The sequence below is a fragment of the Sorangium sp. So ce128 genome, assembly GCF_051525245.1.
Classification (GTDB): domain Bacteria; phylum Myxococcota_A; class Polyangia; order Polyangiales; family Polyangiaceae; genus Sorangium; species Sorangium cellulosum_B.
In genome coordinates, this window is the sequence record NZ_CP150313.1 from 9,249,254 (window position 1) to 9,710,626 (window position 461,373).

Annotated in this window: 337 protein-coding genes and 6 pseudogenes (1 of these 343 running past the window's edge); 163 read left to right on the forward strand and 180 right to left on the reverse strand. The window is 69.8% G+C overall.

Translation table 11 applies throughout. From position 1 onward, the window contains the following. The first annotated feature begins 344 nt into the window (after positions 1-344). The 3 genes from WME82_RS35150 to WME82_RS35160 all read left to right on the forward strand — a co-directional run bounded on the left by WME82_RS35150 (position 345) and on the right by WME82_RS35160 (position 2,902). Entirely contained in the window at positions 345-941 is a 597-nt protein-coding gene (locus tag WME82_RS35150) for a hypothetical protein (RefSeq protein ID WP_438038868.1), read from the forward strand. Between the two features lie 107 nt (positions 942-1,048). Next, positions 1,049-1,732: a hypothetical protein gene (locus WME82_RS35155; RefSeq protein ID WP_438038869.1), complete on the forward strand. Its 684-nt coding sequence runs from the start codon at positions 1,049-1,051 to the stop codon at positions 1,730-1,732. A 639-nt stretch (positions 1,733-2,371) separates the two neighbouring features. Continuing rightward, positions 2,372-2,902, forward strand: coding sequence for a hypothetical protein (locus WME82_RS35160; RefSeq protein WP_438038870.1), 531 nt, complete (start codon positions 2,372-2,374; stop codon positions 2,900-2,902). Between the two features lie 65 nt (positions 2,903-2,967). Here the strand turns inward: WME82_RS35160 and WME82_RS35165 are convergent, their stop codons facing one another. The 5 genes from WME82_RS35165 to WME82_RS35185 form a co-directional block, all read right to left on the reverse strand. After that, entirely contained in the window at positions 2,968-4,035 is a 1,068-nt protein-coding gene (locus WME82_RS35165; RefSeq protein WP_437912472.1) for a hypothetical protein, read from the reverse strand. Positions 4,036-4,079: 44 nt separating this feature from the next. Further along, entirely contained in the window at positions 4,080-5,510 is a 1,431-nt protein-coding gene (locus tag WME82_RS35170) for a M56 family metallopeptidase (protein ID WP_438038871.1), read from the reverse strand. Continuing rightward, positions 5,507-5,881 carry a BlaI/MecI/CopY family transcriptional regulator gene (locus WME82_RS35175; RefSeq protein WP_437524485.1) on the reverse strand — a complete coding sequence of 125 codons (375 nt, stop codon included), beginning with the start codon at positions 5,879-5,881 and terminating at the stop codon, positions 5,507-5,509. Before WME82_RS35175 ends, WME82_RS35170 begins: the two co-directional genes overlap by 4 nt. Positions 5,882-5,986: 105 nt before the next feature. Further along, entirely contained in the window at positions 5,987-6,382 is a 396-nt protein-coding gene (locus WME82_RS35180; protein ID WP_437740869.1) for a GFA family protein, read from the reverse strand. Positions 6,383-6,549: 167 nt separating this feature from the next. After that, positions 6,550-7,458: a pirin family protein gene (locus WME82_RS35185; RefSeq protein WP_438038872.1), complete on the reverse strand. Its 909-nt coding sequence runs from the start codon at positions 7,456-7,458 to the stop codon at positions 6,550-6,552. Positions 7,459-8,019: 561 nt separating this feature from the next. Here WME82_RS35185 and WME82_RS35190 point away from each other — a divergent pair. From WME82_RS35190 to WME82_RS35200, 3 genes are all read left to right on the forward strand, one after another. After that, positions 8,020-9,432: a spondin domain-containing protein gene (locus WME82_RS35190; protein WP_438038873.1), complete on the forward strand. Its 1,413-nt coding sequence runs from the start codon at positions 8,020-8,022 to the stop codon at positions 9,430-9,432. A 143-nt stretch (positions 9,433-9,575) separates the two neighbouring features. After that, positions 9,576-10,484, forward strand: coding sequence for an alpha/beta fold hydrolase (locus WME82_RS35195; RefSeq protein ID WP_438038874.1), 909 nt, complete (start codon positions 9,576-9,578; stop codon positions 10,482-10,484). A 253-nt stretch (positions 10,485-10,737) separates the two neighbouring features. Continuing rightward, the gene (locus WME82_RS35200) at positions 10,738-10,902 is read left to right on the forward strand and encodes a hypothetical protein (RefSeq protein WP_438038875.1); all 165 of its coding nucleotides are present in this window, start codon (positions 10,738-10,740) and stop codon (positions 10,900-10,902) included. Positions 10,903-11,071: 169 nt separating this feature from the next. Here the strand turns inward: WME82_RS35200 and WME82_RS35205 are convergent, their stop codons facing one another. After that, a complete protein-coding gene (locus tag WME82_RS35205) occupies positions 11,072-12,997 on the reverse strand; it encodes a hypothetical protein (RefSeq protein ID WP_438038876.1) in 1,926 nt (641 codons plus the stop codon). 7 nt (positions 12,998-13,004) lie between these two features. Next, positions 13,005-13,469, reverse strand: coding sequence for a TerB family tellurite resistance protein (locus WME82_RS35210; RefSeq protein WP_437740893.1), 465 nt, complete (start codon positions 13,467-13,469; stop codon positions 13,005-13,007). A gap of 427 nt (positions 13,470-13,896) precedes the next feature. Here WME82_RS35210 and WME82_RS35215 point away from each other — a divergent pair, with 427 nt between their 5' ends. Next, positions 13,897-15,117 (forward strand): cytochrome P450, encoded by a 1,221-nt coding sequence (locus tag WME82_RS35215; protein WP_438038877.1) that lies wholly within the window; start codon positions 13,897-13,899, stop codon positions 15,115-15,117. A 185-nt stretch (positions 15,118-15,302) separates the two neighbouring features. Here WME82_RS35215 and WME82_RS35220 read toward each other — a convergent pair whose 3' ends face one another. The 9 genes from WME82_RS35220 to WME82_RS35260 form a co-directional block, all read right to left on the reverse strand. Beyond that, the gene (locus WME82_RS35220) at positions 15,303-17,402 is read right to left on the reverse strand and encodes an ATP-binding protein (RefSeq protein ID WP_438038878.1); all 2,100 of its coding nucleotides are present in this window, start codon (positions 17,400-17,402) and stop codon (positions 15,303-15,305) included. A gap of 256 nt (positions 17,403-17,658) precedes the next feature. Continuing rightward, a complete protein-coding gene (locus tag WME82_RS35225) occupies positions 17,659-18,669 on the reverse strand; it encodes a cupin-like domain-containing protein (protein WP_438038879.1) in 1,011 nt (336 codons plus the stop codon). Positions 18,670-18,718: 49 nt separating this feature from the next. Further along, positions 18,719-19,246 carry a hypothetical protein gene (locus WME82_RS35230; RefSeq protein ID WP_438038880.1) on the reverse strand — a complete coding sequence of 176 codons (528 nt, stop codon included), beginning with the start codon at positions 19,244-19,246 and terminating at the stop codon, positions 18,719-18,721. Positions 19,247-19,373: 127 nt separating this feature from the next. Next, positions 19,374-20,624, reverse strand: coding sequence for a hypothetical protein (locus WME82_RS35235; RefSeq protein ID WP_438038881.1), 1,251 nt, complete (start codon positions 20,622-20,624; stop codon positions 19,374-19,376). Positions 20,625-20,868: 244 nt separating this feature from the next. After that, complete coding sequence (locus WME82_RS35240; RefSeq protein ID WP_437852169.1) at positions 20,869-21,675, reverse strand: STAS domain-containing protein; 807 nt, start codon at positions 21,673-21,675, stop codon at positions 20,869-20,871. Positions 21,676-21,793: 118 nt separating this feature from the next. Further along, entirely contained in the window at positions 21,794-22,279 is a 486-nt protein-coding gene (locus WME82_RS35245; protein WP_438038882.1) for a hypothetical protein, read from the reverse strand. 325 nt (positions 22,280-22,604) lie between these two features. Further along, positions 22,605-23,612: an RNA polymerase sigma factor gene (locus tag WME82_RS35250; protein ID WP_438038883.1), complete on the reverse strand. Its 1,008-nt coding sequence runs from the start codon at positions 23,610-23,612 to the stop codon at positions 22,605-22,607. Then, positions 23,609-24,196 (reverse strand): dihydrofolate reductase family protein, encoded by a 588-nt coding sequence (locus WME82_RS35255; RefSeq protein ID WP_438038884.1) that lies wholly within the window; start codon positions 24,194-24,196, stop codon positions 23,609-23,611. Before WME82_RS35255 ends, WME82_RS35250 begins: the two co-directional genes overlap by 4 nt. A gap of 205 nt (positions 24,197-24,401) precedes the next feature. Further along, entirely contained in the window at positions 24,402-25,160 is a 759-nt protein-coding gene (locus WME82_RS35260) for a DUF1287 domain-containing protein (RefSeq protein WP_438038885.1), read from the reverse strand. Positions 25,161-25,345: 185 nt separating this feature from the next. On the opposite strand from WME82_RS35260, the gene WME82_RS35265 reads away from it, so the two are divergent. From WME82_RS35265 to WME82_RS35275, 3 genes are all read left to right on the forward strand, one after another. Next, positions 25,346-26,080 carry an iron-containing redox enzyme family protein gene (locus tag WME82_RS35265; RefSeq protein WP_438038886.1) on the forward strand — a complete coding sequence of 245 codons (735 nt, stop codon included), beginning with the start codon at positions 25,346-25,348 and terminating at the stop codon, positions 26,078-26,080. 111 nt (positions 26,081-26,191) lie between these two features. After that, entirely contained in the window at positions 26,192-27,178 is a 987-nt protein-coding gene (locus tag WME82_RS35270) for a hypothetical protein (RefSeq protein WP_438038887.1), read from the forward strand. Between the two features lie 60 nt (positions 27,179-27,238). After that, positions 27,239-28,201, forward strand: coding sequence for an NAD(P)-dependent alcohol dehydrogenase (locus tag WME82_RS35275; protein WP_438038888.1), 963 nt, complete (start codon positions 27,239-27,241; stop codon positions 28,199-28,201). A gap of 30 nt (positions 28,202-28,231) precedes the next feature. Here the strand turns inward: WME82_RS35275 and WME82_RS35280 are convergent, their stop codons facing one another. Further along, positions 28,232-29,506, reverse strand: coding sequence for a serine hydrolase domain-containing protein (locus tag WME82_RS35280; RefSeq protein WP_438038889.1), 1,275 nt, complete (start codon positions 29,504-29,506; stop codon positions 28,232-28,234). Between the two features lie 356 nt (positions 29,507-29,862). On the opposite strand from WME82_RS35280, the gene WME82_RS35285 reads away from it, so the two are divergent. Next, positions 29,863-31,443: a sigma 54-interacting transcriptional regulator gene (locus WME82_RS35285; RefSeq protein ID WP_438038890.1), complete on the forward strand. Its 1,581-nt coding sequence runs from the start codon at positions 29,863-29,865 to the stop codon at positions 31,441-31,443. Between the two features lie 208 nt (positions 31,444-31,651). On the opposite strand, the gene WME82_RS35290 is transcribed toward WME82_RS35285, so the two are convergent. The 6 genes from WME82_RS35290 to WME82_RS35315 all read right to left on the reverse strand — a co-directional run bounded on the left by WME82_RS35290 (position 31,652) and on the right by WME82_RS35315 (position 39,659). Continuing rightward, positions 31,652-31,852 (reverse strand): hypothetical protein, encoded by a 201-nt coding sequence (locus WME82_RS35290; RefSeq protein ID WP_438038891.1) that lies wholly within the window; start codon positions 31,850-31,852, stop codon positions 31,652-31,654. 45 nt (positions 31,853-31,897) lie between these two features. Then, positions 31,898-33,487, reverse strand: a complete 1,590-nt coding sequence (locus tag WME82_RS35295) for a hypothetical protein (RefSeq protein WP_438038892.1) — start codon at positions 33,485-33,487, stop codon at positions 31,898-31,900. Positions 33,488-34,065: 578 nt separating this feature from the next. Then, positions 34,066-36,696: a transglutaminase-like domain-containing protein gene (locus WME82_RS35300; protein WP_438038893.1), complete on the reverse strand. Its 2,631-nt coding sequence runs from the start codon at positions 36,694-36,696 to the stop codon at positions 34,066-34,068. Between the two features lie 948 nt (positions 36,697-37,644). Continuing rightward, positions 37,645-38,301, reverse strand: coding sequence for a superoxide dismutase family protein (locus WME82_RS35305; protein ID WP_438038894.1), 657 nt, complete (start codon positions 38,299-38,301; stop codon positions 37,645-37,647). Positions 38,302-38,530: 229 nt separating this feature from the next. Then, positions 38,531-39,070, reverse strand: coding sequence for a hypothetical protein (locus tag WME82_RS35310; RefSeq protein ID WP_438038895.1), 540 nt, complete (start codon positions 39,068-39,070; stop codon positions 38,531-38,533). A gap of 112 nt (positions 39,071-39,182) precedes the next feature. Further along, complete coding sequence (locus tag WME82_RS35315; protein ID WP_438038896.1) at positions 39,183-39,659, reverse strand: hypothetical protein; 477 nt, start codon at positions 39,657-39,659, stop codon at positions 39,183-39,185. A gap of 105 nt (positions 39,660-39,764) precedes the next feature. Here WME82_RS35315 and WME82_RS35320 point away from each other — a divergent pair, with 105 nt between their 5' ends. Beyond that, positions 39,765-40,172: a hypothetical protein gene (locus WME82_RS35320; protein ID WP_438038897.1), complete on the forward strand. Its 408-nt coding sequence runs from the start codon at positions 39,765-39,767 to the stop codon at positions 40,170-40,172. Positions 40,173-40,473: 301 nt separating this feature from the next. Here WME82_RS35320 and WME82_RS35325 read toward each other — a convergent pair whose 3' ends face one another. Both WME82_RS35325 and WME82_RS35330 read right to left on the reverse strand, forming a co-directional pair. Then, on the reverse strand, positions 40,474-40,635 hold the full coding sequence (locus tag WME82_RS35325) for a DUF2871 family protein (RefSeq protein ID WP_438038898.1): 162 nt from the start codon (positions 40,633-40,635) through the stop codon (positions 40,474-40,476). Between the two features lie 52 nt (positions 40,636-40,687). After that, positions 40,688-41,197 carry a DUF4267 domain-containing protein gene (locus WME82_RS35330; protein ID WP_438038899.1) on the reverse strand — a complete coding sequence of 170 codons (510 nt, stop codon included), beginning with the start codon at positions 41,195-41,197 and terminating at the stop codon, positions 40,688-40,690. Positions 41,198-41,212: 15 nt separating this feature from the next. Here WME82_RS35330 and WME82_RS35335 point away from each other — a divergent pair, with 15 nt between their 5' ends. After that, complete coding sequence (locus tag WME82_RS35335; RefSeq protein ID WP_438038900.1) at positions 41,213-42,148, forward strand: cupin domain-containing protein; 936 nt, start codon at positions 41,213-41,215, stop codon at positions 42,146-42,148. Positions 42,149-42,268: 120 nt separating this feature from the next. Here WME82_RS35335 and WME82_RS35340 read toward each other — a convergent pair whose 3' ends face one another. From WME82_RS35340 to WME82_RS35365, 6 genes are all read right to left on the reverse strand, one after another. Beyond that, the gene (locus WME82_RS35340) at positions 42,269-43,018 is read right to left on the reverse strand and encodes a hypothetical protein (protein ID WP_438038901.1); all 750 of its coding nucleotides are present in this window, start codon (positions 43,016-43,018) and stop codon (positions 42,269-42,271) included. Between the two features lie 204 nt (positions 43,019-43,222). Continuing rightward, on the reverse strand, positions 43,223-43,429 hold the full coding sequence (locus WME82_RS35345; RefSeq protein ID WP_438038902.1) for a hypothetical protein: 207 nt from the start codon (positions 43,427-43,429) through the stop codon (positions 43,223-43,225). A 49-nt stretch (positions 43,430-43,478) separates the two neighbouring features. Then, positions 43,479-44,387 carry a hypothetical protein gene (locus WME82_RS35350; protein WP_438038903.1) on the reverse strand — a complete coding sequence of 303 codons (909 nt, stop codon included), beginning with the start codon at positions 44,385-44,387 and terminating at the stop codon, positions 43,479-43,481. Next, positions 44,384-44,923: an RNA polymerase sigma factor gene (locus WME82_RS35355; RefSeq protein ID WP_438038904.1), complete on the reverse strand. Its 540-nt coding sequence runs from the start codon at positions 44,921-44,923 to the stop codon at positions 44,384-44,386. The genes WME82_RS35350 and WME82_RS35355 overlap by 4 nt, the downstream gene beginning before the upstream one ends. A gap of 122 nt (positions 44,924-45,045) precedes the next feature. Beyond that, entirely contained in the window at positions 45,046-46,146 is a 1,101-nt protein-coding gene (locus WME82_RS35360; protein WP_438038905.1) for a hypothetical protein, read from the reverse strand. Beyond that, positions 46,143-46,283 carry a beta-propeller fold lactonase family protein gene (locus WME82_RS35365; protein WP_438038906.1) on the reverse strand — a complete coding sequence of 47 codons (141 nt, stop codon included), beginning with the start codon at positions 46,281-46,283 and terminating at the stop codon, positions 46,143-46,145. The genes WME82_RS35360 and WME82_RS35365 overlap by 4 nt, the downstream gene beginning before the upstream one ends. A gap of 447 nt (positions 46,284-46,730) precedes the next feature. Between WME82_RS35365 and WME82_RS35370 the strand changes: the two genes are divergently transcribed. The 3 genes from WME82_RS35370 (at position 46,731) to WME82_RS35380 (ending at position 50,091) form a co-directional block, all read left to right on the forward strand. Next, positions 46,731-48,692: a thrombospondin type 3 repeat-containing protein gene (locus WME82_RS35370; RefSeq protein WP_438038907.1), complete on the forward strand. Its 1,962-nt coding sequence runs from the start codon at positions 46,731-46,733 to the stop codon at positions 48,690-48,692. 525 nt (positions 48,693-49,217) lie between these two features. Next, positions 49,218-49,637: a peptidase inhibitor family I36 protein gene (locus WME82_RS35375; RefSeq protein WP_438038908.1), complete on the forward strand. Its 420-nt coding sequence runs from the start codon at positions 49,218-49,220 to the stop codon at positions 49,635-49,637. A 196-nt stretch (positions 49,638-49,833) separates the two neighbouring features. Further along, positions 49,834-50,091 carry a hypothetical protein gene (locus WME82_RS35380; protein WP_438038909.1) on the forward strand — a complete coding sequence of 86 codons (258 nt, stop codon included), beginning with the start codon at positions 49,834-49,836 and terminating at the stop codon, positions 50,089-50,091. A 202-nt stretch (positions 50,092-50,293) separates the two neighbouring features. On the opposite strand, the gene WME82_RS35385 is transcribed toward WME82_RS35380, so the two are convergent. From WME82_RS35385 to WME82_RS35395, 3 genes are all read right to left on the reverse strand, one after another. Further along, positions 50,294-51,646, reverse strand: a complete 1,353-nt coding sequence (locus WME82_RS35385) for an ISNCY family transposase (protein ID WP_438038910.1) — start codon at positions 51,644-51,646, stop codon at positions 50,294-50,296. A gap of 476 nt (positions 51,647-52,122) precedes the next feature. Beyond that, positions 52,123-53,475, reverse strand: coding sequence for an ISNCY family transposase (locus WME82_RS35390; RefSeq protein ID WP_437851805.1), 1,353 nt, complete (start codon positions 53,473-53,475; stop codon positions 52,123-52,125). A 478-nt stretch (positions 53,476-53,953) separates the two neighbouring features. Beyond that, on the reverse strand, positions 53,954-54,463 hold the full coding sequence (locus tag WME82_RS35395) for a DUF3291 domain-containing protein (protein ID WP_437740925.1): 510 nt from the start codon (positions 54,461-54,463) through the stop codon (positions 53,954-53,956). 70 nt (positions 54,464-54,533) lie between these two features. Here WME82_RS35395 and WME82_RS35400 point away from each other — a divergent pair, with 70 nt between their 5' ends. Next, the gene (locus tag WME82_RS35400) at positions 54,534-55,040 is read left to right on the forward strand and encodes a hypothetical protein (protein WP_438038911.1); all 507 of its coding nucleotides are present in this window, start codon (positions 54,534-54,536) and stop codon (positions 55,038-55,040) included. A gap of 6 nt (positions 55,041-55,046) precedes the next feature. Here the strand turns inward: WME82_RS35400 and WME82_RS35405 are convergent, their stop codons facing one another. Both WME82_RS35405 and WME82_RS35410 read right to left on the reverse strand, forming a co-directional pair. Beyond that, positions 55,047-55,850, reverse strand: coding sequence for a class I SAM-dependent methyltransferase (locus WME82_RS35405; RefSeq protein WP_438038912.1), 804 nt, complete (start codon positions 55,848-55,850; stop codon positions 55,047-55,049). A 127-nt stretch (positions 55,851-55,977) separates the two neighbouring features. After that, positions 55,978-56,352 carry a transposase gene (locus tag WME82_RS35410; RefSeq protein ID WP_438038913.1) on the reverse strand — a complete coding sequence of 125 codons (375 nt, stop codon included), beginning with the start codon at positions 56,350-56,352 and terminating at the stop codon, positions 55,978-55,980. A 120-nt stretch (positions 56,353-56,472) separates the two neighbouring features. Here WME82_RS35410 and WME82_RS35415 point away from each other — a divergent pair, with 120 nt between their 5' ends. Beyond that, on the forward strand, positions 56,473-56,658 hold the full coding sequence (locus WME82_RS35415) for a hypothetical protein (protein WP_438038914.1): 186 nt from the start codon (positions 56,473-56,475) through the stop codon (positions 56,656-56,658). Positions 56,659-56,961: 303 nt separating this feature from the next. Next, positions 56,962-57,726 (forward strand): DUF899 domain-containing protein, encoded by a 765-nt coding sequence (locus tag WME82_RS35420; RefSeq protein ID WP_438038915.1) that lies wholly within the window; start codon positions 56,962-56,964, stop codon positions 57,724-57,726. A gap of 354 nt (positions 57,727-58,080) precedes the next feature. Here the strand turns inward: WME82_RS35420 and WME82_RS35425 are convergent, their stop codons facing one another. The 4 genes from WME82_RS35425 to WME82_RS35440 form a co-directional block, all read right to left on the reverse strand. Next, positions 58,081-59,583: a hypothetical protein gene (locus tag WME82_RS35425; protein WP_438038916.1), complete on the reverse strand. Its 1,503-nt coding sequence runs from the start codon at positions 59,581-59,583 to the stop codon at positions 58,081-58,083. A gap of 364 nt (positions 59,584-59,947) precedes the next feature. Then, the gene (locus WME82_RS35430) at positions 59,948-61,078 is read right to left on the reverse strand and encodes a substrate-binding domain-containing protein (RefSeq protein WP_437740934.1); all 1,131 of its coding nucleotides are present in this window, start codon (positions 61,076-61,078) and stop codon (positions 59,948-59,950) included. Positions 61,079-61,152: 74 nt separating this feature from the next. Then, positions 61,153-62,460: an ABC transporter substrate-binding protein gene (locus WME82_RS35435; RefSeq protein WP_438038917.1), complete on the reverse strand. Its 1,308-nt coding sequence runs from the start codon at positions 62,458-62,460 to the stop codon at positions 61,153-61,155. Between the two features lie 491 nt (positions 62,461-62,951). Continuing rightward, positions 62,952-65,393: a family 43 glycosylhydrolase gene (locus tag WME82_RS35440; protein WP_438038918.1), complete on the reverse strand. Its 2,442-nt coding sequence runs from the start codon at positions 65,391-65,393 to the stop codon at positions 62,952-62,954. Positions 65,394-65,783: 390 nt separating this feature from the next. Here WME82_RS35440 and WME82_RS35445 point away from each other — a divergent pair, with 390 nt between their 5' ends. After that, positions 65,784-67,577 (forward strand): hypothetical protein, encoded by a 1,794-nt coding sequence (locus tag WME82_RS35445; RefSeq protein WP_438038919.1) that lies wholly within the window; start codon positions 65,784-65,786, stop codon positions 67,575-67,577. A 160-nt stretch (positions 67,578-67,737) separates the two neighbouring features. Here the strand turns inward: WME82_RS35445 and WME82_RS35450 are convergent, their stop codons facing one another. The 5 genes from WME82_RS35450 to WME82_RS35470 form a co-directional block, all read right to left on the reverse strand. Continuing rightward, positions 67,738-68,580, reverse strand: a complete 843-nt coding sequence (locus WME82_RS35450; protein WP_438038920.1) for an alpha/beta fold hydrolase — start codon at positions 68,578-68,580, stop codon at positions 67,738-67,740. A gap of 88 nt (positions 68,581-68,668) precedes the next feature. Continuing rightward, positions 68,669-71,503, reverse strand: coding sequence for a serine/threonine-protein kinase (locus WME82_RS35455; RefSeq protein ID WP_438038921.1), 2,835 nt, complete (start codon positions 71,501-71,503; stop codon positions 68,669-68,671). A 115-nt stretch (positions 71,504-71,618) separates the two neighbouring features. Beyond that, positions 71,619-73,601 (reverse strand): galactose oxidase-like domain-containing protein, encoded by a 1,983-nt coding sequence (locus tag WME82_RS35460; RefSeq protein ID WP_438038922.1) that lies wholly within the window; start codon positions 73,599-73,601, stop codon positions 71,619-71,621. A 148-nt stretch (positions 73,602-73,749) separates the two neighbouring features. Continuing rightward, a complete protein-coding gene (locus WME82_RS35465) occupies positions 73,750-74,787 on the reverse strand; it encodes a DUF6268 family outer membrane beta-barrel protein (RefSeq protein ID WP_438038923.1) in 1,038 nt (345 codons plus the stop codon). Next, entirely contained in the window at positions 74,784-76,136 is a 1,353-nt protein-coding gene (locus WME82_RS35470) for an alpha/beta hydrolase family protein (RefSeq protein WP_438038924.1), read from the reverse strand. Before WME82_RS35470 ends, WME82_RS35465 begins: the two co-directional genes overlap by 4 nt. A gap of 100 nt (positions 76,137-76,236) precedes the next feature. On the opposite strand from WME82_RS35470, the gene WME82_RS35475 reads away from it, so the two are divergent. After that, positions 76,237-76,899, forward strand: coding sequence for a TetR/AcrR family transcriptional regulator (locus tag WME82_RS35475; RefSeq protein WP_437912550.1), 663 nt, complete (start codon positions 76,237-76,239; stop codon positions 76,897-76,899). A gap of 62 nt (positions 76,900-76,961) precedes the next feature. Here the strand turns inward: WME82_RS35475 and WME82_RS35480 are convergent, their stop codons facing one another. From WME82_RS35480 to WME82_RS35510, 7 genes are all read right to left on the reverse strand, one after another. Further along, positions 76,962-77,357 carry a hypothetical protein gene (locus WME82_RS35480; protein WP_438038925.1) on the reverse strand — a complete coding sequence of 132 codons (396 nt, stop codon included), beginning with the start codon at positions 77,355-77,357 and terminating at the stop codon, positions 76,962-76,964. A gap of 5 nt (positions 77,358-77,362) precedes the next feature. Continuing rightward, a complete protein-coding gene (locus tag WME82_RS35485) occupies positions 77,363-78,187 on the reverse strand; it encodes a hypothetical protein (protein WP_438038926.1) in 825 nt (274 codons plus the stop codon). Then, positions 78,178-78,684, reverse strand: coding sequence for a hypothetical protein (locus WME82_RS35490; protein WP_438038927.1), 507 nt, complete (start codon positions 78,682-78,684; stop codon positions 78,178-78,180). Before WME82_RS35490 ends, WME82_RS35485 begins: the two co-directional genes overlap by 10 nt. A 48-nt stretch (positions 78,685-78,732) precedes the next feature. After that, the gene (locus WME82_RS35495; protein ID WP_438038928.1) at positions 78,733-79,467 is read right to left on the reverse strand and encodes a ferritin-like domain-containing protein; all 735 of its coding nucleotides are present in this window, start codon (positions 79,465-79,467) and stop codon (positions 78,733-78,735) included. Next, entirely contained in the window at positions 79,464-80,159 is a 696-nt protein-coding gene (locus WME82_RS35500) for a hypothetical protein (protein WP_438038929.1), read from the reverse strand. The genes WME82_RS35495 and WME82_RS35500 overlap by 4 nt, the downstream gene beginning before the upstream one ends. A gap of 153 nt (positions 80,160-80,312) precedes the next feature. Further along, entirely contained in the window at positions 80,313-83,072 is a 2,760-nt protein-coding gene (locus WME82_RS35505; protein WP_438038930.1) for a protein kinase domain-containing protein, read from the reverse strand. Between the two features lie 375 nt (positions 83,073-83,447). After that, positions 83,448-84,383, reverse strand: coding sequence for an AraC family transcriptional regulator (locus WME82_RS35510; RefSeq protein WP_438038931.1), 936 nt, complete (start codon positions 84,381-84,383; stop codon positions 83,448-83,450). A 92-nt stretch (positions 84,384-84,475) separates the two neighbouring features. Here WME82_RS35510 and WME82_RS35515 point away from each other — a divergent pair, with 92 nt between their 5' ends. Further along, complete coding sequence (locus WME82_RS35515; RefSeq protein ID WP_438038932.1) at positions 84,476-85,357, forward strand: NAD-dependent epimerase/dehydratase family protein; 882 nt, start codon at positions 84,476-84,478, stop codon at positions 85,355-85,357. A 15-nt stretch (positions 85,358-85,372) separates the two neighbouring features. Here WME82_RS35515 and WME82_RS35520 read toward each other — a convergent pair whose 3' ends face one another. From WME82_RS35520 to WME82_RS35545, 6 genes are read right to left on the reverse strand one after another with little or no spacing between them, the layout of a single operon-like run. Beyond that, complete coding sequence (locus WME82_RS35520; protein WP_438038933.1) at positions 85,373-86,635, reverse strand: MFS transporter; 1,263 nt, start codon at positions 86,633-86,635, stop codon at positions 85,373-85,375. Beyond that, positions 86,632-87,042: a hypothetical protein gene (locus WME82_RS35525; protein WP_438038934.1), complete on the reverse strand. Its 411-nt coding sequence runs from the start codon at positions 87,040-87,042 to the stop codon at positions 86,632-86,634. The genes WME82_RS35520 and WME82_RS35525 overlap by 4 nt, the downstream gene beginning before the upstream one ends. A gap of 2 nt (positions 87,043-87,044) precedes the next feature. After that, on the reverse strand, positions 87,045-87,671 hold the full coding sequence (locus WME82_RS35530; protein WP_438038935.1) for a YdcF family protein: 627 nt from the start codon (positions 87,669-87,671) through the stop codon (positions 87,045-87,047). Positions 87,672-87,695: 24 nt separating this feature from the next. Further along, positions 87,696-88,862, reverse strand: a complete 1,167-nt coding sequence (locus tag WME82_RS35535) for a DegT/DnrJ/EryC1/StrS family aminotransferase (protein WP_438038936.1) — start codon at positions 88,860-88,862, stop codon at positions 87,696-87,698. Beyond that, a complete protein-coding gene (locus WME82_RS35540; RefSeq protein WP_437912561.1) occupies positions 88,859-89,638 on the reverse strand; it encodes a WecB/TagA/CpsF family glycosyltransferase in 780 nt (259 codons plus the stop codon). Before WME82_RS35540 ends, WME82_RS35535 begins: the two co-directional genes overlap by 4 nt. Next, complete coding sequence (locus WME82_RS35545; protein WP_438038937.1) at positions 89,635-91,050, reverse strand: radical SAM protein; 1,416 nt, start codon at positions 91,048-91,050, stop codon at positions 89,635-89,637. The genes WME82_RS35540 and WME82_RS35545 overlap by 4 nt, the downstream gene beginning before the upstream one ends. A 152-nt stretch (positions 91,051-91,202) precedes the next feature. Here WME82_RS35545 and WME82_RS35550 point away from each other — a divergent pair, with 152 nt between their 5' ends. Then, positions 91,203-92,468 carry an oligosaccharide flippase family protein gene (locus WME82_RS35550; protein ID WP_437740959.1) on the forward strand — a complete coding sequence of 422 codons (1,266 nt, stop codon included), beginning with the start codon at positions 91,203-91,205 and terminating at the stop codon, positions 92,466-92,468. A 52-nt stretch (positions 92,469-92,520) separates the two neighbouring features. Here WME82_RS35550 and WME82_RS35555 read toward each other — a convergent pair whose 3' ends face one another. From WME82_RS35555 to WME82_RS35565, 3 genes are all read right to left on the reverse strand, one after another. Continuing rightward, entirely contained in the window at positions 92,521-93,408 is an 888-nt protein-coding gene (locus WME82_RS35555; protein WP_438038938.1) for a sugar transferase, read from the reverse strand. Positions 93,409-93,470: 62 nt separating this feature from the next. After that, on the reverse strand, positions 93,471-94,271 hold the full coding sequence (locus WME82_RS35560; protein WP_438038939.1) for an SDR family NAD(P)-dependent oxidoreductase: 801 nt from the start codon (positions 94,269-94,271) through the stop codon (positions 93,471-93,473). After that, positions 94,264-95,352 carry a radical SAM protein gene (locus WME82_RS35565; RefSeq protein WP_438038940.1) on the reverse strand — a complete coding sequence of 363 codons (1,089 nt, stop codon included), beginning with the start codon at positions 95,350-95,352 and terminating at the stop codon, positions 94,264-94,266. Before WME82_RS35565 ends, WME82_RS35560 begins: the two co-directional genes overlap by 8 nt. Before the next feature lie 104 nt (positions 95,353-95,456). On the opposite strand from WME82_RS35565, the gene WME82_RS35570 reads away from it, so the two are divergent. After that, positions 95,457-96,395, forward strand: coding sequence for a UDP-glucuronic acid decarboxylase family protein (locus WME82_RS35570; protein ID WP_012239298.1), 939 nt, complete (start codon positions 95,457-95,459; stop codon positions 96,393-96,395). Positions 96,396-96,587: 192 nt separating this feature from the next. On the opposite strand, the gene WME82_RS35575 is transcribed toward WME82_RS35570, so the two are convergent. Then, on the reverse strand, positions 96,588-97,535 hold the full coding sequence (locus tag WME82_RS35575) for a glycosyltransferase family 2 protein (protein ID WP_438038941.1): 948 nt from the start codon (positions 97,533-97,535) through the stop codon (positions 96,588-96,590). A 406-nt stretch (positions 97,536-97,941) separates the two neighbouring features. On the opposite strand from WME82_RS35575, the gene WME82_RS35580 reads away from it, so the two are divergent. Further along, a complete protein-coding gene (locus tag WME82_RS35580; protein WP_438038942.1) occupies positions 97,942-99,480 on the forward strand; it encodes a hypothetical protein in 1,539 nt (512 codons plus the stop codon). Here WME82_RS35580 and WME82_RS35585 read toward each other — a convergent pair. Then, positions 99,427-99,714, reverse strand: a complete 288-nt coding sequence (locus WME82_RS35585; RefSeq protein WP_438038943.1) for a DUF1993 family protein — start codon at positions 99,712-99,714, stop codon at positions 99,427-99,429. The genes WME82_RS35580 and WME82_RS35585 overlap by 54 nt on opposite strands. A gap of 183 nt (positions 99,715-99,897) precedes the next feature. Between WME82_RS35585 and WME82_RS35590 the strand changes: the two genes are divergently transcribed. The 3 genes from WME82_RS35590 (at position 99,898) to WME82_RS35600 (ending at position 105,400) form a co-directional block, all read left to right on the forward strand. Further along, complete coding sequence (locus tag WME82_RS35590) at positions 99,898-103,218, forward strand: hypothetical protein (RefSeq protein ID WP_438038944.1); 3,321 nt, start codon at positions 99,898-99,900, stop codon at positions 103,216-103,218. Between the two features lie 288 nt (positions 103,219-103,506). After that, positions 103,507-103,785, forward strand: a complete 279-nt coding sequence (locus WME82_RS35595; RefSeq protein WP_438038945.1) for a hypothetical protein — start codon at positions 103,507-103,509, stop codon at positions 103,783-103,785. A gap of 376 nt (positions 103,786-104,161) precedes the next feature. After that, positions 104,162-105,400 (forward strand): winged helix DNA-binding domain-containing protein, encoded by a 1,239-nt coding sequence (locus tag WME82_RS35600; protein WP_438038946.1) that lies wholly within the window; start codon positions 104,162-104,164, stop codon positions 105,398-105,400. Positions 105,401-105,485: 85 nt separating this feature from the next. On the opposite strand, the gene WME82_RS35605 is transcribed toward WME82_RS35600, so the two are convergent. Further along, a complete protein-coding gene (locus WME82_RS35605) occupies positions 105,486-108,629 on the reverse strand; it encodes a hypothetical protein (protein WP_438038947.1) in 3,144 nt (1,047 codons plus the stop codon). Positions 108,630-108,843: 214 nt separating this feature from the next. Between WME82_RS35605 and WME82_RS35610 the strand changes: the two genes are divergently transcribed. The 3 genes from WME82_RS35610 (at position 108,844) to WME82_RS35620 (ending at position 112,642) form a co-directional block, all read left to right on the forward strand. After that, on the forward strand, positions 108,844-110,211 hold the full coding sequence (locus WME82_RS35610) for an endo-1,4-beta-xylanase (RefSeq protein WP_438038948.1): 1,368 nt from the start codon (positions 108,844-108,846) through the stop codon (positions 110,209-110,211). A gap of 173 nt (positions 110,212-110,384) precedes the next feature. After that, positions 110,385-110,837: a hypothetical protein gene (locus tag WME82_RS35615; RefSeq protein ID WP_438038949.1), complete on the forward strand. Its 453-nt coding sequence runs from the start codon at positions 110,385-110,387 to the stop codon at positions 110,835-110,837. Next, on the forward strand, positions 110,834-112,642 hold the full coding sequence (locus WME82_RS35620; protein WP_438038950.1) for an FAD-dependent monooxygenase: 1,809 nt from the start codon (positions 110,834-110,836) through the stop codon (positions 112,640-112,642). Before WME82_RS35615 ends, WME82_RS35620 begins: the two co-directional genes overlap by 4 nt. A 104-nt stretch (positions 112,643-112,746) precedes the next feature. On the opposite strand, the gene WME82_RS35625 is transcribed toward WME82_RS35620, so the two are convergent. Next, on the reverse strand, positions 112,747-114,147 hold the full coding sequence (locus tag WME82_RS35625; protein WP_438038951.1) for a hypothetical protein: 1,401 nt from the start codon (positions 114,145-114,147) through the stop codon (positions 112,747-112,749). Between the two features lie 62 nt (positions 114,148-114,209). On the opposite strand from WME82_RS35625, the gene WME82_RS35630 reads away from it, so the two are divergent. Continuing rightward, complete coding sequence (locus WME82_RS35630) at positions 114,210-115,205, forward strand: TetR/AcrR family transcriptional regulator (RefSeq protein ID WP_437740974.1); 996 nt, start codon at positions 114,210-114,212, stop codon at positions 115,203-115,205. Between the two features lie 520 nt (positions 115,206-115,725). Then, positions 115,726-116,490, forward strand: coding sequence for a hypothetical protein (locus WME82_RS35635; protein ID WP_438038952.1), 765 nt, complete (start codon positions 115,726-115,728; stop codon positions 116,488-116,490). A gap of 142 nt (positions 116,491-116,632) precedes the next feature. On the opposite strand, the gene WME82_RS35640 is transcribed toward WME82_RS35635, so the two are convergent. The 3 genes from WME82_RS35640 to WME82_RS35650 are packed head-to-tail and all read right to left on the reverse strand — an operon-like array spanning position 116,633 to position 118,188. Next, positions 116,633-117,265 carry a HupE/UreJ family protein gene (locus tag WME82_RS35640; RefSeq protein ID WP_438038953.1) on the reverse strand — a complete coding sequence of 211 codons (633 nt, stop codon included), beginning with the start codon at positions 117,263-117,265 and terminating at the stop codon, positions 116,633-116,635. Between the two features lie 16 nt (positions 117,266-117,281). After that, entirely contained in the window at positions 117,282-117,737 is a 456-nt protein-coding gene (locus tag WME82_RS35645) for a DUF6640 family protein (protein WP_438038954.1), read from the reverse strand. Between the two features lie 49 nt (positions 117,738-117,786). After that, complete coding sequence (locus tag WME82_RS35650) at positions 117,787-118,188, reverse strand: hypothetical protein (protein ID WP_438038955.1); 402 nt, start codon at positions 118,186-118,188, stop codon at positions 117,787-117,789. Between the two features lie 84 nt (positions 118,189-118,272). Between WME82_RS35650 and WME82_RS35655 the strand changes: the two genes are divergently transcribed. From WME82_RS35655 to WME82_RS35665, 3 genes are all read left to right on the forward strand, one after another. Beyond that, positions 118,273-119,178: a LysR substrate-binding domain-containing protein gene (locus WME82_RS35655; RefSeq protein ID WP_438044958.1), complete on the forward strand. Its 906-nt coding sequence runs from the start codon at positions 118,273-118,275 to the stop codon at positions 119,176-119,178. Positions 119,179-119,213: 35 nt separating this feature from the next. Further along, on the forward strand, positions 119,214-119,573 hold the full coding sequence (locus WME82_RS35660) for a hypothetical protein (protein ID WP_438038956.1): 360 nt from the start codon (positions 119,214-119,216) through the stop codon (positions 119,571-119,573). A 176-nt stretch (positions 119,574-119,749) separates the two neighbouring features. Beyond that, positions 119,750-120,388 (forward strand): YdeI/OmpD-associated family protein, encoded by a 639-nt coding sequence (locus WME82_RS35665; protein ID WP_438038957.1) that lies wholly within the window; start codon positions 119,750-119,752, stop codon positions 120,386-120,388. A gap of 80 nt (positions 120,389-120,468) precedes the next feature. On the opposite strand, the gene WME82_RS35670 is transcribed toward WME82_RS35665, so the two are convergent. Next, the gene (locus tag WME82_RS35670) at positions 120,469-121,386 is read right to left on the reverse strand and encodes a LysR family transcriptional regulator (RefSeq protein ID WP_437912576.1); all 918 of its coding nucleotides are present in this window, start codon (positions 121,384-121,386) and stop codon (positions 120,469-120,471) included. Positions 121,387-121,501: 115 nt separating this feature from the next. Here WME82_RS35670 and WME82_RS35675 point away from each other — a divergent pair. From WME82_RS35675 to WME82_RS35700, 6 genes and pseudogenes are all read left to right on the forward strand, one after another. Continuing rightward, positions 121,502-121,663: pseudogene (locus WME82_RS35675) on the forward strand (3-beta hydroxysteroid dehydrogenase); the annotation flags it as partial. Positions 121,664-121,679: 16 nt separating this feature from the next. Next, positions 121,680-122,741 (forward strand): aldo/keto reductase, encoded by a 1,062-nt coding sequence (locus WME82_RS35680; protein WP_438038958.1) that lies wholly within the window; start codon positions 121,680-121,682, stop codon positions 122,739-122,741. 521 nt (positions 122,742-123,262) lie between these two features. Continuing rightward, entirely contained in the window at positions 123,263-123,682 is a 420-nt protein-coding gene (locus tag WME82_RS35685) for an outer membrane protein assembly factor BamB family protein (RefSeq protein WP_437306528.1), read from the forward strand. Between the two features lie 341 nt (positions 123,683-124,023). Then, positions 124,024-124,527: pseudogene (locus tag WME82_RS35690) on the forward strand (efflux RND transporter permease subunit); the annotation flags it as partial. A gap of 137 nt (positions 124,528-124,664) precedes the next feature. Continuing rightward, complete coding sequence (locus WME82_RS35695) at positions 124,665-124,880, forward strand: IS66 family transposase (protein ID WP_438038959.1); 216 nt, start codon at positions 124,665-124,667, stop codon at positions 124,878-124,880. Positions 124,881-125,565: 685 nt separating this feature from the next. Then, entirely contained in the window at positions 125,566-126,666 is a 1,101-nt protein-coding gene (locus WME82_RS35700; protein ID WP_438038960.1) for an alpha/beta hydrolase family esterase, read from the forward strand. 157 nt (positions 126,667-126,823) lie between these two features. Here the strand turns inward: WME82_RS35700 and WME82_RS35705 are convergent, their stop codons facing one another. The 6 genes from WME82_RS35705 to WME82_RS35730 form a co-directional block, all read right to left on the reverse strand. Beyond that, the gene (locus WME82_RS35705) at positions 126,824-127,456 is read right to left on the reverse strand and encodes a glutathione S-transferase family protein (protein ID WP_438038961.1); all 633 of its coding nucleotides are present in this window, start codon (positions 127,454-127,456) and stop codon (positions 126,824-126,826) included. A gap of 464 nt (positions 127,457-127,920) precedes the next feature. Next, positions 127,921-128,808, reverse strand: coding sequence for a putative glycoside hydrolase (locus tag WME82_RS35710; RefSeq protein ID WP_438038962.1), 888 nt, complete (start codon positions 128,806-128,808; stop codon positions 127,921-127,923). A gap of 120 nt (positions 128,809-128,928) precedes the next feature. Continuing rightward, entirely contained in the window at positions 128,929-130,095 is a 1,167-nt protein-coding gene (locus WME82_RS35715; protein WP_437852299.1) for an ABC transporter permease, read from the reverse strand. Positions 130,096-130,144: 49 nt separating this feature from the next. Then, positions 130,145-131,311, reverse strand: a complete 1,167-nt coding sequence (locus WME82_RS35720) for an ABC transporter permease (RefSeq protein WP_437740989.1) — start codon at positions 131,309-131,311, stop codon at positions 130,145-130,147. Continuing rightward, positions 131,308-132,006 (reverse strand): ABC transporter ATP-binding protein, encoded by a 699-nt coding sequence (locus WME82_RS35725; RefSeq protein ID WP_437740990.1) that lies wholly within the window; start codon positions 132,004-132,006, stop codon positions 131,308-131,310. The genes WME82_RS35720 and WME82_RS35725 overlap by 4 nt, the downstream gene beginning before the upstream one ends. Next, on the reverse strand, positions 132,003-133,232 hold the full coding sequence (locus tag WME82_RS35730) for an efflux RND transporter periplasmic adaptor subunit (protein WP_438038963.1): 1,230 nt from the start codon (positions 133,230-133,232) through the stop codon (positions 132,003-132,005). Before WME82_RS35730 ends, WME82_RS35725 begins: the two co-directional genes overlap by 4 nt. A gap of 640 nt (positions 133,233-133,872) precedes the next feature. On the opposite strand from WME82_RS35730, the gene WME82_RS35735 reads away from it, so the two are divergent. The 9 genes from WME82_RS35735 (at position 133,873) to WME82_RS35775 (ending at position 162,177) form a co-directional block, all read left to right on the forward strand. Continuing rightward, entirely contained in the window at positions 133,873-134,700 is an 828-nt protein-coding gene (locus tag WME82_RS35735; RefSeq protein ID WP_438038964.1) for a hypothetical protein, read from the forward strand. 942 nt (positions 134,701-135,642) lie between these two features. Then, positions 135,643-146,340 (forward strand): neuraminidase-like domain-containing protein, encoded by a 10,698-nt coding sequence (locus tag WME82_RS35740; protein WP_438038965.1) that lies wholly within the window; start codon positions 135,643-135,645, stop codon positions 146,338-146,340. Positions 146,341-146,385: 45 nt separating this feature from the next. Continuing rightward, positions 146,386-147,657, forward strand: a complete 1,272-nt coding sequence (locus WME82_RS35745) for a glycosyltransferase (protein WP_438038966.1) — start codon at positions 146,386-146,388, stop codon at positions 147,655-147,657. A 17-nt stretch (positions 147,658-147,674) separates the two neighbouring features. Then, positions 147,675-155,039 carry a SpvB/TcaC N-terminal domain-containing protein gene (locus WME82_RS35750; RefSeq protein ID WP_438038967.1) on the forward strand — a complete coding sequence of 2,455 codons (7,365 nt, stop codon included), beginning with the start codon at positions 147,675-147,677 and terminating at the stop codon, positions 155,037-155,039. A gap of 28 nt (positions 155,040-155,067) precedes the next feature. Next, the gene (locus WME82_RS35755; protein ID WP_438038968.1) at positions 155,068-155,694 is read left to right on the forward strand and encodes a hypothetical protein; all 627 of its coding nucleotides are present in this window, start codon (positions 155,068-155,070) and stop codon (positions 155,692-155,694) included. Positions 155,695-156,091: 397 nt separating this feature from the next. Beyond that, positions 156,092-157,237, forward strand: coding sequence for a metallophosphoesterase (locus tag WME82_RS35760; RefSeq protein ID WP_438038969.1), 1,146 nt, complete (start codon positions 156,092-156,094; stop codon positions 157,235-157,237). Between the two features lie 186 nt (positions 157,238-157,423). Further along, positions 157,424-158,323 (forward strand): MOSC domain-containing protein, encoded by a 900-nt coding sequence (locus tag WME82_RS35765; protein ID WP_438038970.1) that lies wholly within the window; start codon positions 157,424-157,426, stop codon positions 158,321-158,323. 678 nt (positions 158,324-159,001) lie between these two features. Next, a complete protein-coding gene (locus WME82_RS35770) occupies positions 159,002-160,777 on the forward strand; it encodes an RICIN domain-containing protein (protein WP_438038971.1) in 1,776 nt (591 codons plus the stop codon). A 14-nt stretch (positions 160,778-160,791) separates the two neighbouring features. Continuing rightward, entirely contained in the window at positions 160,792-162,177 is a 1,386-nt protein-coding gene (locus WME82_RS35775) for a WD40/YVTN/BNR-like repeat-containing protein (RefSeq protein ID WP_438038972.1), read from the forward strand. Positions 162,178-162,220: 43 nt separating this feature from the next. Here WME82_RS35775 and WME82_RS35780 read toward each other — a convergent pair whose 3' ends face one another. After that, positions 162,221-163,330: a peptide-N-glycosidase F-related protein gene (locus tag WME82_RS35780; protein ID WP_438038973.1), complete on the reverse strand. Its 1,110-nt coding sequence runs from the start codon at positions 163,328-163,330 to the stop codon at positions 162,221-162,223. A 354-nt stretch (positions 163,331-163,684) separates the two neighbouring features. Between WME82_RS35780 and WME82_RS35785 the strand changes: the two genes are divergently transcribed. Beyond that, entirely contained in the window at positions 163,685-164,377 is a 693-nt protein-coding gene (locus WME82_RS35785; protein WP_438038974.1) for a hypothetical protein, read from the forward strand. 25 nt (positions 164,378-164,402) lie between these two features. Here WME82_RS35785 and WME82_RS35790 read toward each other — a convergent pair whose 3' ends face one another. Continuing rightward, a complete protein-coding gene (locus WME82_RS35790; RefSeq protein WP_438038975.1) occupies positions 164,403-165,395 on the reverse strand; it encodes a matrixin family metalloprotease in 993 nt (330 codons plus the stop codon). A 122-nt stretch (positions 165,396-165,517) separates the two neighbouring features. Here WME82_RS35790 and WME82_RS35795 point away from each other — a divergent pair, with 122 nt between their 5' ends. From WME82_RS35795 to WME82_RS35805, 3 genes are all read left to right on the forward strand, one after another. Beyond that, positions 165,518-166,186: a Mut7-C RNAse domain-containing protein gene (locus WME82_RS35795; protein ID WP_438038976.1), complete on the forward strand. Its 669-nt coding sequence runs from the start codon at positions 165,518-165,520 to the stop codon at positions 166,184-166,186. 64 nt (positions 166,187-166,250) lie between these two features. Next, the gene (locus WME82_RS35800; protein WP_438038977.1) at positions 166,251-166,547 is read left to right on the forward strand and encodes a hypothetical protein; all 297 of its coding nucleotides are present in this window, start codon (positions 166,251-166,253) and stop codon (positions 166,545-166,547) included. Continuing rightward, entirely contained in the window at positions 166,544-166,810 is a 267-nt protein-coding gene (locus WME82_RS35805; RefSeq protein ID WP_438038978.1) for a hypothetical protein, read from the forward strand. The genes WME82_RS35800 and WME82_RS35805 overlap by 4 nt, the downstream gene beginning before the upstream one ends. Positions 166,811-166,908: 98 nt before the next feature. On the opposite strand, the gene WME82_RS35810 is transcribed toward WME82_RS35805, so the two are convergent. From WME82_RS35810 to WME82_RS35820, 3 genes are read right to left on the reverse strand one after another with little or no spacing between them, the layout of a single operon-like run. Continuing rightward, positions 166,909-168,480: a hypothetical protein gene (locus WME82_RS35810; protein ID WP_438038979.1), complete on the reverse strand. Its 1,572-nt coding sequence runs from the start codon at positions 168,478-168,480 to the stop codon at positions 166,909-166,911. Positions 168,481-168,516: 36 nt separating this feature from the next. Next, positions 168,517-170,127, reverse strand: a complete 1,611-nt coding sequence (locus WME82_RS35815; RefSeq protein ID WP_438038980.1) for a hypothetical protein — start codon at positions 170,125-170,127, stop codon at positions 168,517-168,519. Positions 170,128-170,147: 20 nt separating this feature from the next. Beyond that, complete coding sequence (locus WME82_RS35820; RefSeq protein ID WP_438038981.1) at positions 170,148-171,239, reverse strand: PEGA domain-containing protein; 1,092 nt, start codon at positions 171,237-171,239, stop codon at positions 170,148-170,150. A 446-nt stretch (positions 171,240-171,685) separates the two neighbouring features. Here WME82_RS35820 and WME82_RS35825 point away from each other — a divergent pair, with 446 nt between their 5' ends. Both WME82_RS35825 and WME82_RS35830 read left to right on the forward strand, forming a co-directional pair. Continuing rightward, positions 171,686-172,693, forward strand: a complete 1,008-nt coding sequence (locus WME82_RS35825) for an RNA polymerase sigma factor (RefSeq protein WP_438038982.1) — start codon at positions 171,686-171,688, stop codon at positions 172,691-172,693. A 246-nt stretch (positions 172,694-172,939) separates the two neighbouring features. Then, a complete protein-coding gene (locus tag WME82_RS35830) occupies positions 172,940-173,668 on the forward strand; it encodes an RNA polymerase sigma factor (RefSeq protein WP_438044959.1) in 729 nt (242 codons plus the stop codon). A 98-nt stretch (positions 173,669-173,766) separates the two neighbouring features. Here WME82_RS35830 and WME82_RS35835 read toward each other — a convergent pair whose 3' ends face one another. The 9 genes and pseudogenes from WME82_RS35835 to WME82_RS35875 form a co-directional block, all read right to left on the reverse strand. Beyond that, positions 173,767-174,474 (reverse strand): hypothetical protein, encoded by a 708-nt coding sequence (locus WME82_RS35835; RefSeq protein ID WP_438038983.1) that lies wholly within the window; start codon positions 174,472-174,474, stop codon positions 173,767-173,769. Between the two features lie 119 nt (positions 174,475-174,593). Then, on the reverse strand, positions 174,594-176,204 hold the full coding sequence (locus WME82_RS35840) for a MopE-related protein (RefSeq protein ID WP_438038984.1): 1,611 nt from the start codon (positions 176,202-176,204) through the stop codon (positions 174,594-174,596). Between the two features lie 164 nt (positions 176,205-176,368). Next, positions 176,369-177,304 (reverse strand): hypothetical protein, encoded by a 936-nt coding sequence (locus WME82_RS35845; protein WP_438038985.1) that lies wholly within the window; start codon positions 177,302-177,304, stop codon positions 176,369-176,371. A gap of 342 nt (positions 177,305-177,646) precedes the next feature. Continuing rightward, positions 177,647-178,141, reverse strand: coding sequence for a hypothetical protein (locus tag WME82_RS35850; protein WP_438038986.1), 495 nt, complete (start codon positions 178,139-178,141; stop codon positions 177,647-177,649). Between the two features lie 234 nt (positions 178,142-178,375). Beyond that, complete coding sequence (locus WME82_RS35855; RefSeq protein ID WP_438038987.1) at positions 178,376-179,191, reverse strand: formylglycine-generating enzyme family protein; 816 nt, start codon at positions 179,189-179,191, stop codon at positions 178,376-178,378. Positions 179,192-180,529: 1,338 nt separating this feature from the next. Continuing rightward, positions 180,530-180,787 (reverse strand): alpha/beta fold hydrolase, encoded by a 258-nt coding sequence (locus WME82_RS35860; protein WP_438044960.1) that lies wholly within the window; start codon positions 180,785-180,787, stop codon positions 180,530-180,532. 12 nt (positions 180,788-180,799) lie between these two features. Then, positions 180,800-181,061 (reverse strand): annotated as a pseudogene (locus WME82_RS35865) (epoxide hydrolase N-terminal domain-containing protein); the annotation flags it as partial. A 14-nt stretch (positions 181,062-181,075) separates the two neighbouring features. Further along, positions 181,076-181,423, reverse strand: a complete 348-nt coding sequence (locus WME82_RS35870; RefSeq protein ID WP_438038988.1) for a hypothetical protein — start codon at positions 181,421-181,423, stop codon at positions 181,076-181,078. Further along, positions 181,372-182,052 carry a hypothetical protein gene (locus WME82_RS35875; RefSeq protein WP_438038989.1) on the reverse strand — a complete coding sequence of 227 codons (681 nt, stop codon included), beginning with the start codon at positions 182,050-182,052 and terminating at the stop codon, positions 181,372-181,374. The genes WME82_RS35870 and WME82_RS35875 overlap by 52 nt, the downstream gene beginning before the upstream one ends. 333 nt (positions 182,053-182,385) lie before the next feature. Between WME82_RS35875 and WME82_RS35880 the strand changes: the two genes are divergently transcribed. Then, positions 182,386-183,858: a protein kinase domain-containing protein gene (locus tag WME82_RS35880; protein ID WP_438038990.1), complete on the forward strand. Its 1,473-nt coding sequence runs from the start codon at positions 182,386-182,388 to the stop codon at positions 183,856-183,858. A 141-nt stretch (positions 183,859-183,999) separates the two neighbouring features. Here the strand turns inward: WME82_RS35880 and WME82_RS35885 are convergent, their stop codons facing one another. Then, a complete protein-coding gene (locus WME82_RS35885) occupies positions 184,000-185,370 on the reverse strand; it encodes an extracellular catalytic domain type 1 short-chain-length polyhydroxyalkanoate depolymerase (protein WP_438038991.1) in 1,371 nt (456 codons plus the stop codon). 177 nt (positions 185,371-185,547) lie between these two features. Further along, complete coding sequence (locus WME82_RS35890; protein WP_438038992.1) at positions 185,548-186,393, reverse strand: DUF6597 domain-containing transcriptional factor; 846 nt, start codon at positions 186,391-186,393, stop codon at positions 185,548-185,550. Positions 186,394-186,464: 71 nt separating this feature from the next. Here WME82_RS35890 and WME82_RS35895 point away from each other — a divergent pair, with 71 nt between their 5' ends. Continuing rightward, positions 186,465-187,139, forward strand: coding sequence for a glutathione S-transferase family protein (locus WME82_RS35895; RefSeq protein WP_438038993.1), 675 nt, complete (start codon positions 186,465-186,467; stop codon positions 187,137-187,139). Positions 187,140-187,158: 19 nt separating this feature from the next. On the opposite strand, the gene WME82_RS35900 is transcribed toward WME82_RS35895, so the two are convergent. Together WME82_RS35900 and WME82_RS35905 are read right to left on the reverse strand one after the other, a co-directional pair. Then, a complete protein-coding gene (locus WME82_RS35900; protein WP_438038994.1) occupies positions 187,159-188,049 on the reverse strand; it encodes a carbohydrate kinase family protein in 891 nt (296 codons plus the stop codon). Next, on the reverse strand, positions 188,046-188,999 hold the full coding sequence (locus WME82_RS35905) for a pseudouridine-5'-phosphate glycosidase (protein WP_438044961.1): 954 nt from the start codon (positions 188,997-188,999) through the stop codon (positions 188,046-188,048). The genes WME82_RS35900 and WME82_RS35905 overlap by 4 nt, the downstream gene beginning before the upstream one ends. Positions 189,000-189,263: 264 nt before the next feature. Here WME82_RS35905 and WME82_RS35910 point away from each other — a divergent pair, with 264 nt between their 5' ends. Further along, positions 189,264-189,770, forward strand: a complete 507-nt coding sequence (locus WME82_RS35910) for a hypothetical protein (RefSeq protein ID WP_438038995.1) — start codon at positions 189,264-189,266, stop codon at positions 189,768-189,770. Continuing rightward, positions 189,653-190,396, forward strand: a complete 744-nt coding sequence (locus WME82_RS35915) for a transposase (RefSeq protein ID WP_438038996.1) — start codon at positions 189,653-189,655, stop codon at positions 190,394-190,396. Before WME82_RS35910 ends, WME82_RS35915 begins: the two co-directional genes overlap by 118 nt. A gap of 140 nt (positions 190,397-190,536) precedes the next feature. Here the strand turns inward: WME82_RS35915 and WME82_RS35920 are convergent, their stop codons facing one another. From WME82_RS35920 to WME82_RS35930, 3 genes are read right to left on the reverse strand one after another with little or no spacing between them, the layout of a single operon-like run. Next, a complete protein-coding gene (locus tag WME82_RS35920) occupies positions 190,537-191,421 on the reverse strand; it encodes an SDR family NAD(P)-dependent oxidoreductase (RefSeq protein ID WP_438038997.1) in 885 nt (294 codons plus the stop codon). A gap of 21 nt (positions 191,422-191,442) precedes the next feature. Next, positions 191,443-191,625 carry a hypothetical protein gene (locus tag WME82_RS35925; RefSeq protein WP_438038998.1) on the reverse strand — a complete coding sequence of 61 codons (183 nt, stop codon included), beginning with the start codon at positions 191,623-191,625 and terminating at the stop codon, positions 191,443-191,445. 36 nt (positions 191,626-191,661) lie between these two features. Then, the gene (locus tag WME82_RS35930) at positions 191,662-191,931 is read right to left on the reverse strand and encodes a hypothetical protein (RefSeq protein WP_438038999.1); all 270 of its coding nucleotides are present in this window, start codon (positions 191,929-191,931) and stop codon (positions 191,662-191,664) included. A gap of 731 nt (positions 191,932-192,662) precedes the next feature. Here WME82_RS35930 and WME82_RS35935 point away from each other — a divergent pair. Further along, positions 192,663-193,136 (forward strand): hypothetical protein, encoded by a 474-nt coding sequence (locus WME82_RS35935; protein WP_437912610.1) that lies wholly within the window; start codon positions 192,663-192,665, stop codon positions 193,134-193,136. A 215-nt stretch (positions 193,137-193,351) separates the two neighbouring features. Continuing rightward, entirely contained in the window at positions 193,352-193,894 is a 543-nt protein-coding gene (locus WME82_RS35940; protein ID WP_438039000.1) for a hypothetical protein, read from the forward strand. A 230-nt stretch (positions 193,895-194,124) separates the two neighbouring features. On the opposite strand, the gene WME82_RS35945 is transcribed toward WME82_RS35940, so the two are convergent. The 6 genes from WME82_RS35945 to WME82_RS35970 form a co-directional block, all read right to left on the reverse strand. Next, positions 194,125-194,931 carry an ABC transporter permease gene (locus tag WME82_RS35945; protein ID WP_437852336.1) on the reverse strand — a complete coding sequence of 269 codons (807 nt, stop codon included), beginning with the start codon at positions 194,929-194,931 and terminating at the stop codon, positions 194,125-194,127. 38 nt (positions 194,932-194,969) lie between these two features. Next, positions 194,970-195,806: an ABC transporter permease gene (locus tag WME82_RS35950; RefSeq protein ID WP_438039001.1), complete on the reverse strand. Its 837-nt coding sequence runs from the start codon at positions 195,804-195,806 to the stop codon at positions 194,970-194,972. Beyond that, entirely contained in the window at positions 195,803-196,801 is a 999-nt protein-coding gene (locus WME82_RS35955; RefSeq protein ID WP_438039002.1) for an ABC transporter ATP-binding protein, read from the reverse strand. The genes WME82_RS35950 and WME82_RS35955 overlap by 4 nt, the downstream gene beginning before the upstream one ends. 150 nt (positions 196,802-196,951) lie before the next feature. After that, the gene (locus WME82_RS35960) at positions 196,952-197,374 is read right to left on the reverse strand and encodes a hypothetical protein (RefSeq protein WP_438039003.1); all 423 of its coding nucleotides are present in this window, start codon (positions 197,372-197,374) and stop codon (positions 196,952-196,954) included. A 239-nt stretch (positions 197,375-197,613) separates the two neighbouring features. Next, positions 197,614-198,072, reverse strand: coding sequence for a hypothetical protein (locus WME82_RS35965; RefSeq protein ID WP_438039004.1), 459 nt, complete (start codon positions 198,070-198,072; stop codon positions 197,614-197,616). Further along, positions 198,069-198,200: a hypothetical protein gene (locus WME82_RS35970; protein ID WP_438039005.1), complete on the reverse strand. Its 132-nt coding sequence runs from the start codon at positions 198,198-198,200 to the stop codon at positions 198,069-198,071. The genes WME82_RS35965 and WME82_RS35970 overlap by 4 nt, the downstream gene beginning before the upstream one ends. A 197-nt stretch (positions 198,201-198,397) precedes the next feature. Here WME82_RS35970 and WME82_RS35975 point away from each other — a divergent pair, with 197 nt between their 5' ends. Continuing rightward, positions 198,398-199,381, forward strand: coding sequence for a phosphotransferase family protein (locus WME82_RS35975; RefSeq protein WP_438039006.1), 984 nt, complete (start codon positions 198,398-198,400; stop codon positions 199,379-199,381). 41 nt (positions 199,382-199,422) lie between these two features. Here the strand turns inward: WME82_RS35975 and WME82_RS35980 are convergent, their stop codons facing one another. Next, on the reverse strand, positions 199,423-200,067 hold the full coding sequence (locus WME82_RS35980; RefSeq protein ID WP_438039007.1) for a hypothetical protein: 645 nt from the start codon (positions 200,065-200,067) through the stop codon (positions 199,423-199,425). 1,263 nt (positions 200,068-201,330) lie between these two features. On the opposite strand from WME82_RS35980, the gene WME82_RS35985 reads away from it, so the two are divergent. After that, positions 201,331-204,606 (forward strand): glycosyl hydrolase 115 family protein, encoded by a 3,276-nt coding sequence (locus WME82_RS35985; protein ID WP_438039008.1) that lies wholly within the window; start codon positions 201,331-201,333, stop codon positions 204,604-204,606. A gap of 233 nt (positions 204,607-204,839) precedes the next feature. After that, on the forward strand, positions 204,840-206,078 hold the full coding sequence (locus WME82_RS35990) for a glycosyl hydrolase 53 family protein (RefSeq protein ID WP_438039009.1): 1,239 nt from the start codon (positions 204,840-204,842) through the stop codon (positions 206,076-206,078). Between the two features lie 578 nt (positions 206,079-206,656). Here WME82_RS35990 and WME82_RS35995 read toward each other — a convergent pair. Then, complete coding sequence (locus WME82_RS35995) at positions 206,657-207,040, reverse strand: hypothetical protein (protein ID WP_438045026.1); 384 nt, start codon at positions 207,038-207,040, stop codon at positions 206,657-206,659. 6 nt (positions 207,041-207,046) lie between these two features. On the opposite strand from WME82_RS35995, the pseudogene WME82_RS36000 reads away from it, so the two are divergent. The 6 genes and pseudogenes from WME82_RS36000 to WME82_RS36025 all read left to right on the forward strand — a co-directional run. Next, positions 207,047-208,045 (forward strand): annotated as a pseudogene (locus WME82_RS36000) (serine/threonine protein kinase); the annotation flags it as partial. Positions 208,046-208,705: 660 nt separating this feature from the next. Beyond that, positions 208,706-212,656: a GAF domain-containing protein gene (locus WME82_RS36005; RefSeq protein WP_438044962.1), complete on the forward strand. Its 3,951-nt coding sequence runs from the start codon at positions 208,706-208,708 to the stop codon at positions 212,654-212,656. A gap of 109 nt (positions 212,657-212,765) precedes the next feature. Next, entirely contained in the window at positions 212,766-213,719 is a 954-nt protein-coding gene (locus WME82_RS36010) for a LysR family transcriptional regulator (protein WP_437852346.1), read from the forward strand. A gap of 11 nt (positions 213,720-213,730) precedes the next feature. Next, entirely contained in the window at positions 213,731-214,363 is a 633-nt protein-coding gene (locus WME82_RS36015; protein ID WP_438039010.1) for a class I SAM-dependent methyltransferase, read from the forward strand. Positions 214,364-214,871: 508 nt separating this feature from the next. Beyond that, the gene (locus WME82_RS36020; RefSeq protein WP_438039011.1) at positions 214,872-215,645 is read left to right on the forward strand and encodes a DUF6748 domain-containing protein; all 774 of its coding nucleotides are present in this window, start codon (positions 214,872-214,874) and stop codon (positions 215,643-215,645) included. A 663-nt stretch (positions 215,646-216,308) separates the two neighbouring features. Beyond that, positions 216,309-219,047, forward strand: coding sequence for a kelch repeat-containing protein (locus WME82_RS36025; protein WP_438039012.1), 2,739 nt, complete (start codon positions 216,309-216,311; stop codon positions 219,045-219,047). Positions 219,048-219,130: 83 nt separating this feature from the next. Here WME82_RS36025 and WME82_RS36030 read toward each other — a convergent pair whose 3' ends face one another. Together WME82_RS36030 and WME82_RS36035 are read right to left on the reverse strand one after the other, a co-directional pair. After that, complete coding sequence (locus tag WME82_RS36030) at positions 219,131-222,106, reverse strand: glycosyltransferase (RefSeq protein ID WP_438039013.1); 2,976 nt, start codon at positions 222,104-222,106, stop codon at positions 219,131-219,133. A gap of 29 nt (positions 222,107-222,135) precedes the next feature. Next, positions 222,136-223,593: a formylglycine-generating enzyme family protein gene (locus WME82_RS36035; protein WP_438039014.1), complete on the reverse strand. Its 1,458-nt coding sequence runs from the start codon at positions 223,591-223,593 to the stop codon at positions 222,136-222,138. Between the two features lie 751 nt (positions 223,594-224,344). On the opposite strand from WME82_RS36035, the gene WME82_RS36040 reads away from it, so the two are divergent. Together WME82_RS36040 and WME82_RS36045 are read left to right on the forward strand one after the other, a co-directional pair. Next, positions 224,345-224,566 carry a hypothetical protein gene (locus WME82_RS36040; RefSeq protein WP_438039015.1) on the forward strand — a complete coding sequence of 74 codons (222 nt, stop codon included), beginning with the start codon at positions 224,345-224,347 and terminating at the stop codon, positions 224,564-224,566. Positions 224,567-224,751: 185 nt separating this feature from the next. Beyond that, positions 224,752-226,002 (forward strand): hypothetical protein, encoded by a 1,251-nt coding sequence (locus tag WME82_RS36045; protein WP_438039016.1) that lies wholly within the window; start codon positions 224,752-224,754, stop codon positions 226,000-226,002. Positions 226,003-226,075: 73 nt separating this feature from the next. Here the strand turns inward: WME82_RS36045 and WME82_RS36050 are convergent, their stop codons facing one another. Further along, entirely contained in the window at positions 226,076-227,032 is a 957-nt protein-coding gene (locus WME82_RS36050) for a glycoside hydrolase family 75 protein (RefSeq protein WP_438039017.1), read from the reverse strand. Further along, positions 227,032-227,868, reverse strand: a complete 837-nt coding sequence (locus WME82_RS36055) for a tetratricopeptide repeat protein (RefSeq protein ID WP_438039018.1) — start codon at positions 227,866-227,868, stop codon at positions 227,032-227,034. Before WME82_RS36055 ends, WME82_RS36050 begins: the two co-directional genes overlap by 1 nt. 443 nt (positions 227,869-228,311) lie before the next feature. On the opposite strand from WME82_RS36055, the gene WME82_RS36060 reads away from it, so the two are divergent. The 3 genes from WME82_RS36060 to WME82_RS36070 all read left to right on the forward strand — a co-directional run bounded on the left by WME82_RS36060 (position 228,312) and on the right by WME82_RS36070 (position 232,216). Next, positions 228,312-229,649 carry an STAS domain-containing protein gene (locus WME82_RS36060; protein WP_438039019.1) on the forward strand — a complete coding sequence of 446 codons (1,338 nt, stop codon included), beginning with the start codon at positions 228,312-228,314 and terminating at the stop codon, positions 229,647-229,649. 304 nt (positions 229,650-229,953) lie between these two features. Further along, a complete protein-coding gene (locus WME82_RS36065) occupies positions 229,954-231,450 on the forward strand; it encodes a lamin tail domain-containing protein (protein WP_438039020.1) in 1,497 nt (498 codons plus the stop codon). A gap of 361 nt (positions 231,451-231,811) precedes the next feature. Then, the gene (locus tag WME82_RS36070; RefSeq protein ID WP_438039021.1) at positions 231,812-232,216 is read left to right on the forward strand and encodes a hypothetical protein; all 405 of its coding nucleotides are present in this window, start codon (positions 231,812-231,814) and stop codon (positions 232,214-232,216) included. A gap of 13 nt (positions 232,217-232,229) precedes the next feature. Here WME82_RS36070 and pssA read toward each other — a convergent pair whose 3' ends face one another. The 5 genes from pssA to WME82_RS36095 form a co-directional block, all read right to left on the reverse strand. Continuing rightward, positions 232,230-233,165 (reverse strand): CDP-diacylglycerol--serine O-phosphatidyltransferase, encoded by a 936-nt coding sequence (gene pssA, locus WME82_RS36075; protein WP_438039022.1) that lies wholly within the window; start codon positions 233,163-233,165, stop codon positions 232,230-232,232. 94 nt (positions 233,166-233,259) lie between these two features. Continuing rightward, positions 233,260-239,280, reverse strand: a complete 6,021-nt coding sequence (locus tag WME82_RS36080) for an AAA family ATPase (protein WP_438039023.1) — start codon at positions 239,278-239,280, stop codon at positions 233,260-233,262. Positions 239,281-239,454: 174 nt separating this feature from the next. Further along, positions 239,455-240,093, reverse strand: a complete 639-nt coding sequence (locus WME82_RS36085; protein ID WP_438039024.1) for a hypothetical protein — start codon at positions 240,091-240,093, stop codon at positions 239,455-239,457. Between the two features lie 6 nt (positions 240,094-240,099). Next, positions 240,100-241,503: a selenium-binding protein SBP56-related protein gene (locus WME82_RS36090; protein WP_438039025.1), complete on the reverse strand. Its 1,404-nt coding sequence runs from the start codon at positions 241,501-241,503 to the stop codon at positions 240,100-240,102. 75 nt (positions 241,504-241,578) lie between these two features. Next, positions 241,579-241,935, reverse strand: a complete 357-nt coding sequence (locus WME82_RS36095) for an antibiotic biosynthesis monooxygenase family protein (protein ID WP_438039026.1) — start codon at positions 241,933-241,935, stop codon at positions 241,579-241,581. Positions 241,936-242,547: 612 nt separating this feature from the next. Here WME82_RS36095 and WME82_RS36100 point away from each other — a divergent pair. The 9 genes from WME82_RS36100 (at position 242,548) to WME82_RS36140 (ending at position 252,868) form a co-directional block, all read left to right on the forward strand. Next, on the forward strand, positions 242,548-243,666 hold the full coding sequence (locus WME82_RS36100) for an NAD-dependent epimerase/dehydratase family protein (RefSeq protein ID WP_437741047.1): 1,119 nt from the start codon (positions 242,548-242,550) through the stop codon (positions 243,664-243,666). Next, a complete protein-coding gene (locus WME82_RS36105; protein ID WP_438039027.1) occupies positions 243,663-244,796 on the forward strand; it encodes an SDR family NAD(P)-dependent oxidoreductase in 1,134 nt (377 codons plus the stop codon). Before WME82_RS36100 ends, WME82_RS36105 begins: the two co-directional genes overlap by 4 nt. Next, positions 244,793-246,094: a TIGR04295 family B12-binding domain-containing radical SAM protein gene (locus WME82_RS36110; protein ID WP_438044963.1), complete on the forward strand. Its 1,302-nt coding sequence runs from the start codon at positions 244,793-244,795 to the stop codon at positions 246,092-246,094. Before WME82_RS36105 ends, WME82_RS36110 begins: the two co-directional genes overlap by 4 nt. Further along, entirely contained in the window at positions 246,087-247,340 is a 1,254-nt protein-coding gene (locus WME82_RS36115; RefSeq protein ID WP_438039028.1) for a glycosyltransferase family 4 protein, read from the forward strand. The genes WME82_RS36110 and WME82_RS36115 overlap by 8 nt, the downstream gene beginning before the upstream one ends. After that, the gene (locus WME82_RS36120; RefSeq protein ID WP_438039029.1) at positions 247,331-248,476 is read left to right on the forward strand and encodes a CgeB family protein; all 1,146 of its coding nucleotides are present in this window, start codon (positions 247,331-247,333) and stop codon (positions 248,474-248,476) included. Before WME82_RS36115 ends, WME82_RS36120 begins: the two co-directional genes overlap by 10 nt. Continuing rightward, a complete protein-coding gene (locus WME82_RS36125) occupies positions 248,473-249,606 on the forward strand; it encodes a CgeB family protein (protein ID WP_438039030.1) in 1,134 nt (377 codons plus the stop codon). The genes WME82_RS36120 and WME82_RS36125 overlap by 4 nt, the downstream gene beginning before the upstream one ends. Then, positions 249,603-250,766, forward strand: coding sequence for a CgeB family protein (locus WME82_RS36130; protein WP_438039031.1), 1,164 nt, complete (start codon positions 249,603-249,605; stop codon positions 250,764-250,766). The genes WME82_RS36125 and WME82_RS36130 overlap by 4 nt, the downstream gene beginning before the upstream one ends. After that, the gene (locus WME82_RS36135) at positions 250,763-251,773 is read left to right on the forward strand and encodes a UDP-glucuronic acid decarboxylase family protein (RefSeq protein WP_437741054.1); all 1,011 of its coding nucleotides are present in this window, start codon (positions 250,763-250,765) and stop codon (positions 251,771-251,773) included. Before WME82_RS36130 ends, WME82_RS36135 begins: the two co-directional genes overlap by 4 nt. A 129-nt stretch (positions 251,774-251,902) precedes the next feature. Beyond that, the gene (locus WME82_RS36140) at positions 251,903-252,868 is read left to right on the forward strand and encodes a hypothetical protein (protein WP_438039032.1); all 966 of its coding nucleotides are present in this window, start codon (positions 251,903-251,905) and stop codon (positions 252,866-252,868) included. A gap of 55 nt (positions 252,869-252,923) precedes the next feature. Here WME82_RS36140 and WME82_RS36145 read toward each other — a convergent pair whose 3' ends face one another. Continuing rightward, positions 252,924-253,517 carry a Uma2 family endonuclease gene (locus WME82_RS36145; protein WP_438039033.1) on the reverse strand — a complete coding sequence of 198 codons (594 nt, stop codon included), beginning with the start codon at positions 253,515-253,517 and terminating at the stop codon, positions 252,924-252,926. A 231-nt stretch (positions 253,518-253,748) separates the two neighbouring features. On the opposite strand from WME82_RS36145, the gene WME82_RS36150 reads away from it, so the two are divergent. The 9 genes from WME82_RS36150 to WME82_RS36190 all read left to right on the forward strand — a co-directional run bounded on the left by WME82_RS36150 (position 253,749) and on the right by WME82_RS36190 (position 264,412). Continuing rightward, positions 253,749-254,513: a TetR/AcrR family transcriptional regulator gene (locus tag WME82_RS36150; protein WP_438039034.1), complete on the forward strand. Its 765-nt coding sequence runs from the start codon at positions 253,749-253,751 to the stop codon at positions 254,511-254,513. A 79-nt stretch (positions 254,514-254,592) separates the two neighbouring features. Then, positions 254,593-255,057 (forward strand): ABA4-like family protein, encoded by a 465-nt coding sequence (locus tag WME82_RS36155; RefSeq protein WP_438039035.1) that lies wholly within the window; start codon positions 254,593-254,595, stop codon positions 255,055-255,057. A gap of 1 nt (position 255,058) precedes the next feature. Beyond that, entirely contained in the window at positions 255,059-255,892 is an 834-nt protein-coding gene (locus tag WME82_RS36160; protein WP_438039036.1) for a hypothetical protein, read from the forward strand. Positions 255,893-256,141: 249 nt separating this feature from the next. Next, positions 256,142-258,556 (forward strand): type VI secretion system Vgr family protein, encoded by a 2,415-nt coding sequence (locus WME82_RS36165; protein WP_438039037.1) that lies wholly within the window; start codon positions 256,142-256,144, stop codon positions 258,554-258,556. Positions 258,557-258,638: 82 nt separating this feature from the next. Then, positions 258,639-261,713, forward strand: coding sequence for a DUF2169 family type VI secretion system accessory protein (locus WME82_RS36170; RefSeq protein ID WP_438039038.1), 3,075 nt, complete (start codon positions 258,639-258,641; stop codon positions 261,711-261,713). Between the two features lie 7 nt (positions 261,714-261,720). Then, the gene (locus WME82_RS36175) at positions 261,721-262,812 is read left to right on the forward strand and encodes a pentapeptide repeat-containing protein (RefSeq protein WP_438039039.1); all 1,092 of its coding nucleotides are present in this window, start codon (positions 261,721-261,723) and stop codon (positions 262,810-262,812) included. 67 nt (positions 262,813-262,879) lie between these two features. After that, a complete protein-coding gene (locus WME82_RS36180) occupies positions 262,880-263,470 on the forward strand; it encodes a DUF3540 domain-containing protein (RefSeq protein ID WP_438039040.1) in 591 nt (196 codons plus the stop codon). Positions 263,471-263,476: 6 nt separating this feature from the next. Continuing rightward, positions 263,477-263,860 (forward strand): DUF4150 domain-containing protein, encoded by a 384-nt coding sequence (locus WME82_RS36185; protein ID WP_437741064.1) that lies wholly within the window; start codon positions 263,477-263,479, stop codon positions 263,858-263,860. Between the two features lie 81 nt (positions 263,861-263,941). Further along, positions 263,942-264,412: a hypothetical protein gene (locus WME82_RS36190; RefSeq protein WP_438039041.1), complete on the forward strand. Its 471-nt coding sequence runs from the start codon at positions 263,942-263,944 to the stop codon at positions 264,410-264,412. 78 nt (positions 264,413-264,490) lie between these two features. Here WME82_RS36190 and WME82_RS36195 read toward each other — a convergent pair whose 3' ends face one another. The 7 genes from WME82_RS36195 to WME82_RS36225 form a co-directional block, all read right to left on the reverse strand. Beyond that, positions 264,491-265,546 carry a glycosyltransferase family 4 protein gene (locus tag WME82_RS36195; RefSeq protein ID WP_438039042.1) on the reverse strand — a complete coding sequence of 352 codons (1,056 nt, stop codon included), beginning with the start codon at positions 265,544-265,546 and terminating at the stop codon, positions 264,491-264,493. Then, entirely contained in the window at positions 265,537-266,403 is an 867-nt protein-coding gene (locus WME82_RS36200; RefSeq protein WP_437764790.1) for a PIG-L deacetylase family protein, read from the reverse strand. The genes WME82_RS36195 and WME82_RS36200 overlap by 10 nt, the downstream gene beginning before the upstream one ends. Before the next feature lie 284 nt (positions 266,404-266,687). After that, positions 266,688-267,572, reverse strand: coding sequence for a beta-xylosidase (locus WME82_RS36205; RefSeq protein ID WP_438039043.1), 885 nt, complete (start codon positions 267,570-267,572; stop codon positions 266,688-266,690). Then, on the reverse strand, positions 267,569-268,372 hold the full coding sequence (locus tag WME82_RS36210; RefSeq protein ID WP_044966491.1) for a TIGR04290 family methyltransferase: 804 nt from the start codon (positions 268,370-268,372) through the stop codon (positions 267,569-267,571). The genes WME82_RS36205 and WME82_RS36210 overlap by 4 nt, the downstream gene beginning before the upstream one ends. An 11-nt stretch (positions 268,373-268,383) precedes the next feature. Next, entirely contained in the window at positions 268,384-269,112 is a 729-nt protein-coding gene (locus WME82_RS36215; protein WP_437741069.1) for a sugar phosphate nucleotidyltransferase, read from the reverse strand. A gap of 40 nt (positions 269,113-269,152) precedes the next feature. Further along, a complete protein-coding gene (locus WME82_RS36220) occupies positions 269,153-270,223 on the reverse strand; it encodes a CgeB family protein (RefSeq protein WP_438039044.1) in 1,071 nt (356 codons plus the stop codon). Then, positions 270,220-271,197, reverse strand: a complete 978-nt coding sequence (locus WME82_RS36225) for a DUF4202 family protein (protein ID WP_438039045.1) — start codon at positions 271,195-271,197, stop codon at positions 270,220-270,222. The genes WME82_RS36220 and WME82_RS36225 overlap by 4 nt, the downstream gene beginning before the upstream one ends. A gap of 462 nt (positions 271,198-271,659) precedes the next feature. Between WME82_RS36225 and WME82_RS36230 the strand changes: the two genes are divergently transcribed. The 4 genes from WME82_RS36230 (at position 271,660) to WME82_RS36245 (ending at position 276,428) form a co-directional block, all read left to right on the forward strand. Then, positions 271,660-272,790: an STAS domain-containing protein gene (locus WME82_RS36230; protein WP_438039046.1), complete on the forward strand. Its 1,131-nt coding sequence runs from the start codon at positions 271,660-271,662 to the stop codon at positions 272,788-272,790. Between the two features lie 153 nt (positions 272,791-272,943). After that, the gene (locus tag WME82_RS36235; RefSeq protein WP_438039047.1) at positions 272,944-273,840 is read left to right on the forward strand and encodes a calcium-binding protein; all 897 of its coding nucleotides are present in this window, start codon (positions 272,944-272,946) and stop codon (positions 273,838-273,840) included. 174 nt (positions 273,841-274,014) lie between these two features. Then, the gene (locus WME82_RS36240) at positions 274,015-275,721 is read left to right on the forward strand and encodes a pentapeptide repeat-containing protein (RefSeq protein WP_438039048.1); all 1,707 of its coding nucleotides are present in this window, start codon (positions 274,015-274,017) and stop codon (positions 275,719-275,721) included. Positions 275,722-276,137: 416 nt separating this feature from the next. Beyond that, on the forward strand, positions 276,138-276,428 hold the full coding sequence (locus WME82_RS36245) for a calcium-binding EGF-like domain-containing protein (protein WP_438039049.1): 291 nt from the start codon (positions 276,138-276,140) through the stop codon (positions 276,426-276,428). Positions 276,429-276,760: 332 nt separating this feature from the next. On the opposite strand, the gene WME82_RS36250 is transcribed toward WME82_RS36245, so the two are convergent. After that, positions 276,761-278,005 (reverse strand): LuxR C-terminal-related transcriptional regulator, encoded by a 1,245-nt coding sequence (locus WME82_RS36250; protein WP_438039050.1) that lies wholly within the window; start codon positions 278,003-278,005, stop codon positions 276,761-276,763. A gap of 825 nt (positions 278,006-278,830) precedes the next feature. Between WME82_RS36250 and WME82_RS36255 the strand changes: the two genes are divergently transcribed. From WME82_RS36255 to WME82_RS36285, 7 genes are all read left to right on the forward strand, one after another. Then, positions 278,831-280,405, forward strand: a complete 1,575-nt coding sequence (locus WME82_RS36255) for a pentapeptide repeat-containing protein (protein ID WP_438039051.1) — start codon at positions 278,831-278,833, stop codon at positions 280,403-280,405. A 580-nt stretch (positions 280,406-280,985) separates the two neighbouring features. After that, the gene (locus WME82_RS36260; protein ID WP_438044964.1) at positions 280,986-281,213 is read left to right on the forward strand and encodes a lipase family protein; all 228 of its coding nucleotides are present in this window, start codon (positions 280,986-280,988) and stop codon (positions 281,211-281,213) included. A gap of 262 nt (positions 281,214-281,475) precedes the next feature. Continuing rightward, positions 281,476-282,672: a S1 family peptidase gene (locus WME82_RS36265; protein ID WP_438039052.1), complete on the forward strand. Its 1,197-nt coding sequence runs from the start codon at positions 281,476-281,478 to the stop codon at positions 282,670-282,672. A 170-nt stretch (positions 282,673-282,842) separates the two neighbouring features. Continuing rightward, positions 282,843-284,579, forward strand: a complete 1,737-nt coding sequence (locus WME82_RS36270; RefSeq protein WP_438039053.1) for a M14 family metallopeptidase — start codon at positions 282,843-282,845, stop codon at positions 284,577-284,579. 138 nt (positions 284,580-284,717) lie between these two features. Beyond that, entirely contained in the window at positions 284,718-286,052 is a 1,335-nt protein-coding gene (locus WME82_RS36275; RefSeq protein ID WP_438039054.1) for a calcium-binding protein, read from the forward strand. 102 nt (positions 286,053-286,154) lie between these two features. Beyond that, positions 286,155-286,436 (forward strand): hypothetical protein, encoded by a 282-nt coding sequence (locus WME82_RS36280; protein WP_438039055.1) that lies wholly within the window; start codon positions 286,155-286,157, stop codon positions 286,434-286,436. 142 nt (positions 286,437-286,578) lie between these two features. Then, entirely contained in the window at positions 286,579-287,610 is a 1,032-nt protein-coding gene (locus WME82_RS36285; RefSeq protein ID WP_438039056.1) for a thrombospondin type 3 repeat-containing protein, read from the forward strand. Between the two features lie 191 nt (positions 287,611-287,801). On the opposite strand, the gene WME82_RS36290 is transcribed toward WME82_RS36285, so the two are convergent. Next, entirely contained in the window at positions 287,802-287,948 is a 147-nt protein-coding gene (locus WME82_RS36290; protein WP_438039057.1) for a hypothetical protein, read from the reverse strand. 312 nt (positions 287,949-288,260) lie between these two features. On the opposite strand from WME82_RS36290, the gene WME82_RS36295 reads away from it, so the two are divergent. Then, positions 288,261-288,722, forward strand: coding sequence for a macro domain-containing protein (locus tag WME82_RS36295; protein WP_438039058.1), 462 nt, complete (start codon positions 288,261-288,263; stop codon positions 288,720-288,722). Positions 288,723-288,879: 157 nt separating this feature from the next. Here the strand turns inward: WME82_RS36295 and WME82_RS36300 are convergent, their stop codons facing one another. Next, positions 288,880-289,110: a VF530 family DNA-binding protein gene (locus tag WME82_RS36300; protein ID WP_044966495.1), complete on the reverse strand. Its 231-nt coding sequence runs from the start codon at positions 289,108-289,110 to the stop codon at positions 288,880-288,882. A gap of 110 nt (positions 289,111-289,220) precedes the next feature. Further along, on the reverse strand, positions 289,221-289,667 hold the full coding sequence (locus WME82_RS36305) for a DUF2147 domain-containing protein (RefSeq protein ID WP_437741073.1): 447 nt from the start codon (positions 289,665-289,667) through the stop codon (positions 289,221-289,223). 710 nt (positions 289,668-290,377) lie between these two features. On the opposite strand from WME82_RS36305, the gene WME82_RS36310 reads away from it, so the two are divergent. Then, positions 290,378-291,418, forward strand: coding sequence for a MerR family transcriptional regulator (locus tag WME82_RS36310; protein WP_438039059.1), 1,041 nt, complete (start codon positions 290,378-290,380; stop codon positions 291,416-291,418). A 25-nt stretch (positions 291,419-291,443) separates the two neighbouring features. Continuing rightward, on the forward strand, positions 291,444-292,871 hold the full coding sequence (locus WME82_RS36315; protein ID WP_438039060.1) for a carotenoid oxygenase family protein: 1,428 nt from the start codon (positions 291,444-291,446) through the stop codon (positions 292,869-292,871). A gap of 125 nt (positions 292,872-292,996) precedes the next feature. Here the strand turns inward: WME82_RS36315 and WME82_RS36320 are convergent, their stop codons facing one another. Further along, positions 292,997-294,292, reverse strand: a complete 1,296-nt coding sequence (locus tag WME82_RS36320) for a S1 family peptidase (protein ID WP_438039061.1) — start codon at positions 294,290-294,292, stop codon at positions 292,997-292,999. A 558-nt stretch (positions 294,293-294,850) separates the two neighbouring features. After that, complete coding sequence (locus WME82_RS36325) at positions 294,851-295,639, reverse strand: formylglycine-generating enzyme family protein (protein WP_438044965.1); 789 nt, start codon at positions 295,637-295,639, stop codon at positions 294,851-294,853. Between the two features lie 1,513 nt (positions 295,640-297,152). Between WME82_RS36325 and WME82_RS36330 the strand changes: the two genes are divergently transcribed. Together WME82_RS36330 and WME82_RS36335 are read left to right on the forward strand one after the other, a co-directional pair. Beyond that, on the forward strand, positions 297,153-298,238 hold the full coding sequence (locus WME82_RS36330; protein ID WP_437741077.1) for a hypothetical protein: 1,086 nt from the start codon (positions 297,153-297,155) through the stop codon (positions 298,236-298,238). Further along, the gene (locus tag WME82_RS36335; protein WP_438039062.1) at positions 298,235-298,426 is read left to right on the forward strand and encodes a hypothetical protein; all 192 of its coding nucleotides are present in this window, start codon (positions 298,235-298,237) and stop codon (positions 298,424-298,426) included. Before WME82_RS36330 ends, WME82_RS36335 begins: the two co-directional genes overlap by 4 nt. A 523-nt stretch (positions 298,427-298,949) precedes the next feature. Here the strand turns inward: WME82_RS36335 and WME82_RS36340 are convergent. Next, positions 298,950-299,933, reverse strand: a complete 984-nt coding sequence (locus WME82_RS36340; protein ID WP_438039063.1) for a hypothetical protein — start codon at positions 299,931-299,933, stop codon at positions 298,950-298,952. Positions 299,934-301,123: 1,190 nt separating this feature from the next. Here WME82_RS36340 and WME82_RS36345 point away from each other — a divergent pair. The 6 genes and pseudogenes from WME82_RS36345 to WME82_RS36370 all read left to right on the forward strand — a co-directional run. Further along, on the forward strand, positions 301,124-302,677 hold the full coding sequence (locus WME82_RS36345) for an RICIN domain-containing protein (protein ID WP_438039064.1): 1,554 nt from the start codon (positions 301,124-301,126) through the stop codon (positions 302,675-302,677). A gap of 387 nt (positions 302,678-303,064) precedes the next feature. After that, positions 303,065-303,301 carry a hypothetical protein gene (locus WME82_RS36350; RefSeq protein WP_438039065.1) on the forward strand — a complete coding sequence of 79 codons (237 nt, stop codon included), beginning with the start codon at positions 303,065-303,067 and terminating at the stop codon, positions 303,299-303,301. Between the two features lie 145 nt (positions 303,302-303,446). Further along, on the forward strand, positions 303,447-304,973 hold the full coding sequence (locus tag WME82_RS36355; RefSeq protein ID WP_438039066.1) for a M1 family metallopeptidase: 1,527 nt from the start codon (positions 303,447-303,449) through the stop codon (positions 304,971-304,973). A gap of 60 nt (positions 304,974-305,033) precedes the next feature. Beyond that, the gene (locus WME82_RS36360) at positions 305,034-305,243 is read left to right on the forward strand and encodes a GNAT family N-acetyltransferase (RefSeq protein ID WP_438039067.1); all 210 of its coding nucleotides are present in this window, start codon (positions 305,034-305,036) and stop codon (positions 305,241-305,243) included. A gap of 46 nt (positions 305,244-305,289) precedes the next feature. Further along, positions 305,290-305,724 (forward strand): VOC family protein, encoded by a 435-nt coding sequence (locus WME82_RS36365; protein ID WP_437741084.1) that lies wholly within the window; start codon positions 305,290-305,292, stop codon positions 305,722-305,724. A gap of 61 nt (positions 305,725-305,785) precedes the next feature. Then, positions 305,786-306,016, forward strand: a pseudogene (locus WME82_RS36370) (AAA family ATPase); the annotation flags it as partial. On the opposite strand, the gene WME82_RS36375 reads toward WME82_RS36370, so the two are convergent. Then, on the reverse strand, positions 305,988-306,299 hold the full coding sequence (locus WME82_RS36375) for a hypothetical protein (RefSeq protein ID WP_438039068.1): 312 nt from the start codon (positions 306,297-306,299) through the stop codon (positions 305,988-305,990). The pseudogene WME82_RS36370 and the gene WME82_RS36375 overlap by 29 nt on opposite strands. A gap of 1,013 nt (positions 306,300-307,312) precedes the next feature. On the opposite strand from WME82_RS36375, the pseudogene WME82_RS36380 reads away from it, so the two are divergent. Beyond that, a pseudogene (locus WME82_RS36380) lies at positions 307,313-307,828 on the forward strand (hypothetical protein); the annotation flags it as partial. A 27-nt stretch (positions 307,829-307,855) separates the two neighbouring features. Here the strand turns inward: WME82_RS36380 and WME82_RS36385 are convergent. Next, positions 307,856-310,933, reverse strand: a complete 3,078-nt coding sequence (locus tag WME82_RS36385) for a DEAD/DEAH box helicase (protein WP_438039069.1) — start codon at positions 310,931-310,933, stop codon at positions 307,856-307,858. Positions 310,934-311,221: 288 nt separating this feature from the next. Here WME82_RS36385 and tnpA point away from each other — a divergent pair, with 288 nt between their 5' ends. Together tnpA and WME82_RS36395 are read left to right on the forward strand one after the other, a co-directional pair. Beyond that, on the forward strand, positions 311,222-311,464 hold the full coding sequence (gene tnpA / locus WME82_RS36390) for an IS66 family insertion sequence element accessory protein TnpA (protein WP_438039070.1): 243 nt from the start codon (positions 311,222-311,224) through the stop codon (positions 311,462-311,464). A gap of 1,453 nt (positions 311,465-312,917) precedes the next feature. After that, positions 312,918-314,507, forward strand: coding sequence for an IS1182 family transposase (locus WME82_RS36395; protein WP_438039071.1), 1,590 nt, complete (start codon positions 312,918-312,920; stop codon positions 314,505-314,507). A 325-nt stretch (positions 314,508-314,832) separates the two neighbouring features. Here WME82_RS36395 and WME82_RS36400 read toward each other — a convergent pair whose 3' ends face one another. Next, positions 314,833-315,729, reverse strand: a complete 897-nt coding sequence (locus WME82_RS36400) for a helix-turn-helix transcriptional regulator (protein ID WP_438039072.1) — start codon at positions 315,727-315,729, stop codon at positions 314,833-314,835. A gap of 120 nt (positions 315,730-315,849) precedes the next feature. Continuing rightward, complete coding sequence (locus WME82_RS36405) at positions 315,850-316,980, reverse strand: RNA polymerase sigma factor (protein WP_438039073.1); 1,131 nt, start codon at positions 316,978-316,980, stop codon at positions 315,850-315,852. Positions 316,981-317,098: 118 nt separating this feature from the next. Between WME82_RS36405 and WME82_RS36410 the strand changes: the two genes are divergently transcribed. The 11 genes from WME82_RS36410 (at position 317,099) to WME82_RS36460 (ending at position 333,510) form a co-directional block, all read left to right on the forward strand. After that, the gene (locus WME82_RS36410) at positions 317,099-318,328 is read left to right on the forward strand and encodes a hypothetical protein (protein ID WP_438039074.1); all 1,230 of its coding nucleotides are present in this window, start codon (positions 317,099-317,101) and stop codon (positions 318,326-318,328) included. Positions 318,329-318,348: 20 nt separating this feature from the next. Further along, positions 318,349-319,977 (forward strand): hypothetical protein, encoded by a 1,629-nt coding sequence (locus WME82_RS36415; protein WP_438044966.1) that lies wholly within the window; start codon positions 318,349-318,351, stop codon positions 319,975-319,977. Positions 319,978-320,015: 38 nt separating this feature from the next. Further along, entirely contained in the window at positions 320,016-321,560 is a 1,545-nt protein-coding gene (locus WME82_RS36420; RefSeq protein WP_438039075.1) for a hypothetical protein, read from the forward strand. Positions 321,561-322,017: 457 nt separating this feature from the next. After that, complete coding sequence (locus WME82_RS36425) at positions 322,018-323,427, forward strand: hypothetical protein (RefSeq protein ID WP_438039076.1); 1,410 nt, start codon at positions 322,018-322,020, stop codon at positions 323,425-323,427. Next, entirely contained in the window at positions 323,424-325,625 is a 2,202-nt protein-coding gene (locus tag WME82_RS36430; protein WP_438039077.1) for a hypothetical protein, read from the forward strand. The genes WME82_RS36425 and WME82_RS36430 overlap by 4 nt, the downstream gene beginning before the upstream one ends. Further along, positions 325,622-326,680, forward strand: coding sequence for a hypothetical protein (locus WME82_RS36435; protein WP_438039078.1), 1,059 nt, complete (start codon positions 325,622-325,624; stop codon positions 326,678-326,680). Before WME82_RS36430 ends, WME82_RS36435 begins: the two co-directional genes overlap by 4 nt. Before the next feature lie 394 nt (positions 326,681-327,074). Then, positions 327,075-328,112: a hypothetical protein gene (locus WME82_RS36440; protein ID WP_438039079.1), complete on the forward strand. Its 1,038-nt coding sequence runs from the start codon at positions 327,075-327,077 to the stop codon at positions 328,110-328,112. Positions 328,113-328,142: 30 nt separating this feature from the next. Continuing rightward, positions 328,143-329,213 (forward strand): hypothetical protein, encoded by a 1,071-nt coding sequence (locus tag WME82_RS36445; protein WP_438039080.1) that lies wholly within the window; start codon positions 328,143-328,145, stop codon positions 329,211-329,213. 621 nt (positions 329,214-329,834) lie between these two features. Then, complete coding sequence (locus WME82_RS36450; RefSeq protein ID WP_438039081.1) at positions 329,835-330,314, forward strand: hypothetical protein; 480 nt, start codon at positions 329,835-329,837, stop codon at positions 330,312-330,314. A gap of 844 nt (positions 330,315-331,158) precedes the next feature. Then, on the forward strand, positions 331,159-331,686 hold the full coding sequence (locus WME82_RS36455; RefSeq protein WP_438039082.1) for a hypothetical protein: 528 nt from the start codon (positions 331,159-331,161) through the stop codon (positions 331,684-331,686). Between the two features lie 201 nt (positions 331,687-331,887). Continuing rightward, positions 331,888-333,510: a tyrosine-type recombinase/integrase gene (locus WME82_RS36460; RefSeq protein ID WP_438039083.1), complete on the forward strand. Its 1,623-nt coding sequence runs from the start codon at positions 331,888-331,890 to the stop codon at positions 333,508-333,510. Between the two features lie 9 nt (positions 333,511-333,519). Here the strand turns inward: WME82_RS36460 and WME82_RS36465 are convergent, their stop codons facing one another. Together WME82_RS36465 and WME82_RS36470 are read right to left on the reverse strand one after the other, a co-directional pair. Then, entirely contained in the window at positions 333,520-335,250 is a 1,731-nt protein-coding gene (locus WME82_RS36465) for a hypothetical protein (protein ID WP_438039084.1), read from the reverse strand. A gap of 203 nt (positions 335,251-335,453) precedes the next feature. Continuing rightward, complete coding sequence (locus WME82_RS36470) at positions 335,454-336,242, reverse strand: penicillin-insensitive murein endopeptidase (protein ID WP_438039085.1); 789 nt, start codon at positions 336,240-336,242, stop codon at positions 335,454-335,456. A 224-nt stretch (positions 336,243-336,466) separates the two neighbouring features. Here WME82_RS36470 and WME82_RS36475 point away from each other — a divergent pair, with 224 nt between their 5' ends. After that, positions 336,467-337,324 (forward strand): CvfB family protein, encoded by an 858-nt coding sequence (locus tag WME82_RS36475; RefSeq protein WP_438039086.1) that lies wholly within the window; start codon positions 336,467-336,469, stop codon positions 337,322-337,324. Positions 337,325-337,408: 84 nt separating this feature from the next. Here WME82_RS36475 and WME82_RS36480 read toward each other — a convergent pair whose 3' ends face one another. The 3 genes from WME82_RS36480 to WME82_RS36490 all read right to left on the reverse strand — a co-directional run bounded on the left by WME82_RS36480 (position 337,409) and on the right by WME82_RS36490 (position 340,146). Next, on the reverse strand, positions 337,409-338,641 hold the full coding sequence (locus tag WME82_RS36480) for a formylglycine-generating enzyme family protein (protein ID WP_438039087.1): 1,233 nt from the start codon (positions 338,639-338,641) through the stop codon (positions 337,409-337,411). Positions 338,642-338,786: 145 nt separating this feature from the next. Beyond that, complete coding sequence (locus tag WME82_RS36485) at positions 338,787-339,254, reverse strand: Dps family protein (protein WP_157907930.1); 468 nt, start codon at positions 339,252-339,254, stop codon at positions 338,787-338,789. 295 nt (positions 339,255-339,549) lie between these two features. After that, entirely contained in the window at positions 339,550-340,146 is a 597-nt protein-coding gene (locus tag WME82_RS36490; RefSeq protein WP_437852396.1) for a YqgE/AlgH family protein, read from the reverse strand. Between the two features lie 162 nt (positions 340,147-340,308). Between WME82_RS36490 and WME82_RS36495 the strand changes: the two genes are divergently transcribed. The 4 genes from WME82_RS36495 (at position 340,309) to WME82_RS36510 (ending at position 346,373) form a co-directional block, all read left to right on the forward strand. After that, entirely contained in the window at positions 340,309-340,719 is a 411-nt protein-coding gene (locus tag WME82_RS36495; RefSeq protein ID WP_012239418.1) for a 6-pyruvoyl trahydropterin synthase family protein, read from the forward strand. Positions 340,720-340,774: 55 nt separating this feature from the next. After that, complete coding sequence (locus WME82_RS36500; protein ID WP_437912657.1) at positions 340,775-342,271, forward strand: DEAD/DEAH box helicase; 1,497 nt, start codon at positions 340,775-340,777, stop codon at positions 342,269-342,271. Next, entirely contained in the window at positions 342,258-343,478 is a 1,221-nt protein-coding gene (locus WME82_RS36505) for a DUF790 family protein (RefSeq protein WP_438039088.1), read from the forward strand. Before WME82_RS36500 ends, WME82_RS36505 begins: the two co-directional genes overlap by 14 nt. 1,005 nt (positions 343,479-344,483) lie before the next feature. After that, positions 344,484-346,373, forward strand: a complete 1,890-nt coding sequence (locus tag WME82_RS36510) for a hypothetical protein (RefSeq protein ID WP_438039089.1) — start codon at positions 344,484-344,486, stop codon at positions 346,371-346,373. Positions 346,374-346,599: 226 nt separating this feature from the next. Here the strand turns inward: WME82_RS36510 and WME82_RS36515 are convergent, their stop codons facing one another. Continuing rightward, positions 346,600-347,676, reverse strand: coding sequence for a PHP domain-containing protein (locus WME82_RS36515; protein WP_438039090.1), 1,077 nt, complete (start codon positions 347,674-347,676; stop codon positions 346,600-346,602). A gap of 186 nt (positions 347,677-347,862) precedes the next feature. On the opposite strand from WME82_RS36515, the gene WME82_RS36520 reads away from it, so the two are divergent. Further along, on the forward strand, positions 347,863-348,972 hold the full coding sequence (locus WME82_RS36520) for a hypothetical protein (protein ID WP_438039091.1): 1,110 nt from the start codon (positions 347,863-347,865) through the stop codon (positions 348,970-348,972). Positions 348,973-348,992: 20 nt separating this feature from the next. Here WME82_RS36520 and corA read toward each other — a convergent pair whose 3' ends face one another. Further along, entirely contained in the window at positions 348,993-350,198 is a 1,206-nt protein-coding gene (corA, locus tag WME82_RS36525; RefSeq protein WP_438039092.1) for a magnesium/cobalt transporter CorA, read from the reverse strand. 270 nt (positions 350,199-350,468) lie between these two features. On the opposite strand from corA, the gene WME82_RS36530 reads away from it, so the two are divergent. Then, complete coding sequence (locus WME82_RS36530) at positions 350,469-351,791, forward strand: hypothetical protein (RefSeq protein ID WP_438039093.1); 1,323 nt, start codon at positions 350,469-350,471, stop codon at positions 351,789-351,791. A gap of 39 nt (positions 351,792-351,830) precedes the next feature. Here WME82_RS36530 and WME82_RS36535 read toward each other — a convergent pair whose 3' ends face one another. After that, entirely contained in the window at positions 351,831-352,250 is a 420-nt protein-coding gene (locus WME82_RS36535) for a GFA family protein (protein WP_438039094.1), read from the reverse strand. Between the two features lie 302 nt (positions 352,251-352,552). Between WME82_RS36535 and WME82_RS36540 the strand changes: the two genes are divergently transcribed. Continuing rightward, positions 352,553-354,097: a hypothetical protein gene (locus WME82_RS36540; protein WP_438039095.1), complete on the forward strand. Its 1,545-nt coding sequence runs from the start codon at positions 352,553-352,555 to the stop codon at positions 354,095-354,097. Between the two features lie 43 nt (positions 354,098-354,140). On the opposite strand, the gene WME82_RS36545 is transcribed toward WME82_RS36540, so the two are convergent. The 6 genes from WME82_RS36545 to WME82_RS36570 form a co-directional block, all read right to left on the reverse strand. Further along, positions 354,141-354,827, reverse strand: coding sequence for a pentapeptide repeat-containing protein (locus WME82_RS36545; protein ID WP_438039096.1), 687 nt, complete (start codon positions 354,825-354,827; stop codon positions 354,141-354,143). A gap of 167 nt (positions 354,828-354,994) precedes the next feature. Next, positions 354,995-357,223, reverse strand: a complete 2,229-nt coding sequence (locus tag WME82_RS36550) for an NADP-dependent isocitrate dehydrogenase (RefSeq protein ID WP_438044967.1) — start codon at positions 357,221-357,223, stop codon at positions 354,995-354,997. A 647-nt stretch (positions 357,224-357,870) separates the two neighbouring features. Then, positions 357,871-359,112 carry an ATP-binding protein gene (locus tag WME82_RS36555; RefSeq protein WP_438039097.1) on the reverse strand — a complete coding sequence of 414 codons (1,242 nt, stop codon included), beginning with the start codon at positions 359,110-359,112 and terminating at the stop codon, positions 357,871-357,873. Between the two features lie 21 nt (positions 359,113-359,133). Next, positions 359,134-360,831, reverse strand: coding sequence for an RAD55 family ATPase (locus tag WME82_RS36560; RefSeq protein WP_438039098.1), 1,698 nt, complete (start codon positions 360,829-360,831; stop codon positions 359,134-359,136). Further along, positions 360,832-361,278 carry a hypothetical protein gene (locus WME82_RS36565; protein ID WP_438039099.1) on the reverse strand — a complete coding sequence of 149 codons (447 nt, stop codon included), beginning with the start codon at positions 361,276-361,278 and terminating at the stop codon, positions 360,832-360,834. After that, positions 361,278-362,756 (reverse strand): ATPase domain-containing protein, encoded by a 1,479-nt coding sequence (locus WME82_RS36570; protein WP_438039100.1) that lies wholly within the window; start codon positions 362,754-362,756, stop codon positions 361,278-361,280. The genes WME82_RS36565 and WME82_RS36570 overlap by 1 nt, the downstream gene beginning before the upstream one ends. Before the next feature lie 960 nt (positions 362,757-363,716). Between WME82_RS36570 and WME82_RS36575 the strand changes: the two genes are divergently transcribed. After that, a complete protein-coding gene (locus WME82_RS36575) occupies positions 363,717-374,747 on the forward strand; it encodes an amino acid adenylation domain-containing protein (protein WP_438039101.1) in 11,031 nt (3,676 codons plus the stop codon). A 21-nt stretch (positions 374,748-374,768) separates the two neighbouring features. Here the strand turns inward: WME82_RS36575 and WME82_RS36580 are convergent, their stop codons facing one another. From WME82_RS36580 to WME82_RS36595, 4 genes are all read right to left on the reverse strand, one after another. After that, a complete protein-coding gene (locus WME82_RS36580; RefSeq protein WP_438039102.1) occupies positions 374,769-379,832 on the reverse strand; it encodes a protein kinase domain-containing protein in 5,064 nt (1,687 codons plus the stop codon). Positions 379,833-380,025: 193 nt separating this feature from the next. Next, a complete protein-coding gene (locus WME82_RS36585; RefSeq protein ID WP_438039103.1) occupies positions 380,026-382,170 on the reverse strand; it encodes a response regulator in 2,145 nt (714 codons plus the stop codon). Beyond that, positions 382,167-388,136: an AAA family ATPase gene (locus WME82_RS36590; protein WP_438039104.1), complete on the reverse strand. Its 5,970-nt coding sequence runs from the start codon at positions 388,134-388,136 to the stop codon at positions 382,167-382,169. The genes WME82_RS36585 and WME82_RS36590 overlap by 4 nt, the downstream gene beginning before the upstream one ends. A 436-nt stretch (positions 388,137-388,572) precedes the next feature. Next, positions 388,573-388,680: a helix-turn-helix domain-containing protein gene (locus WME82_RS36595; RefSeq protein ID WP_438039105.1), complete on the reverse strand. Its 108-nt coding sequence runs from the start codon at positions 388,678-388,680 to the stop codon at positions 388,573-388,575. A gap of 167 nt (positions 388,681-388,847) precedes the next feature. Between WME82_RS36595 and WME82_RS36600 the strand changes: the two genes are divergently transcribed. After that, positions 388,848-390,158: an MBL fold metallo-hydrolase gene (locus tag WME82_RS36600; protein ID WP_438039106.1), complete on the forward strand. Its 1,311-nt coding sequence runs from the start codon at positions 388,848-388,850 to the stop codon at positions 390,156-390,158. Between the two features lie 45 nt (positions 390,159-390,203). Here WME82_RS36600 and WME82_RS36605 read toward each other — a convergent pair whose 3' ends face one another. Then, a complete protein-coding gene (locus WME82_RS36605; protein WP_437741122.1) occupies positions 390,204-390,437 on the reverse strand; it encodes a hypothetical protein in 234 nt (77 codons plus the stop codon). Positions 390,438-390,826: 389 nt separating this feature from the next. Here WME82_RS36605 and WME82_RS36610 point away from each other — a divergent pair, with 389 nt between their 5' ends. From WME82_RS36610 to WME82_RS36620, 3 genes are read left to right on the forward strand one after another with little or no spacing between them, the layout of a single operon-like run. Beyond that, complete coding sequence (locus tag WME82_RS36610; protein WP_438039107.1) at positions 390,827-391,189, forward strand: hypothetical protein; 363 nt, start codon at positions 390,827-390,829, stop codon at positions 391,187-391,189. Continuing rightward, positions 391,186-392,976, forward strand: a complete 1,791-nt coding sequence (locus tag WME82_RS36615; RefSeq protein WP_438039108.1) for a hypothetical protein — start codon at positions 391,186-391,188, stop codon at positions 392,974-392,976. Before WME82_RS36610 ends, WME82_RS36615 begins: the two co-directional genes overlap by 4 nt. A gap of 9 nt (positions 392,977-392,985) precedes the next feature. Then, positions 392,986-393,708 carry a hypothetical protein gene (locus tag WME82_RS36620; protein ID WP_438039109.1) on the forward strand — a complete coding sequence of 241 codons (723 nt, stop codon included), beginning with the start codon at positions 392,986-392,988 and terminating at the stop codon, positions 393,706-393,708. A gap of 80 nt (positions 393,709-393,788) precedes the next feature. On the opposite strand, the gene WME82_RS36625 is transcribed toward WME82_RS36620, so the two are convergent. After that, positions 393,789-394,268, reverse strand: a complete 480-nt coding sequence (locus WME82_RS36625; RefSeq protein ID WP_438044968.1) for a carboxymuconolactone decarboxylase family protein — start codon at positions 394,266-394,268, stop codon at positions 393,789-393,791. A gap of 136 nt (positions 394,269-394,404) precedes the next feature. Here WME82_RS36625 and WME82_RS36630 point away from each other — a divergent pair, with 136 nt between their 5' ends. Both WME82_RS36630 and WME82_RS36635 read left to right on the forward strand, forming a co-directional pair. Continuing rightward, the gene (locus tag WME82_RS36630; RefSeq protein WP_438039110.1) at positions 394,405-395,298 is read left to right on the forward strand and encodes a sigma-70 family RNA polymerase sigma factor; all 894 of its coding nucleotides are present in this window, start codon (positions 394,405-394,407) and stop codon (positions 395,296-395,298) included. Positions 395,299-395,571: 273 nt separating this feature from the next. Continuing rightward, a complete protein-coding gene (locus tag WME82_RS36635) occupies positions 395,572-398,643 on the forward strand; it encodes an MYXO-CTERM sorting domain-containing protein (RefSeq protein WP_438039111.1) in 3,072 nt (1,023 codons plus the stop codon). Between the two features lie 76 nt (positions 398,644-398,719). Here WME82_RS36635 and WME82_RS36640 read toward each other — a convergent pair whose 3' ends face one another. The 6 genes from WME82_RS36640 to WME82_RS36665 all read right to left on the reverse strand — a co-directional run bounded on the left by WME82_RS36640 (position 398,720) and on the right by WME82_RS36665 (position 404,717). Continuing rightward, complete coding sequence (locus WME82_RS36640) at positions 398,720-399,190, reverse strand: cupin domain-containing protein (protein ID WP_438039112.1); 471 nt, start codon at positions 399,188-399,190, stop codon at positions 398,720-398,722. Between the two features lie 161 nt (positions 399,191-399,351). Continuing rightward, positions 399,352-400,038: a DJ-1/PfpI family protein gene (locus WME82_RS36645; protein WP_438039113.1), complete on the reverse strand. Its 687-nt coding sequence runs from the start codon at positions 400,036-400,038 to the stop codon at positions 399,352-399,354. Between the two features lie 110 nt (positions 400,039-400,148). Beyond that, positions 400,149-401,621 (reverse strand): hypothetical protein, encoded by a 1,473-nt coding sequence (locus tag WME82_RS36650; protein ID WP_438039114.1) that lies wholly within the window; start codon positions 401,619-401,621, stop codon positions 400,149-400,151. A gap of 86 nt (positions 401,622-401,707) precedes the next feature. Further along, positions 401,708-402,643, reverse strand: a complete 936-nt coding sequence (locus WME82_RS36655; protein ID WP_438039115.1) for a hypothetical protein — start codon at positions 402,641-402,643, stop codon at positions 401,708-401,710. A gap of 90 nt (positions 402,644-402,733) precedes the next feature. Beyond that, the gene (locus WME82_RS36660; protein ID WP_437741136.1) at positions 402,734-403,171 is read right to left on the reverse strand and encodes a CBS domain-containing protein; all 438 of its coding nucleotides are present in this window, start codon (positions 403,169-403,171) and stop codon (positions 402,734-402,736) included. Between the two features lie 250 nt (positions 403,172-403,421). Continuing rightward, positions 403,422-404,717 (reverse strand): pectate lyase family protein, encoded by a 1,296-nt coding sequence (locus WME82_RS36665; RefSeq protein ID WP_438039116.1) that lies wholly within the window; start codon positions 404,715-404,717, stop codon positions 403,422-403,424. A gap of 383 nt (positions 404,718-405,100) precedes the next feature. Here WME82_RS36665 and WME82_RS36670 point away from each other — a divergent pair, with 383 nt between their 5' ends. The 3 genes from WME82_RS36670 to WME82_RS36680 all read left to right on the forward strand — a co-directional run bounded on the left by WME82_RS36670 (position 405,101) and on the right by WME82_RS36680 (position 408,558). Beyond that, positions 405,101-406,039 carry a hypothetical protein gene (locus WME82_RS36670; RefSeq protein WP_438039117.1) on the forward strand — a complete coding sequence of 313 codons (939 nt, stop codon included), beginning with the start codon at positions 405,101-405,103 and terminating at the stop codon, positions 406,037-406,039. Positions 406,040-406,247: 208 nt separating this feature from the next. Continuing rightward, the gene (locus tag WME82_RS36675; protein WP_438039118.1) at positions 406,248-406,448 is read left to right on the forward strand and encodes a hypothetical protein; all 201 of its coding nucleotides are present in this window, start codon (positions 406,248-406,250) and stop codon (positions 406,446-406,448) included. A gap of 355 nt (positions 406,449-406,803) precedes the next feature. Then, complete coding sequence (locus WME82_RS36680; protein WP_438039119.1) at positions 406,804-408,558, forward strand: hypothetical protein; 1,755 nt, start codon at positions 406,804-406,806, stop codon at positions 408,556-408,558. 380 nt (positions 408,559-408,938) lie between these two features. Here WME82_RS36680 and WME82_RS36685 read toward each other — a convergent pair whose 3' ends face one another. Further along, on the reverse strand, positions 408,939-412,814 hold the full coding sequence (locus WME82_RS36685) for a protein kinase domain-containing protein (protein WP_438039120.1): 3,876 nt from the start codon (positions 412,812-412,814) through the stop codon (positions 408,939-408,941). A 291-nt stretch (positions 412,815-413,105) separates the two neighbouring features. Next, on the reverse strand, positions 413,106-413,435 hold the full coding sequence (locus WME82_RS36690) for a DUF2934 domain-containing protein (RefSeq protein ID WP_437912705.1): 330 nt from the start codon (positions 413,433-413,435) through the stop codon (positions 413,106-413,108). 389 nt (positions 413,436-413,824) lie between these two features. On the opposite strand from WME82_RS36690, the gene WME82_RS36695 reads away from it, so the two are divergent. Next, positions 413,825-414,919 (forward strand): sigma 54-interacting transcriptional regulator, encoded by a 1,095-nt coding sequence (locus WME82_RS36695; RefSeq protein ID WP_438039121.1) that lies wholly within the window; start codon positions 413,825-413,827, stop codon positions 414,917-414,919. A gap of 119 nt (positions 414,920-415,038) precedes the next feature. On the opposite strand, the gene WME82_RS36700 is transcribed toward WME82_RS36695, so the two are convergent. Continuing rightward, entirely contained in the window at positions 415,039-420,189 is a 5,151-nt protein-coding gene (locus tag WME82_RS36700) for an AAA family ATPase (protein ID WP_438039122.1), read from the reverse strand. Between the two features lie 335 nt (positions 420,190-420,524). After that, the gene (locus tag WME82_RS36705; protein ID WP_438039123.1) at positions 420,525-421,313 is read right to left on the reverse strand and encodes a helix-turn-helix domain-containing protein; all 789 of its coding nucleotides are present in this window, start codon (positions 421,311-421,313) and stop codon (positions 420,525-420,527) included. A gap of 104 nt (positions 421,314-421,417) precedes the next feature. Here WME82_RS36705 and WME82_RS36710 point away from each other — a divergent pair, with 104 nt between their 5' ends. The 4 genes from WME82_RS36710 to WME82_RS36725 all read left to right on the forward strand — a co-directional run bounded on the left by WME82_RS36710 (position 421,418) and on the right by WME82_RS36725 (position 429,818). Further along, positions 421,418-422,455 carry a glycoside hydrolase family 16 protein gene (locus WME82_RS36710; RefSeq protein WP_438039124.1) on the forward strand — a complete coding sequence of 346 codons (1,038 nt, stop codon included), beginning with the start codon at positions 421,418-421,420 and terminating at the stop codon, positions 422,453-422,455. Positions 422,456-422,682: 227 nt separating this feature from the next. After that, positions 422,683-425,061 carry an alpha-amylase family glycosyl hydrolase gene (locus WME82_RS36715; RefSeq protein WP_438039125.1) on the forward strand — a complete coding sequence of 793 codons (2,379 nt, stop codon included), beginning with the start codon at positions 422,683-422,685 and terminating at the stop codon, positions 425,059-425,061. A gap of 152 nt (positions 425,062-425,213) precedes the next feature. Further along, positions 425,214-425,699 (forward strand): hypothetical protein, encoded by a 486-nt coding sequence (locus WME82_RS36720; protein ID WP_438039126.1) that lies wholly within the window; start codon positions 425,214-425,216, stop codon positions 425,697-425,699. A 78-nt stretch (positions 425,700-425,777) separates the two neighbouring features. Next, positions 425,778-429,818, forward strand: a complete 4,041-nt coding sequence (locus WME82_RS36725) for a kelch repeat-containing protein (protein ID WP_438044969.1) — start codon at positions 425,778-425,780, stop codon at positions 429,816-429,818. A gap of 421 nt (positions 429,819-430,239) precedes the next feature. Here the strand turns inward: WME82_RS36725 and WME82_RS36730 are convergent, their stop codons facing one another. After that, entirely contained in the window at positions 430,240-430,458 is a 219-nt protein-coding gene (locus tag WME82_RS36730) for a hypothetical protein (protein ID WP_438039127.1), read from the reverse strand. Between the two features lie 230 nt (positions 430,459-430,688). On the opposite strand from WME82_RS36730, the gene WME82_RS36735 reads away from it, so the two are divergent. Continuing rightward, entirely contained in the window at positions 430,689-431,339 is a 651-nt protein-coding gene (locus tag WME82_RS36735) for a hypothetical protein (protein WP_437741152.1), read from the forward strand. Positions 431,340-431,523: 184 nt separating this feature from the next. Here WME82_RS36735 and WME82_RS36740 read toward each other — a convergent pair whose 3' ends face one another. Together WME82_RS36740 and WME82_RS36745 are read right to left on the reverse strand one after the other, a co-directional pair. Continuing rightward, positions 431,524-433,056, reverse strand: a complete 1,533-nt coding sequence (locus tag WME82_RS36740) for a hypothetical protein (RefSeq protein WP_438039128.1) — start codon at positions 433,054-433,056, stop codon at positions 431,524-431,526. A 114-nt stretch (positions 433,057-433,170) separates the two neighbouring features. After that, positions 433,171-434,643: a PLP-dependent aminotransferase family protein gene (locus WME82_RS36745; protein ID WP_438039129.1), complete on the reverse strand. Its 1,473-nt coding sequence runs from the start codon at positions 434,641-434,643 to the stop codon at positions 433,171-433,173. Positions 434,644-434,923: 280 nt separating this feature from the next. Between WME82_RS36745 and WME82_RS36750 the strand changes: the two genes are divergently transcribed. Together WME82_RS36750 and WME82_RS36755 are read left to right on the forward strand one after the other, a co-directional pair. Beyond that, on the forward strand, positions 434,924-435,550 hold the full coding sequence (locus WME82_RS36750) for an NAD(P)-dependent oxidoreductase (protein ID WP_437873927.1): 627 nt from the start codon (positions 434,924-434,926) through the stop codon (positions 435,548-435,550). Positions 435,551-435,626: 76 nt separating this feature from the next. Further along, positions 435,627-436,550, forward strand: coding sequence for a sigma-70 family RNA polymerase sigma factor (locus WME82_RS36755; protein WP_437912730.1), 924 nt, complete (start codon positions 435,627-435,629; stop codon positions 436,548-436,550). A 361-nt stretch (positions 436,551-436,911) separates the two neighbouring features. Here the strand turns inward: WME82_RS36755 and WME82_RS36760 are convergent, their stop codons facing one another. Next, positions 436,912-437,535, reverse strand: coding sequence for a hypothetical protein (locus WME82_RS36760; protein WP_438039130.1), 624 nt, complete (start codon positions 437,533-437,535; stop codon positions 436,912-436,914). 279 nt (positions 437,536-437,814) lie between these two features. On the opposite strand from WME82_RS36760, the gene WME82_RS36765 reads away from it, so the two are divergent. Further along, positions 437,815-438,465: a hypothetical protein gene (locus WME82_RS36765; protein WP_438039131.1), complete on the forward strand. Its 651-nt coding sequence runs from the start codon at positions 437,815-437,817 to the stop codon at positions 438,463-438,465. A gap of 84 nt (positions 438,466-438,549) precedes the next feature. On the opposite strand, the gene WME82_RS36770 is transcribed toward WME82_RS36765, so the two are convergent. Then, on the reverse strand, positions 438,550-439,587 hold the full coding sequence (locus WME82_RS36770) for a D-alanine--D-alanine ligase (RefSeq protein WP_437852439.1): 1,038 nt from the start codon (positions 439,585-439,587) through the stop codon (positions 438,550-438,552). Positions 439,588-440,359: 772 nt separating this feature from the next. Here WME82_RS36770 and WME82_RS36775 point away from each other — a divergent pair. Then, positions 440,360-441,955: an ATP-dependent DNA ligase gene (locus tag WME82_RS36775; RefSeq protein WP_438039132.1), complete on the forward strand. Its 1,596-nt coding sequence runs from the start codon at positions 440,360-440,362 to the stop codon at positions 441,953-441,955. Positions 441,956-441,977: 22 nt separating this feature from the next. Here the strand turns inward: WME82_RS36775 and WME82_RS36780 are convergent, their stop codons facing one another. The 6 genes from WME82_RS36780 to WME82_RS36805 form a co-directional block, all read right to left on the reverse strand. Next, positions 441,978-443,684, reverse strand: a complete 1,707-nt coding sequence (locus tag WME82_RS36780) for a hypothetical protein (RefSeq protein WP_438039133.1) — start codon at positions 443,682-443,684, stop codon at positions 441,978-441,980. Positions 443,685-443,826: 142 nt separating this feature from the next. Then, positions 443,827-445,482, reverse strand: coding sequence for a hypothetical protein (locus tag WME82_RS36785; RefSeq protein ID WP_438039134.1), 1,656 nt, complete (start codon positions 445,480-445,482; stop codon positions 443,827-443,829). A 140-nt stretch (positions 445,483-445,622) separates the two neighbouring features. Further along, entirely contained in the window at positions 445,623-448,370 is a 2,748-nt protein-coding gene (locus WME82_RS36790; RefSeq protein ID WP_438039135.1) for an ATP-binding protein, read from the reverse strand. Positions 448,371-448,532: 162 nt separating this feature from the next. After that, complete coding sequence (locus WME82_RS36795) at positions 448,533-449,132, reverse strand: hypothetical protein (RefSeq protein WP_438039136.1); 600 nt, start codon at positions 449,130-449,132, stop codon at positions 448,533-448,535. Positions 449,133-449,248: 116 nt separating this feature from the next. After that, complete coding sequence (locus WME82_RS36800; RefSeq protein ID WP_438039137.1) at positions 449,249-450,385, reverse strand: hypothetical protein; 1,137 nt, start codon at positions 450,383-450,385, stop codon at positions 449,249-449,251. Then, positions 450,382-451,074, reverse strand: a complete 693-nt coding sequence (locus WME82_RS36805) for a hypothetical protein (RefSeq protein ID WP_438039138.1) — start codon at positions 451,072-451,074, stop codon at positions 450,382-450,384. Before WME82_RS36805 ends, WME82_RS36800 begins: the two co-directional genes overlap by 4 nt. Positions 451,075-452,122: 1,048 nt before the next feature. Between WME82_RS36805 and WME82_RS36810 the strand changes: the two genes are divergently transcribed. From WME82_RS36810 to WME82_RS36820, 3 genes are all read left to right on the forward strand, one after another. After that, positions 452,123-452,941 carry a hypothetical protein gene (locus tag WME82_RS36810; RefSeq protein ID WP_438039139.1) on the forward strand — a complete coding sequence of 273 codons (819 nt, stop codon included), beginning with the start codon at positions 452,123-452,125 and terminating at the stop codon, positions 452,939-452,941. A 363-nt stretch (positions 452,942-453,304) separates the two neighbouring features. Further along, positions 453,305-453,487 carry a hypothetical protein gene (locus WME82_RS36815; RefSeq protein ID WP_438039140.1) on the forward strand — a complete coding sequence of 61 codons (183 nt, stop codon included), beginning with the start codon at positions 453,305-453,307 and terminating at the stop codon, positions 453,485-453,487. A 61-nt stretch (positions 453,488-453,548) separates the two neighbouring features. Then, positions 453,549-454,703, forward strand: coding sequence for a hypothetical protein (locus WME82_RS36820; RefSeq protein ID WP_437912748.1), 1,155 nt, complete (start codon positions 453,549-453,551; stop codon positions 454,701-454,703). A gap of 20 nt (positions 454,704-454,723) precedes the next feature. On the opposite strand, the gene WME82_RS36825 is transcribed toward WME82_RS36820, so the two are convergent. From WME82_RS36825 to WME82_RS36840, 4 genes are read right to left on the reverse strand one after another with little or no spacing between them, the layout of a single operon-like run. Beyond that, positions 454,724-455,233, reverse strand: coding sequence for a hypothetical protein (locus tag WME82_RS36825; protein WP_437912749.1), 510 nt, complete (start codon positions 455,231-455,233; stop codon positions 454,724-454,726). Further along, on the reverse strand, positions 455,221-455,646 hold the full coding sequence (locus WME82_RS36830; RefSeq protein ID WP_438039141.1) for a hypothetical protein: 426 nt from the start codon (positions 455,644-455,646) through the stop codon (positions 455,221-455,223). Before WME82_RS36830 ends, WME82_RS36825 begins: the two co-directional genes overlap by 13 nt. 14 nt (positions 455,647-455,660) lie before the next feature. Beyond that, the gene (locus WME82_RS36835; protein ID WP_438039142.1) at positions 455,661-457,040 is read right to left on the reverse strand and encodes a serine/threonine protein kinase; all 1,380 of its coding nucleotides are present in this window, start codon (positions 457,038-457,040) and stop codon (positions 455,661-455,663) included. Positions 457,041-457,093: 53 nt separating this feature from the next. Further along, on the reverse strand, positions 457,094-458,005 hold the full coding sequence (locus tag WME82_RS36840; protein ID WP_438039143.1) for a hypothetical protein: 912 nt from the start codon (positions 458,003-458,005) through the stop codon (positions 457,094-457,096). Positions 458,006-458,525: 520 nt separating this feature from the next. On the opposite strand from WME82_RS36840, the gene WME82_RS36845 reads away from it, so the two are divergent. Beyond that, positions 458,526-459,344, forward strand: coding sequence for a hypothetical protein (locus WME82_RS36845; RefSeq protein ID WP_438039144.1), 819 nt, complete (start codon positions 458,526-458,528; stop codon positions 459,342-459,344). A gap of 467 nt (positions 459,345-459,811) precedes the next feature. Here the strand turns inward: WME82_RS36845 and WME82_RS36850 are convergent, their stop codons facing one another. The 3 genes in view from WME82_RS36850 to WME82_RS36860 are tightly spaced (each overlapping or abutting the next) and all read right to left on the reverse strand, a layout consistent with a single transcriptional unit that may run on beyond the window. Beyond that, positions 459,812-460,240 carry an arsenate reductase ArsC gene (locus tag WME82_RS36850; protein ID WP_438039145.1) on the reverse strand — a complete coding sequence of 143 codons (429 nt, stop codon included), beginning with the start codon at positions 460,238-460,240 and terminating at the stop codon, positions 459,812-459,814. Then, complete coding sequence (locus tag WME82_RS36855; protein ID WP_438039146.1) at positions 460,237-460,956, reverse strand: aquaporin; 720 nt, start codon at positions 460,954-460,956, stop codon at positions 460,237-460,239. Before WME82_RS36855 ends, WME82_RS36850 begins: the two co-directional genes overlap by 4 nt. Then, positions 460,940-461,373: the 3' portion of an ArsI/CadI family heavy metal resistance metalloenzyme gene (locus WME82_RS36860; RefSeq protein ID WP_438039147.1), read on the reverse strand. 40 nt of this gene lie beyond the right edge of the window; the window shows 434 of its 474 coding nt (coding positions 41-474); its start codon lies off the right edge, out of view; it ends in the stop codon at positions 460,940-460,942. Before WME82_RS36860 ends, WME82_RS36855 begins: the two co-directional genes overlap by 17 nt.

Here is a 461,373-nt window from a genome sequence, read left to right on the forward strand (position 1 = left end):
ACGGGTCGATGTCGATTGTTGGTCATGCAGCTTTACCGGAAAATTACCGCACCACCATCCGATCGAACCAGCTCGGGCCGATGACGCTCGAGTCGCGCAACGATGGCTCAAGCTGCTGGCCGCGCGCCGCGCGCATCTCCTCCTCCACCCCGTGAACGCCGGCGCCCGGCGCGCCCGAGGCGCGTGGCGCATCGGTTGCTATTCGACGTCGCCAGCAGGCGCTCGAACGCAGACGGCGAGGCCGCGTGGAGGTTCCCGACCCACGCACGTCTGGCCGGAATCCTCCGGCCCATGCCCGCCCGACGACGCCCTGCCGACACCACAGACAAAGGAGCCTTGCTGTCATGAACAAGATCGCCGTGCTGTTCGGAGGCTGTGTTGCGCTCGCGTCGATCGCGGCGGCCTCTCCCGCCCAGGCTGGCTGGACCGGCTACGTTTCGGAAGAAGACGCCCCCGCCTACTGTCCCGGCCCCGAGGCCGCCACCGGCTTCGCGTGCTGGGGGGATTACTGCGACGAGGTCGCGCTGCACTGCAATGGATTGCCCTCCTGGAGCTCTCTGGACATCTCCACCAGGTACTGGACGAGCTACTTCTCCGAGGAGGGGGACAGCGATCTCGGCGAGATCGTGTGTTCGGACGGCCCGAGCGGCGGCAGCTGCGAAGCGTTCGAGCTCGGCGACAACGTGCGCTACTGCTTCGGTGGCCGCGGGAGCAAGGGCATCGTGACGGGCATCGATTGCGCGGACAGCAACTGCGACGAGATCTCGCTGGAGTGCACCAAACCTGCGGTTGGGCGCCTCACGAGCTGCTCCTGGTCGGACTGGCTGTCGGAGGAGGAGTGGTACGTACACTTCGGCACGAACCGGTTCATCACGGCGGTGGAGTGCAGCGGCGACTACTGCGACAACAAGCGGTTCTACGTCTGCTCGCTCGTCCAGTAGCGGCCCGGGCGCCGCGGCGCTCGCCGCGGGGTCGGCCCGGCGCCTCGTGCGTCGCGGGGCGCCGAGTTGTGATACTGCTCGTCTCCCGGGGGGAGAAGGAAAGCACCATGTCGGAGTCGAAGCTCGCCGCGCCGCAGATGGTCATCGACAGCCGTATGCTCTATTCGAGCTGGGTCCCAGCGGATCCGACCGCCGCCGCGGCGCTCCTGCCGGACGGGATCAGGCCGGCGGAGAACAAGGCCATCTACATGAACCAGTACGTGGTCGACAAACCGGAGCAGACCTCCGGCTTCGGCGCCTATTCGCTCACCTACCTGGGGCTGGATCTCGCGGATCACACGACGCCCGACGGCGCGAGCCCGGCCCGGTTCTTCACGCACTACGTCAACTCCTCCGAGACGGTGCGCCGGTATGTGCGCGAGCGCGGCGTGCCGGCGTCGCCCGGGGCGACGACGCTCGAGCTGCACGGCAGAGAGCTCGTGGCGACCACCTCGGTCGACGGCGTGCCCATCATCCGGACCACGGCGCTCGTCGGCAACAAGATCGGCGTGGTCGCGCGCGGCCACCTCGCCTACGTGACGAAGGTCGACGGACGGCTCGTCGCCGGCAACTACCCCTATATCGCGGACATGGCCGACCCGTACGAGCTCCTCGCCGTCGAGTTCCTCGCGAAGGATCACCCGGTGTACGCGCTGCGGCCCGGGAGCCCGATCCAGGTGGTGAAGAGCGCCTCGTGGTACTCGCCCCGCAGCTCCTTCGTGTATCCGGGCGGAGAGCGGGACCTCTTCTGAAGGCCCCTCCCCCGGCCGCCCTTCGCTCCGGCGCGGCGCTCGCCGCGGCCGGCGCGGCAGCGCGTGCCGGGAGCTGAAGCATCCCCCTCGAATCTTCCGGGAATATTCACGGGGAGACGGGGAGACGGGGAGTATTTTTTTAAACTCCCTGTCTCTCCGCTTCCCTGTTCCATATTCCGCTACAATGCCGACCCAATGAGATGATTCGTCAGTACCAGGAGTTCACCGGGACGCCAGGAGAGCCAGGATTTTCTCTCGCTGGTGTCCTTGCGCCGGATGGCTCGACTTCACGTCGTCCGACCCGCTTCGTCCGAGCGCCAGAGCGCCGTCCCCTGTAAGCCCGCCGCCGCCATGGCAGGGCGAGCTGCCCTGTACCCATCCTGCCCGCGCCGGCGAGCGCGCGCGCACCCACACCGAAGGACAGGCGGCCAGGGTGGATTGGATGGGATCTCGCCAGAGCGCGCGGTCGCGAAGGAGGGAAGGCTGGAAGACCCACGAGCGCTTGGTCCTCGTTCGTCGCGCCGCGGGCGGCGACGGAGACACGCGCGGCCCCGTCGTGCACAACGCGGGTGCGGGTACGTCGGTTGCTCCGAGCCCGTCCGCGGCCGGAGCCGGCCGCTCGTACAAGGGAGAGAACGAATGAATCGACTGATTCGACTCGGAGCACTCTCGGCCTTCCTGTCGCTCGTCCTCTGGGGCGGCAAGGACGTGGCGGCCGCTCCGATCCCTGCCGCGCTGAGCAGCAAGCAACTCAAGGACCTGACGACCGCGGACGAAGGCACCACGTGCCAGTCGCTCACGCCGAACCTCGTGCTCACCAGGCAGGATACCTGCGAGTTCGTCGGGCTCCTGTGGTCCACGGTCGGGCAGGCGTGCACCGTCGTGAGGGACAAGTGCCTGGCCGAGGGCCAGCAGCCGCCGGCGCGAGCGGACGAGGCGGCCACGGCGAGCTGTCTGCCGCCGGCCGAGGCGCGCGTCGGCTGCACCGCGACGGTGGCCGAGTACGAGGCGTGCATGCTGGCGAACGCCGAGAAGGTCCGAGCGCTCAGCTGCGATTCCACGACGAGCGCGCTCGAGGCCCCCGTCGCGGCGTGTGACCTCATCGCGCAGAAATGCCCCGATCTCGGCAACACCGGCGAAGGCCAGGGCCAGGGCGAAGACCAGCCCTGACGCCGCCGCAAGGCGCGCCCCGCAGGACCCTGCCCGCCTCGATCCGGCCGCGAGGCGCGCCGCGGCTACAGCGCTGCGCTGCCGATCTGCTGGATCGTCGCCTCCACCCGCAGCCGCTCTCGCTGCTCCGGTGACGACTGGATGAGCTCGTTCAGCTTGCTGTAGATGACATAGAGCTTTCCGTCCCGGAGCACGCCGGTGGTCGGATAGACGTCGCCGAGCCGCTGGACCGCGCGCAACCTCGCGGTGCTCCAGCCGTCCTCGCTCGACAGCGAGAACGCGGCGTTCGACGCGACGCCAGCGGCCTGGTTCGCGACGACCACGAGATCTTTTTTCCCCACCAGGGTCAGCCCGTCGCCGCCCACGAACCGCTCGGCGACATCGACCCTGGCGAACCGCGAGGGGTTCGCGAGGGGCACCTTGAACAAGCTGCCATCGCTCTTCTTGACGACCAGCAAATAGCCATCGGGGTGGACGACCACCCCGTTGAGGTTGATCCCATCGCCGGCGAATTGCTCGTCCCGCAGGAAGACGGCCGCGTTTCCCTGCGGATCGACCTTGTAGATGGTCGGCGAGAAGCTGTCGGTGACGTAGGCGTTGCCGGCCGAGTCCAGGGCGATGCCGTTCACGAGGTGAGCGCCGGGGGACAGCGGCGCGAGATCCACGTAGTGGATGGCCTTGCCCGTGGAGAGATCGTAGACGCCCACGGCGGCCAGGTTCTTCGGCCCCGCGGCAGATGGCTTGATGCTCGCGCCGAGATCGGAGCTCACCGCCCAGAGCCGCCCCCGCTCGACGTCCACGGCGATGCCGAGCACCGAGCAGAGGCGTGGGTCGTCGACGACACGGGAGACGCCGCCATCGCCGTCCACCGCGTAGATCGCGCCCTCCCTGAACGAGCTCACGAGGAATTTGCCTCGGCTGCCGTCGAATTCGATCGTCTCCGGATACAGCGCCGGCCTGTGGACGGTGATGGGCTGTCCCGTGCGCTCCAGGGTGACGACCTCCGCGCGCGCGCAGCCGGCGGCCGTCAGCCCCATCGTCGCGACCGCGCACAGAGCCCGGGCGGTCAACCCCGCACGCGCCGAGCGCGCAGCCGTGCGCCACGCGCTCGGCGTCCTCTTCATGATCGACATGTCAGCTCCTGTTCTGGACAGGCCCGTGCGGTGTGCGGAGCGCGCTACCGAGGCGCGCTGCCGGACGCCCGCGGGCGCCTCTCCCACGTCGTCCATTCGTCGACGAATCGCTCTTCGATCCAGGCCTTCGCGGCGCGCGCGTGCCTCAGCTCCTGGCGCAGCTCGAGCACGAGCACGGCAGCCTGGGTGTCCTCGCGCTGCGCCTCGGGGAGGAGCAGCGCTTCCTCGAGCCGCGCCTCGATCTCCTGCTCACGGCGCGCGAGCTCGACCATCTGCTCGCTCGCCGCGGCCGCGTCGGGCGGCGATGCCGTCGCGTCGAGGGCAGCGCCACGATCCCGCGCGAGCGCGCCGCCCGCGCCTGACGCGAGCAGCGGCGGCCGCGCGCGCGCCACCTGGACGCTCAGGCCCGCAGCCGCCACGCCGGCCGCGGCGAGGCTGGCGATGGCCCGCCGCCGGCCCCGAGGGCGCGGCGTGGATCGCGCCCGGCTCCCCGCATCCAGCAGGCGCCTGACGCGCGGAAGGAGCGCGCCCGCCGAGCGCGCCATGGCCGGGACCAGCGCGCGCCGCGGGGCGAGCGACGCGCCCGACGCGACCTGGACCAGCGCGCGCGCCAGACCGAGGGGATCCCCCGTGAGCTCGACGGCGCGATCGTCGCAGGCGAGCTCCGCTGTCTGGCGGAAGCGGGACGACGCCCAGTGGACGAGAGGATGCGCCCACAGGACCGACTGCACGAGGCCAGCGGCCGGAAACCACAGCCCGTCGCGGCGCTCGATGTGCGCCAGCTCGTGCGCGAACACGGCGTCGACCTCGGCGTCGGTGAGGGCGGCGAGCCTCGCCAGCGGGACGCAGATCTCGGAGGCTCCGATGACGAGCGGGCTGCCGACACCGGCGCTCTCCGTCAGCGCGACCCGGCGCAGCCCGATCCGGGCGCGCAGCCGATCGAGCCGCTGGAGCAGCCGCGCGTCCTGCACCTCCCTGCGCCCGCGGAGCCCACGCCACAGCAGCAGCGCCGACGAGGCGAACCGCAGCAGCCCCAGCGCGGCCGCTCCGGCCGTGCACGCGGCGAGCAGGTTCCACCCCTGGCTTCCCCCGGCGCGCCACGCCGGTGATCCGGCGCTGGCGCTCTCCCTGGTCGAGCCGCCGGCGTCCGGCGCGGCATCGAGGACCGCCGGCGCGGGGGCGTCCTCGAGCGACAGGACGGCGATCTCTCCAGGAGACGCCGTGTCCCCGGGCGCGCGCTCGAAGCCCCATGACATCGCCGCCGCGAGCAGCAGTGTCGCGAGCGGACCGAACAGCGCCATCTTCCAGAGCAGGTGCCGCGTGGAGGACGAGAGGGATCTCCGTCGAGCCAGGAGCGCCGCCGCCCCGGTCCACACCGCGGCGTGGGCCGAACAGGTGAGCAGCAGCGCCAGCCAGAGGGCGGCCACGCCGGGCCAGGCGCCCGGCCCCGCGAGCAGGTGGAGCGCCAGGATCACGCGCCTTTCTCCTTGATCAGCCGCTGCATCTCCTCGAGCTCTTCAGGGCTGAGCTGCTCCGACTCGAGGAGCTGCGCGGTGAGGGCCGAGGCCCTGCCGCCGAAGAACGAGCGCAGCACGCGGTGGAGCACGCCCCTGGCCGCCTCCTTCTGGTCGACCGACGCGCGGTACACGAACTGCCTGCCAGACCTCTTGCGCTCCACCCACCCCTGCTGGCTGAGCCGCTGCAGCAAGGTCGCCACCGTCGTGGGAGCGAGCTCCCGCCCGTCCTCCGCCATCGCCGAGACGACGTCCCCGACGGTGCCTTCCCCGACGGCCCAGAGGGCCTTCATCACCGCGAGCTGCAGATCGGTCAGCGCTTCGGTTCCCACGACGACAAGTGTCGTTCATGGGCGGCCGCCCGTCAACTACAAATGTAGTCGCGCGAGCTCCGGGGCGGCGGCCGGCGGGATCCCGGGCCCGGGTCGGGCCGCGAGCTACGTCGGCAGCTCCTCGAACTGGGGGAAGGCGTCCGTGATCTGATGCCAGGGCGCCTTCGAGCCGACGTGGATGTGGTGATCGGGCCCCTTCGCCGGCGCGCCGTCGAGCGTGCCGAGCTGCACGTGCGCGAACCGCTGCTCGCGGACGACGTCGTACACGGGCGAGAAGCATTGCTGGCAGACGCAGCGGTACCCGTCCTCGGACTCGCCGACCCGGAGCAGGTGCTCCCGCCCCGCGGTGACGCGGAGCCTGTCGATCTCGATCCCGCCGATGGCGGCGCAGGCGGCGCCGGTGCGCCTCCGGCACCTCGAGCAATGGCAGTAGAAGGCGTAGCCGAACGCGTCGTCGACCTCGAAGCGCACGGCACCGCAATAACAAGCTCCGTTCAACATGGCCCGTTTATCTCCCTCGAACGCGGCGCCTGAGCGCGCCGCTCCGGCTCCCTCGAACGCGGCGCCTGAGCGCGCCGCTCCGGCTCCCTCGAACGCGGCGCCTGAGCGCGCCGCTCCGGCTCCTCGAACGCGGCGCCTGAGCGCGCCGCTCCGGCGCTCGCGCCCCCTCACCCGTCGGGGAACGGGATGAACTCGATGTCGTCCCCCGGCACCTTGGGAAAGAGCCCTGCCTTCCAGTCCTGCTTCGCGCGCTCGATGCGCTCCGGCGAGCTCGAGACGAAGTTCCACAGGATGTGGCGGTCGCCGTCGAGCGCGGCGCCGCCGAGGAGCATCACGCGGCTCTGCGAGAGCGCGCGGAGCTCCGGCTGCGCTCCCGCGCGGAACACGAGCATCGTCCCCTCGCCGAAGCGCTGGCCCTCGCAGCCGACCAACCCGTCGATCACATAGGCCGCGCGCGCCGCGTGCTCCTCGGGCAGCGGGAGCGTCGCGCCCGGGTCGAGCTCCGCGTGGACGTAGAGCGTCGGCGACAGGACGCCGACCGGCGAGCGCGCGCCGTAGGCCTCCCCCGCGATCACGCGCAGCGTGGCGCCGTCCCGGGTGACGACGGGGATCGTCGCCGCCGGGTGGTGCTCGAAGCGGGGCGCGTCCTCCTCGTGCTCCATCGGCAGCGCGAGCCAGCACTGGACGCCGTGGAGGTGCGCCTCGTGCGTCAGGTCACCGCGCTCGGAGTGGACGATGCCGCGCCCGGCGACCATCCAGTTGACGTCGCCCGGCCGGATCGGCTGCGCCGTGCCGAGGCTGTCGCGGTGGAGGATCTCCCCCTCGAACAGGTACGTCAGCGTCGCGAGCCCGATGTGCGGGTGCGGGCGCACCGAGATGCCCTGTCCCACGGCGAAGCGCGCAGGGCCCATGTGGTCGAAGAAGACGAACGGACCGACGAGCCGGCGGCGGGCCGACGGCAGCACGCGCCGCACGGAGAAGCCGCCCAGATCGCGGGCGCGCGCGTCGATGACGAGCTCGATCGCGTTCGCGGACGAGTCCACGCAGGCGGGTTCATGGTCGGCGTAACGGCTCATCGGGGGCTCCTTCGCAGCGCTGGGCGGGGGTGCGCGGGGCGTCGCCTCGGTCCAGGGATCGCTACCCTAGCCCAGGAGGCGCTCCGGATGTGTAGCGGCGCGTCGCCCAGGTTCTTGCGTGGCTGCGTGTGAGGCGGTGCCAAGCCGCCGGGGGCCTGCCGTGAGCGCGGAACCGGGGAAGTCCTTGGGCGACGGCGCTGGCGCGGAGGAACGAACGGCGGAGACTTCCACGATTCTCAAGAGCGTGCCGAGCGGGGCGCCGCCGGACCGATCACAGAGGAGTCCGAAGTGAGGCGCCCACGCGCTCGAGGCGACCGACGGCCGCGCTGAACAATTCTTCCCGAGCGCGATCGTGCAGGCGCGTGCGAAAGTCGCGAAACCGATCTGCACCCGCCGCGTAGCCCCCTCGAACCACGCGCCACTGGCCATCGCGGGCCGACGCGGGCGCCCGCGGCCGCTCCGGTCTCCAGCGCGTTGGAGGAACGATCGCTGCACGCCGCTCGCCGCGGCGGGGGGCGATCCAGTTCGCGTCATCTCATTCACTGCTTCTGGAGGATCGTCATGAAGATTCGGCGTCGCACGCTGTCGGCCATGTCCCTTGTCCTCACCCTCGCCGCTGCTTGCAGCGATGGCGGAGGCGGCGATACCACAGGCGCCGGCGGCATGGGCGGGGGAGGCGCCGGCGGATCTGCTGGCGGGGATGCGGCCACGAGCTTCGAGGTGACCATCGAGAACGTGACGCCCGCGCGGGATTACCGGGTGGCCGGCGTGTTCAACACGCCCGTGGGCGAGAGCATGCCCGGACCGCTCTTCCCAGAGAAGAGCTTCGAGTTCCGCGTCGGCGCCCTGCCAGGCGACAGGCTGTCGTTCACGACGATGTTCGGGCAGTCGAATGATCTGTTCTATGCGCCCGATGGCGCCGGGATCGCGCTCCACGACGAGGCGGGCAGCCCGGTGAGCGGGGACGTGACCGACCAGGTCCTGCTGTGGGACGCAGGCAGCGAGGCCAACGAGGAGCCGGGCGCGGGGCCGAACCAGGCGCCCCGGCAGAGCGGCCCGAACACGGGCGCCAAGGACCCGGACAACACGGTGCGGCTGGTCCAGGATGGTTATACCTACCCGGCGGTCGAGGAGGTCATCCAGGTGATCGTGACGCCGGAGCCGGGCAATGAGTTCACGATCCGGATCACCAACATGTCGGAGGTGGGGACGCTGATGCCCGAGGGCGGGGAGCCGGCCGCCGTGCCGCTGTCGCCGGGGCTCTTCGTGGTGCACACGATGGAAAACCCGCTGTTCACGGTCGGGAAGGCGTACCCCGGTAACGGGCTGGAGGCGCAAGCCGAGGACGGGAACCCGATGATGCTGCACGAGGGGGTCATGCCCCGCGCGGGGCTGACCTCGCCGGCGGCGCCGGGCGTCGCGGTGGTGCACGGGGCCGCAGCGCCGCTGTTCAGGTCGGGCGAGGCGGACCGGAGCAAGGGACTCGAGATGCTGGCCGAGGACGGGAACCCGACCATGCTCGCGGAGTCGCTGGAGGCCGAGGTCGGGGGCGAGAGCGGGCTCTCGTCGGTGCTGGTCTACGACACGCCCGTGGGCGCCTCGATGCCGGGGCCGCTGCTGCCCGGCGCGAAGTTCAGCTTCACGGTGACCGCGCGGCCCGGCGAGCGGCTGAGCTTCGCGTCGATGCTGGGGCAATCGAACGATCTGTTCTTCGCCCCGAGCGAGGAGGGGATCGCGCTGTTCGACGCGAGCGGCGAGCCGGTGAGCGGCGATGTCTCCGACCAGGTCTCGATCTGGGACGCGGGCACCGAGGCCAACCAGTGGCCCGGCGTGGGCCCCGACCAGGCGCCGCGCCAGGCCGGGCCGCAGATGGGCGCCGACGATCCCACGGGCCGGGTGCGCTCCGTCGATGACGGTTATCTGTATCCTGCGGCCAACCAGATGCTGAAGGTGACCATCAGCCCGGCGCGGTAGCGGGGACCACGAGCGGCAGCGCTGGCTGCTGAATCACGGCCCCGGGGACGCCCGGGCCGTTCACGCGTGACCTCCGAGCAGGTGGAACGCTGACCTGTCGCGCGCTGGTCGCGAGGTCGTGCATGCTAGCGTCCATTCCGATCATGGAAGGCTCGATCCTCCGGCACATCGTTGCAAGCGATGGGACGCGCATCGCGTGGCACACGCACCAGCGCCCAGGCGACGAGGTGCAGCTGCGGGATCGAGCGCCCGTCGTCCTCACGAACGGCCTCAGCACGACGGAGAACTTCTGGAAGCACCTCGTCAGCGCGCTCGCAACGACGACCCACCTGGTCCACTGGAGCTACCGGGGCCACGGGCAGAGCGAGACGGCGCGCTCGGGCGACTACGCCATTCCGACCCACGCAGACGACCTCCTCCGGGTGACGGAGGCGGTCCGTGCTCGTAGTACGTTCGCCGGCGCGCCGGTGCACATCGCCTTTTCCATGGGCGTCACGGTGCTGCTCGAGCTCTACCGCCGCCGCCCTGATCTCGTGCGCGCGATGGTGCTCATCGCCGGCGGCGCCGATCACCCCTACGCGTCGAACGCCGCCTTCCGGATCCCCGGCGCGCGCGCGGCCCTCCGTGTGGCGCTACGGACGGCGGCCCCCATCGTCCCTCGTATTGCGCCGGTCGTGCGCCGCGTCACGGCGTCCAAGGCCCTCTTCCCCCTGGGCCAGGCCGCGGGCGTCTTCGGGCCCGAGGCGCCTCGCGAGGAGCTGGAGCATTTCCTCCGCGCCGTCGGGACCATGGACCTTCGCGCTTACTGGGAGTCTCTGCGGTCGTTGATGGAGGCACGTGCGTCGGACGTCCTCCCCCAGGTGCGGGTGCCGGTCCTGGTCATCGCGCCCGAGCGCGACGTGATGGCCCTGCGGGCCGATCTCGACGCGTTGCGCCGCCTCATTCCGGGTGCCGAGTGGATGATCGTGCTCCGCACAGGCCACGCGATGCTCCTCGAGGCAGGGGGCGTGGTATCGGCCCGCATACAGGAGTTCTTGCTCGGCCTACAGTAGCCAAGAGCCCATGGGCCAAGCTCCCGCCACCTGCACAGCCGCCTCGCCTGTAGCCGCTCCCTCCTCGCGCGGTGTCGCAGCTGAGCTCGAGCATCGTCCTGCCACGTCGGCGCGCGTGGCAGCGGCAAGAATCGCCGCGCGGTCTATTCCAGGGCCGGTGTCGCTCACCGACAGCCGTATCTTCATCTTTCGCGCATGCGGCCCCAGATTCAGCTCCAGCTCGATTCTCGTCGTCCTCCCCCAAGAAGCAGCCATGTTCCTCGTCGAGCAGCCACCTGCCAAGACCGCGCTGCCGTGGGCGATGACATCGAATGACCAGTTCCCGGTCGATCCGCCGCCCAGCTTCGACGACCCGGCGCACATCGCCTCACGGCGATCGAACACCATGATCCGGGGGGCGACTGGGATCCTTTCTTGAACACCCCGTCGAACCAGGAGCACCCGGCCGGCCACCCCTGGTGAGCGGCTCGGGCCTGTACGCGCTGGCGCACTTCTTCGGCCTGGGGGAGCTGTCTACGCCCCTCGTGGGGACCCTGGCGGGTGCGGCACCATCGAACCGCCCAGGGCCGACCCCTGCCAACGCGCAGTCATCCTGGCCCGAGCAGCCCCGCGATCCGCTCCACGCACACCGCCGGAACCCCGCGCTCCGCGCTGTCGTGGCGCATCGTCGCCGCGTGCCCCCCGTCGTAGACGACCACCTCCCCGCCCTCCAGCCCCCCGCAGATGCGCGCGAACGCGTCCTCGCGCGGCCGCAGCGTCAGCACGCGCAGCCCGGGCCGGTCGGGGATCCGGAAGGAGACCGGCTCGCTCGGGAGGTGGTGCGCGGCGAGCTCTTCGTGGATCGCGGACGCCGGCACGCCCCGCAGCGCGCCGAAGCTCGCCGGCAGATCGAGCGGGCGCTCGATCGGCGAGTCGAGCGCTAGGCAGTCGACCGCGGGGTGCAGCCCGGCGACGATCATCGCGCCGAAGTTGCCGTGGGACGCCGCGAGCAGCGCGGCGCTGCCGGCGCCCAGCCGCGCGCACAGGTGGTCGATCGCGCTCCAGAGCAAGATCGCCTCCCAGCGGCCGCTCGTCACGAGCGGCTGGCCGCGCGGGTTGCGCACGCCCACGTACGCGATCGCATAGAGGCCCGCGACGCCGCGCTCGGCCAGCGCCGAGACCAGCGCCGCCGCGGCGTCCGGGCCGGCGCGGAAGCCGGGCACGAGCACGATGGCCCGCCGGGCCTCGCCCACCTGCATGCAGGTGAGCTCCGCGAACGGCCCATCCGAGCGCGGCAGCGGGACGTCGACGCGCCGGGCGCCGCGCGCCCGGAACACGCGCTCGGCGAGGGTGCGCGAGCCCTCGAGCACCTCGTGCGTGAAGATGTCCGTGGGCCGCAGCGCGCTGTCCGCGGCGGCGAGATCGCGCCAGTGCGCGTAGCGCCCGACCGGCAGCGTCGGCGCGGCGAGCGGCGCGCCCGGCGCGACCGCGATCTTCAGCGCGCGCCCGGCGAAGGCCGGCGCCACCTCGCGCGAGAGCGACGGGAGATCCACGACCGGCGCCGCCAGCGGGAGCGGAAGCGGCGCCTCCCCGCGCGGCCGGAAGGGCCGGTCCGGCGCCTCCTCGGCGCACCGGCGGACGAGCGCGCTCCCGGCGAGGCGCGCGTCCGCGCCCGGCGCCGGCACCACCCGGCCGTCCGCCTCGTCGGTCAGGAACACCGCCTCGTCGTCCGCGTGATCGTCGTCGACGATCACCAGGAACGACGCCACGTCCGGCGCCGGATCGACGGGGAACCACCGCCACAGATCCCGCACGAACGCCCAGCGCCGCGCCACGAGCGGCGGCTCGGGCCCCCCGGGCAGCGCGACCGCCGACGGGGCCGATGGGCCGGCGGCGAGCTTCCGGCGCGCGTGCGCGACGTAGGTCGACCACGCGGGCCGCTCCAGCACGCCCACGAGGTCCGAGCGCTGCAGCTTGGGGCCCGTGTCGAGCAGCACCCACCCGTCGTCCCAGCAGAGGTTCTTCGGGGAGAGATCGAGGAGGATCCCCTCGCGGCGGAAGAGATCCCCCGCCTCCCCGAGCGCCTCGACCAGCGCGGCGCGCCGCGCCGGATCCAGCTCGCCCGCGAGCAGCTCCGCCTGCAGGGTGGGCCGGGCGCAGAGCTCCTTGGCGATGCCGCGCGCGTCGGTCTCCACGATGGCCGCGGGCCGGAGCGCGCGGAGCGCCGCCGCACGGCGCGCCGAGAGCGCCTCCACCCGGAGCGCCTCCCGGAAGAAGGCGACGCCCGCCCGCGACCGCTTGTACGCGAGCCGGGCGCCCGTCTCCAGGCAGCGCGCCTCGTAGACCACGCCCACGAGGCCGCTGCCCAGCGCGCCGCCGACCCGCAGGAACCGCCCGCCGACGCGCACCACCGCGCCCTCGGGCAGCGCCTCCGTGGCCTCGACCAGCGCCCGCTTCAGGCGCGGGCTCCGGGTGATGGCGCTGACCAGCCCGAGCTGGCGCGAGGTCAGCCGGGGTCGCGCCGGGGCATCCATCCGCGGCTTACTTCTCTTTCTTCGGGAAGAGCGCCTTGCGCAGGTGCTTGGCCGCGTGCTCCAGCTCGACCAGCGCCTCGATGGATTTCACCGTCGCCTGCTCCACGCCGAGCAGCGCGGCCGCCCTGGCCACCGCGGCCTTCTCCGCCTCCGCGTAGGTGCCGTCGGCGCGCGCCACCTCGATGGCGTCGCGCAGCAGCATGCGCGCGCGGAGCCCGCCCTTCTTGAAGCCGGGCAGGAGCACCTCGAGCTTCCCGCTGCGGAAGTCGAAGCCCTCGACCTCGCGGGTCAACGACTCCGGGAGCCCGAGGCGCTGCATGCCCTTGCGCAGCGCCTTGAGCTCGGCCTCGGGGATCTCCCCGTCGGCGCCGACGATGACCTTGAGCGCCTTGAGGTACGAGAGCGCCTGCTCGTCCGAGCTCGGCAGCCGGCCGTACCTCTCCTTCACGCGTGCTTCGTTGATGGCGACCATCAGGCTAGCTCCTCCTTGAGGGGCCCCACCGTATCAGGGCGGCCCGATCACGGGAAGCGCCCCGCTCAGGCCGAGCCGCCGACATCGTCGTGCTCCCGGCGACGGCGTGAAGCGGCGCCTCTCCGGGAACAACGCTTCTCCTCGACGAGGCAACGGCTCCTCACCTCATGCGACGGCGCTCCCCTCGTCGACCCACGCCCGCGCGAGCTCGAGCGTGCGGGCGTTCTCCTCGACGCGCTCGAGGGACCGCGCGCGCCGCGCGGGGTCGTCGAGCTGCGCCGCGGCGTCGAGGAGCCTCGCGCGCCCATCTCGGCCGCCGTCGCGCGGCGATCGACGCGCGGGCGGGGCGCTTCACGGCGGCGTGGCGATACCCTAGCCTGGCCGTGGATCTCCGCCGCGCCGCGAGCGCCACAAGGAAAGAAGGACCATGGCCGTCACCTCTGGCTTCGACCTCACGAGCGAACGCTTCTTCGCCGATCCATTCCCGACGCTCGATCGGCTCCGCACCGAGGCGCCGGTCTACTTCTTCGAGCCGCTGCAGTGCTTCTTCATCACCGCTCCTGCCGATATCGAGGGGCTCGTGAAGGACCCGAGCTTCACCGCGCGGCGGGCGACGGCGATCCTCGGCAGCCTCGGCATGCTCGGCGAGGACGAGCTCTCGAGAAAAACGTTCGACTCCTTGTCGCGGCTCGCCTTCTTCCAGGACCCGCCGCGCCACACGAAGCTTCGACAGCTCATCATGAAAGGGTTCTCTCCGTCGGCCGTCGAGTGGATGCGCCCGCGGGTCGTGGGGCTCGTGCAGCGCGCCGCCGAGAAGGCGCGGCGCGACGGCGAGATGGATGTCGTCTCGGCGTTCTCCGAGGCGGTCGCGCTCAACACGCTCGCCGAGATGTTCGTGATACCTGAGGCCGATCGGCCGCAGTTCATGAGATGGTCGACGGACCTCCTGAAGCTCGCCGGCGGCGGGGTCACCTCGGAGGAGCAGAAGCGGGCGGTGAAGCAGAGCTGCTGCGACATGGTCGACTACATGATGCGGCTCGTCGAGGAGCGCCGGAAGGCGCCGGGCGAAGACGTCGCGAGCAGGTTCATCGAGGCAGAAGGCGGAGACACCGAGCTTGCGGGCGAGGCGGCCATGCAATGCTTCCAGATGGTCGCCGCGGGATTCGTCACCTCCGTGAACCAGATCGCGAACACCGTGCTCGCGCTCCTCAACCACCCCGCCGAGCTCGCGAAGCTCCGGGAGGCGCCGGGCCTCGTCCGCGGCGCGGTCGAGGAGAGCCTGCGCTTCGAGCCGTCCGTGCTCTCCCTCAGCCGCATGTGCGCGAGGGACACGGAGATCCGGGGCACCAGGGTCTCCGAGGGGCAGTTCGTCTTCGCGATGATCGCCGCGGCGAACCGCGATCCCGGGCTGTTCTCCGAGCCGGACCGCTTCGATATCACCCGGCAGCAGAGCCGGCACCTGACCTTCGGGAGCGGCGCTCATTACTGCCCCGGGGCCCCGCTCATCCGGATGGAGGTGGAGGAGTCGGTGCGCGCCCTGCTCTCGCTGCCGCGCTGGGAGCTCGCCGAACCGACGTTGAGCTACGCCGGCTCGAACCTGCAGGACCGCGGGCCGAGCTCGCTGCGCGTTCGCTTCCCCGCAGCCTGAAGCGGGCGGGCTAGCACTACCGCGGGAAGTCGGACGGCGAAGCGAACCGCCATGTCGCCAAGGGCGCCGAGAAACCAGGGGAATGGTAGAAATAATGCCGAGACGGCGCGTCCTCTCTCTCCCCTTGGCGACCCTGGCGCCATGGCGGTTTTTCTGCCGATCCGGGGCAACTTCCCGCAGTGGTGCTAGGCGCGGGTGCCGACGGAGGACAGGACCCGCTCGAGCTCCGTGGGATCGATCGGCTTCGTCATGTGCAGATCGAACCCCGCCTCCTGGGCGCGGCGGCGATCTTCCGCGTGGCCGTACCCGGTCTGAGCGATGAGGTAGGCCCCCGCCGTGGCGGGATCGGCGCGCAGCGCCCGCGCGAGGGCATACCCGTCCATCCCCGGCAATCCGAGGTCGCAGAGCACCACGTCGGGCGCGAGCGTGCGCCCCATGGCGAGCCCCGCGGGGCCCGTGTACGCGACCTCGGCCTGATACCCGAGGAGGGCGAGGAATTGCTTGAGGATGTCCGCCGTGTCGAGGTTGTCCTCGACCACGAGCACCCGGAGCGACTCCTCCCGCGACGCTGTCGCAGGCCGGACGGGCTCCGGCCGTCGGATGGAAGGAACTGGCGTGGAGGAGAGCGGCAATCGGACGCGGAAGGTCGATCCGAGCCCGGGGCCCTCGCTGTGGGCCTCGACGGATCCGCCGTGCATCGCGATCAGGCTGTGCACGAGCGAGAGCCCGAGGCCGAGGCCGCCGCGCCGTCGATCGAGGCTGCTGTCGGCCTGGCTGAAGGTCTCGAAGACGCGCGGGATCATCGATGGATCCATGCCGATCCCCGAATCCTCCACCACGATCACCGCGGTGTTCGTCGCCGGATCCGCCTCCAGGCAGGCGACCACCCGGCCCCCCGCGTCCGTGAACTTGAGCGCGTTGTGCAGGAGGTTGCCGATGACCTGCGCGAGGCGCGTGTGATCCCCGGCGGCCCAGACCGGCTCGTCCGGGAGGGTGACCAGAAGCTCGATCCCATTGTCCTGGAAGCTCGGCGCATAATCGTCCGTGACCTGACGGACGATCCGCGCGAGATCACAGGGCTCTTTTCGCAGCTCGATCTTGCCCCGGGCGACACGCGACACGTCGAGCAGGTCGTCGATCATCCGGGCCATGTGCGCCACCTGGCGCGCGATCATGTCGCGCGTCCGGACGGCCTCGGGCGCGTCGCCGCCGGTGATGTCGAGGACCTGGATGGCCGTCCGGATGGGCGCGAGCGGATTGCGCAATTCGTGGGCGAGCATCACCAGGAACTCGTCCTTGCGGCGATCGGCCTCCCGGAGCGCCTGCTCGCTCGCGAGCAGCGCCTGCTCGGCCCGCTTTCGTTCGGTCACCTCCTGCACCACGACGTTGATGCCGAGCATCGTGCCCGCCTCGTCGCGCACGGGGTGGACGCTGACCAGCCAATGGTGGTCCCCCTCGGGCCGCGCAACCCGGAGCTCGCAATTCGTCACCTCCTGCTCCGTCTCGAGGACACGCTTGCAGAGGTCCTTGAAAGGCGTGGCCTCGGGGATGAACTCGCCGAGCGTGCGGCCGAGGTGCTCGGAGATGGGCCGACCGGTGATGCGCGCGAGCGTCTCGTTGACGCTCACGTACCGGAGATCCCGGTCGAGGAAGCAGAGGCCGACGGGGGCCGTCGAATACACGTTCTGCAGGAGCGCGAGGTGGCGCTGCGCGGCCTGCTCGCTCGCGCGCAAGCTCCGGCAGAGGCGATTGCGTTCGAGGACGGCCGCCACCTGCACGCTCAGCGTCTGCATGAGCGAGAGCTCGTCGGCGTTCATGTGCGAGCGTTTGCTGGTGGCGAAGGCCAGGGTCCCGAGCAGTCGGTCGTGCGAGATGAGCGGATATCCCGCATAGGCCTGCACGCCCGCCTTTTTCAGCTCCGACCCGCATTCCAGGGTCGAGCGCTGGAGATCGAAGGCGATGAGGGGCATCCGGGTCGCCGCGACGGTCCCGCACATGAACTGGCCGAACTTGATCGTCCGATATCGCCGCTCGTCCTCGGGCGAGATGCCCGCGGCCGACTCGAGGACGAGGGTATTCGGCTCTTCGCCGATCATGTAATTGAAGTAGAGCTCGACGCCGAGGTCGTTTGCCAGCTCCTCGAAGAGGGATCCGAGGAGAGCCGAAGGCTCGTCGCAGAGGACGAGCCGACTCGCGGCTTTTGCCAGGATCCGCAGGTGCGCGTGTCCGGCTCGCGCTTGCCCGGGTGTCTCGGCCGCAAGAGCACATTTCGCGTTGGGCGGCACGTGTACCCATCGGGCGGCGCCGAGGGCTTCCTCGAGCCAACCCCCTTTGCCTTCACCGTGCAGTCTACTGCGCGGCAGGCACGGCGCCACGGCAACGCTCGCCGAGTCCGAGCGTCCGCATTTCGCAGAATTTCCAGCGCCGGGGCGCCGCACCGCGTCCCGCGCGCGGGGTCTCAGCGGCTGGCCGCCGCCCAGCTGGCCAGCGGGTGCGCCTCGAACCAGGGCCGGGTGGCCTCGGCGATGGTCGAGCGTCTCGCTAACCGATGTTGCTCGGCCGGTACCAGTCGAAGTTGTTGTGGAACGGAAAGCTGTTGATCCCCAGGCTGATGCTGGCGTCGAGCGCGCGGACGTGGTGCCACCAGCCCACCGGGATGAAGAGCGCCTCGCCCGGCTCGAGCACGACGTCCTTCACGAGCACCGGGGCCATCGGGTCCTTCTCCGGGTCCCGATCGGCGTACATCGCGCGTGCGCCGTCGAACAGCGACGTCTCGAACGGCGCGATCATGCGGTAACGCTTCCTGCCGTACACCTGCCCGAACAGGATGTTGGACGTGTCGTAGTGCAGCGGCGTGACGGTCCCCGCAGGGCCGAGCCAGAGCGCCGAGGCGCCCAGCAGCCGCTGCGCGGCGCAGTACCCGTCCGGGAGCACCACGTCGTCCAGCAGCGCGCCGAGCCTCGTCCGCTCGAGGACGCGGTTGTTGGCGACCATGTAAAAGTCGTTCGTCTCCTCGCTCGCGGCGCCGGCGATGCGCGCGACGAAGTCGCGCAGCGGGGTGCTCTCCGTGTGCCGCGCCGCGTGCATGTCGTAGTCGGGATCGCTCTGGCGTCCTGTCGTGACGTCGACCACGACATCGCCGAAGCGCTCGGAGAGGTACGCCGGGGTCCACCGGCCGAAGGCGGGCCAGCGGGTCACGACGTCGGTCAGGACGACCGGGATGTTGCCGGCGACATAGACGTCGCGGAGCTCCTCGCCAGACACGCCGGAGCGCCGCGGGATCCCCGTCGGGTCGCAGGCGGTCGACGCCATTCGCTGCTGGAGCCGCGCCAGCATCTCGTGCCGCCGCGCCGACCTGGCGAAGGGCCGAGCGGCGACGAAGATGGGCGAACGGACGATGGCCGAGAGCAGCTCTCCAGCCTGCGCGCTGCTGACGCCGGCCGCCTGGAGTTGCTCCGAGATCACGCCCTCGGGCACGCCGCGCAGCAGGTTCTCCGTGGCCCAGCGCCACCACTCGGGCGCAACTTCCAGCTCGCGTTCCTGTTCGCCCATCTTCGACCTCACGATGTTGGGGAGCGCAACGGTGCGACGATCGAACGCCTCACTTGCACGGGGGAGGAGGCGGCGGCATCGGCGGGATGATCTCCCCCTCTTCCCCGTCCGGCGGCGGCGGCGGCATCGGCGGGATGATCTCCCCCTCTTCCCCGTCCGGCGGCGGCGGCGGCATCGGCGGGATGATCTCCCCCTCTTCCCCGTCCGGCGGCGGCATCGGCGGGATGATCTCCCCCTCTTCCCCGTCCGGCGGCGGCATCGGCGGGACGATCTCGCCGCCCTCGCAGTCCGGAGGAGGCGGCATCGGCGGGATGACCTCCTCGTCCGGAGGCGGCGGCGGCATCGGCGGGATGATCTCCTCGTCCGGAGGAGGCGGCGGCATCGGCGGGATGATCTCGCCTTGATCGACCGGATCCTCTCCCTCGTCCACGCCCGGAGGACCACAGGCGACCACGAAGACGGCAGCCGCCGCTACAGCCGCTCGAGACACCCGCTGCACAAGGGCCGCCGTCCGAGGCGGCGGCGTGGGCAGCGGCGATAACAAGGCTGCATCGTCCGAAAGAAAGTTACGTGACATGAACACCTCCGCTGACGGCAGCGTGCAGGACATGTGCCATCTCGCTACCGCCGGATATCCCTGGAAATCTCGCCTTCTACAGCGCCGCCCGCCGCGCATGGCCCAGAGTGGCTCACCGCAGCGCCGCTCACCGCAGGGCCCGCGCGAGCGCCGCGTCGTCGACCTCCTCCTCGGCGGCGTGCTCGAGCGCAGCGCGCAACGCATCGTCGGCCGTGCCCTCGGCGGCGACGCGGATGTGCTCCTGCGCGTCGGGGTAGCCGGCGACGCGCAGAAGCAGGGCGGCGCCCACCCGGCGATCCCGCGGCGCGCTGGCGTCGTCGAGGGCGTGGAGCGCGTCCTCGGGGGTCAGGCCGGCGGCGCGGTAGTCGCCGCCGGCGAGCAGCTTGCGGAGGTCCTCGCGCCAGACCGCGGGCTCGCGGCCGCGCCGCTCCAGCGCCTCGGCGCCGCGCGGCGCAGCGCCGCCGACGGCGCCCTCGTGCGCATCGCGGATGCGCTGCGCGAGCGCTTCGGTCAGGGTGTCCCTTGTCCTGAGCACGACCGAGGTGCCACGGCGGGAGAGGAGGAGGAGCCGATCACCGAGCGTCCGGACCGCGGCGAGCTCGGCGTAGGGCATCCAGACGGTCGAGAAAGGCCGCTCGACGCGCACGCCGTCGGTGCCCACCACGACCTGGGTGCTGCGCGCAGCGCGGCGAAGGAGCCACGTCGACAGCAGGGCGAGGGCGGCCCACGCGACGACCGGCCAGAAGCTGCCGGGGTTCGACAGCGGCCTGGTGAGCGCCGAGATCACGATGAGCCAGAGGATCGTGAAGACCGGCACACCGACGCAGCCGGCCGCGAGCTCCCGGTGGACGCCGCCGAGCGAGACAGCGACGCGCCGCTCCGTGGGGCCGATCCCGAGGGCGGCGAGCAGGCGCGCGCCCTCCTCCTCGCGCGCGACGTGCACCTCGAGCACCTGCCCGCGGCGCAGGCGTAGCTCCACGCGGACGTGCGGATCCGACAGGACCAGGCCAGAGCGGATCTCGGTGCGCGGGATCGATCGCTTCACGGCGCCGTAGGTGAAGCGCAGCCCGGCCGCGTCGGCGGACACATGCGCCGGCCCCTTCCAGCCGACGGCGGTGGTGGCGAACAGGGCGCTCAAGAAGGAGAGGCCCAAGGCGACGAGCACGCCGGGCAGGGTCAGGAAGAGAGCGCTGACCGCGAACCTGCCGAGGCTCGGATCGTGGAGCACGCCTGCGAGGACCGAGGCGATCACGCTGACGAGGAAGGGCCCCGCGATCGCGAGCAGCGCGAGGCCTCCGAAGATGCGGCCGAGGGCCTCGTGGCGCCTCGCGACGCGGCGGCTGGTGAGCCTGAAGCCAGATCGGGAGGTCGCCCTCATCGCCCGGGCCATTCTGCGCTCTTTGTCGGGGAGATCTCCAGCGCGTACTTCTCGGCTCGTCCGTTGGCCTCATGGGCCGTGCTCCCCTTGCGTCCGGGGCCCGCTCCCAGCACCGAGATTCCGCTGTTCATGAGCGACGCGAACTGGCCGCTCGGTAGAGGCGGATCCCCAGCGCCGGCGCTCTCAGGCATGAGGGCGGGGCAGCCCGATCCGACGCGGGCGAGGGGGCCTCACAGCACCCCGCTCAGACCCGCGCGATCGCGGCCTGCAAACCCGATTGGAGGGTCCCGCTGATCCGCAGGGACGACCAGTCGACGTCGAGAGCGACAAGCGATCGCGCGACCTCCGCCGATATCCCGGTGAGCGAGCAGGTCGCGCCGAGGAGCCTCGCTGCCCCGATGGTCTGGAGCAGGTAACGGGAGACCTCGTCGCTCACCGAGGGCACGCCGGTGATATCGATGATCAACTCCCGCGCCGCGGTCCTGACGATGCTCGACAGCACGCTCTCCATGATCTGCTGCGAGCGCCTGCAGTCGACCGTGCCGACGAGCGGCAGGACGAGGATGCCCCGCCAGACCTGGATCACCGGGGTAGACAGCGCGAACAGCGCCTCCTGCTGCTCCTCGATCAGCCGGATCTTCTCCTGCAGCGCCGCCGTGCGGCTCAGGACCAGCTGCTCGAGCTGTCGCTTGCTCTCCCGCAAAGCCTCCTCGGCTCGCCGCCTCCGCGCCGCGTCGTGGATATCGACGAGGATCGCCTGGTCCGACGCGAGATCCACCTTGCGAGCGTAGCACTCCACGTGGAGCAGGCTGCCATCCTGGAGCGTACGGGGACGGCACTCGAAGCTCTTGTGGACGTCGCTCAGCAGCTCGGGCCAGAGCTTGCGCAGCGGATCGAGCGGATGAGCGACGCCGGCGCTGCCCTCGACGACCTCGAAGAGGCGCACGCCCTCGTGCCCGACCTCGAACATCTCCAGCAGGCGGGCGTTGTAATCAGCGACGGAGCCGTCGAGTCGATAGACAATGACGGCGTCGCGAAGCTGATCGAACATCTCGCCCAGCCTCGCCGGTGAGCGGTCCGGCTGCCTGTGCCCAGGAGCGGCCTCGCTGCGAGCTATATCGTTGTTCTCCTGCATCCCGGCGCCCCTCGCTCAGCGTTCATCGCGCTGCTCAACCGCGCGTCCTCAGCCATTCCATGGCGTCCTGCTCGGAGGAGAACGAGGCGTTCACGTTGTCGATCTCGTTCGCGAATCGCTCCAGCGCGAATCGATTGGCGTCGTCCTCCACGCTCTCGTCTCGCTTGACGAACACGGCCAGGTGCCGCAGGCCGGCTGCGAAGAGCCGCGGCATCACGTCGTCGCGCAGGTAATCGTTGACGCCGTCCCAGCTCGCGGCCCACTGGCTCAGGTCAGCGAGGAGCTTTGTGCACTTGCTCTCGACGAAGGCCTCCACGAAGTGCCCTCCGAGGATCTCCTTGATCTCCTCATCGAAGACCTCACCGAACCACCGGTGGATGAGGATGCGCTGATCGCGATAGGCGCTCTCGATCGTATGGATGCGGCGGCCGAGGATGTTGAACGTATCGATGGCCCCCGCGGTCTTCACGACGGAGATGCCGGTTCGTGTCTCGGTCGATTGCTTGATAACGACCCTCATGGATCCCCCCTGATACCGCCCGGTCAGACCGGCGGCCCTCGACGACGCCTGCCCCTGGGACAGGACACCTCATTCCACCTGACCTGTCAAGATCAGCCCGGACTGACATCTCGGCGGACGTGAACCACGTCACAGGTGAGCCCCTCCAGGCGACATGTCGTGACTCGGCTCCTAGGGCGACGCCCGGCGGCACCGGCGACCCGACCTTCACCCGCCTATGGGAGGACGCCGCCGCGGCGAAATCGCCGTTCCCGGGTATCCCCACGTGCTCTCGGTGGACAGCCGCTCACCCCGCCGTGGTCCTTCGTCCTTGAGCGACCGGGCGCTACCGGTGGATCCAGTACCGGTAGCCGTTGGTGCGGAAGGGCACGTCGAGCTCGCGGCAGATCTCGGCGATCACATCGGGGGTGAAGAAGTAGTTGCGGATGCGGGCGATGTGCCCGCCGTCGGTCTCGACGGTCCAGACGGTGCGCACCGCGGGTCCTGTGTCGTGATCGAACCAGAAGAGCAGCAAGAGCTCGCCGCGGTGCTCGCGCACCTCGCAGCGCGGCGGGCCGCCGAGGTAGCCGACCAGGTGATGGGCGTCGACCCCGCCGGCCTCGGTGGTCGTGATCGGCGAGAGGCTGCCGACGAACGACCCGGTGCGCGGATCGGCCGGGGGCTCGCGCCCGTACTCGGTCACCACACCGACGATCTCGGTGATCGAGCTGTCGAGGAGCAGCGAGGTCAGGGCTGGCAGGTCGCGGGCGTTGAAGGCGGCGCAGAAGGCGTCGAGCACGCCCGGCGCGGGCGCCCGGGGCTCGTCGGCCTCGGGCGCGACGAGCTTGCCGCGGCCGCGGTGCAGCGCCGCCTTGACCGCGCCGACCGAGGTCGAGAGCGACGCGGCGACCTCTTCGAGCGAGAAATCGAACACGTCCTTGAGCACGACCGCCGCGCGCTCCTGGGGCGACAGGTGCGCGACCAGGGTGCCGGCGGCCTCGCGCGACGCCCGCTCGTCGGGCGCGTGCCCTGGCGCCGGGTGTGCTGCCGAGGGCTCGCCGACCGCGTCGCGCTCGAGCCGCTGCCGCCGGGCGCGGTCGATCCAGAGGTTCGACGCCACCCGGAACAGCCAGGCGCGCGGGTTGGGCAGCTCGTGGAACAGGGTGCCGAGCGTGACGAAGCCGCGGGCCATCGTGTCCTGCACCAGGTCCTCGGCGTCCCACGGGCTCCGGGTCAGGTAGCGGCAGTAACGGTACAGCTCGGGCCGGAGCGGCTCGAACACGTCGAGGAACCGCTGCCATGACGCCTTCACGTCATTGCTCAGCTCGCCGAGGTCGCGCGGCTCGTCGCTCATGACCAGACCGGCTCGTAGCACAGGACCGACAGCCCGCCGCCCAGGTTCTGCGTCCGGATCTGCCGCAGCGAGAGGCGATGGTCGCGGCGCGCGAACAGCGGCGTGCCGCCGCCGAGCACCACCGGGTGCACGATCAGGCGGAATTCGTCGATAAGGCGGTGCTCGATCAGCGTCGAGACCAGGGCGGCGCCGGCCCAGGCGACGATCGGCTTGCCGGGCTGCCGCTTGAGCGCGGCGATCTCCTCGGGGTCACGGGCCACGCGGGTGTTGGCCCACGCGGCGTCCGTCAGGGTCCGGGACAGCACGACCTTGGGCAGGGCGTTCATCTTGCGCGCGAACGCGAGGTCCTGGGGCGAGCGCGGGCGCGCCTCGGCGTCGGGCCAGTACTGGAGCATGAGCTCGTAGGAGGTGCGCCCGTAGACCGCGAGGCCGACGGAGTCGACCATCTCGTCGCAGTACCGCTCGAACTGCGGGTTGCCGTCCTGGAACCAGTCGAGCTCGCGGCCCGGGCCCTCGATGTAGCCGTCGAGGGACGTGATCATGGAGACGTAGAGGCGTCGTTCGGTCGGGGTCGTCGTCGTCATGGCCCACCGACGAACGGCGCGGCCGGAAGGATACGGGGGGCGAGGGAATTATTTGCGGCGACCCGACTCAGGTTGGACCGGAGTCAGCTCCGTAGATAGCGACGCAAGCTCCGTACATAGCGCCACCAGCTCCGTACGTAGCGATGCCGACTCAAGGAGCTCCAGAATATAGCTACCCGGCCCAGGTTCGGTCGCCCCGCACCGCTCACGGGCCGGAGCCGCCACGCGCTTCCTCGACCCCCTCCCCCGTCGCCCCGCGGAGCCTGAAGTGGCCCAGCACGGTCCAGGCGTCGAGTACATCCTCCTCGCTCGGCGTCGGCCCGATGTTGTGGAGGACGAGCGGGATGCCGCGCGGCCCCTTGCGATCGCTGACGATGCCCACGTGGTCCGGCGTGCAGGAGGGGCACGGCCTGAGCGCCCAGACCACGATATCGCCAGGCTCCCAGGTGCTCACTGCGGCCTTGTCGAACGTCCTGGGGAGCGACGTGGCGTGAGCGCGCAGGTAGGTAAGCATCGGCCCGACACGGCGATGATCGATGTTGCGATCGGGACGCTCGACCGTCGTGTAGACCGCCCGGCGCGCGAGGATGTCTTCGTGGATCTTCTCCTGGAGATCGACGCCCGCGGCGCGGACGGCGCGGACGACGACATCGGTGCAAACCCCACGATCGGGGGCCGGATCGCCGTTGGGGTAGCCGATCGCGACCCACGCAGGATCGTAGGTGACGCCGCGGGCGACCTCGAGGCGTGCGCGGGCGACGATCGGATCGGCGGACGCGAGCGCGATGGCGGGCTCGGCAGGAGGCGCCGGAGCAGCAGGCGCGGGCGCGGGGAGCGGCGCGGGCGCCTCTGCGCGTCCAGGCCCAGCGGCCGACGCGTGGCGGCTCTCGCGCGGAGCAGGCCCTTGCGAGCCACAGGCCACGAGGGTGACCGCGGCGACGAATCCCCAGGAACGTGAGCTCATGGCGCGTCATCGGCCGGAGCGGGCGATCTGTGACAAGGACGGCGCACGAGCGCCCCAGGCTCTCGAGCTCCTCCCCGCCCTGCCCTGGCGGCGCGCCGCCCTCCGCGCGACCTGCGACGACGGCGCTGGGCAGACGCCGTCGGTGCTGTACAACCAAGGCTCACCCCTTGCCGAGGAGCTGCCGCATGACGCGTCGTCTTCAGGAACGCCTGCTCGCGATCATGGACCGCAAGAACCACTGGGCCTGGGCGCACCTCACCGGCCCCGGCCTCACGCGAGACCAGCTCGCGGTTCACTTCAGGCACGAATACCGGGTCTACGTGCGCGACTTCCCGGTGCTGCTCGCGCGCGTGCTCGGCCAGTCGCCGCCGGCCGCGGTGCGCAGCGCCCTCGCCGAGAACCTCTTCGAAGAGCAGACGGGCAAGCTCTCGCTGGGCGTGTCGCACCCGGAGCTCTTCCTGGAGATGATCGACGGCCTGGGCATCCCGCGCGCGGCCATCGAGGACGAGTCGATCCCGCTCGAGCCCGAGGCCCACGCCTACCGGGCGCTGCTCGACCATGTGAGCGCGGCGCCGCCGTGGGTCGTGGGCGCGGCGGTGCTGACCATCTTCGTGGAGGGCAGCGTGCACGAGCGCGCGGAGCTCCTCGGGCAGCGCGAGGCGCCGCCGATCGAGGAGGCGCTGCGCGCGCACCCGATGGTGCGGCACTACGGGTGTCCGCCCGAGCGCATGCGCCTCGCGAGAGCGCACCGGGCGGTCGAAGGAGGGCACCGGCGGGACGCGTGGGAGATGGTGCTGGGGCACGTGCCGGACGAGGGCCCGACGGCGGACGCGGTCACGTCGGCGGTGGCCGCAGCGCACGCGGCCTGGCTGGCGTACCGGGATGGAGTCGCGCGCGCCATGGGGCTCCGGCAGGCCTGAGCTGGCCTCGGCGCACTCCTCCGGTTCTGCCTGACACGCGCAGGGTTCACTGATAGAATCGCGCGCATCGCTTGGGCCGTTCTGCGCCCGTTCTTGAGGAGATCTTCCAGTATGTCCTTCTCGGCTCGTTCCTTTGCCTTCTTTGCCATGTACACGCTCGCGTCCGTGGCCGCGTGCGGCGGCGAATCCAGCTCCGGGGCCGGCGGCGCCGGCGGTTCGGGCGACGACGCCGCGGGCCCGGGCCCCGGGAGCACCTCCTCCGGCCCCGGCGCGACCAGCGGCGGCGCCGCGAGCGGCGGCGGCGCCGCGAGCGGCAGCGGCAGCGCCACGACGAGCAGCGGCTCGGGCGGCGCCACCAGCAGCAGCGCCACGAGCAGCGGCTCAGGCGACGTCACCGCGAGCGCCACGAGCACCGGAGCCGGCGACACGACGACCAGCACGGCGGCGACCGGCGGCACGGATCCCGGCGGGTGCAGCATCTTCTGCTCCGACTTCGAGGGCGGCTCGCTGCCTTCCGAGATCCAGTTCTTCCCCGAGTACCTGCGGCCGAGGATGAGCGAGTTCGTGACGCTGGACAGCACCGGTCACAGCGGCACGCGCTCCGTCAAGGTCTCTGGCACGGACTTCAGCCAGATGCTCGGCGTGGCCGTGCCGAGCAATTTCTGGGGCAGGGTCTACCTCAAGAGCGCCACCGACATCCAGATGGGCCACAACACGTATGTCGCGGCCGCGGAAGGCAACGGGGATCCCAACAACGGCGAGCAGATCCGCATCGGCGAGCACCAGTGTCAGCTCGAGCTGAACCGCAGGAGCGACGACAAAGAGATGCTCTCGAACGGCGGAATGTACATGTGCAGCGGCGGCGTGAAGCTCGTCGCGAACACCTGGTACTGCCTCGAGTTCCACTACGACGGGCCGGGCCGCTCGGTGAGCGTGTTCGTGGACGGCACCGAGGTCAACGCGATGCACGTCACGGACTGGGGCCCGTACGACTACAAGCTCTTCAAGTTCGGGTTCGAGAAGTATCACGGCGGGGCCAAGACCATGTGGTACGACGACCTCGCGCTCCACTCCGAGCGCGTCGGCTGCGGCAAGTGAGGCCGCGCCGCGCGGCGCTCGGGTGAGCCCGAGGGGCCGCGGGAACGCCGCGGAGACGAGATGAAGGCGATTGTCTACGACCGATACGGCTCACCCGACGTCCTGCGGATCGAGGAGATCCCGAGGCCCGAGATCGGCGACGACGACGTCCTGGTGAGGGTCCACGCGGCCTCCGTGAACTCGTGGGACTGGGATCTCGTGACAGGGACGCCTGTGCTGTTTCGCTTCTGGGGGCTGCTCAGGCCCAAGCACAAGGTCCCGGGCGCGGACATCGCGGGTCGGGTGGAGGCGGTCGGCAAGAACGTGACCCGGTTCCGGCCCGGTGACGAGGTGTTCGGGGATCTCTGCCAGGGTGGCTGGGGCGGCTTCGCCGAGTACGCGCGCGCCCGCGAGAGCGCGCTGACGCCCAAGCCGGCCGGGATGACGTTCGAGCAAGCCGCGGCCCTCCCTCAGGCAGGCGCGATGGCCCTTCAGGGGCTCCGCGACGAGGGAGGGCTCCGGCCCGCGCAGAAGGTCTTGATCAACGGCGCAGGCGGCGGCGTCGGCACCCTCGCCATCCAGATCGCCACGTCGCTCGGAGCCGAGGTCACCGGCGTGGACCGGACGGAGAAGCTGGAGACGATGCGCTCGGCCGGCGCAGCCGAGGTCATCGACTACACGAAAGAGGACTTCACGGCCGGCGGGAAGACCTACGATCTGATCCTCGACGCCGCGGCGCACCGCTCGATGTTCGACTACGCGCGCGCGCTGAACCGAGGGGGGACCTACGTGATGCTCGGGGGCTCCATCGGTCGAATCTTTCAGCTCTTGCTCGTCGGGCCGTGGATATCGAGGAGCGAGCAAAAGAAGATGCGCCTCCTGGCAGCGAAGGCGAACCACGACCTCGCTGCCCTGGGGGAGCTGTTCCAGGCGGGCAAGCTGAGCCCCGTCATCGATCGCTGTTTTCCGCTCGACGAGGTCCCCGACGCGTTCCGCTACTTCGGCGAGGGGAGAGCGCGCGGGAAGATCGTCATCACCGTGTGACGGCGCCCCCCGTACCGACCGACGCCGGGCTCAGTCGTCAATGACGGCGTTGACGATCCCGTCGAAGAACTCCCCGTTCCCGACCGCGTCGAGCATCCGGTTCCAGCCGATCTCATCGAACGGCGTCGGCAAGCCGTGGTTCGTCAAGATGACCCCGATCAGCTCGCGGCGGCGATCGATCCACAGGAAGCACCCGGTGCCGCCCGCCTTGCCGTAAGAGCCGCTCGAGAGGCGCGACCCGCCGTTGGAGAAGCGGTGGGTCGCGAGCTCCCAGCCATAGCCCTTGGGCGTCATCAGGAGGTTCGTTATCGGCGATACGTCGGTCTCCGACGCCTTCACCTGGGGCGTCTGGTTGCTCACCATCGCGGCGGCGGCCTGGCGGCTCAGGACGCGGGCGCCGCCGTACCTGCCGCCGTTCAGGATCATCTGGCAGAACACCGCGATGTCCCGCGCCGTCGAGAAGACGCCGTCACAGCCGGCGATCCCGCCGAGCGCGTGATCCTGCTCGTCCTGCACCTCGCCGCGCAGCACCCTCCCCCGGAGCTCGGAGTAGCCCGTGGCCGCGGTCCGCGAGATGAGCGCCGCCGACGGGTTGAAGGTCGTGTCGCTCATGCCGAGCGGGCCCCAGATGCGCGCCTTCGCGAAGGCGTCGAGATCCATGCCCGAGGCGACCTCGATCACCCGCCCGAGGAGGCGGTAGGTGAGATCGCTGTAGAGCACCTGCGTGCCAGGGACGTACTCGAGCGGCGCCTCCGCCATGCGCTGCCAGACGCGCTCGGCGTCCGGGTCGTCCAGGAACTGGCTGTCCAGCGGCAAGCCGGCCGTGTACCGGAGCATGTCGCGCACCGTGATGGCCTCCTTGCCGTTGGCCGCGAATTCCGGGATGAAATCGGCCACCCGATCGTTCAGCCGAAGCACGCCGTCCTCCACGAGGATCACCGCCGACGTCGACGTCGCGAGGACCTTGGTGATGGAGAGCAGGTCGAACAGCGTGTCGAGCGTCATCGGCTCGTCCGCGCCGCGGACCCGGGAGCCGAAAGCCCGGTGCCCGACGATCCTCCCCCGCCGCGCTACCAGGGCGACCGCGCCCGGGAACAGGCCGTCGGTCACCCGTCGCTGGATGCGCGCAAAGACGTCCTCGATGCGCTCCGAGCACAGGCCGACGCGCTCGGGCAGCCCAGGGACGAGCTGCTCGTACGTCGTCTGGATATGCGCCTCAGCCACCTTGGCCGACAGGACCGCCGGCGCGAACGCGGCCACCGCCGCCGTACGGCCCAGCCCCTGGAGAAGGCGTCTGCGATTCAAAAATCCATGCTCGGTGCACATGCTCACTCCTGATCCGTGATCCGTAGGGGGGCGGGTCGTGCCGCTGCAGAGCCCGCTCGGGCGCGCCTTCGCGCGCCGTCGCTGAGGTCGCCATCGACGCTCGCGAGCGCCCGAATTCCTGGACAGCAGGAGGCGTGCCGGGCAGCGGACCCAGCGATTCGCGGCGCCGCCGCGCGAGAGCGCCGGCGGACAGGTGCGCCGATCGTGCACCCGCCTGCACGATCGGCCGCGCGATCGCCCGCGCGGTCCCTGCGCTCTGCACGGTTTTGCATGATTCGTGCAAATCAACGCCAAACCAGCGCACGGCGGCGCGCGGCGCCGCGTAGGATGTGCTCGTGGACGAAGGCTTTCCCGGCAGCGATGTGCGGGGTTCCTGCGCGACGACGCTCCGGCTCGCGATCGTGGCCGGCAACACGATCACCTTCGCCCCGCTGCCGGCCCACGGCCGCGTCGTCCTCGGGCGCGACGAGGGGTGCGACGTGCGGATCGACGATCGCTCGGTGTCGCGCCGGCACGCGGCCCTCCACGTCGGCCCGCCGCTCCGGATCGAGGACCTCGGGAGCGCCAACGGCACCTTCGTCGGCGAGCCGCAGGCCCGCGCGCTGACGGCGCGCACGCACCGCCTGCGGCGCCTCTCTCGGGAGAGCGCCGAGGTCGGCGTCGGCGAGCGCTTCAACCTCGGCGCGACCACCGTCGTCGTCGGCCGCGCGCCCGGCGGGGCGGCCGAGGAGCCCGACCGCGGAAAGCCGCCCGCGGACATCGTGCTGCTGGCCCCGTCGATGCTGGCGCTCTACGAGCAGGCCGCCCGCGCCGCGCGGAGCCCCATCAGCGTGCTCATCCTGGGCGAGACGGGGGTGGGCAAGGAGGTGCTCGCCCGGACCCTCCACGCGCGCTCGCCGCGGTCGAGCGGGCCTTACGTCGAGCTGAACTGCGCCGCGCTGCCGCCGTCGCTCCTCGAGGGCGAGCTCTTCGGCCACGAAAAGAGCGCCTTCACGGGCGCCAGCCACGCGCGCCCCGGCCTGCTCGAGGCGGCCCACGGCGGCACGCTGTTCCTCGACGAGATCGGCGAGCTGCCCCTGGCCTTCCAGGCGAAGCTGCTCCGCGTCCTCGAGGACCGGAAGGTGCTCCGCATCGGGGGCCGCACCCCCCGCCGGCTCGACCTCCGCTTCGTGGCGGCGACCAACCGCGATCTCGAGGCGGAGATCGCGCGCGGCGCGTTCCGCCAGGACCTCTACTTCCGGCTGAACGGCATCTCCCTCGTCGTCCCGCCGCTCCGCGAGCGGATCGCCGAGATCGGCCCGCTCGCCGGCAGGTTCCTCGAGGAGGCGTGCCGGCAGCTCGACCAGCGCGGCGCGCCGCGCATCTCGCCGGAGGCGCTCGCCGCCCTCGAGGCGTACGCCTGGCCGGGGAACGTGCGCGAGCTGCGCAACGTGATCGAGCGCGCGGCGGTCCTGTGCGCGGGGGAGTCGGTCCTGCCCGCCGATCTGCCGCCGCACCTGATGAACGGCGCCACGCCCCCGCCGAGCGGCGCCGCGTCGCGGCCCAGCGGCACCATCCCCCCGCCGCCGCCCAGCGGGGCGATTCTCCCGCCGCCTCCCAGCGGCGCCATCCCCCCGCCGCCGCCCAGCGGCGCCGCGCTCCCTCCCAGCGGCGCCGCGCCGCCGCCGAGCGGCGCCGCACCCCCTCCCAGCGGCGCCGGGCTGCCGCCAGCCGACGCCGCGCCGCCGAGCGGCGACGCCCTCACGAGGCTCCGGCTCGAGATGAAGGCCGCCGACCGGCAGCGCGTCATCGAGGCCCTCGAGCGGTCCGCGGGCAACCAGACGCGCGCCGCGAAGCTCCTCGGCGTCTCGCTGCGCACGCTGATCAACCGCATCGACGAGTACGGCATCCCGCGGCCGCGGAAGCGGCCGCCCTGAGCGCTCACGAGCGCGACGAGCGCGCGGCGCCCCCGGCGCCCAGGGCGCGGGACGCCCCCACCTGGATCCCGCGGAGCACCGCCTCGACGTCCCTCTCCGCGCCCAGGGCGAGCCCCCGGTCCGCGAGCGCGCGCGCGGCGGCCGGGTCGCTCCCGGCGAGCGCCTGCTCCGCCTCTGCTCGCGGAGGCTAGGAGAGGGGCCGAGAGGCTCACGCCGCGTCGAACGACGGGTCTGTGGCCCTGGCGATGGGCGGCGGCTCGGTGGGGATGCCGAGATGGGTCACGATCGCCACGATGGCTTCGCGCTGCGCACGTTGACCGATGTCGGCGACGAGCCGCCGGCGCCCAACGCACGGACACGCGAGCACATCCTCCAGATAGACCCGGCGGATGAGGGAAGCCCAGTCCATGCGGGAGGGGCGTGGCGGCGCGGGGGCGCGGCGCCACGGCCGCGCTCAGTACATCAGGTTGCCCTGGCCGAGCACGAAGGTGATGTTCTGACCGAACTGGGCCCGGGCGGTCGTCACGCGCGCGGTGGCGTTCACGATGCGGTTGCGGCGCTCGGCCGCCGAGCTCGCCGCGAGGCCCTGGGCGATCTCGGCGCGCGCGAGGTCGAGCTGCTGCGCCGCGGCGGGATACAGCGTCATCGGGGCCATCACCTCGATGGCGTCGTCGATCTCGACGCGGGCGAGCTCCATCAGCTTCTGCTGCACGTCGGCGCGCGTGTTCGCGAACTGGTCGACGAGCACCCGCGCGGCGTCCAGCCGTTGCTTCGCGATGTCGGCGTTGAAGGCGGCGTTCAGCGCGCGCAGGAAGCGAGCGATGGCGATCGCGTCGAGCGGCACGAGGTTGAGCGGCGTCCCGAAGCGCTGCTCGAGCTCCTGGGCGGCGGGAGAGAAGAGGAAGGGCGTCGAGGCGTAGAACGTGACGGCGTCGGTGAGGCCCGGATCCGCCTTGTCGTTGATCTGCAGGTTGTTGTGGAAGAAGGGCGGCGTGTCCGCGGCCTCGATGAGGGGCGGCGGGTTGAAGGTGCCGTTGCCGAACGAGTTGGGGAAGCCGATGCCCGTGGCGTCGAAGTTGGGCGCCGGCAGGTCTCGCCCGCCGAAGCCGCCGTCCGCGAGGAACTCGCCCCCGAAGCTGCCCCCGTTGAGCGGCGACCCCTTGGTGCGCGTGCCGGTGTCGAAGTTGCGGTTGTTGCCGGTGTCCTGGAAGTTCGCGCCGGCGTTGTGGTGGCACAAGTCGCAGCGGCCGCGGTTCGGGTCCATGAACGCTTGCCGGCCGTCCTCCGCCTCCGCGTCGAACAGGCGAACGCTCGCCAGATCGAGCTCGTTCAGCCGGCCCAGGCTGAGCTGGAAGGCCAGGGTCACGTCCTCTTCTTCCGGTGTCGGCAACCGGAAATCGACGCCCGGCTCGCGGGCGAGGCGCCTGGGAAAGTGCTGGGTGATCGCGTCCTTGAGGAAGCCGCGCAGCGTGCCGTCGCTCGAGCCGTCCCCGCCCCAGCCGGTCCGCTCCGTGGGGGGATTGGTGGTGCCGTCCCCCGAATCCGCCCGGATGCTGGTGCTGAGCGAGAGGACGTGGTTCACCCCGCGCGAGACGAACCGGTGCGTCGGATCGGCGAAGCCGTCCACGTTCTCGAGGATGGCCGCGTCGTCCAGCAGATCCGAGGTCTCGAGCTCGGCGAGCTCCGGCACCTGCCGGAACACGAAGAGCGGGTCATTGGGGTTGGTTTGGTCGAGGGCCTGGATGAACGGCACGTCGAGCGTCGTGTTGTTGGCCACGGGGTGGCAGGTGCCGCAGGTGCGGCCGTTGCCCTCGAACGTCTCGTGGAAGAAGACACCCGCGCCCGCGCAGATGTCCTGCGAGACGAGCCCGGCGACCACGCGCGGATCCTGCGCGCATTCAGCGAGCCGATCCGCCAGGGCGAGCGATTGCGAAGCTTCGTCGAGGGGCTCCGGAATCTCGTCCTCTGCCTCCGAGCACCCCCCGGCGAACAGCGCCATTCCGACCCCGCACGCGAGCAGCAGCCCCATCTTCGAGCGTCCCATCAAGCTTTCTCCGTTACAAGCGCAGCGCCCGGCCGTGGCGAGCGGCCACGAGCAGGAAAGCGGCGCGTTTCATCCACTCTTCAGCTGTGGTCGCGGAGCCATCCGAGCCGCCCGGCGGTGCGGCGTGGACCTCGTGAGCCACGCCCCGGCGGGGAAACCGCCGGGGAGACAGCCCTCGCCGCCCGGCGCGCGAGGCCGCGCGCTGGGGGCGTCAGGCGGTGCCAGGAGCGACCTCAGGCGACCGATGATGTAGCTGAACAAAAACGATGTTCAACGTTCGGCGCGGCCCGGAGCTCCATTTTTAAAGATTCTTTACAAACAGGCCCGGGAGGAGGCGCGCGGGGGCGCGAGCCCGTGCGGTTCCCGCTGCGTGACGCCGGCGGAGTCGCGCTTCAATCCCGTCCCCCGCCCGTAGATCATCGGTGGGCAGATGACGGAGGCCAGGACGAGCCGGCCGGATCACGAAAAGCAAAACCGCGCGGGCCACCAACGCGGGCTGGCGCTCGGGGATGCGCGGGGCACGAAAAGGCCCAAGAACGAGGGCGGCGCTCCGCCACGACGGGAGGGCCTCGGCAGGTTCAGTACTGAAGATCCAGGACGTATTGGACAGAGTCTCCCAGCTTGAGCCTGTCGTTCTGGTCGGGGTAGGCGTCATCCGGCTGACCATGGTCGTGGAAGACGACCACGTACGACTCCCCCTCGGGAAGGGAATAGGTCGTCGCCCGATCCGCGCAACGCACCGGCACGGAGGCGGCCCACCTGGGCGCCACGCCGGGCTCGCTCTCGACGGGAGGGCCGTTGGGATCGACGTAGGGCCCCACGCAGAGCACGGGCTGCAGGGTGTTCCCGCCGCCCGGCGCCGTCCTGACGGAGACCGCCCTTGCCCCGGTGGTCGCCTTGCTGATGCGATAGACGTCCTTCTCGCCGCGCCCGAGGAAGCCCGTGACGCCGCTCTGCGTCAGCCAGAAGTCCGGTCCGGATTCGTACTGGGCCTGCAGGGACAGGACGTCGTCCGCGCCTATATCGTCCGTGGGGCCCAGCGGATCCCAGGTGACGGTGTTGGTCGTCGTGCCGAGAGGCTTGTATCCCGAGAGCATGAACGTCGCCTTGCCGTACTGCGCCTGCGGCGCGATCCCCTCCGAGTAGCGCTCCCAGAGATACTGATACGGGGTGTTGCCGGACGCATCCGGATTGGTCGCATCGAACACGTACCAGGGACTCGTGTCGCTGTTCGGGCTCGAGCTGCTGTTCTGCTGCTTGCCGCCGTGATGGGGCACGCCCGGGGTGTACGCCTCCGTGAAGAAATGGTTCCCCCAGCCGCCGAGGGAGCCCTGGCTGGACACGACCCGGGAAAGGACACCGGCGCTGCGGGCGATGGCCGCCAGGACCGGAGCGTAGTCGTAGCACTGGGCGCCCATCACCCCGTCGTCCCAGCTGAGCTGCGAGCCCGGCTTCCCGTACTGGAGCGATTCAGCGGGATCCAGGCCATCGCTCAGGAAGATGGACGATACATCGCCCTGGTTGGTCGCCTGACTGTACCGGTATCGCTGCGTGACGAGGCGATACAGCCGGCGCATCGTCTCGAACTCGCTCGTGGTCCCCTGCGCTGCCGCCACGGCGTGATCCAGGAACGAGAACTTCGACTCGTCTGTCGTCCGGCGGAACGCCGCGGTGAGCTTCGGGTACACGGCGTACGGCGGCGACCACTCGTAGAGCACCGTGAAGTGATCGCGGATGTTGTCCTGATCGGTGCCGTACCCGCCGTTCAGATTGACGCCGTCCTCGTCCTCGTCGTAGCCATACGTCTCGAGCTCTGCCTTGGAGATGGCCCCGCTGGCGACGAGCGGATAGGGGTTGTGGATCACGTAGAACACGACGTCCTGACCGATCCGGGTGCCCGATGGGGCGAAGGCGCGCACAAGGTAGCGTCCGATGGGCGCGTCGCTCGGCACGGTGATCCGCCAGTGCTCGCGGCTCCGCCTGGAGAACGCGCCGCTCGTGAAGATGCCTCCCGTGTAGTCGCCCTCGGCGGGCAGAGACTTCGCCCAGGACACCTCGGCGCCCGTGGCGTTCGAGATGACCCGCAGCGTCGCGTTCTGCGTGGCGCCGTTCAGGCTCGAGTCCTCGACGGCGACCGCGAACGTCGTGCCGCGGCGGACGGGCGGAGGACGGACGCCGTTCACGACGGTGGCGCCCTGCGCGAAGGCCACGCCCTCGCTCCAGGCGTCATAGTCGCCCGTGCGCATCGCGCCGTGGTAGAGGAACTGGACCCGGTCCCAGCTCGTCTTGGTGCCCGCCGGCGCGAAGCTCTTCTCGCTGACGCCGAACCAGAACTTGGCAGGATTGTAGCCGCTCGCGGCCAGCGAGAACTCGAGCGTGTGCTCCGCTGCGTTCAGCTGCCCCAGCGGGAAGTTGTAGCGGCCCTGATCGAACCCGCGGCGATAGAGCAGGTTGCCGTTCAGCTTGACGTTGTCGGCATAGGTGGACTGGCTGGGATCGGTGTTCCGGTAAGCGCCTCCCTTGAGGAACACCTGGGACGCCGAGCTGTCCACGGCGACCTTGGCGCGGACCTGCACGGCGGCGCTCGGGGGGTCGACCCAGACGATCTTCAGGGAGTTCCCGGAGACGTCCGTGGCCTTGAAGCTCTGGGTGCGGCCCGCGTTCGGGGCGACGTACGTGAATTCGAAGCGATACCAGCCCTGGCGTGAGCTGGAGAGCTCGTACACTTGCTGGCCGCTGCTGTTCGACAGCGTTTGCTGGGTCTGGTCCGGCTCTCCCGGGCGCGAGGTGACCTTGGCGGACTCGAACCTGTGGCTCGTGTCCACCTGTCCCCCCGCTGTCTTCGCGGCGAGCTCGAACCGGATCCTCTCTCCGTTCGCGTCTGGTTGATAGACGTGAACGACCTGCGAGAAGGTCCCCGAGCCGGAGAACGTCTCCTCGACGGATTTCATGTAGACCCTGCCAGGGATCTCGAGCGCTCGGAGGGGCGCCAGGGTCTTCTGGAGAGCTTCGTCCGGGATAGTGGGGATGCTTGTGAGCTCCTGAGCGGAGGTCTCGACCGGGGCCTCGAGCGCGAGCTCGTCGTCGGAGCACCCGACGATCAGGCCGATAGCCCCGAGGAGCAAGAGGGCCAGCGCGTCGCCGTGGCGGGCGGCGCGCCGGGCGCGACGAGACGTGACGTGCGTCGACGAGATGCTGTTGTCCAACATACTGCCTTTCTCGGAGATGCTGGGCCCAGCGCGCGCGGAGGGCGGGCGTACGGATTGAAATGCCCATCGCGGCGAGCCAGCTCGCCCGCGGGCACGCGGCGCCCAGCGTAGATTCGACGGACATGTGGATCATTGTAAATACATTTTCCAAATCGAATACTGCATGTCCGTCATGCATCCTGTGCATCTCGTCACCGTGCCGTCGCGAGGGCGTGAGCGCCGCGGCGCTGGCGTGCGGTCCGCCGCGCTCTCGCGCGCTCGGAGGCGTGGAGACCCGCCCGCGCGGTCCTCCGGTGTGGAGCCTTCACGCTCCTGCCTCGGTCTCCTCGACGCGGCGGGGTAGGCGTCGGATACGCCACTCATCACGATTCGCGGGGGCGGCACGACGGGGGCGCGCAGCGCACCCACCCGCCGCAGAAGCCCAGGTCGTCATGCCTGTGAGTACGTGGAGCTCGGCCACCGCTTCCTCGAGCGACTCGTCGTCGAGCTCGTCGACGAGCGCCTCCGCCTCGTCGGGTCTCTGGCCCTGGCGATGGGCGGCCGCTCGGTGGGGATGCCGAGATGGGTCACGATCGCCACGATGGCTTCGCGCTGCGCACGTTGACCGATGTCGGCGACGACCCGCCGGCGCCCACCGCACGGACACGCGAGCACATCCTCCAAATAGACAGCCCCGGGAAGCCCGCGCTGCGCTCTGGTTCGCGGTGCTCCTGCGAGGAGAAATTGAACCGCCATGGCGCCATGGACGCCAAGAAGAGGATCATCTCGGTTCTCTTGGCGCGCGTGGCGCCATGGCGGTTTTCGTGTCTGGAGCGCCCTATCCGGCGCGGCCGAGTCCCACGCTGAGTGTGTACGGACGGCGCGAGCGGCCCCGAGCCCAGGGAGAGCGCGCCGGCCGGGGGCCGATGCGCCCCCCGGCGGGTCCGGATAGACGAGCTCCGCGGAGGGTTACTCCAGCTCGATGAGGCCGCAGCCGATGCGGCCGCCCGCGGCCGGGTCTGCCGCGGCGTGCACGACGATCGCGTACTTCGTCACGTCGGTGTCCGCGCCGTCGCCGACGGTCCAGACGTCGGTCCCGCGCTTGACCGTCTGCGTGCCCTGGCCCCTCGCATCGCACGCGAAGCTGCCGAGTCCTTCGCCGTTGGGCACCCAGTGGGCGCCCGCATCATTACCGTTGCTGCCACAGCTCTTGTTCTCGTGGATGTGAGCAGAGTGCTCGCCGGCAGGGCAGCCTGACAGCGTGATGGTGAGCGTCACCTCCTCTCCGACCTGCGTGAAGGCCGCGGCCCCGGTCAGGCCGCTCGAGTTCAACCCCTGGATCTCCGCCTCGGCCCGCAGGGACGCGCCGCCGCCGTTCCCGCCCTCGCCGCCGCCGTTCCCGCCCTCGCCGCCGCCGTTCCCGCCGTCGCCGTTCCCGCCCTCGCCGTTCCCGCCGTCGCCGCCGCCGCCGTCGCCGCCGTTCCCGCCATCACCGCCGCCCGAGCCGGTCGTGGACGACGTGCTCGCGCCGCTCGACGTGCTGGTGGAACCAGCGGGCGAGTCGCCGTCATCCCCGCACGCGGCCAAGAGAGCGCTGGCGCCAAGGGCGACCAATGAGAGCTTCAACCACCGTGACATAAGTCTCCTTTTCTCGGCGCGACCCGAGCGGGCAGGCAGTTGCCCCCCGGACGCCACCAAGCCATCGAGGGCACGAGGATGTCCTAACACGGCGAGCGTCCAAGCAGCTACGTCAAAAAATTTCGCATCGAGCACCTATTCGGCAACGGAATTGCGCCGATTATCGAAAAATGTGATCCTGCTGCTCCGTCTCAGCGTTCCGGCGCGCGCGGCGGGGCTATCCAGCCCTCAGCGCCGGCGTGGAGGAGGCTGCCCTGGCAGCGAGACGATTGTATTCTCGACCGAGCCAGGCGAGAAAATCCCGGGTCCAGGGAGGGCCGTCTGGCCAGCCTGCACGGATGCGATCGGCGAGCTCGAGATCCCAGCCCCCATAGAGGTCCACGAGCGCGTCATGGGCCCTGCGGCCGGCCAGCGCTTCAGGGGCGCCGCGAGGCTCGCCCCCGTGCGCGAAGGCGTCGTCGCAGACATAGTAATTGCACGTCGCCGCGCGCCGCTGCGGCGGGATGGTGCAGCCCTCGGGACCGTGGAAAGCACACCTCTTCGGCAGCGCGTGGCCGTCGCTGCCCTGGGGCTCGACGCGCAGGATGAGCAGGCCGCGCCGACCGGGGCGCAGGTTGCCTGCCGTCATCTGAGCGAGGAGCCAGCCTGCGCCGCCGAGCGACACGATCCTCCCGATGTCCGACCACTCGACCCCCGGCGGGCTGGCGCAACAGCCGGTCGCCCCCTGCGGGCATGCGCCGCACAAGGTCGAGTGCAATCGCGTATGCGCGCCTGCGAGCTCCAGCCGGATCATCGCCCCACCAGCCCTCGAGGATAACGGCGCATCCCGCTTCGTCCAGCGCGCCGGCGCGCTCAGCGGGGGACCAGGATCACCACACCCCGCGGAGCGTCATGCCGGTGGTGGACGCGGTGATCTCGGCGCGCGGGTGTGTGAAGAGCGCAAACCCGAGCGTGCCGGCGGCCTCGACCCGGACGGCGGCGCCGTTCAGCGTCGCCACCACGGCGTGGCGCCCCGCGTCGACGGGAATGGGCTTGTCGCGCTCGACCGCGACCTGCTCGCCGTCGATGGCGCAGGTAGCCCCGGCAGGGATGACGATGCGGAGCTCGCCGACGAGCTGGCGCGCGCGCGCCAGGTCGAAGATCCGCGACTCGTACAGGTCGCGCTCCTCCGGCGTGCTCGGCGGCCGCATGATCTCTTTGCAGAGCGACAACCAGCGCACGGCAGCAGGCGCGTCGCCGATCCGATAGGCGAGCGCCCCGATATTGCAGGCGGCGACCGCAGCGGGATGTCCAGCCAGTCGAGCCGGTTGTTGAGCTCGTAGCTGGCGCAGCACACTCTGCGACATGCCCCACTGGGAACTCCACTCATCTACCCGGACGCTGGCGTGCGTCCGGGCGCACCGCGAGAAATTGCCAGTTGAATTCATGTCAACTGCGGTAGGCTCGTGGCCATGGAGTGGGAGATTTTGGACGGGCAAACGGTGCTGGGCCCGTTTACCGAAGGGGCCGTCATTGAAGAGATCCGCAAAGGATTATTGCCGACGACGAGAGCGCGACCGGTTGGCAAAGAGAATTGGAGGCCCATCGGCGCACACGAGCCTTTCGCACAGGCGCTGTCGGAACTCATCAAGCGCCCGACGGCCCCCGTGGTTGCGCGTTCGCAGATGTATGACGGCATCACGTTCGTGATCTGGGCAGCAGTTCTCGCGTGGTCTGGATACGTGATCTCAGACTCGCTAGGGGCATCGAGCAAGAGCGGTCCTTTCGATGCGGGCTGGGTCGCCGTCGCCGCGAAGTGCACGTTCGGCTACGTCGTCGGCAGATCGCTTCATTTCATCGTGCGCGCTGCGAAGGGATAGCTTCGCTGCTGCCTGCGCTCCTCGCATGCGATAGATGAAGGCCATCCTCCGCCGGATGGCCGGCTCGATCGTTGCTTCGAGCTCTGGACATCGCCGCAAGGGCCATTCAGTAGATCCGGGTGTCCGGGATGCGCCGCGCGAGTGTCCGGAATGCGGATGGCGCCGATGTGGTTCCGGACATCACCCTGCGCCGCGCGGGGCCGCTCTTTCGACCCATGAACGAGGTGTCGCGACGCGCGCGGTCCCGCCACATCGGTTCGCCGCGCCACACTTCCTCGCGCAGCGATCCGGCTTCTTTCACCTACGCGCCGCGACGGTTCAGGCCGAGGTTTTCGCGGGCCAATTGGGTCTCGCCGGTGAAGTGATTGACCTTGGTGAACTCCCGGTAGAACAGCCCGGAGACCACTCCGACGATCATGTAGACGTGTGCTGCGTTGTACGACTTCCGCATTTCGGTGCTCACTCCCTGTGATCAACCATCGCCCCGATGGGACTCCTTCAAGCACTCGCTAGGGTCACGCACGGCGGCGGAGCTGCAGCACGCCGAGCGCGATGCAGAACACGGCGGTGCCCCAGTGGATCGCGAGGTAGCCCGGGTGAGCGCCGCGCCACGCGAGCACGATGGCTCCGTCGACGACGGGGATCACGGATCCGAGGAGCAGCGTGAGCGCCGCGGCGCGCCGCTCGCCAAGGAGCGTGAAGGCGATGAGCAAGGCGCCGACGGAGAGGTCGCGCGCTCCCTTGGCGACAGCGTACGCGGCGAGGCCAGCGAGCAGCACGCCGAAGGCCGCAGCCGCGGCGCCGGGGACAACCAGGAAACGCGCGCCGATGAAGCACAGCGTGAGGCCGGTGAGCAGCGTGGCGATGCCCGCGCCGCCGAGGCGGCGCGACGGGAGGGACGAGGCGGAGGAAGCGATAGCGGCGTCGTTCATGGGCTGGATGTAGCCCTCGGCGGACGCGCCCGCTGTGGCCGGCGCGCGCAACGAATGTCCCCAGACGCTCACGTTGCGCGCGTTGTGGATCATCGTTAGGCTCGCACCATGTACCAGGATGACCCGCTATCGAGCCGATTTTTCCTGGCAAAACTCTCGTCCGAGCTCGTCTGCCGGACCGCTGCGCGAGGGGCCTGGGCGCTCGAGCTTCCGGCGCGTCCGATCCTGGTGCTCCACCACGTGACCGAGGGGAGCTGCGTGCTGCGCGCCGGGCGAGAGGCTGTCTCGCTCTACCAGGGCGACGTGGCGCTGGTGCGACCGAACGTGGGGCACCGCGTCGACCACGGCGACGCGAGGGCGAAGCCCGTGCTCCTCGACCGGTGGCTCGAGGTCTCGCGAGAGGAGGACGGCGAGCGCGTGCTCGGCCGCGGCGCCACCACGGCGCACGCGCTGTGCGGCGTGTTCCGGTTCGAGCACGACGCGCTTGCCCCCTTGCTGCAGGTCCTGCCGACGGTGATCCACGCCGGCGCGCGGGCCGTCGAGGCGCGGCCCTCGTTTGCCGACGCGCTGGCGCGCCTGCGGAGCGAGCTGCACGAGACGCGCCCGGGGGCGGGGCTGGCTCGCCGTCGCTGGCTCGAGCTCATCCTCATCGAGCTCGTGCGGCTGCTCGCCGACCGTGAGCCCGCGAAGCTCGCCGCGCTCGGCGCCACGCAGGACGTCGTCGTCGCCCGCGCGATCGCCGAGCTCGTGCACGACCCGGCGCGCGCGTGGGGCGTCGACACCCTGGCGCGAACGGTGGGCGTCTCGCGCGCCACGCTCGCCCGGCGGTTCCTCGAGGCCACGGGCGCGCCGCCCATGGCGTACCGGGCGACGCTGCGCACCGAGCACGCGCGCCGCCTGCTCCGCGAGACGACGCTGTCGAACCAGCAGATCGCCCACGCGGTCGGGTTCGCCACGGTGCAGGCGTTTCAGCGCGCGTTTCGGCGCGAGACCGGGGCGACGCCGTCGGCTGTCCGCGCGCAGCTGCGCGCCGCGCACGGCTGAATCACCGCGCAGGAGCGTCGATCAGCTCGTGACGTAGATCGAAAAAGCGGACGTCTCGTTCGCTTGGGAATCGCCAGACCCTCGACGAGAGGATTCTTCTCCGTCACGGAGCCAGCGACGTCAGGGGCATCGAGCAGCGGTGTATTCGCCGTTGGCGTCGATGTCGTGGGTATCGGTGCCGCTCAGCCGGACCACGATCTCCGCGGCGTCGATGCTCACGATCTCCATCGTGCCGGACCTGAAGGAGCCGTCGCCCGACCAGCAGCCGTCGCCCCTGTCAGAGCGGGTCACCGTGTAGGTCGAGAACAACACCTCCGGCGCGCTCAGATCGATGATGCCGGGCACCTGCAGCGCAGGGGGAATGCTGATGCCCAGCTGCCAGTTGTCGCAGCCGGTGGTCCCGGATGGATCCGAGCAGAGGCTCACCGGGGAGCCGAAGATGATGAAGAGATCGTCCGGAGAAGTGCCCGGCCCGGCAGATGAACTGCTCCCGGGCTCTCCGGGGAACTCATTCCTGAAGAGCGCGATCGCGCCGGCCGTCGCCGGCCCGGAGCCGCTCCCGGTCGAGGCGGAACCGCCGGCGCCTACCGACGAGCCGCCCCCGGTGCTGGAGTCGCCGCCACTCCCGACCGACGAGCCGCCCCCGGTGCTGGAGTTGCCGCCACTCCCGACCGACGAGCCGCCCCCGGTGCTGGAGTTGCCGCCACTCCCGACCGACGAGCCGCTGCCGGTCCCATTGGCGTCATCCTCGGGCCCGGCCTCTTGACCGCCGTCGTCGCTGTCATCGCCGACCTCCACCAGGGCGGTGCATCCGGCGCCGAAGGTCTGGAGCATCATCAGCCCAAAGAACAATGAAATGGATGTGTTCACGAGGCGTCGCATTCGTATCTCCCCGGGCCTGTCAGCGCAGCCCGTTGTCACTCCATGAATGGCGTCGTTCGTCTGTTTTTATGATCTCCTGATCGATCTTCGTTCGGGTACGACGGTGGGCCTGAACAAGGCGGCGGCGCTGGATCCCCTCGCGTCCGCGCCGGCGGGAACGGTGAGCCGCGGCGCAGGAGCGGCGAGCGGCGCTCAGGGGCAGCGGAGCGCGTCGTGGACGCCGCTGACGTCGATGTCGAAGGTGGCTGTCCCCTCGAGCTTCACCACGAGCTCCGCGGCATCGATGCCCACGAGCTCGACCGTGCCGTGGAGGAAGCCGCCTTTGCCGCGAGCAGAGCAGCCGTTACGACCGGCGTCCGGTGTGGCAACGCCGCGAGCCGGGGACCTCGAGAGATCCACCGATCAGCGCCCTGGCCTCGCCGGGGCGACGGCAGCCCGCGGCCTGCTGTCACCGCTGCGCGCCTCTCAGCTCCGGAACGAGGATCTCGAGCCTGCGGCGGTAGGCGGAGCTCGGGTGCGCCGCGACGAAGCGGTTCGCGCGCGCGAGCGCCTCGCCGCCGCGGCCGAGCGCCTTCAGTGCGCCCACCGCGATCACCTCGCGCTCCTGGGCGAGCGCGCCGCCCGGGAAGCGCGCGAGGTGGGCGTCGGCGAGCGCGAGCGCCTCCGCAGGGCGCGCCGCGAGCGCGTCCTGCGCGCGCTGCAGCAGGCCGAGCTCCGTCTCCGCGTCGGGCAGCGCCGCCTGCGCCGAGCCGCCCGCCGCCGGCGCGCCGCTCGTCGCGGCGGACGCGCGCGCGGGCAGCGGCGCGCCGGTCGTCACGGCGGACGCGCGCGCGCGCGGCGGCTCCGGAGCACGCGCGCGCGGCGGTTGCGCAGCGGGGGGCGCCTCCGCGGGCACCTCCGGCGCCCCCGCGGCGGACGCCGCCGCGGCCCCCGCCGTGCCTGCTGCCGCGACCACCGCCGCGGCGGGCGGCGGCTGCGAGCGCGACGGCATGAGCCACACCGCCCCGACGAGGACGGCGCCGAGCGCCGCGCCGACCGCCAGGCCGGAGAGCACCGACGGCGGTGCGATAGCCCCGGTCGCGGCGATCCCCGCCGGAGCGTGCGTTGCCGGGGCGCTCACGCCGGCGCCGGTCGCCGGGGCGCCCGCGCCGCCGCCGGTCGCCGGTCCACCGCCGTCCGCGGGGCCGCCGGGGTCCTTGCCGCCGCCCGGTCCGCCCGGAGGGTGGAGCGGCAGCCGCGCCGCGAGACGCGCGAGCTGCGCCTTGTCCGGCGCGTCGCGCCGGGCCGCTTCGAGGGCCAGGCGGAGCACGTCCGAGCCGCCCTCCGAGCCGATCTGCTTGCGAGGATCGCCGCTCATACGTTGCTCCCCTCGGTGACCCGCGCGGCCCCGACCCGCGACGCGCCGAGCTCGTACCGGCGCATCGCCGCCTCGATCTGCGCCCGCGCCGCGCGCAGCCGCGAGTACGCCGTCTGCAGCGGGCACCCCACCGCCCTCGCTATCTCCGCCATCGGCACCTGCTCGATCTCGTACAGGACGAACACCGCGCGCTTGTCGTCGTCGAGCCGATCGAGCGCCGCGTCGAGCCGGTCGAGCGCGCGGCGGCGATCGAGCGCCTCGTCCTGCGGCGCCGCCATGACCGGCTCGGGAACGGCCTCGGCCACCTCCTCGCGCCGCCGGTGCGGCCGCCGCCGGTACTCCGACGCGAGCCGCAGGCAGATGCTGTAGAGCCACGTGCGCAGCGCCGAGCTGCCGTCGAAGGTGTCGAGCTTCCGATGCACCGTGAGGAAGACTTCCTGACAGACGTCCTCGACGTCGGCCTCGCCGACGCCGAGCCTCCGCAGCACGCGCCACACGTACGCCGCGTTCTCTTCGAAAATCTCCTCGAGGGTCATCGCGAGAGGCCGGGGCGCAAGGAAGCCGGGCCCTGACCTTGATGGTCGCGAGCGCGCGGTTTTATGGAAGAAAAGCGACGCCGGGCTCCGGATCGGGCAAATCAGCGGAAGTCACGGAAACATCACGGGAAATTGACACCGAGAAGGACGTCCGCCGCCCCGGCGAGCGGCGCCATCCGGAAGACCTCGCGGTCCCGGCCCTGCGCGTCGATGTAGTAGAAGGTGTCGCGCACGATCGGAACGATCAGCCCGAGCCCGCCCCCCACGGTAAGCGGGCCGGCGAGCTGCCGGGTGAGGCGGACGTCGAGCGCGCCGCCCGCGGTCAGGCGCTCGTCGGCGCGGTCGACGCCGAACCCGAGGCCGCCGACCTGGAGCGCGCCGAGGCGGACGCCCGCGCACGCGGAGAGCCGCGTCTCGCCCCCGAGCGAGACGGGGCACGCGGACACGAACCCCTCGCCCCAGGAGAAGCGCGTCGAGGAGGCGCCGGTGGTCGCCTCGCTCGGGAGCCAGATCGCCCCCCCGACCTCGAACGACCAGGACCGCGGGGGCGTGAGGCGCGCGCGGAGCGCGGCGGCGATGCCGGGCGAGGGCAGGAGGCCGAGCCCGAAGAGCGGGCCAGCGCCGACCTCGACGCGCCACGGCGCCGGCGGCGGAGATGCCGGCGGCGGAGGTGCCGGCGGCGGGACGGGGACCAGGACGCGCTGCACGATGACCTGCGGCGCCGGCGGCGAGGGCGCGGGCGACGGCGCCGGAGGCGGCGCTGGAGGCGGCGCCGGCGCGGCCAGCGGAGGCGGCGCGCCGGGGGACAGCTTCGCGCTGGGGTCGATCATGAGCGCGATGGCCAGGGCGAGCTCGTCGTCGATGGCGCTGCAGCGGGGCGACGCCGTCGCGATCTCGCGCGTCCCGAGCACCGCGCCGCCCGCGTCGGCGACCGCGATCACCGCGCGCCACCCGCCCGTGCCCTCCGGCTCGATGCGCCCTTCGATGGTGAGCTCGGCGCGGGCGGCCGAGACGAGCGCCGCGCGCCCGAGGCGCGCCTCCACCGCCTGCGCGAGCGCGCGCGCCCCGACGCACGCCTCGGCGCCGGCGAGCCGCACCCAGCTCAGCGACGCTGTCTGCTCGCCGGACGACGCGCGCGCGGGGCGCGCCGCAGCGACGAGCGCCGACGCGGCGAGCGCCGCAGCGACGACGAGCCCGAGGCGCGCTGCGCGGGGCGCGGTCACGGGCCCGGCGAGGCCGCGATCCCGATGCAGGTGGGCCCGGGGACCTCGGTGACGCGGCCGGTGGGCCGGAGGGCGCCGGTCGCCTCGTCCACGCGGAACGCGATGAGGTTGCTCGAGCCCTGGTTCGCGACGAGCATCAAGAATTTCCCGCCAACGACCGGCAGTCGACATAACGTCCAAACGTACGATCCACTGATCCGCCTGCGAAAATCAACAGTTCCAACGAATTCACTCGGCTGTGGTGCAGTGTCTACACCACGCTGGAGCCGAGGCTGCGCACGGGAAGGAGTCGAGGCCGCCATCGTCATGATGGTGGCGTTCGAGCCTCCAGCGACCCCGCCGTGGCGATCCTCACCGGACGGTGAATTTTGGCAAGCGCTGTCGCATCTAGGGCGGGAAGCGACGAGCTCTGGACCGTGCAGCTCGACGGGCGCAGCGCGGCCCGGCGGGTCTCCGGGCAGATCCGATGTGCTCCCTGCCCCGTGCGCTCCGGTGCGAGCGCCCCGAACCGAGGAGGAACGATGCGCCTTCCAGGCAAAATTGGCTTTTTGCTATTCCGTACGCTTGGCTTGTTGTTCGGCTTCGTGCTGCTGCCCGATGCGGCGCACGCGGCCACCACCGCGATCACGTACACCATCGGCCACGCCGATTGCGGCGCGGACAACAGCTTCTCGTTGTACATGAACGGCACGCTGCTCGACACCGTGCCAAGCTCGAACGGCTGCGAGTGCAACGCCTCGCCGCTCCGGGTGAGCATCACCGATCCGGCGTTGCTCGCGCTCTACAACCCCGCGGGCTGTAACGACTTCCAGGTCGCAACGGTCGGTGATGAGTACGTTTCGTGGGGCTACGTGCGCGTCGACGTCGCGTCGGACGAGGGGGCGGCGTCGGCGTGTCTGTTCGACGCCAACCCGACCCGCACCGGCGTGAGCTGCGCCAACCGGAATATTTGCGACGGCTACGTGTCCACCGCCCAGTTCATGGGGAGCGGGGACAGAGATGGCGACGGCGTCGCGGCGGGTGCGGGCTCGGGGTGCGACAACTGCTTTGACGCGTACAACCCGGACCAGAGCGACGCCGACGGCGACGGGATTGGTGATGCCTGCGATCGCTGCGCGGGTCCGGGGTCGGACGACCGCGACAGTGATGGCCTCTGCGATGGGGCGGACAACTGCGTCGCGACCGTCAACCCGGACCAAAGCGACGCCGACAGCGACGGGGATGGCCTCTGCGATGGGGCGGACAATTGCATCGCGACCGCCAACCCGGACCAAAGCGACGTCGACGGCGACGGGTTCGGCAACGCCTGCGACAACTGCGCGGCCATGCCGAACCCTGGCCAGGAAGACAGCGACGGTGACGGGCTCGGCGACGCCTGCGAGCCCTGCTCAGGATGGGACGACTACGACTATGATGGGCTCTGCGGAGGTGCGGACAACTGCGACTACTACTACAACCCGGACCAGCGCGACGCCGACGGCGATGGCCTGGGCGACCCCTGCGACAACTGCGCGGACACGCCGAACCCCGGCCAGGAAGACAGCGACTTCAACGGCCACGGCGACGCGTGCGACCCTTGCCACGCGTCCGGGGACACCGACTTCGACGCCGACTGGGCCTGCGACTCGGTGGACAACTGCGCGTCCCTCCCCAACCCCGGCCAGGACGACAACGACGGCGACGGGTACGGAGACAGCTGCGACGAATGCAGAGGCCCAGGGTGGCACGACTACGACTATGATGGGGCCTGCGACGGGGAGGACAACTGCGTGGCCACGCGGAACTACGACCAGGCCGACGCCGATGGCGACGGCCGGGGCGACGCCTGCGACAACTGCGCGACCACGCCGAACCTCAGCCAGGCCGACAGCGACAGTGACCGTGCGGGCGACGCCTGCGACAACTGCGCGGCCACGCCGAACCCCAGCCAGGCCGACAGCGACGGTGACGGCGTCGGAGACGCCTGCGACAGCTGCGCGGCCGCGCCGAACCCCGGCCAGGCCGACAGCGACGGTGACGGCGTCGGCGACGCGTGCGACCCCTGCGTGACGATCCAGCGGGGCACCTTCGGCCAGGTGGCGGACACGGCGATCTGGGCGCTGTACCCGAGCTACAACGAGGGCAGCTCTTCCTATGTCCACACGGGCCTGAGCAGCGGCGCGGAGAAGAACGCGCTGTACCGCTTCGAGCTCGACTCCATCCCGTACGGCGCCACCATCGAGTCGGCCACGTTCAGCACCGCGCTCTACAGCTCCGGCACGGGCGAGATCCGGGTGCACCGCATCAACGCCTCCTGGGCGGAGTCCACGGTGACCTGGAGCAGCTTCGCCGACAGCTTCGAGCCGGCCGTCGAGGCGACGTTCCTCGGGGCGTCGTCCGGCGTCGCGACCGTCGACCTGACCGCGCTCGTCCAGGCGTGGGTCGACGGCGTGCACCCGAACCACGGTTTCCTCCTGGAGGAGGACCTGACGGCGCGCACCAGCTACCGTTCGAGCGAGCACGACATCCTCGGCGGCCGCCCCTCGCTCGAGGTGTGCTTCCACTGACCGCCTCCTGACCCCGGCCGCTTCTGGTCCTGCCCCGCTTACGTGGACAGCGTCGGCACCCCGATCGATGTGATTTCGCGGCTCAATGTCCCTGTCTGCGCGTACCCCTGTCAACGCTTCGCCGACCTCTCGCGGAGGCCTGCGCGTGACTCGGGGCCGTCGTGGCTCGCCAGGCCTTCGATGTAGGTCTTTTGCATACCCGTCTCCGTACCGGTTTATCCCGGCGCACCCACGTTCCCATGATGCCTTCCCCCTGCGGGGCTTCGTGCGGCCGGTGAAGCGGATGAACCTGTAGAATTTCACGCGCCGCCCCTTCTGGCCTACATGGTGAATCTTTGCCGAGGGCTTCCATGTCGATGAAGCCGCCATCCGGCAGGATGAGATATTTCCAGGAACATGCGAGCCCGCATGCTTTTCATGTCACATCCTGTCAACAACAGCCGAAGGTCGGGAATGCGTGAATGGCCTCGGGCGCTTGGTGGCTCCGCAGTACCTGCCCATGGGTGGGCAGGAGGAGGAGTACACATGCACTGGCTCGAGTTCGTTCAGAACCTCCGTCGTTTCACTCCGTCCCGCTCCCTGGGATTGCGTGCCCTGGTGGGCGCCGGCCTCCTCGCGGGGGCAGGCCTGCTGCTTCCCGAGGTAGCCTCGGCGCAGGAGGAGGACCCCGTTCCCTGCCCGTTCGACAGCGTCCTCTGCCTCTTCGAGGAGGAGGACTACGGCGGGGAAATCTTCAACGTCCGGGCGCTGGACCCGCAGGTGGGCACGTGCGTCAACCTTCCGGAGCACGGCTGGGAGGGAAGGGCACACTCTGCCTACAACACCAACGGCGTCGGCGCCGCGATGTTCCAGAATGAGGATTGCATCGGCTACCCGTACCCCATCTACGCGGAGAGCGGCCTGAGCCCGCTGCCGTTCATCCCCAAGAGCGTCTACGTCTTCTGACGCCATGATCGGGCGAAAGGCGATGGGCATCGCGGCCATCGCCTGACGCGCCCGGGGGGGCGGAGGATAGCCCGCGCAAAGCCATTCCGACCTGTCAAGAATTTCCCGCCAACGACCGGCAGTCGACATAACGTACAAAAGTACGATCCGCTGATCCGCCTATAAAAACCAACAGATCCAACGAGTTCACTCGGCTGTGGTATATTGTCTACACCACGCTGAGCGCAACAGGCGGCTCATCCCCCTCTTCTTCCTGGCCGCCGGCCTCAGCGGCGTCACGGCGGCGTCGCTCTTCGGCCTCGCCATGCACCGCGCGATCGCGCCGCGCATCCGCCGGATGGTGACCGCCGTCCAACGCTTTCTCCAGGGGATCGCCCGGCTCCACGGCGCGAGATTCTGGATCGAGCGGAGCCCCGATGACCTCATGGTCTTCTCGCTGGAACTCCGACGCTAGCTAGTTCCCGTCCCGAAAGTCGCATCTCCGCGTGGCCTCGGCGTGGGGGAGACGAGCATCCGTACAGTAGGAACGGCAGGGCGGAACGTCTCCCGGCGCCGGAGCGCGCCGCAGACGCACCACGGCCGGGGAGCAGGCGCACGAGTCCTGACGGCCCGCGCTCGCGGGGCCCAAGATCGGCCAGCGATCGTGAACGCGCGCGCTACCCGGCGGAGGCGCGTGCGACGATCAGCAGGTTGGCAGCGAGAACCGAGCCCAACACATACGCTTTGAAGGATGTGAACGTGCGCCAGTCGCAGCGGTCGAGACCGAACGATCTCTTAAGGAATGAGATGGTGGCCTCGACCCCAGCTCTAAAATTGCGCAGTGCTCGGTAGAGCCGCGGGCTCTTGGTCATCTCGTCGACGGCTATTCCTTTGCCCTTGCTGAACGCGACGTCGCGGACGCCGAGACCCTTGACCTGTTCAAGATTTGCTCTCGAGGTGAAGCCGCCATCGAACGCCGCCTGGTGCGGAGGCTTGCCACAGATCTCGATGTGCCGCTCAACCATCCCCACCGCCATCGAGGAGTCCGTGGGGTTGCCCAGCGGCACAACGACGTCGAACACGACGCCTGATTTGCCGGCGGAAAAGAACACTTTGTGACCGTACATGGTCTCGCGGTTGTCCTTGACAATCACGTCGACATGCGGCTCGAAGATCGACACGATCTTCTGCTGCGCTGGAACGACCTCGCCCTCCAGCACACGACGGCGGGTCTGCTCGATCACGTGACGGGCGGCCGCGAGATGGTACTGCATCTGCCTGTTCAGACGGTCAATCTCGTCGCGTTGCGGTGTCTGTACGCGTACCTGCCGCAACGCCTCCACTGCGCGGAGCGCCGCCCTAGTTACTTTCTCTGTGAGCCTGATCAGGTCTCGATACAGCGGCTGACGTTCTTCGGCAGACCTTGCGCGCTTGGTCTCCAGAGAGCGCCGCTTGGCTGCTCGGCGGTGGTCCTTCGACTCGACCTTCACCCATCGTCGAGCGCGGCGCAGCAGCCGTGTGAGGACACGAACGCTGTCCTTCAGGAGCGAGGAATCGCTCGGCTCGTGGATCGCGGCACGCACTACCGTGGAGTCGATGCGCGTGCGCTTACCATCATCAACTCCCTCACGAATCGCATACGCCACGATCATCCGATGAATCGCCTCGAGCGTCTGCTCCGAGACCGCCTTGATGTTCCGCTGTAGCGTCGATTTGCTCGGAGCTCGATCGGCCATCCCGAAGCCGCAAAAGGCTCGGTACGTAACCGAATCAGCGAGGTGGAACTCCAGCTCCTCGTAGCTGAGGTCATGCATCTGCTTGAGGAGCAGCACCCGCAGTACCTGCTCGGCGCTCAACCCCTGCCGTCCCCTGTCGCCGTCGATCCCTGCCCCGGTCAAATCCTTGAGCACGACGTCTGCTGCGGCAGGCACTTGCTCCAGGACTGCCGAGATTGTCTGGAGCTCCCTGGCGTGAGGATGCTCGATCGAAGGCGGAACAAGCGGTCGCTGCTGAAAAAAGGCTTTGCGCATCGGAGTGCCGTCCTCCCTGACGGTGCTGGGGGACCACACGGCGGACAGGATCCCTCCGATGGACAAATTCCGCTTGGGGCGCGAGTTTTCTCACCAAATCGATGCGACCTGGACCCGGCCGGCGATGCTGGCGCCTTCAGCGGCCGAGCGCGTCGGCATCCCGCGGTCAGTGAGGGCAGCGGTCCGCTCGCCGCCAATCGAGCTGCGGGTGCGCCCCCAGCGCCACGTGGACCCTACAAAGCAAGCTGTTTTCGACTTTCGGGACGGGAACTAGCTAGTTCCCGTCCCGAAAGTCGCATCTCCGCGTGGCCTCGGCGTGGGGGAGACGAGCATCCGTACAGTAGGAACGGCAGGGCGGAACGTCTCCCGGCGCCGGAGCGCGCCGCAGACGCACCACGGCCGGGGAGCAGGCGCACGAGTCCTGACGGCCCGCGCTCGCGGGGCCCAAGATCGGCCAGCGATCGTGAACGCGCGCGCTACCCGGCGGAGGCGCGTGCGACGATCAGCAGGTTGGCAGCGAGAACCGAGCCCAACACATACGCTTTGAAGGATGTGAACGTGCGCCAGTCGCAGCGGTCGAGACCGAACGATCTCTTAAGGAATGAGATGGTGGCCTCGACCCCAGCTCTAAAATTGCGCAGTGCTCGGTAGAGCCGCGGGCTCTTGGTCATCTCGTCGACGGCTATTCCTTTGCCCTTGCTGAACGCGACGTCGCGGACGCCGAGACCCTTGACCTGTTCAAGATTTGCTCTCGAGGTGAAGCCGCCATCGAACGCCGCCTGGTGCGGAGGCTTGCCACAGATCTCGATGTGCCGCTCAACCATCCCCACCGCCATCGAGGAGTCCGTGGGGTTGCCCAGCGGCACAACGACGTCGAACACGACGCCTGATTTGCCGGCGGAAAAGAACACTTTGTGACCGTACATGGTCTCGCGGTTGTCCTTGACAATCACGTCGACATGCGGCTCGAAGATCGACACGATCTTCTGCTGCGCTGGAACGACCTCGCCCTCCAGCACACGACGGCGGGTCTGCTCGATCACGTGACGGGCGGCCGCGAGATGGTACTGCATCTGCCTGTTCAGACGGTCAATCTCGTCGCGTTGCGGTGTCTGTACGCGTACCTGCCGCAACGCCTCCACTGCGCGGAGCGCCGCCCTAGTTACTTTCTCTGTGAGCCTGATCAGGTCTCGATACAGCGGCTGACGTTCTTCGGCAGACCTTGCGCGCTTGATCTCCAGAGAGCGCCGCTTGGCTGCTCGGCGGTGGTCCTTCGACTCGACCTTCACCCATCGTCGAGCGCGGCGCAGCAGCCGTGTGAGGACACGAACGCTGTCCTTCAGGAGCGAGGAATCGCTCGGCTCGTGGATCGCGGCACGCACTACCGTGGAGTCGATGCGCGTGCGCTTACCATCATCAACTCCCTCACGAATCGCATACGCCACGATCATCCGATGAATCGCCTCGAGCGTCTGCTCCGAGACCGCCTTGATGTTCCGCTGTAGCGTCGATTTGCTCGGAGCTCGATCGGCCATCCCGAAGCCGCAAAAGGCTCGGTACGTCACCGAATCAGCGAGGTGGAACTCCAGCTCCTCGTAGCTGAGGTCATGCATCTGCTTGAGGAGCAGCACCCGCAGTACCTGCTCGGCGCTCAACCCCTGCCGTCCCCTGTCGCCGTCGATCCCTGCCCCGGTCAAATCCTTGAGCACGACGTCTGCTGCGGCAGGCACTTGCTCCAGGACTGCCGAGATTGTCTGGAGCTCCCTGGCGTGAGGATGCTCGATCGAAGGCGGAACAAGCGGTCGCTGCTGAAAAAAGGCTTTGCGCATCGGAGTGCCGTCCTCCCTGACGGTGCTGGGGGACCACACGGCGGACAGGATCCCTCCGATGGACAAATTCCGCTTGGGGCGCGAGTTTTCTCACCAAATCGATGCGACCTGGACCCGGCCGGCGATGCTGGCGCCTTCAGCGGCCGAGCGCGTCGGCATCCCGCGGTCAGTGAGGGCAGCGGTCCGCTCGCCGCCAATCGAGCTGCGGGTGCGCCCCCAGCGCCACGTGGACCCTACAAAGCAAGCTGTTTTCGCTTTTCGGGACGGGAACTAGCTAGCGGAGGGAACATGCTGCGAAACCGCGTGCTGATCATCGACGATGACCCCGATTTCCGGGAGCTCGTCGCCCTCAGCCTGACCGACTGGGGCTCCATTGCCTCCAGGTCGCCATCGCACGAGGCGCGGCTCGCGGAGGTCAGCGTCATGATAGGACAGCTTCTGGAAGAGGGGTTTACGAGGATCGGAATCGACCCGCGGCTCAGCCGGCAGGGCAGCGCGGCGAATCGTCCACGGGAGCGGGAACGGCGGCGACCGGCGCGTCGGGCGCGGGGAATAGGTGGCGGAAGGTGAACGCGCGGGGCGTCGGGCCGTGCCGGCGCAGGTGCTCGAGCCGCTCCTCGGCCTCGGCGACGGTCGGGATGTGCCCGGCCGGGACCCACCACAGCGCCGTGATCGCCTCCTTCATCGGGACGAACCATTCCCGGCGGCGGCGCATCACGGCGGCGTGCTCCGGATTGCGGAAGACGAAGTCGGACAGGGCCTCTGCCGATTCCCACACCGACATGTTCACGAGGATCTGGTCGTCGCCGAACGCCCGCACCCCGGTGGCGTCGCCGCCGTAGCCCTGCAGCCGCCACACGAACCCTGGCGCGGCGTCGGCCAGCGCGTTGACCGGGGCGAGCGCCGACACGAAATCGGCCAGCCGCGCCGAGTCGAGCGGCTCCAGCGGCAAGGCGATGTTGACCTGAGCGAGGTGGTGGGACGGCATCCGGGGACTATACCATCGCGGAGCCTACGGCTGGCGGAGTCGCCGTGAGGACACGAGCTCGAGCCCTCCCGTGCGCTCCGCGATGCGCTGGAGCGACGCGAGCAGCGCGCCAACCTGCTCCTCGCCGAGCAGCGCGCGGAGCCGCCTGTTCACCGCGGCGCGCCCCGCCTCGACCGCCGCCCACCCGCGGTCGGCCAGTGGGCGAGGCTGGCCGTCCCTCGGCCTTCCCGTCCGCGGCAACCACCTTCGGCGCGCGCTCCGCGAGTCGAGCGCCGGAGAGGCGGAGACCGACTGCAAGACCCCGTTCGTGTACTTCTACGACGTGGCCCTGCAAAACGACGCGAAATTCACGTTCCCCACGACGCGGAAGGCGCTCTCCACGTTCCCCGCCGTCGCCGAGATCGGCCTCGTGGAGTATTACGAGGGCGGGCGGCGCCTCGGGGTCACGGTGAAGAGCAAGGAGCAGGGCGAGGCCGTGATTGCGCACGTGAAGGCGAACATGAAGGACGAGCACCCGGAGCTGATTTGTTATGCTCCGAAAAACCCGAGGGTCATCGAGATGAAGGCGGGAAAATGAGCCCCGTCACGCCCCCCGCCGGCATCCCGTGAAGTAGAGCGCCGATCCGGAGACCCCCGCGTCCCACGCGTACCCGTCGCTCCCGGGCACCGAGCGCGCGATCGAGAGGAGCTCGTCGGGCGTGTAGGCGCGCAGCGCGGAGACCGTGCCGTCCCACGCGAAGAGCGCCGGGATCAGCGGGGCGACGTACGTGAGCGCGAAGCGCGACGCCCGCCGCGGGCGCACGAAGGGCATCGCGGCGAGCGAGCCCGTGAAGAGCACTGCCATGTTGAACCCCATCGCGAGCGGCGCGAACACGACCGGCATCCGCCGCAACATCGGCGACGCCGCAAGGTCGAAGAAGCCGAAGGGCTTGCCGTCGCGGACGATCGAGGCGACGAGCGCCGTCACGGCCTCGGGCGGGAAGTGGTGCAGCGCGCCCCACATCGTGCGAAGGCCGTCGAGCTCGGGCGGGACCGCGAGAGCGTCGACCGGCTCCGCGCGGTAGACGACCTTCGGGTCGGCGAGCGCGGCCACGCGCGCGCGGCCCGCCTCGTTCGGGTACCGATCGGTCAGGGTGAACCGGACGTCCACGCGCCGCTCGCTGCGGAGGGCGCGGATCGCCTGGAGCGCGCCGCCGCCGCCGCCCGAGCACACGTCGACGACCTCGGCGCGGGACGTCCGGTCGAGGAGCGCGGCGAGCTTCGGCACGACGCCACGGTAGAAGCCCATGCGGTCGACGCCGAAGTCGAGCAGGTCGGTGCCGCCGTCGCGGATCGCGGCCGGCATCCAGGGGAGATCCTCGAGCTCCACGAGCTGTACACGTCGCACGGCCGCGATGATGGGGGCGCCGCCGCGGCGCTTCAAGGACCGCGCTCGGCCGCCCGCCCGAGGGGCGCGAAGAAAAATTTAGCTCCCGCCGATGCGTCGAGGCCCCCTGAGAAGGCGCGTAGCTCGATCACCGGTGGAGGAACGTCGGCGATCTGGCGTATGCGCTCGTCGCGTTCGGTCCGCCCGGAGGCCACGTGTACGTCGAGCGGGCGCGCCGCGTGCTCGGCCTCCCGGGCGCCGGGCTGCCGTCGTACAGCCAGTACGATCCGCTGATCCGCCTACAAAAATCGACAGATCCAACGAGTTCACTCGGCTGTGGTGTATTGTCTACACCACGCTGGCGCACGGTCTCCCGGAACTCATGGGCGTTGCCGTAGAAGGCGTCGGCGAGCACGATGTCGCCGGGGATCCCGTCGCGCACGGCGCGCTCGATCATACCGAGCGCCAAGTCTCTGCTCGGGGCCCTCTCGAGGGCCGAAGAGGAGGCGAGCGCGATGGTCATCGCCGGCCGGCCGGATCGGTTCTGCGCCGGCTTCGATCTGCGCGTGATCGCCTCGCGCGCACGGAGCTCGCGCGAGCGACGCTGATGGCGCAGATCTACGCTCCAGACGAGGCCGTACGCGTGGGGTATCTCGATGCGTTGGTGCCCCCCGAGGCGGTGCTCGCGCGGGCCAAGGAGGAAGCGGCGAAGCTCTCGAGCCTCGCGCGTCCGGCGTTCGAGGCGACGAAGGCGCGCCTCCGCGGCAAGACGATCGCGCACGTCCACGCGACGCTCCAGGACGATTTGAAACACCTCATTCAAAGGTGAGATGCCCTGCCTGGCGACGCCGACGGTCCATCACGTCAGGCGATCAGGCCCGCCGCCGCCTGACGGTGCCCGTGGAGAAAGTGCGTCGCGCCCTTGAGCTCCACGTAGCCCCTGCCCTCTGCCGCGCTCGCCTCGAAGCTCTCCCGCGCCTGCCGCAGCCCGTGTCCGCCGTCGCGTGCAATCCCGACACACTTGTTACTCCCGCGGCTCGATGCCCGGTCCTACATCTCTCACGACCAAAAACCAGCACGTCGTATCGAGAACGGTACGAGCGACGATGGACACCCAAGGGAGAGAAGAGCGATGACGACGCACATCACCGGGACACGTGAAGAGTGGCTGGCCGCGCGGCTCGAGCTGCTCGAGGCGGAGAAGGAGCTCACGCGGCGCAGCGACGAGCTTTCGCGGCGGCGTCAGGAGCTGCCGTGGGTCCGGGTCGACAAGGAGTACCGATTCGAGACCGAGGAAGGCAGCGCCTCGCTGGCAGAGCTCTTCCGAGGGCGCTCGCAGCTCATCGTCTACCATTTCATGTTCGGGCCCGACTACAAGGCGGGTTGTGTGTCCTGCTCGGCGATCGCGGACGGGTTCAACGGCATCGCCGTCCACCTGGCGAACCACGACGTCACGCTTTCGGCGGTGTCGCGGGCGCCGCTCGCGAAGCTCCTGGCGTACAAGCGGCGGATGGGGTGGACGTTCCCCTGGGCGTCATCGGGCGACGGCCGCTTCAACTTCGACTTCAACGTCGCGTTCACCGAGGAGCAACAGCGCGAGGGGACCGTCGAATACAACTTCGAGCGCGCCGGCCACGCGATGGACGCGACACCGGTCCCGCTGCCCGTCGCCCAGTCCGCGGCCATGACCGGGACCGACGCGCCCACCTACTCGCTCGACAGGCCGGGCCTGAGCGCGTTCGTGCTCGAGGATGGCGCCCTCTACCACACCTATTCCGCCTATGCGCGCGGATTGGACGGTCTCTGGGGCATGTACCAGTGGCTCGACCGCGCACCCAAAGGGCGCAACGAGACGGGCATCTGGTTCCGCCGCCACGACGAGTACGACCAGCGTTGAGCCAAGGCGCGGGTGAAGGTTTATCCCCGGACAGCCGCGATGGTCTTGATGCCGTAGACGATGTGGGGCCCGAGGTACCCCGTACAGTACCGCCGCTGGACATGTGAACACGCCCTCGGCAGCCTGAGTTCGAGCAATGCCATCGGCCCAGGTCGGATCGGTGGTGCCGTGGATCACCACCGTACCCGGCGCCGGAGGCAGCATCGCGAGCAGGGTCTCCCCTGCCGTGGATGGGGCCCCCGCTGCGTCGCGCGTCAGCACGGGATTTCGCGGTCCCCGGGGTCGACCACCGCTCCCCCGACGCCCTCGACGATGCCGGCCCGCAGGGCGCCGCGCGGGCGCCCTACCGGCGCTTCAGGGGCAAGGGCCTTCGTACGGGTAGCCATGCGCCCACCCGCACCAGTCCGCCTTCGACGACGACGTCGCATAAGGATAGTAGGCGGTGCAGTAGGTCGGGTCGCTGTGGTAGACGTACTGCGCGGGCGTGCCGCTCGTGGTGATGTTGTAGCCGGGGTAGGCGTTATGCCCGCACAGCTCGGCCTCGCCCAGCGAGTTGGCGAGGTACACCGGGGTCGCGACCAGGCAGCCGACGACTTGTGCGCCGCCCACCGCGTAGACTTCTTCGACGTTCACAGCAAAGTGCTGCGCCCCCGACCCGGCCGTCTGCCCCGAGCACGTCTTCGGAGCGCACGCGCCGCAGTCTTTCGAGCAGCTGTCGCACGTCTCGTTGTTGTCACAGACGCCGTTGCCGCAGCACGAGCCGCAGTCGGTCGAGCACGTGCTGCAACTCTCGCCGAGGCTAGGCTCGCAGGCGTGGTTGCCGCAGCACGAGCCGCAGTCGGTCGCGCAGTTGCCACACCACTCGTTGCCGTTGCAGATCCCGTCGCCGCACTTGCAGTCGGACGGACAGCTCGACGGCGTCTCGCCGTTGTTGCACGCGCCGTCGCCGCAGCCGGCCACCATGCACTCGCCGAACCACTTGCGGCACTTGCCGTACGTGTACCCGGTGCCGTTGTCGAAGCAGACCTTCGGGATGCCGCTCATGAACATGTCGTCGTCCGTGACCTTGGTCTTCTGCGCGCCGCCGTCCTCGAACAGACGGCACTCGATCGGGCGCCCGTCGGGCAGCGTTGCGGCGCCGAACCACTCGCGGCAGGTGCCGGTCGGGGTGCCGTCGGGTATGCACGCCTCGAGGCTCGACGTCAGGTACACCGCACCCGACGGGCTCGTCATGTCGGCCCTGCCGTCGTTGAAGACCGAGAAGAGCACCGGCGTGTGGCTCGGGTCGGTGGTGCGGCAGTTGCCGAACCACTTGCGGCAGGTGCCGCCCGGGGTGCCGTCGGGCATGCACACCTTGCCGTCACGCTGGAAGTAGAGCGCCTGCGTCGGCCCGGCCAACTCGGTGGCGCCGTCGTTGAACACGAAGCACTCGACCCCCTGCCCAACCGGCAGCGTCGCGCACTGGCCCGGCACGCCCGACGCGCCGCACGCCTGGCCCGCCGGGCACGAGCCGCCGGTGCAGATGCCGCCGCAGCCGTCGGGCGCCCCGCACGTCTTGCCCGAGCACTGGGGCGTGCACCCACACTGGTAGGCCACGCCGCCGCCGCCGCAGGTCGTGCCCGCCGGGCAGGAGCCGGTGCTGCACTTCCAGCCGCAGCCGTCGGACGCCCCGCACACCTTGCCCGCACAGCTGGGCGTGCACTCGGGGGGGGGCGGCGGTTCGCAATCCTCGCATTTGGCTGCAGCGCTATACGGGTCGATGAATTCGAGCGGATCGGAGTCGGGCGAAGCGCTGCACGCGACGACGATCGCGGCGCCGCCGATGGAGAGGGCGAGATATTTGCCGAAGGTCTGCATAGGCAAACGCGTCCTTTCGTGCCGGCCCGGTCGGTGCCGGCGAGGCGGCTGCGCGCGCATCCCCAAGGGCCCGCCGCGCGGCCGCGCGCTGGCCGCATATCAAGCGGCGTGCCAGCGGGATGAGCCAGGCTTTTCCGCCAAACGCGGGATCAGGTTGAGGTGGTCTTGCGCAAGTTGCGCCGGGTTTGCTCGAACCGGACCCGTCGTGCGCACGACGGCAGCGGGCGGCGAGCCATCGCAGCCTGACCGCAGCGAGGACAGATGGACAGGTCGATCCCCGTGAGCGCGGCGAGCAGCGTGCGCCAGTCGACCTTGACGACGTGGCGCGCAGAGGGCTCGTGGTCTTCCTCGTGCTACGGCACCGCTACTGAGTCACGCCGATCGAATCGAGGAAGGCGTTGTACTCGTCGATCTTGTCCCACGGAACCACGTCGAGGCCGACGTTGAGCCGGCTCTCGTCGACCATCCGAGGGGCGAGCATCGCCTTGGTCGCGTCGAGACCGACGATCTTGATGCCGTAGAGGATGTAGGGCACGAGGTACCCCGCATAATACTGCCGCTGGGCGTGAGTCGCCTTGATGAGCCCCTGGCGCATGTACTCGACGGTCTTCGGCTCGAAGTCGAAGGCGACGACGGGGAGCTCCGTCGCGCCCGCGGCCTCCGTGGCCATCGCGCACCGGTACGAGACGTTGTGCAGGCCGAGCAACCCCACGACGGGCGGGTCCGCGGTCTCGATCTGGGCTTTCATCGCCTCGACGTCAGCGACCTCCCCCGGCGGGGACCAGGTGATCGGACGCACCACGACCGTGTAATCGGCGGCCTCGAGGACGCGCCGAGCCCCCAGCATTCGATTCATCCCGTCGACCCAGGACGGGTCGTCGGCGCCGTGGATCACCACCGTGCCCGGCGCCGGGGGCAGCAACGCGAGCAGGGTCTCTCCTGCCGTGACGCCGGCCGACTCGCTGATGGTTCCGACATAGATGGAACGCTTCGAGTCCTTGGCGTCGGTGTCGAGCGTCACCACAGGAACCCCGCCGGCGACGGCCTCATCGATGCCGGCCGCGATGGCGTCGCCGAAGGGCGAGACACCGATCCCTTCGGCGCCGTCCACCACCGCCTGTCCAATCTGCTCCCCCTGGGCTTCCGCCCTCTGCTGCTGATCGCTCCCCGGTCCACTGGGCCCGACCACGTTCCCCGTGGCCCCGAGCTCGCCCATGGCTCGGTTCGCCCCCGTGGTGATCGGCGTGAAGAACCCGCCGAGCTCCTTCAGCAGGATCGCCATCTGCATGGGCTCGATGGCGCCCTCGTTGATCTCGGCGACGAGCGCGTCGAGCGTCGCCTCGATCTCCTTCGCCGTGAACTCGCTGTTGGGCGTCGGCGCGCGCTTGATGGGCGAGGCGTGCTCGCCCTCGCCGGTGGTGTCGCCCGATCCGCATGCCGCCGTCATCAGCGCGAGCCCGAAGGCCGCCACCCAGCGTCGTCCAATCCTGTTCATGATACCCCCTTATGCTCCGTGGTCCGTCCTATCGTATGCAGCAACCTCGCGTGAAGCTCTATCGCGCGGCGGCCTCATCGCCCGCCGAAGCAGCTGACGGCGACCGGGGCGAGATCGACAAATTCGTCGCCGTCGACGGTCCACGGCTGCATGAAGTAATGCCTGTTCGCCCCGTACTCATCGAATTCGTACTCGGCGGCCGCGCCGACGTAGCGGAGCGGGATACCCGCGCGAAGCTTGGTCATCGCCGCCGGGAGGTCGCGCCACGAGGCCGCCTCGTGGGCCGGGTCGTTGAGCTCGCGGATGATCTCGTGCAGATCGTGTCCGGAGGTCGGGATCGCCCCGCTCTTCGCCTGGGCGTACGCGAGGCCCATCGCGATGAGGACGACCCCGTCGTAATAGAAGTGCGCCGCGGGCAGCGGCGCCTCGCCGTCCCAGACGCTGGAGAAGTGCCCGATGAAGGCGGCTGCGTTCCCGGTCGTGCAGCCGACCACCTGCTGGCCCTCGCCCATCGTGCGGCACTCGCTCCGCACGCTGAGCGACGGCGAGACCCCGACGTATCCGTCGAGTGAGCCTGTCGGGATGTTGGCGAGGAGCACCTCGGTGCGCAGCGCAGGGCCGAGGAACCAGGTGCCCGGCCGCCCGGAGACGGCCCATTCGGTCACGATGATCGAGCCGGCGGCGGGATACGAGGCCAGGAGCGTCCGGCCGGCGTTCGCGCCGAAGGCGGACTCGATCTTGCTCGCATACGTTTGCTGGCCTGACGTGAACGTCACCGAGGGGAGGATCCTCCCCCCGAGCGCCGCGAAGTGGGTCGTGAACTCGCTGCTGACGGTGGTGTTGTAGTCGTCCCCCGCGGCCAGGCTGTTCACGGTCTCGATGCCCTCGTCGAAGGCGATGCGCGCCAGCGTGCAACCGACGTCGAACGAGGAGGGGGCGAGCCGCATCCAGCCTCCCATCGCGTCGCTGCGCGCGACGGTGGGCGCGGCATAGCCCGGCAGCATGTGGAACACGTCGAGCGCCTTCACCTCCCGCGCGATCTCGCGGGCGAGCCCGTTCTCTTCCGGCCCGATCAGGTAGCGGACCTGATCCGTGTAGAGCAGCTGGAGCAGCTCCTCGAGCCCGCGCTCCGAGCTGGAGTGGCTGTCTCGGCTCCGGAGGTGGAACGGTCTCCCGTCGAGCCCCCCCGCGGCGTTCAGATCCTGGACCGCGAGCAACATCGCTTGCTCGAGGTTGCGGCCGATGGCCGACTCGCTGCCGGAGAAGGGCAGGAGCGCCCCGAGGACGATCGCATTCTCGGGGTGATAGGGTTCTTCCGGCGCGCATGAGGCGGAGAAGAGGGACGCGAGCCCCAGGACCAGCCCGGTCTCCAGCCAGCGCATGCGCCGCCGGCGAGGCGCGGAGCACACACCCGCTCGACGGCGGCGATGCGGCGCGGCAAGCATCCGAAAGTACATTCTTCCCCCGCGGGATACGCCATCATATCGAGCTTCGTTCTGTCAAGGGCACATGAGCGCAAGCGACGAGTCTTGGAGCGGAGACTCACACGTCGACGCAATACAGAACACACCGGCCAATGCCGGTTCTCATGCATCGCGATGTTTGTCCGTGGATCGCGGCTGTCAGGCCGAGAGGTGAGCGCATGCGCGAGGACGGAGGGCCCCTGAGCGCGGCGAGGGAAAGGAGCGCTGTATCGGGCAGGCGAGGTGAGCACCAAAACCGGATGCGATCCGCCGGACGGCCCTGCCCGCCCGGCTCACCGACCCGGCGCGCCGCAGATGCGGTGGACCAGCCACGGAGCTAGATCCACACCTCGCCCAGCAGATCCAACGAGTTCACTCGGCTGTGGTATGTTGTCTACATCACGCTGAGCTCATCCGTTCTTCCCAGGCACGAAGCGGAGCGACGCGAGGCGCAGCAGCTCACCAGAGCCGCCCTTTGCCCTCAGGTAGACCTCGTGGGAGCCGGCGGCGCTCACCTTGCATGTCACGGTCGTCCAGGTCTCCCAGCCGCCGGTGGCGGGGACATCGCAGGTCGCGACGCGGCGGCCGCCCGCCAGCGGGTCGAGCCATACCTCGACGGCGCCGCCCTCCGCGCTGGAGGCCTGCAGCTCGATCTCGACCGACGCCACGCCGCCGCTGCCCAGATCGACGCTGCCGTACATGGCCCAGTCGCCGTCCTCCAGGCCGCCCAGCACCGGCCCTGCCGACTGGCTCGACACAACCTCGGTGCCGGACTCCTGGTCCGGCTCCGCGGCCGCGATCGCGGTGAAGCCGTCGCGGTACGTGAACAGGTCGAAGTCAGCGCTCGCGTTGCTGGCAAAGACGCCGGCCTGGCTGCCGACCCAGCCCATGTTGACAGTATCGTAGTCCTCGAGCGCGCTGATTTCGATCGGCTCGCCCACCTGGGTCCAGGTCAGGCGGTCCGTGCTGAACCAGCCGGTGGCCTCGTGGTCCTTGCCGTGCACCAGCTTCAGCCAGAGGGTGCGCTCGGCCGGCGCCGGGGCATCGAAGCTGATCTCGGTCGCGTCCACCGCTTCATAGGCGCTCTCGTCGGCGTTGAGGACGGGGACGACCGACCGGAACGAGAAGCGGATCCGGTCTTCTGCGTCCGCCCGGACGCGCGCCACCGACACCTCCTGGCTGATGGGGTGCACCCACGTCGGGAACGCCGTGAGATCCTGCTCCGGGACGGCGTTGCCCAGGCGAACGCCAGCCGCGTCGCCCTCCGCCTCGGGGGCGAAGTCCATCCTCACGATCATCGCTTTGGCGTGCAGCGCGTCCTTCTGGATCACCCACCGCGTCTCGTCCTCCGCCGGCTTGAGCCGGAGCCACCCGGCGCGGTCGGTGACCGAGGTGCGATCGGACGGCATGTTGCCGTAGAAAGTCCAGGCCGGTGCGAGCTTGTCCCCGGTGAACTCGTCGTTGACGGGCAGCAGGAACGGGATGTCGCTGGGCGGCAGCGCCGGCGCCGGCGCCGGCTCGCCCAGGCGAGCGTCCACGACCGGGACCCCGGCGCCGCTCTCGTCGTCGATCCAGGTCACCTGGCTGAGCAACCCCTGCCGACCCAGGCCACGCCAGTTGCTGTCGCACTCGTACGAGTGGGAGAAGACCCACCACGTGCCGTCGCCGATCTGGAACGGCGCTGTGCTGTGCTGCGCGCCGCTGAACGGGGCCTCTCCCTTGAGGACGCTGCCCAGCGGCGTCCAGTCCTCGGGGTTGCTGCTCAGCGTGGCCGAGCGCCACCCGTACTGCTCGCCGCCGCACCCCGTGTGGGTCGAGTCGAAGTAATAGTAGAAGCCGTTTCGCTTCGTCATGGTGGGCCCCTCGGCCCAATTGGCCTCGACCGCGCTGTCGGGGTTGGCCGCGGGATCACCGCACCCCCCGTTCTCCACGTCCCAGTTGACGAAGCTGAGATCGATCGACTCGCCGCTGAGCTGCCCGGTTTCGGGATCGATCTTCTGGAGCAGGTTGACGCCGAAGTTGTTCTCCTCGCCGCCCGTCCCTCCATTCCATTTGCACTGCCCCGCCTTCACGACGAGGTACGTGGTCCCGTCGTCGTCGACGAACACCGAGTCGTCATAGCCGGTCCCGCGGTCGAACGATACGAGCTCCGGGTCCTCTCCGGGCGGCGTGTAGGGGCCCACAGGCTCCACGTGGACGGGCTCTCCCCAGGGCCCTGCCAGGCTCTCGGCCTCCGCGAAGTACTGGTTGAAGTTGACGGCGAAGTAGACCCTGTAGCCCGCGGCGACCTTGACGATGAAGCCGCCCCACGTCCCGCCCCCCGCCGAGGTCGAGGCCTCCAGGCCGGACCATGCCGGATCGACGACGCGCGACACGCGCTCCCAGCGGATGAGGTCCCGCGAGTGCAGGATCTCGACGTTGGGTGAGATGTTGAAGCTGGAGCCGGTGATGTAGAAATCGTCCCCCTCGATGTAGATGTTCATGTCCGGGTGATCGCCGGGCAGGATCGGGTTGAGGTAGGTGGAATGGGGCTCGCCCGGCCAGCTCGCTGTCTCGAAGGCGGCGGTCAGCGTCTTGTTCCCGTCCACCGTGACCTCCACGACGTCGTCCGCCTCGCTCGCGGCCCCGCTCCATCCCGTGAAGTCGGCGCTCGGCGCGGGTCTGGCGGTCACGGTCACGACTGTGCCGGCCCTGCGCAGGTAGGTTCCAGGCGGAGGATCAGTCGTCCCGTCCCCCTTCGCCTCGATGGTCAGGGGATATTCCACGGGCGCTATCTGCTCGTCCCCTCCGCAGGACATGGGCAGGGACCCGATCAGGATCATCGTCGTGATGCAAGCACTGTGGTTTCTCATGGTCATGTCCTGAGTCGTTCTGGCCGCCAATCCCGGCTACAAGGATCTCTGGCGGGTGCGCATGACGACCCGTGCAGTCTTCCGATCGAAAGGACGAGCGCGGGCCCACTGTGAACGCTCACACGACGGGTGTCAATTTCCCTCGCGACGGGCGCGAGGTCGTCCGGCTGGCCGGTGCGGCGGAGGGGCCTCTGCTCGATAAGCGGTTATCGAAGCCGCTGCCACCTGGCCAGTGCTCCACCCCCTCCACGCCCGACGGTCTCCACGAGCCGGATGGGCCCCGACCGCCGGTTGAATGGGGCGAGCCGCGGCGGCATCAGAGCCGCGTACTAGCCCGGAGGCCCCATGCGTTTCCCTCGGACGGTCGTCGGTTGTGCGGTCGCATCGTGGATGTCCCTCTCGACCACCTCCGCGCTGGCGGAGGTGGCCCTGGACCAGATTCAGTTCTTCGGGCGAACCACCTGGAGAAAAGATCACAAGAGCGCGATATCCGATTTCAACAACATCCAGGTCAGCATCGCCGCAATACCCTACGAAGACGTCTACTCCGTCGAAGCCGAATATGCAGGGGTGACGACCCCGCTCACCTTCAACGACTACAACAATCGCTACTACGCGACGATCGACACGAGCACGGTGCCCTACGGCCCTCACACCTTGACGTTCACCGCGTACGACAAGCTCGGAAGAGCGTCGACGAGGCAGTATACCGTGCACAAGTACGCGCCGCCCAGCGTCTGGGTGGCGAGCCCGCGGCCAAACCGCACGCTCACCGGGGACACCCGCATCGCTGCGACGTGCGTGGGGACGCCTCCCTATTCCTGCACGCAGTTCAAGGCCCGCGTCCGGAGCCAGGTGCGCGATGAGGTGCTGGTGGGCGTCCCGTCGTCGGTGCCAGGGAGGATGGACGTGCTGCACACCCTGTCATCGCCGCTTCGGTCGGGCGAGGTGCTCACGATCAGGCTCGAGGCGATGGACGACGTGGGCCCCGTCTGGTACGGGCCGACCCTCGGCGGGGGACTCGGCTTCTACGACTGGGCGCTCCCGCGCGTCTACGTCGAGCGGAGCCCGAAGCTCACCGCCGTCCAGCGCGCCCCCGGCGCCATCCTCGATTTCGACGCGGCGCGCGTCCTGTTCATCGATCACGCGCTCCAGATCGGCGTCGTCGATCGCATGACGCAGCAGGTGACGTGGCTCGGGGAGCTCCGGATGCACCATGATTGGATGCACAAACCTGGTTACGGGGCGCTCACGCCGTCCGGCGTCGCCATGCAAGCGTGGTACGGATACGTCTTCCTGTGGAAGGACGGCGCCCTGGACCGGACGCCCAGGCAGGGCCGCCTCGACGCGGTGAACGGCGATACGCTCCTGTGGACGAGGGCCGACGACGACGAGGCCATCGTGCACACGTTCTCGACAGGCGTCGAGACGAGCTTGTGGCTCGACCCTGGCAGCGCGTCGCCGTTCCAGGCCGACATCACGGCGTCAGGCGACACTTACTACAGCACGCACGAAGAGCCGTGGATCCGCGGGCCGGGCGAGATCCGCCTCGGGGACCACCCCGGCTACTTGCAACGGCCGATCACCGACGGGACGAACGTCGCCGGCCGGTGGTGGAACGGATCGGTGAGCTCGAGCTACCTCTACACGGCCGACGGCGCGGAGGTGTTCCTCGGCGACTCCAGGACCGGCGATGCGGCAGGGCTGCTGCTGCACGCAGGATATGCGGCCTACCTGAAGAGCGACGGGGCCGTCAACCAGGTATGGCTGCGGACCCCCTCGGGCGACGAGCACCAGCTGAGCAGCTTCGCGACGCCGAGCCAGTTCGATCAGCAGGAGCTGCGCATCGGGCACGACGGCATCAGCGACACCGGCGAGGTCATGTTCCTCAACAACAAGAAGCGTTACATCGGGCGGCCTGGCGCCGCCCCGGAGGAGATCAGCAGCGACCTCGGACACGGGCGCTGGTTCGACGGGGACTGGTACGTCACCCTCGGTGACACCTTGTTCAAGGTGGCGAGCGCAGAGGCGCCGGCCTTCCTCGTCGCGTCGCCAGGCGAGGCGGCGCCCGTCAACGCCTGCCTTCAGGGCGACCGAGCTGCCATATCTGCAAGCCCGGATCTCACGAATGAAAGGCATCGAACGTTTGCCTCAGGGGAAACCCAGGGAAAGCCTGAAGGATGACCCTGGCCCGCATCCTGCTAAGTACGTAGACCAGAGCGCCCGTGACGGCTTCCCCCCCCGCCGTCGAATGGGCGCTCTTTTTTTGTGCCTTGCAGGGGGCGCAGGCGGCTCCGCCCCATGCGGGTCGGACCCGCGCGCTCGGCTCCCGGGCGTCCGTCGCTCAGGGCGCGCCGAGGAACTCCCGGATCGTTGCGAGCGCCTCGTCGCGCGCGTCGTCGAGCACCGCGTGCCCGGCGCGGGGGAAGCTCCGCGCCTGGACGAGCTCCCGGGGCAAGGCGGCGACGAGATCGCGCGCATCCGCGGTCGTCGCGAACGGGTCGAGATCGCCGGACAGCACGAGGGTGGGGCACCGGACGCGCGCGATGTCCGCGCGCAGGTCGTAGGTCTGCATCTCACCCGCCACGAAATAGCCGCCCACGTCGAGGTGGAGGACCGCGCGGCGGAGCGCGTCTTCCTCCGGCGGCGACTGGCGGTAGAGCGGGAGGCAGACACGGATGTAGTCGTGGAAATTGGGCATCGGATCCGCGAAGAACCGGCGCGCGATGTCGGCCGCCTGCGCGCCCCCGAGCCGCTCGAAGACGGGCAGCATGCGATCGAGGCGGAGCTTCGCGGTCGTGCTCGTCAGGATCAGCTTCCCGGGGTGATCGGGGTATCGCGCCGCGTACGCCTGCGCCACCATGCCTCCGAACGAGTTTCCGAGCACGACGGGCCGCTCGATCTCCAGCGCGTCGCAGAACGCCCGCACGTCGTCCGCCCACGTCTCGAGGTTCCACCGCTCGGGCCCGCTGCGATCGCTGCGCCCGCAGCCGCGGTGATCCAGATAGACGACCTGCGCCACCTCGGCGAGCGCCGAGCCGAACGGCACGAACTCGGTATGATCGCCTCCCGGCCCGCCGTGCAGCAGGATCACGGTAGGTCGCTCCCGCATCGCGGGCCCCTCGGGGACGAGCTTCGCCCCTTCCACATCGAAGAACAGCCGGACATCGCCTGTCTGCACTCTCATCGTGATCGAGTGAAATCACAGACCGTGGCGCGGCGCCAGACCTCGCGCCGTCGGCGCCCGCGGCCTCGGAAGCGGCCTCCCTGAGCGCTCACGAGCGCGACGAGGGCGCGGCGCGCTCGTCCGCCACGCCCAGCGCGCGGGACGCCCCTTCCCGGATCCCGCGGAGCACCGCCTCGACGTCCCGCTCCGCGCCGAGGGCGAGCCCCCGGTCCGCGAGCGCGCGCGCGGCGGCCGGGTCGCTCCCGGCGAGCGCCTGCTCCGCCGCGTGCAGGTAGAACTCCACCGCGAGCCGCGGCTCGCCGCCCCGCTCGAAGTGCTCTGCCAGCACCTTGGCGTCGTGCTCTCCCGCCTGCAGCAGCCACTCGGCGGCGAGCCGGTGCCCGAGCGCGCGATCGTGGTCCGGCAGCATCGCGTAGCAGCCGTCGCGGATGAGCGCGTGCCGGAACGCGTACTCCTCCTCGTCCGAGAAGCGGCTCTGCTCGCGGCGCTCGAGCAGCTCGCGCTGGAGCATCCAGGGCAGCCAGTCCACCGCGAGCGTCGACCCGCCGGCGTCGCCGAGCAGGGCGAGCGCCCCGGTCTTCCAGAACGCCTCGCCGAAGATGCTCGCCGCCCGGAGCAGCCGCCGCGCCTCCGCGGGGATGGCCTCGAGCCGCGCCTCGACCATGCCCAGGATCGTCTCCGGCAGCCTGTCCGCGCGCCCCTCCGCGACCGCCCGGATGAGCTCCTCCAGGTAGAACGCGTTGCCGCTCGCGCGCTCGACGAGGCGCGCGACCTCGGAGGGCGGAAACCCGTCGCCGAGCATCTGCCGCACGAGCTCCTCCGCCGCGCGGCGCGGCAGCGCGCCGAGCGTGATCTCGTGCACCTCGCTGCCCTCCCAGAGGACGGGGAAGACCTTCCGCACCTCGACCCGCGCCAGGTAGAGCACCGCGAAGGGCCGGTCGCGGAGCTCCCGGAGGACCCGCGCGATCAGCTTGAGCGACGCCGCGTCGCCCCACTGGATGTCCTCGAGCACGAGCAGGTAGGGCCCCGCCGCGCACGCCGCCTCCATGAAGTCGAGGTAGGCGAGCGGGATCTGGTCGGCCATCAGGGCCGGGCTCTGCCGCGCCTCGAGGAACCTCGGATCGGCCTCGCCCGGGAACGGCGTGCCGACGATCTCGCCGAGGAACGCGGCGATCCTCGTCCTCTCGCCCGGCGTCAGCGCGTGGGCGCGGGCGACCAGCGAGAGGAGCCGCTCCCGCTGCGCCGAGGCGGGCTCGCCGCCGGTGATGCCGGCCGCGCCCCGGAGCGCGGAGCCGAGGAGCGAGAACGGCGATCCCGCGCTCAGCGAGTCGCCGCGGCCTACCGCGACGGTGAGCTCGGGGTGCCGCTCCCGAAGGATCTCGATGAGCTCGTACCGCAGGCGGGATTTGCCGATCCCGGGCGGCCCGGTGATCAGGATGGCGCGGGGCTCGGGCCCGCCGAAGCTGTCTTCGAGGAGCTCGCGCAGGTTCCGGAGCTCCCTGTCGCGGCCGACGTAGGGGCTCGGCTTGCCGAGGAGCGTCCGCGCCGACCGCCCGACCTCGCGCTCATGCAGCAGGAAGAACGTGCCGGGCCGCGCCGGCTCGATCTCGAACCGCGCGTCGAGCAGCGCCCTCGTCACGTCGTCGATCCACACGGGCGCGGGCCTCCGCTCCGGGCGCGCGTCGCGCTCCGCGAGGGCGAGGAGCGCGGCCGCGCGGTCCATGACCGGGCCGACCGGGAGGCTGCCGGTGTGCTCGGCGCGGCCGGTCGTGAGCACGACGGAGGCCTCCGGCACGAGCTCGACGAGCGTGAGGGCGCACCGCGCCGCGCGCGCGGCCTGCAGGGCGGCGTCGCCAACGCCGGCGATCGAGAGCACGATCGTCCCGTCGGCGAGCGCGTCCACGCGCGCCCCGAACGGCTGCGCGCTCGTGTAGAGCTTCCTCGTGAGGTCGCTCGGCGCCGCGGCGACGAGCGTGCTGGCCGCGCTGTCGCAGGGCGAGAAGCGCGGCTCCCGCGCGGCCACCAGCGAGAGCAGCCGGAGCTCGCACGCCGTGATCGCCTCGTACAGGACGGGGGGCGCGGCCAGGCCGCTCGTCGGATCGCGCTCGAGGGCGTCGAGCGCCTCGACGACGGCCGAGCCGTCGCGCGGCCGCTGCTCCGGGTCCTTCGCGAGCATGCGGGCGACGAACTCGTCGAGCTCCTGCGGCACCTCGGGCCGGAGGTTCCGCACGCGCGGCGGGTCTTCCATGAGGAGCTTCGCGAGCAGGGCCATCACGTGCTGGCCCTGGAACGCGGGCCTGCCCGTGAGGCACTCGAAGAGCACGGCGCCGAGCGAGAAGATGTCGGCCCGCGCGTCGAGGCGGTCGCGCTCGCCGGTGGCCTGCTCCGGGGCCATGTAGCCGGGGGTCCCCATCACCGAGCCGGTCTGCGTGAGCGCGCCGATGGTGCGCTTCATCCGGGCGATGCCGAAGTCGAGCACCTTCAGGCCGGCGGCCTCGCCGCCGACGAGCAGCAGGTTGCTCGGCTTGACGTCGCGGTGGACGATGCCCCGCGCGTGCGCGGCCCCGAGCGCCTCGGCGGCCGCGCGGAGCAGGGCGAGGCTCTCCTCGAGATCGAGCTTCTGCCGGGCGAGGCGCTGCGCGAGGCTCTCCCCTTCGAGCCATTCCATGGCGAGGTAGGGCACCCCGTCGGGGGTGATGCCGTGGGCCACGTGCCGGACGATCCGCGGGTGATCGAGCTCGGCGAGGATCCGCGCCTCGTGCTCGAAGCGGTGCGCGGCGCTCCGGTCGGGCTGGCCGAGGAGCTTGAGCGCGACCTGCGCCCCCGTGGCCCGGTCGACGGCGCGGTAGACCGTCCCCATCCCACCGGAGGCCGCGACGCGCTCGAGCTGGAAGCGGCTGTCGATGACCTCTCCCGGGCGCATAAGGCGGAGGATGCACCGGCGTCGAGCCGTCTTCAACGGTCCGGCGGGCACCCGTCGGTCGGTGGGCGGCTATACGCTCGCCGCTTCCATCACGGAGCCCGCGGTGGCGGTGGGCTCACTTTCCGACGCGGACGCGCTTCGCCTCGCTGGGCACGCCGCGATCGTCGAGCGCGAACAGGAGGTAGTTGCCTCCCGGCGCCGAGGCGCCCGTGGCCGGGGCGTAGACCTTGAGCTTGCACCTGCTGTTCTTGTCGAACGACAGCTTCACGTACCGGTTCCCCCACGACCAGTTGTGCGTCACCGGATCCGTGCGAAGGGCCACCACGGAGCTCGTGTTCCTGCACGGCGAGTCGAGCTCGACCTCGAAGGTGCTCCCGTAGCTGATCTCCTCGGGGGCCCGCTCGATGACCGGCCTCGATCCCTGGAACAGGTAGTCCGGCTTGTAGACCTGCAGGACGGGGACTCCGAGCGTGTCGTCCTCCGGCGCCAGATCCACCCGATTTCCGCCCGCGGAGTAGACGCTTCCGTCCGGCGCGACGAGCAAGGTCGAGTGATCGTGCCTGGGGACCTTGGTCTCCGCGACCGTCTCGATCTTGCCCGAGTCGGGGTGGAAGAGCTGGTATTCGAGCGTATTGACCCGCGGCCCGCCCTCTGGGCCGCCGCGGCCGCCGACGATGAGCACCTTGCCGTTCGGCAGGGCGACAGCGTTGTTCTGCGTGGCCGGGCGGATCAGGTTTTCCTGCCGCCGCCACTGGGGGTGCCGTTCGGCGAAGTCGATCATCTCCACGGCATCGGAGTCCTCGCCCTCCCCGGCGTCGCCGCCGAAGAGCGCGATGCGCTGCGCGACCGGCTGTCCTCGCTTGTCGAGCTCGAACATCGCCACGCTGGCGCCGCTGTCGTGCGCGGCGTCGGCGGTGTCGACGAGCCGCCAGTGCCGCTCGCCCGGCTGGTCGCGGAGCCGATCGGCGAGCGCCGCGCGCACATCCAAGAGGTGGGTCTTGCCGCTGTACAGGTACGGGTCGTAGGGCCGGAGATCCGTCGGAAGCGGCGGCTTGACCTCGGCGACGACCGCCACCTTCCAGTCGTCCTTGCCCCGGCCCGTCTGCACGACGAACGAGCGCGGGTACATCGGCAGGAGCTTCCTCGCGTTCTCGAGCGCGATGGTGGTGTCCGTCGCAGGATCGTAGATCTCCGGGACGACCTTCCGCTCCTTGGTCGCGGGCGCCAGGTCGGGCCCGACGCTGCTATCCTGGTCAGAGCCGGACAGGATGAGCACCTTGCCGTCCGGGAGCGTCACGGCGGTCGGATACCAGCGCTGGTACCGCATGTCCGACGCCGCGGGCGGGTCCGTGTTCCGCTCGTCGAGCGCCGACGGGTGGAGAGCCGGAAACTCGATGTCCGGGTCGGCCGCGTAGGCCGCCTTCACCGGCGGCATCGTCCTGTAGACCCATGTCGCCGTGAGTGGATCGAAGATATTGAGCTTCCGGATCCCCTGATTGCCCGACTTATCGTGGCCTCCCACGATGAGCCATCGCCCGTCCGGCAAGGTGGTGTTCCCCGCGCAGAAGAGGTTGTAGTTGAGGCCCGCCGAGGATCCGCGATCGGAGAACGCGGCCGCGTTCAGGTCAAAATCAGCCTCGTTGAGCTGCCGGACATCGTACTTGCCGTTGTTCTTGAACGCGTCCGGGTGAGAGATATCGAAGACCTGGGTGTTCTCGCGCGCGATGTCGTCCTTGATGCGGCTCAAGACGCTGCGCTCCAGCGTGGCGCTGAAGCGGAACCCGCCGTAAACCACCTGCGAGAACTCGGCCCTGAGCTCCCCGATGGGGTCTGGCTCCGGGTCCGCCAGATCGGTCCCCCTGTACTCGGACGGGCGCATCCAGAACAGGATCTTGGGTTTGCCCAGCGGGTCCCAGAAGAAGCCGGCGTGAACCGCGTCCTTGTGCATCGGGATGAGCGGGCCGAGCTCGCCGCTTGACGCCGCCGTGACGGCCTCGGTCGACGCCTCCTCGACATCGTCGAACCCGTCCGCGCTGGCGCAGCCGCTCCCGACGCATAGCAGGACATAGAGCAACGGACTTTGTTTCGTTGAGGTCATCGGTTCCCCCCATGGATCGCGCGATGGACAGCCGCGCGTCGCTACACAGCGCGGAATCGTGATGTGAAGAACCGGAGTTGCAACACAAATGTAGCGTGCCTGGAGAGCCCCCCCGGGACAGAGCCAATCGTCGATGACGTGTCGCGCTTCAGCTCTTCGGGATGCGCCACGTCACGCCGGCGCGGAAGAAGAGCACGTTCGGGATGCTCTGCCCGCCTCCGGGGATAGCATCGTCCTCGTCGTTCATCGGCTCGTAGCGACGGAACAGGCTGTGTCCCGCCTGGGCGGTCACCCACACCGACGAGAAGGCGCGCACGCCGAGGGTCACGCCCGCGGTCACGACCGAGTAGGCGACGTGATCGAGGCACTCCTCGGGCCGCGCCGCCCGCTCGTCCTGCTCGGTCGCCGGGTCGTCGGCCGGCTGGGCCGCGCACGGCCACGCCCCGGTGACGCGCGGGTCGCGCACGGCGTAGGCGTTCCCCGCCACGTCCGCGCGCAGGCCGACCTCGACGCGATCCGAGAACAGGAGCTTCGCCGACGCGAAGCCCGGCAGGAAGGCCTCGAGGCGGAACTGGGGGCTCGGCGTCCACTCGACGTACGCGGCGGGCAGCGGGAGGAACGAGCCGAAGCTGTACGACGCGAGCGCGCCGCCGCCGAGGACGAGCTTCTCCGAGAGCGTGTGGGTCACGAGCCCGAGCGCGCTGACGCGGACGAGCCCGCCGTCGAAGGCCTCGAAGTCGCCCGCGAGCCCCGGCGCGACGCGCAGCGAGAGCGACCAGTCGTGGGGAAGCAGCTGGACGAACAGCACCGGGACGTCGACGGCGTGGAAGGCCCGGAGCTCGTCGAAGCCGGGCGGGGCGCCGGCGTACGAGATCGCCTCGACGTGGTACGTCGCCCCCGGGATCAGGAACGTCCTCTCCCCGAGGGGGATCGGCACGTTGGCGTTGACCTCGTACGACGAGATCTGCGCCCGCACGGGGCGCGGGTCCTCGATCGCCGCGCCCGGCATGTACTGCGCGCTCAGGTCCACGAGATCGGGGAACTGTGCCCACGCCGCGCCCGGCGCGAGGAGCCCGAGGAGCGGCGCCAGGGCGAGGAGCCGCGGGGGGCGCACGCCCCGGCGGGAGGGGCCCCCGCCGGGGCGCTCGTCCGTCGCGCGCGCGGCGGCGCGATCGGCGGGCCTCATCGCGCCACCCGCTCGTCGAGCCAGTCGAACAGCCGCGCCTGGGCGAGGAGCTGGTTGCCGCCCTGGCAGTGGACCTGCGACGCCGTGCCCGCGTCGAACACCATCATGTGCTTCGGGCACGTGAGCGCGCCGTAGAGGCGCTCCGACTCGCCTGGAGACGCGTCCTCGGCGCTGCCCTCCATGATCAGCGTCTCGCAGCGGATGCTCGCGACGCCGTCAGCGTTGTCGTACTTGCGGAGCTCGTCGATCACCTCGTGGGGCGTCGAGACGCCGTGCTTCCATGTCACGTCGTCGAAGTACCAGCGCGCGTCGGGCATCACAACCGCGGCGGCGTCGATGGCGCGGTCGAACACCGCGGGGCCGCGCTCGTGCAGCTCGAGCAGGCCGGGGATCGACGCGAAGTGGCGCAGCATCGCGTCCCGCCAGCTGACGACGCCCGGGTTGGCGACGAGGGCGCGCAGGCGGCGCTCGCGCGAGGCCGCCCGCGGCGCGAGGTAGCCGCCGAACGAGAGGCCCATCAGGACGAACTTGCCGGCGTCGAGCCGCTCGTCGCGCTCGGCGAAGTCGAGCACGCGCCCCACGGGGACCTCCCAGTCGGGCCGGAAGGGGTGCCCGTGGAGGCGCAGCGAGGCGCCCTGCCCCGGGCCGTGGAACGAGAGGACGTGGTAGCCCCGCTCGAGCGCGCCGTCGATGATCCACATGGTGTCCTCGGGCCACGCGTGGAGGCCCTGCTGCAGCACGATCGCGGGCGCGCGCGCCACCCCGGGCGCGTAGTGGACGCGGCCGTGGAGCACGCCGTTCTCGTAGGGGATATCGACCTGCCGGGAGTCGTAGCCCCGCAGGCGGAGCGCCCGGTCATGCAGGTCGAGCCCCGCGATCGTCGCCTCGACAAGGCGCGGGTCGGAGCGATCCGCGTAGCGCATCAGCCCGGCCCGGTGGTACGCGCCCGCGCGCAGGAAGTGCGACGCGGCGCTGCGCGCGTGGCCGCGGGCCTCCGCCTCCTCGCCGTAGCCCTGCACCCGCTTCGCGGTGGCCAGCCACTGGTCGAACCACGAGCGCTCGTCGCCCGGGCGGATGCGGGTCGCGGTGTCGAGCACCTCGCCGACGTCGGTCAGCCCCATCGACGCGAGGCCGAGCCAGAACACGATCTGCGCGTCCATCACCGGCTGGCCGATGAACTTGAACCGGTGCCAGACGGGCGCCGCCTGGCCCTGCCCGAGCGTGTCGTCGCCGTGGAACCGCGCGGACGCGACCTCCTGATCGACCCCGCGGCGGCCCGACGCGAACCCGAGCGCCGCCGCGCCCCCCGCGACCGCCGTGTGGGTGAGAAACCTCCGCCGATCGAGCATCGGTGCACCTCCAGCGCCTGACGAAACAAGTGATTGAAACATGCGTTTCAAGCATTGACGCCCGCCAGGCGCATCGTCAAGGTGTGTTTCAAACAATCGTATGAACGACCGTGACCCCCTCGCCCCTGCGGACGATCTCGATCCACGGCAGCGGCTCGTGGTCGCGGCGATCGATCAGATCGAGAAGCACGGCATCGGGCAGCTGACGGTGCGGAAGCTCGCGGCGGCGGCCGGCGTCAACATCGCCGCGGTGAACTACTATTTCCGGTCGAAGGAGGCGCTCGTCGCGGCGGCGCTCGAGGGGTCGATCGGGAACATGCTGTCGGACAGCGAGGATTTCCTCGCCCGGATGCCGGGCGATCCCCTGGAGGCGCTGAGCGGGCTGCTCGGCTACTACCTCGAGGGCGGGATGCGGTACCCGAACGTGGGCAGGGCGCTCCTGCACGACGCGTTTCACGCGGACGACTACAGCGGTCCTTTCCCGAAGCTCTTCGCGCCGGTGATGGAGCGCCTGCGCGATCTCGTCCGGGCGGCGGTGCCCGGGCTCGAGGAGCGGGCGGCGGCGCGCCGGGTGGTGGCGGCGCTCTCGGCGGTCTTCTTCCCGACGTTCTTCGCGGGGCTTTACGAGGGGCTGAACGCGCTCGGCTCGCCGGCCGACCGCCTCGCCTACGCGCGAGAGCTGGCGCGGCAGACGCTGACGCCCGTCGCGGTCCCGGAGCCGGCTCCGCCCGCGCCCCAGGGCAAGCGGTCGAAGCGCGGGTGATCCGCGGGGGATCGCGCGCTCCCGCCGGAGCGGCGGCTAGTCTCTCCCGCGCCCGTGCGCCTTCACTCGCACTGGGGCGGCGACGGCGCAAAGCACTCCCCCGCCGCGTTGCAGTACGTCCTGCCACACTTGAGCTTCGGCTTCGCATCGGGCAGCGGGCCGCGCGCGCCCGGCGAGGGCTTCCTGATCCCCGCGGCGCTCATGGACGGCGCAGCGCTCACGGGCTGCGCGGGAGCGGGCGCAGTGCCCGGCGGCGCGGCGGTCCCGGGCGCGGTCGCCACCTCGGGCGCCTCCGTGACGGCCCCGGGCGCCGTCGCCGCGACCCCGGGCGCCGCCGCGGCGCTGGACGCATCCGGCGCCGCGCGGTCGGGCGACGGCGCCTGAGAGCGACCGCAACCGGAGCTCGAGAACGCCGCGAGCCCCAGGGCCACGGCAACGACGCACGCTCGTGGGCTCATCCTGTTCATCGATGGCTCCGTGCCCACGCGATCTCGCTCTGCCCGGCCGCGATCGCGTCCATCCACGCCGCGAGCCCCGGATACGCCGCCTTCACCTGCTGCGCGTACCCGGCAAACGCCCCGGGATCTCGCGCGGCCTGAAGCTCCGCGGCGAGCCCGCACGCCTCGGGCGCGAACACGCCGCCGAGCACGCGGAGCCGCGCCGGGTCGACGGCGTCGAGCTCCTCCGGGCCGTGGATCAGGTACTTCATGAGCCTCGGATACCGCAGCGGATCGCCCGGATCGGCGGGCGGCGCGAGCCGGGTCGGGTCGGACGGCGGCCGGCGGAGCCACCGCCCGAACGAGCCGGCCGCCTCGACCTCGGGCCGGAGCTCGTCGAGCGACGCGCGCTCCGCGGCCGTGGGCTCCCGGAAGCGCAGCCGTCCGCGGCCGCTCGCGGCGACGTGCGGCGGGGCTCCGTAGAGCAGCACGCCGTCGACCTCCCCCGCCGCCAGATCGTCCGGCAGGAGCTCGGCGATCTCCACGAGGAGCCGGCGGACCTCGCCGGCCCGCAGGCGGAAGCTCGGCGCCGAGAGATCGGCGTCCACCACGGCCGTGGGCGCCTCCTCGAAGAACGGCTCCGCCTCGCCCGGCCGCCACAGCCTGATGCCTGTCGCGCCCCGCAGCGCCGCGGGCGACGGCAGCGGCAGCCGCATGAGCGACGCGCCCGGGGGCACGCTGCCGATCGTGATGCCCACGAACATCGGAAAGCCGAGCACATACTGCGGCTCGACATCGATGCCCACGAGGGCCGGGCCAGGAGGTGTGATGTCCGGAGCGCTCACTTCCACGCGAGCCCCTTGTTGTCCTCGAGGTGGACCCGCCTCACCTCCTTGAGGTGCCTGCCGCAGACGTCGCCACCGGTCTTCGCCGACGTCCCCCGGATGAGGTTGCGCTTGTCGTCCAGCATCCAGTTGGGCCTGTAGTTCATGCAGCACGTCTTGTCCCGCGGCGCGCGGAAGTCGAAGTACCCGCACTTGTGCGGCATACCGAACGCGTGGACGAGCTCATGAACGATGGTCCCGACGATGCGGCCGCGGGACGTCGGCTTTGGCAGGCCGGTGCCCGCGTCGCGGTAGGCGCTGTGGTGCGTGAACATGATGGTCCGGCCGGCGAAGTACTCCTTGCCCTTGGCCGTCACGGTGGGGCTGATGCCGGCGGTGTAGAAGGCGCCCGGGTTGAACAGCTTGGCCTTCACGTTTGCGGCCGTCCCGTAGCCGCCGGGGGTCACGGCGCCGCCCTTCTTCCGGAACCTGGGCGAGTAGCAGCACGGCCCGCCTAGGCGCACGTCGCCCTCCGGGCATGGATCTGGCCCCGGATGCTCTTGCGGCCGCGCTCAGCAATCGAAGAAGCGGCGAAGCCCGGGGCGGATGACCTCCTCGATGGTCTCATCGAGCAACACGCGGGCTTTCAGGCCGCTGCACAGCCCGAGCTGCTCCCCGTCCGGCGGAGCGTCGTGGGCCGGCAAGTGCGCGTGCTCGTGCTCCACGAGGTGCCGGAACGCCACGGGCAGGTAGCGCTCGACCGCTCGCCGCTCCGCCGAGGAGAGCTCCGGCGCGATCTGCTCGAGGAGGCGCCAGCCGAAGCGGGCGTGTCCGACCTCGTCGGCGTAGATGCGCGTCAGCAGATCGAGCAGCGGCCCGGGCGGCATCTCCAGCCGCTCCGCGCCGATGAGGGCCACGGCCACCGTCTCGCTCATGCAGCAGATGTGGATCACGTTGCGGAGCGCGGCGGCGCGGGGAGGCGCGTCGCGGTGCAGGGGGAACTCCGGGCGTTCCGGGACGCTCGCGGTCGCCGTCCCGCCGAGGGCCTCCACCACGGCGCCGCAGAGGATCCCGTGGCGGCGCTCCTCGTCGGCGAAGCCCCGGCACGCCTCGGCGAGCTCCGGCTGGAAGCCCGCCTCGGCGAGCTGGCTTGCGAGCGCCTCGAACACGGCCGACGACCCGTGTTCGTTCACCATCCGCGCGTACCAGGTGCCGATCGCCGACGGGAACAGCGCCGCGGGATACCCGCTCACGTCGAAGGCACGCGCGCGCGCCTCGCCGCGGAGATCGAGCGTCGCGGCGTTCATGCGACCTCCGACGGGGCATAGGCGTCGAGCGCCGGCGGGACCGGGGGGCCCCAGGGCGTGCAGAACGTCCGCGTATAGAGCTCCGCCTCGGGAGCGACGACGTCGCCGAAACAGCAGGCGTGCCGGGCGGGTTCGGCCTCTCTGTAGGAGATCGCGTCGGCGTCCACGCCCACGATCAGCGCCGTGCAGCAGTTCACGAAGGAGGCGTCTCCAGCGAGGGCCGCCCACTGCTCCTCGGAGATCCCCGTCCCGGGGGCGGGCAGGCGCTGCGCGCCATAGTCGACGCAGCACTCGAGCTCCGCGCGAGGGCGAGCCTCCGTGTCGTCGAGGCTCACCTGCTCGGCGCACGCGAGCCCGGTCGGCATGGGCGGCGCGCCGCCCGCGCCGCCCGCGCCGCCCGCGCCGCCCTCATCGGGCGTCGGAATGACCCCACTCCCCGTCGAAGGTTCCCCACCGCCGCCGGTCGTCGCGCCGACTCCGGTCGTCGCCCCGACTCCGGCCGTCGCCCCGCCGCCGGCCGGAGCCGGGGCGTCCGGCTCCTCCGCCGGGATCTCCTCATCGGGATCCAGCGGTGACGACTGCCCGCCAGAGACGTAACGTCCGCTGCAGCCCGCCAGGGCGCCACAGGCCAGCGCCCCCAGCGCGACCCTCGCGGCTGCACGCAATGCTGCCCGTCTCGTCTCCTCACGCATAAGTTCTCCTCCAGTAAAATAGGCTGTTTGCCGCAGGGCGCGGCGCGGGCCGAGCACTCGGCCCATGTGCACCAGCGTAGGCGCGCAGCACAGCGAAGAGAATCTGCATTTTCCGCACACCATTGAACCGAAATTCAGAACAATGGCGCCCGGTCACTCGACCGGTCCGCAGGAGATCGCCTTCATCCTCGCCCGCGTCTGCTCGGCGGTCATCGAGCGCGGGCTGGCGTTCCCCCAGCGCTCGATCACGCTCGCGTAGGCCTCGCAAGCGCCGGAGATCTCGCCCATCTGCTCGAGTGCCTGACCGAGAAACCAGAACGAGCGGACGTACCTTACCGGCCAGCCCAGCATATCGCACGTCGTGACCGCCTTGCGAAGCGTGGGGATCGCATGGAGAGGCATGCCCGCGAGGTAAAAGACCGCGCCGACATCCGCCTGGACCTCTTGCCCGACTTGATTGCTCATCAGCGCGGTCAGCGGCAGCACGGGGACGGCCTCCGCCGCCTCCTCGGGGTGCTCGATCCACCGCGCGTAGGCCTGCACCACGGCGGAGCGCGCAGGGTCGGCCGCACCCTGCACGCGGGGCCGCGACAGGAGCTCGGCCACCTTCTCCTGGAACTCGGCCCTGGCGATGAGGCCGGCATGCAGCATGACCCGCAAGAGGTCCGGCGAGCCGCCTGCGCAGGCGCTATAATTGTCAAGACACGTCTTGGCGATGTCCGCTGCCTCGCGCCTGCGATCGGTCTCGAGGCAGACATCGATGAGCGCGCGGACGACATCGGCGTGCCCCCTGGACTCCGCGCTGATGTACATGCGCGCCTGCCGTAGCTGTTCCTCGGCCTGCGAGAAATTGCCCAGGATCGCGTTCAGGTTCGACTCGTCGAGCAGCGCGGTAAAGCGCTGCTCCTTGTGCGGCAGCGAGACCCGGCTCTGCCGCATCGCCTCGCGGACCGCGTCGAGAGAGCGCCCTTGCGCATAGCTCGACCACGCAAGCCTGCGAAAGATCAGCCGGCCCCTTCCGCTCGTCGTGGGCCGCGTGAGCCACAGGTCCTGCTCGACGTCCGCGCAGCGTCCGAGCGCGCTGTGCTGCTCGCTCCGGATCTCGTAACAGCTGGCCGCCGTGGGCGAGATCGCGAGGCACCGGTCGAGGGCGGCAGCGGAGTCGTTGAAGCTCCCGAGCTGCCACAACGACTGCGCCAGCGTGGCCCATCCCTGCGCGTACTCGGGGTCGATCCCGATGACCCGCCTCGCCGCAGCGACGCTGGTATGGACGTCCGATCGCAGCGCGCAGCGCGCGAGGAGGGCCAACAGCTCCGCGTCGCGATCATACGGGTGCCGCGCCGTGAGCGCGGTCAGCCGCTCCGCGCAGCGCGCCGTATCCGCGGGGTCGCGGCCGAGCGCGGGCTCCATGGCCGCAAGGAGCGCTCGATCGCGGGGGTCGAGCACGGCGCTCAGCTCCTCTGCGCGCCGATAGTGATCCCGAGCTTCGGCGGGCTCCGGCGCGTAGATCGCGAGGCGAAGGTGCGCCTCGGCCAAGGAGTTATCGACGGAGATCGCCTGCCGCAGGCCGTCCACCGCCTTGCCCTCGTTGGCATCGCGAGCGGCCTTCAGCGCGGCGCTGTACAGGGCGAGCGCCGTAGAGATGGAGCGCGGCCCGGGAACGGTGGTCGCCCCGACCGGACGAGGCCCCCCGCGCAGCGCGAGCGCCCCAGCGATGACGGCCGCGAGCGCCATGGCGAGGCCGATCTTCCAGGCCGCCGCCCGCAAGCCGAGGCGCCTTCCGGTCGCGCGGAGCTCATCGCGGCGCGCCGCGGCGCCGAGGCGCTCGGTCGCGGCCAGGGGGTCCACCACGTCCCCATCCGCCGCCTCGCCGCCCGGCGCCCTGGGCGGCTCGGAGAGGCCCAATGCGGGCGGCTCCGGCGGGCCGAAGCTCGGCGCCGCGCCCTGCGCGAACGGCGCGAGCGCGCGAGCGACCTCGCTCAGGTCGGAGAGCCGAGCCTGGCGGTCCGTCGACAGCAACCGGCCAACCACCCTGGCGAGCTCCCGAGGCACGTCGGGCGCGACCTTCTCCAGCGGGGGAATCGCGCCTGTCACGATGATCTTGAACACCTGGCCGACGTTGTCGGCCCGGGTCGGGAGCACGCCCGAGAGGCATTCGTAAAGAATGAGGCCGAGCGACCAGTTGTCGGTACGGTGATCGATCTGTCGGTCTCCGAACGTCTGCTCCGGCGACATGTAGCAGGGCGTGCCAAGCCTCGTCCCGCTCTCGGTGAGCCCCGTTGTCTGGGCGTCCTGTCCGCTCGTGGCCGTCAGCTTCGCGATGCCGAAGTCGAGGACCTTGACCCGCTCGCTCGATCCGTCGACAAGGAAGATGTTCTCCGGCTTCAGGTCGCGGTGGACGATGCCCAGCGCGTGCGCCGTCCCGACGGCGGAGATGACCGGCAGGAAGATGGAGGCTACCTCGCCGAGGGGCAGCCTCGGCTCGCGACGCAGCCTGCTTGCGAGCGACTCGCCGGACAGGAGCTCCATGACCATCACGGGCGCCCCGCTCTCGATCTCGACGTCGTGAACCTCGACGACGTTGGGGTGGCGGACGCTGCTCGCGAGCTTCGCCTCGCGCAGCAGGCGCATGCCCACCGCGCCGCGCACGGCCCCGCCCTTCACGAACTTGAGCGCGAACGGCTTGCCAGTCAGCGTGTGGCTCGCGGCCCAGATCACGCCCATGCCCCCTTCACCGAGCAGCCGATCGAGCCGGTACCGGCCGGCGACGACGGCGCCTGGACGCCACGTATGCCGTGCGCGCTCGTCGCCTTCGCCGCGCTCGTCGCCCTCACCCGGCGGAGAGTCTTTTCCCGCAGCGGGTTGGGTCGCCTCGAGGCCCTGCGTCAGGTCCGCTCTCGATGCGATACGCACGGCAGCCTACACTACCCAACCGGCCCTCCCTGTCCAGATCGGAAACGAACGCGCCCGACGTGCTGTCCGCTCAACAGGAAGGCGGTAAGGCGAGGACACGTTCACAAGGATCTTCCCACATCCCTGCAAATATCTCTGTGCAGCGAACAGCATCACAATGCGCCCGACGGCAAATCTTCCCCGCCATTCTTGTTCAATTTGCCCGATGAAAAGGGCTGCAAGTGAGGGAATTTCTCGGTCTCTCCACAGCTCATCGCGTATGCGTCCCGATCCATCCGCTCGCTCGACGGCTGCCGAGCCATGACGCCGTGGCCCCAAGGACATCGTCTCACCAGATAGCGCGGTCGACCAAAGAGACGCAGCGCTCGCTGAAGCTCAGTATCCCGGCTCGCGGTCCCCGGCTCGGTACGCCCCCGGCGGGACCCCGACCTCCCGTCGAAACGCGACGTTGAAGGCCGCCTCGTCCTGGTACCCCACGGACGACGCCACCTCGGCGAGCGCGAGCCCGCGGCGCTCTCGCAGCGTCTCCTTCGCCAGCTCCATGCGCCAGCGCGTCAGGTGACGGAGAGGGCCCTCTCCCACGTGCTCGCGGAAGGCGAGGGCGAAGCCCGAGCGGCTCATGCCGGCCTCCCGCGCGAGCGAGGCCACGGTCCACGCGCGGGCCGGGGCCTTGTAGAGCGCGTCGAGGGCGCGGGCGACGCGCTCGTCCGCGAGCGCCGCGCGGAAGGAGCCAGGAGGCGCGGGGCGCTCGAGCTCCGCGCGGATGGCCTGCAGGAGGAGCAGCTCCGCGAAGCGAGCGGCCATGACCGGCGCGCCCGGCCGCCGGCCGCTCACCTCGTCGCGGATGCCGTCCAGGAGCCGGCCGAGGCCGGGCACCGGCTCACCGGCCCCGCCGTCGAGGAGCACCACGGAGGGCAGCGCGCGGAGCAGCAGCGACCGCCCGGCGCCCGCGACGTGCATGGCAGCGCAGAGCACCACCGTCCTCGCGCCGTCGCCGCCCAGCCGGCGCCGCACCGTCTGCGCGCCCGGCCGAGGCGGTGAGAGCCAGCGATCCTCGTCGACGACGGCCGCCCCCGGCCGGTGCCTCAGGCAGTGGGGGACGCCGTGCGGCATGAGCAGCAGATCGCCCTGGCCGACGCGGATCTCTCGGCCGTCGAGCTCCAGCCACATCTCGCCTTCGAGGAGGTGGTGGAGCAGGACGACCTCTCGGGGGCCGATACGGGCCCCCCACGGCGCGCCGAGCTCGACGCGGCCGAAGAGGCTGGTCTCGATGCGCACGTGGCGGAGCAGCGCTGTCAGGACATCGGGCATTGGACGATCACAAAAGAGCGCTGGACGCTATCACATGGAGAGCCCCCCGGTCCGTCGCCATGGTTCAGCCACCGATTCACGAGGAGGCAACCATGGACGTTTTCATCACCGGCGCGAGCGGCTTCATCGGATCTGCGGTCGCCCGCGCCCTGGTCGCGCGCGGGCACCGGGTGCGCGGGCTCGCGCGCAGCGACGCGTCGGCAGCGAAGGTGCGGGCCGCGGGCGCGGAGCCGATCTGGGGGAATCTGTCGCAGGTCGACGTGCTCGCGCGCGCGGCGGCGGCCGGCGACGGGGTGGTGCACACCGCGGCGACGACAGGAGAGGATCGCCCGGCCACGGACGAGGCGGCGGTCACGGCGATGCTCTCGGCCATGAGCGGCGGCGTCTTCATCACGACGACCGGGGCGCCCCGCGCGCGCTCCTCGCGGGTGCCCGTGCCCGAGGAGGAGAGCGTCAACCCCGGCGGAGCGCTCGAGTGGCTCGTGGCGGCCGAGTCGCGCGTGCTCGGCGCGAAGGGCGTCCGCGGCCTGGTCGTGCGGCCGCCCATCGTCTATGGCGACGGCGGAGGTCCGGTGGCGGGCCTGGTGCAGGGCGCGCGCGCCGCGGGGGTGGCGCGTACTATCGACGATGGCGAGAACCGCTGGTCCACCGTCCACGTGCGGGACCTGGCGGTCGCCTACGCGATGCTGCTGGAGTCGGACGCGAGGGGCGTATTCCATGCCGCCGAAGCGTCGCCCGAGCCCATGGCGGCGCTCTTCGCGGCGATAGGCGACGCCGCCGGGGTCCCCGTGGGCTCGTGGAGCCTCGCGGAAGCCCTCGCAGCGCACGGCCCCATCGCCGGCTTCCTGGCCATGGACGCCGCCCTCGACGCGACCAGGCTGCGCGGCCTGGGCTGGTCCCCGGAGGTCGGAGAGGCGCTCGGAGGCATCCGCGGCGCCCTGCGCGACCCGGCGCAGGGCTACCGCGCGCCATGAGCCGCGCCGCAGGCTTCAGGGCAAGGCGCCGTCGCGCGCGGCGCTCGCCGCCTCCCCTGCTCGCTTGCTGTCGAGGGCGAGCAGCACGAGATAAGAAAAGGCACAGACAACGAGGCTGCCGAACACGAGCATCGGCAGCGAGTAGGCCAGCCGCTCCAGACCCGCCCCCTCGATCAGCTTGCCTGTGAGGGCCGGGAGGACCATGCCGCCGAGGCTGTCGCCGACCAGCACGAGCCCGGTCACGAACGCCGTCATGGGCACGATCTGCCCCGCGAGCGTGAAGCCGCTGGGCCAGAGCGGCGCCATGAAGAGCCCGAGCCCGAGCGCGACACCCCACAGGAGCGCGCTCGAGGGCGGCAGGAGCAGCATCATCGCGGACAGCACGAGACAGCCGCCCAGCCCCACAGGGATGACCTGGCGCGGCGTGAAGCGGATCGCCACCGGGATCGAGAGCAGCCTCCCGATCGTGAACGAGAGCCAGAACCCCGAGGTGAGGTACGCGGCCCCGGTCGCCGAGACGACGCCCAGCGTGAGGGCATAGGTGTAGATCCAGCTCCCGAACGAGATCTCCCCGCCGACGTAGGCGAACAGGTACAGCACCGCGACGAGCACCGGAAGGAGGGGCAGCGCGCGATCCGCCCCCTTCGCCGCGGCGTCCTTCCCGGCCTTTTCCTTGGGCTCGGGACAGTGTCGCATCGAGAGCATGCCCAGGGCGACGAGCGCCGAGAAGGCGGCCACGGCCCAGTACGCCGCTTGGTAACCGCCCCAGGCGCCCGGGACGCGCGCGACAAGGAGCGGCGACACGAACGCGCCCAGCCCGAAGCAGAAGTGAAGCCCGTTCATGTAAGGGCTGACCTTCTCCCCGTGCGTCCAGAGGAGCAGCGCGTTCGCGCCCGTGTTGACAAGCCCCTCCGCGAGACCCCGGCAGAACGCCACGACCACGAGCAGCCATAACCACGGGACGGCCGGGATGACAGCGAGGCACGCCGCAGCGATCAGGTGCGCTCCCCCGAGCAGGTTGTGCCCGTGCACGCGATCGAACAGCTTGCCTCCCCAGAGCGTACCGAGCGTGTAACCAACCCCCCCGCCGAGGAACAGCGAGCCCATGTCCCCGACGCTGGAGCCCGTCTGCCGCGCCAGGTCCGGCAGGGTCGGCCCGGTGATCGCCGTGATGAGGCCCAGGCAGATGAAGAGCCCGTAGTAGCCGGCCGTCTGGCGCAGCGCCCTGTCGCTCCACCGGCTCGAGACCGGACGCTCCTCCACGGCTGCAGTGCTCATCGCTTCGCTCCTTTTACCCGATGCGGGGACTCATGTGCCGGCCCCGGCGCGGCAGGGGATCCGGGGAGATCGTCGGCGCGCGAGGCGCTGGCCGCGCGCTGCCGCTCGTGCTCGATGCGCCATGACTCGAAGGCCAGCGCCTGGAGCGCCGAGAGGACGAGCACGGAGACGTCGGTGTTGACGTAGAGCCAGATGAACCCAAGCCCGAGGCCGCGCACGAGCAGGGCCACCGCCGCCCCGACGGCGACGTTGCCGCCCCAGAACAGGAGGCACACGCCCACGCAGCGGATCGCGCGCCGGAGCGCGGGCGGGAGGAGCCCGGCGCGCATCCCCCGGCGGCGCCCCGCCGCGTAGACCACGCAGGACGTGGCGGCGACGACGCCCAGGATGTAGAGCGCGTCGGGCATCGCTACCCTTCCCCGCGGAGCCGCGACAGCGCGCGCGCCGCGAGCTCCTGGAGCAGCCGGCCGATCGCCGAGAGGCGCTCCCCCGGGGTGTTCGAGGCCGGCGACCCCTCCGGGACGGGCGCGGCGAGGACCTCGAAGCCCGCGCGCTCGAAGAGCCGGCGCGCGCGAGCGATGCGGTGCGCGCCGGTGACGAGCAGGATCCTCCTTGCGCCCCTGGGCAGCAGGAGCTCCGCGCTGCGCTGGGCTTCCACCGCGGTCGTCAGCCCGCGCGGCTCCGTGAGCAGGGCCGACGCGGGGACGCCGAGGCCCTGCGCGAGGCGAGCGCGCGACTCGGCCTCGCTGGCCGGCCCGTTGCGGCTGCCGAGCATCAGCACGAGCGGCGCTCGCCCCTCACGGTACAGCGCGACGGCCTCGACGGCGCGCCGGAGCGAATCCTCCGGGAGCCGCCCGTCCGGATCGACGTCCGCGCCGAGGGCGACCACCGCGTCGGCCTGCCCTGCGTCGGGCGCCGACGCCATCCAGCGATCGAGCGGCGCGGCGGCCGGGGTGAACGCGGCGACGGCGAAGGCCATGAGCCCGCTCACGCCGGCCGCGGTGCTCACGCGGTCCCACGCTCCTTCCATGCGCATGGCGTCGGATCCCTGGAAGAGCCCCTACGTGGCGCCCAGGAGCGCGGGCCTCGAGGAGCGCGCGGACGGCCGCCGCGCCTCCAGCTCCTCCGCGACGCCGTGGATGGCGGCCTCGACACGCTCGAGCGTCTCCTCGCTCATCCGGCCGTGCAGGGGCAGGCATACCTGGCCCGCGCACAGCCGGTCCGTGTTCGGGAGGGCGGGGCCCGCGGGGAAGCAGTCCAGCGCGTGCAGGGGCGGGTAGAAGTACCGGCGCGCCTCGACGCCGCGCCGCGCGAAGGCCGCGATGACGTCGTCGATCGGGGCGTCGATCAACCCGACGCCGAGGTTCTGCCCGTTGGGGATCACGCCCGGCGGGATGCGCTGGGTGCGGTACACCTGCGGGTGCCGGGACAGGGCCGCGCGCAGCCGGTCGAGGTACGTCCGCCTGCGGGCCAGCGCCTCCGGGAGCCGGCGGAGCGACGAGAGCGCCAGGGCGGCGCGCAGCTCGTCCAGCTTGGCGTTCATCCCCGGGACCGACGCCGAGAGCGGCTGCGCGAGCCCGTGGTTGCGCAGCCGGCGCATCGCCGCGCTCACCTCGCGGTCCGGGGAGACGACCACGCCGCCCTCCGCGGCCACGAGGACCTTGGTGGCGTGCAGCGAGTAGGTCGTCGCGGTGAGGAGCGCCTCGGCCTCCCGGCTCGCCGCCTCGGTGCCCATGCCGTGCGCGTTGTCGTAGATCACGGCCGCGCCCGCGCCGCGGGCCTCGCGCGCGATGGCGGCGAGATCGGGCGGGACGCCGAACACGTTGACCGGGAGGACCAGCGTCGCGCCGTGCTCCGCGAGCAGGCGGCGCAGGTGCCCCGGATCCAGCGTCCAGGTCTCCGGGTCGATGTCGCAGAAGACCGGCTCGAAGCCAGCGTGCACCGCGGCGTTGAGCGTCGCGATGAAGGTGAAGGCCGGGAGGATCGCCTTGCCCCGCCGTACCGCCGCGGCCTCGATGGCGAGGCTGATCGCGACGGCGCCGTTCGAGACGGCCACGGCCTCCTCGACGCCGAGGAACGCCGCGATCGCCCGCTCGAAGCCCTCGGCGAGCGGGCCGCCGTTGCTGAGCCGCCCCGAGCGCAGGACGTCGGCGATCTGCGCCGCGATCGCGTCCGGATCGTCCACCTGCGGCGAGACCATGGGGATGAAGGGTCGCTGGTCGCTCATGCTTGTCTCTCCGGACGAAGGCGCTGGTGGACGACGCGGCCGATGAACTCCGGGATGCCGAGCAGGTACCGCCGCCAGAGCCGCCGCGGCTCGACCGCCAGGCGGTAGAGCCACTGGACGTGGCTCCGGCGCACCCACTCGGGCGGGTAGGCGACGGCGCCCGCCACCTGATCCAGCAGCCCCCCCATACACCAGGTGGCGCGCACCTGGAGCGCCCCGAGGTGCTGGCTCACCCAGAGCTCCTGCTTGGGCGGGCCGAGGCCGACGATGAGCAACGCGGCGCCCGACCCGTTGATCTCCCGGACCACCGCCGCCTCCTCCTCGGGGGCGAAGTACCCGTGGTGAACGCCGGCGATCCGGAGCCCCGGGCGCTCCGCGACCAGGCGGCGCGCGACCTCGTCGGCGATCCCGGGCGCGCCGCCGAGCAGGAAGACCGATGCCCCGCGCTCGGCGCAGAGATCCACGATCCGGCCCAGCTCGATCGGGCCCACGTTGATCCGCTCCGGGCACGGCCCGCCCAGCAGGCGCGCCGCCCAGACCACCCCGATGCCGTCGGCGTACACGACGTCGGCCCGGGAAACGGAGGCGCGGTACGGCGACTCGCGCGCCGCCAGCGTGGCGCAGTACGCGTTGACGTAGGTGTAGTAGTCGGGCCTGGCGCGCTCCGCCCGCAAGGCCTCGTCCAGGCGACGCAGCAGCTGCTCGAAGGAGAGCCGCGTGACGGGGACGCCGAGGACGTCGACCCGGGGCGCGATCGAGGGCGGAGCGACGGTCATGCCTCTCCCCTGGCCGGCGCCACCTTGTCCTGCGCGCTGATGAACGCGCGAGGATCGCTGACCGGGGCGCGATCGAGGACGGGCCGCGCCTCGTCGGTGCCGAACATCGCGACGTAGTCGCCGTGGAACCCGTCGCAGATGTCGCGGAGCGCGCAGCGCTGGCACGCCGCGCCCTTCTGGTAGCCGTTGTGCTCGACGCGGTTCAGCGCGTCGTGGCGGTAGGCGGCGTCGCGATCCCCGCGGCGGCGGAAGAGCCGGTAGGACAGCCCTTCCAGCTTCCTCATCATGGGGCCGAGCCGCGGGTCCGTGTCGGCGCGGAGCATCCGACCCCGGAGGTCGATCGCGTCCGCCAGGCGGAGGAGCGGCTGCCGGAGCCGGCCGAGGCGCGGCCGCGCGCCGAGCGGGACGGGCGGCGACACCGCGCCGGCCCGCATCCGCTGCGGGCCCTTGTTGGTCCAGGTCCAGCTCGCGAAATCCCACTCGTGCGGGTCGTACGAGAGCTGCTGGTAGTTGTACACCGACGGCCAGTGGCGCTCGGGGACGATGCAGTGGGGCAGGTACCTGACGTTCGCCTCCACGCCCGCTTGCGCGAGCACGTCCAGGGCCTCGTCGAGCGGGCCCCGCAGGTCGCCATAACGAGGCACGTTCTCCGCGGTGCGGGCGCCCTCCTTGCGCTGATCCGCGAACGGGTTGAAGGCGAGGAAGTTGACGGCGCGCGCCCCCAGCTCCACCGAGAGCCTCGCGATCGCCGGGAGCTGCGGCACGGCGAGCTTCGACATCACGCAGTTGACGCGGAACGGCACGTCGAGCGCGATGAGGTGGTTCAGCGCGCGCATCTGGCGCACGTGCGCGCCGCTCACGCCCACGGCCAGGTCGTGCGCCTTCCCGAGCCCCTGGACGCTGACAAGGAAGTCGGCGACGCCGGAGTCCTTGAACTGCTGCGCCTTGTCGCGCTTGTCGAGCACCAGCGCGTTCGTGATGAGCGTCGGCGCGAGGCCGATCCCGGCGCAGTACCGGATCAGCGCATGGATGTCGCGCCAGATGGTCGGCTCGCCGCCCTGGATGTCGATCGCGTCGTTCCCGTAGAACTCGACGAGGGTCCGGCAGATCTCCTGCGCCTTCTCCAGCGACATGAACGGGTGCTCGGGGTGCTCCTTGTCCTCGATCCGATCGAGGAAGTAGCAGAAGTGGCAGCGCAGGTTGCACGTCTGCCCGAGCCACAGCACGCCGCGGCGCGTGAGCTCCCGGGTCTGGCCGTGGGGCCGCGGCGCGGCGGCCGGGCGCGTGGCCGGCACCGCCAGGGCGAGGGCCCGCTCGAGCAGGATCTCCGGCGGCTCGATGTCCGCCGACACCAGCGACTCCTTTCGCCTGAGCTGCACCAACGAAACGTTGCCATCCGTGCTGGTCTTCACGTGGTCCTCTCCTCGATTGGATCTTTCACGCGCGGCGCGGCGCCCCGCCGCTCCACGTGACCGCCGACGGGAAGTTGAACCGCACCGCGATCGGGGCGATAGGGGAGCGGCATGCGCGCGCGGCGACCTCCGGTGAAGGATCTCCTCCATCCATGACGTCGTCGGCGCTCCGCGAGGACGCCCCGCCGCCGGCGAGGCGAAGCGTCTCGGGCAGCATGGCGCTGAAGACCGCGAGCGATCTCGTCTCGCGCGGCGTCCGCATGCTCCTCGCGGTCGTCGCCGCGCGGCTCCTGGGGCCCGCGGGCTTCGGCGACTACAGCTACGCCTTCGCCGTGGGCTTCCTGCTCGGCGAGCTCGCGGACCTCGGCCTGCACCTGTTCATCGCGCGGGAGGTGGCCCGCGATCCCGGCGCTCCCATCGGCCCGCTCGTGCGCCTCAAGCTCGCCGTGACGCTGGCCGCCGGCGCCGTCGGCCTCGTGGTCGGCCTCCTCGCGGGCGCGGCCTCGCCACGCCGGACGCTCGTGTGGCTGCTGACGGCCGCCTGGCTGATGGCCTCGTTCGTCGAGATGCTCAACCAGGTGTTCCGCGGGCACCAGCGGATGGAGCGCGAGGTGCTGGTGGCGGTCACCATGGCGGTCACGTCCTTCGGGCTGGGGACGGGCGCGCTGCTCTCGGGGCTCGGCGCGCTCGGCCTGGCGTGGGCCCTCGTCGCGGGCCACCTGGTCGCCCTCGCGCTGGCCCTGGCCCTCGCCGCCCAGCTCCTCGATCGCCGGCAGTGGTCCAGCGAGGGCGCGGCGCTGCCGCAGGGTTTCCTCCGTGAGGCCGGGCCGCTCGCGGTGGTGATGCTCGCCAGCCCTCTCTACTTCCAGCTCGATCTCCTGATGCTGGGCTGGATGAGCACCCCCCACGCGGTCGGCGACATGAGCGCGGTCCAGCGCCTGATCGGCGGCGCCATGATGCTGCCGGGCGTCGTGCGCGCGGCGGTCTTCCCCGCCTTCGTCGCCAGCCGCTCCGCGAGCGCCCGCAGGCGCCTCGCCACGCTCACCTTCGTCGGGCTCATGGCCGCGGGCGCGCTCATGAGCGCCGTTGTGTGGTGGATGGGCGGGCCGCTCGTCCGGCTCGTGTTCGGCCCCGACTACGCGAGCGCCGTGCTGCCGCTGCAGCTCCTGACCACGGCGCTCGTGTGGATGGTGCCGGAGCTCGCCATCGGCCCGATGCTCTTCGCCGCGGGCCAGCAGCGCCCGTACGCGGCCCTCTGGACGGTCACCGTGCTCCTCATCGCGGCCGGGGACCTGTGGGCGGTGCCCGCGCACGGCGCCGCCGGCGCGGCCGCGGTGAAGCTCGTGGTCACGCTCGGCCTGGTGGCCGGCGAGGTGATCGTCCTCTTTCGCGTCAGGGACCACCTCGGGGCCTCCTGAGCGGCCGAGGAGCGGACCTTTCACGGCGTCGTCGATCACCCGGCGCACGGCGTCAGTAGCTCCCCACGCCGAAGAGCATGCGCAGCGGCGTGATCGCCATGATCTTCAGATCGCCCCAGAAGCTGGCGTTGGTCAGGTAGTAGATGTCGAGGATGACGCTCTGGTCGAAGGTCACCTGGTTGCGCGCCACGACCTGCCACAGGCCGGTGATCCCGGGCCGGCCTTCGGTCCGGAGGCGGTGCCACGGCTTGAGCGCGTCGAACTCCGCCATCGGATAGGGCCTCGGCCCCACGAGGGCCATGTCGCCCGTGAGGACGTGGAGGAGCTGGGGGATCTCGTCGAGGCACAGCCAGCGCAGGACGCCGCCCAGCCGCGTGATGCGCGGATCCCTGGGGTCCTTGGGGATGACGACCCCATCGTCGCGCACGAAGCCGGGGATCTCGCCGCGGATGACCGAGAGCCGCGCGGCGTCGCCCCTGTCCTCGCCGTCCCGTCGCCGCGTCCGCATCGTCCGGTACTTGAAGAACAGGAACGGCTTCCCGCGCAGCCCTGCGCGCGGGGCGACGTGGAACGGCCCACCGGGGGACTCGAGGTGGATCAGCAGCGCGATCGTCAGCCACAGCGGCGCGCCCCCGAGCAGCACCGACAGGGCCACGAGCTTCTCGACGGCCCGGGTGGCCGCGGCGTCGAGGCCGCCCCGCTCGCCCGAGCCGAACCGGACCACCGGGAGCCCCTCCGCGGTCCGCTCCGACAGGCCGAGGCGCGCCGCGAGCCACTCGAGGTCCCGCGAGGCGATCGCGACCGCCTGCGCCCGCCCGCGCGCCCGCCGCAGCACCTCCCCCACCGCGTCGAGGCCCTCGACGACGACGGGGGCGCCCGGATCGAGCGGAGGAGGCGGCGCGGTTGCACCTTGAGGGAAGGACGTCGTTGCACAGGTCAAGAAAACCTCCTGGTGGTCTCCGTTCCGGCGTCGCGGCGGCTCCCCCGCCCTGCCGTCTCGCCTCAGCCCTCTCTCAGCTGCTCCCCGAACGCCCGGCGCGTCCGCCACCGCGCCCACGCCGGAAAGAGCTCTCCCACCACGCTGCGGAGGCGGAGCCGCAGCGGAGCGCCGCCCTGCGCCCGCGGCGCGCGCCAGAGCGCGGCCACGCTCTCGGCGACCCGCTCCACCGGGACGCCGCCGTCGTGCGGCCGGGACACCGAGCCCCGGCGCCGCCGCTCGTCCTCGTGCAGGCCCGTGTCCACCCACCCGGGGTGCACCTGGGAGACCCGGATCCCCCGGGGCGCGAGCTCGAGCGCGAGCGCGTCGCTCAGCCCGCGGACGGCGAACTTCGTGGCGCAGTAGACGCTCTTCATGGGCACGGCGCGGAACGAGACCTCGGAGCCGACGTTGATGATGTGGCCTCCGCCGTCCCCCATCGCCTGCGCCGCGTGCCGGCATCCGAGGATGACGCCGAGGAGGTTGGTGCGGACGATCGCCTCGACGTCCTCGAGCGCCATCTCGTCGAGGCGCCCGTAGCCCTCCCGGGCGGCGTTGTTGACGACGACGTCGATCCCGCCGAGGAACGCGCGCGCCGCGCCGAAGAAGGCGCGCTGGGAGGCGTCGTCGCCGACGTCCACCGCGCCCGTGCCGAGCCGGCGGCCGGCGCCCTCGGGCGCGGCGCTCTGCTGCAGCGCGAGGAGCGCGCGCTCGTCCCGCGCGCCGGCGAACACCCGGTGCCCCTCCGCGAGCGCGCGCGCGACGATGGCCCGCCCGATCCCGCGCGAGCCGCCGAGCACGACGATGGCGAGCGTCCGCTCAGGCACGCGCGACCCGCGCCAGCAGATCTCGCCCCAGGCTGCGCGCGAGGAGCCGCTCGCTGCTCACGAGGTGCTGCTGGTTGAGCCACGGCGCCGCGCAGGCGAAGCAGCCGTGATCGCGCAGGTGCTCCCACGCGGCCCGGACGCCGACCTCGAGCACGCTCCTGGCGGGGAAGTCCGCGAGCCGCTGGTTGCACGGGTACATGCGGCCGTCGCCGTCGATGAAGGCGTAGTACCGGCCCGCGCTGCACGGGAGGTACTCGAAATGCTCCCGCCGCTCCTCCCGGGTGACGCGATCCCCGCCGTGGTGTTGCCACCAGCGCGCCATGTTCTCCCAGACGCGCTCGCGGAAGACCATCGGCGCCCCCCGGCGCTTGTGCTCGAGCAGCGCGTCCGCCAGGGCCTGCCGCTCGCCCGCGTCGAGGGAGTTGTCGCCGTGGATGCGCAGCTGCCGATCGGACTGCGGGGCGTAGGTCATGACGACCTCGAGCCGCGCGCCGAAGCGGCCCGCCAGCTCGAGGAGCCAGGGCACCTGGTCCTTGTTCCGGCGGTTCAGCACCGCCTTCACGATGCGCGGAATGCCGCGCGCCTGGCACGCCTCGAGCGCGGCCATGGCCACGGCGAAGGTCCCCTGACCGCGGTTCAGATCGTTGATCGGCTCCGGGCCGTCGACGCTCACCACGATCGAGCTCAGGTTGACGAGCTCATGCACGCGCTCCTTGACGCGGAATCCGCTGGTGACCATTCCCACCGAGATCCCTCGGCTCACCGCCCGCTCGATGATGCGGCCAATGGATTTGTGCAGCATCGGCTCGCCGCCCGTGAGCGTCAGGACCGCCGTCCCCAGCGCCGCCGCCTCGTCCACGATCGCGAACAGCTGCTCGACCTTGAGCTGTCCGATGTCGTCGTGCCGGTGGTGGTAGTCGCCGTAGCAGTACTCGCAGCTCAGGTGGCATCGGTTGGTGACGCACACATCCACCCAGATGGGACGCGCTTCGCGGGCGAGCTTTGCGCGGACGAGCGAACCCAGGTAACGAGGTGAGCGGTGCACGCGCTGCATGATAAGGAACTCGCCTCCAGATGTCATCCGGTCTTTGTAACATCTATTTCCTATGGTAATGGGTTTTCGACCAATCACGGCGCCGCGGCCCAGATCTCTACCGAACAGCGCGTCAAGGAGGTATTTTTCCGATGAGTGCGAGCAAGCGAATCCTGGTCACGGGTGGGGCTGGTTTCCTCGGATCGCACCTCTGCGCGCGGCTTCTGGCCGACGGGCACCACGTGATCTGCGTCGACAGCATGGTGACGGGGCGTGACGAGAACCTCGGGCCGCTGCTGAAGAACCCGCGGTTCGAGCTGCACCGCTGCGACGTGAGCGAGCCGCTCCGCTTCGAGGTCGACCAGATCTACAACATGGCCTGCGCGGCGTCGCCCGTGAAGTACCGGGCCGATCCGGTGCACACGCTCAACACGAACGTGTTCGGCGCGATCAACGTCCTCCGCCTGGCGCAGGAGCTGGGGGCCCGGGTCCTGCAGGCCTCCACCTCCGAGGTCTATGGCGACGCGCTCGTCCACCCGCAGCACGAGGACTACTGGGGGAACGTCAACCCCATCGGGCCTCGGGCCTGCTACGACGAGAGCAAGCGGGTCGCGGAGACGTACTTCTGGGAGTACCGCCAGACCCGCAACGTCGATACCGTCATCGTGCGCATTTTCAATACCTATGGCCCGAACATGGACCGGAACGACGGCCGGGTCATCGCCAACTTCGTGGTGAAGGCGCTGCGCGGCGAGGCGCTGGAGCTGTACGGCGGAGGCCACCGCACGCGCTCGTTCTGCTTCGTCAGCGACCTCATCGAGGGGCTGGTTCGCGTGATGAACGCCAAGGACCTGACCGGGCCGGTCAACCTCGGGAATCCGGCCGAGACGAGGATGCAGGACCTCGCCGAGCTCATCATCCGCAAGACCGGCGGGCGCGCGAAGCTGACGATGAGCGATGCCCTCATCGACGATCCCCAGCGGCGCAGGCCCGACATCTCCCGGGCCACCGAGCTGCTCGGCTGGCGTCCGGTGGTGGATCTCGACTCGGGCCTCGATCGCACGATCGACTGGTTCCGCCCGCGCGTCTGACGTCCGGCGAGGCCGGAGCGTCCCCTCGAATTTTCCGGGGGAAAGTTCACGGGGAGACGGGGAGACGGGGAGTCAATTCCCATCAACCTCCCCGTCTCTCCGCCTCCCTGTTCAACTCCCCGCCAAGATGCCAGCCAATTGAGGGGATCGGTCAGCCGGCGATGGGGATAGTCGCCCTGCCGGGACGGGCGCTCAGCCGCCCTTCGACGGGAGGCGGCCGGAGGTGGCCATGACGCGCCCGCCGCGGCCGGCGCTGACGTCCGCCAGGATGCGGTCGCGCTGCGCCCGGATCCGCTCTCCGAGCACGCGGTGGATCGCAGCCCTGAGGGCCATCCCTCCGAGCCCGCGCGTGACCGCGAAAGGCCCCGGCGCCGATCTCAGCCGGTCCAGGAGGATCCTCGGCGCCGACTGCGCCGAGAGCAGGCGGGCGCCGTCGCGCCGGTAGAGCTCCGGGTAGCTCGAGCGGAGCTGCTCTCTCGCGGCGGCGTTGCGCGCCAGCGCGCGGACCACGTCGGCCATGCTGTCCACCTCGAAGTGGATGGGCGCCTCGGGGACCACGACCAGCGCGTCGCCGGCGACGAGCGCCGTGAGCCACGAGTCCTCGGTCACGAGGTCGACGGGCAGCCGAGGGAGCGCCCCCGCAAGCAGGAGCCCACGATCGGCCATCACCGCGCCCAGCCGATCGCGATCGATGGCATAGAGGCGACCGGAAATGTAGTCCTGACCGAGGCTGGTCGTCAGCAGGCGGAGGACGGTGCCGAGCGGCGGCGGCGGCGCCCCGCGCGGCTGCTCGAAGGCCGCGGCGACGGCGGCGCGCGGAGAGCGCTCCAGGGCCCGCAGCAGGGCCGAGATGGAGCCCTCGGCCGGGCGCACGTCCGCGTCCGTGAACACGAGGCGACGGTTGCGCGCCCGGGCCACCAGGGCGTTCCAGGCGTTGTTCTTTCCGAGCTCGCTCTCGATGACGGAGAGCCGCGGCTCCCGCCCCCGGAACGCCTCGACGACACGCTCGGTGCCGTCCGTGCACCCGTTGAGACAGACGAGGATCTCGTCCACCTCGGGGCCGAGCCGCGACAGCTCGGTGAGCGTCGCCTCGATGGTGCGGACTTCGTTGTACGCCGGCAGGCAGATGCTGGCAGCCATCGACTCCGACGCATACCACCACGCCGGCTCGGGTGTCACGCGGCGCGCGCCGCGCGGGATGGCCACCGAGGAACTGACGATGCCGGCGACGATGCCAGCGGCGCCGACGACGCGAACGATGCCGGCGCGTCCGCATCCATTGCACAAATTTTATGCTTGGGGAAGGCTCCTGATTATGTTAGCGTAAGAACAACCCCGCGTGACTACAAAGTCCGCCGGAGGTTCGCGCCGTCGCGCTGGTTTCGCGCCTGACGTCATCGTGATCCTTGGGTGTGCCGGTCCAGGCGCGGCGCTGAAGGGAGAGCTTATGCACAGGCTTTTTGCGTTCGTGCTGGGTAGCACGGTGCTTCTGGGAGCCTCGTCGTCGGCGCATGCAAGGCGGCCGGTCCTCGCCGAGGGGTCACCGATGCACGGCACCAATGGGATGAATGTGGGGCCGGATGGTCGGCTGTACGTCGCGAGCTTCCTTGGCAATGAGATCGCCATCGTGAACCGCAAGAGCGGAGCCATCGTGGATCGGCTCGACGCGTCGGACGGGATCGATGGCCCGGACGACCTCACGTTCGGCCCGGATGGCTCGCTCTACTGGACCTCGCTCATCCCTGGCAATGTCGTGCGGCACGCGCCTTCCGGCGAGATCACCCAGCAGTTCGTCGCGCCGGGCGTCAACCCCATCACGTTCTCCGATACGGGGCGGCTCTTCGTGGCGCTCGACTTCTTCGGTGACGGGCTCTACGAGGTCGATCCGGAGCTGTCGGCTCCGCCGCGCCACATCGCGAGCAACCTCGGCTTCCTGAACGGCATGGACTGGGGGCCCGACGGCAGGTTGTACGGGCCGATCTGGACGCAAGGCAGGGTGATCAGCATCGATGTGGACTCCTGCACCGGCGCCGTCGACCCGGAGGTGGAGTGCGACCTCCAGACGGTCGCGGACGGCTTCTTCATCCCCGCGGCGGCCAAGTTCGACGGGCTCGGCCGGCTCCACGTGGTCGATCAGAACGGCGAGGTGGTGCGGATCGACATCGAGACGGGCGAGAAGGAGGTCATCGCGGAGCTCACGCCGGGGCTCGACAACCTCGCCTTCGACCCGCAGGGCAATCTCTACGTGTCGAGCGCCAGCGACGGCTGCCTCGTCCGCATCAGGCCGAGCGGCCAGGTGCGCACGATCATGCCGGGCGGCATGATCATGCCCGGCGGCGTGGCCGTGACGACCGAAGGAGGGGCCGAGTCGGTCTATGTGGGCGATCTGTCGTCGCTGCGGAAGTTCGACGGGGACACGGGGGCTCCGCTGGGCGTCGAGCGGTCGTTCCTCGGAGAGTCGGAGTTTCACGCGCCTGCCACGGTGTCGGCGGACGGCTCGAACTTGATCTTGACCGCGTGGTTCAGCAGCGTGGTTCAGACCTACGACCCGGCGACGGCGACGGTCCTCGAGACGTACAGCAACTTCGTCTCGCCGCTCAACGCGGTCCGGTTCCAGGGCGATCTCGTGGTGGCCGAGCTCGGCGCGGGGCCCGGCGCGGCGCGCGTCGCCCGCCAGACGGCTGGCGGCCCCGTGACGCTCGCGCCGATGACCGTGCCCTCGGGCCTCGCGGTGTCGGGAGGCGACCTCTGGGCCGCCGACTGGGCCACGGGCCAGATCCTCCATGTGGCGGCGGGGGGCGTGACGCTCTCTCCGCCGCTCGTGGTGGCCGACGGCCTGGATCAGCCGGAGGGGATGGCGGTCGATCTGGACGGCACCCTGCTCGTCGTGGAGGTCGGGAAGCGCCGCCTGCTGCGCGTCGACCCGTCGACGGGGGACACCTGGGTCGTGAAAAAGCACCTCAAGGTGGGGCTCGAGGCGGTCACGGGGACGGTGCCGACCTATGCGTTGAGCGGCGTCGCCGTGGGCCCGTCAGGGACGATCTATGTCTCTGGCGATGAGGACAACGTGCTTTATCGATTCTGACGTGGCGCGGCCGCCTTTCATCGGGCTCTGATCGCGGCTCGCGGCGTTCCGGCGCGAGCAGCTCGTCCAGCTGGTCCTGCGCCGCGAGGACTGGTCGGGCGCGAGGCGCGCGGTCAGGAGCACCTCCGGGTCGACCTTCTTCTGCTCGGCGTAGGCCTGGGCCTCGTCGAGCCAGACCAGCACCTGGGCGAGCATGCGCGCCATCTCCGGCAACGAACTGTCGGAAAGGCTCATGCTCTTCTCCCTGCTCGTGAAGCCAGTCGTCGCTGTCCTTCGACCCGCGGCCGCCGCGCGTCAAGCCTGCGTGCGGCGTCATGGCCGGCACCTGGCACCGACGCAGAGATCGCGGCCGCTGCGCCCGACAACGTCTTATGTCCGAGCACCTCGCCTCCGCTCGTCGGGATCCCGCGGCGGAGCATGAACGTGAACGTGCTGCCCCCGCCGAGCAACGAAGATGGCATGACCAGAGACTTTGAGGGAATGGATTCAGTGTCATTCAAGCCCAACCGAGGCGCTTCGACCGCCTCGATCATCGCGGCCGTCCTGGCCTCCACGGCGTGCGAGCCGGCTGTGCGTGGAGGCGCGGTGGACGACGGCGGCGCTGGAGCGGAAAGCGCTCATGGCGCGCTCGGCGATGGCAGCGCAGGCGACTGCGACTCCGTGAGCGGCAGCGGAAGCGACGGTACGGGCGGCGGCGGCAGCGTGGTGGGCAGTGGCGGCGCGGGCGGTAGCACCGGTGAGAGCGGTGGCAGCCTAGGCGGTGGCGGCGCGGGCGGTAGCACCGGTGAGGGCGGTGGCAGCGTAGGCGGTGGCGGCGCGGGCGGTAGCATCGGTGACGGCGGCAGCGGCGGCGCGGGCGGCAGCGTGCCAGGCACGTGCGTCCCGGGCTCGGTCCTCGCATGCTACTCCGGCCCCACCGGGACCGTTGGCATCGGGGCATGTGAAACCGGAACGCAGACCTGTCGCTCCGATGGCCTCGGCTACGGCCCCTGTACAGGTGACGTGACGCCCGTCGCAGAGCGTTGCGTCACGCCGGTGGACGAGAGCTGCGACGGCGTGCCTCATTGCCCTCGGTTCCCGCCGTGGGCGCGGGGATACGGCGGTCCAGGTCAGGACAACGGCCTGTCCATCGTGAGCGACGCCTCGGGCAACTATTACGTCTCGGGCGACTTCGAAGGAACCATTGACTTCGGCGCCGGACCTCTGACCAGCGCAGGGGAGTCGGACATCTTCCTGCTCAAGCTCGATCCTTCTGGCTCGGTGATCTGGAGCAGGCGCTTCGGGACCGAGTTCGAAGACGAGAGCGCCACCATGACCATCGATGCAAGCGGAAACATCTTCCTCGCTGGCCTCTACGGCGGCTATGTATATCCTTGGGAACCGGGCCCAGATTTCGGAGGGAATCCCATCACGGCCGCTGAGGGCGCCGCGCTCTTCATGGTTCAATTCGATCCCGAAGGCAACCACATCTGGAGCAACGGGTTCCAGGCCGGCATATCCGGCGCCTTCCCCGGGAAGGTAGCGCAGGTCGCCGTCGATGGCGCCGGCAATGCATACGTGCTCTACAGTCTCACCGATCACACGTACACTCTCCACGATACCACCTATCTAGCGAAGGTGAGCACCGGAGGTGTCGCACTTTCCTGGCGAGAGACTCTGTCAGGAGACGTCGTCAATGGAGCAGCAAGCCTCGCGATCGACAGCGCCGGCAACGTGCTCGTGGCGAACGAGAGCCCAACGACCGAGCTGCACCCCGGTCCGCTCGAGCTCACCGTCTCCAAGTTCGCGCCGACAGGTGTCCTGTTGTGGCGACGATCGTTCGCGTCCAGCTCGACCGACGGATCCGCGGTGGCAGCGGCCGCCTCGGTGGTGGTCGACGCGGCGGACGAGGTCGTCGTGACGGCCTTCACGGACGGGACCATCGACTTCGGCGGCGGCGTGCTTCCCGAAGGGCCCGTGCTCGTGAAGCTGGATGCTGCAGGCCAGCATTTCCTCAGCCGCTCGGTTCGCTTCGGCGACAAGATCAGCCTGGATCACGCGGGTGGATTGTTCGCCGCCGGGCACGGCCTTGCCAAGCTCGACGCGAGCGGAACGGAGCTCTGGTCGGTCGACTTCGATCCTCTCGTGGAGGATGTCGCGATCTCACCGAATGGCACGGTTGCGATCACCGGAAGCATGCTCGGACCGGTGGACTTCGGGACCGGCCCGATCCCCTATACGGCGGATCGCGATGTCTTCGTCGCCACGTTCAACCATGTCTGCGACGACGGCGAGGGCGATTGCGAAGCTGCGGGCGGCGGCGGCGCGGGTGGCAGCTCCGGTGAGGGCGGCGGCGGCGGCATGCCAGGCTCGTGCACGCCGGGCTCGGTCCTCGTCTGCTACACTGGCCCCGCCGGGACCGTTGGCATCGGGGCATGTGAAACCGGAACGCAGACCTGTCGCTCCGATGGCCTCGGCTACGGCCCCTGTACAGGTGACGTGACTCCCGCTGCGGAGCGCTGCGCCACGCCGGTGGACGAGAGCTGCGACGGTGTGCCTCATTGCCCTCGGCTCCCGCCGTGGGCACGGGGATACGGCGGCCCTGACTACGATAGTGGCAGGTCCATCGTGAGCGACGCCTCGGGCAACTACTACGTTTCGGGTGACTTCGTAGGAACGGTCGACTTCGGCGCCGGACCTCTCACGAGCGCAGGGGGATCCGACATCTTCCTCCTCAAGCTCGATCCCGCTGGCGCGGTGATCTGGAACAGGCGCTTCGGGACCGAGTTTTACGATGGGAGCGCGACCATGACCGTCGACGGAAGCGGAAACATTTTTCTCACCGGCGTCTACGGCGGCGATCTAATGCCCTTTAAGCCAGGCCCGGATTTCGGCGGGGGCCGGATTCCGCCAGCCGAAGGCTCCGCACTCTTCGCGGCCCAACTCGATCTCGAAGGCAATCACGTCTGGAGCAACGGTTTTTTTGTCGGAGTCCCCGTATTCACTCCTTGGAGAGTGCAGCGGACGGTCGTCGATGGCGCGGGCAATGTGTACATGCTCTACCTCATCGAGGAGTACTACCATCTGGCAAAGGTGAGCGCCGGAGGTGCCGCCCTCCTATGGACAATAGGCTTGCCAGGATACTACGGCCACGAGGGAGGAGGGGGCGGCCTCGCGGTCGACAGCGCCGGCAATGTGCTCGTGTCGACCGGAACATTCTACAACGGCATGAACCTCGGCTGGGGGGATTTTACCGTGTCCAAGTTCGATCCGGCGGGCGCTCTGCTGTGGCGACGGGAGTTCGCTTCCAGGTCGCTTGACCCATTGCAGTGGGCCTACTCACTGGCGGTCAATGCGGCGGACGAGGTCCTCGTGACAGGTATCACGGATGGAACCGTCGACTTTGGCGACGGCGAGAGTTTGACAACCGTGCTGCTCAAGCTGGACGCTGCAGGGGGGGTTGTCTTCAGCCGCTCGGTTCCCTTCTACGAAAGGATATTGCTCGATCCTTCCGGCGGAATGTTCGTCGCAGGGGCCGGCGGGCTCGCGAAGCTCGACGAGAGCGGGACAGAGCTCTGGTCGGTCGACTTCGAGCCGCTTGCGGGCACTTTCTCCAAGATTACGGTGGAGGACATCGTCCTGTCTCCGAACGGCACGGTCGCGATTGTCGGCTCGACGTACACGCCAGTGGACTTCGGCACCGGCCCGATCCCTTACGCGGGGCGTGACGATATCTTCGTCGCCACGTTCAATCCCTGACGACACCGTTCCATCGCACGCTCCGGCAGCGCGCGAGGTGTCGCGCGAGGTGCGGGGGAGCATCGCTCCCCTCGCCTGGATTGCTCCCGCCCATGACATCCCCACGTCGAGCGCTTGAATGGGACGGGCAGAGCCGGCATCGAAGCTGGGCGTAACCATGGATCCATGGAGGACGCATGACCATGCCCCACGCGCTCATCGGTTTGGCGGTTCTATCTTTGACATCCCTCGCGACAACGGCGGCTCTCGCGCGAGTCTCCATGAGTCGAGAGCCCGAAGCTCACCGTGGTGCAGCGCGCCCCCGGCGCCATCGTCGATTTCGACGCGACACGCATCGTGTTCCTCGATCAGTACTACCAGCTCGGCATCGTCGACCGCGCGACCGAGCTGGTCACCTGCATCGGGGAGCTCCAGCCGCCCACCCCCCAGACCGCGACCGAGGATTGCCGCGCCCTCACGCCGTCAGGGGCCGTGATGCAGTCGTGGAACGGGTACCTCTTCGCGTGGGCAAACGGCCGCTTCAGCACGACCGCGAGGCGAGGATGGATCGACGCGGTGAGAGGATAGGGCATGTTGGGAACGTGGCGTCCGCAACCTCGTCCCCGCAGATCCTCGAAGGTGCCGACCGCACCGGTCCCACCGGTGACGTCGGCGCATCTCCGCCGTCGCCTGCAGGCGGTGGCACCGTGCTCGCTCGTGTCCAGGCGCTTCGCCCCGCTGCGCGGGCGCCTGCGGGGACGATCTATGTCTCTGGTGATCAGGACAACGTGCTCTATCGATTCTGACGGAGCCACACCGCCCCGGCACCGCGCCCGGCGGGACGATCCGGGGCGAGTCGGTGGTGTCGCGCGGCGCCACGCCCTGGTTACACCGTGCCCGCGGGCGGATAGCCGCATGCGGCCCGTGGAGTGCGAACCTCGGTTCGCGTAAGCTCGCGGGCTGCATGCCCACCCCGACGCTGACACGAAGAGATCTCAACCGGGCCACGCTCGCGCGGCAGATGCTGCTCGCGCGGGAGCAGACCTCGGCCGTCCACGGGATCGAGCGGCTGATTGCGCTCCAGGCCCAGCTGGCGCGGCCGCCGTTCATCGGGCTCTGGTCGCGGCTCGCGGCGTTCCGGCGCGAGCAGCTCGTCCAGCTCGTCGTGCGCCGCGAGGTCGTCCGGGCGCCGTTCCTGCGCGGCACGCTGCACCTCGTGAGCGCAAGGGACTACCTGGATCTGCACCCGGTCATCGCGCCGGTGCTCCACGCCGGGATGCGATCGGTCCTCCGCGAGCGCGCGGACGCCCTCGACGTCGCTCGGCTGGTCGCCGAGGCGCGCGCGTACTTCGACGCGGAGCCGCGGACCATGGACGAGCTGCGCGATCACCTGGCCGAGCTCCACGCCGGCGGCGACGTGCGGGCCATGGCCCTCGCGGTTCGCATGCACCTGCCGGTCGTCCAGGTGCCCGGCGAGACCCCGTGGGCATATCCCGGAACGGCGGACTTCGCCCCGGCGGCGTCCTGGCTCGGCAAGCCGCTCCGCGACGGCGGCGCGCCGCAGGCGCTCGTGCTCCGTTATCTCGCGTCGTTCGGCCCGGCGACAGCGACCGATGTGCAAACGTGGTCCGGCCTGACCCGCGTCAAGGAGGTGCTCCACGCCTTGCGAGAGCAGCTCTGCGTGTTCCGCGACGAGCGGGGCCGGGAGCTCTTCGACCTGCCCGACGCGCCGCGGCCGCCCGCGGACACCGCCGCGCCGGCCCGGTTTCTACCCGATTACGACAACCTCCTGCTCGCGCACGACGACCGCACGCGGGTCATCGCGGACGAGCATCGCCCGCGGATCGTCATGTCCGCCAACCTGCGCATCCTGCCGACGTTCCTCGTGGACGGCTTCGTGGCCGGCACATGGACGATCGAGCGGAAGAAGGCCACGGCCGCGCTCGTGCTCGAGCCGTTCGAGGCGCTTGGCAAGGCGGCGCGCGAGCAGCTCGCCGAGGAAGGGGAGGCGCTCCTCCGATTCATGGAGGAGGACGCCGGCACGTTCGAGGTGCGCTTCGGGAAGGCGGGAGCCGCGAAGGCGCCGGCTGCGCGGGCGAAGGCGAAGAGCGGCGCAGCCGCGAAGGCGCCGGCTGCGCGGGCGAAGGCGAAGAGCGGCGCAGCCGCGAAGGCGCCGGCTGCGCGGGCGAAGGCCAAGGGATGAAGCGCCCGGCGTCGCATCGACGTGGCTTCCCGGGCGATAGACGATGACTCGGGTCGCTGCGACCCGACCTGCTGAGTCGCTCGACCTACGGCGCCAGCTTCACGAGGAAAGCGTCTTCCGTGCCGTCCGCGGCGAGCGCTCCCCCGCCGAGGTCGACCTCCCCCACCGTGCTGCCAGCGACGAACACGTGACCCGCGCTGTCCGCGGCGATCGACAAGCCCAGCTGGACGTCGGGACCGGCGAGCTGTACGACCGACAGCAGGTCGCCCGCGCCGCTCAATCTGGCCGCGAGGGCGTCGTAGTCGCTCTGGCTCCCGGTGGAGAAGGGGCTCCCGGCGAGCTCGCCCGACCCATAGAAGCTGCCGCCGAGCAGCACGTTCGCCCCGTCGCTCGCGATGCTCGATACCCACACGTGCAGCCCGAGACCTTTGCTCCAGAGGTGGTTGCCGAGCGGATCGAGCTTCGCCAGGAAGGACTCGTTGGCCTCTGGCAAGCTCGACAGCGGCCCGCCGCCGAGATCCAGGGTCGACCCGAACTTGCCCATCACGAAGAGGTTGTCGTCCGCGTCCACCGCGACGGCCCGGCCGGACTGCCACGCGTCGTCGCCGAAGTTCTTGCTCCACAGGTGATTGCCGAGCGCGTCGTACTTCACGATCAAGACGTCGTCCGAGCGCCGCGTGGCCTTCGACAGCGGCCCACCGCCGAAATCGGCGCTCCCCCGCAGCGCGCCCACCACGATCACGTTGCCGGCCCCATCAGCGGTCGCGCTCCACGGGTGCATGTAGTCCGTCCCCACGAAGCCTCTGCTCCAGAGGTGCTCGCCGCCCGGAGAGAGCTTCACGAGGAACGCATAGTGGCCGACCGTGTTCCTCGGAGGGACGCGGCCGCCGCCGAAATCGATGCCCGTGTCGGAGCTGCCGGACAGGAAGATGTTCCCCGCGCCGTCGACCGCCAGCGCATCGAGCGACTTGACGCTGCCGGTGCTCAAGCGCTTGCTCCAGAGGTGGGCGCCGGACGGGTCGTATTTCGCCATGGCGATCGCCGGGATGCCGCGGCCGACCGGCCCGCCGCCGAGGTCGAGGTCGAGCGATGCCTCGGCGCCCACGAGGACGACGATGTTGCCAGCGCTGTCCACGACCATGCGCCGGATCGGGGTTGGCGAGAGCGGCGAGCCCACGTCGAAGGCCCTGCTCCATAGATGCTCGCCGGCCGGAGAGAGCTTTCCCAGGAAGATCGCGGGGCCCCCCGGCGCGAGCTCTCCGCCGCCGAGATCCACGGCGCCGCCGAGCGCGCCCAGGAACACCGCGTTGCCGTCGCCGTCCGCTGCCACCTCCAGGATGGAGTGCTGTACGCCGTTGTCCTGCCTCCCTTCGCCGAGGTGGCACTGCGACGCATCCCCGCCGGTCGATGGCGCGAACTCCACCACGAAGCTGTCATCCCAGCCGGGGGAGCAGCCGGGGAAGTTGTGATCGCGGCACTCGATGAGATCGCCTGGCTGGAACTGACCATCGTAGCGGCCCGCGAGCATCCCCCGCGGACCTTGTTCGGTGACCTTCCAGGCGAGCCCCGCTGCGCGCTGGTCCTGGGCGTCGCCTGCGCGGCGGCTCCAGAGAGGCGCGCCGCTCCCGTCGAGCGCGGCGTAGAAGAGGTCGTCACCGCCGGCGCTCGTGAGCGGCCCCCCGCCGAGATCGATCTGGCCCTGGAACTCGCCCGCGAGCAGGGACACGTCCCCCTCTGCAGGGGCGATGGCCTTGCCGCGCTGATCGGCCTCGTCTCCGAAGCGCGCGCTGTGGAGGTGGTCCCCGGTCACGCTCAGCCAGGCCACGAAGACGTCGCGGCCTCCCGCGCTCACCAGCGGCCCCCCGCCGAAATCCGCCTGTCCCTGCAGGTCGCCTATCAGCAGCACCTCGCCCGTCTCGCGCGCGTCGAGGTCCCCGACATGCTGGTCCTGGGCATCGCCGAAGCGCTTGCTCCAGAGGTGCTCGCCATGGGCATCGAGCCTGGCCACGAACACGTCATCGCCGCCCGCGCTCACGAGGGGGCCGCCCCCGAACTCCGCCTGCCCCTGCAGATCGCCGGCCACGATGACGTCGTCCGCGCTGTCCACCGCGATCGCCTCGCCGCGCTGGTCCGCGGCGTCGCCGAACCGCTGGCTCCAGACGGCATTGCCGTCAGGATCGAGCTTGGCGACGAACACGTCGTCGCCGCCGGCGCTCACGAGCGGGCCGCTGCCAAGGTCCACCGTCCCCTGGAACCGGCCGGTCACGAGGATACTTCCTTCGCTGTCCGCCGCGATCGCCTCGCCGCGCTGATCTGCGGCGTCGCCGAAGCGCCGGCTCCAGACGTGTTGGCCGTCGGCGTCGAGCTTGACGACGAAGATATCGTCGCCGCCGGCGCTCGTGAGCGGGGCGCCGCCGAGATCCACGGTTCCCTGGAACACGCCGACCACGACGACGTTCCGGGCGGCGTCCACGGTGACGGCGCGCGCCCGCTGTCCGCCGGGGCCGCCAAACCGCCGGGACCAGAGGGGTATGTACTCCCATTCGGGATCGTCGCTGTCGCGCACGAACTTCACCACGAAGGCATCATCGCCGCCAGCGCTGTACATCGAGCGCCAGCCGTTGCGATCCATGGCTCCCGCGAAGTGGCCGGTGACGATCATGCCGCCGTCCGGATCGATGGCGACGTCGGCGGCGACCTGCGCGTGGGCGCCGCCGAAGCGCTTGCTCCAGAGATGGCCTCCCGCGGGCGGGCACGCCGACGCGACTCCATCGCAGTCCTCATCGGACGCCGTTTCGCACTGCTCCTCTGTCGGAAGGACCTCGCCGACGCAGGGACCATGAGCGTCCCCCGCGGCATTGCACTGCTGCGTGCCCGCACGGCAGAGGCCGACGCCTTCGGTTCCCTTCGGTCCGGCGTAGCAGGCCCGCTCGCTGCCTGGCGTGCAGAACAGCAGACCGCCGGCGCCGCCTGTTCCCCCGACACCGCCTGTTCCGCCAGCGCCGCCGGTGCCGCCAGCGCCGCCGGTGCCGCCAGCGCCGCCCGCTCCCCCTGCGCTCGCCTCGCTGGCAGCCGGAGATGATCCCGCTCCGGTGCTGGAGCCGCCCTGCTCACCGACGTCGCAGGCCAGCGCGGGCGCGGTGATGGCCAGCAGGACAGCTGTCCTTGTCAGCCGTCGCGCCCCGCGGACCGATCGACACCGCCCCCGCGACACATCCTTCGCGCACATGCATCCTCCACCCAGCTCGCTCTGTTGCGCCAGCTCGACAGGACATTCACGAGAAAGCTGGATCCCGTCCGGGTTCACCCGCGTGCGGAAGGAGAAAAGAACACCTACACCGAGACACTTTGTAAGTAGCATTACTTAACAAACGGTGCTGGACGCCCTGACTCGCTGTCGCCGGCACGTATCGGGTAGGGTGCGTGTCCGAGGGATCGCACCGATGCGCAAGAATTTGATTTCGATTGGTTTGCTCAGCTGCCTGCTCTGGTCCTGCACCTCGTCCACGTCGGCTCCGGACGATGATGCGGCCACGGGCGCCACCACCACCAGCAGCGCCGCGAGCACGGCTCAAACGAGCGGAACATCGGCGAGCGCCGGGGGCGGCGCGGGCGGCAGCGACGCTGGAGGCAGCGGCAGCACGTCGGCCGGTGGGGGTGAGACGAACGAGGGTGGAGGCGGCGGCACGGACAGCGCTAGCTCCGGAGGCACGGGCGGCGCGGGGACAGGCGGCGAGGGCACGGGCGGCATGCCCGATGAAGGCCCCCCCAAGAACCTCGCGGAGAAGTACGCGAGCCTCTTCCCGATCGGGGCAGCGGTGGATTCGCAGTCGTACATGACGCACGCCACGCTGCTGAAGACGCACTTCAACAGCATCACCGCCGAGAACGAGATGAAGTTCGAGTCGCTGCAGAGGAACGAGAACAGCTTCACCTACGACGCGGCGGATCGCATCGTGAACTTCGCGGTCACGAACAAGATGAAGGTCCGCGGGCACGCCCTGGTCTGGCACAGCCAGAACCCGGCATGGCTGTTCTCGAACGGCTCGGGCGGCACCGTGTCGAGGCAGACCTTGCTGACACGCATGAAAAACCACATCAGCAACGTCGTGCGCCACTTCCGGGGCAAGGTCTACGCGTGGGACGTCGTGAACGAGGCCATGATGGAGGACGGCTCGTACCGCACGGGCAACCTGGCCGATGGCCAGAGGAGCCGCTGGCACGAGATCCTCGGCGAGAGCTACATCGCGGAGGCCTTCAAGGCCGCGCACGAGGCCGATCCAGACGCCAAGCTGTACTACAACGACTTCTACAACTACATCCCCGCGAAGCAGCAGGGCATCTACAACATGCTCAAGGGCCTGCTCGATCAGGGCGTGCCGGTCCACGGCGTCGGGCTGCAGGCCCACCTCAACATCGAGCCCTCCACGGTGACCACGAACCAGGCGGTTCACCAGAACGTGGCCAACATGGGAAAGGCGATCGAGCTCTATTCATCGCTCGGCCTGGATGTGCAGGTCACGGAGCTCGACATCTCGCTGTACATCCCCGGCGTGACGTACAACCAGAGCACGTTCTACACGACCGCGACCTTCACCGACGCGCTGAAGGCCAAGCAGGCCGCGCGCTACCGGGAGTTCTTCGAGCTGTTCCGGAAACACAAGTCCGTGATCACGGGCGTCACCTTCTGGGGCATCGCGGACGACAACACCTGGCTGTCGGAGTTCAGCTCGGGGCGCAAGGACTTCCCCCTGCTCTTCGACGTCAACCACAACCCCAAGCCCGCCTACGACGCCGTGGTGGGCTTCTGATGGGTCATGATGGCCAGACGAGCCGGCGTGGCCCGGCTCGCGCTCGCCGAAGCGCGCCCGCACAGCGGGCGATGACCTGAGCCTCCCGCCTCCCACGGGCGTGGCCGTTTCCGGCCACCCCATGGCCACTCACGGCCATTGTGCACGTGATTCCCGTGCTTTATCCCTCTGCCATGAGCTCCGAACGCGCGCCATCCTCCACGGCGTGGGCCGTGGGCAAGGCCCTCTGCATCCTTTCGGCCGTCGCTTACGGCCTGTTGACCGGGCTGATCGACATCCTCGATCCGCATCACCTCCGGAACCCCGACTGGCCCGGACACGCGAGGTTCCACCTGCTCTGGCAGATCGGCGCCGGCGCCCTCGGCGCGCTCGCTTCCATCTACCTCTTCTGGACGGCCACGCCGCGCACCGTGGAGCGTGTCCGGACAGGCGCCTTCCTGGGTGCCCTCCATATCGGCGGGTTCATCCTGGCCGCCGCTTTCACGAGCGCCGCCGGCGCCGAATTCGACGCCGGTGGCCGGGTCCTGCTCGGCTTCCTCCCGCCGAACATGCTGCACCTGGGCACGTCTGCAGCCCTGCTCTTCGCCGGCGTCTCCCTGTGTCACAGGAAAGGGGCCGCCACATGAGCCATCGCACCGTCTCTGCTCCCGTCCTCATCATCGGCGCTGGCCCCTCGGGGATGGTGAGCGCGCTGTGCCTCGCCAGGCGCGGCGTCGACTGCGTGCTCATCGAGCGCCGGCCGGGCCTGGAGAATCACCCCAAGGCCCACGAGCTCTCTGCGCGCTCGATCGAGATCCTCCACGAGCTGGGGCTCGGTCATGGCGAGCTGTCCGCGGAGGCGTCACCGGAGGAGGACGCCGCCAAGATCCTGTTCTGCGGCACGATCGGCGAGGAGTTCGGCTGCATCGATCTGCGAGCCAACGGCGTCGGGCGCAAGTACAGAGAGCACCTCGAGGCGCCCCTGCCCTACCTCAACATCTCGCAGGTCGAGCTGGAGAAGCTCCTCCGCGAGCGCGTCTCGGCGTCGCCGCGGATCCAGGCGCTCCATCACCACCAGTGGGAGTCCTTCGAGCAGGACGCGGAGGGCGTCACGAGCCGGATCACCAGCAGGACGACGGGTGAGACCTTCGCGGTCCGGAGCCAGTACGTCATCTGCTCCGACGGCGCCGGGAGCCGGAGCCGAAAGGCCCTCGGGATCGAGATGAAGGGCCCGGACAAGCTGCTCGACGTCGTCAACGCCTATTTTCAGGCGGATCTGCGCCGCGTGGTCCGCACCCGGGGCAAGCTCTACTTCATCTTCTCCCCCAAGGCGCCGGGCAGCGTGTTCATCGCCCACCACGTCGAGAAGCGCTGGGTCTTTCACCTCCCCGTGGCGACGCCGCACGAGAAGATCGAGGAGTACACGCCCGAGGTGATGCAGAAGAAGATCAAGGCGGCGCTCGGGCGGGACGACGTCGATATCGAGATCACCTCGATGAGCCACTGGCGCATGACAGCGCAGGTGGCGGAGCGCTTCCGCAGCGGGCGCGTCTTCCTTGTCGGCGACGCCGCCCATCGCTTCCCGCCCACGGGCGGGCTCGGCATGAACTCCGGCATCGGCGACGCGCACAACCTGGCCTGGAAGCTCGCCATGGTGATGGAGCGGCGGGCCGCGCCCGGCCTGCTGGACAGCTACGAGGCCGAGCGCCGCCCGGTCATCGAGACGAACTGCGACGAGAGCCGGCTCAACTTCGAGAGGATGAGCGAGGTCGCGGAGGCCTTCGGGATCGAGGTCGAGGAAGCTCAGTGGGTCAACGAGAAGCTGGCGAGCTCCACGATGCGCGCGCTGCCTGCCCCGCTCCGCGCCTGGACCGAGCGGCAGGTCCAGCACTACGGCGAGAGCATCCTCTCGCGGTACCACCGCGATCCTTCGGTGCGAGAGCGCGTCCTCGCGGCCATCGCGCAGCAGAGGTCCCATTTCGACCGGATCGGGCTCGACCTCGGCTACACGTATGAAGAGGGCGCGCTCCTCGGCGACGGCACGAGGCCGCCGGAGGTCGATGACCGGGTGTCCTCGTACATCCCGTCGACGCGGCCGGGCGCGCGATTCCCCCATTTCTGGCTGGACGGCAACAGGAGACAGCGCGGCAGCCGCTCCATGATCGACTACGGCGCTTCGATCCTGCTGCTCGGCGCGGCCGTCGAGGCGCTGCCCGCGGACATCGAAGCGCTGGAGGATGTCGAGGCGCGCGACGGCGTCCGGCTGTTCAGGCTCGGCTCGGCCGACATCCCTGCCTGTCACCAGGCCGCGGTGCACGCGCTCTCGCAGATCGAGCAGGACGGCGCGCTCCTGATCCGGCCGGACGGGCATGTCGCGTGGCGCCAGCAGCGCGGCGTGACGCTATCCGTGGAGCTGATCGCGTCGATCGTGGAGCAAGTTTACGGGGTCTAGCTCCGCCCACCAGGAGTCCTGCCAGGGATCCGGAGAGAGGTTTCAACGCAAAGCCGCAAAGCCGCAAAGCCGCAGAAAGGAATGAATTGGGGGCGGTCGCGGCGTCACGGCGTCATCGGCAGCGCGACCAGGAGGTTCAGGTTGCACATCTCGTTCTGCGTGCCCCACCCCGGCAGCACCGGGGCCTCGGCGTCGCGCGTGTCGAAGGTGCATGTCACCTCGAGCGAGGAGCTCGGGTCGAGCAGCGGCGGCGTGTGATACCAATAGACGCCCTGCCAGTGGACGTCCCAGTCGTTCACGCGCGCGATGCAGCTCTCCTGCGTCCCCGACCCCACGCGCAGTTCGAAGGTGCGCCCGCGCTCGTGCATGTGCGGCATCACGCCGAGCACCTCGATCGGCGGCAGCCCCGGGTCGAGCGCGAGCTCCGCCCGCGTCCTGCGCCATGTATAGGCGGCGTCCTGCTGGCCGGGCGGCAGCGTGTCCGGGCCGTCCGGCTCGAAGAGGGTCGTCATGAAGCCGTCGTCCCCGACGAACACCGCGCGCCGCTCCACGGTGTCCTCGTAGCGGAGCCGGAGGCGCGTCGAGTCCTCGGCGGAGGCGCCCGCGTGGTCATGGATGTTGTAATGCACCTGGACGACGAAGACGTCCTTCGCGGAGACCGGCGCCCCGGTGCCGCCGGGGAACTCGACCACATCCTGCCCGGGCGCCCAGGCGAACAGCGGCTGGAACGGCAACTCGTCGGCCGGTCCGCCGAAGCACTCCCAGCCGGGCCGGTCCGGCGAGGCATCGTCGAGCTCCGTCATCACGTCCTGGTTCGTCTTGCCCTCCACCAGCGACGCCTCCGAGGGGGTCACCCGATAGACCGTGACGTGATGAACGATGGACCGGACCCCGGGCGTCACCTGATATCCGGTGATGAAGCGGTCCGCGTCGAGGCTCGGGTCCACGGGGAAGCACCTCCACTCGTCGTGGGCCGCGAGGGGATCGGCGGGGTCGACCACGGGGGTGATCGGCGGCGTCATGTAGTCGACCCCGCCCTCGAGCGTGGGCACGGGCGGGGTGGGCGGCGCGCCCGCGCGATCGCCCTCGGCGCGCGCCCCGGTCGCCCAGCGATGGATGACGTCGAGCTCCTCGGCGGTGAGCGTCTCGTCGTCCTTGAAGTCGCCGCACGAGCCGTCGTGCTTCACAAGGAAAGGGGGCATATGGCCGCCCCGCACCGCGTCGTCGATCGCGCCGGCGCGCGCCTTCGCCGAGACGTAGTCGTCGAGGCGGAAGGGCGCGAGCCCGCCCTCCTGGTGACACGCGGTGCACTTGGTCGCCGTTATCGGCGCGACGTCCTGCCAGAACGTCGGCTCCTGCGCCGTCTCCGCCTCCTGCGCCGCGCATCCGAGGGAAAGCGCGAGGAGCGGCACGGAGGCCGCGAGGCCGCGCGCGTGGAGGAGCAGGGTCGTCGTTCGCGTCGTTCGCGTCGTTCGCCTCGATGGCCTCTCGTCGTGCTGCTTCAAGCGGACCTCCATCAACTGTTTACGTCGTACACGGTACTGTGTGTGGTATACGCAGTTGAAGGATGGCTGTCAAACCAAAGAGACGGCGAAAAACTGCGACGGAGTACAGCGGGGGCGGCGACGCCGTGCGCAGCCTCAAGCTCCTCTGGGGGGTCAGGAAGCGGCCGAGCCGGGGGCCCAGGCCCGGCCTGAGCCTCGATCAGATCGTGCGGGCCGCGATCGAGCTCGCCGACGGCGAGGGGCTCTCGGCGCTGTCGATGCAGCGGGTCGCCGGGAAGCTCGGGTTCACCACGATGTCGCTGTACCGGTACGTGCCGGGCAAGGCCGAGCTCCTGGATCTCATGCTGGACACCGTGGCGGGGGAGCTGCCCCTCGTGGACAGCGTCCCCGGGGGATGGCGGGCCAAGCTCGAGGCGGCGGCGCACGCCGACTGGGCGCTCTACCACCGCCACCCGTGGTTCTTGCACGTGACGCCGGTGCGCCCCGTGATGGGGCCGAACGGGATGGCGGCGTACGACGCGGAGCTCCGCGCGGTCTGCGGGATCGGCCTCACCGCCCGCGAGGTGCTCGCCGCCGTCCACCTCGTCGACGGGTACGTCCGAGGCGCGGCGAGGCTCTCGGTGGACGCGGTCGAGGCCGAGCAGGAGACCGGCGTCACCGACGAGCAGTGGTGGTCCGAGCGCGCGTACTTCTGGGACAAGCTCTTCGACCCGGGGCGCCACCCGACGATGGCGAAGCTGATGCGCTCGGGCGCGTTCGACGACCACCCGTTCACGGAGGACGTGTTCCTGTTCGGCCTCCAGCGCGTGCTCGACGGCATCGAGGCGCTCGTCCGGTCGCGCTCCGGTCAGTGTGACGAAAGTCCCGAAACGTCACGACCCCCGGCGCGCGTGGGTGATGAAACTCCCGGCGACGCCCCCCGGCGTGACGAGGGGCCGACGTGCGCGCAGTGCGGCCGCGAGATCGCCCAGCCTGCCACGGGGCGGCCGCGGGCTTACTGCTCGCGGGCGTGCCAGCAGCGCGCTTACCGGGCGCGCAACGCGTCCGACGGGCGGTGATCGCCGCCCCTGTGCGCCAGCCGCCGGAGCGTGGCCGTCCCCTCAGCGCGCCGCCAGCATCCAGGCCGGCGCCCACCAGCAGCGGTGGAGCAGCCGGCGGTCGAGGCGCGCGACGTTTCCAATGATCCGCCAGCATCGAGCCCGTCGGAGCTCCTGCCTTCCCCCTGCCGCTGTCCTACGATAGGCTCGCGTATCCGTTCGCGACAGGGGGCGTTGGATGGCGGCGGGGAACACTGGGGAGACGTCGAACTCGGTCGGGAACATGAGGCTGCGAAGCCGGCGACGTCTCCCCGGAGAGGCGCGATCGCAGCGCCGCAGGGAGATGCTGCTTTGAGAGGCAGCAGTTATCTCGTAACGAAGAAGTGGGCTGACTCGCTGCCGCGGGATTGCGAGTCGCTGGGAGAGACCCTGGCCTTGCACAGGTCTGGAGAGTGATGCAGGAGTAAAGCGTCGATCTGGGCCTCGCGCCATATGAAGGTGAACTATGCGTTTTCGGCGACATGGAACAGATGTTACGGCTGTGACCATTCACATATCGAGCACCGAAGGGAACTCTTCGGCCGGCATCGAGCTCGCCGATGTTCCACGCTCGGATGGTTTTCCCAGAATAACGAGCAGTGATCCTGATGTGGTTAGCGTCGAGGGTATACCTCGCGTACGCGCCGTTGGCAATTTTTCGTTTTACCTCAGCGCGCATGCCACGACATCAGGCAGTGGCGCCGTAACGGTGACTGCGGCGACACGGTCCGGAATCCAGGCGACACTAAGCGTTGTGGTTGACGCTGCGATAGAGTTGCCGGATCCCGCTACTGAACCTGGAGCTGTCGCCAGACTGTTGATGTTGGAGGCCCGCGGTCCTTCCCACGCGGACTACCTGGCAGCAGACACGTTCGAGAGCATGGGGTGGATGCAACGGGCTCTGGAGAATCGACTGGCGAACGATCCTTCTCAATTCGGGGCACGCGGGGCGAGAAATCTGATCGACATCATTCGCGCCGCCGATCAATTTGATGGGTTTTCCGATTGTCCGAACTACGATCAGGGGGTTCGTCGTCGGCTGCAGCAGATGGTCAATATCGCGAACAATGACAATGATCGAGCGCAGCCGGATTTTCGAAATTTCATACAAAATGCCATCGATGTGGCTCGGTTGCGGGTCGCCATCCGGGACCCAAGCTCAACAGGCTTGTTCGGGTGGAGAGCCGCGGGGACTGGAAGTCCAGGGCCCAGATTCGCGAGATTTCGCACGTTGGCTGGAAACACGTTCTTTACGTTGCGGTCATGATCGAAATCTTGACCACCACCCGATCGTGCGCCTCGTCGTGGGCCCCGCCCTGCATGAACAGGCAGCTGTTGGCGTCGGCCACGTGGCTCCAATCGCGGCCATCCCCGCTGAAGCCGCATCCGTCGCGGCGAGCCGCTTCCAGTCAGATGCCGGCCCCGCGCACCAGAAGGACCATCCCCGTCCCCATCACGGCGGCGCCGGCATAGCGCAGCCCCCGCGACAGGGACTCTCGACCGGCGGCGAGCTCGCCGAGGACGAGACCGCAGAGGTGAAGCACGGTCGTGCTCAGCAGAAAGCCCATGGCATACAGCGCCGGGCTGACCGCATGAGGCATCTCCAGGCCGTGGGCATGTCCGTGAAAGACACCGAACATCGCCACGCATCCGGAGAGCAGGAGCGGTGAGGACCCACGGGTCGTGGTGACGATGCCGAGACCGAGCGCCGCGACCGACGCCGCGATGCAAAGCTCGCCCAGGGGCATGGGCCATTGCGCCATTCCCAGGAGGCCGCCGACCAGCATCGCGGCGACGAACGTGGCGGGGATCCGGAGGAGGTGCTTTCCGCCGAGCTGCGAGCTGACGACACCGACGCTCACCATCGCGCGCAGGTGGTCCGCGCCGAACACCGGATGGAAGAGGCCCTTCAGAAATCCCGCATCGGCGCCGCCCGGGTGCGCCCAGCTCACGGAGGGCCACGAGACGAGCGTGGCGACGAGCAGGGCGCGCGCGCCGGGACATGAAGCCCATCCCATCGTCTTCTGGATCGTGGATTTCATGAAGCGCCTCTCCTCGTCAGGCGTTCGCCACGCGCGCCGCCGTCGATGCAGGATCGCTGTGGAAGAGCTTGTAGGCGAGCGCCGCGAGCAAGAGCTCGGTCCCCGCGATGAGCACGTTCGGGTAGAGCGGGACGCCCGCGACGACCGGGAGCGGCACGTCGGGTCCCGCGAGCAGGCTGGTCCCCGGGATGAGCCACGTGATGTAGAAGAAGGGCGTCCAGATGATGACGACGATCCAGGCCGCCACGTTGAACCCGACCTGCGGCTCCATGGACCGCCGCCACACCATCCACAATCCGACGATCGTCACGCCACACAGGATGAGCAGCATGAGGGCGTCATGAAAGCGCGCATGCTCATGCCATTCAGGGTTGAACAGGTGGGTTTTATTCCAGTCCACGCCGACAGCGACGACGGCGCCGCTCGCCAGAACGAACGTGAGAACGACTCTTCCCAGGGTACTTCGGTTCATGGTGATAGGCTCCTGACTCTCGTTGGTTGGAAATAGCCCGCTTCCCTCATCAGCGCGGCCACCTTGCGTTGAGATTCACGGTAACGGTGGAACGTGGCCGCGGCGCTGGCTGGGACAGTATCGATAAATTGCTGCGCCAGGCTCTCCCGCGGGGCCCGTGTCGTCTCGTCGACGCAGATGAGATCTGCGTCTTGACGAAACCTACCGCGCGCCATCCGGCATTGGAGGCGTCCACGGCGCTGATCGAGGCCGGCAGGTGTCCGGCCACGTGGAGCCGCTGGTTCTTCGCCTCGTCGAGGATCGCGAGCGGAGCGGCCTCGTCGGCGTTGCCGATCTTGACAAAGCCAGCCAACGTCCCTGAGATCGATGCGACCGACATGGCCGTGAGCCCGAGCTTTTCCTTCCGCACATGATGATTCATGGGCTCTCCGCGGTGAATCGCGAAGATCATAGCCGCCCATTCACCACAATAACAATATATTGATCCAATCGATCGATTTGATCTTCTGATTGATCCATGGTACGGTCGAATGTCGTGGACCTACGACACCTTCGCTATTTCCTGGCCGTCGCCGAAGAGCGCCATTTTGGCCGCGCCGCGCGGCGACTGCACATCGTTCAGCCGGCGCTGAGCATGCAGATCCGGGCGCTCGAAAACGAGATCGGCGGCGCGCTGTTCGTGCGGACGAGTCGGCGCGTGGAGCTGACCGAAGCCGGCGCATTGCTGGTCGTCGAGGCGCAGCGGGCGGTCGCGCAGGCGGAGCGGGCCAAGGCGATCGTCCAGCAATCGCTGCGCGGCGACATCGGCAAAGTTCGCATCGGTTACGCGGGCAACGCGATCCTCACTGGCAAGATGACGGACCACCTGCGAGCGTTCCGCAAAGCCCATCCTGCCGCGGAGATCGAGCTGCGCGAGATGCCACCTTCGAGGCAGGCGGAAGCCGTGTTGACCGGCGAGGTTGACGTCGGCTACTGCTCGGCGTTCGCTCTCAAGGTAGATCCGCGGTTGAGCGTCCAACCGATCGGCGCTTGGCCGCTGGTGGTCGCGATGGCAGAGGAGCACACGCTCGCGGCGCACAGGCGCGTGACGCCGAAGATGCTCGCCGGAGAGCCGCTCATCATGTTCCCATCGGAAGAGGCCGGTGACGAGGTGCTGAAGAGATTGATTCTCGTGATAGGACGCGAGCCGCGCCGGGTCCACCGCGCCGACACCACCTTGAGCATGCTGTCGTTGGCCGGCGCAGGCCTGGGCGTGGCGCTGGCTCCAAAACCGCTGATTCAGGTGAAGGTTCCCCGCATCGTCTATCGTCCGTTCGTCGCGCCGAAGAACGTCTTCGCCGAGCTGCTCCTGATCGGCCGCGCTGACGAGACCGCCGGCGCTGTACGCGCCTTCGTGAAGCTAGCATCCGGCTCCTCGGATCGGGCCACCTCACGGTCGTGAGCTCCCTTTCGTCGATGTCGTCATGCACGCACAGAATGGATTCGATATCCAGCATATCCCGCGAGCGATGGGCCGCCGCATCCTCCATCAAGACGGCGGCGAAGCTGTCGGCGTCGCTGCTGCTGACCCGCATCTTCGCGCCGCTCTGGAGCGAGCGCCTGCCCAGCGACCGCCCGCTCGTCATGGCCGTCGACGGCAACGGCGACCTCGTGCTCGCCGGCACATACTCGCCGGGCGGCGCCAGGGTGTTGAACCAGTGCCTGCCCCCCTTCTCAACCTATCATACCGCAGCCTTCGTGACCAAGCTCGACCGCGATGGCAACTTCATCTGGAGTCAAGCCCCCATCCCCCACGCCGGCGGCTCCGACATCTTCGTCGCGACGTTCAATCCCTGAAACCCATGGGGGGAAGGGCGCCATGTCGAGGTGCCGCGCGCCGAGCTCGGGCGTACCCCGGTGCGGCGGCGGCCGTGGGACCAGGGCGGCGGGTCGGGTGAGTCGGCCTTCGACGATCCGGGCGCTGACGTCTCGGCCGGTTCGCTGTAGGATGGCCGCGCTGCGAGGCAGACCGGATGGCGCCGATCGTCCCCGACAAGAAGAAGATCAAGAGCTTCCCTGACGAGGCCGCGTTCGAAGCGTGGCTGGCCGCAAGCCACGCGCGGGAGACGGAGCTGTGGCTCCGGATCTACAAGAAGGGCTCCGGCGTACCGACGGTGACCTACGCGCAAGCGCTCGACGTGGCCCTCTGCTGGGGATGGATCGACGGGACTCGAAAAGCCCTGGATGAATCCTCGTTCTTGCAGCGGCTCTCGCCGCGCAAGGCGAGGAGCGTCTGGAGCCAAATCAACCGCGACCACATCGCCCGATTGACCGCCGCGGGGCGCATGACGCCCCACGGGCAGCGGCACGTGGACGCGGCCAGGGCCGATGGTCGCTGGGATGCGGCGTACGCGCCGATCCGCAGCGCGACCGAAGCCACCATCCCCGACGACCTCCGCGCCGCGATCGAGGCGGACCCACGAGCGCGTGAGACGTTCCAGACGCTGGGGCGCCAGAACCTGTTCGCGCTGGCGTTCCGCACGAACAACATGAAGACGCCCGCGGGTCGCGCGAGGAAGATCGCTGCGCTGGTGGCGATGCTGGCGCGCGGTGAGACCATCGTGCCGGAGCGCGGTGGACCGTCAAAGGCGGCCCGGCCCGCGACAGAGTAGGCGAGACGGGCCGATCAGCTGCCCTTGCAGACGTCGGCGCAGGTGCCCGTCGCATCGACGCGCACGGCCCGCCCGCCTGCCTAGGCGCGCGTCAGCGCGACGACGAACTCCAAGAAGGCGCGGACCTTGGCCGACATGAGCTGTGCGGCATGATGGTACGCGTAGAGGGGATACGTCTCCTCGGCCCACTCCGGCAGCACTTGAACGAGCCGTCCGTCGGCAAGGAGATCGCGCGCGTGGACCTCGAGCACCTGCGCGATCCCATGTCCGGCGAGGCACGCCACGAGGAGCGCGACCCCGTTCACCTTCAGCTGTCCAGAGGCGTTCACGGGGACGACCTTCTTCCCGCGCACGAACTCCCAGGCGAAATGGCTCCCCGTTGCCGGATCTCGCATCAGAACGCACGGATGCTTCTCGATGTCGCTGGGGCGGCGTGGCACCCCGTGGCGCGCGAGGTACGCCGGCGATGCGCAGGTGACGACGCGCGTTCGCAGGAGCAGGCGAGACTTCAATGCCGACGGCTCCGGGTGACCGAACCGGACGGCGACGTCGAAGCCATCGCGGACCAGATCGCCCATGCGATCGCGCTCGGCGATCTCCACGGAGAGGTCGGGGTGGCGCGCGAGGAACGGTCCCAGGTGGGGTGTCAGCACGAACTGCCCGGCGCTCCCGTCGACGTTCACGCGCAGGAGGCCGCGAACCTTGGCCGAGGAGCCCCCCGCCTCGATCGTCGCGTCCTCGATGGCGGCCAGATGCGGCGCCACCGACTCGTAGTAGCGGAGGCCCTCGTCGGTCAGCGAGATGGAGCGGGCGGTGCGGCGGAACAGGCGTACGCCGACGCGGTCCTCTAGGCGCGCGATCGCACGGCTGACCGCGGATTGCGTGAGGCCGAGCGCCTCCCCCGCGCGCACGAAGCTCCCGGCCTCCACGACCGCGCGGAGGACGCCGAGACCGTCCAGCGAGCGCGTGTCGAAACCACGAGACCTACTCTTGGTCATGCTCAGGCTTCCGAGGATACACGTGCAGCAGGCTCGACGGAACTCCAATCTCTCCTGCGACCGGAGCCGCGGCAGCGCGGCGGACAGCTCTTCTACAAGGGGACGCACACCATGCGTGTCTTTGTCACGAGCGGCCGAGCATTTTGCCTGGCTCGCGCGCTTCTTTGCGCTCGACAACCCGGCCTCGAGCACGCGGAGGCGAGAGCGGCTGGGATGGAGTCCGCGGCAGCCTGGGCTCATCGCCGACCTCGAGCAGGGGCGTTATTTCGAAACCTGAAAAGAGAGGGCATCACATGATCACGACGAGCGAAGTAAGGTTGGGCACTGGCGGTCCTTCGGTGTTTCCCATCGCCCTCGGGTGCATGGGCATGGGGGCTGGGAGCTGGTACGGGGCAGCGGACGAGGCCGAGAGCATCGCGACCATCCACGAGGCGCTCGAGCGCGGCGTGAACGTCCTCGACACCGGCGACTTCTACGGCATGGGGAAGAACGAGCTCCTCGTCGGCAAGGCGCTGCGAGGCCGCCGCGACAAGGCGCTCCTCAGCGTCAAATTCGGAGCGCTCCGCGGGCCGGGCGGCGAGATGCTCGGGCACGACGCGTGTCCGGCCGCGACGAAGAACGCCCTGGCGCACAGCTTGTCGCGCCTCGGGGTCGACCACATCGACATCTACAGACCGGCGCGCCTCGATCCCCGTGTTCCGATCGAGGAGACGGTGGGCGCCATCGCCGACATGGTGAAGGCGGGGTACGTCCGCTACATCGGCCTGTCCGAGGTCGGCGTGGAGACGATCCGGCGTGCGGCGGAGGTGCATCCGATCTGCGACCTGCAAATCGAATATGCGCTGGTGAGCCGCGGCGTGGAAACCAGCATCATCCCGGCCCTGCGCGAGCTCGGGATCGCGATGACAGCGTACGGCGTCCTGTCCCGCGGGCTGCTCACGGGCGCAAAGCCCTCGGGCGAGGGCGACTACCGCGCGCACATGCCCCGCTTCTCCGCGGGCAACGCCGAGAGGAACCAGCCCCTCGTCGATGCGCTCGCGCGCCTCGCGACGGAAAAGGGCGTGTCCCCGGCGCAGCTCGCCATCGCGTGGGTCCGCGCGAAGGGCGCCGCTCAGGGCGTGACGATCGTCCCGACCCTGGGGGCTCGCACGCGCCAGCAGCTCGTGGAGGCGCTGTCGAGCCTCGATGTCCCGCTCGACGTATCGGAGGTCGCCGCGCTCGAGGCCGCGGTGCCCGCGAGCGAAATCGTCGGCGCGCGCTACCCGGAAGCCCACATGGCGATGCTCGACAGCGAGCGCTCCCAGCAGAGGCGGCCTGCGCCGTCGAGCAGCGCATCGAGCGGCCAAGGGCCCTGAAGGGCCGGGCGCCGCCGCCCTGAGCTACCTCGCGCGTCCAGAGGGAGAGCGCGAACCGGGTGCTCGGCGAGCGCCTCCGCCGCCGCGGCAGCGAGCGTCGCGGCCCGCCGCCCCCCGGCCCGCCGCTCCGCCATGGCGCCGCCATGGGCGATAGCCCGGCGGGTTATTCGTGGAGCGGTTCTTGCGTCGGTGCAGTGTCTTTCATCGAAGCCCGGGAGGCGGAGGAGAGTAGAGCGAACGCGGGCGACCTGTCGATCTTCCGCGAGCGGCGCCGAGCCCTCCGCGAGCGGAGCCACCCCCGCGCTCTCCGAGGTGTTCCGATGGACTACCATTGCGCCGGAGGAGCGCAGCGAGGAGCCGCTCGAGATGAGCTCGCTCCCCGCATCACCTTTCCGCCAGGAGCCCATGCGAGCTCGCATCTTCGCCGTGCGCGCGGCTCGCGACCCCGCACGTGCTCGCAGCTTGCCGCGCCGCCCCCCCGCTGATAGCTCGCTGGGCGCAATCAGGAAGCGAGGGGACGTATGAGCGAATACCGAACAATCGCGGCGGCGCCGGTGCTGGTGGCGGCGTTCCGGGATCAGATCTTCGGCGTCGACCCGGCCACCGGGCGCGTGCTCTGGGAGTACAAGCAGGCCGGGGTCGGTTTCTCTTCCACAGCGCTCCTGATCACGCCTGCGGCGATCTACGCGGCGAGCTTCAGCCGCGTCGCCTGTCTGCATTACCCGACGGGCGAGCTGCTCTGGGAGGTGAAGGCCGCCACGCAGGGCCGCGCCACGCTCCTCCTGGAGGGAGACCGGCTCTTCGTCGCCAAGCAGGGCGAAGTGGAGTGTTTCTCGCTCACCGGCAAGAGCCTCTGGCACAACCAGTTCAAGAGCAAGGGGATGGGCCCGGTCGCCCTGGGCGTGCCGGACAACGTGGCGCAGCCGGACGACAAGGACTGACGCTCCCCCGGCGCTACACCGCCCGCGCCTCCCAGTCGATCCGGTACGCGTGCACGCGCGCCTGCGCCGCCGCGCCGAGCCGCAGGAACAGCGGCAGCGCCCGGTCGCGGAACCACTCGGCCACCGGACCGGCGACCGCCTTGCGGCTGCCGTGCCGCCGCGCCTGGTGGACGATCGCCTCGACGCGCGGCCGCCGCAGACGCTCGAAGGCCGCGAACGCCTGCTCCGGCTCGGCCGCGTCCCGGAGGCACCGCGCGAGGAGCCGTCGCCCCGAGAAGACGACGCTCTACGAGATCGTGCGCGACAACGTGGAGACGCTGTACGGGGCCATCGACGACGGCGGCGGCGGGCGCGTCGCCAAGTACAACGACAGCGGGCGCCGCATCGACGTCCGCGCGCCCCTGCTCGCGGAGCAGCGGAGCCGGCCCGAGGACCTCGCGCGCATCCAGGTGAGGAGCGCGTCGGGGGCGCTGGTGCCGCTCATGTCGGTGGTCAGCTACGAGGAGCTCCCCGCGCTGCAGGCGATCACGCGCCGCGATCGCGAGCGCGCGATCTCGATCTTCGGCAACGTCGCGCCGGGGCACTCGCAGGGCGAGGCGGTCGCGCGGGTCGAGGCGCTCGGACGGGACCTGCCGGCCGGCTACCGCCTGGTGCTCGGCGGCCCGAGCGTGACGTTCCGCGCGTCGATGGGCGGCCTCCTCTTCGCGCTCGTGCTCGGGATCCTGGTCGCTTGCATGGTCCTCGCGTCCCAGCTCAACTCGTTCCTGCACCCGGTCACGGTGCTGACGATCCTGCCCCTGTCGATCGCGGGCGCCGCCTTCGCGCTGCTCTTCGCCGGGCAGACCGACGTGCAGGGCCGCGTCGCGCGGCTCCGGACGCGGCGCGCAGGGCGAAGCGCGCCCACCAGCACGGCGCCCCCGGCCACGCCGCAGCCATAGCGGCGCCCTCCCTCCACCGGCGGCGTTACCGGCGTGGCGGCCCCATGGAGATCGTCTGGCCCATCGCGGGCAGCGGCGGACCGGTGATGCTCGCCTCGCTGCCGGAGCGCCCGATGGACAGGTGCCTTGCCGATCCGAGCCTCTTGGCCCACCTGTTCGTCCACGAGCTCGACTACCACACGCCCTGCTACCGACAAGACGTGGAGTCGGACCGGCACGGTTTCCGCATCGGCCGCGGAAACATGACAGGCTGGCAGTAGGATTGTGGTCGGGCAGTCCGGCGATGGCCGCGGTCCGGCGCCCACCCCTCTTAACGCGGCGCTCCGAAGGAGCCCTGCCAGCCATGTCCTCCCCTCGGGCCCGAAGACACCCGCGGGCCGGTCGATTGGAATTGACACCGGCAATGTGAGCGTTCACATTCCAGTCGAGGACCACCCCTTTGTTTCGGTTTGTTCGGGTCCTCCTGAGCACCGAGCTCTTCGTCAATATGATCCCATTCAGTCAATTTTTACACCGATCCTGTTCGCTCGGTCGTCGCGGAAGCGATTGCTGATCGATGGTGATCGGCGTTTTGCCAAGAGCGATCCAATAGAGGACGCGACAGCCCTCGTTTGTTCGACGGCTGTCGTGAAACCCTGGGTGCTGTCCACCGGAGACGATTTCGTCAAGAATCCGGCGATGCTGGCGAAGCGACCGGATGGCAAGCTCGGGAACGAGGGAACCTATGTTGCGGCGGGCCGTGCCAAGACGCTCCTCGGGCGCACCGGTGTCATCACATCGGCCCCGTCCGGGAGCTCGTCTGGGCCGGGTGGGAGGCACTTTGCCAGGGAGGCGGATCCCGTGAGGAACGTTCTGTCACCTGAGGGGAGTGTGGCGAGTCGCCCTTGACACGCTCGAATCGTTTAGTTTCCTTTTCACCTGATTCCGGTACGTAGGAGACCTGTGATGCAAGATCAAACGTTCAGCCGACTCGCCTTCTGTGTCACCCTTGCGAGTTGGGTCGCGGTTTCGTGCGCCCCCGCCGAATCCGACTCGAACAACGACGGAGGGGGCGGAGGCGGCGGAGGGGGCGGAGGCGTCGTAGCGAGCGGAGCGACGACGACCGGCTCCGTTAGTAGCACGAGCGGCAGCGGCGTTGCGACCTCTAGCAGCACCACCGCGGCTGGGACCGGCGGTGACAACAGCGGCGGGAGCGGCGGGGCTGAGCCGACCGGCAGCGGCGGTGCTGGCACGGGTGGCTGGCCCGAAGGAGCCATTCCCATGGGGAACGCGCCTGTGCGGAGCGCGGGGTGCGGCAAGGCAACCACGTTGACGACCAAGGAGTATACGATCTCAAGTTCGGGCCAAAATCGCGTGTACTACGTCGATATGCCCAAGAACTACGACATGAACAAGCCCTACCGGCTGTTCTATACTTCACATTGGATCGGCAGCCGCTGGCAAGACGTCGAGGGGCAAGACTTCTACTTTCTCAAACCGCAGATGGAGGCCGACGGAGAGCAAGCCATTTTCGTGGCCCCCTCCTCGGACGGTGCAACGTGGCAAGAGAAGGACCACGCGCTGTTCGACGACATCATGGCGTTCATGAATGAAAATGTCTGCTACGACACGACCCGCGTGTTCGCGACCGGCTTCAGCTTCGGAGGGATGATCACCTATTCGCTGTCGACGAACCATCAGGCGGAAATCCGTGCGGCGGTGGGCATCGCCCCGGCCAACTACAACATCTGGTTGCCTGAAAAGACGCGGAAGCCCATTGCTTGGATGCACACGACGGGCATGAACGACCCGACTTGCCCCTGGGTGAACAACGAAGGTCAAAAGAGAGGGGCCAAGTTCATCGCCCTCGAAAAAGCCGAAGACAACGGCTGCACGATTCCGGACAACATCCCGACTTCAAACGGCGCGTACAGCTGCTACGATTTCAAGGATTGCGATCCGGAACATCCGACGCGGGTGTGCACCTTCGGCGGCGGGCACACGAACATCGACGGCAATCCGAACTGGATTCCCATCGAGTCGTGGAAATTCTTCAAGCAGTTCTGACCGACGTCCTCGCCGCGGACGGGACCCTCGCCCGCGCGTAGCGCCGCGCTCAAGGAGGCGACCTCGTCGCTCCACAGGCGCTGCATGGCGAGGATTTGCTCGCGCACCAGCGCCCGGCGGCGGCGGAAGGCGCTCCGCTTCAATCCTTCAGGGCGATCTAAGCCCCAGGCATCTTGAGGCCGCGCTCGTCCATCACGGCTTTGTTGCGCGCCTCGCTCTTCGCGTACGCCGGGCGGGCTCTGACCCGCTCGGCATATCCGGTGAAGCTCGGGCGCGGCTCGAGCATCTTGAAGTCGAGCATGTACGCGATGGTGCCGCCGAAGATGACGTCGGCCATCGAGAACTCCTTGCCGAGGACGAAGTCACGGCCAGAGATGGCCGATTCCATCGTCGCGATCATGTCGTCGTAGTTGCCCCAACCGGCGGAGCCGGTGCGGAACTCCCAGTTGCCGGCCTTGGCCATCGAGCCGGGCTCGATGACCGAGGGGGCGAAGAGCGACCAGCGAAAATACGTGCCGCGCGCCGCGTCGTCGAGCTTCGGCGCGAGGCGGCCCGGGGCATAACGATCCGCGAGATAGAGGCCGATCGCCGCGGATTCGGTGACGACGGTGTCGCCGTCGACGAGCAAGGGCAGCTTGCCCATCGGATTGAGCTTGGTGACGTCCTCCTTCTTCTGCTCGCCGGCCATGATGTCGACGAACTTGAGCGTGTACTCGACGCCGACTTCCTCGAGCATCCACACGGTGTTGGCGGCGCGCGAAAACGGGTGGTGGTAAAGAACGATGGCCATGGTGGTGTCTCTTTCTCCGTTCGTTTCCGCCGGTCGGTCGGCGGCGCGGGGGAGGCTACCAGAGGCCGGCCCCGTTGGGCGCGGCGCCAGGTGCGGCAGGTTTGAATTCCTCTGCCCGCCGCGTTCATGGCTCCCGCCTCGGCGCGTGGCGACCTCGACCGCTACCCGGCGATGATCACCGGCTCGAGCGGCGGCCACACGAACGAGAGCGCGCAGGCGCCGCGTCGGCGCCTCCAAAGCTCGTCCAGCGGGCCGAGCACGCGGGCCTGCGCCGCAGGCTGCTTCGTTCAGGCGGCCACCTGGATCGACCGGTTGTTCTGGCGGGATTTTTGACCCGCGGAGCTAGCCCGTCCGGTCAGGCGGCGGCGTGCGGGCAGCAGCGCGGTATGGCAAGCGCTCTCGCCGCGGCAAAGCCGCCGGATGGCCCCGCTGCGGGCGTGGCGAGAGCGGTAGCGGCCGCGCTCTCACACCGTGTCCCGCGGCCCGCCGACGAACGCGCTCTCGTCGTAGTGGCTCCGGGGGTTCCACGCCGCGTAGCCCGCGCAGCCGGCGTCGTCGTTCGCGCGGATCTGCTCCTGGATGTGCCACGGCGTGTACTCGTACCGCTGCATGGGGCGCGAGCTGTCCAGATCGAACGCCTGGATCCAGCTGCGCAGCAGCCCGATGCGCCCGGGGAGCGCTGCCACCCTGCTCCAGCCGGCCGAGAGCGAGGCATACAGGGTCTCGTAGGGGTGATGCGCAGGGTTCGCGAACCCGAAGCTGCCAGGGCCCCAGTGCGATGGGTACGGCATCGGCATCACGTAGTCGAAGAGCTCCACGGCGTCCTCCAGCCGCTGGCCTATCCCCTCCTGCGGCCCGAGCAGCGTGAACCCGAAGACATCCGCGGAGATCGGGCGAGACGCCGCATTGCCGACCTCCGCGCGGAGGAACTCGAAGAAAGCGCGGATCGTCGGCACTCTCTCCTCGATCGGCGTCCGCGACCGCGGCTCGCGCGCGGCGCCATAACGCACATAATCGTAGTTCACCTCGTCGAAGCCGGCGTCGTACGCCCGGAGCGAGATCTCCGCGATCTCGTGCCATCGCGGCTGCGAGCCCGGGTCGTACCAGCCCCGCGGGCCGCCCTTGAACGCGACGAGCCGGGCGATGAGGTAGATGCCGGCCTCGCGCAGGGCGCCCAGCTGGGCCCTGGTCACCTCGTCACGCTCGAAGAGGAGCGCGCCACCCTCCGACCGGATATCGATCACCAGGGAGTTCAGCTCTGTCCGCTGGACCAGGGAGGAGAGCCGATTCAGCCGCTCCACGTTCCTCCCCGCCGCGAAGTTCACGTAAATCGCCTTGGTGATCGTGGGCATGCTGTTCCCCCCGGCGAGGGGAGAGCACGTCCCCGGCCAAGGGAGCGCCGCGCGAGTCCTACGCGGCTTCCCGGATCTGCGCCTCCACGCTGGAACTCCCGCGAGCTCCCGCGCCCCGGATCACCCCCGCATCGCCTGGATCGGGCTGATCCGCGCAGCGCGGAGCGCCGGGAAAAACCCGCCGAGCAGGCCCATCACCGCCGCGATCGCCACCGACGTCAGCAGGATCCCGGGCGTCGGCTCGAACGTGAACACGACCTCCGACCAGCTCGCGAAATTGACGGTCGAGAAGCGCACGAACCTCATCCCGAGCGCGGCGAGCACGCCGAGCGCCCCGCCCGCCAGCGCGAGGAGGACCGACTCGATGAGGAACGACACGAGGATGCTGAACCGCGAGAAGCCGAGCGCCCTCAGGGTGCCTATCTCGCGCTGCCGGTTGGCGATCGACGAGTGCATCGTGATCATCGCGCCGATCATGGCGCCGATCGAGAAGAACACCGCGATGAGCACGCCCATCACCTTGATGAACATGCTCGTCCCCTCGGACTGCTTCTCGTAATAGACGCTCTCGCGCATCACCTCGAGCCCGAGGTTCCGGTTCTGCTCGATCGACGCCTCGAACGCGTCGAACTTGCTGGCCGAGGCGAGCCGCGCCCGCACCGCAGAGACGCCCCCCTCGCGGCCGAACGCCGAGCGCGTCGTGTGCAGGTCGGCCCAGATCTCGGACTCCGACGAGGAGCCGCCGTCCTCGAACACCCCGACGACCTTCACCGGCCGGTTCTTTCGCAGCTCGAACGACTCGCCGATCGACAGGCCCTTGAAGCGGCCCCTGATCGCCTTGCCCACGATCACCTCGTCCGTGCCCGGCTGCGCCGGCCGGCCCTCGATGATCTTCACCTGCGAGCGGAACGCGAGCACGTCGTCGGGCACCCCGCGCACCTGCACGTTGGAGATGCCGTCCGTGCCGAGCTTCTCGAGGAGGATGACCGCCACCACCTCCCCCACCCCGTCCGGCTTGCCGTCCTGCCGCTTCGCGACCTCGGCGCTCGCGAGGATCACGCCGATCTGCTGCTCCTCGATGCTGCTCACCATCTCGGCGTCGGAGCCCTTCCGCATCACGATCGCGACGTCGTCCCGCGCGGTGCGCCCGAGGGTGCGCTCCACGCTGTTCGCGAGCATCAGCACCGACGCGAACACGAACACCACGAGGCCGAGACCGGACGCCGTAGCGAGGGTCGTCGTCTTGCGCACCACCAGATTTCGAACGTTGTAGGCGACGGGGATCATGAGCGCTCTCTCCCGCTTTCAGGGTGTCGAAGACAGGCTGCGTGGTCGCTCACGCCACGCGCCGGAGCGCGTCGGTGACCGAGAGTTTCGAGGCGTTGTACGCCGGGATGAGCGACGCGACGAGCGACAGCCCCATCGAGAGCAGCACCGCCATGACCATCGTCGAAGGCTCGATCCGGAAATAAGGGAACCAGGCGCCCATCTCCTCCTCCAGCCACCGGCCCAGCCCGAGCTCGACGATCGGATACGAGACCACGAGCCCGAGGAACCCGGCCAGCAGCCCGATGGTCGCCGCCTCCCCGATGATGAAGATCCTCACGTGCTTCGGCTCGAACCCGAGCGCGCGCAGCACGCCGTACTCCCGCGTCCGCTCCCGGACACCCATGGCGATCGTGTTGCCGAGGATCATCATCATGATGAGAAGGATGATGACGGACACGACGTTGAGCGCCGTCAGCACGGCCGACATCATCGCCATGAACGACAGGTTCATCGCCCGCTCGCTCATCGTCGCCGTCTGGACGTCCTTCTCGTCGAAGATCTTGTCGATCGCCGCGCTGATGTCCGCGCTCCGCGACGGGTCGTCGATCCGGGCGGCCATCCAGCCGATCTGGTCGCGCTGCCGCTCGGGGAGGGACTCGTTCAGGTAGTCGTAGTGAAAGATGAACTGCGACCTGTCGATCGACTTGCGCGTCGCCGTGTAGATCCCCGAGACGTTGAACTGCCAGTTTCCGGGGTAGATCGTCCCCTCCAGCGTCACCGTGTCGCCAGGCTTCACCTTGAGCCGGGTCGCGAGGACGTCGCCCAGGATGGCGCCCTTCCTGTCGCCCAGCCACCGCTCCATGTCCTCGGGCGAGACGACCATCTCATCGTAGACCTTGAAGAAGGTCTTCGACTCGACGGCCATCGAGGCGAAGAAATTGTTGGCGTCGCGCGGGTCCTTGGCGCCGAACCAGCTCATGAAGGACCCCTCCGTCACGCCGGGGACCTCGCGGACCGTGTCCATGTAGCGCTTCGGCAAGGGGAGGATGAACGAGATCTTGTGCCGCGTCGCGATCCGGTCCTTCGCGGCGTGGTCGGCGGCGACGTTCCACGCCGAGAGCACCGTCCGGAGGAGCACGAACGCGAGCACCGCCACCACCGCGCCGATCACGGTCAGCAGCGTCCTGAACTTGTTGCGAAGGACGTTCCTGGCGGCGACGGAGACGAGGTTCATGACAGGTTCCCCTTGTCGAGCCGGCGCGTCACCGTCGCGCGCTCGGCGGCCTGCGGATCGTGCGTGACCATCAGGATGGTCTTCTTGAACTCCTTGTTGAGCCTCTCCAGGAGGGCCAGGATCTCGTCGGCGCTCTTGCGATCGAGATCGCCGGTCGGCTCGTCCGCCACGATGATCGTCGGGTCGTTCACGATCGCCCGCGCGATCGCGACCCGCTGCTCCTGGCCGCCGGAGAGCTGCCGGGGATAATGGCCCATCCGCTCCTCGAGCCCGACGACGCGAAGGGCCGTCTGCGCGCGCTTCCGCCGCTCGGATGCCGAAAGGCTCGTGAGCAGGAGCGGCAGCTCGACGTTCTCGACCGCGGTGAGCACCGGCATCAGGTTGTAGGCCTGGAAGATGAAGCCCATCGTCCTGGAGCGGAAGCGCGCCAGCTCGCCGTCGCTCATCCGCGTGAGGTCTTGCCCCGCCACGCGCGCCGAGCCGCGCGTCGGGCGATCGAGCCCGGCGATCAGGTTCAGCAGCGTCGACTTGCCCGAGCCCGAGGGCCCCATCAGCGCCTCGTACGACCCCTCCGGGATGTCGAGCGTGATGTTGTCGAGCACCACGATCGGCTCCTTGTCGCGGAAATAGCTCTTGCCGACCCCCTGCAGCTCGACAATGGGCTTCGGCTTCCCGTCGCGATACCCCTCGGTCATTCGCTCCCCTTTTCCTTCTCTTTGATCTTCTGACCGTCCGCGAGCTCGGCGGACGGCCTCGCCACGAGGCGCGCCCCCGGGGCCGGGCCGTCGAGCAGCTCCAGCCCGCCGGGCGCGGGGCCGACCACCTTGATGGGCACCATCTTCACCTGGCCCTCGTTGACCACGAACACCACCTTGGCGCCGCCCCGCTCGACCACCGCGGCCTCCGGGACGACCCGCTTCGGCGGCTCCTTCATCGCCTCCTCGGACAGCGCCTCGGCGAGGAAGCTGACCCGCGCGCTCATCTCCGGCAGCGCCTCCTTCGGCTCTCCGACGAACTTCACCTTCACCGGGATGGTCGCCTTGGCGCGGTTCACCCGCTTGCCGATCTCGAGCGTCGTGCACCGGTGTCGCTTCGAGGGATACGCGTCGAGGACCACCTCGCACGGCTTGCCGGGCTCGACGAGGTAGAGGCGCGTCTCCGGGACATCGGTCTCGACGACGAGCGACGTGAAGTCGGCGATCTCGACGAGGTGCGGCAGCTCGAGGCCGACGACCTCCCCGACCTCCGGCGGCTTCGACATGATCGTGCCGCCGATCGGCGCGACGATCTTCCGATCGGTCAGCGTGACCCGGAGGCTCTCGACGTCGGCCGCAGCCGCCTTGACCTCGGCGTCGGCCGCCGCCGCCGACTGCGTGAGCGAGTGCATGCGCGCGGTGAGGTCCTCCATCGAGGCGCGGCCGGTCACCTGGCGCTCGACGAGCAGCCGCTCCCGCGCAAGCTGCTGCTCCACCTCGACGATGCTCGCCCGGGAGGCCGAGGCGCGCGCCCGCGCCGCCGCGACCTTGGCCTGGGCCGCGGCCACGAGGCTCTTCTGGTCGGCGTCGTCGAGCTCCACGAGCAGGTCGCCCTGCTTCACCACGTCGCCTTCCTTGACGTGCACCCGCGCGATGCGGCCGGGGAACTTGGCCCCGACCTTGGACACGACCTGCGGGACCACATACCCGGTCGACGTCACGGAGATCGACGCCTGCGCCGGCGAGACCAGCGCGACCTCCGTGGTGGTGACCTCGGTCTTGAAGAGCGCGCTCTGCGCCCTGGGCAGGGCGAACGCGGCGGCGCCGGCGACCGCCGCGAGCACGACCGCGGCGACGAGGACGGTGCGGAGCGGGCTCCGCCGATCGGGATCGACGTCCCGCTGGATCCGCAGCGAGGCGAGATCCGAGCTGAGCTGGTCGGACACGGCGTCTCCTTAACACGCTTCCGGCGTCGCGTTGAACTTCTATCGCCTATTTCTGACGCGCGGCGCCACCCGCGCCCGACACGCAGGACGCGGCCTCGCGCCCGGCCCTGGAGCGGCGCCTGCCTCATATCGAAATCGCCTCCCGCCGTGGCAATCCGCCCGTCCAGACCGCAATGCGCCGCGCGGCTGTGCCCCCTGCGCCTCACCCGCGGCTGTGCGCTCCCTGGCGTGCAGCGGCGCTACGGCCTCCACGCGAAGCGCGCGGCGGGCCTCACGTCCGTTGGCTGGCGCACCGGCGCATCGCTCCAGCGATGGAGCCGGAGCGGAGCGAGAGGAGGGAAACCGCCACAAGTTATCGAAACTATAAGCATTTATTGAACCAACGATCCAGAACGACGGCGCCGCACAACGGCGGAAGTGCCAATCACCGAGATCCACGCGGCGGAGCAGGCGGAAGGTGCGCTCCGCGCCACACACGGGGTGGGATTGGTGCCTGCGGCGCTGTGCGGCGCTGTCTGTGTCGACGCGGGGCGCGGGGCCGCGGTGCGGCCAGGGTGCGAGATGCGCGCCTTGCGCTCCCGGGCTCCCGAGACCAACACCCTGTCTCGACGCCCCGACGCCGCACGTCTACGCTGTCACGATGGGTTTTGTCGCGAGCCTTTTCATCGTCTACGGGGTCGCCGGGGTGGTGCTGGGTGTCGCGGTCGCCATCGCGATCGGGCGCTGCCTCCACCACCGGCGGCGCTCGCAGATCGCCGCGTATGCGCGGAGCCCGTCGGCATCACCCGGCGCCATACGCGAGGGGTTTGCGCTCCTGCGCGGCGAGGTGAGCGCGGAGGACGCCGCGCCGGGAGACGCGGTGATCGCGGTCGAGATCCCGTGCGGCGGCCAGGCCGGCGCCGCGCCGAGCGCGTGTCAGACGCGGGCGCGCGCGTTCTCGCTCCGGCTCGCCTCGGGCGCCACCGTGCGGGTCGAGCCGGCGAGCGGCAGGCTCAGCCTCGACACCACCTTCGTCCCGACGAGACGTGGCGGCGCGCCCGCCTACGTGTCCGAGGTCCGCCCCGGCGACACGATCTACATCGCGGGCTCCGTGCGCCGCGAGATCGACGCGAGCGCCGCCGGCACGGGCTACCGCGACGCCGCGCGGGCCTGGGTGCTCCGGGCGCCCGCGCACGGCAGCCTCTGCGTCGCCTCGGAGACGGTCATCGCCCACCACGCCCAGCGCGCGCGGTTCCACCGCTCCTGGGCGCTCGCGCTCGGCGGGGCGCTCGCGGCGCTTCACCTCGGACTGTTCCGCGCGTTCCACGCGAGCGTGCTCGGCGCCGTCGCGTCGGCCGGGACCATCGACATCGGCCCGGCCGCGCTCGCGCTCTTCTTCGTCGGCGCCGCGGCGCTCACCTACCGCACCCTGGCCGAGCAGACCTCTCCCTGGATCGAGCTCCGCGTGGATCGCTCCAGGGCGGCCTAACACAGCGTCGCTCAGGCTCCTCCCTGGTTCCGCGTCCGCGGCACGCCCCCCGTGGAGGGAGGTCGTCACGCGTGGCAGGGCCGGGCTGATGTCCGAGCCTCGATAACGTCCTATCGAGGGGGCGCCCCCGTTGCCGGGGCTCGCGTCTCCTGGAACCGGACCCCTGCGGTTCACATCCGGCTCTTCCGAGCCAGGCGGACGAGGGCATCGGTGTTCACCAAGCTTGCTGGGTCGCCCTCGGGCCACGACGCCCTCGTCCCCTCACCCCCCGCTCACCAACGTGGTTGTCCTCGTCGTGATCGTGGTCCTGGTCGTCAACGGCTCGGACTCGGTTGCGCGGAGTCGAACGGAGGCGGAGACAATCGTCGACGAATGCACTCGAGCACGCCCGCCATGGCCATCAAGGAGCTTGCCCGGGAAAGCTCATGAGCCAACCTGGGCGTCAACGCGCCGTGACGCGCCGCTTCACCGGGCGCGGCCGGCCCTCGACAGTTTTCCGGCGTCAGCGCTCCGTGATCACCAGTCCCCCACGGGGATCACCGTTCGAATGCCTCGCTCCCGAGATCTCCGCATGGTCTCAAGTACCGGTCCGAGATTGACCAGCAGTCTGCACGCTGACATATTCGTCCATCACGGAATGCCACTCGCTCGGCAGCGCTTGAGCGCAAGTAAAACGGCGCCACCTGAGACACGTGCAGCTTCCGCAGCCGCAGATTACGCAATGTTGAATCAACATTGAAGGCACATTCCATCAGAATGCGACAGAAGCCGTAGTGCGTCTGTCGCACATGGTTTGCGGCGAGATCACGCCGCAACGCTGACGTTCTGCCACGTTCCCTGGAGGGAGCGCCGACCCGGGCACGGCCATGAGGCAAGCCAGGGCATGGCGCGCCATTGTCGACGTTGAAGGTGCGCGCGCGAGCGTGCCTGAGAGGAACGAACATGTCAATCCCGAACCCTTACATCATCAACATCGACCTGTTCTGGCCCAACATGAACCGTCCGACTCAGAACGAGATCGCGCGCGTGAGGGCATTCGATATCGACGGCTCTACCGAGACGGAGGTAGGCCAGGGCGAATACGACCCGGAGACCGGCGGCTGGCCGGTGGTCCTGCAGCGCGTCGCAGTGTTCTCCTCGACACGAGAGACGGCGAATCTGCGCTTCAGGATCTATAGCGCGAACGGGCAGGAGGTGGGCTGGACGCAGACGTTCAACGCGATCCAGAGCGGGTCGAGGGTGCGCATCATCATCGGCCAGAGCGCCGAGCTCATGAGCGTGAGCGGCGCGACCTGGACCGCCTCTTCACGCAAGCACCGCGCCTTCGGCACCGTGCGGAACACGATCGGTCTTGTCGCTTCGGGCCTGGTCATCGAGGCGTATCACGTCGGCTGGACGAGCAGCGGCATCGACGAATTCCTGCTCAGCACGGCGGAGAGCGACGCCGGCGGAAACTTCGAGATCCTCTACAGCCCGCCTCCGGTGGCGAGCGCTTCGATCCCGATCGGCACCCCCGCGGGACAGATCAACCTGATCCTGTATGCCAACGAAAAATTGAATCCGGAGGGGACGGAGCTGCGGAGGCTATCGTCCTCGGAGGTGATCTACAATGCCGCCCGCGAGCAGCAGCTCGACGTGGTGGTCGATCGCGTGGTCGCCAACGCCGGCTCCGAGTACGAGCGCCTGGTCACGGGGCTGACACCCAGCCTGGGGGTCTCAGAAGCCGCCCAGCTGTCGACCGTACGCACGCTCGATGAACGCCCAGATTTCCTGACCCTGGTCGCTCGCTCGAGCGGCTTCGATGAAGCGCTGGTCCGCGCCTTCGTTCGCTCCTGGCTCATCGCGAGGGAGATCGACACACAGCTTCCTCCCTCGACGCTGAGCGTGCCCATGTCGCGGGAAGTCATCTATCCGCTCGTGCGCGCCGGGCTCGGCGACAACCTGCGCGCGCTGCTCGACGTGAATCCCGACAAGTTCTTCCAGACGCTCGTCGCCGCCGTCCACCGCGGGATCATCTCCGCGGCGATCGAGGTCGACATCTATCCGACCCTGGTCGACACCTGGCGAACGGTGCTCGCGAAGTTGATGAATTTCGTCCCTTTGGACGGGAGCAGAGACCGTCCGTGGCAGCAACAGCTGCTCGAGCTCGTGTTCGGCAAGGAAGAGCGATTCCCCCAGATTCTGAGCTTCAGGCAGACCTCGTTTGGGACCGCAACCACGGCGCACCAGGTCGCGATGCCTTCGACGGTCACGGCCGGCGACCTGCTCATCGCGATGTTCGCCGCCCACGATGGGCCGACCGTGACGACGCCGGCCGGTTGGACGCAATTGTGGACCGACATCCATGGTCTGGATGGCAGTGTTCGCCTGAGCGGCTACGCCAAAGTGGCGACGGGAAGCGAGGGCGGCACCCTCGTCAACTTCCAGACCTCGTCCGCACGGCAGGCGGCCGCGCATGTTTATCGCGTGGCCAAGAACAGCTGGAAGGGAACGATATCAGGAAGTGTCACCGTTTCAGCATCGGCCTCTGGACTGAGCGCCCAGGCCGATCCGCCGTCGCTCACCCCCGCGACAGGCACCACGGAGACCCTGTGGCTCCCATGCGCTGCGTTCGTTGGTGCGTCAGCCGTGACATCGTGGCCCGCCAACTACACTGCACACAATTTCACGAGTTCGTCAACGAACCCTGGAAATTGCTCGCTGGCGTCCGCCGCACGTGCAGCGGCGGCCACCAGCGAGAATCCCCAGCCCTTTACCGTCGCTTCGGCCGGTACGTTGTGGCTGACGCGGACCGTCGGAATCCAGGGCCTGCCCGCGGCGGAGAACCCGTTCAGGGCCAAGAAGGAGGCGCTCATCGGCGCGCATTTCGACAACCTCGGGGAGCTCCCCGGGCTGCTCGCGGCGCTGGTCGATGACGAGGTGCTGACCGAGCAGCAGGCCGAGGACATCACGTTCGTGTTCGAGATGTACGAGAAGGTCGGCCGCTATTACCCGATCGTCGCCGCCGTGTACGCCTACAAGGCGAGCTCGGGCTGGCGGACGATCGAGGATCTCGCCACGGTGACGCTGGATGGCGCGCACCCGAACTGGACCGACTTCGCTTCGAGCTCAACCAGCTACAATGACGGTCGATACCCCGGCGATGTTCCGGGGTTCAACAGCACGTACGGGCAAGGAGCTGTCTACGCGAGGCGCCTCTACGACCTGTTCGGCAAGCTGAGCCCGCAGCGTCGCTTCGTCTCCCGCATTCAGGGGACGCCCACCCTCGTGGCGGTGCGCCAGTTCTTGACGGATCACCCCGACTTCAGCCTCGAGAAGGGCGACATCGACGACTACCTCGCCGAGAGCGAGCTCACGCTGGACGCCGACGTCGTCCGCTCGATCAAGCAGCTCCAGCGCTTGTTTCGCTTGACCCCCGATTTCGACGCGGCCGCTCACCTCATCGGCCAGGCGCTCGACTCCGCGGTCCAGATCGCACGCATCCCGGAAGACCGATTCGTGGCCGATCATGAAGAGCACGTGGGTGGCCTCACGGCGGCGCGCGATATCCACCGCACGGCATCCCATTACGCGAACGAGATCCTCACGACGCTGGTCAAGTTCCACCCGAGCCTGAACGAGATCGGCGGGCTGAGCGCCGTACCGGGGCCTGTCAATTTCTCCGTGCTCGATCCGACGCACGGCTACACCGCCGGGCTCGTGACATCGCCTAGCCCGGCAATCTCGGGCAAGTTCCCGAACTGGATCACCCTGTTCGGCGACCTCAACAAATGTGCTTGTAAGCACTGCCAGACGGTGCTGAGCCCCGGCGCGTACCTGATGGACCTGCTGGAGTGGGTCGACGGCGCGCCCAAGAGGACGCTGTTCGAGCGCCGGCCCGACCTCGAGGACATCGAGCTCACCTGCTCCAATACGAACACGGTCTTGCCTTATATCGACATCGTCAACGAGGTCCTCGAAGCGGTCGTCGAGCCGCTCGAGTTCACCATCGGCCTCACGCCCGAGACGATGAACCAGGCAAAGGACGGCGTCGAGGGGGCGCTCGGCGCGCTTCGCAGCGCGGTTCTCGCCGAAGGGTACGTGCTCAGCGAGCGCGCGGTCGCCAATCAGAGCGCCGCCTATACCGAGCCGAGCAAAGAGTGGATCGTCGAGGACGATGCCGTCCGCTTCAGAATCCGGGGCAACGCCTCGCCGCTCACGGTCTATCCAGCGCTCCAGACCAACGGAGCGAACGACTCGCTCGAGGTGTTCCCGGAGCACTTCAACCGCAAGGCGTACGACACGCTCGCGCAGGCCGTCTTCCCGTTTCATCTGCCGCTGGCGCTCGGCAGGGAAGAGATCGACATCTTCCTCAAGCAGAAGAACATCCGAAAGCATGAGATCCTCGAGGCGTTCTCGACGAGCGACGCCGACACGAAGCTCCTGGATCCGAACATCGCGCTCGCCTACCTGAACCTGACGCCCTCCGAGGCTCAGGCGATCCTCGGCGCGGAGCGCCCGGTGTCGGAGTACTGGGGCTTCGTGATCCCGCCCGACGCCGACGAGGTGACCATCCGGCGGCCTGACAAACCCACCCTCAAGATCACCGCCGCGGAGCCGGCCCCGGGGGATCTGGACACGAGGCCGGCCTGGGTCAAGCTCGTGACGCTGGTGCCCGTATTCCTGCACCGCGCGGGCCTGAGTTACCAGGAGCTGCTCGACCTCTTGGATACCCGCTTCGTCCACCTCCAGGCCGCCGATCAGCACGGGATCCACGTCGTATCGAGCACAGACGAGCTCGTCGAGTGCAACTACAACGAGTTCCAGATCGCGCACCTCACTACGGATACGCTGCGGCGCGTCAGCTTCTTCGTCCGGCTCTGGCGCAAGCTCGGCTGGAGCATGCGCGAGCTCGACGTCTATCTGATGAGCCTCGAGGGCGGCAACATCCCCGCCAATCTCGTCAGGCTCGCTCAGGTGAAGCGCCTGGTCGACTCGCTGAAGCTCCCGCCGCTCGACGTCGTCGCGTGGTGGGCGAACCTCGACACGCGTCGCACCGGGCGAATCGAGAAGAGCCGCTTCGACGAGGTCTTCCTCGTGGGCGCCCCGAGCCAGGCCGAGTATCAAGGGCTCGAACGGGTGCGGATCGGGGCGACGGTCAACCTCGCGACGGTGACTGATGACGAGGACTATCCGGCGCACCTCCGCGCGGCCCTCCGCCTGAATTCGACCGATATCGAGCGGCTCTGGGGGGAGGTCATCGTCTCAGAGTCGGTCACGAACCTCGGGCTGGCCGAGCTCACGGAGATGCACCGGGTAGCGACGCTCTCGAGGGCGATGGGGCTCTCGGTCGCCGAGTTCTACGACCTCACCGCGCTCGTGGGCAGCCCGTTCGTGGAGGAGGTGACCGATCTCCAGGCGGCCATCCTGAACACCTACGCCGTCATTCGAGAGCTCGAGCGAGCTCGGGCGACGCGCATGTCCGCCGCCGAGATCGCCTATTATCTGCGCCATGAAAGCGGCCCGGGCGATCCGTTCGCGCCTGCGGCGGAGGACATAGCTCGCGCCGTTCAACGGCTCTCGGCGGCAGCGGCGGAGATCGAAGCGACCTACCCGGACCAGATCCCTGACGCGGCCGCGCTGGTCGCTGCGCTCACCAAGGTCATGCCGGCCGAGAAGGTCGTGCGGGCGATCCAGATCGTCGAGGGGCCGCCTGCGCCGCCCAACCTGGGCGACTTCGCTACGCAGGCGGAGTACGATGCCGCGCTCGCAGCGTACGAAGCGGTGCACGCACCGCTCTCGCAGCAAAACCTGAATTTCCTGGCGCGCTATTTCCTTCGGTTCTGGTCGGCGACCCCCGACTTCGTTCCCCTCGAACAGCTGGTCACCTACGACGCGGGTCTCTCGCGCGTGCTGCGCTACAAGCTCGTGTGGGATCGGCTCCGCGCCTACCTGGTCGACCAGGCGCGGGCGGCCTCGGCTCTCACCGTGGCTGCCGAGTCCATGGACCTCGCCCGTGATGAAACCGAAACGCTGCTCACGAAGGCGCTCCGGAGCTTGACCACGGACTTCTCCCCCGCCCTCCACGACTGGAAGAGCTTCCTGAAAGGGGGATGGAATACCGCGGTGCCCGGGGAACTCAGGGCCTCCGTGGTCATCCCTCGGGACGACGACTACGTGTTCATCATCTCGGTCAGCTTGCCGGTGGCGCCCAGCATCGAGGTCGCCTTGTGGGTCGACGGCAAGCAGCGCATCACCTATGGGTTCAACGAGGTTCAACAGAACAGGCACTACCTCCACGATGCCCTGAGTCTGAAGGCGGGCACGGTCCTTGACGTGCGTATCACCTATAGCAACGCTGAGGACGTCGCGCTGCTCTGGCAAGTCGGCAACGCGGACGTGGTCCCCGTGCCCGCGAGCGCCATCGTCCCATTCCGGACGGATGTCTACACCAAGCTGTTCAAGGCTGTCGGGCTCGTCAGAGGTCTCGAGCTGAAGAAGCCAGAGCTGAGATATCTGATCGAAGCGGACAGCTCGATCGGGCTTTCGCTCAACGCGCTCCCCGCGCGCGACGCCGACGCGGATGTGCCGTGGTCGGCGCTCGCGGGCCTCATCGATCTGCTCGACCTCCAGCGTTCGGTGGAGCTCAAGACCAAAACCCTGTTCGAGTTCTGGAGCGAAGGCGGTGGCGCTGCCGACGCGGGCGCCGATGACGTGGCGGCGCTCACTGGATGGAAGACCGAAGACATCCTGGCCGTCTTCGATCTGATCTCTCCGGCTCCACCCCCGCCGCCGCCCTGGCATGATATCCAGATTCCCTCGAACACGGTCAAGCTCTGGCAGATGCTCAGGGCGACGATGCAGATCGTCCGGCGGCTCGAGCTCAACGCGAGCCAGATCATCGACCTCTTGCTCAGCCCAGCGCCGACCATCGGCGCCGCCGTTCAGCTCAGGAACGCCTTCCGATCGCAGTTCAGCAGGGATGCCTGGAAGGAGGTCTTCAAGCCGCTGCGCGACCCGCTCCGGCGACGCGAGCGCGACGCGCTCACGGGATACCTCACGACCGGCGCCGTCGAGGTCGACGGCGTGAACGGCGAGCAGAAGCCCGACTTCGTCGACGAGAACGACCTCTTCGCTCACTTCCTGATCGACGTCGAGATGGAGCCCGACACGCTCATCTCGCGTATCCGGCTCGCTTTGAACGTCGTGCAGCTCTTCGTCCAGCGCGTCTTCCTCGGACTCGAGGACAACGCCTCGCTGATCCAGCTCGAGCAGGCCAAGGACCAGTGGGCGTGGATGCAGAACTACCGGGTCTGGGAGGCCAACCGCAAGGTCTTCCTCTACCCCGAGAACTGGATCGAGCCGGAGCTGCGCGACGACAAGACCGAGTTCTTCACGGAGCTCGAGAATGAGCTCGTCGAGGGCGACATCACGCACGAGCGGGGCCTCACGGCCCTCCAAAACTACCTGGAGAAGATGAGCGAGGTGTCGAACCTCGAGGTGGTAGGCACCTACGCCGAGGAGGTCTTTTCTTCCGGCGTCAATCACGTCCTTCACGTCGTGGGGCGCACGCGCTTCCAGTCACGGAGCTTCTATTACCGGACGTTCCAGGCCAAGCAGTTCCACGACGGGATCTGGACGCCGTGGAAGAAGATCAACCTCGATATCAACGCCGACGTCGTCGCGCCGGTCGTCTTCAATGGGCGCCTCCACCTGTTCTGGCCCCTGGTGCAGAGCAAGCAGAAGCCGAAACCCCTGCCGGCGAACAAGAACCACGTGGACGGAGACAACGCCGGAGCCGTGCACGCGGAGTTCCAGGCGGAGATCCGCCTCATGTGGAGCGAGTACGTGGCCTCGGAGAACAAGTGGCTCAAGCCCAAGCTCTCCAAGAGCCGCGTGACCGATGACGACGCGGAGACGATCTTCGATCGCGAGCTCGGCGAAGACAAGCCCCGGACGGCGGGCTACCACCTGCGTGTCGCCGTCGGGAGCAGCGAGTACGTGTCGGTGGATGTCGTCAAGACGAACATTCCGAGTGCGGACGGCGTGAGCCGGGGCGATTCGCTCGCCGAATGGCTCTGGAAAGACAAGAACTTCCTCAGACCGAAGCGGCTCGGCACGTTCGCCATCTGGCACACGGGCGACGACACGCTGGGGTCCAGCGACCTCGTGCTCAAGGTGGGAGAGAGCTGGCCGGAAGGAACCCTGCTCGTGCAGAACGCCGCCGTCGAGGTGGATTACATCGTCCACGCCAGGAACGCCGGCGATGAGCTTCGATTCCTGGGCAACGCGCCGTTCTTCCGGAGGACCCCGGGCGCCTTCCGCGTCTTCGGCACGAACTTCCCCTATCTTGGCAGCACCGAGCTCAAGCCCTTCTTCTACGAGACACCCTCCACGAGCTTGTTTGCCGTGAGCAAGGGGGTCGTGACGCAGTCGGGCCTGAGCCGGGAAAAGACGCAGGTCGCCTCGTTCTCGACGTTCAACCATCCGCTGGTGACGGAGGTGCGAAAGCGCCTGCAGGCGTTCGGGCCCGAAGGCATCATGAACCGCGCGACGCAGGCGCTGCCCATCGCCGACAACCGGTACTACTCGAACTACTACTACAATTACTACGGCCACCTCTACCTGGGCTACCACATCGCCGGCGACAGGCAGGCCTGGGGTACGACGCAGCGCCTGATCGAGACGGAGCTCCACCCGACGCGCAGCGTCGAGCAGCCGTATCCGCTGCCCACGATCGAGTTCGGCTACGGGACGCCGTTCGGCATCTACAACTGGGAGCTCTTCTTCCATCTGCCGATGCTGATCGCGGGGCGCCTGAGCCAGGACCTGAAGTTCGAAGACGCGATGAAATGGTACCACTATGTCTTCGACCCCAAGCAGGAGCTCACGCGATACGAGCAGACCAAGCGCTGGGTCGAGCGCCTGCCGGCCGGCTGCCGTTACTGGAACTTCCTGCCGTTCTTCGCCAACAAGGACGCGACTGACAGCCTCTCGGAGACGCTGGGGCTCACGAAGACGCTGTCGACCTACGATCGCCAGGAGCTCACCGCGCTGATCGACGACTGGCGGCGCAACCCCTTCAATCCGCACCTCATCGCGCGGCAGCGGCTGGTGGCGTACCAGAAGTCCGTGGTGATGAAGTATCTCGACAACCTCATCGCCTGGGCGGATCAGCTCTTCCGGCTGGACACGATCGAGGCCATCAATCAAGCGACGCAGCTCTACATCCTCGCGGCCGAGCTGCTCGGCGACCGCCCCGAGGCGGTCGAGCCGCTGACGGGTGAGCCCAGGTACACGTACCGCGAGCTCAAGACGAAGGGGATCACGAGCTTCTCGAACGCCATCGTCGACGTCGAATACCGGCTCGTGAGCAACAGCGAGCACCTCAAGCAGACCCAGCTCGCGCAAGAGGACTCGGCGACGGCCTCGATCAAGAACCTCTCGCTCAGGACCCTCTTCTTCTGCGTGCCGAGGAACGAGCGGCTCGATGGCTACTGGGACACGGTGCAGGACCGTCTCTTCAAGATAAGAAACAGCATGAACATCGATGGGGTCAAGCGTCAGCTCAAGCTGTTCGAGCCCCCCATCGACCCGGCCCTGCTCGTGCGCGCCGCCGCGGCGGGCCTCGACCTCGGGAGCGTTCTCGCGCAGCTCAACGCGCCGCTGCCCTGCTACCGCTTCGGCACGTGGATCCAGCGGGCGGTCGATCTCGCGAACGAGCTCAAGGGCTTCGGGGCAGCGCTGCTCGCGGCGCTCGAGAAGAAGGACGCCGAGGAGCTGCAGCTCATGCGCCATGGGCATGAGATCAAGATGCTGGAGCTCGTGCGCCGGGTGCGGCAGGCGCAGATCGCCGAGGCCGAGGAGAACATCAGGGCGCTCGAGCTCTCACGGGCGCTCGCCGAGGAGCGCCACACGGAGTACCGCACGCGCGCTCGCATCAGCAAGAGCGAGCGGACACAGATCTCACTGACCGAGTGGAGCACCCGGCTCGAGGTGGGTCAGGGTGCATTCCACACACTCGCCGGGCTGTTCGCGCCTATCCCCGACCCTGAGGCAGGCATGGTGGGGCCGTTTCCGTTCCTTGGCGTGAACGTGAAGACCGGAAGCGCGCTCACCAGCGTGATGAGATCCATTGCCGACGGGCTCGGCGCCGCGGCCAGCTATACGCGAGGCAACGCGAGCCTCGCCGGCATCAACGCCGGCCACGAGCGGCGCTGGGAGGACTGGAAGCTGCAAGAGCGGCTGGCGCGTAAAGAGATCGAGCAGATCAACCAGCAGATCGTGGCCGCGCAGATCCGGCGCGACATCGCGCAGCGCGAGCTCGAGAACCACGAAACGCAGGTGGAGCACGCGGAAGAGGTGCGCGACTTCTTGCAGGAGAAGTTCACGAGCCGCGACCTCTACCAGTGGATGGTGCGCGAGCTCAGCCGCACTTATCAGCAGGTGTACAAGCTCGCCTATGACGTGGCGAAGAGCGCCGAGCGCACCTTCCAGTTCGAGCTCGGGCTCGATGGAACGAGCTTCATCCAGTTCGGATACTTCGACAGCCTGCGGCAAGGGCTGCTCGCCGGCGAGAAGCTCGTCCTCGACCTCAAGCGCATGGAAGTGGCCTACCTCGAGCGCAACCGGCGCGAGTTCGAGATCCAGAAGCCGATCTCGCTCGCCGCGATCAACCCGGCCGCGCTTCAAGACCTGCGCGAGAAGGGCGCCTGCGAGTTCGAGCTCCCGGAGGTGCTGTTCGATCTCGATCACCCTGGCCAGTACTTCCGGCGCATCCGAGCGGTCAGGCTCACGATCCCCTGCGTCACCGGGCCGCATACCAGCGTCAGCGCCAAGCTCACCCTGCTCGGCAGCGCCATTCGCAAGCAGAGCACGGCCAATCCGACCGCCTACGCGTATACCGGCTTCGACGACCCGCGCTTCGTCCATGACCTCGTGGGCATTCAATCGATAGCGACCAGCAGCGCGCAGAGCGACGCAGGACTGTTCGAGCTCAACTTCCGCGACGAGCGCTACCTGCCCTTCGAGGGCGCAGGGGTCATCAGCCGGTGGAGGCTCGAGCTGCCGACGGCGTATCCGCAGTTCGATCACAACACCATCTCCGACGCCGTCATGCAGCTCAGCTACACCGCGCGCGACGGCGGCGGCACGCTCAAGGACGGCGCGGAATCCGCGATCATCGACGGGCTCAACAAGCTCCTCAAGGTCGTCTCCGACGAGGAGACCGGGCTCGTGCGGGTCCTTAGCCTCCGCAAGGAGTTCCCCGACGTGTTCCACCGCCTGCTCACCAATCCGGGCGAGCCCGTCGATATGACGCTCCTGCCCGAGCACTTCCCGTTCGTCATCCGGCGCGCCCGCATGACGCTGACGCTCGCCAACATCGTCAATAACGAGGGCTACGTCGACGTTCACGTCATCACCAAGCCCGGCGCCACGCTGAGCGGCGCCGACATCTCGCTGAACGGCGGCGACGAGGCGCAAGTGAACCCGCAAAACGGCGTCGCCGTGCAGTCCCTGCCCAAAGGCGGCAGCGCCTCCACGACGTTGCTCCAGAACTGGGCCGCGGAGACCTGGGCGCTGGAGCAACACGGCCTGAACGCCGACACCGTGGAAGATATCGTCTTTGTCGTGAGATACACGGCGGCGGCCGCCGACTGAAACCTGAACCGTCCGCGGTCTCTACTGCGTCATGAGGAGAGCAACATGGCAAGAGTAATGATCTGGCCCGACCTCTACAAAGAACAGGGCCACTGGCTTCCGTGCATCAACCTGGCCAAATCCCTGCAGAGCTCCGGCTACACCGTGGAGTTCATGGGTATCCCGGATTGCCGTTTCATCATGGAACCGTACATGAATTCTCTGAGCGACCCGATGTTCCACGAGATTTTACCATCGGTGTACCCGCTCGGGCACTCGTACGAGAACAAACTCGAGCCGCTCGACCAGCGCTGGAAGCCGCACCATCTGCTGCCGATCTGCCGCGGCGCGCTCGATGACGTCTTCCTCGGGCCCTCCGCGCCGAACCTGCTCATCGGCGGCTACTTCACCGCGCTCGAAACGCTGCTCATCCATCGCAAATACGGGATCCCTTTCATCTTGATCACCACCTACCTCCGCCACCCCGACGACACGCCCAGGCTCCACGCCAAGACCAAGCTCGTCTACATGCCGCGCGCCGTCTCGCAAAAGCTCATCGACTCCGTCTCGCCGCAGCCGGGCCTCGACATCGATCAATTCATCGAGCCGCTCCGAGACAAGCTCGAGCTGATCCCTTGCCCCCGTGTGTTCGACTTCACCGACGAGGACTGGAATCATGGCGACCACGTCAAGTACGTCGAGCCCATGATCGCTCGGCAGCACCTGGGCGGAGGCTCCTTGCCCGGCAATCCGGCGGGGATCCCGACGGACAAGCCGCTCATCTTCGGCACCGCCGGCTCGCAAGTCCAGGATTACGAGTTCAAGGCACGGCAGTTCTTCAATAATCTGATCGATATGATGAAGACCCAGAGGATGGACGACTATCACCTCGTCCTCGCGGTCGGCGACAAGCTCCTCGCTCAGCTCAACGTCGAATACGGCGTTGACGTGGACCCGCTCAACAACCGCCTTCCAGCGAACGTCAGCCTCTTCTCCTGGGTCTCGCAGCTCGACATCCTGAAGCAGGCCGAGGTGGTGTTCATGCACGGCGGCCTCGCCACGATCAAGGAGTCCATCTGGGAGCAGGTCCCCATCGTCATCGTTCCCCACGGCAAAGACCAGATGGACAACGCCCTGAGGATCCGGCGGAGCGGCATCGGAGTCGTCTCCGAGGTCGCCGACCTCACTCCGCAGCAGCTCCGCGGCCTCTTCACGGCGGCCACATCGAGCAAGTGGATCCGGCAGAAGCTCGCGAAGATGAAGGCGTTGTTTCAGGTCGAGGAGAGCAAGGCACCGAAGCCCAGCATTCAACTGATCCAGAGCGTGGTGGCCCCTTGAACCGTCGGTGAGGCGTCATGAAAAAGAGAGAGCGATCCAGCGACGGCCGTAAAGGCCAACCGGACACGACGTCGACGAACCGGGTGCAGGCGACGCCCGATCAGGGCGCTGAAGCGCGCGCTGCGCGCGAGGACGGCGGGTCCGGCGACGGGAAGGGCCGCGAACCTGGCGGGCAGCCCCTGTTGCCCGCGCTCACCCTGCCGAAGGGCGGAGGTGCCATTCGCGGCATCGGCGAGAAATTCTCGGTCAACCCGGCGACGGGCACCTCGTCGCTCGCCGTTCCGCTCCCCGCGTCGCCCGGTCGCGGCGGGTTCGGCCCCCAGCTCCAGCTCGCGTACGACAGCGGGGGCGGCAACGGCGCCTTCGGTCTCGGATTCGCTCTCTCGATCGCGAGCATCTCCCGGAAGACCGACAAGGGCCTTCCGCGCTACCTGGACGACATCGAGTCTGACGACTACATCCTCTCGGGCGCGGAGGATCTGGTCCCCACGCTCAGCCAGACCGGCGCGCCTGAGCTCGATCGCGGCACCCATGTCGCGCGCACCTACAGGCCGCGGGTGGAAGGCCTCTTTGCGCGTATCGAGCGCTGGATCCGAAAGGATGACGGCGACGTGCATTGGCGTGTGACCACCAAGGACAATACAATCCACGTCTATGGCCAGACGCCCGAGACGCGCATCGCGGACCCCGGGGGCCCGCAGGTGGGCCGCGGTGCGCGCATCTTCAGCTGGCTGCTCGAAGAGAGCCGCGACGACAGGGGTAACATCATTCGTTACGAGTACAAGGCCGAGGACGGCGACGGCGTCGACCCTTCGGACTCGAGCGAGAAGAGCCGCTCCGAGCGCCAGGGAGGGGATCTTGTCTTCCTTGCCACTGCCCAGCGTTACCTGAAGCGCGTCCATTACTGCAATGCGGCCCCGTTCGTCGCGAGCGACTTCATGATGGAGATGGTGTTCGATTACGGCGAGCACGCGCCCGCCGAGACGACCACCACCGCCGTACCCACACCGGCGGACTCCGGACCGGGGTCCGCGCCCTGGACGGTCCGCCAGGACCCGTTCTCGAGCTACAGGGCCACGTTCGAGGTGCGTACGTACCGGCTTTGCCGTCGCGTGCTCATGTTTCACCGCTTCCCCGCCAATGGCACGCCGGTGCTCGTCAGGTCGACGGACTTCGAATATGATGCCAGCGGAGCGTTCACCTATCTCGTGGGTGTCACGCAGGCGGGTTATCTGTTCGACACGGTCACGAGCACCTGGCAGCGCCAGGTGTTTCCCACGCTGCGCCTCGACTATGTGCGACCCGTCATCAACGACACGCTGAGCGCGCTCCCGCGGGACAGCCTCGTGGGGATCGAGGGCGGCGTGGACGGAGCGGCCAAGCAGTGGATCGATCTCAACGGCGAGGGCATCCCCGGGGTGCTCATCGACGAAGGGTCGACCTGGTACTACAAGGCGAACCGCGGGCAAGGAAAGCTGGAGGCGCCCCGCACCCTCTCCGCCTTGCCTGCGCCGAGCGCGCTCGTGGGGGGCGTCCAGCAACTGGAGGACCTCGGTGGGGATGGCCAGCTCGATCTGGTCGCCTACGGCGCCCCGCTCTCCGGCTACTTCTCGAGCACGAAAGAGGGCGGCTTCGAGGCGCTCCGGACATTCGAGTCCCTTCCGAACATCGACTGGATGGATCCGAACTTGCGCTTCATCGACCTCGATGGCGACGGACTCGCGGATCTGCTGATCACCGAGGACCACGCGTTCGTCTGGTACCGCTCGAAGGCGAAGCAGGGCTTCGGCGAAGCCCAGCGTGTCTTCTATACGGACGACGACGAGCGCGGGCCGGCGGTCGTGTTCGCGGATCCGGAGCAGAGCATCCAGCTCGCCGACATGAGCGGCGACGGGCTCGTCGACATCGTCCGCGTGCGCAACGGCGAGGTGTGCTTCTGGCCCAACCTCGGTTATGGGCGCTTCGGCAAGAAGGTCACGCTGGAGAACAGCCCCGTCTTCGCGGCCATGGACGAGTTCGACGCGCGGCGCGTCCGCTTCGGCGACGTCGACGGCTCGGGCACCAGCGACATCTTCTATCTGGGGAGCGATCGCGTCGCCCTCTACCTGAACGAATCCGGCAACCGCCTCGCCGCGCCCGTGCACATTCACTCGCTGCCGCCGGTGGACAACGTCGTACGGCTTGGCATCGTCGATCTGCTCGGCCAGGGCACCGCGTGCCTGGTCTGGTCGTCGCCGCTCCCCACGGCGCGTTCCGTCTTCTACGTGGATTTGATGGCGGGCGCGAAGCCGCACCTGCTCCGCTCGGTCGTCAACAACCTCGGCGCGGAGACGACGATCAGCTACGCGACGTCGACGAAGTTTTACCTCGAGGACAGGGCCGCCGGCATCCCATGGCTCACGCGCCTCCCCTTCCCGGTGCACGTGGTCGATCATGTCGAGCACGTCGACGCAATCTCGAAGAGCCGGCTCGTGACGACGTATCGCTACCGGCATGGGTTCTTCGACGGCGTGGAGCGCGAGTTTCGCGGGTTCGCCCGCGTCGAGCAGCGCGACGCGGAGGAGTTCACGGTGGGAGCCTCCGGGACCGAGCTCTTCCAGGCGCCGGTACGGACGGTGAGCTGGTATCATACGGGCGCCTGGCTCGAGAAAGAGCGGCTGGAAAGGGAGCTGGCGGAGGAGTACTTCCAGAAGGGACCGGCCGCCCTGCTCTTGAAGGACACCGTGCTCCCGCAGGGCATGTCCATTCAGGACGAGCGCGAGGCAGCGCGAGCGCTGCGCGGGAGGTTGCTGCGCCAGGAGATCTACGCGCTGGACGGCACAAACAAAGAGAACATCCCGTATCTCACGACCGAGCAGAGCTTCGAGGTCAGGCGCATCAAGACGAGCGAAGGCACGCGGCACGGCGTCTTCATGGTGCATGAGCGAGAGCGTGTCCTCATTCACAGCGAGCGCAAGGCCGACGATCCGCGCGTCGTCCACGACCTCGTGCTCGACGTCGACGAGTTCGGCAACGTCGAGCGCAGGGTGTCGATCGCGTATGCACGCGCCACGGGAGAGCCGGAGCAGCGACGCGCATGGACGACAGTGACGGAGAGCGATTACATCAACAAGCCAACGGAAATCACGTGGTACAGGGTTGGCCTCCAATGCGAAGAGCGGCTCTTCGAGCTCACCGGGCTCACGCTGCCGGCCGCTGGACAGGGCCTGCTGGCTCGCTCCGCGCTGCACGATGAACAGGGGACGGGTGTCCTCGATATGCTTGATCCAGAGGACGATTTGCCCTACGAGGGCGAGTCGACCGGCCTTGCACCCCAGCGCCGCCTGATCCAGCGAACGCAGCAGGTCTTTTACGAGGACGACCTTTCCGGGCCCTTGCCGCTCGGTGAAGTCGAAGCCCTTGCGCTGCCTTACAAGCGCTACGAGCTCGCGCTGACGCCGGGGCTCGTGAGCGAGATCGTGCAGAGATCCGGGCAGCTCAGCGCGACGGCGTTCGATCCTGCGGTATTGTTGTCCGAGGGGCGCTATGTCCAGCGCGACGGGGGGTACTGGACGGCCAGCGGCCACGTCATCTTCGATCCCGCGCGCTTCTACCTCCCGGTTGAGGCGGTCGACCCGTTCGGCGGGCACTCCTTCGTCACCTATGACGACTTTGCGCTGCTCATCGAGACCTCAACGGATCCGCTCAACAACCAGGTCCAGGCCGAGAACGACTACCGCGTCCTCGCCCCGTGGCACATCACCGACCCAAACCTCAACCGCTCCGCCGTCGCCTTCGACGCGCTCGGCAGGGTCGTCCGCAGCGCCGTGATGGGCAAAGACAACGCGAACGAGGGCGATACGCTCGACAACCCGACATCGCGCATCGAATACGACATTCTTCGCTGGCAGGTCGAACAGAAGCCGGCCTTCGTGCACACATACGCGCGGGAGGTACATTATGCCGACAGTCCGAGCACCCCGTTTCGAGAGAGCCTCGCCTACTGCGACGGCTTCGGTCGCGTGGTCATGCAGAAGGTTCAGGCCGAGCCAGGCGACGCGCCGCTCCGCGATGGCCAAGGTGTCCTCATGCGCGAGGGCAATGACGCGCTCGTCATCGGGCCCGTGACGGCCCGCTGGGTCGGGACAGGCCGTACGGTCTTCAACAACAAGGGCAATCCGGTCAAGCAGTTCGAGCCGTTCTTCAGCTCCACCGCGGAATACGAGGAGGAGGCGGACCTGGTGGAATGGGGCGTCACCCCCATCCTGCACTACGACCCGCTCGATCGCGTCATCCGCACGGAGTTTCCCGACGGCACCGAATCTCGCGTGGAGTTCGACGCGTGGCTCACACGGACGTTCGATCAGAACGACGCCGTCATGGGCACGCCCTGGCTGGCCGAGCGGCAGTCGGGCTCGGCGAGCCCAGCAGCGCAGCGGGCCGCGACGCTTGCGCTCGAGCATGCAGATACGCCGACGGCCACGCACCTCGATGCGCTCGGTCGTGCCTTCTGGACCGTGATCCCTAACAGGATCCACGGGGTGGATGCCCCCTCCTACCACACACGCAGCAAGCTCGATGTGCAAGGCCATGTGCTCCGTATGCTCGACGCGCGCGGCGTCGAGGCGGTTACCGAGCAGTTCGACGTCCTTGGGCGGCGGTTTTCCACGGCGAGCCCGGACGGTGGAGTTCGCCTGGACGTCGTCGATATCGGTAACAAGCCGGTGCGCAGTTATAACGGCAGGAGGCAGAACCGTCGTTACACCTACGATGCCCTACAACGCCCGACACGCACGTGGTTGTTCCTCGACGGCGAGCCCGAGCGCCTCGTCAGGCGCGTGGTCTATGGCGAAGCGCATCCGGAAGCACTGCAACGCAACCTTCGCGGGCGGGCGTTCCAGGTGTATGATGGTGCGGGTGTGGTGACCAGCCAGGCGTACGACTTCAAGGGCAACTTGCTGCAGGCGTCGCGCCGGCTGCGCAGCGAGGTGCATGCTGGCGCCGACTGGTCGGTGCTCTCGGCGCTCACGGACGTGTCGGCCATCGCCGCCGCGGCCGACCCGCTGCTCGAGGCCGAGAGCTTCGAGATGCAGACGGAGTACGACGCGCTGAACCGGCCGACGAGCCAGATCGCGCCGGATGCGAGCGAGATCAAGCCCACGTACAACGAGGCGGGCCTGCTCGAACGCATCGAGGTGTGGATTCCGGGCGCGGCGACATGGACGACGTTCGTTGACAACATCGATTACGACGCGAAGGGCCAGCGAGAGCGGATCGACTACGGCAACGGCACGTCCACGGAATACACGTACGATCCGCTGACTTTCCGGCTGGCGCGCCTCCGGACGACGCGCAGCTCGGACGGCGCCGTTCTTCAGAACCTGACGTACACCTACGACCCCGTTGGGAACATCGTCGAGATCAAGGACAGCGCGCAGCAGACGGTGTTCTTCAACAACGCCGTGGTGTCACCGGACGCGCAGTACGTCTATGACGCGGTATACCGCCTGATCGAGGCTACGGGACGAGAGCACGCGGGCGGGCTCGCCGACGTGCAGCGCGACCAGAACGACCTGCCGATTCACGCGCTGCCGCACGCGAACGACGCGCAGGCGCTCAGGAACTATACCGAGGAGTACTTTTACGACGCCGTCGGCAACATCCAGCGGATGGAGCATCTGGCCGGCGCGGGGACCTGGATCCGGCGGTATTCCTACGAGACGACGAGCAACCGGCTCAAGAGCACCTTCGGGGATCCCGAAGACGAGCCGTCCAGCCCGATGTACACGCATGATGCCCACGGCAACATGACGGCCATGCCGCACATCCCAGCGCTCACGTGGGATGAGAACGACCAGCTGCAAAGCACCGATCTCGACGGCGGCGGGGTCGTCTACTACACCTACGACGCGACCGGCCAGCGCGTGCGCAAGGTCTGGGAGCACAGCGGGCTCGTCGACGAGCGCATCTACCTCGGCGGCTACGAGGTCTACCGCAGGCGCAACGCGACAGGGCTCGTGCTCGAGCGGCAAACGCTGCACGTGATGGATGGCGCGCAGCGGCTGGCCATGGTCGAGACCAAGACGGTCGACACGTCGGGGCCCTTCACGGTGACGCCGCGGCTGCGCTACCAGCTCGCCAACCACCTCGGGTCGGCCTCGCTGGAGGTCGACGGGGCGGGGCTCGTGATCGGCTATGAGGAGTACCATCCCTTCGGGACCACGGCGTACTGGTCGGCGGACGGCGCGGCGGAGGTGAGCCGGAAGCGGTATCGCTACACGGGGAAGGAGCGGGACGAAGAGACGGGGCTCTACTATCACGGGGCGCGGTACTATGCGGCGTGGCTCGGGCGGTGGACGGCGGCGGATCCCATCGGGACGAGAGCCGGCTTGAATTTGTTCGCCTATGTAAAAGGCAACCCTGTCAGGCTCATCGATCCCACTGGGACAGAAGACAGCCCACCGCCCGCTTCAAAGACGCCCGACATAAGCGATCAGATAAGCACGGCCCTCAAGCTGGCGTTCGTGCTTGCGACCGATCAAACCCCCGAGCAATTCGGGCAAGGAATGGTAGACAAAGCGAATCGAGCGTTCGTGGAGCCCTTCGCGACGATCTATGCTCCAGGGGGGATGCTCGACAAGGCAGCACAGAAGGCCGTCGATCTTTTACAAGGGGCGCCAGACAAGGAATACGTCACACCAGAAGAACACAAGAGAATGTTCGGCGCCATCGTCGACGTTGGAACATCTTTGTTTCCTGGAGTTGGAGAAATTAGAATCGACATCCCTGAACCGCGCCTGGCGACCGCCAACGCCGGCAGTACGGCCACGTCAGCAGGGACCATCGTATTCGATTCTTCGATAGTCAAGGCTCCAGCAGCTGCCATGAGCGCTGCGAACAAAGGCGATGGTGGTTCGTCGAAGTCACCTCCGAAGCCGGAGGCAGGCTCGACAGGAGCGAAGGGAGGCACGGCGGCAGCGAGCGAAGATGCCGTTACGCTGACGGGGACCGTCATAAAGGAAAAATCTCATCGAGTCTCTGGTCAGCCGCAAGGCTCCCCCCAACTGAACTCAGCACGTATCAAGGGTGAGAGAATCGGCAGCAGCATCACGCTGGAGAGTGGGAGGGTCGCCGAGGCCGTGCGACAGGTCAACGCCCACCGCCTCCCGAAGGACCAGGCCATCGTTGCGATCCGGGCTGCACTCGAATCCGTACCTGGGCAATATATGGGCACGCGTGTGGTGCCGTATGGCAATCATACCATACTTACCCCGGTCCTGAGGGGAGGCCCTGGTACAAAGGTGCTTGTGGTGGCGCCGAACGGCGTGATAAGATCGGCGCAGACTGACTTGACGATGAAGGGATCGACGTACCTGTTCAAAGGCCTCAAATACATCGACTGATGCCATGGAATCTCGGAGCGGAGGAGTCATGAATCCTATCAACGCGCTTCAGCTTTATCTCATGTCACGTATGCGGAACAAGGAGGGTGTCGCAGAAGGCCTGAGGCGTTTAGGCGTCGATAGGGCGGCGTTCGATGCGGCCAAGGAGATGCTGGCGCGCGCACGGCTGGATCATGAGGACCCAGACATGGCGGACGAGTGCAGTGCCGACTTGTATCGTCGGTTCCTTGGAGCGCCGCAGCGCGTCGAGCCGGCGCCGAGAGACCACGAGCCGAACGCCATGAAGATGTTCTACTCGCTCCCCGTGTGGCCAGATCTGGAGCTGGAGCTCAGGATGAGCAACGAGCACACCCTCTGTGAGATCCGCTTCGTTCGCGCGGGTGAGCCCAAGGCGCGCCGGCTTCGGCTCGAGGAGGTTATACCCTGGAGGGTGGTGGAGGACGATATCCCATGCAATTGCAGCGAGGCGGTCGTGGTGGATGGGTTTGGAACATGGACCGACTACTGCTGCACCCTGCTCGAGCCCGGGAGCCCAGAGTATCTCTGGGCCTTCGACTACGGTCTCCTGCAGAAGGTAATTCCCTGGAAGGACACGAACCTGAACAAGGAGGAAGCCGCCTACCCTAGCCTGGAGAGCATCCTCGGGGAGCCATAGACGCCGCGGTAGGGCAAGTTCATCCCTGTGGCGGCGGTCACCTGTCGGCGGAGCGACGTCCTCCACGGCACGGAAGGTCCTTCCAAGCCCCGTCCCGAAGCCAGGCCTCTTTGGAAGCAGTGCGGTGGAGAAGGGCGCGCTGCGCGTCTGCGACGCGTGCGAGTGATGGCAGGATGGCGCTCTCCCTCGTTCGAGCTCATCCAGGCTCGGAGGGCTCATCCCCTGCCTCATCATGCTCGACGCCCGAGCGCCTGGCGCTGCACGAGCGGCTCCTCACTCAGGCCATGGCCGAGGCGGCTGAGCGCCGGATGCTCAAGACCAGCGGCGGAAGGCGGCCGTACAGCGTGACAATCGACAAGCGTTTGCCCGAATTTGAGGACATGCTAAAATACGCGCCATGGCCGCGCCTCAGCCAACGGTGACACCGCGGCGCATCTTCGTGATGGGCGACCCGCAGGCGCCGATGGCCAAGGTGATGGCCGTGCTCGCGTCGCACGCATTGCTCGGCGCGGACGGCCGGCTGGTCGACGACGTCGTGCTCGTGTCGATCGGCGATCACTTTGACTATGACCTCGATGATCCGGTGGGCGCGGGCGCGGAGGGGCTCTGCACGCTGCGCTGGCTGGCCAGCCACGATCCAGCGCAGGTGAGGCTCCTGCTCGGCAACCATGACGCGGCGCGGGTCATGGAGCTCGCCGGCCTCGACGACGTGCGGTTCGCTGCGGCGCGCGCGCTCGGGCGCTCGATCAAGGAGACCAGGCGGCGTGAAGGCGCCGAGGCCGCCGCCCGGCGCCAGCGCGACGAGTTCGCAGCGCAGTTCCCCGATGTGGCGACCCCGGGGCTCGCGGCGCGCGATTACGCGTCGTTCAGCGAGTCCCAGCGCGAGTTCGTCATCGAGCTGCTGCTCTGCGGCCGCTTTCATCTCGCGCTCTCAGGCGTGCTGCCCGACGGCCGCGCTGTGTTGCTGACCCACGCGGGCGTGACCACGCGCGAGCTCGCGATGCTGGGCATGCCGGACGAGCGCGACCCGCATCGGCTGGCGGCGGCCCTCGAGCGGCAGTTGCGCGCCGCGGTCGACGCGCGGCGCACGGAATGGCAGAGCGGCGCGCGCACGCCGCTTTCGCTCGAGCCTCTCCACGTCGCAGGCGCCGCAGGCAATGAAGGTGGCGGCCTCCTCTACCATCGACCTGCGTGCGTCGATCGCGTGGGTGGCGACCCGGCATGGGAGCTCGATCCGGCACGGCCACGGCGCTTCGAGCCGCGTTCGCTCCCGCGCGGCCTGCGACAGGTCGCCGGTCACACCGGTCACAGGAAGTGCAAGGCGGAGCTCGATCACGACTGGCTCACGGCGGCAGCGCACCAGAAGGAGATCGGAGGAATTCGCACGCTGCGCGCCGACGGCGACGTCGTCGTGTACGACCTCGGGATCCTGGACGATCGACCCGGAGCGACCGACCTCTACCTGATCGACGGGGAGATGCGGTTTACCGCGGCCGCCGATTACGCTTTGCTCCCGCTCGCCGAGCTGCTCGTCCCCGCGTGAACCCGATGCGCGTGTCTGCCGCTGCGCGCATCTAGACCAGGGGCAGCGGCCGAGCCGACCGGGCGACCAGAGGCCGAGAGCGGCGGAGCCGAGCGAGGCGCGAGGCGCCGTGTCGCGCCGTCGATCTCCTGGCGCCCTCCTGGCGCCGAGCTCGCCCGGAGATCGAGCAACGAGTAAAGAGACGCCATGCCCCCGGACGAACAGCCCACCGGAACGGTCGTGTCGATATGGCGCTATCCGGTCAAATCGATGCAAGGCGAGGAGATCGACGAGACGGCGATCACGGACCGCGGAGCGATCGGCGACCGGGCCTACGCCGTCCTCGACCGGGAGACGGGGCACGTCGCGAGCGCCAAGCACCCCGGCAAGTGGGGCGCGCTGCTCGCGTGCCGCGCGGCCTTCGCGGCGCCGCCGCGCCCCTCGGCGCCCTTGCCGCCCGTGTGGATCACGCTGCCGGACGGCGCCGTGCTCAGCAGCGCGCAGCCGGACGTGGATCGGGCGCTCTCGCGCGCCCTCGGCCGCGACGTGGCCCTCGTGAGCCGACCGCCCGACGCGGCGAGGCGCGAGGCGGATCGGTCGCCCGCGGACGGCTCCGCGGCGCAGGCCACGATCGTCGAGGAGCCGATGGCGCTCGCCGCGCCGGCCGGCACGTTCTTCGACGTGGCCGCCATGCACGTGCTGACCACGGCGACGCTCGACCGCCTGCGCGATCTCCACCCCTCGGCGCGCATCGAGGCCCCGAGGTTCCGCCCGAACCTCGTCGTCGCGACGGCCGCGGGCGAGCGCCGCTTCGTCGAGAACGGCTGGATAGGCCGCGCGCTCGAGATCGCCCAGGAGGTCCGCCTCGAGGTCATCGATCCTTGCCCCCGCTGCGTCGTCCCCACGCTGGCCCAGGGCGACCTCCCGCGCGATCCGGGCCTCTTGCGCGCGCTCGCCCGGCACAACGCGGTCGCGAGCGCGACCGTCGCCCCCGGCGTCGTGTTCCCGGCGGTCGCCGGGGTCTACGCGACCGTGCGCCGCGAAGGCGCGATCCGCCGCGGGGCCGCCGTCCAGCTGGGCGGAGCGGCCCTGTCCCCGCCCCGCTGACCGGCCCTGCCGCGGGTCCCTCGATCTCCCGCCGCGCCCCGCGACCAGGCCGCGCCCCGCGGAGCTCCAGACGAAGCGACGGCCGGCAGGGCGCGCCGCGAGCGCGCCAATCTACCCACATCGCCGCCCGCGCCCTCACCGGAGAACTCACGCGCTCACCCGCGACCACGGATTGCCACCCTCGAAGCAAATCGCGCAGAAATCCAGCCGAGTTCGCTCGATCAGCCGAGCACAAGAGCTCATCCACCAACTCACGTGGTCTCACCGGGGTGGTGTTTTCATGTCCATTCAGGATCCCTCGCGATCCATGCCAGTCGCGCAAACATCATATCGGATTGGATCACGGGCCGTCCTCACGTGATTGTTTCACCCAGAGAGGCGCCCAGCCCGTGTCAAGCCGGTAGCACGACTGTGGCCGCGGATTTGCTTTGAAGGGACAGGCACTCGCGAGGGTGCGTGGACGGCGGCACGGCGCGGCGATCGCGAGCGATCGTCGCGCGGGTCCGTGAGCGGATTGGCCGTCAAGTTACATCAGCAGCGGAGAGGCTGGCGGCGCTTGCGGCCTCTCCTTGGCAGCGCTCCGTCGCGCCGCGCCCTGGCTCCTGAGGGGGATGGTGCGGCGCTCTCCGACATCGGGGGAGATGGGCGCATCGGACCGAGCCAGGAAAGGAAGATCCCATGAAGCGCTTCAAGTCACACCTCACCACGGCTGCCCTCACCGCAGCGTGCGCCTTCGCGCCCGGCTGCCTGATCCTCGACGCCGGTGACGAGGGCGCGGGGCCGACCCCGACCGCCTCGGGGACGCTGACCGTCGCCGTCGCCAATGGCGAAGCGCGGTACATGCTGGAGCGGGAAGATGGGGTGTTCGTGCGCCTCGACCTGGGCTCGATGACGGATACGGCGCCGGGCGTCGAGCCGTCGATCGACTGGCGCACGGCGAGCGGCTCCCCCGTGGACGTGTTCGGCACCGAGACCGGCGACGGCACGATCATGGTCGCCACGATGCGGCCTGCCGAGGGCATCGGCGAGCTGACGAACGCGCTCGTCACGACCGGGACCAAGCGCGTCCTGGTGCTGCGCGTGCAGTTCGACGGCGGCCAGACGCTGGGCACGGAGCAGGACGTGCGCAACACCATGGCCGGCGCGGCGACCCACCTGGCGGGCTCGTCGTTCGGCAAGATGCAGCTCGAGTACGACGTCGCCGGCCCGTTCAACATCAGCTTCGGCAAGTGCGACGACTACAACCGATGGCAGAACGAGGCCAGGACCGCGGCGAAGAACGCCGGCTTCGATCTGAACGCGTACCAGCACTACATGATCATGGGGAAGATGGATTGCGGGTACGCCGGCATGGGCGCGCAGCCCGGCAACGCCACCTGGATCGCCGGCCTCTGGCCCGAGGTCGTCGTGCACGAGCTCGGCCACAACTTCGGCCTGTGGCACGCCTCCTCGCGGACGTGCCGCAACGCCGGGGCGACGGTGACGATGAGCAACGACTGCACCTTCGACGAGTACGGCGATCCGTTCGACCCGATGGGCAACGGCGGGAAGCAGCACTTCAACGCCAACTACAAGGTGAACCTCGGGTGGATCCCGTCGTCGCAGGCCCAGACGGTCACCGCCGACGGGACGTATACGCTCGCCCCGATGACCGAGGCGAGCACCGGGACCCAGCTCCTCCGCGTCAAGGGCCCGAACGACGTCATGTACCAGATCGAGTTCCGCCAGCCGGCGGCGACGAACGTCGTCGACTCGCGCAACCTCTCCACGAAGGGCGTGCTCATCCATGCGTTCTTCACGCAGTCGCGGGAAAGCGGCCGGGCGCACCTGCTCGACATGATCCCTGGGGGGAACTTCAGGGACTCGCCGCTCGCCGTCGGCGCTTCTCATCAGCTCTTCGGGACGAACGCGACGCTGAAGCTCCTCTCCGTGTCGGCCACGGGCGCGCAGGTCCAGATCTCCGGCCTGGGCGGCGGCACGACCGACCCCGGGGGCGGCACCGGCGGCGGCGATCCGGGCGGCGGCACCGGCGGCACCACCGGCCAGAGCCTGGCGGCCCTCCATTCCGGCAAATGCATGAGCGTCAACGGGGCGAGCCTGGACAACGGCGCCACCGTCGTCCAGCGGCCGTGCACCGGGGCGAGCGACCAGCAATGGCAAGTCGAGATCCTCAGCGGCACCACGGCGACCGTGAAGAACGTGAACAGCGGAAAGTGCCTCGACGTGCAGGGGTCCAGCCGGAACAACGGGGCGAACATCACGCAGGCGGACTGCAACAGCGGCAGGAACAGCCAGAAGTGGGATCTCATCGATCGCGGCAACGGCGCCGTCTCGCTGCGCTCGGTCAACAGCGCAAAGTGCGTGGACGTCTACAGCGCCAGCACCGCCGACGGCGCCAGGCTCGCCCAGTACACGTGCAACAACGGGACGAACCAGCAGTTCCGGCGGCAGTAGCGAACCTCGCTTCGATGAACCGCGTCGCTCTCGGGCTCGCCGCCGCCGCGGCGGGCCTCGCCCTCTCCGCCGCCACGCCCGCGCGCGCCAACGGCCGATACCCAACCGCCGGCCAGATCCTCGTCGATCCAGCCGATCCCGAGCACATCGTCGTCCGCGCGACCTACGGCGTCCTCACCACCCACGACGGCGGCGAGCGCTGGTCGTGGATCTGTGAAGCGGCCATCGGCTACAGCGGCTTCGAGGACCCCATGCTCGTCGTCACCGCCGACGGCTCGATCCTCGCCGGGCTCTTCGACGGGCTCAGCGCGACGCACGACCGCGGCTGCGACTGGCACATCGCCGAGGGCGCGCTCGCCCAGCGCAACATCGTCGATCTGTCGATCGATCGCGCGGATCCCGCGAGCGTCCTCCTGCTCGGCTCCAGCGTCATGGCCAGCGACGCGATCTTGACGCAGGTCTGGGAATCGAAGGACGACGGACGGACCTGGACGCAGGCCGGGGTCGACTTCCCGAGCACGTTCCTCGGCGTGACCCTGGACAGCGCGCCCAGCGATCCGCGGCGCATCTACGTGAGCGGGCGCCGCAACGGCCCCACGTTCGAGGGGATCGTGCGGCGCTCGGACGATCGCGGCGCGACGTGGGAAGAGTTCGACGTCCCTGGCAGCGACGATCGCAACCTGCCGTACCTCGGCGCCGTGGACCCGAAAGACCCTGACGTGGTGTACGTGCGCCGCGACGGCGACGGCGCGGACGCCCTGCTGGTCTCGCAAGACGGGGGCGCCACGTGGCGCGAGGTGTTCCAGGCGGCGAGCCTGCTCGGCCTCGCCCTCTCGCCCGACGGGACCGAGATCGCGGCCGGCAGCGATCTGGACGGCCTGTGGGTGGCGCCGACGGATACCCTGGAGTTCACCCAGGTTGGGCAGCTCGGCGTCCGCTGCCTGACCTGGACCTCGCGGGGCCTCTTCGCCTGCGCCGACGAGCCCGTGGACGGCTTCTCCGCCGGCGTTTCCACGGACGGGGGCAGGACGTTCTCGCCGCTCATGACGCTCGACCGGCTCTGCGGCCCGCCGGAGGCCTGCGGGGGCGACAGCTCGACCGGCCGGACCTGCCCCGGGCTCTGGCGGGCGACAGCGCGCTTCATCGGCGCCGCGGGCTCGTGCGAGGCCGGCGCCGGCTCGGGCGGCGCCACGGGCGCGGGCGGGGGCGAGGCGAGCGCCGGCGGGGGCGAGCCCGGCGCGGGCGCAGCCGAGGCGAGCGCCGGCGGCGGCTGCTCCTGCGGGGCGTCGGGCGGGGGGCGCGCCGGGGCGCTGCTGAGCTGCCTCGCCGCGGCCGGCGGCGCGCTCCTGCGCGCGCGACGGCACGGACGCCGGCGCGCAGAGGCGCCGGGAGCGCGGTGACGGCCCGAGCCGTTCCCGCGTCGGGTGCTCGCGTTTGGAGCTCCTAACGCGCCTGCACGTAGAGCGAGAACGGGATATTGCCCTCCCCGCCCACGAAGGTCGCGTCGGGGACGTCGATCACGAACTCGTGCGTGCCGGCGCTCGCGGCGCCCCACGGGACGATCCGGGTGTCGATCACGTCGCCAGGGCACCAATTGCTGAACGACTGCCACTCTTTGTCCGACCGCGGGGACGCCCCGTAGATGCCGTTGCCCTGGGTGTTGTACTTGCGAAACGGCTCGCACGACGTGCGCCCGGGCTTGTACTGCAAGGCCAGCTCGCCGTCGACGTACACGTGATGGTCGCGGCGAACATACTCCTCGCCGCCCTGGTTGGCGCCGTGATTCGACGTGATGAGCACGAGCTGTGCATCCTGTGTATCCGCCGGCAATTCGAAGCTGACGGTCTTGCGGGTCGTGCCGACCTTGTCGCTGGCGCCCGTGGCGTAGTTGTTGAATTCTTCGCTGATCGCCAGCGGCAACAGGACGCTGAAGTCCTGGGCCGCCCGCGTGCTGTCGGTGTACAGCAGCAGCGATCCGAGCTGCGTGTCATTGCGACCAGCGCAACCGGGGACCTCGTCGTTCGCGGCGTAAGGCACGCCGAAGATGCCCAATTCGAACCAGAGATCGTGTTCGGCCAGGAGGTCGGGGTCTTTCAAGATCGGCACGAGGTTGCTGGCCTCCCATTCATAGGGGACCGTCTTCGGCTGCTTGTTCATGTCCATGAACGGCGTGACGAACCGTGCGATCTCGATCCGCTCGACCTTCCCGGGAACGTAGGTCTGGGCGCCCTTGGGGACCAGCGCCAGGTTGACCGAGCCGAGTCGGTCGTAGTTGTCGCACAGCGCTCCCACGACCACGCGGACCTTCAGGGTGGTCTGGATCTTGGCGAGCAGCTCGTCGGTCAACCTGGTCGCAACCAGCGAGTTGTTGTGGCGGATCACGCCGGCCGGGATCGGTTCGTCGACGGTCTCGGCGTAGCCGTCGTAGAACGTGATGTCCTCCAGCACCGGGACCTCCTCGGGCTCCCGGGACGGCACGTCGCCGCTGCCGCTGCTGCTGGCCGCAACGCCACCGCCGCCCGTGCCGCCGCTGCCTGCGCTGGTCCCGGTCACTCCGCTCGTGCTCCCGCTGCTCTCGGAGGTCCCGGTGCCTCCGCCTGTGCCCGCGTCAGAGCGCTGCTCGTCCGTGCACGCGGCGAGCAGGGCCAACGGACAGAGGTATGGGATCGCGCGACGCAGGTGCATTCGTCCAACTTATCAGATCGCCGGCTCGATGTCGTGCTGGAGCGGCGGCGGAGGTTGAGCGATTCGGGGGCGCGTACCAGGCCGAGCATCTCCCTCCGGGGCTGGAATTATCCAGCGTGGCAAGCATCAGACTCACGTCGAGATCGTCGCGGCGAAACCGATGCCCGTGGATAAACTTCAGGAGCTACTCAATTAGATCAACGTGAAGAAGGAAGGGTCGTGATGACAGACGAGAGGCGACCGCTTGTGGAATCTCGGAGCGGAGCAGTCATGGATTTTATCAGCGCGCTTCAGATTTATCTCATGTCACGCATGCGGAACAAGGAGGGTGTCGCAGGAGGCCTGAGGCGTTTAGGCGTCGATGAGGCGGCGTTCGATGCGGCCAAGGAGATGCTGGCGCGCGCACGCCTGGATCATGAAGACCCAGGCATCGTGGACGAGTGCCACGCCGACTTGTATCGTCGGTTCCTTGGAGCGCCGCAGCGCGTCGAGCCGACGCCGAGAAGCCAGGCGCCGAATGCCATGAAGATGTTCTACTCTCTCCCCGTGTGGCCAGATCTGGAGCTGGAGCTCAGCATGAGCAACGAGCACACCCTCCGTGGGATCCGCTTCGTTCGCGCGGGTGAGCCCAAGGCGCGCCGGCTTCGGCTCGAGGAGGTTATACCCTGGAGGGTGGTGGAGGACGATATCGCATGCAATTGCAGCGAGGCGGTCGTGGTCGATGGGTTTGGAACATGGACCGACTACTGCTGCACGCTGATCGAGCCCGGGAGCCCAGAGTATCTCTGGGCCTTCGACTACAATCTCCTGCAGGAGGTAATTCCCTGGAAGGACCTGAACCTGAACAAGGAGGAAGCCGCCTACCCTAGCCTGGAGAGCGTCCTCGGCCTCGAGGAGCCAGAGACGCCGCGGTAGGGCAAGTTCGTCCCTGGGGTGGTGGTCACCTGTCCGCGGAGCGACGGCTGACGCAGACGCGACAGCTCGATCGGGGCCATCCTTCGCGGCGAGGACGCCTGACGGCGCGCAGCCAGGCGACCGCGCCGATCGCGACGGCGGCCAGCGGGGCGCTCCACCCTGGGCCTCCGGCGGCCGGTGGCGCCGCGCTGCAGCTGACCAGCTGGTCGTCGGCGCACTCGGGCGAGAACCCGTGCGGCGGGATGGGGTTGCAGGTCGACGTGGAGAGATCCCGAGGGGGGTAGATCTGGCATATGCCCGCGATGTCGTCGTCGTGCAGCGTCCGGAAGTTCATCGGATCCGCCCTGTCGTACCTGGAGTGCATGGTCGCCTCGGGCCCGGCCATGGTGTGGTCGAGGCCCAGGAAATGCCCGGCCTCGTGCGTGACGATGGCGAGCAGATCTTCCCTCGGCGCGGCGGAGTCGTCCGCGACGGTGAAATCGTAGAGATCGGTGTTGATCTCCATGTCGGCCCCCCAGAGATTACCGGTCTTCCTGTCGAACTGCACCGTCGTGAGCGCGAGCATCTCGGTGTTGTGCCCCGCGGCCGCGAGCCACTCCAGATCGCGGAAGACGACCACGTTGGCGTTGCCCGGCACGAGGCCATCGACGATCCTGGTCTTGCCGTCCCTCGCGTTGAGCTCCACCGCTCCGCAGGCGACGGGCCCGAGGTTCTGGACGCGGAGCCCCGGCGTTCCCCCGTCGCAGGGCGCCTGCATCCACGTATCGAACGCGGCCTCGAGCACGTCGGAGATCTCCTGGTAGGAGATCTCGCTGGACGCGTCCTCCTGGATGCTGAAGCCGATGCAATCGCCCGCCCATCGGAGCGGCTTGCATTCGCCGACGGGCTGGTCGTCCTGCAGGCAGAGCTCCGACCTCTTGCAGGTGTTCGAGCGGCAGTAGGCCGACGCCTGCTGCGCGCTCGCCAGCACGGCGAGCGCGGCCGCCACGCAGGAGCACCATGCACGCTTCATCGCCATCGACTCCTCCACGATCGGTTGACCCTACAGCGACGGTAGCAGCGCGCGGCCGGCGCGTGGGGATTTCGCCGGCGGCGCCCTTGCCGCCCGCTGGCCCTCCGCCATCCTGAGCGTGATGGGGCGTGCTCGTGGGTGAGGCGGGCGGCGGAGCCGATCCGGCGCAGGGCGGCGCGGCGGCGCAGGGCGGCGCGGCGGCGCAGGACAGCGCGGCCCCGGCGCAGGGCGGCGCGGCGGCGCAGGACAGCGCGGCCCCGGCGCAAGGCGGCGCGGCGGCGCCGAGCTTCCTGTGCGACGCGATGCTGGGCGGCCTGTCGCGCTGGCTGCGCGGCGCGGGCTACGACGCCATGTTCGAGCATGGCATCGACGACGGCGATCTCGTGCGCCTCGCGCAGCAGACCGGCCGGGTGCTGCTGAGCTCCGACGCCGGCGTGTTCGAGCGGCGCTCCCTGCGCACCGCGGCCGTGCGCGGGCTCTACGTGCCCCGCGGGCTGCGGCCGACGGAGCAGGCCGGCTTCGTGCTGCGGGAGCTCGGGCTGCCCGTGCGGGACCCCCGCTGCATGGCATGCGGCGGCGCGCTCACGGCCGCCACGAAGGACAGCGTCCGGGATGCGGTGCCGGCGGTGGTGGCGGATCGCCACGACGAGTTCTGGCGGTGCGATCGATGCGGCAAGGTCCTGTGGAAGGGCAGCCACTGGGACGGCATCGTCGCCGGCGTGGCCGCCGCGGCCGGCGTGGCCGCCGCGGCCGAGGCCCCTGCACCACCGGCGGGCGGCCAAAAGCCGCGGCCGTGACGCGGCGGAAGGGAGGATTCATTCGTCGGCAAAGGCCGCCCACAGGCAACAAGGTGAAGTTCTCATGCGAAAGGTGCGCTCGGTACGGCTCGCGCCGTTCGTGCTGAAGGCTTCCTTGCTCACCTGCGCCGTGCTTGGCGCTTGCGGCGGCGGCGCCTCGCGGCACTACGTGTCTCAGGGGACACCGACGGCGCCGGGTGGGAGCGCGCTCATCGTGGCCGATGTCAACGGCAGCACGTCCACGACGCAGGTCAATCTGAAGGACGAGCGTCTCCCGCCGCCTGTTCGGCTTGGAGGAACATCGTTCGCGGCGTGCGCAAAGCCCGGCGAGGATGACCGCTCGCCCGTCTCGGCACGTTGAACCACGACGCGGCGATGCACCAGGGCGCGCTCTTCGACGCGAGCGTTGCCAAGACGAGCTTCGATCTGGTCATCAGCGCCGAAGGGGACGATTGCGCCGAGACCTCTTCGATTATCGTCATCAGCCAGGATATCGCGCGCCAGTACTACAGTTGCAGAAGCGCCGAGCGTGAGGACCTCACCAGGCGTCCAGCCAGTACACTTCCCCAACTTTCCGCAGAAATCGCGGCCTACGTCGAGCGCTTCGCCGCTACGTGCAACTGAGTACGAAGTCGCGCACAAAGAGCTCCAACCCAGGTCGCTCGTCCTACCCTGCTCACGATCGGGCAGGGGAACCGGTCGCGGCGCTCCCGCGCGCGGACCTACGGCGCGAAGCGCATCGTCTCGGCGGCGAAGCCGTCGCTGCCTCGGTTCGCCTTGTCGCGCGTCTCGTCGAACACATCCGCGATGCCGCCCGGGCCCCCGTCACCGATCTCGAACGTGACGCGATCCAGGGTGAGTTGTTCGTCGTCGGCATGGACGATGCCGATCGAGGGGCCTCCGGAGCCCCCGCCGCCCCAGCCGCCCGTGCCGCCCCTGCCGCCGTAGCCGCCCCGGCAAGCATATTCGCCGCCCAGGTCCGGCGACTGCCCCGGCGGGCCCCCTTGCAAGCCAGCTCCGCCGGACTGGCCTTCGCCCCCCCGGCCTCCGGCGCCGCCCCTGCCCGTGATGATCCGGGTCTCCCGCAGGGTCAGCTTGCTGCCCGGATGCGCGAAGATCGCGATGCTCGCGCCGCCCGCGCCGCCGCTGAGGCCGCCGAGGCCGCCGCAGCCGCCGCCGCCGCCCGAGCCGCCCGACGCGCCGCCCAACGCCGCGTTGCCGCAGGCGCTCCGGCCGCCCGGCGCGCCGCCGCCCCCGCCGCCCCCCTGGCCGGGTGCTCCGGTGCCGCCCTGACTGCCGGGCACGCCTTCCCACCCGGCCTCGGTGAGGCGTCCACCCCGACCGCCTGCGCCGGGCGCGCCCGGCGCACCGTCTTCCCCATCGCGGCCGTGCTCGCATGGGGCGCCGTCCTTCGCGCCCACGCCACCCAGGCCTGCTTTGCTGGGGTTCGGGGTTGGCAGCGGCTTCCCGTCCTCGCCGTCGTCCCCGCGATCCGGGGTACCGTCGCCGCCTTTGCCGCCCGTCGATACTTGGTCGCCGCACCCGCTCGCCACGGCGGGCGCGCCGATCACGGTGGCTGCCGAGCAGGCCTCCTTGCCGATGGCTCCGGTCTCCCCGTGCTGCGCCTGCGGGTCGATGAGGCCCCAGTTCACGCCGTCCGCGCCTTTTTGGGCGTTGTCCGCCTGGATCACGCTCCGAAGCACCTCCACGACCGCACCCGGCTCGAGCCTCATCGCGACGGTGGAGAGGCTCGTCTCCGATGGGAACCAGTCGACCACGTGCACGTCCACGATCGTGGATACGTCGTCGGTGGCCACCTCGCCGTCACCCTGCGCTGCCACCACGGTGAGCGGGACGACTTCGGACGATGCTGTCTGGATCGTTGCCACGAGTTGGGGGCTCCCCGTTTCCGTGGTGTGCTTCCATCCAGCCCAGCACTGAAACCCCCCCCACAAATCGACACCGGAGGGCAACGTGGCGGCGTCGAGGAAAGGCTCGCTGCAGGCGAACACCCGCCCCCGTGTACGCGGCGCGAGCGCGATCGCGCGGGCGAGCGTCTTCACCGGCTTGTCCATCGTGCCGGGGTTGTTGTCGTCCCCCTGCGTCGTGCTTGCGAACACCCCGCAGCCGTCTTGCACGCGCAGCGCGGCGAGGCCTTCGAGACACGCGTCCTCCGAGGGCTCGGCGTCGCAGGTGCCCCCCTCCGCGCACGGTGGCGTGGATGGCTCCACTCCGCACCCCAGGGCGGCAGGAGAGGACAGCAGAACGACCCATACAGCTGCTGTGATCTTCATCGTCCTCTCTTCCTGATCATCCCGCTGCGAACCCCCTCATCGGGGCGGCACAACCAGCTCGGGCAAGTCCCAGAGGGAAGCACTCGTGCCGGGTTTGCCCCTGGCGGGCTCCTCGTCCGGATCGGGTCCGAATCCACCGGCACCGGGAGCGCCCAGGCTCCAGTGAGCGCTCTCCGTGAGGTGGACGCTGCTGTCCACGCGCGCGACGGCGATGGAAACGCCCCCGAGCCCTCCGCCGCCATGGCCGCCGCTGCCTCCGTAGCCGCCCCACCCCCCTGTGCATGCAAAGTAGTTGACGCCTTGCCGCGACACGTAGCCAGCGGCGCCGGGTGGCCCTTCCCTGCCACCGTTTTGCCCCCTCCCTCCGTTGCCGCCGCGACCCCCGTTGCCGGTGATGATGTCGGTCTTGTCCACCATGACGTGAGCATGCAGAGCGATGATCCCGAAGCTACCGCCTCCGTAGCCGCCCCCCCGGCCGCCGCGCCCCCCGCAACCGCCACCCCCGCCCGAGCCACCGGACGGTCCGCCTTGCGGATCCACGGGACGGCACTGCCCATTCGTTCCTACACCGCCCCCGCCGCCGCCTCCCTGGCCGATCCCGCCGGTCTGGCCCTCCTGTCCCGAGAAGCCCCGCCAGCCGTACGCGCTGATGGTTCCGTAACGGAGCGGCTCCTCCAATCCCGTCCCGCCTCCGACCCCGTTCGCGCCGTGCTCTCCATCGCGGCCGTCCTCGCCGGGCGTGCAGGTCATCGGCCCGCCCTTTCCCCCTTCGCCGTCGTCGATCGAGCCAGGCGCTGGTGCCGGTGCGCCTGGCTCGCCGTCGCCGCCCGCGGCGATGTCGCCGTCGCCGCCCGCGCCGCCAATGGACGTCGTCCCGGCCTCGCACATGGTCACCGCCGGCAGAGCGCCCTCGGTCCAGTCCTCCAGGCACCCGCCCATGCCTGGATGGCCATGCGCCCCGTCCGGCGCCCGCCATCCTTGCGGAGCGCTCTCCCCATCCGCCCCATCCGCGCCATTCCCCGCAAGGATCTCGCTCGACACCACGTCCACCGCGGCGCCCTCCCGCACGATCATCCCGATGGCCGACCCGCTCGGCCGCGTCGCGTCCGCCGCCACGAGCCGCACGCCGAACACCGCCGACGTCATGCTCGCCTCCCGCGCCTCCACGACGAGCGGTACCCGCTCCGGCGCTGGCGCGATCTCGGTGAAGCGGTCCTTGCCGCCCCAGGTCCACGCCGCCGTGACGCAGTCCCGGCCGCCCCAGATCGCGACGCCCGACGGCAGCGTGACCGCCTCCGCGAAGTCCTCCGCGCACGCGTACACCCGCCGTGTCCCCCCGGGCTCCGATGCCTTCTCCACCGCGCGCTGCAGCGTCCTGACAGGCGCTTCCCTCGTCCCGTCGCTCGCGTCGTCCCCGCGCCGCGCGACGAACACCCCGCACCCGTCCTTCGCCGGGCTCGTCGCAGGATCGCCGTCACACGGCGACACCGGCAGGACAGGCGGCATCTCGCCGGGAAGCGGATGGCACGTGAACGTCCTCGCGCAGTCCTCGGCATAATAACACCCGGCGCCCCCCACGGCGCTCCCGCAGCCGAGCGCGATCGCCGCGATCGAACGCAGCCTTCCTCGACCTCGCCCCCCGCGCATCCCCATCGCCCCTCCGGAGCTCACCACACGCCCTGAAGGACGAACCCGGCCTGCGTTCCCGTCGTGCTCGGCACGACCTGCACGCGCCCGCGGACCGGCGTCTCGTCGAGGATCCACTTCTCTGCAAGGAAGGAACCCGCCGTCGCAATCCCGAACACCGCCCCCGTCGCCAGCGCCACGTTGCCGAGCATGGCGAACAGATCCCGCTCCGCCACGTCGTCGCGGATGTCCGCGCAGGACGAGGGCGCGTTCGGCCACCAGCACGTCGTCGGCGTCCAGCCTTGCCGGCGGAGCACCACCTCGCGCTCGGCGGCATCGTCGTCGATCACATGGGCCCGCAGCAGGAACACCGTGCCGGCCGCCGCCGCGGCCGTCGCCAGCGCCGCGCCCCCGATCCGCAGCTCCGTCAGGGGAAGCGCCCGCCGCGCCGCCGGAGGTGGCGACAAGGCCTCCGGCCGCGCCGGGCCAGCGCCGGCCACCCCCGGCGCGGCGCGCTCCGGCGCGCGAGGCAGCTTCAGGGTCAGCGAGCTGGCCTTGCCCGCCTGCCCGTCGAACGCGCCCACCGCTTCGCTGTGGCCATCCAGCCGCGCCCGCACGGTGTGCTGCCCCGGCTCCAGGAACAGCTCGTACGTCGGCGCCCGGCGACCCAGCGCTTTGCCGTCGACGAAGACCTCGGCGTCCGGTGGACTCACACCCAGGTAGAGCGTCACCACCCGGCTCTCGGCCTTCAACAATCCTTCTTCGGCCCGCTCCGCCAGCAGGCTGCGGAGCGCGCCGCGGTGTCTCAAGCTCTGCGCCAGGTGGTCTGCCGCGTCTCGATAGCTGCCCAGCGCGAGCTCGCACAGGCCGAGCTCCGCGGCGATCTCGGCGCGCTCCGCGTCGGTCGTCCACGCCGCGTCGGCCGCCTTCAGCGCCGCCTCGTACGCCGCCTCGGCCTCGGCCCATCGCCTGGCATCGCGCGCCTGCCGAGCACGGCGCAGCTGATCCTCCGCGGTCGATGTCTCCTGCGGCCCCGCAAGTCCATGGGGATCCTGCGCGCTCGCCACGCCCTCCAGCACCGCGACGATGCCGAGAAAGACGCACGGCAAGACGGAGAGGAGCGAATGGCGCACGCCGCCCCGGAATACTCCTGTGCGCGGGCCCATGTCAACGCACAGGGACCGGCGAGCGCCGAGCCTCCTCGTATTTCGGCCTCGTGGTCCAGTGAGCTCACGATGGTCGAAAATCATCCGCAAGCCACCGGATGCATGAGAATTTCAGCAATGATGATACAATGCATGGTTCCGCTCCGGAGGGCCTTTGAGGACGGAACGAGCACCGTATCCACGACAGCTGCTGGGCACCCGCTGAGATCCGCAGCCGGCGGAGGTGTGGAGGAGGAGGCGGAAACCTCACCGAGCCGCTGGTACTCTCTTCTGGCTCGCCCACCGTAGAGCCACTCGCCGCGCCTCTTGCGAGGACTCGGTCGATTTTTTCGATTTTTTGACCGTCGGGCCGGGCTCGGATCGTCTGCTGGACCGTGGACCGACCAACGCCGACCTGCCCTGTACCCGCCCGCGTGAGAGCGCTCATCAGCTACGTTGGCGTGCCCGAGCGGGACCGCGACGACGTCGCGCAAGACGCGATGGTGCGGCTCTGGGAGCGGCGGGAGCAGGCCCGATCGGCGAGGAACCCGAGCGCGTGGTGCGACAGCGTCGTCCTGAACACGGCCCGCGATCACCGGCGGGCGTCGCGCAGGCGCGAGGAGGCGCTCGCGGGCCTCGACGAGGCGGCGCTCTGCGACGAGCGGGAGAGCCCCGAGGATCACGCCATCGCTCGCCAGGAGGCGGCGCTGGTGCGGCAGCTCATCGAGGAGATCGGCGAGCGGTGCCGCGGGGTGTTCATCGCGTGCGAGCTCCTGGAGCGGCCGATCGCCGACGTCGCCCGAGAGCAGGAGATCCCGCTGGAGACGGCACGAAGTCGGCTGCGCCGGGCCTGGGAGGAGTTCGAAGAGGCGGCGGCCCGCTGGGAAGCGAGGCAACGAGGCCGCGGCGCTCGCCGGCTGCGCGCCGCGCTGTTCCCGCCCTGGCTCCTGGAGCGGTGTTCCTGGCGGCGACGTGGTCCCACGCGCTGGATGGCCCGAGGCTTCGCCGTCGCCTGCGCGGCGGCGCTCTGCGCGCTGGTCGTGGGCCCGGTGGAGCCCGTCGAGCCTCTCCGCCCCTGCTTGGCCACCCTGCTCTCCAGGAGGACGACGGAGCCGGCGACCGGACAGGCCGTGCCGGCCCCCGTCGAGCCGGCGCGCGTGAGCGGTGCGCTGGACGGGGCGGTGATGGCCCCTCCGGCGCTGGATGGGGCGGTGACGGCCCCTGCCGTCCCCGCCATGCCGACAGGCTGGCCAGCCGCGCAGCGCCGCTCGAGGATCAGCTCCCGCGAGCAGGAGCTGATCGCCCGCGCACGGACGGCCATGGCGGCCGGTGATGTCGTGTCGCTCGTCGAGGCGCGACGCCTGCTGGAGGAGCACGGGCGGAGATTCCCGCGCGGTCGCCTGGCGCGTGAACGCGAGGCGCAGCTGGCGGGGCTCAGGTGATGACCGCGCCATAGGCATCGCTGCGCCCGCGACGTGCGCCTTCGTCACGGAGGCGGTGCTGGACCACCGTGGTTCGCGGCCTTCGTCGCAGGGGACTGAGCGCCTCCTGAGCGGGCGTCGCGCGCCGAGCGACGCCCATCGAGGAGCGATCGTGTCCGCGCGCCGACGAGCGTTCGCGCAGAGCATTCACGTTTCACATGGAGGCGAGCCATGGAGCTTCTGGCGCTGCCCTCGCGAGGGCCGATGATGCATTCCATCAGAACACACGTCTTCGCCGAGGAGCGGGCTCCTCCGGCGCGGCACGACAGGACGGCTCGTTCGAGCGCATCGGGCACGCCTCGCACCGCGCAACGGATAGCGGCGCAGCCGGGACCTCGGAAGAACGAGGTGAAGCCTGCCGCGAGCCCGTCTCGGGCTCATGCGTTCCAATGCCTCTTTCAAGCAGAAACGATTCGGCGCGTTCGCCGGTGGCTCGCGCGGCTCCGTGTGCCCGAGCGCGATCGGCACGACCTGAGCCAGGACGTCTTCCTGGCGGCTGTCATGAGCTTCGGCAACTATGACCCCTCGCGCGGCCCGATCGCGCGGTGGCTGAACGGCCTCGCGGTGAACCTGGCTGCGCGTTACCACGCGAAGGCTTCTCGGCGGAACGAGGTCATCACGGATCCCGTGGAGCTGAGCGAGGCCGGCGAGAGCGCGGCCGCCCTCGAGCTCCTGCTCGCAGCGGAGCGGCGGCGCCTGATGAGATCGCTCCTCCGGGAGCTACCGTTCGAGCTGGTTTCGGTGCTGGTCCAGCGCGACCTCCACGAGATCCCCATGAGAGACATCGCCGAGACGAGAGAGATGCCCCTCAGCACGGCGTACAAGCGGCGCACGAGAGCGCTCCGGGGCGCGCAGGAAGCGCTCGCGAGGCGCCTCGCTGCGGAGGAGGAGCGCACCACGAAGCCCCGGGTTCACACGCGACCGGGGGCATGGTGAAGCAGCGAAAGAAAGAGCAGCCTCGCGAAACCGGACCCGATTACGGACAGGCAGCTCGGCAGCCTCGCGACCGGATCCGGTTGCCGGCAAGCAGCTGGCTACAGGCACGTGTTGTCGACGACCACGCCGGTCTCCTGGAAGCGCACGGTCCCGGGCTCCCCGTCGAGCGTGACGGTGATATCCATGTCGATGATGCACGGGATGTCGGTGACCGGCTCAGCCTCCCACGTCAGCGTCCCGGTGGCCCCGGTCACGGCATAAGCGCGCTCGTCGGCGGGCGGCATGCCGGGCTCGGTGCAATCGCCCATCTTGTCGGTGAGCGCCACGTCCAGCACGCCCCAGAGCCCCTCCAGCTCGATCCCGGCATAGAGCGGATCGCTATCGGCGAACGCCGCGATCGAGATCGCCAGACACCGATCCTCTCGCAGGTCGGCGTGGTGCACGTAGACGCGGTCGTGATCGGCGATCACGTAATCTGCGCTTGCGCAGACCGTATCCCTCGACGCGTTCACCCCGGCCGCGTGCGCCATGCACTCATTGCAATAGGTGCGCTGATCGCACCCGCAGACCCCCTGACATTCGTCCGGACATTCCCCTACCCTCGGCCTCGGCGTGCATTCGCCCTGCGCGTCTGCGTCGCACGCCACGTCGGGCGTCGCGCAGTACTCCGTCTCGCCGCAGACCGCTCCCGCGCTCCCTCCGCAGGCGACCGGCGCTGCGCCTCCGCTTCCGCCTCCGCCGTCGCCGGTCGTGCTGCCGCCCGCGCCGCCCATGCCGCCCATGCCGCCTGCTCCGATCGGCGACACGTTTTCGTCGTCGCTGCAGGCGGCGAGGAGGAGGCCACACAACACGGAGCCAAGGAGTTCATGTCTCATGAACGGACTATGCCATGACCGCTCGCCGGAGAGGAGCGGCCAGGGCGGTGTCATGCCCCTGTCGATCTCCGAAACGCCCGGCCCTTTGCGGAAGCAATGCCGCGCTTCCGCCGGCAAATCGCTCCAGCCAGCGCCAGCGCGATCGCCGCGAGCGGCGCTCCGAGCGAGCCGTGCGCGCCGGCCACGGTGCAGCCGCAGCCGCTGTCCGCGCCGGAGCCGCCCGCGGCGGCCCCGCCCGAACCGCCGCCTGACCCGCCGCCGCCGCCGCTGCCTCCCGTGGCGCCGCTGCCGGCCGGATCCGTGAGGCCGCCGCCCACGCCGGAGTCCAGGCTCGTTCCCGTCGAGCCGCCGGTCCCGCTGGCCGCTGTCGTGCTCGTGTCCTCCACGCAGGCGCCGCCGGCGCAGGTCTGCCCGCTCGGGCACACCGCTCCAGCGCACGCGTCCACGCACGTGCCCGCGTCGCAGCGCTGGCCAGGCGAGCACGCGACGCCAACGCAGGCCGACTCTCTGCAAAGCCCGCTCGCCTCCTCGCACGTGCGCCCGCTCGAGCACGGCGTGCACGGGCACTCCGGCTTGCACACGCCGCCGTCGCAGACCGTGCCCTCCTCGCACGTCACGGTGCTGCACGGGTCGACGCACACCCCGACCCGGCACACCGTCGGGGAGGGGCACTGCACTCCATCACACGGCGCGCGGCACCGCCCGCCGACGCACACCTCGCCCGCGTCGCAGGCGACCTGGGCGCAGGCGGGCTCGACACAGAACCCCGCGGCGTTACATGCCTTGTCCGAGGGGCACACGAACTCGCCCCTGCCGCACGCCTGCACGCACACGCCCCGGTCGCAGACGTGCTCCGGCGGGCAGAGGTCGCCTTCGTCGGCGGTGCCGTTGCAATCGTTGTCGAGCCCATCGCAGGTCTCCTGCGACGACGGCACGAGCCCCTGGCAGGTGAGCCCATCCGCCGCGCACTGGGTCACCCCTGGCGCGCACACGCCGGGCAGCCCGGTATCGCACGGCTCGCCGCCGCCGGTGCAGGTGAGTCCGCTGAAGAAGTAGACATAATCGTTGTAGTCGCCATCGTTGTTGAAGTCGCCAGGGTTCCGGCCGACTTCGCCATCCTCGAACGCGACGTAGAACGCGTTCGGCGTCACCGTCGAAGCATAGATGACTGCGGTGACCCAGGGTCCGGGCGTGGCGCAGCCCGTGCACACCTGATTCCAACGCTGCTCGGAGTAGTGGGTCTGCGCGCCGATGAGGGCGAAGCCGATCTGCCCGCCCGCATAGGCTGGATTGCTCCGGATATCCCCGGCGGTGATGACGGTGCCGACCGAGTAGCCGGCGGGGACGATCTCGTGGATGTCGTCGATCGCCGGCGGCGCCGTGGCAGCGGGGTCGACGTTGTACCAGCCGACCCCGAGGCGAGACCCTGTCTGCCGGAGCACCAGCTCCGCCGTGAAGCCGCAGAGCGGCGAGAACGTGGACGGCTCGGTGTTCCCATCGGCCTGGTAGTCGAGCGCCTCTCCCCGGTTGGCGAACAGGGTGTAGAGCTGGACCTCGTTGTTCCTCGAGTCCTGCGGCATGACGCTGCCGTTCGGCTGCGTGACCAGCGCGCTCGCGGGGAGCGACGAGAGGCCGATAAAGAGCGCTCCCGAAAGGCTCAAAGCGCATTTCATCACCTGGTGATACAGAGACGCGCGCCCCAGCGTCAACGGAAACATTCCGCGACAGCAGACAGGCGAAATGTCGGTCGCCCGCCTACAACACCGCTCCGTTGACGCTCATGAGCGTGAAAGCCTCTGCGCTCGCGGCGGCCGTGACCCGGCGCTCAGGCGACGCTGCGCGCGGGCCCGGACGCGGGCGCGGCGCCGTACGTGGCGCGATAGCGCTCGTACCGCTCGAGGAGCTCGCCCGTGGTCTTGGGCATCGGCACGCGCGCGCGCGTGATGTACGAGATCACGTTCTTGCCACGGACGATCAGCTCGACGCCCCGGGCGGCCTGCTCCCGCTCATGGGGCGAGGCGTCCGCGCCGAGCAGCGGCTGGAAGCCGGCGAGCTTCTCCGCCGACACGACGAACGACGTCCAGACCTCGAAGATGTCGTCGTCGGTGCGCAGCGTCTCGCACTTGATCTTGGCCGCGTGCGCGAACTCGCGGGCCAGGCGGTCCAGCCCGCCGAACATCGGCGCGCCGGCGAAGGTGGCGATCATCGCGTCGCGAATGCCGTCGATCGCCCTCATGCTCTGGGCGATCTTGACATACCGGCTGTTGTAGAACGCCTCGATCGGGAACGAGAACGCCTTGAAGGGCTCGCCCCAGAGCTCGTCGAGCCCCTCCTCGCCGCTGCGGTGGAGCACCATCTTCCCGAGCGTCAGCGCCTCGAGGAGGTGCTCTCCGCACTCGCGCATCAGGGCGTTGTCGGGCTCGATGGTGACGCCGAGCTCCTGGATCTCGACGAGCTTGGTGAAGATATCCGTCGCTCGATTGAAGATCGCGCCCGCGAGCATGGCGGCCTTGACGCGCTTCCGCTGCGGATCGGTCTCCGACTCGAAGGCGAGCCGCGCCTCGTCCAGCCGTTTCCCTGGGACGTTGATGCCGTGCTCGACGTGGTTGAACAGGCGCCGCGTCAGCGCCTCGATGAGGCGCTTCTTCGCGAGCAGCGTGTCGGCCGGCGCCTCGTAGGCCTTGATCCAGTAACCGTAGTAGTAGACCCGCAGCTGGCCGTCGATGATCTGCTTCTTCCCGAGCGGTATCGCGCTTTCCATGGCCCGCCTCCGATCGGCTGCCAGGCGGCGCCCCTGCGCGGGAGGCGCGCGGGGGAGCATGCCCGTGCGACAGCCGAGTAGCATGGGCGCAAGGCGGCCCGCAAGACGTGAGCACGGCGAACCGGCGACGTCGATTGCGCGAAACCTGGACTTAACCGACAGGAAAGAGTGTGGTTCGTGAGGTCATCGCCGCGGCCGGGCGCCGGCCCGGACGCTGGGTCGACGCCGGGCCCGGGCGCGCGCGGCGCCGGGGCTCACGGGGGCGGCCGCGCCCGCGGCCCTGCGCCCGCGCCGCGCGGCTGCCGCGCGGCTACTGCGCGCTGCACCCCTCGAGCTCGGCCATCATGCGCCAAAAGGCCCTGGCCTTGTCCTCACAGCTATCCTGCGTCGTGTGGGTGTGCTCGTACTCCGCGTTGCCTGACGACTCCACGTCGAGATGCGGGTGTTGCATCGGGATCTCGACCCCGTCCACCGTCGCAGTGTGTCGCTCGCCGTTCCAGTGGGCGTCGAGGTCCTCGAAATCGTAGAGGATCTTCCCGTGATCGCGGCAGAATCGCGGATCGGCTGGTTCCGCTTCGCGCGGTTCACGCCGTTGTACTCCTCGTCTCCGTGACCGGTCATGTAGATGAACGTGACCTCCGGGAACTCCTGCCCGAGCGCGTCGAGCGTGTCGAGGTAGCGCTGCACTTGCTCCTCGGTCTGCTCGGAGATCTCCGACGACGACGACCACATCGAGTACCGGATCTCAGGGTGCGCGCTCAGGATGGCGCGCAGATCGTCGACCCCGGCCTGGCTCGCCCAGTAGTGCTCGCCGTGGATGAGGTTGCTGTCCGTCATCCCGTGCCACATCGGGAAGACGCCGGTCTCGGAGGGGACGTCGCAGTACTCCGCCAAAGAATTTCCAGCCGGGGAAGACCAGCGCACGGCGGCGGAGGCGGCCCTGCGTCCGGACAAGACGGAAACGCATCGTACGGCGGGGCGAGGCGTTGCTGCTGATGGCGGACGGCGTAGCCCGCGGCCGCCGTTCCAGCTCGCAGCAGAACGGATCCGCTCGGTGGACTCGCCTCGTAACTACGGTTCTTTCGCGCAGCGGACCCCGACGTAGGGGCGGCGCGTCGTCGCGTCGTTGCTGTCGCGGGTGGATGAAAGCAGGTATTGCGCGTCATCCGAGAAGGAGCCGCCCCGCAACACCCGTTCGTATTCCCCCTCCAAGTTAGCGCAGTCCGTGCAATCTTCGGAATAGTCCCACTTCATATCCAGAGCCCATTCTCGCACGTTCCCGGCCAGGTTGGCCTGCCCCCATCTTCCATCTCCTGTCTTCCGTGATCCGACAGGCAAGATGTCCATAAACGTACACTTCTCTGGAGTATCCGTGAAGGTGCAGCCATACCCCGCAAAACTCTGGTCGATCGTCTCATCCGTGGGCGACGTCGACCACGGGTACGGCCGCTGCTCGTCTCCGCCCGCCGCTGCGTAGTTCCACTCCGCCTCCGTTGGCAAGCGGCCCCCATCCCAGGCGCAGAACGCGAACGCAGCATACCAGCTCAGGCAGTTCATTGGCAGACTCTCGTTGTCGCCCGCCGTATCCGTCCACGTCCGGAACATCGAGTCGCACTTTACCTCGTCCTTGAGCAACGCCGCGCTCGAAGCCAGATACCCGTTCCACCTCGAATCCCACCCGCTCCCCTCGATCTTCGGGTGTTTCCCGGCTCCCGGCTCGGGGAAGCTCCCCGGGTACGCATCGACGAACGCGCGGAATCGCCCCACGGTCACCTCGAACCGGTCCAGCAGGAAGTCGCTCACCTTGGCCGGATGCTCGCTGACATTGCTCCGGTTGAAGCTCCCGCCCGATACCGCCGTCGTCGCGCAGCAGCTCTCGTTGCGCATCGGCCCGCACGTCGGTGCCAGGTCGGCGCAGCTCGGAGGTGTCACGCAGGACCCTCCGCGGCACACCGGCGCCCTGGCGGGGCACGGCGCCTCGTCTTGCCACGCTCCGCGGTCGTCGCACCGCTGCGGCGTGTTCCCCGAGCACCGCGTGTCGCTGTTCGGAGTGCACACACCGCCGGGAGCGCCGCCTGAGCCTCCGCCCGACGGTGCGCCCCCAGATCCATCTACGCCGCCCGACGTGGCAGCCCCGGCTCCATCAGAGGAGGCGTCAATCCCTCCGCTACCCCCGCCGCCCGGCGCTTGAGCGTCGGTGAAGTCATCGAGGCCGAGCAGCGCCCCGCACGATGCGCCCGTCAGCGTCGGCAACACGGCAAGCAACGCAGAACGAAGAATACGCTTCATCATCCGATTGTACACGAGATGGCGCGCATCTCACCCCTCGACTGGTGCACGGGCGGGCTCAGCGAGCAAAGCCCGCGCGTGCGAGCGGCGGGCGCGACGCTCGGCCGCCTGCTCACCCCTCCGGTGCCACTGGCAGCCCGAACATCTGATCTGGCGCCTCGTGAACGGCGCGGGACCCCACCTCGTCCCCGGGGGCGACGGCGCGGCTCAGGGTGCTGGCGAGCAAGGCGACCACGGCCGCCCGAGGCGACCGATCCGTCACGGCGAGTTCCCCAGGCCCAGGGCTTGACAATTGGGCCCGGGTTAAGCCCATGCCTCCCGAGGGGCTTCGATCCGTCGTCACGCTCCCCCAGAACCCAGGAGACGGACCGCGACGGTTCGCCCCCGCCGAAGAGTCCCGCCCTGAAACCGTAGATAGAGTTCTTTGCCTCGAGGCTCTCGGCGCCGACGATGATCCGGGAGCCGTGCGAGCGGTGGGCCTAATGGAAGACGAAGCTCACCGACTTGAGCGCGCTGATCCAGCTCGCCGGGACGCTTTCGAGCCACGCGTGCCGGTGATCGGAGGTCCGCGCGTCCGCGGGATTGGGATCCGGATGGCCGCCCGCGCGCGCTCGCCCGCCCGCGCGCGCTGCGCCGGGCGAGCGACGCCGCTCACCCCCCGGCCGCCGGCGGGCCCGGGGCCGCGGATCAGGCGCCCGAGCTGGCGCGCAGGGTCCGGAAGAAGGCGCGCACGTCGTCGAGGAGGAGATCGGGCGCCTCGAGCGCCGCGAAGTGCCCCCGCGCGGCATCTCCGTCCACCGTACCACGTTGGCCCGGCGCGCGACCCAGTCGCGCGGCGCGCGGTCGGTCTCCTTCGGGCAATCGGCCACGGCGGTGGGCGCCTCGATCCCGTCGAGCAGGTACAACGGGATCGCTTCGTCGCGGACAGTCTCGTCATCAAGGTTGGCGGCGCTGGCGATGCTGTTCGACGCCCAGTAGAACATCGCGTTGGTGAGGAGCCGCAGCGACGCGGCGGACGTCCCACCCGGGCTCGCGCGGCTTGCCGCCGAACCCGTACCCCGGCAGCGCCGGGACGACGACGTCGAACGCGTCGGCCGGGTCGCCGCCGTGCGCGGCCTGATCCGTGAGCGGGCCGATCAGGTGGTGGAACTCATAGATCCATCCCGGCCAGCCGTGAATGAGGAGGAGCGGTATCGGATCTGGCCCCTTGCAGCGCGCGTGCCAGAAGTGGAGATCGACACTGTCGATCTCGCACAGATACTGGGATCCGGTTGAGCGCCGCCTCGTGGCTGCGCCAGTCGTAGCGAGCGCGCCAGTGGTCGCAGAGCTCGCGCACATAGGCCACGTCGGCGCCGTGAGCCCACCCGCCGCCGGGGAGCGGATCCGGAACGCGGATCAACGAGAGGCGCCGGCGGGGATCGTCGAGCGTCGCTTCGGGGACATCGATGCGGTAGGGGCGCAGGCGCATGCGCCGACACTACCTCAGGGCGGCGGGATGCGAAGGACGAATCCGCTCGTGCTCGGCGACTCGACGGGGCCCGAGCCGACATCGATGGATCCGTAGAAAAGGCCTGCCACCGAGAGCGTGCCGTCCGAGGTGCGCGCGATGTCCTCGGCGGAGCCGGCGCTCGTCGCGTACCGCTCGGTCACCGTCGCCTCGAAGGCGCCGCGCGTGTAGGCCGCGAACGGCGCGGTCCCGCTCTCCGTGAGCTTCGCGACGAACGGCGTCCCCTCGATGTCCGCGTCCACGGTGATCCCGAGCACGTCGCTCTCGCCGCTCACCGTGCCTGCCAGGAACGTCCCGCCTCCGACGGCGATCGCGTTGCCCATGTCGAACTCCGGCCCGCCGAAGCGCCGCGCGAGCTGGCGCTCGAAAAGCGAGCGAGGAAGCCCATCATCGTCGAGCCGGCGGGCAGCGACAGCGCGGTGTCATCAATGGTCAACGGCCCGTCCGCATAACCGGTGACCGACACATCGCCGTTCTCGTGCACCGCGATGCCGGCGACGGCGCTCCCGGTGAAGGCATCGCCGCTGCCGCCGGGGTGCTGGAACACCTTGGCCCAGGCGAGGTCGCCCTCCGGCGTGAGCTTCAGGAGGAACGGGGACTCGCCGTTCACCTCCACGAGGCCATCGCCGAAATCGATGTCCTCGTCGACATAGCCCCCCACGTACACATGGTCTGTCGCTCCGGTCGCGATCGCGAACCCTCGGTCTGTGGCGGCCGAGCCGAAGCTCCTCGCCCAGAGCACGGCGCCGTCGGCGTCGAGCTTGGTCACGAGCGCGTCGGGCTCGGCCAGCGGGGCCGTCAGCCTGGTGCTCCCGATCGTAACCTCGCCGTGGAGCTCGCCCGCGAAGAGCACGTTGCCGGACCCGTCGACGGTCACCGCGTTGACCGCGGATTGCTCCTCCGTGACGATGGGCGCCGACCAGAGCAGGTCGCCGACGCGATCGAGGCGCACGAGGAGCGCGCCACGCTCGGTGATCGTCTCATCGCCCAGCGTCGTCCCGCCGAACGCCTCACAGTGAGCGCGACGGGAGCAACGCCTCAGCCAATCGGGTTCCCCCCGACTGCCCGGCTCAGGGGCCGGCGCCGGGGCAACGCCCCCGACCCTGACTCGCGGCGCTCGTGCCAACGTGCCAGTCGCCGCGTCGCTGTGTGAAGCGCAAAGGCGCCCGGAACGTCGCGCACACAAGGACAATCTCTCGCCACCTCCCGCCTCATCGTGGCCGGCGCCTTTCCTATCCTGTACGCTCCCCTCGCCTCCCTCGGCTATCAGGAGGAAGCCATCACCATGCAGTTCGCTCCGGATTCCGTCGTAGGTGGGAAGTATCGTCTCGAACGACCTCTCTCGCACGGCGGGATGGGCTCGGTGTGGGTGGCGCGACACGTCAACTTGGGCTCTCTCGTCGCGGTCAAGTTCATGGACCCGACCTATGCTGCGTCGTCGACGTTCCTCGCCCGCTTCGAGCGTGAAGCCAGGATCGCGGCGAGCCTCCAGAGCCCACACGTCGTCTACGTCCAGGACTTTGGCGTCGACGACGACACTCCGTACCTCGTGATGGAGCTGCTTCAGGGCGAGGACCTGGGCACGCGCCTCTTCCGCGTCGGCCGGCTCTCTCTCGTGGACGCCACCCTGATCCTGGTGCAGGCCGGCAAGGCCATCCGTCGCGCGCACGACGCCGGCCTCGTCCATCGCGATCTCAAGCCTGCCAACCTGTTCCTCGTGCGCGTCGAGGGAGAGCGGGACGAGGTCGTCAAGATCCTCGACTTCGGCATCGTCAAGGACACCGGCGCGGCGCTGACGGAAGAGGTGACCCGCACCGGCGAGCTGCTCGGCTCGCCCCACTACATGAGCCCGGAGCAGGTCCGGGGCGAAAAGGACATCGATCAGCGCAGCGATCTCTGGTCGCTCGGGGTCATCCTCTTCTATGGCGTCACCGGCGAGCTGCCCTTTCAGGGGGCCCAGCTCGGCGCGGTGATCGCCAACATCCTGGTCGGTCCGGTGCCCAGCGCGTCCCTGATCGCGCCCGACCTGCCGCCGGAGATCGATGCCTTCTTCGCGCGGGCGCTGGCCCGCGAGCGGGCGGAGCGCTTCCAGTCGGTCGGAGAGATGATAGGCGAGCTCCGCCGTGTCGCGGGCATGGCGTCTCCATCGATTCCGGATCTGCAATCCCCGTGCTCCGGCGTGCCGAGCACCGCTCGGCCGAGGCTCAGCGGGACGATAGCGCTCGACGTCGCCAAGCTCGACGAGCCGGCGGCCACGCCCCGCTCGGCGAGGCCAGGCACCCTGACCGGCGCCGGATCGACGGCGCAGGAGGCCCGACTTCAGAGGCCTCAGCGCGCGAGGCTGGCGATCGGCATGGCGATGGCGATGCTCGTCGGCGCCAGCGTCACCATCGCGCTCCGTCGGGGCGGATCGAGCGCCGGGGGCGAGGCGGGCGCGAGGGCCGCCTCGGCCGGCGCGCCGGCGTCGGAGGAGGTCGCCGCCAGCGCGTCGGCAGAGGTCGAGCGCTCCTCGGAGCCGCTGGAGAGCGTGACGCCCGCGGCGCCCCTTGCAGAGGCGACGGGCTCTGCAGCGGACGCCGCCGGCGACACGGCAGCGCCACCGGCGCCCTCGACGTCCACCACGGCAGCACGGCCGCCGTCGAGCGCCACGCCCAGGACACCACACACGGGTGTCCCCGCTCCTTCCAGGAGGCCGCCGATCCCGCCGACGACCGCGCCGGGGCTCGACCGAGCACCGATTCCGGAGGTGCCCTTCTAGCGCGGAGACCCCTTGTTTTTAGCAGAAGATTGAACAGGGAGACGGGGAGATTGGTGGGATTTCACTCCCCGTCTCCCCGCCTCCCTGTGAATTTTCTCGAAAAGGCCGAGGGGTTGCTTCAGCTCACCGGCAAGACACGTGTCAGCTCCGGGCGTTTCGCTGCCGGCGACGGAGCGTCAACAGCGCAAGGCCCATGGCGACGACCGCTGCGTACGAGCCCTTCGGCCTGGCGTCGCCATTGACGACGGCGCACCCGCCCGTTTCACCCGATTCACCTGCAGACTCCGAGCCCGCGCCGGTGGTGGCGCTGTCCGCAGCGCCGCTCGTGCCGCTCGTGCCGCTCGTGCCGCTCGGGTCGCTGCCGCCCGTCGTGGTGACCTCGCCGCCGCCAGCGGGCTGCCCGCCAGAGCCGACGGTCACGCCCTCGCCCGCGCTTCCGCCGTCCCCCGAGGCGCCGCCGCTCCCCGCAGCAGGCCCGGCGCCGCCGACGTTCTGATCACCCCCGGAGCCGTCGCCCGAGCCACCCGTGCCGCCGCTGCCGGCAGCCTCGGAACAGTCGGTCTCCGGATCGGCCCCACCGGCCTTGTCCAGACCGAAGAACGCGAGGATCGCATCGGCCTCGTACGGCATGGAGTGCGCGCCGTTTCTTCCTGACCAGGCCTCGAACACCGTCTGGCCACACTCGTTCTTCCAGAACTGGCGATCATAGGTGGTTCCGCTCGCGGTGATCATGTCGGTCGAGGTCGGGGCCTCGCTCAGCTCGAGGACGTTCGTCCATTCCTTGATCGCCTCGGCCTGGTTCTTGTAGTTGATCGTCGCGTCCGCCGTGCCGTGGAAGATCTGGAGGCGGGGGCGATGCCCCGTATACCCAGGGAACATCCCCCGAACCTGATCTCCCCATTGCTGCGCTGACTTGCTCGTCCTGCCGCCCGCGCAGTTGTTGCTCCATTGCTGGCCCCCGTCGAAGCCGTCCGCCCAGCACCCGGCCGCCACCCCCGCCCTCGCCGCGCCGGCCCGGAAGATGTCCGGGTACACCGCCAGCATGGCTTGCGTCATCATCGCTCCGGACGAGCCGCCCATCACGTAGACGCGCTTCGGGTCGCCTTTGTACTTCTCGAGCGCGTACTTCACCATCTGAGCGACGGCCTGCGTGTCGCCGCCGCCGTCGTGGGTCAGCGATTTCGTCGTGCCCACGTCCCAGCAGTTCCGGCCGGTGGCCTCCGGAAGGATGATGATGAAGCCGTTCTTGTCGGCGCCCGCCTTGACACCCGAGATGCTGTTGAAGAACGAGCTCACCGGCGTGCTGCACGAGTGGCAGCCCACCACGATGGGCGGATTCTCGGCCAGCTTGTCCGGAACGTAGATGTTCATGTTGACGTAGCTCGGGACGCCGCTCGCTCCCCACGTCGCCTGGCTCACCGCCTGCACGGACGCCGCGTACACGGGCATGGCCGCGAACAGCCCCAAAGAAAACGACGCGACCACGAAACCGCGATTCTGAAATCGACGCATGTTCGAGTACCTCTAAAGCTGGCGTCGCCGACGACGGCGCGCGATTGGCGCGTGGATGCTATCGACACAGGAACTTTGACGCAAGCCGCTTCGGGTTCTTCCAGTCCGCGAAAATTGAACCAAGACCTTGCGCATCACGGAGCCTTCTCGCGCTGTGGATGGCCGTGAACACGCAGCTCACCCCTTCACGCCGGGCCGGCCGCCTTTCGACCTCGCTGCCGCGCACCGCTCTGCATAGACGGCCGGTGTGAAGCCGACCTGGACCTTGAATTCCCGGATCAGGTGCGCCTGATCATGATACCCGAGCTCCTGCGCGAGCGCCGCCCACGCGACGGGCGCGCCCGTGGCCACGCGCTCCGCGGCCTCCTGCACGCGTGACCGCCGGATGATCCACTTGGGCCCGACGCCGATGTACCGCTCGAACGCGCGGTGCAGCGTGCGGACCGAGACGCCCGCGATCCGGGCCAGATCCTCGGCGCGGTGGATGTCGCGATCGTCCTGCGCGCGGACGGCGAGCGCCATGGCCTCGTCGAGCCCGGCGTCCTCCGGGCCCCTGCGCGCGCGCAGGAGCTCCTCCACGGCGCGGATCGCGGTGGCGTCGTCCGGCTGGTCGAGCACGGCGCGCTCGAGCGGCCCGGCCGCGCCGCCGAAGATCTCGACGAGGGGGACGACGCTGTCGACCAGGCGGCGCATGGGGACGGGCGCGAACGGGAAGAAGCCGCCCGGCTTGAACTTCGTCGCGACGACGCGCCCCGTGCCCTCGATCCGGACGACCTCACGCCGGGTCCCGATGCCGTGCACCGCCGAGCCCGGCGCCTCGATGGCCAGGTTGACGCAGGGGTGCGGCAAGAGCTCCTGCTCGAACGGCGCGGTGAGCGACCAGCGGACGACCCAGTGCCAGTCGACGAGCCTGGCCAGGTCCGGCGCGGGCGCGTGGCGGTGCAGCTCGAAAAAGCGCTGGAGACCCGCGGCGGGGTTCAGGATGCCGCGGGTGGGGTCCTCGGGGGTGATGCTCCGGCTCATGATCGCGCGTGGCGCTCTTTTACAATACCGCGCCTCGCCCGGGCAGTAGCGTCCGCCCCGGAGGCAGCAACATGGCTGATTCGACCACGACCCCGAGGGGCAACCTCGTTTTGTTCCATTCTCCGAACTCGCGCTCGATGGGCACGCGCATCCTGCTCGAGGAGCTGGGCGCGCTCCACGAGCTCCGCGTGCTGAACATGAAGGCCGGGGAGCAGCGGAAGGCCCCTTACCTCGCCGTGAACCCGCTCGGGAAGGTGCCCGCGATCCTGCACGACGGCGCGCTCGTCACCGAGCAGGTCGCGATCGTCATTTACCTCGCCGATCTGTTCCCGGAGGCCGGCCTGACCCCGGCCATCGGGGATCCGCTGCGCGGGCCGTACCTCCGGTGGATCGCGTACTACGGGTCGTGCTTCGAGCCGGCCGTCGTCGATCGGGCGATGAAGCGCGATCCGGCCCCGGCCGCGACGTCTCCGTACGGAGATTTCGATACGATGTTCGGCGTGGTGGCGGAGGCGCTGCGGAAGGGGCCGTATCTGCTCGGCGATCGATTCTCGGCGGCCGACGTGCTCTGGGGCAAGGCGCTGGAGTGGATGGTGAAGTTCAAGCTCGTGCCCGAGCTGCCGGAGGTGACGGGCTACGTCGCGCGGGTGTGCAGCCGGCCGGCGTTCGCGCGGATCGCGGCGAAGGACGCAGAGCTCGCCGCGGCGCACGAGGCCGCGGCCGCAGCGGAGGCGCAGGCGAGCTGATCGCCGCCCGGGCTGCCGTCTACTCCGGCTGCCCACCCAGCTGCTTCACCGCCCTCGATCCCGCCTCGATCCCGCGCCGCAGGCACTCCGCCTCGCGCGCGCCCTGGAGCTCCGCGGTGATGAACCCGGCCGCGAACGCATCGCCGGCCCCGGTCGTGTCCACCACCTCGACCTGAGGCGCCGGCTCGTCGAGGCGCACGCCCTGCCGTCCGCCCACCGCCGCGCCCCGCGCGCCACGCTTGATGATCACCCGCTCGAAATAGGCGCCCAGCGCGATCATCTGCGCGGTGAGGTCACCCGTGCCCGAGAGCGCCTCTGCCTCGTCGGCGTTGGCGAGCAGCGTCGACATCCCTCGTGTCCACTCAAGGAAGTCCCCGACCCCCACCTCCCGCAGAAAGCCCACGGACGCGGCGTCGAGGGCGATCGGGACGCCGCGGCGCCGCGCCTCTTCGGCGAGCCGCAGCGCGGCCCGCCGAGGCCCTTCGGCGAAGAGCGAATACCCCGAGAGGAGCACCAGCCGCGTCTCGTCCAGGAGCCCCACCGGCATGTCCGAAGGCTCGAGCGCGAGGTTCGCCCCACGATCGGTAAGGAAGCTCCGCTCCCCGTCGGCGTCGACGAGGATGACCAGCACGCCCGATGGATTCTGCGGGTCGGCCACGAGGATCGGGTCGACATGGAAGCTCCTGAAATAGGCTTCGAGATGCGGCTTGTCCCTGGCTCCGACCCGGGCGACGAACGACACCTTCGCTCCCATCGAACCGAGCCAAACCGCCTGGTTGGCCCCCGAGCCTCCCGGGCGGCTCTCGATTTTGGCGCGCCGGTCCGAGCCGCGCACCAGCGGCCCCTCCGGGCGGACGATCACGTCCGTCATCACGTCGCCCACCACGAGCACGCGGTCGGCCGCGCTCATGCCTTGGCCTTCGGCTTCGCCTTGGGCCTGGCCCCGAGCTCGCTCATCGCCGCCGCGATCTCCGCCGCCACCGCCGCGTTGTTCTCGACCAGCGCGATGTTGGCGACGAGGCTCTTGCCCTCGGTGAGCTCGAAGATGCGCTTCAAGAGGAACGGCGTCAGGTCCTTGCGGCTCACCCCCTCTGCCTCGGCGCACCGGATCGCCTCCTCGATCCTCGCCTCGATCGCCCTGGGGTCCATGGCATGGCTCTCGGGGATCGGGTTGGCCACCAGGACCCCGCCCATGCCGAGCTCGAACTGCAGCGCGATGACCCTGGCCGCTTCCTCGGCGCTGTCGATCCTGTGGTCCACCTTTTGCCCGCTCTGCCGCGCCCAGAAGGCCGGGAAATCCTCTGTCTTGTAGCCCAGGACCGGCACGCCATGGGTCTCCAGCGTCTCCAGCGTCTTGGGGATATCGAGGATCGACTTGGCCCCCGCGCAGACCACCGCCACCTGCGTCTGACTCAGCTCCTCGAGATCGGCGGAGATGTCGAAGGTCGTCTCCGCCCCGCGATGCACGCCGCCGATGCCCCCGGTGGCGAACACCTGGATACCGGCCCAGGCCGCCGCCATCATCGTGGTCGCCACGGTCGTCCCGGCCAGCCCGCCCAGGACCAGGAGCGCCGCCACGTCGCGCCGCGAGGCCTTGGCCGCCTTGCCGCCCGCCCTGGCCAGCCGCTCGAGATCTTCCCCCTTCATACCCACCTTGAGCTCGCCGTCCATGATCGCGATCGTCGCCGGCACGGCGCCGTTCCGGCGGACTACCGCCTCCACGCGCTGCACCATCTCGAGGTTCTGCGGATACGGCATGCCGTGCGTGATGATGGTCGACTCCAGCGCGACCACCGGCCGGCCGCCAGCGAGCGCTTTCCTGACCTCGGGCGAGATGGAGAGATAGTCCTTGATCGACACGCTGAGATCCTTGGGCGGCGAGGGTTTGGCGGCTATAGAGGCACCGGGCACGAGCGTCAAGCGGTCACGACTTTGGGTACCGCGATCTCGCGGCCGTTGCCATTTTCATTTCTGTTCCGTCCCGTCACCCTCTGTGCCCAGCCCTTTCAAGGTCACAAACCATGTAAGTCCATCCGATCCATAGCGCACTCTGTAGGATCTGTCTTCCAGCGAAGAGCCCGAAGCTATTGCGCACGGCACCGGTAACGAGGCATTCAGGTGCGCATGCTCCTGTCCAAGGTACTCGATCGATTCATTGAGAAGAGCCCGGTGAGCGTGATGGCCCGCGCCGCAATGGAACACGCCCTCGCGCCCGAGGCGCTCGATGAGCTGTTCGACGAGCATGCGGACAAGCAGTACACGCGGGAACTCCTCTTCTCATCGAGGGTCGACCTCATGGGCGTGGTCGTCAGCAAGGTCGCGCCCTCGGTTCACGCGGCGTATCAAGCGGTGGCCGAAACGCTGCCGGTATCCCTTGCGTCGATCTACAACAAGCTCAACAACTTGGAGCCCGCTGTCACCAGCGCGCTGGTGCGCCACACGGCGGAGCGTCTGGCGCCAGTCATCGACACCATGGGGGGGGACAGGTGCCGGCACTTCTCCCCGGATACCGGGTGCGAATCCTGGATGGCAATCACCTGGCCGCGACCGAACGGCGTCTTCAGGTACTGCGTCAGAGCAAGGCCGGACCGCTGCCCGGACACGCGCTCGTTGTCCTCGACCCGGCGTTGATGCTCGCGACGGACATGATCCCTTGTGAAGATGGGCATGCTCAGGAACGGTCGCTTTCCCCGGAGATCCTCGATCTCGCTGCCGCAAACGATCTCTGGATTGCTGACCGGAATTTCTGTACGAGCACATTGCTGTCGGGCATCACCAAACGGAAAGCTTTCTACATCATTCGCCAACACGCGAGTATGACAATCGTGTCCGCCGGCACGTTGAGGAAGCGTGGTCGAACAGACACTGGGGAGGTCTATGAGCAGGGTGTCACGATCAAGAACTCTGATAATGAGGTGACGAAGACGCGTCGGATCATAATCCGCCTGGACAAGCCAACGCGAGACGGCGACATCGAGATGGCAATCCTCACGAACCTGCCCCCAACAGCAGCTAGCGCAGTGGTGGTAACAGAATTATACCGAAAGAGATGGACACTGGAGACCATGTTCCAATCGCTCACAGCGATGCTTCAGGGCGAGGTTGCCACCCTCGGCTATCCTCGCGCTGACGATGACTCCGACCGCGCTCGCCAAGGAGATGCTCAGCTGGGCAGCTCACGTGCAGCTCGGGAAGCTCAAGCGCCATCCACGCGGTGTGAAGAAGCCCGTGCCGAAGAGAACCCGATTCGCGAATGAAACTCACGTGTCGACTGCTCGATTGCTCGCAGAATCCAGGAAAAAGTCGCCTTGAAAGGGCTGCCCCTACCGGGAACCAATTTTCAAGACAGTGCTATCCCTCACGAGCCGGACCCTCTCGATGTGCTCACGGATCCCGCTCACGCGTCGGCGTCAATGCTCTTGGGCTTGGCGCCGGCGGCCAGCATCTCCTCGCGCATGCGCTTGTGCCTGTAGCTGGCTAGCCTGAGGCTGAGCGCCGGAGACAGGCGATCGAGGTACCAGAATGCCTTCCACCATTTGGGCAGGACGATGATCGCCTCGTTGCGGGCGACGGCGTCGAGCGTGCGGCGCGCGAGCTCTTCGGGGGGGATTGGGTGCAGGCGCTCCGACATGCGCATGATGGTCTCTTTGGAGACGTTCTCCACGTTGATACGGCCGTACACACCGCCGGTGACGATGGGTGTGCGGATGGCGCCGGGGCACAGGACGGAGGCGCGGACGCCGTAGCGCTCTGCCTCCACGCGGAGGGCCTTGGTGACGGCGACGACGGCGTGCTTGGTGGCGGTGTAGGCGCCCTCGTTAAAGCCCGCGACGAGGCCTGCGACGGAGGCTGTATTCAAAATGTGTCCTGAACCCTGCTTCACCATGATCGGGTAGACTGCCTGGATGCCGTAAACGACGCCGCGCAGGTTGACGTCGATGACGTCGTCCCAGTCCTCTTGCACGTGACTGGCCATCTCGCCCCCGACGACGATGCCGGCGTTGTTGAACAGGTAGTCGATGCGGCCTGAGCGCTGCAGCGTGTCTTTTGCGATGGCCTTGAAGGCCGGCAGGCTGCGCACGTCGAGCTCGGCGGCGGTCGCGCGACCTCCGCGGTCGGTGATGCCTTTGGCGACCTCCGCGGCGACGCTGTGCTGGCGATCCGCCAGCACGACCTCGCACCCTCGATGGGCGAGCTCTTCACCGAGCGCGCGGCCGATGCCGGAGGCGCCTCCGGTGACGATTGCGACCTTGTTTTCAAGCGTTTTCTGGTTGGTGCTCATCGGGCGCGGACGCTATCACGTTCACGCGCCGCGCACGATGGCCAAGGTGCGCTCCACGACCTCGGCGACGTCGCAGTCCGACGTGTCGACCGTGTAGTGTGCAGTCTCGTACTGGGTGGCGCGCTCGGACAGGAGGCTCTTGAGGCGCTCCATCGCGAGCGGGTCAGGTGCCTCGGCGTTGGCTTGTCCGAGCGTCCGGATCACATCAACGGCACGCCGACGGACGTGGCTCGGAAGACGCTACTTCACAAGAAGGTCGAGCCCATGCTCGAGTGCGAGCTCCAGCACCGAGAGCAAGTGCCCCCAATGCGCGACGGTGATGCTCGTGGGCATCACGACGTCGGACGTCGGCGAAAGCCGAGACGCTGCGGGCGGCGCCGGAGCTTCGTTCTCCGTCTGCTTTGGCGCCTTGGTGTGCTCGCGCTCCGGCGCTTTCTCGCCCGCCTTTGCGTCGTCACACGCCTTGTTCTTCGCGAGCGGCGTGCCGCCTGGGGGGGGCTTCGGCGTCACGAGGGGGCGAAAGGTCGAGCGGGCAGCCAAGACGCCGTGGTAGGTGATGGTCGGGTAGAACGGTGGGGGTATCAGGGCCGGCTACAGCTCGTGTGCTCGCCGGGACCGAGGTCGTGTGATGACCTTGAAAGGGGTGCCCTCTGTGCCCTGTTGCTGGCCACGCCGGCGCCAGGCCAGAAGAATCTCTTGAGAGGACAGAGCGTCCAAACGGCTTCGACCATCAAGGTTATCGTGGCCGCCGATGACAGTGGACAGGATGCTCCCATGCGTTCCGGCCGCCCCGAAACAGCGACGCCATATCGACAATCTATCTATGCATCGACAGGGCGCCTCCACTCCACGGCGCGCGAGCCGATGTGCTGGGAATCGTGACATGTCACGCCGAGAACCGTGACATGTCACGCCGAGAACCGTGACATGTCACACAAGATCGGGGCGCATGTCGCGCCAGGAGTCTCATGACCGGCGTGCGGGGCGCGGCTTACAGAGAATTCTGGCGATTCCCGAATGTGGCACGTGACATGCAATTGCGCCCAGACGAGCGAACATGAAGCGCATGCGCAACAACGCGGAGCAACGTCGCGTATGCGCCGAGCCTTGCAGGATCAACAAATCCGCGGGCCGAAACTGCCTCGCAGAGTGCTGGCCACGAGCGCGTCGTACTGGAGCATACGCACCAAGCGTTCGGGAAAGCCGATCGTTGGTCAATCCTGGGAAAGTGGAACGGACACATGAAGAAGCTCGCAACGTTTGCAATCCTCCCCGCACTGGGCCTCGTATTGAGCTCGGGCGACGTGTCGGCCGGGGCGACGATGAACGGCGCCGCGTGTCACCTGGTCAACGGCATCGATGTGCTGCGCGCATCCAACGCCATAATGAACCAATCGAGTAACCCGATCACCATCCACTGCGCGATTCCGATAGACCACCAACTCGGAGGCACGGTGACCTTTCGGGTCCGGATGTCTGACGGCAACGACTCGGATGGCATGAACACCACGTGCGTTGGCTTAGCGAACGACCAGGACGGCAACGATCTCGGTTCGACTTCGGCCATGGTGTCAGGGACGGGGACCTTCACCGGGACCGTAATAAGGACCGCCACACTCACCGTTTCGCCGCAGAGCGCCTCACACATGTACTCCGTCAGCTGCGTGATCCCAGGAGGCGGTACGTCTGGCCTATTTACCGCGCGCGTCTTCTAGCTTGAGTCGAATGGTCCGAGTCGAGCCATGCAGGCCATGAGCTCGGGGCGTCCACGTGGTGACCAGTGATTGAACGACGACCGCACCGGCTGTTCATTCTGCTAGCCGGCATTGCAGCCCTAGCGGGTGCATACGCTCTCGGGCGCGTTTCGGCCCCCTCGGCAAGCGAACGCGCGGGCGTCCCGAGCTCGAAGGACGGTCAGCGACTCGCGGCCTTGGAACGCGAAGCTCGTCGGTCGCGAGCTCCGACATTCAAGGCTACCATCCCTTCGCAGCGTGGCTCGGCCGACGACGGCACGGCCGAGACCTTCGACTCCGGCCGGCTTCGCGCCGGCGGCGAGCAGGACGGCGAAGAGCTCGACGGTGCGGACGTGCGCGAGCCGCTCGATCCCGAGGAAGAGGAGCGCTCGGTGCACGAGGCGCGAATCGCGTTCTGGGACGGCTTGAGCGCTCGATTCGACACCGAGCCGCCCGACCCAGCATGGCGTCGTGAGACAGAGCCGGTGATCACACGGGTGATCTCCGAGCAGCTGGGTCCACAGGTCAGCGTCGACGACGTTGTCTGTTCCTCCAGCCTTTGCCGCGCGAAGCTGACCCACCCCCAATGGCCGCGCATTCCCAGCGACAAGTTCATCCAGTTTACATTGAGCCGCGGATCGCTCGCAACGATGGAGATCCAGGTGGACACCCGAGACGAGGGCGCCACCGTTCTGTACTTCTTGCGCAGAGAAGGGGCGCCCACAGAACACGATCTGTGATATTCGCTGGTGCAGCAAGAGGCGAGCGTCCCGTGGCAGCCCGTTTTTTGCTACTGAACCGGGGCGACTTCCCGCAGCGGCGCCAGAGCGACAAATAGATTGAAATCGCCTGAAAAGCGCAGGATTTCGAACCGCCTGGACGCCATGAGACGCCAAGACATTTTGTTATTCTCATGGCGTCTTGTGGCGCCTTGGCGGTTCATTCTCGCTTGAACAACGTGACCTGTACTTTAGGACCCGGTGGACTGGTACCGCCGCTCCCCGAACCGCCAGATGCGCAGCGACACGAGCAGGAACGCCACCCCCACGAGCGGCGACGCCCAGCGCGCGGCCTCGGGCAGCGCGGGGACCGTGGGGCGATCGAGCAGCGCGCCCGCGGGGATGTAGCTCACGAACGCGAGCGGCACGACGAACGTGAAGAAGCGCCGGAACCAGTCGCGGTACAGGGTCAGCGGGTACTGCGCGGCCTCCGTGCCGCCGTACGTCAACGCGTTCATGATCTCCAGCGACTCGATCGTCCAGAAGCACAGCGTCGCCTGGAGCACGAGGAGCCCGTAGAACACGCAGGCGCCGCCGACGATCGCGCCGACGAGCAACGCAAGCTTGGCCGCCGTCCACCCGACGCCGAGCGCGCTCCCGGCCCACAGGAGCATGACGAGGCCGACCGCGAGCCGCCCTGCGCGCAGGAACTGGAACTCCCCGGTGGCGACCTGGAACGCCGTGGAGCGCGGGCGCAGGAGGAGCCGGTCGAAATCGCCCGACCTCACCATCGCGGAGAAGGTGTCGAACCCGCGGCCGAACGACTCGGCGAGCGCGAACGAGACGTTCACGAGGCCGAACAGCAGCGCCACCTCGGCGAAGCGCCACCCCCGGACCGCGCCGAACCTGTCGAACAGCGCCCACGCCCCGAGCAGCTCGATGCCCACCGTGATGAACTGCCCCACAGACCACATCACGAACGACGCGCGATACTGCATCTGCGCCCGCAGCGACGCGGCGGCGAGCCGGAGGTAAAGCCTCGTTGCATCGAGCGACATCTCGCCTGTTCCTCGTCTCCTCGCCCGTTCCTCGTCCCTCAGCCGCCCTGCACCACGAGCCGGCGCAGGCCGCGCGCGACCATCGCCCTGCCGAGCGCCACGAACGCGGCGGTCCACAGCGCCTGGTGCAGCAGCACGCCCGGGAGCGCCCCCGCGGGCAGGTGCCCGAGGTAGAGCCGGAACGGCGCGTCGACCATGCCCCGGAACGGCAGCGCGTCGAGCCACGGCAGCATCCACGCCGGAAACAGCGGCAGCGGCACGATCATGCCGGAGGCGACGAGGACGAGCGACGGCACGATCCGCGCGATGCCGTCGCCGGACGTCGTCCACAGCATCGTCGACGTCACCGCCGTCGCGAACGCACCGACGAGCGCCGCCGCGCCGACCATCGCCGCCGCCCACGCGCCCGCGGCGGCCAGCGACGGCGGCAGCCCCATCCCGAGGAGCGGCACCGCGACAGCGAACATCGGGACCGCGCGCAGCAGCGTCGGCGCGACGCGCGCGGCGAGCGCGCGGGCGAGCCAGAGCGCGTGAAGATCGAGCGGGCGCGCCAGCTCGTAGCCCACCGCGCCGGTGCGGATCAGCTCGCGCACCTCGGGGTCGGGGTTCGTCGAGAACGGCAGCAGCTGGAAGAACGCCTGTCCGAGCCACGTGTACGTGATCGCCTGCCCGAGCGCCATCGGCGGCGGCGCGCCCGACAGGGCGTTCCCGTAGAACGCCTCGAGCACCATGACCTTGATGAACCCCCAGAACAGCTGCGTGCCGAACCCGGCCGCGGCCGCAGCGCGGTACTGCAGGAGCGCGCGGCAGCGCGCCCGGAACACGGCGGCACAGGCGGCGAAATTGGCCGCAAAGCCCGCGAACGGCGCGCTCACGGCGGCGCCCCCGCCTCGCCGCCCTCGCCGTAGAGCCGCGCGACGATCTCGTCGATGGGCGGGTTCTGCACCAGGAGGTCGCGCACCGGGGCGCGGGCCGTCACGCGCCCGACCAGCTCCGCCGTCGAGATCGCGGCGGGGTCGAAGCGCAGCGTCACGCGGGCGCCCTCGCGGCGGATCACCTCGGCGCGTGGCTCGGCGATCTCCGCCGCCGGGTCCGCCAGGTCCACGATGAGCCAGCGCTCCGCGGTGACCTGCGCGCGCAGCGCCTCGAGCGAGCCGTCCGAGAGCACCCGCCCCCCGGCGATGAGGATGACCCGCGAGCAGAGGGCCTCGATGTCGTCCATGTCGTGCGTCGTCAGGATCACCGTGACGCCGCGCTCGCGGTTGAGCCGCTGCACGAAGCGCCGCACCGCGAGCTTCGAGACGGCGTCGAGGCCTATCGTGGGCTCGTCGAGGAAGAGCAGGTCGGGCGCGTGGAGCAGCGCGGCCGCGAGATCGCACCGCATGCGCTGGCCGAGGCTGAGCTGCCGCACCGGCGTGTCGAGCAGCGGCCCGAGATCGAGCATCGCGACGAGCTCGTCGCGCGCGCGGGCGTGATCGGCCGCGCCGACGCGGTAGATGTCCCGGAGGAGCTCGAACGAGTCGATCACCGGCAGATCCCACAGGAGCTGGGTGCGCTGGCCGAACACGACGCCGAGGCGCCCCACGTGCGCGACGCGCTCGCGCCACGGGACGCGGCCGGCCACCTCGCATCGCCCCGAGTCCGGCACGAGGATGCCCGCCAGGATCTTGACCGTCGTCGACTTGCCGGCGCCGTTCGGCCCGATGTACCCGACGAGCTCGCCCCGATCGAGCGAGAACGAGACGCCCGCGAGCGCGTCGACGGCGCGGTAGCGCGGGCGCACGAGCCCGGCGAGCGCGCCCAGGGCGCCCGGCCGGCGCTCGGCCACCCGGTACGCCTTGCGCAGGTCCTCGACGACGATCAGCGGCATGACGGCGGCCAGGGTCTCACGGGCGGCCCGGGAGCATACTTGACCTGGGTCGAGCGGCCAGCGCCGCGGGCCCCGACCTCGGTCAAGCCGCCAGCGCCGCGAACGCGGCCTACATGCTGAGCCTGCCCGCTTGCGATCCCTGCCGCGCCCTCACTCCGGCTTCGCGAGCGGCGAATAGCGGCTGTAGCGGTAGTCGTTCGAGGTCGCGTAGAGCACGCCCGGAGGATTGCGCGAGTTCCCCGCGGCGATGCAGGCTCGGTACCCGGGGTAGCAAGCCTGGAGCGTGTCGTGGACGAACGACGGCGCGGCCGGCGCGCCGCCCCGTTGCACCCAGCACGCGACGGCCGCGCCGGTCTGCGGCTCGATGAGGCAATAGCGCTGCATGTCGGAGGCGCAGCCCGTGCAGTCGGTCTGGATCGCGTTGATCGCGTGTCCGACGTTCGTGCAGCCGAAGCTGAAGATCGCGGCATTGAGCCCGCTCTGCTGCGCTTGCCACCAGAAGCCGTTCGCGAAGTTCGAGCACACGTACGAGCCAGGGGTATAGGTGCATTGCTGCACCGTGATGTTGCCCATCGCCGTCGCCAGCGGCGTGCCGCCCCATGTACCGAGGCTGGGGGCCGGTGGGCACGCGGTGCCAGGCGGAATGGGCCTTTCTCGCGGTGACATGCAACGCGCCGCGCCTGTGGCGCGCACGGCTTGGCGGCGCAGCGCGCCTCCGCGTGGGTTACGCGCGACGTCCGGCGCCGGTTCCCTTTTTGGGGTGGCATTTGTCAGCGGGCCGCCCGCCCGCCCTCGCCGCGCGCTGCCCGCCTTCAATCCCGGATATAGACGCTGAGCCCGTCGAATCTGGCCGAATTGCCCCTGTTCGCGAGCCTCGCCACGACCCGGATGGCCTCGCTCCCGCCGGCGGGGACCGTCATCGCGCAGCTGCCGTTCAGGTGGGTCGCGCTCGATCCGCACCCGGCTCCGCCTTCCAGCTCGAAGCCGTCGCACGCCATCGTGCCGACCGGCGCGCCTCCGCGGAGCAGGGTCACCTCGATGCGCACGTGGTTTGCGCCGCTGTGCTCGTAGCTTTCGGCGTGCACCGGGAACTCGAGCGCCTTTCCCGCCGGAAACGAGAGCGCCTTCTCGACGGGGGTGTCGAAGCCCGGCAGATCGACCTGACCCGCCGTCGGGCCCAGGCAGCTCAGGAGCACGAACGCCCCGAGCGCCGCCACGGCGGCGCGCGCCCGGTCCCGGTTCGCTGCGGTCCGCAATAGGAGCGCGCTCACCCGCCGGCCTCCTCGAGGAGGTCGCGCCCCCAGAAGCACGCGGCGACCGCGCCGGGCGCGCCGGGCGCCGAGGAGCAGCTCGCGACGACCTGCTCGATAAAGGTTTCCGAGGCGTCGGGTACCTGCATGCGGAATGCTCCTCTCAGGCGGACCGGGTGAGCTCGGGGAGCGACGTCTCCCGCGGTGGATTATCCGACGGCTCGGGCCCCGCCACCAGGTCTCCCTGCTCGCGCCGGGCCCGCGGCGCATGCTCACCAGGAGCGCGCGCGCCCCGATTCCGCGATGGCCGCGCCGGCGCGCGCGGGTTACGGTACCCGCCGCCTCGATGCCGCCCGATCCCAGCGCGCCCCCCGGCGATCGATCCCTGTTCCCGTCGTTCGACGGCCCCGGCGGCTTCGACCGGATCCGCGCCGACCTCCCCGCGTTTCTCCCGGCCATCCGCGCGGTGTGCGAGCGCCACGGGCTCTCGTCGGGCGGCCTCTCCGCCTTCGCGCACGGGACCAACGTGGTCGTCTCGAACGACGCAGGCCAGATCATCAAGCTGTTCCCGCCCTTCCTCCGGCACCAGTTCGAGGCCGAGCGCCTCTCGCTGGGGCGCTTCCACGGGAACGTCCCCGTGGCCACGCCGGAGCTCCTCTGGCTAGCGGAGCTCGAAGGCTGGCCCTATCTCGTGATATCGCGCCTCCCGGGGCGCACGCTCGAAGAGACCTGGCCCGCGATGAGCGGCGCGGAGCGCGCCGAGGCGCTCGCCCGCGTCGGCGAGATCATGAGGGCCGCCCACGCGCTGCCCACCTCTGGACTGGAGAGCATCGATCTCGGCTGGGCTGCGTTCCTGGAGCGCCAGATCGCCGGATGCGAGAGCCGGCACCGGCGGATGGGCCTGCCCGAGCGCCTCGTCTCGCAGATCCCGGCTTACCTCGAGTCTGCCCGCGCTCTCCTGCCGACGTCCGTCGTCCCGGTCCTGCTGACCGGCGAGTACACGCCGGAGAACCTCCTCGTGACCCGAGCGGGCGGGAGGTGGAGCGTCACCGGCATGATCGACTTCGCGGACGCGTGCCTCGGAGCACCCGAGTACGATCTCCTGGGCCCGTGCCTCTTCCTGTCGGCCGGCAGCGCGGACCTCCAGCGCGCCTTTCTCGGCGCCTACGGATACCCGCCTGCCGACCTGGGCCCAGCGCTGAGCCGCAAGCTGATGGCCCTCGCGCTGCTGCACAGGTACAGCAATCTCAGGTTCCAGCTCAGGCTCGAAGGCTGGGAGTCCCAGGTCTCCTCGCTGCCCGAGCTGGAGCAGACGATCTGGCCGTTCTGAGGGGAGAGCTGGCCGCTCGCGGTAGGCGCGCCCCGCCGCGATCACATGGCCGCGAGCAGGGCGGCGACGTCCTCGCAGGAGTGCTCCTCGACGGCCCGGCAGTTCGCCACGTCAGCCCACGGCCACCAGCCGCACCCCTCGGCGTCCTCCTCGCACGCCGCTTCGAGGTCCGGGGAGACGACGAGGTCGCAGATCTGATGCGGCGACGGCGCCTCCCACACCAGCGTCGGCCCGCACTCCATCCCTTCGCGCCCGCAGTGCCTTTCGCGCGTCTGCACCAGCGCGGTGCCGTCGCCCAGCACGAAGATCAGCGATTCGGTCTCGTCGATGTACGGGCCAGGCGTGAGCAGCGAGCTGAGGACGCCCGTGCCGCCTCCGGTCACCAGCTTGGCCGCGCACGAGAGCGCCTCTGGCGGGCTCGGATAGGCGTGCATGGTGACCGGCTGACAGCTCGGCTCGAAGTCGCAAGCGAACAGATCGAGAGCCGCCGGCTCGGGCACTTCCGCGCCGCCGCCCGACGTGGTGTCCGACGACTCCGGCCCGGGATCCGCGTCGTCGCCCCTGTCCGGCTCCGCCTCGGACTCGGCGCCGTCCGAGCCCTCGACGACGCGCGCGCAAGCGATGACGAAAGGAAGCTGCGCCGCTGCCAGCAGGAGCGCTGCCTGGATGATGCGATGTGCTCTCATGGTGTTGCCCTTTCTTAACGAGCCTGTGGAGGTTGTGCCAGGCATGGCGCACAGCAAGCGGCGCGCCACACCGTCCTCGCATCGCGGCGGCGCCGTTGCGCTCCGCGACTCCAGCCTCCATCCGCAGGCGGACAGCACGGGGGCGACGTCGCAACCCGAAGCCCACGAAATTGACGCGCCGCCTTCAGCGCTTGCCGCTGACCCATAATGACACAAACTGGCCATCAAACTCAGCGCCCGGCACACAATGACGCAACCCCGTGCCTCGAAGCTCTGTTGGAGCGCCCCAAAGCCTCCTCTTGCAATGGCGCTGTTCTCGAAGCAATATCGCGGCGGAACGGGCCAGCCTGCCTGTACCCCTCTCTTGGTTCATTTGTAACGAGTCTTACTTATCCTTGTTCGCTTCGAGGCACGTGACTGACGCGGCATCTTGGTGTTTTGAATGTCGTTGCGGCGTCGCTCTCGACGGTTGCAGATGCTCCGGGAAACATCGTTTACCAGAACAATGCCTTCTTCCGCATCGACGAGCGGAACTTCATAAACACCGTCACTCATCACCGCTGCGGTAAACCAAGAAACGCGCGTACCAGGCCACAGCCACCTCGACGCATGGCGGCATCCTCCCGTGCGCCACGATCACCAAAACGGATGCCGACCCGAAAAATCGAGGCGATTCGTGATCAGATCGGCTTGCTGCGGGAATTCTCCCGGGCCACACCAGCGAGGTGCAACCTGGGTCACACCCAGCCAGCTTGTGCAGAGAAGGCGTACTCTGCCTCCGAGCTTCATCTGTCAACAACTATCGACCACGGAACCCAGCCCGACCGCAGGCAACGCGGCGTGCAGCGAGGGGCCTTCCGCGCCGGACCGTGTCCGCGCGTCAAGGGCGCCTCGCTTCCACGCGCCTCCTGCGGCCCGAAGCGGGCGCGTCCTGTCCGGCGCGGCCGGTGCGGGTCGAGCCTGCGGGCCTCGGGACCGTCGGTGTGCATGTCACGCGGTGGTGATCACCGGGATCGCCACGGCGTGTTCGCTCGGAACAGCGCCTCGTGATCACGATCACGATCGCGCGGATCGCCGCAGGGATTTGGACGATTGCATAGGAGCGCCCGGCCTCAGCGCCGGAGGTCACGGCCCGTGTCCAGCGCGGGCGCGTCGACGACGCCGGTCAGCCGCATCAACGAGGGAAACACCGTTATGAGTTACGCACGCATGGTCATCAGGAAGGGTCGAATCGGATCCTCGCTACTCTGCTTGCTGCTCCCCATGTCGCTCGCTTCGTTGACCGCCTGCGGGTCGGATGGAGCGAAGGGCGATCCGGGAGAGCCGGGCGCGCCGGGCGCGCCGGGAGAGCCGGGGCCCGAGGGCCCGCCCGGCGAGACGCCGGTGTCGCCGGTCGACCCGGTGACGGGCTCCCTGGAGAAGTACGTTTCAACCGAAGGTGGAGCGGATCGCTTCCCCCTCGCCGTGAGCGGCAAGGTCGCTCCGCTGGTCGTCAGCGAGAGCGATTATGCGGGCGTGAACCGCGTCGTGGACGACCTCGCGGCGGACATCCAGCGGGTGACCGGCACTGCCGCGGCCGTCAACAACGAGATCCCGGCGTCGGCGAAGGAAGTGGTCCTCGTCGGGACGGTGGGCAATAGCCCGATCATCGATCAGCTGGTGGCGGACGAGCGGCTCGACGTCTCCGGCTTGACGGGGAAGTGGGAGACGTTCGTCACGCAGATCGTCGAGCAGCCGATGGAGGGCGTGGACCGAGCGCTCGTCATCGCCGGCAGCGACCAGCGCGGCACCATCTTCGGCGCGTACGACCTCTCCTCGCAGATCGGCGTGTCGCCCCTGTACTGGTGGGACGACGTCCCGGCCCAGAAGAAGCAGGCGCTGTTCGTGCTCCCCGGGCAGCACACCCAGGGCGAGCCGAAGGTGAAGTACCGCGGGTTCTTCATCAACGACGAGAACCCCGCGACCGGCAACTGGGCGGCCAAGATGTTCGGGCCGGGCAAGGCGGAGGGCTTCCCCGGAGGGCTCAACCACCTTTACTGGGAGAAGATCTTCGAGGTCGCGCTCCGCATGAAGGCGAATTACATCTGGCCGGCCGTCTGGGGCCGGGCGTTCGGCGAGGACGACCCGGAGAACCACGCGACGGCCACGCGGTACGGCATCGTGATGGGGACCTCGCACGAGGCCCCGATGATGCAGGGTATCGAGGAGTGGAATCGCCACGTGATCCCGGAGGTGAAGGACGCGGCCGGCACCGTCACCAAGCCGAAGACCGATCCGTACGGCGGCACGGGCGACTGGCGCTTCTCGGTGAACTCCGACGCGCTGAAGAAGCACTGGACCAAGGGCATCCAGCGGATGGTCGACGAGAAGATCGAGGGCGTCGTCACGCTCGGCATGCGCGGCCCCGGCGACGTCAGCCTGCCCCCGGCGGACGGCATCCCGCTCATGGAGGACATCGTCGACTCCCAGCGGAAGATCCTCGAGGACGTGACGGGGCAGGACGTGACGACCATCCCCCAGATCTGGACGCTGTACAAGGAGATCCAGGGTTACTGGGACGCCGGCATCCGCGTGCCGGACGACGTCACGGTGGTCTATTGCGACGACAACTGGTCCAACATGAAGCGCCTGCCGGAGCTCGGCACGGAGCGGGCCGGCGGCTTCGGCCTCTACTACCACTTCGATTACGTCGGCGGCGGCCGTAACTACAAGTGGGTCGACACGATCCTCCTGCCCAACGTCTGGGAGCAGCTCCACCTCGCCTACAACTACGGCGTGGATCGGCTCTGGGTCGTCAACGTCGGAGACTTCAAGAACGAGGAGCTCCCGCTCCAGTTCTTCCTCGACTATGCGTGGAACCCGGACCGCTGGCCGGTCGAGCGCATCGGCGACTGGGAGCGGCGGTGGACCGAGCAGCAGTTCGGCTCCGAGCACGCGGACATCATCGCCGACATCCTGCACAGCTACGCGCTGCTGCAGTCGGATCGCAAGCCGGAGCTGACCAACCGGAAGATCACCGTCGATTACGATCTCCTGGTCAGCGCGCCCACGACCGACGTCCCGGATCCCGACACGGCCGCCATCACGTACGACGACGGCGCGAGCCCGTTCAGCCTCACGAACTACCGCGAGCTCGAGAGCGTCACGGAGGAGTGGGAGGCGCTGGCCTCGCAGGCGGAGTTCGCGGCCAGGCTCCTGCCGGAGGAGGTGCAGGACGCCTACTTCCAGCTCGTGCTCTACCAGGTGAAGGCGACCGCCAACCTGTACGCGCTGCGCCTGGCAGGGTTCAAGAACAAGCTCTACGCGGCGCAGGGGCGCGCGGCCACGAACGACCTGGCGGCCATCGCCGAGGCGCGGCTCCAGGACGATCTGGCGCTCTCCTACTACTACAATCACGATCTCGCCGACGGGAAGTGGGAAGGCTTCCAGACGCAGCCTCACATCGGCTACGGCGCGCCGGGGAACCCGTCCTGGCAGCAGCCGGAGCACCAGTACAACAACATCCAGGAGTTCATCTGGCCTGAGCTCGTCTCGATCGAGGTCCCCGAAGCGGCGGAGCTCGGTGTGGCGATCGACGGATCGAGCAACTTCTGGACGGGCGCCGGGGCAGGCGACGGGACCACCGCGACCCCCGTGCTGCCCGCGTTCAGCCGGTATCAGACGCAGCCCGAGCAGTACATCGAGGTGTTCAACCGCGGCAGCGAGCCGCTCGAGTACACGATCGATGCCGCTCTCCCGGTCGAGTGCCCCACCGGCTGGGCCGCGAACACGCCGTGCCCGCCGTGGCTGAACGTCTATCCGAGCCACGGTGTCGTCGACAAGGAGGTGCGCGCGACGGTGAGGGTCGACTGGGTCATGATCCCCACGAACCAGACGTTCCCGGTCGAGGTCCCGATCACGGTCACGGGCTCGGACGGGAGCTCGGTGGTGGTCACGGCCCGCGTCGAGGACCCGCGGCAGGTCGCGTGGAAGCCGAACCGCTTCATCGAGGCGAACGGCTATGTCTCGATGGAAGCCGATCACTACAGCCGCGCGGTCAGCACGGATGACGTCGAGTGGAAGCTGCTCCCGGACATCGGGCGCACCGGGTCGGGCGTGACGCCGTTCCCTGTGACGGCCGAGGCCCAGGAGCCCGGCGGCGCGTCGCCTCGCCTCGAGTACGACATGCACCTCACGAGCAGCGGCCCGGTGAACGTGTATGTCTACGTGTCGCCGAGGAACAACTTCCAGAACTGGACCGAGGGCCTGCAGTACGCCGTGTCGTTCGACGACGGTCCGATCCAGAAGGTCAACACGAGCCACGCCGTCGAGCTCAACGGCAACGGCAACAAGATCTGGGAGCGGCACACCTCGGACAACGCCAACATCATGCGCACCAAGCACACGATCGCCGCGGCGGGTGACCACACGCTGAAGGTGTGGATGGTCCATCCTGGCGTGATCGTCCAGAAGATCGTGGTGGACGCCGGTGGCGTGAAGGAGAGCCTCCTGGGCCCGCCCGAGAGCTACTGGATGGGCAAGGGGCCGGAGCAGCAGTAAACCATCGTCTGTGAGCAGTCCGAGGGCCCGCCGCGCACACGCTGTGCGGCGGGCCCTCGTCATTGATGCGCCCCCGTATGCGCCCCGGCGCCTGCCGACAGCGGATCTTTCTACCTGCGGCGCCGCGATCCTGGACGCGCCCTCTTCGTGCGCCGTGATCGCGCGAATGGCCAATGGTAGGATCCTCGCCGGGATCAGGGATGCTGCGACAGACGCTGGGATGGATGGGTGTGGTGACGCTGCTTCCGGCGCTCGCCGCGTGCGGTGATAGCTCGGGGGCCGGGGCGGCCGGCGGAGGCGGCGCCGGTCAGGCCGCGTCGACGGGCGCCGAGGCGTCCACGGGGAGCGGAGCGGGCGGCGCGAGCGGCAGCACGAGCGGCAGCGGAGCCGGCGCGGGTGGAACGTCCGCGAGCACCGGCGGCGCGGGTGGAACGTCCGCGAGCGCCGGCGGCGCGGGCGGCGCGGGCACGGGCGGGAGCGGAGGCGACGGGACGCCGGGCGCGCCCCAGGGCTTCATCCTCGGCGCGGACATCTCGTGGGTGCAGGAGCGCGAGGCCGGGGGCAAGGTGTTCCGCGACATCGACCCGCGGACGGGTGAGCTCGTCGAGAAGGACATCCTCGAGATCTTGAAGGCGCACGGGTTCAACTGGATCCGCTTGCGCCTGTTCAACGACCCGACCGCGGTGTACGCCGACGCGGCCGTCGACGACGACCCCTACTCGCGCGAGGGCTTCTGCGATCTCGAGCACACGCTCGAGATGGCGCGGCGCGTGAAGCGAGCGAACATGGGGTTCCTGCTCGACTTTCACTACAGCGACGTATGGGCCGACCCCGACGATCAACACAAGCCCGTCGCCTGGACCGATCTCGAGGGCGGCGCGCTGGCGAGCGCCATGCGCGAGTTCACGCGGGACGCGATCGAGCAGCTGAGCGCCTCCGGCGCGCGCCCGGACATGGTCCAGATCGGCAACGAGATCCCGCAGGGGCTGCTGTGGCCTGACGGCTTCGTCACCGGGCAGGCGTTCCAGGGGCTGGGCTCGCTCCTGAAGGCCGGGATCCAGGGCGTCAAGGACGCCGACGACACGATCACCGTCATGCTGCACCTCGACCGCTGCGACGACAACGCGGCGACGCGCTGGTGGGTCGACGGGGTGCTCGGGCAGGGCGTCGAGTTCGATGTGCTCGGCCAGTCCTGTTACACCGAGTACCAGGGGCCGCCCTCGGGGTGGAAGGCGAACTTCGATGATCTCGTGAAGCGCTATCCCGACCTGAAGTTCGTGGTGGCGGAGTACTCGTGGGAGAAGCGCGCGGCCAACGACCTGATGTTCAACATCCCGGACAAGCGCGGGCTCGGCACCTTCATCTGGGAGCCGACCGAGTGGCACGAGCGCATCTTCTCGCCGAACGGAGATGTCATCGAGAGCATGATCGCGCCTTATGATCAGATGAAGGTCGACTACCGGGACTTCTGAAGCGGGGAGCAGGTTCGTGGCGCTCCCGAGGGCCCCGTTTCACGATCACCGTGGCACGTATCTCCTGGCGCTGAGCCCGTCGCGATCCCAGAGCGCCCGGCCGTCGCACCAGCGGGCCACCGTGCGTGCGCTGAGCCCGAGCGCACGGCAGGCACGAGCTCCCGCAGGCTGTGGAGTGACGGCGGCGCCCTTCGACGCATGGGTCAAGTCGTTGATATAGCGTCGTTTTTTTCATGGGTGTGTGCCAGCTCGCAGCGACGAATGCGCTGCCGACCGGGGCAAGGTCCCGCAGTTGGGGCTTGACGTTTCGGAAGGCTTTGGATTTCCTTCTCTCTGCGTTGGTTCGTCGATTTCTCGTCGTTAGGCCAGAGCGCGCCGCCGACCCTGCTCCCACGGGAGGCGCCAGGGCCGGCACCGGGCGCCAGGACGGGAGCGGGAGGCGACGGGGGCGCAGCGGGTGAGCGGCTCCCGGCAGGGGGGCCGCGAGGCGCTGTGTCTCCTTCAGCCATCAGGGGGAGCGCCGTTCTCGAGCACACGGCAGAACCAGCGTCGGGCGACGAAAGCGAGAGGGACGCAGATCAATGAACCGAAACAGTCAAGCGCACCTCGGTGACGACGCCTATCAGGTCACGGAGACCGTGGCCGTATTGCCGCGCAGCATCTGGCGGCGCGCGCGCCGCGCGACCTCCGGCGCGAGCGTGCTGCTGCACTCGCTCCGGAACGAGGTCGCTCAGCCGCGCCGGGTCCTGGAGCTCGAGCTGCAGATGTGGCGCCGAATCGGCACGCTCGCGATCGACGGCGACGTGCGCGAGGTAGACGGCGAGCTTTCGCTCATCATGGAGGACTTCGGAGGCGCACCGCTCGAGATTCCCCCGAAGGGCCTGGAGGTCGGAACGTGCCTGGAGCTCGCGCTCGGCATGTCTCGCTTGCTGCATCGCTCGCACGAGCAGGGGCTGCTTCATGAGGACATGAGCCATGGCAGCTTTCTGGTCAATCTCGAGACTCGACGTGTCGAGTTTGCCGATCTCCTGGCAGTCTCCGAGGACGGGGCAGGCGGCGCCGCTTGCGAATCCGCGCCCTCACTCGCCCACATCGCGCCAGAGCGGACGGGCCGCCTCAACCGTCGCCCCGATCACCGAGCAGACTACTATTCTCTGGGCGTCACGCTCTTCCAAATGCTGACGGGCCAGCTGCCGTTCGCGGCGACCGACGCCATCGGCTGGGCTCACGCGCACGTGTCCAAGCGCGCTCCGCTCGTCACCGAGCTGTCGCCCGACATACCGCCGGTCCTCGCACAGCTCGTGTCCAAGCTGCTCGCGAAGAATCCTGACGAGCGCTACCAGAGTGATCACGGGCTGCTGAGCGACCTGACCACGCTCTGTGAGAGCTTCCGGCGAACGCAGCCCCTCCCTGCCCTGGTCCTGGGGGAGAATGACGTTTCCAGTCAATTCATCGTCAGTCGAGACGTCCAAGGACGCGACGCCGAGCTGTCCGCGCTGGCAGGCGCCCTCCACGACGTGAGCTCCGGCAAGAGGCTGCTCGTGCTCATGCCAGGAGCCGCGGGCGCCGGAAAGTCCGCCGTGCTCGCGGAGTTCCTGCAACAGCACAGCGGAGCGCCGGCGCGCCTCTTGTCGACGGCGTTCGAAGAGCGAGCTCAGGCAGTGCCGCTGTCTGGCTTGGCGCAGGTGCTACGACGCCTGGCAGGGGACCTGCTGTCGCTCTCCGAAGCCGAGCTGACGGAGCTGCGGCAGCGCGTGACCGCAGCTCTGGGGCACAACGCAGGCATCATGACCGAGCTGGTGCCGGCGCTCCACTGCGTCACCGGTCCCTCCACGTCCATCGTCGCGTTGAACCCCATCGAGGCGCGGCGCCGGTTGCAGCATGTCTTCCTCTCCTTCATCCGTATCTTCGCCACGCCGGAGCGTCCCCTCGCCTTCGTGCTCGACGATTCTCAGTGGCTCGACGCCGCCTCTGCCGAGGTGCTGTCTGCCATCCTGACGAACCCCGACTCGAGTCACGTGATGGTGCTGGCCGCGCTCCGCGGCGGTGATGTCAGTGACGCGCCGACGCTCCTGAGCCTGCAGAGAACGTTGCACCGGGCGAAGGAGGTCGTGCTGACGTTGCCGCTCGGGCCGCTGTCCTCCGAGGCGGTCGCGGCGATCGTGGCTCGCTCGCTGCGCGCGCCTGTCGCTGAAGCCCGCGGGCTCGCGGAGATCGTGAGGCGCAAGACCGACGGTAACCCGTTCTTCATCGGTCAGCTGCTCGTTTCCTTGCATCGACAGGGCATCCTGCGCCTGGAGGTCGAGCGCGGCCGATGGTCCGCTGACCTGCAGCGCGCGGAGGCGCACCCCGCTTGCGACAATGTCGGCGCGTTGATGGCGGAGCGCCTCGAGAACCTCTGTCCCGAGGCGGCGAGGCTGCTGTCTGCCGCAGCGTGCTTCGGCATGCGCTTCGATCTGCAGACCCTGTCGGAGGCCGTGGACAGACCGCTCGCGGCCTGTCTCGAGCTCGTTCGCGAGGGGCTGGCCCATCGTCTCCTGTCCGAGGTCTCCGTCGAGGCTCGAGCGGAGCCGTCGACGCCTGGCCGGAGCCACGAGCCTGCATCGTACGCCTTCGAACACTCGCGTGTGCAGCAGGCGGCGCTCTCACGCGCCAGCGACGCGGAGCGCGTCGCAGCCCATGGGCGCATCGGGCGGATCCTGCGCGAGCGCCTGCGGGGCGATCGCGCGCCGAGTCGGATCTTCGAGGTGCTTCATCATTTGAACGCCGCTCGCCGCGCGATCCATGACCGAGAAGAGCGCCTCGACCTCGTGGAGCTCAACCTGACCGCGAGTCACCAGGCGCTTCAGAGCGGCGCGTGGAGCATCGCGGGGACCCACGCCGAGATCGCCGTCGAGCTGCTGGCCGGCTGCGAGGGCGAACGTTCGCCGGATCTGGCCTTTCGAGCGATCTTCGCGCGCGCCGAGACAGCGTTCGTGCTGGCTGACCCGCATGTCGAAGCGTTCTGCGACGAGGCGTTCAGGCTCGCCCCCGACCGCCTGGCGCGCGGCCGAGTTCATGTCTTGAAGACCCGGATCCTCGAGCACGGCGGGCGAATGCTGGACGCCGTGGTCCAGGTGCGCGCGGCCCTGGCCGAGTTCGGCGTGCGCTTGCCGGAGGCGCCCGACGAGATCAACCAGGGCATCGGTGAGGGTATCGGCAAGCTGCAGGCGCACCTGGCGCGCGTGACGATCGAGGGCCTGCCGGCGCTTCCGACGGCAGAGGACGCAGAGGCGCGCCTGGTCCTCGAGTTGCTGGCGCAGGTGATTCCTCCGGCGTTTCAGACCTATCCGCCCTTGTTCTTCCTGGCGGAGCTCATCATGTTCGACCTGGCGCTATGCCGCGGCGTCGACGCGGTCTCGTGCAAGAACTTCGCTGACTGCGGCATCATCCTCCTCGCGATGCTGGGCGACTACGATGCCGCCTATCGCATCGGCCTGGCTGCCTTCGAGCTCTTGAAGCGCTTCTCGCCGACCCCGGTCGAATCGGGCGTGTGCTTCGTGTTCGTGGGCTTTCTTGCGCACTGGAAGGGGACTTACCGAGATCTGTTCGCGGTTTACGACCGAGGGGAGAAGAGCGGGCTCATGCTCGGCGACCTACAGCACGTCGCCTACGCCAAGAGCGATCGCGCCCAGCGCTCGTTCTTGGTCGGCGCGCGGCTGCGGGCCTGTCGCGAGCAGGTAGCGGAGCTGCGGCGGTACTTGACGCACATTTCGGCGGCAGGTCAGCTGGTCAACGCGCTGGTCGTCGAGCGAGCCGTCGCCCGATTGACGGCGCGCGAATCGGAGAGGCAGGCCGTCGCCGCGGCCGACCACGAGGCGACCGCCGTGGTGGTTGCCGAGAAGAGCACCCAGTACTGCTACGCCTACGGGCAAGCCCAGATGATGACGAGCTTCATCCTGGGCGACTTCGCTTCGGCGCGTCAGTGGACGGAGTTCACCCGGGAGTTCTTGATCATCGCGGCGGGGCAGTTCTCGCTTCCCGATTACAAGCTCTTCGAGGGGCTGCTGGCGGCGAGGGCGTGCCGCGAAGGAGGCCCGGAGGCGCGGGAGGCCCTGCTCGCTGTCATCGAGGAGAACCTGAAGCAGCTCGAGGCTTGGTCCCGCCTGTGCTCGGAGAACTTCGCTCACAAGGCCCACTTCCTGGCCGCCGAGCACGCGCGCCTGACGGGGCAGCCGCTGCAAGCCGTGCTCGCCCGCTACCGCGACGCGATCAGAACGGCCGGAGACGGGTTCATCCATTTGCGGGCGCTCGTCCACGAGCACCAGGCTGAGATGTGGCTATCGCTGGACGAGCCCCTTCACGCCAGGACATGCCTGGAGACGGCTTACCGGCTCTACGCTGACTGGGGCGCCACGGCGAAGCTCGAATTGCTGGCGCGTGAGCACCCCGCTTTGCTCGCGGATGCCGCCAGAGGAGACGTCGCGACGCCGCGCGGCGCGATGGCGGCCGGCCAGGGTTTCGACAGCGCGTCCCTGCTCAAGGCAACGCAGAGCATCTTCGTCGAGGTCGAGACCGAGCGGCTGTTCGCCGCGCTGATGGCCACGTTGATCGAGAACGCCGGGGCGGAGCACGGCTGCCTCGTCTTGCAAGACGACACCGATCGCACGTACTACGTGGAGGCGCGCGCCCACGTGGAGCGCCCGATCACGAGCCTTTCGCAGCGCGTGGAGTACTCGGAAGCCGAGTTCTTGTGCCCCACCGTCGTCAGCTACGTGCTGCGCACGGGAGAGGCCGTCACGCTGGACGACGCATCGAAGGCCGGCGCCTTCCAGGCGGACCCGCAGATTCGAAGGCGGAGCGTACGTTCGGTGCTGTGCGCTCCCATCATGCGCAAGGGCGACGTCCTGGGCGCGCTGTACGTGGAGAACAACGTCAGCGCGTATGCTTTCACGCTCGATCGATTGGCTGCGTTGCAGGTGATTGCCAGCCAGGCGGCGATCTCGATCTACAACGCACAGCTCTACGAGAGCCTGGAGCGACGAGTGGCCCAGCGCACCGAGGAGCTGGCGCTCAAGAACCGTCAAATCGCTTCGATGCTCGACAATCTGGACGAGGGCGTCTTCACCATCGACCGGAACCGCCGCGTCGAACCGGGGTACTCTCGACGATTGGCGGAGATCCTCGGCGGTGCAGAGCTGGTCGGTCGCGACTGCCTCGCGCTGCTGTTCGATGGCTCCAGCGTGCGACCGGACGCGCGGAGCGCGGCAGCGGCAGCGCTCAGCTGCGCCTTCGATCAAGAGCCGTGGCTGGCGGCGCTGAATACCCACCACCTGATCCGTGAAGTGGAGCGTACGGGTCCCGGCGGCAAACCCCAGTTCTTGGAGATCACTTGGAACTTCATCGAGTCGGAAGCAGGCCAGGTGGAGCGCCTGCTGGTCACGGTTCGCGACGTTACCTTGCTGCGTAGCTTGCGGCAAGCGGCGCGCAACAAGGAGCGCGAGGTCGACATCATCGTGCAGGCGCTCGATTGCGGCGTCGAGGCCACACGAGCGTTCTGCGTCAACTGTCGCGAGCTGCTGGCCGCAAATCGCGCGGCGCTCGGGCCGGACGTCGAGAGCTCCGAGCAGCTCTGTGATGCCGCCTTGCGCGACCTGCACACCCTGAAAGGCAACGCTCGCCTGCACGGCTTCACGCACCTGGTGGACTGCCTGCACTCCGCGGAGCACGCCTGCCAGGCGTTGCGCCGGGAGCCAGAGCAGCCGGTCGACAGGCGCGAACTGCTGGAACAATTGGACGCCGTCGAGCGAACGATCGCGGAATACGAGTCGGTTTGCCAGGAGAGGCTGACGGCCGTGAGCAAGGGGCTGGATGAACTGAGCGAGGGTGTCCTTCACGACATCCAGGGCCTGGTCGCGACGGCCGCTTCCACCGACGCGGCCGAGGAGCTGGTGCGCAAGCTGCGTGGAGTCCTCGCGCGCCTCGACCCTACGTCGGTGGCGCGCGTGGTCGACGAGACGCGCGAGATGTTGCCGAGCCTGGCCGCGGAGCTCGGGAAGCCCGCGCCCGCGGTGCTCACGGAGCAGGCCGAGGCGCAGCTGGCCAGCGACTGGACGGGACTCGTGAAAGACATCCTGGTTCAGTGCTTTCGCAACTCCCTCTATCACGGCATCGAGAGGCCCGACGTGCGAGAGCTCGCCGGCAAGCCGGCGCAGGGCCGCATCGAGGTTCGCGTGCGGAGCGGACCGGGCGGGCTCGAGCTGCAGATCTTCGACGATGGCAGCGGACTTTCACTCGAGAAGCTGCGTCGGCGGGAGGGCGTTCATGCGCTGCCCGACGAAGCCCTGGCCGACCAGATCTTCCTGTCCGGCGTCTCGACCGCAGAGACGATCGGTCAAGTAGCCGGTCGAGGTGTCGGGCTCGACATCGTGCGCGCGAGCCTCCGGGCTCGCGGCGGTGACGCCCTGGTGCGCTTCACCGGGGAGGAGCGCGATGGCCACCGGCCGTTCATGCTGGTCCTCCTCATGCCGAAGAGCGCGCTCGCCTCCCGCTCCTGCGAGCCCTCGTTTGTTCGGCCCTCTTCCTCGCAGACCTCCTGACGCGCGCCTCGGCCGTCACGTCGACCCGCGGCGCCTCGGCGCCCTCGGTCACGGCGGCTCGCATCTGCATCTGTCGCGCGCGCCCGCGAGGGGTATGCTGGCGGGCGTCGTGGACTGGGATGACGTGCGCCATTTTCTCGCGCTCGCTCGAACGGGCTCCGTCCGCGCGGCGGGCTCGATGCTCGGCGTGAGCCACTCGACCGTGGCGCGGCGGGTCGAGGCCCTCGAGGCGCGGCTCTGCGTGAAGCTGTTCGACCGGCACCGCGACGGGTACCAGCTGACGGACGCGGGCAACGAGATGGTCTCGGGGGCGGAGCGCGTCGAGCGGGAGATGGCCGCGCTGGAGCGCGGCCTCGCCGGGCAAGACGCGCGGCTCGAGGGGCCCGTGCGGGTGACCTGCACCGACCCGTTCATCGCGAAGATCCTCCTCCGCGCCCTGGCCGGCCTCTGCGAGCAGCATCCCGGCATCGAGCTCGAGCTGGATGCCGACGCCAAGAACCTGGATCTGTCGAAGCGCGAGGCCGACGTCGCGGTGCGCGCGCTCTTGCCCGGCGCGTCCCCGCCGGAGCACCTGATCGGGCGGCGGCTCGCCCCCATCACCCTCTGCAACTACGTCGCGACCGCGCACGCTGCCCAGCTCGACCCCGAGCGCGGCGCGCGCCCCGCGCGCTGGCTCGGATCCAGCGTGCTCAGGATCGTCAAGGAGCTCGTCGCGTCGTCGAGCTATCCCGAGGTTCCCATCTGGGGCACGTTCGAGTCGATGGCGATCATGATGGAGGCCGCACACGCGGGCCTCGGCTTCGTGATGTTACCCACGTACGCCGGCGATCCGGAGCCCGGGCTGCAGCGCCTCGCCAGGCCGGACCTGCGCCACGTCGCCGATTTCTGGCTCCTCAGCCACCGCGATCTCCGGGACAACGCGCGCCTGCGGGCCGCGCGCGAGGGCATCACCGCGGCGATGACGGAGCGCGCGGCGCTGTTTCGCGGCGAGGCCGAGGGGTGGCGCGAAACTGCGCCCCTGCGTCACGAACTTGCACCAGGCGCGGACGCGCCGCGTGCGTAGATTCGTCGACCATGATGACCGCCGACGCCAAGTTCTGGGACGACCTCGCCGAGAAGTACGCCGCCAAGCCGGTGGCGAACGTCACCGCCTTCGAGCGCAAGAAGGCCATCACCCGCGAGCGCCTGCGCCCGGGCTCGACGGTCCTCGAGATCGGCTGCGGCACCGGCTCGCTCGCCCTCGAGATGTCGCCGTTCGCCGGCCACATCCACGCGATGGACGTCTCGGGCGAGATGATCCGCATCGCCAACCAGAAGAAGCAGGCCCAAGGCGCGACCAACGTCACCTTTCGCCAGGGCACGCTGGACGGACCTACCCCGTACGAGCCCGAGCACTTCGACAGCGCCTGGGCTTACTCCATCCTCCACCTCGTCCCCGATCGGCGGCGCACCCTCAAGACGATCTTCGACCTCCTCAAGCCCGGCGGCTCGTTCATCTCGTCCAACGTCTGCCTCGGCGACACCTGGATACCTTACGGCGCGATCATCACGGTGCTGCGCTGGTTCGGGAAGGCGCCGGTCGTCCACACCTACGATCGCGAGGCGATCCTCCGCGAGATGCGCGAGGCAGGGTTCGTCGAGATCGAGGAGCGGGAGGTCGGTGGCGGGAGGATGGTTGCGTTCCTCGTGGCGAAGAAGCCGGGATAACGCGCAGCTCGCTGCGACCGACCCTCATGCGACCAGCCAACCCTGGTTCCGATCCGAGATCGGATGCTCCCCGCGGCGCTCGGCCACGGGGGACGGGGATGCGCGAGCAACAATAGCGGCAAAATCCGAGTCAGAACCGCGGCCGGAGTCGGCGCGATCCCGTGCCAGCATAGTTCGTCAAGCTCTCCGTAAAGCACCGATGAGCTTGGGGGACAGTCCCGCACAATCCACGTCACTTCAGGACGATTTCGCGACGCCTCGTTGCTCGTCGAATTCTTGCTCCGGCCAGCTTTTCACTCGGCAGGTCTGGTAGCACACTACATTCATTCGTTGGAGGCGATCGTCTCCGGGCGAAGCACGGCGAGCAGGTGGCAGGGCGGCAGGGGCGTACGTGCTCGCGACGGCTCGCCCCCTCGACGCGTGGAAGCCCATGAAGGCGCCTCGAGCCTGCGGACCGGCCGAGGCGCTCGCATCCACGTTGACCCGTGTCCGCTCCTGGAGAACATCGATGTTCAACCTCACCCATCATCGCCTCTCGCTGCTCGCCCTGCTCGGCGTGCTGGCCGCGCCAGCGCTCGCCTGCGAAGCCCCGCGCGAGGGCGGTGTCGCAGGGGACCTCGCCCAGGCCGAGCTCGACGTCGAGGACGATGTCGGCGCGCTGGCCGCGGCCGAGGTCGCCGTGGCGGACTATTTCATCGCGACCCATCCTGACTACCGCAGATGCGCCGCGCCGATGTGCGGCGGCCATTTCGTCGCCCGCGTCAACACGAGCGTGACCCGCTGCGCCGATGGAATTTGGCAAGAAGAATGCCACATGTTCGAGCTGGATCTGTCCGGGCTCGGGCTCGATCGCTCGACCGAGGCCAAAGCCAGAGAGGCGTTCGGTGCCGGGCAGGCGCTGGTCCGCGGCGGCCTGAAGCAGGTCCAGCTCGGCGACCTGCGGTCGCGGCCGGCTGACGTCCTCGTCGCCAGCGAAATCTGGCTCGGGGCGACGGGCAATGCGCCGAAGGGCCACTTTTCTCGGGTCGACAGCGCCGGGATCGTGTGCGTGACGTATCCCTGCCCCTCCTTCTCCGAGCATAGCCTGAACACCAACCTGAGCGGTCCGCTCGACGGCGTCGATCTGTCCGCGTCCGGGGCCACGGTAAAGCAGGTCGAAGGCGGCATGACGGCGCTCTCCACGCCCGGTCTGCTGGTCGCCGGTCAACACACGGTCATCACCGGCCCGGCCGGCTCGATGAACCGCCTCGACGCGGCGGAGTTCTACCTGCGCCTGAAGTGACGCCGGCTGGGCGGCTCGTGCTTCTTGCGCGCCGCGTTCACGACAAACCAGATCATGGCCAACGCCGCGAAGGCGATGACACCCGTGGCAAGCGCTTTTGCTCCGGTGGTGAGCTTGCGGAGCCGAGTCCGACCGGTTCGTTCCATGTTGAACGAGAGCCTCCGCTCGTCGGGCTCGACATCACCCGGGGCAACCTCGTCATGCGCAGCACACGCTAAGTCCGGGATCGCCTACGCGACCCAGAACGGGCTCGCCCGCACGGCCGGGAGCTGAACGAGCGCAACGACTTATCCATGGCTCGAAGGGCCGTGTTCGCTCGGCAGCCTGCGAGCGAGGTGCTTCACCGACCGCCAGGGCAGCGTGACATGTCACGCGACATGTCACGATCGCGGCGTGACATGTCACGTGGAGGGCCTGGAGGCGGCAGCGCCAGCCCGAGGGGGCGGCGCTGCGCGCAGGCGCGCGCCAGCCACGTGACGGCAGCGGACAGCAGCCTGCGACGGGCCACGCGACCGCGCCGACGAGCATTGTAGCGCGAGATGGCGAGAGATCGACGCGCCTCTCCACGTGAATCGGCTGGTACGCCTTCTGCATTCACGCACGCGCACGCGCACATGGGGGCCTGCCGTCTCTGGGCGCCGGTGGTTCAAGAGGAGATCAGCGATGCATTTTCAATCACCATTTCAACGGTGGCTATTCATCTTATCGACATGGTTGTTCGGTGGGGCGCTGCTGGCCGGCGGCGCCGGCTGCGGCCCCGAAGCGCCCGCAGGCGTCAAGCTGCGGCAGCAGTTCCCCGACCAGGCAGCGCAGGTCCTCGAGGCCAGCGAGGCGTTCGTCGCGGTCAACGGCGGTTTCTCGCTCGCTTCGCTCAGCGATCCGAGCCGCGAGCTCGACATCGAGGCAGCGTTGCTGCGCCGCGGCGGGCTGCACGCCGCCCTGCCGGCCCGCGGCGAGGGCGAGATCCGGTTTCATCTGCCCGGCGGGTTCGAGGCGCGCGTGCGCGAGCTCGACGCCGAGGGCGAGGGCGAGCTCACCGAGCGCGCGGTGGCGTATCCGCGCAAGGGCGGCACGTCGTTCTGGTCGGCGATCGACGCGGGCTACGAGGAGTGGCTGCTGCTCGACGCGGGCGTGGCGCGCGCGGATGCGCCCGCGGCGGTGTGGCAGGTCGAGGGCGCGACGCTCCGGCAGCAGCGGGACGCGGTCGAGGTGGTCGACGAGGCCGGCGCGGCGCGGCTGCGCGTGACGGCGCCGGCGGCGTACGCGCGCGGCGGCCGGCCGATCGCCGTGCGCCTCGCGGTGCGCGGGGCGACGATCGAGCTGTGGGCCGACGCGGGTGGAGAGCCGGCGCTGATCGACCCGGTCTGGACGTGGGCGCCCGCGATGAGCACGGCGCGCAGCGGGCATACAGCGACGGTGCTCTCGAGCGGCGACGTGCTCATCGTGGGCGGCTACAACGGCGCTGTCGTTGCGAGCGCGGATCTCTATGACCGGGACACGAACAGCTGGTCGCCGGCCGGGTCGCTGACCACCGCCCGCCGCTACCACACGGCGACGCGGCTGAGCAACGGCCGGGTGCTCATCGCGGGCGGCAGCAACGCCTCCAACGTGTCCCTCGCGAGCGCGGAGCTCTATGACCCGAACACGAACAGCTGGTCATCGGCCGGGAGCCTGACCGTGGCGCGCTCCGGGCACACCGCGACGCCGGTCGAGGACGGCAAGGTGCTCGTGACCGGCGGCCAGAGTGACAGCTCCACCTACTTGGCGAGCACCGAGCTCTACACTCCCGGGTCCAATAGCTGGTTGCCGGCCGCGCCCATGACCACGAGCCGCAGCGGGCACACGGCGACGCGGCTCCTCGACGGCAAGGTGCTCGTCGCGGGCGGGCGCAATGCCGCCTACCTGACGAGCGCGGCGCTCTACGACCCGAGCAACAACACATGGTCGGCGGCGGGATGGATGGGCGTTGCCCGCAACAAGCACACGGCGACGCTGCTTCCGGATGGCAGGGTGCTGATGGTGGGCGGCGCCGACTCGAACTCTCACGAGCTCTCGAGCGCCGAGATCTACACGCCGGGGACGCCGCCCGCCTGGACCCCGGCCGCGTCGATGACCACCCCCCGCATGTCCCACACGGCGACTCGATTCCTGAGCGGCAAGGTGCTCGTCACGGGCGGAACCACCGCGAGTAGCACGGAGACCGACAGCGCGCAGATGTACGATCCGGCGACCAACACCTGGATCGCCATCAAGCCAATGGGCAGCAAGCGCACCCAGCACACCGCGACGCCGCTGGGCCTCAGCAAGGTGCTCATCGCGGGCGGCTTCAGGCACGACGGCCTCACGACCGGGTACCTGGCGAGCGCCGAGCTCTACGACCTCGACGCCGAGACGTGGAAGTTCGTCGCGCCTATGGCCATGGCCCACCCCGCCGGTGCCGCGGTGCGGCTCCAGGACGGCAGGGTGCTCGTGACGGGCGGATACGACGACGATGACGACGAGGACCCCGAGAATACTGCCGAGCTGTACAACCCGACGACCAACACCTGGACGTCCGCGCCCGACATGCCAGTGGACCGAACATGGCACACGATGACGCTGCTCGGGAACGGCAAGGTGCTGGTCGTGGGGGGCTTTGAGGACGTCTCTGCGCTGGAGAGCGCCGCGCTCTACACCCCCGCCACCAACACGTGGTCGTCGATGGGACCCACGGGCTTCGATTTCGCCCGGACCTCCCATACCGCGACGTTGCTTCAGACCGGCAAGGTGCTGGTCGCCGGGGGAAATCCCAACGGTGGCAACGGTGAGGCGCCCACCGCGCTCTTCAACCCGTCGACCAACATCTGGTCGACGGCCGGGCTCATGGTCGTTCCCCGTTGGGCTCACACCGCGACGCTGCTCCAGAACGGCAAGGTGCTGGTCACCGGAGGCCGGCGCACAAGCAACGATAGCTATACCAAGACCGCCGAAATTTACGATCCGATGACCGACGGGTGGACGGCTGCGAGCGACATGAGTGCCGCTCGCGCAGATCATACCGCCACGCTGCTCGCCAGCGGTGACGTGCTGGTCGTCGGAGGGGGCGATGCCTCGAGTTATCTGTCGACCACCGAGATATATCATCCGGCGTCGAACGCCTGGTCAGCCGGTCCTGCGATCATCGCCCGCTCCATGCACGACGCGACGCGGCTCAACGACGGCAGGGTGCTCATCGCGGGGGGGCGAAACGGCGCCGGCATGCTCCGGAGCACCCAGGTCTACAGCCCGGTATCGAACACGTGGACCACGACGGGGCCGATGGACCAGCCCTATACGTTGCGCGGCATGATGCTCCTGCTCGCGGACGGCAGGGTGATCAACGTGGGCAATTACGACGGGAGCGTCGAGATCTACACCCCCTGACGCCCGCGGGGCCATCGCGTCCGCTTCGCCCGGATCGCGACGGTTCGCCACGGCAGATTCGTCCTTGGGCAACGCTGTATTGGCTAGTCTCTACGCACGTCCCGCCCGCCCAGGCACACGCCCACGTAATCGGCGACCATCCTCTCCAGCGAGAACCGCTCCCGCGCGCGCTCCCACCCCGCCGTTCCCATGCGCGCCCGCCGCGCCGGTTCGGCGCCCAGTTCCACGAGCGCCGCGGCGAGCGCCTCGGCGTCGCCCGGCGGCACCAGCCGGCCCGTCACGCCGTCGTCCACCTGCTCGGCCATGCCGCCGACCGCCGTGGCCACCACCGGCAGCCCCTCGGCCATCGCCTCCAGCGACGCGTTCGGGCACCCGGCGGGCTCGGCGATCAGCGCGAACACGTCGAGCTCGCGCAGGAACGCGCGCGTGTCGGCGAGCTCGCCGAGCCACTCGACCGACAGCCCCGCCGCCATCCGCCGCAGCTCCTCGGCGTGCGCCTCGGCGCCGCGCTCCACGCCGCCCGCGATGCGCAGCACGTGCGGCGGCAAGCGCGGCGTCGCGAGGCGCAGCGCGGCGAGGAGCTCGTCGAGCTTCTTGTGCGGGTGGATGCGCGCCGCCGTCCCGATCGCGAGCCGCCCGTGCCCGCCGCCGGACGCGCGCTGCTCGGGCGCCGGCGCGCGCAGCGCCGCAGACGGGCGCGGGCCGAGCGCCACGCCGTTCGGCACCACATGCGCCGGCGCCCCGAGCACCTCGGCGGCGAGCGCCGCCTCGGCCCCGTACTTGACGATCACCCCCGCAAGACGAGCTCCATAGTCGCGCGGCGCGCGGTACGGCAGCGCGCGGCGCGGCGACGCGAAATACCGGCGCAGCGAGGCGAAGTACATCTCGCCCGGGCTGACGTCGAAGAGCGGGACGTCGAGCAGCCCGTCGGCCAGGAGCACCTTGTGCTCGGCGATCACGTTCCACATCAGCACGGCCTCCGGCGGGTCCTCCTCCATCGCGCGCAGCAGGCGCTCCACCGCCTCGGCCGGCTCGATGTCGGCCGGCGGCGGCACCGCCAGCACCGGAATGCCCGCGGCCGCGAGCGCGCGGCGCCCCGGCGTCGGGTACTCCGGCTGCTCCTCGATCACGGCCGCCCGGCCGCGCACGCCGGCCGCCGCGAGGCCGAGCAGCAGCCTGCGCGCGCTGGACTGGGCCCCGCCCATCGAGAAGTTGTTCGTGACGAGGAGCAGCCCGTCGCCCCGGTGCACACCGCGGTTCCGCGCGATCGCCCGCGGGTAGAGCCGCGCATACCCCTCGGCCATCCGCGCGAGGCTGAAGTGCCGCGCCACGACCTCCCGGCCGCTCGGCGGCCCTACGCCGGCGCGCGCCTCCGCCACGACCTCCCGGCCGCTCGTCGACACGCCGCGCGCGTCGCCCGCGGCGCCGGTGCGCGCCGCCGCCACGATCGCCCCGGCGAACCGCTCGGGCGCGGCGTCGAGCGGCAGGTGGACCATCGCCGGCGTCTCGGCCGCGATCTCCGCGGTGCCGCCGGCGCCGGTCGCGACGACCGGGAGGCCCGCCGCGAGCGCCTCCAGGTGCGCGAGGCTCAGCCCCTCGTGGGCGCTCGGCGACACGAGGACGTCGGCCGCCGCGAGCAGCCCGGCGACGTCGCCGACCGCCCCCGCGAAGCGCACCTCGGCGCGCAGGCCGAGCCGGTCGACCTCGCGCCGGATCTCCGCTTCCGCGGCCAGCGCCTGCTCGCTGCCCGGCGATGCGCTCCCGGCGATGACGAGCCGAGCCGCCCGCGGGTCGCCGGCCGCCGCCAGCGCGGCCCGCGTGGCCGCGAGGATTCCAGGCAGCAGGTGCAGCCGCTTCTGCGGCCGCGGGTTCGCCACGGCGAGCAGCACGAGGTCGTCCGGCGCGATCTCGAGGCGCCTCCGCCACGCCGCGGCCTCCGCCGACCGGGATCGGCGCACCGCCTCCCCCGACCCAGGCGCCTCCGCTGCCTCGGCCCGGCGAGCCGCCTCTGCAGGCGCGAGGTCGATGCCGTTCCAGACCGTGCGCGCCGGGATCGGCAGCGCGCGCTCCGCGAGCTCCGCCTCGACCGCGCGCGCGCACGCAACGAGCAGCGCCGCGTCGTCCGGAGCGAGGCGATCGAGCCCCGCCGGCCAGCCTGCAGCCACGTTGTGCACCGTGACGAGCGGGCGGTACCCGCGCGCGGACAGCCGCGCGAGGTCCTCGGCGTCGAACAGGTGCGCGTGCGCGAGATCCGCGCCCCACGCGGCGAGCCCGCGGGCGAGCGCGTCGAAGCGCGCCTCCCGGTCTCCGCGCGCATCGGACAGATCGAGCGCCTCCGGCGGCGCGGCGAACGTGGCGCGGGTCGGCCGGTACACCGCGCAGACGAGCGAGCGCACGCCGCGCCGCGGCAGCTCCCTCGCGAGGTCGATCGCGATCCGCTCGGCGCCCCCCTGCTGCAGGCTGGTCACCACCTGCGCGACCCGCAGCGCCGCGCCGTCGCACACGTCGAGCGGCGCGTGCCGCACCACGCGCGCCCGCCGCGCCCCGAGCTCGCCCTGGAGCGCGGCGTCGAGCGGCTCGCCCGCGCCGAGCCGCGCCGCGACGCCCGCGGCGAGCGCCCCGTCGAGGTACACGCTCGCCGCGCGGGGCAGCCCCGGAGCGCGGCGGGCGCGCGCGGCGCGGCTCAGCTCGCCGCCCGTGGCGCGCAGCAGCTCGGCCCACGCCGTGGCGTCCGGCTCGGCCACGGAGGGCGCGGCGTGGTCGATCGGCGCAAGGACGGCGCCGAGCGCGCAGAGCGGCAGCCCGGTGTCGCTCGGCGGCGGGAACGGGTCCGGCTCGATCGCCGCGGAGGGCGCAGGCCAGGCGCCCCCGCGCACGAGCCACACCGGCCCCGCCGCGAGCGCCTCCGCCGCGGCCGCGAGCGGCGCCGCCGTGAGATCGACCGGCGCGAGCCCGGCGAGCCGGAGCGCGCGCAGCGTGCGGCCGGCGCGGGCGCGGTGCGCGGGCGCTTCGGCGAAGACGGCGCAGAGCGGGCGGCGCATGCGGGAGCTGCGGAACATGCGAACCATGTGAGATCGAGCGGCGCGGCTCAGTAGGCCGACGGATAGCCGCGGAACGGCGCGGCAGCGGCCACGTCCGGCGCGCTCGAGATCCGGTCCCGCGCCCTGTGCCCCGCGGCGGCCGCGCGCGGCGCGGCGGACGGCGCCGCGGCCCACCCGGCCGCGCGCGGAGCGGCCCACGCGGCCGCGCCGATCTGCTCCACCTCCACGGCGGACGGGACGCCGCCCGTGTAGACGAACTGCCCGCGCGGGCCCGGCTCGATCGGGACCGACGCGCGCCGCATCGCGCCCTTCACGAGGCAGCGGTAGTGGAGCATCGACCCGTGCAGGTGCGGGGGCGCGTGCAGCCAGAAGCCGTCGCCCTGCGGCCGGAACGTCACGCCGGGCGGCGCCCCGGCCATGGGCCTGCGGCCGACCGCGCGGCGCACGAGCAGGCCGATGAGGCCGATGACGGCGCTGGCCAGGACGACGCCGCCGCCGACGAACCCCACCGTCGCCGCGGTCGACCAGGAGCTCGAGCGCGGCGCCTGCGCGGTCGCCGCCGGCGGCGGGGTCGGCCCAGGCGCCGCGGCAGGGGCGCTCGCCGAGAGCGCGGCGACCACGCGGAAGCCGTTGTCCGCGTTGCGGCTGCCAGGGTCGTTGCGGTACCGCGCCGCGGCGCGCAGGTGCTTCGCGTCCTTGAGCCACGATCCGCCGCGCAGCACGCGCCGGGGCTTGTCGCCGGCCGGGGGCGCCGTCTGCTCGGGGTCGGCCGCCGGGCCGGGCGCATAGGGGCCGTACCAGTCGCGACACCACTCGTAGACATTGCCGCTCATGTCGTGCAGGCCGAAGGCGTTCGGCTGCTTCTGCCCGACAGGCCTCGTCCCGCTCCCCGCGTTGCCCTTGAACCATCCGATGGCGGCCGCGGCGCTGTCGTTGTCCCCCGCATAGAACCGCGTCTGGGTCCCCGCGCGGTCGGCGTACTCCCATTGCGCCTCCGTCGGCAGGTCGAACGCGCGGCCGGTCTTCTGCGTCAGCCAGCGGGTGAACTCGCCCGCGTCCTTGAAGGTCACCAGCGTGACCGGGTGCACGTCGGTCTGCGGGAAGCCGGGAGTCCTCCAGGTGAACTCCTTGCGCTGCGAGAGGCCCTTGCCGTCGAACCCGAACCCGCCGGAGGCGCCGGCCTCGGCCTCCGTGCGGTAGCCGGTCTCCGCTGCGAAGCGCGCGAACTGCCCGACCGTGACCGGAAACTTCCCCAGGTAGAAGTCGCGGCCGAGGGTCACGTCCCGGACCGCCTCGTCGTCGCCGCGCCCGGCCTCCGCGGGCGGCGAGCCCTGGCGGAAGCGCCCCGCCTTCACGAGCACGAGATCGAGCTGCACCCCCCCGAGGTCGATCGCGACGGCGGGCGCCGGATCCGCGGCCTGCGCCGAGGCCGGGGCGAGGAGGGCGACGGCCGCCCCGAGGACGAGCGCAGGAGGGACGCGGCAGGCGGTGGCGCGAGGCTGCACCGGCCCAGGCTACCAGAGCGCGCGGCCGAGGTGCGCTCGCAGCGACCCGAGCGCCGCAGGCGACCGAGCGGCGGTGGGCGCCCGGATGGCCCTCGGCCTGCCGGAGCAGCGGGCGCGCCGGCGCGCGCCCCTACCCCGCTACCTTGCGCCGCTCGCGACATCACGCTTATCAAAACGTCTTTACAGTTCTTCACTCAACAGACGATCTGACCGGCACCAGCGCGAAAACAGCTACAAAACGGCCTTCCAACGCCGCTCCGGCGGACCCATCGGGGCCGGGATCGAGGCTCGACAGGCGCTCGTCCGTATGGCATCCAGCGATGCTCGACGCCGGACTCAACCGCGGTCGAGCGCGCCCTGGTCACAACTCACAGCGAAGCGAAAGGATGTACGCACTGTCGGCCGAGGCGTTCGATGTGCCATGTCACGAGGACGAGCGCGGGGCGCATGGCTCGTCCTCCGGCGCTGAGGACGTCGCATCCTTGCTGCGCGATGGCCGCCTGACGACCGATCGTTCAGCGTGGGAGCTCACAGCGAACGACCCGCAGCGCGCCTTGAACCGCGAGCTGCGAGCGGCTGGACGAGCACAGCCTGTCCTCGCTCTCGCGACAGACTCACGTGTGGGTGGTGGGGGGATTCCCCCATCCTGCCTGCATGAGGGACCGCCAAGTCGCCACATGCGCCCCTCGCCGCGGCGGATGGCAGCGAGGACAGTGGGGAGTTCGGCGCGGCGCCGAGCGTACGTGTCGACATGGTGAGCGGTACGATCATCTACCCCCGCGCGTCCGCGTTTGATCTGCGGCGGGGCGCCGACAAGGACATTGCTTTCGGCGGCGGCAATCACTATTGCATCGAGGCGACGCTGGCTCGCCTCGAGGTGCGGCTCGCCATCGACACGCTGCTCGGCCGCTCTCCGAGATGGGGCTCGCGGGACCGGCCGAGCGGGCGCGGCCGCCCTCGATCCTGGAAATGACTTCATTATCCGTCCGCCTCCGCCCTCGATGGGATGAGGTCGGCCGCGGACATGCCGGCGCGGACCAGCCGGCGTCGATCGATTTCCCCGGGCGCGCGCCCCTCCGCGAGCCCCCGGGAGCCATGTGCGCGCGACACGACCGGCGCGCGCGAGATGCGATACCAACACACGGCAGGGATCAACGCATGCGAACAACGACCTCACTCATCGCTCTCCTCGGCGCAGTCGCGCTCTTCGGCTGTTCTTCCTCGGACACCAATCCTCAACCCTCCGAGGGCGAGCTGCTGGCGCCGCCGGCCGAGGGCACCGGAGTGCAGTATCGGATGGTCTCCACGCTCGAGCCGGGGCAGGAGATCGAGCGCTGCCAGCTCTTCGTCGCGCCGCCGGAGGGGCTCAACGTCAACCGGGAGATGGTGCGGTACTCCGGCGGGAGCCACCATGTGCTCCTGTACGCGACGCCCTACACGTCGATCCCGACCGAGACGCGCCGGGGCGTCGCCCTGGACGCGAGCCAGGTCCACGACTGCAACGACGGCCCCCAGGCCGACTGGGACGCCACCGGCGTGGTCGCCGGCTCCCAGTCGCCCGACGGCAACTCGTTCCTGGGCGAGCTCCCGGAGGGCGTGGCGCTCAAGGTCGCGCCGGGCACGGTGCTCCTCATGAACACCCATTACGTGAACGCGTCGCCCGAGGCCATCGAGACCGACGCGCGCATCAACCTCTACACGATCGCGGATGACGAGGTGAAGGTCGAGGCGGGCATGCTCTTCCATTACAACCCCTTCATCAGCGTGCCGGCGCACGGAAAGTCCACGGCGCGTATGCGTTGCGTCACCGAGAACGATATCTCGATCGTGGCGTTCCAGTCGCACATGCATCGCCGCGGCGCGGGCTACGTCGCGCACAAGGTCGATCTCGACGGCACGATGACGGAGCTCTATGCCCACGACAGGTGGGAGGGGGTCCCGACGAGGGAGTTCACGCCGTTCCTCGAGCTCAAGGCGGGAGAGTCCCTGGACTACCGCTGCGAGTTCAACAACGTCGAGGATCGCACCATCGCGCAGGGCCTGACCAGCCGCGACGAGATGTGCATGCTGATCGGGCCGTACTTCCCGCGCTCGCCGGCCTACGAGAACTGCGCCACCGAGGAGGGTCTGAACGCGGCGACGTGGTTCGGCGACGGGACGGCCACGTGCGCCGAGACGTTCGAATGCATCAACAACGGCAACGGGGAGGCCGAGGTCTTCGGCTGCGTGGTGAACAGCTGCGAGAGCGTCGGGCCCCAGCTCTCGGCGGCGCTCGGCTGCCAGATGACGGCAGGGAACGGCGCCTGCATCGAGGCGTGCAGCGGCCAGGACGCCGAAGCCTGCAACACGTGCGTGGGCGAGGCGTGCGCCGCGGAGATGGAGGCCTGCCAGACCGCGACGTGCGACTGACGTCGCGATGACAGGCGCCGCGGGGCGGCCCTGCGCCACCCCGCGGTGATCCTCCCGCTCCCGTGCCGCTCGCTCAGGGAGCCGCGAGGAGCTCGGCCGCGAGCTGGATCCCCAGCTCCTCGGCCTTCGCGTGATCCTCGACAGGATCCACGACCGCCCGCGGCCCCGCGAACGCGATGTAGGTGACGCCGCTCTCCACCCCGGCGCCCGGCCGCTCGATGCCTACGGCCTGCGCCATCGCGTACGATCCCATCCCGATCGTATCGCACTCCCCGGTATCGCCGAGGATGCCATAGGCGACCGTGTCGCCGCGGATGACCGCCACCACGGCCCCCAGCTCGACACCGGCGTCCTTGTGATTCCACGCCACCGCGTCGCATTCGTCAGGCCAGCTGTTGGGGGCGACGACGAACGGGAGATGGACCGAGTCGAGCGCGTTTCCCTGCGAGTCGGCCAGCGCCGTGTGAGCAGTCGACGAGGGACACTCGGAGGACTCATGGGATAGACCGTCGCAGTCGATCCCCATCCCGGCTTGCCAGAAGTACGCCCCGTTCAGCCCGCAGACAGGGATGCCGGGCTCCGCGTTACCATCAAACGCGTTCCTGAAGAGCCCCGACGAGGCCGGGCGGCACGACGCCGTGAGCGCGAGCAGCTCCGCCGCCGTCGGAGGGCCCGGCGCCTGACCCCCGCCGGCTCCGCCCTCGCCGGCGCCACCCTCGCCGGCGCCTCCCTGACCTGCGCCTCCCCCGCCTGTGCCTCCCTCGCCAGCGCCCCCCTCGCCGGCGCCAGCGCCTCCCTCGCTTGCGCCGCCCCCGCCTGTGCTGCCGGCGCCGCTCCCGCCTGCGCCTCCCTGGCCGACGCCTCCCTGGCCGACGCCTCCCTGACCTGCGCCTCCCCCGCCCTGGCCGGCGCCGAACTCGAGATCGCCGACCCCGGAGAGGCTCGTACACGCGCCGCCGCCGGAGAGCGCCAAGGCCGCGAGCGCTCCCCCGAGCCACGCCCTCCTCGCGCATGGCGCCAGCGCTCGCATCAGAACGTCCCCTGGAGCTCGATCCGCCCGAGGCCCACCCCGGCGCTCCAGACCACGCCGCGCGGCGCTCGCGGCGCTCGCGGCGTCGCGCCCGCAGCCGCAGGCGCGCCCGCGGCCTCGGACGCGCTGCCGCCGCCGGGCCGGACCACGAGCAGCACGACGCCCGCCGCGGCCGCCGCCGCGCCCACGGCGAAGCCCACGGTGGACACATGGCCCAGCGTGGCCGCTGCATCCGCGTCGCCTTGCAGCTCGGCCGGGCAGCGCCGGCCCTCGCAGCGCGACCTGATGTCCGAGACCTGCGACAGCGACATGAGGCCGGTCACGGCGCCGACGCCGATGCCCACCGCCCCGAGCCCGAACGCGACGCCGGCGGGGACCAGCGAGCCGCCGCCCTCCGCCCCGGCCGGCGCCGCGGGCTCGGCGCGAGGGGGCGCCTTCACCGCCGCCGCGTCCAGCGCGGCGCGCACGCCGGCGAGCTCGGTCTCGGCGTCCTTCCGCGCCTCGAGGAACGCCGTCGGCGGATCCTCCGGGAGCGGCTCGCCGAGGACCTGCTCGTACAGGTCGCGCGCGGCCTCCAGGCGGCCGAGCTTGCGCTGGCACCGCGCCATGTAGAGCACCAGCGTCGGCGCATGAAAGAGGCGATCCGCCTCCTGGAAGACGTCGAACGCCTCCTGCCAGCGGTCCGCGCCGTACAGCTTGAGCCCCTCGTGCGCCTTGGTCCGGGCGGCCTGCTGCGCCTCGGCCGCGGCGCCGTCCGGCGGAGGCGCCCCGAGCGCGGGCACGGCAGCCAGCAACGCCACAACGAACGCACACCGGCGAAGACAGTTCGAGAGCATCATCATCCTTGTCCGTCAGAAGCGGTCAGAAGCGGTCAGAAGCGGTCAGAAGCGGTCAGAAACCGGAGTAGAAACCGGAGAGGGCGCCATGGCCGTCGCCTGCTTCACGGCCCCGCGCGCCCGCGCGCGCCGCCTCGCCGCGGCGGCCGACACCTTAAGGGGAAGAGCGCACCACCGTCCAGCGACGACTCGGACGACTCGGATGACGAGCGCCGTGATCTCCCAGCATCCCCGGCGCGCCCGCCGCCCGCCCGGCGAGGTCACCGCGGCGCCGCGGCGCTGGCCAGGGGCCGCGCGCGCCGCGCCGGTCCATGGCGAACGAGCGAAACGAGCGGACCGCCGACGACGCCGCGTCGAAACGGATTCGATACATGGCGCATGGTACGGCTTCATGCATGACTTGCCCCCTCAAACGCTCGGATGAACTGGCGGCGCGAGCTCGATTGAGGCTCGACAATGTCCTGACGGATGAGCGGTCGCTCGTGGACCTGCTCCGGGTGGTCACCGTCGACGTCCACGAGGCAGCGAGCGTCGAAGAGGCGCTGCATCGCACCATCACGCACATTTGCAATCACCTCGGCTGGCCGGTCGGGCATGCGTACGTGCCGGCCGCGGACGATCCGTCTCTGCTCCTTCCCACGGCGCTCTGGCACCTGAACGATGAAGCAAAGTTCGCGACGTTCAAGGCTGTCACGGAAGCGACACAGTTCACCGCGGGGCTCGGTCTCCCCGGGAGGGTGCTCGCCTCGAAGCAGCCGGCGTGGGTGCGCAACGTCACGGTGGACGCCAATTTCCCGCGCGCCAGGCTCGCGAGGAACCTGGGCGTGAAGGCGGGGTTCGCGTTCCCCGTGGTGGTCGGCGCGGACGTCGTGGCCGTGCTGGAGTTCTTCTCCGACGCCGAGCACGCGGACGACGGGAAGTTCACGGCGACCATCGGCCGCATCGCGCGGCAGCTCGGCCGCATCTTCGAGCGCAAGCACGGGCAGGAGATGCTGAGCAGGGAGCGGGACTTCATGGCGGCCGTCATGGATCTCGTCGACGGCCTCATCGTGGTGCTCGACGCGCGGGGCCGCATCGTCCGCATGAACAGCGCCGCCGAGCAGGCGCTGGGGAGCGCGCGGGGGCTCCGGGAGGCCCGGTTCCTCTGGGATCTCACGCCCGATCCGCACGCGTCGGCGCAGCTCGAAGGCCTCTTCGAGCAGCTCGGCGCGGGCGGGTCGAAGAAGCAGGTGGAGGTGCCGTGGACGGCTGCAGACGGCGCCCGCCGGGTGACGGCGTGGTCGGGCGCCGTCCTGCGCGGCAGGGACGAGAGGGTCCGGTTCGTCATCATGACCGGCATCGATCTGACGGAGCGCAAGCGCGCCGAGGAGGAGCGCGCGCGGCTGCAGGAGGAGGTGATCAAGGCCCAGGACGCCGCGCTGGCGAAGCTGTCCGTGCCGCTCATCCCCATCCGCGACGACGTGGTGGTCGTGCCGCTCATCGGCCCGCTCGAGGCCGGGCGGGTGCGCCGCATGATCGAGGCGCTGTCGCGCGGCATCGCGAACCGCCGCACGCGGATCGCCATCATCGACCTGACCGGCGTGGACGAGATCGATCCGCCGGCGATGGAGGCGCTGCTCGAGGCGGTGCGGGTCGCGGGCCTCCTCGGCGCGCGGGTGGTCCTCACGGGGATCCGCCCCGAGGTCGCCCAGCGCCTCGCCGAGCGCGGCGCGGACATGGGCCGCTGCGCGGTGAAGAGCTCCCTCCAGAGCGGGATCGCGTTCGCGATGGCGAGCCGCTGAGCCGCTGAGCCGACCAGCGCGCCCGACGTCGGGTGTCGTCCGTCCGTGACCGGAACGGCATCATCACTGCATGGAACAGGGACGAACGCGACACCGCCGCGCCCTCGTTCCGTGCTGTAATGAGGCGCTCCTGACAAACCCCTCGTTTTGCTGGCATTTTCAGAGAAGAATTCAACAGGGAGGCGGGGAGACGGGGAGATCGGTGGTATTTCACTCCCCGTCTCCCCGACTCCCTGTGAATCTTCCCGGGAAATTCGAGGGGATGCTTCAGGAGACGATCCCCAGAAAGGTCCGGTGCAGCGCCATGCGATCGACGTCTTCCCTCTTGAAGCGATGCTTATGGGTTCGGCTGCCTCTGCTCGCCTCGGCGCTCGCCATGGCCGCGTGCGCGGCCTATCCGCCGCTCGACGTGGACGAGGGCGCGGAGGCGGAGCTCCTCGGCGAGCACAGCGATGCGCTGTCGACGCGCGTCCGGCTCATGGCCGCCAACATCACGAGCGGCAACAACCAGAGCTACGATCCCGGGCACGGCAAGCGCATCCTGCAGGGAATCAAGCCAGATATCACCCTGCTGCAAGAGTTCAACTACGGCGGCAACACCACCTCCGAGCTCCGCGCCTTCGTCGACGCGACGTTCGGCGCCGGGTTCAGCTACTACCGCGAGAGCGGGGCGCAGATCCCGAACGGGATCGTGAGCCGGTGGCCGATCGTGGCGTCCGGCGAGTGGGACGACACGTCGGTGAGCAACCGGGACTTCGCGTGGGCGCGCATCGATATCCCCGGCCCTGGCCACGTGTTCGCGATCAGCGTCCACCTGCTGACGTCCAGCGCGGCCGCGCGCGACACGGAGGCGCAGAACCTCGTCTCGTTCATCGAGGCGAACGTGGCCCAGGGCGATTACCTGGTGATCGGCGGCGACTTCAACACGGGGAGCCGGACCGAGGCGTGCGTCTCGAGCCTCTCGGACGTCGTCGTCACGGCCGGGCCCTATCCCGCCGACCGGAACGGGAACGCGAACACCAACGCCGGCAGGACGAAGCCCTACGACTGGGTGCTCGTCGACGGCGACCTGGAGGCGTACGAGACGGCCGTCGTGATCGGCGGGAGCAGCTTCGCGAACGGCCTGGTGGCGGACACGCGCGTCTACTCGCCGCTCTCCGAGATCAGCCCCGCGCTCTCGTCGGACAGCGGCGCCTCGAACATGCAGCACATGGGCGTCGTGCGCGACTTCCTGGTCCCCGACGGCGGCGGCGGGGCCGGCGGCAGCGGCGGGGCCGGCGGCAGCGGCGGGGTGGGCGGCAGCGGCGGGGCGGGCGGCGGGGGCGGCGGCACGGGCACCGCCGCCGTGATCATCAACGAGGTCCTCGCGAACGAGCCGGGCAGCAACACGGCCGGCGAGTTCGTGGAGATCGTCAATGTCGGCACGGCGGCGGCGGCCATCGCCGGGTGGACGCTCTCCGACGGCACGTCGACGCGCCACACCTTCCCGACCGGCGCGTCGCTCGCGCCCTCGACGGCCATCGTGGTGTATGGCGGCGCCTCCGCCGTGCCGAGCGGCAGCGGGGCCGTCGCGGCGTCCACGGGGTCGTTGAACTTCGGCAACAGCGGGGACACGGTCAGGCTGCGAAACGCCTCGGGCGCGACCGTGGACACCGTCACCTACGCGAGCGGGCTCGCGGCGCAGGACGGCGTCTCGATGAACCGCAGCCCCGATGCCTCCCCGGGAGCGCCCTTCGCCCTGCACAGCACCCTTGGCGCGAGCGCCTCTCCGGGCCGTCGCGCGAACGGCTCGGCGTTCTGAGGCGCCGCCCGGACGAGCGTGGATTGCCCCGCTGGCCCCAGGTCGTCGTGACCCATGGCCGCCCCTGAACCAGCGTTTGCAGAGGAGTCGATCGGGCTGGTCCCGCCGAGCGGCCAACCAGCTCCTTCGCTCCAGATCTCCGCGACAGCCCATCGAGGTCGAGCGCTGAAGCGCCGCGTGCGCCGCCAGCACGAGCCTGCTCGCGGCCGCGCGAGGGATGTACCCCGGAGGCCGGTACACAGGGTTGACGGTCGGCGCCAAGGCTCTAGATGGTGAACCGCGTCAAGGCCCGAGAGAGGCCTGACGTACAGCCGATCGTCCGAGACAAGCATCGTTCTCTCAATGGCAGGAGGGGTGATCCATGAGCAGGCTACGCCGCGGTCTCGCTACCCTGGCCGTCGTGTCGCTCACGTCGGCGGCCGCCTATGCGCAGATGATGATCTATGCGTATTCCGGGCCGACCACCAGGGCCGGAGGGGTCACCGGGACCACCCATCGAACGTTCACCTATGTGTCGATGGGCAGATGGGAGGCACGAACGAAAAATATCTGGAATGATGGGCTACAGGACCCCGAACAGGTGGATTACTACCTCGAGTACGACAGAGGGCCCGGGAAGGTCTGCTTGAGCCACGAGCACCAGGACCCGATCTGTCTCCTGGACGACGGGATCTACACCTATCGCGCGTGGCCGGGGTCCCCGAGCGCCGAGGTGAAGTGGTGGAAGCAGCAGGGGAACGGGTACTGGCAGTCGGGGAGGCCGTGATCGGCGGGCCGCGCTACGGCCGCTCCTCGCCTCCCCCGGCGCGCGCGGCGCGCGCCTCGAGCGCAGCCGGAGCGCCGCGCCGCAGCGCCGGGAGCCGCCAGAGCGACTCGACGACGCCGAGCAGGACATAGACGCCGAGCCCCCCGGCGAGGACGAGCGCGGGCCCCCAGCGGACGGAGAGGAGCGCGCTCGATCCGAGCGCGAGCACGATGGCCAGCAGCGTGCGGGGGCCCGGCCGGAGATCCTTGAACGAGCGGAACCGGAGGGTCGACACCATCAGCATCGAGAGGAGCAGCGTCGTCGCGAGGACCGCCGGCGCGACGCCGGCGCCGCCCGGTTGCCCGCCCGCGCCGTGGCGGGTCATGACGATCGCTATCAGGATCCCCGCGGCGCCCGTGACAGGGAGGCCCACGATGTACCTCGCGGGCGACGGCGGCCCGCCCGCCTCACCCATGGAGAGGACGTTGAAGCGGGCGAGCCGGATCGCGCCGCACGCGGCGAACACGGACCCGCCGAGCACGCCGGCGAGACCGAGGCGGTGGAGCGACCCCTGATACACGAGCAGCGCCGGGGCCACGCCGAAGGAGACGAGATCGGCCAGCGAGTCGAGCTGGACCCCGAACGCGCTCTCGGTCCGGGTCATCCGCGCGACGCGGCCGTCGAGCGTGTCGGCGAGCATCGCGACGAGGATGAGGAGCGCGGCGCGCTGGAGGTCGCCGTCGGACCGCGCGGAGGCCGAGAGCCGTATCGCGTCGAAGCCGCAGAAGACCGAGGACAGCGTGATCAGGTTGGGAACGAGGTACAGGGCCCGCCTTGGCGCGGGCCGCGGCCGCTCCAGCGCCACCTCGCCGCGAGGGCGCTCGGGGCGCGCGCTCGTCGCCTGCCCCGGGCCCGCGGGACACCACGGCCCGACGCCGGTGTCCCACGCTGCTGGAGGATGTTCTGACATGGTGGCGATCCCGCGGGATAGGGGCGCCGCGGCTGAAGGCCGCTGCCCGATGAGCGCGCCCGGCCGGCCTCGTAGTACACGAGGCGGCTCGCGTTCAAGCGTTTCCTGGGCTGCGTTCCAGGCCGTCGTCGTCAGCCCTGTGGCGTGGCGTCTCGTCCTGATTGCCCACCGCCGGGGAACGCAAGGGGAGCTCCACGACGAACGTCGCTCCAGCGTTGGGTTTGCTCTCCACCCGGACGGTCCCGCCATGCGACGCCACGATCCAGCGCACCAGATAAAGGCCGAGGCCGAGACCGCCGAAATTCCGCACCGACACCGCGCGCTCGAAGCGATTGAAGATCCTGGCCTGATCCTCCTCTGCTATCCCGATCCCCTGATCACGGACGATGATCAACGCCGAGTCCCCCTGCCTGCGCACGCCCACGTGAATGGGCTGATGCATGCCGTACTTCATCGCGTTCGACAGGAGGTTGAGCAGGACCTGCTCCAGGCGGGGCCTGTCCCAGAACCCGACCACCGGCTCGTCCATGTCGAGCTCTGCCCGGCAGCCGGCCGCCGCGAGCTGCGGCGCCACCCGCTCGACGATCTCACGGGTCAGGCGGGAGAGCTCGATCGGCTCGCACGCGAGCGTCAGTCGTCCGGCGTTCAGCCTCGAGACATCGAGCAGCTCGTTCACCAGATTCCCGAGCCGCGCGCTCTGCCGACGGAGGACGTGGAGCATGGCCTCGATCCGCGCAGGGTTGAGGTGCGCGGACGGGTCGCGGCGCACGAGCCGCTCGATCCTCTGAATCTGCATTTGCAGCGACGTGAGCGGGGTCTTGAGCTCATGAGAGGCGATCGTGAGGAATTCGTCTCGCCGCCCGATCGCCTCCTGGGCCAACGCGTACAGCCTGGCGTTGTCGAGCGCGAGGCCGGCACGGCGCCCCAGCTCCTCGGCCAGCGCCAGGTCGGCGGGCCCATAACGACGCTGCGGCGCGGTCGCGAGCAGGAACATGACCCCGAGGGATCGATCGCGCGCGCGGAGCGGAACGCGAAGGTAGGCGTGGACGCCGCGCTGCGGCATGAGGGGCAGGGCGCGGGCGTCCACGATCTCAGGCCCGGTCGGCGTCGCCGCCGCGGGGGACGTCAGCGCCTGACGCAGCGCCTCGATCTCTCCCCCTTCGAGGCGCACCCCTGCGGCGGCGGTGCCGAAGACCGCGCCGTCCTCGGAGAGCACGCTGACGATGCAGTGATCGGAGAGCTCGGGCACCGCGAGAGCGGCCACGCTTTCGAGCGTGGCGTCGTAGCCCAGCGCCATCAGCTTGCGGCTCGCCTCGGCCAGAAAGCGCAGGGCCCGCTCGGCCTGCTTGCGCTCGGTGATGTCGGTGGAGATGCCGCAGAGCGCGCGCGGCGCGGCGCCTCCACCGAGAGGAAATTTGACCGACAGGAAGGTGCGCGGCCCATCGGAGAGCGGCACCTCCTCCTCCCATTCCATGGGAGTTCCCACCTCGAGCACCTTCCGGTCGTGGTCACGAAGGGTCTCCGCGATCGGACCGGGAACGATCTCCGCGTCGGTCTTCCCGAGGAGCTGCTCGCTCGGCACGCGAAACAGGTCGCACACGCGCCGATTGGCGAGCAGGAAGCGGCCCTCGTGGTCCTTGAGGTAGATCGCCGCCGCCGAGTTGTCGACGATGCCCTGGAGGATCTCTTGATTGGCCTTGAGCTCCTGCTCCGCCCGCCGCCGTTCGGAGTTCTCCTCCTCGAGATCGGAGTAGAGCATGGCGTTCTCCAGCGAGATCGCCGTCTGCGAGGCGAGCAGCTCGAGCACGTTGAGCCGCCCGGGGGTGAACGCCCCGGTGACCAGGCTGTTCTCCAGGTAGAGGACGCCGAGCAGCCGGGTCTGGCGCGCGATGGGGAGGCATAGCAACGATCTCGGGCGCCTGCGCGCGAAGTACTCGTCCTCGAGGAACGGGTGAGGGGCGGTGGCGTCGTCGAGCAGCACGCGCTCGCGGCTCCGGCGAACATAGTTGAGGATCGATCGCGGGAGCGCCGCCGTCGACGCCTCGCCCAGACCGAGCGATCGCGCCGTCCCCCCGCTCGCCTCGATCGCGGCCGCGGTCGACAGGCGCTCGCCCCGGACGAGGAGCACAACCCCATCGTCGGCGCCTGCGTGCTCGACCACGACGCGCAGCAAGGTCTCGAGCAGGCGCGGTAGCTTGAGCTCCCCGGAGATGCTCTGAGAGGCCTTGACCACCGCCAGGACGTCGAACTGCTCGGCCCGCAGCGCGAAGGTCACGGTGGGGGCGATGGGCTTGCGCTCCACGAGGTGGGGGTAGCGCTGGTCGAGCTGCTCCACCTTGGCATGGGCGCCCCAGCGGAAGTAGCCGGCGCGGGCCATCTGCAGGTAGGCGTCGGCGGCGATGGGAAGGCCGCGCGCGCGGGAGAACCCCGCGGCGAGCTCGCACGCGATGGCCTCGTGCTGGACGAACCCGTGCTCCCGCGCCGACGAGATGGCTTGCTCGTAGAGCCGACTCGCCTCGGATTCGTGCCCCAGGAGCCGAGCGATCTCGGCGCCCACCAGGGCGTGCTTGTGGACGAAGTTCTCGGGGCAGTTGTCCGCCCAGACGCCGAGCTGCCTCTCGCCCGCGAGGAGGCCCTCGGGGAGCTCCCGCGGCGGCGGCTCGTCGCAGGCGGCGGCGAGCGCGAGCGTCCGATAGAAGACGAACTCGACGATCAAGGGCCCCATCTCGAACCGCCAGGCTTGCTCGGCGCTCGCGATGGCCGTCGCCGCGACCGCGTCCCTGGGGTGGCCGAGCACGAACGACGCCTGTGCTTTCAATATATAGTAGAAGCAGTGAGCCCCCTCCAGATCTTTGGGATCCAGCCGCGCCTCGAAGGCTGCCTGATCCAGGACCGATCCATCCAGCATCGAGAGGCCGGCTGGCCTCCCTCGCAGCGTCTGGATCAGGCAATGAATACCGAGGAGAATGTCATGAGAGAACGCATGACGGGCTCTGCGCACGAAGCCAAGTCGATCTTCGACCTCATGAAGGACGTCCTCGAGAGGCTCGCCGCAGGAGAGCGGGAACAGCGGGGAGAACTGGCAGTTGCTGCATGCCAGATGCAGATCGCCGGACTCGATCGCGGCATCGAAGCCGATACGGGAGTAAGAGGATGCCTCCCGGTAGTGCCGCCGCCAGAAGCTCAGGTGATGACCGAATATGGTAAACACGTAGGACTTCGTGAGGAGGCTGCTCCCGTCCGCCAGGCCGCAGGCGAGCTCGCCGAAGCGGAAAGCCTCCTTGTATCTCCAGTACCTCCGGCCGATCTCGACCGCGAAGGTGCTGTACGCGTGGGCGGAGCTCTCGGCGTTGCCGTGGCGCAGGCTGAGCTCGATCTTGCGCACATTGACGAGGTACATCAGGTTCGGATCCACGAAATAAGCGGCGAGGGCCACACCTCGCAGGACACCCATCACGACCTTGATCTCCGGGTGTGTCATGGGGGGCAGGCGGATCAGATCCTCGATCGCCCTGTCCCCCAGCGCCTGCCACACGCGCTCGGTGTCTTCTTCGACCTGGGCGTCGGTGGGATGGATCGGCAAATCGATGCCGAAGGCGCGGAGGCACCGGAGCCCGAGCTCCAGCGCGCGGACGCTCTGCCTGCGGGTCACGTGGAAGCCGACCGCGAGCTCGACGACCGCGGCCCTCTCGAGCTCGGTCCGCGCCCGAGCTAGGAGCTCTTCGAACAGCGGCTCGGCGTCTTCGAAGCTGCCCGTGACGTACGCGGCGTATGCGCGCTCGAAGGTCAGGTCGTAGCTCAGCTCGTATTGCGTCTCCCAGTGGTCCGGCGCGAGCAACGCCATGCCCGCGGCGAAGTGGTCGGCCGCGCCGTGGAACGCCGCCGCGGCCTTGGCCTTCCTGCCGGCGCGGAGGTTCAACGCGGCGAGCTCTTCCCTCTCCGCCCGGGAACGGACGAGCGTCGCGCCGCGGTTGAGGTGCCCTATGACGTCGAAGATCATGTCCTCACGCTCTTCCGCGCGCTGTCGCTTCAAGAGCAGCCGGCCAATCCCCAGGTGCACCAGGGCGCGCCGTCCGGCCGGGATCAACGCGTAGGCGGCTTGCTGCACCCGATCGTGGAGGAACCTGTAGGTCCCGCCCTGCCCGACGATCAACCCCTCCTGCGCGGCCTCTTCGAGCGCCTCGCGGAGCTCTGCCGCCGGCCGCTTCGCGACCACCGCGAGGGTGTCGAGGTCCAGGCGGCTGCCCAGACACGCGGCGAGCTTGAGCGCGTCCAGCGCCAGGACCGGGAGCCGCCTTAGCTTCTCCGTCATCAGCTCGACGACGTTGTCGGTGAAGCCCTTGTCGCGGATCGCGGCGATGTCCCACCGCCATGCGCCCGCCTCCGCGTCGAGGGTGATGAGCCCCTCTTGATGGATCGCGATCAAGAACTGGAGCACGAAGAACGGGTTGCCACCTGTCTTCTCGTAGACCAGCCGCGCGAGTGGCTCGGCCTGCGCCGCGCTGGCGTGGACCGCCTCGGCCACGAGCGCTCCAACATCGGCCCCCGAGAGCGGCGCGAGGACGACATCGGAGACGGCGGCGCCGCGCTTCTTCGCCTCGGCCAGCATGCGCTGGAGCGGGTGCGCGGGGGCGGCCTCGTTGTCGCGGTAGGCGCCGAGCACGAGCAGGTGCGCGGCCTCGGTGCACGTCACGAGCTGCTCGACGAGCTTCAAGCTGGCCGCGTCAGCCCATTGAAGATCGTCGAGGAAGAGCACCACGGGGTGCTCTTTCTGGGCGGTCGCCGCGACGAAGCGCTGGATTGTCGCGAGCAGCCGGCTCTGGGCTTCGGTCGCCGGAAGCTCGGGCATGGGCCCTTGCGGGCCCACGAGCTGCTCGATCTCGGGCAGCACGTCGGCGAGCAGCCGACCGTTCGCGCCAAGGGCCTCCCGGAGACGCTGCCGCAAGCGGTCGACCCGCTCCTCGCTGGCGGAGAGGATCTCCTGCAACAGACCCCGGAACGCCTGTAGGAAAGGAAGGTAGGGGATGTTCCTGTTGTACTGATCGCATTTGCCGGAGAGGAAACACCCCCGCTCCCGCACCACCGGGCTGTGCAGCTCGGCGACGAGCGAGGTTTTGCCGATGCCCGAGTACCCCGACACGAGCACGAGCTCCGTCCGGCCCTGCGCCACCACCCTCTCGAAGGCGGCGCGCAGCGCCTCGACCTCGCGCTCGCGCCCATAGAGCCGCTGCGGGACCTGGAAGCGGTCGGAGAGGTCACGCTGCCCGAGCGCAAAGGCTTTGATGGTGCCGGTGGCCCGCCACGCTGCGAAGCACGCCTCCAGGTCGTGGCGCAGGCCGAGCGCGCTCTGGTAACGCTCCTCGGCGGCCTTGGCCAGCAGCTTGAGCACGACGGCGGACAGCGGCGGGGGGACGGAGGGCAGGATCACGTGGGGCGGGAGCGGCGTCCGGGCGATATGGCAATGCACCCATTCCAGGGGATCGCGCGCATCGAAGGGCAGGCGGCCCGTGAGCATCTGGTAGAACGTGACCCCGAGGGAGTACAGGTCGGTCCGCTGGTCAATCCAGCGGTTCATCCGGCCCGTCTGCTCCGGGGCCATATAGGCCAGCGTCCCCTCGATGAGACCGGCGTGGGTGAGGTTCTGGGATTCGCGAGGCGCTCGGGAGGCGATCCCGAGATCGGTGATCCTGACCTCGCCGGTATCCGGGTTGTAAAGCAGGTTTTGAGGCTTGATGTCCTTGTGGATGAGGTGATGCCGATGCAGCTCGGCGAGCGCCGCGGCAATGCGGAGGGCGAGGGGGAAGAAGCGCTCGAGCGGCATCGGCTCGTCGAGGGGTTGATCGAGCGGGCGGCCCCCGAAATCCTCCAGGATCAGCGCAGACTGGCCGTGGAGCGCGTCGATCGCGTACGGCTTGACGACGGCCGGAGTGTCGATCGCGCTGGCGATTTCGTACTCGTGGAGGAGGCGCCCGAGAGCGCGGGGGTCGGCGTGGTCGCGTCGCAGGACCTTGAGCACTACCGGCCGGTCGTCTTCTTCCCGACGCGCTCGAAAGACGAGGGTATCTGCCCCTTCGTGGAGAAGCTCGAGCTTGACATAATGTGAATCCCTGGCCATGCGAGAGCCTTTGACGACGATCGGGCTGGGTCAGCGCGATGCGCGCCAAATTCATAGAGTTATCGGGCACGTTTGCACATCGCGCAGAGATGCGCAGGCGGGCCGCCGTCGACTGTCGGGGTGTCGAGGTGGGTGCGGGCGAGCTCGGGAACCAGGCTGTCGCCCGGTCGCCCGTCAGAGCAGCGCCGCGATGACGCCGGCTCCGATGAGCGCGACGGCCCAGGCCCGATCGAGGTTGAACCAGGCGGTGCGAAGGATGGCGACGCCGAGCTTGTGATAGACAACGAGCGCGACCGCGGCCGCCGCCGCCATCATGGCGGCCGTGTGGACGAGGACGGCGGCGAGGTAGCCCAGCGGGCTCGCGAGCGACAGGCCAGCCGCGTTATGACACCCACCGCCGTGGCACGGAGCGGGGTTGTCAGCGCCGAGCAGGAAGACCGGGAGCAGCATGAGCCCCGCGCCGTGCGCGGTGGCCATCAGGAAGGACCACCAGGTCAGGTCGAGGAAGCCGACGCGCATCCCGACCCACCTCGGGTGGCGCGGCCTCACCAGCTTGAGCACGCCGAACGCGACAAGCGCGGCCGCCGTGAGCCACCGCAGCGCCGCGGCGGGGACGCTCGCGAGCCCGATCCCGAGCAGCGCGACCGTGAGGCCGATCGACGCCGCGTGGCCGAGCGCGATCGGGACGAGCGCCCGCCGCACCGCGCCGCTGCTCTTCTCCTGCAGGCCCAGGGCGACCGCGAACAGCCAGCCCATGCCAGGGTTGATGCCGTGATAGGCGCCGAGGAGCGCCAGCGTGAGCCAGGGCATCATGGCCGGCTAGGGATAGCAGAACGAGTCGGACGACGCGTCGCCCCCCTCGAGCCGCACCTGGTGAGGGCGCAGCGGGCCGAAATCGACGAAGAACTCGGGATCGACCGAGAGGCCCCCGCCCGCCGCCACATCGACCTTGGCCATCCAGCCGCCGACGCCCTCGGGATAGAACTGCTCGTCCCACGACGCATACAGCGAGTTGGTGAAGTAAACGCGCCGGCCGTCGCGGCTCACCTCGACCATCTGCGGCCCGCCCCGCAGCGGCCCGGAGCGGGGATGCGCCGCCCGTCGCACGATGCCGCCGAGGTGCACCGAGCCAACCAGCTTCGGGTGGAACGGGTCCGATACATCGTACTGGCGGAGCTCGCCCGTGCCCCAGCAAGACACGTAGAGGAACCGGTCGTCGAGGGAGAGGTTGATGTCGGTGATCAGCGGCGGCACCGCCTTGAAGCCCTTGAGCAGCGGCGGCAAGAGGTCGGGATCCGCGGGCTCGGCCGGCACCTCGATCACCTTGCGGATCGCCCACCGGTCGCCGTCGCGATGCCAGAGCCAGATCGAGGCGGAGAGATCCTTGACGCTCACGACGACGCCGACGAAGCCATAGGCCTTGGTCGGGTCGTGGGCGGGGCGGAGCTCCAGCGCCATCTGGTGCTCATCGCCCAGATCCAGCGCCTGGAGGTGCTTGCGCTTCCGCAGGTCCCATACATGAACGCGGTGACCGTACTTCTTGCCGAGCAGGAGCTCCGGATTCACGCCGTCCTCGATCATCTTCGGCGTCCCCCACTCGCTCGTGAGGAGGGTGTCGTGGCCGAGGTGCCACCAGAAGTCGTAGTGGAGGAACTGCGGCCCGCGATCGATCTCCCATCGGCCGAGCACATCGAAGCTCTCGCAGTCGAGCACGAAGATGCCCCCGGGCCCGTCGCCGTCAGGGCCGCCGAGCGCGCTCACGTAGATGCCGTCGGGGCCGCAGTGCAGCGTGTGCGGGCGAGAGTAGCCGGCCCGCTTCGCGATCTCCTCGGCGCGCACCGTGTGGACGAGCTCGGGGCGGCGCGGGTCCGGCTTGACGTCGAAGACGAAGATGTTCGATGAGCGGAGCGCCGGGAGCAGGAGGAAGCGGCGCTCGACGTGGGGGTGCGGCGCGTAGGGGCACAGGGCGGCGCTGCACGCGTTCCAGCCGGAATGGTGCAGCTCGTCGCCGTAGGTCGGCAGCTCGTTGACCGAGACCAGGGTGCCATACGCCGGCGACCTCGGATCGAGATCGACGACCGTGAGCGCGTCATGGCGCAGCTCGCCCGGGCGCTTCAGCGCGGCGCCCGCGTCGAGCGCGGTCACGTAGGCCAGCCGCTCGGGCGGCGCCTCCATCGCCAGACGCGGCGACGGGTAAAAGGTGGGATCCGGACGAAACCGCATGCGCTGCGTCTCCTTGGTTCTGGGCGTTCGCGTGTTGTTCCAGGCGCCGCCGGCGAGGACCGGCGCGCTCCGAGCCTACCCCGGCAGATCGGTGCTGAGGAACACCTCGTGGATATCGAGCTTGCTCGGGCCCGCGAACATCTCCTTCGGCGCGCGGTTCCGGTGCGCCTCCGCGAACGCGGGGCTCCTCGTCCAGGCGATGAAATCGTCCATGGACCGCCACCAGGTCTTCACCTCGTAGAACCCCTGCGCGTCCGGGTCCAGGCTCCACGCGCCGGTCGCGTGGTCCAGCTTCATCGGCTTCGGCCTGTGGACCTCGTTCCGGATGAAGCCGGGCGCCTGATCGACCAGGTGGACCCTGTTCTTGAAGCGATCCTCGAAATCGGCCTCGTGGCCCTCGGCGACGGGGATGCGGTTGGTAACGACGATCATCGCTCCTCTCCTTCTTGCTTCTTGCTTCTCGATCGTACGGGAGGCCTGCGGGCGGCGGCAAGCTTGGCAGCGCCTGTGCCCGGCCGGGGCCGCGCGGCGCTGGCGCCGCTCGCGCGCTCCCGCGCTGGCGCCGCTCGCACGCCGGCAGAATGCCTGAGAATCCCTCGGAGCTCAACGCAATGCCGCTGGCGACACGCAACCGATCAGAACCATCGCTACGGATTCACCCTAACCGCTCCGACGTCAGCGGATCTCTCGCACTCGAACGGTACAGACTGGCCCGGAAGACAGACGGGAAAGCCCTTATGGGCTCGCCAGACTCGAGCATTCCTCAGCGGAGCACGGAAAATCGCACGGAGCGGGCCCTTGTTGAATACCTCACAAACCGTGTTGCGTGATCGTGAGTCGCATGGTACTCGGATGGCGTCCGGGGCAACGATCATGCCCTGTTTGCAACGAACGGAGCCGAACACGACGCGCAGCGATCCGCCGGAGCACGATGTCATCACAAGGAAAGCTCGTCCCCCGGCCTCATCTGGCTTCGCTCGCTTCGCCTGTTCCGCCCGGGCTCGCGGCGCCTCCGCCGCGCGCTGATCATCGAACCAGAGGGATATGACGAGTCACGTCCTCATCACCGGTGGAGCGGGGTTCATCGGATCTCATGTGGCCGACGAGCTCCTGCGCCAGGGGGTCCGCGTCCGGGCGCTCGACAGCCTGGTCCCTCAGGTGCACGGCCCCGACCGCGGCCGCCCGGCCTACCTCGACCCGGAGGTCGAGCTCATCGTCGGCGATGTCCGCGACCGGGACGCGGTGAAATCGGCGCTCCGCGGCGTGGACGCGGTTGTCCACTTCGCGTCCGCGGTCGGTGTCGGACAGAGCATGTACAAGATCGCGGAGTACACCTCGATCAACAACGTCGGCACCGCCGTGCTCCTCGAGGAGCTCGCCGCGAAGCCGGTCTCGAGGCTGCTCGTCGCCTCCAGCATGAGCGTGTATGGCGAGGGGCTCTACCGGGCGGCCTCCGGCGCGGTGGTCCCCGGCGCGAGCCGGCCGCTCGAGCAGCTCAAGCGCGGCGACTGGGAGGTCCGGAGCGAGGCGGGCGAGGCGCTCGTGCCCATCCCGACGCCCGAGTCCAAGCCCCCGTCGCTCGAGTCGGTCTATGCGCTCTCCAAGTACGACCAGGAGCGGCTCTGCCTGATGATCGGGCGCGCGTACCAGATCCCGACCGTCGCCCTCCGCTTCTTCAACGTCTACGGCCGCCGCCAGGCCCTCTCCAACCCGTACACCGGCGTCCTCGCCATCTTCGCCGCGAGGCTCCTCAACGACCGTCCGCCCGTGATCTTCGAGGACGGGCTGCAGCGGCGCGATCTCGTGAGCGTCACCGACGTCGCCCGCGCCTGCGTCCGGGCCCTCGGCGCCGACGCCGCGGTGGGCCAGGTGCTCAACATCGGCAGCGGGCGGTCGTACACCGTGCGCGAGGTCGCCGAGCGCGTCCGCGAGGTGATGGGGAAGAGCGGTATCGAGCCCGAGATCGTCGGGAAATCCCGGCTGGGCGACGTCCGGCACTGCTTCGCCGACATCGGCGCGGCGCAGCAGAAGATCGGGTATGCGCCCCGGGTCTCGCTCGAGGAGGGGCTCCGCGATCTCGCCGACTGGCTCGAGGGGCAGGTGGCGAAGGACGCTGTCGCCCAGGCCCGCGCCGAGCTGGAATCCAGGGGGCTGACGGTATGAGCGCCGCGGCGGATGGCCCGGGCGGCGCGACCGCAGCGCAGGGGCGCCCGGCGCTGATCACCGGCGGCGCCGGCTTCATCGGGGCCAACCTGGCCCACCGCCTGCTCCAGGCGGGAGAGACGGTGATCCTCTTCGACAACCTCTCCCGCCCCTCGGTGGCGCGCAACGTCGAGTGGTTGAGGCGCACCCACGGCGACCGCGTCACGCTGATCACCGGCGACGTGAGGGACGCCCGCGCGGTCGCGGCCGCCGTCCGGCGCGCCTCCAGCGTCTTCCACTTCGCCGCCCAGGTGGCCGTGACGACGAGCCTCGTCCAGCCCGTGGAAGACTTCGAGATCAACGCCCGCGGGACGCTCAATGTGCTCGAGGCGATCCGCGCCGAGAGCGCCCCGCCGCCGCTCCTGCTCACGTCCACCAACAAGGTGTACGGCGGCCTCCCCGACGTCCCGCTCTCGTGCAGCGGCCGGCGCTACGAGCCCGCGGATCCGGAGCTCCGGGCCTCCGGCGTCTCCGAGGCCCGCCCGCTCGATTTCCACAGCCCCTACGGCTGCTCCAAGGGCGCGGCGGACCAGTACGTCATCGATTATGCCCGCACCTTCGGGCTCCCCGCGGCGGTGTTCCGGATGAGCTGTATCTACGGTCCTCGCCAGTTCGGGACCGAGGACCAGGGGTGGGTCGCGCATTTCCTCCTCCAGGCGCTCCGGCGGGAGCCGATCACCCTTTATGGCGACGGGATGCAGGTCCGGGACGTGCTCTTCATCGACGACCTCGTCGACGCGCTCCTCCTCGCCCGCAGGGACATCCGGCAGATCTCGGCGTCGGCGTTCAACGTCGGCGGGGGCCCGGAGAACACCCTCAGCCTGCTCGAGCTGCTCGATCTCATCGAGGAGCTCGACGGCAAGCGCCCCCTGATCGGCTTCGAGGGGTGGCGGCCGGGCGATCAGCGGTACTACGTCTCCGACTGCCGCCGGCTCTCCGCGGCCACGGGGTGGTGGCCGCGCGTCCGGGTCCGCGAGGGGGTGCGCAGGCTGCACGGCTGGCTGCGGGAGATGACGGAGGCGACCGGCGCCGCGAAGGCCGCCGGCGTCGGCCAGCCCGCGAAGGAGCCGTGCGCGGGGGGCGTCCGGTGAGGTTCGCGCTCGTCAACCCGGCCTGGAGCTTCGAGGGAAGCATCTATTTCGGCTGCCGCGAGCCTCACCTGCCCCTCGAATACGGTTACGCCAGGGCGCTGCTCGAGGCCGCGGGACACGAGGCGACCCTCGTCGACGCCCAGGCCCGGGGCCTCGCCGACGGCGCCCTCCGCGACGAGGTGGCCGCGCTCCGCGCCGACGCGATCGTGGTGACCACCGCGCCGAGCTACCTCTTCTGGCGCTGCGCCCCGCCCGAGCTCCGCGTCCCGCAGCAGGCGCTCCGCGCGCTCCACGGGCTGCCAGGGCTCCGGCTCGCGGTGGGCCCCCACGCCTCCACCACCCCCCGCGCCACCCTGCGCAAGCTCGGGGTCGACGCCGTGGTGATGGGCGAGTGCGAGGACGTGCTGGTGGAGCTCGCCGATCGCCCGCGATCGCGCTGGGGCGAGATCGACGCGATCGCCTGGCTGGAAGGCGACGAGGCGCGCGTGCAGGGCGGCCCGCGCGCGTCGGACATGACCCGGCTGCCGGCCCTCCGCTGGGACGACGCCACGGTGGCGCGCCACGCCCACCACCACCACCGCTTCGACACCACGCCGATCGGCCCCGGCGCCGAGGTCGAGGCGTCGAGAGGGTGCCCCTACCACTGCACCTTCTGCGCGAAGGACAACTTCCGCGACGGCTACCGCAAGCGCCCCCTCGAGGTGCTCCTCGACGAGCTCGACGGGCTCGTCGCCCAGGGGGTCCGTTACGTCTATTTCATCGACGAGATCTTCCTGCCGGATCGCCCGCTGCTCGAGGCGCTCGTCGATCGCCCGGTGTCGTTCGGCGTCCAGATGCGCGTCGACAGCTGGAGCCGGGAGATGCTCGATCTGCTCGGGAGAGCGGGGTGCGTCTCGATCGAGGCAGGGGTGGAGAGCATCACCCGGGAGGGAAGGAGCCTCCTGGCCAAGCGCTGCAGGCTCTCGACCGAGCAGCTCGGCGATCTCCTGATCCACGCCAAGAAGAGCGTCCCCTTCGTCCAGGCGAACCTGATCCAGTCGCCGACCGACGATCCCGCGGACGTCACCGCCTTCCGGGAGCGGCTCCGGCAGCACGGCGTGTGGGCGAACGAGCCGGTGCCGATGTTCCCTTACCCGGGCTCGCCCGAGTACACGATGCGCTGGGGCGCCCCCGACGATGAGGCATGGGAGCGCTCGGTCGCGCACTACCTCGATCGGTTCGATCGCTTCAGCGACCTCCAGGACAGCCGCCCTCTCCCGCTCTCCGCGCTGGAGATCGCGCCCCCCGGCCATGGCTGACGCCGCGCGCGCCCCCGGCTCCGTCCTGATGACCGCCGACACGGTGGGGGGCGTCTTCTCCTACGCGATCGAGCTCGCGCGCGCGCTCGCGGCGCGCGGGGTCCGGACGTCGCTCGCCACCCTGGGGGGGCCGCTCTCCGCGCCCCAGCGCGAGGCCGCGGGCCGCGTGCCCGGGCTCGCCGTCTTCGAGAGCTCCTTCCGGCTCGAGTGGATGGAGGACCCCTGGGACGACGTCGCGCGCGCCGGAGACTGGCTCCTCGAGCTCGAGGAGCGCGTCCGCCCGGCGCTCATCCACCTGAACGGCTATGCGCACGGCGCCCTCGGCTTCCGCGCCCCGAAGCTCGTTGTGGCCCACTCGTGCGTCCTCTCCTGGTGGGCCGCGGTCCTCGGCGGGGAGGCGCCGCCGCGGTACGATCGCTACCGGCGCGAGGTGGCCCGGGGGCTCGCCGCCGCGTCGGCTGTGGTGGCCCCGACCCGGGCGATGCTCGACGCCCTCCTGCGCCACCACGGCCCGCTCCCCGGGGGCGCGCGGGCGGAGGTGATCCCCAACGCCGCCGACCCCGCGCGGTTCGCCCCGCGCCCCAAGGAGGAGCTCGTCCTCGCGGTCGGGCGGCTCTGGGACCAGGCCAAGAACATCGAGGCGCTCGGCGAGGTGGCCCCTCACCTGCCCTGGCCGATCCAGGTGGCCGGGAGCGACGTCCGCCCCGGCGGGGGCGCGGGCGCGCTACCCCTCCCCTCGCCCCTCCCCTCACTCGGACACCTCGGCGTGCTCTCGCCGTCCGCCGTCGCCGCCGCGCTCGGCCGCGCGTCGATCTACGCTCACCCGGCCCGCTACGAGCCGTTCGGCCTGTCGGTCCTGGAGGCGGCGCTCTCCGGGTGCGCCCTCGTCCTGGGCGACATCCCCAGCCTGCGCGAGGTCTGGGAGGACGCGGCCCTCTACGTGGATCCCGGCGACACGGAGGCCCTCCGGCGCGCGCTCCGGGCGCTCATCGACGCGCCCGGCGCGCGGCGCGAGATGGCCACGCGCGCCCGCGCCCGCGCCCTCGGCTTCTCGCCGCGGCGGATGGCCCGGGGCTACCTGCGCCTCTACGGCGAGCTCCTCGGTCGCGGGCCCAGCGAAGAGCGCCCGCCGTCGAGGGGGGAGCACGCGCCGGCGCGCGGGGCGGCCGAGAGGCTCGAGCTGCGCGAAACCTCGGGCATGGCGGCCGCGCCCCCCCTGAAGAAGGCGAGCGCGCCATGCGCATAGCCCTGTTCTGCCACTCCCTGCTCTCCGACTGGAACCACGGGAACGCGCACTTCCTCCGCGGCGTGGTCACCGAGCTCGCCGAGCGCGGGCACGAGGTCCGCGCCTTCGAGCCGAGGGACGCCTGGAGCCTCCAGAACCTCGTCGCCGATCACGGCGAGGCGCCCCTGCGCGAGGTGAGGGAGGTCTACCCGCGCGTCGATCCGATCCGGTACGACCTTGCCTCGCTCGACCTGGACGAGGCGCTCGATGGCACCTCGCTCGTCATCGTCCACGAGTGGAGCGAGCCCGAGCTGGTCGCCCGCGTCGGCGCGCATCGGACACGCGCGGCACGCGCGTCGTACCGGCTGCTCTTCCACGACACACACCACCGGTCGGTCACGGATCCCGGGGCCATGGCCCGCTACGACCTCACCCGCTACGACGGCGTCCTCGCCTTCGGCCGGGTGATCCGCGACCTCTACCTCGCGCGCCGCTGGGCCCGCCGGGCCTTCGTCTGGCACGAGGCAGCGGACGTCCGCGTGTTCCGCCCGCGCCGCGGGGCCCGGCCGGAGCGCGATCTCGTGTGGATCGGCAACTGGGGCGACGAGGAGCGCACCCGCGAGCTCGACGCGTTCCTGATCGGCCCGGCGCGCGATCTCGGCCTCTCCGCCCGCGTGCACGGGGTGCGTTACCCCGACCACGCCCGCGCCGCGCTCGACGCGGCCGGGATCGAGCACCGGGGCTGGCTCCCCAACTACCGCGCTCCCGAGGCGTTCGCGCGGGCAAGGGTGACAGTCCACGTCCCGAGGAGGCCCTACGTCGCCTCGCTCCCGGGGATCCCGACCATCCGGCCGTTCGAGGCCATGGCCTGCGCCATCCCGCTCGTCTGCTCGCCGTGGAGCGACGCGGAGGGGCTGTTCTCGCCCGGCCGCGACTACCTCGTCGCCCGGGACGGCGACGAGATGAAGCGGCGCCTCGCGGCCCTCCTCGCCGAGCCCGCCCTGGCCACCGAGCTGGCGGAGCGGGGGCGCGCGACGATCCTCGCGCGCCACACGTGCGCCCACCGGGTCGACGAGCTCCTCGCCATCGCCGCCGAGCTCGGCGTCGAGGTCGACCGCCCCGCGCCCGCCGTCACACCCCAGCGAGCCACGTCATGACGAACCGACGCCCGACCCCGAGCCGATCGCTCGACATCGCCTTCTTCGGATCGAGCCTCGTCTCCGCCTACTGGAACGGAGCCGCCACCTACTACCGCGGCATCCTCCGCGCCCTCGCGGCGCGAGGGCACCGCATCACCTTCCACGAGCCGGACGCCTACGATCGCCAGAAGCACCGCGACATCGAGGACCCGCCGTGGGCCCGCGTCGTCGTCTACTCCGGCACCGACCCCGCGGAGCCCAGGCGGCTCGTCGAGCAGGCCCGGAGCGCCGACGTTGTCGTCAAGGCCAGCGGCGTCGGCGTCTTCGACGAGCTGCTCGAGGCCGAGGTCGCCGCGCTCGATCGGCCGGGCCTCACCACGATCTTCTGGGACGTCGACGCCCCGGCCACGCTGGAGCGGGTCCGCGCCGCGCCGTCGGATCCCTTCCGCGCGCAGATCCCGCGCTTCAACCTGGTCTTCACCTACGGCGGCGGCGACCCGGTGGTGCGCGGCTACGAGGCGCTCGGCGCGCGGCGCTGCGCGCCGATCTACAACGCGCTCGACCCCGAGACCCACTTCGAGGTCGCGCCAGATCCTCGATTTCATTGTGATTTTGCGCTGCTCGCCAACCGCCTGCCGGACCGGGAGCGGCGCGTGGAGGAGTTCTTCCTGCGGCCCGCGGCCGCGCTCCCCGGGCTCCGGTTCCTCCTTGGCGGCAGCGGCTGGCAGGACAAGGGGATGCCCCCGAACGTCCGGTACGTCGGGCACGTCTACACGGCGGATCACAACGCCTTCAACGCCAGCGCCCGCGCGGTGCTGAACGTGGCCCGCGACAGCATGGCGTCGGTCGGCTTCTCCCCGGCGACCCGGGTCTTCGAGGCCGCGGGCGCGGCCGCGTGCCTCGTCACGGACGCGTGGGAGGGGATCGAGCTCTTCCTCGAGCCCGGGCGCGAGGTGCTGGTCGCCAGGAGCGGCGACGACGTCGTGGAGATCCTCCGGGCGCTCACGCCCGAGCGGGCCCGCGCAATCGGCAGGGCGGCGAAGCAGCGCGTGCTCGCGGGGCACACCTACGCCGAGCGCGCGAGGCAGGTCGAGGCCCTGCTGGCCCGCCCCGACGGCGCAACCCTCACCGCGATCGCGCCGCCGTGAAGCCCATCTCCTTCGTCTTCCTGGGCCTGTCGATCACCTCGTCGTGGGGCAACGGCCACGCGACGACGTACCGCGGGCTGCTCAGGCGGCTGGCCCAGCGGGGGCACAGCGTGCTGTTCCTGGAGCGGGACCTCTCGTTCTACGCCGAGAACCGCGACCTCCCGAGCCCGCCCTACGGCCGGACCGAGCTCTACCGGGGTCTCGACGATCTCCGCGCGCGCTTCGGGGGCGCGGTGCGCGACGCGGACCTGGTGGTCGTCGGGTCCTACGTGCCCGACGGCGCCGAGGTCGGCGCCTGGGTGACGGAGACGGCGCGCGGGAAGACCGCGTTCTACGACATCGACACGCCGGTGACGCTCAAGCAGATCGAGCGGGGCGGCGCCGCGTACCTGTCTCCGGCGCTGATCCCGCGGTACGACCTGTACCTCTCGTTCACCGGCGGCCCGACGCTCGAGCGGCTCGAGCGCCGCCACGGGGCGAAGCGCGCGCGACCGCTCTACTGCGCGGTGGATCCGGACGAGTATTTCCCGGAGCGCGCGCCGCCCCGGTGGGATCTCGGCTACCTCGGCACGTACAGCGCCGATCGCCAGCCCACGCTGGACCGGCTCCTGGTCGCGCCGGCGCGCCGCTGGGGGCGCGGTCGCTTCGTGGTCGCCGGCCCGCAGTACCCGGCGGACATCGGCTGGCCCACCAACGTCGAGCGCACGGATCACGTCCCGCCGGGCGCGCACCGCGGCTTTTACGGCGCGCAGCGCTTCACGCTCAACGTCACCCGCCGGGACATGATCGAGGCGGGGTACTCGCCGAGCGTGCGCCTCTTCGAGGCGGCGGCCTGCGGCGTGCCGGTGATCAGCGACGACTGGCCGGGCCTCGACGAGCTCTTCGAGCCGGGCAAGGAGATCCTGGTCGCCCGCTCCCCGGAGGAGGTCCTCCATCTGATCCGCGAGCTCCCCGAGCGGGAGCGGATCGCGATCGGCCAGCGGGCGCGCGAGCGCGTGCTCGCCCGACACACAGCGGCGCACCGCGCCGAGGCGCTGGAGAGATACACCCGGGAGCTGCTCGACGAGCAGGGCGCGCCGGAGCGCCGGAGCGCCCGGGAGACCGGGGACGATGACGTCGACGTGGGGAGTCGACCTGGAGAGGAGGTCAGAGAGACATGAGCGCAGCGCTCCGCATCCTGGTGACCGGGGGCGCCGGATTCGTCGGCTCCCACCTGTGTGATCGGCTGATCCGGGAGGGCCACGAGGTCGTCGCGCTCGACGATCTCTCGACGGGCTCCCGGGACAACGTCGCCCATCTCCTCTCTCACCGGCGCTTCCGGCTGGTGGAGCACGACGTCATGCAGCCGTACGAGCGGGAGGTCGACCGCATCTACAACCTCGCCTCGCCGGCGAGCCCGCCGCATTACCAGCGCGATCCGGTCCGGACCACGATGGTCAACGTGCTCGGCGCGCTCCACGCGCTGGAGCTCGCCGAGGGCTGCGGGGCGCGGGTCTTCCAGGCGTCGACCAGCGAGGTCTACGGCGATCCCGAGGTCCACCCGCAGCCGGAGGGCTACCGGGGCGCGGTGAACCCGATCGGGATCCGCTCCTGTTATGACGAGGGGAAGCGCTGCGCCGAGTCGCTGATGATGGACTTCCACCGCCGTCGCGGGGTCGAAGTACGCCTGGCGCGGATCTTCAACACGTACGGTCCTCGGATGGCGCTCGATGACGGTCGGGTGGTGTCGAACTTCATCGTGCAGGCGCTCCGGGGTGAGGATCTCACAGTGTACGGCGATGGCTCCCAGACACGGAGCTTCTGCTACGTGGAGGACCTCATCGACGGGATCGTCCGGCTGATGGAGCACCCGGCCGAGACGGGCCCGGTGAACCTGGGCAATCCCGAGGAGTTCACGGTGCTCGAGCTCGCCGAGGAGGTGCTCCACCTGACCGGGAGCCGGGGTCGGGTGGTGTTCCGTCCGCTGCCCGAGGACGATCCGAGGCAGCGGCAGCCGGTGATCGACCGCGCGCGGCGGGTGCTCGGGTTCGAGCCGAAGGTGCCGTTGCGCACGGGTCTGCGCCGCACGATCGAGGGTTTCCGGAGCGCGCTCGGGCTGGGCCATCGCGCACCTGGGCTCCCGGTGTCGGACGATGACGCACCGTTGCCCCGTGCGGCGAACGGCTGAGCCGCGCCGACCGTAGAGTCGCTGCGGCGCCCATGATACCGTCAGCTCTCTGACGCCCGATTGTCGCACAGGGCCGTGCGGCGAACGGCAGGGGCACTGCGCCCTTAACTTAGAGCGAAGGAGAGCGGCATGGATCTCAGGGCATGGTGCGCGGCGCTCTGCGCGGCGACGGTGGGTCTCGTGGGCTGCGGCGGGGACTCGGGCACGAGCGATACCAGCGGTTCGCCGGGCGGCTCGGGCTCGGGCGCGGGCAGCGGGCAGGGGAGTGGCTCGAGCGGCCAAGGAGGTTCCTTCGGCGAGGGGGTCGGGTCCGGCAGCGGGTCCGGCAGCGGGACCAGCGGGGGAGGAGGCAGCGGCGCGGCCTCCTCGGGGTGCGAGCACGTCGATGTCGTGTTCGCGCTCGACAACTCCTCGAGCATGGATGAGGAGAAGGCAACGATGCGCGACGTCGTGTTCCCGGCGTTCGCGCAGGCGTTGCTCAATATCGATAGCATCCTCGACTTCCGCGCGGCCGTGATGGACGCCTGCCCCCTTCCCGCCAACTTCCACACGCGCGGCGCCGCGGGCGAGTGCTCGTTCCAGAGCGGCAAGGCGTGGATGGAGAGCACGAGCACCGCGCTCACGAGCGAGTTCCAGTGCGCTGCAGATCTCTATGGGGACGACGTCGAGTGCACCGGCGACAGCGACGACGAGCAGCCCGCGTCCTCCGTCGCCGCCGCGCTGGAGCCGCCGTTCTCGACCGCCGAGAACGCGGGGTTCCTCCGCAACGACGCCCTGCTCGTGGTGGTGGCGATCACCGACGAGGACGAGCAGCCCGTCCCGCGCCAGACGCCGCAGCAGATCCACGATCGGCTGGTCGCCGCGAAGGGCGACGCGAAGAACGTGGTGTTCCTCGGCATCGCCGGGAGGCGGGAGTGCGAGGGCGCATACGGGAGCGCGCAAGAGGCCGAGGACATGCAGGAGCTCGTGGACCTGTTCGCCGCCGACGGCCGTGGCTTCTTCTGGGATCTGTGCGAAGGGCACCTCGAGGACGGCCTCACGAACGCCTTCGCGGCGATCGAAGAGGCGTGTGTGGAGTTCGTGCCCATCAACTGACCGCACCGGCGAGGCGAGCTGACGTAGGGCGGCGCCGTGAGGCGCCGCCGGCAGGCTACCGCGGCAAGCTCTCCTGGTCTTCCTCCGGCGCTTCGCCCTCCTCGGCGCCGAGCAAATCGACTTCCCCCCACAGCGCATCGAGATCCAGCCGGAGCCCTTCGCATCCAGGCACATCGATGCTCCCATCGGTCGCGTCGAGCGCGTGCGCGTAGCGCCCATCCGCCCCGAGATCCAGGACCTCGATGCTCCGGAGCTGCGGATCGACGATCCAGTACCAGCGCACCCCGAAGGCGGCATATTCGCGGAGCTTCTCGACACGATCGCGGCGCCCGTCGCTCGGCGTGGGAGAGACGACCTCGACGGCGATATCGGGCGGGATACGCACGAGCCCCCGCGCTGGTGGCCTCCGGTTCCCGGGGAAAAAGACGGTCACGTCCGGCTTCCGGCCCCGCTGCGGCTTCACCGCGAATTTCGCGTCCGAGCCGCCCACCAGCCCGCCGCGGGGGGTGATCCAGGCGCGGAGCATGTGGATCAACCAGCCGACCACGACCTCGTGAACGTAGCCGGACACCTCTTCCTCCACGAGCAACCCGTCCACGAGCTCGCCCGGCTCATCCTCGGGCAGGGCCGCCCACTCGACGAGCGACATCCGCCGGCCTGACGCGGGTGCGGGTGAACGAGCCGCGGCCTGGACCATGAACAGAGCCTATCACGCCTGCCGCAAGGGGTGTACCGCGAGGGCGGCCCGCCGCTGCTCCCACCAGGCGCGCGCATGCCTCCGCCGCGCGTCGGCGAGGCGCGAGGCATGAGGGCTGGCAGGGGATGACGGCGGGCCCGAGAGGCCCGGGAGACCGCCGCAACGCGCTCGATGAAGAGATCCTTGACGGCAGACGATGCCATCGTTATAAAAAGTAACACCGTTACGCACGACGATGGCGGCGGCTGCGCCGCCCGGAGGCCAGGCGACACGGACATGGCGAGCTCGCGCCCGAAGACCACGAAGACCAGCCGCACGACCCAGGCGGAGCGCCTGCAGGCGTCGAGCCAGCAGCGCCGCGAGCAGCAGAAGGAGAACCTGCGGGGCGCCATCCTGGCGGCGGCGGGCGAGCTGTTTCTGGAGCAGGGCTACGAGGCGTTCTCGATGCGCCAGGTGGCCGAGCGCATCGGCTACTCGGCGACGACGATCTACCGCTATTACGAGGACAAGGACGATCTCCTGTTCGCCATCGTTCACGACGGCTTCACCGAGTTCCAGCGCGCGCTCGTCGCCGCCGCCGAGAGCACGGCGGACCCGATCGAGCGGCTCGTGGCGCTCGGCGCCGCGTACGTTCGCTTCGGCATGGACAACCCGGTGCACTACCGGCTGATGTTCATGCAGCGCTTCGACTTCGTCTTCGACCAGCGGAAAGCGCGGCAACAGCCGATGATCGATTCGTTCAACGTGCTGCAAGACGCGGTCGCGTCCGCGATGGACGCCGGCGCGATGCAGCGCGGCGACGTGGAGCGCCACAGCCAGGTGGTCTGGGCCCTGGTCCACGGGATCACCGCCCTCGGCCTGGCCGATCGCGGCCGCTTCACGGCCGACGACGTCGACCGGACCCTGGAGATCGCCATGAAGATGATGGTCCGAGGCCTGCGCCCCTGATCGCTCTCTTTTTTTCCCGCAAAGTTAACACTGTTACGAATAGTTTCATCGTTACAACAAGCAGCCGGAGGAGGGTATGATGGATAGGGTCTTTGGACTGAGCGGCTTCCTCGTGATGCCGTTCTGGTTCCTGATGGTTTTTCTGCCCCGCTCTCGATGGACGCGGCGGATCATGGAGTCGCCGCTCGTGGTCGCAGCGCCCGCGCTGCTCTACACGGCGCTCGTCCTCCCGGTCATCCGCGAGGTGTTCCCGATCGTCAACCAGCCGAGCCTCGCTTCGGTCGCCCCGCTGCTCGGCTCGCCCGCGGGCGCCACGATCGGCTGGGTTCACTTCCTCGCCTTCGATCTCTTCGTGGGCCGGTGGGTGTACCTCGACAGCCGCGATCGCGACATCTCGCCGTGGCTCATGGCCCCGGTGCTCTATCTGACGCTGATGCTCGGGCCGATGGGGTTCTCGCTCTACCTCGCCGTCCGTGCGATCGCCGATCGATCGCCGCGCGCCGTCGTCACGACCGCGGCTCCGCGCCGCGCCGGGGAGGCCTGACATGAGCGCCCGCTCGCTGAGCCCCTCGCTCTCGCTGCCTCGCTCGATCGAGGAGCTCCTCCGGCGAAGCCCCGTCCTGTTCATGGCGGCGGCCGCCCACGTCGCGCTGCTCGTCCTGCTGCTCGCCGTCGCCCCGCTCGACGCGCGCCTCGTGATGGGGGTGAACCCGTGGATCAAGCCCGCGAAATTCGCCGCCTCGATCGCCATCTACCTCCTGACGATCAACTGGCTCGTCGGCGATGTCGCGCTGCCGCCGCGAGGCCGGAGGGCCGTCGTCTGGGGCACGGTGGCGATGGTGAGCTTCGAGATGATCGCGATCACCGCGCAGGCGGCGCGGGGCGTGGCGTCGCACTTCAATCAATCGACGCTGTTCGACGGGGCGGTGTTCGCGCTCATGGGCATCGCCATCCTTGTGAACACGGCGCTCGCGGCGTACCTCGCGTACAGGTTCTGGGCGACGCGACCTCCGCTGCCGGCCCCGTATCTCTGGGGCATCCGGCTGGGTCTCCTGCTGTTCCTGCTGGCCTGCGCGGAAGGCGGCTTCATGTCGGCGCACAACGCGCACAGCGTCGGCGTCGCCGACGGCGGGCCCGGGCTCCCCGCCGTCAACTGGAGCACGCGAGGAGGCGACCTGCGCATAGCCCACTTCTTCGGGATGCACGCGCTGCAAGCCGTCCCGCTGGTCGGGTACTGGCTGTCGGCGCGGGCGCCGGGGTCGGGGCCGCGCACGCGGCGGGCAGTGGGATGGGTGATCGCGTTCGGCATCGGCTACGGCGCCGTCGCGCTGGCGCTCTTCCTGACGGCCCTCGCAGGGCGACCGCTGATTCGGATGTAGCGCGCCGAGCGGACGGCGATCCTGCGCGGCTGGGGTCAACGAGGCGAGCCGGCGCGGACCGCTGCCGCGTGACGATGGGCGCGAGCGGGACGTCATCCACCGGACGACGGCGCCTGCAATGAATCCGTCACTTCATCGCCACCGACGGACAACAACAAGCAGGCGCCACGCCACACAACTGACACAAATTCCGTCTAGGCTCTCCAGCGCGTCTGCGCCTGCCGCTGTTTCCCCCCCGCGAGGCTCGCCATGCCTGACAATTTTGTCGTCCAATCAAGCGCCCTGCCCTCTTCCACCAAGCTCGTAGCTTTTCACGGCACCGAGGGCATCTCGAAGCCCTATCGCTTCGAGCTCTACCTGGTGATGACGAACGACGTCGGCCAGAGCTTTGATATGGCGGCGGCCGTGGGGCAGCCGGTGAGCATCTCCCTGGAGCGGAGCGACGGCGGCGAGCCCTTCCTTCGGAGCGGCGTCCTCGGCAGCATCGAGCTCATCAACGAATTCGCCGGCCGGTCCGTCTTCCGGGCCACCATGGTCCCGCGCCTCGCCTTGCTCGCCATGTCGTTTCACAGCCGTGTCTTCACCGCGCAGGCCATCCCGGCGATCCTTCAAGCCGTCCTCCAGAAGGGCGGCGTCACGGACTGCTCCCTCCAGCTCCAGGGCTCCTACACCGCCGAAGAGCATGTCTGTCAGTACCGCGAGACCGACTATGCCTTCGTCGCCCGGTGGATGGAGCGCGAAGGCATCTATTATTACTTCGAGCATGGGGAGGGCGGCGAGACGCTGGTGCTGGTCGATGACAAGTCGGCCCATCAGCCCCATGGCGGCAAGCCCATTCGTTACTACCCGCAGCCAGGCGGCGCCAACACCGCGAAGGACACGTTCCACGCCTTCACCTGCCGGCATGACGCCATGCCCGGCACGGTCCGCCTCAAGGACTACAACTACGCCACGCCGGCCGTACCGGTCACCGGGCAGGCGTCGGTCAGCCCCAAGGGCTTCGGCGAGGTCAGCCTGTACGGCGCGCGGTTCTTCTCGTCGGGCGACGGGGCGCGGCTGGCGCGGATCAAGGCCGAGAGCCTCTCCGCGACCGGCGTCGTCTACCAGGCGATGGGCAAGGCAGCGACGGTGGTCCCTGGGTTCACCTTCGAGATCGAGGACCACCCGCGGGCCGCGTTCAACACGAAGTACCTGACCATCGAGGTCGAGCACTGGTCCAACCAGGCCCCGGACATGCCCGAGCTCCGCGACTTCACGACGTGGACCGAGAACTACCGCATGGAGGCCAAGGCCATCCCCGTGACGACGCAGTTCCGCGCGCCGCAGGTCACCGAGTGGCCGCGCATCTACGGCACCGAGATCGCGATCGTCGAGGGCGCGGCGGTCAGCGAGTACGCGCAGATCGACACCCATGGTCGCTACCGGATCAAGTTCCACTTCGACGAGAGCGACCTGAGCGGGGGGAAGGCGTCGACCTGGGTCCGGATGCTGCAGCCCCACGGCGGCGGCATCGAGGGCTTCCACTTCCCGCTGCGCGCTGGCGTCGAGGTCATGTGCGCCTTCGAGGGGGGCGATCCCGACCGGCCGGCCATCGTCGGCGTCGCGCCCAACGCGCTGACGCCGAGCCCGGTCACGTCGGGGAACAACACGCGGAACGTGATCCAGACGGGCGGGCGGAACCGGCTCGAGCTCGAAGACCAGGCCGGGCAAGAGCGGGTCACGCTGTCGACGCCTTATGACAACACCTACCTCCGGATGGGGGCGCCCAACGGCGGCGCGTCGTACGAGGTCAAGTCGCAAGGCCACGCTTATGTGTGGATCGGAGGCAGCTCCGAGAACATCGTGACTGGCAACCGAACGGCGATCACCGTGGGCATCTCCGAGAGCGTGATCGGGGGCTTCAGCTTGAGCGCCGTCGGGGGGTACGCCGGGAGCTTCATCGCTGGATACTCACAGAACGTGATCTTGGGCTATCGCCACACGACCATCCTCGGCAATGAGAAGACGATCCTCCGCGGCAACCGAAAGACGGCCATCACGGGGAATCGGACCACGAGGATCGGGGGCGACGACACGTTCATGCTCGTGGGCGATCGCGTCGCCACCATCAGGGGCAACAGCAGCTTGCGCGTCTTTGGGAGGCGTAACACCAATATCCAGGGCCGCGACAAGAGCAATTTCTTCAACGGGCGAGAGACGACGATCCACGTGTCGAACCAGACGACGGTCAACGGCACCAGCGAGGTCGATATCAACGGCACGCGACGTGCGGACGTCCGCGGTCACGCCACCAGCAACTTTTACGGAGGGCGAACGACCAACGTCACGGGGGGGAGCACGAAGACGATCAGGGGCGGTAACACCGCCACGATCCATGGACTGAGAAAAACCACGGTCAACGGGGCGAGCGAGAGCACCATCAACGGCGCCGCTCAAAGCACCATCACCGGGCTCTACAAAACCACGATCGGGTCGCGGATCGAGATCATCAAGGGAACCAAGACCGAGAGGATCAACGGTCTGGCATACAAATATGCCCCCAAAGAGATAAAGAAAGTGACGTTCGCGGAGGTCAACGCGAAGGGGCTCAAGCATAGCGTCGAGCTGTATCGCATTCAGTACCAGCTCGGCTTCCACAAGGGGCAGCTGCACCTCATCCAGTAATTCACCTGCTGCTTGTGGAACAGCCTCGCGCTGAGCGCCGAGTCGAACGCCCCATCGAGCCCGCCACCCTGGAGTCCGTCGGATGAAAATCGTCAAGCCCATGCGCCTCGGGGTGGTGCCGAGGGTCTTCATGCACCAGCGCACCCCGCACCTCGTGGTCACCACCTTCGTCGGCTTCTCCTACGACCGGCCGGCCCGGCTGCTCTATGAGCCCACGGTCTGGAAGATGGCCATGGAGGAGCTCGGCGAGGACGGCCTCCTCGACGAGTTCAACCCCAAGACCCGGGGCGAGCTCCTCGTCACGGGCCGCTGCTATCCGCCGGGGCGCGTCGCCCGCCCCGCGAGCTCGGTCCGCGTCCAGCTCGGACCCATCAACAAGAGCCTCTACGTCATCGGCGACCGGACGTGGGGGATGCTCGGCATGTCGGACCCGGCGCCCTTCACCGAGATGCCCGTCACCTGGCGAAACGCCTTTGGCGGGAAGGATTTCGCCAGGAACCCGCTGGGCAAAGGCCACGGCGACAAGAGCGCGGCGCTCCCCAACATCGAGTCGCCCAGGCACCTCATCCACGCGCGCAGCGACTGCCCGATGCCCGCCGGCCTCGACGGCTACGACCTGACGTGGCCCCAGCGGTTCTCCAAGATCGGCACCTACGACGCGGCGTGGCGCGACGAGTGCTTCCCTGGTCTTGCGCGGGATCTGGACCCGACGCTGTTCAACATGGCCCCGGAAGACCAGCAGGTCGACGGGTTTTTCCGGGGCGACGAGGCCTTCGTGGTCGAGAACATGCACCCCGACAAGCCCCGGATCGAAGGCGCCCTCCCCGGGGTTGTAAGTCGATGCTTCGTCGTCCTCAAGGCGAGCGACGGTGTGGAGATCCACGAGCCCGCGATGAAGCTCGACACGGTGCGTCTGTTCCCGCACCGCGAGCGAGGGGTCGCCCTCTTCCGCGGCGGCATCGAGATCTCCGAGGACGACGCAGACGACGTGGTCGCCGTGCTGGTCGCCTGCGAAGCCATGGGTGCTCCCAGGCCCGTCGCGTATTACCACGATTACCTGATCCCCCGGCTTGGCCTTGCGAGCAACGATCTCCCGGATGACCAGGACGACATGCTCATGCCCGAGCCCGAAGATCCGGAGGCGCCGCCGCTGCCCGATGACACGCTCTCCGGGCTCGCGTCGAAGCTCAGGCGGGAGGGGTTTCTGGGGGGCACTCCGGCTCGATCCGTCAAGCGCGCGGCTGGAGCCGCGGCCGCCGCCGGTGTCGTCACCACCGGTGTCCACGAAGCGGGAGCAGCGGAGGACCCCGACGTCGAAGCGGTCGAGGCCGAGCTCGCCGAGGTGGGGACGGACGCCGAGCACCTCGTCGCCGCGGCCGACGAGGACGAGGCGGAGCCAGCCACGGACTTCCCAGAGGGCACGGAGCCGGAGGAAGAGGAGAGCCCCGCGTGGTCCCAGGCGGACACGGGGGTGAACCACGAGGCGGACCCGGAGGCGCTCGCGTTCGCAGCCTCGGCGACGACGCCCGCCCTGGAAGACGAGCCCGAGGAGGCCGAAGCGCTTCGCGCGCAGGAAGCGCTCACGGAATGGGGCAAGAGGCAGCTGCGAGACCATGGCATCGATCCAGAGGCGCACCTCGCCCAGGAAGAGCCCTCCGATGACCTCGAGTCCCTCGATGACCCGGAAGAATCCGAAGAGGCCGTGGTCCGCCTGGTCGAGGGCAAGCTCGGCAGCGGGCTGACGGCGCACGGGGTCGACGTCGGTGCCTTGTTGGCGAGGGCGCGTCAGAACGACGCCGAGCGCCCGAGCGAGATCAGGATGTCGGAGGTCCGCGAGCGCATGCGGCGGTCGCTGACGAGCGAGGGCCTCACGCCGGAGAAGACCGAAGCGCTGGTGTCGTCGCTGGATTGGCGAGCCTTCGAGGACGAGACCCAGGCCGCCGCTGACGAGGACCTCGACGACACATTCCACCTCCCCGACGAGGCGCCCGAGGCTGCCCACGCCCTGCCCGAGGACGAGGCCTGGGGCGGTGAGCCTGCGGACGGCGAGGGCTTCGCGTCTGCGGAGGATCTGGACGACAGGGCTTCGTCCTTCGCCGAGCTGGGCGAAGACGGGCCGCGGCTCGCGCACCTCCTGGCGGCCTCCGCGCCCCTCGACAGCGAAGAATCGCTGCGGCTTCGCCGCGAAGTGGAGGCCGGGCACAAGGAGGGGCGGAGCTTCGCGGGGTGCGACCTCACGGGCGCCGACCTCTCTCACCTCGACCTCGAGGGGATCGACCTCGAGGGCGCCATGCTCGAGTCGGCCTTTCTCACCGGGAGCGTCCTGCGAAAGGCGAAGCTCACGGGAGCCGTCCTGGCGCGAGCCAACCTGGAGGCCGCGGATCTCTCGGAGGCCAGGCTCAACGGAGCCAATTTCGGTTCGGCGTGCCTGCGGGACGTGAAGGCCACGGGAGGCGTCGATTTCGGCGAGGCCGTGCTCGTCAAGGCGGACCTCTGGGGAGCGGATCTGTCCGGCGCCAATCTCTCGCGCGCCGACCTCTCCGAGGCCAATTTCTGCGACACCAACCTGGAGAACGTCGTCGCGGAAGAGGCGATGTTCCAGCAGGTGGACCTCACGGGAGCGCGCCTCGTGGGCGCGCGGCTCTCGGGGTGCACCTTCAACGAGGTGAATGTGACCGAGGTCGATTTCACCGGCGTCGACCTGAGCTCCGCCACCTTCATCGCCGCCCAGGGCGACCGCGCCATCTTCCGAAAGGTGATGGCAAAGGACCTCACGAGCGTGATGGGCTCGTCCTTCGCCGGCGCAGACTTCTCCGGCGCGACGCTCGCCGGCGCGAACCTGATGGGGACGAGCCTCGCCGGCAGCGACCTCTCCGACGCCGACCTGCGCGGCGCGCTGCTCAACGAGGCCGACCTGACGCAGGCGAGCCTCGATCGCGCGAACCTCGCCGAAGCCATGCTGACCCGCGCCAACCTCACCAGGGCGTCGCTCTACGCCGCCGACCTGAGGCAGAGCATCATGAACAGCGCGTGCGTCGAGGGGGCCAACTTCGAGAAAGCCAACCTGTTCAGCGCATGCGCCGATCGAATGGTTGGAGATGACGACACGAGCTTCGCCGGCGCCAACCTCAAGCGACTCAGGGTAATACCGGCCTAGAGGGAGCATGGACAGGGAAGCGCTGTGCAAGCTGATCGAACAAGAAGAGGTCGTTTCGGAGCTGGATCTGTCGGGCTTCGACCTGTCGGGGCTCGACCTCTCCGGCGGGATCTTCGAAGATGTCCGCTTCACCAACGCCAACCTCACCGGCGTCAAGGTGCGCGAGGCGATCTTTCACCGCTGTGACCTCGCGGGAGCCAACCTGAAGGGGCTGGATTTTCACCTTGGCACGGCCATGGACTGTACGCTCGCGGGGGCCGTGCTCGCCGGCGCCTCGCTGGTTGGAGCGAGCGTCTCGGCCGTGGACCTCGAATCGGCCGATCTGACCGGAGCCGACCTCTCGTCGGCTACCATCGACCATGCCCAGCTCAAGAACGCCCGACTGGTCCGGGCCGACCTGACCGACGGCACCCTGTTTGGCGTCACGCTCGAGGGCACGGACTTCTCTCAGGCCAACCTGACCAGGGCCGTCCTGTTCCGTCAGGACCTGTCCCAGGCCATTCTCACGGGGATCACCCTCGTGGAAGCGATCCTGGTCGAGGTGCGGATGGGGCCCAAGGACTTCCGGCGGATGGACCTCAGCAGAACGCAATTTACAAACGCCGACCTGCGCGGTTGCGACTTTTCAGGGGCCACGCTGACGCAATGTGGCTTCAAGGGCGCCGACTTGACCGGGGCTCGGCTGGACGGCGCCGTCGCCCAGCTGGCCGACTTCGTCGAAGCGACCCTGATGAACGCGAGCCTCACCCAGGCCGACCTGAGCCAGGCGCTCTTCGTCGACGCGCGCGCGGGCGCCACGAACCTCGCGGGCGCGCGGCTCGAGATGAGCGTCTGGCACCGGGCGAGCTGCCCGGGCGCCCGCTTCTGCCGGGCAGACCTGAGCCATGCGGACTTCTCCCACGCCGACGTGTCCTTCGCCGACTTTTCCGACGCCACGCTGTCGCGCGCGCGGCTGCACCGTGTGACGGACAAGGGCACGACATGGCCGCCGAGCAAGGCGCTGGCGCACGGAGACGACCAGGAGCTCAAGGAAGCAGAAGACTGGCAGGCCAACGTCCTTGGGAGGCCTGCCGGCAGTCAACGCACCCCTCACTCATGAGGAAACCATGCAGAGCGCAGCAAGAGCGAGACAAACCCAGCGGGAAACCCACGGCGAACACGGCGCCGTGCTCCGCGTCGATGGCTCCGCGTACATCGTCGAGACCGAGAGCGGCGAGGTCCGCGCGAAGCGCGCGACGAGCTGCCTGCTGGAGCCCGCCCCCGGAGACCTGGTGCTCCTCACCGCCGTGAACGGCGCGCATTACATCCTCGCCGTTCTCGAGCGGGAGGAAGGCGCGCCCTCACACCTCGTCTCCGACGGAGATCTCCAGATTCGTCTGCGGCGCGGCTCGCTGGGCATCGCGGCGCCCGACGGTGTACACGTGGCAGCCGGCAAGGACCTCTCGATGGCCGCATCGACCTTCCGTGTCCAGGCCAAGGAGGGGCACGTCGCGCTGGAGCTGTTCACGTTCCTCAGCAAGATGGCTCGCGGGGAGGTCGACCGGGCCAAGCTGATCGGCCGGAGCCTCGACTCGGCGCTCGAACGGCTGTCACAGAGGGTGAAGCGCTCCTACCGCATCGTGGAAGAGGCTGACCATGTGCGCGCCGAGCGCATCGACTATGCGGCCAAGGGCAACCTCGCCATCCACAGCGAGAACGCCAAGATCACCGCGTGCCACGTCGTGAAGATCGACGCCGATCAGATCCAGGTAGGGTGACCGAACATGTTTGCAATCACATCGCGCGGCGGGATGGACTTTGGCATCCCGGACGTCTGCCGTCTTCCGACGACCATCCCCGTCCCGTTTCCAAACTTTGCGGCGAAGCCCATGGGGACGTCCCCCGCGTACAAGGTGCGCATCGGGCCCGCTCCCGTCCATACCCTGGCGACGACCATTCCGCTCACCTCCGGCGACAACCCCGGGCTCCTTGGCGGCGTGATCTCCGGCCGCAACATGGGCCCCGCGAGGCGTCTCCGGTTCTCTCGCAACACGTTGTGGCAGGGAAAACCGGCGGTGGTGCTCAGCGCCAACGGCCTCGGGAACCAGATCAACACGAACTCGACGACCATTGTCCCGAGCCAGACCAAGGTTCTGATTCTCAAGTGACGTCCGCTCGGTCATCCGCGAGAGCCGCCCGCGAGAGCGCCCCGAGATCCCGCCCTGCTCTGAGCGCCGAGGGACACCCACGTGGCCATCGATGAAACTACCCGCATCCGCCTGGGGATCATTCAAAAGAAATACGGCGATCGCCTGGCCCGGAGCACGAACGGCTCCACCCCGCCGGACCGGCGCCAGGTGTTCATTGATGAATTCCGGCGGATCCTGGCCGACATCTTCGTTCCCACGTTCGAGGCCATCGGCGGTGAGCTCGCCTCGTCAGGCCACGCTTACCGGATCGAGCAGGACGTGGGCGAGAAGACCCCCAGCATCGAGTTTCACCTCCTGCTCCGGGGCGTGCCGGCGAAGGCGAACAACCTGATCCGCCTCTTCTACAGCGCCGAGGCCGCGGGCGACGGAGAGGTGATCGCCGAGGTCAACGTCTACCAGACCCTGACCGAGCTCACGCGGTTCCGGGTGCTGTCTCGGGTCACCCGAGAGGTGGCGGAGCAGATGTGCGTGGACGCCATCGAGCACGTCTTCGCCTGCAACGCTCGCTGAGGGGCTCGTGTGATGCGCGCGGCGCGGCCGCAGGCGGAGAGCGTCGCCCTCCATCCTCCAGCACGGCGACCCGGCGCTTCACCCTTCGCGCAGGATCCGGCGGTACGTCTCGAGGTACGCCGCCGCCGTCGCCGCCGCCGAGAAGCGCTCCTCGGCCGCGCGACGGCACGCCGCCGGGTCGAGCCGGTCGACCCTCGCCATCGCGTCGGCCATCTCCGCAACGCCGTCCACCAGGAACCCCGTCCGGCCGTGCTCGACGATCTCCGGCAGCGCGCCGGCGCCGCGCAGCGCGATCACCGGCGTTCCCGAGGCCAGCGCCTCCAGGGCCACGAGCGAGCTGGTCTCCTGCACGAGGCTGGGGACGAGCAGGCACCGCGCCGCCGCGAGCAGGCGGCGCTTCCGGGCGAGGCCCACCGGGCCAAGGAAGCGCCGCGCAGGCCCGGGCCCGCGCAGCATCGGCAGCAGGACCTCCTGGAGATACCGCGTGTGCTCCTCGTACCCGAACGCCTGGCCGGCGATGAGCAGCGGCACGCCGGCGCGGACCGAGGCCTCGACGGCGACGTGATAGCCCTTCTCCGGGCAGATCCGGCCCAGCGCGAGGGCGAAGCCGCGCTTGTACCGCCTCGGCCGGTAGTGCTCCAGCCGGACGCCGTTCGGGATCTCGGGCAGGAGCCGCGCCTCCGGCGGACAGGCGCGTTGCTGCGTCGCGGACACGCAGTGGAGGAACGTCCTCGGCCGCTCGAGACGGAACACCGCGGGCGAATAGAAGCTCGGCGGGAGATGGAGGGTCGCGAGCACCGGCACGCCCGGCTCGGGCAGATAGCGATCGAAATCGACGCCGTGCAGGTGGACGAGGTCGATCGGATACCTGTCCAGGGCGCGGGCGACGGCGCTCCGGTGGTGGCTCCATGCCCGCTCCCTGGCCGCCTCGTCGAGGACGGCGCCGGGCGGGGGCGCCGGCGTGGCCACCAGCGTCCCCGCGCACGCGGAGCCCTCCGGGGCGACCACGATCGACCGGTGGCCGCCGCGCGAGAGCGCCTCGTCGAGCATCGAGAGGACCTGCTCGGCGCCGCCGACGGCGTCCGGACCCACGGGCGCGAGCGGATAACCGACGAGCAGGACCGTCAGAGGCACAGCTCACGCTCGAGGCCGAGCAGCGTGAGCGTCTTCGCCGCGAGCCGCCGCCAGCGCGCGCCGTCGATCGGGAAGCCGAGGCGCTCGTAGTGGAGCGGGCCATCGTGCGGCGGCCGGCGGAAATCGTACGCGGGCGCCGGCCGGAAGCGCTCGACCTCCGCGCCGAACGGGGCGAGCACCTCCCGCTGGCTGGCGAAGCAGGCCAGCATGGCGCGCTTCCGCGACGCCTCGATGTCCGAGAGCCGGAGCGCGATCTCGGGGACGCCGGGGTGCGCGATGAACTCGCCGGTGAGGAGGCGGCCGCGCGCGGCGTGGTACGACGCTGCCTCGAAGATCAGCGGCGCGGTGACGCCGTTCCAGAGGGCGAGCACCGCCGCCGCGTGGACGGCGAGCGCCGCCGCGTCGTGATCGGGGTGGCCGCCCTCGTAGGGGTGGGTGAACACCACCTCGGGCCGCGTCCGGGCGAACAGCTCGACGAGCCGCCGGGTGAGGCTCGGCGCCTCCTCGATCGCCTCCTGGTCGACCGCGCCGAGGCACCTGAGCCGCCCCGCGGGCACGTTGCCGGCCGACATCGCGCGGGTCACCTCCTCGCGCCGGAGCGCGGCGTAGCGCTCGCGCCCGATGCCGGCGAGGCCCGCCGGCACGAAGCGCTCGTCGCGCGGCGCCCCGTCGGTCACATGGACCACCTCGATCGGGCTGAGCCGGCCGATCCGCGCGCCGAGCCCGATGGTCTCGTCGTCCGGATGGGCGAGCACGACCAGACAGCGCGGCGCCCGGCCCGACGAGAGCCACGAGAACGGCGGCCACGCGAGCTCCTGGGCGGAGGGGCCCTGACGGCGGAGCACGGCGAGGTTCACGACGGCACCTCCGCGCGCCCGCGGCGCACCTCGGCCCGCGGCTCCGGTCGACCCCCCGGGGTGCCGCGGTGCTCTTCGGGTCTCCTCTTTCGCTTCGGCGTGCTCGCGATGTGGGACATGAGCCACCTGGAGCGCATGCGGTCAGGTCGTCCTGGCGCAAAACGCAGCGATCTCCACACTACCAAACGGCGACGCGGCGCGCCAGACGGCGCGTAAAGCGCGGATAGACGAGGAGACGCGTACCCGCCCCTCGCCTCTTTGCGCGTGTTACGCACGGCGTCGTCTCATGCGTAGCGCCGCGTCATCCGGGCGCAGAAGTCGGCGAACTCCTCGATCCGCTGCGGAGGGCTCGTGTGGTGGGGCCGGAGGCCGGCGTGCTCCGGGGTGAAGCAGTAGGTCAGGGTCACCTCGAACGGCTCGAGCGCCTTCATCTGCCGGTCGAACCAGGCCTCCGCGCCGGGGCGGAAGCTGTCGGCCCAGCTGAGGCCCGTGCGGAGGTGGCGCACCCCGAGCTCCTTCAGCCACGCCACCGCGTCGTCGAGCCGGTGGTCCTCGAAGTGGAACCACTGGCACAGACCGAAATCAGGGGTGTACTCCGGGAAGAGCCGGAGCGCGCGCTTGGGCGTCCCGTCCTCGCGGAGCAGGCCCATGTAGAAATGCCGGTAATACGACGAGCCCTCGGCCTCGCGGTGCCGGGTCGTCGCCGGCCACGCGCGCGGCAGATCATAGAGGCTGTACCAGTGGATCCGCTCGACCTTGCCGCGGAGCAGCTCGGCGCTCCGCCGGAGACCGAACTCCTGCACCTCCTCGGCGCCGAACGTGGAGACGCCGATCTCGGTGATCCAGAGCGGCCTGTCGGTCACCACGCGGATCTCCTCGAGCTTGGCGGGCCACTCCTGGATCTGCCAGTGATTCCAGTCGAGAGGGAAGCCGTGCACCGCGACCACGTCGACGTGCTCGAGCACGCCCTGCCGCCCCATGTTGGCGATGAACCCCGGATCGATCGGCGAGATGCCGCCCAGCACCCGCAGCAGCCAGTGGCGCTCGCTCCGGATCGCGTCCGCGGCGAGCTTCACCATGGTTCCATACGTCGTCCACTCGGGATCGATCTCGAAATCCCAGTGCGACTTGTTGTTGGGCTCGTTCCAGAGCATCACCGCCTCGATCACGCCTGCTCTCCCTTCACGAAAGCTCGCCTCGCCGGGTAGACGGCGCCAGGCGGACGACCGGCGGCCCTCTCGCGCCGGCGGCAGAGGTAGACCTCGGGCTCAGGGTGGTTCACGATCTCGAAGCCGGCGCTCCGCAGCATCGCCTCGGCGCAAGCCCGGTTGGGCACCCACCAGTTGGTCGGGTCGTGCGCATAGCTGTGCTCGACGAAGTGAAGCCTGGGATAACCGGCCTCGTCGAATATCTCCTCCTCGGAGAAGGGGAAATCTTCCTCCAGCGGCGCCACCTCCGCGCTGCCGCGCTGCATGCTCTGGAAGATCAGCGTGTGTCCGACCACGTGCTCGTGGAGCAGATCGAGCGCCAGGAGCGGGTGGCGGAGGTGGTACAGGACGCCCAGGAAGAGCACGAGATCGAAGCGCTCTCCGAGGCTGCCGACGTCGTACACGGAGAGGTTCCGGAACTCGATGTCTGCCCCGGAGACCTCCGCGGCGAAGCGCGCCTGCGCCAGGTAGTCCTCGTCGCTGTCGATCCCGAGGACGCGCGCCGCCCCGCGCCGCTTCATCTCGAGCGAGTAGAAGCCGGCGTTGCAGCCGATGTCGAGGACCGTCTTGCCCGTGAGATCCGCCGGGACGGCGTCGGCGAAGCCCCTCCATTTGAACGCGGGGTAATCCCCCAGGAAATGGTCGGGCGCCGTCTTCACCCCGCGGAGATCGAGGTTGTGGAACCACGGCCCGAGCCCGCGCACGCGCTCCTGGATCTGCTCCCGCGTCCACTTCGCCGCTCCCTCGACGCACCTCTCCATGGCCCCTCCCTTCACGCGGCGGCGCGGCTGAGGAGCTGGATGGCCTCGTGGTAGCCGTGCAGCGTCCCCACGTCGACATAGGCCTCTCCGGCCCGCACGGCGCGCGCGCTGCCGCCGCGGGCGAGGTACTCGTTCACAAGCGTCCCGATGTACGGGTCCTCCCGCCCGCGCTCGCGCCAGAGGTCATGGAGCTCCTGCATCACCGCCCCCGTGAGCCTGAAGGCGCCCCAGACCCACCGCGAGCGCGCGTTGCGCTGCTTGACCTGGATCTCGAGCACACGGCCCTCCTCGTCGGTGACGACCGCGTCGAAGAGCTCCGGATGCTCGACCGGAAAGAGCAGGAACGAGAGCCCTCCGCCGCCGAGCGAGCAGAGCCCGTGCTCCGGGAACCACACCGTGTCGGGGAGCCCCACGAGCACGTCCTCCTCCGGCCGGATCCAGGGGAGCGACCGGAAGATGGCGTCGCAGAGCCCGGCGGCGGCCGGCTGCACCACATAACAGATGTGCGCCGGGCCGACGCTCGCGCCGTAGTACTCGACGATATCCGACTTGCCCGGCGAGATCACCATGCAGAGCCGGGTCGCGCCGGCGAGCACCATCCGGTCGATGAGGTACTCGCTGACCGCGCGCGGCCGCTCCACGTCGCCGTCCCTGCGCGTCCCCACCGGGAGCAGCTCCTTCGAGAACGCGAGCGGCTGGATCCTGCTGCCCAGGCCCGCCGCCGGAATCACTCCCCACATCGCGCCGTCCCTCCGTTCGATGAGCCGACCTCGGCTCCGTTCAGTGAGCCGAGACCGACTCGAGAATGGCCACGAGCTCCGCCGCGCGGCGCGCGGCGCTGTGCTCCGCGAGCACCCGCTCCCGCGCCGCGCGGGCGATGGCCGCGATCTCGCCCTCCGGGAGCGAGAGCGCCGCGACCGCCTCGTCCGTGGTCGCCGCCACGAGGATCTCCCTCCCCGGCGTGAAGAACCGGTCGAGCCCCTCCCACCCGTCGCTCAGGATCGGCGTCCCGCAGGCGGCGGCCTCGAAGAGCCTCCCGGAAGGGCAGTAACCCATCGCCGCCATCGCCCCCCGCGTCACGTTGAGCGTCAGCCGCGAGGAGCAATAGAACGCCGGGTGATCCGGCGGCGCCACGTGACGATGGTAATAGACGTTCTGCGCCCACGGGAAGTCCTCGGGATAGAGCGAGCCCCCGATGACGAACCGCTTCTCGGGCAGCCTCCTCGCCGCCTCGAGGAAGAGGCGGGAGAGCGCCGCCTGCCGGTCGGCGGCGTACGTGCCGAGGTACGAGAGATCCCCGCGGAAGCCGTCCCGCGGCGGGACCGGGCGGTGCACCGCCGGGTCCGCGCTGCCGTAGAGCGGGAACACGCGCCGGGCGCCGAGCTGCGTCCCGAGCTGATCGAGCGCCGCGCCGCCGGTGTAGCTGAGCACGCAATCGAAATCGGCGAGGCCTCGAGGGCCGATGTAGCCGACCGGCTGTCCGGCCTGGATGCGATCCAGCGTCACCGGCGTGTCGAGATCGTAGAAGACCTTGAGCGCGCCGGACTCGAGGGTTACGTCGGTCGCGGGGCCGCCGTCGGGGCAATACGACGTGACCATCGCCGCGTCGGCCTCGCGGACGGCGCGCCTGGCCTCGGGGAGGACGTCCTCGAACGAGGTGTAGAGCCGGAGCGTGTTGCCGTGCGAGAGCGCGGTCAGATCCCGGTGCGCGGCGTAATACGGGACGTCGCGCTCGAAGAAGGCGACGCGGTGCCCGGCCCGCCCGAGGGCGGAGACGACGCCGCGCCACAGCGTGGCGTGGCCGTTGCCCCAGGACGAGCTGATCGTCAGACCGAAGATGACGAGCCTCATGGCGGAGCGGACCTCCTCGATGCCTGCGTCGCCGGCGCCGGCGGCCTGCGCGGCTCGCCGGGGATCATCGCTTCCACCTCGGGGCGGCAGCGGATCCGCGGCAAGAGCGCCCTTGCCTCGGGCCGGAGGCGGCGGAGCGTGTACGCTACCTTGGCGCGGGTGTGCTCGGGCCCGTAGCAGTCGAGGAACCCGGCGCTGTTCAGCGAGAAGAACGAGAGCGCGTCAGCGTCGTTGAGCAAGGCGAGCTCGGCGTCGTCCCCCGGCCGCTCGTGCGACGCCACCAGGGCGCCGATCCGGTCGAGTACCTCCGGCGCGAGCCCGACGCCGGCGAGCGCGGCGCGCGTCAGGGCGGCCCCGCGCCGCGCGTGCTCGTCCTTGAACGCCTGGTAGTCCGGGGCGCGGTGCTCTCTCCGGACGTCCGCCTCGGAGACGAGCCGCTCCACGTCGTGGAAGAGCGCCGCCACCTGGACGGCGACGCCGGCGCGCGGATCGAGGCGGAGCATCCATTGCCAGACGTCGATCGCATGATCGTGGTCGGCGCGGACGAGCGGCCTGTCGAGATCGTGGAGCTCCCGGTGCCGCCCGAGGACCCGGGCGAAGACCGCCGTCGCGGAGGCGAGGTTCCTCCTGCGGATGAAGCGCTGGCACCGTGTGAGGACCTCGTAGGCGGCGCGCGCGGCGCCCGCTCGCTCGAGCCCCTCGATCCGGAGGTCGAAGAGGCCGCCGGCGTCGAGCGCGTGCAGTCGGGTGTCGAGCGCCCACAGATCGAGCGCCGACGAGCGCCACGCGCGGGCGTCGACGACAGCGTGGAGCGCCCCCCCGGACGGGCCGGGCGCGCCGCTCTCCACCTCCACGCCAGGGAACTCCCTGGAGAGCGCCGCCCTGTCGGACGGGGAGAGGAGCGGCGTCTCGCAGATCGAGGGTCCATCGCTGCTCGAAGAGGGGCCGTGGATGAGGATGAGGCGCTTGAGCATGAGCGTGCGCTCTCCGGTCAGCCACCGGGACGGAGCTCGACACAGCTGCCGCGCGCGGCTGCCGCGGACGAACCGGGATCACAGGTGAGGAACCTATCGCCGTGGTCCTCACCGCACCATCGCGGAAATTCCGTAGAGCAACGTCGGGAAAGAAATGAGCGCGAGACGTGGGATCGCCGTAGCCGCGCCAGCCGCGGCTATCTCCCCTCGACGCTCCGCCCCGAGCCCCGGCGTCCGCTCCGCGGCCGCCCTGCCACGACGGCCGCACCTGGTCCGCCTGGGCCGCGCGCGCGCCGCCCGGGGTCGCCCGGGCGTGGCCCACCGCCCCTGATACCGCATCTCCCGCTCACTGCCGTCTGCCCCCTTCTTGCGCACGAACACGCAGGCCGAATTTATGAGGAGCATCACACGGCGGACCGGCGCCCATTGCGCGCCGCAGCCCGGTAAGCGAGTGTGACGCCGATGCACCTTGCGCAGCGCCTGGCCGGGCTTGAGCTGTCGGCCATCCCCGTGTGGGTCCTCGACGTGGACCGCTCGCGGGTCTGCTGGGTGAACGAGGCCGGCCTGGACCTGTGGCGGGCGCAGGATCGCGACGAGCTGTTCGCGCGCGATTACTCGACGGTGCCGCCGCCGATCCGGACGCGCTTCCAGGCCCTCGCCGCGCAGCTGCGCGGCGAGGGGGGCGTCGTGCGCGAGAGCTGGACCTTCTACCCGCGCGGGGTGCCAGTGACGGTGACGCTCCACTCCTCGAGCGTCGAGCTCGACGATGGGCGATTCGCGATCTTGAGCCAGGCGCTTCCCACCGACGGAGCGCCTGAGCCGGAGCTCGTCCGAGGCATCGAGGCGCTGCGCCACACCTCCGTGATGATCGCGTTCGTCGACCCGAGCGGAGACCTCCTGATGCAGAACCCAGCGGCTCTGCGGGCGTTCGGCCGCACCAGGACGTGGAGCGCCTGGCTGGGTGAGCCCGGCGAGGCGGACGCGATGCTCAGGGCGGCGCTGGACGGCGACATCGTGACGCGAGAGATGCTCGTCCGCACCGTGGATGGGGAGCGCCTGCACGCGATCGAGGGGCGAGCGGTGCGTGATCCCGTGACGGGCGTCCTGGGGGTCTTGTTCCACCACACGGACGAGACGGCGCGGATAGGCGCGGAGCGCTCCGCCGAGGAGCGCGGCCGCCTGCTGGACGAGCTGAACGCGTCGCTGGCGCTCGTCGAGCGGCAGCGCGGTGAGATCCTCGCCCTCTCCGCGCCCATCCTGGACGTGGGCGAGCGCGCGCTGGCGCTGCCGATCATCGGGGCGCTGAACCGAGAGCGGAGCGCGGAGATCGCAGCGCGGCTCCTGCCAGCGATCGCCGGCTCCGGGGTCGACCGCGTGATCCTCGACATGACCGGCGCCGCGGCGCTCGATGACGCCGGCGCCAGGCACCTGATCGAGATGGTGCGAGCGATCCGGCTGCTCGGCGCGTCCGCCATGATCACGGGCATCCAGCCCGCGCTGGCCCGCACCCTGGTGGCATCGGGCTTCGACGGGACCGGCATCACCCTCGTGGGCTCCATCGCCCAGGGCCTCTCGCGTTCCAGGAAGCGCTGAGCTGGAGCTACCGTCGTGCTCTGGCCAGGCGTCCGGCGTCGTCCTGGCGCACGCCTTCGGCCACCTGGCACACACGGGTCGACACTTGGCACAAAACGGCATCAACATCTCATAACCAATCGAAATTTCAGCATATTCGGAACGGCACAAAGCATGCTCCTCCGAGCCATCATGAACATCGAGATGGCAAGGCGAGCGGTTGGGGTCGGGGTGCTGGCGGCGTGTGCGTCCTTCGTGGGGGGATGCATGGCCGAGGTCGTGGATGGAACCGATGAAGCGCAGGATGAAGTGAAAGAAGAGGAGACCGCCTGCTGGGCTGACTTCGGCCCCGAGGCGCCCGGCGAATGCGCCATCGGCGAGGAGCGGGAATGTACGGACGACGATCCCAATACTCTGACCGGGTTTTGCCGTGAAAAGTGCGTGAACATCGACGGCAAGGCGGTCTGGGGGCTCAGGACCAACGACTTCCAGTGCCCCTATTATGAATCAGCCTGGCACATCGGCACATCGGTTGAATGTGACTGTTTCACGCCGCTCGTGCTCTCCTTCGACAATCGCGCGGTGGAGTTCACCGCCGAGGCGGGCGCCGCCTTCGATCTGACGGGCACCGGCGTGTGCCACGCGAGCGATTGGCCCACCTCGGCGACGCCCTGGCTCGCGCTCGATCGCGACGGCGACGGCGCCATCCAGGATGGAGGGGAGCTGTTCGGCTCGGCCACGCGGCTGGCGAGCGGGGGATTCGCGAAGAACGGCTTCGAGGCGCTGCGGGCGCTCGACGCGGACAACAACGGCGTCTTCGACAAGCAGGATCCGGCGTTCGCCAGGGTGGTCGTCTGGTCGGATAACAACCTCGACCGGAACAGCGCGCCCAGCGAGATCACGCCCCTCGAGGCGCTCGGCGTGACGTCGATCGATCTGCGCGACTTCCGTGACATGCGCTGCGACGCGCGCGGCAATTGCGAGGGCGAGCGGAGCGCTTTTGCCTTCACGGACGCTGCCGGGACGGCGCGCCGGGGGACGGTGATCGACGTGTACATGTCTCGTCGATGAGCGCTGCGCGGTGTTCACCGGGGCAGCGAGCGACGAAAAGACGAAGGCGGTGCCCTCGCGATTGAACCACATCTCGCCGGGGCCCACAAGCCGTACCAAGGTACGGATGGTCGATCCCACCTTCGTATCGCTAGCTTGCGCGCGGCACCTTCCACCGGAAAAGGAGTATCGCCGATGAAGCGCAAGACACCGCTCGTCCTCATGTCCCTCTTCACGCTCCTGGGCGCGAAGTCCGTCACCATGCTCAGCGGGTGTACCTTCACACCTGCAGAGGACGAGCCGCTGAGCACCGCGCAGCAGGCCCTGGCGGAGTGCCCCAGCGTGGCGACGCTCCAGCAGTGCACCGCGCAGAGCCCGTGCAGCCTCAACCTGAGCGGGTGCGACTACAGCAACGCGCAGCTCCCCGGCTTCTACAACACCGGCAACATGTCGGGCACGATCTTCGCCGGCGCGAACCTGGTCGGCGCTTTCTTGGGCGGCAACTCGGACATCGCGAGCTTCGTCGGCGCGAACCTCGCCGGGGCGACGCTCGAGAAGAACGCGAGCGGAGCCGACCTCGCCGGCGCGAACGTCACGGGCACGACGTTCAACGGGAACACCAGCGGGGTGAGCTGCACGAACCTCGTCGTGGAGACGCTCCCGGGCTCGAGCCCGCCGGCGGCGGGCCTACCGACGGGCCTGTCCTCCTCGTGCCTCGGCAACATCTCCGTGACCTGCCCGCCGCCCGCCGCGTGCTTCCAGCCGGGGGTCGCGAACCAGGGCACCGGCTGGGTCTGTCAGTACGCGGTGCAGGCCAACGGCACGAGCTGCGACGACGGCAATGCCTGCACGCTGACCGACACCTGCCAGTCCGGCGCCTGCACGGGCGAAAGCGACCCCTGTCTGAACGGCGGCACCTGCACCAACGACGTGACCAGCTACACCTGCCAGTGCCCCACAGGGTCGTTGGGCACGAACTGCGAGATCTCCTGCCCGTGCAGGGTCGACCCCACCTGGCTCCAGGTGACGGCCAACCCCGCCGGCGGAGGCATGAACGACGGGACCGCGGGGCTGTACGACAGCACCCTCTCCGCGCTGGTGTTCGTGGACCCTTCGGCGGGCACCTGCGAGGCCGCCGACTACGGGCAGCCCTACGGCTTCTTGTTCGGTCCGCCGGTATCGCAGACGATTCTGAGCATCACGCCGGCAGAGGCACAGGCGTGCCTGCAAGACATGGGCGACCCGTGCGCCTCGACGAACCCCTGCCAGAACGGCGGCACCTGCGCGTACGCCGGGCCGAACAGCTACACCTGCAGCTGCCCCTCCCCGTGGATCGGAACGAACTGCGAGTCTCTACCCGCGTGCACGACGGCCGACCCCTGCCAGAACGGCGGCACCTGTGTGAACCAGAACGGCGGCATGACGTCCACCTGCGCATGCCCCGCCGGCACCTACGGGCAAAACTGCGAGAACACCACGGGCGCAAGCTGCCCGACCGAGCTGACCCCCGTCCCCCAGGACGTCTCCTGGGGCGGGGGGTATTGGGACAGCACCCCCAGCGCGACGCCCAGCGCCTATACGACGATCCGGATGGTGGCGACGTTCCGGAACGACACGGGGGCGGACCTCGCCTTCACCCTCGAGAGAATGCCCTACGCCTGGGTCAACCCGAACTGCAGCGGCTGCGACAGCTTCGGCCTGACGCAGACCGTCAACGAGTACCCCCCCGCGGTCGTCCCGCCCGGTGGTACGTTCACGTACGACATCACCTTCACGATGGCCGGGGCGCCGGGGAGCGGGCAGGCCATCGGTTTCCAACCCCAAGACAGCCATTTCTTCGGCAACCTGGGCCCCACCAAGGGCGCCACCCTGCTCTCGTCGTCGTTCGTCTGCGCTCCCTGAGGGATGTAGGAAGTGGAAGGGGGGATCGCGCGGGCAGCCACTTCGCACGCGCGGAGGCTCGTGCCCACGTCGCCGCCTACCTCAACGGGCTGCTCAGCCCGATCGAACGCAAGAACAGCTGACAGCTCGCCGAGGCTGTCGGCGAGGCGCGCGAGGCGCTCGGCGAGCTACGCGCGGCGGCCGTCGAGACGCTGAACGGGCCCGGCGGCGACCTCAGTCTCTGGGGCAGAGGCCCCGTGAAGCTCTTCGACGCCGCCCTCCGCGACGTGCACCCCGATCTCTCCACGGCGCTGTTCGGTTGATCGTGGCGCCGCGGGCGTCAGCAGACGCCCTGAAATGCTGGACGGCGCACACGAAGGCAACGTGAACGACGAAAAGACGAAGGCGGTACCGGGTCGGCCGAGAACCCGTACCAGGTGCTCAAGATCAGCGAGCAGGCGTGCACCAACGCGCACGCGTTGCACGCCGGTGACTACGTGGCGGTGAACGATCCGACCTGCCAGGGCGGCGGGTGCCTGCCCGAGAACGCGCCCTGCGACGCCACGCTGCCATGCTGCGACGGCTTCCACTGCCAGAGCGGGACCTGCGTCGCCAACGTCTCCGACCACTGCGCGCCGAGCCCGTGCCAGAACGGCGGGACCTGTGTGGACGGCGTGAACAGCTACAGCTGTCAGTGCCCGGCGGGCTACACATCTACGACATTCTGACCAACACCTACTGCTCCTGTTACGGGCATCTTGAAATATCCCTCCCGGTGACCTCGGCGGAGAACTCGGCCTGCCAGGCGGAGATCCTGAGCTGGGCACAGCAGAAGGGCGCGACCTGCCACTGAGGACGGACGACTGAATCTGGCCCGCCGCCATCGTGGGCTGCATCGCGCTCCCCGGGGCGGCGCCGTCCCTGGCGAGGCGCGTGAAGCGCTCGGCGAGCTGCGCGCGGCGGCCGTCGAGACGCTGAACGGGCTCGGTGGCGACCCACGCTATCAGGGCTTGTGTGCCAGCGTCACGGGTCGTCGCGCCGAGGCGACGGAGGTGCGGTGCTATCCACGTGCCTTTTGCAGCAGGATCCCCAGCTCCACCGCGGACCTCGCCCCCAGCTTGGCCATCACGCGCGCCCGGTGCTCCTTGACCGTCCGCTCGGTGATCCCGAGCGCCTCCGCGATCTGCTTGTTGAGCAGCCCCCGCGCGACGCCCTCGCAGACCTCGCGCTCTCGCGCGGAGAGGAGCGCCATCCGCGCCGCGAGGGTGGCAGGCTCGACGGCGGAAGGCGCCGCGAACCGGCTCGGCTCCGCCTCGCCGGGCGCCGTCCCGGCGGCGAGGAGACCGCGCCGGCGAGTCTCTTCCGGGCGCTCTCCGAACGCGCGCACGTACGCCGACTCGAAGACCTCGCGCCGGGCGAAGCCGGCGGCGCGCGCGACGTGCAGCACGGCGAGGTGCGGCTCGGCGAGCAGCATCCGCTGCGCGCGGACCAGGCGCCGATCGCGAAGGAACTTTCCGAGCGAGGTCCCGCGGTGCGCGCGGAACGCCGCCTCGACCGAACGGGCGCTCGTCCCGGCAACGGCGGCGAGATCGATCGCGCTGATCGGCTCGGCGGCGTGCGCGTCCACGTACTCTTCGACCCGCCGGAGCACCGTCCGGCTCGACGGCGGCGCGGGCCGCTCCAATAGATGAGCGAGGTTGTGAGGCTGCCCCGTCAGCAGGGCGCGCGAGAGCGACTCGGTCAGCCCGGCGAACACCTGGGGGTGATCGATGTCCGTGCCGGCGTTGATCTCGGCGGCCATGAAGCGGCAAAGTCGCTCGACGTAGGATCCGCTTCCGGCGCGGGAGTCCAGCGAGAGCTGGAACTGGAAGTCCTCGCGGACGACCTCGCCGGTGATCGACTCGAGCTGGGAGCAGAGATAGCCTCGGTCGAAGCGCACCGTGATAACGTCCATCGCGCTGTCGTAGTTCACGTTCGAGCGGCCATGAGCCGAGAAGATGACTGGACCGCCGCCGTGTCCCAGGGTCGCGCTGTCGCGTCCCAGCGCCGCGCGTCCGCTGCCGCGGACGGACATGACGAGCAGCGGCGCGTCCAGCTGGGCGTCCAGGTAGATCGCGTCGCTGGTATGGTCCTGGACGAAGAGGACGGGGCCGAAGTCCACGGCGTGGGCGCGCCACTCGAAACCGCGCGGGAGCGCGGCGTCAAGTTCCCCGTAAAGCCCCTCCCATATGGATACGGCGGTGTGGTGGTCGCGGGTGTGGATCTCGAACCGGCGGGGCACGTCCTCGTGAGTCGCGCGGGGCATGGGGGTTCGCCTCCAGAATCGATCGCGGATCGGACGGCATGAAACGGCAGCGCTGTCGGGAAAGCAAGCGCGCCCTAACCACGCAATCGTGGGTCGTCTGGGTAGCAACGCACGTTGCCTTCGGAGAGGAACGCCCCGCTTATTATGCTAGGGGAATGGTGCGTCGTGACGAGGTCGAGCCCTGCGCAGCGGGAGTCCGAGGGGGCCGTAGTCCCTTCGAGGGCCGCGACGAACAACGCGGTCGGAGGGAGAGGCCCCTGCGGTGGTCGCGTCGGTCGAGGAGGTAAGCGCGAGGGCATGGCCGGCAGGACCGGTCCCAACCACCCCCGCGGGCGCGAGCCCGTGGACAAAGCGCGACAACTCCAACGCCGGCTGTGGGTCGCGGCCAAGCGGCATCCGGGGCGCCGGTTCCACGCGTTGTACGACTGCATCGCGAGGCGTGACGTCCTCGCGGAAGCGTGGAAGCGGGTGAAGCGGAACCGAGGTGTAGCGGGCGTCGATGCTCAGACGCTCGCGGACATCGAGCAGCACGGCGTCGAGCGCTTCCTCGAAGAGCGCGGCGCTGCGAGCAGCCCGCCCTCCCCGATCTCTCCACGGCGCCGTTCGGTTGATCGTGGCGCCGCGGGCGTCAGCAGACGCCCTGAAATGCTGGACGGCGCACACGAGGGCAACGTGAGCGACGAAAAGACGAAGGCGGCGCATTCGCGATTCAATCACATCTCGCCGGGGCCCACAAGCCGTACCAAGGTACGGATTGTCGATCCCCCCTTCGTATCGCTAGCTTGCGCGCGGCACGTTCCACCAGAAAGAAAAGGAGTATCGCCGATGAGGCGCAAGACACCGCTCGTCCTCATGTCCCTCTTCACGCTCCTGGGCGCGACGTCCGTCGCCATGCTCAGCGGGTGTGCCTCCACCCCGTCCGAGGACGAGCCGCTGAGCACCGCGCAGCAGGTCCGCGCGTGCCCCAGCGTGGCGACGCTCCAGCAGTGCACCGCGCAGAGCCCGTGCAGCCTCAACCTGAGCGAGTGCGACTACAGCAACGCGCAGCTCCCCGGCTTCTACAACACCGGCAACATGTCGGGCACGATCTTCGCCGGCGCGAACCTGGTCGGCGCTTTCTTGGGCGGCAACTCGGACATCGCGAGCTTCGCCGGCGCGAACCTCGCCGGGGCGACGCTCGACAAGAACGCGAGCGGAGCCGACCTCACCGGCGCGAACGTCACGGGCACGACGTTCAACGGGAACACCAGCGGGGTGAGCTGCACGAACCTCGTCGTGGAGACGCTCCCGGGCTCGAGCCCGCCGGCGGCGGGCCTTCCGACGGGCCTGCCCTCCTCGTGCCTCGGCGACATCACCGTGCCCTGCCCGCCGCCTGGCGCGTGCTTCCAGCCGGGGGTCGCGAACCAGGGCACCGGCTGGGTCTGTCAGTACGCGGTGCAAGCCAACGGCACGAGCTGCGACGACGGCAATGCCTGCACGCTGACCGACACCTGCCAGTCCGGCGCCTGCACGGGCGAAAGCGACCCCTGCCAGAACGGCGGGACCTGCACCAACGACGTGACCAGCTACACCTGCCAGTGCCCGGCGGGCTACAGCGGGACCAACTGCGAGACGTCGACGACCGTCACCTGCCCGTGCAGCGTCGACCCCACCTGGCTCCAGGTGACGGCCGACCCCGGCCTCGGAGGCACTCACTCCGGGCTCGCGGTGCTGTACGACAGCACCTTCTCCGCGCAGGTGCTCGTGGACCCTTCGGCGGGCGCCTGCGTGGCCGCCGACTACGGGCAGCCCGACGGCGTCTCTTTCGGTGCGCCGGTATCGCAGACGATTCTGCGCATCACGCCGGCAGAGGCACAGGCGTGCCTGCAAGACATGGGCAGCCCGTGCGCATCGACGAACCCCTGCCAGAACGGCGGGACCTGCGTGTACGCCGGGCCGAACAGCTACACCTGCAGCTGCCCCTCCCCGTGGACCGGAACGAACTGCGAGACCACGCGCCCAAGCTGCCCGACCACGCTGACCGCCGAGCCCTCCGGGAGGTGGTGGAACAGCTCCCCCAGCGCGACGCTCAGCGCGAATACGACGATCCGGATGGTGGCGACGCTCCAGAACGCCACCGGGTCGAACTTCGCCTTCTCCCCCAGCGAGCCGCCCCAGGCCTGGGTCAACCCGAGCTGCAGCGGCTGCGACATCTTCGTGCCGACGCAGACCTTCAACCAGTACCCCCCCGCGGTCGTCCCGCCCGGTGGTACGTTCACGTACGACGTCACCTTCACGATGACCGGGACGCCGGAGAGCGGGGAGGTCATCAGTTTCCGCCCCGTCGACGCTGGTCTCTTCGGCACGATGGGCACCTCCGGTACCGTCCTGGTCTCGTCGTCGTTCGTCTGCACTCCCTGAGGGATGTAGGAAGTGGAACGGCGGCTGGCGGGCCGGCGTCTCGGGGAGAAAGAACTCCAAACGTTTCGGAGACGGCAAGCCCCACCCTCGGGACGTGCCCTGGGTTGACAAAACGAATAGGCGTTTGCGGGACTGCGCCTGAGCAGCAGGAGCGGCGAGGTCGCGGCGCAGTCCCGCAAACGTCGGGTTGGACCGGGCCGGTTCACAGCCGGGCGGGGCGGCCGCGAGGCCTATGGAGATCCTGCCCGAGAAGGCAGGAGAGGGCGGGCGCGGCGGGGCTCGCACGCGTGGTGCATCCCGCCGCCACGACGTTGGGCGCAGACGTGCCGAGACAGCGCGCGGCCCTGCGTCTCGCGCCGCCAGGATCCTCGTGCGTGCCACCTCGAGCGTGGTGGTGGCGTGACACGCAGCCATCAAGCCGAAGTGTCGGATCTTCACGAAGCGATGAGGCAGCGCGTGCAGCAGGAAGCGACGCAAAAACTACTCTGCGGAGAGCGTCACGGTCTTGTCTCCGCGGGTCCGGAAGCACACGCCGTTGCTCCCCGACGAGGTGAGGACGGCCGTCCATGGGGCGCGCAACGTGATCCGCCACGAGCCAAAGCGGCATCCGCTGGAGCGGCTATGCATCACCGGCCACAGCCTCGGCGGGGCGCTCGCCGTCCTCGCCGCCGCGCGCCTCTGTCGCGAGCATCCGGATGCGATGCAGAAGAAGCTGGGCCTCCGCGCTCGACGCGGCGCTTCGAGCACGCTGGCAAGAAGGAGTACTGGTCGACGCCCCATGGCTGGGAGGAGCGCCAGAGCCAGGTGAAGCAGACGTACACGATGCTGTGGAGCGTTCCCCTCTCCATTTGGGCCTGGTTCGTGGACCAACTCCCCTTCCTCTCCGAGGCGCTACACGATGCCCCGCTCGTGAGCAGGCTCGTCAATCGGGGCCCGTTCCAGCACTCTCTCGCCGATCACTCGCCCATCGACTACCTCCGCACCTCCTTCGCGCCCCACCTCGGCGCCGAGCTCACGGGTGGACATGAGCGCGCCGAAGTGAAGCCCGAGACGGGCTATGTTCCGCGGCCATGCGCCCGTGTGCCCTCGTGCTTCCTTGCTGCGCGCTGCTCGCCGCCTGCTCCGGACCTGCGCCCGACGCCGCATTCATCGGGAGCGCCGCGGGGCGGATTGTGGGTGGGATCCCGGACACGCTCCGCAGCTACGTCGTCGGCGTCGGTGACGACTTCGGCGTGTTCTGCACCGGCACCCTGATCTCGAAGCGCGTCGTGCTCACCGCCGGGCACTGCTACGCGAACAACCAGGGGCCACAGGGCGGGATCACCGAGGTCTTCTTCGGACCGGACACCCGCCCCGACGCGGATCCGCCGCCCGTCACCGTCCCCACGGTCAAGACCGTCCTGCACCCGGAGCTGAGCTTCGAGACGCTGCGCTTCGACCTCGCGCTCGTGCTGCTCGCGGCCGACGCGCCCTCGCAGCCCGCGCCGATCCTCCGCGAAGCGCTGGCGAACTCGCCCGAATGGATCGGGCCGAGCTTCACCTTCGTGGGGTACGGCGAAGACACCCTGGGAGGCGCCGACGTCCGGCGCGCGGTGACGTTCCCGATCGCGGCCGTGGGGCCGGCGGAGGTCGGGATCGACACGAAGACGGGGCCAATCGACGAGACCATGTTCTATTACCGCACGCCGGGCAAGAACACGTGCAGCGGCGACTCGGGCGGCCCTTCGTTCGTGCCGCGCGGAGGCGTCGAGCGGCTCGCGGGGGTGACGTCGTTCGGAGACGACACATGCCTCGTCGATGGCGTGAACGCGCGCGCCGACGGGCCAGTCGTGACGGCGTGGATCCAGCCGACGATCGACGATCTCGAAGGCGACGATCCGTGCCGCGCCGATGGGATCTGCGACGAGAGCTGCAACATGGACGCAGAGCTCATCGATCCCGACTGCGCCGAGAGCCACTGCGGCGCCGATGGGATGTGCGCAATCTCCTGCGTGGCGCCGATCGATCCCGATTGCACGGGAGGCGACCACTGCGCCGCGGACGGCGTGTGTGATCCGTCGTGCGTGCCCGTCGACGTCGACTGCCGAGGATCGACCTCCAGCGCTCCGAGCGACGACGGGGCGGGAGGGAGCGGCGGCGCCGGGGCAGATCGCGATGAGGACGGCGGGTGCGCCTGCGCTACGCCCGGGTCGCCGGACGGCGGCGCGCAGCGGCTGCTCCCGGCGGCGGCGCTGGCCGTGGCGCTGTGGAAGCGGCGCCGGCGCTGAAGCCTGCTCACGACCGTTCGCGCGCCGCGATGGCACGTCTCTTGGCATATGTCAAGCTGTACAAAGATCCGATGGCCCGGGCTTCGCGCTGCCCCTAGGGTGCCCGCGCGAGCCGGCCGAGGCCGGAGCGCACCGTCGCTCTACCAACGAGTCTCCAAGGAGATGCAATCGTGCCCCCCTCTCCCACCCTTCATCGCGCCGGTCGCGCGCTCCTCGGCGCCGGCGGTCTTGCGCTCCTCGCATTCATCGGCGCCGCCTCGTGCTCCGACGGCTCCGACGGCGGAGGCGCCGGCGGCACCTCGCCCAGCGGTCCCGCGGCGCCTGCAGCTTCTCCGGAAGAGGTGATCTTCGCACGGGTCTACTACAAGGACGACGCCGACATCGACCGCTTGGCCGAAGAGGGGTTCGACCTCCTCGAGCACGCCGATCGCAAGGCCGGCTGGGTCGAGGCCTTGCTAGACGAGCAGCAGGTTGAAGACCTCCTCTCGGACGGATACCGCGTCGACGTCGTGCGCCGTGAGACGATCGTGCCGCGGAAGGCCGGGCGCGCCGGCGGCATCCCCGGCTATCCGTGCTACCGGACCCTCGAGGAGACGTACGCCTCCATGAACGCGCTCGTCACCGCGTATCCCACCCTGGCCACGGTGATCGACGCCGGCGACTCGTGGGACAAGGTGACGCCAGGCGGCGCCGCTGGATACGACACGCTCGTCCTCACACTAACGAACAGCGCGATCTCCGGGACGAAGCCCAAGTTCTTCCTCATGGGCGCGATCCACGCGCGCGAGTACACCACCGCCGAGACGGTCATGCGCTTCGCCGAGCAGATGGCGAACGGATACGGCACCGATCCCGACGCCACCTGGCTCCTCGACAATTACGAGCTGCACGTCATGCCCATCGCCAACCCCGACGGGCGCAAGACGGCCGAGCAGGGCTATTACCAGCGCAAGAACAAGAACAACTCGAACGGCGGCAAGTGTGCGAACCCGCCCACGAGCTCGAACCAGTTCGGCACGGATCTCAACCGCAACAGCTCGGTCCACTACGGCGGCGCCTCGACCAGCACCAACAAGTGCGACCAGGTGTATCGCGGCCCGAGCGCCGTCTCCGAGCCCGAGACCGCCGTGCTCCAGAGCTACATGGCCTCGATCTTCCCCGACCAGCGCGGCCCGCTCGACTCCGATCCGGCTCCGAGCGACACCACGGGCATCATGATATCGCTCCACAGCTATGCCGACCTCGTGCTCTACCCCTGGGGCTGGAGCACGGCCGCGGCGCCCAACCTCGCCCAGCTCCGGACGCTCGGGCGCAAGTTCGGGTACTTCAACGGGTACCCGGTGTGCCAGCCGGGCAACTGCCTCTACAACGCAAGCGGCGCGACCGACGACTGGGCGTATGGCACCCTGGGGATCGCGGCGTACACGATCGAGCTGGGCACCGCGTTCTTCGAGTCGTGCACGACCTTCCAGAACACCGTCCTTCCCGCGAACAACCCGGCGCTGCTCTACGCCTTCAAGGCCGCGCGCCAGCCGTACCAGACGCCGCTCGGGCCCGATTCCCTGAGCGTGGCGGTCTCTCCCTCGGGCGCCGTGGCCGCAGGCACCATGGTGACGCTGACGGCGATCGCGGACGACGCCCGCTACAACAGCAACGGTTATGGGACGGAGCCGACCCAGAACATCGCCGGCGCCCGCTACTCGGTCGATGCGCCCTCGTGGGCGAGCGGCGTGACCCTCGCGGCGATGAGCGCTTCGGACGGCACCTTCAACGCGGCGCAGGAGGGCGTGACGGCGACGATCGACACCGCGGGCTGGACGAGCGGCAAGCACCTGGTGATGGTCGAGAGCCAGGACACCGACGGCAACTGGGGTGTTCCGAGCGCGGTGTTCATCACTATCCAATGACCTGCCTTCGCGCTCGTCCCGCCGTGCTACGGGCGCGCCGCGCTGTGCGCTCCAGGGTGGAGCGCACAGCGAAATCATAACCTGGGAGGAATCGCAATGAACGCAAGACGCGCTGGCGCTGACAAGTGGATCAGTCTGATGTTTGCCGTGGTGATTCTGGCATCATCACCGAGCGCAAGGGCAGACATCTGCTGGAACTGGGCCTTCGCGACCGAGGCGGGGACGTTTCTCACGACGGGAACCCTGAACGGAAGCGGCGGGGCAGATCCGGCCACTTACACGATCCTTGACATGACGGTGACGAATTCCACTCTTTCGGAGCTCGTCGGCAGATCCCTTGCTGCGGGAACCCTCAACGAGGCCGACTCGACCAACAGGTTCCAGTGGAACGGAACGGCCCCCACGCGATGGTTGAGTGCTGCGTGGTGGACCGAACGCTCTGCCTTCCGTGCGGACGACGACACCATACACGCGTTATACACGTTCACTGTCGGATACTATGGGGTTATGGCGGGGGCGTCCGGCGCGTCCGCCACGTCCATAACGCTCGCGCCCATCGGTTCGACCTGCCCGACCGCCGAGCCAGACCTGACTGCAGCGCTCACGGACTCGGCCGATCCCGCCTCGCTCGGGGACAGCTACAGCTACACGCTCACCATCGACAACGTCGGCACGGCCGATGCGACGAACGTCGATGCCAGCACGACGCTCTCCGGCGCGACGGGTACCGTGACTGCTGCCATTGCATCCCAGGGCTCGTGCACGGTGACGGGTGCCACCATCGACTGCGCGCTGGGTACGCTCTCTGCCTCGGGACAGGCCACGGTCATCATCACGGTGGAGCCTGGTGCCACCGGTACCATCACCGCGAGCAGCACGGTGAGCGCCACCGAAAATGATCCGAATCCCGGGGACAATTCCGACAGCGAGTCGACGACCATCAACAATGCGCATGGGTGCACCATCGTCGGAACCAGCGGCAACGACACGCTCAACGGCACCAGTTCGAATGACGTGATCTGCGGCCTGGGCGGCAACGACACCATCAATGGCAACAACGGCAGCGACACCCTGTACGGGGGCTCGGGCAACGACGTGCTCGATGGCGGCAACGGTGACGACGAACTGCACGGCGGGGACGGCGACGATACGCTGGGCGGCGGCAACGGTCAGGACACGCTGCATGGAGGAGCGGGGAACGACTCGAACTATGGAGAAACGTTCCTGGGCAGCCTGCTGTACCTATTCGACAACGGCAACGACACCATCTACGGCGGGCCCGGCAACGACGACCTCGACGGTCAGAAAGGAGACGACACGCTGATCGATCACGAGGGTACGGACATCATGTCCGGCGGCCTCGGCAACGATACGATCGACGTGGCGGATGGCCAGGGTGGCGATACGGCAAACGGCGATCTCGGATTCGACACGTGCATCACCGACGGGGGCGACACGGCCACGAGCTGCTGAGCGCGTGACGCGCGCGCCCGGCCTCGGAGACGCTTTGGGATGATCGAGACTGACGCCCCCCTGGCCTTTCATTCTCTCCGGGTTTGGCTTAGGGTACTCTTCATGAAGCGCCTCACCTCGATTCTCTCCTTCTCCACGATGGTCTTGCTTCCAGCGGCGGCGCACGCCGCGGCGGAGAAGCTCCTGCTGATGGAGGTCGTCGTCTCCCCGACACAGGCCGAGTCCGTCGCGATCCGGAACCCTGGAAACACACCGATCGTCCTGACCGATTATTACCTCGCCGATTACAATACTTATTACAACGTGGTCATCGCCGAGGCCCCCGCCGGCACCAGCAACTTCATCGTGCGATTCCCCGCCGGCGCCGTCATCCCAGCCGGGTGAGACCCAGTACGTGGCGATCGCCGGCGGCGAGTGCTTCAGGACCTCCTGCGGCGTGACGAGCACGTTCACCGGATACGGGATCTATCCCACGTACGAGATCGCAACGGGCGCCGCGACCACGACGAGCCCCGCTGTCCCTGACATGCTCGTACCGGTCACGAACGGGGTCGGCACCGCGTGGGGATTCACCAATGGGAGCGAGCCGGTCATTCTGTTTCACTGGGATGGCATGACGAACCTCGTGACCGACGTTGATTACGTGTTTTATGGAGCGACGGGGCCCCAAGCCCCGGTGAACAAGACGGGCGTCACGGTCAACGGCTCGACGTACCTGCCGGACACTGCGGACAATCCCGCGCTGCACGCGCCCCTGTCGAGGAGTACGACAACGGTCAACACGTGTCGCGTGGACCTCACGGAGACCTGCCAGGTCATGATGGGCAGCAATGGCGTCAGCGGCCGCGACGAGGCCAGCGAGCCCTGGTCGACGACCTGGACCGCGTGCGCCGTGCCGAGCGCCCCCGACATCGACCTCGACACGGTCCTCAACAGCATGGATAATTGCCTCACGGTGTCCAACACCGCGCAGACCGACACCGACGCCGACGGCGTCGGCGACGCCTGCGACGACTGCCCGACCGTGGCCAACATGGCGCAGTCGGATGCGGATGCCGACGGCGTCGGCGACGCCTGCGACAACTGCCCGACGGTGCCGAACCCCGACCAGGCGGACTCCAATAGCAATGGCATCGGCGACGCTTGCGACGCGTCGGGCGCGGGCGGCGAGGGTGGCATGGGTGGCGGCGGCGGCATGGGCGCCGGCGGCACCGGCGGAAATGGCACCGGCGGTACGGGCACTGGCGGCGATGGCACCGGCGGCAATGGCACCGGCGGCACTGGCGGCAATGACACCGGCGGCAGTGGCACCGGCGGAAATGGCACCGGCGGCACCGGCGGAAATGGCACCGGCGGTACGGGCACTGGCGGCGACACGACATCCGCGACCACGGCCGCCATGACCGGTACCGGCGGCGCGGCCGGTAGCGAGGATGACGGCGGTTGCGGCTGCCGCATGACCGGCGACGAGTCGCCGCGGAGCGCGCCCTACGCTTCGCTCTTCACGATCGCAGCGGCCGCGCTCGGGGTGCGGCGCCGGCGCTCGCGATCCCGCTAGACCGACAGCAGCGGGGGGAGACCTTTCAGAAGATCTCCCCGCCGCACCGCCTGGAGGGCTTCAAAAAACGCGGGGCGTCCCCAGCGTCCGTCGGAACACATGCGACATGCAGCGATGCGGCGCCCGCGACTGCACGAGCAGCGGTGTCCGCATCCCCCGATCGGGTGGGATTGGCCATCCGAACGTCCGGGCTACGACGCTTTCAGCGCGCGGGTCGAGGCAAACACGAGCGCCCGGCCGAGGTCCGGCAGCGCGAGCACGTCATCGAGCGGCCGCTCGGGCAGCGCCCTGCGGACCCGCGCCGGATCGGCGCAGGCCGCCGCGACCCCCTGCTTCACGTTGGAAGGCGATCCGGACGTCGGCGCGACAGAGCTCGACGTCGCGGTCCGGAAGCGCGAGGGCCTCCGTGGCGAAGCGCTGAAGGCCGCCTGGGCCATTCACGAGGCGATCGGGCGGCTGCTCGGGCTGGAGGAAGAGGCCGCGCGCTGGAGCGAGCACGACCGGCTCATACGGGGGGCGCCGAGGCGCACGTGCCGGGTGGGCCGGACCGGCGCGCTCGAGGTGGCGGGGCGTAGGCGGCTCCTCGCCTCGCCTTCGCGGCCCCGTCGGCATCTCACGAAACTGACCGCAGCAGTGCTAGGGTGCCCCCCGTGCCGACGATCTTCACCAAGGGCGATCTCCTCAACACCCCGGATCTCCACGCGTACGCGCACGGCGTGAGCTGCGTGGGCACGATGGACACGGGGATCTCCGTGACGTTCAAGAAGCGCTGGCCGGGCCTGCTCCCGGCGTTCGAGCAGCGGAGCGCCGAGCGGAAGCTCCAGCTCGGGGAGGCCTTCGTCTGGAGCGAGGGCGGCGACACGGTGTACACCCTCGCGATCCAGGAGAACGCGACGAAGAGGCCCTCGCTCGCCGCGCTCGAGCGCTCGCTCGCCGCGATGGTGACGCACGCCGCCGGGGCGGGGATCGCGCGGATCGGCGTACCGCGCGTGGGCGCCGGCAAGACCGGCCTCGAATGGCTGCGCGTCAAGAGCGTCCTCGTCAAGGTCGCCACCGACAAGCCGGTCACGCTCGTGGTCTACGAGCAGTTCGTGCGCGCCCCGGGCGCCTGACCCCAGCGTTGGAGGAAGTGCGCCCCCGCGGCATCGAGACCGGGGCCTCTCGTCCCAGGGCGATGCATGACAGGGGCTGGTGAGCAGGCGCTCACGGTGATCACGACACCGCGCCGCTCCCGGATCCCGGTGCTCGGCGTGCGATCGAGCGCGCCGGTCACGGGCTGGGCTTGGCTTTGTCCCGCAGGTAGAGGGCCTCCACCTGCTGCCGGGCCCACGGGGTCCGTCGCAGGAAGTGCAGGCTCGATTTGATGCTGGGATCGTACTTGAAGCAGCGAATGTCGATCATGCGTCCGAGCTGCTCCCAGCCATGCTGCGCGACCAGGTGCTCGAGGATCATCTGGAGCGTGACACCGTGAAGAGGATTGTCGGGCTGGGGCTGAGTCATACCGATGCTCGGGGGGTGATCGCCCCGGAGGGCCAGCGTGAGCCCGCGGTGTAGCACGTCGCGCGGCGGCCGCCGCACGTCGCGGCCGACGACTGGTTGCTGAGAAGATTTTACTTCTTCACCCAGGTCTGGGTCCTGCCGAGGAGGGAGATGCCCAAGAAGCCGCGCACCTTCAGCTTCTTCCCGCCCTCGATCGCCTCGAGCTTGCAGCTATAGGTCTCGCCGTTGTTCGGATCCAGGATCGTACCGTCATCGTACTCGTCGTCATCGCGGACCATGTTCCTGATGATGACGAGCCCCACAATGGGCTTGTTCTTGTCGGCCCCCTCACAGGCGGTGCAGATCTTCGGCTTCCCCTTCTCGTCGAGCGGCTGCTTCAGGCTCACGATCTTGCCGAAGATCTTCCCGCCCCTCTCGTAAATCTCGACCACCGACTGCTCGACCCCCTGCTCATCGATCGTCCGCCACTGGCCGGTCACAGGGAGAGGATCCGCGAGCGCGAGCGAAGTGGCGAGGGAGCAACCCAAGGCGGCGAAAAGAGCCAAGAACCTCTTCATGTCGTCAGAACTCCTTTCATCGGTCTGCGAAGCCACGGCGTTCGGCCCTGGCGTGGTGCTTGATTCGCATGTCGGTGCGCACCGCTGAGCGCGACATGCCTCGGAGGGCGGACGGGGCGCCGCGCCGTTTGTTCATCGGACCGGAGGGAGCGGCGGCGGGAGGCAGGGCTCTGGTCAGGGGGGAGCCGAACGGTCGACATGGCTCCTCTCGCAGCAGCCCCGCGGCGCGGTGGACGTCATTTTCTCCCCCGAGGGTACCGAGCGGGGTCGTGGAGCGCAACGGCGCCGTGCGGCGGCGCGCCGGGACGTTGGGTGGCCGGAGAACGGTTGATTCCACGGGGCTGGATCCCGTCGCGGCCAAGCTACTCACAGCCCGCGTCTCGGCCGCGCGCGTCCGTCCGTGCTGGGCCGGTGCGATTCCGCCGACTGAGGCGGTCATGTAAGGTTCTCTAGGTCAACCAGCGCGCGCAGCGTGGCCGTACGTGATGAAGGGATTGTTCGGGGAGGAGTGAGCCACCTCACCCCGAGGATCATCCGTTCGGCGCCGATCCGGGGCCGGGCCATCGAGGCTGCGCGCTTCGCCAGCAGGCAGCGCGTGCTGGTCGGTCGGGTCGTGGGTCTGAACAACGACGAGCGCCCACCCCAGAGAAACCCGCTTGACCCTCTCGCAGCGGGAGGGTCTAGGATCCCTTCAACTTGAGAGGAAAGGCATGCTTCTGAAGATTGGCGAGCTTGCCCGGCGCACCGGGCTGACCGTTCGCGCCTTGCGGCACTACGACGAGATTGGCCTGCTCGTGCCGTCCGGGAGGTCCATGGGTGGCTATCGCCTGTACGACCGAAAAGACGTCGCCCGGCTGTACCGCATCCAGGCGCTGCAGCGCCTCAATCTGTCGCTGGCTGACATACAAGACTTGCTCGACAACGCGGCCGGCGGGCTTTCGGAGGTGGTGGCCCGGCAGTTGGCGCAACTCGACCGCGAAATCCTGCAAGCGTCCGCGCTGCGCACCCACCTGCTCGCCGTGCAGGGTCAGCTGCAGGCCAACGAAGAGCCCGGCATCGACGACTGGCTCGTGGCGCTCGAAAGCATGGTCGCGGGCTCGAAGTACTTCAGCGAGGACGAGCAGCGCACGCTCAAGGCGCAGCGCGACGGTCTCACCAACGCTGTGGCGCCCGAGCGCGCCGGATTGTCGGCGTGGCTGCACAAGCTGGTCGCGGCCGGCGCATCGCCCGAGAGCCCGCAGGCACAGGCTCTCGCGCGACGTTGGATCGAACTGCTGCTCGAAGAAGCCGGCGGCGACGAAGGCCTGCTGATGAAGCTCTACGCCATGCACTGGAACGAGCCGGCGCTCCACGCGCTGACCGGCGTGGACCGCGCCGGCATCCGGTACATCTCGCATGCGATGGCCTTCGCGCGTCTTCAGCTCTACGCGCCCTACTGCAGCGCCGGCGACATGGCCACGCTGCGCCAGCACTACGTTGCGCAGACCGACGCATGGCCGCCGCTCATCGCCGAGCTTCGGCGACAGATGGCGGCAGGCGCGCCTGCCGATGGCGCAGCCGTGCGCGCTCTCGCGCTGCGCTGGCAGGCGCTGTCGCTGGCCAAGGCCGGCGGCGACGCCGCGCTGGACGCGAAGCTGCAAGCCGCATTCCGCCACGACCCGGCCCTGCGCGCAGGCTCGGGCATCGACGCGACGCTGGCCGACTATGTCGGGCGAGCCATCGCGCGACTCGACGCCACATCGACTTCCTGAATGAATTGAATCCCGAAGGCCTCACGTGAACGCAAGAACGCAGACGAATCCTCATTTCTTCACCGGCAACTACGCGCCGCTCCGCGAGGAGCACGACATCGCGGCGCTCGAGATCGAGGGTACCCTGCCGCCCGAGCTGGAAGGAAGCCTGTACCGTGTCGGCCCGAACCCGCAGCACAGGCCGCGCGACGACGACTATCACTGGTTCTCCGGCGACGGCATGGTGCATGCCTTCCATATAGGCGCCGGCAAGGTGTCGTACCGCAACCGCTGGGCGCGCACGCCGAAGTGGCAGCTCGAGCACGAAGCCGGGCGCGCGCTCTTCGGCACCTTCGGAAACCCCGCCACGAGCGACCCGCTGGCGCAGGGCCGCAACGGCGGCACGGCCAACACCAGCATGCTCTGGCACGGCGATCGGCTGTTCGCGCTCGAAGAGTCGCATCAGCCCTTCGAGCTCGACCCCTGCACGCTGGCTTCCATGGGGCACCAGAGCTTCGGCGGCCGCGTGACCTCGCGCTGCACCGCGCACCCCAAGATCGACCCCGAGAGCGGCGAGCTGCACTTCTTCGCGTACTCGCCCGACGGCCCCTGCTCGCCGAGAATGCTCTATGGCGTGATGGACACGCGCTGCGAGGTCACGCAGCTCCAGTCGTTCACAGCGCCGTATGCCAGCATGGTGCACGACTTCATGGTGACGCGCGGGCATGTGCTCTTTCCCGTCACGCCGCTGACGCTCAGCGTGGAACGCGCCATGCGCGGCAAGCCGCTGCTGGCCTGGGATGCAGGCTTGCGGACCCACGTCGGCGTGATGCAGCGCGGGAGCGCGGCCGACACGCTTCGCTGGTTCCAGACCGACGCCTGCCACATCTTCCATGTGATGAATGCCTGGGACGACGGCGACACCATCGTGGCCTACGTCATGCAGTCCGAGACGGCGCCCGGCCTGCCCGATGCCGAGGGCCGCCCCGGCGACCCCGAGGCGATGGCCGCGCGCCTGTGCCGCTGGACCTTCCACCTGGCGGATGCAGGCACCGGGTTCCGGCGTGACTACCTCGACGATCTCGCGGCGGAGTTTCCACGGATCGACGAGCGCTATACGGGGCGGCGCAACCGCTACGGCTTCACCACCTGCCATGCGACCTCGCGCGCACGAGGCGACTCGGAGAGCGTGCTCTACAACAGCCTTGCCCGATTCGACTTCGACACCGGCGAACGCAGCATTCACACGCTGCCGCACGGCGACGTGGTGTCCGAGCCGGTGTTCGTGCCGCGCGCGGAGGACGCGGCCGAGGGCGACGGCTGGCTGCTCGCCGTGGCGTGGCGAGAACAGGAGAAGCGCAGCGATTTGCTGGTGTTCGATGCCATGGGCCTTCCCGCTGGGCCCGTCGCTGTCGCCCGCTTGCCGCACCGCGTGCCATTCGGGTTCCACGGCACCTGGCGGCCCAGCGTGTAACTCGGTTCGGGATGCCGTTCGCGCAGCGCCTCCCCGCGCGCCGCATGCCTCGCGCGGCCTGCGTGGGGAGGATTCGGCGCTCGCCTCGCGGCGCGAGGAGCGCTGGCCGCTCCGCGCGCTCGCTCCTACAAGCGCTCGATGAGGAAGCTCCGGGTCTTGTTGTCGAAGTTGTGGGGGGCGAGGTTCGCGTCCGTCGTGAAGACGCGCGACTCGGCCGAGTAGCGCCAGAGCCCGTCGTAGAGCGTCAGCTTCAAGCCGGAGGGGACGCGGACGGAGCTGACCCTCAGGTCCCATGGGGTGCTGTAAAAGAGGGAGGAGCCGACGCCGTACACGACCGAGCTGCCCGAGAAGCTGGCGTTCTCGTACAAGGTGACCACGTCCAGCTGCGGGTCCGAGGCCTGCGAGACGATGATGCTCGAGATCCCGTCGCTGAAGCCCGCGGCCACGAGATCCGTGTCCGAGGTGAAGACGCGCGCCTCGCCCCCGAAGCTGCCGTGGATGAAGGCCGTGACCCGGAGCCCGGCGGGGACCCTGATGGCGCTCGCGCGGTTGTCTCCGATGATCGTCATGTCCGGGAGGTCGTAGCGGCCGATCCCGAGGCCCTGCGAGATGCCGGAGAAGTTCGAGAGATCGTGGAGCACCACCTGGCCGCTGGGGTGGACGGTGGGGCCGCCGGCGATCGTGGCGTCGATCCACGCGCGGTGGCGCGCGACGTCGACGCCGAGCTGCCTCGCGTGCAGGTTCGTGCCGTCCTGCCCGTTCACGCCCGAGAACACGGCGACCTGACGCCCATCGACGAACCACGGGCCGCCGGAGTCGCCGTTCCAGCCCGAGCCCGTCACGCCCGTCGCCAGGAGCTCCTCGGCGGAGTACCAGCTGTCGATGTGGAGGGTCGCCTTCTTGAGCGACGGCGCCATCACCAGCGGCGTGCCCTCGCTCCCCCAGCCGTAAGCCGTCGCGTCGCTGCCGATCGCGACCGACGTCGCCTCGGCCAGCTGGACGACCGGGCCGCTGGCGGCCTCGGTCAGGTGGAGCAGCGCGATGTCGGCGACGGCCGAGGGCACCTCGACGGCGTCGACCGCGATGCGCTGGCCCGCGAGGTACGTGTTGCTGCCGACGCGCACGGCCGACGTCTCGCCCTCGTCCGCGACGCAGTGCTGCGCGGTGAGCACCCAGCGCGCCGCGACGAGGGTGCCGGTGCACTGGAAGAAGTCGCCGGTGCTCCCGCGCACGTCGAAGACCTGGACGGCCCAGGGGCTCGCCTCGGCGAGCTCGCCGCCGACGATCGCGGACGAATGCGACCCGAGCGCCTCGAGCGGCTCGTCCGGCGCGCCATCAATCGAGCAGCCCGTGGAGAGGCCGAGCGCGGCGCCCGCGCACACCGCGAGACCAAGCTGATGACCAAGTTCTCTCTTCTTCATTCTGCCTCCACTCATGATTCTGTTCAGACGATCGTTCGCGCCGACGGAGTCCGCCTCCGCCAGGAGCCAGCGTTCGTCAGCAATCAACGTGACGGGGCCTGTGACTGCGGCGCGCCAGGCTCGGCGACGGCGTCTCCGAGCAGACCCATGGGGGCACCGGGCTGAAACCGGTGAAGGGACAGCCGGAGCGGCAGGCCCGGAGTCGGGCGTACGAAATCCGCCCGCGACGGCTCAAGAATCGCGGCCAGAGTATGTTACGCTACCCCGAGCGGCGCCAGGCGGCGATCTGGAACGGCCGCGTTCGAGGCGTGGAACGAGGAGTCGCCCGGACCTACAGCGGCCGGAGCCCGCATGCGCGCGCCGCGTGCTGCAGGAGCCCTCGAAACCAGACGTGCGTCGGATCTCGCTCGTGTCCGGGGTACCCCCGCCAACGACCAGCAGTCGACATAACGCATGAAAAGCACGATCCCCTGATCCGCCTGCAAAAACCGACAGATCCAACGAGTTCACGGTCGGCGCGCTTGTCGCGAAGGGGGAGGCCTCGATGGGGCTCTCAATCTACGGTGTCCTCGCGCACCGGGCCACGACGCCGCGGCTGCGGACCACCGGGTCGAAGTCGACGCGGAAGGAGGAGACCAGCTCCGACGCACCGACGTAGAAGCCCCCGCCCCGGATCACCCGGTCCGAGGAGGGGGCTAAATTTGCACAATCATCGCACGATGAGTCGTACGGGTTCTCGTACCAATCCAAGACCCACTCCCACAGGCTCCCGCCCAGGTCCGCCTGCCCCCACTTTCCATCCCCCTTCGGCGACTTCGACCCAACCGCCTGAACATCGCTGAACGCGCACGAACCGTCGGGCCCGCAGCCATACACCGCGTACGTGCTGTCGATCGTCGTCGAGCTCGGCGGCTTGGACCACGGATACACCCGCTGCCCGTCCGCTCCGCCGCCTCCCGCCGCCGCGTAGTTCCACTCCGCCTCCGTCGGCAGCCGGCCTCCGTCCCACGCGCAGAACGCGAACGCGACGTACCAGTCCAGGCAGTTCATCGGAAGGTGCTCGTTCGCGCCGGAGCCATCCGTCCATGTCTGGTAGGTCGACTCGCACTTCACCGCGTCCTTCAATGCCGCTGCACTGGCGGGCAGGCTGCTGTCCCACGACGCGTCCCACCCGCTCCCCGGGATCTTCGGGTGCTCTCCTGCTCGTGCCCTGGGCTTGCTCCCGGGATAGGCCTCCACGAACTTCCGGAACCGTCCCACGGTCACCTCGTACCTATCCAGCAAGAAGCCGCTCACCGTCGCTGGATACGCCGAGTCGTTGCTCCGGTTGAACGTTCCCCCAGGTATCGCCGCACCCGTCGCGCAGCAGCTCTCGTTGCGCCCAGGACCGCACGTCTCCGTCAGCCCGACACAGCTCCGTGGCACGCACTTCCCTCGGTCGCACGCTGGCGCTGCCGCTCCACACGGCGCCGCATCTTCCCATTCCCCGCGCTCATCGCAACGCTGCGGCCGGTTGCCCGTCGCCGTACACCGCACCTGCTCCGGCCCGCACTCCCCACGGCACTTCCCCTCCACGCACGTCTGGTCCACGCACTCCTTCCCCACGGGCGTACACTCCACCTCCACGCCCCCGCCGTCTCCGCCGCTCCCGCCGACTCCGCCGCTCCCGCCGACTCCGCCGCTCCCGCCGACTCCGCCGCTCCCGCCGACTCCGCCGCTCCCGCCGACTCCGCCGCTCCCGCCGACTCCGCCGCTCCCGCCGACTCCGCCGCTCCCGCCGACTCCGACGCTCCCGCCGACTCCGACGCTCCCGCCGACTCCGCCGCTCCCGCCGACTCCGCCGCTCCCGCCGACTCCGCCGCTCCCGCCCGCCCCCGCGCCGCCTGCCTCGCCGCCTGCGCCTGCGGCTCCTCCGCTCCCGCCGCTCGCCTCGCTGCTGGTCCCGGCAGCTCCACCGCTCCCGCTCCGGCCGCCTGCCTCGCCGCCCGCGCCTCCTCCGCTCCCGCCGCTGCCCGCTGCCACCACGTAGTAGCTGGGCTCCAGCCCCACCAACCACCCGCACCCGCCCGCCGTGAGCGCCCACCCCGCCCACAGCCATCTCAAGCTCTTCCGCTTCGCCATGCTCTGTCCTACTGCCGCACTGCTCCCCCTGTCCACCGGCGCGCGCCTTCCGCCTCGCGCTCGGCCGCGCCGCCGAGGATCGACCTCACGGTCGATGCCAGCACGGTCCTCGGGGCCAAGGGCGTGGACCGGCCGCGGCCAAGCCCCGGCCTTGGGGAGCTCGCCGTGACCGATCCGTCGCGTCGGGCTGCGGTGGTCGCCTCGCTCGCCAGCACCCTATGCCGCGCCGTCGCCCTCGGGGACGAGGTGGCGGCCCGGGTCGTTCACGAGGCGCTCGGTCGGCGGCTCGGGCTATCGGCGATACCGGAGGTGCGAGCGCGCTCGCGCCGGTAGCACGCGCAAGGCCTACCGCCGACGGGAGGTGGTCTTCGCGGATCCGCACCACATGGCCGAGGAGCAGGCGCCGTTCCGGCCCCACGGGCCCGTCGAGTAGTGCAATCTGCTGAACCAGCTCCTGCTGTCCACGCCCCGGGAGCGCCTCGTTATCCTCCTGGCTGACGAGCGGGCGCAGGTCAGCAGGTCGCCCGGATCCCGAAGATGCCCATCGAATCCGCGTTCCCTCGGCTCCGCCTGGACCGCAAGCACCTCGCGCACGTGCTCAAGCCCTGTCGACTGCATCTTCACAAGCACGCGAGGCCCAGCGTCGTCGCCTCGACGAGCTCGCCGCGCCCTCGGGCAGACGTCTCGCGAAGCGGTCGACGCGCGCTCCCTGAGCCACGCCGAGTGCTAAGGTTAACCGGTGCTCGCCCTGGTCCTCCCCACTCTTGCTGCCCTCGTCTTCATCGTCAGCCTATTTTCTTTTTCGAGGGCCTGCGCCCAGCTCCGGCGGAGCAAACAGAAGCTAGGGGACGCGCTCCGCGCCCGCGGCCTCGCCGTTGCCGGCGAGCTCGATTTGCCGCCGTCGCAGAATCACCTCGTCGCGCTCTCCTTGACACGCTCCGACGGCGTGTCCGCGCAGACGCCGGCCGATCTCGCCATCGGCGGCACCACGCTCCTCACCGCCCCGATGCTCTTTCGTGCCGTCGTCGTGAGCGCTCCGCTCGCGGTGCCCGATCAGGTCGTCTGCGATCGCGCCCTCGCGCAGCCGGTGTTCGGGGCGTTCCCGCCGCACCCGGCGTTCACCAGCGATGCGCGCTTCGACGCGCGCTTCGGCGTGTTTCCCGCGCCGTCGTCCTCCGCGTCCGGGTCGCCGAGCTACCGCGACCAGGCTGGCCATCTCCTCGCGTGGGCCACGCCGGCCGTGCTCGCGAACCTCGATCGTTTATCCTTCGTCGCGCTCCACGTGCGCGACGGCCATGCCCGGCTCGCCTTCGCGCCCACCTCGGCCGACGGCCTCGCCGCCGCCATCTCAGTGGCCGATCAGCTCCGGGCCAACGTCGCCCACCGCTCGGTCACCACGCCCGCCGTGCCCGTCCCCGTCGGCCGGAGCGGCGCGACCCACGCCCTCGTCACGGGCCTCGCCTTCGTCCCCATCATGATGTTGACCCTCGTCATATCCGCCGCCAGCAGCAGCATGACGTTCCAAGACGCGACCGAGCGCGCCACGTTCACGCTGGGCGCGAACGAGATCGCCTGCCCCGACGGCGGCATCTACTCGGCGGGACCCGGCTACCGCAAACAGCACCGCACCCACTACTGCTACCAGCCGAACGGCCAGAAGACGCCGGCCCAAACGGGCTTGCTCTGGGTGTGGACGTGGGGCTCCTCGACTGCCCTCGGCGTGGGCTTCCTGCTCTTCGCCAGCGCGTTCCACCGCTCAAGCCGCGCGGGTAGGCTGAAGAGCGCCGCCGAGAACGTGGCGGCGCTGCCTCGACAAGTCGCTTGAGCTTCGTCGTCGCCGGCGGCGGCGTCGTTATCGGCGTGGCCGTCCCATGGTTGATCTGCAAGCTCAACCACCTGCTGCTCAAACCCACCGGGGAGGAGCCAGCGATTCAGATCCTGGCCAGCCTGCTCATTCCGTTCGCCGTATACCCCGCAGGCTGTGGAGTGAAAGCGGCCCCCTGGATGGGATGAGGCATCATAGGACCGGAGAGTGATGCCGGCAGGCAGCAGGCCTGTGCCGGGAGGCAAGCGCGGCGGCGTGCGCAGGCGACGACCCTCTCGCCGCGATGCTGCATGGCGACGCCATGGCGGAACTGCGGACGCTGGTTGTTGCTCGATCGCGCAGGCTGTTCGATGGCCATCGCGGTGGTGAGCGCCCCCGTCACGGCCGTGATGGTCGGCCCATCCCGCGGCCGTGGCTGCCGGAGTGCTCAGGCGCGTCAAGGGTGCCCGCGCCGGGGCGCGGCGACTACGCCGCCCTTGACCCGCCCTCCGCGCTCCGGCGACCGTCCCGTGCGGGCGATGGGCGAACGGAGCCTCGGCGGGGGCTCCGGGCACCCGATGGCCATCAACCAGCGCGAGCGAAAAAGGGCCCGCTTCTTTTACCTACGCGCGGCGCTCTTCATCCCGAGGAGCTTGCGACCCACTCGGGTAGTTTGGGTCGACGCAGGCGAGAAATCTGCGGCATGTCCGCCCCGCGAAACTGTCATGCCGATCAGAGGGAGATGGAGCATCCGGACGCCGCCGAAGCGCACGTGTACACGCCCGAACCTTGATGGTCCACGCACGCGCCATTCGCGCATTCGTCGCCCGTGGTGCATGTCGCGCCGTTCGGCCTCTTCGGCGCACAGACGGGTGGGTCGCTCGAGGTGTCGCAGTTGCCCTCTTTGCACTGACTGCCATTGGCGCACGGCTGCCCGTTGGCCTCGGGGTCGCTGCAGATGGTCTCACCACCCGAGTCGTTGCAGTAGCCGCTCAGGCACGCGCGGTCGCTCTCACATGCCTGGCCGTTGGGCTGCGCCGCGACGCAAAAAGAGCCACCTTTGCTCGGGCACACAAGGCCATCGCCACATTCGCGCGTGCATGGATCGCCGGACCCCGGCTTCACCACGCACGTACCGAGGTGCGCAAAGATCGCGACCTCGCAGTAGGTGTCCGCGTCTGCGCATTCCGCGGACAACGCGCAGTCGCCCCCCGTCGCGACCTTCGCGACGAACGCGCCGTCGCAGGCGCGCCACGCCCCGGAGGCTCCCATTGCCTCGAAGTCGGCGCACGACAGCGCTTGCAGATGATCGATGCAAGCGCGCGCCGGACCCTCGCGGAACTCGAGCCGCCCTGCCGCGACAGCTTCCGCCTGGAGCTCGGGGTGCGCGCCCATCGAGGATCGGAGCCGGTCCACGCACGCGTCTGCAGGCACCGTCACGCCGCAGCATGCGGTGAGGTCCGCACAGAGCGCGCCAAGGATGGCGTCATGGAAGTCGTTGACGGAGAAATCGTGAACGGGTGAATCGGTGCAGCCGATCACTGTCACGAGCGGGAGGAGCATGATGCCTGCGATCCCATGGCGGACGCGCCTAGTCGGGTCGCCATCGCGGATCTGCCGTCGAAACTCCTTGGCGTTGCGAGTGAGCTCGGCGAGGTTGCTGTAGGGGTCGTCACGTCGGGTGTTACAGGCGTCGTCGTCATAGGGGTAGAGCACAGTCCGCTCCGACGCGTTGCGGGGCAAAAAGTTTGACTTCACAGAGCAACGAGAAAAATCGCGTGTGGACGCATGCTCGCGATGGGCAACCACGGCCGGCGCCAGCGTCCGCTCCGACGCCCGGCTCCTGCTGCTGGCAAGTGCAGATCGCCGCCCGGAAGCCCGGCTGAGGCGGCCGAGGCCGCCGAGGACGAGAGGATGGTCGGTAGGAGCGTAGGAGCCTGCGCGCTCCGTGGCGGTGGCCCGGCTCCGACCTGGTCATCCAGTGCAAAACCGAGCAAGAGGCCCACGCGGCACTCGCCCGGTTGCGCGAGGAGCTGGTCGGACGCGGCCTCACGCTTCACCACGACAAGACCCGGGTGACGCATGTTCGCCGCCGTGGAGGTCTTGATTTCCTCGGCTACCACTTCGAGCAGAGTTGGAGACGACCGAAAAAGCAGGCGCACGAGAGCGCTGCTCGCCGGGTTCCAGACGCACCTCGCGAAACGCCCGTGACTTGTCACGGTGCAACCCGTGACTTGTCACGGTACAACCCGTGACAGGTAGCGGCGCATCGGTCCGCATTTCCAGCTCGGCCGTGCCTTTTCCGCACGGAGCGTGATGGCCGGACGACCCAGGCCATTGCTGAACCTGGCACGAGGCGTGCGAGGACCTCCGGGCAGCGGCCGAGGAGGACCGTCGTTCACGACAGCCGCGAGGCATCGGGCATGGGGCCTCCGGACGACGAGCGCCCCGGCAGACCTGGCAGCCAGCGCGCAGGCGACACGGCTGCCACGAGCCCGAGCCGCGCCGATCGTTTGGCTCACGGGCATCGGCAACAGAACCCGTGTGTCGATCTGCGTGCCACGAGCACCGGAGCGGAACCCAAACACATTGACCGAAGCGATATCACCAAACTGCTTTGACGACGAGCTCGGATCGGCGCTGTCGGGGAACGTGAGCGCCAAGGTATCCTACGCGCACGCCGGGAACACCTGGAGCTGCATGACAGGCTCCCCCTCGAATGGCAAATGCCAGACGAGCCGCAGCGTCTTGAGGATAGTCCGCGCAAAGCCATTCCGAGTTCTCAACAATTTTTCGCACCGAGGCGTGAGCGGCCTCCGTTGGCCGCGCCTCCACCATGCGAGGCTTCCGATCCCGCGGACGTCACCAACACCGCATTAACATAAGGTAAAATCTTCCAAGGAGTTATGATCATGCTGCATTCTATGACCTTAGCCGGGCGCCGCGGGATCCGCATCGCCCTTTCCGGCTCGTTGCTGGCCGGCGGGCTGCTGACCGGATGCCAAGTCACCGATGAAAACGGCTCCCCCGCCGGACCCGAGGACACCCTCGTTACCGCGGCCGCCATTACGAACACGGACTTCACCGACGGCAGCGGAAGAATCCGCATCCGGGTGAAGACCTGCGATCCCACCGCGGCTGCGACGACCAATTGCGCCTATTGCATCGCCGACGATGGCTGGGTCCGCATCGGGGGCGGCGCGCAGATCCTGGGGGAGAACAACCCCGGCGCCATGCTGCAGGCATCCTTTCCCAGCCCGAACTTCTTCACGGCCGCCAACTCCTTCGGCTGCACGGGCCCGGCGGGCCATTCGCCCCCGCGCCTCGGGATCGATGACAAATCGACCTGGGTGGTGAGGGCCTCCGGCGCGACCCATCAATTGCAGGCCTATGTCATCCAAATGCAGCTCGTCGATGCCACCGGTACCGCCTTCACGCCCGCGGTCACCCAAGGCGTGGACTACGTGACAAGCGCCGTCAATCCCCCGTCCAATTACACCGTCGAGACCCCGGAGTCCTGGCTTCTTGACGATTACTTCCTGATCGGCGGAGGCGCGCACGTCCTCAGCACCAACCCGGCCGACAGCATCACCGCCGCCACCGATGCGTACCTGGTGGAATCGCGGCCGGTGGACGGCCCGAACGGAAGGGCCTGGCGCGCCAGCGCCCGGGCCCGAAGCTCTCCGGCCCATGACAATCCGCTCAAGTCGTACGCGATCGGGGTGAAAGCCTGCCCTCCCCAGTGGGACAGCTGCTTCACCTATCCCATGATCAAGGAAATCACCGCGGCGGCGACCACCGGCTACGGCACCGCGACCTACACCATCAGCCCCTCCTGGGTGGGCTCGAGCGTGGGCGGCTATGCCCCCACCACGAGCTCGGGCGCGCGCTTCCTCGCCGATCTCATCCCCTTCAACGGAACCGCGAAAGGGTTCACCGTGCGCAGCAGGGATGACGGCACGGGGGGATCGGGGCAAACCTTCGGCTCCACCTTGGTGTTCGGCCATATCCACGGCTGGTATACATCCAATGCGGTGTTCTTTTCGCGCGGCGGGAATCCCGCCATCCTGAGCCGCCCCGCCGGAACGGACCCCCAGTTGCAAGCCGCCTATTCCGCCGCCGATCAACCGGCGACCCGCTGGCACCTCGAAGCCTTCGGCACGGGCGTCTTCCGGCTGCGGAACGGGAACCCCGACGGGGGCACGGAATGCGCCTACCGCGACGGTACGACTTCCAACGTGCGGGTCAAGGCCTGCGGGACCGGCAACGAATTCATGTGGTCCCTCGTCGGCGCCGCCACCGGCTCGAGCACGTTCAAACTGCAGAACGCGACCAATGGTCAATGCCTCGACGTCAACGGGAGCGCTACCCCGACCAATGTGGTCCTCAAGCCATGCGTCACCACGGGCGATCCCATCTACCAATTGTTGTACGTGGACGATTACAATTGGCCCAATTGATCCCCCTGGTGGGACGCGGAGCATCGGCCTAGATCCAATGCCGGTCAGTCAAGCTCCCGCAGCTTCAGATCGGCCGCTTTCGCGAGTCGTTGCTCGTCTTGACCTTCACGGCGCGAGGGTACGATCGCTCAGTGCGGCGTGGGGGTAGGATGAAGCGCCTCAGATCCCGGCCCAACCCCAAATCTCCTGACGCACCATCGCCGGCGTCTTGCTGCGGATTCTCTCGCGTCGGTCGAGCATGTCCGTCTTCAGCTCGTCGTAGCTCTACTGCGGGAAGTCGGCGCAGGGGGCGGACCGCCAAGACGCCAAGGGCGCCAAGAGACCAGGGAAATAGGAGGGGGAAATGCAGGGGGCCAGCGGGGGCCCGGGGCCTAGCCTCGGGGGTAGGTGCTCTGCGAGGCAGCGCTCGCCGTCGGCGCGCTTGATGGGTGGGCCGTCGATCAGAAGGGTATCTGGTCGCCCGAGTGCGTGGACGGCGCCGTCACGACCGGTGGCACGGACCGGGTGATGCGAGGCGGCGGCTGGCGCAGCGCCGCGGAGGCGCTGCACCTCTCCACCCGCGACTGCCGCGTCCCGACGAACCGCGCGGCTGGCATCGGGGTCCGGTGCGCGCGGGAGCCGTAGCGGCCGCGTGACCGCGGGTCGAGCGGCCGTCGGCCCCGGAAGAGCAGGCCGCGGCTCCGCGAGGAAGCGAGAGCCTCGGCGCACCTTTCTTCGAGCGTGGTCCGACATCGCCTAACCTGCGCCTCCCTCTTGCTGGAGCGAACGGATGCGATGCACCACCCTCTGGTTATCGATCTTGACCTCGGCGACGCTGGCGACGGTGGCCTGCGGCGATGACGACGGCGCGGGCAGCGGCGGCGCCGACGCGACCAGCAGCTCGAGCGCCGCGGGCGGCTCAGGTGTCGATGGGGGCTCAGGCGCGACCAGCAGCTCGGGGTCCGCGGGCGACGGCGCCGGCGGCTCGGGCGGCGACGGCGCCGGCGGCTCGGGCGGCGACGGCGCCGGCGGCGCGGGCGGCGACGGCGCCGGCGGCGCGGGCGGCGGGCACACGACGCCGCCGGCCGGCGAGGACTGGACGCGCGATATCCTCTCGACCGCGCTCGAGCTCGACCTCGCCAGCCTCACCGGCAGGGCGACGATCGTGCTCGCCGCGTCGGACAGCACGGCCGCGTCGTTCGAGATCGGCGACCTCGACATCGCGTCGGTCGCGGATGGGTCGGGCGCCCTCGATCACGAGGTGAGCTCCGGCAGGCTCGACGTCGGGGTGCCGTCGACCGGGGGCGACGCCACGATCATCATCGATTACACCTTCAAGCCACACGAGGACTTCGATGGGTGGATGCCCGGCTCGGGTGTCTCGTTTCTCTGGCCTTATTTCTGCGGCAACCTCTTCCCGTGCAAGTCCGATCCCGCGGACGGCGTGCGGTTCACGATGCGCGTGACCGGGGTGCCGGAGGGCATGACCGCGGTCTACCCCGAGAGCATCCCCACCGACGCGCCTTCCTACATGCCCGCGATCGCGGTCGCCGAGCTCACGCGGCTGGAGCTCGGCACCACCACCGGCGGCACCCGCGTGAGCGTGTGGCACCTTCCCGGCCAGGAGGCCGACGCGGCGGCGGGCACCGAGCACCTCGTCGGGGTGTTCGATTTCCTGGAGACCACGTACGGCCCCTACCCCTTCGGCGACAGCGTCGGGACGGTCTCGGCCAACTGGGGCGGCGGAGACCTTGGCGGCATGGAGCACCACCCGTTCTGGCACCTCTCGAGCGGCTCTCTCGACAGCGAGGAGGTCAACGCGCACGAGGCCGCGCACGGCTGGTTCGGCAACGGCGTGCGCATCGCCTGCTGGGAGGACTTCATCCTGTCCGAGGGCACCGCCACGTACATGGCGGCCCGCGCGCTCGAGGAGCTCGGGGTGGACGCGTGGGCCTCGTATGAGTGCTCGCTCAGGTCGGTCTGCGATCCGGAGGCCGGCCGTAACACCATCGCGCTGCCGGGCACCTGCAATGAGATCGACATCCTGAACGACCCGCTCTGGTCGCAAGTGCCCTACATGAAGGGGGCTTTCTTCTTCCGCGAGGTCGCGGAGACGATCGGCGTCGACGTGCTCGACCGGGCGCTCGGCGCCTTCTACACCGCCAACGTGGGGAAGGCCGCGCGCATGCAGGACCTCCTCGACGCCATCAAGGCAGCCACAGACAGCGCCGGGGCCGATGTGGTCGATGCGCTGACCACGGAGTGGCTGCGCACCCTGGAGTGCCCGGTCGACCTCGCGTCCCTCTGCCCTCCCTGACACAGCGTTTCCCGAGGAGGCCTGCGGGCGGTCGTCGCCCTGTACTGGCTGCGGATCGAGGTGCTCTGGGTCCGGGAAGACCTGCGCGGCCAGCGCATCGGCTCCCGGCTGCTGGCGGAGGCCGAACAAGCGGGCCGCGAGCTCGGCGCACGGAACGCGGCGCTGGAGACCTTCGAGCGGCAGGCGCCGGCGTTCTATGCGAAAAATGGCTACCGGGAGGCGGCACGGCTGGACGACTACTACCTGGCGGTCATGAGGAAAAGGCTGTGAGCGCGCCACCAGGCGCGATGCCGATCGAACAAGGGAAGGAACGGACATGACGCTCAAGCGGATGGACAACGTGCTCATCGTTGTCGACGACCTCGAGGCCACCAAGGCGTTCTTCATTGCACTGGGGCTGGAGCTCGAGGGCGAGACGACGGTCGAAGGGCCCGATATCGGGCGATTGATCGGGCTCCAGGACGTGCGCGCCACCCTCGCCATGCTGCGGACCCCCGATGGGCAAGGCGTCGAACTAGACAAGTTCCACACGCCCGCCGCGATCCGGTTCGGGCCCGTGGATGCACCCGTGAACGCGTTCGGCCTGCGTCGCATCATGTTCGCCGTCGACGACATCGACGCCATGCTTGCGCGGTTGCGTGCGCACGGGGCGGAGGTCATCGGCGAGATGCGGTACGGTGCCTCTTACCGGCTCGCCTACATCCGCGGGCCCGAGGGGATCATCGTGGCGCTCGCCGAGCAGCTTGGCTGAGCACCGTGCAGTGGCCTTCGCCACCATCGGGTGAACGCTTCATGGCAGTCGCCACGCACGCATGATCGACACCCAGTACGTCACCCGCCTGGGCCTCAAGCCCGACCTCGACCCCGCCACGTGGGCGGCGTACCCCTTCACCCTGCCAGCGGTCCGTGACCTGGCCGATCCCCTGAAGCTGCACCCCAAGGTCACCTTCTTCATCGGCGAGAACGGCTCCGGCAAGTCGACCGTGCTGGAGGCGCTGGCCGTGTCGGTGGGCTTCAACCCCGAGGGCGGCACGCGCAACTTCCTTCCTCGTACGGCGAGAGCAGGCGGTCACGGATGAGCGCGTGCGTCTCGTCCTTGTCGTCGTCGTACTCGGCGTGGACCTGGACCATGACCATGCCATTGGCCTCGTGCCGCGCCTCCACTGCCCTCATCGCCGGATCGGCGCTCTTCGCCTCGGTGACGCCGAGCTTCTGGCCATAGAGCTCGATCCAGCTCCGCAGGCGACCCGCCTCGGCCGAGAGCCCGAGACGCTCGACCGCCGCCTTGACGTCCTTGCGCTCGGGCGCCTCGACCATCGCGCTCACGCGCACCCATTGCTGGGATCCATTGCTGGGAATGGACGAGCCGAACGAACTCGATGCACCGCAGGCTGTGGAGTGAAAGCGGCCCCCTGATGGGATGAGGCAGCCCGAGCGGCGCCTGGACCCATGATGCCGACCGCACCGACCCGAGCCTCTGCTCGACGCGTTCGCGCGGCGGGGCCTGCGAAGACAGCCCGCAGCACGGTGGAGATCGGCCCATCGGCAGCCGAGGGTGCTGGAGTGCTCGGAGGCGTCAAGGTTCGCGAGCGGAGCTCGCCGGCTCCGCGGCCCTTGACTCCCCCTGCGCGCTCCAGCCGGATCAAGCTGCGGGGCTCGTTATCAACCGGTGTTTCTGGCGGGACGATTCCGCGAGGGCGAACCGTCGCGATCCGTCGCATCCCCGGGGATTTGGGGAGGGCGTGACGACGGATCGCAGCCCCTCGGAAGGCGTGGGCCCAACCCGGGCCCAAGCGTCAAGCCCCGGGCTTGGGGAGCTCGCCGTGACCGATCCGTCGCGTCGGGCTGCGGTGGTCGCCTCGCTCGCCAGCACCCTATGCCGCGCCGTCGCCCTCGGGGATGAGGTGGCGGCCCGGGTCGTTCATGAGGCGATCGGTCGGCTGCTCGGACTGCCGGTGGCACCAGAGGGGTGATCAAGCCTGGGCCGATCGTGGAACCCGCCGCTCGCGTGAACTCGCGGCCGGAGCCGTGCCGCTCGCCAGCGCCCGCGGGCTTTGCTGAGAGCGCCCGCGCGCAGTAGTTGCGTGCCTAAGCGCCCGAGACGTGGGCGCGAGCGTCGCTCCCGCCTCCGGCCGCCAGCGGCGCCGACGCGCCCTGAACGACGCAAAGCACGTCTTCGGCACCGAGGGCCGGGGGAGAACACCTCGCCGACCCTCTCGTGTTGTCCGCACGGGTCCCCTCGGACCGCGCGTAGGCGCCGCCCCGCACCCAGCATCGTCGACCCCGGCGAGAGCCGCAAGGGGCCGTTGCCCATGGCGATGGTCGGGCGCTTACGCCGCGGCATGCCGGGCCAAGGCGGCGGGGGCGGCGGGCTCGCCGTATGCGGCGTGGCCTCCAAGCGAGGCGCCGGCGGCGGCTCGGGCAGCGCAGGGGGCTGCGGTGGCCGAGGGGGCGAGAACGGCCAGCCGACCATCGGCATCGTTGCGCTTCACGCCAAACTGACGGTGCGCGATAGTGTGATCAAGACGCTCGGCGCGGGGCCGAGTGGTGACGGCGGGCCACCCGAGGAAGGCGGCGACGGAGGCCAAGGCGCACCGGGCGGGGCTTTGGGAGACGGCACCTGGTCCTGTGGCGGCGGTAACGGCGGCCGAGGTGGCGATGGCGGCTGCGGCGGCCCCGGGCGCGGCGGCGACTCGATCGGCATCGCCTACCTCGACGAGTTCCAGTTCACGCTGGAGGGCGTCACGCATGAGCTGGGATCGCCGGGCACGGCCGGAACCAGCTGGGATTGGGCTGGCAACGAGATCCGAGCGGAGGACGGCATCGCCGCCAAGACGCTTCGGTTTCCCGAATAGCTCGATATAAGCTTGCTACCAAGTCGCTCACTCATCAAAGTCCGCCACCAAGAGCCGCTCATCGCTGAGGCTTTCATCCGTCACTTCTTGCGCCAAAAGAGCTTGTACCTCTCGGAGAGCTCGAACTCGGCTTTCATCACGAAGCAGCTCAGCGATATACTCATCACTTGCCTTGCCAATGCCATCCGCATTAATGAGGCCGGCTGCTACGAGGCGTAGATAGTCACCTCTAGTCAATCGGCGCCCCATAGCACGCGCCAGAGGCACGGCGCGCCTTGGGACACCTATTTCCAATTGCACAGCCAGACGATCGGCACGGGCGCCCAATAGCTCTTTCGGGTCACCAATGATGATGCTCACGATCTTTGCAATCGGACCAAGCACGTCCCGTGCCCGTTCAGCTACGGCACGAATTGGTCCGCCGTAATCTCCGGGGTAATGTTGAGCGAGCGCTGCCTCAATCTGTTGCATCTCAGTTCCCGCAACCCAGTAGGCCGTTGCAGCGAACTTCTTTGCACGATGCGCCGCCTGCGATCCACTTAGGATCGCCGCAACAACATAGGGAATGTGAACCCGCGAACGCAGCGTAGACTCCCAACGCGACTTCTCCTTATGGGATTTCTTGTGTGTCGGAAAGTAGACGTCGTCGAGTTCGCACGTCAGATGCGCGAGAGAAAGAAGAAGCCATTCATCGATCCTATCTGAAGATAGCCCTTGCACCGCTTCTACCACTCGAAGAACCGACTCGACCGCGATCCCTGACTCACCAGCCACGCGTCCAAGCTCGGTAAGTCCAAAACATCCGTCCTTATGAGAAATAAGGCCGTGCGTTCGCAGCCGTTCGAAGGCGCCTCGGTATGCTGCTGTATCCAGCCCGCGCACGCCAGGCCGCTGTGCTCTTTGATGTGCACCAAAGCTGCTTTCCAAGAAACCAACGATCTGTTCTTCGGTCATGTGCGACACACGAGACACATCAGCCGTTGCCAAAACCCGGAGAATCAATATTAATGGATCAGCATCGAGAAATCTGGATGCAAGCGGTTCCGGCCGGCCTTGGATATAGTCGTGCCAAAACTTCCACTCTTCTGCGGCAGATATGCATACGAGATATGACTTTCCCGCCGAGGCAAATCCGTACCGCCCAGCGCGACCAACCATGTTCTTGTACTCGGCAACGGTGTAAGGTGTGCCACCAGGATGCTCCAGACCTCGGATAATGACAGACGAAGCCGGCGTATTGACACCCATGGCGATTGTCGTCGTTCCCACGAGAACATGGATGCCCTCTCCTTCTCTGAAAGCCGTTTCAATAACCCGACGTTCTTCTCGATCCAAATCTGCATTGTGAAAGGCGACACCTTCCGCAAGTCGACTTCTTAGCTCCGAAGAAGAGCGCGACAGATCCCCTTCCGGAAGCTTGGCAATGACCGATTCTGCGGGTGGGAGGCTGAGTTCACGTCCGAGGTACGCTGCCACCTTCCTGGTTTCAGGCTTCGTTTCGCGGAATATGATCACGGACTCTTCGTCTTCTACCAACTTGCGAGTCAGCGGAACGATATAGTCTTGGCCCGTGCCCTTTCGGAACTCTGGAATGATGCATGGCACCACGCTTTCATTGCCGCCTTCATCCAGAAAGCGGAATGACCCGTCAGCCCGAAGGATACCCTCTTTAAGTGGCACTGGACGCTTCTCGGAGCGAAGCAAGCTCGCCGTGAGCCACCGCTCCAGACCGTTCGTGTCGCCAATAACCGCCGACAGAAGAACGATCTGTGGTCGGACACCCTCACGGCGCCGATACTTAAGCAACGTCAATAGGAATTCGAGGTTTGCGCCACGAGTCGGGTCAGCAAGCATCTGGACTTCGTCAACGACCACAGTCCCTACCCCGCGAAGAACATGTGCGTAGGCAATGAGAATCGCAGCTGCTTTCTCGTAGGTCATCAAACAGATGTCGTACTTGCCCCGAAGCAGGCTTGGAACGTCGTCCTGCAGCTCGCCCGTGGTTCGCACGATACGAATGCCCAGGGTGCCGTACTTCCTCGAAAATTCGTCATACTTGTCGTTTACGAGAGCCCGCATCGGCAAAAGAAAGAGGGTCCTTTTGCGGTCCGCATAAGCCCGTAGAGCCGCAAGCTCTCCCACCATGGTCTTGCCGCTCGACGTCGGGGCTGAAACGACGATGCTCCTCCCTGCAAGAATGCCGTGGTGATTGACCGCTGACTGTTGAAGTTCGTTTAAGGTAGGAATTGATGACCGCCATGCATTGAGTACAAAACTCGGAATGCCGTGAGCGGCCAGATCTTCCACATTCTCTGTAACCGGCGACGCGACACGCTCAGGGAATCGGCGACTGTACTCGCGACCAGCAACGAACACCGGTAAGAGAAGTTCGCCATCGACTCGCCCCCGAAACGTAGGCCTCTGGTCATGGCCCACCGAAGCAGCTTCATCGGTGACTTTCCGAGAGACATAATGCAGGAGTTTGTACAGATGAATGCGCCCTTCGCTTACCACCTCAGGCGCGCCGCGAAGTGCTTCCATGAGAAACCATGTCAGCAGACCGTGACCGAGTGCTGGGTCTTCGATTGCCTCTTGATTGGGATCGGATGCCGTCAGGATAAGACGGCCCTCGTTGGCAATAGCTGCCAGCGCTTGCTCTGGACCGTGAATGGAACGTGCCGGCATCGCATGATGAAATACCCTAGCTCCTGCACCGCCACTGAAGCAGCAATCGAGCACCAAGATCAAGTTGCGAGCAGGAATCCTTGAAAACAGTACGACCAATTCGTCCAGTGCAATCGATGTGTTGGCGAGATCGTTCGGATCGGCATCATGTGTAACAAGATAGTGATCATCGGAACCGTGACCGGAAAAAGAGATAAAGACGGCATCGCTCTCGCTGACTTCGGTAAGCCGTGTCGTGAGCTGCTCGATAATAGCTGCTCGTGTGGCAGCTTCATCAGCGAGTAGAACCGCGTGCTCGCCTCCCAGCGTATCGCCAAAGAGAGAAAAGAGCGCCTGTGCATCACGCGCTGCACAGGTTAGCTCGTTCACCAGTGGCGAAGCGAAACGATCGATACCGATGAAGAGCCCGTGAAACCTCATACACGACACCTTACCGCATCGTGGTTCGCTATACCAGCGAGTAAAATCCTCGTCTGGTGTCTCGGTGGCCTGACTCGGACCACAGTCGATGGCGGCGAGCTGCTCCACGACCTCTCGAAGGGTAGGATGATACCGGGCGCGTTGAGCTCCTTGAGCCGTACGAGGCACTCCTCTTGCTCGCGTAGCGGCCGGCCAACCTGAGGCTAGGAAGTAACCACCCGGCCAAGGCCACCGTGACCACCCCAGCAGCGCCGGTTACCCGTCCCCATCGCGACGAAGGAGGAAGCGATGGCTACGAGGGCGGAGTGGGCCGAGCGAGTGGAGCGATGGGACCGGAGCGGGCTGAATGCCGAGAAATTCGCGCGGCGCGAGGGGTACAAGCCCAGGCAGCTGTACTGGCGGCGCCGAGCGCCTGCGCGACAAGGCTCGCCACGATCACGACGACGCCGAGGTACACGCGCCGGCCGAGGAATCGAAGCGACGGGGGCGTCGCGCGCCGCCGGCACCCCTCGCGCCCGCAGCAGAAGCTGAAGCGGACGACGAACGCCTCGCCCTCCGGCGCGATGAGCGCGCCCCGCGGCTTGCGGGGGTAGTTGCCCGCGTGCAGCGGACCCCGGCACGCCGGGCACCGGCTCGCCGCGACCCGCCGCACGATCGCCCGGTCCAGGGCCTCCAACATCGCGAAGAACTCGCCCTTGAGCGTGAATTGGTCGAACATGGGCTCCTCCGTTTCTGGCGACTCGGAGGCGAGCCCCCTCGGAGGACTTCGACCAAATTTTCTGAGGGGGCTTCGTTTCTCGCCCCTCAAAGAACGCGCTCAGGATGGCGCCCGGGGGGCCTCCATCTTCCTGGCGCTGCTCATCAGCTGCTGACGAAAGCAGATGGATGTGACAGGATAACCTCTGCACGTGGCGAGCCGCGGGAGGGTGCAGCTCGCCGCTGAACCGGCACGCGCCCAATGGACCGCCGAGCCGGCTCACGCAAGCGTTCGGAGGCATCTTCCTGGTCCTCGCCGCTGTTCCAGTTATCCCCATGGCTACCCCGCTCTGCGAGGCCAGCGGAGATGCCGCCCCGTGTCAAGACGGGGCATGCCTCCGGTAGGGTACACCACCGGTCGGGGGGGCTGGTCGGCAGGGCATGGAACCCAACCCGCCGTCTGCATCATCACAGCCCCGTTTGCCCGCCCGGCTGCGGGCTGCGCTAGCACGCAGATGCGGACCCTGGGGGTCGGCTCCGCCGGCCTGGTGTCTCCGGTGTAGCTCCGTGGGTCCCGTACCCTCGCGTAACCTGCCGCGCCCGTTCCCGGTGGTCCCGCCTATATCCGGGTGCGCGATAGTCCATCTCTGCTGAAATTTGTCAGATGGTCCTCCTCCAGCCGTGATCCGTTCTGCGGATCGGGTCGCGGTCCGTGAGACCGGTCTCTGACACCGGCCAAGGCCGAATTCGCGGGGCATCGCACCGACCAACGTCGAGCTTGCGGGGCACCGCGCCGGCCCAGGTCAAGCTCGGGGGGCACGGCACATCCGGGTCTCCCTTCCTTGCGAGCGGCTGCGAGCGTACGCTGCGGTGGATGTCCACGGGCGCAGTGAGCATACGCAAGGTCGACGTAGTGATCCTCGTCGCGATCACGCTGGAGTACCAGGCCGTGCTTAGGGTTGAGGAAGGCGCGCAGCCAGGAAGCAGGTGGGAGCCGGAGAAAGGTCCAAACGGCCTTCCTGTCGCGTTCCGGAGCTTCCAAGCAGCACGTGGAAGGCCGCTCCGTATCGCGCTGGCGCAGGCAGGCGACATGGGGGCGGTTCCTGCGACGAACGCGTTGCTGCCGCTAGTAAGCGCGTACAGACCGAAGTGCGTCGCAATGTGTGGCGTGTGCGCAGGACGGCCTAGAGGACCGATCAGGTTGATTTTGCGATAATTCTGGTCGCTTCGATGCAAGGCTCGACGGTCTCGTCGGGCCATGATCTCGTCCGCGTCCGGAGGTGCACGGATGGAACGATGGTCGCCGCCGGTGGAGCTGTCGCGGCAGGAGCAGGCGCTGATGAAGCGGCTGACGCGCGTGAGAGCACTGTTCGGCTTTCTCAGGCAGCACCGGCACGAGCTGTTCGATGAGACGTTCCAGGAGCAGCTGGAGGGCATGTACCGGACGACGGGGGCAGGCGAGGCGCCGCATCCACCGGCGCTGATGTGCATGGTCACGCTGCTTCAAGGCTACGTCGGCGCATCGGATGCCGAGGCGGTGGAGTTGTGCGTTGTCGACCTGCGCTGGCAGATGGTGCTCGGCTGCCTGGGTGCGGCGACGCCGCCGTTCTCGCAGGGCGCGCTGCAGGCGTTCCGAGAGCGGATGGTCGCGCACGAGATGGACCGGATGCTGCTGGAGCGGACCGTAGCGCTTGTTCGGTCCGGCGCGATGACGGAGGGCGAGAGGCGTGCGGTGTCCAAGGCGCTGCGCGTGGCCATCGATAGCCGCCCTTTAGCGGGGGCCGGGCGGGTTGAGGACACGATCAACCTGCTCGGCCACGCTGCACGCAGCATCGTCCGCGTCGTGTCGAAGATCACGGAGCGTCCGCCCGAGGAGATCTGCCGCAAGGCGGGCATCCCGCTGCTTCTGGCTCCCAGTATCAAGGCCGGGCTCGACCTGGACTGGAGCGACCCGAAACAGAAGGCGGCAGCGATTCAGATCCTGGAGCGGCAGGTCTCGTCGCTGCAGCAGTGGGTCGACCGCCACCTGGACGACGTCGTCGAGCAGCCGCTTCGCACCTATCTGGACGCGGTCACACAGGTTCGAGACCAGGACCTGGAAACAGCCGAGGATGGGACCGTTCGCATCCGGCAAGGCGTTGCGCCTGACCGCCGTGTCTCCATTGAAGACGCCGAGATGCGCCACGGTCGCAAGAGCCGCTCGAAGCGCTTCGACGGCTACAAGGAACATATCGCGCGCGACCTTGACCTTCCGGTCATCGTCGCCTGCGCGATCACGCCGGCGAATCGGCCCGAAGAGGAGGGGGCCGCGCCGATCGCCAAGGACATCCAGCATCAGGGGCTGCGCCTGGGTGAGCTGCACATCGATCGAGCCTACGTGAACAGTCCCGTCGTCGATGACGTGATCCGAGCGGGCGGCCAGGTGTTCTCGAAGCCTTGGGGGCAGCGGGCTCGCAGCCCGGAGCTATTCAGCAAGCGCGACTTCAAGATCAACCTGCGCGCCAAGACAATCACGTGTCCAGCGGGGCAGATCGAGGTGTTCGAACCGGGCGATACGGTCGAGTTTGATCCTGAGGAGTGTGGCGCGTGCCCCCTCCGAGCCAAGTGCACGCAAGCTGCCTCGGGGCGAGGGCGGACCGTGTCCATCGCCGAGGATGAAGCTCTGCAGGGCAAGTTCCGGAAGTTGCAGCAGACCGGAGCAGGACGCGCCGTGCTCCGGCAGCGGACAGCTGTGGAGCATGCGCTCGCCCATATCGCGGCGCGGAAAGGACACTGCGCGCGCTACATCGGCGCCAGGAGAAATCTGTTCGACCTCCGGCGCACCGCAGCCATCCAGAATCTTGAGGCGGCCCAGCGGCTGATCCAGGAGGCTGCATAACATATCGAAATTAGACGATTTTCAACATGTTCGGCGTTCTAGCCTCCCCAGCCAGCGCAGCACGGCACGAACCTGCGCCGGGCAAAACAAGCGCGCGTGCGCGGCGGCGCGCTCGTCTTCATTCGACAGACGATCCATGGCGTTACCCTCCCCCGCGGGCAATCGCCCGTAAGCGGGTGATGCCGCGCGTCCGCCTATGCGGCACCGGTTCGCGGTCTTCCCCGTCCGCTACCAAAGGAAGACGTTATCCGTAGCTGCTCTGTTTCCGTAGCGGCGGCATGCTCGTAGGCTCCTGATGGCGTGTAGCTGCGAAGCGCGGCGGCGCTCATCCATGGCTCCCTACGCCCGGAAGTGTCGTGTTCAGCGGCGAGCGCTCTGCGTCCTCCCAGTCGGACGCGTTGGCGGAGCTCGTCCCCCCTTCGTCACGCTGTAGCGGGAAGCTCGTCAGCGTGGCGGCGCGCTGGGCGAGCTCCGCCCCCGCGGCGGTGCGGACAGGGAGCGGCGACCGAAGCCGCGGCAGCGGAGGCGGCGGGAGCTTCGCCCGCGGGCTCCTGGCCGCGAGCTCGGGAGACGGCACCACGGGCGGAGGAACGTCGAGCGCACGGGGAGGTATCGTCGGCGGAGTCGGTGGCGCCGAGCTCGGCGCCGACGACGACGCGGGAAGCACCGAGCTCTCACGCTTGGTGCTGGGCGCACCGATCTGCATCACCACCGTCGTCTCCGCGTCCGTTCGGTGGTCGTCGTGCAGCCGCCACAGGCGCTCCCAGTACCGCGCAGGCGTGCCGGTGAAGGACTCCAGCTGCCGGGCAAGGCCGGGCGTCATCGGCAGGTCGCTCCTCAGCAACCGCTCCACCTCCCTCGGTTCCAACCCCGTGCTCTCGGCCAGCTTTCTCCTCCAGGAAGGCGTCGTCGCGCAGAACGACTCGAGGACCCTTCCTGGCCAGGGAACGGGGCGCGTGCGGGCCTCGGTCAGCTCTGCAAGCGCCGCGTCGACATGACAGTCCAGAAGGCGCCGGTATAGGTCTCGCTCGCCCGCTGCCTGCTCCTTCGCATCGGAGAGGGCTGCCTCCTCGTCATCATGCGCGTGCTCGCGCGCCTCGCGAAGCCCGCGCTCGCGTCCCAGCGCTTCGCGCGCGGTGACCGCGAAGCCGATCGCGACGCATGCGATCATCGCGAGCCCGAGCGGCGAGACGAGCCACATCGCACCCAGCATGTCTTCCATGAACTTTCGCCTCCTGGACCTGAGCGTTGTTGTCCGACGCAAGGCGGATCTCGACGTTGCGCTGCGCGGAAGCAGCACCGCTATACCCGCCTGCCTAGCTGTTGATGGGTAGCCGACGATTCAGCGAAGCTGCCTTAACAGCTCTTCGCGCTCGGCGGCGAGCCGCCCTCGCGGGAACTGCCGCGCGTGGGCCTCAAGCAGTCGCCGAGCCTCGACGTCGGCCATGACGTCGTTGGCCTCGATGGCCCTCCGCGCCTGGTTGACCAGGCTCCTCTCGACCTCGCCGGCGGTCGGTCGAACAGCGCTCGCCGGAGGCGCGGCCCGGTGACTTCTCGTCTTCGCGTTCGAGGGAGCGGGCGTGCCGGTCGCCATCGCTTCGCCGTGCGCGCTCCCGTGTGCCGTCCGCGAAGAGATTTCGTGCGCGGTCGCCGCGGCGGGCGCCGCTGCGCCGGGCATCCCGTCTCCACCGGCAGGCCCCCCGGCGCTCTGGGCGCCATCTCGCGCGGGGGGCGCCACGGCGTCCTGCTCCGCGGGCGCGGTGGCAGGGGCGCGGACCGCCGCCGCCCTGATCCACGATTCCAGGTCGGGCAAGGGCGGCACGGCGGAGACGAGCGCGCCGGTCAGCAGGACGAGCGCGGCCTGAACGACGATCCTCAGGCCGAGCCGGCGCAGCGAGGCCACCCACCACGCGCGACGGCCGAACCCCAGCGCAAGCGGCACGCAGATGCTCCCGTCCCTTCCCTGAGAGTGCTCCTGCGCCTGCCACCGTCCCCCCTGCACCTCGAGCTCCTTGTGCGCCCGCCGGTATCGCGTCTTCACCGTGTCCAGCGGGAGCCCCTGCTCGGCGGCGATCTCGGCGAGCGGGACCTCCTCGAGGTCGTGCTTGATCACGAGATCCCGGTACTTGGGCTCGAGTTGGTCGATCAGCTGCCGGGTGAGCTTTTCCCGCTGCCGTCTGCGGAGCAGCTCTTCCGGCGTGGGGAGCTCATCTCGGATCTCGCGCTCATCGAACGACGTGAGCACCTCGCCGCGGCAGCGCGCGTCCCGGACGTGATTGCGCGCCTGGTTGACGGCGATCGTGACGCGGTACGGCCCCGGGTCGCCGCCCGGCTCGATCCGTTGGTCGGCGTCGAGCCCCCGCAGCAGCGCTTCCTGGGCGATATCCTCGGCGTTTCGCGCCGGTACACCGTGGCGCCTGGCCAGGCGCCGGAAGAGCTCGAAGCCGGGGGAGTCGGTCTCTGGCTTGGCCACGGTAAGCAGCACACGCGAGGCGGCCCAAAAGGTTCAGAGAAATGAGTCGAGGAGCAACTTCGGTCGGACAATGTGCCGCCATGTAGTTTCTTGGACTACGCTTGGCCATATCTGACGGATGGTTGAACGCATTCCCTCATCCGACCGCCAATTCCCACCGAAGCCGCCGAGACGTGGCGGTTTCTGCCGGTTGACGCCTAGCAGCCGGCGTCGGTACCGTCACGGCATGCGTTGCATTGCGCATTCGCTCTCGATTTTTCTTGCGCTCGGGGCCGCAACAGGCTTCCCGAACTCGGCCAGCGCGGACGATATCCATCCGAAGGCGGGACCGAGCGACCGATCGACGGTGAAGGAGCATGTTCGCCGTGGTCAGAAAGCGCGCAAGGCCGGGCTGTGGACCGAGGCAACCGCTGAATACAAGGCAGCTTTGGAGGCCGCGGACGCGGCGACCAGCACCGAGGTGGAGCGCGCGGAGCTCGCCGGCGAGCTCGGCCTTTGCGAGCTCGCGCTGCACAAGTACCGCGACGCGGCCGAGCACCTGGCCAGGAGCCTAGAACAGCGCGAAGCGTTGCCGGAAGCGCTCCAGCGGCGATTCGAGGCAGGGCAGCGCAACGCAGCGCCGCACGTCGCGCGGCTCGTGCTCGGCGTCGATCCGCCCGACGCCGAGGTGCTCGTCGACGGCAAGCGCATCGGCCGGACCGCGCGCACGTACACGCTGTTCTTCGAGCCGGGCCAGCACATGGTGCGGGGCCGTGCACCGGGCTGTAAGGACGCGCTTCATTCCTTGCGCGCCGTGGCGGGCGCGGAGCACGAGTTCACGATGCCGTTGCTGTGTGCAGCGGCGAGCGGCACCAAGGAGGCGAGAAGTTCCAAGGGGACCGCGACCGCGACGCCGACTCCGGTGCGCGCTTTGCCCGCTCCGCGCGCGCAGGCCCCTAGCCCGTGGGCCTCGTGGCCGGGCACGCTGCGTGTCGTGGGAATCTCGCTCGCGACGGGCACCGTATCGGCAGGCGCGATCCTCATGATCAGCGCCAGCAAGCTCGATCAGGACATGAGCGCGCGGCGTGACCAGCTCCAGAGCAACCCCAGATCGAGCTCGTCCATGTGCTGGCAAGCGCCAGATCGCTCGCCATGCGGCGAGCTGCGGCGCCTGCGCGACGCGCGCAACCTGTCCGACCGGGTGGGCATGGCCCTGGTCATCACGGGCGGTGTGATCGGCGCGGCCACCGCCGCGTCCTTCTTCACCGACTTCTCCTTCCTGGGACGCACGCCAGCTCAGGATGGGGTCAATGTATCGCCCGTCGTGACCGGGCACGAGACGGGCGTGAGCATCGAGGGGGTGTGGTGACCATGCCGGGTACCGAGGGGATGCGGCCACGGGAAGACCGAAGAGCGTTGGCCGCCGCCGTTGCTGTCGTGGTCTGTGCGTGGACCGCGAGCAGCACGCTGCTAGCTTGCACTTCGTACCGCGACGATTGCTGGGAAGTGATGGAGTGCGCCCCGGCGCCTGAGCCGACTCTCTGTGACGGCAACCCAGCGACGGCAATGGCGCTCGACGAGTGCGGGGTGTTCGTCAGCGAGCAGGGCGACGACAACAGCCCCGGAACGAAGGACGCGCCGGTGAAGACCCTGCAACACGCGATTGGGCTCGCCGCGCATGGGCGAAGCCACGACGAGAAGCCGACCCGGCGCGTGTACGCGTGCGGAGGGGAGTTCGCGGAGACGATCACGCTGCCCTCGGGGGTCGACCTCTGGGGCGGGCGCCTGTGTGACGGCGGGGATTGGTCGTACGAGGGGTCATTCGGCGGGCCGGAGCACCCGACGATCATCGCTCCGCCGGGGGGGATCCCGCTGAGGGTGATCGCAGGCGAAAAGGAGGGCAAGACGTCAACGGTCTTCGGCGCGAGCGTCAAGGCGGCCGGCGCCTCGGCACCCGACGGCAAGTCGTCGATCGCGGTGATCTTGAGCGCGGGGGCCAGGGCGATCGTGCGGGAAAGCGTGATCGTCGCGGGCGACGGCAAGGACGGGGAGCCGGGGAAGGACGCGCCGAGCTTCCGCGCGAATGCCGGCATGGTGGGGAACGACGGCGCGAACGCCTGCACCACGGCCTCCCCGACGGGCGCGCTGGCAGTCGTGACTGTGTGCGACGATGGCGTCGAGTCCACCGGAGGCTACGGGGGCGACGGTGGGCTCGAGTCGGGAGGCGATGGCGCTCCGGGGCAGCCGCGGCCCGCGGAGAATCCAGAAGGCAACGGCCTTGGAGGCACTGGTGCGGGCAGCGCGCGTTGCGGTGATGGCGAAAACGGGATGGACGGCCCTGACGCCGGTCGCGCGGACGGTGCTGTTGGCGCAGGCTACCTCACCGAAAACGGCTGGATGGGAATCCGCGGTGATGATGGAAAGAGGGGCGGCGTCGGTCAAGGAGGGGGCGGCGGTGGCGGCAGCAAATCGCGGGGAGCGATGGGGGCGTGCCCAGCTGGCCGCCCGCAGGCCGGCGCAGGTGGCGGCTCCGGTGGCAGCGGCGGCTGCGGTGGCCTTGGGGGCAAAGGCGGTGGCTATGGCGGGTCGAGCATCGGCGTCGTTGCCCTGCAGGGAAGCGCGGTGACGCTCGAGGCGACTCGGGTGACTACGGGCAACGGTGGCAACGGCGGGGTCGGCGGCACAGGCCAACCGGGCGGAGGGGGCGCCGTCGGCCGCTATGGAGGAACGCCTCCTCCCGGTGTTAGTGAGATGTGGCCCGCGTGCAAGGGGGGCACCGGAGGCGACGGCGGTCGCGGGGGCGACGCCGGCGGCGGCCTCGGAGGATCCTCCTACGGCGTCGCTGCTCACAGCGCCTACGTGGGCATCGGGCCGGACTCTCCTGTACAGCTTGGAAAACCTGGCCAGGGCGGCAGCGCAGGCAATGCAGGACCAGATGACGAGGTGGGGATGGGCGAGGATGGCGACTCCATGCCTTACCGTCAATTCGACGTGCCCAATCCCGCCCCGCCCCGCTGATTGTCCCCCTCGCTACGACACGACATCGAGGAAGAACGATGCGAACCACAAGAGCGATCCATCTGTCCCCCGCGCTGCTGCTCGCCCTGGCCGGCTGCGGCACCGCGCCGGGCCCCAACGAGCCTGGCGGACCGGCGTGCGACGGCACCTCGTCGTGTCAAGGCGAGCCGCCGCCGGAGTCGGTCTGTCTCGAGCGTCTCGCCGCCGATGTGTGGGAAGATGGATGCGGCGTGTTCGTGGGGGGCGTCTGGGGCAGCGGCGACGACGCGAACCCCGGCACGACCAAAGACAAGCCGGTGCGCACGCTGCAGCGCGGCGTGGAGCTCGCGCGTACCGGCCGAGGGCGCGTCTTCGCGTGCGCCGACGGGTTCTTCGGGCCCCTGACGCTGCCTTCCGGCGTGGATCTCATCGGGGGGTTCGGCTGCGTGAGCTGGAAGCGCCAGGCCGACACACGCTCTGTGCTTCAGATCTCGGACAGGCCGGACATCGTCCTGACAGTTGTGCCGGCGAGCGACGGCGACAGCGGCGCCGCGGACGGGGTATCGACAATCGTCGACATGATCTTGGATGGGTGGGGCCCGATCACGATGCTTGTTCGCTCCAACACGGCCGTGGAGCTCATCCGGAGCGAGCTCCGCACCTCCTACGGATGGGCAGGCCACGATGGCGAGAAATGGGGCGGGCTAAACCAGGCACCGCGCGGACCGGATGGCGTGTATGGCGGCGATGCGTGCTCGGCAGACACGGTCCCCGGCGGCCCGGCGGTGATGAATCCGTGCGATGGCGGAATCCCGAGCGCCGGTGGCAAGGGAGGCGACGGGCGCGCCGACGGCGCTGGAGATGGGGAGGCCGGCGAGCCCGTACCCGAGCCGGACCCCGGCCACGATGGGCAGGGAGGACTTGGCAACCGGGCAGACGGTGGTTGCAGCGGCGGCTTCACCGGGAAAAACGGCATGTGGGGTACCGTCGGCGCCGCGGGTCAGGGCATCGGGCGTATCAGCGACGCAGGATGGGAGGCCGACTGGGCAGGCGACGGCGATCGGGGCATGCCGGGTCAAGGCGGCGGCGGGGGCGGTGGCCGTCGAGGCGGCCTCGCCGTGTGCGGCGTGGCCTCGAAGGGAGGCGCCGGCGGCGGCTCCGGAGGCGCTGGTGGCTGCGGTGGGCGAGGCGGTCGAGGGGGTGAGAACGGCCACCCGACGATCGGGATCGTCGCGCTCCACGCCAACCTGACGGTACGCGACACCATGATCGAGACGCTCGCCGGGGGACCGGGTGGCGACGGCGGGCCACCCGAGCAAGGGGGCAAAGGCGGTCGAGGCGAACTGGGTGGCGCCGTGGGAGACGGCACCTGGTCCTGCAAGGGTGGCGACGGCGGCCTAGGGGGCGATGGCGGCTACGGCGGCCCCGGGCGCGGCGGCGACTCGATCGGCATCGCCTACCTCGACGAAGCTCGGCTCACGCTCGAGGGGGTCACCTATACTCTCGGACCGCCGGGGAAGGGCGGCGTGAGCTGGGATTGGTCTGGCGAAGAGATCCGGGGGGAGGACGGCACCCGGGTCGAGACGCTGCGTTTCCCTGACTAGGATCACGACACTTCAGGCGAACCCTGTAGTGACAGGGCGCCGACGGTGGCACGCTCGGAGCTCCACGAGGGCGCCCGCGGGCCTGCTGGTGGCGACGTAGACAGCCGCACGGCGCCCCAGGAGCACGACGCCGAGACCTCGCTCGCGGAGCTCGCCGGCGAGGGTCACGAGCTCAGCGGCCTCCGCCTCGACCTCGCGGCCGGTCCGCAGGCCGTGGCGTCACGCACCCCCAAGCACACCTCTTCGGTTCCGCGACTGTCCGCGCATTGAGGACGGACAACCTGGCGCTCGGGGCGCGATCCAGGGCCGAGCAATGTCCTAGCGCTCTGGTGGGGACGCTTGCTTCTGGAAAACGTGCGGGCGAGCGTGCGCGAGCGAGAAAAATCGCGGGGTGGAGGCAATGAGCATGGGCGAAAGATCCAGACCGAGGCGACGGAGGACGATCCTTGCGGTCGCTGTGGCCGCCCTGGCGTTCGGCGCCGCGGGGGCAGGTTGTTTGTGGAAGTTCGGGGACGACACGTTCGGGAGCTTCTGCGCAGCCTCGGTGGGCGGCGAGGAGCACTGCGTGGGCGAGAATCAGGGGCCAGGCGCCGCGTGGGCCCAGGCGGAGAAGGACGGCGCTCTGCCCATCGAGGTGTGGGCCACCTGGCCGAACAACAAGACGCCGGAGGAGATCGTCGCGAGCGAGACCTCGCTCGGCGTCTGGTTCGGCCACATCGACGAGGCGATCGCGTACGTGCGCGACGACGCGAGGAACGCCGAGTCCCTGCGGGCGACGCTCGCGGGCAAGCTCGCGCGGCTGCTCGACGAGGCGAGGGACCGCCAGAGGGTGCTGCTCGCGGAGGCACCGGTCGACGCGGCCGGCAACTTCAGGGCGGCGATGCTCGACAAGGCCAGCGCCGAGAGGGAGCCGCTCGCCGCCACGCTCGCGGCCGACAGGCAGGCGATGGCGGCCGTGCAGGTGATCTTCGACCAGGCCCGGGACGAGGCCGCCCCGCTGCGATCGAAATACGCGGGCGTCGCGGCGCGCTTCGCCGCGTACCGCGCGACCGAGGCGGCGGAGACGGCGGCGTACGCTGAGCTCTCGGCGCAGGCGTCGCGGTCGGACATCGACGGCCTCGACGGCGTGGAGCAGGCCGTGCTCGCGGCGGCGCGCGAGGCGAGCCGCGCGCCCGGCGAGCTCACCGCGGATATCCTGGGGTGGTCGGCGACGCTCCAGGTCTTCGCGGCCTCCTTCGATGAGGCGATGGCGCCGCACAGGGAGCTGCTCGCCACGCACGGCGCCGTGCTGCCGGACATGACGTCGGGCGCGCTGCGCTCGCTGAACGCGATGCTGGGTTACGTGAAGGGTCGCGTCGCCCGGAGCGACGCGACCGCGGCGGCGCTGCTCGGCGGCATCGCGCTGCGCCGGCAGGCGCTCCGCGTGCTGCAGATGGACGAGGGGGCGCGCGAGGCCGTCGCAGGGGCGCGGGCGCGCAAGGCGTCGGACGCCTTCGAGCAGCGTGCGCGCGCGCAGGTCACGGCGCTGTCGGCGGCGCCACCGGTGAGCGAGAAGCTCGGGCTGCCGCTCTTGGCCGAGCGGTGCGGCGAGCTCCTGGCGCTGGCGCAGCTGCGACCGCTCTGCGAGGCGGCGGGGTCGTCCTGGCGCGAGGCCGGGTGCGCGGAGCTTCGAGGAAGGTTCGACGCCGCGGAGGCCGAGCTCAGGACGGGGGTGCCGCAGAAGATCGCGGCGGGTCTCGCGGCGCTGCGGGAGAAGGGCATGGCCGCGGCGGAGCTCGACGCGGCTCAGACGAGGCTCGACGCGGGGGACGTGAAGGGCGCCGCGATCGCGTATGACGCCGCCGTGCGCGGCGCGGAGGGGACATGAGAGGCTCCAAGGACGTTGCGCGGCGCGGCTGGAGTGTCGTGGCGCTGCAGAAGCTCGTCGCGCTGATCACTGCGGTGGCGGTGGTAGCGCCCTCGTTCGCGTGGGCCGGCACGCCGTACAGGCTGGACTGGGAGCGCACGGAGCTCAGCTCCTCGTGCGAAGGGGCATTCCTCGTCGGACACAACTTCTTCAGCGTAAACGACACGCCGCTGACCACGTACGAGGTCCCCGGCGCGCTGCTGGATCTCCCCGACGGAACGCAGACGAACAGGGCGGAGACGGAGTTCGACTCGGTGCTGCTCCAGATGGGAGCGAACGACTTCCACTTCCATGTCAAGAACTCCGCCGGCGAGGACTGGTGCACCGAGTCGCACGAGGTGGTGCACCTCGTCTCGAAGCCGCTCGGGCTGAACAAGCCGCTCTTCGACATCCAGCGCCGCGGGGAGAAGTTCTCCGGCGACACGACGCTCGACCTGAGCCTCGTGGAGATCAACCCGGCGCTGGCGCGCGACATCGAGATCCTGCTGGCCGAGATCGCCAAGGAGCGCGCGGCGCTCGTGGCGAACGCACGGGCGGTGGGCCTGCTCGCGGAGAAAATGGACCTGCTCCAGCAGCTCGACACCGAGCTCAAGGACCTTGTCAGCCGGCCGCTGGACGAGATCTCGCGGACCGACCTCGAGGCGATCCTGGACCGGTACGAGGACGCGGTCGCGCCGGAGACGCGCGCGGCGATGGAGCAGCTCGTCGACGACCTGAAGCGGAGCGTCAGCGATCTCGAGGACGAGCTCGCGCGGCTGATGGACGAGTTCGGCGCACAGGCCGACGAGGTGGCGGACCTGGCGACGGAAGACGCGCGCGCCGAGGGGTGGGACCCGGACGATCCGCAGGCGTACGCGCTCGGGGAGAGCGAGGTGCCGTGGGTCGAGGTGCCGGACATCGCGGAGGTGGACGGCGCGTTCGAGGAGGGGCGGGATCCCTACGCGGCGTACGCCGACGCGGTGCTCGCGGCGCTGGAGGCGGACGTCAGCGGCCGGGTGGTGGTCTTTCGGGCGGACTTCGTGGCGAACGTGCGGGCGTGGCGGGCCAACAGCGGAGCGCTGGAGATCGCGCTGCGCGACCGGATGGGCGTGTCGCTGACGGAGACCAACGCGTTCCTGAAGGCGCAGAACCGGATCACCGGGTTCGTACGGCAGTTCATGGATGCGTCGGACTGGTTCGAGGATTCGCCGGTGCCGGCGGACCTGCGGGCGCAGGTGGACACGGTGCTGAAGCCGCGGTTCGATGCGCTCGCGGACCAGATGAAGGACAACCTCAACCTGTGGACGGGGGACGGGCTCGACCTGGAGCAGACGGAGCTCTACCAGACGATCAGCGCGTTCGCAGGGGCGATGTCGACGGTCGCCGAGGGGTTCGAGGCGTACGCGGAGGTGATGCAGACGCTGGTGCACGCGACGACGCGCATTGGGGTCGGGTTCGTGCCGGTGGTGGGGCCGGCACTCGACCTGTGTGAGGCGGTCACCGGGAAGGCGTGGTGCCTGCCGTCGGGGGAGGAGCTGAGCGACGAGGAGCGGATCTTCTCGGGGATGGGGTTCGGGCTCGGGGCGGTCGGGCCGATGTGGCGCGCGGTCAAGATCAGCGGCGGGCTGCGACCGGCCGCGATCCGGGTGGCGGGGGAGATCGCCGAGATCGAGGAGGTGTTCGCCAAGATCGTGAAGACGAACCGCGTCAGGGGGTACAAGACGCTCACCGGGGCGATCACGAAGTTCGAGGTGGACATCTTCGAGAAGAAGGCGGCCAAGTTCCTGGTGGACGACGGAAGATCGCTCATCGGGGTTGGCGACGACGGCGTGCGCACGGTGCTCGACATTCCGAGAGAATCGAGCGCTGGCGGTAGCGAGGGTGCAGCGCCTGACTTCTTGTCGATATCCAGCGGACACAAGCTGATCGTGAGCGAGGCCAAGGGCGGCGCAAAAATCCCCTTCTTCAAGGTGCGCGATCAGCTTTTGAACGCGATGGAGGCGTTGAAGAAGAGGAGGCTCGATGGAGACGTGGCGCGGGTCGAGATCATCATCGAGCAGGGAGCGAAGTTCGATCCGGAGAAGTTCATCGTCAAGGATGGCTACCTATTCGATTGGGACGCTGGCAAGACCGTTACCCTCGAGGGCTTCAACAAACCCATCATGGTGATCCGGCTATGAGCTATTCAGGACCTCAATTCGTCGCCTGGTGCGACGAGCCAGAACGGATCGATGCGTTCGAGGCGGCGCTGTCCGCGCTGGTCATCCCGGGGTATATGTTCAGCCTGGGCATGAGCGCGAGCCTAACCTGCCGAACGTGCTCCATCGACGAGGTGCTCGCCATGGTGCGCGCTCACTTCGGAGGTTTGAAGAGCGCTCACGTGGGCTCCAGCGTGAGGCCGAACGGTTCCAAGCGCGTCATGAGGTTCGACCTCGCGTGCTACCCCGAAGAAAGTGAGCGTGGCCATCCTTACGGCCCCCTCAGGGTGGATGCGGGCGAACGCAAGAAGGATTTTTACCCCTACGAACTCGCGGTGAGCAGGGGCCCCCGCTCCGTGGAGGCCGAGGCCGCAGCCGCCTGCCACGTGGTTCAAGGTGACGTCGAAGACCTCCTGCTCCGCCTCTGCGCGCCGGACGCGAGCGGGCGCGTGCCGACCGGAGCCTGCACGGGCGAGGAGGACTGGATCGCCCCGGTCGCGATGTCCGCGACCTACAACGCGAACGCCGCGGAGCTCGCGCGCGACCTCGCCCTCTCGTGGGTGAGCCTCCACGACAAGGAGAGCGTCTCGCGCATCGCGGGCACGCCGCTTTCGGCGCTCCGCGCGCGGGTGGACGCCGCGCCGCACGGCGCGCGTGTGGCCCTGAAAGGCACGAGCGAGCTCACGCGTTCGCTCTCGCGCGAGACCGTGCTCGAGGCCATCGCGATGCCACCAGCCACACTGCTCGAGGCGCTCGAGGCCGCGGCGGTGCCCGACGACGCGTGGCGCGCGGCCGAGCCGGAGGCGCGCGAGCTCCTGGAGCTACGCCGTCAGCTCGAGAACGAAGCCGCGGGGGAGGTCCCACCCGCCTTCTGGGTCGACGTCACGACCCGCGGGCACACCCGCTTCCTGGAAGAGCACGCCCCCTTCCACGTCCGCCGCCTCCCGAGCGGCGGCGTGCTGCTGACCACCCACCCCTACCGCACGCTCTGGCCGCTCTGGTCTGACGCGCTCTCCGTGCTCGGCCTCATGTCGTGAAATCGAGCCAAGCAAGACGCCTCGGGATGCCGTGACGCTATGGGCCACGATCGAGCCCGGGGATTGACGGGCGGGTCAGGCGGTCAAGAGGGCCGCGATGGCGGCTGACCTGGTTCTGTGAGAAAGGGAAACCAATGGTCCGTCAGCAAGGTGCAAATGATGTAGCCATTCCGCTCAGGGCGGAGGGCATCGCGTCGTGAGCCGTGCGAGCAGCTATCGTACGCTGAGGGAGGAGCCCCTTCGCTTGTACGCGGCGTGCGATGAGGAACGCAGGGTCGACGCGTTTGCGGCTGCTCTGTCCGCCCTCGTCATGCCGGGGTGGTTCGTCCGGCTCTCGATCCATCCGCTCGCCGGTCCCGATAGGTCTTACGCCGCACTTCCCGTCGAGAAAGCCGTGGCAGTGGCTCGCTCGGCCTTCGGCACAGGTGTGCGCATCGGAGCGAGCTTCTGGACCATGACGAGCTTCGGCCACGGCACCCCGCTCACCATCGGTTGCGCCGACGAAAAGCACGAGCGCCGGTCCCCGGACGGTCCTCTGAGCGCATCGAGCGGCGAACATCACGATCTGCTCCCGCACAGCATCGACGTGGCTGTCGGCGCCCGCTCCGTCGAGGTCGAAGCCGCGGTCATGTCGGTGCATGTTCAGCAGGACATCAACGATTTCTTGGTCCGTGTCTGCGCGAGCGAACACGTGACGACCGGCGGGTGCTCAGACCTCAATGCCTGGGGTCCACCGATCGAGCTCGCCGCGACATACCACGCGGACTCCTTCGTCGCGCGCGATCTCGCCCTCTCGTGGGTGCACGTCCACGAGGGCTACAAGGTGGCGCGGGCCGCAGGCAACTCGCTCGATGCGCTTCGAGCGCGTATAGAGGCCGCGCCGCGCGGGACGCGGATCGCGGTCGCGCGCACCGTCGCGCGCGCGCGCAAGCACGCCGAGCTGGAGCATTCCGCAGAGAGCGAGAGGATGGGGCTGCTCGTGCGCGATGAACCCGATCCGCGCGCGCGCTGGAGGAAGAGCATCGAGCTCACAGAGAGGGAGGACGCGCTGCGCGCGCGCGGCGAGGTTCTGCCGGTCGGCACGCGCATCGCGCTCGCCGGCGACGCCGAGCTGACGCGCGAGCAAGTCCTTGCAGCGCTCTCCACGCGGCCGGCCACGCTGCTTGAAGCACTCGAAGCCTCCGCTGTGCCGGACGACGCATGGCGCGCGCTCGAGCCGATCGCGCTCGAGACCATTGAGGCAGCGAAGGAGGGGGCGCCCACCGAGCACGTGACCGTGAATACGGGCGCGCACACTCGATTCATCGAGCATCACGCCCCCTTCCACGTGCGCCGGCTGCCGAGGGGCGGCGTGGTGCTGGCCACGCACCCGTACCGCACGCTTTGGCCGCTCTGGGCCGATGCGCTCCTCGCGCTCGGCCTGATGTCCTGACGCAGGCTACACCATGAGGATGATCGAGCGATGAGAGAAGGTCCGTTTTTCTTCGCCTGGTGTGACGAGGCCCAGAGGGTCGATGCGTTTGGCGCGGCGCTGTCGGCCCTCATCAAGGAGCCACAGTACAGCATGCGCGCGATCATGGACCACGACACGGAATGCAACACGATCTCCGTGGACGAGGTGGTCGCGATGCTCCGAGCCCACTTCGGACGCACCGACGCGGAGACCTACTTCGTCGCATCGTTGAGCCAGGAGCACTTCGTCCATTGCATCCTCCGCTGCTTCACCGACAGGAGCGAGCGCCTCGATCCGAAGGGCCCCATCCACATGCACGCCCGCGAAATCGAGGACTTTTCCCCCATGCACATGGACCTCGCCTTGGACCGCGGCCCGCGCTCCGTGCAGGCCGAGGCCGTGCTCGCGTGGCACATGGCGCTGAAAGACATCGAGGACGTCCTGCTCCGCCTCTGTGCGCCGGACGCGAGCGGGCGCATCCCGACCGGCGGCTGCACGACGGCGCGGACCTGGCTCGCACCGATCGCCCTGTGCGCGACGTACAATGCGGACGCTCGCGACATCGCGCGCGATCTCGCCCTGTCGTGGCTGTGCCTCCACTACAAGGAGAGGGTGTCGCGCATCGCGGGCCTATCGCTGGAAGCGCTCCGCGCGCGGGTGGAAGCCGCGCCGCCTGGCGCGTGTGTCGCGCTACGGCATGCCGGCGCGCATTCGAGCTCGCTCTCCCGTGAAGCCGTCCTCAAGGCGCTGGAAACTCCGCCTTCCGCCTTGATCGAGGCGCTCGAAGCGGCGGCGGAGGCGCCCGACGGCGCGTGGCGCGCCGCAGAGCCGCGCGGGCGCGAGATCTACGAGCGGACGCTCCCATTCAGGGGGCGCGACGAGCAGGGCACGGAGACGGGCAACGGCTCGCCCCTCTCGCAGGTCGAGATCACCATCGCTCACTTCGAGTTCCTGGTCCACCACGCCCGGTTCTACGTCCGGCGCCTGCCGAGCGGCGGCGTGGTGCTCGCGACCCACCCGTACCGCACGCTCTGGCCGCTCTGGTCCGACGCCCTCTTCGCGCTCGGCCTGATGCCCTAACGATCCCGCTCAGCCGCCGCGGCGTGCCCGCCTCGCTCGAGCGCATCGACTTGGTCGCCGAGATCGCCGGCCGGCGCTTCAAGGAGCGACTCGCCTGCCCCTGCGATCCGAACAGCGAGACGACGTTCTCGTGGGACGGCAAGGACGCCTCCGGGCGCCCCCTCGAAGGCCCGCAGCCGGTGACGGTGCGGGTCGGCTACGTCTACCGGGGTGGGGCTTCGGAGGCGACGGCGGACCGGCCGAACCCTCTCGCCCGGTGCGCGTGGGTCGCGTTCTGCGCGGTGTGCCTACCTTGGGGCCCCCCTCGTGTCACCTCCGCGCGCGTCGCTGAGGGGGCGCGCAGAACTACCAAATCGCGCCCTTTGTTTTCCCCGTTTTTCGGCCCCTCAGCGGCGCTTCCAAAAACACCTAACCCCGCGACATCGCTCGATGTTCTTTCCGGGCGCGTACACCGGTAGTTCGCGTCGAACTACCGGGAGCGCAGAACTACCGTTTCGGGCACCTTCCGGCGGCGTCGGTCACGGTTGCTCCCGAACACAAAACGGACGGAGGTACGGAATGGCATCCGCGGCTCTCGCGCGTGTATCGGCACAACTTGTTCATCGTCAGGCTGACAACGGCATGCGCGCGATGGAGAGGACGATCCTGGAGGCGCCCGTCCGAGGATCGCACGGCCCCAGGGGGAGCACGCCCACGGCCACCGCCACCGCGACGTTAGCGATCCCTCTGGACGGGCTCATGGTCACGGCGCCGCAGCCGGAGATGCTCTCGCAGAAGAACGTCGAGTCGGTCACCGGGATCCCGGCACGCGTCTTCCTCGACACGATCCGCGCGCCGGGTTTCCCCCTGCGGGTCACGAAGCTCGGCAAGCTGCGCCTGGTCCCGCGCGAGGCGTTCGTCGCCTACCTCCAGGCGCTGGCCGGTGACCCAGCGTCGCGCCGTGACGCAGACGGGGATGAGCAAACGCGCGTTGCCGCCGTGCTGGCGGCTGCTGGCCTGGAGCCCATCCCGTGCGCACGCACCGGCCGAGCGGTCGCGCCTCCGCACGGCGCAGGCGGTGGCAGGCTGCGGCGGACGCGTAGTGGGCATGTCCGGCGTTGAAAATGCCGCGCGAGCCCGTCATCGGCCCCCCAGGAAACCGGAGACGACCCATGATTCATCTCGCCCAGCGAAGGCGGGCGCGTGCCAAGCGCTCGCCTTCGCTCCCTGCCGCGTCCCTCCCCGCGCCGTCGTCCGCCGAACCGGCGGGCGCGCTCGAGCCGCTGCGGCGGGGGCCCGTCGTCGCGCTGGGAGACAGCTGCACCCGACGCGGCCTCGCCGAGCCGGCGAGCTTGGCGGAATGCCGGAAGCCAGACGCTCGCGCCGCCCGCAAACCAACGACAGTGATGCGCACCAACGGCGTGGGCTCCGTCCGGCTGCGCGGGAACACCTGGACCGCCAGCCTGCCCGTGTACTGGACCGAGGACGAAACCAACGCGCGGCTGGAGGTGCTCGCCGAGCGCGCCGGGCGCTTGGAGGCCGCCCGAGCTCGTCGCCGACGAGGAGCGCCCCACGACGGACACCGCACGGAATTGACGAAGTTCCGTTGGCAGCGTGTGCCGATCGGCGATGGCGATGACGCGATGCCGCCGATGCCCCTTACCGCCACGGCACGGCCGCACCCGCGATCGCAGCCGGTCTCAGCGCACGCCGCGGAGCGACCTCCCCGGGCGGTGCCGGCGGGTCGCTCCGAGATACCAAATGACGCCCTTCGCTTCCCCTATCTTCCGGCCGCTCTTCAGCACCTTCCAGAACACCTAACCTCGCGACACGACGCGGTGTTTTCTTAAACGCGCACAGGGGTATCTCGCAGTGAGATACCGTCGGCTCCGAGATACCTTTTCGGGCACCTTCTGGCGGCGTCGGTCACGGTTGCGCACGAACCCAACACAGATGGAGGTACAGCATGACACGAGCGGCTCTCGCCCGTCGTTCGGCACCGCTTGCTCTTCGTCAGGCCGGCAGCGGCGTGCGCGCCAGCTACAGAGAGAGCCCGGAGCTTTCCCCCGGCGGATGGTCCAGCCCGAAGGTGATCGACCAGACAGCGACGGCGACGGCAACCGCAACGCTCGCGATCCCCCTGGATGGGCTGACGATTACGGCACCGCCGCCGGAGATGCTCTCGCAGAAGAACGTCGAGTCGGTGACCGGCATCCCCGCGCGCGTCTTCCTCGACACGATCCGCTCGCCCGGCTTTCCCCTGCTGATCACGAAACTCGGCAAGTTGCGCTTGGTCCAGCGTGAGGCGTTCGTGGCCTACCTCCGGGCGCTGGCCAGTGAGCCGGCCTTGCGTCGCACGACAGAGGCGGATGAGCGCACGCGGGTTGCCGCCGTGCTGGCCTCCGCCGGTCTCGAATCTGTCCCATGCCCGCGCACCGACCGGGCGGGCGCTCCTCCCGCAGCAACAAGCCGTGCTAGGCTGCCGCCGAAGTAGAGCGGGCCCGCTCGGCGCGACCAACGCCGGGCGGGCCCTTGATCGACCCCCGCGTTCACCGGAGACCGACCCATGACCGACGTAGCCCAGCGACGGGTGCGTGCCAAGCGCTCGGCGTCGTCCCCCGCCTCATCCCTCCCTGCACCGGCATCGACTGATCGGCGTCTGCGTTCGAGCCGCTCTGCCGGACGTGCCACTCCGGTGGCGGAAGCAGCGGCGGCCGCCGCAGACTCGCCGGGCTCGGCGAGCACGACGGAGCACCCGAAGCTGGCGACTCGCGCGCCCGGCAGGCCCGCAGGAGACAAGCGCGCCAACGGCTCCGGATCCGTCCGGCTGCGCGGGAAGACGTGGACTGCGCGCCTCAGCCTTGGCGAGGCCGGTCGATCCACGTTCAGCTTGCCGACCTGCCGGACCGAGCAGGAAGCCAACGCGCGCCTGGAGGTGCTGTCCGAGCTCGCCGGGCGTCTGCTTGCGGCCGGCCAGATCGTGCTCGGCTTGCCGCTGCTGGAGCGGGCTGCTGCGCGCGAGGGCAGCGCGCTCCGCGACGTCCGGCTTGCCATCGAGCAGCTCTGCAGGGGCGAAGCGCGTGCTCGCGCGTCCGGGGAAACAACCTTCGCTGAGTTCGCCGAGTTGGTTGTTTCTGGAAGGCTCGCCGAGCAATATCCACTGCATGTGAAAGCGCTTCGCCATCCGGAGCAATACCGGCATAAGCTCAATCATGTTCTAGGGGTACTCGGCCCCGTTCCTCTCTCTCGTTTGACGCTCGATCATGCGGATCGAGCGATCTCCATGCTACCAGGACATCTTGAGGACTCCTCGCGCCAAGGAGTCGCAAAGGTCATTCATCGAATACTCGCGCTCGCGACCTATCCGGCGCGCATCATCGCCAGCAATCCGCTGCCGCGTGGATGGATCCCCAAGGCGGAGGACAATAAGGCCAAAGGCTCCCTCTACCCCGACGAGGATAGGCGCCTCATGGCGGCGGTGAATATTCCGCTGTCCTATCGGATCTATTATGGCTTCCTGATTCGCGAGGGAATGCGGGCGGACGAGGCCGGAAGGCTGGAGCCGTCCGACCTCGATCTCGAGCGCGGCGCCGTGGTGCTCGACGAGAACAAGACAGATGACCCACGCGCCTGGGCACTCTCACCCGACGTCGTGCGCGCGCTTCGGACCTATTTCGCTGTATGTCCCCCGAAGGAGCGTGTCTTCATTGGGCCGAGCGGGCCCCTACCGGGGCGCAGTGGGGCGCACAACTTTCGAAATCACCTGCGCCGTGCTGGCATCGATCGGCCCGAGTTGTTCGAGACCACGCAGTCAAGGCTGAATATACGCTTGCACGACACCCGCGCGACCTTCATCACGATCAAGCTCGCGAACGGCCGCACGGAGACGTGGATCTCCGATCGGACCGGGCATAAGTCGAGCCGTCAGATTCACCACTACAAGCGCGCGGCGCGCAAGGTCGCTGAGCTCGGCTTAGGGGACTTCGCTCCTCTGGACGAGGCGATCCCCGAGCTGAACGGCAGGGGCGGCCGTTTAGGTGGAAGTGATCCCATGTCCGCGGGCCCGGAGGCGGGCTCGCCGTCGCCGAGCAACGGCGCGTCCCTTGTCCGCGCGCTGCACCACCGAGCGCCGGCCGCGGTCGATAACCACGCCGGCCAGTCCGCAGCGGGCGCCCCGGTGGCGGCAGGCGGCCCGTTGGGCCCGCGTTGGGCCACGCAGGCGAGCGACCCGGCCGCGAATCAGACAGAACAGATTGAAATCATTGACATTTCATCCGCCTCCGCCGCGTCGTCGCAGAAATCCTGGCGGGATTTCTGACACGCGGCGCTAGCCGAGCGCCCGCGAGGCGGCCGCGGGGCGGAGGCCCTCGATCAGGGCCGCGCGATAGCGGTGTCGCGCCGCGGAGAGGCGCAGCGCCTCGCCCTCGTCCGCGAGCGACGCCGCGGCCATCGCGGCGTGACCCAGACGCAGGAGCGTGTAGGCGAGGAGATACGCCGGCAGGCGCCGCTCCGGATCATCGCCGGAGCGGCGCCGGTACCGCTCCAGGAAGGCGCGCCGGGCGCCTCGCGGCATCCGCCACTCGACGATGGCGCCGGCGAGATCCCAGGCGATGTCCGTGGGGCCAGGGAGGAAGTGATCGTCGCCGTGCCCGCAAGCGTCCACCTTGACCAGCTCGCCCGCGGCGGACCTGCGCCACTCGTGGGGATCCATCCTGCCATCGACGATCACCGGACGCGCGAGCTCTAGGTGGAGCTCACCCGGGAGCTCCCTCCGCATCTCCAGCGAGAAATTGGTGCGCGCCATCGCAATGAGCTCGTCGGCCGCAGGGCCCGGCACAGGGAAGGCCGAGGCGCGAAAGGCGCAGTAGTCGGCGAGGCGCTCGAGCTCCGCTGCGGACAGGTCATCGGCCTGGAGCGGGCGGCCAGGGAGCCATGGATACGAGCAGAATCCCTGGCCCTCGTCGCACGGCTCCGGCCCAAAGCCGGCCCGGAAGACGCCTTGAGCCCGCTCCAGACACTCCGCCCCGTAGCGGCCCATCCCTTCGAACTTGAGGATCCGGCGTTCGTCCCGGGAAAGGTATTTGAGGCGCTCCATGGACGTCCAGGAGGGCGGCCAGCGCGATTCGTCCTCATAGCAGCGGCGGCGCCACGCCCCGGCGCCGATGGGCTCGCCCGCGTCGCCGGGCAGCTGCGCCCCGCCCTCGGCGCGCTCCGAGCGGAAGGACCGCCAGCGGCGCGCGCCGTCAGGCGCGACGAGCGCGTCGGGATCGGGCGCGCGGGAGCCGAGGAAAACGATGCTGGCGCGCGGGACGCCCGCGCGGACCAGGGCGTCTCCGGCGGCGAGGAACGAGGAGCCGCTGAGGCCCGGCCCCTCGTCGACGACCCAGAACCGCGCTCCCTCGGCGATGCCGTCCTCGACCCAGCGGATCTGCCCGGCGTCGAGCTCGACGCGGCGGTCGTAGGGGTGACCTGATGGGCGCACGGTGATGCGGCCGGCCCGGATCCCCTGCCCGCGGAGCGCCGCGGCCGTCACCGCGCTCAGCGTCGTGCCGATGCTGCGGATACCGACGACCCGGACCGGCGCCGGCGGGGACGCGAGCCGCTCGGCCAGCCGGGCGAAATCGAGCGGGTGGAGCGCGTAGAACGAGAACCCCTCGGGCGGCGACGTCGAGACGATCGCCGGGACCTCGACGGCCGTGAGGGCCTCGGGCGTGGCCAGACGTCTGGCCGTCCGTGGCCAGACGTCTTGCTGTCCGTGGCCAGATGTTCGGCCGCCCGCGAGCGCGCCCGCGCCGTCACCGCCGATCAGCGCGGCGGCGAGATCGTCGGTGAGCTGCGCCAGCGCCAAGGCGCTCGCCGCGCCGGCGTCGGCGAGGATGGACTCGAGCTCGCCAGCGCGGATCAAGGCGCGGAGCACGACGTCGCGAGGGCGCTCCGCGCCTCCGGGGCCGGCGATCGCCCGGAGGTCGCCCGCGAGCTCGTCGACGAGCCGCCGCCCCGGGACGTCGCGGCGGCCGCTGCGGAACACGTACATGCGGTATCCGGAGCTGTCGTCCATGGCGGGCTCCACGCCTCACCGCTGCGCGACGCGCGACCCGCGCCGCTCGCGGGCCTTCCCAGCGGTAACGTCATGGAATCGGCTCGTCAAGCCATCGGCCTCGTGCGTGGAAGGGAGCGACCGGCCTGACTAGGTCGTGGCGGGGGGCGGGCAGAAAGAGCAGCGCGAGCGGCTCCGGCGCCCATCGCCGTCGATAACTTCGCTCAGCGCGGGCCGCCGGCCGCGAGCGCAAAATCGATGTGCACGTGCTCGTCGTGCCGCCACCACACCGGGCCGCGGGGAATCGCCCCTGCGAGCGAGTCCAGCTTGCGGCCTGCGGGGCTCGCGAGCAGCAGCGGCACGTACTCCGGCGCGAGGATGATCCGCTGGATCCGGAGCTTCCTTGGCCTGGCCTTCTCGTCCAGCGCCGACAGGAGCCGCGCGAGATCGTCGAAATCGATCGTCAGCTCGCCCCACCGGCCCTGTGCGTCGAACTCGAGGCCATAACCGAGCTTGTTCCAGGGATAGGTCGACACATCCGCGGGCCGCCCCGCGCCGTCGCGCAGCGGGACGAAGATATCGACGCTGAGCCCGTTCTGGTGCGTGCGGTGCGGCCAGAACGGGCCGCCATCGCGGTGGCCCGTCTCCCCCACGACGAAGCGCCGCCCTGGCCTGGCGGCCGCGCACGCGGCGAACGCCTCTTCCAGCGCGTCGCGAACCGCGCCGTGCACGTACTGGCGCCCGAGGCTGGCGCCCAGGTAGGAGTAGGTCACATGGCCGGGCCCCGAGGGGCGGAGCGGGTGCCCGTGCAGCAGCCGGCCGCGCGCGGGACTGCCAGCGCTCTCGGACGGCGCCGCGCCGTCGAGCCAGACGCGGCCGTGCGCCACGACGAGGGGCGCGACGAGCAGGAGACCGGCGGCGACCGCGAGTCGCTTCCACGCCCGACGGGACGCGCTCGTCGCTCGCGGAGCCACAGCGGGCGGCGCGCCCCGAAGGACCTGGAGGAGCTTCACCCCGGCCGGCCTCCTGGAAGATCGATCACGTCGTTCAAGCGAGAAACGAACCACCAAGCGCGCCAAGAGGAGTTCTAACTTCTGGCGTTCTGGTGCCTCGGCAGCTCACCATTCGGCGTCTTTCAGGCAGTTTCAACCGATTTGTGGGATCGGGAGGTCATCGCGCCCCAAAGAGACGCGACCGACCGACCGCGCGCCCCCGCCCTGTGCAAGACTGCGCGCCGATGCCGTACGACCATCTCCTCGGGCGCGTGGTGACCCTGCCGGTGCGGCGGTTCGGCCCGCCGGGCGCCTTCCTTTCGGCCGATCCAGAAGACCTTCGCCCGGACGCGCCGGTGCTCCTCTTGCCGCGCAGCGAGGTGCCCGAGGGCGCCAGGGAGGGGGACGAGCTCGAGGTCTTCGTGTACCTCGACTCGGAGGATCGCCCCATCGCCACCACACGCCGGCCGAAGGTCATGCTGGGCGAGGTCGCCTTCCTGGCGGTCACCGACGTCGCGCCCTTCGGCGCCTTCGTCGACTGGGGCCTGCCCAAGGAGCTGCTCGTCCCCTGCGCGGAGCAGACCCGCGACCCGCTGGTCGGCCAGCGGCACCCGGTGGGGCTGCTCGTGGATAGGACCGGCCGCCTCGCGGGGACGATGCGCGTGAGCGAGATGCTGCGCGACCAGGGCGAGTTCGATCTCGACGAGTGGGTCGAGGGTGAGGCGTGGCGCAACGAGCCGGGGATCGGCCTCTTCGTCATCGTCGAGCGCAGGTTCGTCGGCCTGCTCCCCGCCGACGAGCCGCACGCGCTCTCCCGCGGCCAGGCGGCGCGGTTCCGCGTGACGAGCGTGCTGCCCGACGGGAGGATCGAGCTCTCGCTCCGCGGTCACGCGCACGAGGAGGTCGAGAGCGACGCGCAGGAGATCCTCGCGCGGCTCTCGCGCCCGGGCGCGCCGAGGGTCGGCGATCGCTCGAGCCCGGAGGAGATCCGGGCGCTCTTCGGCCTGAGCAAGAAGGCGTTCAAGCGGGCCGTGGGCCGCCTGCTGAAGGAGCGCGCCGTGGCGATCGACGGCGAGGGGTTCCTCGTCAAGAACGCGCGCTGAGCCGGGCGGAACGGGCGGAGCGGGCGGAACGATACGAGGCGCCCCGCGGCGGACGCCGTGTGCGGAGCGTCGTGCGGGCGACGGCTACCTGTCCCTCGCGCACCGGGCGCCAAGGCCGTAGTAGCGCTCGGCGGGTTTGCCGGGGAGGCGATGGGATGTCGTGAGGTTCTCGATATCGTCGTCGAAGCATCCGCCGCGCATGACGCGCTCGGAGCCGGCGGTCAGGTTCGCGCAGTTGTCGCAGAGGTCGCAGCGCTGCGATGAGATCGTGTACTCGTCGCTGTACCCGTCCAGCGTCCACTCCCACAGGCTCCCTGCCAGGTCCGCCTGCCCCCACTTTCCATCCCCGGAGGTCGCCTCGTCACCGCTCGATCTGGACCCGACTGGCAGGAGATCGGCGATCGTGCAGGGGCGGCCCGACGCTTCCGTGTACCCGTAGCAGCCGAAGACCGCACGGTCCTCGTCGGCCGTATCGCCCCACGGATAGCTTCGCTCCTCGTCGCCGCCCACCGCCGCGTAGCTCCACTCGGCCTCTGTCGGCAGTCGCCCGCCATCCCACGCACAGAAGGCCATCGCCTCGTGCCAGGTGATGCAGTTCATGGGGCGGCGTTCGTCCTCGTCCGATTCAACCGTGTCGCTCCACGTCGAGCAGCGCGCCCCGATAGCGCTGCACGTGTCGCGATCGGGAGGGGTGCACTTCCTCAGCTCCACCATCAGCGTCTCCGTGTCCGGCTGGAGGAACTGCACGAAGCTGTCCTTCCACCCGCTGTCAGGCAGCGCCGGGTGCTTTCCGGCGCCATCCTCGGGAGGGCTCTCCCGCGTTCCTTTCCCCGCCTCGACGAACTCGCGGAACCGGCCAACCGTGATCTCGTAGGTATCCAGCCAGAAGTCGTTCACGATCGCCCGCCTCTGCTCGGCGGAGCCCGTCGCGTCTTCATAGCTCCTCGTGTACGCGCCGCCGTCCACCGGCCTGCTGTCGCAGCAGCTGATCCCGTCCGGTCCGCACCGCGTCGCCAGGGTCAGGCAGCTCGGGGCCATCGACGAGATGGGGCCGCCCCCTGCGCCCGCGCCGCTGCCGCCGTCGCCGTTCAGCCCGCATCCCCCCGCCTCACCGCCGCTCCCGGCCGCCACGCCCTCTCCGCCGCTCCCGGACGCGGCACCCTCACCGCTGCTCCCGGCCGCCGCGCCCTCACCGCTGCTCCCGGACGCCGCGCCGCCGCCGCTCCCGGACGCCGCGCCCTCACCGCCGCCGGGCTTGTACCGCTCCCAGTCCGCGCCGATGAGGTCCGAGCATCCGGCGGCGACGAGCGCTCCCACCCCGCCGATCCAACCAGCTTTCGCCCAGGTTCCACCCATGACCCGACAGCGTCACCCCCTTCGATCACCGCTGTCAAGCCGCTCCCGGCCGGCCGGCTGCATCGAGGGCTCCCCTCTCCGCAGCTCGGCGGCCGCGACGCGAGGGCTACTCGAGCAGGCTGCGCAGCATCCAGGCGGTCTTCTCGTGGACCTGCAGGCGCTGGGTGATCAGATCGCAGGTGGGCTGATCGTTGGCGTTCTCGGCCACGGGGAAGAGCTCACGCGCCGTGCGCGCGACCGTCTCGTGGCCCTCGACGAGGCGCTTGATCATGTCCGTGGCCTTGGGAACGCCGTCGTCCTCCTTGATGGTCGAGAGCGCGACGAACTGCTTGTAGGTCCCCGGCGCGGGGAGGCCGAGGGCCCGGATGCGCTCGGCGACCAGGTCCACGGCGAGCGCCAGCTCGTTGTACTGCTGTTCGAACATGAGGTGGAGCGTCTGGAACATGGGCCCCGTGACGTTCCAGTGGAAGTTGTGGGTCTTCAGATAGAGCGTGTACGTGTCAGCGAGGACGCGCCCCAGCCCCGCGCCGATCAGCTCGCGGTTCTTGGCGTCGATTCCGATATTGATCTCCATCATGTCTCCTCTCGTAGTTCGTGTGCCCTTCGTTCGATGGGCCGAACCGGCGCCGGGAGCGCCCTCCGCGCGGCGCCCTCCGAACCCGCTCGTGTCGGACCGCCAACGTTCGTCCTCGCGACCGCCGCGTCAATCGGTTCGTCCCCTGCTCTCTTCCCATAGGAGGACGCCAGCGGGGCAGACCCGCACAGGAGACGGGCCCAGATCGGCGTTTTCGGCGCACAGGCGTACTCTTGTACGCCGAGCACCGAAAACGTCGATGTGGGCCCGTATCCGAAGCGGGTCTGCCCCCCACCTAGGCTTCGCCGATGCTGCGCATCGACATCACATCGATCGGGCGCAGGCCGAGCAGCGCATACGATTGCTCCCAGCGCTGGTCCGCCGCCACGTCGAACAGGATCCGCTCGTCGAGCGCCACGGGCAGCCACGCGCCCGCGGCGATCTCTCGCTCGAGCTGCCCGGGTCCCCAGCCGCTGTAACCGAGGAGCACCGTCCTGCGCCGCGGGTCGGCGGCGGCCGTGCCGCGCACCGCGTCGGCCGCGAGCGTGTCGAACGCGCTGCGGGACGACGTGACCCGCACCCGGGAGCCCACCGGGATCACGCCCGTCTCCTCGGCCCCGAGCGCCGGATCGAGGCACAGGATCCACCCCGAGCTCGGCTGGACCGGCCCGCCGAGGTAAACCGGCGCCGGGTCCTTCAGGTCGTTGCCATAACCCGCGAACGACAGGAGCTCCCCCAGCGTCATCGGCGCCGGCCTGTTCACCACGAACCCCAGCGCCCCGCCCTCGCTGTGCACCGCGAGGAGCACGACCGTCCGGTCGAAGTTCGGATCACCGAGCGGCGGCGACGCGATGAGGAACCCTGGGGCCAGCACGCTCGCTTCGCTGTTCATCGGCGATCCTCCCTCGCAACGGTCAACCGGTCACTGCGTCCCGCACGAACCCGTCCGCCGCGGCGGGGGCTGGACGGGGAGTCGCCCCCACCTTACTCCCGTGTGCCGTGACAGGCGATTGGGATCTCCCTCCAGCGCCGGCGAGGCGGGTATAGTGGCGCCATGTACACCGTCGGCGTCCGCGATCACATCATGGTGGCCCACAGCCTCAAGGGCGTGCAGTTCGGCCCTGCGCAGCGCCTGCACGGCGCGACGTACACGGTCAGCGTGGAGGTGGAGCGCGAGGAGCTCTCGCCCCTCGGCCAGGTGGTCGAGACGAGCGCGCTGCGGGACAGCCTGCGCGCCGTGCTCGCCGAGATCGACTACCGGAACCTCGACGAGCACCCGGCGTTCGAGGGCAAGCGCTCGACGCCGGAGCTCATCGCGCGCTACATCCACCGCGAGCTCGGCCGCAAGCTCCCGGTGAGCGCCGGCAGCGCCCTCACGATCACGCTGAACGAGTCCCCCCTCGTCTGGGTGCGCTACCGCGCGCCGCTCCGGGGCGCCTCGGTCATGCCGACCGAGCTGGCCTGAGCGCCGGCCGTCTCCGCTTGGCACGCGGCCCTGCCCGCGGCAAAAGAGCGCGCCGATGACCGAGCCGGTCCGCACAGCGCCGATCGTCCTGAGCTTCCAGGGCGGCACCCTCCGCATCGAAGGCCTCGCCCCGCGCCCCGCGCTCGAGGCGGCGCCTGCGCTCGACAGCAGCGCGCTGCCATCGAACGCAGGCGAGCGCGCGGACGAGCCCGACGGCGGCGACGCGGGCGATCCCGCCGAGGGCGCGCCGCTCGACCCCGCGTGCCTGCCCGCGTCCTGCCGCTGGGACGCGCGCGAGCGCGTCTACCGCGTGCCGGCGATCGACTACGCCGAGCTCGTCCTGAGGCTCCGCGCCCGCGGCGTCCCGTTCACCGACGCCGCCCGCAAGTACGAGGCGCTCCCGCTCGCGCCGCTCGCCAAGCACGACCCGTTCCCCTACCAGCGCGAGGCGCTCGACGCCTGGGCCGGGCGGCGCAGCCGGGGCGTGGTCGTGCTCCCGACGGGCGCGGGCAAGACGTTCGTCGCGACGCTCGCGATCGCCGCGCGGCAGCGCAGCGCGCTCGTGGTCGTCCCTACCCTGGATCTCCTGAACCAGTGGTACGACGGGCTCTCCGCCGCGTTCGGCGTCCCGATCGGCCTGCTCGGCGGCGGTTACCACGACGTCCTCGACCTGACGGTGACCACGTACGACTCCGCGCACGCCCACATGGACCGGCTCGGCGCCCGGTTCGGCCTCGTGATCTTCGACGAGTGCCACCACCTGCCGAGCCCGTCGTACGCGCTCGCCGCGAAGATGTGCCTCGCGCCCTTCCGCCTCGGCCTCACGGCCACGCCCGAGCGCGCCGACGGACGGGGCTACGACGACCTCATCGGCCCGATCGTCTTCCGCCGGGAGATCACCGAGCTCTCCGGGCAGTACCTCGCGGCCTACGACGTCGTCCGGCTCGAGGTGCCGCTCTCGGACGACGAGCGCGCCGCGTACGAGGCGGCGCGCGCCGTGTACATCGGCTTTCTGCGCGCGAACGGCATCCGCATGCCCGAGGGGTGGGGCCAGTTCATCCTGCTGAGCTCGCAGTCCGACGCCGGCCGCCGCGCCTTCGAGGCGTACCGCCGCCAGCGCAGCCTCGCGCTGTGCGCGCCCGGCAAGATCGACGTCCTCGCCCGGCTGCTCCACGCCCACCGCGCCGATCGCACCCTGGTCTTCACCGAGGACAACGCCACGGTCTACCAGATCTCGCGGCAGTTCCTGCTGCCGGCCATCACCCACCAGACCAAGGTGAAGGAGCGCAGCGCCATCCTCGACGCCTTCAACCGCGGCGCGCTGTCGGCGGTGGTCACCTCGAAGGTGCTGAACGAGGGGGTCAACGTGCCCGAGGCCAACGTGGCGATCGTCCTGTCGGGCAGCGGCTCGGTGCGGGAGCACGTCCAGCGGCTCGGCCGCATCCTGCGCCGGAGCGAGAACAAGACGGCGATCCTCTACGAGCTCGTGGCCCTCGGCACGAGCGAGCAGCGGGTGAGCGACAAGCGCCGGGAGCACATTGCTTACCAGTGACCTCGTCCGCGTCCGCCGCCGGGGCGGGATGGTCGTGCCGCAGTACCTCCGCGGGGCGGCCGCCGAGCGCCTGCTGCCGGTCGCGCGGGCGTACCTCGACATCCTCTCGCAGCGCGTCGGCGAGCGCCGCGACGACGTCGAGGCCGCGCTCGACGCCATCGAGGTGCCCGCGCGGGATCGCGTGGCCTCGCTCGGCCTGAGGAAGGTGCTCGAGGACGGCTGCGAGTACGAGGTGCAGGAGGGCGTCGATCCCGAGGCGCTCCGGCGCGAGCTGTTCCACGCGGCGGCGGCGGCGCACCGCGCCCTCGACGTCCGCGCCCGCTTCGACCGAGCCGCCGTGCTCGACGAGGTGGCCGCCCGGCTCGGCACGACGCCCGCCGCGATCGAGGCGGGCCTCTATGCCGACCTGCGCGGCGCCGAGATCCTCCGGCGCGCGGCCGCGGACGCGCCCGAGATCCTGCTGGATCGGTACAACCTGGCGCTGGCGCAGTCGATCCTCCTCCGGGCGACGCAGGTGACGATCCGCGTCGAGGGGGAGAGCGCCCAGCGCTACCGGCGGATCTTCCGGGCGGCGCGCTTTCACGGGCTCATCCACGTGGTCCAGGGCGATCCGGTCTCCGGCTACACGATCGCGCTCGACGGCCCGTTCAGCCTGTTCGACGCGGTGCAGCGGTATGGCTTGCGGCTCGCGATGTTCCTGCCGTCGGTGCTCTCGTGCGCCTCGTTCCGGCTGCGCGCCGACCTGCGCTGGGGGCGCGACAAGGAGCCGCTCGCTGTCGAGATCGGCCCGGCGGACGGCCTCCTGTACCACGGGCGCGAGCTCGCGGAGACGACGCCCGAGCTGGACGCGTTCTGCGAGGGGTTCAGGAAGCTCGGGTCGCCCTGGACCGTGTCGCCGAACGAGCGGCTGTTCGCGCTGCCCGGAGAGGTGGTGTGCGTCCCTGACCTTGTGTTCCTGAACGCGGAGACCGGGGAGGAGGTGTACCTCGAGGCGTTCGGGTTCTGGAGCCGGGACGCGGTGTGGCGGCGCGTCGAGCTGATCCGGAAGGGGTTTCCGGCGAGGATCCTGCTCGCGGTCGGCAAGCAGCTCCGCGTGAGCGAGGAGGTGCTGGGCGACGACGAAGCCGGGGAGATCTATGTCTACCGGGCGACGATGTCGCCGAGGGCGGTGCTGGCGCGGCTGGACACGAAGCGCGGGGGGGCGTGAGGCCTCGGGGTTCGTGCGCGGAGCGCATCGCGGGGAGCCGCTCGATCTCGTGCGCTATCCTGCTGTTCGGAACAGGGTGACACGGGCGCGCATCGCGGGATGCACCGATATCGCGATGCTGGACCGGGGGATCCCGCGCACTGCCACGGCGCGATCCGCACAAGAGGCCGTCTCGTCGTGGCAGCGCGGGTGAGGGTTCCCGCAGCTGGTGCGACGCCCAGGTCATCGCGATCCAGACCGCCCCCGCTAAGAAGCCCGAATGCAGGTCATCGACGTCGGTGATCACAGGCGCAAGCTGTGAACATGAGACACCGGACATGCAAGTGCAGGCCGTATCGGCGAGATGCGACGGCGAAGATATGGAGGACGGGGTGGATGATGGCATCGGGGCGGAAGAGCATGTGACAGTGCAGGACGCGGCGGGTGAAGAAATAGGTGGCGCCTGGAACGATCTCGCGGGGCTGGCTCGTGGACGGTGGGCAACGTCAAGCGCCATGCCACAAGCGCGGACAAAGGATTTCAATCACTCGGTCGGCCGGAGGGGGAGGCGGCCACAACCCCTGCCAGCTGGCGCCGACCACAGTCGGTCGCCAACTCCGGCCAGGTCATCGTCATCCTCGTCATAGATTTTGCAGAACCACAAGCATCATATAGTCCATTCCCAATCACCCTTGCCAGGACAGCGCACACGATTCACCATCATCGGGAGATGATGAGCCGTCTGGAATCGATGAGCCGTTGCATGCACTGGAATCGAGCGGGCTGAACAAGCGCCCTCTCTGTCCGCGCTACGGTTAAGAAGATTCTTGCAGAGGCAAGGACGACAACCAGGCGAGACTCTCTTGATCGCGGATCAGCCATCCGATGGACGGGCGGGCGATTTCGATTCGAGCCGCACGACCTGAGATGGGCCACTGGCCCGGCGCAAGGGGCGCCGCGCCGGGAAGATCGACCTACGACGCGCGAGGGGGGACGATGAAAAGACTCGTTCGATCAACGCTTTTGATGGCATCTCCGGCGCTCCTGTCAAGCGCCTGCAATCTGGCCGAGGACCCGAGCACGGCGGACTCCTCTTCCACGAGCGATCCGTGCTCCGAAGAAGGGCAACGCGATCAGAGCGGGTGCGCCCAGGGCAGTCAAGGTGGCCAGGGCCAGGGCGGACCCGTCGAAGCGATCCCCTCCGAGGAGGACCTCGGCATCTCGGAGAATTCACTCGGTTGCAGCGACCGGAACCACAGCGTGAACGTCCGCGTCAATCAGGACTGCACGTTCCGCCGCCAGACCAACCCGGACATCGCATTCAGCCCGGTCGATCCGGAGAACCTGATCGTCAGTGCGAATGACCTTCGCCTCGGCTGGGACCAGTCCGGCATCGCCTGGTCCACCAACAACGGACGAAACTTCGGAGACATGACCCCGCCGTTCCGGCGAAAGCTCAATGACCCGGAAGCGCAGGAGCCGACGGAGGAGGATCCGAACCGGCACACGCTCCTGGGCGCCCTGGGCGACCCCGGGACAGGCCAAACCTACGATCTCGCTGCCGACGGTTCGGTGGCCTTCGACTCGCAAGGGCGCGCGTTCTTCGGCGCCTCCGCCTTCGACGCCGCCCCGGAGATCTTCGCGAGCATGATCTTCGTGACCTCGTCTCCCCTCGGTGCGAAGGGGTCGTTCTTTCTCAACATTCCGGAAGATAGCCGCGACTTCATCGTCGCCGAGGACAATTCCTCCGCCGCGTTCCATGCCGCGCCGTCGATCGCCGCCGATCGTTACCCATCGAGCGACGGGCGTGACAACGTGTACGTCACGTGGGTCGTGGTCGACGCGACCTGCGGCGAGAGCCGCGAAGAGTATTGCGAGTCGCCCGTGTATGGTTCCATGTCCACCAACCACGGTCGTACGTGGTCGACGCCCGAGCTCATCAGCGGCAGGAACGCGGAACTCTGCGCCGCCGGCGATACCTTCACCGGCGACCCCGACGACACGGACGCGTGCAACTTCGACGACGGACCCGATATCGAGGTGATGCCGAACGGCGATGTCGTCGTCGTCTTCAACAACACGAACGCGGAAGGGAACAACGCCCAGCAACTGGCTGTCACGTGCCACCCGACGGGCGAGTCCACGAACGGTACAGCCAGCTTGAACTGCGGAGCGCCGACCAAGATCGGCGATGACGTCACCGAGGGACGGCCCCTGTGCCTCATCGAGGGTAGCCTCGATGTATGCATCCCGGGCCCATTCATCTTCGCCCCCGATTATCCACGAATCGGCGTCAACACCGACAACGGCGAGCTGTTCGTGGTGTGGCAGGACTACCGGAATGGCGAGTTCGACATCCAGATGTCGAGCTCGACCGACGGCGGGGCGACCTGGACTCCGAGCCAGACCGTGAACCCCGATACGGGCCTCGATCATTACTTCCCCTCAGTGGACGTCGCGGAGGTGCCGGGCGGCAGTCGAGTCGGAGTCAGCTATTACCGAAGCGAGCGCGTTCCGGACGAGAACGTGTGCGGCGCGGGCCTCACCTCCGGCATCTTCGCCCCATGCGAGAACGGCGCGCCGCCGGCTGGGGCGACGGGATGCGCCGGCGTGCAACAAGCGAACTCCGACTACGTCCTCGCGGGCGGCTCAGACCTCTCGACCCCCTACGACTTCCGGGTCGTATCGCCTGTTTTCCCGCCCCCCGACGGCATCCAGGCCGGCTTTCGTGGCCCCCATTCCGGGCTCGTCATCAACCAGGGAACGGAGGCGCACCCGGTCTGGTCCGACACGCGCAACGCCGACCCGTATGCTCCGCTCAATGGCGTCGAGCACGACGATGACGTCTTCACGGACGGCCTGCAGCTCCCGAACGGCACGGGGAACCAGGGGCCGGGCACGATCGGCTCGGAGTGAGCCTCCGCGCCGCTGCACCGGGCAGCGCAAAGCGCTGCGCGAAGCAGCGCGCCGAACCCCCCGCGAGGAGGAGGGCGCAGAGCGCATCCACACCAGAGCCACTGCGCCCTCTTCGCCTGCGTGACCAGCAAGCCGGCCGGCGTCGTCAAGGTCGTCCGCTGACGGACGTGCGCGTACCTCGCAGCACCGGGCCCCTCCGCCGGCTCCGCCGCCGCCTCCCGCCCCCTCACTCCACCGTCGCGTACGCCGGCGTCCACGCCCGCTTCCCGTCCGGCCGCGTGATCCGCGCCCGCACGTAGCGCTCCCCGCCGCGGAGCCGGTAGGTCGCCCGCCCCGCCGTGGGCTGCTGCCGCTCCAGCACGCGCCCGCTCCGCCCGACGAACTCGACAACCGCGCCCGCCGCCACAGGCCAGACCGAGAAGGCGTCCCCGGCGATCGCGATCCTCCGCAGCCTCGCCCCGGACGACGCGTAGAGCCGTCCCCCGGCGAGCGCGCTGCAGATCGCGGCGCGCGACGCCTCCCGCGAGAACACCTCGATGAACCCGCGGCCGGGCCCCGCGGGCGGCGCGCCCGACCCGGCCATGAGCTGGTGCAGATCGTCCACCGCGACGCCGACGATCCCCCCTCCCGCGGCGCCGCGCACCGTCAGCACCGCATCCCACAGCGCCTCGTGCGACGGGCGCGTCGCGTCGCCGTCCGTGTACACGTACGGGTGCCCGCTGTGGATCTCCAGGAGCTCCGCCGCAGGCGCCGCCAGGAGGTCGCCGGCGGATAACGACCAGTCGAAATTCGGATGGTTGATGAGCGCCACGCCCCCCTCCGCCCGCACACGCCCGATCGCCCACTTCAGCGCCTCCCCCTTGGTCAGGAAGGCGCCCCCGCCGATCGTCGCCCGCGTGCAGAGCGCGTTCACGTGCACGGGCTTCCCCTCTGCCCACATCGTGACCTCTTCGCCGGGGATCACGGCGAAATTCGACGCCGACGACGGGTCCTGGAACATCGCAGGATCGACGCGCTGGTTGTGGTCTGTCAGCGCCACGAAGGAATACCCGTTCTCGCGGTACCAGCGGACGACGTCGCGCGGCTCGCTGTCCCCATCGCTCAGGGACGTGTGGGTGTGGATGTTCCCGCGCTGGAACACCTCCACGTCGAGCGCCTTCTCGAAGCGCGGGTGGCCCGGCGGTCCGTCCGCTCCATGAGCAGAGCGCGAGTCGAGCGAGGCGCGCTCCGCCCTGCCGGCGAGCGCGAGGAGCGCCGCTGCGCCGATGAACAGGAGAGCACTCCAGCGTCCGCGCATGTTCATTGCAATGACATGGAGAGTATACAGAACGCCAGGGCCGCGGCCAATTCGCAGAGAGCGCGCCCGCGCTTCCGCCGCCGCGCGTTATCTCTCCCGCTCTCCGGCGCGCGCGAGGTGGTGCGCGCGTGCGCGCGCCCGCCTCCTCTTCAAATTTTAATTACCCCGGTGCACCGGCGGCATACTGCGCCCGTGACGCCCCCCCTCCTCGCGCTCGTCATGATCGTCAAGGACGAAGCCCCTTCCATCCGCGAGACCCTCGCCTCGGCCAGGCCCCACGTCGACCGGTTCACCCTCCTCGACACCGGCTCCACCGACGGCACACAGGCCCTCGCGCGCTCCGCCATGGCGGGCATCCCCGGCGATCTCGTCGAGGAGCCCTTCGTCGACTTCGGCGCGACGCGCAGCCGCGCCCTCGACCTCGCGGGCGACGCGGCCGTGTTCACCCTCATGCTGAGCGGCGACGAGCGCCTCGTCGCGGGTGACGCGCTCCGTCGCTTCTGCGAGGAGCGCCGCGACGCGTCGGGCCCGGGGCACGGCGCCTACCACGTCCGCGTGCACTACGGCGATTCCGTCTACGACTCCGCCCGGCTCGCCCGCGCCTCGGCCGGGTGGCGCTACGTCGGCGCCACCCACGAGGTGCTCTCCAAGGAGGGCGAGCCGCCCCCCTCGATCCGCGTCCCCGACGCCCACATCGTCCACGACCTCTCTCGCCGCGACGCCGCCGCCCAGACCCGGAGGTGGCAGCGCGACCTGGAGCTGCTCTCCGCCGCGCTGGCCCGGTCCCCCCGCGACGGCCGCGCCGCCTTCTACCTCGCGCAGACGCTGGAGTGCCTCGGCCGGCACGCGGAGGCGTTCGAGGCCTACGAGCGGCGCGCCGCGCTCGGCGGCTGGCAGGAGGAGGTCTACGAATCGCTGTTCCGCATGGCGCGCACCGCCGCCGCGCTCGGGCACCCCTGGCCGGAGGTGCAGCAGCGCTACCTCGACGCCCACGCCCACAGCCCGCACCGCGCCGAGCCGCTCTTCGCCGTCGCCTGGCACTGGTACGGGCAGCGGTGCTGGCCGCTCACCTACCTGTTCGCCTCCCGCGGCGCCGCCCTCCCCTTCCCCGCCCAGGCCACCCTCTTCGTGGACGCCGAGGTCTACGAGCACAAGCTGCTCGACCTCGTCGCCACCAGCGCGTTCCACGTCGGCGAGCTCGCCGCCGGCGAGGCGGCGCTGCGCAAGGCCCTCGCGCGCCGCCCCGGCGATCCGCGCCTGCTCGGGAACCTCGCGTTCTACGCGCCCGCGAAGAAGCGCTGACGCGCCGCGCTCGCCGCCGCTCAGGCGCCGTCGTCGTCCTTCCTGATCCAGCCCTTGCGGCGATAGTACGTGAGCAGCCCGACGACGCTCGCCAGCATCAGGCACCATACGAGCGGATAGCCGTAATACCAGTCGAGCTCCGGCATGTTGTACGGCGAGCTCTCGTGGTGGAAGTTCATCCCGTAGATGCCTGCAATGGCGGTGACCGGGAGGAAGATCGTCGAGATGATCGTGAGCACCTTCATGATCTCGTTCATCTTGTTCGATATCCCGGAGAGGTGGAGATCCATGAGGCCGGAGCTCAGCTCGCGGTAGGTCTCGACCATGTCCATCAGCTGCACCGCGTGATCGTACGTGTCGCGCAGGTAGAGCCGCGTGTCCTTGGAGATCATCGGGTTGTCCTCGCGGAGCAGCGCGTTGACGAGATCGCGCTGCGGCCAGATGGCGCGCCGGAGCGTGAGCAGATCCCGCTTCAGATCGTGGATCGGCTTCGACATCCGGCGCTTCGCGTCGATCACCTCGACCTCCAGGTCCTCGATGTGCTCGCCGAGCCGCTCGAGCACCGGGAAGAAGCCGTCGACCACCGCGTCGAGCAGCGCGTACGCCAGGTAATCGGCGCCCCGCTCCCGGATCGAGCCCCGGCCGGAGCGGATTCGCTCCCGCACGGCCTCCATGACGTCCCAGTCGGCCTCTTCCTGCACCGTCAGGACGAACGATTTGCCGACCAGGATGGCCAGCTGCTCGGTGCGCAGCACGCAGCGCTCGTTGACCTGCGCCATCCGCGCGATGATGAGGACGTGCTCGCCCCCGTAGACGTCCGCCTTCGGCCGCTGGGGCACGTTGACCATGTCCTCCAGCGCGAGCGGGTGGACACGGAAGATCTCGCCCAGCCGCTCGAAGGTCCCCTTGTGCCCGAGCCCCCGGACATCGACCCACGTGATGGAGGGCCGGTCGTCCGTGAGGTAGGGGATGCACTCGTCGACGCTCTGGATCTCCTTCTCGGACACGACCTCGGCGTCGTAGTCGATGACGAAGATCTTCGGCCGCTGCGTCTCCTCGATGACGAGCGTTCCGGGCGGCGACGCCGGCGGCGGCTCGTGCACGAGCCGGGCGCGCCTGGGCCGCATCGTCGTCCGGTCGGGGTCGGCCCTCTCCTGGACCCAGGAGGCGCGCGGCTGCGGCGCGCTGCTGCGCCGCGACTCGGGGGGTAGCGTGGAGCTCGTCACGGGGGCGTGATGGTAGACCAAGATCCCGTGGCATCGAGCACGGGATGACGCGGGATGATACGCGAGAGCGAGCGCGCTCTCTCGCTCGCTCCGCGGCGCCGGGTGGCGTATGCTGATCGGGCCGCGGAGGGGAGTTGCTGGTCGGGCCGCGGCGGGGAACGGGCGCTCGCAGGGCCGCCTCTTCCTCCCTGTCCCTGCTGGCCGGGGGAGCGCGCGACGCGCGCCGGCCTGCGCCTCGCGCCGCCGCGCGCCCTGCCCTTCCGGATGCCCATGGGAACGACCCTCGACATCGCGATCGGCCTCGTCAGCGTCTTCTTCCTGCTCAGCGTCCTCTGCTCGGCCATCCACGAGGCGCTCGCCGGCGTGCTCCGGCTGCGCGCGCTCAACCTGGCGCAGAGCATCGAGATCATGCTGGCCGACAGCGAGCTCGACGCGCACGTGAAGCAGTCGCCCGGCGCCGCCGACACAGCCGCCCCCAAGAGCTCCCCGCTGGAGCAGGTCATGAGGCGCGCGGCGCGGCGCGCTGTCGAATTGGTGCGCACCCGGGTGATGCCGGGGCCGCTCCCGAGCCCGCTCGCGGCGAAGCTCCGCGAGCACCCGCTGATCAAGGATCTCAAGTACGGCTGGGTAGGGCCGTCCTACATCCCGTCGCACGCGTTCGTGGCCGCGCTCATCGACACCCTGCGGCAGGTCCCCTGGCCCGACAGCGCCGCGGCGCTGCCCCCGCAGGCCGGCGCCGCACCTTCGCAGACCGGCGCCGCGCCTGCGCCGGCGGGCGACGCCGCTTCGCCCCCGCAGCAGGCGAGCGACGGCGTCGCTCCGCCGCAGGCGAGCGCCGCCGCGCCTGCGCCGGGCGAGATCGCGGCGGCGCCGAGCCGCGACGAGGACCCGCTCGACGAGCTGAAGCACATCATCCGGAGCATGCCGCCGAAGAGCGATCTCCGGCGCGCCCTCACCACGATCGTCGACTCGACGGTCAAGGACATGCGCGAGGCCAACATACGGCTGGAGCGCTGGTTCAATGACGCCATGGACCGGGCCGCCGGCCGGTACAAGCGCCGCGCGCAGCTGATCATCAGCGCGACGGCGCTCGTCCTCTGCGTCGGGTTCAACGCCGACAGCATCCGCCTCGCGGGCGCCCTCTCGCGCGACGCGGTGGTGCGCGCCCGGCTGATCGCGGCGGCGCAGGAGATCGCGAAGTCGCCGCCCCGCGCCGCGCCCCAGGCCGGCGGCGTCGACCAGAACGAGGACATCATGGCCGCGATCGCCGAGGGAAGCGGCGCGCGCTCCCGGCTCACCGGGCTCGACATCGAGATCACCTGGGGCGTGAAGACCCCCGAGCACACGAGCGTTCCGAAGCTCTGGAACGCGATCGCGGCGATCCTCGGCCAGGGCATCGTCGGCTGGATCCGCGGGGTGCTCGACAGGCTCCTGACCCCCGGCATCCTCATCACCGCGGTCGCCGCCTCCCTCGGCGCGCCGTTCTGGTTCGATCTGCTCAACAAGCTCGTGAACCTCAGGACCGTCGGAAAGAGCCCCGAGCCTTACGAGCCCCCCAAGGGCGCCGGGCCGGACAGCAGCGTGACCCGCTGACCCTGCACGACGATCAAGGGGACGACACGCCCGGTCGTCCTACCACGACGCTGGAACCTCGTCGTGGGTTGGAAGCCCTCCGCTGGCGCACCCCCACGGCGCCCTGGATCCCCAGAAGATGTGATCCGTCGGCGAGATGGGCGGCGCTGTATCCAGCGAACCGGCCGGGACGACCATGATCTTGCCGCCGCGCCTCAGACGCGGGACGGGACACCCGCAATGGCTGCAAAACCACTTCCCGAAGCTCTTCGCCGTGGGCAGCTCATAACGCGTGATGGCCTCTTCCCCTGACAGCCATCGGAGCTGGCCGGGATCGACGGCCAGATTCGTGGCGTGGCCCGTGCCCGTGCCCTTGCGACACCGCGAGCAATGGCAATGGACCATCAGCTGGAACGGCGGATCGACCTCGAATGTCACCGCCCCGCAAAGACAACCCCCGTGAATGGTGGACTCGCTCATCTGCTCTCTCCAGGCGCCTGACGCCGCGATGGAATGGGATGCTCAGCCTGTCTCCGTGATCCTGCCCGGAGATCGCGGGCCGATGTAGCAGGCCATCGCGCTACGATGGCCGAGCCTCGCCTGCCCGCGCGCTCCTGCTCCGATCGTGGGGGGAGCTTGGACGTCGGTCAACCCGAGGTGTCAACCCCTCGCGACACCGTGGCCGCACGGACACGCGCCGCAGCCGCTCCTTGCGCCGGCAGCGCCATTTCGCCCGTGCCTCTGAGCTGGTACGCAGGCTGCTAGATCCAGGGGACCGGACCATGAAGATATTGAGCGCTTGCTTTCTGCTGGGGATTCTCGTTGGCTGTCAGAAATCCGAGGAGGCCGGCCTGCCGGCGGCGAGCTCGGGACCGAGCGCCGGCTCGAGCGCTCCGGCGGCGGCCGCCGCGGAGACAGCGTCGCCGGCCGCCGCGGAGGCAGCTTCGTCGGCCCCCGCGCCCGCGACCGCGGCGCCCACCGAGCCGGCTCCGTCGTCGAGTGCGCCGGCGTCTTCCGGTGCGCCGGCGTCCTTCAAGGAGGGCCGGAGCGAGTCGATCGCGGCCGCCGTCGGCCTCGGTTGCGAGGCGAAGAGCCTCGACGGCTGGATCGAGCTGCTTTGCCGGAAGAAGAACGGGACCGGAGGGCACCCCGTTCGCGCGGTGATCCACGATCCGAGCGCGGAGGCTGCAGCCGAAAAGCCGAGCGAGCCCGTGGCGGCGGACGGCGCCGGCGAGGGGCCCGACGCCGGCCCGTCGAACGAGGTCCTCGCCGACGAGCGCGGCGAGCTCCGGCTCGTCGCACCGTTCCGGGCCGAGGCCAAGCAGAGCGTCACGCTGGAGTGGACCGACACGCGCTACGAGCTCCAGATCGACGGGACGAGCGCGAAGCTCGACTGGGCCGGCTCCGTGGTGTCGCACCGGCGCGCCTGCCAGGAGCTCCTCGATCAGAACCGAGCGCGCATCTCCGGCGCGCAGAAGCTCGAAGGGCCCGAGAAGGTCTCGGCGGCCGAGGCGACGCGCCTGCCGAAGTTCGGGGTCTGCCAGCCGGCGGGGCTCGGCTCCTGGGCGCTGTCGCTGACGCGCTTCGCGGGCGCCGGCGAGGGCGCGGCGCGCGCGCTCGCCTTCGACATCGAGGTCGTGCGCATCGACCTCGAAGGCAAGCGCTTCGCGGCGCCGCTCGGAACGATCGAGGTCGCGCCCGGCGGACTCGCGATCTCCGCGTTGAACGTCTATGACTTCGACGACGACGGCAACGACGAGCTCATCGTCCCCTACGAGCTCAACGCGCTTGCCGCGGGCGCGAAGCCGGCGGCGCCGAGCCCGATCTGGACGTTCTCGAACGGAGCGGTGTCCGCCTATGCGAAGGCCCCGAGCGTCTCCGGCGGCCTCGGCATCGAGCACCTCGACCACGACATGCGGCCGGACATCGGGAGCTACGGTCCCTTCGTCGCGTGGCTCGGCGCGGACTGCGGCGTGAAGAGCTGCCCGCCGCGCGTGACCGGGCCGAAGTTCTACTTTCACTCGGTGCAGGACGGTTCGTTTTCAGCGACCGACGCCGGCGCGACGGCGGCGCTCGGCCGCGCGTGCGGCAAGAAACCCGCGGCGATCGTCGTGACGGCCGGCAGCGGCGTGAACGTCGCTCAGACGGCGAAGAACCTCGTCTGCGCGCGCGTGCTCGGAGCCACGCGGGAGGCGATCGAGGGCGAGCTCACGGCCAAGCGCGCCGACCTCTGCGGCGGCGCGGCGACCTGCGCGCTGTCGAGCACGTTCGAGGCCTGGCTCGACGCGGCGCTCCCGGCTGAGCTGGGGAGCGCCGCGAAGCTGTAAAGGCTGCAGGTAATTCGAGGCCGCGCCGCGGAGACTCGATCCGTCATCTGCCGTCCTTCTCCGTGAATCCGAGCACGTGCATGCCGAACGAGGCCGCGAGCAGGATAGCCGCCTCGAGCGGGATGCGGGCGCCCTTCACGTTGTTCTTCGCCGGATCGATGAACAGATCCTGGGCTCGAGGGAACTGCGCGTTTCGAAGGTCGCAGTCCTCGAAGCGCGTCCCCGCGAAGCGGCACTCCTCGAACACCGCCCCGGCGAGGTCCGTCGCGGCGAAGACCGACTCGGTGATCGCGCACCGCTCGAAGCGCGTCTTGCGCAGCGCGAGCGAATCCATGATGACATACCGCAAGTCGCAATCCTCGAACGACACGTCGGGATATTTCGCGATGTTCGTCCAGTCGACGCCCATCAGCTTGCAGGAGTTGAACGCCACGCCGCGCAGCGAGAGCATGGTGAGGTCGGCCTTGGTCAAATCACAGCTCTCGAAGACACAGCTCTCGAGACGAGCGCGCGTCCAGCGGCTCTCGCCGAGCTTCGAACGCCGGAACACACAACCGCAAAAATCTCGGCCGCTCAGGTCCGCTCGTTCCAGGGTGAGCCCATCGAACGTCTCCCCGTCGAAGGAGTCCTTCCCTTCGAACGGATCCAGCCTCCCTGGAGAGATTTCTCCACCGCCGCCAGCGCCGGGCTTGGGCTTATCTCCGCTGATCGATCGTCCTCGTCCGGCCATTCCCTGCTCCAGTCCACCCAACGATTTCAGACAGGGTGTCATCGTCTGATGGTGGGCGTCAAGGCGCTCACCCGGCGCGTGACTCGGTCGTACGGTGGTTGAACGGCCGTGGCCGCCGAGCGCGTCGCCTGTCTCCACGCGCGCGCTCGGCGGGGATCCCGCGCGGCTCAGGAGAAGCCGTCGATGGCCGCGTTCAGCGTGGCGCTGGGCCGCATCGCGGCGAACGTCTTCTTGTCGTCGAAGTGGTAGTAGCCGCCGAGGTCGACGGGCTTACCCTGCGCGCCGATCAGCTCGCCGTCGATCTTGGACTCGTTGTCCGTCAGGGTCTGGGCGAGCTTGCCGAACCTGGCCGCCAGCTCCTTGTCCTCGGTCTGCTTGGCGAGGGACTGCGCCCAGTAGAGCGCGAGGTAGAAGTGGCTGCCGCGGTTGTCGATCTCGCCGACCTTGCGCGCCGGGCTCTTGTTGTTCTCGAGGAACAGGCCGACCGCCGTGTCCAGCGCCTTGGCGAGCACCTTCGCCTTGGCGTTGTTGGTCTTGTTGGCGAGGTCCTCGATCGACACCTGCAGCGCCAGGAACTCACCGAGCGAGTCCCACCGCAGGTAGTTCTCCTTCTGCAGCTGCTGGACGTGCTTCGGCGCCGAGCCGCCGGCGCCGGTCTCGTACAGGCCGCCGCCGGCCAGCAGCGGCACGATGGAGAGCATCTTGGCGCTGGTGCCCAGCTCCAGGATCGGGAACAGGTCCGTCAGGTAGTCGCGCAGCACGTTGCCGGTGACGCTGATGGTGTCCTTGCCCTCCTTCATGCGGCCGAGCGTGAACTGGATCGCTTCCACCGGGCTCTTGATCGGGAGCTCCAGGCCCTTGGTGTCGTGCTCGGACAGGTAAGCCTTGACCTTGGCGATCAGGTTCTTGTCGTGGGCGCGGTTCTCGTCGAGCCAGAACACCGCCGGGGCGCCCGTGGCGCGCGCGCGGGAGACGGCCAGCTTGACCCAATCCTTGATCGCGATGTCCTTCGTCTGGCACGCGCGGAAGATGTCGCCGGCCTCGACCTTCTGCTCCAGCAGGGCGTTGCCGGAGGCGTCGACGACGCGCACCGTGCCGCTCTCGGCGATCTTGAAGGTCTTGTCGTGTGAGCCGTACTCCTCCGCGGCCTGCGCCATGAGCCCCACGTTCGGCGAGGTGCCCATCGTGCGCGGGTCGAACGCCCCGTGCTGCTTGTGGAACTCGATCGTCGCCTGGTAGATGCCGGCGTAGGAGCGATCGGGGATCGTGAACTTGGCGTCGTAGAGCTTGCCATCCGTGCCGTACATCTTGCCGCTGGAGCGGATGGCCGCCGGCATCGAGGCGTCGATGATCACGTCCGAGGGCACGTGCAGGTTGGTGATGCCGCGGTCGGAGTCGACCATGGCCAGCGTCGGGCGTTGCTCGTAGACGGCCTTGATGTCCGCCTCGATCGCCGCCTTCTCGTCTGCCGGCAAGCCCTGGATCTTGGTGTACAGGTCGCCGATGCCGTTGTTCGGGTCGAAGCCGATCTTGGCCAGCGTGGCCGCGTGCTTCTCGATCGCCTCGGCATAAAACACGCTGACGGCGTGCCCGAAGAGGATCGGGTCGCTGACCTTCATCATCGTGGCCTTGAGGTGCAGGGAGAACAGCACTCCCTGCTTCTTCGCGTCCGCCACCTGCTCGGCGTAGAACGCGCGCAGGGCCTTGGCGCTCATCACGCTGGCGTCGACGACCTCGCCCGCCTGCACCTTGACGCTCGGCTTGAGCACGGTCGTCTTGCCGCCGGCGACGAGCTCGATCTTCAGCTCCTGCGCCTTGTCCACCACGACGGACTTCTCGCTGCCGTAAAAGTCACCGCCCGACATATGCGCGACGTGGCTCTTCGAGTCGCGGCTCCACGCGCCCATCGAGTGCGGGTGCTTCTTGGCGTAATCCTTGACGGCGGGCGAGGCGCGGCGATCGCTGTTGCCCTCGCGCAGGACGGGGTTCACGGCGCTGCCGAGCACCTTGGCGTAACGCGCCTTGATCGCCTTCTCCTCCTCCGTCTTCGGCTCGGAGGGATAGTCCGGCACGGCATAGCCCTGCTGCTGCAGCTCCTTGATGGCGGCCACGAGCTGCGGGATGGAGGCGCTGATGTTGGGTAGCTTGATGATGTTGGCGTTCGGCGTCTTGGCCAGCTCACCGAGCTCCGCCAGGTGGTCGCCTAGCTTCTGGCTGTCCGTCAGCCGCTCGGGGAAGTTGGCGAGGATGCGGCCCGCCAGGGAGATGTCGCGCGTCTCGACTCGAACCCCGGCGGCCTTCGTGAACGCCTCGACGATCGGGAGGAGCGAATAGGTGGCCAAGGCCGGCGCCTCGTCCGTCTTCGTGTAAATGATGGTAGAATTTTGCGTTTCCACTGTTTTCTCGAGGGTTGAACGGGTCGGGATTGTTGGAAAGGTTTCGCCCGGTGCCAAGGGCCCGTCGCACCGGCACAATGCCTGGCACCGGAATTTGCGCAAGCCCCTGGCTCCGGGCCGAGGCGCCGCCGACCTGGCCCGCCGGATGCACGAGCGGCGGGCCGTGGCAGAGCCGCTGCCGGAGCGCGGCGCAGCGCGTAAGTAGAAGAAGCCGGCTCGCTGCGCGATGAGGTGTGCGCGACGAGCGGATCGGGCGACATCGCTGGCGTCGGAGGGCGAGGTCGCGGGGACTGTGGAGCGCATTCGAGCGCGACGCAGCGCGCAAAACGGCGCATCGGCGGGCCGCGGGCACACTTCATCCTTGACAGGCGGTTCGCTGGTCCGCGGTGCTCTTGCCATCTGGAGCACCTCACCGACCTCGCGCGTCTGCAGATCACCGAGCTCCTCCCACACCAGCTCTGCACCGTCTTCGTGATAGGCGCCGTCGAGAACGTGCAGCTATGGATTCAATCGGAGTCGCTGGACGTACGTGGCACGACCGTCACGGAGCCGGTCTTGGCGGCTCCGCGCGCGCCGCGGCGCGCGGCGTGCTCGCTGTCGTAGAGCTCGTTGTGGGTCATGCCGTGGGAGGAGCGCCTGGGCGCTGATCAGCCGCCGCCGCTGGCAGGGGCCTCCGCGACCGGCAGCGCGACGAAGAACGCGCTGCCCCGTCCGACGCTGGACTCGACCCAGATCCGGCCGTCGTGAGCGTCGACGATCCCCTTCACGATGGAGAGCCCGAGCCCGGTGCCCGCGCGGGCGGTGGGGCGCGCCTGCCAGAAACGATCGAAGATCAGCGGGATGTCCCCTTGCGCGATCCCGAGCCCGGTGTCCGTCACGGAGAGCATCACCTCGTCGCCGAGGGCTCGTGCACGGACGGTGATCTCCCCGCGCGCCGGCGTGAACTTGACGGCGTTCTCCAGGAGGTTCGAGAGGACTTGCTGCAGCCGCACCGGATCGGCGGAGACGGCGGGGAGGTCGGCCGCGAGCTCGTTCGTGAGACGCAGGAGCTTGGCCGCCGCGAGCGGCCGGATGGCGTCGACCGCGTCGCCCACGAGCGGCGCGAGCGGAACCGGGCGCCGCTCGACCGAGAGACGTCCGGCCTCCATGGCCGCGGCATCGAGCAGGTCCCGGATGAGGCGGCTCATCCGCTCGGCGGATCGCTTGATGATGTCGAGTCGCTCGCGCGACCTTCCACTGGAGTCCGGCCCCCCGCTCATCAGAAGCTCGATGCTCATGATCATCGCGCTCAGAGGGGCCCTGAGGTCGTGGGAGACGATGGCGAGGAGGTCCTCTCGGGCGCGCGTGGCGCTCTGGGCCTCCTGGTAGAGCTGCGTCGCGCGCTCGGCGAGCTGCTGCTCGCGGAGCCCGGCGAGGACGAGCGCCTCGTTGGCCTGTCGCACCTCGGCGGCCATCTGGGCCAGCTCGATGCCCGCCGTCACCTGCACCGTCGTGTCGATGAGGCGCACGCAGAGGCCCCATGAGCGTGCCCGCCCGTCGAGGACGGGGGACACGACGGCGAGGCAATGGCCCGTCCGTCCGCCCGCGGAGGCATAGACGAGATCGCTCGCGAGCTCGGTGGTCCCGCTTCGATGGACGCGGTCCTCGATCTCGGCGAGCGTGCCGGCGTCCTGGAGGAGCGTGACGAGCGGCTCGCCCTTCATCTCTTCGGGCGATCTCTGCATGAGCCGGCAGAGCGCCTGGTTCGCATAGCGCACGACGTGCTTCGGCCCCCCGGTGAACGCCGTCGGCAGGGGCGAGGATTCCGCGGCGCGGCGCAGGAGGGCCTCGGTGCCCGGCGGCGCGGACCTCCGCTCGGACGGTCTCCTTACCTTCCGCGGCGGACTCATCTCCCCAGCCTCGCCCCTCCTCTACTCTCGGCCGAGCGCGCGCGCCAGCGGCCGATAGATCGTCTTGCCCTCCTCGACGACCCTGATGGCGTAGCTCAGCTTGACGAGCCGATCGAGCGCACAGCCGAGCTCTGCGCCCCTCCAGCCGAGCGCGGCGGCGATCTCCTCCTGCGTGGCCTCCTTCTCCTCCAGGAGGAGCTGCAGCAGCGTGTCCTCCTCTTCGGTGAGCCCTGGATACGCCGCGCGCTCGCGCTGCGCGCGCAGCTTCGGCTCCCCGGTCAAGATGCCCTGGTACTGCGTGAGCGGCGCCTTGATCACCATCCCCTTCGAGGTGATCGCGAACTCGTGCAGCTCGGCCGAGTGCTGGCTTTTCCGCATCTTGACGATCGATAACACCTTCTTCAGCGCGCCGTCGATCTCGGCGTAGCGCAGGATGACGATGTTCTCGGTCAAGAACGAGACGGCGTGGGGGCTGAAGCGCAGCTCGTGGAACGACTCGGTGACCTCGACGGTCATGAGCATGGTGACGCCCGCGCCCGTCAAGGCCCCCATCATGCGATAGAGCGACTCCCGGAAGTCCTCGCGGAAGGCCGGCGCCAGGGCCACCTCGAACCCCGTGAGCGAATCGATCACGAGCCGCTTGGCGTGCATCTCCATGACCGCCTGCTGCAATTCCTGGAGCGTCTCGTCGACCGAGAGGTCGAGGGGCCGGAGCGAGATGATCCTGAGCGCACCGCTCTTCACCATGCCGTCGAGGTCGAAGCCCATCTCCCCCGCGCGGGCGAGGTAGTCCTTGGGGTGCTCCTCGAAGACCACGAGGACACCGGGCTCCTCCGGGGTCGCGCCCGAGATGAAGTGGGTGCCAAGGCACGTCTTGCCGCAGCCCGAGGGCCCCGCGACGAGCATGGTGTCCCCGAGGGGGATCCCGCCGCCCATCGGCCCGTCCAGCCCGGGGACGCCGCTCGAGACGCGGTGGCTCGGGTGGGCCCTCTCGCTCTCCGCCATCCTCTTCAGGACGCGCGGGAAGATGTGGAGGCCGTCTCGGTCGATCCGGAAGGTGTGGAGCCCAGGCATGGACGCCTGGCCGCGGAGCTTCATGACCTGGAGCTTGCGGACGATGGAGTTCCGCTCCCTGCTCTGGCTGAGCCAGAAGATGCTGTCCGCGACGGTGAAGATCGGGTTGTCCTGCATCTCCGCCTCGAGGTACTCGCCGACGAGGAAGGTCGTCGCCTGCCAGCTCGTGAGATGAAGCGCGAGGCGCTGCAGGAACGATTGCAGCTCCATCTCGCCCGCCTCGCGCAGCACCCGCGCGCGAACGACGGCGCGGAAGGAGTCCACCACCACGATGGCGGGCTCCGTCTCCTGCACGATCTGCACGATCCTGTCGAACACCTTGCCGAGGTCCTGCTGGAGCACCTCCTGGCTCAGATCCACGAAGCGGATGGGATCTCCCACCTTCTTGGCGTCGAAGAACGACATCTGCTGCAGGTAGCGCAGCATCTTGAGGGCCGGCTCGCCGAGGACGGTGAAGTAGAGGGCTCTCCTCTCGGTCGTCGCGCTGCCGAACATGATCTGATGGGCCAGCGTCGTCTTCCCCGACCCCGGCTCGCCCGCGATCAGGTTGAACGAGTACTCGGGCAACCCCCCGCCGAGCACCTCGTCGAGGCCCGGGACCCCGGTCGACAGACGCGAGAACGGCGTATCTCCGGTCGTGCTCATCTACTTGCCCCCCGTGGTGGAGGCTCCACGGCTCTCTGCAGGTCGCGGCACCTCCGTCCAGATCCGCTGGACGATCCGCAGCGCGAGCTCCTCGCCGATGAACGTGAAGAGCAGTCCGATGAGGTGCGCCAGCAAGGCTGTCATGCCGTCGATCACGGCCGGCGCGCCCTCGCGCTCGACGCGCCCGGCCAGACCCTCGAAGACCACGTTCGACCTCGCCGGAACGACGGCGGTCTCGATCCAGCCGTGCTCCGGCTGCGCCAGGTGGACCGCGCGCCCGACGAGCGCCTCGACCCCCGCCACGCCGACGAGGCTCCGCAGCGCCTCGTGGAGGCGCTGAAAGCAGCGCTCGACGCCCCGCGCGATCTCCTCGGGAGCCTCGCGCTCCCCGAGCTCGTGCTGCATGATCCAGCGCGCCACGCCGAGCGCATCGGGGCTCGGGCTCATCACGGGGGCCCGCCCATGGAAGAGGGCGCCGAGCGCTTCACCCGCAGCTCCGAGGGCATGCGAGCGATCCCCGAGAGGACCTCTTCGCCGCTCTCCATGGCGGCGAGCACGCGGAGGCCGCCGTTCGAGATCTCGTACTGCCGGATCGTGCGGTCGTGCGCGGTGTCGCGCATCTTGAGGATGGAAAGGATGCGGTAGAGCTCACTGCGGAACTCCACGTATCGGAGAAGGATCAAGTTCTCGCCCAGGCTCGCCAGCGGAGAGTCGGAGAAGTCGAGCTCCGGGCCGGTGACCTGGCTGATCTCCCGCGTGACGAGCGCCGTCACGTCACGGGTTCGAAGCACCTCCGCGAAGCAGGTGAGGACGCTGCGCCGGCGCCGCTCGTCGGGCACTGCTTGCTCGATCTCGGCGATGCTGTCCAGCGCGAGCCGCTTGGGGCCGAAGTCCTCGATTTCCCGCAGCATCTCGCAGAGCAGCTCGTCCGCGCCGGTGTCGATCGGGACGCGATGGAGGACGCGGACGAGGCCCTGCTCGATAGGCGTCGCCAGATCCATGCCGAAGGCGCGCACCTTGTCGACGAGGAGGCTCGGCGACTCTCGATAGCCGACGATGAGGCCCTTTTCACCTCGTCGGGCGCCGTCGACGATGTACTGCAACCCCACGAGCGTCTTGCCCGTCCCGGGGGCGCCCGCGAGGAGCGTCACGCTGCCGCGGGGCAGCCCTCCCGACAGCATCTTGTCGAGCTCGACCTGCCCGAGCGGCAGCCGCTCCTGGTGGAGGCCGCTGTCGGAAGGCACCGTGAGGGCCTCGATGCGTGGAAAGATGCTCACGCCGTCGGGACCGAGCCGCATCGTGTGGACGCCGAGCATCGGAGAGCGCCCTCGCACCTTCTGGACCTGGACGGTGCGCATGGCCTGGGTGCCGACGTTCATCTGGGCCAGGAGGATGATGCAGTCGCTCATCGTGAGCTCCGGCGGCATCCCCGCGCCTGGATCGAGCCGGCCGCTGCCGGTGCTCGTGATGATCGTGGTGCATTCGAGCCCCGCGAGCGCCACGGCGAGCTCGTAGATGAACGTGCGGATCTGAGCCGTCCCGGCATGGAGGTCGCGGATCGTGTCGAGGCCGTCGATGACGAGGAGGCTCGCCCGATGGTCCTTCACCGCCGCGATGAGCGCGTCGAGCGTCCGGTCGAGCCCTTCCTTGACGACCGGATAAACGTGCAAGAGGAAGAGTTGCTTTCCTATCCTGCTCTCGTCGAAGAACGAGAAGGACCGGAGGTGCCGGGCGAGCCGGGCGGGAGGCTCCGAGAGCGTGGAGACGTACGCGACGTTCTTGTTCGAGGACGCGGCGCGAAAGGCGATCTGCAACGAGAGCGTCGTCTTTCCCGACCCGGGCGGCCCCGTGACGAGGATGACGTCGCCCTCGGGGACGCCGCCGCCGAGGAGCCGATCGAGGTTCGGAACGCCGCTCTCAAGCATCTGGCCGACCCACCGCTCGTCCTGGCCTCGCTGCGGTGCCTTGCTGTCGTACTAGTAAGCCGGTCAAGCCGACCAGCAAGCGCCATGTGGGGGTTCCCCCGTTGAGAACCGCTCCGGAGGGCTCAACGGCAAGGTAGCGGTCGGTCGCGCGTCGAGCTGCTGCCAGCGCTGGAGCTGCACGTGCGCGCGGAGCAGCCGGCGGGCCATTCCGGCGGGTTCGGCCACCTCAACCACGGAGTGGAACACGGCCACGAGCTACGGCTTCACGGGCATCGGTGCGTGGAGCGTGAACCTGTTCAAGGCGGGCAAGGCGTTCCGCTACCCTTGACGGGGGCCGATCCCGCCAGGCTGCGAGCATCGGCGGGTCGGAGGCATGACAGACCTGCACGGTGCCGGATGACTGGATTGCGCCCTGCCTGTCGACCGCGACTCGTCCAGTCATGTCCGTCCCCGGTTCCCCGAGGGCAACGGTGCAGCGAAGGACCGAGCGTGTCGACGGCTGCCGCGAGCACGATTCTGACGTGATTCGCTGGAAGCACCCCGGAAGGTGGGGAAGGAGACCAACTCAGGGTGAGGCGGCAGCCGGATTTGTCTATCGGACCACAAGAGCAGGCGCGAGATCGAGATCCCCGAATTCAGACAAGGCCCATCAATCGCCAGCACCTGCCTCCTCCCAAATACACACTGGCGTCGTGGTGTCCATACTTCATACTGCGTAGCGGCCGCATCGCGATGCGGACGACATCGATTTTGCACGCTTTTACAAGCTTTGGCCCAGCTTGGCGCCTGCTCCTCGTGCCCAGGTGACCAGGCGGCCCAGATGTCTGAAGAGCATACGACAGATCAGCAAGCACGGTGTGCGCGCAGGTGTGCGCGTGTCGAACGTCTCGACGCGGCGCGCGGTTGCTCCACGCGCATCGATGCGACCGACCCCTATCAGCAACAAGGAGGTCATCCGCGATGAACGAAATTTCCTATTCCCCGCTCTCACTGGAGCAAGAACGTGCTTGGGTGCTCGCCCGGGGCCGAGGCGCCGCGCCGGGCTTGAACGAAGGGGGCGCGGCGTGGCTGGACGGCGAGCTGGACGTGCCCAGGCTGGTCCATGCCATCGAGGAGCTCACGGGGCGTCAGGCGATCCTGAGGACATCCTTCGCAGAGCGCGAGGGACAGCCGGTGCAGGTCGTCTCGCCGCGGGCAGACATCGACTTCCTCGAGGTGCATCTCGGCGCCGAAGGACAGCCCGCCTCGGATGGAGCCGCGCTCGCGATGGCCCGCCGGGAGATCGCTCGGCCCCTCGATCTGGAGCGCGGCCCTCTCTGGCGCGTGAGCCTCATCCGGGTGCATCCAGGGCGCCACCTCATCGCGCTCTCCATGCACCCCCTCCTCTCGGATGGCAAACCGAGCGTGGCGCTGTTCTTTTCGGAGCTATTCGACGGCTATCATGGCGTCGAGCTGCAGGCGCCGCCGCTACGCTACCAGGACCACGCACGGCGGCAGCGGGAGCACAGGACCGCCGAGCTCCTCGACCAGCAGCTCGCGCACTGGCGTCGCGAGCTCTCGGGGGCACCGGAAGCGCTGGAGATCAGGACGGATCGGCCGCGGCCCGCGGAGCGGACCTTCGCCGGAGGCTCGGCGGAGCGCGCGCTCGATCAGGAGCTCGTGCGAGAGCTCCGCGCGCTGGCCCGGGAGGAGGACGTGGCGCTGTCCGCCGTCCTGCTCGCGGGAATGCACGCCGTGCTCCACCGCCATACCGGCCAGGACGACGTCCTCATCGGCGTTCCGCTGTCCGGACGAGACGAGGAGACCCGAGGCCTCATCGGGGCATTCGGGAATCTCGTGACCGTACGGGGCAGGCTGGGCGCGGATCCGAGCTTTCGCGCGCTCCTGCGCCAGGTGCGCCGCTCCCTGCAGGAGGGGAGCGAGAACGGGGATCTCTCCTTCACCTCTCTGGTCGAGCAGCTCTCGCTGCCGCGGGATCCAAGCCGCGCACCGCTCGTCCAGGCCATCTTCTCCAGCGAGCCGAGCACGCTGGAGCCGAAGCGAGGCCCTCTGCTCACGCTGACGGAGGTGGCGCGCGAGGCGACCGAGGTGGCCTTCGAGCTCGCCGTCCGCGTCGAGCAGACCGACGCGGGCCTCTTCGCGCGCGTCGATTACAATCGAGACCTCTTCGAGCGCGCGACGGTCGAGCGGCTGCTCGGGCACTGGGCGGTTCTGCTGCGCGGGGCGGCGGGCGACCCGGAGCAGCGCGTCTCGGAGCTGCCGGTCCTGACCGAGGAGGAGCGCCGCGCGCTGCTCGCGTGGAACCGCGGCGAGGTGTTCGATCCGCCGCGCGATCGGCTGCACGAGCGGGTCGAGGCGCACGCCCGGCGCACCCCGTCCGCGGTGGCGGTTGTGTTCGAGGGACAGCGTCTCACCTATGCCGAGCTCGATCGAAGGAGCAACCAGATAGCCCACCTCCTCCGGGAGAGCGGCGCGGGGCCCGAGGTCCCGATCGGCGTCTGCCTGGAACGATCGCTCGAGATGATCGTGGCGCTGCTCGGCGTCCTCAAGTCCGGCGGCGCCTATGTCCCGCTCGACCCCTCTTACCCGGCGGACCGGCTCGCCTTCCTGCTGGAAGACGCCGGCGTGCCCGTGATCCTCACCGAGGAGCGCTTCGCCTCCCGGCTCCGGAGCGGGAGCGCGAGGGTGGTGTGCATCGACGCGGATCGGGCCATGATCGAGCGACAGCCCGAGGACAAGGTAGGGCCCGCGCCGAACGAGGGCCCGGACGACCTCGCGTACATCATCTACACCTCGGGATCGACCGGGAAGCCCAAGGGGGTGATGGTCAGCCACGCCAACGTGGTTCGCCTCTTCGACCACACCGCCAGCGCGTATCGCTACAGCGACCGCGACGTCTGGACGCTGTTCCACTCGTATGCGTTCGATTTCTCCGTCCTGGAGATCTTCGGCGCGCTCTGCCACGGCGGACGGCTGGTCGTCGTCCCGTTCGTCACGAGCCGGACGCCGGACGCGTTCTACAGGCTCCTCGGTGATGAAGGGGTGACCCTCGTCTGCCAGACGCCCTCGGCGCTCCGCCAGCTCATCCACGCCGACGCGGCGGCCGAGCCAGCGCTCCGCGACCGCCTGCGGCTGCGTCTCGTGATCTACGGCGGCGAGGCGTCCGACGTGGCGATGCTCGAGCCGTGGTGGGACCGCCACGGGGACGAGCACCCCAGGCTCGTCCACGTCTATGGTCCCACCGAGACGACCGTGATCGCCACCCACCGCGCGATGGGAAAGCCCGATCTGGAGCGGCCGTGGTCGAGCTCGATCGGCGTCGCATTCCCCGACGTCCGGGTGCTGCTCCTCGATCGCAACCGCGCGCCCGTCCCCGTCGGCGTCGCCGGCGAGATCTACATCGGCGGCCCCGGCGTGGCGCGCGGCTACCTGAACCGCCCCGAGCTCACGCAGGAGCGCTTCCTCCAGGATCCGTTCGGCGACTCCCCGGATTCACGCCTGTACAGGACTGGCGATCTCGCGCGTTACCTCCCGTCGGGCGAGATCGAGTTCCTCGGCCGCATCGACGATCAGGTGAAGATCCACGGCCACCGCATCGAGCTCGGCGAGATCGCGGCGGCGCTGTGCCAGCACCCCGGGGTGCGCGAGGTCGCGGTGGTGGTGCGCGAGGACGCGCCGGGCGACAAGCGGCTCGTGGCGTACGCCGTCCCCCGTGCGGTCCAGGGCGCCTCCGCCAGCGACGCGCAGGCGCTCCTCCCCGCGCTGCGCGCCCTCGCGCAGGGCCAACTGCCAGGCTTCATGGTCCCCTCCGCCTTCGTGGCGCTCGACGCGCTCCCCACCTCGCCGAACGGCAAGATCGACCGCAGGGCGCTCCCTGCGCCCGGGGGCGCGCGCCAGGAGCTCGCGCGCGCCTTCGTGGCGCCGCGCTCCGAGCTGGAGGGGGCGCTCGCCGGCCTCTGGAAGGAGCTCCTGCGCGTGGAGCGCGTGGGCGTGCACGACAGCTTCTTCGAGCTGGGCGGCAGCTCGCTGCACGCCGTCCAGCTGTCCTCCCGCCTCCGCGGGGCCTTCGGGATCGACATCGGGTTCCAGGAGCTCTTCGAGCATCCGACCGTCGCCGGGCTCGCCGCGCTGGCGGCGGCGGGCGGCCGCGCGGCACCCCGGAGCGAGCATGTCATTCCGAGAGGCGCCCGGACAGGGCCGGTCCCTCTGTCGTTCGCGCAGGAGCGCATGTGGTTCCTCTACCGGCTCGCGCCGGAGAGCAGGGCCTACAACTGCCTCTGTCCCTTCCGCCTCACCGGAGAGATCCACATCGCGGCGCTCGACAGGAGCCTGCGTGAGCTCGTCCGCCGTCATGAGATCCTGCGCACCGTCTACACGGAGATCGACGGCCTGCCCGTCCAGATCGTCGTCGAGGACGCCGCTTTCCGGCTCGAGGTCGCGGACCTCCAGCACCTCTCCGAGGACGAGCGCGAGGCCGAGGCGAAGCAGCTCCTCGCCGCGGAAGCCCGGAGGATCTTCGATCTGAAGCGCGGCCCCGTCTTCCGGGCAGGGCTGCTCCGGCTCGGGCCACGCGATCACCTCCTCTGGCTGCATATCCACCACATCGCCATCGACGGCTGGTCGCTCGAGGTGGCCTACCGCGAGATCGCGGCGCTCTACGAGGCCTTCCGTCGGGACGCTCCCCCTCCCCTGCCGCACGCGCCGCTCCAGTACGCCGATTTCGCCTCGTGGCAGCGCGAGCAGATGACCGAAGAGACGCTGTCGGAGCTGCTCGCCGGCTGGAAGCAGAGGCTCCTCGACGTGCCGCCCTTGCTCGAGCTGCCAGGCGATCACGTCCGGCCGCCGGTCCAGACCTTCCGCGGCGCGACCCTCCCGTTCCAGCTCGATCCGGAGGTCGGAAGGGCCGTCCGGGACCTCGGCGCGCGAAACAATGTGACCGTGAACATGGTCCTCCTGGCCGTGTTCGCGGTCCTGCTCCACCGCACCACGCAGCGCGACGACCTCCTGGTCGGTCTGCCGAGCGCGGGCCGGGATCACGCCGATCTCGAGGCGGCGATCGGCTTCTTCGTCAATGTGGTCCCCGTCCGGATCGACGTCTCCGGCGAGCCGTCGTTCGAGGAGCTGCTCCGCCGCGTGAGGGACGTGTGCCTGGACGCCTATGCGCACGACAGGCTCCCGTTCGAGCGGCTCGTCCAGGAGCTCCAGCCGGTGCGCGACCCGAGCTACAGCCCGCTCGTGCAGATCGTGTTCGCGCCGCAGCCGCCTGCGGAGCGCGATCTCCACCTCACCGGGGTCGAGGCGCGCGCCATCGACACGGACGCGCAGAAGACGATCTTCGACGTGTCGCTCTATGCCTGGGAGAGCGCCGGCGGCGTGGCCGGGATGCTGGAGTACAGCACAGACCTCTTCGAGCGGGCGACGATGGCGCGGATGCTGGAGCACCTCTTCACGCTCCTCGCGGCCGCCACCTCGGATCCTGCGCGATCCGTCTCGTCGATGCCGATGCTCCCGGAGCGCGAGCGGCGCCAGCTGCTCGTCGAGTGGAACGATACCGGCGCTGATTTCCCGCGCGACCTGAGCGTCCTGGATCGCTTCGAGGAGCAGGCGGCGCGCGCGCCGCACGCCGCCGCGGTCGTGTCCGATCGCGGGTCGCTCACGTACGGGGAGCTCGATCGTCGGGCGAACCAGCTCGCGCACCGCCTGCGCGCGCTGGGCGTCGAGGCCGATACCCTTGTCGCGATCTGCGCGGAGCGCTCGCTGGAGCTGGTGGTCGGGATCCTCGGAGTCCTCAAGGCGGGCGCGGCGTATCTGCCGGTGGACGCGGAGATCGCGAGAGAGCGGCTGGCGTTCATCCTCGAGGACTCCGGGGCGCCGGTGCTCCTCACGCAGGCGCACCTCGCCGATCGCCTCCCGCCGTTCGCGGGCGCGGTGATCCACCTCGACGCCGACGGGCCGGAGCTGACGGCGCGGGACGGGTCGCCCCCTCCGGTGTGCGCAGGCCCCCGGGACCTGGCCTATGCCATCTACACCTCGGGCTCGACCGGCCGTCCCAAGGGCGTGCTCGTGGAGCACCGGAGCCTCGTGAACCTGGTGGCGTGGCACGTGCGGCGCTTCGCCGTCTCCAGCGCGGATCGCGCGACCCTCGTCGCGAGCCCCGGCTTCGACGCGTCGGTATGGGAGCTCTGGCCCTATCTATGCGCGGGAGCGTGCCTGTTCATCCCCGGAGAGCCGCTCCGCCGTTCCCCGGAAGAGCTTCAAGCGTGGCTCCTCGCGCGAGAGATCACCGTCTCGTTCCTGCCCACGCCGATGGCGGAGGAGCTCCTGCGCCTCGACTGGCCTGCTTCCGCGGCGCTCCGGTGCCTGCTCACGGGAGGAGACAAGCTCCGCGTCTGGCCTGCCGCGGCGCTCCCCTTCGACGTCGTGAACAACTACGGCCCGACCGAGGGGACCGTGGTCGCTACCTCGTGCCCGGTGCCGAAGGCGCGGCCGAGCGCCGGGACAGCGACGGTCGACCCCTCGATCGGCCGCCCCATCGACAACATGCGGGTCTACCTCCTCGATGCGCGCGGGGAGCTCGTCCCGGTGGGCGTCCCGGGCGAGCTCACCCTCGGGGGCGCCGGCATCGCCCGCGGGTACCTGCGCCGGCCCGAGCTCGACGCCGCGCGGTTTCTGCCCGATCGGTTCTCGGACGAGCCGGGCGCGCGGATGTACCGCACCGGCGATCGCGCCCGGTGGCTCCCCGACGGGAACATCGAGTTCCTGGGGCGGATCGACAACCAGGTGAAGATCCGTGGTTATCGCATCGAGCTCGGCGAGATCGAGGCCGTGCTGCGGGAACACCCCGCCGTGGAAGAGGCCGTCGTGGTGGCGCGGGAAGACACGAAAGGCAACAAGCGGCTTGTCGCCTACGTCATCCCTCGCCTCGATGACGGCGGCGCCGCGGAGCAGACCCCGGCCGTGCAAGCAGAGCACGTCTCGGCGTGGCAGGCGCTGTACGACGGCACCTACGGGAAGCGCGGCGCCGGCGTGGATCCGGGCTTCAACATCACGGGCTGGAACAGCAGCTACACCGGAGATCCCATCGACGCCGGAGCGATGCGCGCCTGGCGGGACCACACGGTCGAGCGGATCCTCTCGTTCCAGCCGCGCCGGGCGTGGGAGATCGGCTGTGGGACCGGACTCTTGCTCTTGCAGCTGGCCCCGCAGTGCGCCGGCTACCTCGGGACGGATTTCTCGGAGAAGGCGATCTCGCTCCTCCGCCCCGCGCTCGCGCGCGGCACGCTCTCGCATGTGTCGCTTCAGCGCCGGGAGGCGAACGATTTCAGCGGGGTCGCTCCGGGCAGCTTCGACGTGATCCTCCTGAACTCGATCGTCCAGTACTTCCCCGGCGCCGATTACCTGCGCTCGGTGATCGAGGGCGCCGTGCGCGCGGCGGCGCCCGGTGGTGTCGTGTTCCTGGGCGACATCAGGAGCCTTCCCCTGCTCGAGGCGTTTCACACCTCGGTGCAGCTCCACCGCGCGCCAGCGGGTGTGGCCCCGGCCGAGCTCTGGGCCCGGGTGGGGCGGGCGGCCCTCGCCGAGAAAGAGCTCGTGCTCGCGCCCGAGTTCTTTCACGCGCTGCGCGGCCAGATCCCGGGCGTGGAGCACGTGGAGTGCTGGCTCAAGCGGGGTTCGGGCTCCGACGAGATGACGCGCTTCCGTTACGACGTGGTCCTGCACGTGGGCGCGGCGCCCGAGCCCGTCGCCATCGGCCGATCCCTGGACTGGGCTGGGTCGGAGGGCCTCGCGGGCGTCGAGCGCGCGCTGCGCGAGGAGGGATCCGGCGCGCTGGAGGTCCTGGGGATCCCGAACGCGCGCGTGCACGCCGACGTGATCGCCGCGAGCCGGCTGCGGGAAGGGGGCGGCGCCGAGGTGGACCGCGCCGCGATGGCCGCGATCGAGCCGGAGGCGCTATGGGCGCTCGGCGCGCGCCTCGGCTGCTCGGTCCGGATCACCGGGTCGAGGACCTCAGGCCCGGGCTGCATGGACGTGCTGTTCGAGCGCTCGGTCGAACGTTCGGGCGGCGCGCCGCGACCGAGCGCCTGGATCCAGGCGCGACCCGGGGAGACCCCGCCAGCGCGGGCGCTCGCGAACAGCCCTCTCCGGCGGCAGAAGACGCGCGTAATGCCCGCAGGTCTGCGCGATCTCGCGGCGGCCAAGCTCCCCGACTACATGGTTCCGGCCGCCTTCGTGAAGCTCGACGCGCTGCCGCTCACCGCGAACGGGAAGGTCGACATGGCGGCTCTCCCGGCCGACGACCGCGCGAAGCCCGAGCCGCGGGCGGCCGAGCCGCGGGCGGCGGCGCCGGCCCCCGCCGGGGCCATCGAGGGGATCCTGGGCGAGATCTGGCGCGAGGTGCTCGGGATCGACGAGGTCGGCCTCGATGACCCGTTCTTCGAGCTCGGCGGCCACTCGCTGCTCCTCACCCGGGTCCGCGCCGGCATCCGGGCGCGGCTCGGCGAGGACGTGCCCATCATGGATCTGTTCCAGTACCCGACGATCCGCAGCCTCTCTGCCCATCTAAGGAGGGGCCCTCTGGCGGCCGCCCCGGGAGAGAGCGCTGTCGCCGCGCGTGGACCCGGCGCCGCGGCCCCCGCGACCGAGGCGCCGGCGCGGGAGGCGATCCCCGACAACGCCATCGCCATCATCGGAATGGCCGGTCGCTTCCCGAAGGCACGCAGCGTCGAGGCGCTGTGGTCGATGCTCGAGGACGGGGTCGAGGGGATCGCCTTCTATTCGTCCGAGGAGCTGAAGGCGCTCGGCGTGGAGTCGGAGCTCATCGGGTCGCCCAGGTTCATCCCGGCGGCCGGCCTGCTCGAGGACGTCATGTGCTTCGACGCGGCGTTCTTCGGCTACAGCCCGCAGGAGGCCGTGCTCATGGACCCGCAGCAGCGGGTCTTCCTCGAGTGCGCCTGGGCGGCCATGGAGAGCGCCGGGTACAACCCGCTCGCCTACCCGAAGCCGATCGGCGTGTTCGCCGGGAGCGACGCCCCGAGCTACTGGATCGAGCGCGTCGGGCCGCCTCCGGCCGCGCCGAACTCGGAGCACTACCGGATCTACACCGGGAACGTGACCGACTCCCTGACCACGCGCGTGGCCTACAAGCTGGGGCTCCGGGGGCCCGCCGTGAGCGTCATGACGGCGTGCTCGACGTCGCTCGTCGCGGTGCACCTCGGCTGCCAGAGCCTCCTCACCAGGGAGAGCGACATGGTCCTCGCGGGCGGTGTCGGCATCCTCTCGCCGCGGAGGATCGGTTATCTCCACGAGGAAGGCGCGGTCACGTCGCCCGACGGCCATTGCAGGCCCTTCGACGCCGAGCCGAGCGGCATCGTGGCCAGCAACGGTGTTGGCCTCGTCGTCCTCAAGCGGCTGAAGGACGCGCTGGACGACGGCGACACGATCCACGCCGTGATCCGCGGCTCCGCCGTCACCAACGACGGCGCGCTCAAGGTGGGTTACACGGCGCCGAGCCTGGAGGGGCAGATCGAGACCGTCACCCGGGCCCACGCCGCTGCCGGCGTGAGCCCGGAGAGCATCACGTACGTGGAGGCGCACGCCGCGGGCACGCGGCTCGGCGACTCGATCGAGGTGGCCGCGCTGTCGCGGGTGTTCCGGAAGGCGACCGACCAGGTCGGCTTCTGCGCGCTCGGCTCGGTGAAGAGCAACCTCGGCCACCTCCGCGCGGCCGCCGGGGTGACCGGCCTCATCAAGGCGGCGCTGGCGCTGGAGCACGAGCTCATCCCCGCGACGCTCCATTTCCGTCGTCCCGGCCCCGAGATCGATCTCGCGAGCAGCCCGTTCTTCGTCAACGCCGCGCCGCGCGCGTGGAAGCGCGGCGGAGCCCCGCGCCGCGCCGCGGTGAGCGCCTTCGGCATCGGCGGCACGAACGCGCACGCCGTGGTCGAGGAGGCGCCGGAGCGGGCGCCGTCCGGCCCGTCCAGGCGCTGCCAGCTGCTCGTCGTCTCGGCGAAGACGAGCGCCGCGCTCGAGAGGAGCACCGATCGGCTGGCCGAGCACCTGCGGCGCGCGCCGGAGAGCTCGCTCGCCGACGTCGCGTTCACCCTGCAGCGGGGCAGGGTGCCTTTCGCGCACCGCCGCGCGGTGGTGTGCGCGGATCCGGCCTCGGGAGCGGCCTACCTCGATCGGCGCGACCCCGCCCGTGTCGTCACGCACGTCGCCGGAAGGCGGCCGCCGGAGGTCGTCTTCCTGTTCCCGGGCACGGGCGCGGAGCACGCCGGCATGGGGCGCGAGCTCTACCTGCACGAGCGCGTCTACCGCGAGAGCATCGACCAGTGCGCCGAGCTCTTCCGCCGCGAGCTGTCGGTGGACCTCCGCCACCAGCTCTTCCCCGAGGAGCAGGAGCGCGCCCGCGGCGACGCGGAATTCGGCTCTCCGCGCTTCAGCGCGGCCGCCCTCTTCTCGACCGAATACGCCCTGGCGCAGCTCCTGATGTCGTGGGGGATCCGCCCGGCCGCGCTGTTCGGGCACGGCGTGGGCGAGGTCACCGCCGCGTGCGTCGGCGGCGTGCTCTCGCTCGACGACGCGGTCGCCCGGGTCGCGCTGCGCGGGCGCGCGGAGGAGGAGGCCACGGGATCGGCTCGCCCCGAGGATCGCATCGCCATGCTGCTCGCCTCGGCCGATCGCGTCCTCCTCGAGGTTGGTCCCGGCTCCGCGCTGGCAGCGGTGGCGTCGCGGCACCCCGACGCGGAGCGACGGGTCGCGACCACCCTGGCGGGCCCGGGCGAGGGTCCCGGCGACCTCGAGGCGTTGCTCGCCGCGGTGGGCCGGCTCTGGTGCGCCGGCGTCGACGTGGACTGGGCCGCGTTCTCCCGGGACGAGCGCCGGAGGCGCGTGCCGCTCCCCACGTACCCGTTCGAGCGCGCCGCTCACGTGCTCGACAGCACCTGCACCGTGGGTCCGGCCACGGTGCGATCCCTGCCGCCGAAGATCTGGAGCCCGCCGGCGTCGTCCGGTCCTCCCTCGGTCGCGGTGCTCACCGAGCGCGTCCGGGAAGCGCTGCCTCCGAGCTCGAAGGCGCCCCTGAGCCCCGCGATGACGCAGCGGAGCGGGAGCGCCGCGGTCCTCACGGCCAGGCGCGCTGCCGGACAGCTCCTCGTCTCGCTGCAGGCGGGGGCGCCGGACGCCACGCCGCTGTTCCTGATCCCGCCGCTCGGCGGCACGGTCCACCTCTATCGCCCCCTGGCGCAGCGCCTGGGCGGCGAGCTGCCCGTCTACGGGATTCAACCCACCGGGGTGGAGCCGAGCGAGCCGGGCTTCACGAGCGCCATGTCCGCCATGTCCATTCCCGCGATCGCCGCCCGGTACGTGGAGGAGATCCTGAGCGTCAGGCCCGAGGGTCCGTACCTCCTGGGCGGGCATTCGGCCGGCGGCGTCGTCGCGTACGAGATGGCGCAGCAGCTGCTCGCGCAGGGGCGCAAGGTGCCTTTGCTGCTGCTGCTCGACACGGGCGGCGTACAGGGCGCGAGCGACCGCTCTCCGGCGAGCGCCCTGGGCCACGAGATGGCGAAGATCGAGGCGATCGCGTCGCAGAGATACCGCAGCTTCATGGCCGCCATGGAGGACGACACGCGGCTCCGCGCCGAGGTCATGAGCACGTGGCAGGCGCTCGCGAGCTACGCGCCGCAGCCGACCGACGCCAGCATCCTGTTCCTGCGCGCGCGGGAGCAGATCAGCCCGGAAGACGCGGTCGCCGTCCATGCCTGGATGGACCTCGCGCGAGGGGAGTTTGCGCTCCAGTCGGTGCCTGGCAACCATTTCACGATGATGGATCCGCCCCACGTCGCGCACGTCGCCCGCGCGATCCAGCAGCGCATCGCGGGCGTGGTGAGGCCCGCGTTCATCGACCCGCTGGAGGGGCGGGCGCTCCGGAGGTCGAGGGCAAGGCCGCTCGGCGCGGAGAGCGGGCCCGAGAGCGGCCCGCCGTCGCACTGAACGAGGCGCCCCGGCCGCTCCTCACCGCGCGCGCGCTCCGAGGGGCGCGCCGCGGCCCCCCACCCGCTGCAGGGCGTAGGCAATGCCGCTCTGGAGCGTCCCCTGCGTGACAACCGCGCCGAGGTCGATCTGCAGCCGGATGAGCGTCTGGGCGACGTCCGGGCGGATGCCCGTGATCACCGCCTGCGCCCCGAGCAGCCGGAGGGCGACGGCGGCGTTCATCAGGGTGCTCGCGACGTCGCCGTCGACCGTCCTCACGCCGGTGATATCGATGATCACGACCTCGGCGCCGCTCGATTCGACCCCCTGGAGCGCCGTGCTCAGGACCTGCTCCGCCCGCTGCCGGTCCATCATCCCGATGAGCGGCATGACCATGACCCGGTCGGTGATCGGGATGATGGGCGTGGAGAGCTCCGCCAGGCGGGCGCTCTGCACGCGGATGATCTCCTCCTGGAGCTCGGCGCGCGCGTGTTCGCTCCGCTCCCGCGCCGAGAACTCGACCCTGAGCTGCTCCTCGGCGAGGCGCAGCGACTCCGTGCGCCTGTGCAGGTTCGCGTAGAGCACGGCGTTCTCCACCGCGGTCGCCGCCTGCGCCAAAAGGAGCTTCGAGAGCTCCAGCCGGGCCGGCGTGAACACGTTGGTCGCCGTGTTGTTCTCCAGATAAAGAACGCCGTTCGTGCGCCCCTGGTGCACCATCGCCAGGCAGAGGATCGATCTCGGGTTGTGCGCGGCGACGTACACATCCGCGGCGAAGCGAGGCTCGTGGCTCGCGTCCGCGAGGACCACCGGCTGCATCGTCCTCGCGACGTACTGCACGATCGAGGCGGGGACCTCGGCGCTGCCCTCGATGGGGAGCAGCAGGCCGACCCTCACCGCGTTCGGATCCACGGTGATGGACGCCTCGATCATCAGCTGATGATCGCGCTCCAGGACGAGGACCCCCTTCTTCGCGCCGGCGTTCTGGATCGCGATGTCGAGCAGCCGGCTGACAACGCTGTCGAGGACGACCTCGCCGGCGATGGCCTGAGCGGCCCGGATGACCGCCTCGACGTCGAGCACGCTGGTGCTGAGCCTCGTCGTCGAGGTGGTCTGGACCGCGGCCCGGGCGTGCTCCAGCATGCCAGGCGGCGCCGACGTGAGCGCGACCTTCTGCACGAGCTGCGGCGCCTCGGCCGCCAGGCGGTCCGCCTTGGCGGTCGCTCCCCACTGCATGTAGCCGTGATGGGCGTCGGTCATGTGGGCGCGCGCGCTCCGGGTGAGGCCGTTCGCGTGGTGGAACTTCCCGGCGAGCTCGCTCGCCAGCGCCTGGTCGCGCGTGAACCCGGCCTCCTCGGCGCCCTCGATCGCCCTGTCATAGAGCTGCGCCACGGCGTGCCGATCGCCGCCCGAAATGCGCGCGATCTCCGCCTCGGCGAGGAGATGTTTGTGCGCGTAGCTCCGGGGGCAGAGCTCGGCCCAGCGGGCGAGCTTCTCCCGGTGCGCCGACAGCGCCGCCACGAGCCGCTCCTTCTCGGAGGCCGGCGCGCCGTCGCACGAGGCGGCGAGGGTCAGGCACGAATAGAAGACGAGCTCGGTCGCCCAGAAGTTGTTCACGCAGCCGGCGGTCATCTTCTCCGCGGCGGCCATGAGCGAGCGCGCGGCGCCGTGGTCGCCGTGGAGATAGGCCAGCTGGACCTTTTGCGTGTGGTACCAGGCGGCCACATAGGTGAGCTCCGGGACCGAGACCCTGCTGGCGAAGGCGGCCTCGTCGAAGGTGTTGTCGCTCAGGGTGTGCGTCCCGGCGGTGGTCCCCGTGAGGTTCGCGACGACCTGCCTTGCGCACGTGAGGATGAGCGTCGTGAGCTTGTCGTTCGTCCGCCGCATGAGCGCGAGATCCTGCTCGATCTCGCCGGCCACCGCGCCGAGATCGTCGCCGAGGCTCAGGCTCGCCGAGACCATGTGAATGCAGCAGTAAGACGAGTACGCCAGATCTCCCGACTCCAGGCCGGCCTGCCGCGAGCGGGCCAGGAGCTTGATCGTGTCCCGGAGCGGCTCGAAGAAATGGAGGATGGCCCCGAAGGTCGTGAGGAGCATGCACGTGATGCGCGGGTTGGGGATCCGCTCGTTCAGCTCGATACCGACCTTGGCGAACTCGTAGGCTTCCTTGTACCGGTCCTCCGTCGTCCTCGGCTCGAAGACGCCGTCGATCAGAAGCACCGCATAGAGCACGTACGCGTACGCGGAGGTGCTCGAGTTGCCGCACTCCATCGCGAAATTGATCTGCATGATGAGCGTGAGCGGCCCGAGGACCGGTAGCCCGAGCGCGGAGGCGGGCTGCGTCATGTCCGCGAGGAGACGGTGGACGGTCTGCTTCTCTGGATCGGCGACGGTGGGCAGCTTCAGGAGAGCGGAGATCGGGCGGCTCGCGAGGTGGGCCTGCATCGCCTCGAGCTCTCTGCCGAGCAGCGCGCGCTGCTCCTCGGCCGCCGCGGGGATGTCGACCCCGAGCAGCGCGAGGGCCTCGAGGCCGCATCGCACGACCTCGGAGAGGTCGCCGCGCATCAGGTGGAACGACATGCGCAGGTTGCGGACCTGCGCGCCGTCCAGCGGGGATCTCGCGTGTTCGAGGAGCGCGTCGAACAGCCGCTCGCCGGCGTCGAACTGGCCTGTCAGGCAAAGGCACTCCGCGAGCCCGGTGGTCAGCGCGAAGGTGAGATCGTGCCGGTCGTCCCAGCGCTTCGGACCGAGCGCGCTCGTGCCGGCCTCGAAGTAGCTCGCGGCCGCCTCGTACGCCGCGCCGGCCTTCGCCCTCCTGCCCGCCTCGAGGTTCAAGCGCGCCAGCGCGACGCGCTCTTCCGGATCGGTGATCCGCGGCACGCCGAGGTTCATGTGGGTCGCGACCTCGAAGACCTCACCCTCCATGTCGCCAGGGTCGCTGTCCGCGAGCAGGAGCCGCCCGATCTGGAGGTGGATCTCCTGCTTGCGGGGCTCGTCGAGGAGCCGGTAGGCCGCTTGCTGGACCCTGTCGTGCAAGAACCGGTAGGCGGCGTCGAGCGCGAGCTCCGGCTCGTCCGCCTCGCCGGTCATCGCGCCGCTCAGGGCCGCGTCGAAGAACCTGGAGTCCGCGCCGACGGCGAGGATCAGCCCCTCGCGGAGCGCCGCCGACAGCTCGCCTGCCACCTCGCGGCGCGGCCTGTCGGCCACCCTCGCCAGCGTCTTCAGGTCGAAGCGATAGCCGATGCACGCGGCGAGCGTGAGGGTGCGCTGCGCGCGTCCATCGAGCTCCAGGAGCCTGCCCGCCATGAAGTCAACGACGTTGTCCGTGACCTTCATCCGCTGGATGCGCGGCAGATCCCAGGTCCACTCGCGCCGGGCCGGATCGAAGGAGACGAGCTTCTCGGCGTGCAGCGCCCTCATGAACTGGTTCATGAAGAACGGGTTGCCGTGGGTCTTGCTCATCACGTGGCGCGCGAGCGGCTCGGCCCGCTCGGGGTCGCAGGAGAGCGTGTCGGCGAGGAGCCGCGTCACGACGGGAAGCTCGAGCGGCTTGAGGTCGATGTCGCCGACAGCTACCCCGGCCTTGCGCAGCTCCCCCAGGGTGATCGAAAACAGGTGGCTCTCGTCGACCTCGTTGTGGCGGTACGCGCCGATCACGAGGAAATGCTTGATCTCCGGTTCGGTCAGGAGCTGCTCGAGGAGCTTGAGCGAGGCCGGATCCGCCCATTGCAGGTCATCGAGGAAGACGACGAGGGGGTGCTCCTGGGCGGGGATGGCGCTGCAGAACTTCCGGAACGCGAGGTGGAAGCGGGCCTGCGCCTCGGTCGGTCCGAGCGGCTCGACGCCGGGCTGGGGGCCGAGGAGGAGCTCGAGCTCGGGGATGAGGTCGACGAGGTGCTGGCCGTTCTGCCCGACGGCGCTCGCGATTCGCTCCTTCCACAGCGCGAGCGCCTCCGCGGGCTCGGTCAAGAGGGCTCGGACGAGCTCCCGGAAGACATGCGCCACGGCCGCGTAGGGGACGGTCCGGTTGATCTGGTCGAACTTGCCAGCGACGATGTACCCCTTGCCCTGCGCGATGGATTTCTGGATCTCGCCGACGAGGAGCGACTTGCCGATACCGGCGTGGCCGGACACGAGGAGCAGCTCGCTCGCGCCCTGGCTGACGCGCCGCCACGCGCCTTCGAGGACCGCGAGCTCCGCCTCGCGGCCGTAGGCCTTCTGCGGGATCCGGAGCGCGTCCACGTAATCGTGGCGCCCGAGCGCGAACGGCTCGATCGCCGACGCCGCCTCGAGCTGCGTGAGGCACTCGGCGAGATCCATCCGGAGCCCGTAGGCGCCCTGGTACCGATCATCGGGGCTCTTCGCCAGGAGCTTCATGATGATGTCAGAGACGGAGCGCGGTACGTCGGGCGAGACCCGCGCCGGCGGCGGCGGGAGCCTGGCGATGTGGCAGTGCACGAGCTCCAGGAGGTCCTTCGTCGGGAAAGGGAGCTTGCCCGTCACCATCTCGTACAAAGTGATCCCCAGGGAGTAGAGGTCTGTGCGCAGGTCGATAACGCGGTTCATCCGCCCGGTCTGCTCCGGCGACATATACGCCAGGGTGCCCTCGAAGGCGGCGGGGCTCCTCGGCCGCTGTGCCTCCTGGGAGAGGCGGGTGGCGCTGCCGAAGTCCATGATCTTGGCGTTCCACGTGGACGGTTCGACGATGATGTTCTGCGGCTTGATGTCCATGTGAACGGCTCCGCCCCGATGAATGGATTCGAGCGTGCTCGCGATGGATATCGCGATCCGGAGCGCGTCCTTGAGCGTGAGGGAGCGCGCGCTGATGAGCTCATGGAGCGTGCAGCCCCCGGCGTCTTCCATGATGAGCGCCAGGCTCGCCCCGATCTTCACGATGCCCAGGACGTGAACCACGCCTGGCAGCGCGAGCTCCTTGGCGATGGCGTACTCGTAGCGAAGCCTCGCGACCTCGGCCGGCGCTGGGCGCTCGTTCCTGAGGCGCTTCACCGCGACAGGGGCCCGGTCCTCGTTGCGGTATCCTCGGTACACGGTCGACGCAGCGGATTCGTGGATGAGGCCTGTCAGGGTGTACCCGGGGATACCGATCATGGATCAGTTGTAGAGCGCTTCTGTGCGCTGCATCAAGCGGTCCGCACGGCCGTTCGAGGGAAATTCGCCCCGGCGCCGCCGTGCTCTCCAGCCCGGGCGCAGCCAGTCCACAATGTGCGGGCATGGAGCTGATCTCGGAGCGCGCCGGGCCCAGCGTGCGCGGCGAACGGATCGGAGCAGGCGGCGTCGATCCTCATCTCGCCCCGCCATGGATTCGCCCGGCCAACGTCGCCACGTGCGCCACCAGATCCGGTGGCTTCACCGGCTTGGCCAGATGCATCTGGTATCCGGCCATGAGCGCCCGCGCGCGGTCCTCGGCGCGCGCAAATGCGGTCAACGCCAGCGCCGGCACGCTCCCCCCGCGCTCTTCCGGCAACTGCCGCACCTTCCGGATCAGCTCATACCCGCCCTCGTGCGGCATACCGATGTCGCTCACCAGGACCGTCGGCTGGTGCCGCTCCAGCTCCGCCAGAGCCTCCACGACCGAACCCGCTGTCCGCACCTCCGCCTGGCACTCCGCCAGTATCCGCAGGAGCAGCTCTCGCGTGTCCGGCTCGTCGTCCACCACCAGCACCCGCACCCCCTTCAGGCTCAAGAGCTCCCCGGCGCGGTGCCATGACGGCCGGCGCTGCGGCAACGGCGGCGGCTCTCCTCCGGCCAGCGCCTCAACGTGCTTGGCCGAGAGCGGCAGCTTCACCGTGAAGCTCGCCCCCTGATCCTTCCCCGCGCTGGCCGCCTCCACCGTCCCCCCGTGAAGCTCCACCAGGTGATGCACGATCGAGAGACCCAGACCCAGCCCGCCGTACTCGCGCGTGGTCGAGGCGTCTGCTTGCCGGAATTGCTCGAATACGTACGGCAAGAACTCCGGCGCGATGCCGATCCCCGTGTCGCTCACCGCGAGGCGCGCGTACGTCCCCTCGCGGCGCAGCGATACCTTCACCTGCCCGCCTTGCCGCGTGAACTTCATCGCGTTGCTGACCAGATTCCACACGATCTGCTGGAGGCGATTCGGATCCCCCATGACCTGTTCCCCGGCCGACTCGACGCTGAGCTCCAGGCGGATCCCCTTCGCCTTCGCCGCCGGCTCCGCCGATTCCAGCAGCGTTTCGAGCATCTCGGCCAGATCGACCACCTCCACGTCGAGGCTCAGCCGCCCGCCGACGATGCGCGACATGTCCAGGAGATCGTCGACGAGCTTGGATTGCGCCCGCGCGTTCCGCTCGATCGTCCCGAGCGCCCGGCCCAGGATCTCGTCCGATGGGCCGCGCATGCGGAGCAGCTGCGACCAGCCGAGGATCGCGGTGAGCGGCGTCCGCAGCTCGTGGCTCAGCAGCGCCAGGAACTCATCCTTCAGCCGCCCCGTACGCTCGAGCTCCGCCCGCGCCGCCTGTTCGCGGGAGAGGAGCATCTCCCGCTCCGCCTCGGTCCGCTTTCGATCGCTGATGTCCGTGGAGATCCCGCAAACCGCATACGACCGGCCCGACTCGTCGAAGAGCGGACACTTGATCGAGATGTACGTGTGGAGCCCATCGTCCTGGGGCACGATCTCTTCCATCTCCAGCGGCCCCCCGACCGCCGCCACCCGCTTGTCGAAAGCGCGAAATGCGTCGGCACACTCCGCGGGGAACAAATCATACTCGGTCTTGCCGGCGATCGACCGCGCGGTCACATGAAACAACTCTTCGTAGCGGCGGTTGACCATCAAAAAGCGTCCTTCGAGGTCCTTGACGTAGATGACCGCCGTGGAGTTGTCGATGATGGCCTGAAGCAGGTGCTGGCTCTCGCGCAAAGCGACCTCCGCGCGCCGGCGCTCGGCGTTCTCCGCCTCGAGAGCGGCGTTCGAGCTCGCCAGCTCGGCCGTGCGCTCCCGCACCCGTTGTTCCAGCTCCTCTTGGGCACGCAGGAGCTGCGCGTTCTTCGCCTCGAGCTCCTTCTGCGCCTCGCGCAGGCTCAGGTGCGTCCTGATCCGCGCGAGCACCTCTTCGATCTCGAACGGTTTGGTGATGTAATCGACGCCCCCCGCCTCGAACCCCACGATCTTGTCCGCCACTTCTCCGAGGCAGGTCATGAAGATCACCGGGATGTCTCGGGTGCCCTCGGCCGCCTTCAGGCGCCGGCAGGTCTCGAACCCGTCGATCCCGGGCATCACAACGTCCAGCAGGATCAGGTCGGGTTTCATGAGGCTGGCTCGCTTCAGGGCCGCCTCCGCGTCCTCGGCGGCGAGCGCCTGATGACCCGCGGATTCCAGATGATCCACGAGCAGGGCCAGGTTGGCGGGCATGTCGTCCACGATGAGGATCGTGGGCTCACGAGCGCCGGGCGCAGAGGCTCTGCTCATGATCGTTTTCCGTCGGCCACCACCTGGCCTACCGCGGCGTGCTCCTCGACGAACTCCTGCAGCTTCCGCATCTGGTACGTCCGCGCCAGCGTCTGGAGCTGATCGAGCCAGGGGCCGAGTCGCGGCTCGTTTTGCTGCATCCGCTCCGCCTCCGCCAGCACCTTCCGGATACGGCCCGACGCCACCAGCCGCGACAGCAGCGAGAGCTGTTCGGCCGAGGGCGGCACCAGCGCGCTATCCCCCTTCACCGCCGTGGGGGCGGCGGCATTCACCGGTTCATGCGTCCATTCCACGCGCAGGAAACGCGCGATCTTCTCGAAGAGCAGGCTGGCATGCACCGGCTTCGGCAAGAAGTCGTCCCAGCCGGCGTGGGCCCCCTTCGGCTGTTCGGCGGCGGTGACGTTCGCCGACGAGGCCAGGATCACCACCCCGCCGAGCTCGGGCATCTGCCGAAGGCGGCGCGTGGTCTCATAGCCGTCCAGGCCTGGCATGGCCAGGTCCATCAGGATCAGCGCCGGCCTGTGCTCCAGGGCGAGCCGCAGCGCGGATTCGCCGCCGTCGGCCTCGACGAGGTCGAAGCCGATGGGGACCAGCAGATCGCAGAACAAAGCGCGGTTGCCGGGGTTGTCGTCCACGACGAGGATCTTGCGGCGCTCGCCGCGATACCCGGTGATCGTGGCCCACGCCGGGGCCTCGTCGGCGGCCGCGGAAGAGAGCGCCTCGGCGAGCGTGAGCGTCACGATGAACGCGCTGCCTTTGCCGAGCTCGCTCTCGACATGGATGGTCCCGCCCATATGCTCGATGATCCTCTTGCTGATGGCGAGGCCGAGCCCGGTGCCCTCGCTCTTCGCCCTCTGGTCTCCCACCTGCACGAAGGGCTCGAAGATGCGCGCGAGGTGCTCCGGGGCGATGCCGGCGCCCGTGTCCTCGATCCGGAAGCGCACGTCGCGCTGCCCATCTCCGCCGTCGTCCAGCACGTCGACGAGCAGGGTGACCGCGCCGCGCTCGGTGAACTTGATGGCGTTGCCGAGCAGGTTCAGGAGCACCTGCGTCAAGCGCTTCTCGTCCGCGTGCACGGCGGCGAGCGCCGGGCCCCGCACCTCGTGCGTGAAGGCGATGCCCCTCTGTTCGGCGCGCACGCCGCAGAGATCCACCACGTTGTGCACGAAGGAGGGAAAGTCGAACCTCCGGAGGACGAGCTCCATCTTGCCGGCCTCGATCTTCGCCAGGTCCAGGAGGTCGTTGAGCAACGCCAGCAGGTGCTCGCCCGATTTCTTCACGATCTGCACCCCTTCGCGGCTCTTCGGCGAGAGCTCGGGCGCTCGCATGAGGAACTGAGCGTAGCCCAGGATGCCATTGAGGGGCGTGCGCAGCTCATGGCTCATGCTCGAGAGAAAATCGCTCTTCGCGCGATTGGCGCGGTCGGCCGCCTCCTTGGCGATCCGCAGCTCCGCCGTCCGCTCCTGGATCTTGACCTCCTGGTCCCGGTACAGCACGGCGTTCTCGACGGCGATCGCCGCCTGCGAGGCGAGCACCGACAGGAGCTCCACGCGCGCCGGAGGGAACGCCGACGGCACGTCGCGGTGCTCCAGGTACAGCACGCCCACCACGTGGCCCCGATGCGTCAAGGGCAGCGCCAGCAGCGAGAGCACCGCGTGCAATGCCAGGTACGGGTCGCCGGCGAAGCGCGCGTCGGACCGCGCGTCGCCTGTCACCACCGGCTCGCCCGTGCGGGCCGCATATTGCACCACCGAGACCGGCACGTCGTGGCTCTGCCCGAGAGGCTCCGACAGGCCCGCCTCGATGCGGGTCCCCTCCACCCAGAGCCGAGCGACGACCGAGAGCGCCTCCCCTTCGCTGAGCACCAGGGCGCCGCGCTGCGCCCCCGCGTTCTCCAGCGTGAGCTCCATCAGCCGGCCCACCACGCGCCCCGGGTCGAGCTCGCCCGAGAGCGCCTGCGCCGCGCGCACCGCGGTCTTCACGTCGAAACTCGCGCCCGTGGACCCGCCCGAGGTCGTGGTGGTCGCCGTCACGGTCGTGCGCTCGGAGGCCGACTCGTGCATGGACGCCTTGAGCACGGCGGGATACCTCGCGCCCAGATGGGCGACCACCGCGTCAGCACCCCAGCGCGCGTAGGCGTCGCGCGCCTCGCGCAGGTACATCGCCCCGACGTGGCTCTTGCCCTCCTCCAGCCGAGACTCGGCGGCGAGCTGGGCTGCCAGGGCCTCGATGTGCAGGAAGCGGTGCTCGCGGGCCAGCTCGATGGCCTCGTCGTATCTGGCCGCTGCCTCGTCGGGCTTGCCCAGGACGCGGGCGTATTCCGCCTCGCCGAGGCGCAGCTTGTGGAGGAAATTGGCCTCGCAGCCTTCGGTGAAGTAGCGCAATCGCGCGAGGCTGTGCTCGATGTGCTGCCGCAGCCGCGCCCGCTCCTCGTCCGTGACGGCGTCGGGCCAGCGCTTCGCTGCTGCGAGCGCGAGAAAGAGCGCGATGTCTGTCACCATCGGGATCCCGAGGAGGTCCGCCTGGAATTGCTCCGCCTCCCGCATCCTCGACAGCGCCCGCTCCCACTTGCCGACGGCGCAGAACAGATACCCTTCCAGGGTACGAGCGAACCCTCCGGTGTACCTGTCCCCGTCGGCAAGGAGCGAGCGAGAACCTCGCGGCAACGGCTCCTCCTCCAGGAGGCGCTCGGCGCCGTCAGGAGACATCAAGACATCGCAAAAGGACGCGACCAGCTCGAAGTGGTGTCGTCCGACGGCGTCCCCTGCGCGCTGCACCAGCTCCCAGCGCGCCTTGTGCTGCGCATCGACCTGGCCGAGCGGCAGGCCGCGCCACAGCCGGTAGTAGAGCAAGTCGCACAGGAGCCCCCAGCTCGTGCCTTGAAACGACCCGATCTTCAGGCCGGCTGCGATGGCTTGCTCGTACACGGGGGACGCCTCATCGATGGGCCTCGAGTGGCCCAGGTAGATCCCCTTGAGCGCGAGGCACTCGGGGAGCATCGCGGAGCCCACCCGCTCTGCGGCGCGCACCCCGGGCGTGAGCCAGCGCATGGTGCGGCGATACATGCCCGTCGCCACCGACCACGCGTTGGCGAAGCTGCAGATCATGAGGGTGGCGGCGGGCGTGAGCGCGTCCCGCCGTATCGCCTCGGACACGATGCGGGCGATGACGAGCGAATACAGCATCGGCCGGCCACCGTAGATCGCGCAGAGCTGCGCCTGCGTCATCAGGGCGTCGATGAGCCGGTGCTCCAGCGACGGATCGACCGGCATTCGATCAAACCCGTCCGGCTCGTGATCGAGCCATTGATCCAGCGCGGTGGACTCTCGCAGGAGCGCGACCTGGCACGCCTCATCCGTGTCGGGGAACGTGATGCCCTGCTTCGCGAGGGCGGCCATCCCGAGCCCGATTCCCCGCGTGTACTGGCCCGTGGCGACGCAGCAGCGCGTGCGGATCTCCTGCGCCGAGAGCCAGGCGACCTCCGGCAGAGGCCTGTCCAGCAAGGCGAGCGCCCGCGCCTCGACGTCGTCGAACTCCCGCAGCAGATAGGCGGCCTCCAGCCGCTCGAGCCCGATCTCCACCGACAGCGCGCGCTCCTGCTCCCAGGCCCGCTCGCCGAGGAGCGCCTGGGCGCTGTCCAGCAGGTGGGTCATCAACCGGTACGAGCTCGCCGCCTTCGCGGCGCGCGCGGCCTCCAGGTTCAGCCGCGCGAGCTCCTTGCGCTCCTCCACGGACCGGAGCCGCGCCGCGCCCAGGTTCAGGTGCCGCACGAGCTCCAGGAACTGCTGGGCCGTCCCCCCCTCGGCCCGATAACGCGCCTCTAGCCGACGGCCGATCTCGAGGTGCGCGAGCACCCGCTGCTCCGGCGAGATCCGCTCATAACTCGCCTGCTGCACGCGGTCGTGCAGGAACCGGTAGGCCGCGTCCATCGCCGCCGCGCCGATGACCCCGAGCGCCTGCGCGGGGCGGTAGGCCCCATCGACCGGCACCACCAGCTCCGCGTCCAGCGCCGGCCATAACGCCCCCGTCACGCGGGCGCGCTCCCACCCGCTGAGCCGCTCCAGGTCGTGCAGGTGGAACGTGTGGCCTGCGCAGGCCGCGAGCCCCAGGAGCTGCTGCGTCGGCTCGGGCATCTCACGGACCTTGTCCGTCAGGAGCGCCACCACGTTGTCGGTGACGCCTGCCTTCTCCAGCGACGATTGCTCCCACCGCCACGCCCCGGTCTCCGGGTCCCTCACCACCTGCTTCTGCCGGTGCAGGGAGAGCAGCAGCTGCTCCAGGAAGAAGGGGTTTCCGCGGGTCTTGCGCGAAAGCACGCGCGCCAGCGGCTCCACCCGCGCGGGCTCGCTCTCCAGCGTCCGCGAGCACCACTTTTGCACCTGCTCTGCCGACAGCGGGCCCACCGTCATCCGCGAGACGTTGGCATCGCTCTTTTCCACCGCCTCCACGAGCTTCCACAGCGGGTGCTCGGGCGGCGTCTCGTTGTCGCGGTACGCCGCGATCACCAGCAGCGATTTGCGCTCCACGTCCGTCAGCAATGTCTGCAGGATGATCAGCGTGGCGCTGTCGGCCCATTGCATGTCGTCCAGGAACATCACCAGCGGCGGGTTCGGCGCCGTGACGGCTCGCACGAAATTCAGCCACGTGAGCTTCTGCCGGTTGAGCACCTGCTCGCCCTCCACCGGCGGCACCGGCGGCAGCTTGCCCATGACCAGGTCGAGCTCCGGCACGACGTCCGCGATGAGCCGCGCGTTGTCCCCGACCTCGCGCCGGATCCGCTCCTGCCAGGCCTCGAGCACCGCTTCCGAGCTGGAGAGCCACTGGCGCATCAGCGCCCCGAACGCTTGCGCCAGCGCTGCATAGGGCGTCGACCGCGCGAGCTGATCGTGCTTTCCCGCGATCAGGAGCCCGCGCCCCGCCTGCGCGATATCCCTGTAGACCGTGCGCACCAGCGCCGTCTTGCCGATGCCCGAGGGGCCGCCGACGAGCAGGAGCTCCGTCATGCCCTGCGCGGCGCGCGCAAAGGACTCGCCCACCCGCTCGACGTCGCGCTCCCGCCCCACGAGCACCTGCGGCAACCGGAGCTTGCGCGAGAAGTCCTTTCTTCCCAGGCCGAACGGCTCCACCGTGCCCCGCTCGTCCCATTGACGGAGGGCCTCCTCCAGATCCTCCGCCGCGCCGCGGGCCGTCTGGTAGCGCCGCTCGGGATCCTTGGCCAGGAGCTTCGCCACGATGGCTGCCACGGCCCTCGGCACCTCCGGGGCGACGGCGTCGAGCGGAGGCGGGTCCTTGGCCAGGTGCGCGTGCACCAGCGAGAGCGGATCGCGCTCCGTGAACGGCAGCCGCCCCGACATCACCTCGAAGAGCGTCACCCCCAGCGAGTAGAGGTCCGTGCGCGTATCGAGCGCGCGCGCTGTGCGCCCCGTCTGCTCCGGGGAAATATAGACCAGCGTCCCCTCCAGCGCCTCGGGGATGCTCGCCTCGGTCGCCTCCTGGGACAGCAGCGAGGCGATGCCGAAGTCGAGCAGCGTGACCCTCTCGCACGCCTCGTCCACAAGCACGTTTTGCGGCTTGATGTCCTTGTGCATCACGCCGGCGGCGTGCACCCCCTCGAGCACCCGTGACAGGAGCCGGCCGAGCCGCAGCGCCGCCCCGATCGGCACGCGCCCCTGCTTGGCGAGCAGGCGATCGAGCGACCCGAGGCCGGGATCCTCCAGCACCAGCGCCGCCGTGCCGCCCCGCTGCTCCAGCGCCCGCGCGCGCGCCACCCCGGGCACCTCGGCGAGCTGCATGAGCACCTGGTGCTCGTGGATCAGCCGCCCCATCACGCGCGGACTGGCCACCTCGGCCACGGGGATCTTGATCGCCACACGCGCCCCCGAGGGGACATGGACCGCGCGCCATACCCGTGTCTCGGTGCCGTCGTAGATTACCTTTTCCAGCGTGTAATCCCGCAGCTCCATCATTGCCCCCCTCGCATCCTTCAGGGGCGCTGCTGTCGGAGCCTCATCGTAGTGTCGAGCAGGACGGAATGCGACAAGCGATCCTCCCTCCGGGGATTTTTTCGGGCGACCTCTTCTGCACGACAAGGCAGTGGTCATCCCGCGTCTCACGGCGACCGAGCGGGTTCCTGTTCGAGCTGAGCCACCGCACCCGTCAGCTTGTCAGGCACCACGAGCGCCGAACCAAACCGGACCAAGCCAGACGGCCGAGGGCATCGGTGTTGACCAAGCGCGTTCGGTCGCGCTCAGGCCACACGGCTACTCTCGCCGCACTCCTCTTTTCGTCGTTCGCCTTGCGCGTGCGCTTCGCTCGTCGCTGGCGGGAAGCTCGACGGTCGCCGCCTCGCGCTTGTGGAACTCGGCGACGAGCATGTCGACGAACAGGCGGACTCGCGACGCTTCAAGGCGGGCCACACGCTGGCTGACCGTCGAGCGCGGCAGCCGCAGCGCTGAAGCTCCCGAGCTGCACCACCTCCACGAACGTCGCCATCGCGTCGAAGTCGAACATTGTGCAGCCTGCTCGAACGGGCTATTCGCCCGTCGCTGCCTGGTCAAGCGCAGCGGGAGAACCTACCCTCGTTCTCGACATTGCCACGGCTGGCAGCGAAGAAATGGACAACGCCGAGCTCGGCCGAGAGATGCTCTACTGGCTATTGCCATCCACGAGGGACCGCGATGCAAGACGAAATGCATGTTGAGGAGTGGGGAGAGCTCTTCGTTACGCGCAAGTGCTGCGGCGCCGCCACGTGCCGGAACTACGCGCCGGAGCTCCTGGGCGAGGTGGTGCCGGCCGGCGACCTCCGGGGAGGCCGCCGCCTCTCGGTGCTGCCGGGCTCCTACGAGGAGGGAGCCTTCACCGGTGTGCTGCGGCAGCCGCGGAGCAAGGAAGATCTGATGGCGGCGCGGACGGCGGTCGCGGCGTGCCCGTTCGGCGCCATCAAGCTCAAGCCGGGCGCGGCGCGGGTTCGCCGGGGCGATCTTGGGTCACCTTGGCGCGGTTTTCCGCGGCCCATCGAGGATCATGTCTGGGTCATCGGACACCCATCCATCAAGAACATCAGCGCCCTGTCCTATTTCATCGAGCGGGATGGAGGCGGGGTGCTGATCGATCCCCCGAAGCCGAGCGAGGAGGTCTTCCGCTGGCTCGCGGAGCACGGCGGCGTGCGATGGCTCTTTCTGACGCACCGGGACCACACGAACCACCATGCCGAGTTCGCCAGCCGCTTCCCGGGTTGCCGCCGCATCCTCGGCGCCGCGGACGTGAACCTCCGTGAGAACAAGTACATGCCCTCGACCGGCGACGTGGAGATCAAGCTCGGGAACGAGCTCGGCCCGCTCTCGCTCGAGGGGGAGCCGCTCTCGAGAGAGGCGGCCAAAGAGGCCGAGATGATGCTATTGCCGCAGCCCGGGCACACGCCGGGCTCGTTATGCCTCCTGTACCGAGGCCGCTTCCTGTTCACCGGCGATCACCTGAGCTACTCGCGCTTCCTGGGTCAACTCGTGGCGCATCGATTGCAATGCTGGGAAGATTGGGAGCGCCAGATCCGCTCGGTGCGGTATCTGCTCGCGGCGGCCGAGGCCGGCTGGCTGAGGTTCGCGTGGGTGTTGCCGGGTCACGGGGAATGGGCCCGCCTGCCGGGCGAGGGGAGCGCGGCCGAGACGGCCGCCGAGCTCCGCCGCGTCGTCACGTCGATGGAGCAGAAGCCGAAGGGGCATACGCCGCTGGGCCGCTGGATCCTGTACGTTCAGAGCCGGATGGCGCCAGAGAAGACGCTCGGGCGCGCGCTGCGCGCGATCGGCGGCGGGAGCGACGCCTGGGTATTGCCGCGCGGCGCGCGGAGCTCGCTCACCGATTTCGATCCCGACGAGACGGGGGTCGCCCTTCGCCGGCTCCATGTCCTCGGCGCCGCCGCGCTTCTGGCCGCTGCCGGGACCGCATGGCTCACCGGGCGCCGGGGCATGAGCGTCCCTTCTGGTCGCTCTTAGGACGCAAATCCCACATCGTCTTCCCTGTCTTCCCCGTCTTCCCCCTCAGCGGTTGTCCGCGCGCGCCTCCCACTTCACCGAGCCGGCGATCTGCCTCGTGGTGACGTTGACCCGATTGAAGAGGTTGGTCAGCGCGATATGCAGTGTCAGCGCCGCGAGCGCCGGCTCGTCGTAATGCCCCGTCGGCGAGCACGCGGACCAGGCGCCCCCTGCGCACGTCCTCTGCGCAGAGAATGCTGGGCACGGGCGCGATCCCGGCGCCAGCGCGAACGGCCTCATGCAGCGCCACGTCAAAGCCGTCTTCGATCACGTTCACGCGACGGTCCAAGGCGACGATCTCGATCTCCACGGCGGGATGGCGCTGCGTGAATGCCGCGAGGAGTCTCACCGGCGCGCGCAAATGCGGTCGACGCCAGCGCCGGCACGCTCCCCCCGCGCTCTTCCGGCAATTGCCGCACCTTCTGGATCAGCTCATACCCGCCCTCGTGCGCGCAAGCTCAGGTGCGTCCTGATCCGCGCGAGCACCTCTTCAATCTCGAATCACCTGGTGATCGAATCGACGCCCCCGCCTCGAACCCCACGAGCGGAATCTTGCCGCGCGCCTGCGGGGCGGTGCGGCCTCAGCACGACCATAGGCAAACGACGCCGCTTGCGCTAGGATCGAGCCCGTGGCGCTGGTCATTCGCGACGAGCAGCTCGCGGCGCTGGCCGCCCGGGCGGAGTCCGACTTCGTCGCGCGCGTGAGCCGATGTCTCCGGGACAACTGGCCCTGGGAATGCGAGGCGATGGGCGAGGAGAGCGTGCGCGCGGCGATCCTGAAGGGCATCGACAAGGCAGCGCGATACGGCGTCACGACCGAGCGCGAGGTCCTCCGCGTGATCAACGTCATGTATCTGCTCGGCCACGACTTCGACGCCGACCCCGCGTTCGTCTGGGTACGCGACATCATCGACCGGCAGGGGACGCCCGCGGCGCAGCGGCTGGACCTGATTTGCGCCTTGCTCTCGAACGAGCGTGCGTCGCAGCCATGACGCAGGGCGTCCCCGGGAAGCGCAAACGTGATCCGGTCGAGTCCTTCGAGTCGACGGATCGCGCCTCCGCGGCGTTTCCCTCCAAGGAGGTGCGCCTCGTCAGCCAGCCGTGCGTTCGAGCCGCGCCGGTCGTCGTGACCGTCACGGTGCAGCCGACGCCGGTCGTGCTCACGCGCGATCAGGGCGCGGCGCCGGTGCAGGTGTTGCAGGCCGTCGGGGCTCCAGCGGGAGGCACGTATACGTGGACGTTGCCGAACGCGGCGGGCGTCGTGCAGTTCCAGGGCGGCGCCGCGCCGATCAACAGCCCCAACGCAACGATCGTGGGGCTCACCGGCGGCGTGGAGGCCGTGCGCGTGACGTACGCGTTCGCCGGTCAGACTCCGCACGCCGACGCGCAGGTGGCCGTCGTCGCCGTGCAGCTCCTGCCGCTGACGCCGACCATGGCGCACGCCGTTCCGGCTCCGACGATGGCGCTGCAGGCGGCGGGCGCTCCCGGCGGCGGCACCTACGCCTGGGACTTGCCGGACGCGACGAATGTCGTCCAGTTCCCGGGCGGCGTCGCGCCGGGCAACAACGCCGCCGCCACCATCGAGGGCGCCGCGCCGGGGACCGAGCGCGTGCGGGTCCGGTATACCGTCGGCGCGCACACGGCGATGGCCATCGTCCGCGCATCCGTCGTCGCGGTGCAGATCGCGCCCGCGCCCGCGCCCATCGTGCGCCCCCAGGGCTACCCGCGGCATCGCGTGGTGCTCACCGCCGCCTTCGCGCCGCCCGGAGGAACGTTCTTGTGGACGCTCGGGGGGGCGAACGTGCTCGCCATCGATCCCAATCAGCCGGGCAATCATGGCGTCGGGTTCGACCGCATCCGCCTCATCGCGGACGACGACGGCACCGAGCAAGTGACCGTGCGCTATACGGTCAACGGCGTCCACGCGACGGCCGTGACCAACGTCGAGGTCCGGCGCGAGGCATGCTCCCGCGTGGACCTGGCACCCGCCGGCGGCGCGTACGTGACCCCCGTCGCGGCCGCTGCGTGTCTCCACGGACCGGCCGTCGGCGCCCGCCAGCGGCCCCATGCGCCCGGCGGGGTCGCCACGGTCGCGCCGACGGCGAATCACCATCATGGAGGGTTGTGCGCCGGCTGCCAGGTGAACGGTCGAAACGTGGAGCACTGGCTGGACCCCGATCTGGCGCAGAATGACGCCGTGCTGGACGTGATCGCGCTGCGCAACCAGATACACGCCCTCCGCGCGGTCGCCGCTCCGCTCCGCGCAGCGAGCCCGCTCAACTTCGCCTGGCTGGCCAATGTCCCGGTGGATTCGCTGAACCCTGCCGGAGGGTTGGGCACGGCCGGAAAGATGATCGGCGTCCTGCGCGCCACCCGCATGAACGGCACGCAGGTGCGCCTGCGCGCTGTCTCGGGCAACTTCGCGGGCCTGGGCGCCCCTCCGAACGGCTACTGGTCTCGGCACTCGAACAATCGATACCGCATCTTCAGCGCCTCGCGCGGGTTCCGCGACTACGCTCCAGCCGCCGTCGGCCCCACCTTCGGACGCTGCGCAGCCAGCGCGCTGCTCGCGCACGCGCTCGACTTCGGCCTGCGCGTGACCTCGATGGCGGAGATATGGGTGGGGCCCACGGCGCACGGGCGGCAAGACGGCCAGCTCCAGGCGTCCTGTCCTAGCTGTCGCCGTTACCTGGGCCACCTCCTGTGCACGCAGGGAGGGCAGCAGCGCGGCGCGCCGTTCAACACCAACTCGGTGCTTCCGCCCAACCAAGGAATCTGAGCCGCAGCCATGGATGACATCGACCGCGTCGTGACCTTTTGCGCCGCGCTGGACGCGTCGTTCCCCGGCGCCGTCCGCGGCGCCGACGCCGCGACGCTCCGCAGGATCGAATCGCGCATGGGGCGTGCGCTGCTGCCGGTTCATCGCCGGTTCCTCGAGCTGCTCGGCGCAGACGCAGCGTGGCTCACCCTTGGCCCGTTCGACGCGAGCGCCGCGAGCCTCGACGAAGCGCTGGCCGCGACCCGCGACGCGCCACCCGAAGGATTCACGCTCTTCGCCCTCGGCCGGGACGATCCGTTCGAGGATCTCTACCTGGTGGAGTCCGAAGGGGCGGAGGCGCGCCTCGAGCTCATCAACACGCGCACCGGATACTCGTTCGCGAACATCGCGCCGGACGAGGGCGAGGTGCTGGCCGGCTCGCTGTCCCAGCTCCTCTGCGTCTCGGCGCTCGCAGATCGTTCGCGCCACGTCTTGCCCATCCACAGCGTGCTCGCCGAACGCACGCAGCGCCCGGACACGCTGGCGCGCTTCCGTGACGAGGCGCGGCGCCGCGCGTTCGGCGATCTCTGGTTCTCCAATGCAATCGCCTGTGCGGTCACCTGGGAGGACACGGTCATCGTCGCGATGCAGCCCGACGATCGTGCCTTCGCCCTGTCCCTGTTCGGCGGCGCCGCCGTGCAGCCCCTGGCGACGAGTTTTGCGCAGCTCCTCGATCTCGACGCGGTGAGCTGACGACGCGCTCGATCATCGTGAGATCGTCAAGCGAGCACGCCTCCCGGCGGCCGCTCTCCAGGACCGGGCGTCACGCTCCCTCAGCGGTTGTCCGCGCGCGCCTCGAACTTCACCGAGCCGGCGATCTGCCTCGTGGTGACGTTGACCCGATTGAAGAGGTTGGTCAGTCCGATGTGCAGGATCAGCGCCGCGAGCGCCGGCTCGTCGTAATGCCTCGCGGCCTCCTCCCAGACGTCGTCGGGCACCGGATCCGCGCGATCGCTGAGCCTCGTCGCGGCCTCGGCGAGCGCCAGCGCGGCGCGCTCCGCGTCGGTGAAATAGGGCGCCTCGCGCCAGGCCGCCACGGCGAACAGGCGCTCGTCGGTCTCGCCCGTCCTCTTCATCTCGCGCGCGCCCATGTCGACGCAGAAGCCGCACCCGTTGATCTGGCTCGCCCGCAGGTGGACGAGCTCGAGCGTCCGCGCCGGCACGCCGCTCTTCTTCACAGCGCCGATCAGGGCGTAGATCGGCTGCATGACGTCGGGGATGACCATCGCGGGGTTCTTCATCCGTGCTTTCAGCATGTTCGTGCTCCTCCCGAGGCGTTCGGGTGTGCTCGCCGACCGTGACCGGGCGCTGAACGTCCGTTCGCGTCGTCACATCGGCTAGGGTTCGTCCGTCACAGCCATGACGAAGCACGACGAGGGAGTGTGACCGATGGATGAAAATATTTGGCTGGCGGAGCGGTTCGAGGCCCACCGGGCCCATCTGCAGGCCGTGGCGTACCGGATGCTCGGCTCCCTGAGCGAGGCGGAGGACGCCGTGCAGGAGTCCTGGCTCCACCTGAGCCGCGCCGACACGAGCGGCGTCGAGAACCTGGGCGGGTGGCTGACGACGGTCGTGGCGCGGGTGTGCCTCGACATGCTGCGCTCCAGAAAGGCGCGGCGCGAGGACCCGATGGCCGCGCCCGACCCCGCCGCGGACCGCGAGGCCGGGACCGACCCCGAGCGCGAGGCGGTGCTGGCCGACTCGGTCGGCCTCGCGCTGCTCGTGGTGCTCGACACGCTGACCCCCGCCGAGCGGCTCGCCTTCGTGCTGCACGACCTGTTCGCGGTGCCCTTCGAGGAGATCGCCGCCATCGTGGGGCGCTCGCCGGCCGCGGCGAGGCAGCTCGCGAGCCGCGCCCGCCGCCGCGTGCAGGGCGCGCCCCCGTCCCCGGACGCCGACGTCGGCCGCCAGCGCGGGGTCGTCGACGCCTTCATCGCGGCCATGCGCGGCGGCGACTTCGACGCGCTCGTGGCGATCCTCGATCCGGACGTCGTGATCCACGCCGACGCCACGGCCGAGCCCCCGGCCGGGGGCGAGGTCCGCGGCGCGCGCGCCTGGGCCAAGCAGGCGATCCCGGCCGCGCGCGGCGCCAGGTTCGCCCGCCCCGCCCTCGTGGACGGCACGGTGGGCATCGTCGTGGCCCCGCAAGGGCGGCTCTTCCGGGTGCTGCGCTTCACGCTCGCGCAGGGGAAGATCGCCCGGATCGACGTCGTGGGCGACCGCGAGCAGCTCCGCGATCTCGACCTGTTGGTCCTCGATGACGGGCCGCAGCCGGAAATCTGAACAAGCCCTGTGGGAAGCGCGCTTCAGAGGCGTGCTCGCCCGCAGCCTGCTCCTGATCGGAGCGCTCGCGCGCCTCGGCTGCGGCGGCTCGACGCCGCAGCCCCACGCCGCGCCGAGCTCGCCACCCGCCCGATCAGCTCACCTGGGCCACGCGCGTCGCCGTGCGTGACGTGGTTTACACGGCTCCCTCACTCGGCATACCTTTTTTAAATGCATTCTCTTACCGTTCTGCGGCCTCGTGGATGGTGGTTCCGCGGCGTCTTCGCCGCTGCCATGGCCGTCGTGGCGGCGTCGTGCGCCACGGACGGCCTCCCCGGGAGCCCTCCCGAGGCATCGGAGCGGGCGGGGCTCGAAGCGAAGGAGGCGCCGGCAGCGGGGCTATCGTCGGCCACGACGCCCGAGGACCTGCGCGCGGCGTACATCGCCGCGGTGCAGGGAGCGGCGTCGGAAGCGTACGCCGCGATGGTCCTGCAGCCGGGACGCCTTCTGGTGGAGAACGAGGCGCAGCGGTTCGCGACGACGCTCGACCGCTCAGGGGCGTGGGTCGCGTCGGACGATGCGCCGTGGTCGCTGTCGATGCGCGCGGCGGGGCTCGGGTGCGAGGGGGCGGTGTCCGCGGTCTCCGAGGCCGAGCCCGAGGCGGAGGGCAACCGGGTCCTGTATCGTCACGAAGGGCTCCTGGCGTGGTATCTCAACGGCCCGCTGGGGCTCGAGCAGGGCTTCGTGATCGCCGAGACCCCCGCGTGCGCCGGGACGAAGGTCGTGACGATCGAGCTCGGCGGGGATCTCCTGGCGGAGCTCGACGACGCAGACGGTGACGGCCGCGGGGAGGCGATCCGGCTCCGGGACGCCGAGGGCCGGGCGGCGCTCTCGTATGCGGAACTGCTCGTGAAGGACGCGCAGGGGGACGCGCTGCCAGCGTGGCTCTCGGTGGAGGCGGGGCAGATATCGATTCACGTGGACGACGCGGGGGCGGCGTATCCGGTGGAGATCGACCCGCTGATCGCGACGCAGCAGGCGAAGCTGCTGGCGAGCGATGGCGCAGAGATGGACCGTTTCGGCGATTCGGTCGCGCTCTCGGGCGATACGGCGCTCGTGGGGGCGGAAGGAGACGACGACGCTGGGCAAATCGCCGGCGCGGCCTACGTGTTCGTGCGCAGCGCCGGCGTCTGGACCCAGCAGGCGAAGCTCCTGGCGAGCGACGGGGCGGAGAGCGACTATTTCGGCGGCTCGGTCGCGCTCTCGGGCGACACGGCGCTCGTGGGGGCGAGCGGAGACTCCGACGACGGCTTGAGCTCCGGTTCGGCCTACGTGTTCGTGCGCAGCGCCGGCGTCTGGACCCAGCAGGCGAAGCTCGTGGCGGCCGACGGGGCGGAGAGCGACTATTTCGGCGGCTCGGTCGCGCTCTCGGGCGACACGGCGCTCGTGGGGGCGCAAGGAGACGACGACAAGGGCTCGAGCTCCGGTGCGGCCTACGCGTTCGTGCGCAGCGCCGGCGTCTGGATCCAGCAGGCGAAGCTCGTGGCGACCAACGGCGCGGCGCTCGATAATCTCGGCAGCGCGGTCGCGCTCTCGGGCGACACGGCGCTCGTGGCGTCGCCCGGCGGCCATGGCTTTCAACCCGGCTCGGCCTACGTGTTCGTGCGCAGCGCCGGCGTCTGGACCCAGCAGGCGAGCCTCCATGCGCGCGACCCGGCGCGGGATGACTATTTCGGCAGCGCGGTCGCGCTCTCGGGCGACACGGCGCTCGTGGGGGCGCAAGGAGACGACGACGACGTCTTCGTGGACACCGGCTCGGCCTACGTGTTCGTGCGCAGACTCGGCGTCTGGACCCAGCAGGCGAAGCTCGTGGCGACCGACAGGGAGCCGCGGGACTATTTCGGCATCTCGGTCGCGCTGTCGGGCGACACGGCGCTCGTGGGGGCGTTCCTGTCCGACAGCGCCACTTGGGACGCCGGCGCGGCCTACGTGTTCCGGCGCAGCGCCGGCGTCTGGACCCAACAGGCGACGCTCGTGGCGACCGACGGGAGGAAGGACGACGATTTCGGTTTTTCGGTCGCGCTCTCGGACGGCACGGCGCTCGTGGGGGCGAAGGGAGACAACGACAAGGGCAACTCCTCCGGCTCCGCTTATGTATACGTGATGCAGAAGACAAGCGGCGAGCCGTGCGCCACCGGGGCCGAGTGCGCGAGCGGGTTCTGCGTCGATGGCGTGTGCTGCGACACGGCCTGCGGCGGGGGCGTGCCAAACGACTGCCAGGCGTGCAGCGCGGCCGCGGGCGCCGCGGTGAACGGGACATGCGGTGCGCTGGAGGCGAACACCGAATGCCGAGCGGCCGCGGGGGGCTGCGACGCGGCCGAGGTATGCGATGGGACGAGCGTTGAGTGCCCCGCGGACGCCAAGCTCGCGGCGGGGACGCAATGCCGCGCGTCGGCCGGCGCGTGTGACGTCGCGGAGGTCTGCGACGGCAGCACCGGCGCTTGCCCGGCAGACACCAAGCTCGCGGCGGGGACACAATGCCGCGCGTCGGCTGGCGTGTGTGACGTCGCGGAGGTCTGCGACGGCAACACCGGCGCTTGCCCGGCAGACACCAAGCTCGCGGCGGGGACGCAATGCCGCGCGTCGGCCGGCGCGTGTGACGTCGCCGAGGCCTGCGACGGCAGCGCGGGCGCTTGCCCGCCGGACGCCTTGGCCGCCGCGGGCACGCAATGCCGCGCCGCCACGGGGCCCTGTGACATCGCGGAGAGCTGCAATGGCACCGACTTGGCGTGCCCGGCGGACGCCGTCGCCGACGTGACGACGGATTGCCGACCTGCGGCGGGCCCCTGTGATATCCCGGAGAAGTGCGACGGCGCCAACAAGACCTGCACGCCCGATGTGCTGGCGCCGGCGGGGTGGGTCTGCCGTGCCGCCGTCGGCGAATGCGATGTCGCCGAGACGTGCAAGGGCATTTCAGTGAATTGCCCCGCGGACGACAGCGCCCCCGATGGCGCGATGTGCACCGGCGGTGTGTGCGTCGGCGGAGCGTGCATGAGCGGCAGCGGCGGCTCCGGCGGCGCTTCTACCACCAGCAGCGGCTCCGGCGGCTCTGACGGATCGAGCGGCGATTCCACCATCAGCAGCAGCTCGAGCAGCGGCTCCGGCGGCTCCGGCTCTGGCGGCGATTCCACCAGTAACAGCAGCTCGAGCGGCAGCTCCGCCGGCAGGGAATCAGGGGACGACGGCGGTTGCGCGTGCCGCGCGGCGGGAGCTACATCGAGCGATCCGCGCCGGGGCACCGGCGGGGCCGCGCTCGCCTTGCTCGGCATCATGGCCCTCCGGCGCCGTCGCCCGGCGCGCGGTTGACCTGCTCTGCGCTGCGTCCCCGCGCCGCGTGGACCTGATTCCATCTCTCGCGGCGGTCATTCACCACCTCATCCACTCAGTACGGAGTTCCGTCCTTGTGCGTGTAGACGTACTTGCCGCCCACCTTGCGGACGGCGAGATCCTCGTCGGGATACTCCGCGCTGTCTTCGGGATCGCGGTTGCTGATCTCGAGGTAACGCGCTGGCGCGGCGCTGCGGTTGACGAAGTGATGCCCGTTGCGCGCGCCGGCCGGAAAGCCCGCGCACTGACCCGCCGTGAGCACCTGCTCGCCGTCGTCCGTGCGCAGCACCACCTCGCCCTCCAGCACGAAGACGAGCTCGTCCTCGTGAGAGTGGTGGTGCCGCAGCGCCGACTCCTTGCCCGGGAAGAGCGTGGTGAGGTTGACGCCGATCTTCGTCAGGCCGAGCGCGTCGCCGAGCGCGCGCTTCTCGCGCGGCGTGACGCGCGCGCGAAGCGACTCGGGGTACGTCGAGCTGGTGCGGGGCTCGAGATCGCTGGGGTTCAGGGCAGGGCGTTCGAGGGGCATGATCATCTCCGAGCAAAGCGGCTGCGCTCAGCGGCCGCGCGGTGTGGGCATGAGCGTGGAGGCGAGCGTCGCCGGGCTCAAGGGGATCGCGGGGGCTCACGACCAGCCCCGCACCCCGATCCTCTCCCGGAGGGACAGAGAGGAGGCTCCCGGGAGCGCGGTCACACCGGTCGGGCGAGCGCGGCCAGGAGGGCGGTGCGGCGCTCGGGATATTGGAGCAGGGCGCGATCGCGGACGCGGGCGAGCACCTCGGCGGGCGCGGTCTCGGGGGAGCCGGAGTCGAAGGGAGGCTGCGGATCGTACTCGATGCCGAGCTGGATGGAACGAGCGACGTCCGCGCCGGCGATCTCCGCCACCAGGGTGAGCGCGAAGTCGATGCCGGCGGTGACGCCGCCGCCCGTGATCACGTTGCCGTCGCGCACGACGCGCGCCGCTTCGGTCTGGATGCCGAGCTCGGCGAGCAGCGGCCGGAACGCCCAGTGGCAGGTGGCGCGTTTGCCGTCGAGCAGGCCCGCGGCGGCGAGCAGCAGCGAGCCCGTGCACACCGAGGTGACGTAGCGCGCGGCGCGACCGAGGCGCTGGACATGCGCGACGAGCTCCCGATCTCCGAGGGCCGCCGTGAGGCCGTAGCCCCCCGGCACGCAGATCGCGTCCGCTTCGGTGATGTCGGACAGGCGGGCGAGCCCGCTGAAGGTGAGGCCGCTGTCGGCGGACAGCGAGCCCCCCTCGCGAGAGGCCACCACGAGGCGCGCGCCGGGCAGGCGCTGCAACACCTCGAACGGGCCCGTGAAGTCGAGCTGCGTGAGCCGTGGGTACAGGATGAAGACGATCGTGAACGGCCTTTCCATGACGCGCCTCTCTGCCGGAGTTGACCGGACCATCCCACGATGGCACCTTGGCAGAAAGGACAAAGATACCTCCTTTTCTGCCAAGCCACACGTCCATGCGATCAGCGTCGTCAGGAGCCACGGAGACGTTCCTTGGCACGCTCCCTCACGGACAACGCTTCGTCACGCGCGAGCCCCGACAGCAGAGCGGCGGTGGCTCGCGGGTGGTCCGCGACGGCGTAACGGACGTTCACGTTTTCGTCCGCGGCGCGCCGCTTCATCGTGTCGAGCGGACAGTCGGGGCGCCATACGACGTGACGGCGCACGACGAAGTCTGGGTCGTGTTCGAGCTCGAGCAGCAGGGACAGTGGACATGCCTCGTGGCGGGCAACGTGCAAGCGCACATACGAATCGGCGTCACGCGCGAGTTGCCGCAGAACGCGCTCGGGCGTGCTCGGATTGTTCGCGACGGCGCCACGAACGAAGATGTCGGCGGAGTCGGCCAGCTGGATGAGTAGCGGCTCCGGGGTGAGCGGGTGCTCCGCGATCTGGCGATGGTTGTCGCGCAGGGCGCTCGCGGTGACGAGGATGTCCGGCGTCACGCTTGGATTCCTGAACACGGCGCTACGCAACAATTCGCTCGGGGCGCGAATCCATTGGCGTAGCCACGGTTCGGGACAATCGGGTCGCTTCGCGAGCTCGCGCTTCACCCAGTCGTCGTCGTTCGCAAGCGCTTCGAACTGCTCGGCGCTCAACACGCGGCGCTGCGCCACACGTAGACGAACCTCCGCGAGCGGGTCGCGTAGCAAGCGGTGCAAGCGCGCCGCATCGAGCGCTTCGTGGGTTGCGAGCAGCAGACGCACGGCGCGTGACGGATTGTCTGTGATCTGGTCGAAAAAGGCGGTGGGAAAGTCCGGGCGCCGCAAGAGCGCGAGCAAAACCACTTCCTGCCGATCAGCGAGCAGCGCGGTCATGTTGGCGTCGCTCCACGGCAGCGACGCGGCGGCGGCGGCGCGATAAGAAGGCGATCGGTGTCGCGCGAAGGCGCGCAGTGTGTCGAGGGAGAGACCCATGCGCGTCTCGGCGACGAGCCGCACGGCTGCGTCGGCGTCGTGACGGAAGCGTTCGAGCCAGCCGCGCGGACACTCGCGATGCGAAGCGACGGCGCGGCGTGCCTGGCCTCCCAGCTCGGCGAACTCGGCGAGCACGGAAGCGGGCACCGCCTCGTTGCGTAAGATCCGCGCGAGGTCGTCGCTGAAGTGACGCGGAATCGCTGCGGCGTGTTTTGCGACCGCGCGCACGTCGCCGTCGCTGTCGGTCCAGAGCAGGCGGCGGAGCGGCTCGTCACAGCCCGGATGGGCGGCGACAGCGCACCGGACGGGGCGCGTGGGGTCACGCGCGAGCTGCGCGAGGACCTCGCGAGGAGCGCCCATGCGGCGGGCGAGGGCGCGACGAACGCCGATGGCCTGGTCGGAGGCGAGTGAGAGCAGCGTCGCGAGCGGCGTGCGCGGGTGCAGCGCCGCCTTGACGCGAAGACCTTCGTCGGGGGAGCGCGCGAGCGTTTGCAGATCATCGGCGCTGAGGTCTGCTGTCCGTCGCTTCATTCGCAGTGATGTTTAGCAGACCCCCCCGTGCCAGCCCAGGTCCGTCCCGCAGTCCCTATCCGTTGACGCCACGCGCCGCGGCCAACTCAGAATCTGGCCCCCACCGCGACACGGACCGTCGCGAGCTTTCCCTGCTCCAGACCGAACCCGAGCGGCTCGTCCAGCGCCACGAGCAGCCCGGCCCGGAAGTACAGGCCCGACGCGGGTGGCTCCACCCCGACGAAGGGCTCGGCCGCGAGCTGCAGCTTGTCGGTCTGTGTGAGCGGGAACGCGGCCTGGAGCCGCGCGCCGACCCCGAACCCGCCCACGCTGCGCAGCTCCGCCTCGTTGCTCTGCTCGATGAAGAACTCCGTGTCGCCGCCGCCCGTGGGGATGGCGAACATCGCCACGAGATCGCTCCGTACATAGAGCGCCTCGATCGGGCGCAGCTCGATGCCGCCGCGGGCCCGCAGCGGGACGTGCTCCAGGAGCGCCCGCTGCGTGTCGAAGTACCCGCGCACGGCCAGCGCCGCCGCCGCGGCCGCCTTCGTGTCGTCGGACGGATCCTGCGTGATGGGGATGGAGGCCGAGAGCCCGCCGACGAGCATCAGCATGGGGGACATGTTCCCGGCGTAGTGAAGTCCTATCGAGGGATTGCCGAAGAAGAACCCCTCGAGCTCCGGCGCGACGGTCGCCGCGTCGTGCTCCCCCGCGCCGGGCTCGCTCGCCTGGCTGCTCCCGTACGCAAACGGCAGCTCGGCGTCGAGGTGGAGCCCCCCGATCAGCTTGATCTGGGCGACCGCCGCGAAGGACGCCACGAAGGAGTTCCCCTCCCACGCGCCGCTCGTCCCGTCGCTGCTCACGGTTTCCCAGTCGGGGAGGTTCGCCTCGATGGTGCTGGTGAGCACGTCCGCCTCCACGCCGAGACGGAAGCCGTAGGACTTCGCCCACTGCGCTTCCGTGACGGTTTCCTCGGCGAGGGCTGGCGGGGTGAACGAGAGCAGGAGCGAGAGGGCGGCGAGGGACGAAGCAAGCTGGCGCATGCGGACAGCGTATCTTTTTTTCCGTCCGGGGCCATCCAGCGGGACGATGGCACAGGCAGCCCGGAGGAGAGGCAGCCGCTTGCCGGGCGCTCAGCTGTAGACCCCCTGCACGTACTCGGTCAGCATCTTGATCTCGGCCTCTTGCTCGCGGCTCACCCAGTGCACGAGGTCGCCGATCGAGATCATCCCGACCACCCGCCCGTCCTGGACCACGGGCAGGTGACGGCAGCGTCGCTCGGTCATGACCGCCATGGCCTGCCGCGCCGACGTGCTCGGCTCGACGCAGACGACCCCGCAGGTCATCACCTCCGCGACGGGCGTGTCCGCCGGATCGCGTCGGGCCAGGATCACCCGCGTCATCACGTCCCGCTCGCTGATGATCCCTCTCGGGGACCCGTCGATGCTCACGAGCAGCGCGCCCACGCGCCGCACGCACATCGACTGCACAGCCTCGAAGACGGTTGCATCCGGCGAGATGGTGTAGACGTTCCGGCCCTTCCTGTTGAGGATTTCGCCAATGCTATCCATGGTCATCCCCTTCCTGAGGGGAACCATGACAAAAAAATCGCGCGTGCAGCGTGCTCATGCGCAATTATTTTGGCTGCTTTTCACCTGGACGCCCGGCTTCCCGCGCTTCACGGCCGGGCTCGCCTTGGCGTGGAGAGTGCGGCCGGGCTGAGGCGGCCGCGCATTGTTGCATGGATATTTCAGACCGAGGGCATCGCTCTTTTCGACGAATCGATGAGGCCCTCTCCGGGCTACCAGCCGGGGGGAGATCTCAGTAAGCGAGCGTGCAGGTGTTGCCGGCTCCGCACTCTTTGGAGGTGACCGCCGCGACGACCTGGGACGCCGGCATCGGCGTGTAGCGGTACGGAATCGCGAAGACGGTTCCCTTCGAGTCGTTCAAGTCGTCGCCGGTCCCCTGGTTGCCGATCCCCTTCCAACCTCTTGGACTGCCCATGTCCGTCCAGATCGACCTGTTCTCATCGTAGACGCAGTTCTCGGCGATGAGCGCCATGTCCTTGCCCACGCCGTGGATCTGGCCGCCAGCGGTGTTGTGATAGTTGTTGAGCATGTGGACATTGCCGTACCGCCCGCGGGGCTGACGTGAATCGACGCGCTCGCCCCAGTGGCTGTTCATGTACGTGATGCGCAGCTTGCCCTGGCTCGCCGGCTCGTCGTCGCTGCCGGCGATCAGGTTCGAGAAGCGGTGCTCCTTGTCGTACGTATAGTAGAAGCGCGACCAGGAGACGGTGACGTAGTCGGCTCCCTGGGTGATGTCGCAGTTGCCGTCCTGGCCGTCGGAGATATCCAGATGGTCCAGCCAGACGTGGTGGGCGCCGTTCCCCGTGTAGACGGCGTCTGCGCCGGCCTTGCACTCGTCGTAGCTGGCGCAACGCGCGCCCCGCACGGCGAGGTTGCGGAGGATGATGTTGTGCACGTCGTCGCCGCTCATCCGGATGTTGCCCGTGATCGTCACCCCGGGCCCGATGCCGATGATCGTCTTGTTGGCGCCCGGCGCGAGCGTCCCGCTGTAGTTCCCGGGCTTCACGAGGACGATCGCCGGGGTCGAGCCCTTCGCCGCGTCCTGGAGCTCGCTCATCGAGTCCACCGTGATGGCCGAGCTCAGATCCGTGCCGCCGCCGGTCGTGCCGCCCGCGACGCTCGCGAAGCCCGGAACGGGATCCGTGATGTGGAGGTCCCCAACCGGGGTCGAGCCGCCGGTGCCCTCACCACCTGTGTCCGCTCCACCTGTGTCCGCTCCACCTGTGTCCGCTCCACCCGTGTCCCCTCCACCAGCGCCCGCTCCACCAGCGCCCGCTCCACCCGTGCCGGCCGCGCCCGCGGTGACGCCGCCCGTTGCGCCGGTGGTGGCTCCGGCGCCGCCTGTTCCGCCCGTGGTGGTACCGGAAACGCCCGTGGTCGTCACGCCACCGCCGCCGGTCGTCTGCCCCGCGCCCGAGGTTCCTCCAGAGCCCGCGCCGCCGCCGGGCGTGACGTCGGGGTCCGTCGAGCTGCAAGCGATCAGCAAGCCGAGAATCGAGAAGGAGGCGAGTCGATACGCGTGGGTCATGGTTCCTCTGCGGGTGATGGAAGCCAAGCGTCTTTCCCTCAGGTTGCGCTGCGCCCCCGCCAGCCGTCACAAATCGCCAGGACGCTCCCGGACCGCGATCTGCGTCGAATCCTGAGGCGGAGCTCGACCTTCGCAGCCAAGGGGCCGCGGGGCTCACCGTCGCCTTGCCGCTGCGCGCGGAAGGCGCCGGCGTGTCGGCACTCCTGGCTGGTTGTGCGCGTGGGCCTGCTGGAGGTGACAGGGGGAGGCTCGAAGCGCGGCCCCATCCGTGCACCTGTCATCATGAAGTGGCACCGCCATTTTTCATGAACTCATTCGTCACGCAAGATCTGTTAGCCTGGCGCGCGACGTCGAACGCTTGAACGCCACCCAAAGGAATGAGAATGAGAAATCCGCTACTGAGAATCGCCGCAACGCTCCTCTTCGCCGCGGGCTGCACGACCGTCGAGAATGCCAGCCTCAGCGAGCATGTATCCGCGTCGGCGGATGCGCTCACGGAGGAGGAGTGCAGCGAATATTTGGATCCAGCGTTCGGCAACTGCAACGAGCCCGTCGATCCGATCAGCTGCCAGAGCATCGACTGGGACAAGGACCGCGAGCCCACTGGAGGCTACGCGTGCTTCGGGTTCAAAAGAGCCCTTGATACTTGCCGGAGCTGCAACAGATTGAACCTGCCCATGAACGAATACAGCCTGTGCAAAAACAAGCAATACATGGATTGCTTGATGAGCGGCTACCTCAACGATCACGGCCCTCTGTGCTTCGTGACACCCCTGGCAGCGATCGACGTGCACGCACCTCGTGCCACGCCGCGCGAGGCCTGCTATTACCTCCAGCAAACGGGGACATGGCCGCCGCCGTGTCCGACGGAATCCGCGTGCCCGGGCCCATGTGAATGCACGGGAGGCACGGACTACCTCGGCAACCCCGTATCGGCCACGTGCGGCGAGAGCATCTGCGGCGCCGACCACCAGTTCTATGACTGCTCACAGGGGCAGTGGGCCGCCACCGGCGCCGCGTGCGGAGGATCGTGCCAGTGTACGGGCGGCACGAACTACCTCGGCAACCCCGTGACGGCCTCGTGCGGCCAGAGCGTCTGCGGCGCCGACCACCAGTTCTATGACTGTGTACAGGGGCAGTGGGTCGCCGCCGGCGTCGGGTGCGCAGGATCGTGTCAGTGTACGGGCGGCACCGACTACCTCGGCAACCCCGTATCAGCCTCGTGCGGGCAGAGCGTCTGCGGCGCCGACTACCAGTTCTATGACTGCGTACAGGGGCAGTGGGTCGCCACCGGCGACGCGTGCGGCGGGAGTGGCGGCTAGCACCACGGAGAAAGCGAGAGTACACAGGGAGATGGGGAGACGGGGAGGAGAGATACGAGGCTGTCCGATTCTCCCGATGTCGCACCGAAGACGCTCACCAACGTGAACGTGGTCGTGGTCGTGGTCGTGGTCGTCGACGACACGATCGTAGACGTGAACGTTCCGCCGGTACCATGGTCGACGATTGTCGCGGCATCGAGCCCCTCGCGTGCAGAGGGAGCTGGCTGCTCAGCTGCGTCGAGCGGCGCTTTCCGTTCGGCTCGACATCGCGGAAGGCAGCGGAACACCGGAGCGAGACGTTCACGTTCACGATTTAGCCGTTGACGACCACGACCACGACCACGACCACGACCACGACCACGACCACGACGGCGTTGGTGACTGCTGGGGGCGCGGCTTGGGGGCCTGAACGCGCTTGGTTAACACCAATGCCGCGCCTCTCCTCCGTCCTGCGCCGCGACGTCCACGTCGATCTTGTCTGCCTTGTCGGGTCGCGGCCCAATGCGCGCGCGTGTCACGGGCTCGCGGACGCGAGGACGCCGAAGCGTGGCGGCGGGACGCTGGTCGCGAGCCGACACACGAGCGACAACGGATCCACGCCGACCGCGACCGTCCCGTCGGCATATGCGCCCCGGGGGCGGCGGAACCTCGACGCGCGGGGCGCCGAAGTCACGCCAATGAGCATCTTTGGTAAGAAGGGATGACACTGACGAGTAGACCCTGTGGGCGTTTGAAGGCTGATTGCTGGACTGGTATGCTTGGCGATGATGGCTACCACAGCATTCACCGAGACTTTCGAACCGTTTCAGTTTCGCATGGTCTCCGGCACCAGCCCCCTCTATCCCGACGTAAACGCTCGCCGGAACAACGGCCAAGGCGGCACCTTCTGGTACAACGACTGGCTCGCGTCCGTCGACACGGACGAGGCCCCCTACGTCCGCGTGGAGATCCTCGACCAAAATATCAAGGACTATGCCGGTTTCTGCAAGATCGCCAAAGGGCGCGGATTCAACGCTATCAACATGGCGGACGTCATCCACCTTCTCACCTTCGACGACCTCGAAAAAGGGAACAAATACGCGATTTTTTCCGCCGAATCGCCGCTGCGCCAACGGCATAAAAAGTGGGCCCGGTACTTCAGAAAGTTCATCAAAATCACGCACGATGCCGGGCTGAAATTCTTCATGTACAGCGACGAATTCGTCTACACGCCCGAAGTCGAGGCATGGATCACCCAGAACGGCCTGCCGCTCGGCTACGACAACCCGCGCCTGTGGGAGGTCTACCGGGAGAAGTACCGCGAGCTCTTCCGCAATTTCCCTGAGATCGACGGGATTATACTCAGGCTCGGCGAGATTTTCGTTTACGGCGCATACCGCGGCAAGGCGATCGTCACCCTCGACGGGAGCGACCCCGAGAAGTATCACCGCCTGGTACAAGAAACATACGACGTGGTCTGCCAAGAGTGCAACAAGCTATACATCCAGCGCTCGTGGAACTTGTACTCCGATGGCGTCCACAGCCGCCCGGACCTCTACCACAAGATATTCGGCTCGATCCCAAGCAAGAATTTCATGGTCTCGATCAAACACACCATGACCGATTTCTGGTATTATCAGCCAATGAACCCGACCCTGGGACTCTCGGGCCCACCGCAGATCATGGAGATCCAGGGCCGGCACGAGTTCGACGGCCAGGGCGTCACGCCCTGTACGAAGGTGTACGACATTCAGAGTCGTCTGCAGCGAGCAAGCAAAATGGGCATCGCCGGGATCTACATGTGGCCGGGCGAGGGCGGGTACGACAACAGCATGAACAATGCCGCCTATGAGACGATCCCCTACTACGGCAAGTACGGATTCTGGAACGAGGCCAACACCTATTTCATCTCGGAGATCGCCCAAAGCCCGGGCGCTGATCCTCGCACGGTTCTTAAGAACTGGGCGACTACCAAATTCGGTAGACGTGCGGCGGACGCTGTTGCCGACGTGCTCATGATGTCGGATGAAGCAGCCAAGCACGTCTGGTACATGAACAGCTACGCCGAGCGGACCATCTGGTTCCCTATCTCGATGCGGTGGTTCCGCATCCAGGACCGTGGGTGGGACACCTACAAGCCGAAGCTCGAGAACTGGGAATTCTTCAAGCGGCTCGAAGATGACACCGTGGGTACGACACTGACCAGGCGCATGATCGACCGGTTCGAGTCGGCCGAGGGCAGATTCGCTGACAAGAAGCTCTACCAGGACGCCCTCGGCACCCTCAAGCATTTCGACATCATCGGGAACCTGCTCTCTTCCTGGCGTAGAGCCAAGCTCTTCGCCTACCAGATCGCAGCCGGGGGCAGCGGCCTGACCAAGGAGCAGCTGCAGACGATGCTCGACGAAGAGCTGGCCAGCCTGGACAAGGGTATACCGGCGTACAAGAATCAATACAACTTCTGGGACCTCCGCGAGATCGAGGCCAGCGTCATTTACATGCGAGCAGGCAAGACCGACCCCGACCCTACACCGAAGTAGAAATGGCGCCGAGGGCGATCGCGCAGATCTCCCATCCGCTGAGATCCCTGACTGCAACCGCACTCTCGGGGCAGCCCAACTGAAATGCCGCAGCAGTTCGAGCGGACGTGAGCAAGCTCGGCGGCTTCGTGAAGCTCGTCGAGGGGACCTGGAAGAGCCAATAAGGGACGCACCCCTCCTCCACCAGGAAGGCCCCGTACCTCTCTGATCAGACGCGCAGGTTCACCAGGACCACGTGCTGTAAACGCGCGGGCACACGTAGTGTCACTCCGGATGCTCTCCTGTCAACGTCCGGGCACACGTAGTGTCACTCCGCCGGGCACGGGCGACACCGCGCCTCACCGCTCCGCGCCCCAGCGCCACCGCGCCCCCGCCTCCCGTCACCGCTCCACGCGGTCGAGCCAGGCGCGCGCGTCCTTCTCCAGCAGCGGATCCCCGAGCCGCACCGACAGCTCCAAAAGATCCTCGAACTCCCGCCGCGCCAGCGCGTCATTGCGCGCATTCTTCAGCAGCATCGCCGCCGCCCAGCGGCCCTGCAGCACATCGTGCCAGTAGCCCTGCTCCTCCGCCCGCACGATGAGCGCCTGCAGCCGCTCCCGCGCGTCCCCCGCCCCAGCCACCCCGTCCAGGTACGCCAGGTACATCCGGTTCGAGGCGGCCACCCGGTCGTACCCCGCCTCGTCCGCCCGCTCCAGCGACTCCGCGAAGAGCGAGCGCGCCCGCTCGTGCTCACCCAGCCGCACGCACGCGTACGCCAGGTTGTGAAGGTTCACAACTCCGTCAAACCGCAGCCCTAGCGCCCGGTCCAGCGCGATCGCGCGCTCGCACGCCGCCGCCGCGGCCCGGAAATCCCCCGCGTAGAGCTCGATCGTCACGACCAGCTTCGCCCGCACCGCCTCCGCGACCCGATCGCCCGGGGCGGCCGCCTCCCAGCGCGACAGCGCCTCCAGCGCCCCGGGCCGATCCCCCGAGGTCGCCCGCGCCAGCGCGACCGACTGGAGCGCCCGCGGATCGTCCGTCGGCCCGAGCGCGGCGAGGTCGAGCGCGGCCCGCCGCGCGCGCGCGAACTGCCCCTGAAGGCACGAGACCTCCACGTCGACCGTCAGCGCCTCCTGCAGGAGCTCGCGGCGCCCTACCGCCATCTCGACAACGTCGTCGAGCAGGTCGTGCGACAGCCGGAACAGGTTGGTCGCCCCGAGCGCGCGGGCGAGCTCGATGCGCAGCTTCACCCGGAGCTCCAGCGAGCCGACCGCATCGACGCGCGCAAGGATGCGGTCCGACGCCGCCGGCAGCGACGGCGCGCGGCGCGCGTGGCCGACCGCCTTCGAGAGGATCTCCACCCACCGGGCGAGCTCGTCGGGATCGCGCCGCGCGACGTCCGAGAGCTCGAACGCCCGCGTCATCGCCTCGATCGCCGCGTCGAACTCGCCGCGGCGCACGCGGACCCCCGCCGCGCGCGCCAGGTGCCCCGCCGCGCCGTCCGCGTTCCCGAGCGAGAGCGCCCCGTCCACGGCGCGGCCGAGGTGGCAGTCGACAAGCGCGAGCACCGCCGGATCGTCCCCGCCCACGCGCTCCAGCCACTCGGCCGCGAGCCAGTGGCCGAGCGCCCGATCCGCGTCCGTCAGCATCTCGTACGCCGCGTCCCGCACGAGCGCGTGGCGGAACGCGAACTCCGGCTCCCCGCGGAACATCGACTCCGGCCGCGGCTCGAGGAGCTCCCGCTTCTCGAGCGTCAAGAGCCACGACTCGAGCTGCGGCACCTGCCCGCCCCCGCCGAGCATCGCCTCCAGACCGCCCCGCCAGAACACCTCACCCATCACCGCCCCGGCCCGGAGCACCCGGCGCGCCTCGGGCTCGAGCGCCGCGATCCGCGACTGCATCATCGCGAGCACCGTCTCCGGCACCTCCCCCGCCCGCCTGTCCGCCGTCGCGCGCACGAGCTCCTCGAGGAAGAACGCGTTCCCCGCCGACCGGTCGACGAGCGCCGCGAGCTCGGCCTCCGGCGGCGCGTCGCCGAGGACCTCCCGCACGATCCGCTCGCACGCGCGGCGCGACAGCTCCCCGAGCCGCATCTCCGTCGCCTCGCGATCCTCCCACAGGCCCGGGAACGCCTCGCGCACCCCGGGGCGCGCCAGCGCCAGCACCATGAGCGGCTGGTGCCGCAGGAACCGGAGCGCCGCGTCGAGCGTGTCCACCGTCGCGCGATCGCAGAAGTGCAGGTCGTCCAGCACGATCAGCACCGACTGCGCGTCGCACTCGGCCCGCAGGAAATCGAGCCACGCGCGCCGCGCCTGCTCCTCCATCACCGCGCGGTCCTGCCGCGCCGCGCGCAGCGCCGGGCTCTCCGGGAACGGCGTCCCGACCAGCTCGCCCAGCAGCTCCGTCACCCGCTCCCGCGCGGCCTCGCCGACGTGCCGCGCGACGCGCGCCGCCAGCTTCTCCCGCCGCGCCTCGACGGGCTCGTCGTCGAGCAGGCCCGCCGCGCGCCGCACCGTCTGCGCGAGCAGCCCGAGCGGCGCCCCGCCGCACATCGGATCGCCGTGCGCGCGCCACACCGTGACCGGCTCGCTGCGCGCCTCGACCCGCCGGAGCAGCTCGTGCGCGAGGCGCGACTTGCCGACGCCCGCCCCCGCCGTGACCAGCACCACGCGCGCCACCCCCTCGGCCGCGCACTCGTCGAGCACGTCCTCCAGCGCCCGGAGCTCCCGCTCGCGCCCCACGCAGGTCGTGAGCTTCCCGAGCACCTTGCGCCCGCCGTCCTGCGGCTCGCGCGCGCCGAGCAGCGTGGGGCCCTGGCTGCCCGCCGCGATCTCGAAGCGATCGCCGAGCAGCGCGGCCGTCATCTGATCGATGAGCACCGGCCGGCCCGAGGACGGATCCTCGGCGGCGTGGCGGACCCGCGCGTCGAGCAGCGCGCCCGCGCGGTCGATGACCTGCCCCACCGCCTGCGTCCCGGCGATGACGTCCCAGCCCGTCGCCAGCGCCACCCACGCCCCGGGCAGGAGCGCGTGGATCGAGAGCGCGCAGCGGGCGGCCTTGCCGGCGAGGTCGGTCGGCGAGCCCGCGCCGGCGACGACCGCGGCGACCGAGCCGTCGGCGAGCACCTCCAGGACCGCGCCGTGCGCCTGCGCGGCCTGCCGGACCTCGTGGAACGGCGTGGTCGGCGGCGGGGCGGGCCGGGGCCTGACCTGCGGCGCCGGCGCGAGCAGGCCCTCGGGCAGCGCGTCCTTGCTGCCGGAGACGACGGTCGCGTGGTGCCCCGACAGCATCGTGTCGCTCGCCCGCTCGGGGCCCGCGATCGCCTGCGGGCGGGCCGACGGGGGGCCGCGCCTGCCGGCGCTCATCTCGGCGGCGAGGACGACGCTGACGAGCCGGCGCTCGCTCTTCGTCAGCGCGGGCGTCGGCAGGCCGTTGCCCGTGGACATGTTGCCCTCCACGACGCTCAGCATCCGGAGCTCGGCGGCGACCTCGCCCGCGTCCGCGGGGCGCTCCGCGGGGTTCTTCGCGAGCAGCCGGGCCACGAGCAGATCGAGCGACGGCGGGATGTTCGGGCAGAAGGTGCTCGGGCGCGGCGCGGCCTCGAAGAGCACCTTGGCGAGGACGGACAGCGGGTGCTGGGCGACGAACGGCGCCCGCCCGGTGAGGCACTCGAACAGCAGGCACCCGATCGAGTAGAGGTCGGCGCGCGCGTCGACGTCGACGTCGCCGCGGACGCGCTCCGGCGCCATGTAGGCCGGCGTGCCGATCGCCGATCCGGTGAGCGTGAGCTCGTACGTCGCGTCGGCCTGGCGCGCGATGCCGAAGTCGATGAGCTTCGCGCTCCCGATGTCGCCGCCGGGCAGGAACACGTTGGTCGGCTTGAGGTCGCGGTGCACGATGCCGCGCGCGTGGACGGCGGCGAGCGCCTCGGCGACGCGGCCGACGAGCATCAGGCTGTGCTCGATCCCGAGCGGCCCGCGCGACAGCCGCGCGCCGAGGTCCTCGCCCTCGAGCCACTCCATGGCGAGGTAGTAGAGGCCGTCCGCCGTGACGCCGTGGTCGATGTAGCGGGCGACGACGGGGTGCTCGAGCTCGGCGAGCAGGCGCGCCTCCCGCTGGAAGCGCACGACGTGCTCCCTGCCCTGGTTGAAGATCACCTTGAGCGCGACCACGTGGCCGCTCTGCCGGTCGAGCGCCCGCCACACCGCGCCCATCCCGCCGGAGCCCGCGAGGCGTTCCAGCTGGAAGCGGTTGGCGAGGACGTGACCTGAATGCATGGCGCAAGTATCGGTGTGCAGACCTCCGCGGTCCAGGCGGCCGGGGCGCGCGTGGACCGCGAACCGTGGGCCCACCGCCCACGCGGAGCGCGAGGATACTCATCCTGCGGCGCGGCGACGAGCCTCGAAGACCCGCGGGCGCAGCCGCCGGACCGGCGGGAGCGGCGGGAGCGCGACCGCGGCCCGCCCTCGCCGGCCGACGGGGCCGCTCACGTCCACGCCAGCGCGCCTGTCGGGCGCGCATGGGCGTACGCGCGGCCTCGCGCCGCCTGCGCCGCCGCGGCGGAGACCTCAGCTGGCGAGGCGCTCGAGCCGCGCGTCGACCTCGCGCTCGGCGTTCAGCCAGTCTTCAACGGGGTTGTTCCGGAAGCCGGCCCTCTCGGCATATCCATAGGCCACCTTGGCGATGAGGCCGTGGCGCTCCTCGCGCGACGGCCGCGGGCGCGGAGGCGCGGCCTTCGGGGCACCGGCGCTCGCGCGCTCGGCGGCGCGCTCCACGGCCGCAGAGGGCATCTCGACGGCGGCGGGGGCAGAGACCGCGCTCTCGGGCTGCGCCGAGGCGACCGGGCTCGTGGCCCGGGTGGTCTTCGTGCGGGCCGGGGTCTTGCGCTTCGAGCTCATCTCGTCGTCTCTCCTTTCGGGTACACGGGTCGACTAACCCAGGTCCGCGCGTACGCACAAATTTTGAGCACGTAGTTTCTCGGCGCCCCCCCGCCGCCGGTCGGGATCTCCCTTCCAAGAGACCGTGATTCGCGGTAGAGTCGATGTCGCTGACCGGGTGAGATCACCCGGCATGTGTCAGCCACCATCCCTCGTTGCTCGTCGCCACCTCGTGACCGACGTTCATCCGCCGTCGTCCGTCTAACGTCCATCTGTCGTTCCCACCGTCGTTCCCGTTCTCGCTCACGGCGGCCCATCCCTGGTCGCCGCCTGCGCCGAGGACAGCTCGGTAATCCAGAAAACGGCAGGCGCGTCGCTCGCCGTCTGCCCATGAATCGAGGAGATGCGATGTGGAAGAAAGCGCGGCCCCTTCCCGGCGCACGGAACACCTCTGCTCGTCCGGCGGCGGGATGACGCGCGTCGTCTGGGTCGAGGACGACAGCGAGGTGCGGCTCATCGGCGCCTCGGAGCGCTGGGCGGGCGCGATGGAGCAGCTGCGCCGGCTGGCGGAGCACGAGCGCGCGCCGCTGCTCATCATGGGCGAGCCTGGCACGGGCAAGGAGCTCTGCGCGCGGCGCCTTCACGCGGCGAGCCCGCGCGCGGGCGGCCCCTTCGTTGCGGTGAGCGCGGCGCGGCTGCCGGCCGAGCGCCTCCGTGAGGAGCTCTTCGGCCTGGCGGCCGGGGCGGACGGGCGGCCCGCGGCGCTCCCCGGGCTGCTCGAGCTGGCGCGGGGGGGCACGCTGTTCCTCGACGAGATCGGCGCGCTCCCGCTCGAGCTCCAGCCGCGGCTCCTGGCCGTGCTCGACGGCGAGCCGCTCTGCCGGATCGGCGGCGGGGAGGCGCTGGTCGCGGACGTGCGGGTCATCGCCGCGACGAGCCAGGATCTCGCCGCGCGCGTCCTCGGGCGGTCGTTCCACGAGGCGCTCCACCGGCGCGTCGGCGGGCTCGCGCTCTCGCTCCCCCCGCTGCGCGAGCGCGACGGCGACGTGCGCAGGCTGGTCGAGCACTTCCTCCAGCGCCAGAGCGGCGCGACGGGGCTCGCGAGCGCCGGGGTCACCCCGCGCGCGCTCGCGCAGCTCGAGGCGTACCCCTGGCCGGGGAACGTCCGCGAGCTCCGGGGCGTCGTCGAGCGCGCGTTCCTCCGGGCCCACGGCGCGCCGCTCGATCTGGAGCACCTGCCGCCGGAGATCGGCGCGGCCAAGCGTCCGCCGGCGCCGCCGCGCTCGGGCCCGCCGGGCGCGCTGCGGCCATCGCCGCCCGCGCGCGGCAGCGCGTCGCTCGGGGAGGCCGTGCGCCGCCACATCCTCGCGGTCTACGCGGCCCAGAACGGCAACGTGACCCGCACGGCGAGCGCGCTCGGGATCACGCGGGTCTCCCTCCGCCGGCACCTGCGCCAGTACCTCGCCGCGGACGCGCGCGACAAGGAGCCGCTGAGCGATCGCTAGGGCCGCGCGTCAGGGATCCCGCCTGGAGCGACCTGGTGAACGCTCACACGACGCGAGCTGGCGTGCCCTCGCGACTCGAGAGGCCCAGTCGGCGCCGGGCGGCCCGCGCGCCCCTCTCCTCAGGACGGCTGCGCGAGGCCGAGCTCTCCCTCCGGCTCGACGGGCAGCTCGACGAGGAACGTGGTCCCTGAGCCCAGCCGACTGCGCAGATCCACGCGCCCGCCGTGCGCTCGCACGATCTCCCGAACAAGGTACAGCCCGAGCCCGAGGCTCTGCGCTTGATGAAGCCCCGTCGCGCGCTCGAACGCCTCGAACACGCGCCGCTGGTCGGCCTCGGAGATCCCGATACCCTGATCGGAGACCGAGAGGCGAGCGACGGCCCCGTCCCCGTCGGTGACGATCCGGACCGGCTTTCCGGCGCCGTACTTCATGGCGTTCGTGAGCAGGTTCGTCGCGACCTGCTCGAGCCGCAGCCGATCCCACTGGCCCACGACGGCGCGCTCCGCCTGCACGTGGAGCGCACATCCAGCCAGCTCGGCCTGCTCGCTCAGCCGCCCGACGACGTCCCGCACGAGGGCCGCCAGGTCCACCGGCTCACGCGTCAGGGCGAGCCGCCCCTTCTGGACGCGCGAGAGGTCGAGCAGGCTGTCGATCAGCAGGTTGAGCCGGCCGAGCTGGCGCTTGAACGACGTGAGGGACGACGATAGCCAGGACGAGGAGACCGTCTCTCGCTGCTTGATCGATCGCGCGAGCGCGTCGAGCTTCAGATGGAGGCCTGTCAGCGGCGTCTTCAGCTCGTGGGCGAGGAACGCCGTGCGCCGCTCCGCGGCCTCCGCCGCCGCCCGCGCCTCGCGCTCCCTGGCGAGCAAGAGCGCGTTCTCGAGGGAGATGGCCGCTTGCGTGGCGAGCAGCTCGAGGGCGAGGAGCCGCTCGGGCGTGAACGCGTGCGTGGTGACGTTGTTCTCGAGGTACAGCAGGCCGAGCACCTCGGCCTGCCGCAAGATGGGAACGCAGAGGACCGACCTCGGATTGTGCCGGACGATGTACTCGTCCCCCGAGAACCTGCCCGCCTTCGCGGCGGCGTCATCGAGGAGCACGCGCTCCTTGGTGAGCCGCACGTAGTGGAGGAGCGAGGCAGGGAGGAGCGGAGAGGACGACACCGGCAGCGACTGGAGAACCCTGGTCACGGTCCCCTGTCGCTCCTCGATCGCGGCCTCCGCCTCGATCGTCAGGCCGCCGTCCCGCACCAGGATGAGGCAGCCCTTCTGGGCACCTCCCTGCTCGAGGACGAACTCGAGCAGGGTTCGCAGGAGCTTCTCGAAGAGGATCTCGCCCGAGATCGTCTGCGACGCCTTGACGACCGCGAGCACGTCGAGCAGCTCCGTGCGGGCCGCGAAGGTGGCGGTCGGCTCGAGCGGCCGCCGCTCGAGGAGCTGCGAATGGCGCTGCTCGAGCTGCTTCACCTTGCCGTCGGCCCCCCAGCGCACGTAGCACGAGCGGGCCTCGCGCAGGTACGTATCGGAGAAGCGCTCGAACCCTCGCGCTCGATAGAACCGAGACGCGAGCTCGTAGGCGAGCGCCTCGATGTGGACGAAGCCGCTCTCGCGCGCCGCGCGGATGGCCTCTTCATAGAGGCGCATCGCGTCGAGGTCCCGGCCCTCGATGCGGGCGACCTCGGCGGACACCAGGGCGTAGCGGCTCCGGAAGTTCTCGGGGCAGCTTTCGGCCCAGCGCCTCAGCTTCTGGAGCGTCGCCTCGAGCGCCTGAGCGAATCGCTGCCGCTGCTCGGCCGGCGCCTCGGCGTGGAGGGCCGTCACCGTGAGCGCGTGGTAGAAGTGGTGCGTCGCTTCCATGGCCAGAGACGCCGCCTGCCCCTGCATCAGCGCGGCGGTGGCCGCGGACTCCAGCGCTTCGGCGTGACGCTCGTGCGTGAACGCGGCGACCTGCTTCATGATATGAAACATCGCGATTCCGAGGCCGAAGCCCGCCTTCTGGAGGATCGCGAGGGAGCTCGCCTCCTCGAAGTCGCCGCCGTCGAAGCTCGTGGGCCCCCGCGTCGCTCCCTTCAGGCTCGCCGCGAGCTGCTCTTCGAGCCGGACCACGTGGTACACCACGTCGTTGTGGGTCTGCCGGGCGAAGGCGGTGTATCTCCGCGCGACCTCGATGACGCGATCGAGCGGATCGCCGTTCTCGAAGACGACCCACACCATGTTGTACGTCAAGTAGCCGGCGAAGATGAAGTCTCCGACGTCGAGGCAATCGAGGAATGCCTTGTCCATGAGCGGGATGCTCGTCGCGTAGTGCCTGTGCCAGATGCTGATGACGCCCGCGTGGTGGAAGAGCAGCCTCCCCTTCAGCATGGCCGTGACGCTCTTGAATTTCTCGTTGAGCCTGAGCGCCATCTCGGAGAACTCGAACCCGCAGGGGACGTCGCCCAGGATGGACACCATGACCGCGGCGTAACAGCTATAAACGAACGAGGACTCCTCGGCGTGTCCGTGCTGCAGAGAGGCGTTCACCCCCTTGGCGGTGAGCAGCGGCCAGAGCGCCGGCCGCACGGAGAACATGAGGGGGGCCGACTCGGCGACCAGGCTGATGAACGCCCGCACGTCTTCGTCGGTCGCCACGGGCGCGTCGACGAGATCGGCGACGCGACGGCCGCGCAAGGAGATCGGGACCTGCCGGATCTCGGCCTCCACGGCGGCGTGGATCTCCTCGTCGGCCTCCGGGAGCGTCGCCCCGTAGAGCCGCAGGGCCTCGATCATGACCGTCATGGCGTCGCGGTGCCGTCCAGCGATCTGGTAGAGCCGCATGCGCAGCCGGTGGGCCCTGGCCCGGTCGGGCCTGGAGCGGGCGTTCTGGAGGATCAGATCGAACAGCTCGTCGGCCGGCTGGAAATTGCCGACGATGGACTCGCATTCGGCGAGCTCCAGGTGGAGCCTGAACGTGTCCTCGTACCGCGCGCTCCAGGCGTCCTGCGGCAAGAGGGACGTCGCCTGCGCCAGGTAGCTGCGCGCGGAGGCGTAGGCGACCGAGGCCTTCGCCTTGATCCCTGCCAGGAGGTTGAGCCGGCAGAGAGCCTCCCTCTCGCGTGGATCGGTGATGAGGTGGGCGCCGTGATTGAGCTGGGTCGCGACGTCGAAAGCCCGCTCCTCGACCGCCCCGCCGGGCAGACGAGACACGAGGCGCCGGCCGATCTCGAGGTGCACGGCGGCCCGCCGGGCCTCCGGGATGAGCGAATAGGCCGCCTCCTGGACGCGGTCGTGGAGGAACTTGTAGGTGCCTTCGTGGCAGAGGACGAGCCCCGCGAGGATGGCCTGCCAGACCTCCGCGTGCAGCGCCTCCTCCGAGCGGTCGCACGCTATCGTCAAGATGCCGACCTCCGCGGCGCTCCCGAGGCAGGCGAGCTGCTTCAGCGCCTCCTGGGTCCCAGCGGGGAGCCGCGCGAGCTTGTCGACCATCAGATCGACCACGTTGTCGGTGAAGCCCTTGGCGCGGATCTTCGCCATGTCCCACCGGAAGGCGCCCGCGTGCGGGTCGAGCTCGATCAGCTGCTCTTCGTGGAGGGCGAGGAGAAACTGGATCGCAAAGAAGGGGTTGCCGGCCGTCTTCTCGTGGACCAAGGCCGAGAGCGGCGCGGCGTCCTCGGGGCGGCACTGAAGCATATCGCTGACGAGCATGGACAGGTGCTCGCGGGAGAGCGGGCCGAGCACGAACTCCCGGACGCGCGCGCCCTCCCTCCTCATGCCGTCCAGCGCCGTCATGAGCGGGTGCGAGGGGGTCACCTCGTTGTCGCGGTACGCGCCGATGACGAGGAGATGGCCCATGTCGAGGTGCGTCACCAGATCCTGCAAGAGCGCGAGGCTCGCCGAGTCGGCCCACTGGAGATCGTCGAGGAAGAGGACGAGGGGGTGCTCCTTCCGGGCGAACACCCCGATGAAGTGCCGGAAGACGGTGCGGAACCGGTTCTGCGCCTCGACCGGCGGCACCTCGGGAGCCGGCGGCTGCGGGCCGATGACCAGCTCGAGCTGCGGGATCAAGTCCACGATGAGCTGCGCGTTGACCGTGAGGACCTCGAGCAACCGCTGCTTCCAGGCCGCGATCCTCTCGCTGTCGGCGAGGAGCTCGAGCACGATCTCCTGAACGGCCTGCACGATGGTGGAATAAGGGATCTCGCGCTTGTGCTGATCGAATTTTCCCGAGGCGGAGAACCCCCGCTCGCCCGCGACGGCCCTGTCCAGCTCGTGGACCAGCGTCGACTTGCCGATGCCGGAGTAGCCCGAGAGGAGCACGAGCTGTGGAGATCCGGTGTCGACAACGCGCTCGAAGGCGCGCAGCAGCACCGCGATCGCCTCGTCGCGCCCATAGAGCTTCTGCGGGATGCGCAGGCGGCCCGACGCGTCCTGCTCGCCCAGCGGGAACGGCGCGACGGTGCCGTCGCAGCGCCATGAGTCGAAGCACCGTTTCAGGTCATGGCCAAGGCCGCGGGCCGTCTGGTAGCGCTCCTCGGGCATCTTCGCGAGCAGCTTGATCACGATGCGCTCGGCCACCTCCGGCACGTCGGGGACCACCTTCGACGGCGCCGCGAACGCGCGGGCAACGTGACAATGGATCCATTCGAGCGGGTCGCGGGCGTCGAAGGGGAGCTTCCCCGTGAGCATCTGGTAGAACGTGATCCCCAGGGAGTACAGATCGCTGCGGCTGTCGACCCCACGGTTCATCCGCCCTGTCTGCTCGGGCGACATGTAAGGGAGGGACCCCTCGATGAGGCGCGCTGGCTCCAGGGCGTGCTGTTCGCGGGAGAGCCGTGAGGCGAGCGCGAGATCGGCGATCTTCACCTCGCCCGTGGCGGGAATGACCAGGATATTTGCGGGCTTGAGGTCTCTGTGAACGACGCCTCGCTGATGGATGTCGGAGACGGCATCCGCGATGCGGGCGGCGAGCTCGAGGAACCTGCCGATCGCCATCGGCGCGCCGAGCAGTCGATCGAGCGGCTCAGCGCCCGAGTCTTCCATGACGAGGGCGAGCGCCCCATCGTACATCTCGAGGGCGAGGGGCCTGACGACGGCTGCCACGTCGAGCATCTTGCCCGTCTCGTACTCCCTCTTGAGCCGGGCGAGGTCCTGCGGCCGGCAGCTCCTCGGATCGAGCACCTTGAGGACCACCGGATGGCCGTCGGCGTTTCGAACAGCGCGGTACACGGCGGTGCCGCGGCCTTCGTGAATGGTCTCGCAGATCGTGTACGGAAAGGGAGGGGACGGGCTCGTCATGCAGGCGATGGGCGAGGCAGCCTCGGCAGTGGCAGCAGGAGCCCCTTCCCCGAGAAGGTATACCATTCCCCGTCCCCGCATCATGGCCAGCGTTGCGGACGATCCGGCGCGGATTCGCGTCAGCCGGCGGGCTCGGCCGCGCGCGGGCCCGAGGCGCCGTCGCCAGGCTGCCTCGGCCGAGAGCCGCTGCGTTCAACGCGCCTCAGGCGATCGAGGACGGCACGCTCGACGCCCTGGGCGTGCGGGCCGTCCGGCTCACGCCGTTCCAGGAGAACCCTGCCGGCGCCTACCTGGTGAGCGACGGAGTCCGCCAGTTCACCCGAGTTCAATCACGGTTACCCTCCGTGCATCGGCACGGTCATTTCGGTCAGCGCCGCGCGCTGGCCGCCGAAATAGTCCTGGGGCGCGCAGCCGAGGGCGCGCGTGAAGACGCGGTGGCATTGCGCATAACTCCCGAACCCGACGGCGTACGCAGCGCGCGCGAAGCTCGCGCCGCGATCCACCTCGGCGACGAACTGCATCAGCTTGAGCCGCGCGCGGTACTCGACGACGTTCACGCCCACGTCCTTGCGAAAACGCCGGCTGATCCCGCTCTCGCCCGTGTGCAGGCGCGCCGCGAGGGCCGCCCCGGGGAGATTCGGATCGAGCCGCAAGAGCTCGAAGATGCGGCGGCTTACCACGTGGGGGAGCGGCACGTTCGACAGCGACCGCTCGAAGAGCTCCGCGAGGCGATGCTCCACGACCGAGATGTCGCGCGCTCGGTCGAGCGCGCCGAGGAGCGCTAGCTCGTCGGCGAGCACGGCCGGCGTGAGCTGCACAGCGTCGAGCGCGACCTTCGACGCGGCCCCCACGACGCGAGCCCCCAGCTCGGGGCGGAGCGCCGCGACGTACAGAACGAAATCGCTGCTCTCCTCGAGGAGCGCGTGATCTTGCCCCGGCGCGAAATAGAGCAGCGTGCCCGCCACGAGCGGCACCGCGCGCTTCCCTATGCCCATGATGCCCGTGCCGCGAGCGACGAGGTTGATCTCCGGCTCCTCGTGGAAATGCCGGGGCCGACGGTACTGCGGCTGGTGACGGAAGACCTGGGCGCGCCGGCCGGCGAGCATCGGAAAGGGCTGGAACAACGCGGGCCGAGCGCTCAAGGCCAGGTGAGTGTGCGGCAGCGGGGACGCGGACAGAAAGCAAAAAATGCGAAGCGCTCTTGCGCCCGGTGCGCCAAGTGGAGCCCATGATGTCTTCGACGCGCTGCACGGTCGCTTCGCTTCTGTTCTCCGCATTCACCGCGCTGGCCTGTGACGACTCCAGCCAGCCCCCGGGCTCGGCGACCGGGGCTGGCGGGGACGGCACCGGCGCGGGTGCTGGTGGTGGTTCCAGCGCCGAAACGGGCAGCTCCATGGCGGGGACTGGGGCTGCGGGTGGCGCCTCCAGCGCCGGAGCCGGCGCGGGCGGCGCAGGCGGCGCAGGCGGCGCAGGCGGAACGGCGGGTGGCACAGCAGCGGCAGGCGCCACGGGTAACGGCGGCTCAGCGGGCGGCCCTCCCCCGGCCGAAGAGGCCTTCACGCTGCTCTTCCGCGACGATTTCGATCAGCTGGACGCAGGTCGCTGGCAGCTGATGACACATTCCTGGACCGAGAATCTGGCGCTGTTCTCGCAATCCGCCGCTACCATCGAACGTGGCCAGCTGGTGCTCCGGCTCACGCCGGCCCCCCAGGGCACCGCCGACAGCTCCGGAGCCGCCAAGACCTTCCTGGGTGCCGAGGTTCGCTCCGTCGACTCGCTCACGTACGGGCGCGTGCGCGCTCGCGTCAAGCTGGCCCGAGGCTCGGCGGTCATCTCGTCCCTGGTCACGATCTACACCCCCTGGCCAGCGGACAACTGGAACGAGCTCGACATCGAGTGCCTAGGGGCCGAGCCGAATGACGTGCAGTTCAACGCCATGGTGTACACTGGCGCTCCGGTACGGCCCCCGGTGACGCAATCCGTCAGTCCGACTCAGCATCCGCAGAAGGTGGACCTCGGCTTCGATCCGAGCGAGGACTTTCACACGTACCAGATCGAATGGACACCTTCCGGCGCCCGCTTTTCAGTCGACGACGTGCTCCGACACGAGTGGACGGAGCGCATCGACCTCATGGTGCTGCCGCAGAACGTGCTCATGACGATCTGGGCGTCGTCGAGCGCGTCCTGGGCCGGGGCCGTGACGGCCGAGACGGGCAGGGCGAGCGCGACGTACGATTGGATCGAGCTCTATCGGTACACGCCTTGATCGGGTCGCGAGACCAGGCCGCTCCGAGCGCGTGAGCTCACGCGGTTCGGCCCGACAAAGCGCGAGGCGAACGCCTGGGTGCGGGGCGGAGCCCCGACGGAACCTGCGCGCGCCTGTTAGCGACGCGACAGCATGGGCGGAGCATCGCTGTTCTCCGCAGCGGCTGCGGTGGTTCAGGGCGACGCGCGCGCTGACATGCCTCTCGCGATCGGATACTGCTCGAGGCCATGTCGCGCCGCCGTTCTGCCGTCATTATCGCCGCTGTCTCCGCCATCACGCTCCCTGCCGTCCCGCTCGCGTGCGGGGGCGATCGCGAGCTCGACGCGGGCCAGGGGAAGGGCACGAGCGGCGCCGGGACAGCAGGCGCCGGTGCTGCTGGCGGCGAGGCGGCTGGCGCAGGCGGCGCAGGCGGCGAGGCCGCAGGCGCTGGCGGGGCTGGCGGCGGTGCGCAGTACGGGAACGTGCTCTGTCCGACCTCGTTCACGTTCAACGCGCCTCCCGGGGCCACGGATGTCCGCGTCCCCGGCGAGTGGAACGGCTTCGATCTCGGCGCTGCCCCGCAGCTGCAGGGCGGTACGCAGGGCCGGCTCGTGGCCACCGTCGACCTGCCGCCGGGGCTTCACGGCTACAAGATCGCCTATCGGTCCGGCGGTGAGGTCTCGTGGGTGCTCGACCCGGCGGAGGGGCGCCGCAAGTACGTCGACGGGGTCGAGAACTCGGCCGTCAAGGTCCCTGACTGCCGCCTCCCGTCGTTCTCGGTCGCGTCCAGCCAGGCGACGCGGCCTGCCGCCGGACAGGGCGCCTTAGAGGCCCGGCTCGTCTACCGGGACGGCATCGAGGGCGCGGGCCCGGAGGCGGCCTCGTTCGAGGCGGTTCTACAGGGCCAGGACGGCGAGGCGCGCCCGCTCACGGATCAGGAGCTCTCGGTCGACGCGCGCGGCGACGTGCGGATCCTGCTGGGAGGCCTCGGCGACGGCAAATACCGCGTCACCCTCCGCGGGGCGACCCGGAGCGGCCGCGCCGGTGAGCCGCTCCGGCTGGTGTTCTGGGTCGAGGCCGAGCCGTTCTCCTGGGAGGACGCGCTCATCTACATGGTCGTCACCGATCGTTACCGCGACGGCGATCCGGCCTTGAACCCGCCCGCCACGCCGGGCGCCGATCCGCGGGGCGACTGGGCCGGCGGGGATCTCGAGGGGCTGCGGCAGGCGATCGAGGACGGCACGCTCGACGCGCTGGGCGTGCGGGCCATCTGGCTCACGCCGTTCCAGGAGAACCCCGCCGGCGCCTACCTGGCGAGCGATGGAGTCCACCAGGTCACCGGATATCACGGTTACTGGCCCATCAAGGCGCGCGAGGTGGATCCGCGGCTCGGCGGCGCCGGGGCGCTCCGCGCCGTGGTGGCCGAGGCGCACCGCCACGGGATCCGCGTCCTCCAGGACTTCGTGGTGAACCACGTCCACGAAGATCACGAGTACGTCTCGTCTCACCCGGACTGGTTCAGGACGGGGTGTGTCTGCGGGACGGACGGGTGCGACTGGACGTCGCACGCGCTCGATTGCATGTTCGCGAGCTATCTCCCCGACGTGGACCACACGGTCCCCGAGGCCAACGCCGCGTTCGTGGCGGACGCGATCCACTGGCTCGACGCGTTCGATCTCGACGGGCTCCGCGTGGACGCCGTGAAGCACGTGGAGGAGATCGCGACGCGCAACCTCGCCGCGGAGGTCCGGGAGGCGTTCGAGCCGGCCGGCACACGTTATTTCCTGATGGGCGAGACCGCGATGGGCTGGAGCGACTGCGCCGACCCGTGCAACGACGAGAACTACGGGACGATCGCGAGGTACATCGGACCTCAGGGGCTCGACGGCCAGCTCGATTTCGTCCTCTATCACGGGGTCTCTTACCGGACGTTCGGCTGGGGCGAGGAGGGCATGCTGCACGCCGCGTACTGGGTCGAGCACGGGCAGCGGCGGTGGCCGGAGGGCGCGATCATGACGCCGTACATCGGCAGCCACGACACGGCCCGCTTCGCGACGCTCGCCGACTACCGCGACGAGGCGGGGCCTCGCGGCCGGGAGGTCCCGGGCCGCCAGTGGTCGGACACCGCGGGAGCGCCCGAGTCGCCCGAGGTGTACGCGCGGGCGCGCCTCGCGATGGCGTGGCTCCTGGGCCTCCCGGGCGCGCCGCTGCTCTATTACGGCGACGAGTACGGCGCGTGGGGCGGCGCCGACCCGAACAACCGCGGCATGTGGCGTCCGGAGGAGGATCTCACGGCGGACGAGCTGGAGACGCTCGATTTCGTGCGCGCGCTCGGGACCGCGCGCCGGGACATCCCCGCGCTCCGCCGCGGCGCCTACGTGAACCTCACCGCCACGGAGGACACGCTGGTCTTCGGCCGCCGGCACGGCCGGGGGGAGTCCGCCGTGGTGGCGCTGACGCGCGCGGGGACCGAGCAGCGCATCTCGGTCGAGGTCGCCCAGGCGCTCGGCCTCCCGCCCGGCACCGAGCTCAGGGACGCGCTCGGCGGCGCGAGCGAGGTCGTCTCCGCGACCGGCGTGCTCTCGATGAGCGTCCCGCCGGGCGGGGCGGTGATCTTCGCGCCGTGATCGCTGGCAGGCCGGCGGGGGCGGGCTCCGGCGGCGAGCGCAGGCCCCCGCGGAGGCGGCGAAGCGGCTGGAGGAGCGCGGAAGGACGCGGCGACTCGCGCGCTGTCCGATTGAGCTCCGCAGCCGCCCCGGGTATGTCGGAGCGGTACGACATGCAGCCACCCAACGCGAGCCAGTTGCCCGAGGAGCTCCGCGCGCCGCCCCCGCGCCCCTGGGCGACCTTGCGGCATGTCCGGCATCAGCTGGCCGGCGTGGGGTACTCGCTGCTCTTCTGGGCGGGGCTGCTCGGGGTCGGCGCCTTCTACCGGCACATCGATTTCGTCGCGATGCTCCTCACGGTCTCGTTCGGCGTCATGCCGTTCGTGCTCCTGTATCAGGCGCTGGGTAGCTACACCGCCTGCCGCCTGGCGCTCCGCGGCGCGCCGTCGGCGGCGCACATCTACGAGGGGGCCGTCGTGACGAGGTACGGGACGGTGAACATCTGGCACGTCGTCGTCGCCGGCCAGCACGTGCGGATTCGCGCGAACGCGCCGCTCGACAGGAGCGTGGTGGTCCTCGTGACGCCCGAGACGCGGAGCGGCAAGCGCCGAGTCGGGGTCTATCATCCCCGGATCGGGATCTGCACATCGCTCGTGTGAGCCGCGCTCGCGGCGCTGTTGTTGCGGACTTGACCGCGTGAGACATTCGCCGGCATGCGAGCTGGGTCGGGTCTTCGCGTGCTGGTCATGGCCGTCCTGGTGCTGGCCGTTGTGGGGTGGATGGGCGCGCTCGGGTGCGCGGCGGGGCACGACGGCGCGGCGGCGGCGGCGCTCGTACAGCGCCGGTTCCCGGCGCAAGCCGCCGAGGTGCTGGGCAGCGGCGCTCCCGGCGCGCCAGTGGCGACCGGCGGCGGCTTCGCGCTGGGCGCGCCTGGCCTGGCGGGGCGCGGGCCGCGGCTCCAGGCCGAGCTGCCGCGCGACGGCGGCGGCTGGATGCGGCTCTCGGGCGCGGGCGGCTTCGAGGTGCGGGTGCGCGAGGCCGGCGCGTCCGGCCCGGGGGCGGTGGTCGACGGCGCGGTGATCTACGGCCGCGCGGGCGGCGCGTCGTTCTGGCGGGCGGCCGCCGGGGGCATCGAGGAATGGCTCACCGTGGCGCCGGGCGCCGTGCCGGCGGGTGAGCCCGCGGCCGTCTGGGAAGTGGACGGCGCGGCGCTGCGGCAGCGCGGCGAGGCCGTCGAGGTGCTGGACGCGGCGGGGGCGCCGCGGCTGCGCGTCACCGCGCCGCGAGCGTTCGCGGAAGGCGGGCGGCCGATCGCGGCGCGCCTCGAGGCGCGCGGGGCGGAGATCGCGCTGCTTGTCGAGGCGTCGGGGGAGCTCCTGCTCGTGGATCCGCTGTGGCGCGCCGTCGGGGCGATGGCCACGAGGCGCGACGCCGGGCACACGGCCACGCTGCTGGGAGGCGACGACGGGCGGGTCCTGGTCGCCGGCGGCTATGGCGGCGAAGGTTATCTCGCGAGCGCGGAGCTGTACGACCCGGCGGACGACAGCTGGGCGCCGGCGCAGCCGATGAGCGCCCCGCGCTACGATCACGCCGCCCTGCTGGTGGACAGCGGGCAGATCCTCGTGGTGGGCGGCTCCGAGGGCTCGATCGTGCTGGCGAGCGCGGAGCTGTACGACCCGGCGGAGGACCGCTGGACGCCGGCGCGGTCGATGAACATCGCGCGCCAGGGCCCCACGGCGACGCGGCTGGACAGCGGGTTGATCCTCGTCGTGGGCGGCTGGAGCGACGGCATCCATCACGCGAGCGCGGAGCTGTTCGACCCGCGGGAGGGCATCTGGACCGCGGCGGCGCCGATGAGCACCGGGCGTTACGGGCACACGGCGACGCTGCTGGCCGACGGGCGGGTCATGGTCGCCGGCGGCTTCGCGGGGCAGGGCGACGTCCCTACCGTGGAGGTGTACGATCCGGCGACGAACACGTGGACCACGGCGCGATCGATGAGCGCCGCGCGCCGAGGGCACACGGCTACGCTGCTCGACGGCGGGCAGGTCCTCGTCACGGGCGGCTTGACGAGCGACGGCTCGTTCCTCGCGAGCGCGGAGCTGTTCGACCCGGTGAACGGCAGCTGGGCACCCGCGGCGCCGATGAGCTTCGGGCGCTTTGACCACACGGCGACGCCGCTCGACGGCGGGCGGGTCCTCGTCGCGGGCGGCCTCCACTCATCGTACCTCCACCTGGCGGACGCGGAGATCTACGACCCGGCGGAGGGCGCCTGGTCGAACGCGCCCGCGATGGCCGTCGGCCGCAGCGCTCATACGGCGACGCTGCTCCCGCGCGGCGGCGTGCTCGTGACGGGCGGCAATCAAGGCGTCGAGACGAACGCCGAGGTCTACGACCCGCCGGGCACGAGCCCGTGGGCGGAGGCAGCGCCGATGCGCGACGCGCGCTACGTGCACACGGCGACGCTGCTGGGCGACGGGCGGGTCCTGGTCGCCGGCGGCTACGGGGCCGAGGGCATCGACCTCAATACCGCAGAGATCTACGACCCGGCCGACGGCACCTGGACCGCGGCGAAGGAGATGCGCGACGCGCGCTATGAGCATACGGCGACGCTGCTGAACGACGGGCGGGTCCTGGTCGCGGGCGGGTACGCGAACAGGGCGGAGGGCGCGCTCGCGACCGTGGAGCTCTTCGACCCCGCGACGCGCAGCTGGACAGCGGCAGCGCCGATGATCGCCGCACGCCAGGGGCACACGGCGACGCTGCTGGACGACGGGCGGGTCCTGGTCACGGGCGGCGTCGGGGCCGACTACGTCACCCTCGCGAGCGCGGAGATCTACGACCCGGAGGAAGGCACCTGGACGGAAGCGGTGACGATGATCGCCGCGCGAAATGCGCATGCGGCGACGCTGCTGGGCGATGGGCGGGTCCTGGTCACAGGCGGCTACGGGCCCCGCGGTGAGGCCCCGAACGCGGAGCTCTGGAGCCCCGGCGAGCGCGGCTGGACACCGGCGGCACCGATGAGCGCCGGGCGCCGGGCGCACGCGGCGACGCTGCTGGACGATGGGCGGGTCCTGGTCACGGGCGGCTCCCCGGACTCGGAGGGGATCAGCGGGCTCGCGAGCGCGGAGGTGTACGATCCGGCGACCGATCGCTGGACGACGCGAGCGCCCATGATCGCCGCGCGCCAGAACCACACGGCGACGCGGCTCCTGGACGGGCGCGTCCTGGTCGCGGGCAATGCCTCTGTCAATGGCCATGGCAGCGCGAGCGCGGAGGTGTACGACCTGGCCGCGGACAGCTGGTCTCCGGCAGGGACGATGTACTCCGAGCGATCTCATCACGTGGCGACCCTGCTGCGCAGTGGCAAGGTCCTGGTCACCGGCGGCGTGGGCCCCGGCATGTATATCGCCAGCGCCGAGCTTTACACCGCGGCTTTCCCCGGCGCCCCTTGCGAGACCGACGCGGAATGCGCCGGCGTTTCCTGCGTCGACGGCGTCTGCTGCGACGTCCCTTGCGCGGGCGCGTGCATGGCGTGCTCCGCCGCGAAGAAGGGCGCCGGCCCCGACGGCGCATGCGGCCCCATCCAGGCCGGCGCCGATCCGGACGACGACTGCGCCGCGGAGCCTGCCTCCTCCTGCGGCACCACCGGCCTCTGCGACGGCCGCGGCGCCTGCCAGCTGCGGGCGCAGGGTGCCCCCTGCGGCGCGGCCTCGTGCAAGGACGCCTCCGAGCTCGTCGAGGCCCCGCTCTGCGATGGGCTCGGTGTCTGCGCCGAGGGCGACACGCGATCTTGCGCCGATTACCGCTGCGTCGCGGGCGCCTGTCTCACGGGCTGCACCTTTGACACCCAGTGCGCCGACGCGGCCTACTGCGCGGCGACCGGCGGCGACTGCCTGCCGAAGAAGCCCGTCGGCGCCCCGTGCGCCCTCCCGAAGGAGTGCCTCAGCGGGCAGTGCAGGGCCGGAGCCTGCGCGCTCGACAGCGACGAGGACGGCATCGCCGACAGCGAGGACAACTGCCCTGCGGTCCCGAACACGCTCCAGGCCAACACCGATGGTGGCCTGTCGGCGGGCGATCTCCTCGGCGACGCCTGCGATGATGACGACGACGCCGACGGCGACGGCGATATAGTGGACAACTGCCCCCTCGTCGCGAACCCCGACCAGGCCGACGTCAACCGCGATGGGGTCGGCGACGCCTGCGATTGCGACAACCCGCGCAAGCCCGACGGCAGCCCCTGCGACGACGGCAATGCCTGCACGCAGACCGATACCTGCCAGAACGGCGCCTGCGTCGGCGGCGATCCCTTCGTGTGCCCGCAGCCCGACACCTCCACCTGCCGGCGCGCCGTCTGTGCGCCGGCCACCGGCACCTGCCAGAGGCGCTACAAGCTCGACGGGGCGCCCTGTCCGGGCGGCGAGTGCATCGCTGGCGGCTGCTTGCTCGCGGAGGCCGCCAGCGGCTCCGGAGGCGGCGCGGGTGGCGAGGGCCAGGGCGGAGAGGGCGGCGGCGGCGGGGACCAGGGCGGTGGGGGCCAGGGCGGCGGGGGCCAGGGCGGCGACGCCGCCGCGAATGGCTCCGGCGGCGATGCCGGCGATGCCGGCGGCGCGCCTCCGGCGCCTGCACCGGAGGGGAGCGCCTCGCCGCGCGCGCACGGCAACGGCTGCGCCGTGGCGCGCGGCGCTGGCCCTGACGCGGGTGGCTCGTCCGTGCCCTGGCTCCTCCTCGCCGCGCTGCTCGCCGCGCGGTCCAGGGGTTTCCGCAAGGCAGGCTGATTTACCGCCGTTCGCCGAGTTCTCGCTGGTCGTGCCCTTCCGACAGGCTCCCGGGCGGTTCGGTCATGCCTCGCTCACGCGCAACCTAGGGAAGTCCTTGGGCATCGTCGCTCGTGCGGAGGAGCGGACGACGGAAAGCGCAGCGATCCCAACAGTTTCACGGGACAGGGAGGGCTGGGTCGTCATTCCATTGGGGCCAACGCGGGCCCGACGGGTCGTCTTCAGAAGCTTCAGCATCCAGGGGCGCGGGCTCGGCGGCGGGGCCGGCGGGGGGCGCGGCGAGCGCAGGCGGGCCGGGCGCAGCCGGAGGGGTGAGCGCGGGGGCGTCCGGCGTGCGGAAGACGGGCTCGCGGCGGGCGGCGCGGATGCCGACCGCGTCGAGGAGCGCGGCGTCCGCGGACTTCTGGGCGCGCCGGTCGTTCTAACGGAACGCCCGGGCGAGCTCCCGCTGCGCGGCGCGGGCGCGCTCAAGGCGCGAGACGCGGCCGGCGGCGAGCAGGAGCCGGCGGCGGTCCTCCGCGCTGACCGACGCGAGCAGCGCGCGATCGGCGACCACGGACTCGAGCACCTTCAGGCAGGCGTCGAGCTCGGCGGCGGTGAACGGCCGGCCTGCGCCGGCGGATTCGCTCTCGGAGCTCATCGAAGCGGCGGTGCATCGCACGCGGGCGCCCTCCCGCGAACCGGCGCGCCGGGGCGGCGGCCGGGCGAGGCGCTTGACTCCGCATCGCGCCCGCGTTTCTACCCGCAGGGCAGCTCCGGCGCGAGGGAAGAGCTCGACAGGCGCGGGGCGCTCGCGTGGCCGGCTGGGTCCAGCCGGAATCCGTATCTCCTTCAACGAAGAACGGCTCACTTGACCGAGGGGCATGTCACATGAACTGGGACGGAGCGCGCGCCACGCTCAAAGAGACGAAGGTACCGAGCGGCTACGAGCTGGTGCAGCTCCGGCGAGCCGATGTCCTCGCGCTGGTGGAGGACCTCCGCGGGTGGTACCCGGACATCGTCGTCGGCGCCGAGTCATGCCACCTGACGCCGGAGTTCTACTACGAGCAGACGATGCTCGCGGACGTCGCCGAGGACCGGCCGATCCTCCCGATCGTCGCGAGGCACCAGGGCGCCATCGTGGCGATGACCACCTTCGAGAAGAACGCGAGCGCGAGGACCATCACGTGCCGGATGGGCGCGATCGCTCCGGCGCATCGCGGCCCGTCCCTCGCGCTCCTCGGCCCCATGCTACTCGAGAGGCTCGGGCGCGCGATCGGAGCAGAGCTCGCGTACTACTTCGCGACGTTGAAATCACCCCATCAGCAGGTCCTGGCCGAACGGCAGAGATACAGGCTGGTCGGGATCATGCCGGCTCACGATCGCGACATGGTCCGGCCGGGTGAGGTGAAGCGGGTGTACGAGGCGATTTACGCCAAGGTGCTCGTCCCCGACGACGCCATCGAGGTGCCGGCGGCCAGCGCGCTGACGGTCCGGACGCGCGCCGTATGGGCGTCGCTCTTCGGCTCGCTTCCAGCGTGACGACGAGGCGCCGGCCGGCACCTCCGACGTTCCGGCCGAGCGGCGCCGCCTCCGGGCGGCCGCCTCATCCCCGGGGGCGACGGCGCGGCTCAGGGTGCTGGCGAGCGAGGCGACCACGGCGGCCCGAGGCGACATGTCGGTCATCCCGAGTTCGCCAGGCGCCAAGCTCGCCGATTCGGCGCGCCTACTCGCCGACCCCGGCTGAATAGAGGCCAGCCGTCGTACCGGGGAGGTCCGTCGTGAAGGCGAGGCGGCGGCCGCCGTGGCTGCTGAAGTAGGTCAGGTTCGCCCCCGGCGCGATGAGCCGAGGCTTCAGGGGCTTGCGCGACAGGTCGACGACCTTCAGGTCGGCCGTCGACCTCGCGAAGTCTTCCGCATCGAAGTGGGTGTTGTCGTTGAACGACACGAGGCCGCGAACGGCCGGCAGGTAGCTCCAGCCCCCGTCGTCGCTGAACTGCCGCACGCCGCCCTCGGCCGAGGCGAAGAGGGGGGCGGTGCCGGCCGTCAGGTCGACGATGCGGGCGAACAGAAAGTGCTTCGAGTCGGCGCTGAAGGGCGGGCCGCCGAGCACGTTCCGCGCCTGCGGGTCGACCGACAGGGGCGGGGTACCGCCGCGGGCGTCGGCGAGCGCCACGTCGGAGAGGCCGGTCGCCGGGTCGCGCTGGGTGAAGAAGGGCACCTTCCTGCCGTCCGGCGACGCCCACGCGTCGGTGATGACCTTCGACCCGGCCAGGACGGTGAGAATGCCCCCGACCTCGTCGGCGATGGTCTCGGTCGACGGACAGTCGCCCGGCGTGGCGCGGCGCAGCTCGAGGCCGGCCTCCGTTTGCGCGGTGTACACGACGAAGCTGCCTTTGATGAAGAAGCCTATCCTCGAGCGCACCTCGTCGAGCGCGCTCACCTCGCCGTCGTCGGAGACGACGACGGGGTGCCCCGAGCCCGCCAGCGTCGTGAAGAACGACCCGCCGTCGGCGTCCGCGCTGAAGAAGGGAGGCGTCGCGACACCGCTGAACAGGTCGACCCTCTCGCCCCGCTCCCAGCTCGACAAGGTGGCAGAGCTCGTGGCGCCCTCGCAGTGCAGCGCGACCGGGTGCGAACGGCCGTGGCGGCCCACGAACGCGGCGAAGGGCCGACAATACCCCAGGGGGAAGCCCATCGGCACGGCGCCGAGCAGCGTCGTGCGCTCGCTCATGTCGGTCGAGGCGAGCTCGACGTCGCCGACGCTGCCGTCGGCGTTGCCATGGGTGGGGAAGAGCACCGAGCGGCCGTCGGCGCTCGCCGAGGTCGCGAAGGTCCCGATGGGCGAGGCGGCGGACGCCTCGTGTGGGCCGGATGCCGCGCTCCACACGACAAGGGGGCTGACCCCGAAGCCGGGCAAGGTCCGGTCGGGGTTGGTCCAGCAGAACGCGACCTTGCCGACGGTGTAGACGAACGCCGTGTTCCCGAAGGGCACCTGGGCGACTCGCTGCCTCGTCGCGCCCGGCTCGAGCGCGGTCGCGTACACGTGCTCTCCCTCCTGGTAGAGGGCGTGATTGTCGCTGGTGACGCCGAGCAGGACCAGGCGCGCGCCCGGCTGCACCAGCCATTTCGTGTGCGTCGTGAGCGACGCCTGGCTCTCCGATTCCCCCTCCTCGGGGGGCGGGTTCGGCGCCTCGGTCCGGGCGCAGCCGAGCAATGCCGCGCCGAATGTCACGCTGGCGAAGAAAGCTTTGACCATGTTCGGGTCTCCTGTTCGGTCAGACCCTAGCCCGCGCAGGCACCCTGCGTTGGGGCCAGATCGTCGATGTCGAGTAGTCCAGTCGCCCGTGCGCCGCGGGGAGCGAGGCGCGCGTCAGGGGCGATCACCCGCGGGCCTCGACCGGGCCTTCGGCAAGGTCTGCGCGAGCCGCCGCGCCGCGTCCGCGAGCTGGGCCTCGTCGCACGCGGCGAAGCCGAAGCGGGCGAAGTCGAGCGGCCAGCGACCGAGCGCGAAGTGACTCGCGGGCTGGAAGGAAACGCCCGCCGCGTGCGCGCGCCGGGCCCACGCGTCGATGTCGACGCCGGGGGCCCGCGCCCAGAGGGCCATGCCCCCGCTGGGGGGGTCGAACTCGAGCCCGGGCAGGTGGCGCGCGAGCGCCTCGCAGAGCGCGTCGCGGCGGGCGCGGTAGGCGCGCCGGACCCGCTGCGTGTGCCGATCGATCTCGCCGTCTTCGAGCAGCTCGGCGACGGCGCGCTCGATCGCGTGGTCGCCCTGGTGGTCGACGAAGGCCCGGTAGGCCGCGATCCGCTCGGCGACGTCGGGGGTGGAGACGACGAAGCCGAGCCGCAGCCCCGGCGCCAGGATCTTCGACAGGGTGCCCAGGTAGACGACCACCCCGTGGCGGTCGGCGGACGAGAGGGGCAGCACCGGCCGCCCCTCGTAGCGGAACTCGTGGTCGTAATCGTCTTCGAGCACGAGCAGGCGCCGGCGCCGCGCCAGATCGAGCAGGCGCACGCGCCTCGGCGCGGTCAAGGTGACGGTCGTGGGTAGCTGGTGGTGGGGCGTCGTGTAGACCGCCTTGACCCGCCTGGCCGCGCAGAGGGCCTCGAGCGCGGCGACGTCGAGCCCCTCGCCGTCGAGCGGCACGGGCACGAGCTCCGCGCCCGAGAGCTCGAGCGCGCCGCGGGCGGCGGGGTGGCTGTACGCCTCGATCGCCACGCAGTCGCCCGGCTCGAGCAGCGCGCGCGCCGCGAGGTAGAGGCCCTGCTGGCTGCCGCGCACGATGTTGACCGACTCGACGCTCGCCCGCACGCCCCTCGCCCGGGTCAGCAGCTCGACGACCGCCCGGCGCAGGCGCGGCTCGCCCCGGGGGTCGCCGTAGTCCATCAGCGCGCGCGCCCCGGCGCCGAGCAGCGCGCGGCGGTAGGCGCGGCACAGCTCCAGCCTCGGCACGAAGCCGAGCTCGGGCACCCCGCCGAGCAGGAGCAGGCCCGCGCGCGGGGTCGAGGACGGGGCCGGCAAGGGGCGTCCGGGCAGGTCGAACCCGGCCCGGTCGGCGAGGGCTCGTCGGCGGAAGGGGGGCAGCTTGGCGGGCAGGTCGCTCGAGACGTAGGTGCCGGAGGCGGGCGCGCTCGTTATCCAACCTTGGCGCGCGAGCTCGAGGAACGCGGCGATCACGGTCTTGCGGTGCACGCCGAGCTGGATGGCGAGCTTGCGGCTGGAGGGCAGCCGCTCGCCGGGGCGCAGGCGGCCCCGTTCGATGTCCTCGACGATGGCCCGCGCGATCTGCAGAAAGAGCGGCCCCTGACCCGCCGCGCCGAGCTGAAGAACGAGTTCTCGGGTCACCGCCACGCCGCCCGTGCCTGCGTCGGAGGGGCGGGGCGCCCTGGCGCCCGCCCCCGAGCTCTCGATGCCTCGCCGCCCGGAATCTGTCAACCGAGGCGCGCCGCGCGCGAGATCCGCGACGCGCGCGTCGATCGATGGGCCGACGCGCGCCGGTGGCCAGCCTCGGCAGGCCGGCCGCGTCCGGGGAGGCAGTTGTCGAAGTGAGCCATGTTGCATTCGTGACGCTTCGTCTGGCATCTCGTCACGCTTTCGCGAGCTGCCCGGTCTTCAGGTCATGACCATGCGATTGTTCGTGCTCGGCGCGACCGGCAGCACCGGAACGCAGATCGTGGATCTCGCCCTGGCGCGAGGTCACCAGGTGACGGCGTTCGTCCGCTCGCCCCGGAAGATTGCCCGCCGGGACAAAGCGCTCACCGTCATCGAGGGCGACCCGCTGCGTGTCGAAAAGCTCGCTCCCGCGCTTCGGGGACACGACGCCGTTCTCTCGGCGCTCGGCCCGAGTGGGCGCGAGGCGTTCCGGCGGAGCACCCTGCTCGCCGAGTGCGCGGCCACCACGGTCGCGGCGATGAAGACGGCCGGCGTGGGGCGGCTCGGCAGCGTCTCCGCGGCGCTGCTGTTCCCCGAAAAAGCGCTGCGGTTCGTCGTCTTTCGCTGGCTGCTCCAGCACCACATCCGCGACCTCGTCGCGATGGAGGCCGTGGTTCGGGCGACCAACTTCGACTGGACGATCGCCAGACCACCGCGGTTGATCAAGACGTCGGCGGAGACGTACCGGAGCGAGCGCGATGCGCTCCCCGCGGGCGCCTGGGAAATGTCCTTCCGTGCGGTAGCGACGTTCCTGCTCGATTGTGTGGAGCAAGGCACTCACTCGCGGGAGATCGTCGGGCTCGCCGGCGCGGCGCGATGACGCGTGAGCCTGCACGTGCGACAATCTCGCTCCCTCCGATGGTGATCGTTTTGCTCGTGGAGGCCAGACCCTTCCAATGACCGCTCCTTCTTCAGCGCGCCGCGTGGCTGCCTTCGAGTCGTGCCGGCAGGACCTCATCGCTCTGGCGTATCGCATGCTCGGTGATCTCGGGCGGGCCGAGGACATGGTGCAAGAGGCGTGGCTGCGCTGGGAAAGTCACGCGGGGGACGTGCACTCCCCGAAAGCGTATCTGGTGACGATCGTCACGCGCCTTTGCCTCAGCGAGCTCGACTCCGCCAGGGCGCGCCGCGAGGAGAGCCGCGCCGATCGCCTGCCGGAGCCGGTGGATCTCGACGAAGGGGGGATGTCCAGCCTCGAGAAGCTCGAGCAAGTCTCGATGGCGTTCCTCGTCGTGCTCCAGCGGTTGACGCCCGCGGAGCGAGCGGTCCTCCTGCTCCACGACGTCTTCGACTTCGACCACCGGGAGATCGCCGAGCTCGTCGGCAACAACGCGCCAGCGTGTCGCAAGCTGCTCGAGCGCGCGCGCCAGCACCTCGCCGTCGAGCGGCGCATGCTCGTAGCACGAGCGGACGACCATCACCGCCTGCTCCAGGCCTTCCTGAGCGCCACCCTGGCGGGCGACATTCGCGTGCTCGTGAATCTCCTCGCCGACGACGCGATCATGATCACCGACGGGGGGCCCCGAGGCCGCGTGGTCGAGCGCCAGCGCAACCTCCCTCAGCCGCTGCACGGCGCCGCGCGCATTGCCGCGTTCATCGTCGCGGCCACGGCGCGCAATGCCGGCCAGCTCCAGATCGAAGAGCACGAGCTCAACGGGCAACCCGCGATCGTGTTCTGGACCGGCGACCGACCGTTCGCGGCGCTGCTCCTCGCGGTGGCCGACGGGAAGATCCAGCGCGTGTTCTTCCACGCCGACCTCGATCGGCTCCGCTACCTCGGGCGGCGGTCGGCCACGTCGAGCCCTCGCCCGCCTGGGTGACCAGCTGCCGAGTCAGCCGACGGATCCGCCGGGTGCTCTCCAGGAAGCGCGTCGATGCCGGCGCTCATTTTTTTAAAGAGATATCGCCCATCTCTCCGCTCGCCCAGGGAGACGGAAGTCCAAACGTTTCGGAGATGTCAAGCCCAAGCTGCGGGATCTGCCCTGGGTTGACAGAACGTTCTTCTATGCGAGCCGGCCCTCCTGGCCTGCCGGCTCGAGATCCCGGGCGAGGCGCTGGGCGGGAAGCTCACGGGGAGCGCGAAGCTGATCCGGAGCGTGCTTGTCTTCGACAAGAAGGTTGCTGCGAGAGCGCTGCTCCCGCCGGGCTGACATCCCACGATGTGCACGTGCGCTGGCAGCCTCAATGGCAGGCCCGCTTGAGCCCGCTGTACGTGACGTCTTGCTGGCAGAGGATATTGCAGCTCCCGAACGGGCCTGGCTCGCCGCACCCGACGTCGATCAGGTACACGTTCGACGCGTTCGGGCAGGGCCCGCCAGACTCGCAATGGACCGCGGAGATCTGCGGCTCGTCATGGCCGCTGCAGTCGTAATCGAAGCTGCCTCCGGGGCGGATGGGCGTGTCATGGAACGTATTGGGCTGGTCGGGGTGGACCTCTGCCTGGCCGTCGTCGCAATCGGTGCCGCCCTCGCAGGCGGTCGACAGATACCCGTCGCCATCCGCGTCGCAGTCGAGGATCCCGCCGCCGCTGCCGCCCGAGCCCGAGGTCACCTCGCCGCCGCCGCCCGAGCTGGACGTCGCCCCGCCGCTGCCGCCGCCCGAGCGCGAGGTCGCCTCGCCGCCGCCTGACGAGGTCGCGCCCTTGTCGCCGCCCGCCGCGTCCGACGACGTGGTGGCGCCCGCACCTCCGCCGCCAGAGCTCGTCTGGCCGGTGAAGACGGCGTCGGGGAAGCTGCATCCCACGCTCAGCCCGGCCGTCGCGGCGGGCAGAGCGACGAGCGCGAGACAGCGATGACACCAGGGCATCCCTTCATGAGATGGCACGGTCCCCTCGCGCGTCAACCGTCCGCTGAGATGTGCAGCGCTGCGGTCCGGCGATGCCGCTCAGGCATCGTGTGGAAGTGTCGCAGGGGCTCTGACCGGGCGATCTCGAGGCGTAAGCTCTTCCCAGACGCTCGGTCCACGCAGGATGATGTCCGCTCGCCGAGGCCCCCTCTGCGACGGGCTCGGGGTCTGCAGCGAGGGCGACACGCCCCGCCGGGGAGGATGCGTGCAACTGCGCGCCTGGGCGCGTACCCTCGGCGCATGGCACGTCCGCACCTGCTCCCGTTCACCTTGGTGTCGATCGCTGCGCTCGCAGCCTGTGACCGCTCCGAGTCCGCGAGCGCGCCTGCGTCCGCGGGCGCGACCGCCGCGGCCGCGCCGGCTGCGCCTGCCCCGAGCGGCGCGTCCGCCGTGGCGCCGGCGGCGGGCTGCCCGGCGGGCAAATGGGAATACGACTACGCCGATCAGTTCCTCGAGACGCTGGCGCGCAGCTCGTCGGGCGCGCGTGTCGTCAGCGAGCGCGGGAAATACATCTGCACGTTCAACGGCAACGAGCGTGGCAGCTACGTTTGCGAGACGAGCGAGGGAGGCGTCGAGAACGTGTTCGAGGCGCCCACGGCGGGGATGGCCCTGAGGATCACGCTCAAGATGAACGGCCGCTCGAGCGCGGAATACGAGCCCGCGGGCCCTGGCCGCTGGAAGACGACGCGCGCCGACATGAGCGGACTGCGCGTCGAGACCAAGGCCACGCTCGGCGGCCGCGACATGCCCGTGCCCGCGACCAACGCCTTTTCTGGCATGGACCGCCCCGGGACCCTCTTCGAGTACCGCTGTGAAGGCGACGTGTTCAAGCTCAAGCCCATCGTCGAGGGCATGGCGACCGACTTCATCACGATGAAGCGGGTGCCTTGAGCGCTTGACTGTTCGGGTTACGCCTGGATTCGCTGGCCGCGCCCCGGCTCCGGCAGTGGCCCCGGAGCCGCGCTCGCCTTCGCTTCAGATCGCCGACTTCACGAGGCGCAGCCGCTTCTCGGCCTGTCCCCGCTCGCCGAGCCGCAGCTCCGAGGCGGCGGGCGCGCGGCGCCGCACCGGCTGGTGCAGCCTGGCGCTCGCCAGGATGGCCTCGCACAGGTCGCCGAACTCGTAGCCTGCGGCCTCCGCGATCTTCGGCAGGAGGCTTGTCTGGGTCATGCCCGGCAGCGTGTTCACCTCGAGCACGTACTCGTTCTCTCCGCCGGTCACGAGCAGATCCACCCGCACCGCGCCCGTGCACCCGAGCGCCTGGGCCGCCCGCTCCGCCAGGTTCAGGACGCCGCGGTAGCGGGTCGGCGGGAGGCGCGCCGGCATGTGGTACTCGGTCATGCCCGGCGTGTACTTGGCCTCGTAGTCATAGAGCCCCTTCTTCGGGACGATCTCGATCGCACCAAGGACCTTCCCGTCCAGGATCCCCACGTTGACCTCGGTCCCCGCCACGAACCGCTCCACGATGGCGGCGTCGTCGAACTCGAACGCCAGCGCGAGCGCCGACTTCAGCTCCTCGAGCGATCCGACCTTGGTCACGCCGAGGCTCGACCCCTCGCCGCGCGGCTTGACGATGACGGGGAACCCGAACGAGCCATGGACGGCATCGAGCTCCTCGAGGTCCTGATTCGCGCCCACAGTGTAGTAGGGAGGCGTCGGCACGTTGTGCAGCCGGAACATCTCCTTGGCCTTCAGCTTGTCCATCGCGAGGGCGCTCGCGAGCACGCTCGACCCCGTGTACGGAACCTGGGCGAGCTCCAGGACGCCTTGCACACACCCGTCCTCACCGAGACGTCCGTGCAGTGCCAGGAACGCCGCGTCGAGCCGCGCGCGCTGCAGCGTCGCGCAGAGCTCCGCGCCGAACCTGTCCCCGAGTGTGATCCGCACGACATCGTACCCGCGGGCCTCGAGCGCCTCGGCGACGGCCGCTCCCGAGCGCAGGGACACGTCGCGCTCACCCGACGAGCCGCCCATCACGACGCCCACCCGCTTCCGGACTTGCCGTTCCACCATCGAAGAACCTCCGTCGCCTTCCCGTGCGGACACCAACACCACGTCAGCTCCTTCCAGTACAGTCCAGCTGCCGGAGAGGTGCTGCGCAAAAACCAAGCCAGCTGCTCCCAAGGCCAAAATTCGCGGCCTTGTCAGCGGAGGGCGCTATTCCTGAGCTGTGGTTGAGGAAAACCGCGCCCGCCCGCCGTGTTCACCTGCCCACGGCGTGCCGACCGCCAACCCGGTATCAAGGCCCGCGGCGGAGGTCAACTAAACGGAGCGATCGCGCCGTCGAGGGAGACGGGCGCAGCTGGGGCCATCTCGCGGCGTATTCGGGAGTCTGCGGCCACGGCGGGGCAGCTCCGCGCGCCCTCCCGTGCGGGGCGGTGCAGGCGCGTCGGGCGCTTCGCACCTCGCGAATCGATGGCGCGCAGCACCCGAGATCCGGCACACGAGATCCTCTGAAAGGCGATCGCGCTCTCGCCTGCTCGCGGCGCCGGCGGCGGCCGAGCGAGGCACTCGCCTGCAGATGACATGATAATTCTTCGCCCCTCCCCGCAAGTGGTCGCAAGCGGGAGTGACCATCATTCCGGCGCGGGAGAGCGCTTTTCTGCTCCGCGGCCTTACACCCTTTGGTAGGCTCTCTCGGCCCATGCGGAGAACACTTGGCGCCCATGGGCCAGGTTCGATCCTGCGGAGTTCCCCGGCTCGGTTGCGGAGGACACCCTGCAGCGGCCTCGTCAAAAGACCCGTCGAGCGTGAGCTCTCGAGGTGCCAGGGTAGGGTTGCCCGCGTGCTCGTTTCCGACCTTGTCGCCACCTCCGAGCGTGTCACCGCGCTCTCTCGCCGTGTCGAGAAGATCGGCGCGCTCGCCGCGCTCCTGCGCCGCCTCTCGCCCGCGGAGGTGCAGATCGGCGTCGACTGGCTCACCGGTCGGGTGCGCCAGGGGCGGCTCGGCCTCGGGCCTTCGGTGTTCGCCGAGGCCCGCCGGGCCTCTCCTTCCGTCGCCCAGCCTGCGCTCACCCTGGGGGACGCCGACGCGGTCTTCACGGAGATCGCGCGCGCCTCGGGGCCGGCGGCCGGGGGGGAGCGCCGCGCGGCGCTGGCGGGGCTGTTCGCGCGCGCCACCGATCTCGAGCGCGACTTCTTCGGGCGGCTCCTCGCCGGCGAGCTCCGCCAGGAGAGGCTCGAGCCGGTCATGGTCGACGCGGTGGCGCGCGCGGCGCGGGTGCCGCCGGCCTCGCTGCGGCGCGCGGTGATGCTCGCCGGCGACGCGGCGGACGTGGCCAAGGCCGCGCTCCTCGAGGGGGCGCTCGGCCTCCAGCGCTTCTCGCTGCAGCTGCTCCGCCCCGTGCAGCCGATGCTGGCGCAGTCGGCCGATGACGTCGCGACGGCGCTGAGCGAGCTCCGCGCGATGGCGCTGGAGTGGAAGCTCGACGGCGTGCGCGTGCAGGCGCACAAAGCCGGCGACGAGGTGCGCGTCTTCAGCCGCGGCCTCGGCCCGGTCACGAAGGCGGTCCCCGAGATTGTCGAGATCGTCCGGGCGCTCCCGGTCCGCTCGGTCGTGCTCGACGGCGAGGCGCTCGCCTTTCGCCCGGACGGCGCGCCGCGCCCGTTCCAGGTCACGATGCGCCGCTTCGGCCGCGCGCACGACGCGGCCGCGCTGCGCGCCGAGCTGCCGCTGCGCGCCCTGTTCTTCGACGTGCTGCACCTCGACGGCGAGGATCTGCTCGACCGGCCCGGCAGCGAGCGCACCGCCGCGCTCCGGCAGGTGCTCGACCGGTCGCTGCGCGTCCCGCGCATCGAGCTGCCGACGGCGGCCGAGGCCGAGGCGTTCTTCGCCGACGCGCTCGCCCGCGGCCATGAGGGCGTGATCGCCAAGTCGCTCGCCGCGCCCTACGAGGCGGGACGGCGCCGCGGCTCATGGCTCAAGGTGAAGCGGGCACGCACCCTCGACCTGGTGGTGCTCGCGGCCGACTGGGGAACCGGCCGGCGCCGGGGGCTGCTCAGCAACCTGCACCTCGGGGCGCGCGATCCCGCGGCCGGGGGCTTCGTCCTGCTCGGCAAGACGTTCAAGGGCATGACCGACGAGGTGCTCGCGTGGCAGACGCAGCGGCTGCTGGAGCTCGAGATCGGCCGCGACGCAGACACGGTGTACGTGCGGCCGGAGATCGTCGTCGAGGTCGCGTTCGACGGCGTGCAGGCGAGTCCGCGGTACCCCGGGAGGATCGCGCTGCGGTCTGCGCGGGTGAAGAGATACCGGCCTGACAAGGGTGCGGGGGAGGCCAGCACGATCGATGATGTGCCGGCGATCCAGGCGGGAGCGCTCGCGGGCGAGGCGGCCGAGCGGAGGGAGCAGGGAGGAGAGGAGGCGGAGGGGGACGGCTGACGCTCGGGGAGCGCCGCCCGCCTCAGAGCGGCAGGCGCACGAGGAGGACGCTATTCAAGCCCAGGCCCGTGTGGGCGCCGAAGGCGGTCTGTGGGGCGTCGCTGTTGTTGAAGTTGCTCACGATCGACAGGTGTCCTTTCGCGTCGAGCGCGGAGGCGGTGCGGCCGAAGGACCCGTTCATGGTGCCGAGCTCGACGAGCCGCCGCCGCGCGACGAACGCCCCGGTGCCTGGCTCGTAGGTGGCGACGTAGATTCCCGGCTCGTCCAGCGCGCCGCCGCCGAGGTCGGTGGGCGCGCCGAACGAGGCGATGAGCGCGATCCGGCCGTCGGGCGCGGACGAGAGGCTGGCCGAGCCGACCTCCTCGGCCAGCGCTGGAAACGCCTTCGTCCACCGGATCGCGCCGTCCTCGCCGGCGAGCTTCACGAGGAACGCGCCGCGCGTGCCGTAGCTCGGCGGGCGCCCGCCGGGGGCGGCGCCCCGCGCGAGCTGGCCGGCGACCAGCACGTCGCCGTGCTCGTCCACGCTCAGCGCCTGCGCCAGGTTGCCGCTGCCCAACCCGATGTCCTGGGATGCGCTGACGCGCCTCGACCAGAGGGGGGCACCGTCCTTCCCCGAGTACTTCGCCACCCAGACCAGACCGCCCGTCACCCCGTCCGAAGTCCCGCCGGTGATGTCGTCCTCGGAGTAAGTCCCTGCGACGAGGATATCGCCATGGCTGTCCACGGCCACCCCGCCGATCGGGGGCGGGACCACCAACTTGGCGGCCTGGTACAGGTTTCCCGCGTCCGTGGCGAAGCGGGTCGTCCCGTCGGCGGCGAGCTTGACGAGGGAGAGGCGGTTTCCGGAGTCGGCGGCGACGACGACGTCGTTTTCGGGACCGACGGCCACGAGACCTCCGTGGGCGGAGCCGCTGTCGCCCGGGCGGTGCACCCAGCGCGTAGCGCCGTCCCGATCGAGCGCGAGGACGAACATGCCGGATGAGGCGACATCCGGGGCGTGTGGTTCTGGATCTACCTGGCCGAGGGCTCCGGCGTCGAACGGACCTCCCGAGTAGTCGCCGACGACGGCGATGCCGTCGTTTCCGTCGACCGCGACCCCCGTGGCCGACACCAGTCTGCCGCCGAAGCGCCGGGCCCAGCGCAGGGCGCCGTCGTCTGCATACTTGACGACGAAGAGGTCCTTGAAGCCGATGAGCGGCGTGGGGCCCGCGCCGAAGTCGACCCCTCCCAGGGCGCTGCCAGCCAGGACGACGTTTGCCCCGCCATCGAGCGCGAGGGCCGCGGCAGAATGATCACGGGGTCCAATGATGTGCCGGTACCAGGCCGCTGCTGGCAGCGATCCCCCGGCGCCCCCGCCGCCATCGGCGCCGCCGCCGGGACCAGCGCCCCCGCCACCATCGGCGCCGCCGCCGGGACCAGCGCCCCCGCCGCCATCCGCGCCGCCGCCGGGGCCAGCGCCGCCGCCACCGTCGGCGCCGCCGCCGGGGCCAGCGCCTCCGCCGCCATCGGCGCTCCAGCCGGGGCCAGCGCCTCCGCCGCCATCGGCGCTCCAGCCGGGGCCAGCGCCTCCCGCGCCTCCGCCCGCCACGCCGCCACCGCCGGATCCTCCGGATCCCGCGCTGTCAGCGCCGCTCGAGTTGACAGCCGGATCGATCTCACGGTGTTGACCGCATCCAGCGAGGGTGATGGCCGGGACAAGGATCAGCAGAGCAGAAGCGATGGTGCGCATGGCGTGACCTCCGCCGAACAGGCTAGATCCCCGCCGCGCGACCGCCCCTTAATCCCCTCTTAAACCGACTCGCGCGCTCCCCGCCGCGGCCGGACGATGGGAGGCGGAGAGGGACGGATGACGTTCGGAGAGAGCGCCCGGCTCAGAGCGGCAGGTGCGCGAGGAAGATGTCGGTCCAGCCTTTGCTCTTCAGGGAGCCGAAGCCGGTCTGTAGCTCGCGGAAGTTCACCACGATCGACAGGTGTCCTTTCGCGTCGAGCACGGAGACGGCGGGGTTGACAGACACCCCGAGCTCGGTGCCGAGCTCGACGAGCCGCCGCTGCGCGACGAATGCGCCGGTGTCTGGCTCGTAGGTGGCGACGTACGTTCCCAGCTCGTCCAACGCGCCGCCGCCGAGGTTGAGGGGCCCGCCGAACGAGGCGATGAGCGCGATCCGGCCGTCGGGCGCGAAGGAGAGGCTGGTCGAGCGGACCCCGGACGTCGGGAGCGACTTCACCCACCGGATCGCGCCGTCCTCGCCGGCGAGCTTCATGAGGAACGCGCCGCGTAACACGGTGCCGATGGGTCCCTCGCCGAGGTCGGCGCCCCCCTCGATCTGACCGGCGACCAGCACGTCGCCGTGCTCGTCCACGATCAGCGCCTTCGCCAGATCGCCAGCGCTAGAACCCAGGTCCCTGGGTTTGCCGAAGTGCCTCGACCAGAGGTGGGCACCGTCCTCCCCAGAGTACTTCGCCACCCAGGCCTGATTGCCTTTCAGCCCGAGGGTGGCGCCCCCGCCGAGGTCGGCGTCGCCGGTGAAGTCGCCGGCGACGAAGATGTCGCCACGGGAGTCCACGGCCAGCCCGCCGATCGGGGCCCACAACGGGGCGAGTCCAGACAGGTGTCCCACGTCCGTCGTGAAGCGGGTCGTCCCGTCGGCGGCGAACCTGGCGAGGGTGAGGCGGCCCGCGGATTGGGCGGCCACGAAGACGTCGTTTCCGGGACCAACGGTCACGCGGCCTCCCTGGTCGATGCCGCCGCCGCCCAGGCGGTGCATCCAGCGCGGGCTGCCGTCCCGATCGAGCGCGAGGACGAAGATGTCGGACGAGGGGACCCCCGTCTCGAAGGCGACCTCCGGGTCGTCTACATCCGGCTCTTCCAGGACGAGGTCACCGGCTTCGAGAGGACCATCCGCGTGGTGGCCGACGACGGCGATGCCGTCGTTTCGGTCGACCGCGACCCCCGTGACCATCGCCTGGTAGCCGCGGAAGCGCCGGACCCAGCGCAGGGCGCCGTCGTCTGCATACGTGGCGACGAAGGGGTCCTCGAAACCGACGATCTGCGTGGCGCCCGCGCCGAAGTCGGCCGTTCCCATCGAGCTGCCAGCCAGGATGACGTTTGCTTCGCTATCGATCGCGAGGGCCATGGCCCACTCGCCATCGGGGCTCGAGATCTGCCGATACCAGGCGTCTGCTGGCAGCGATCCCCCGCCGCCGTCCAGGGCGCCGCCCTCACCCGTGCTGCCGCCCCAACCGGGGCCGCCGCCCTCACCCGTGCTGCCGCCCCAACCGGGGCCGCCGCCCTCACCCGTGCTGCCGCCCCAACCGGGGCCGCCGCCCTCACCCGTGCTGCCGCCCCAACCAGGGCCGCCGCCCTCACCCGTGCTGCCGGCCCCCACCCCATCGCCGCCGAAACCTCCTGATCCCGCGCTGCTAGCGCTGCTCGATGCGGCGGCCGGCTCGGGCTCACCGCTCTCACCGCATCCGGCGAGGGGAATGGCAGGGACAAGGATCAGCAGAGCAGAAGCAATGATGCGCATGGCGTGACCTCCGCCGAACAGGCTAGGTCCCCGCCGCAGGACCACCCCTTAATCCCCTCTTAAACCGACTCGCGCGCCCTCCCGCGGCGCCCCCGCCCTCGCTCTCCCAGCCATTCCGCGGGCGGCCGGCGAGCCGCCCCCTACCGCCGCCTCCCCCCGCCTTCGCCCTCGCCGTCGCCCGTCTTCCCCCCGCGCGAATCCTCCCCTCCCCCCGAGGCCGGCTCCACCGCGACGTAGTGGACCGGCAGCGCCGGATCCAGCGAGTACCCCTCTGCGTCTCTCCGGAGCCACGGCTTCATCCCGAGCTTCCGCAGCTGGTTCATCGCCACGTAGATCCGGTTCGCCGCCGCGTCCGGCAAGATCCGCTCGCCGGGCCACCCCGCCTCCTTCAGCGCGGCCAGGGAGAGCCCTCGGCCGGGCGCAGACCGCTGCTGCTCGGCCAGCGCGTGCAGCAGGCGGCGCGCCGCGTGGCGCTCGCGCAGGTCGTGCCAGCCGCCGCCCGGCGGGCGGACGAAGCGCGCCCCCTCGGTCAGGAGGAGCTCGCCCTCCGCCCGCGCCTCGGGCGGGCCGCCCAGCGCCGCCAGGCTGCGCTCCAGGATCCGGAGCAGCAGCCGCACGTCGTCGGATCGGCTCGCGCTCGACGGCGATCCCTCCCGGGCGCGCGCGATCCTGCGCCGCGCCTCGCCCGCGTGCGCCGCCGCCTCCTCCCCCCGCCCCGCGCGGCGCGCCGCCTGGGCGAGCGCGAGGTCGACGAAGCCGGACGCCACCCGCGCGAGCTCCACGTCGGGCTCGTCCCCGAGCTGCGCGAGCAGCCGCTCCGCGGGCTCGATCGCGCGCCGCGCCTCCTCCACCTCGCCGACCGACGCGAGCGCCGCCCCGAGGCGGCAGAGGGCGATCCCCTCGGAGCGGCGGTCCCCGACCTCGCGGAGCAGCCCCACCGCGCGGCCGTGGCACGCGCGCGCATCGGCGAGGCGCCCCTCCTCGTGGTGGAGCGCGCCGAGGTTGCCGAGCGTGATCGCGAGCAGCCGGAGATCACCCACCTCGCCGAGGATCGCGGCGGCGCGCTCGTAGCGCCGCCGCGCCTGCGCGGGCGCCCCGCGCTCCTGCTCGAGCAGGCCGGCGTTCGTCGAGAAGATGCCCTCCATCCGGCCGTCGCCGATCTCCGCCGCGATCGCGATCGCCTGCTCGTAGTAAGCGGCGGCCTCGCCCTCGCGGCGCTCGTCGTGGTGGAGCGCGCCGAGGTTGCCGAGCACCCGCCCCTCGGCGCGGCGGTCGCCGAGGGCGCGGTGGAGCGCGAGCGCCTGCGCGTAGTGGTCGCGCGCGCGCTCCATGTCGCGCCGGCCGTGGTGGAGCACGCCGAGATCCGCGAGGATCCCCGAGAGGAGCGCCTCTGCGCCGAGCGCCGCCGCCTGCGCGCGGGCGCGCTCGAGGTCCTCGAGCGCGGCCTCCGCCTGCCCTCGGAGCCGCCGCGCGCGCCCCCGCGCCGCGAGCGCGCGGGCCACGACGCGCGGATCGGCCGCGAGCGCCTCGGCCGCCGCGAGCGCGCGGTCGAGCAGCTCGAGCTGCGCCCCGAACGGCCCGCGGGTGCTGAGCACGGGCTCGACGGCGCAGAGCGCCCGCAGCGCGCGCTCGGCCGCCGCCTCGGAGCCGGCGCGAGGCGCCGTCGCCGGGGCGGGCGCGCCCTCGGCGACGGCGAGCAGCTCCTCCAGATCGCCGGCGATGCGGTTGAGCGCGTCGAGCGCGCCGCGCCGCTCGAAGTCCCCGGCCGCCGCCTCGCCGGCGGCCAGGTAGAACGCAGCGTGCCGCTCGATCGCGGCCTCGCGCTCCCCGCGCTCGGCGAGCTTCTCGGCGGCGAGCTCTCGCACCACCTCGTAGAGCGCGAAGCGCGTCGCCCCGTCGCTCCTCGGGGGCGCCGCGCGGAGCAGCGACTTGTCGCGCAGCGCCTCGATCCGATCGATCGCGGCGGCGTCGGGCTCCGCGAGGACGGCGGCGGCCGCCGCGAGCGTGAACGGCCCGTGGAAGGCGGAGCAGCAGGCGAGCGCCCGTCGCTCGCGGTCGTCGAGGAGGTCCCACGACCACTCGATCGCGCTGCGCAGCGTCGCCTGCCGCGCCTCCCTGCCGCGCGCCGCGCCCGCGAGCAGGTCGAGCCGGCTCCCGAGCCGCGCGAGCAGGCCGCGCACGCCGAGCACGCCCTCGCGCGCCGCCGCGAGCTCGATCGCGAGCGGGATGCCCTCGAGGCGCCGCACCAGCGCGGCGACGTCGGCGAGGTGCTCGTCGCCGGGCGGCGGCGGCGGCGCGGAAGCGCGTTGGGCCGCGGCGCGATCGAGGAAGAGCGCCACGGCCGCGCTGCGCTCGGTCGAGCCCTCCGCGGGGAGGCCGAGGGGGCCGAGCTCGTAGCTGATCTCCCCTGCCAGGCGGGTGCGCTCGCGCGACGTCGCGAGGAAGCGGAGCTCGGGCGCCGCGCGCACCCACGCGTCGAGGGCCGGCGCGGCCTGCTCGAGCACGTGCTCCAGGTTGTCGAGCACGAGCAGCGCCGGCCCCTCGGTCGCGAGGGCGCGGCCGATCCGCTCGACGAGCGTCGCTTCCCGGCGCCCTGCCGCGACCTGCGCCCCGATCGCGCGCGCGACCGCGCCGCAGACGGCGCGCAGGTCGCGGCAGGCGGTGAGCTCGCAGAGCCACACGGCCTCGCCGGCCTGCGCTTCGGCCCACCGGCTGGCGAGCTCCAGGGCGAGGCGTGTCTTGCCCATGCCGGCCGGGCCCCAGAGGGTGACGAGCCGTTCGCCGCGCCGGAGCAGCTCGGCGATCGCGACGAGCTCGCCGTCCCGGCCGATGAAGCGCGACGCGGGCAGGGCAAGGTGCCGCCTCCGCGGCCGAGCTGCGTCCGCCATGCGCTGACCTTCGATCGGACGGGGGCTGGATTCAACGCCGGAGCGGGCGGACGGCGGGGCTGCGGCGGGACGGGCGCGGTGGGACGGCGGAGACGCGGTGGGGCGGCGGAGATGCGGCGCGACGGCGGAGATAGGGCGGGACGGCGGAGATGCGGCGGGGGCTCAGGGTCGCACGAGCGGGGTCACGAGCAGCTTCTTCCGTGCGCCGCTGAGCTCGACCTGCACCTCGATCCCGCGCCGATCGAGCACCGACAGCGGGCGGATCGGCGTCACCTGGGCATAGAGATCGCCGGCGCCGCACCAGGTGCCCTGGAGCGCGGGCGCGTCGGTGTCGTCGGGCGTGAAGACGACGGCGCCGGTGCGGCAGCCGCCGTCGACCGCCGCGTAGAGGCCCTCGATGCGGTCAAGCGCCGCGGGGCGCGCGCGAAAGGCGAGCTCCGCGCCCTCAGGCGTGCGCAGCCGGCCGGATTCGCCGCCCGGATCGGCGGTGGCCATCCACCCGTCGCTCTCGAGCGAGAACGCGCCGCTCGGGTCCTCGGCTCCCTCGAACCACCGGGTCATGATCGCGTAGCTGCTCACGCCGCCGCAGACGTAGAGCGTGACCGTGCCCTCGCCGCGCACGAGGGCGAGCACGGCGTCCGTGCCGTCGACCGTGCCGACCGAGATCTCGGGCGGCGGGGCCTCCGGGTCTGCCGCGCACCCCGCGCAGAACACGGCGCCGAGCACCCCGGCGGCGCGCGCGAGCGCGCGAGCGCTCTTCATGGAGAAAACGATCCCACCGGAGCGATGAAAAAAGCCCATGGGGTCTAATTTTAGTCGAGACCCGGGGCGGAGGGAGCCGCAGTTCCGCGCCAAAGGCAAATGGGAGTCCGTGAGCGCTACGCCCCCCCGTCCGGCGGAACATCGCCGGACAGCCCCTTTCGTCGCGCGGCGCGGACCGCCGCGAGCCAGTGCACCCTGGCCGGGTCGCTGTCCCACGGCGGGGCTTCCCGGTAGAGCGAGTCCCAGAATTCGCGCGCTGCCGCCTCGGCGGTCGCGAGCTCGCTCTCGCCTTCGGGCGCGTCCTCGACGGCATCCACGAGAGCACGCCATGGGTCCGAGTCGTAGCCTCTCAGGTTCGGCCACGGCCTTGCGGGCTCTCCGTCGAAGAGCCCGTCGCTGCTCTGGAGATAGCCCTCGTACGCGCTCTGGGCCACGGCGTCTCGCCGGCGACGGTTGACCTCGTTCACGCAGGAGTGGCGGTAGGACTCGGCCCATTCGCGGTCCTCCTCCGGCACGTCGTCTCGCCAGGCGCTCGCATAGAGGTCGCGCAGTTCCTGCTGGAGCGCCCGGTACTCCTTGGTATCCGTGCAGTGACTCGACGCGTCCCAGAGGGCTCGGTTGCGCGCCGCGCTCGGCCCAGGGAGATGGAGCAGCGTATTCACCGGCCAGAACCGCGCAGGCTCCAGCCTCGGGGCGATGGGCCTCGTCATGGATCTCGGGAGCCCGCGGCGCCCGCGCCGAACCCCCCTCCGAAAGGCGCGGAGCGCCGAGGGCCGGTCCACCTCGGGGGCGTCGTCGACCGCCAGCGCCCGCCAGATGGACGTCCGGTGGAGGCGCGCTGTCGGATCGCCCGTCGCGCCCTCGCCCTCGCCCGCGACCGTCTGCCCGAAGTCCACGACGAACGCAAAAAACGCGCTCTTGACGGCTTCGAGCAGCATCGGCCACGGCGGAGCGGGCTCCTTGTCGAACCTGCCCGTGAGGCTCTCGGGAGAGCCCGCATCCACGCTCGGGCGGATGGCCTCGGGCCGCGAATCGTCGACCCACCTCCCGAATTTCTCCCGATGCGCCTCGGCCCATGCGCGATCCGCCTCGGGCAGGTCGTCGTGCCATGCTTCGGCGCACAGCCTGCCCAGGGTCTCGAGGTCCATGTTCCGACCCAAGGCATCCTGGGGCGAAAATAGGTGACTCGCCGTGCCCGCCTCGACCTCGATGCGCCGCATGAGGTACCACACGCGCGACGTTTTGAGCTTCATGGATAATCCCCTGGCTCACCGCCCGTCGGGTCGGTGGGTTGCTCGCCCGGAAGGTCCGTTGGCCGAGGTGGGCACCCCCAGCCTGGTCCAGCGCCGAGCGGGCAGAGGAGCGGGACGAGCTGAGGGGCAGCAAATCCCGGAGGCGGCGCCGGGAGCGAGATCAGCCAGTCGATCAGCTCGTCGACTGTGATCGATCTGGGGTTCGTCAGGTTGGACGGCACTTTCTCCGGCTCGTAGCGGGAATCCCAAACGAACCTGCACTCGACATTCGTCACCCCCGGCACCTGTTCCTCACGCAAGATCTTGCTCTCCCTGTTTTTGCCGTCCACGGCTTGAAGTTTGTCGGCACACATCGTGTAGGTTACGGCGATATCTCCTGATTCGAGGAGGCAGTCGAGCAAGTCGGCGACGGTATACGTCGGCTCCTGGTCGTTCCAGCCGCTCCAGGTGCCGCCGGCCTTCAACCGGCACTGGAGCTTGCCCACCTGATCATTCGGGTCCTTGTATAGCTTGAGCCACTTCACCGCGTTAACATTCATGTTCCACTTATCCCAGGACGACAGCGTCTCGGGCGGCAGCATCGCGATCTGTTGTCTCAGCTCCTCACGGTCGCTGGGGTCCACGATCGAGCAGCCAAGGGCGATCAGTGTGGCCGCAGCGGCCGCCATAGTCTTCAGGAGCAGCTTCATGCGCGCAGCGTCTCATGGACAGGCGGTGAGCATCAAGCCATCCGCGCTCCCCGTCCCCGCGCCGCGCCTTCCCGATGCCCACGTGCGGGCGTCGCTATTCCTGAGCGAGCTCGCATGGGCGCGAGAGAGGACCGCGCTTCACCCCCGCGCCAGAGCACCGCCACCGCCCCAAACCCGACACTTACGCCTCGGACGATATCGCCAGAGGCCGGTGCGATGAAAATGCCCATGGGGTCGTATTTTACTCGAAGCCCGGGGCGGATGGAGCCGGAGTTCCGCGGTGGACGGCGCCGAGCGTGGTGCCATCTCAACCCGGGTCGAGCGGCGCGAGCGTTCGCGGAGCCGCGCTCGAAAGAACGGCGCAACTCTGCGCTGCTGGTGAAGGGCGGTTCGGGCGGGCTTCCTCGATCCGGCGATGTTGGGCAAATGGTTCGGCACCTTCACTGCCACTTCTTCAAAGGCGAGGCCCCGGCCAGTGGCCGCGCTTGGGCGCCGGTCACCGTCCTCCAGGTGGTCCGTCGCGGCTTGACCTACGGCGGCGACCGCTGGTAAGGTCGGCCACCGTCTGCGGGTACGTGGATCGGTGAATCAGGGGGGAACCGATGAACCATCGGCGCAGCGTTCCGCTCGTCATGTTTGCATGCGGCCGCTCAATCGTGGATCCCAGCGATCGCGACGAGCTGAGACACCGAATTGCGGCAATGCCATTCGATCCGCCCGGCGGCCAACCGGGAGATCGGCCGTGAAGTGGTGGTCGAACTTCCCACCGGGAGGGGTTCAACTGCGCGAAGCAGTCTGCGGACAGGGGCTCTTTACAACCAAAGATTCCAAATCATGGAACTGGGACCTCGAGAATCTGGGCAGGCATTGCGCCGAAGCGTGGCGAGACGACTTGCTTGAGGAGGACCGCACATGGGCCGAGCGGCACCGCGAGAAGTTCAGGCGGTGGATTGACGATTCGCTCCCCTTGGGCGTCGGCCGAAGAAACGCAGGCGCTCTCCCGAGCCGCCACGGACGCGTCGACGGACACCCGGCCCCACCTTGGCCGATGCTGCTGGAAGCCGTCCAGAGCGCGTTCTTTTTCATGCTCGAGGCCTTCAAGAACGAGCACGAGGGCACAAGCGAGCTCGCTCCGACTGACCCCACGTCTCGCCTCCACGGGACCTATTTCTGGCGAACGCTGACGTCCGACGATACGGCCGCGGAGATCCGGGCCCAGGCGCTCCGCGCCTTTCGTAGGGGATTTCGGATCGGCCGCCGCGGAAAACCGAGGACGTTGACGCGGCCCATCCCGCCGATGCTGACATCACCCCGTTACTGGGGAGGCCCCGGATATCCTGAGTTCCCCGGACCGAGCGCCGCGCGCGAGCGCGCAATCAAGGCGCTGCCGTTTCCGGCGACTCGGGAGGAGCTTACGGCGCGCGATGAGGAACTGCGCACGCTGTATGCGACCGCATGGAGAGACGATGTGCCGGAGGAGGACCGCATCTGGGCCGCAGAGTTCCGCAACGCGTGCACGATGTCGGTCAACAGTGCCAGGCGAAACGCCCTCGCGCAAAGCGCCTACGAAGGCTATCTACAGAGCAGCGATGGACGCTTCGGTGGGGAGCCTGCTCGGCCGTGGCCGAGCCTGTACCACCTCGCCGCGGAACCATGGCGTTCGTTCGTGGACCGCGTCGAGGAGGCGCCCGAAGGCGAGAGCGAGCAGGTGACGACCGAGGCGGCCGTATGGGAATACTGGGACACGCTCTACCAGGAGGCCCCGCCATGGGACAGCGACCCCGACCGGGCGCACTGGCTCGCAGCGGTCCGCGCCGCTCGAAGGAAGGCGCAGGCCGACGATGGTCCGCCGGAAATTGGCAGATAGCGCGCTGACGGGGTCGCGCGCCGGGCTCGTCGCGCTGTCGCTCCTGCCCGCGGTCGCGCGGGCGGAAGAGGGCGCGCCGCCGCGCTGGGAGATCGACGTCAAGGCGACCTACGTCGTGCTGGGGTCGCGTGCCACGCGCGCGACGGGCGGCATCATGCCATCGGTCACCGGCTTGCGCCGATGGCCCGTCCGCAACGCCGTGGACATCGGCATCGGCGCCGACGTGGGCCTCTTCGGTCTGGGCGGCGACGCGGGCTGGCTCGGCGTGCTGACCGGCCCCACGGCGGCCGTCCGGGGCAGGCCGTTCCGTGCGCCGGTGTCCTTCGAGCTCGCGGCGCGGTTCGACTTCGGGCGCATCCCTGTGTGCAACGCATGGGGTTGTGCCTGCGTTATCTTGGATTCTTCCCGGCCATGGAGGCCGGCGCGGCCTATCTGTCGACGCAGCATGTGGCGATCGTGGCGACGTGCGGTGTCCGCTTCATCCGCACGCTCGCGTGGTCTGGTGTCAGCGTGGAGCCAGCAGCGGCAGGTCGGATCTTCTGGTAGGTATGACCTTGACGGGCGTAGAGCCCACCGACCCCACGTGCGGTCGACCCGGAGATTGCTCATGAACCCTTCGCTGGGGGAGACGAAGCCCTTCGTGACTCGAGTCGTGCGCGAGGCGGCGCTCGGACACGCGCTGTTCTCGACCAAGGATCCCGAACGATGGAGGTCGCGCTCGGAGGATCTGGGCAAGCTGTGCGCCGAAGTGTGGTACGACGATCTGCCCGAGAGGGACCGCGCATGGGCGGCGGCGCACCGCGAGAGCTTCAGGAAGTGGGTCGACGATCAGGGACCGAACGGCACAGAGCCGGGAGCCAGCGAAAGCGCTCTCCGGGGCAGCCAGGGGCACATTCCCCGGACGTTCACCCCGCCGTGGCCGATGCTGCTCGCCGCCGTCGAGAGCGCGTTCCTCGCCTTCGTCAATGCGTTCGACGAGACGCCTGCCAGCGACGGTGAACAGGCCCCGGCCGCGGCAGCCTCGCGCCTTCAGCGTACCTACCTCTGGCGGACCCTTGCTTCCGACGACACGGCCGAGCAGCACCGGCCCGGGATGCTCCGCGCCTTCCAGCGGGGTTTTCGGCTCGCTCTCCGCGGCGCCCCGAGCTCGATGAAGAGGCCCATCCCTCCGATGCTGGAACCACCGTGGTACTGGGGCGCCGGGCTGCCGGAGTACCCCGGACCGAGCGCCGCGCGCGAGCGAGCCCTCCGTGCCGAGCGCGACCAGGCCCTCCAGGCTCCGCCAGTACCCGGCGATCGACAGGGGTGGCTGACACGCCAGCAGGAGCTGCGCGCTCTCTATGCGAGCGCATGGCGGGACGACGTGCCGGAGGAGGACCGCGAGTGGGCCCAAGCGGTTCGTGATTGTTGCACGAGGCATGTCAACCGCCGCCGGCGCGACGCCATCGCTCAGAGCGCCTACGAGAGCTATCTCCAGAGCAGCGGTGGGGTCTTCGACAGGGCACCCGGCCGGCCGTGGCCGAATCTGAGCCATCACGCCTCGGAACCCTGGCGTGCCTTCGTGGACCGCGTCGACGACGCGCCCGACGGAGAGAGCGAGATCGAGACGGCCGAGGCCGCAGCGCGCGAGTACTGGGACACGCTCTACCGGGAGGCCCCGCCGTGGGACAGCGATCCGGACCAAGCGCACTGGCTCGCCGCGGTCCGCGCCGCTCGAGCCAAGGCGCAGGCCGACGACAGTCCGCCCGAGAGGGCGCGATAGCCCCAGGAGAGCCCGTCCGCCTAATCGGCCCCGCTGCAGTCCGAGACGTGAAAGACCGCCGTCTCCACGCGCGCCGTTGCCCCGTCGAAGAGCCGGATGATGTCACACGGCCCCGCCGTCACGTCGGCCTCGTACGGGTCCGTTGGCTGCTCCTGGACAATAATCTCACAAGGACCCTGGTAGAGATCTCCGTCGATCGTCGCAGATACATGAGGCAGGCCGCCCCCGTCCATGACGTTGATGAAGGAAAGCCGGGCACCATCCCCCTTCTCCACCACCACGCTGAGGCCGCCCGAGTTCCGCACCACGCACAGCCCTGTCGGATCGTCGTCCAGGCCCACAAGTTTCGTTCCGTTACCGCCGGTGTCGATCACCAGCTCTTCGCCGGCGCGCGTCACAACCGCCTTGCCCGAGACCTCGGGCTCGGCTTGAGCGAGGCATCCTCCACCCGAGCTCCACACGACAACCCAGAACAGCGGCGAGAGCGCACGTGCGAGAGAATTTGCCATCGGCTCGCTCATGTCGTGCATTCGCCGAAGCTTAGAGGGATCACCGTCGGCGGGTGCCCCGCGGGCGTGCAGCACATCACGTGCTCTTTTCCATTCTCCTCGACATACACCGCGCGATCCTCGTATCCCTCGTAGCAGATCTCCTCGTCCTCGGTCGGGATCACGCAAAGGGTGTACCCGTCCGGGAGGTCATCGCGAACGACGCCTGCGCAAGCACGTGCGAACGACGGCGACTCGGGTGAGGTGGAGGTATCTTCCCGCCAGCCATCCCAGAGGACCTCCGTCTCTTCCGCACAGTCTTGCACCTCGTTCTGCGTGCCCTTCCAGAGCCACACGGCACGATCGCCCTCGTGGGGCCCTGTGCCAGGGCAGTCGCGGTCGGGCACACAACCTACCGCGGCCGCAGCGCCGATGAACAGAAGAACACATCGCATCGACAGAAGCCCTCCTAGTACATCGCAGGACCACAGCTCACATCGCCGGCCTCGCAGTACGGCAGGCGCAGCTCGGCTCTTGTCGCCACGCTCATTTGCCGCGGGAGCGCGGTGCGCGGCCGGTTGTCCGCTTCCCTCATCAACGCGGTCGGCGCCGAGCCCAGCGTTCGCGTCGAGCGCTGCACCTTTCGTGGCGGAGAGAGCGTATCCACCAGGGTCGCTGCATGTTTCTCCGCACGGAGCATGACCCGAGCCGGCTGGGTCAAGCAGAGCACCCCGGCGCCTATCGCAGCCAACGCAGCGAGCGAAGCAGCGATGCGTCGGGGGAATGGCCGCGGCGGCGTTCCGGAAGGACTGCGCCGGGCGGCCATGAGCTCTCGTTCCGATTGCCGGATCAACGACGGTGGCGGCGGCAAGACCGGCTCCTTCGGAGTGGAGGCCGGCCACGAGGGCACATCGAGCGGGGGAACCTGCGGCAGCGGAGGCTCGTCCTCGTTCGACGGCGCAGCCCCCGATGGCACAGCCCCGGGCGCGACCTCGGACGGTCGAGTATCCGGGCCTTCCATCATGGATGCTGGCGACCGTGGCCCTTCCAGGTGCGAGCTTCGCAGCGTTGACGGCACTGCGCCGGCGCTCGAAGCCCGATCATCACGGCGGCTCGGTGCCTGATCCAACGTAGGCCATGCGTCCACGAGGTCTTCGAGCACGGTGATGAAGTGGTTGACGTTCCTGTATCTGCGACGCGGATCCTCGGCCAGGGCCATCTCGATCGCGGCGGCGACAGCGCGCGGGGTGTCGTTCGGGATGACCGGGGTGATACGCCGCGCCCCAAGCTCACCCGGCTTGCCGACGTCCAGCGAGCGACGGCACACGAGCTCGTACAGCAGGGCTCCAAGCCCATAGACATCTGCCCGTGGGCCAACACGTTCGCCGCTCAGCAGCTCCGGCGCCACCAGCGGCTCTCGTGCGGCTTCGTGCGGCTCGATCCGGAACAACCTGACCAGGCCGAACTGGCGGATGCAGTAGTCGCGCTGCGACGTGATGAACACGCGCTCCGGACTCAGCGCCCCATGGCACCAGCCCAGCGCGTGGCAGCGCTCGATCGTTCGGGCGATCTCGATCACCATTCGCAGCGCGGTCGCCCCGAGATCGGCCCCGCAGATTGCGTCCTTGATGCCGATGCCGTCGCTTCGCCGGCACGCGACCCAGGCAGAGAGGCCGCTTGCGTCGCCGTAGAGAACGGGCTCGATCTGCGGCACCGCTCGCGAGATATCCTGCAGCCGCTTCAGCTCGGACGTGAAGACCTTCCTATCCAAGGCCTGGCCCTCACGAACGTGCAACCAGACCGTCGCTCCCTCATCGCCTACTTGCCGGGCGAGGAACGTGCGGACCATGTCATCGTGAACCTCGCCGAGGATCCGGTGACCTTCCCAGACGGTACCAGGCTCTACCACGAGAACCGCACCTCCGCGCCAGCCCTGCGCGCGCGAATCTGAGTGCCATTCGGCAGCACCGCAACCGCGAGTGTCGCGGCACCGAGCGCGGTCCCGGCAACAAGCGCTGCCGTGCTGAGGTGCTGCTTTAACTCGACGGCCTGCTGCTCTCCTCGAAACACGCCCGCAGTCTGGATGTCCGAGTGGGGCTTGCACATCTCCTCCCTCAAGGCGCTGTCCTCGGTCGATGCCACGATGTGCAGCACGATTCCTGAGACCAGGAATACGCCGGACGCCGCGGAGCCCGTATAGAGAAGCCAGGGCGCCGGACCGGGTTCCGGCCGTACCGGCGCGCCCGCCGGCGTCGCCTTCAGCGGAGCGACCGAGCGCACGCTCGCCGGTTCGGCGCTCAAAAGAACAACGCGCGATTCTCTCGCGGCGACGTGCACCGTGGAGCGTGCCTTGCGGCCATCAGGCAACATCGTCGTGATCTCATGCTGCCCAGGCGCCACGTAGATCTGACCGCTTTCGTCCACGAGGCGCCCGTCCACGAGCACGGGCGCCGCCCCCGCGGGCGCGAACACGTGGAGCTGCGCCACCTCGAGCCGCGCCGCGGCCAGATCCGCGTGGCGCGTGTCGTAAAGTCGCCGCTCCCTGGACGTGGCCGGCGGGCGCATCTCCTTCACGCACCGGGTGAGCTCCACCACGGCGTCCACCCAGCGCCCGAGCCGGCGGTCGAGCTGCCCGAGCTGGCAGATCCCCACCGTGGATCGCTCGATATCATAGATCTGCGCCCACAGGTCGCGAGCGCGCGCGATGTCGAGCCGCTCCAGGGCGGCCTCTGCCTCTCTGATCAAGGCTGTCACGCGCGGCGACCGTGGCGGCGGCGGCGCGGCGAACGCTGGCTCGAGCGCGAGGAGGAACATCGCGACGGCCGCCACGTGCGACCAACAGATGACCAGCGCAGAACGCAGCAAAGCGCACCTCGGCCCTACGAGGGGGACCGGATGCCGCGCCGGCCCAATCCGGTGCGGTACCGCCTTTTCAGCTCAGCCTCGGCTGGAGCGGCGTCCATCCCTCGGGCAGACGTGCACTAACATAGGTCTCCCCGCGCTTTGAATCCCCTACAGGCCGAATTTGCTCTCGCGAACCCATTGCAAATCGCGGCCACAAATTCTCACCAAATCGTCCTCCTGAGCGGTCGAGGTGCACCGCACGGAGCGCGCCTCTGGTGAGGAAGAGGGCCTCTCTTGGAAGGAGAGGGGCTCTCTCAGGCGATGAGCACATGCCCTGGCCGCCCATCCGGGCTCCCCGAGGCGGGGCGAGCGCAACCAGCGGTCCTCCGGCCACGGAGCAAGATCGCGACGGCTGCCTGAGCGCGCGGGGCGTTGCATCCAGCCAACCCGGACCGAGATTCGGGACGCCCCTGACGAAGGAGGGTATCTCATGGGTTATCGCAATCTCACCCCGCAAGCGATGGTCAACATCTCGGGCCCCTGGCTCGATCCGGAGCAGGATCGGAGGGTCTTCACGTCGCTACCGCTGCTCGCGCCGCTCCTGCCCGCGGTCGAGGAGGCGCACGGCCGGATCCTCACCACGCAGCGGCTCGGCTCCAGCCTTCAGCAGCAGGCGAAGGCGCTCATGGAGAAGGCCCTCGCGCTCGACGCGACGCACGATCGCAAGCTCCGCGGAGCGTACAACTACCTCGGCGCGCTCGCCGAGATGACCGACGACCCCGCGTTCGCGGCGGCGGTCCTCGATCTGCGCGACCGGCTCGCGCCGGCGGGGCTCAAGGCCATCTCGCGGAGCTACGGCGACCAGGCGGGCGACGCCAAGCTGCTCCCGTCGCGGCTCGACGACGCGTCGGAGAAGCTGCTCAAGAAGCTGAAGACGCCCGAGGGGCCGCTCGCGCAGGTGGTGGACGCCTGGGTCGCGGCCGCGCTCGAGATCGAGAAGGTGGAGGCGCAGCGCGAGCAGCTCGCGCTGAACGCCCCGTCGAACACCGACGGCGCCACGCCGCGGGAGGTGGTGAACGCCCGCAACGCCTGGATCCGCGTGGTCCGGGCCGTCGAGACGAACTTCGCCCTCGAGAAGGCGGCGACCGGGGAGCTCGTCGAGCGCCTCCTCGGCCGGCTCCGCCGCGAGTCCGCCCGGGCCGACCGGCGCGGTCGCAAGGGCGGCGCCGAGGGCGCGGCCGAGCCCGCACCCGCCGATGACGCCGCGCCGCCCGCCGGTGACGACGACGACTCCTTCGACGGCGCCTGAGCCGGGCGCTCCCAACCCGCGCGGCACGACGGGTCCCCGACGCTGGGGCGCGCGGTGCAAGACAACTTGCTCGATCCGCGGCCCTCCACCCCACAAAAGTAAGGCAACTTCCTTTATTCGCCGCCCGCTGGCGGGCGCACGGCTGTCCATTCGCTCGAAACGGGTGGCGGGCGGCGACCTCGGTAAGATGCTTCACTCTCAACCGCCGCCGGGCAGCGATCCTGAGTAAGATATCTTACGTCAAAGCGCCGCCGGGCGGAGATTTTGCGTAAGACAAATTACATCGAAGCGCCGCCCGGCAGCGATCGCAGGCAGTCCGCTTGCGCCGAGGCGCCGCCCGGCGGCGATCTACAGGAAGCCGCTTTACTTCTAGACGCCGCCCGGCAGCGATCGCCAGCGGTCCGCTTGCGCCGAGGTGCCGCCCGGCGGCGATCGCCGGTGCTCCGCTGCGCCCGCCGGCTCGCAGCTCATCCTCGGCCTTCCTCGGCCGTAGGCGCAGCGGCCCACCCCTCGCGAGACACGAGCTCGGACACGCGCACGCGGACCTCGTCGCGGATCTCTCGCACGCGCTCCACCGGCTTGCCCTTGGGGTCTTCGAGGGGCCAGTCGTCACGGCGAAGCCCTGGAACCACGGGGCACACCTCCCCGCATCCCATGGTGACGAGCAGCGCTGCCTGACTCGCCAGCGAGTCGGTCAGCCGCTGGGGCTTCACGGCCGAGAGATCGATCCCCTCCTCCGCCATCGCGGCGAGCACTTCGGGATGGACGCGCGGGCCGGGCTCCGTACCGGCCGAGATGGCGCGCGCCTTGGACGGGTCGGACAGGGCGTTGAACCACGCCGCGGCCATCTGGGAGCGGCCCGCGTTGTGAACGCAGGCAAAGAGCACGGTCTTCATGGAACATCCTCCGGAAGCGCGCGATCGACGACGCGCTCGGCGACCTCGGGCAGGGCGGGAACGAGCCAGCGAAACGCCAGCGTCGCCGCCGCTGCCCCTGCAAGTTGTGCGACGATGAACCCCGGCGCGTCGGTCGGCCGAATGCCGGCGAACGTGTCGCTCGCCGCCCTGGCGAGCGTCACGGCCGGGTTGGCGAACGATGTGGACGAGGTGAACCAGTAGGCCGCCGTGATGTACGCGCCGACGGCGAACGGGACCGACTCGGCCCGCCTCCGGACGCTGCCCCAGATGACGGCGAGCAACCCGAAGGTCGCGACGAACTCGCTCACCATCTGGGCGAGCCCCGAGCGCTCGTGCTGAGACGCCGAGAAGAGGGCCTCGCCAAACATGACGTGAGCCACGGCGACGCCCGCGAAGGCGCCGGCGACCTGGGCCAGGATGTAGGCAGGCACCTCGCGCCAGGAGAGCCCGCCCTGGCTCGCGTCGGCGAGCGTGACGGCTGGGTTGAAGTGCGCGCCGGAGATCGACCCGAAGGTCAGGAGGAGCGCCACCAAGGCGCCCCCCGTCGCAATCGTGTTCGCGAGCAGGGCAATCGCCACGTTCCCGCCAGCAAGACGCTCGGCCATGATCCCGGACCCGACCACGGTCGCGAGCAACAGGGCCGTCCCGAGCGCCTCGGCGACGGCCCTGCGGGCGAGATCAGCGCGCGGCGGCATCGTCGAGCTTGGATGGGACGCAGCACCCAGGCGCGCAGCACGCGGCATCGCTCTTCGAGGGCATCGCGGGCTGGCTCCCCATCACGGCCGCGTCGCCCTTCACCACGAACACCTCCCACGAGTTGCCGTCGGGGTCCTCGATCCAGACCTTGTCCTGCACCGCGTAGCAGCAAGCCGTGTCCTCCTCCGTGAAGGTCTTGAGCTCCGCAGCCTCGAAGCGGCTCCTGGCCTCGAGCACATCCTCGGTGCTCGCCACCTGCACGCCGAAGTGGCTCGCGTTCACGCCAGTACGCGGCGCCTCCTGCATCGTGAGGTTCAAGGAAGGCGACGCGAGGTCGAACTTCGCATAGCCGGGACGACGCTTCGTGGCGCGTACGCCGAAGGCCTTCTCGTAGAACGCAACCGAGGCGTCGATGT

What these genes read in the sequence shown, in the direction of transcription:
- WME82_RS36090 (WP_438039025.1), bottom strand. Translation starts at nt 241,503, where the DNA reads ATGCGGTTTCGTCCGGATCCCACCTTTTACCCGTCGCCGCGTCTGGCG.
- WME82_RS35320 (WP_438038897.1), top strand. Translation starts at nt 39,765, where the DNA reads ATGGAGTGGGAGATTTTGGACGGGCAAACGGTGCTGGGCCCGTTTACC.
- WME82_RS35670 (WP_437912576.1), bottom strand. Translation starts at nt 121,386, where the DNA reads ATGACCAAGAGTAGGTCTCGTGGTTTCGACACGCGCTCGCTGGACGGT.
- WME82_RS36465 (WP_438039084.1), bottom strand. Translation starts at nt 335,250, where the DNA reads ATGGACGACAGCTCCGGATACCGCATGTACGTGTTCCGCAGCGGCCGC.
- WME82_RS36530 (WP_438039093.1), top strand. Translation starts at nt 350,469, where the DNA reads ATGGGAACGACCCTCGACATCGCGATCGGCCTCGTCAGCGTCTTCTTC.
- WME82_RS35260 (WP_438038885.1), bottom strand. Translation starts at nt 25,160, where the DNA reads ATGAGCTCACGTTCCTGGGGATTCGTCGCCGCGGTCACCCTCGTGGCC.
- WME82_RS35895 (WP_438038993.1), top strand. Translation starts at nt 186,465, where the DNA reads ATGGCTGATTCGACCACGACCCCGAGGGGCAACCTCGTTTTGTTCCAT.
- WME82_RS36765 (WP_438039131.1), top strand. Translation starts at nt 437,815, where the DNA reads ATGGCACGTCCGCACCTGCTCCCGTTCACCTTGGTGTCGATCGCTGCG.
- WME82_RS36795 (WP_438039136.1), bottom strand. Translation starts at nt 449,132, where the DNA reads ATGAAGAGCGCTCGCGCGCTCGCGCGCGCCGCCGGGGTGCTCGGCGCC.
- WME82_RS35245 (WP_438038882.1), bottom strand. Translation starts at nt 22,279, where the DNA reads ATGAGGGTCGTTATCAAGCAATCGACCGAGACACGAACCGGCATCTCC.
- WME82_RS36515 (WP_438039090.1), bottom strand. Translation starts at nt 347,676, where the DNA reads ATGAACATGCGCGGACGCTGGAGTGCTCTCCTGTTCATCGGCGCAGCG.
- WME82_RS35660 (WP_438038956.1), top strand. Translation starts at nt 119,214, where the DNA reads ATGGATTCGATATCCAGCATATCCCGCGAGCGATGGGCCGCCGCATCC.
- WME82_RS35665 (WP_438038957.1), top strand. Translation starts at nt 119,750, where the DNA reads ATGGCGCCGATCGTCCCCGACAAGAAGAAGATCAAGAGCTTCCCTGAC.
- WME82_RS36320 (WP_438039061.1), bottom strand. Translation starts at nt 294,292, where the DNA reads ATGAAGAAGAGAGAACTTGGTCATCAGCTTGGTCTCGCGGTGTGCGCG.
- WME82_RS36365 (WP_437741084.1), top strand. Translation starts at nt 305,290, where the DNA reads ATGACGCTCAAGCGGATGGACAACGTGCTCATCGTTGTCGACGACCTC.
- WME82_RS36100 (WP_437741047.1), top strand. Translation starts at nt 242,548, where the DNA reads ATGACGAGTCACGTCCTCATCACCGGTGGAGCGGGGTTCATCGGATCT.
- WME82_RS35455 (WP_438038921.1), bottom strand. Translation starts at nt 71,503, where the DNA reads ATGCGCCCGGGAGAGGTCATCGACAGCCGCTTCCAGCTCGAGCGCGTC.
- WME82_RS36600 (WP_438039106.1), top strand. Translation starts at nt 388,848, where the DNA reads ATGCAAGACGAAATGCATGTTGAGGAGTGGGGAGAGCTCTTCGTTACG.
- WME82_RS36140 (WP_438039032.1), top strand. Translation starts at nt 251,903, where the DNA reads ATGGATCTCAGGGCATGGTGCGCGGCGCTCTGCGCGGCGACGGTGGGT.
- WME82_RS35550 (WP_437740959.1), top strand. Translation starts at nt 91,203, where the DNA reads ATGACGTCGTCGGCGCTCCGCGAGGACGCCCCGCCGCCGGCGAGGCGA.
- WME82_RS35350 (WP_438038903.1), bottom strand. Translation starts at nt 44,387, where the DNA reads ATGAGCGGCGATCCTCGCAAGCAGATCGGCTCGGAGGGCGGCTCGGAC.
- WME82_RS36585 (WP_438039103.1), bottom strand. Translation starts at nt 382,170, where the DNA reads ATGAGCAGAGCCTCTGCGCCCGGCGCTCGTGAGCCCACGATCCTCATC.
- WME82_RS36105 (WP_438039027.1), top strand. Translation starts at nt 243,663, where the DNA reads ATGAGCGCCGCGGCGGATGGCCCGGGCGGCGCGACCGCAGCGCAGGGG.
- WME82_RS35845 (WP_438038985.1), bottom strand. Translation starts at nt 177,304, where the DNA reads ATGGAAAGCGCGATACCGCTCGGGAAGAAGCAGATCATCGACGGCCAG.
- WME82_RS35460 (WP_438038922.1), bottom strand. Translation starts at nt 73,601, where the DNA reads ATGACCTCAACGAAACAAAGTCCGTTGCTCTATGTCCTGCTATGCGTC.
- WME82_RS35535 (WP_438038936.1), bottom strand. Translation starts at nt 88,862, where the DNA reads ATGAGCGACCAGCGACCCTTCATCCCCATGGTCTCGCCGCAGGTGGAC.
- WME82_RS35420 (WP_438038915.1), top strand. Translation starts at nt 56,962, where the DNA reads ATGACGACGCACATCACCGGGACACGTGAAGAGTGGCTGGCCGCGCGG.
- WME82_RS35720 (WP_437740989.1), bottom strand. Translation starts at nt 131,311, where the DNA reads ATGAACCTCGTCTCCGTCGCCGCCAGGAACGTCCTTCGCAACAAGTTC.
- WME82_RS36095 (WP_438039026.1), bottom strand. Translation starts at nt 241,935, where the DNA reads ATGATCGTCGTTACCAACCGCATCCCCGTCGCCGAGGGCCACGAGGCC.
- WME82_RS36250 (WP_438039050.1), bottom strand. Translation starts at nt 278,005, where the DNA reads ATGCCCCGCGCGACTCACGAGGACGTGCCCCGCCGGTTCGAGATCCAC.
- WME82_RS35880 (WP_438038990.1), top strand. Translation starts at nt 182,386, where the DNA reads ATGCAGTTCGCTCCGGATTCCGTCGTAGGTGGGAAGTATCGTCTCGAA.
- WME82_RS36545 (WP_438039096.1), bottom strand. Translation starts at nt 354,827, where the DNA reads ATGGCCGGACGAGGACGATCGATCAGCGGAGATAAGCCCAAGCCCGGC.
- WME82_RS36540 (WP_438039095.1), top strand. Translation starts at nt 352,553, where the DNA reads ATGAAGATATTGAGCGCTTGCTTTCTGCTGGGGATTCTCGTTGGCTGT.
- WME82_RS35785 (WP_438038974.1), top strand. Translation starts at nt 163,685, where the DNA reads ATGACAGACGAGAGGCGACCGCTTGTGGAATCTCGGAGCGGAGCAGTC.
- WME82_RS36415 (WP_438044966.1), top strand. Translation starts at nt 318,349, where the DNA reads ATGCGGCCACGGGAAGACCGAAGAGCGTTGGCCGCCGCCGTTGCTGTC.
- WME82_RS35250 (WP_438038883.1), bottom strand. Translation starts at nt 23,612, where the DNA reads ATGAGCGACGAGCCGCGCGACCTCGGCGAGCTGAGCAATGACGTGAAG.
- WME82_RS35810 (WP_438038979.1), bottom strand. Translation starts at nt 168,480, where the DNA reads ATGAAGATCACAGCAGCTGTATGGGTCGTTCTGCTGTCCTCTCCTGCC.
- WME82_RS36790 (WP_438039135.1), bottom strand. Translation starts at nt 448,370, where the DNA reads ATGGCGGACGCAGCTCGGCCGCGGAGGCGGCACCTTGCCCTGCCCGCG.
- WME82_RS36715 (WP_438039125.1), top strand. Translation starts at nt 422,683, where the DNA reads ATGTCGCGCCGCCGTTCTGCCGTCATTATCGCCGCTGTCTCCGCCATC.
- WME82_RS36650 (WP_438039114.1), bottom strand. Translation starts at nt 401,621, where the DNA reads ATGAAGCGACGGACAGCAGACCTCAGCGCCGATGATCTGCAAACGCTC.
- WME82_RS35970 (WP_438039005.1), bottom strand. Translation starts at nt 198,200, where the DNA reads ATGCAGGTACCCGACGCCTCGGAAACCTTTATCGAGCAGGTCGTCGCG.
- WME82_RS35480 (WP_438038925.1), bottom strand. Translation starts at nt 77,357, where the DNA reads ATGAGCCCACGAGCGTGCGTCGTTGCCGTGGCCCTGGGGCTCGCGGCG.
- WME82_RS36420 (WP_438039075.1), top strand. Translation starts at nt 320,016, where the DNA reads ATGCGAACCACAAGAGCGATCCATCTGTCCCCCGCGCTGCTGCTCGCC.
- WME82_RS36220 (WP_438039044.1), bottom strand. Translation starts at nt 270,223, where the DNA reads ATGAGGCTCGTCATCTTCGGTCTGACGATCAGCTCGTCCTGGGGCAAC.
- WME82_RS35255 (WP_438038884.1), bottom strand. Translation starts at nt 24,196, where the DNA reads ATGACGACGACGACCCCGACCGAACGACGCCTCTACGTCTCCATGATC.
- WME82_RS36240 (WP_438039048.1), top strand. Translation starts at nt 274,015, where the DNA reads ATGAAGCGCAAGACACCGCTCGTCCTCATGTCCCTCTTCACGCTCCTG.
- WME82_RS35630 (WP_437740974.1), top strand. Translation starts at nt 114,210, where the DNA reads ATGGCTGTCAAACCAAAGAGACGGCGAAAAACTGCGACGGAGTACAGC.
- WME82_RS36280 (WP_438039055.1), top strand. Translation starts at nt 286,155, where the DNA reads ATGAAGCGCCTCACCTCGATTCTCTCCTTCTCCACGATGGTCTTGCTT.
- WME82_RS36830 (WP_438039141.1), bottom strand. Translation starts at nt 455,646, where the DNA reads ATGCGATGTGTTCTTCTGTTCATCGGCGCTGCGGCCGCGGTAGGTTGT.
- WME82_RS35385 (WP_438038910.1), bottom strand. Translation starts at nt 51,646, where the DNA reads ATGCGCAAAGCCTTTTTTCAGCAGCGACCGCTTGTTCCGCCTTCGATC.
- WME82_RS36450 (WP_438039081.1), top strand. Translation starts at nt 329,835, where the DNA reads ATGCGCGCGATGGAGAGGACGATCCTGGAGGCGCCCGTCCGAGGATCG.
- WME82_RS36410 (WP_438039074.1), top strand. Translation starts at nt 317,099, where the DNA reads ATGGTTGAACGCATTCCCTCATCCGACCGCCAATTCCCACCGAAGCCG.
- WME82_RS35605 (WP_438038947.1), bottom strand. Translation starts at nt 108,629, where the DNA reads ATGTGCGCGAAGGATGTGTCGCGGGGGCGGTGTCGATCGGTCCGCGGG.
- WME82_RS35315 (WP_438038896.1), bottom strand. Translation starts at nt 39,659, where the DNA reads ATGTCGCAGAGTGTGCTGCGCCAGCTACGAGCTCAACAACCGGCTCGA.
- WME82_RS35430 (WP_437740934.1), bottom strand. Translation starts at nt 61,078, where the DNA reads ATGAACAGGATTGGACGACGCTGGGTGGCGGCCTTCGGGCTCGCGCTG.
- WME82_RS35185 (WP_438038872.1), bottom strand. Translation starts at nt 7,458, where the DNA reads ATGAGCCGTTACGCCGACCATGAACCCGCCTGCGTGGACTCGTCCGCG.
- WME82_RS35150 (WP_438038868.1), top strand. Translation starts at nt 345, where the DNA reads ATGAACAAGATCGCCGTGCTGTTCGGAGGCTGTGTTGCGCTCGCGTCG.
- WME82_RS35390 (WP_437851805.1), bottom strand. Translation starts at nt 53,475, where the DNA reads ATGCGCAAAGCCTTTTTTCAGCAGCGACCGCTTGTTCCGCCTTCGATC.
- WME82_RS36620 (WP_438039109.1), top strand. Translation starts at nt 392,986, where the DNA reads ATGGATGACATCGACCGCGTCGTGACCTTTTGCGCCGCGCTGGACGCG.
- WME82_RS35230 (WP_438038880.1), bottom strand. Translation starts at nt 19,246, where the DNA reads ATGTCACGTAACTTTCTTTCGGACGATGCAGCCTTGTTATCGCCGCTG.
- WME82_RS35530 (WP_438038935.1), bottom strand. Translation starts at nt 87,671, where the DNA reads ATGCGCATGGAAGGAGCGTGGGACCGCGTGAGCACCGCGGCCGGCGTG.
- WME82_RS35275 (WP_438038888.1), top strand. Translation starts at nt 27,239, where the DNA reads ATGAAGGCGATTGTCTACGACCGATACGGCTCACCCGACGTCCTGCGG.
- WME82_RS36700 (WP_438039122.1), bottom strand. Translation starts at nt 420,189, where the DNA reads ATGACGAGCCCGTCCCCTCCCTTTCCGTACACGATCTGCGAGACCATT.
- WME82_RS35270 (WP_438038887.1), top strand. Translation starts at nt 26,192, where the DNA reads ATGTCCTTCTCGGCTCGTTCCTTTGCCTTCTTTGCCATGTACACGCTC.
- WME82_RS36015 (WP_438039010.1), top strand. Translation starts at nt 213,731, where the DNA reads ATGATGACCGCCGACGCCAAGTTCTGGGACGACCTCGCCGAGAAGTAC.
- WME82_RS35700 (WP_438038960.1), top strand. Translation starts at nt 125,566, where the DNA reads ATGCAAGATCAAACGTTCAGCCGACTCGCCTTCTGTGTCACCCTTGCG.
- WME82_RS35745 (WP_438038966.1), top strand. Translation starts at nt 146,386, where the DNA reads ATGGCAAGAGTAATGATCTGGCCCGACCTCTACAAAGAACAGGGCCAC.
- WME82_RS36500 (WP_437912657.1), top strand. Translation starts at nt 340,775, where the DNA reads ATGACCGAGCCGGTCCGCACAGCGCCGATCGTCCTGAGCTTCCAGGGC.
- WME82_RS35215 (WP_438038877.1), top strand. Translation starts at nt 13,897, where the DNA reads ATGGCCGTCACCTCTGGCTTCGACCTCACGAGCGAACGCTTCTTCGCC.
- WME82_RS35910 (WP_438038995.1), top strand. Translation starts at nt 189,264, where the DNA reads ATGCTCCTGTCCAAGGTACTCGATCGATTCATTGAGAAGAGCCCGGTG.
- WME82_RS36430 (WP_438039077.1), top strand. Translation starts at nt 323,424, where the DNA reads ATGAGAGGCTCCAAGGACGTTGCGCGGCGCGGCTGGAGTGTCGTGGCG.
- WME82_RS36735 (WP_437741152.1), top strand. Translation starts at nt 430,689, where the DNA reads ATGAACTGGGACGGAGCGCGCGCCACGCTCAAAGAGACGAAGGTACCG.
- WME82_RS36635 (WP_438039111.1), top strand. Translation starts at nt 395,572, where the DNA reads ATGGCCGTCGTGGCGGCGTCGTGCGCCACGGACGGCCTCCCCGGGAGC.
- WME82_RS36590 (WP_438039104.1), bottom strand. Translation starts at nt 388,136, where the DNA reads ATGATGGAGCTGCGGGATTACACGCTGGAAAAGGTAATCTACGACGGC.
- WME82_RS35470 (WP_438038924.1), bottom strand. Translation starts at nt 76,136, where the DNA reads ATGCTCGATCGGCGGAGGTTTCTCACCCACACGGCGGTCGCGGGGGGC.
- WME82_RS36640 (WP_438039112.1), bottom strand. Translation starts at nt 399,190, where the DNA reads ATGCCCCTCGAACGCCCTGCCCTGAACCCCAGCGATCTCGAGCCCCGC.
- WME82_RS35750 (WP_438038967.1), top strand. Translation starts at nt 147,675, where the DNA reads ATGAAAAAGAGAGAGCGATCCAGCGACGGCCGTAAAGGCCAACCGGAC.
- WME82_RS35680 (WP_438038958.1), top strand. Translation starts at nt 121,680, where the DNA reads ATGATCACGACGAGCGAAGTAAGGTTGGGCACTGGCGGTCCTTCGGTG.
- WME82_RS35205 (WP_438038876.1), bottom strand. Translation starts at nt 12,997, where the DNA reads ATGGATGCCCCGGCGCGACCCCGGCTGACCTCGCGCCAGCTCGGGCTG.
- WME82_RS35300 (WP_438038893.1), bottom strand. Translation starts at nt 36,696, where the DNA reads ATGTTGGACAACAGCATCTCGTCGACGCACGTCACGTCTCGTCGCGCC.
- WME82_RS35225 (WP_438038879.1), bottom strand. Translation starts at nt 18,669, where the DNA reads ATGGGCGAACAGGAACGCGAGCTGGAAGTTGCGCCCGAGTGGTGGCGC.
- WME82_RS35355 (WP_438038904.1), bottom strand. Translation starts at nt 44,923, where the DNA reads ATGACCCTCGAGGAGATTTTCGAAGAGAACGCGGCGTACGTGTGGCGC.
- WME82_RS36400 (WP_438039072.1), bottom strand. Translation starts at nt 315,729, where the DNA reads ATGGAAGACATGCTGGGTGCGATGTGGCTCGTCTCGCCGCTCGGGCTC.
- WME82_RS35365 (WP_438038906.1), bottom strand. Translation starts at nt 46,283, where the DNA reads ATGCTCGTCGCGAACCAGGGCTCGAGCAACCTCATCGCGTTCCGCGTG.
- WME82_RS36345 (WP_438039064.1), top strand. Translation starts at nt 301,124, where the DNA reads ATGATCATGCTGCATTCTATGACCTTAGCCGGGCGCCGCGGGATCCGC.
- WME82_RS36040 (WP_438039015.1), top strand. Translation starts at nt 224,345, where the DNA reads ATGGTGAGCGGTACGATCATCTACCCCCGCGCGTCCGCGTTTGATCTG.
- WME82_RS36555 (WP_438039097.1), bottom strand. Translation starts at nt 359,112, where the DNA reads ATGAGTCCGCCGCGGAAGGTAAGGAGACCGTCCGAGCGGAGGTCCGCG.
- WME82_RS36185 (WP_437741064.1), top strand. Translation starts at nt 263,477, where the DNA reads ATGTTTGCAATCACATCGCGCGGCGGGATGGACTTTGGCATCCCGGAC.
- WME82_RS36115 (WP_438039028.1), top strand. Translation starts at nt 246,087, where the DNA reads ATGGCTGACGCCGCGCGCGCCCCCGGCTCCGTCCTGATGACCGCCGAC.
- WME82_RS35890 (WP_438038992.1), bottom strand. Translation starts at nt 186,393, where the DNA reads ATGAGCCGGAGCATCACCCCCGAGGACCCCACCCGCGGCATCCTGAAC.
- WME82_RS35195 (WP_438038874.1), top strand. Translation starts at nt 9,576, where the DNA reads ATGGAAGGCTCGATCCTCCGGCACATCGTTGCAAGCGATGGGACGCGC.
- WME82_RS35870 (WP_438038988.1), bottom strand. Translation starts at nt 181,423, where the DNA reads ATGGGCAACGCGATCGCCGTCGGAGGCGGGACGTTCCTGGCAGGCACG.
- WME82_RS36285 (WP_438039056.1), top strand. Translation starts at nt 286,579, where the DNA reads ATGCTCGTACCGGTCACGAACGGGGTCGGCACCGCGTGGGGATTCACC.
- WME82_RS36170 (WP_438039038.1), top strand. Translation starts at nt 258,639, where the DNA reads ATGAAAATCGTCAAGCCCATGCGCCTCGGGGTGGTGCCGAGGGTCTTC.
- WME82_RS35495 (WP_438038928.1), bottom strand. Translation starts at nt 79,467, where the DNA reads ATGAACGCCGCGACGCTCGATCTCCGCGGCGAGGCGCGCGCGCGTGCC.
- WME82_RS36565 (WP_438039099.1), bottom strand. Translation starts at nt 361,278, where the DNA reads ATGAGCCCGAGCCCCGATGCGCTCGGCGTGGCGCGCTGGATCATGCAG.
- WME82_RS35645 (WP_438038954.1), bottom strand. Translation starts at nt 117,737, where the DNA reads ATGAACCGAAGTACCCTGGGAAGAGTCGTTCTCACGTTCGTTCTGGCG.
- WME82_RS35465 (WP_438038923.1), bottom strand. Translation starts at nt 74,787, where the DNA reads ATGAGGCCCGCCGATCGCGCCGCCGCGCGCGCGACGGACGAGCGCCCC.
- WME82_RS35705 (WP_438038961.1), bottom strand. Translation starts at nt 127,456, where the DNA reads ATGGCCATCGTTCTTTACCACCACCCGTTTTCGCGCGCCGCCAACACC.
- WME82_RS35775 (WP_438038972.1), top strand. Translation starts at nt 160,792, where the DNA reads ATGAACCGCGTCGCTCTCGGGCTCGCCGCCGCCGCGGCGGGCCTCGCC.
- WME82_RS36485 (WP_157907930.1), bottom strand. Translation starts at nt 339,254, where the DNA reads ATGGAGATCAATATCGGAATCGACGCCAAGAACCGCGAGCTGATCGGC.
- WME82_RS36495 (WP_012239418.1), top strand. Translation starts at nt 340,309, where the DNA reads ATGTACACCGTCGGCGTCCGCGATCACATCATGGTGGCCCACAGCCTC.
- WME82_RS35440 (WP_438038918.1), bottom strand. Translation starts at nt 65,393, where the DNA reads ATGAGAAACCACAGTGCTTGCATCACGACGATGATCCTGATCGGGTCC.
- WME82_RS36835 (WP_438039142.1), bottom strand. Translation starts at nt 457,040, where the DNA reads ATGGTCCGCACGTTCCTCGCCCGGCAAGTAGGCGATGAGGGAGCGACG.
- WME82_RS36020 (WP_438039011.1), top strand. Translation starts at nt 214,872, where the DNA reads ATGTTCAACCTCACCCATCATCGCCTCTCGCTGCTCGCCCTGCTCGGC.
- WME82_RS36785 (WP_438039134.1), bottom strand. Translation starts at nt 445,482, where the DNA reads ATGCGCATCATTGCTTCTGCTCTGCTGATCCTTGTCCCTGCCATTCCC.
- WME82_RS36685 (WP_438039120.1), bottom strand. Translation starts at nt 412,814, where the DNA reads ATGCATTCAGGTCACGTCCTCGCCAACCGCTTCCAGCTGGAACGCCTC.
- WME82_RS36300 (WP_044966495.1), bottom strand. Translation starts at nt 289,110, where the DNA reads ATGACTCAGCCCCAGCCCGACAATCCTCTTCACGGTGTCACGCTCCAG.
- WME82_RS36560 (WP_438039098.1), bottom strand. Translation starts at nt 360,831, where the DNA reads ATGAGCACGACCGGAGATACGCCGTTCTCGCGTCTGTCGACCGGGGTC.
- WME82_RS36605 (WP_437741122.1), bottom strand. Translation starts at nt 390,437, where the DNA reads ATGAGGCCGTTCGCGCTGGCGCCGGGATCGCGCCCGTGCCCAGCATTC.
- WME82_RS35725 (WP_437740990.1), bottom strand. Translation starts at nt 132,006, where the DNA reads ATGACCGAGGGGTATCGCGACGGGAAGCCGAAGCCCATTGTCGAGCTG.
- WME82_RS35190 (WP_438038873.1), top strand. Translation starts at nt 8,020, where the DNA reads ATGAAGATTCGGCGTCGCACGCTGTCGGCCATGTCCCTTGTCCTCACC.
- WME82_RS35155 (WP_438038869.1), top strand. Translation starts at nt 1,049, where the DNA reads ATGTCGGAGTCGAAGCTCGCCGCGCCGCAGATGGTCATCGACAGCCGT.
- WME82_RS36680 (WP_438039119.1), top strand. Translation starts at nt 406,804, where the DNA reads ATGATGGCTACCACAGCATTCACCGAGACTTTCGAACCGTTTCAGTTT.
- WME82_RS35265 (WP_438038886.1), top strand. Translation starts at nt 25,346, where the DNA reads ATGACGCGTCGTCTTCAGGAACGCCTGCTCGCGATCATGGACCGCAAG.
- WME82_RS36855 (WP_438039146.1), bottom strand. Translation starts at nt 460,956, where the DNA reads ATGCCGCCGCGCGCTGATCTCGCCCGCAGGGCCGTCGCCGAGGCGCTC.
- WME82_RS35760 (WP_438038969.1), top strand. Translation starts at nt 156,092, where the DNA reads ATGGCCGCGCCTCAGCCAACGGTGACACCGCGGCGCATCTTCGTGATG.
- WME82_RS35475 (WP_437912550.1), top strand. Translation starts at nt 76,237, where the DNA reads ATGAACGACCGTGACCCCCTCGCCCCTGCGGACGATCTCGATCCACGG.
- WME82_RS36395 (WP_438039071.1), top strand. Translation starts at nt 312,918, where the DNA reads ATGGAACGATGGTCGCCGCCGGTGGAGCTGTCGCGGCAGGAGCAGGCG.
- WME82_RS35685 (WP_437306528.1), top strand. Translation starts at nt 123,263, where the DNA reads ATGAGCGAATACCGAACAATCGCGGCGGCGCCGGTGCTGGTGGCGGCG.
- WME82_RS36595 (WP_438039105.1), bottom strand. Translation starts at nt 388,680, where the DNA reads ATGTTCGACTTCGACGCGATGGCGACGTTCGTGGAGGTGGTGCAGCTC.
- WME82_RS36535 (WP_438039094.1), bottom strand. Translation starts at nt 352,250, where the DNA reads ATGAGCGAGTCCACCATTCACGGGGGTTGTCTTTGCGGGGCGGTGACA.
- WME82_RS36120 (WP_438039029.1), top strand. Translation starts at nt 247,331, where the DNA reads ATGCGCATAGCCCTGTTCTGCCACTCCCTGCTCTCCGACTGGAACCAC.
- WME82_RS35710 (WP_438038962.1), bottom strand. Translation starts at nt 128,808, where the DNA reads ATGCCCACGATCACCAAGGCGATTTACGTGAACTTCGCGGCGGGGAGG.
- WME82_RS35585 (WP_438038943.1), bottom strand. Translation starts at nt 99,714, where the DNA reads ATGAGCCTTTCCGACAGTTCGTTGCCGGAGATGGCGCGCATGCTCGCC.
- WME82_RS35165 (WP_437912472.1), bottom strand. Translation starts at nt 4,035, where the DNA reads ATGTCGATCATGAAGAGGACGCCGAGCGCGTGGCGCACGGCTGCGCGC.
- WME82_RS36670 (WP_438039117.1), top strand. Translation starts at nt 405,101, where the DNA reads ATGAGAAATCCGCTACTGAGAATCGCCGCAACGCTCCTCTTCGCCGCG.
- WME82_RS36805 (WP_438039138.1), bottom strand. Translation starts at nt 451,074, where the DNA reads ATGAAGCTGCTCCTGAAGACTATGGCGGCCGCTGCGGCCACACTGATC.
- WME82_RS35520 (WP_438038933.1), bottom strand. Translation starts at nt 86,635, where the DNA reads ATGAGCACTGCAGCCGTGGAGGAGCGTCCGGTCTCGAGCCGGTGGAGC.
- WME82_RS35590 (WP_438038944.1), top strand. Translation starts at nt 99,898, where the DNA reads ATGAACGTGAACGTGCTGCCCCCGCCGAGCAACGAAGATGGCATGACC.
- WME82_RS36305 (WP_437741073.1), bottom strand. Translation starts at nt 289,667, where the DNA reads ATGAAGAGGTTCTTGGCTCTTTTCGCCGCCTTGGGTTGCTCCCTCGCC.
- WME82_RS36030 (WP_438039013.1), bottom strand. Translation starts at nt 222,106, where the DNA reads ATGTTCCGCAGCTCCCGCATGCGCCGCCCGCTCTGCGCCGTCTTCGCC.
- WME82_RS36265 (WP_438039052.1), top strand. Translation starts at nt 281,476, where the DNA reads ATGCGCCCGTGTGCCCTCGTGCTTCCTTGCTGCGCGCTGCTCGCCGCC.
- WME82_RS35900 (WP_438038994.1), bottom strand. Translation starts at nt 188,049, where the DNA reads ATGAGCGCGGCCGACCGCGTGCTCGTGGTGGGCGACGTGATGACGGAC.
- WME82_RS36755 (WP_437912730.1), top strand. Translation starts at nt 435,627, where the DNA reads ATGACCGCTCCTTCTTCAGCGCGCCGCGTGGCTGCCTTCGAGTCGTGC.
- WME82_RS35580 (WP_438038942.1), top strand. Translation starts at nt 97,942, where the DNA reads ATGCACGGCACCAATGGGATGAATGTGGGGCCGGATGGTCGGCTGTAC.
- WME82_RS36210 (WP_044966491.1), bottom strand. Translation starts at nt 268,372, where the DNA reads ATGGAGAGGTGCGTCGAGGGAGCGGCGAAGTGGACGCGGGAGCAGATC.
- WME82_RS36750 (WP_437873927.1), top strand. Translation starts at nt 434,924, where the DNA reads ATGCGATTGTTCGTGCTCGGCGCGACCGGCAGCACCGGAACGCAGATC.
- WME82_RS36085 (WP_438039024.1), bottom strand. Translation starts at nt 240,093, where the DNA reads ATGATGCCCTGGCTCACGCTGGCGCTCCTCGGCGCCTATCACGGCATC.
- WME82_RS35335 (WP_438038900.1), top strand. Translation starts at nt 41,213, where the DNA reads ATGTACCAGGATGACCCGCTATCGAGCCGATTTTTCCTGGCAAAACTC.
- WME82_RS36230 (WP_438039046.1), top strand. Translation starts at nt 271,660, where the DNA reads ATGCACCTTGCGCAGCGCCTGGCCGGGCTTGAGCTGTCGGCCATCCCC.
- WME82_RS36045 (WP_438039016.1), top strand. Translation starts at nt 224,752, where the DNA reads ATGCGAACAACGACCTCACTCATCGCTCTCCTCGGCGCAGTCGCGCTC.
- WME82_RS35765 (WP_438038970.1), top strand. Translation starts at nt 157,424, where the DNA reads ATGCCCCCGGACGAACAGCCCACCGGAACGGTCGTGTCGATATGGCGC.
- WME82_RS36355 (WP_438039066.1), top strand. Translation starts at nt 303,447, where the DNA reads ATGCGATGCACCACCCTCTGGTTATCGATCTTGACCTCGGCGACGCTG.
- WME82_RS35600 (WP_438038946.1), top strand. Translation starts at nt 104,162, where the DNA reads ATGCCCACCCCGACGCTGACACGAAGAGATCTCAACCGGGCCACGCTC.
- WME82_RS36275 (WP_438039054.1), top strand. Translation starts at nt 284,718, where the DNA reads ATGTTTGCCGTGGTGATTCTGGCATCATCACCGAGCGCAAGGGCAGAC.
- WME82_RS35995 (WP_438045026.1), bottom strand. Translation starts at nt 207,040, where the DNA reads ATGAAGCAGCCCCTGCTCGTGCGAGCGATGCAGCAAGCGAGACATGCC.
- WME82_RS35375 (WP_438038908.1), top strand. Translation starts at nt 49,218, where the DNA reads ATGCACTGGCTCGAGTTCGTTCAGAACCTCCGTCGTTTCACTCCGTCC.
- WME82_RS36160 (WP_438039036.1), top strand. Translation starts at nt 255,059, where the DNA reads ATGAGCGCCCGCTCGCTGAGCCCCTCGCTCTCGCTGCCTCGCTCGATC.
- WME82_RS35770 (WP_438038971.1), top strand. Translation starts at nt 159,002, where the DNA reads ATGAAGCGCTTCAAGTCACACCTCACCACGGCTGCCCTCACCGCAGCG.
- WME82_RS36740 (WP_438039128.1), bottom strand. Translation starts at nt 433,056, where the DNA reads ATGGTCAAAGCTTTCTTCGCCAGCGTGACATTCGGCGCGGCATTGCTC.
- WME82_RS36165 (WP_438039037.1), top strand. Translation starts at nt 256,142, where the DNA reads ATGCCTGACAATTTTGTCGTCCAATCAAGCGCCCTGCCCTCTTCCACC.
- WME82_RS35740 (WP_438038965.1), top strand. Translation starts at nt 135,643, where the DNA reads ATGTCAATCCCGAACCCTTACATCATCAACATCGACCTGTTCTGGCCC.
- WME82_RS35570 (WP_012239298.1), top strand. Translation starts at nt 95,457, where the DNA reads ATGAGTGCGAGCAAGCGAATCCTGGTCACGGGTGGGGCTGGTTTCCTC.
- WME82_RS36710 (WP_438039124.1), top strand. Translation starts at nt 421,418, where the DNA reads ATGATGTCTTCGACGCGCTGCACGGTCGCTTCGCTTCTGTTCTCCGCA.
- WME82_RS36655 (WP_438039115.1), bottom strand. Translation starts at nt 402,643, where the DNA reads ATGCGCCAGCTTGCTTCGTCCCTCGCCGCCCTCTCGCTCCTGCTCTCG.
- WME82_RS36820 (WP_437912748.1), top strand. Translation starts at nt 453,549, where the DNA reads ATGAACCCTTCGCTGGGGGAGACGAAGCCCTTCGTGACTCGAGTCGTG.
- WME82_RS36840 (WP_438039143.1), bottom strand. Translation starts at nt 458,005, where the DNA reads ATGTTCCTCCTCGCGCTCGAGCCAGCGTTCGCCGCGCCGCCGCCGCCA.
- WME82_RS35615 (WP_438038949.1), top strand. Translation starts at nt 110,385, where the DNA reads ATGAGCTCCGAACGCGCGCCATCCTCCACGGCGTGGGCCGTGGGCAAG.
- WME82_RS36760 (WP_438039130.1), bottom strand. Translation starts at nt 437,535, where the DNA reads ATGCCCTGGTGTCATCGCTGTCTCGCGCTCGTCGCTCTGCCCGCCGCG.
- WME82_RS35235 (WP_438038881.1), bottom strand. Translation starts at nt 20,624, where the DNA reads ATGAGGGCGACCTCCCGATCTGGCTTCAGGCTCACCAGCCGCCGCGTC.
- WME82_RS36055 (WP_438039018.1), bottom strand. Translation starts at nt 227,868, where the DNA reads ATGCTCTCGAACTGTCTTCGCCGGTGTGCGTTCGTTGTGGCGTTGCTG.
- WME82_RS35800 (WP_438038977.1), top strand. Translation starts at nt 166,251, where the DNA reads ATGCGAAAGGTGCGCTCGGTACGGCTCGCGCCGTTCGTGCTGAAGGCT.
- WME82_RS35395 (WP_437740925.1), bottom strand. Translation starts at nt 54,463, where the DNA reads ATGCCGTCCCACCACCTCGCTCAGGTCAACATCGCCTTGCCGCTGGAG.
- WME82_RS35240 (WP_437852169.1), bottom strand. Translation starts at nt 21,675, where the DNA reads ATGTTCGATCAGCTTCGCGACGCCGTCATTGTCTATCGACTCGACGGC.
- WME82_RS36445 (WP_438039080.1), top strand. Translation starts at nt 328,143, where the DNA reads ATGAGAGAAGGTCCGTTTTTCTTCGCCTGGTGTGACGAGGCCCAGAGG.
- WME82_RS35575 (WP_438038941.1), bottom strand. Translation starts at nt 97,535, where the DNA reads ATGGCTGCCAGCATCTGCCTGCCGGCGTACAACGAAGTCCGCACCATC.
- WME82_RS36615 (WP_438039108.1), top strand. Translation starts at nt 391,186, where the DNA reads ATGACGCAGGGCGTCCCCGGGAAGCGCAAACGTGATCCGGTCGAGTCC.
- WME82_RS35435 (WP_438038917.1), bottom strand. Translation starts at nt 62,460, where the DNA reads ATGCGCTGGCTGGAGACCGGGCTGGTCCTGGGGCTCGCGTCCCTCTTC.
- WME82_RS35180 (WP_437740869.1), bottom strand. Translation starts at nt 6,382, where the DNA reads ATGTTGAACGGAGCTTGTTATTGCGGTGCCGTGCGCTTCGAGGTCGAC.
- WME82_RS35850 (WP_438038986.1), bottom strand. Translation starts at nt 178,141, where the DNA reads ATGACGGACAGCAACCTCATCCACGGCGAGCACTACTGGGCGAGCCAG.
- WME82_RS35620 (WP_438038950.1), top strand. Translation starts at nt 110,834, where the DNA reads ATGAGCCATCGCACCGTCTCTGCTCCCGTCCTCATCATCGGCGCTGGC.
- WME82_RS35610 (WP_438038948.1), top strand. Translation starts at nt 108,844, where the DNA reads ATGCGCAAGAATTTGATTTCGATTGGTTTGCTCAGCTGCCTGCTCTGG.
- WME82_RS35640 (WP_438038953.1), bottom strand. Translation starts at nt 117,265, where the DNA reads ATGAAATCCACGATCCAGAAGACGATGGGATGGGCTTCATGTCCCGGC.
- WME82_RS35755 (WP_438038968.1), top strand. Translation starts at nt 155,068, where the DNA reads ATGAATCCTATCAACGCGCTTCAGCTTTATCTCATGTCACGTATGCGG.
- WME82_RS36070 (WP_438039021.1), top strand. Translation starts at nt 231,812, where the DNA reads ATGAGCAGGCTACGCCGCGGTCTCGCTACCCTGGCCGTCGTGTCGCTC.
- WME82_RS36475 (WP_438039086.1), top strand. Translation starts at nt 336,467, where the DNA reads ATGCCGTACGACCATCTCCTCGGGCGCGTGGTGACCCTGCCGGTGCGG.
- WME82_RS36385 (WP_438039069.1), bottom strand. Translation starts at nt 310,933, where the DNA reads ATGAGGTTTCACGGGCTCTTCATCGGTATCGATCGTTTCGCTTCGCCA.
- WME82_RS35500 (WP_438038929.1), bottom strand. Translation starts at nt 80,159, where the DNA reads ATGCGTGAGGAGACGAGACGGGCAGCATTGCGTGCAGCCGCGAGGGTC.
- WME82_RS35955 (WP_438039002.1), bottom strand. Translation starts at nt 196,801, where the DNA reads ATGCCGCTGATCGTCGTCGAGGACCTGCGCAAGGCGTACCGGGTGGCC.
- WME82_RS36850 (WP_438039145.1), bottom strand. Translation starts at nt 460,240, where the DNA reads ATGAAGACCGTGCTCTTTGCCTGCGTTCACAACGCGGGCCGCTCCCAG.
- WME82_RS35450 (WP_438038920.1), bottom strand. Translation starts at nt 68,580, where the DNA reads ATGAGAGTGCAGACAGGCGATGTCCGGCTGTTCTTCGATGTGGAAGGG.
- WME82_RS36770 (WP_437852439.1), bottom strand. Translation starts at nt 439,587, where the DNA reads ATGGTGGAACGGCAAGTCCGGAAGCGGGTGGGCGTCGTGATGGGCGGC.
- WME82_RS35515 (WP_438038932.1), top strand. Translation starts at nt 84,476, where the DNA reads ATGGACGTTTTCATCACCGGCGCGAGCGGCTTCATCGGATCTGCGGTC.
- WME82_RS35975 (WP_438039006.1), top strand. Translation starts at nt 198,398, where the DNA reads ATGCCGCCCGATCCCAGCGCGCCCCCCGGCGATCGATCCCTGTTCCCG.
- pssA (WP_438039022.1), bottom strand. Translation starts at nt 233,165, where the DNA reads ATGTCAGAACATCCTCCAGCAGCGTGGGACACCGGCGTCGGGCCGTGG.
- WME82_RS36455 (WP_438039082.1), top strand. Translation starts at nt 331,159, where the DNA reads ATGACACGAGCGGCTCTCGCCCGTCGTTCGGCACCGCTTGCTCTTCGT.
- WME82_RS36255 (WP_438039051.1), top strand. Translation starts at nt 278,831, where the DNA reads ATGAGGCGCAAGACACCGCTCGTCCTCATGTCCCTCTTCACGCTCCTG.
- WME82_RS35410 (WP_438038913.1), bottom strand. Translation starts at nt 56,352, where the DNA reads ATGACCATCGCGCTCGCCTCCTCTTCGGCCCTCGAGAGGGCCCCGAGC.
- WME82_RS35330 (WP_438038899.1), bottom strand. Translation starts at nt 41,197, where the DNA reads ATGATCCACAACGCGCGCAACGTGAGCGTCTGGGGACATTCGTTGCGC.
- WME82_RS35650 (WP_438038955.1), bottom strand. Translation starts at nt 118,188, where the DNA reads ATGATCTTCGCGATTCACCGCGGAGAGCCCATGAATCATCATGTGCGG.
- WME82_RS36690 (WP_437912705.1), bottom strand. Translation starts at nt 413,435, where the DNA reads ATGAGCTCGAAGCGCAAGACCCCGGCCCGCACGAAGACCACCCGGGCC.
- WME82_RS36575 (WP_438039101.1), top strand. Translation starts at nt 363,717, where the DNA reads ATGAACGAAATTTCCTATTCCCCGCTCTCACTGGAGCAAGAACGTGCT.
- WME82_RS35960 (WP_438039003.1), bottom strand. Translation starts at nt 197,374, where the DNA reads ATGGGCAACATCACGGTGCAGCAATGCACCTATACCCCTGGCTCGTAC.
- WME82_RS35885 (WP_438038991.1), bottom strand. Translation starts at nt 185,370, where the DNA reads ATGCGTCGATTTCAGAATCGCGGTTTCGTGGTCGCGTCGTTTTCTTTG.
- WME82_RS36720 (WP_438039126.1), top strand. Translation starts at nt 425,214, where the DNA reads ATGCAGCCACCCAACGCGAGCCAGTTGCCCGAGGAGCTCCGCGCGCCG.
- WME82_RS36630 (WP_438039110.1), top strand. Translation starts at nt 394,405, where the DNA reads ATGGATGAAAATATTTGGCTGGCGGAGCGGTTCGAGGCCCACCGGGCC.
- WME82_RS35525 (WP_438038934.1), bottom strand. Translation starts at nt 87,042, where the DNA reads ATGCCCGACGCGCTCTACATCCTGGGCGTCGTCGCCGCCACGTCCTGC.
- WME82_RS36135 (WP_437741054.1), top strand. Translation starts at nt 250,763, where the DNA reads ATGAGCGCAGCGCTCCGCATCCTGGTGACCGGGGGCGCCGGATTCGTC.
- WME82_RS36125 (WP_438039030.1), top strand. Translation starts at nt 248,473, where the DNA reads ATGACGAACCGACGCCCGACCCCGAGCCGATCGCTCGACATCGCCTTC.
- WME82_RS36570 (WP_438039100.1), bottom strand. Translation starts at nt 362,756, where the DNA reads ATGCTTGAGAGCGGCGTTCCGAACCTCGATCGGCTCCTCGGCGGCGGC.
- WME82_RS35935 (WP_437912610.1), top strand. Translation starts at nt 192,663, where the DNA reads ATGAAGAAGCTCGCAACGTTTGCAATCCTCCCCGCACTGGGCCTCGTA.
- WME82_RS36435 (WP_438039078.1), top strand. Translation starts at nt 325,622, where the DNA reads ATGAGCTATTCAGGACCTCAATTCGTCGCCTGGTGCGACGAGCCAGAA.
- WME82_RS35920 (WP_438038997.1), bottom strand. Translation starts at nt 191,421, where the DNA reads ATGAGCACCAACCAGAAAACGCTTGAAAACAAGGTCGCAATCGTCACC.
- WME82_RS36810 (WP_438039139.1), top strand. Translation starts at nt 452,123, where the DNA reads ATGCTGCTGGAAGCCGTCCAGAGCGCGTTCTTTTTCATGCTCGAGGCC.
- tnpA (WP_438039070.1), top strand. Translation starts at nt 311,222, where the DNA reads ATGGCTACGAGGGCGGAGTGGGCCGAGCGAGTGGAGCGATGGGACCGG.
- WME82_RS36080 (WP_438039023.1), bottom strand. Translation starts at nt 239,280, where the DNA reads ATGGCCAGGGATTCACATTATGTCAAGCTCGAGCTTCTCCACGAAGGG.
- WME82_RS35295 (WP_438038892.1), bottom strand. Translation starts at nt 33,487, where the DNA reads ATGGGACGCTCGAAGATGGGGCTGCTGCTCGCGTGCGGGGTCGGAATG.
- WME82_RS35855 (WP_438038987.1), bottom strand. Translation starts at nt 179,191, where the DNA reads ATGCGCAACGAGAGCTGCTGCGCGACGACGGCGGTATCGGGCGGGAGC.
- WME82_RS35815 (WP_438038980.1), bottom strand. Translation starts at nt 170,127, where the DNA reads ATGCGCGGGGGGCGAGGTCGAGGAAGGCTGCGTTCGATCGCGGCGATC.
- WME82_RS35290 (WP_438038891.1), bottom strand. Translation starts at nt 31,852, where the DNA reads ATGGACTGGGCTTCCCTCATCCGCCGGGTCTATCTGGAGGATGTGCTC.
- WME82_RS36025 (WP_438039012.1), top strand. Translation starts at nt 216,309, where the DNA reads ATGCATTTTCAATCACCATTTCAACGGTGGCTATTCATCTTATCGACA.
- WME82_RS36215 (WP_437741069.1), bottom strand. Translation starts at nt 269,112, where the DNA reads ATGTGGGGAGTGATTCCGGCGGCGGGCCTGGGCAGCAGGATCCAGCCG.
- WME82_RS36145 (WP_438039033.1), bottom strand. Translation starts at nt 253,517, where the DNA reads ATGTCGCTCGTCGAGTGGGCGGCCCTGCCCGAGGATGAGCCGGGCGAG.
- WME82_RS35980 (WP_438039007.1), bottom strand. Translation starts at nt 200,067, where the DNA reads ATGAGAGCACATCGCATCATCCAGGCAGCGCTCCTGCTGGCAGCGGCG.
- WME82_RS36155 (WP_438039035.1), top strand. Translation starts at nt 254,593, where the DNA reads ATGGATAGGGTCTTTGGACTGAGCGGCTTCCTCGTGATGCCGTTCTGG.
- WME82_RS35445 (WP_438038919.1), top strand. Translation starts at nt 65,784, where the DNA reads ATGTCCCTCTCGACCACCTCCGCGCTGGCGGAGGTGGCCCTGGACCAG.
- WME82_RS36235 (WP_438039047.1), top strand. Translation starts at nt 272,944, where the DNA reads ATGCTCCTCCGAGCCATCATGAACATCGAGATGGCAAGGCGAGCGGTT.
- WME82_RS35540 (WP_437912561.1), bottom strand. Translation starts at nt 89,638, where the DNA reads ATGACCGTCGCTCCGCCCTCGATCGCGCCCCGGGTCGACGTCCTCGGC.
- WME82_RS35425 (WP_438038916.1), bottom strand. Translation starts at nt 59,583, where the DNA reads ATGCAGACCTTCGGCAAATATCTCGCCCTCTCCATCGGCGGCGCCGCG.
- WME82_RS36825 (WP_437912749.1), bottom strand. Translation starts at nt 455,233, where the DNA reads ATGCACGACATGAGCGAGCCGATGGCAAATTCTCTCGCACGTGCGCTC.
- WME82_RS36730 (WP_438039127.1), bottom strand. Translation starts at nt 430,458, where the DNA reads ATGAGCTCCGAGAGCGAATCCGCCGGCGCAGGCCGGCCGTTCACCGCC.
- WME82_RS36490 (WP_437852396.1), bottom strand. Translation starts at nt 340,146, where the DNA reads ATGAACAGCGAAGCGAGCGTGCTGGCCCCAGGGTTCCTCATCGCGTCG.
- WME82_RS35565 (WP_438038940.1), bottom strand. Translation starts at nt 95,352, where the DNA reads ATGACATCTGGAGGCGAGTTCCTTATCATGCAGCGCGTGCACCGCTCA.
- WME82_RS36580 (WP_438039102.1), bottom strand. Translation starts at nt 379,832, where the DNA reads ATGATCGGTATCCCCGGGTACACCCTGACAGGCCTCATCCACGAATCC.
- WME82_RS36665 (WP_438039116.1), bottom strand. Translation starts at nt 404,717, where the DNA reads ATGACCCACGCGTATCGACTCGCCTCCTTCTCGATTCTCGGCTTGCTG.
- WME82_RS36225 (WP_438039045.1), bottom strand. Translation starts at nt 271,197, where the DNA reads ATGCTCAAGCGCCTCATCCTCATCCACGGCCCCTCTTCGAGCAGCGAT.
- WME82_RS35790 (WP_438038975.1), bottom strand. Translation starts at nt 165,395, where the DNA reads ATGGCGATGAAGCGTGCATGGTGCTCCTGCGTGGCGGCCGCGCTCGCC.
- WME82_RS36065 (WP_438039020.1), top strand. Translation starts at nt 229,954, where the DNA reads ATGCGATCGACGTCTTCCCTCTTGAAGCGATGCTTATGGGTTCGGCTG.
- WME82_RS35830 (WP_438044959.1), top strand. Translation starts at nt 172,940, where the DNA reads ATGCATTCCATCAGAACACACGTCTTCGCCGAGGAGCGGGCTCCTCCG.
- WME82_RS36660 (WP_437741136.1), bottom strand. Translation starts at nt 403,171, where the DNA reads ATGGATAGCATTGGCGAAATCCTCAACAGGAAGGGCCGGAACGTCTAC.
- WME82_RS36800 (WP_438039137.1), bottom strand. Translation starts at nt 450,385, where the DNA reads ATGAAGCTCAAAACGTCGCGCGTGTGGTACCTCATGCGGCGCATCGAG.
- WME82_RS36780 (WP_438039133.1), bottom strand. Translation starts at nt 443,684, where the DNA reads ATGCGCACCATCGCTTCTGCTCTGCTGATCCTTGTCCCGGCCATCACC.
- WME82_RS35985 (WP_438039008.1), top strand. Translation starts at nt 201,331, where the DNA reads ATGTCGCTCGCTTCGTTGACCGCCTGCGGGTCGGATGGAGCGAAGGGC.
- WME82_RS35160 (WP_438038870.1), top strand. Translation starts at nt 2,372, where the DNA reads ATGAATCGACTGATTCGACTCGGAGCACTCTCGGCCTTCCTGTCGCTC.
- WME82_RS35945 (WP_437852336.1), bottom strand. Translation starts at nt 194,931, where the DNA reads ATGTCGCTCGATGCAACGAGGCTTTACCTCCGGCTCGCCGCCGCGTCG.
- WME82_RS35210 (WP_437740893.1), bottom strand. Translation starts at nt 13,469, where the DNA reads ATGGTCGCCATCAACGAAGCACGCGTGAAGGAGAGGTACGGCCGGCTG.
- WME82_RS35510 (WP_438038931.1), bottom strand. Translation starts at nt 84,383, where the DNA reads ATGCCCGATGTCCTGACAGCGCTGCTCCGCCACGTGCGCATCGAGACC.
- WME82_RS35715 (WP_437852299.1), bottom strand. Translation starts at nt 130,095, where the DNA reads ATGATCCCCGTCGCCTACAACGTTCGAAATCTGGTGGTGCGCAAGACG.
- WME82_RS36175 (WP_438039039.1), top strand. Translation starts at nt 261,721, where the DNA reads ATGGACAGGGAAGCGCTGTGCAAGCTGATCGAACAAGAAGAGGTCGTT.
- WME82_RS35695 (WP_438038959.1), top strand. Translation starts at nt 124,665, where the DNA reads ATGGAGATCGTCTGGCCCATCGCGGGCAGCGGCGGACCGGTGATGCTC.
- WME82_RS35200 (WP_438038875.1), top strand. Translation starts at nt 10,738, where the DNA reads ATGTTCCTCGTCGAGCAGCCACCTGCCAAGACCGCGCTGCCGTGGGCG.
- WME82_RS36050 (WP_438039017.1), bottom strand. Translation starts at nt 227,032, where the DNA reads ATGCGAGCGCTGGCGCCATGCGCGAGGAGGGCGTGGCTCGGGGGAGCG.
- WME82_RS36510 (WP_438039089.1), top strand. Translation starts at nt 344,484, where the DNA reads ATGGCATCTCCGGCGCTCCTGTCAAGCGCCTGCAATCTGGCCGAGGAC.
- WME82_RS36645 (WP_438039113.1), bottom strand. Translation starts at nt 400,038, where the DNA reads ATGGAAAGGCCGTTCACGATCGTCTTCATCCTGTACCCACGGCTCACG.
- WME82_RS36310 (WP_438039059.1), top strand. Translation starts at nt 290,378, where the DNA reads ATGCTTCTGAAGATTGGCGAGCTTGCCCGGCGCACCGGGCTGACCGTT.
- WME82_RS35735 (WP_438038964.1), top strand. Translation starts at nt 133,873, where the DNA reads ATGGGTTTTGTCGCGAGCCTTTTCATCGTCTACGGGGTCGCCGGGGTG.
- WME82_RS36845 (WP_438039144.1), top strand. Translation starts at nt 458,526, where the DNA reads ATGGGTTATCGCAATCTCACCCCGCAAGCGATGGTCAACATCTCGGGC.